At 65.2% G+C, this 440,381-nt stretch carries 394 protein-coding genes, 4 tRNA genes and 2 other RNA genes (1 of these 400 cut by a window edge); 228 read left to right on the forward strand and 172 right to left on the reverse strand.

Annotated features, from left to right (window positions below):
* From hpnA to ABIC17_RS05630, 7 genes are all read left to right on the forward strand, one after another.
* Window positions 1–308, forward strand: partial view of a hopanoid-associated sugar epimerase gene (hpnA, locus tag ABIC17_RS05600; RefSeq protein ID WP_354279899.1) — the 3' portion only. The gene continues 691 nt to the left of window position 1, outside the view; 308 of the gene's 999 nt are visible here — the last part of the coding sequence; its start codon lies beyond the left edge, outside the window; its stop codon occupies window positions 306–308.
* A gap of 178 nt (window positions 309–486) precedes the next feature.
* Entirely contained in the window at window positions 487–1,734 is a 1,248-nt protein-coding gene (locus ABIC17_RS05605) for a glycosyltransferase (RefSeq protein WP_354279901.1), read from the forward strand.
* Window positions 1,731–2,570 (forward strand): squalene synthase HpnC, encoded by an 840-nt coding sequence (gene hpnC, locus ABIC17_RS05610; protein WP_354279903.1) that lies wholly within the window; start codon window positions 1,731–1,733, stop codon window positions 2,568–2,570. The genes ABIC17_RS05605 and hpnC overlap by 4 nt, the downstream gene beginning before the upstream one ends.
* Entirely contained in the window at window positions 2,567–3,406 is an 840-nt protein-coding gene (hpnD, locus tag ABIC17_RS05615) for a presqualene diphosphate synthase HpnD (protein ID WP_354279904.1), read from the forward strand. Before hpnC ends, hpnD begins: the two co-directional genes overlap by 4 nt.
* Complete coding sequence (gene hpnE, locus ABIC17_RS05620) at window positions 3,403–4,671, forward strand: hydroxysqualene dehydroxylase HpnE (protein ID WP_354279905.1); 1,269 nt, start codon at window positions 3,403–3,405, stop codon at window positions 4,669–4,671. The genes hpnD and hpnE overlap by 4 nt, the downstream gene beginning before the upstream one ends.
* 21 nt (window positions 4,672–4,692) lie before the next feature.
* Window positions 4,693–6,786, forward strand: a complete 2,094-nt coding sequence (locus tag ABIC17_RS05625; protein WP_354279907.1) for a terpene cyclase/mutase family protein — start codon at window positions 4,693–4,695, stop codon at window positions 6,784–6,786.
* Window positions 6,783–7,568 (forward strand): phosphorylase family protein, encoded by a 786-nt coding sequence (locus tag ABIC17_RS05630; protein WP_354279909.1) that lies wholly within the window; start codon window positions 6,783–6,785, stop codon window positions 7,566–7,568. Before ABIC17_RS05625 ends, ABIC17_RS05630 begins: the two co-directional genes overlap by 4 nt.
* A 6-nt stretch (window positions 7,569–7,574) precedes the next feature.
* Here ABIC17_RS05630 and ABIC17_RS05635 read toward each other — a convergent pair whose 3' ends face one another.
* The 3 genes from ABIC17_RS05635 to ispH form a co-directional block, all read right to left on the reverse strand.
* Window positions 7,575–7,892: a hypothetical protein gene (locus tag ABIC17_RS05635; RefSeq protein ID WP_354279911.1), complete on the reverse strand. Its 318-nt coding sequence runs from the start codon at window positions 7,890–7,892 to the stop codon at window positions 7,575–7,577.
* Between the two features lie 73 nt (window positions 7,893–7,965).
* Complete coding sequence (gene hpnH, locus ABIC17_RS05640; RefSeq protein ID WP_354279913.1) at window positions 7,966–9,111, reverse strand: adenosyl-hopene transferase HpnH; 1,146 nt, start codon at window positions 9,109–9,111, stop codon at window positions 7,966–7,968.
* Window positions 9,112–9,119: 8 nt separating this feature from the next.
* Window positions 9,120–10,127 (reverse strand): 4-hydroxy-3-methylbut-2-enyl diphosphate reductase, encoded by a 1,008-nt coding sequence (ispH, locus tag ABIC17_RS05645; RefSeq protein WP_502958424.1) that lies wholly within the window; start codon window positions 10,125–10,127, stop codon window positions 9,120–9,122.
* 248 nt (window positions 10,128–10,375) lie between these two features.
* Between ispH and ABIC17_RS05650 the strand changes: the two genes are divergently transcribed.
* Together ABIC17_RS05650 and ABIC17_RS05655 are read left to right on the forward strand one after the other, a co-directional pair.
* Window positions 10,376–10,981: an ABC transporter substrate-binding protein gene (locus tag ABIC17_RS05650; protein ID WP_354279917.1), complete on the forward strand. Its 606-nt coding sequence runs from the start codon at window positions 10,376–10,378 to the stop codon at window positions 10,979–10,981.
* Between the two features lie 5 nt (window positions 10,982–10,986).
* Window positions 10,987–12,054 (forward strand): MlaA family lipoprotein, encoded by a 1,068-nt coding sequence (locus ABIC17_RS05655; protein WP_354279919.1) that lies wholly within the window; start codon window positions 10,987–10,989, stop codon window positions 12,052–12,054.
* A 184-nt stretch (window positions 12,055–12,238) separates the two neighbouring features.
* Here ABIC17_RS05655 and ABIC17_RS05660 read toward each other — a convergent pair whose 3' ends face one another.
* The 4 genes from ABIC17_RS05660 to ABIC17_RS05675 all read right to left on the reverse strand — a co-directional run bounded on the left by ABIC17_RS05660 (window position 12,239) and on the right by ABIC17_RS05675 (window position 17,329).
* Entirely contained in the window at window positions 12,239–13,096 is an 858-nt protein-coding gene (locus ABIC17_RS05660; protein WP_354279921.1) for a serine hydrolase, read from the reverse strand.
* 322 nt (window positions 13,097–13,418) lie between these two features.
* Window positions 13,419–16,007 (reverse strand): hopanoid transporter HpnN, encoded by a 2,589-nt coding sequence (gene hpnN / locus ABIC17_RS05665; RefSeq protein WP_354279923.1) that lies wholly within the window; start codon window positions 16,005–16,007, stop codon window positions 13,419–13,421.
* A 3-nt stretch (window positions 16,008–16,010) separates the two neighbouring features.
* Entirely contained in the window at window positions 16,011–16,481 is a 471-nt protein-coding gene (locus ABIC17_RS05670) for a DUF2141 domain-containing protein (RefSeq protein ID WP_354279925.1), read from the reverse strand.
* Window positions 16,482–16,543: 62 nt separating this feature from the next.
* On the reverse strand, window positions 16,544–17,329 hold the full coding sequence (locus ABIC17_RS05675; RefSeq protein WP_354279926.1) for a DUF7847 domain-containing protein: 786 nt from the start codon (window positions 17,327–17,329) through the stop codon (window positions 16,544–16,546).
* A gap of 414 nt (window positions 17,330–17,743) precedes the next feature.
* Between ABIC17_RS05675 and ABIC17_RS05680 the strand changes: the two genes are divergently transcribed.
* From ABIC17_RS05680 to ABIC17_RS05705, 6 genes are read left to right on the forward strand one after another with little or no spacing between them, the layout of a single operon-like run.
* Complete coding sequence (locus ABIC17_RS05680) at window positions 17,744–18,448, forward strand: DUF4129 domain-containing protein (protein WP_354279928.1); 705 nt, start codon at window positions 17,744–17,746, stop codon at window positions 18,446–18,448.
* Window positions 18,445–19,656: a hypothetical protein gene (locus ABIC17_RS05685; protein ID WP_354279930.1), complete on the forward strand. Its 1,212-nt coding sequence runs from the start codon at window positions 18,445–18,447 to the stop codon at window positions 19,654–19,656. The genes ABIC17_RS05680 and ABIC17_RS05685 overlap by 4 nt, the downstream gene beginning before the upstream one ends.
* Window positions 19,638–20,609, forward strand: coding sequence for an AAA family ATPase (locus tag ABIC17_RS05690; RefSeq protein ID WP_502958413.1), 972 nt, complete (start codon window positions 19,638–19,640; stop codon window positions 20,607–20,609). Before ABIC17_RS05685 ends, ABIC17_RS05690 begins: the two co-directional genes overlap by 19 nt.
* Before the next feature lie 52 nt (window positions 20,610–20,661).
* The gene (locus ABIC17_RS05695) at window positions 20,662–21,972 is read left to right on the forward strand and encodes a DUF58 domain-containing protein (protein WP_354279934.1); all 1,311 of its coding nucleotides are present in this window, start codon (window positions 20,662–20,664) and stop codon (window positions 21,970–21,972) included.
* The gene (locus tag ABIC17_RS05700; protein WP_502958414.1) at window positions 21,969–22,997 is read left to right on the forward strand and encodes a stage II sporulation protein M; all 1,029 of its coding nucleotides are present in this window, start codon (window positions 21,969–21,971) and stop codon (window positions 22,995–22,997) included. Before ABIC17_RS05695 ends, ABIC17_RS05700 begins: the two co-directional genes overlap by 4 nt.
* Window positions 22,978–23,844: an RDD family protein gene (locus tag ABIC17_RS05705; protein ID WP_354279935.1), complete on the forward strand. Its 867-nt coding sequence runs from the start codon at window positions 22,978–22,980 to the stop codon at window positions 23,842–23,844. Before ABIC17_RS05700 ends, ABIC17_RS05705 begins: the two co-directional genes overlap by 20 nt.
* Before the next feature lie 73 nt (window positions 23,845–23,917).
* Here the strand turns inward: ABIC17_RS05705 and ABIC17_RS05710 are convergent, their stop codons facing one another.
* The 6 genes from ABIC17_RS05710 to ABIC17_RS05735 all read right to left on the reverse strand — a co-directional run bounded on the left by ABIC17_RS05710 (window position 23,918) and on the right by ABIC17_RS05735 (window position 29,356).
* Window positions 23,918–24,184: a CsbD family protein gene (locus ABIC17_RS05710; RefSeq protein ID WP_354279937.1), complete on the reverse strand. Its 267-nt coding sequence runs from the start codon at window positions 24,182–24,184 to the stop codon at window positions 23,918–23,920.
* A 135-nt stretch (window positions 24,185–24,319) separates the two neighbouring features.
* Window positions 24,320–25,240, reverse strand: a complete 921-nt coding sequence (locus ABIC17_RS05715; protein ID WP_354279939.1) for a hypothetical protein — start codon at window positions 25,238–25,240, stop codon at window positions 24,320–24,322.
* A 58-nt stretch (window positions 25,241–25,298) separates the two neighbouring features.
* Complete coding sequence (locus ABIC17_RS05720; RefSeq protein ID WP_354279940.1) at window positions 25,299–25,478, reverse strand: CsbD family protein; 180 nt, start codon at window positions 25,476–25,478, stop codon at window positions 25,299–25,301.
* A 127-nt stretch (window positions 25,479–25,605) separates the two neighbouring features.
* Window positions 25,606–27,102, reverse strand: a complete 1,497-nt coding sequence (locus ABIC17_RS05725; protein WP_354279942.1) for a helix-turn-helix transcriptional regulator — start codon at window positions 27,100–27,102, stop codon at window positions 25,606–25,608.
* 115 nt (window positions 27,103–27,217) lie between these two features.
* Window positions 27,218–28,576: a glycoside hydrolase family 27 protein gene (locus ABIC17_RS05730; protein ID WP_354279944.1), complete on the reverse strand. Its 1,359-nt coding sequence runs from the start codon at window positions 28,574–28,576 to the stop codon at window positions 27,218–27,220.
* A gap of 60 nt (window positions 28,577–28,636) precedes the next feature.
* Window positions 28,637–29,356, reverse strand: coding sequence for a FadR/GntR family transcriptional regulator (locus tag ABIC17_RS05735; protein WP_354279946.1), 720 nt, complete (start codon window positions 29,354–29,356; stop codon window positions 28,637–28,639).
* A 487-nt stretch (window positions 29,357–29,843) separates the two neighbouring features.
* On the opposite strand from ABIC17_RS05735, the gene ABIC17_RS05740 reads away from it, so the two are divergent.
* The 3 genes from ABIC17_RS05740 (at window position 29,844) to ABIC17_RS05750 (ending at window position 35,981) form a co-directional block, all read left to right on the forward strand.
* Window positions 29,844–33,074: a glycoside hydrolase family 2 TIM barrel-domain containing protein gene (locus tag ABIC17_RS05740; RefSeq protein WP_354279948.1), complete on the forward strand. Its 3,231-nt coding sequence runs from the start codon at window positions 29,844–29,846 to the stop codon at window positions 33,072–33,074.
* A 52-nt stretch (window positions 33,075–33,126) separates the two neighbouring features.
* Window positions 33,127–34,692 (forward strand): alpha-N-arabinofuranosidase, encoded by a 1,566-nt coding sequence (locus ABIC17_RS05745; protein WP_354279950.1) that lies wholly within the window; start codon window positions 33,127–33,129, stop codon window positions 34,690–34,692.
* A gap of 155 nt (window positions 34,693–34,847) precedes the next feature.
* Window positions 34,848–35,981 carry an aspartyl/asparaginyl beta-hydroxylase domain-containing protein gene (locus tag ABIC17_RS05750; RefSeq protein ID WP_354279952.1) on the forward strand — a complete coding sequence of 378 codons (1,134 nt, stop codon included), beginning with the start codon at window positions 34,848–34,850 and terminating at the stop codon, window positions 35,979–35,981.
* A 22-nt stretch (window positions 35,982–36,003) separates the two neighbouring features.
* Here the strand turns inward: ABIC17_RS05750 and ABIC17_RS05755 are convergent, their stop codons facing one another.
* Both ABIC17_RS05755 and ABIC17_RS05760 read right to left on the reverse strand, forming a co-directional pair.
* Entirely contained in the window at window positions 36,004–38,022 is a 2,019-nt protein-coding gene (locus tag ABIC17_RS05755) for a glycoside hydrolase family 43 protein (protein WP_354279953.1), read from the reverse strand.
* Window positions 38,023–38,287: 265 nt separating this feature from the next.
* Window positions 38,288–38,533, reverse strand: a complete 246-nt coding sequence (locus tag ABIC17_RS05760) for a hypothetical protein (RefSeq protein ID WP_354279954.1) — start codon at window positions 38,531–38,533, stop codon at window positions 38,288–38,290.
* On the opposite strand from ABIC17_RS05760, the gene ABIC17_RS05765 reads away from it, so the two are divergent.
* The gene (locus ABIC17_RS05765; protein ID WP_354279955.1) at window positions 38,516–39,298 is read left to right on the forward strand and encodes a hypothetical protein; all 783 of its coding nucleotides are present in this window, start codon (window positions 38,516–38,518) and stop codon (window positions 39,296–39,298) included. The two genes, ABIC17_RS05760 and ABIC17_RS05765, sit on opposite strands and share 18 nt — an antisense overlap.
* A 567-nt stretch (window positions 39,299–39,865) precedes the next feature.
* Here ABIC17_RS05765 and ABIC17_RS05770 read toward each other — a convergent pair.
* Window positions 39,866–40,876, reverse strand: a complete 1,011-nt coding sequence (locus ABIC17_RS05770; RefSeq protein WP_354279957.1) for a zinc-binding alcohol dehydrogenase family protein — start codon at window positions 40,874–40,876, stop codon at window positions 39,866–39,868.
* 188 nt (window positions 40,877–41,064) lie between these two features.
* Between ABIC17_RS05770 and ABIC17_RS05775 the strand changes: the two genes are divergently transcribed.
* The 3 genes from ABIC17_RS05775 (at window position 41,065) to ABIC17_RS05785 (ending at window position 46,349) form a co-directional block, all read left to right on the forward strand.
* Window positions 41,065–43,494 (forward strand): glycoside hydrolase family 95 protein, encoded by a 2,430-nt coding sequence (locus ABIC17_RS05775; RefSeq protein WP_354279959.1) that lies wholly within the window; start codon window positions 41,065–41,067, stop codon window positions 43,492–43,494.
* A gap of 29 nt (window positions 43,495–43,523) precedes the next feature.
* Window positions 43,524–44,315: an IclR family transcriptional regulator gene (locus tag ABIC17_RS05780; protein ID WP_354279960.1), complete on the forward strand. Its 792-nt coding sequence runs from the start codon at window positions 43,524–43,526 to the stop codon at window positions 44,313–44,315.
* Window positions 44,316–44,384: 69 nt separating this feature from the next.
* Window positions 44,385–46,349 (forward strand): glycoside hydrolase family 127 protein, encoded by a 1,965-nt coding sequence (locus ABIC17_RS05785; RefSeq protein ID WP_354279962.1) that lies wholly within the window; start codon window positions 44,385–44,387, stop codon window positions 46,347–46,349.
* A gap of 3 nt (window positions 46,350–46,352) precedes the next feature.
* Here the strand turns inward: ABIC17_RS05785 and ABIC17_RS05790 are convergent, their stop codons facing one another.
* The 3 genes from ABIC17_RS05790 to ABIC17_RS05800 all read right to left on the reverse strand — a co-directional run bounded on the left by ABIC17_RS05790 (window position 46,353) and on the right by ABIC17_RS05800 (window position 51,224).
* Complete coding sequence (locus ABIC17_RS05790) at window positions 46,353–47,375, reverse strand: alpha/beta fold hydrolase (protein ID WP_354279964.1); 1,023 nt, start codon at window positions 47,373–47,375, stop codon at window positions 46,353–46,355.
* A 326-nt stretch (window positions 47,376–47,701) separates the two neighbouring features.
* Entirely contained in the window at window positions 47,702–49,390 is a 1,689-nt protein-coding gene (locus ABIC17_RS05795) for a M28 family metallopeptidase (RefSeq protein ID WP_502958415.1), read from the reverse strand.
* Window positions 49,391–49,433: 43 nt separating this feature from the next.
* Entirely contained in the window at window positions 49,434–51,224 is a 1,791-nt protein-coding gene (locus ABIC17_RS05800; RefSeq protein WP_354279966.1) for a sensor domain-containing diguanylate cyclase, read from the reverse strand.
* A gap of 187 nt (window positions 51,225–51,411) precedes the next feature.
* Here ABIC17_RS05800 and ABIC17_RS05805 point away from each other — a divergent pair, with 187 nt between their 5' ends.
* A complete protein-coding gene (locus tag ABIC17_RS05805; protein WP_354279968.1) occupies window positions 51,412–51,579 on the forward strand; it encodes a hypothetical protein in 168 nt (55 codons plus the stop codon).
* A 49-nt stretch (window positions 51,580–51,628) separates the two neighbouring features.
* Here the strand turns inward: ABIC17_RS05805 and ABIC17_RS05810 are convergent, their stop codons facing one another.
* Window positions 51,629–52,918, reverse strand: a complete 1,290-nt coding sequence (locus tag ABIC17_RS05810; protein ID WP_354279970.1) for an MFS transporter — start codon at window positions 52,916–52,918, stop codon at window positions 51,629–51,631.
* 182 nt (window positions 52,919–53,100) lie between these two features.
* Here ABIC17_RS05810 and pgsA point away from each other — a divergent pair, with 182 nt between their 5' ends.
* From pgsA to ABIC17_RS05825, 3 genes are read left to right on the forward strand one after another with little or no spacing between them, the layout of a single operon-like run.
* Entirely contained in the window at window positions 53,101–53,667 is a 567-nt protein-coding gene (gene pgsA / locus ABIC17_RS05815; RefSeq protein WP_277969676.1) for a CDP-diacylglycerol--glycerol-3-phosphate 3-phosphatidyltransferase, read from the forward strand.
* Between the two features lie 3 nt (window positions 53,668–53,670).
* Window positions 53,671–53,928 carry a molybdopterin converting factor subunit 1 gene (moaD, locus tag ABIC17_RS05820; RefSeq protein ID WP_354279972.1) on the forward strand — a complete coding sequence of 86 codons (258 nt, stop codon included), beginning with the start codon at window positions 53,671–53,673 and terminating at the stop codon, window positions 53,926–53,928.
* A gap of 7 nt (window positions 53,929–53,935) precedes the next feature.
* Entirely contained in the window at window positions 53,936–54,376 is a 441-nt protein-coding gene (locus ABIC17_RS05825) for a molybdenum cofactor biosynthesis protein MoaE (RefSeq protein WP_354279974.1), read from the forward strand.
* Here ABIC17_RS05825 and ABIC17_RS05830 read toward each other — a convergent pair.
* Together ABIC17_RS05830 and ABIC17_RS05835 are read right to left on the reverse strand one after the other, a co-directional pair.
* The gene (locus ABIC17_RS05830; RefSeq protein ID WP_354279976.1) at window positions 54,373–55,080 is read right to left on the reverse strand and encodes a fasciclin domain-containing protein; all 708 of its coding nucleotides are present in this window, start codon (window positions 55,078–55,080) and stop codon (window positions 54,373–54,375) included. The two genes, ABIC17_RS05825 and ABIC17_RS05830, sit on opposite strands and share 4 nt — an antisense overlap.
* 76 nt (window positions 55,081–55,156) lie before the next feature.
* Window positions 55,157–56,056, reverse strand: coding sequence for a hydrogen peroxide-inducible genes activator (locus ABIC17_RS05835; protein ID WP_354279978.1), 900 nt, complete (start codon window positions 56,054–56,056; stop codon window positions 55,157–55,159).
* 150 nt (window positions 56,057–56,206) lie between these two features.
* Here ABIC17_RS05835 and ABIC17_RS05840 point away from each other — a divergent pair, with 150 nt between their 5' ends.
* Both ABIC17_RS05840 and ahpD read left to right on the forward strand, forming a co-directional pair.
* The gene (locus tag ABIC17_RS05840; protein ID WP_354279980.1) at window positions 56,207–56,749 is read left to right on the forward strand and encodes a peroxiredoxin; all 543 of its coding nucleotides are present in this window, start codon (window positions 56,207–56,209) and stop codon (window positions 56,747–56,749) included.
* A 132-nt stretch (window positions 56,750–56,881) separates the two neighbouring features.
* Window positions 56,882–57,403 carry an alkylhydroperoxidase, AhpD family gene (gene ahpD, locus ABIC17_RS05845; RefSeq protein ID WP_131531504.1) on the forward strand — a complete coding sequence of 174 codons (522 nt, stop codon included), beginning with the start codon at window positions 56,882–56,884 and terminating at the stop codon, window positions 57,401–57,403.
* A gap of 61 nt (window positions 57,404–57,464) precedes the next feature.
* Here ahpD and ABIC17_RS05850 read toward each other — a convergent pair whose 3' ends face one another.
* Window positions 57,465–58,244, reverse strand: a complete 780-nt coding sequence (locus ABIC17_RS05850; protein WP_354279982.1) for a sulfite exporter TauE/SafE family protein — start codon at window positions 58,242–58,244, stop codon at window positions 57,465–57,467.
* A gap of 159 nt (window positions 58,245–58,403) precedes the next feature.
* Between ABIC17_RS05850 and epsC the strand changes: the two genes are divergently transcribed.
* A complete protein-coding gene (gene epsC / locus ABIC17_RS05855) occupies window positions 58,404–59,084 on the forward strand; it encodes a serine O-acetyltransferase EpsC (protein ID WP_354279984.1) in 681 nt (226 codons plus the stop codon).
* Complete coding sequence (locus ABIC17_RS05860; RefSeq protein ID WP_354279986.1) at window positions 59,084–59,428, forward strand: DUF2794 domain-containing protein; 345 nt, start codon at window positions 59,084–59,086, stop codon at window positions 59,426–59,428. The genes epsC and ABIC17_RS05860 overlap by 1 nt, the downstream gene beginning before the upstream one ends.
* A gap of 280 nt (window positions 59,429–59,708) precedes the next feature.
* Here the strand turns inward: ABIC17_RS05860 and ABIC17_RS05865 are convergent, their stop codons facing one another.
* The 10 genes from ABIC17_RS05865 to ABIC17_RS05910 form a co-directional block, all read right to left on the reverse strand.
* Complete coding sequence (locus ABIC17_RS05865) at window positions 59,709–60,608, reverse strand: SDR family NAD(P)-dependent oxidoreductase (RefSeq protein ID WP_354279988.1); 900 nt, start codon at window positions 60,606–60,608, stop codon at window positions 59,709–59,711.
* Window positions 60,609–60,793: 185 nt separating this feature from the next.
* Complete coding sequence (locus tag ABIC17_RS05870) at window positions 60,794–61,192, reverse strand: hypothetical protein (protein WP_354279990.1); 399 nt, start codon at window positions 61,190–61,192, stop codon at window positions 60,794–60,796.
* An 83-nt stretch (window positions 61,193–61,275) separates the two neighbouring features.
* Complete coding sequence (phoB, locus tag ABIC17_RS05875; protein ID WP_010187105.1) at window positions 61,276–61,968, reverse strand: phosphate regulon transcriptional regulator PhoB; 693 nt, start codon at window positions 61,966–61,968, stop codon at window positions 61,276–61,278.
* Between the two features lie 13 nt (window positions 61,969–61,981).
* Entirely contained in the window at window positions 61,982–62,686 is a 705-nt protein-coding gene (gene phoU, locus ABIC17_RS05880) for a phosphate signaling complex protein PhoU (protein WP_354279993.1), read from the reverse strand.
* 11 nt (window positions 62,687–62,697) lie between these two features.
* A complete protein-coding gene (gene pstB, locus ABIC17_RS05885; protein ID WP_354279995.1) occupies window positions 62,698–63,468 on the reverse strand; it encodes a phosphate ABC transporter ATP-binding protein PstB in 771 nt (256 codons plus the stop codon).
* Window positions 63,465–64,763, reverse strand: coding sequence for a phosphate ABC transporter permease PstA (gene pstA, locus ABIC17_RS05890; RefSeq protein WP_354279997.1), 1,299 nt, complete (start codon window positions 64,761–64,763; stop codon window positions 63,465–63,467). The genes pstB and pstA overlap by 4 nt, the downstream gene beginning before the upstream one ends.
* On the reverse strand, window positions 64,756–66,132 hold the full coding sequence (gene pstC / locus ABIC17_RS05895; protein WP_354279999.1) for a phosphate ABC transporter permease subunit PstC: 1,377 nt from the start codon (window positions 66,130–66,132) through the stop codon (window positions 64,756–64,758). The genes pstA and pstC overlap by 8 nt, the downstream gene beginning before the upstream one ends.
* 32 nt (window positions 66,133–66,164) lie before the next feature.
* On the reverse strand, window positions 66,165–67,241 hold the full coding sequence (locus ABIC17_RS05900; protein WP_354280581.1) for a substrate-binding domain-containing protein: 1,077 nt from the start codon (window positions 67,239–67,241) through the stop codon (window positions 66,165–66,167).
* A 91-nt stretch (window positions 67,242–67,332) separates the two neighbouring features.
* Window positions 67,333–68,616: an ATP-binding protein gene (locus ABIC17_RS05905; protein ID WP_354280001.1), complete on the reverse strand. Its 1,284-nt coding sequence runs from the start codon at window positions 68,614–68,616 to the stop codon at window positions 67,333–67,335.
* Between the two features lie 137 nt (window positions 68,617–68,753).
* The gene (locus ABIC17_RS05910) at window positions 68,754–69,428 is read right to left on the reverse strand and encodes an HAD-IA family hydrolase (protein ID WP_354280003.1); all 675 of its coding nucleotides are present in this window, start codon (window positions 69,426–69,428) and stop codon (window positions 68,754–68,756) included.
* Window positions 69,429–69,489: 61 nt separating this feature from the next.
* Here ABIC17_RS05910 and glmU point away from each other — a divergent pair, with 61 nt between their 5' ends.
* The 7 genes from glmU to ABIC17_RS05945 all read left to right on the forward strand — a co-directional run bounded on the left by glmU (window position 69,490) and on the right by ABIC17_RS05945 (window position 78,162).
* Window positions 69,490–70,839 carry a bifunctional UDP-N-acetylglucosamine diphosphorylase/glucosamine-1-phosphate N-acetyltransferase GlmU gene (glmU, locus tag ABIC17_RS05915; protein ID WP_354280005.1) on the forward strand — a complete coding sequence of 450 codons (1,350 nt, stop codon included), beginning with the start codon at window positions 69,490–69,492 and terminating at the stop codon, window positions 70,837–70,839.
* Window positions 70,840–70,864: 25 nt separating this feature from the next.
* Window positions 70,865–71,245, forward strand: a complete 381-nt coding sequence (locus ABIC17_RS05920; protein WP_354280007.1) for a ribbon-helix-helix protein, CopG family — start codon at window positions 70,865–70,867, stop codon at window positions 71,243–71,245.
* Window positions 71,242–71,607: a type II toxin-antitoxin system VapC family toxin gene (locus ABIC17_RS05925; RefSeq protein ID WP_354280009.1), complete on the forward strand. Its 366-nt coding sequence runs from the start codon at window positions 71,242–71,244 to the stop codon at window positions 71,605–71,607. The genes ABIC17_RS05920 and ABIC17_RS05925 overlap by 4 nt, the downstream gene beginning before the upstream one ends.
* Before the next feature lie 15 nt (window positions 71,608–71,622).
* Window positions 71,623–73,446 carry a glutamine--fructose-6-phosphate transaminase (isomerizing) gene (gene glmS / locus ABIC17_RS05930; protein ID WP_354280011.1) on the forward strand — a complete coding sequence of 608 codons (1,824 nt, stop codon included), beginning with the start codon at window positions 71,623–71,625 and terminating at the stop codon, window positions 73,444–73,446.
* Window positions 73,443–74,351, forward strand: a complete 909-nt coding sequence (locus ABIC17_RS05935) for an ROK family protein (protein WP_354280013.1) — start codon at window positions 73,443–73,445, stop codon at window positions 74,349–74,351. Before glmS ends, ABIC17_RS05935 begins: the two co-directional genes overlap by 4 nt.
* Window positions 74,352–74,413: 62 nt before the next feature.
* Complete coding sequence (locus ABIC17_RS05940) at window positions 74,414–76,327, forward strand: putative bifunctional diguanylate cyclase/phosphodiesterase (RefSeq protein ID WP_354280015.1); 1,914 nt, start codon at window positions 74,414–74,416, stop codon at window positions 76,325–76,327.
* Complete coding sequence (locus ABIC17_RS05945; protein WP_354280017.1) at window positions 76,324–78,162, forward strand: ATP-binding protein; 1,839 nt, start codon at window positions 76,324–76,326, stop codon at window positions 78,160–78,162. Before ABIC17_RS05940 ends, ABIC17_RS05945 begins: the two co-directional genes overlap by 4 nt.
* 27 nt (window positions 78,163–78,189) lie before the next feature.
* Here the strand turns inward: ABIC17_RS05945 and ABIC17_RS05950 are convergent, their stop codons facing one another.
* A complete protein-coding gene (locus tag ABIC17_RS05950) occupies window positions 78,190–78,657 on the reverse strand; it encodes a vgr related protein (RefSeq protein WP_354280019.1) in 468 nt (155 codons plus the stop codon).
* A gap of 9 nt (window positions 78,658–78,666) precedes the next feature.
* Complete coding sequence (locus tag ABIC17_RS05955; protein WP_354280583.1) at window positions 78,667–79,107, reverse strand: copper chaperone PCu(A)C; 441 nt, start codon at window positions 79,105–79,107, stop codon at window positions 78,667–78,669.
* 168 nt (window positions 79,108–79,275) lie between these two features.
* Between ABIC17_RS05955 and dnaK the strand changes: the two genes are divergently transcribed.
* Together dnaK and dnaJ are read left to right on the forward strand one after the other, a co-directional pair.
* Complete coding sequence (gene dnaK, locus ABIC17_RS05960; RefSeq protein ID WP_354280021.1) at window positions 79,276–81,177, forward strand: molecular chaperone DnaK; 1,902 nt, start codon at window positions 79,276–79,278, stop codon at window positions 81,175–81,177.
* Window positions 81,178–81,301: 124 nt separating this feature from the next.
* Window positions 81,302–82,432, forward strand: a complete 1,131-nt coding sequence (dnaJ, locus tag ABIC17_RS05965; RefSeq protein WP_354280023.1) for a molecular chaperone DnaJ — start codon at window positions 81,302–81,304, stop codon at window positions 82,430–82,432.
* A gap of 466 nt (window positions 82,433–82,898) precedes the next feature.
* On the opposite strand, the gene purB is transcribed toward dnaJ, so the two are convergent.
* Window positions 82,899–84,218 (reverse strand): adenylosuccinate lyase, encoded by a 1,320-nt coding sequence (gene purB / locus ABIC17_RS05970; RefSeq protein WP_354280025.1) that lies wholly within the window; start codon window positions 84,216–84,218, stop codon window positions 82,899–82,901.
* 236 nt (window positions 84,219–84,454) lie between these two features.
* Here purB and ABIC17_RS05975 point away from each other — a divergent pair, with 236 nt between their 5' ends.
* Window positions 84,455–84,907 carry an EF-hand domain-containing protein gene (locus tag ABIC17_RS05975; RefSeq protein WP_354280027.1) on the forward strand — a complete coding sequence of 151 codons (453 nt, stop codon included), beginning with the start codon at window positions 84,455–84,457 and terminating at the stop codon, window positions 84,905–84,907.
* Between the two features lie 467 nt (window positions 84,908–85,374).
* Here the strand turns inward: ABIC17_RS05975 and arsH are convergent, their stop codons facing one another.
* From arsH to radC, 4 genes are all read right to left on the reverse strand, one after another.
* Window positions 85,375–86,112 carry an arsenical resistance protein ArsH gene (gene arsH / locus ABIC17_RS05980; protein WP_354280029.1) on the reverse strand — a complete coding sequence of 246 codons (738 nt, stop codon included), beginning with the start codon at window positions 86,110–86,112 and terminating at the stop codon, window positions 85,375–85,377.
* Window positions 86,112–86,540, reverse strand: coding sequence for an arsenate reductase (glutaredoxin) (arsC, locus tag ABIC17_RS05985; RefSeq protein WP_354280031.1), 429 nt, complete (start codon window positions 86,538–86,540; stop codon window positions 86,112–86,114). Before arsC ends, arsH begins: the two co-directional genes overlap by 1 nt.
* 11 nt (window positions 86,541–86,551) lie before the next feature.
* Window positions 86,552–86,884 (reverse strand): ArsR/SmtB family transcription factor, encoded by a 333-nt coding sequence (locus ABIC17_RS05990; RefSeq protein ID WP_354280032.1) that lies wholly within the window; start codon window positions 86,882–86,884, stop codon window positions 86,552–86,554.
* Window positions 86,885–87,202: 318 nt separating this feature from the next.
* The gene (gene radC / locus ABIC17_RS05995; RefSeq protein ID WP_354280034.1) at window positions 87,203–87,895 is read right to left on the reverse strand and encodes a RadC family protein; all 693 of its coding nucleotides are present in this window, start codon (window positions 87,893–87,895) and stop codon (window positions 87,203–87,205) included.
* Window positions 87,896–88,114: 219 nt separating this feature from the next.
* On the opposite strand from radC, the gene ABIC17_RS06000 reads away from it, so the two are divergent.
* The 6 genes from ABIC17_RS06000 to ABIC17_RS06025 all read left to right on the forward strand — a co-directional run bounded on the left by ABIC17_RS06000 (window position 88,115) and on the right by ABIC17_RS06025 (window position 90,941).
* On the forward strand, window positions 88,115–88,399 hold the full coding sequence (locus ABIC17_RS06000) for an AtpZ/AtpI family protein (RefSeq protein WP_354280036.1): 285 nt from the start codon (window positions 88,115–88,117) through the stop codon (window positions 88,397–88,399).
* A gap of 20 nt (window positions 88,400–88,419) precedes the next feature.
* Complete coding sequence (locus tag ABIC17_RS06005; RefSeq protein WP_354280584.1) at window positions 88,420–89,178, forward strand: F0F1 ATP synthase subunit A; 759 nt, start codon at window positions 88,420–88,422, stop codon at window positions 89,176–89,178.
* A 60-nt stretch (window positions 89,179–89,238) separates the two neighbouring features.
* Window positions 89,239–89,451: a F0F1 ATP synthase subunit C gene (locus ABIC17_RS06010; protein ID WP_354280586.1), complete on the forward strand. Its 213-nt coding sequence runs from the start codon at window positions 89,239–89,241 to the stop codon at window positions 89,449–89,451.
* 19 nt (window positions 89,452–89,470) lie between these two features.
* Window positions 89,471–89,965 (forward strand): F0F1 ATP synthase subunit B family protein, encoded by a 495-nt coding sequence (locus ABIC17_RS06015; protein ID WP_354280038.1) that lies wholly within the window; start codon window positions 89,471–89,473, stop codon window positions 89,963–89,965.
* A complete protein-coding gene (locus tag ABIC17_RS06020; protein ID WP_354280040.1) occupies window positions 89,958–90,512 on the forward strand; it encodes a F0F1 ATP synthase subunit B family protein in 555 nt (184 codons plus the stop codon). Before ABIC17_RS06015 ends, ABIC17_RS06020 begins: the two co-directional genes overlap by 8 nt.
* 105 nt (window positions 90,513–90,617) lie before the next feature.
* On the forward strand, window positions 90,618–90,941 hold the full coding sequence (locus ABIC17_RS06025) for a hypothetical protein (protein ID WP_354280041.1): 324 nt from the start codon (window positions 90,618–90,620) through the stop codon (window positions 90,939–90,941).
* 53 nt (window positions 90,942–90,994) lie between these two features.
* Here ABIC17_RS06025 and astD read toward each other — a convergent pair whose 3' ends face one another.
* Complete coding sequence (gene astD, locus ABIC17_RS06030; protein WP_354280043.1) at window positions 90,995–92,407, reverse strand: succinylglutamate-semialdehyde dehydrogenase; 1,413 nt, start codon at window positions 92,405–92,407, stop codon at window positions 90,995–90,997.
* A gap of 51 nt (window positions 92,408–92,458) precedes the next feature.
* The gene (locus tag ABIC17_RS06035; RefSeq protein WP_354280045.1) at window positions 92,459–93,820 is read right to left on the reverse strand and encodes a protein adenylyltransferase SelO; all 1,362 of its coding nucleotides are present in this window, start codon (window positions 93,818–93,820) and stop codon (window positions 92,459–92,461) included.
* A 37-nt stretch (window positions 93,821–93,857) separates the two neighbouring features.
* On the opposite strand from ABIC17_RS06035, the gene ABIC17_RS06040 reads away from it, so the two are divergent.
* The 3 genes from ABIC17_RS06040 to ABIC17_RS06050 are packed head-to-tail and all read left to right on the forward strand — an operon-like array spanning window position 93,858 to window position 96,651.
* On the forward strand, window positions 93,858–94,733 hold the full coding sequence (locus tag ABIC17_RS06040) for an alpha/beta fold hydrolase (RefSeq protein WP_354280047.1): 876 nt from the start codon (window positions 93,858–93,860) through the stop codon (window positions 94,731–94,733).
* Window positions 94,734–94,768: 35 nt separating this feature from the next.
* The gene (locus ABIC17_RS06045) at window positions 94,769–95,527 is read left to right on the forward strand and encodes an SDR family oxidoreductase (RefSeq protein WP_354280049.1); all 759 of its coding nucleotides are present in this window, start codon (window positions 94,769–94,771) and stop codon (window positions 95,525–95,527) included.
* Window positions 95,524–96,651, forward strand: a complete 1,128-nt coding sequence (locus ABIC17_RS06050) for a glycoside hydrolase family 130 protein (protein ID WP_354280051.1) — start codon at window positions 95,524–95,526, stop codon at window positions 96,649–96,651. The genes ABIC17_RS06045 and ABIC17_RS06050 overlap by 4 nt, the downstream gene beginning before the upstream one ends.
* 1,093 nt (window positions 96,652–97,744) lie before the next feature.
* Here the strand turns inward: ABIC17_RS06050 and ABIC17_RS06055 are convergent.
* Complete coding sequence (locus ABIC17_RS06055) at window positions 97,745–98,908, reverse strand: GGDEF domain-containing protein (protein ID WP_354280053.1); 1,164 nt, start codon at window positions 98,906–98,908, stop codon at window positions 97,745–97,747.
* Between ABIC17_RS06055 and ABIC17_RS06060 the strand changes: the two genes are divergently transcribed.
* The 4 genes from ABIC17_RS06060 (at window position 98,892) to leuB (ending at window position 103,478) form a co-directional block, all read left to right on the forward strand.
* Window positions 98,892–100,028, forward strand: a complete 1,137-nt coding sequence (locus tag ABIC17_RS06060; RefSeq protein ID WP_354280055.1) for a glycosyltransferase family 4 protein — start codon at window positions 98,892–98,894, stop codon at window positions 100,026–100,028. The genes ABIC17_RS06055 and ABIC17_RS06060 overlap by 17 nt on opposite strands.
* A gap of 67 nt (window positions 100,029–100,095) precedes the next feature.
* Window positions 100,096–101,499 carry an NAD(P)H-dependent flavin oxidoreductase gene (locus ABIC17_RS06065; RefSeq protein WP_354280057.1) on the forward strand — a complete coding sequence of 468 codons (1,404 nt, stop codon included), beginning with the start codon at window positions 100,096–100,098 and terminating at the stop codon, window positions 101,497–101,499.
* Window positions 101,500–101,746: 247 nt separating this feature from the next.
* Window positions 101,747–102,373 carry a DNA repair protein RecO gene (recO, locus tag ABIC17_RS06070; RefSeq protein ID WP_354280059.1) on the forward strand — a complete coding sequence of 209 codons (627 nt, stop codon included), beginning with the start codon at window positions 101,747–101,749 and terminating at the stop codon, window positions 102,371–102,373.
* Between the two features lie 52 nt (window positions 102,374–102,425).
* The gene (leuB, locus tag ABIC17_RS06075) at window positions 102,426–103,478 is read left to right on the forward strand and encodes a 3-isopropylmalate dehydrogenase (protein WP_354280060.1); all 1,053 of its coding nucleotides are present in this window, start codon (window positions 102,426–102,428) and stop codon (window positions 103,476–103,478) included.
* 135 nt (window positions 103,479–103,613) lie between these two features.
* On the opposite strand, the gene ABIC17_RS06080 is transcribed toward leuB, so the two are convergent.
* Window positions 103,614–104,960: an NAD-dependent succinate-semialdehyde dehydrogenase gene (locus ABIC17_RS06080; RefSeq protein WP_354280062.1), complete on the reverse strand. Its 1,347-nt coding sequence runs from the start codon at window positions 104,958–104,960 to the stop codon at window positions 103,614–103,616.
* A 110-nt stretch (window positions 104,961–105,070) separates the two neighbouring features.
* On the opposite strand from ABIC17_RS06080, the gene ABIC17_RS06085 reads away from it, so the two are divergent.
* The 9 genes from ABIC17_RS06085 to ABIC17_RS06125 all read left to right on the forward strand — a co-directional run bounded on the left by ABIC17_RS06085 (window position 105,071) and on the right by ABIC17_RS06125 (window position 111,978).
* A complete protein-coding gene (locus ABIC17_RS06085; RefSeq protein ID WP_354280064.1) occupies window positions 105,071–105,310 on the forward strand; it encodes an exodeoxyribonuclease VII small subunit in 240 nt (79 codons plus the stop codon).
* A 4-nt stretch (window positions 105,311–105,314) separates the two neighbouring features.
* Entirely contained in the window at window positions 105,315–106,214 is a 900-nt protein-coding gene (locus tag ABIC17_RS06090) for a polyprenyl synthetase family protein (protein WP_354280066.1), read from the forward strand.
* A gap of 2 nt (window positions 106,215–106,216) precedes the next feature.
* A complete protein-coding gene (gene coaD, locus ABIC17_RS06095; RefSeq protein ID WP_354280587.1) occupies window positions 106,217–106,735 on the forward strand; it encodes a pantetheine-phosphate adenylyltransferase in 519 nt (172 codons plus the stop codon).
* Between the two features lie 130 nt (window positions 106,736–106,865).
* A complete protein-coding gene (locus ABIC17_RS06100) occupies window positions 106,866–107,627 on the forward strand; it encodes a peptidylprolyl isomerase (RefSeq protein ID WP_354280068.1) in 762 nt (253 codons plus the stop codon).
* Between the two features lie 47 nt (window positions 107,628–107,674).
* Window positions 107,675–108,709, forward strand: coding sequence for a tRNA preQ1(34) S-adenosylmethionine ribosyltransferase-isomerase QueA (queA, locus tag ABIC17_RS06105; protein ID WP_354280071.1), 1,035 nt, complete (start codon window positions 107,675–107,677; stop codon window positions 108,707–108,709).
* A 2-nt stretch (window positions 108,710–108,711) separates the two neighbouring features.
* Window positions 108,712–109,218 (forward strand): EF-hand domain-containing protein, encoded by a 507-nt coding sequence (locus tag ABIC17_RS06110; RefSeq protein ID WP_354280072.1) that lies wholly within the window; start codon window positions 108,712–108,714, stop codon window positions 109,216–109,218.
* Window positions 109,219–109,275: 57 nt separating this feature from the next.
* Entirely contained in the window at window positions 109,276–110,370 is a 1,095-nt protein-coding gene (locus ABIC17_RS06115) for an MBL fold metallo-hydrolase (protein WP_354280074.1), read from the forward strand.
* A gap of 48 nt (window positions 110,371–110,418) precedes the next feature.
* Entirely contained in the window at window positions 110,419–111,291 is an 873-nt protein-coding gene (locus ABIC17_RS06120; RefSeq protein WP_354280075.1) for a dienelactone hydrolase family protein, read from the forward strand.
* A gap of 63 nt (window positions 111,292–111,354) precedes the next feature.
* The gene (locus ABIC17_RS06125; protein WP_354280077.1) at window positions 111,355–111,978 is read left to right on the forward strand and encodes a glutathione S-transferase family protein; all 624 of its coding nucleotides are present in this window, start codon (window positions 111,355–111,357) and stop codon (window positions 111,976–111,978) included.
* Window positions 111,979–111,985: 7 nt separating this feature from the next.
* Here ABIC17_RS06125 and ABIC17_RS06130 read toward each other — a convergent pair whose 3' ends face one another.
* The 3 genes from ABIC17_RS06130 to ABIC17_RS06140 form a co-directional block, all read right to left on the reverse strand.
* A complete protein-coding gene (locus ABIC17_RS06130; protein ID WP_354280079.1) occupies window positions 111,986–112,210 on the reverse strand; it encodes a DUF1289 domain-containing protein in 225 nt (74 codons plus the stop codon).
* An 11-nt stretch (window positions 112,211–112,221) separates the two neighbouring features.
* Entirely contained in the window at window positions 112,222–113,715 is a 1,494-nt protein-coding gene (locus ABIC17_RS06135; protein ID WP_354280081.1) for a DEAD/DEAH box helicase, read from the reverse strand.
* 99 nt (window positions 113,716–113,814) lie between these two features.
* Window positions 113,815–114,273 (reverse strand): hypothetical protein, encoded by a 459-nt coding sequence (locus ABIC17_RS06140; protein ID WP_354280082.1) that lies wholly within the window; start codon window positions 114,271–114,273, stop codon window positions 113,815–113,817.
* 1,108 nt (window positions 114,274–115,381) lie between these two features.
* Here ABIC17_RS06140 and ABIC17_RS06145 point away from each other — a divergent pair.
* Both ABIC17_RS06145 and alr read left to right on the forward strand, forming a co-directional pair.
* Window positions 115,382–117,010 carry an MFS transporter gene (locus ABIC17_RS06145; RefSeq protein ID WP_502958416.1) on the forward strand — a complete coding sequence of 543 codons (1,629 nt, stop codon included), beginning with the start codon at window positions 115,382–115,384 and terminating at the stop codon, window positions 117,008–117,010.
* 33 nt (window positions 117,011–117,043) lie between these two features.
* Complete coding sequence (gene alr / locus ABIC17_RS06150; RefSeq protein ID WP_354280084.1) at window positions 117,044–118,084, forward strand: alanine racemase; 1,041 nt, start codon at window positions 117,044–117,046, stop codon at window positions 118,082–118,084.
* Between the two features lie 43 nt (window positions 118,085–118,127).
* Here the strand turns inward: alr and ABIC17_RS06155 are convergent, their stop codons facing one another.
* The 3 genes from ABIC17_RS06155 to ABIC17_RS06165 all read right to left on the reverse strand — a co-directional run bounded on the left by ABIC17_RS06155 (window position 118,128) and on the right by ABIC17_RS06165 (window position 123,861).
* Complete coding sequence (locus ABIC17_RS06155; RefSeq protein WP_354280085.1) at window positions 118,128–121,361, reverse strand: TonB-dependent receptor domain-containing protein; 3,234 nt, start codon at window positions 121,359–121,361, stop codon at window positions 118,128–118,130.
* Window positions 121,362–121,530: 169 nt separating this feature from the next.
* Window positions 121,531–122,703: an acetyl-CoA C-acetyltransferase gene (locus ABIC17_RS06160; protein WP_354280087.1), complete on the reverse strand. Its 1,173-nt coding sequence runs from the start codon at window positions 122,701–122,703 to the stop codon at window positions 121,531–121,533.
* Window positions 122,704–122,760: 57 nt separating this feature from the next.
* Window positions 122,761–123,861, reverse strand: a complete 1,101-nt coding sequence (locus tag ABIC17_RS06165; RefSeq protein ID WP_354280089.1) for an alpha/beta fold hydrolase — start codon at window positions 123,859–123,861, stop codon at window positions 122,761–122,763.
* Window positions 123,862–123,880: 19 nt separating this feature from the next.
* On the opposite strand from ABIC17_RS06165, the gene phaR reads away from it, so the two are divergent.
* Window positions 123,881–124,468 carry a polyhydroxyalkanoate synthesis repressor PhaR gene (gene phaR / locus ABIC17_RS06170; RefSeq protein WP_354280091.1) on the forward strand — a complete coding sequence of 196 codons (588 nt, stop codon included), beginning with the start codon at window positions 123,881–123,883 and terminating at the stop codon, window positions 124,466–124,468.
* Between the two features lie 11 nt (window positions 124,469–124,479).
* A complete protein-coding gene (locus ABIC17_RS06175) occupies window positions 124,480–124,656 on the forward strand; it encodes a hypothetical protein (RefSeq protein ID WP_354280093.1) in 177 nt (58 codons plus the stop codon).
* A 20-nt stretch (window positions 124,657–124,676) separates the two neighbouring features.
* On the opposite strand, the gene ABIC17_RS06180 is transcribed toward ABIC17_RS06175, so the two are convergent.
* Window positions 124,677–125,162, reverse strand: a complete 486-nt coding sequence (locus ABIC17_RS06180) for a cupin domain-containing protein (RefSeq protein WP_354280095.1) — start codon at window positions 125,160–125,162, stop codon at window positions 124,677–124,679.
* Between the two features lie 403 nt (window positions 125,163–125,565).
* Here ABIC17_RS06180 and ABIC17_RS06185 point away from each other — a divergent pair, with 403 nt between their 5' ends.
* Window positions 125,566–125,955 carry a dihydrofolate reductase family protein gene (locus ABIC17_RS06185; RefSeq protein ID WP_354280097.1) on the forward strand — a complete coding sequence of 130 codons (390 nt, stop codon included), beginning with the start codon at window positions 125,566–125,568 and terminating at the stop codon, window positions 125,953–125,955.
* 49 nt (window positions 125,956–126,004) lie between these two features.
* The gene (locus ABIC17_RS06190) at window positions 126,005–127,516 is read left to right on the forward strand and encodes a S41 family peptidase (RefSeq protein WP_354280098.1); all 1,512 of its coding nucleotides are present in this window, start codon (window positions 126,005–126,007) and stop codon (window positions 127,514–127,516) included.
* Here ABIC17_RS06190 and ABIC17_RS06195 read toward each other — a convergent pair.
* The 6 genes from ABIC17_RS06195 to ABIC17_RS06220 all read right to left on the reverse strand — a co-directional run bounded on the left by ABIC17_RS06195 (window position 127,495) and on the right by ABIC17_RS06220 (window position 134,094).
* Window positions 127,495–129,018: a TadA family conjugal transfer-associated ATPase gene (locus tag ABIC17_RS06195; RefSeq protein WP_354280100.1), complete on the reverse strand. Its 1,524-nt coding sequence runs from the start codon at window positions 129,016–129,018 to the stop codon at window positions 127,495–127,497. The two genes, ABIC17_RS06190 and ABIC17_RS06195, sit on opposite strands and share 22 nt — an antisense overlap.
* Window positions 129,019–129,102: 84 nt before the next feature.
* Window positions 129,103–129,354 carry an ATP synthase F1 subunit epsilon gene (locus ABIC17_RS06200; RefSeq protein WP_354280102.1) on the reverse strand — a complete coding sequence of 84 codons (252 nt, stop codon included), beginning with the start codon at window positions 129,352–129,354 and terminating at the stop codon, window positions 129,103–129,105.
* Window positions 129,355–129,481: 127 nt separating this feature from the next.
* Window positions 129,482–130,942, reverse strand: a complete 1,461-nt coding sequence (atpD, locus tag ABIC17_RS06205; protein ID WP_354280591.1) for a F0F1 ATP synthase subunit beta — start codon at window positions 130,940–130,942, stop codon at window positions 129,482–129,484.
* A gap of 41 nt (window positions 130,943–130,983) precedes the next feature.
* Window positions 130,984–131,862, reverse strand: a complete 879-nt coding sequence (locus ABIC17_RS06210) for a F0F1 ATP synthase subunit gamma (protein ID WP_354280104.1) — start codon at window positions 131,860–131,862, stop codon at window positions 130,984–130,986.
* Window positions 131,863–132,002: 140 nt separating this feature from the next.
* A complete protein-coding gene (gene atpA / locus ABIC17_RS06215; protein ID WP_354280106.1) occupies window positions 132,003–133,532 on the reverse strand; it encodes a F0F1 ATP synthase subunit alpha in 1,530 nt (509 codons plus the stop codon).
* A 7-nt stretch (window positions 133,533–133,539) separates the two neighbouring features.
* Window positions 133,540–134,094, reverse strand: coding sequence for a F0F1 ATP synthase subunit delta (locus ABIC17_RS06220; RefSeq protein WP_354280593.1), 555 nt, complete (start codon window positions 134,092–134,094; stop codon window positions 133,540–133,542).
* Window positions 134,095–134,336: 242 nt separating this feature from the next.
* Here ABIC17_RS06220 and ABIC17_RS06225 point away from each other — a divergent pair, with 242 nt between their 5' ends.
* From ABIC17_RS06225 to ABIC17_RS06235, 3 genes are all read left to right on the forward strand, one after another.
* Entirely contained in the window at window positions 134,337–135,008 is a 672-nt protein-coding gene (locus ABIC17_RS06225; RefSeq protein WP_354280108.1) for a dienelactone hydrolase family protein, read from the forward strand.
* Between the two features lie 58 nt (window positions 135,009–135,066).
* Window positions 135,067–136,104: a bifunctional DNA-binding transcriptional regulator/O6-methylguanine-DNA methyltransferase Ada gene (gene ada / locus ABIC17_RS06230; RefSeq protein ID WP_354280110.1), complete on the forward strand. Its 1,038-nt coding sequence runs from the start codon at window positions 135,067–135,069 to the stop codon at window positions 136,102–136,104.
* A gap of 62 nt (window positions 136,105–136,166) precedes the next feature.
* The gene (locus ABIC17_RS06235; protein WP_354280112.1) at window positions 136,167–137,054 is read left to right on the forward strand and encodes a CPBP family intramembrane glutamic endopeptidase; all 888 of its coding nucleotides are present in this window, start codon (window positions 136,167–136,169) and stop codon (window positions 137,052–137,054) included.
* Here ABIC17_RS06235 and ABIC17_RS06240 read toward each other — a convergent pair.
* Window positions 137,043–138,599 (reverse strand): S1C family serine protease, encoded by a 1,557-nt coding sequence (locus tag ABIC17_RS06240; RefSeq protein ID WP_354280114.1) that lies wholly within the window; start codon window positions 138,597–138,599, stop codon window positions 137,043–137,045. The genes ABIC17_RS06235 and ABIC17_RS06240 overlap by 12 nt on opposite strands.
* A gap of 164 nt (window positions 138,600–138,763) precedes the next feature.
* On the opposite strand from ABIC17_RS06240, the gene ABIC17_RS06245 reads away from it, so the two are divergent.
* The 7 genes from ABIC17_RS06245 to ABIC17_RS06275 all read left to right on the forward strand — a co-directional run bounded on the left by ABIC17_RS06245 (window position 138,764) and on the right by ABIC17_RS06275 (window position 145,479).
* Window positions 138,764–139,357 carry a hypothetical protein gene (locus ABIC17_RS06245; protein WP_354280116.1) on the forward strand — a complete coding sequence of 198 codons (594 nt, stop codon included), beginning with the start codon at window positions 138,764–138,766 and terminating at the stop codon, window positions 139,355–139,357.
* Window positions 139,358–139,359: 2 nt separating this feature from the next.
* A complete protein-coding gene (locus tag ABIC17_RS06250) occupies window positions 139,360–140,367 on the forward strand; it encodes a lipase family protein (RefSeq protein WP_354280118.1) in 1,008 nt (335 codons plus the stop codon).
* Between the two features lie 181 nt (window positions 140,368–140,548).
* A complete protein-coding gene (locus ABIC17_RS06255; RefSeq protein WP_354280120.1) occupies window positions 140,549–142,042 on the forward strand; it encodes a DUF389 domain-containing protein in 1,494 nt (497 codons plus the stop codon).
* Between the two features lie 130 nt (window positions 142,043–142,172).
* The gene (locus ABIC17_RS06260) at window positions 142,173–143,267 is read left to right on the forward strand and encodes a radical SAM protein (protein WP_354280122.1); all 1,095 of its coding nucleotides are present in this window, start codon (window positions 142,173–142,175) and stop codon (window positions 143,265–143,267) included.
* Window positions 143,264–143,911 carry a class I SAM-dependent methyltransferase gene (locus ABIC17_RS06265; RefSeq protein ID WP_354280124.1) on the forward strand — a complete coding sequence of 216 codons (648 nt, stop codon included), beginning with the start codon at window positions 143,264–143,266 and terminating at the stop codon, window positions 143,909–143,911. Before ABIC17_RS06260 ends, ABIC17_RS06265 begins: the two co-directional genes overlap by 4 nt.
* 87 nt (window positions 143,912–143,998) lie before the next feature.
* Complete coding sequence (locus ABIC17_RS06270) at window positions 143,999–145,234, forward strand: PepSY-associated TM helix domain-containing protein (RefSeq protein ID WP_354280126.1); 1,236 nt, start codon at window positions 143,999–144,001, stop codon at window positions 145,232–145,234.
* Window positions 145,231–145,479 carry a hypothetical protein gene (locus ABIC17_RS06275; RefSeq protein ID WP_354280128.1) on the forward strand — a complete coding sequence of 83 codons (249 nt, stop codon included), beginning with the start codon at window positions 145,231–145,233 and terminating at the stop codon, window positions 145,477–145,479. Before ABIC17_RS06270 ends, ABIC17_RS06275 begins: the two co-directional genes overlap by 4 nt.
* 168 nt (window positions 145,480–145,647) lie before the next feature.
* On the opposite strand, the gene ABIC17_RS06280 is transcribed toward ABIC17_RS06275, so the two are convergent.
* The gene (locus ABIC17_RS06280) at window positions 145,648–147,816 is read right to left on the reverse strand and encodes a primosomal protein N' (RefSeq protein WP_354280130.1); all 2,169 of its coding nucleotides are present in this window, start codon (window positions 147,814–147,816) and stop codon (window positions 145,648–145,650) included.
* A 201-nt stretch (window positions 147,817–148,017) separates the two neighbouring features.
* Between ABIC17_RS06280 and ABIC17_RS06285 the strand changes: the two genes are divergently transcribed.
* On the forward strand, window positions 148,018–148,902 hold the full coding sequence (locus ABIC17_RS06285; RefSeq protein WP_354280132.1) for a tyrosine recombinase XerC: 885 nt from the start codon (window positions 148,018–148,020) through the stop codon (window positions 148,900–148,902).
* Window positions 148,903–148,944: 42 nt separating this feature from the next.
* Here ABIC17_RS06285 and ABIC17_RS06290 read toward each other — a convergent pair whose 3' ends face one another.
* From ABIC17_RS06290 to rsmI, 5 genes are all read right to left on the reverse strand, one after another.
* A complete protein-coding gene (locus tag ABIC17_RS06290; RefSeq protein ID WP_354280134.1) occupies window positions 148,945–149,622 on the reverse strand; it encodes a type 1 glutamine amidotransferase domain-containing protein in 678 nt (225 codons plus the stop codon).
* 90 nt (window positions 149,623–149,712) lie between these two features.
* The gene (locus ABIC17_RS06295; protein WP_354280136.1) at window positions 149,713–150,312 is read right to left on the reverse strand and encodes a DedA family protein; all 600 of its coding nucleotides are present in this window, start codon (window positions 150,310–150,312) and stop codon (window positions 149,713–149,715) included.
* A 13-nt stretch (window positions 150,313–150,325) separates the two neighbouring features.
* A complete protein-coding gene (gene gshB / locus ABIC17_RS06300) occupies window positions 150,326–151,276 on the reverse strand; it encodes a glutathione synthase (protein ID WP_354280138.1) in 951 nt (316 codons plus the stop codon).
* Between the two features lie 232 nt (window positions 151,277–151,508).
* Window positions 151,509–151,865, reverse strand: coding sequence for a YraN family protein (locus tag ABIC17_RS06305; RefSeq protein ID WP_354280140.1), 357 nt, complete (start codon window positions 151,863–151,865; stop codon window positions 151,509–151,511).
* Window positions 151,866–152,022: 157 nt separating this feature from the next.
* Window positions 152,023–152,856, reverse strand: coding sequence for a 16S rRNA (cytidine(1402)-2'-O)-methyltransferase (rsmI, locus tag ABIC17_RS06310; RefSeq protein WP_354280142.1), 834 nt, complete (start codon window positions 152,854–152,856; stop codon window positions 152,023–152,025).
* Window positions 152,857–152,867: 11 nt separating this feature from the next.
* Between rsmI and ABIC17_RS06315 the strand changes: the two genes are divergently transcribed.
* Complete coding sequence (locus ABIC17_RS06315; protein WP_354280144.1) at window positions 152,868–154,070, forward strand: penicillin-binding protein activator; 1,203 nt, start codon at window positions 152,868–152,870, stop codon at window positions 154,068–154,070.
* Window positions 154,071–154,116: 46 nt separating this feature from the next.
* Here the strand turns inward: ABIC17_RS06315 and ABIC17_RS06320 are convergent, their stop codons facing one another.
* Window positions 154,117–155,862: a M1 family metallopeptidase gene (locus tag ABIC17_RS06320; protein WP_354280146.1), complete on the reverse strand. Its 1,746-nt coding sequence runs from the start codon at window positions 155,860–155,862 to the stop codon at window positions 154,117–154,119.
* 206 nt (window positions 155,863–156,068) lie between these two features.
* Here ABIC17_RS06320 and ABIC17_RS06325 point away from each other — a divergent pair, with 206 nt between their 5' ends.
* Window positions 156,069–157,130: a lactonase family protein gene (locus ABIC17_RS06325; protein WP_354280148.1), complete on the forward strand. Its 1,062-nt coding sequence runs from the start codon at window positions 156,069–156,071 to the stop codon at window positions 157,128–157,130.
* Window positions 157,131–157,349: 219 nt separating this feature from the next.
* Here the strand turns inward: ABIC17_RS06325 and ABIC17_RS06330 are convergent, their stop codons facing one another.
* Window positions 157,350–159,290 carry a glycoside hydrolase family 84 protein gene (locus ABIC17_RS06330; protein ID WP_354280150.1) on the reverse strand — a complete coding sequence of 647 codons (1,941 nt, stop codon included), beginning with the start codon at window positions 159,288–159,290 and terminating at the stop codon, window positions 157,350–157,352.
* Window positions 159,291–159,573: 283 nt separating this feature from the next.
* Between ABIC17_RS06330 and lon the strand changes: the two genes are divergently transcribed.
* The 5 genes from lon (at window position 159,574) to ABIC17_RS06355 (ending at window position 167,456) form a co-directional block, all read left to right on the forward strand.
* A complete protein-coding gene (lon, locus tag ABIC17_RS06335) occupies window positions 159,574–162,003 on the forward strand; it encodes an endopeptidase La (RefSeq protein WP_354280151.1) in 2,430 nt (809 codons plus the stop codon).
* 175 nt (window positions 162,004–162,178) lie between these two features.
* Window positions 162,179–162,451 (forward strand): HU family DNA-binding protein, encoded by a 273-nt coding sequence (locus tag ABIC17_RS06340; RefSeq protein ID WP_277971343.1) that lies wholly within the window; start codon window positions 162,179–162,181, stop codon window positions 162,449–162,451.
* A gap of 126 nt (window positions 162,452–162,577) precedes the next feature.
* Window positions 162,578–162,652: transfer RNA gene (locus ABIC17_RS06345), tRNA-Val, on the forward strand.
* Between the two features lie 301 nt (window positions 162,653–162,953).
* Window positions 162,954–164,570 (forward strand): beta-helix domain-containing protein, encoded by a 1,617-nt coding sequence (locus ABIC17_RS06350; RefSeq protein ID WP_354280153.1) that lies wholly within the window; start codon window positions 162,954–162,956, stop codon window positions 164,568–164,570.
* A gap of 96 nt (window positions 164,571–164,666) precedes the next feature.
* Window positions 164,667–167,456, forward strand: coding sequence for a TonB-dependent receptor domain-containing protein (locus ABIC17_RS06355; RefSeq protein ID WP_354280155.1), 2,790 nt, complete (start codon window positions 164,667–164,669; stop codon window positions 167,454–167,456).
* A gap of 51 nt (window positions 167,457–167,507) precedes the next feature.
* Here ABIC17_RS06355 and ABIC17_RS06360 read toward each other — a convergent pair whose 3' ends face one another.
* Complete coding sequence (locus ABIC17_RS06360; RefSeq protein ID WP_354280156.1) at window positions 167,508–168,164, reverse strand: prolyl hydroxylase family protein; 657 nt, start codon at window positions 168,162–168,164, stop codon at window positions 167,508–167,510.
* A 126-nt stretch (window positions 168,165–168,290) separates the two neighbouring features.
* Between ABIC17_RS06360 and ABIC17_RS06365 the strand changes: the two genes are divergently transcribed.
* The 14 genes from ABIC17_RS06365 (at window position 168,291) to ABIC17_RS06430 (ending at window position 181,029) form a co-directional block, all read left to right on the forward strand.
* Window positions 168,291–169,172: a type II secretion system protein N gene (locus ABIC17_RS06365; protein ID WP_354280158.1), complete on the forward strand. Its 882-nt coding sequence runs from the start codon at window positions 168,291–168,293 to the stop codon at window positions 169,170–169,172.
* Entirely contained in the window at window positions 169,169–171,406 is a 2,238-nt protein-coding gene (gene gspD / locus ABIC17_RS06370; RefSeq protein ID WP_354280160.1) for a type II secretion system secretin GspD, read from the forward strand. Before ABIC17_RS06365 ends, gspD begins: the two co-directional genes overlap by 4 nt.
* Before the next feature lie 68 nt (window positions 171,407–171,474).
* On the forward strand, window positions 171,475–173,049 hold the full coding sequence (locus ABIC17_RS06375) for a GspE/PulE family protein (RefSeq protein WP_502958425.1): 1,575 nt from the start codon (window positions 171,475–171,477) through the stop codon (window positions 173,047–173,049).
* A 182-nt stretch (window positions 173,050–173,231) separates the two neighbouring features.
* Window positions 173,232–174,467 (forward strand): type II secretion system inner membrane protein GspF, encoded by a 1,236-nt coding sequence (gene gspF / locus ABIC17_RS06380; RefSeq protein ID WP_354280161.1) that lies wholly within the window; start codon window positions 173,232–173,234, stop codon window positions 174,465–174,467.
* Window positions 174,468–174,475: 8 nt separating this feature from the next.
* The gene (gene gspG, locus ABIC17_RS06385) at window positions 174,476–174,934 is read left to right on the forward strand and encodes a type II secretion system major pseudopilin GspG (protein WP_354280163.1); all 459 of its coding nucleotides are present in this window, start codon (window positions 174,476–174,478) and stop codon (window positions 174,932–174,934) included.
* Window positions 174,909–175,382, forward strand: coding sequence for a GspH/FimT family pseudopilin (locus tag ABIC17_RS06390; RefSeq protein WP_354280165.1), 474 nt, complete (start codon window positions 174,909–174,911; stop codon window positions 175,380–175,382). Before gspG ends, ABIC17_RS06390 begins: the two co-directional genes overlap by 26 nt.
* On the forward strand, window positions 175,375–175,758 hold the full coding sequence (gene gspI, locus ABIC17_RS06395; RefSeq protein ID WP_354280167.1) for a type II secretion system minor pseudopilin GspI: 384 nt from the start codon (window positions 175,375–175,377) through the stop codon (window positions 175,756–175,758). The genes ABIC17_RS06390 and gspI overlap by 8 nt, the downstream gene beginning before the upstream one ends.
* A 71-nt stretch (window positions 175,759–175,829) precedes the next feature.
* Window positions 175,830–176,540 carry a type II secretion system minor pseudopilin GspJ gene (gene gspJ / locus ABIC17_RS06400; RefSeq protein WP_354280168.1) on the forward strand — a complete coding sequence of 237 codons (711 nt, stop codon included), beginning with the start codon at window positions 175,830–175,832 and terminating at the stop codon, window positions 176,538–176,540.
* A complete protein-coding gene (gene gspK / locus ABIC17_RS06405; protein WP_354280170.1) occupies window positions 176,524–177,519 on the forward strand; it encodes a type II secretion system minor pseudopilin GspK in 996 nt (331 codons plus the stop codon). The genes gspJ and gspK overlap by 17 nt, the downstream gene beginning before the upstream one ends.
* Window positions 177,516–178,613, forward strand: coding sequence for a type II secretion system protein GspL (gspL, locus tag ABIC17_RS06410; RefSeq protein ID WP_354280172.1), 1,098 nt, complete (start codon window positions 177,516–177,518; stop codon window positions 178,611–178,613). The genes gspK and gspL overlap by 4 nt, the downstream gene beginning before the upstream one ends.
* On the forward strand, window positions 178,610–179,086 hold the full coding sequence (gene gspM / locus ABIC17_RS06415; protein WP_354280174.1) for a type II secretion system protein GspM: 477 nt from the start codon (window positions 178,610–178,612) through the stop codon (window positions 179,084–179,086). Before gspL ends, gspM begins: the two co-directional genes overlap by 4 nt.
* Window positions 179,083–179,820: a type II secretion system protein N gene (locus ABIC17_RS06420; protein ID WP_354280175.1), complete on the forward strand. Its 738-nt coding sequence runs from the start codon at window positions 179,083–179,085 to the stop codon at window positions 179,818–179,820. Before gspM ends, ABIC17_RS06420 begins: the two co-directional genes overlap by 4 nt.
* Before the next feature lie 53 nt (window positions 179,821–179,873).
* Window positions 179,874–179,950, forward strand: a tRNA-His gene (locus ABIC17_RS06425).
* A 26-nt stretch (window positions 179,951–179,976) separates the two neighbouring features.
* Window positions 179,977–181,029 carry a Leu/Phe/Val dehydrogenase gene (locus ABIC17_RS06430; RefSeq protein ID WP_354280176.1) on the forward strand — a complete coding sequence of 351 codons (1,053 nt, stop codon included), beginning with the start codon at window positions 179,977–179,979 and terminating at the stop codon, window positions 181,027–181,029.
* A gap of 150 nt (window positions 181,030–181,179) precedes the next feature.
* On the opposite strand, the gene ABIC17_RS06435 is transcribed toward ABIC17_RS06430, so the two are convergent.
* Window positions 181,180–181,926, reverse strand: a complete 747-nt coding sequence (locus ABIC17_RS06435) for an HAD-IIB family hydrolase (protein WP_354280177.1) — start codon at window positions 181,924–181,926, stop codon at window positions 181,180–181,182.
* A gap of 113 nt (window positions 181,927–182,039) precedes the next feature.
* Between ABIC17_RS06435 and ABIC17_RS06440 the strand changes: the two genes are divergently transcribed.
* Window positions 182,040–182,669 carry a tetratricopeptide repeat protein gene (locus ABIC17_RS06440; RefSeq protein WP_354280178.1) on the forward strand — a complete coding sequence of 210 codons (630 nt, stop codon included), beginning with the start codon at window positions 182,040–182,042 and terminating at the stop codon, window positions 182,667–182,669.
* A gap of 95 nt (window positions 182,670–182,764) precedes the next feature.
* Here ABIC17_RS06440 and ABIC17_RS06445 read toward each other — a convergent pair whose 3' ends face one another.
* Together ABIC17_RS06445 and ABIC17_RS06450 are read right to left on the reverse strand one after the other, a co-directional pair.
* The gene (locus ABIC17_RS06445; protein WP_354280180.1) at window positions 182,765–183,031 is read right to left on the reverse strand and encodes a hypothetical protein; all 267 of its coding nucleotides are present in this window, start codon (window positions 183,029–183,031) and stop codon (window positions 182,765–182,767) included.
* 151 nt (window positions 183,032–183,182) lie between these two features.
* Complete coding sequence (locus tag ABIC17_RS06450; RefSeq protein ID WP_354280182.1) at window positions 183,183–184,589, reverse strand: M20/M25/M40 family metallo-hydrolase; 1,407 nt, start codon at window positions 184,587–184,589, stop codon at window positions 183,183–183,185.
* 220 nt (window positions 184,590–184,809) lie between these two features.
* Between ABIC17_RS06450 and ettA the strand changes: the two genes are divergently transcribed.
* A complete protein-coding gene (gene ettA, locus ABIC17_RS06455) occupies window positions 184,810–186,489 on the forward strand; it encodes an energy-dependent translational throttle protein EttA (RefSeq protein WP_354280183.1) in 1,680 nt (559 codons plus the stop codon).
* A gap of 99 nt (window positions 186,490–186,588) precedes the next feature.
* Here ettA and ABIC17_RS06460 read toward each other — a convergent pair whose 3' ends face one another.
* From ABIC17_RS06460 to ABIC17_RS06470, 3 genes are all read right to left on the reverse strand, one after another.
* Window positions 186,589–186,864, reverse strand: a complete 276-nt coding sequence (locus ABIC17_RS06460; RefSeq protein ID WP_354280185.1) for an acylphosphatase — start codon at window positions 186,862–186,864, stop codon at window positions 186,589–186,591.
* Between the two features lie 94 nt (window positions 186,865–186,958).
* Window positions 186,959–187,462 (reverse strand): transcription elongation factor GreB, encoded by a 504-nt coding sequence (greB, locus tag ABIC17_RS06465; RefSeq protein WP_354280187.1) that lies wholly within the window; start codon window positions 187,460–187,462, stop codon window positions 186,959–186,961.
* Between the two features lie 6 nt (window positions 187,463–187,468).
* Window positions 187,469–189,460, reverse strand: coding sequence for a lytic transglycosylase domain-containing protein (locus ABIC17_RS06470; RefSeq protein WP_354280189.1), 1,992 nt, complete (start codon window positions 189,458–189,460; stop codon window positions 187,469–187,471).
* Between the two features lie 88 nt (window positions 189,461–189,548).
* On the opposite strand from ABIC17_RS06470, the gene dapA reads away from it, so the two are divergent.
* Window positions 189,549–190,430 carry a 4-hydroxy-tetrahydrodipicolinate synthase gene (gene dapA, locus ABIC17_RS06475; protein ID WP_354280191.1) on the forward strand — a complete coding sequence of 294 codons (882 nt, stop codon included), beginning with the start codon at window positions 189,549–189,551 and terminating at the stop codon, window positions 190,428–190,430.
* Window positions 190,431–190,568: 138 nt separating this feature from the next.
* On the opposite strand, the gene ABIC17_RS06480 is transcribed toward dapA, so the two are convergent.
* Window positions 190,569–190,970, reverse strand: coding sequence for an acyl-CoA thioesterase (locus ABIC17_RS06480; RefSeq protein ID WP_354280193.1), 402 nt, complete (start codon window positions 190,968–190,970; stop codon window positions 190,569–190,571).
* Between the two features lie 185 nt (window positions 190,971–191,155).
* On the opposite strand from ABIC17_RS06480, the gene smpB reads away from it, so the two are divergent.
* From smpB to ABIC17_RS06525, 9 genes are all read left to right on the forward strand, one after another.
* A complete protein-coding gene (smpB, locus tag ABIC17_RS06485; RefSeq protein WP_354280195.1) occupies window positions 191,156–191,638 on the forward strand; it encodes an SsrA-binding protein SmpB in 483 nt (160 codons plus the stop codon).
* Window positions 191,631–192,218, forward strand: coding sequence for a DUF2062 domain-containing protein (locus ABIC17_RS06490; RefSeq protein ID WP_354280197.1), 588 nt, complete (start codon window positions 191,631–191,633; stop codon window positions 192,216–192,218). The genes smpB and ABIC17_RS06490 overlap by 8 nt, the downstream gene beginning before the upstream one ends.
* Before the next feature lie 53 nt (window positions 192,219–192,271).
* Window positions 192,272–194,344, forward strand: coding sequence for a M13 family metallopeptidase (locus ABIC17_RS06495; protein WP_354280199.1), 2,073 nt, complete (start codon window positions 192,272–192,274; stop codon window positions 194,342–194,344).
* Window positions 194,345–194,369: 25 nt separating this feature from the next.
* The gene (locus tag ABIC17_RS06500) at window positions 194,370–196,433 is read left to right on the forward strand and encodes a M13 family metallopeptidase (RefSeq protein WP_354280597.1); all 2,064 of its coding nucleotides are present in this window, start codon (window positions 194,370–194,372) and stop codon (window positions 196,431–196,433) included.
* 128 nt (window positions 196,434–196,561) lie between these two features.
* On the forward strand, window positions 196,562–198,988 hold the full coding sequence (locus ABIC17_RS06505) for a response regulator (protein ID WP_354280201.1): 2,427 nt from the start codon (window positions 196,562–196,564) through the stop codon (window positions 198,986–198,988).
* Window positions 198,989–199,026: 38 nt separating this feature from the next.
* Window positions 199,027–199,380: a response regulator gene (locus ABIC17_RS06510; RefSeq protein ID WP_354280202.1), complete on the forward strand. Its 354-nt coding sequence runs from the start codon at window positions 199,027–199,029 to the stop codon at window positions 199,378–199,380.
* A 119-nt stretch (window positions 199,381–199,499) separates the two neighbouring features.
* On the forward strand, window positions 199,500–200,510 hold the full coding sequence (locus ABIC17_RS06515; protein WP_354280204.1) for an SDR family oxidoreductase: 1,011 nt from the start codon (window positions 199,500–199,502) through the stop codon (window positions 200,508–200,510).
* A 156-nt stretch (window positions 200,511–200,666) separates the two neighbouring features.
* Window positions 200,667–201,770, forward strand: a complete 1,104-nt coding sequence (recA, locus tag ABIC17_RS06520) for a recombinase RecA (RefSeq protein WP_354280205.1) — start codon at window positions 200,667–200,669, stop codon at window positions 201,768–201,770.
* Window positions 201,771–202,006: 236 nt separating this feature from the next.
* Window positions 202,007–202,639, forward strand: a complete 633-nt coding sequence (locus tag ABIC17_RS06525) for a glutathione S-transferase family protein (RefSeq protein WP_354280207.1) — start codon at window positions 202,007–202,009, stop codon at window positions 202,637–202,639.
* Between the two features lie 46 nt (window positions 202,640–202,685).
* Here ABIC17_RS06525 and ABIC17_RS06530 read toward each other — a convergent pair whose 3' ends face one another.
* Window positions 202,686–203,342, reverse strand: coding sequence for an alpha/beta hydrolase (locus ABIC17_RS06530; protein WP_354280209.1), 657 nt, complete (start codon window positions 203,340–203,342; stop codon window positions 202,686–202,688).
* Window positions 203,343–203,459: 117 nt separating this feature from the next.
* Here ABIC17_RS06530 and ABIC17_RS06535 point away from each other — a divergent pair, with 117 nt between their 5' ends.
* The 7 genes from ABIC17_RS06535 (at window position 203,460) to ABIC17_RS06565 (ending at window position 208,492) form a co-directional block, all read left to right on the forward strand.
* The gene (locus tag ABIC17_RS06535; RefSeq protein WP_354280211.1) at window positions 203,460–204,554 is read left to right on the forward strand and encodes a cysteine desulfurase family protein; all 1,095 of its coding nucleotides are present in this window, start codon (window positions 203,460–203,462) and stop codon (window positions 204,552–204,554) included.
* On the forward strand, window positions 204,551–205,639 hold the full coding sequence (locus ABIC17_RS06540; protein ID WP_354280213.1) for a cysteine desulfurase family protein: 1,089 nt from the start codon (window positions 204,551–204,553) through the stop codon (window positions 205,637–205,639). The genes ABIC17_RS06535 and ABIC17_RS06540 overlap by 4 nt, the downstream gene beginning before the upstream one ends.
* Window positions 205,636–205,968 carry a 2Fe-2S iron-sulfur cluster-binding protein gene (locus ABIC17_RS06545; RefSeq protein WP_354280214.1) on the forward strand — a complete coding sequence of 111 codons (333 nt, stop codon included), beginning with the start codon at window positions 205,636–205,638 and terminating at the stop codon, window positions 205,966–205,968. Before ABIC17_RS06540 ends, ABIC17_RS06545 begins: the two co-directional genes overlap by 4 nt.
* A 45-nt stretch (window positions 205,969–206,013) precedes the next feature.
* Window positions 206,014–206,232, forward strand: a complete 219-nt coding sequence (locus ABIC17_RS06550) for a hypothetical protein (RefSeq protein ID WP_354280216.1) — start codon at window positions 206,014–206,016, stop codon at window positions 206,230–206,232.
* Window positions 206,233–206,270: 38 nt separating this feature from the next.
* Window positions 206,271–206,368, forward strand: an RNA gene (ffs, locus tag ABIC17_RS06555) — signal recognition particle sRNA small type.
* 136 nt (window positions 206,369–206,504) lie between these two features.
* Window positions 206,505–208,172, forward strand: coding sequence for a DNA polymerase III subunit gamma/tau (locus ABIC17_RS06560; RefSeq protein WP_354280218.1), 1,668 nt, complete (start codon window positions 206,505–206,507; stop codon window positions 208,170–208,172).
* Window positions 208,169–208,492, forward strand: coding sequence for a YbaB/EbfC family nucleoid-associated protein (locus ABIC17_RS06565; RefSeq protein ID WP_354280219.1), 324 nt, complete (start codon window positions 208,169–208,171; stop codon window positions 208,490–208,492). The genes ABIC17_RS06560 and ABIC17_RS06565 overlap by 4 nt, the downstream gene beginning before the upstream one ends.
* Window positions 208,493–208,546: 54 nt before the next feature.
* On the opposite strand, the gene mtgA is transcribed toward ABIC17_RS06565, so the two are convergent.
* From mtgA to ABIC17_RS06580, 3 genes are all read right to left on the reverse strand, one after another.
* A complete protein-coding gene (gene mtgA, locus ABIC17_RS06570) occupies window positions 208,547–209,317 on the reverse strand; it encodes a monofunctional biosynthetic peptidoglycan transglycosylase (protein ID WP_502958417.1) in 771 nt (256 codons plus the stop codon).
* 82 nt (window positions 209,318–209,399) lie between these two features.
* Window positions 209,400–210,305, reverse strand: coding sequence for an RNA polymerase sigma factor RpoH (gene rpoH, locus ABIC17_RS06575; RefSeq protein WP_131529175.1), 906 nt, complete (start codon window positions 210,303–210,305; stop codon window positions 209,400–209,402).
* A 54-nt stretch (window positions 210,306–210,359) separates the two neighbouring features.
* On the reverse strand, window positions 210,360–211,307 hold the full coding sequence (locus ABIC17_RS06580; protein WP_354280223.1) for an RluA family pseudouridine synthase: 948 nt from the start codon (window positions 211,305–211,307) through the stop codon (window positions 210,360–210,362).
* Window positions 211,308–211,323: 16 nt separating this feature from the next.
* On the opposite strand from ABIC17_RS06580, the gene ABIC17_RS06585 reads away from it, so the two are divergent.
* The 12 genes from ABIC17_RS06585 to ABIC17_RS06640 all read left to right on the forward strand — a co-directional run bounded on the left by ABIC17_RS06585 (window position 211,324) and on the right by ABIC17_RS06640 (window position 220,540).
* Window positions 211,324–211,731 (forward strand): M67 family metallopeptidase, encoded by a 408-nt coding sequence (locus ABIC17_RS06585; RefSeq protein ID WP_354280225.1) that lies wholly within the window; start codon window positions 211,324–211,326, stop codon window positions 211,729–211,731.
* Window positions 211,728–212,417 (forward strand): lysozyme inhibitor LprI family protein, encoded by a 690-nt coding sequence (locus tag ABIC17_RS06590; protein WP_354280227.1) that lies wholly within the window; start codon window positions 211,728–211,730, stop codon window positions 212,415–212,417. The genes ABIC17_RS06585 and ABIC17_RS06590 overlap by 4 nt, the downstream gene beginning before the upstream one ends.
* A 101-nt stretch (window positions 212,418–212,518) precedes the next feature.
* Window positions 212,519–213,163 carry a histidine phosphotransferase family protein gene (locus ABIC17_RS06595; protein ID WP_354280229.1) on the forward strand — a complete coding sequence of 215 codons (645 nt, stop codon included), beginning with the start codon at window positions 212,519–212,521 and terminating at the stop codon, window positions 213,161–213,163.
* A gap of 56 nt (window positions 213,164–213,219) precedes the next feature.
* Window positions 213,220–215,511, forward strand: coding sequence for a chemotaxis protein CheA (locus tag ABIC17_RS06600; RefSeq protein ID WP_354280231.1), 2,292 nt, complete (start codon window positions 213,220–213,222; stop codon window positions 215,509–215,511).
* Complete coding sequence (locus ABIC17_RS06605) at window positions 215,511–215,936, forward strand: chemotaxis protein CheW (protein ID WP_354280233.1); 426 nt, start codon at window positions 215,511–215,513, stop codon at window positions 215,934–215,936. Before ABIC17_RS06600 ends, ABIC17_RS06605 begins: the two co-directional genes overlap by 1 nt.
* Before the next feature lie 83 nt (window positions 215,937–216,019).
* Window positions 216,020–216,385, forward strand: coding sequence for a response regulator (locus ABIC17_RS06610; protein WP_354280235.1), 366 nt, complete (start codon window positions 216,020–216,022; stop codon window positions 216,383–216,385).
* Window positions 216,386–216,506: 121 nt separating this feature from the next.
* Window positions 216,507–217,571, forward strand: coding sequence for a chemotaxis-specific protein-glutamate methyltransferase CheB (gene cheB / locus ABIC17_RS06615; protein WP_354280236.1), 1,065 nt, complete (start codon window positions 216,507–216,509; stop codon window positions 217,569–217,571).
* Window positions 217,572–217,636: 65 nt separating this feature from the next.
* Window positions 217,637–218,431, forward strand: a complete 795-nt coding sequence (locus ABIC17_RS06620; protein WP_354280599.1) for a CheR family methyltransferase — start codon at window positions 217,637–217,639, stop codon at window positions 218,429–218,431.
* Between the two features lie 62 nt (window positions 218,432–218,493).
* A complete protein-coding gene (locus ABIC17_RS06625) occupies window positions 218,494–219,183 on the forward strand; it encodes an N-acetylmuramoyl-L-alanine amidase (protein ID WP_354280238.1) in 690 nt (229 codons plus the stop codon).
* A 10-nt stretch (window positions 219,184–219,193) separates the two neighbouring features.
* Window positions 219,194–219,587: RNase P RNA component class A (rnpB, locus tag ABIC17_RS06630), an RNA gene on the forward strand.
* 84 nt (window positions 219,588–219,671) lie between these two features.
* Window positions 219,672–220,217: a J domain-containing protein gene (locus ABIC17_RS06635; protein ID WP_354280240.1), complete on the forward strand. Its 546-nt coding sequence runs from the start codon at window positions 219,672–219,674 to the stop codon at window positions 220,215–220,217.
* Window positions 220,214–220,540: a thioredoxin domain-containing protein gene (locus ABIC17_RS06640; protein WP_354280241.1), complete on the forward strand. Its 327-nt coding sequence runs from the start codon at window positions 220,214–220,216 to the stop codon at window positions 220,538–220,540. Before ABIC17_RS06635 ends, ABIC17_RS06640 begins: the two co-directional genes overlap by 4 nt.
* Window positions 220,541–220,670: 130 nt before the next feature.
* Here ABIC17_RS06640 and ABIC17_RS06645 read toward each other — a convergent pair whose 3' ends face one another.
* Window positions 220,671–220,991 carry a DMT family transporter gene (locus ABIC17_RS06645; RefSeq protein ID WP_354280243.1) on the reverse strand — a complete coding sequence of 107 codons (321 nt, stop codon included), beginning with the start codon at window positions 220,989–220,991 and terminating at the stop codon, window positions 220,671–220,673.
* A 266-nt stretch (window positions 220,992–221,257) separates the two neighbouring features.
* On the opposite strand from ABIC17_RS06645, the gene ABIC17_RS06650 reads away from it, so the two are divergent.
* Window positions 221,258–222,049 carry a hypothetical protein gene (locus ABIC17_RS06650; protein ID WP_354280245.1) on the forward strand — a complete coding sequence of 264 codons (792 nt, stop codon included), beginning with the start codon at window positions 221,258–221,260 and terminating at the stop codon, window positions 222,047–222,049.
* Window positions 222,050–222,068: 19 nt separating this feature from the next.
* Here ABIC17_RS06650 and ABIC17_RS06655 read toward each other — a convergent pair whose 3' ends face one another.
* The 3 genes from ABIC17_RS06655 to ABIC17_RS06665 form a co-directional block, all read right to left on the reverse strand.
* The gene (locus ABIC17_RS06655; RefSeq protein ID WP_354280247.1) at window positions 222,069–222,827 is read right to left on the reverse strand and encodes an SIMPL domain-containing protein; all 759 of its coding nucleotides are present in this window, start codon (window positions 222,825–222,827) and stop codon (window positions 222,069–222,071) included.
* Window positions 222,828–222,928: 101 nt separating this feature from the next.
* Window positions 222,929–223,339, reverse strand: a complete 411-nt coding sequence (locus tag ABIC17_RS06660; protein ID WP_354280249.1) for a SufE family protein — start codon at window positions 223,337–223,339, stop codon at window positions 222,929–222,931.
* Window positions 223,340–223,422: 83 nt separating this feature from the next.
* Window positions 223,423–225,276 (reverse strand): ABC-F family ATP-binding cassette domain-containing protein, encoded by a 1,854-nt coding sequence (locus tag ABIC17_RS06665; protein WP_354280251.1) that lies wholly within the window; start codon window positions 225,274–225,276, stop codon window positions 223,423–223,425.
* 114 nt (window positions 225,277–225,390) lie between these two features.
* Here ABIC17_RS06665 and ABIC17_RS06670 point away from each other — a divergent pair, with 114 nt between their 5' ends.
* A complete protein-coding gene (locus ABIC17_RS06670) occupies window positions 225,391–225,852 on the forward strand; it encodes a GreA/GreB family elongation factor (protein ID WP_354280252.1) in 462 nt (153 codons plus the stop codon).
* Between the two features lie 109 nt (window positions 225,853–225,961).
* Window positions 225,962–226,417 (forward strand): GNAT family N-acetyltransferase, encoded by a 456-nt coding sequence (locus ABIC17_RS06675; RefSeq protein ID WP_354280253.1) that lies wholly within the window; start codon window positions 225,962–225,964, stop codon window positions 226,415–226,417.
* 42 nt (window positions 226,418–226,459) lie between these two features.
* Here the strand turns inward: ABIC17_RS06675 and ABIC17_RS06680 are convergent, their stop codons facing one another.
* The 8 genes from ABIC17_RS06680 to ABIC17_RS06715 all read right to left on the reverse strand — a co-directional run bounded on the left by ABIC17_RS06680 (window position 226,460) and on the right by ABIC17_RS06715 (window position 235,018).
* Window positions 226,460–227,269, reverse strand: coding sequence for a hypothetical protein (locus ABIC17_RS06680; RefSeq protein ID WP_354280255.1), 810 nt, complete (start codon window positions 227,267–227,269; stop codon window positions 226,460–226,462).
* A gap of 33 nt (window positions 227,270–227,302) precedes the next feature.
* Window positions 227,303–228,607, reverse strand: a complete 1,305-nt coding sequence (locus tag ABIC17_RS06685) for a sensor histidine kinase (protein ID WP_354280601.1) — start codon at window positions 228,605–228,607, stop codon at window positions 227,303–227,305.
* A 29-nt stretch (window positions 228,608–228,636) separates the two neighbouring features.
* Entirely contained in the window at window positions 228,637–229,356 is a 720-nt protein-coding gene (locus tag ABIC17_RS06690; protein ID WP_354280257.1) for a response regulator, read from the reverse strand.
* 87 nt (window positions 229,357–229,443) lie between these two features.
* Complete coding sequence (locus tag ABIC17_RS06695) at window positions 229,444–229,926, reverse strand: EF-hand domain-containing protein (RefSeq protein WP_354280259.1); 483 nt, start codon at window positions 229,924–229,926, stop codon at window positions 229,444–229,446.
* 165 nt (window positions 229,927–230,091) lie between these two features.
* Window positions 230,092–230,877, reverse strand: coding sequence for a thioesterase family protein (locus ABIC17_RS06700; protein WP_354280261.1), 786 nt, complete (start codon window positions 230,875–230,877; stop codon window positions 230,092–230,094).
* Complete coding sequence (locus ABIC17_RS06705; RefSeq protein ID WP_354280263.1) at window positions 230,874–232,391, reverse strand: class I adenylate-forming enzyme family protein; 1,518 nt, start codon at window positions 232,389–232,391, stop codon at window positions 230,874–230,876. The genes ABIC17_RS06700 and ABIC17_RS06705 overlap by 4 nt, the downstream gene beginning before the upstream one ends.
* Window positions 232,392–233,055: 664 nt before the next feature.
* Window positions 233,056–233,748, reverse strand: a complete 693-nt coding sequence (locus tag ABIC17_RS06710) for a glutathione binding-like protein (RefSeq protein ID WP_354280265.1) — start codon at window positions 233,746–233,748, stop codon at window positions 233,056–233,058.
* Between the two features lie 43 nt (window positions 233,749–233,791).
* Entirely contained in the window at window positions 233,792–235,018 is a 1,227-nt protein-coding gene (locus tag ABIC17_RS06715; protein WP_354280267.1) for a TCR/Tet family MFS transporter, read from the reverse strand.
* Between the two features lie 357 nt (window positions 235,019–235,375).
* On the opposite strand from ABIC17_RS06715, the gene ABIC17_RS06720 reads away from it, so the two are divergent.
* The 5 genes from ABIC17_RS06720 to ABIC17_RS06740 all read left to right on the forward strand — a co-directional run bounded on the left by ABIC17_RS06720 (window position 235,376) and on the right by ABIC17_RS06740 (window position 244,404).
* The gene (locus ABIC17_RS06720) at window positions 235,376–236,593 is read left to right on the forward strand and encodes an acyl-CoA dehydrogenase family protein (RefSeq protein WP_354280269.1); all 1,218 of its coding nucleotides are present in this window, start codon (window positions 235,376–235,378) and stop codon (window positions 236,591–236,593) included.
* A 107-nt stretch (window positions 236,594–236,700) separates the two neighbouring features.
* Window positions 236,701–237,768: an acyl-CoA dehydrogenase family protein gene (locus tag ABIC17_RS06725; protein WP_354280271.1), complete on the forward strand. Its 1,068-nt coding sequence runs from the start codon at window positions 236,701–236,703 to the stop codon at window positions 237,766–237,768.
* 215 nt (window positions 237,769–237,983) lie between these two features.
* The gene (locus ABIC17_RS06730; RefSeq protein ID WP_354280273.1) at window positions 237,984–240,764 is read left to right on the forward strand and encodes a TonB-dependent receptor; all 2,781 of its coding nucleotides are present in this window, start codon (window positions 237,984–237,986) and stop codon (window positions 240,762–240,764) included.
* Between the two features lie 123 nt (window positions 240,765–240,887).
* Window positions 240,888–243,251 carry a ribonuclease R family protein gene (locus ABIC17_RS06735; RefSeq protein ID WP_354280602.1) on the forward strand — a complete coding sequence of 788 codons (2,364 nt, stop codon included), beginning with the start codon at window positions 240,888–240,890 and terminating at the stop codon, window positions 243,249–243,251.
* Window positions 243,252–243,465: 214 nt separating this feature from the next.
* Window positions 243,466–244,404: a sensor domain-containing diguanylate cyclase gene (locus ABIC17_RS06740; protein WP_354280274.1), complete on the forward strand. Its 939-nt coding sequence runs from the start codon at window positions 243,466–243,468 to the stop codon at window positions 244,402–244,404.
* Window positions 244,405–244,434: 30 nt separating this feature from the next.
* Here ABIC17_RS06740 and ABIC17_RS06745 read toward each other — a convergent pair whose 3' ends face one another.
* Window positions 244,435–245,340 (reverse strand): NAD(P)/FAD-dependent oxidoreductase, encoded by a 906-nt coding sequence (locus tag ABIC17_RS06745; protein ID WP_354280276.1) that lies wholly within the window; start codon window positions 245,338–245,340, stop codon window positions 244,435–244,437.
* An 82-nt stretch (window positions 245,341–245,422) separates the two neighbouring features.
* Between ABIC17_RS06745 and ABIC17_RS06750 the strand changes: the two genes are divergently transcribed.
* The 5 genes from ABIC17_RS06750 to ABIC17_RS06770 all read left to right on the forward strand — a co-directional run bounded on the left by ABIC17_RS06750 (window position 245,423) and on the right by ABIC17_RS06770 (window position 248,368).
* Window positions 245,423–245,695, forward strand: coding sequence for an AbrB/MazE/SpoVT family DNA-binding domain-containing protein (locus ABIC17_RS06750; protein WP_354280278.1), 273 nt, complete (start codon window positions 245,423–245,425; stop codon window positions 245,693–245,695).
* Window positions 245,692–246,066 (forward strand): type II toxin-antitoxin system VapC family toxin, encoded by a 375-nt coding sequence (locus ABIC17_RS06755; protein WP_354280280.1) that lies wholly within the window; start codon window positions 245,692–245,694, stop codon window positions 246,064–246,066. The genes ABIC17_RS06750 and ABIC17_RS06755 overlap by 4 nt, the downstream gene beginning before the upstream one ends.
* The gene (gene trmD / locus ABIC17_RS06760) at window positions 246,063–246,794 is read left to right on the forward strand and encodes a tRNA (guanosine(37)-N1)-methyltransferase TrmD (RefSeq protein WP_354280282.1); all 732 of its coding nucleotides are present in this window, start codon (window positions 246,063–246,065) and stop codon (window positions 246,792–246,794) included. The genes ABIC17_RS06755 and trmD overlap by 4 nt, the downstream gene beginning before the upstream one ends.
* A 1-nt stretch (window position 246,795) precedes the next feature.
* On the forward strand, window positions 246,796–247,188 hold the full coding sequence (gene rplS, locus ABIC17_RS06765; RefSeq protein WP_010164172.1) for a 50S ribosomal protein L19: 393 nt from the start codon (window positions 246,796–246,798) through the stop codon (window positions 247,186–247,188).
* Window positions 247,189–247,975: 787 nt separating this feature from the next.
* On the forward strand, window positions 247,976–248,368 hold the full coding sequence (locus ABIC17_RS06770) for a SpoIIAA family protein (RefSeq protein ID WP_354280284.1): 393 nt from the start codon (window positions 247,976–247,978) through the stop codon (window positions 248,366–248,368).
* Here ABIC17_RS06770 and ABIC17_RS06775 read toward each other — a convergent pair.
* Both ABIC17_RS06775 and ABIC17_RS06780 read right to left on the reverse strand, forming a co-directional pair.
* Window positions 248,352–249,056 (reverse strand): hypothetical protein, encoded by a 705-nt coding sequence (locus ABIC17_RS06775; RefSeq protein ID WP_354280286.1) that lies wholly within the window; start codon window positions 249,054–249,056, stop codon window positions 248,352–248,354. The two genes, ABIC17_RS06770 and ABIC17_RS06775, sit on opposite strands and share 17 nt — an antisense overlap.
* Before the next feature lie 74 nt (window positions 249,057–249,130).
* Complete coding sequence (locus tag ABIC17_RS06780) at window positions 249,131–249,820, reverse strand: pentapeptide repeat-containing protein (RefSeq protein ID WP_354280288.1); 690 nt, start codon at window positions 249,818–249,820, stop codon at window positions 249,131–249,133.
* 113 nt (window positions 249,821–249,933) lie between these two features.
* Here ABIC17_RS06780 and ABIC17_RS06785 point away from each other — a divergent pair, with 113 nt between their 5' ends.
* The 7 genes from ABIC17_RS06785 to ABIC17_RS06815 all read left to right on the forward strand — a co-directional run bounded on the left by ABIC17_RS06785 (window position 249,934) and on the right by ABIC17_RS06815 (window position 258,739).
* Complete coding sequence (locus ABIC17_RS06785; protein WP_354280290.1) at window positions 249,934–251,271, forward strand: DUF418 domain-containing protein; 1,338 nt, start codon at window positions 249,934–249,936, stop codon at window positions 251,269–251,271.
* 92 nt (window positions 251,272–251,363) lie between these two features.
* Entirely contained in the window at window positions 251,364–253,598 is a 2,235-nt protein-coding gene (locus ABIC17_RS06790; RefSeq protein WP_354280292.1) for a S9 family peptidase, read from the forward strand.
* A gap of 69 nt (window positions 253,599–253,667) precedes the next feature.
* Window positions 253,668–254,384, forward strand: coding sequence for an MgtC/SapB family protein (locus tag ABIC17_RS06795; RefSeq protein ID WP_354280294.1), 717 nt, complete (start codon window positions 253,668–253,670; stop codon window positions 254,382–254,384).
* 61 nt (window positions 254,385–254,445) lie between these two features.
* Entirely contained in the window at window positions 254,446–255,474 is a 1,029-nt protein-coding gene (locus tag ABIC17_RS06800; protein WP_354280295.1) for an aspartate-semialdehyde dehydrogenase, read from the forward strand.
* 187 nt (window positions 255,475–255,661) lie between these two features.
* Complete coding sequence (locus ABIC17_RS06805) at window positions 255,662–256,108, forward strand: GFA family protein (RefSeq protein WP_354280297.1); 447 nt, start codon at window positions 255,662–255,664, stop codon at window positions 256,106–256,108.
* A complete protein-coding gene (locus tag ABIC17_RS06810; protein ID WP_354280299.1) occupies window positions 256,089–256,850 on the forward strand; it encodes an alpha/beta fold hydrolase in 762 nt (253 codons plus the stop codon). Before ABIC17_RS06805 ends, ABIC17_RS06810 begins: the two co-directional genes overlap by 20 nt.
* Before the next feature lie 56 nt (window positions 256,851–256,906).
* Window positions 256,907–258,739 carry a M2 family metallopeptidase gene (locus ABIC17_RS06815; protein WP_502958426.1) on the forward strand — a complete coding sequence of 611 codons (1,833 nt, stop codon included), beginning with the start codon at window positions 256,907–256,909 and terminating at the stop codon, window positions 258,737–258,739.
* Window positions 258,740–258,923: 184 nt separating this feature from the next.
* On the opposite strand, the gene ABIC17_RS06820 is transcribed toward ABIC17_RS06815, so the two are convergent.
* From ABIC17_RS06820 to hflK, 4 genes are all read right to left on the reverse strand, one after another.
* Complete coding sequence (locus tag ABIC17_RS06820) at window positions 258,924–260,603, reverse strand: helicase HerA-like domain-containing protein (RefSeq protein ID WP_354280303.1); 1,680 nt, start codon at window positions 260,601–260,603, stop codon at window positions 258,924–258,926.
* Window positions 260,604–260,711: 108 nt separating this feature from the next.
* Complete coding sequence (locus tag ABIC17_RS06825) at window positions 260,712–262,250, reverse strand: Do family serine endopeptidase (protein ID WP_354280304.1); 1,539 nt, start codon at window positions 262,248–262,250, stop codon at window positions 260,712–260,714.
* Between the two features lie 110 nt (window positions 262,251–262,360).
* Window positions 262,361–263,176, reverse strand: coding sequence for a protease modulator HflC (gene hflC, locus ABIC17_RS06830; RefSeq protein ID WP_354280604.1), 816 nt, complete (start codon window positions 263,174–263,176; stop codon window positions 262,361–262,363).
* Between the two features lie 38 nt (window positions 263,177–263,214).
* Window positions 263,215–264,372, reverse strand: a complete 1,158-nt coding sequence (gene hflK, locus ABIC17_RS06835) for a protease modulator HflK (RefSeq protein ID WP_354280305.1) — start codon at window positions 264,370–264,372, stop codon at window positions 263,215–263,217.
* Between the two features lie 71 nt (window positions 264,373–264,443).
* On the opposite strand from hflK, the gene ABIC17_RS06840 reads away from it, so the two are divergent.
* Genes ABIC17_RS06840 through ABIC17_RS06850 form a run of 3 tightly spaced genes read left to right on the forward strand, consistent with a single transcriptional unit; the run spans window position 264,444 to window position 266,401 of the window.
* On the forward strand, window positions 264,444–265,406 hold the full coding sequence (locus tag ABIC17_RS06840; protein ID WP_354280307.1) for an Mrp/NBP35 family ATP-binding protein: 963 nt from the start codon (window positions 264,444–264,446) through the stop codon (window positions 265,404–265,406).
* Window positions 265,406–265,831 (forward strand): CoA-binding protein, encoded by a 426-nt coding sequence (locus ABIC17_RS06845; RefSeq protein WP_502958418.1) that lies wholly within the window; start codon window positions 265,406–265,408, stop codon window positions 265,829–265,831. Before ABIC17_RS06840 ends, ABIC17_RS06845 begins: the two co-directional genes overlap by 1 nt.
* Before the next feature lie 33 nt (window positions 265,832–265,864).
* Window positions 265,865–266,401 carry a hypothetical protein gene (locus ABIC17_RS06850; protein ID WP_354280309.1) on the forward strand — a complete coding sequence of 179 codons (537 nt, stop codon included), beginning with the start codon at window positions 265,865–265,867 and terminating at the stop codon, window positions 266,399–266,401.
* Window positions 266,402–266,522: 121 nt separating this feature from the next.
* Here the strand turns inward: ABIC17_RS06850 and ABIC17_RS06855 are convergent, their stop codons facing one another.
* Both ABIC17_RS06855 and ABIC17_RS06860 read right to left on the reverse strand, forming a co-directional pair.
* A complete protein-coding gene (locus tag ABIC17_RS06855; protein ID WP_354280311.1) occupies window positions 266,523–267,809 on the reverse strand; it encodes a homoserine dehydrogenase in 1,287 nt (428 codons plus the stop codon).
* 95 nt (window positions 267,810–267,904) lie between these two features.
* Window positions 267,905–268,858, reverse strand: coding sequence for an isopenicillin N synthase family dioxygenase (locus ABIC17_RS06860; RefSeq protein WP_354280313.1), 954 nt, complete (start codon window positions 268,856–268,858; stop codon window positions 267,905–267,907).
* Window positions 268,859–269,055: 197 nt separating this feature from the next.
* On the opposite strand from ABIC17_RS06860, the gene ABIC17_RS06865 reads away from it, so the two are divergent.
* The 3 genes from ABIC17_RS06865 (at window position 269,056) to ABIC17_RS06875 (ending at window position 271,584) form a co-directional block, all read left to right on the forward strand.
* Window positions 269,056–270,288: a multidrug effflux MFS transporter gene (locus ABIC17_RS06865; RefSeq protein WP_354280314.1), complete on the forward strand. Its 1,233-nt coding sequence runs from the start codon at window positions 269,056–269,058 to the stop codon at window positions 270,286–270,288.
* A 96-nt stretch (window positions 270,289–270,384) separates the two neighbouring features.
* The gene (locus ABIC17_RS06870) at window positions 270,385–270,735 is read left to right on the forward strand and encodes a DNA primase (RefSeq protein ID WP_354280315.1); all 351 of its coding nucleotides are present in this window, start codon (window positions 270,385–270,387) and stop codon (window positions 270,733–270,735) included.
* Window positions 270,736–270,873: 138 nt separating this feature from the next.
* On the forward strand, window positions 270,874–271,584 hold the full coding sequence (locus tag ABIC17_RS06875) for a hypothetical protein (protein ID WP_354280317.1): 711 nt from the start codon (window positions 270,874–270,876) through the stop codon (window positions 271,582–271,584).
* 8 nt (window positions 271,585–271,592) lie between these two features.
* On the opposite strand, the gene ABIC17_RS06880 is transcribed toward ABIC17_RS06875, so the two are convergent.
* Both ABIC17_RS06880 and ABIC17_RS06885 read right to left on the reverse strand, forming a co-directional pair.
* Entirely contained in the window at window positions 271,593–271,844 is a 252-nt protein-coding gene (locus ABIC17_RS06880) for a hypothetical protein (RefSeq protein WP_354280319.1), read from the reverse strand.
* Window positions 271,845–271,846: 2 nt separating this feature from the next.
* Window positions 271,847–272,035 (reverse strand): hypothetical protein, encoded by a 189-nt coding sequence (locus ABIC17_RS06885; RefSeq protein ID WP_354280321.1) that lies wholly within the window; start codon window positions 272,033–272,035, stop codon window positions 271,847–271,849.
* Between the two features lie 69 nt (window positions 272,036–272,104).
* Here ABIC17_RS06885 and ABIC17_RS06890 point away from each other — a divergent pair, with 69 nt between their 5' ends.
* Window positions 272,105–272,812, forward strand: a complete 708-nt coding sequence (locus ABIC17_RS06890) for a Crp/Fnr family transcriptional regulator (protein ID WP_354280323.1) — start codon at window positions 272,105–272,107, stop codon at window positions 272,810–272,812.
* 10 nt (window positions 272,813–272,822) lie between these two features.
* On the opposite strand, the gene ABIC17_RS06895 is transcribed toward ABIC17_RS06890, so the two are convergent.
* On the reverse strand, window positions 272,823–273,494 hold the full coding sequence (locus ABIC17_RS06895) for an RBBP9/YdeN family alpha/beta hydrolase (RefSeq protein ID WP_354280325.1): 672 nt from the start codon (window positions 273,492–273,494) through the stop codon (window positions 272,823–272,825).
* Window positions 273,495–273,756: 262 nt separating this feature from the next.
* Between ABIC17_RS06895 and ABIC17_RS06900 the strand changes: the two genes are divergently transcribed.
* The 5 genes from ABIC17_RS06900 to proC all read left to right on the forward strand — a co-directional run bounded on the left by ABIC17_RS06900 (window position 273,757) and on the right by proC (window position 276,938).
* Window positions 273,757–274,545 (forward strand): TlyA family RNA methyltransferase, encoded by a 789-nt coding sequence (locus ABIC17_RS06900; protein ID WP_354280327.1) that lies wholly within the window; start codon window positions 273,757–273,759, stop codon window positions 274,543–274,545.
* A 78-nt stretch (window positions 274,546–274,623) separates the two neighbouring features.
* Window positions 274,624–275,208, forward strand: a complete 585-nt coding sequence (locus ABIC17_RS06905) for a TspO/MBR family protein (protein ID WP_354280328.1) — start codon at window positions 274,624–274,626, stop codon at window positions 275,206–275,208.
* Window positions 275,209–275,227: 19 nt separating this feature from the next.
* Window positions 275,228–275,515 carry an accessory factor UbiK family protein gene (locus ABIC17_RS06910; protein ID WP_354280330.1) on the forward strand — a complete coding sequence of 96 codons (288 nt, stop codon included), beginning with the start codon at window positions 275,228–275,230 and terminating at the stop codon, window positions 275,513–275,515.
* 105 nt (window positions 275,516–275,620) lie between these two features.
* The gene (locus ABIC17_RS06915; RefSeq protein WP_354280332.1) at window positions 275,621–276,124 is read left to right on the forward strand and encodes a type III secretion system chaperone family protein; all 504 of its coding nucleotides are present in this window, start codon (window positions 275,621–275,623) and stop codon (window positions 276,122–276,124) included.
* A gap of 34 nt (window positions 276,125–276,158) precedes the next feature.
* Complete coding sequence (proC, locus tag ABIC17_RS06920; RefSeq protein ID WP_502958427.1) at window positions 276,159–276,938, forward strand: pyrroline-5-carboxylate reductase; 780 nt, start codon at window positions 276,159–276,161, stop codon at window positions 276,936–276,938.
* Between the two features lie 19 nt (window positions 276,939–276,957).
* Here proC and ABIC17_RS06925 read toward each other — a convergent pair whose 3' ends face one another.
* On the reverse strand, window positions 276,958–277,446 hold the full coding sequence (locus ABIC17_RS06925) for a MarR family transcriptional regulator (RefSeq protein WP_354280336.1): 489 nt from the start codon (window positions 277,444–277,446) through the stop codon (window positions 276,958–276,960).
* A 72-nt stretch (window positions 277,447–277,518) separates the two neighbouring features.
* Between ABIC17_RS06925 and ABIC17_RS06930 the strand changes: the two genes are divergently transcribed.
* The 4 genes from ABIC17_RS06930 (at window position 277,519) to ABIC17_RS06945 (ending at window position 284,285) form a co-directional block, all read left to right on the forward strand.
* Window positions 277,519–278,670, forward strand: a complete 1,152-nt coding sequence (locus ABIC17_RS06930; protein ID WP_354280338.1) for a branched-chain amino acid aminotransferase — start codon at window positions 277,519–277,521, stop codon at window positions 278,668–278,670.
* 63 nt (window positions 278,671–278,733) lie between these two features.
* Window positions 278,734–278,808 (forward strand) — tRNA-Gln (locus tag ABIC17_RS06935).
* A 917-nt stretch (window positions 278,809–279,725) separates the two neighbouring features.
* On the forward strand, window positions 279,726–282,638 hold the full coding sequence (locus ABIC17_RS06940) for a TonB-dependent receptor (protein WP_354280340.1): 2,913 nt from the start codon (window positions 279,726–279,728) through the stop codon (window positions 282,636–282,638).
* A 123-nt stretch (window positions 282,639–282,761) separates the two neighbouring features.
* A complete protein-coding gene (locus ABIC17_RS06945) occupies window positions 282,762–284,285 on the forward strand; it encodes a tryptophan halogenase family protein (protein WP_354280342.1) in 1,524 nt (507 codons plus the stop codon).
* 307 nt (window positions 284,286–284,592) lie between these two features.
* On the opposite strand, the gene ABIC17_RS06950 is transcribed toward ABIC17_RS06945, so the two are convergent.
* The 4 genes from ABIC17_RS06950 to ABIC17_RS06965 all read right to left on the reverse strand — a co-directional run bounded on the left by ABIC17_RS06950 (window position 284,593) and on the right by ABIC17_RS06965 (window position 289,765).
* A complete protein-coding gene (locus ABIC17_RS06950) occupies window positions 284,593–287,478 on the reverse strand; it encodes a TonB-dependent receptor (protein ID WP_354280344.1) in 2,886 nt (961 codons plus the stop codon).
* A gap of 56 nt (window positions 287,479–287,534) precedes the next feature.
* Window positions 287,535–287,771: a hypothetical protein gene (locus tag ABIC17_RS06955; protein ID WP_354280346.1), complete on the reverse strand. Its 237-nt coding sequence runs from the start codon at window positions 287,769–287,771 to the stop codon at window positions 287,535–287,537.
* A gap of 558 nt (window positions 287,772–288,329) precedes the next feature.
* Complete coding sequence (locus ABIC17_RS06960) at window positions 288,330–288,773, reverse strand: NIPSNAP family protein (RefSeq protein ID WP_354280348.1); 444 nt, start codon at window positions 288,771–288,773, stop codon at window positions 288,330–288,332.
* Between the two features lie 104 nt (window positions 288,774–288,877).
* Window positions 288,878–289,765 (reverse strand): alpha/beta hydrolase, encoded by an 888-nt coding sequence (locus ABIC17_RS06965; protein ID WP_354280350.1) that lies wholly within the window; start codon window positions 289,763–289,765, stop codon window positions 288,878–288,880.
* A gap of 360 nt (window positions 289,766–290,125) precedes the next feature.
* Between ABIC17_RS06965 and ABIC17_RS06970 the strand changes: the two genes are divergently transcribed.
* Window positions 290,126–290,302, forward strand: coding sequence for a hypothetical protein (locus ABIC17_RS06970; RefSeq protein WP_354280352.1), 177 nt, complete (start codon window positions 290,126–290,128; stop codon window positions 290,300–290,302).
* 64 nt (window positions 290,303–290,366) lie between these two features.
* On the opposite strand, the gene ABIC17_RS06975 is transcribed toward ABIC17_RS06970, so the two are convergent.
* Together ABIC17_RS06975 and ABIC17_RS06980 are read right to left on the reverse strand one after the other, a co-directional pair.
* Entirely contained in the window at window positions 290,367–291,362 is a 996-nt protein-coding gene (locus tag ABIC17_RS06975) for a M48 family metalloprotease (protein WP_354280354.1), read from the reverse strand.
* 195 nt (window positions 291,363–291,557) lie between these two features.
* Window positions 291,558–292,466: a LysR substrate-binding domain-containing protein gene (locus tag ABIC17_RS06980; RefSeq protein ID WP_354280356.1), complete on the reverse strand. Its 909-nt coding sequence runs from the start codon at window positions 292,464–292,466 to the stop codon at window positions 291,558–291,560.
* 187 nt (window positions 292,467–292,653) lie between these two features.
* Between ABIC17_RS06980 and ABIC17_RS06985 the strand changes: the two genes are divergently transcribed.
* Genes ABIC17_RS06985 through ABIC17_RS06995 form a run of 3 tightly spaced genes read left to right on the forward strand, consistent with a single transcriptional unit; the run spans window position 292,654 to window position 298,403 of the window.
* On the forward strand, window positions 292,654–295,848 hold the full coding sequence (locus ABIC17_RS06985; RefSeq protein WP_354280358.1) for an efflux RND transporter permease subunit: 3,195 nt from the start codon (window positions 292,654–292,656) through the stop codon (window positions 295,846–295,848).
* Window positions 295,841–297,004, forward strand: coding sequence for an efflux RND transporter periplasmic adaptor subunit (locus ABIC17_RS06990; RefSeq protein WP_354280360.1), 1,164 nt, complete (start codon window positions 295,841–295,843; stop codon window positions 297,002–297,004). Before ABIC17_RS06985 ends, ABIC17_RS06990 begins: the two co-directional genes overlap by 8 nt.
* Complete coding sequence (locus tag ABIC17_RS06995) at window positions 296,991–298,403, forward strand: efflux transporter outer membrane subunit (RefSeq protein ID WP_354280362.1); 1,413 nt, start codon at window positions 296,991–296,993, stop codon at window positions 298,401–298,403. The genes ABIC17_RS06990 and ABIC17_RS06995 overlap by 14 nt, the downstream gene beginning before the upstream one ends.
* A gap of 22 nt (window positions 298,404–298,425) precedes the next feature.
* Here the strand turns inward: ABIC17_RS06995 and ABIC17_RS07000 are convergent, their stop codons facing one another.
* The 3 genes from ABIC17_RS07000 to ABIC17_RS07010 all read right to left on the reverse strand — a co-directional run bounded on the left by ABIC17_RS07000 (window position 298,426) and on the right by ABIC17_RS07010 (window position 301,778).
* A complete protein-coding gene (locus ABIC17_RS07000; RefSeq protein ID WP_354280364.1) occupies window positions 298,426–299,184 on the reverse strand; it encodes an alpha/beta hydrolase family protein in 759 nt (252 codons plus the stop codon).
* Window positions 299,181–300,332 (reverse strand): DUF3182 family protein, encoded by a 1,152-nt coding sequence (locus ABIC17_RS07005; RefSeq protein WP_354280366.1) that lies wholly within the window; start codon window positions 300,330–300,332, stop codon window positions 299,181–299,183. The genes ABIC17_RS07000 and ABIC17_RS07005 overlap by 4 nt, the downstream gene beginning before the upstream one ends.
* 165 nt (window positions 300,333–300,497) lie before the next feature.
* The gene (locus ABIC17_RS07010) at window positions 300,498–301,778 is read right to left on the reverse strand and encodes an MFS transporter (RefSeq protein WP_354280368.1); all 1,281 of its coding nucleotides are present in this window, start codon (window positions 301,776–301,778) and stop codon (window positions 300,498–300,500) included.
* 422 nt (window positions 301,779–302,200) lie between these two features.
* Between ABIC17_RS07010 and ABIC17_RS07015 the strand changes: the two genes are divergently transcribed.
* Window positions 302,201–303,136, forward strand: a complete 936-nt coding sequence (locus tag ABIC17_RS07015; protein ID WP_502958419.1) for an ROK family protein — start codon at window positions 302,201–302,203, stop codon at window positions 303,134–303,136.
* Between the two features lie 248 nt (window positions 303,137–303,384).
* Here ABIC17_RS07015 and otsA read toward each other — a convergent pair whose 3' ends face one another.
* From otsA to ABIC17_RS07040, 5 genes are all read right to left on the reverse strand, one after another.
* Window positions 303,385–304,782 (reverse strand): alpha,alpha-trehalose-phosphate synthase (UDP-forming), encoded by a 1,398-nt coding sequence (gene otsA, locus ABIC17_RS07020; protein ID WP_354280370.1) that lies wholly within the window; start codon window positions 304,780–304,782, stop codon window positions 303,385–303,387.
* The gene (locus ABIC17_RS07025; RefSeq protein ID WP_354280372.1) at window positions 304,779–306,560 is read right to left on the reverse strand and encodes a glycoside hydrolase family 15 protein; all 1,782 of its coding nucleotides are present in this window, start codon (window positions 306,558–306,560) and stop codon (window positions 304,779–304,781) included. The genes otsA and ABIC17_RS07025 overlap by 4 nt, the downstream gene beginning before the upstream one ends.
* Entirely contained in the window at window positions 306,557–307,309 is a 753-nt protein-coding gene (gene otsB / locus ABIC17_RS07030; protein WP_354280374.1) for a trehalose-phosphatase, read from the reverse strand. The genes ABIC17_RS07025 and otsB overlap by 4 nt, the downstream gene beginning before the upstream one ends.
* A gap of 904 nt (window positions 307,310–308,213) precedes the next feature.
* A complete protein-coding gene (locus ABIC17_RS07035; RefSeq protein WP_354280376.1) occupies window positions 308,214–309,392 on the reverse strand; it encodes a zinc-dependent alcohol dehydrogenase in 1,179 nt (392 codons plus the stop codon).
* Between the two features lie 177 nt (window positions 309,393–309,569).
* On the reverse strand, window positions 309,570–310,769 hold the full coding sequence (locus ABIC17_RS07040) for a multidrug effflux MFS transporter (RefSeq protein ID WP_354280610.1): 1,200 nt from the start codon (window positions 310,767–310,769) through the stop codon (window positions 309,570–309,572).
* Between the two features lie 343 nt (window positions 310,770–311,112).
* Between ABIC17_RS07040 and ABIC17_RS07045 the strand changes: the two genes are divergently transcribed.
* Complete coding sequence (locus ABIC17_RS07045; protein ID WP_354280378.1) at window positions 311,113–312,525, forward strand: amino acid permease; 1,413 nt, start codon at window positions 311,113–311,115, stop codon at window positions 312,523–312,525.
* A 27-nt stretch (window positions 312,526–312,552) separates the two neighbouring features.
* Window positions 312,553–313,500 carry a cation diffusion facilitator family transporter gene (locus tag ABIC17_RS07050; protein WP_354280380.1) on the forward strand — a complete coding sequence of 316 codons (948 nt, stop codon included), beginning with the start codon at window positions 312,553–312,555 and terminating at the stop codon, window positions 313,498–313,500.
* Between the two features lie 981 nt (window positions 313,501–314,481).
* Here ABIC17_RS07050 and ABIC17_RS07055 read toward each other — a convergent pair.
* Genes ABIC17_RS07055 through gltX form a run of 3 tightly spaced genes read right to left on the reverse strand, consistent with a single transcriptional unit; the run spans window position 314,482 to window position 317,423 of the window.
* Window positions 314,482–314,667: a hypothetical protein gene (locus ABIC17_RS07055; RefSeq protein WP_354280381.1), complete on the reverse strand. Its 186-nt coding sequence runs from the start codon at window positions 314,665–314,667 to the stop codon at window positions 314,482–314,484.
* Entirely contained in the window at window positions 314,664–315,950 is a 1,287-nt protein-coding gene (gene gltA, locus ABIC17_RS07060; protein ID WP_354280383.1) for a citrate synthase, read from the reverse strand. Before gltA ends, ABIC17_RS07055 begins: the two co-directional genes overlap by 4 nt.
* A gap of 18 nt (window positions 315,951–315,968) precedes the next feature.
* A complete protein-coding gene (gene gltX, locus ABIC17_RS07065; RefSeq protein ID WP_354280611.1) occupies window positions 315,969–317,423 on the reverse strand; it encodes a glutamate--tRNA ligase in 1,455 nt (484 codons plus the stop codon).
* 136 nt (window positions 317,424–317,559) lie between these two features.
* Between gltX and ABIC17_RS07070 the strand changes: the two genes are divergently transcribed.
* A complete protein-coding gene (locus tag ABIC17_RS07070; protein WP_354280384.1) occupies window positions 317,560–319,755 on the forward strand; it encodes a ComEC/Rec2 family competence protein in 2,196 nt (731 codons plus the stop codon).
* On the opposite strand, the gene lexA is transcribed toward ABIC17_RS07070, so the two are convergent.
* Both lexA and ABIC17_RS07080 read right to left on the reverse strand, forming a co-directional pair.
* Window positions 319,746–320,420: a transcriptional repressor LexA gene (gene lexA / locus ABIC17_RS07075; RefSeq protein ID WP_354280386.1), complete on the reverse strand. Its 675-nt coding sequence runs from the start codon at window positions 320,418–320,420 to the stop codon at window positions 319,746–319,748. The genes ABIC17_RS07070 and lexA overlap by 10 nt on opposite strands.
* Window positions 320,421–320,476: 56 nt before the next feature.
* Window positions 320,477–321,667, reverse strand: a complete 1,191-nt coding sequence (locus tag ABIC17_RS07080; RefSeq protein ID WP_354280388.1) for a molybdopterin molybdotransferase MoeA — start codon at window positions 321,665–321,667, stop codon at window positions 320,477–320,479.
* A gap of 263 nt (window positions 321,668–321,930) precedes the next feature.
* On the opposite strand from ABIC17_RS07080, the gene ABIC17_RS07085 reads away from it, so the two are divergent.
* Window positions 321,931–324,264 carry a TonB-dependent receptor gene (locus ABIC17_RS07085; RefSeq protein WP_354280390.1) on the forward strand — a complete coding sequence of 778 codons (2,334 nt, stop codon included), beginning with the start codon at window positions 321,931–321,933 and terminating at the stop codon, window positions 324,262–324,264.
* A gap of 105 nt (window positions 324,265–324,369) precedes the next feature.
* On the opposite strand, the gene ABIC17_RS07090 is transcribed toward ABIC17_RS07085, so the two are convergent.
* Window positions 324,370–325,176, reverse strand: a complete 807-nt coding sequence (locus tag ABIC17_RS07090) for a M15 family metallopeptidase (protein ID WP_354280392.1) — start codon at window positions 325,174–325,176, stop codon at window positions 324,370–324,372.
* 71 nt (window positions 325,177–325,247) lie between these two features.
* Here ABIC17_RS07090 and ABIC17_RS07095 point away from each other — a divergent pair, with 71 nt between their 5' ends.
* A complete protein-coding gene (locus ABIC17_RS07095; RefSeq protein ID WP_354280394.1) occupies window positions 325,248–325,922 on the forward strand; it encodes an RluA family pseudouridine synthase in 675 nt (224 codons plus the stop codon).
* A 199-nt stretch (window positions 325,923–326,121) separates the two neighbouring features.
* Here ABIC17_RS07095 and arfB read toward each other — a convergent pair whose 3' ends face one another.
* A complete protein-coding gene (gene arfB / locus ABIC17_RS07100; RefSeq protein ID WP_131528881.1) occupies window positions 326,122–326,544 on the reverse strand; it encodes an alternative ribosome rescue aminoacyl-tRNA hydrolase ArfB in 423 nt (140 codons plus the stop codon).
* A gap of 129 nt (window positions 326,545–326,673) precedes the next feature.
* Here arfB and msrC point away from each other — a divergent pair, with 129 nt between their 5' ends.
* Window positions 326,674–327,159, forward strand: a complete 486-nt coding sequence (msrC, locus tag ABIC17_RS07105; protein WP_131529871.1) for a free L-methionine (R)-S-oxide reductase MsrC — start codon at window positions 326,674–326,676, stop codon at window positions 327,157–327,159.
* A gap of 65 nt (window positions 327,160–327,224) precedes the next feature.
* Window positions 327,225–327,632: a hypothetical protein gene (locus ABIC17_RS07110; protein WP_354280396.1), complete on the forward strand. Its 408-nt coding sequence runs from the start codon at window positions 327,225–327,227 to the stop codon at window positions 327,630–327,632.
* Between the two features lie 378 nt (window positions 327,633–328,010).
* Here ABIC17_RS07110 and ABIC17_RS07115 read toward each other — a convergent pair whose 3' ends face one another.
* Entirely contained in the window at window positions 328,011–329,324 is a 1,314-nt protein-coding gene (locus ABIC17_RS07115) for a M20/M25/M40 family metallo-hydrolase (RefSeq protein ID WP_354280398.1), read from the reverse strand.
* A gap of 152 nt (window positions 329,325–329,476) precedes the next feature.
* Here ABIC17_RS07115 and ABIC17_RS07120 point away from each other — a divergent pair, with 152 nt between their 5' ends.
* Both ABIC17_RS07120 and ABIC17_RS07125 read left to right on the forward strand, forming a co-directional pair.
* The gene (locus ABIC17_RS07120; RefSeq protein WP_354280400.1) at window positions 329,477–330,886 is read left to right on the forward strand and encodes a dihydrolipoyl dehydrogenase; all 1,410 of its coding nucleotides are present in this window, start codon (window positions 329,477–329,479) and stop codon (window positions 330,884–330,886) included.
* 27 nt (window positions 330,887–330,913) lie between these two features.
* Window positions 330,914–331,534 (forward strand): glutathione S-transferase family protein, encoded by a 621-nt coding sequence (locus ABIC17_RS07125; RefSeq protein WP_354280402.1) that lies wholly within the window; start codon window positions 330,914–330,916, stop codon window positions 331,532–331,534.
* Between the two features lie 145 nt (window positions 331,535–331,679).
* Here ABIC17_RS07125 and ABIC17_RS07130 read toward each other — a convergent pair whose 3' ends face one another.
* Window positions 331,680–332,135, reverse strand: coding sequence for a universal stress protein (locus tag ABIC17_RS07130; RefSeq protein ID WP_010163162.1), 456 nt, complete (start codon window positions 332,133–332,135; stop codon window positions 331,680–331,682).
* A 128-nt stretch (window positions 332,136–332,263) separates the two neighbouring features.
* On the opposite strand from ABIC17_RS07130, the gene ABIC17_RS07135 reads away from it, so the two are divergent.
* The 6 genes from ABIC17_RS07135 (at window position 332,264) to ABIC17_RS07160 (ending at window position 337,518) form a co-directional block, all read left to right on the forward strand.
* A complete protein-coding gene (locus ABIC17_RS07135; RefSeq protein WP_354280404.1) occupies window positions 332,264–333,628 on the forward strand; it encodes a pyruvate dehydrogenase complex dihydrolipoamide acetyltransferase in 1,365 nt (454 codons plus the stop codon).
* Between the two features lies 1 nt (window position 333,629).
* Entirely contained in the window at window positions 333,630–333,851 is a 222-nt protein-coding gene (locus ABIC17_RS07140) for a hypothetical protein (protein ID WP_354280406.1), read from the forward strand.
* Window positions 333,844–334,242 (forward strand): acyl-CoA thioesterase, encoded by a 399-nt coding sequence (locus tag ABIC17_RS07145; RefSeq protein ID WP_354280408.1) that lies wholly within the window; start codon window positions 333,844–333,846, stop codon window positions 334,240–334,242. The genes ABIC17_RS07140 and ABIC17_RS07145 overlap by 8 nt, the downstream gene beginning before the upstream one ends.
* Window positions 334,235–335,629, forward strand: coding sequence for a dihydrolipoyl dehydrogenase (lpdA, locus tag ABIC17_RS07150; RefSeq protein ID WP_354280409.1), 1,395 nt, complete (start codon window positions 334,235–334,237; stop codon window positions 335,627–335,629). Before ABIC17_RS07145 ends, lpdA begins: the two co-directional genes overlap by 8 nt.
* A gap of 1 nt (window position 335,630) precedes the next feature.
* Complete coding sequence (locus ABIC17_RS07155) at window positions 335,631–337,046, forward strand: hypothetical protein (protein WP_354280411.1); 1,416 nt, start codon at window positions 335,631–335,633, stop codon at window positions 337,044–337,046.
* Window positions 337,047–337,182: 136 nt separating this feature from the next.
* A complete protein-coding gene (locus ABIC17_RS07160) occupies window positions 337,183–337,518 on the forward strand; it encodes a phasin family protein (RefSeq protein WP_354280412.1) in 336 nt (111 codons plus the stop codon).
* 65 nt (window positions 337,519–337,583) lie between these two features.
* Here ABIC17_RS07160 and ABIC17_RS07165 read toward each other — a convergent pair whose 3' ends face one another.
* The 5 genes from ABIC17_RS07165 to ABIC17_RS07185 all read right to left on the reverse strand — a co-directional run bounded on the left by ABIC17_RS07165 (window position 337,584) and on the right by ABIC17_RS07185 (window position 344,525).
* Window positions 337,584–338,108 carry a GNAT family N-acetyltransferase gene (locus ABIC17_RS07165; RefSeq protein ID WP_354280414.1) on the reverse strand — a complete coding sequence of 175 codons (525 nt, stop codon included), beginning with the start codon at window positions 338,106–338,108 and terminating at the stop codon, window positions 337,584–337,586.
* 90 nt (window positions 338,109–338,198) lie between these two features.
* Window positions 338,199–339,788: an efflux transporter outer membrane subunit gene (locus ABIC17_RS07170; protein WP_354280415.1), complete on the reverse strand. Its 1,590-nt coding sequence runs from the start codon at window positions 339,786–339,788 to the stop codon at window positions 338,199–338,201.
* Window positions 339,785–343,000 carry an efflux RND transporter permease subunit gene (locus ABIC17_RS07175; RefSeq protein ID WP_354280417.1) on the reverse strand — a complete coding sequence of 1,072 codons (3,216 nt, stop codon included), beginning with the start codon at window positions 342,998–343,000 and terminating at the stop codon, window positions 339,785–339,787. Before ABIC17_RS07175 ends, ABIC17_RS07170 begins: the two co-directional genes overlap by 4 nt.
* Window positions 343,001–343,006: 6 nt before the next feature.
* Window positions 343,007–344,209: an efflux RND transporter periplasmic adaptor subunit gene (locus ABIC17_RS07180; protein ID WP_354280419.1), complete on the reverse strand. Its 1,203-nt coding sequence runs from the start codon at window positions 344,207–344,209 to the stop codon at window positions 343,007–343,009.
* 133 nt (window positions 344,210–344,342) lie between these two features.
* Window positions 344,343–344,525 carry a hypothetical protein gene (locus ABIC17_RS07185; RefSeq protein ID WP_354280421.1) on the reverse strand — a complete coding sequence of 61 codons (183 nt, stop codon included), beginning with the start codon at window positions 344,523–344,525 and terminating at the stop codon, window positions 344,343–344,345.
* Window positions 344,526–344,611: 86 nt separating this feature from the next.
* Between ABIC17_RS07185 and ABIC17_RS07190 the strand changes: the two genes are divergently transcribed.
* Complete coding sequence (locus ABIC17_RS07190; protein ID WP_354280423.1) at window positions 344,612–345,778, forward strand: isovaleryl-CoA dehydrogenase; 1,167 nt, start codon at window positions 344,612–344,614, stop codon at window positions 345,776–345,778.
* A 165-nt stretch (window positions 345,779–345,943) separates the two neighbouring features.
* On the opposite strand, the gene ABIC17_RS07195 is transcribed toward ABIC17_RS07190, so the two are convergent.
* On the reverse strand, window positions 345,944–348,007 hold the full coding sequence (locus ABIC17_RS07195) for a M13 family metallopeptidase (RefSeq protein WP_354280425.1): 2,064 nt from the start codon (window positions 348,005–348,007) through the stop codon (window positions 345,944–345,946).
* Window positions 348,008–348,144: 137 nt separating this feature from the next.
* Between ABIC17_RS07195 and ABIC17_RS07200 the strand changes: the two genes are divergently transcribed.
* Entirely contained in the window at window positions 348,145–349,746 is a 1,602-nt protein-coding gene (locus ABIC17_RS07200) for a carboxyl transferase domain-containing protein (RefSeq protein ID WP_354280427.1), read from the forward strand.
* Between the two features lie 449 nt (window positions 349,747–350,195).
* Here the strand turns inward: ABIC17_RS07200 and ABIC17_RS07205 are convergent, their stop codons facing one another.
* Window positions 350,196–350,612 carry an endonuclease domain-containing protein gene (locus ABIC17_RS07205; protein ID WP_354280429.1) on the reverse strand — a complete coding sequence of 139 codons (417 nt, stop codon included), beginning with the start codon at window positions 350,610–350,612 and terminating at the stop codon, window positions 350,196–350,198.
* Between the two features lie 101 nt (window positions 350,613–350,713).
* On the opposite strand from ABIC17_RS07205, the gene ABIC17_RS07210 reads away from it, so the two are divergent.
* The 3 genes from ABIC17_RS07210 to ABIC17_RS07220 all read left to right on the forward strand — a co-directional run bounded on the left by ABIC17_RS07210 (window position 350,714) and on the right by ABIC17_RS07220 (window position 356,059).
* Window positions 350,714–351,202 (forward strand): nuclear transport factor 2 family protein, encoded by a 489-nt coding sequence (locus ABIC17_RS07210; RefSeq protein WP_354280431.1) that lies wholly within the window; start codon window positions 350,714–350,716, stop codon window positions 351,200–351,202.
* 1 nt (window position 351,203) lies between these two features.
* Entirely contained in the window at window positions 351,204–353,066 is a 1,863-nt protein-coding gene (locus ABIC17_RS07215) for an acetyl/propionyl/methylcrotonyl-CoA carboxylase subunit alpha (protein ID WP_354280433.1), read from the forward strand.
* Between the two features lie 233 nt (window positions 353,067–353,299).
* Window positions 353,300–356,059 carry a TonB-dependent receptor gene (locus tag ABIC17_RS07220; protein WP_354280435.1) on the forward strand — a complete coding sequence of 920 codons (2,760 nt, stop codon included), beginning with the start codon at window positions 353,300–353,302 and terminating at the stop codon, window positions 356,057–356,059.
* Window positions 356,060–356,330: 271 nt separating this feature from the next.
* Here the strand turns inward: ABIC17_RS07220 and ABIC17_RS07225 are convergent, their stop codons facing one another.
* The 5 genes from ABIC17_RS07225 to ABIC17_RS07245 all read right to left on the reverse strand — a co-directional run bounded on the left by ABIC17_RS07225 (window position 356,331) and on the right by ABIC17_RS07245 (window position 361,449).
* Window positions 356,331–357,110: an SDR family oxidoreductase gene (locus tag ABIC17_RS07225; protein WP_354280436.1), complete on the reverse strand. Its 780-nt coding sequence runs from the start codon at window positions 357,108–357,110 to the stop codon at window positions 356,331–356,333.
* Between the two features lie 361 nt (window positions 357,111–357,471).
* Window positions 357,472–358,230, reverse strand: a complete 759-nt coding sequence (locus ABIC17_RS07230) for a TorF family putative porin (protein ID WP_354280438.1) — start codon at window positions 358,228–358,230, stop codon at window positions 357,472–357,474.
* A complete protein-coding gene (locus ABIC17_RS07235) occupies window positions 358,230–360,032 on the reverse strand; it encodes a methyl-accepting chemotaxis protein (RefSeq protein WP_354280440.1) in 1,803 nt (600 codons plus the stop codon). The genes ABIC17_RS07230 and ABIC17_RS07235 overlap by 1 nt, the downstream gene beginning before the upstream one ends.
* 269 nt (window positions 360,033–360,301) lie before the next feature.
* Window positions 360,302–360,988 carry an NAD(P)H-dependent oxidoreductase gene (locus tag ABIC17_RS07240; protein ID WP_354280441.1) on the reverse strand — a complete coding sequence of 229 codons (687 nt, stop codon included), beginning with the start codon at window positions 360,986–360,988 and terminating at the stop codon, window positions 360,302–360,304.
* Between the two features lie 206 nt (window positions 360,989–361,194).
* Window positions 361,195–361,449: a hypothetical protein gene (locus tag ABIC17_RS07245; RefSeq protein ID WP_354280443.1), complete on the reverse strand. Its 255-nt coding sequence runs from the start codon at window positions 361,447–361,449 to the stop codon at window positions 361,195–361,197.
* A 185-nt stretch (window positions 361,450–361,634) separates the two neighbouring features.
* Between ABIC17_RS07245 and ABIC17_RS07250 the strand changes: the two genes are divergently transcribed.
* From ABIC17_RS07250 to ABIC17_RS07275, 6 genes are all read left to right on the forward strand, one after another.
* Window positions 361,635–362,348: a response regulator gene (locus ABIC17_RS07250; protein WP_354280444.1), complete on the forward strand. Its 714-nt coding sequence runs from the start codon at window positions 361,635–361,637 to the stop codon at window positions 362,346–362,348.
* The gene (locus ABIC17_RS07255) at window positions 362,348–363,655 is read left to right on the forward strand and encodes an ATP-binding protein (protein ID WP_354280446.1); all 1,308 of its coding nucleotides are present in this window, start codon (window positions 362,348–362,350) and stop codon (window positions 363,653–363,655) included. Before ABIC17_RS07250 ends, ABIC17_RS07255 begins: the two co-directional genes overlap by 1 nt.
* A gap of 145 nt (window positions 363,656–363,800) precedes the next feature.
* Complete coding sequence (locus ABIC17_RS07260; RefSeq protein WP_354280613.1) at window positions 363,801–364,496, forward strand: carbonic anhydrase; 696 nt, start codon at window positions 363,801–363,803, stop codon at window positions 364,494–364,496.
* The gene (locus tag ABIC17_RS07265; RefSeq protein ID WP_354280448.1) at window positions 364,493–366,022 is read left to right on the forward strand and encodes a SulP family inorganic anion transporter; all 1,530 of its coding nucleotides are present in this window, start codon (window positions 364,493–364,495) and stop codon (window positions 366,020–366,022) included. The genes ABIC17_RS07260 and ABIC17_RS07265 overlap by 4 nt, the downstream gene beginning before the upstream one ends.
* A gap of 169 nt (window positions 366,023–366,191) precedes the next feature.
* A complete protein-coding gene (locus ABIC17_RS07270) occupies window positions 366,192–367,001 on the forward strand; it encodes a TorF family putative porin (protein WP_354280450.1) in 810 nt (269 codons plus the stop codon).
* A gap of 101 nt (window positions 367,002–367,102) precedes the next feature.
* Window positions 367,103–367,693, forward strand: a complete 591-nt coding sequence (locus ABIC17_RS07275) for an NADPH-dependent FMN reductase (RefSeq protein WP_354280452.1) — start codon at window positions 367,103–367,105, stop codon at window positions 367,691–367,693.
* Between the two features lie 4 nt (window positions 367,694–367,697).
* Here the strand turns inward: ABIC17_RS07275 and ABIC17_RS07280 are convergent, their stop codons facing one another.
* From ABIC17_RS07280 to cyoA, 13 genes are all read right to left on the reverse strand, one after another.
* Window positions 367,698–369,002, reverse strand: a complete 1,305-nt coding sequence (locus tag ABIC17_RS07280; RefSeq protein ID WP_354280454.1) for an Hsp70 family protein — start codon at window positions 369,000–369,002, stop codon at window positions 367,698–367,700.
* 51 nt (window positions 369,003–369,053) lie between these two features.
* The gene (locus ABIC17_RS07285) at window positions 369,054–369,674 is read right to left on the reverse strand and encodes a glutathione S-transferase (RefSeq protein ID WP_354280615.1); all 621 of its coding nucleotides are present in this window, start codon (window positions 369,672–369,674) and stop codon (window positions 369,054–369,056) included.
* Between the two features lie 2 nt (window positions 369,675–369,676).
* Window positions 369,677–370,060 carry a ribonuclease H family protein gene (locus ABIC17_RS07290; RefSeq protein ID WP_354280455.1) on the reverse strand — a complete coding sequence of 128 codons (384 nt, stop codon included), beginning with the start codon at window positions 370,058–370,060 and terminating at the stop codon, window positions 369,677–369,679.
* A gap of 67 nt (window positions 370,061–370,127) precedes the next feature.
* On the reverse strand, window positions 370,128–370,775 hold the full coding sequence (locus ABIC17_RS07295; RefSeq protein ID WP_354280457.1) for a L,D-transpeptidase: 648 nt from the start codon (window positions 370,773–370,775) through the stop codon (window positions 370,128–370,130).
* A gap of 1 nt (window position 370,776) precedes the next feature.
* Window positions 370,777–373,461, reverse strand: coding sequence for a two-partner secretion domain-containing protein (locus ABIC17_RS07300; RefSeq protein ID WP_354280459.1), 2,685 nt, complete (start codon window positions 373,459–373,461; stop codon window positions 370,777–370,779).
* A gap of 52 nt (window positions 373,462–373,513) precedes the next feature.
* Window positions 373,514–375,178, reverse strand: coding sequence for a ShlB/FhaC/HecB family hemolysin secretion/activation protein (locus tag ABIC17_RS07305; RefSeq protein WP_354280461.1), 1,665 nt, complete (start codon window positions 375,176–375,178; stop codon window positions 373,514–373,516).
* 336 nt (window positions 375,179–375,514) lie between these two features.
* Complete coding sequence (locus tag ABIC17_RS07310; protein WP_354280463.1) at window positions 375,515–376,048, reverse strand: response regulator transcription factor; 534 nt, start codon at window positions 376,046–376,048, stop codon at window positions 375,515–375,517.
* A 1-nt stretch (window position 376,049) separates the two neighbouring features.
* Window positions 376,050–377,351, reverse strand: coding sequence for an ATP-binding protein (locus ABIC17_RS07315; protein WP_354280465.1), 1,302 nt, complete (start codon window positions 377,349–377,351; stop codon window positions 376,050–376,052).
* Window positions 377,348–378,052 (reverse strand): SURF1 family protein, encoded by a 705-nt coding sequence (locus ABIC17_RS07320; RefSeq protein WP_502958420.1) that lies wholly within the window; start codon window positions 378,050–378,052, stop codon window positions 377,348–377,350. The genes ABIC17_RS07315 and ABIC17_RS07320 overlap by 4 nt, the downstream gene beginning before the upstream one ends.
* Window positions 378,049–378,450, reverse strand: coding sequence for a cytochrome o ubiquinol oxidase subunit IV (cyoD, locus tag ABIC17_RS07325; RefSeq protein ID WP_354280467.1), 402 nt, complete (start codon window positions 378,448–378,450; stop codon window positions 378,049–378,051). Before cyoD ends, ABIC17_RS07320 begins: the two co-directional genes overlap by 4 nt.
* The gene (cyoC, locus tag ABIC17_RS07330; RefSeq protein ID WP_354280469.1) at window positions 378,447–379,070 is read right to left on the reverse strand and encodes a cytochrome o ubiquinol oxidase subunit III; all 624 of its coding nucleotides are present in this window, start codon (window positions 379,068–379,070) and stop codon (window positions 378,447–378,449) included. The genes cyoD and cyoC overlap by 4 nt, the downstream gene beginning before the upstream one ends.
* Window positions 379,067–381,070 carry a cytochrome o ubiquinol oxidase subunit I gene (gene cyoB, locus ABIC17_RS07335; protein ID WP_354280471.1) on the reverse strand — a complete coding sequence of 668 codons (2,004 nt, stop codon included), beginning with the start codon at window positions 381,068–381,070 and terminating at the stop codon, window positions 379,067–379,069. Before cyoB ends, cyoC begins: the two co-directional genes overlap by 4 nt.
* 12 nt (window positions 381,071–381,082) lie before the next feature.
* Window positions 381,083–382,141, reverse strand: a complete 1,059-nt coding sequence (gene cyoA / locus ABIC17_RS07340; RefSeq protein WP_354280473.1) for a ubiquinol oxidase subunit II — start codon at window positions 382,139–382,141, stop codon at window positions 381,083–381,085.
* Window positions 382,142–382,314: 173 nt separating this feature from the next.
* Between cyoA and ABIC17_RS07345 the strand changes: the two genes are divergently transcribed.
* The gene (locus tag ABIC17_RS07345) at window positions 382,315–383,649 is read left to right on the forward strand and encodes an MFS transporter (RefSeq protein ID WP_354280475.1); all 1,335 of its coding nucleotides are present in this window, start codon (window positions 382,315–382,317) and stop codon (window positions 383,647–383,649) included.
* Window positions 383,650–383,751: 102 nt separating this feature from the next.
* Here ABIC17_RS07345 and ABIC17_RS07350 read toward each other — a convergent pair whose 3' ends face one another.
* Together ABIC17_RS07350 and ABIC17_RS07355 are read right to left on the reverse strand one after the other, a co-directional pair.
* Entirely contained in the window at window positions 383,752–386,865 is a 3,114-nt protein-coding gene (locus tag ABIC17_RS07350; RefSeq protein ID WP_354280618.1) for a helicase-related protein, read from the reverse strand.
* A 224-nt stretch (window positions 386,866–387,089) separates the two neighbouring features.
* On the reverse strand, window positions 387,090–388,055 hold the full coding sequence (locus tag ABIC17_RS07355; RefSeq protein WP_354280477.1) for a LysR substrate-binding domain-containing protein: 966 nt from the start codon (window positions 388,053–388,055) through the stop codon (window positions 387,090–387,092).
* A gap of 123 nt (window positions 388,056–388,178) precedes the next feature.
* Between ABIC17_RS07355 and ABIC17_RS07360 the strand changes: the two genes are divergently transcribed.
* The 8 genes from ABIC17_RS07360 to ABIC17_RS07395 all read left to right on the forward strand — a co-directional run bounded on the left by ABIC17_RS07360 (window position 388,179) and on the right by ABIC17_RS07395 (window position 395,016).
* Window positions 388,179–389,486: a spinster family MFS transporter gene (locus ABIC17_RS07360; RefSeq protein ID WP_354280479.1), complete on the forward strand. Its 1,308-nt coding sequence runs from the start codon at window positions 388,179–388,181 to the stop codon at window positions 389,484–389,486.
* A gap of 90 nt (window positions 389,487–389,576) precedes the next feature.
* The gene (locus ABIC17_RS07365) at window positions 389,577–390,686 is read left to right on the forward strand and encodes an S-(hydroxymethyl)glutathione dehydrogenase/class III alcohol dehydrogenase (protein WP_010217246.1); all 1,110 of its coding nucleotides are present in this window, start codon (window positions 389,577–389,579) and stop codon (window positions 390,684–390,686) included.
* A complete protein-coding gene (gene fghA / locus ABIC17_RS07370) occupies window positions 390,686–391,546 on the forward strand; it encodes an S-formylglutathione hydrolase (protein WP_354280480.1) in 861 nt (286 codons plus the stop codon). Before ABIC17_RS07365 ends, fghA begins: the two co-directional genes overlap by 1 nt.
* An 89-nt stretch (window positions 391,547–391,635) precedes the next feature.
* The gene (locus tag ABIC17_RS07375) at window positions 391,636–391,896 is read left to right on the forward strand and encodes a hypothetical protein (RefSeq protein ID WP_131528913.1); all 261 of its coding nucleotides are present in this window, start codon (window positions 391,636–391,638) and stop codon (window positions 391,894–391,896) included.
* A 266-nt stretch (window positions 391,897–392,162) separates the two neighbouring features.
* Window positions 392,163–393,149: an aldo/keto reductase gene (locus ABIC17_RS07380; RefSeq protein WP_354280481.1), complete on the forward strand. Its 987-nt coding sequence runs from the start codon at window positions 392,163–392,165 to the stop codon at window positions 393,147–393,149.
* On the forward strand, window positions 393,146–393,967 hold the full coding sequence (locus tag ABIC17_RS07385; RefSeq protein WP_354280483.1) for an SDR family NAD(P)-dependent oxidoreductase: 822 nt from the start codon (window positions 393,146–393,148) through the stop codon (window positions 393,965–393,967). Before ABIC17_RS07380 ends, ABIC17_RS07385 begins: the two co-directional genes overlap by 4 nt.
* A 77-nt stretch (window positions 393,968–394,044) precedes the next feature.
* A complete protein-coding gene (locus ABIC17_RS07390) occupies window positions 394,045–394,392 on the forward strand; it encodes a glycine zipper 2TM domain-containing protein (RefSeq protein WP_354280485.1) in 348 nt (115 codons plus the stop codon).
* 237 nt (window positions 394,393–394,629) lie between these two features.
* Entirely contained in the window at window positions 394,630–395,016 is a 387-nt protein-coding gene (locus tag ABIC17_RS07395; protein ID WP_354280620.1) for an Hpt domain-containing protein, read from the forward strand.
* 185 nt (window positions 395,017–395,201) lie between these two features.
* On the opposite strand, the gene ABIC17_RS07400 is transcribed toward ABIC17_RS07395, so the two are convergent.
* Window positions 395,202–397,544: a hypothetical protein gene (locus ABIC17_RS07400; RefSeq protein ID WP_354280486.1), complete on the reverse strand. Its 2,343-nt coding sequence runs from the start codon at window positions 397,542–397,544 to the stop codon at window positions 395,202–395,204.
* An 83-nt stretch (window positions 397,545–397,627) separates the two neighbouring features.
* Between ABIC17_RS07400 and ABIC17_RS07405 the strand changes: the two genes are divergently transcribed.
* From ABIC17_RS07405 to ABIC17_RS07425, 5 genes are all read left to right on the forward strand, one after another.
* Window positions 397,628–397,921 (forward strand): Hpt domain-containing protein, encoded by a 294-nt coding sequence (locus ABIC17_RS07405; protein WP_354280488.1) that lies wholly within the window; start codon window positions 397,628–397,630, stop codon window positions 397,919–397,921.
* A 111-nt stretch (window positions 397,922–398,032) separates the two neighbouring features.
* Window positions 398,033–399,193 (forward strand): hypothetical protein, encoded by a 1,161-nt coding sequence (locus tag ABIC17_RS07410; protein ID WP_354280489.1) that lies wholly within the window; start codon window positions 398,033–398,035, stop codon window positions 399,191–399,193.
* Between the two features lie 62 nt (window positions 399,194–399,255).
* Complete coding sequence (locus tag ABIC17_RS07415; protein ID WP_354280490.1) at window positions 399,256–400,371, forward strand: DUF2336 domain-containing protein; 1,116 nt, start codon at window positions 399,256–399,258, stop codon at window positions 400,369–400,371.
* Window positions 400,368–401,786, forward strand: a complete 1,419-nt coding sequence (locus ABIC17_RS07420) for a sensor histidine kinase (RefSeq protein WP_354280492.1) — start codon at window positions 400,368–400,370, stop codon at window positions 401,784–401,786. The genes ABIC17_RS07415 and ABIC17_RS07420 overlap by 4 nt, the downstream gene beginning before the upstream one ends.
* Before the next feature lie 78 nt (window positions 401,787–401,864).
* On the forward strand, window positions 401,865–402,053 hold the full coding sequence (locus tag ABIC17_RS07425) for a hypothetical protein (RefSeq protein WP_354280494.1): 189 nt from the start codon (window positions 401,865–401,867) through the stop codon (window positions 402,051–402,053).
* Between the two features lie 16 nt (window positions 402,054–402,069).
* On the opposite strand, the gene ABIC17_RS07430 is transcribed toward ABIC17_RS07425, so the two are convergent.
* From ABIC17_RS07430 to ABIC17_RS07440, 3 genes are all read right to left on the reverse strand, one after another.
* On the reverse strand, window positions 402,070–402,726 hold the full coding sequence (locus ABIC17_RS07430) for a DUF4893 domain-containing protein (RefSeq protein ID WP_502958421.1): 657 nt from the start codon (window positions 402,724–402,726) through the stop codon (window positions 402,070–402,072).
* A gap of 103 nt (window positions 402,727–402,829) precedes the next feature.
* Window positions 402,830–403,615: a 3-hydroxybutyrate dehydrogenase gene (locus tag ABIC17_RS07435; RefSeq protein ID WP_354280497.1), complete on the reverse strand. Its 786-nt coding sequence runs from the start codon at window positions 403,613–403,615 to the stop codon at window positions 402,830–402,832.
* A 30-nt stretch (window positions 403,616–403,645) separates the two neighbouring features.
* On the reverse strand, window positions 403,646–404,806 hold the full coding sequence (locus tag ABIC17_RS07440) for a patatin-like phospholipase family protein (RefSeq protein WP_354280499.1): 1,161 nt from the start codon (window positions 404,804–404,806) through the stop codon (window positions 403,646–403,648).
* A 159-nt stretch (window positions 404,807–404,965) separates the two neighbouring features.
* Between ABIC17_RS07440 and ypfJ the strand changes: the two genes are divergently transcribed.
* A complete protein-coding gene (gene ypfJ / locus ABIC17_RS07445) occupies window positions 404,966–405,874 on the forward strand; it encodes a KPN_02809 family neutral zinc metallopeptidase (RefSeq protein WP_354280501.1) in 909 nt (302 codons plus the stop codon).
* A gap of 202 nt (window positions 405,875–406,076) precedes the next feature.
* Here the strand turns inward: ypfJ and ABIC17_RS07450 are convergent, their stop codons facing one another.
* Window positions 406,077–407,066 (reverse strand): NADP-dependent oxidoreductase, encoded by a 990-nt coding sequence (locus ABIC17_RS07450; protein ID WP_354280502.1) that lies wholly within the window; start codon window positions 407,064–407,066, stop codon window positions 406,077–406,079.
* A gap of 136 nt (window positions 407,067–407,202) precedes the next feature.
* Window positions 407,203–408,252, reverse strand: a complete 1,050-nt coding sequence (locus ABIC17_RS07455; protein ID WP_354280504.1) for a DUF2171 domain-containing protein — start codon at window positions 408,250–408,252, stop codon at window positions 407,203–407,205.
* Window positions 408,253–408,494: 242 nt separating this feature from the next.
* On the opposite strand from ABIC17_RS07455, the gene ABIC17_RS07460 reads away from it, so the two are divergent.
* Window positions 408,495–408,570: transfer RNA gene (locus tag ABIC17_RS07460), tRNA-Ala, on the forward strand.
* Between the two features lie 58 nt (window positions 408,571–408,628).
* On the opposite strand, the gene ABIC17_RS07465 is transcribed toward ABIC17_RS07460, so the two are convergent.
* Both ABIC17_RS07465 and ABIC17_RS07470 read right to left on the reverse strand, forming a co-directional pair.
* Window positions 408,629–409,660, reverse strand: coding sequence for a Vgb family protein (locus tag ABIC17_RS07465; RefSeq protein WP_354280506.1), 1,032 nt, complete (start codon window positions 409,658–409,660; stop codon window positions 408,629–408,631).
* Between the two features lie 125 nt (window positions 409,661–409,785).
* Window positions 409,786–410,178 carry a hypothetical protein gene (locus tag ABIC17_RS07470; protein WP_354280507.1) on the reverse strand — a complete coding sequence of 131 codons (393 nt, stop codon included), beginning with the start codon at window positions 410,176–410,178 and terminating at the stop codon, window positions 409,786–409,788.
* A 222-nt stretch (window positions 410,179–410,400) separates the two neighbouring features.
* Here ABIC17_RS07470 and ABIC17_RS07475 point away from each other — a divergent pair, with 222 nt between their 5' ends.
* Entirely contained in the window at window positions 410,401–410,748 is a 348-nt protein-coding gene (locus ABIC17_RS07475; RefSeq protein ID WP_354280509.1) for a UrcA family protein, read from the forward strand.
* A gap of 196 nt (window positions 410,749–410,944) precedes the next feature.
* Entirely contained in the window at window positions 410,945–412,513 is a 1,569-nt protein-coding gene (locus ABIC17_RS07480) for a tetratricopeptide repeat-containing sulfotransferase family protein (RefSeq protein WP_354280511.1), read from the forward strand.
* Window positions 412,514–412,582: 69 nt separating this feature from the next.
* On the opposite strand, the gene ABIC17_RS07485 is transcribed toward ABIC17_RS07480, so the two are convergent.
* Window positions 412,583–415,135, reverse strand: coding sequence for a TonB-dependent receptor (locus tag ABIC17_RS07485; protein WP_354280512.1), 2,553 nt, complete (start codon window positions 415,133–415,135; stop codon window positions 412,583–412,585).
* A gap of 510 nt (window positions 415,136–415,645) precedes the next feature.
* On the opposite strand from ABIC17_RS07485, the gene ABIC17_RS07490 reads away from it, so the two are divergent.
* The 4 genes from ABIC17_RS07490 to ABIC17_RS07505 all read left to right on the forward strand — a co-directional run bounded on the left by ABIC17_RS07490 (window position 415,646) and on the right by ABIC17_RS07505 (window position 419,078).
* Window positions 415,646–416,611 carry a sterol desaturase family protein gene (locus ABIC17_RS07490; RefSeq protein WP_354280514.1) on the forward strand — a complete coding sequence of 322 codons (966 nt, stop codon included), beginning with the start codon at window positions 415,646–415,648 and terminating at the stop codon, window positions 416,609–416,611.
* 130 nt (window positions 416,612–416,741) lie between these two features.
* Window positions 416,742–417,410 carry a hypothetical protein gene (locus tag ABIC17_RS07495; protein ID WP_354280515.1) on the forward strand — a complete coding sequence of 223 codons (669 nt, stop codon included), beginning with the start codon at window positions 416,742–416,744 and terminating at the stop codon, window positions 417,408–417,410.
* Window positions 417,411–417,477: 67 nt separating this feature from the next.
* On the forward strand, window positions 417,478–418,323 hold the full coding sequence (locus ABIC17_RS07500) for an oxygenase MpaB family protein (protein ID WP_354280622.1): 846 nt from the start codon (window positions 417,478–417,480) through the stop codon (window positions 418,321–418,323).
* Window positions 418,323–419,078 (forward strand): NUDIX hydrolase, encoded by a 756-nt coding sequence (locus ABIC17_RS07505; RefSeq protein ID WP_354280517.1) that lies wholly within the window; start codon window positions 418,323–418,325, stop codon window positions 419,076–419,078. The genes ABIC17_RS07500 and ABIC17_RS07505 overlap by 1 nt, the downstream gene beginning before the upstream one ends.
* Before the next feature lie 6 nt (window positions 419,079–419,084).
* Here the strand turns inward: ABIC17_RS07505 and ABIC17_RS07510 are convergent, their stop codons facing one another.
* The 4 genes from ABIC17_RS07510 to ABIC17_RS07525 form a co-directional block, all read right to left on the reverse strand.
* Window positions 419,085–419,624, reverse strand: coding sequence for a hypothetical protein (locus ABIC17_RS07510; RefSeq protein WP_354280519.1), 540 nt, complete (start codon window positions 419,622–419,624; stop codon window positions 419,085–419,087).
* Window positions 419,625–419,852: 228 nt separating this feature from the next.
* A complete protein-coding gene (locus tag ABIC17_RS07515; protein ID WP_354280521.1) occupies window positions 419,853–420,152 on the reverse strand; it encodes a hypothetical protein in 300 nt (99 codons plus the stop codon).
* A gap of 56 nt (window positions 420,153–420,208) precedes the next feature.
* Complete coding sequence (locus tag ABIC17_RS07520; protein WP_354280523.1) at window positions 420,209–420,988, reverse strand: transglutaminase-like domain-containing protein; 780 nt, start codon at window positions 420,986–420,988, stop codon at window positions 420,209–420,211.
* A 99-nt stretch (window positions 420,989–421,087) separates the two neighbouring features.
* Complete coding sequence (locus ABIC17_RS07525; RefSeq protein WP_354280525.1) at window positions 421,088–421,822, reverse strand: Bax inhibitor-1/YccA family protein; 735 nt, start codon at window positions 421,820–421,822, stop codon at window positions 421,088–421,090.
* Between the two features lie 281 nt (window positions 421,823–422,103).
* Between ABIC17_RS07525 and ABIC17_RS07530 the strand changes: the two genes are divergently transcribed.
* Entirely contained in the window at window positions 422,104–423,675 is a 1,572-nt protein-coding gene (locus ABIC17_RS07530) for a spinster family MFS transporter (protein ID WP_354280527.1), read from the forward strand.
* 33 nt (window positions 423,676–423,708) lie between these two features.
* On the opposite strand, the gene ABIC17_RS07535 is transcribed toward ABIC17_RS07530, so the two are convergent.
* The 3 genes from ABIC17_RS07535 to ABIC17_RS07545 form a co-directional block, all read right to left on the reverse strand.
* Window positions 423,709–424,245, reverse strand: coding sequence for a superoxide dismutase family protein (locus tag ABIC17_RS07535; protein ID WP_354280528.1), 537 nt, complete (start codon window positions 424,243–424,245; stop codon window positions 423,709–423,711).
* A gap of 139 nt (window positions 424,246–424,384) precedes the next feature.
* Entirely contained in the window at window positions 424,385–425,395 is a 1,011-nt protein-coding gene (locus ABIC17_RS07540; protein ID WP_354280530.1) for a ferritin-like domain-containing protein, read from the reverse strand.
* A 40-nt stretch (window positions 425,396–425,435) separates the two neighbouring features.
* The gene (locus tag ABIC17_RS07545; protein ID WP_354280532.1) at window positions 425,436–426,419 is read right to left on the reverse strand and encodes a ferritin-like domain-containing protein; all 984 of its coding nucleotides are present in this window, start codon (window positions 426,417–426,419) and stop codon (window positions 425,436–425,438) included.
* 409 nt (window positions 426,420–426,828) lie between these two features.
* On the opposite strand from ABIC17_RS07545, the gene acnA reads away from it, so the two are divergent.
* The 3 genes from acnA (at window position 426,829) to ABIC17_RS07560 (ending at window position 433,239) form a co-directional block, all read left to right on the forward strand.
* Entirely contained in the window at window positions 426,829–429,501 is a 2,673-nt protein-coding gene (acnA, locus tag ABIC17_RS07550) for an aconitate hydratase AcnA (RefSeq protein ID WP_354280534.1), read from the forward strand.
* Between the two features lie 466 nt (window positions 429,502–429,967).
* Complete coding sequence (locus ABIC17_RS07555) at window positions 429,968–431,356, forward strand: helix-turn-helix domain-containing protein (protein WP_354280536.1); 1,389 nt, start codon at window positions 429,968–429,970, stop codon at window positions 431,354–431,356.
* A gap of 287 nt (window positions 431,357–431,643) precedes the next feature.
* A complete protein-coding gene (locus ABIC17_RS07560; protein WP_354280537.1) occupies window positions 431,644–433,239 on the forward strand; it encodes an isocitrate lyase in 1,596 nt (531 codons plus the stop codon).
* A 40-nt stretch (window positions 433,240–433,279) separates the two neighbouring features.
* On the opposite strand, the gene ABIC17_RS07565 is transcribed toward ABIC17_RS07560, so the two are convergent.
* From ABIC17_RS07565 to ABIC17_RS07575, 3 genes are read right to left on the reverse strand one after another with little or no spacing between them, the layout of a single operon-like run.
* Complete coding sequence (locus ABIC17_RS07565; RefSeq protein ID WP_354280539.1) at window positions 433,280–434,230, reverse strand: aldo/keto reductase; 951 nt, start codon at window positions 434,228–434,230, stop codon at window positions 433,280–433,282.
* Window positions 434,227–434,439 carry a hypothetical protein gene (locus ABIC17_RS07570; protein WP_354280541.1) on the reverse strand — a complete coding sequence of 71 codons (213 nt, stop codon included), beginning with the start codon at window positions 434,437–434,439 and terminating at the stop codon, window positions 434,227–434,229. Before ABIC17_RS07570 ends, ABIC17_RS07565 begins: the two co-directional genes overlap by 4 nt.
* On the reverse strand, window positions 434,436–434,768 hold the full coding sequence (locus tag ABIC17_RS07575; RefSeq protein WP_354280543.1) for a hypothetical protein: 333 nt from the start codon (window positions 434,766–434,768) through the stop codon (window positions 434,436–434,438). The genes ABIC17_RS07570 and ABIC17_RS07575 overlap by 4 nt, the downstream gene beginning before the upstream one ends.
* Window positions 434,769–434,940: 172 nt before the next feature.
* On the opposite strand from ABIC17_RS07575, the gene ABIC17_RS07580 reads away from it, so the two are divergent.
* From ABIC17_RS07580 to ABIC17_RS07595, 4 genes are all read left to right on the forward strand, one after another.
* Complete coding sequence (locus ABIC17_RS07580; RefSeq protein ID WP_354280545.1) at window positions 434,941–435,909, forward strand: ArsR/SmtB family transcription factor; 969 nt, start codon at window positions 434,941–434,943, stop codon at window positions 435,907–435,909.
* The gene (gene metF / locus ABIC17_RS07585; RefSeq protein WP_354280547.1) at window positions 435,906–436,844 is read left to right on the forward strand and encodes a methylenetetrahydrofolate reductase [NAD(P)H]; all 939 of its coding nucleotides are present in this window, start codon (window positions 435,906–435,908) and stop codon (window positions 436,842–436,844) included. Before ABIC17_RS07580 ends, metF begins: the two co-directional genes overlap by 4 nt.
* Before the next feature lie 132 nt (window positions 436,845–436,976).
* The gene (locus tag ABIC17_RS07590) at window positions 436,977–438,023 is read left to right on the forward strand and encodes a homocysteine S-methyltransferase family protein (RefSeq protein WP_354280549.1); all 1,047 of its coding nucleotides are present in this window, start codon (window positions 436,977–436,979) and stop codon (window positions 438,021–438,023) included.
* 147 nt (window positions 438,024–438,170) lie between these two features.
* The coding region (locus ABIC17_RS07595) for a dihydropteroate synthase (protein WP_354280551.1) at window positions 438,171–440,381 on the forward strand (2,211 nt) is incomplete at its 3' end.

Here is a 440,381-nt window from a genome sequence, read left to right on the forward strand (position 1 = left end):
TGCTGGGCGGGCAGGACGTATCGCTGCGCGAGATGCTTGCGAGCGTCGCCGCGATCGTCGGGCGCAAGGCCCCGACGGTGCAGATTCCGCGTGCGCCGCTGTTTCCGCTGGCATGGGCGAACGAGAAACTCGCACGCGTGACGGGGAAGGAGCCGTTCCTGACGCTGGACGCGCTGCGGATGGCGGCGCACGACATGTATTATTCGAGCGCGCGGGCCGAAGCCGAGCTCGGGTATCGCGCGCGGCCTTACCGGGTGGCGCTGGAGGATGCGGTGGCGTGGTTCCGGCAAGCGGGGATGCTCGCGTGATTGGTTTTGAGCGCACGCACCGACCTGCACGTGCTCCCCTCCCTGGAAGGGAGGGGCTGGGGGTGGGTTGGCCAGCGGCGGCGGTTGCACTCTCCTCATACCCACCCACCCCCGACCCCTCCCTTCCGGAGAGGGGAGGAGAAGGACGACGCTCCTCGTGGCAGTTGGGGGTTGTCCGATGATACTGTTCTGGATTGCGATGGCGTCGCTGGCGATCTGGCTGGTGCTGGTGTTCGCGCGTGACGGGTTCTGGCAGACGAGCGAGCGGGATACGTCTCCGCTCGCTCCCCTCCCTGGAAGAGAGGGGCTGGGGGTGGGGTGGCCCGTGGCGGCGGACGCACTCTCCTCATACGAACCCACCCCCGACCCCTCCCTGCCAGGGAGGGGAGGAGAAGGGCCGTGGCCTTCGGTCGTCGCGATCGTCCCCGCGCGGGACGAGGCCGAGGTGATCGCGCGCGCGATCGGTAGTTTGGCCGCACAGGATTATCCCGGCGATTTCCGCATCATTCTGGTCGACGATTCGAGCAGCGACGGCACCGCCGACATCGCACGCGCCGCAGGCGGGGATCGGTTGCAGGTCGTGACGGGCGCAGCCTTGCCGAATGGCTGGACCGGCAAACTATGGGCCGTCTCGCAAGGGATCGCCGCCGCTGGAACCACGCCCGACTATCTCCTGCTGACCGACGCGGACATCGCGCACGCCCCCGACACGCTGCGCACGCTCGTCGCGCGCGCGGTGGCGGAGGAGCGCGTGCTCGTCTCGCTGATGGCACGGCTGCGGTGCGAAAGCCTTGCCGAACGCGCGCTGATCCCGGCGTTCGTGTGGTTCTTCCAGATGCTCTATCCGTTCGCGGCGGTGAACCGGCGCGCTTCGGGCCGGGCGGCGGCGGCGGGGGGCGTGATGCTGGTCGAGCGTGCGGCGCTCGACGCGGCGGGCGGGATTGCGGCGGTGCGCTCGGCGCTGATCGACGATTGCGCGTTCGGGGCACTGATGAAGCGGCAGGGCGCGGTGTGGCTTGGCCTGACCGATCGTGCGGTCAGCATCCGGCGCTATGACAGCTGGGAATCGGTCGCCGCGATGATCTCCCGCTCTGCCTATGCGCAGCTCAAGTATTCTCCGCTGCTGCTGGCCGGCACCACGATCGGGCTTGCGCTCACCTATCTCGTGCCGCCGCTTTTCGCGATCTTCGGTCAGGGCGAAACCCGGATGACCGCGATCGCCGCGTGGGGATTGATGGCGCTCGCGTTCCAGCCGATGTTGCGGTTCTACAAACGGTCGCCACTTTGGGGGCTGGCCTTGCCGTTGATCGCGACCTTCTATGCCGGATGCACGCTGCTGTCGGCATGGCAGCATGTCCGCGGGCGCGGGGGCATGTGGAAGGGCCGAGTCCAGGCGGCGCGGCATGAAGAAGGTTTTCCGTCATGACCGCCACCGCACTCGCCTCCGGCAAGGGGCATAAGGACGAGAACTTTCCCGTCGCCTCGGTTCTGCTCAAGGCCGAACATCGCGCGCCCGTGATGGCCTTCTATCATTTCGCGCGCGCGGCGGACGATGTGGCGGACAATCCGGCGGCGACCCCGCCCGAGAAGCTTGCGCTGCTGGGGGCGATGCGCGCGACGATCCTCGGGCATGGTGATGCCGAACCCACCGCGCTGGCGCTGCGCGAGACGATGGCCGTACACGGCCTGTCGTCGGATCATGCGACCGACCTGCTCGTCGCGTTCGCGCGCGATTGTACCGTCGATCGGTATGACGACTGGCCCGCGCTGATGGAATATTGCCGCTATTCCGCAATGCCGGTCGGGCGGTACGTGCTCGATGTCCACGGCGAGGACCGTGCGACCTGGGGTGCGTCGGACGCGCTGTGCGCGGCGTTGCAGGTGATCAATCACGTGCAGGATTGCGGCAAGGATTATCGCGCGATCCGGCGCGTCTATCTGCCGCGCGATATTTTGGCGCAGCATGGTGCGCGAGTCGAGGATCTGGGCGGTGCGGCGGCGACCCCGGCGCTGCGCGCAGTGATCGTCGACATGGCGACGCGCACAGACGGCCTGCTGGCGCAGTCGGCCGGGTTCGCGCGCCAGATCCGCGACCGACGGCTGGCGGCGGAAGTCGCGATCATCCATCGGCTCGCGGTCAGCCTCAACGCGCGGCTTAAACGGCGTGATCCGTTGTCGCAGCGAGTCCACCACCGTGCGCCGGAGGCACTTGGCCTCGCAGCGTTGGCGGCGGTGACGCAAATGATTAAAGGTCGGGCATGAATCCCAAGGCGACTCCCGCGCAGCTGCAGGCACAAGTCTCGGGCAGCTCCTTTTACGCTGGAATGCGCGTGCTGCCGAAGGCTGAGCGCGAGGCGATGTATGCGGTCTACGCCTTCTGCCGTCAGGTCGACGACATTGCCGACGACGAAGGCGGCAAGCGCGAGGACCGCGCGGCGGCGCTCGATGCGTGGCGCGCGGATATCGATGCGTTGTATGCGGGTCGCGACCCGGGGCAGGCGGCGTTGCTGGTCGACGCGGTGGATCGGTTCAAGCTCGAGAAGGCCGATTTCATCGCGGTGATCGACGGAATGGCGATGGACGTCGAGGAGGACGTGCGCTGGCCGCCGTTCGAGACGCTCGACCTGTATTGCGACCGGGTGGCCTCCGCCGTGGGGCGGTTGTCGGTCAAGATCTTCGGGATGGAGCAGGAGCCGGGGATCGCGCTCGCCTATCATCTCGGGCGGGCGCTGCAATTCACCAACATCCTGCGCGACATCGACGAGGATGCGACGATCGGTCGCGTCTATCTGCCGCGCGAACCGCTCGACGCGGCGGGGGTCGTGTTCGGCGAACCGCTTGTGCTCGTCGCCGATCCGCGGATCGACGGCGCGTGTCGGATGCTGGCGGCCAAGGCACACGAGCATTTCGCAGCGGCGCGCGCGATCCTGGGGGCGCGGCCCCGCGGGCATCTGCTTGCGCCGCGGCTGATGGCGGCGGTGTACGAGCCGATCCTGCGCAGGATGGAGGCGGTAGGCTGGGGCACGCCGCGCACGCGAATCCGGGTCAACAAGCCCGCGCTGCTGTTCACCGTCCTGCGGCTCAGCCTGTTCCGTTGAAGCGCGCGTCGAACCAGCAGCGCGTTCGCGTCATCGGCGCGGGCATGGCGGGCCTGTCCGCCGCGGTCGAACTCGCGCGCGAGGGGCTGGCGACGACGCTGGTCGACGGCGCGGCGCAAGCGGGCGGGCGGTGCCGCAGCTATCACGATCCGCAACTCGGCCGGACGATCGACAATGGCAACCACCTGGTGCTGTCGGGGAACAAGGCGGTGCATCGCTATCTCGACACGATCGGGGCGAGTGATCGGCTGAGCGGGCCGCCGCACGCCGATTTCGCCTTTGCCGAGATCACCACGGGTGCGCGCTGGTCGGTGCGGATCAACGATGGCCCGGTGCCGTGGTGGATCTGCCGCGACGGGCGGCGTGTGCCCGGCACCACCGTGCGCGATTACCTCCGGCTAGCCGGGTTGAGCGGTGGGAAGCCCGGGCAGGTCGTGGCCGACCGCGTCGATCCGAGCGGGCCGGTGTGGGACAAACTGATCGATCCGGTGCTGCTGGCGGCGCTCAATACCGCGTCGGCGACCGGCTCTGCGATGCTGACCTCGCGCGTGATTCGCGAGACGCTCGGGCGCGGCGGGCGCGCGATGCGACCGCAGATCGCCGAGCCGACGCTGGCCGCGGCGTTCGTCGATCCGGCGCTTGCCTGGCTTGCGGGCAAGGGCACGACACTGGCGCTCGGCACGCGGCTGCGCGCGATTCACGCCGAAGGCGACCGCGTCGTCGGGCTCGATTTCGGGCGCGGCGTGGAAAGCGTCGAGGCGGACGAGACGATCATTCTCGCGGTGCCGCCGTGGGTGGCGGGCGATCTGCTCCCCGGCCTGACCGTGCCGAACGATTTCCGCGCGATCGTCAACGCGCATTTCGCGATCGCGCCGCCCGCGGGGGTGCAGACGATGGTCGGCGTGCTCGGCGGGACGGCGGAGTGGATCTTCGCCTTTCCCGATCGCATTTCGATCACGGTCAGCGCGGCGGACCATCTGGTCGATCGCGACCGGACCGAGCTCGCGCGCGCCTTCTGGTCGGATATCCGCGCGGTGCACGGTGGCCCCGCCGAAATGCCCGCGTGGCAGATCGTCAAGGAAAAGCGCGCGACCTTCGCCGCGACGCCCGAGCAGGACGCCCGCCGCCCGGACGCGCAGACGCGTTGGCGCAACCTGTTCCTGGCCGGCGACTGGACGCAAACGGGGTTGCCCGCGACGATCGAGGGTGCGATTCGATCGGGCGAAGTCGCTGCCCGCTTGGCGCGGACGTCGGGGCTCGGCTAAGGCCGCGTCATGGGACTTGAAATGGTGAATCTGGAACGTGACGATATCGTCGCAGCGGCGGACGCGACCGCGCTGCGCGCCGCGGCGGCGCTAGGGGAACGCCAGCGCGACGACGGGCATTGGGTGTTCGAGCTCGAAGCCGACGCGACGATCCCGGCGGAATACGTCTTGCTGCGACATTATCTCGGCGAACCGCGCGATCCCGAGATCGAGCGCAAGATCGGCGTGTACCTGCGGCGGATCCAGTCGGCGGCGCATCATGGCTGGGGGCTGTTCCACGGCGGCGCGTTCGACGTGAGCGCGAGCGTGAAGGCATATTTCGCGCTCAAGATGATCGGCGACGACGTGGAGGCACCGCACATGGCGCGCGCGCGAGCCGCCATCCACAAGGCGGGCGGCGCGGCGGCGGTCAACGTGTTCACGCGGATCCAGCTGGCGTTGTTCGATTGCGCGCCGTGGCGTTCGGTGCCGACCCTGCCGGTCGAGCTGATCCTGCTGCCACGCTGGTTCCCGGTGCATCTGTCCAAGATGTCCTATTGGGCGCGCACCGTGATCGTGCCGTTGCTGGTGCTCGCGGCGAAGAAACCGGTGGCGCGCAATGTGTCGGGCGTGCGAGTCGATGAGCTGTACACCGCCAAACGCGCGAAGCTGACGAGCAAGGCGGCGGGGACCAAGGCGCACTGGACGCGCTTCTTCAACGGGCTCGATGTCGTGCTCAAGCGCGTCGAGCGATTGTGGCCCAGGGGGACACGGCAGCGCGCGATCGACGCTTGCGTGACTTTCGTGACCGAGCGGTTGAACGGCGAGGACGGGCTCGGTGCGATCTATCCGGCAATGGCGAACAGCGTGATGATGTTCGACTGCCTGGGCTATCCCGAGGACCATCCCGCGCGCGCGATTGCGCGGCGGTCGGTCGAGAAGCTGCTCGTGGTCAAGGACGATGAGGCTTATTGCCAGCCCTGCGTTTCGCCGGTGTGGGATACAGCCCTTGCGGCGCATGCGATGCTCGAGGCGGGCGGCGAGGAGGCGGAGGCGCGTGCGGCGGCTGGGCTTGCTTGGCTGAAGCCGTTGCAGGTGCTCGACGTGAAGGGCGACTGGGCGGAGGAGAAGCCCGACGTCCGGCCGGGGGGCTGGGCGTTCCAGTATAATAACGCGCATTATCCGGATCTTGATGACACTGCCGTGGTGGTGATGGCGATGGACCGTGCGCAGGGCCTTCTCCCTTCTAGCCCCTCCCCTTCAGGGGAGGGGTTGGGGTGGGGCAGTCCAGCACAACCGACGCCGGGGCAAGGTGATACGGCCCCACCCCCAACCCCTCCCCTGAAGGGGAGGGGAGAAGAGGGTGCAACCCCTCGCGTGATGGGAACGGGCGAAGGCTACGACCACGCCATCGCGCGTGGCGTCGAATGGACCGTCGGCCTCCAAAGCAAGGACGGCGGCTGGGGCGCGTTCGATGCCGACAACAGCTATCACTACCTCAACAACATCCCCTTCGCCGATCACGGCGCATTGCTCGACCCGCCGACCAGCGACGTTACCGCCCGCGTCGTGTCGATGCTCGCGCAACTCGGCGAGCCGATCGACAGTCCCCGCATGGCAGCGGCGATGGGCTTCCTCGAGAAGGAGCAGATGCCCGACGGCAGCTGGTTCGGGCGCTGGGGGGTGAATTACATCTACGGCACCTGGTCGGTGCTGTGCGCGCTCAACGCGGCCGGGCTCGACGGGCGGCATCCGATGGTGCGCAAGGCGGCGGACTGGCTGCTCCACATCCAGAACCTCGACGGCGGCTGGGGCGAGGACTGCGATAGCTATGCGCTCGATTACAAGGGCTACACGCCCGCGCCGTCGACCGCGTCGCAGACCGGCTGGGCGCTGCTCGCGCTGATGGCGGCGGGGAAGGTGGATCATCCCGCGGTCGAGCGCGGCGTGCGGCACCTGATCGCGACGCAGGACAGCGAGGGGCTGTGGGGGCAGGAACTGTACACGGGCGGCGGATTCCCGCGCGTGTTTTACCTGCGCTATCATGGCTATCCGGCGTATTTCCCGCTGTGGGCGGTGGCGCGCTATCGCAACCTCAAACGCTCGAACAGCGCGCGACCGGCGTTCGGGATGTGAGCGTGCTCGTCGCCTGCGGGCTGGTGCGCGAGGCGGCGATCATCGCGCGGCCGGGGTTCGTGGTCGTGGCGGGCGGCGGGGATTCTGCGCGGCTGGAGCGGGAGCTCGAGGCGGCGGTTGGGGGCGCTTCGCTGGTGTTGTCTTGCGGGGTGGCGGGGGCTCTGGACCCGGCGTTGCGCGCGGGGGATGTGATAGTGGGGACGCTCCACACTTCGCGCTCCCCCCATCACGCTGATCGCTTCCCCGGCGAAGGCCGGGGCCTAGTCGAGGAACAGAAGAGCCTCTCGCGTGGCGTTCAGTTACAACCACCTTCGCGACTGGGCCCCGGCCTTCGCCGGGGAAGCGGAGTAGGGGGGGCGTTGGTTGAGTGGCTCGCAAAGAACTTGCCCGACGCGCATTGCGGCACTGTCGTCGGCGCGGACAGCATCATTGGCTCCGTCGCCGAGAAAACGTCGCTCTACGCCAGAACCGGTGCGATCGCAGTCGACATGGAATCGCACATCGCTGCCCGTGTCGCTGCGCGGCACGACCTGCCTTTCGCGATCGTCCGCACCATCTCTGACAGCGCCGACCACGCGCTTCCCCCCGCAGCGCTCGTGGGGATGAAGCCCGATGGCGGCGTGGCGCTCGGATCGATCCTCGCGTCGCTCGCGCGCAACCCTGCGCAGCTGCCCGCGCTCCTTCGCACCGGGCGCGATGCGGGGTCGGCGTTCAAGGCGCTGGCGCGTGCAATGGAAACACTCGATGCTGGCGGCCTCGCCACGCTCGATCCGACCCGTTAACCCAAGTCAGGGCTTGGCGCAGGCATCCTCACGCGGGACAAGCCGGACGATCCACTTGGGATAGCCCTCTGGAGCACGCACGATATCGGGCAAGGCGACCGGATCATTCCCGGTCTCGACCCAGCCCGCGCCGTGGCAATGATCGCAGATCACGCGCTTGCAGCGGAAGCTGACCAGATCGATCTCGCTGTTCCACTGGCCGAAGCCGTGACAGATCGGGCAGCGCGCATCGAGCATGCCGTTGCGATGCTGGAGCGGGACGACGTCGAACGCGTGCGGGCTATCCGGTCCGTCGCAGAATACGATGTTACTGGCGTGAGGCATTGCGACCAAACGTCGTGATCGGAATTAGGCTCCACGGCCGCCACCCGGTCGGGCGGCGGCCGCAGACGGTCCATCAGGCCGCGCGCTGGGTGCGCTTGTAGCCCTCGGGATCCGCCGCCTTGATCTTGGCGAGTTCCTGCTCGACGTGGAGCGAATGGACGTCGGTCGACTTGCGCGCGTGGCTCAGATCGATGTCGGGTGCCATCGGCCCCTCGGTCTTCACGCCCTTGCGCCCGATGGTGAACATCTTGAGCGGGTGACGGATCGAGTCGGTCGCAGCGGTGCCCTCGAACCCGCAATGGACCATGCAGTTCGAGCATTTCTCGTACTTGCCGACGCCATACTGGTCCCAGTCGGTGCCTTCCATCAGATCGGCGAACGTCTCGACATAGCCTTCGCCGACGAGGTAGCAGGGCTTCTGCCAGCCGAAGACGGTGCGCAGCGGCATCGACCACGGGGTGCACTCATAGGTCTGGTTGCCCGCGAGGAAATCGAGGAACAGCGGCGAGTTGGTGAAGGTCCACGCCTTGCCGCCGTCGCCCTTGCGGAACACGTCGCGGAAGAAGTTCTTGGTCCGCTCGCGCGTCAGGAAATGCTCCTGGTCGGCGGCGCGCTCGTACGAATAGCCCGGCGAAATGGTGATCTCGACGCCGCGCTTCTGCATCTCGTCGAAGAAGCCCGCGAGCCGGGTCGAATCCGCGCCGTCGAACACGGTGCAATTGACCTGGACGCGGAAGCCCTTGGCCTTGGCCATCTCGATCGCTTCGATCGCGACCTCATAGGTGCCGGCCTGATCGACCGCATGGTCGTGCATGCCCTTGTCGCCATCGAGATGGATCGACCAGGTGAAGTAGGACGACGGCTTATAGTCGTCGATCTTCTTTTTCATCAGCAGCGCGTTGGTGCACAGGATGACGAACTTCTTCTTGGCGATATAGCCCTCGACGATCTTGGGCATGTCGCGGTGGAGGAGCGGCTCGCCACCCGCGATCGAAACTGCGGGCGCGCCGCATTCGTCGATCGCGTCCATGCACTGGTCGAACGACAGACGCTGGTTGAGGATCGCATCGGGATAATCGATCTTGCCGCAACCGGGGCACGCGAGATTGCAGCGCAGCAGCGGCTCGAGCATCAGGACGAGCGGGTATTTGCCGCCCTTGATGTGGTTCTTGAGGGTATAGGCGCCGATGCGCGCCAGCGGGGCGATGGGGAGGCTCATGTCGGCTCCTATGCGCTGATTACAGCAGCTTGGGTAGGGGTAGGCACATCGCGCAACTCACGCGGCAGGCCGAACTGGATCGATTCGTCTACGCCTGCGAGCTGGCTGACATCAACCGGGCCGAGCTTTCGCAGCGCGTCGATCACGCTGTCGACCAGTTCGTCCGGGGCGGATGCGCCCGCGGTCAGGCCGACGCGTTCGATGCCGTCGAACCACGCCGGATCGATCGCACTGCCATCGGCGACGAGGTAGCTCGGCAAGCCTTCGTCCGCGCCGAGATCGCGCAAACGACTCGAGTTCGAGCTGTTTTCGGAACCGACGACAAGGATGAGGTCGGCAACCTTGCAGAGGTCGCGCACTGCGCTCTGGCGGTTCTGCGTCGCGTAGCAGATCTCGGAAACGTCCGGACCAATCAGGTCGCTGAAGCGATCACCAAGCGCCGCGATGACGCCGCGCGTGTCGTCGACGCTGAGCGTGGTCTGCGTGATGTACGCCAGCGGCGTGTCGAGCGGCAGGTCGAGCGCGGCGACATCTTCCTCAGTCGAGACAAGATGGACGTGGACGTCAACCTGTCCGCGCGTGCCGATCACCTCGGCATGGCCTTCATGACCGATCATCACGAGCGTCCGCCCGGCCTTGGCATAGCGCCGCCCTTGCAGATGGACCTTGGTGACAAGCGGGCAGGTCGCATCGAACACGGGCAGGTTGCGGCGCTTTGCCTCTTCCTCGACCGTGCGGGCGACGCCGTGCGCGCTGAAGACAGTCATCGCGCCCTCGGGCACCTCGTCCAGATCCTCGACGAACACCGCGCCCTTGCCGCGCAGCGTATCGACAACATGGCGGTTATGGACGATTTCGTGCCGGACATAGACCGGCGCGCCATAGCGTTGCAGCGCACGTTCGACGATTTCGATGGCGCGTACGACACCGGCGCAGAACCCGCGCGGGTTGGCGAGAATCACTTGCAAGTAAAAACCTTTCCGTCCGCTCTCGTGCTGAAACCGGGTGCCGGACATAGAATGACCGGACCGTTTCGTCACGCACGCCCCCAGATAGATATTCTAGCCGCGCCGCAACATATGCGAAAGCGAGATTTCTCGCCTGTTTTTCCATATGTTGTGCTTTTGGCGGCACAAGCTGAAGGATCGGGTGGCCGTTTTGGCCGTTCATCGCGGCTACAGCGGTTTGTGCTAGCGAACTGGCGATGATACCGCCGCCGCGACGCGCGGGGGGCCGTTTCTGCTTTTCCCCAAGGAGCTTTCGCATGTCTTTTTCCTTCCGCACGGCGTTGACCGGTGCTCTCGTGATGATCGCAGCCCCTGCCGCTGCACAGACCGCCGACCCTGCACGCGCACCGGTGCAGATGCTCGACGACGGGCTGATCGCGATCATGAAGGGTGGAAGCAGCCTCGGGACGCAGGGACGGATCGCCAAGATCGGCCCGGTCGTCGACCAGACGTTCGACATTCCGCTCATCACGCGTCTCTCGGTCGGTCCTGACTGGGTCAAGGTCGCACCCGCTGACCAGAGCGCGCTGGTCGCGGCGATGCGGCGGATGACGGTTGCGCAATATGCGTCCAACTTCAGCAGCTGGTCGGGCCACAGCTTCGCGATCGACCCGAAGATCGAGACGCGCGGGGCCGACAAGCTGGTCCGTACGATGCTGTCCGCGCCCAAGGACGAGGCGGTGCCGATCGCCTATCGCCTGCGCCAGAGCGGCGGCAAATGGCGGGTGATCGACGTCTATTATCGCAATTCCATCAGCCAGCTCGCGACGCGGCGTGCGGATTTCGCCGGGGTGTTCGCCAAGGGCGGCGCGAAGGCGTTGATCACGCACCTCGACGCGCTGTCCGCCAAGAGCGGTCGCTGAAGCCAGTGCAGGTCCGGGGGGGAAGCAGCGTACTGGCGGTCGCGATCGTGCTGATGGCGACGCCGATGGCTGCGGCGGCGCAGGAGACCGTCGTCGCGCCGGCGCCGGTCGGCACCTATACGCGCGCCGCTGTGCGCGCGGAGGCGCCGACCGCGGGGGTCCGCGCGCATCATGCCAAGGGTGATCCGCTCGAAGGCTTCAACCGCAAGATGTATGCGATCAACCAGGTGTTCGACCGGGTCTTCTTCCGGCCTGTCGCGATGGTGTACAAGGCGGTCGTCCCGAACTTTGCGCGCAAGGGCATCCGCCACTTCTTCTCCAACGTCGGCGAGCCGCTGGTGTTCGCCAATGACCTGCTCCAGCTGAAGCCCAAGCGCGCGGTGAAGACGCTGGGGCGGTTCGTGGTCAATTCGACGGTGGGGGTCGGCGGGTTGCTCGACGTCGCCAAGACGAAGGACTTCCGCCTGCCGCACCGGGACAACAGCCTGGGCGATACGCTCGGGCATTACGGCATCGGGCCGGGGCCGTATCTGTTCCTGCCGTTCCTCGGGCCAAGCACCTTCCGCGATCTGCCGGCCGGGGCTGCGGAGGCGCAGGCGTTGCCCGTCGTGGTGGGGTCCCCGTTCGACCGGGCGGAATTCCGTATTCCGCAAGCGGTGCTGACGGGGCTGGACCTGCGGGTCGAGTCGGACGCGCCGCTGAAGGCGCTGACCGCGAGCGCGATCGACCCTTATGCGACGTTGCGGTCTTCGTATCTGCAGGATCGGGCGGGGCGGGTTGCCGCGACGCACGGAGCGCGGGGAGGAGGAGCGATGAGCGATCCGCTGGCGGACCCGCTGGCCGATCCGCTAGCCGATCCGATGGGTGGTTCCGGTTCGGCGACGCCAGCCATTGCAGCGCCGGGGACAGATCCGCTCGCCGATCCGTTGGCGGATCCGGCGGTTGCCGGGGCTGCTGAAACACCGACGCCAGAGCCGGCTCCCACCGCGGGAGATCCGCTTGCAGATCCGGCAGCCGGTAGCGCCGGCTCGGATACCGGCGCGTCGCCGAAACGGACGGCTTCCCCACAATAGTTCCGCTTCCCCGGCGAAGGCCGGGGCCCAGGAGCGAACGACAAGAATGCCGGCGACTGCGCTCCGTTACCGCGACCTTCGCTCCTGAGCCCCGGCCTTCGCCGGGGAAGCGCTGAGCTAAGCAGCGAAGCGACACGTTCTGGCACCGCCCGGGCGGCTGCCAGGAAAGGTCAGTCTCCCCCGATCACCGCATCCGCATGAACAGCGCGAGTGCGTTGCGGGTGCTGTCCGCGAAGCGGTCGTAGATCGCGCGGGCGACCTCGGCGATCACGGGCTGGCGATCACGCCCACCGCGCGCGAACACCGCAAGCGCCACGCGCCGACCGTCGGGCATCGTGATGAATCCCACGTCATTGGTGACACCGTCGAGTGTGCCGGTCTTGTCCTCGACCAGGGTGCCCGCGGGGAGCAGTGCGCGGATCCGGCGCGTGCCCGTCGCACACCGGCTCATCAACCCGAACAGAAAGCTGCGGCTTTGCGCGGTCAGGACGGTGCCGCTGTCGAGCCTGGACAACAAGGCGACCATCGCGACCGGCGTGGCGACGTCCTTGATGTCGGCAAGATGTCCGCGCTCGCGCAGCAGCTGGGCGATATTGCGGTCCACGCGGATGCCGGCCATCTGGTGCGACGACAGCCACTGCTGCACCGCGAGCGGTCCGCCGAGCGTGGCGAGAATCTGATCGGTCGCATAATTGTCGCTGCGGATGATCATCAGCTCCAGCACCTTCGCGGCGGGGCGACCGTAGACCATGTCATTGAGGGTGCGGCGTCCCTGGTCGACCTGCGCGAGGTACGCTGCTGCGATCGCCACCTTGACCGTGCTCGCCATCGGAAACGGGGTGTCGCCATTAACGGAAACGATCGAGCCGTCCCGCAAGTCGAGCGCGGCGATGCCATATTCGCCCGAGCGTTCGGCGAGCAGCATGCTGAGCTTGCGCTCGAGGCCCATCAGTTCGGGCGAGCTCGCAGCCGCCGGTGTAGGGGCGAGGACGCTTGCGGCGATACTGGTGAGAAGCAGGCGGGAAAGCAGTGCTGCGCGCATCGATCGTCCTTGCGTATTGTCCTTCAGCGATGTGCTGGTGCTAGACCGAAATACATGAACATGTCGTGTTCCATATCGTGGAACATCATAGCCTGGAAGCGAAACGCGTGTGTTACGTTTTCTTGCGCTGGGAGGGCGATTGCCCGACGCGATGCGCTGGTGCGATTTGAGGCGCTTCCCGCCAACCACACACGCTTCACCGGCGAAGGGCGGGGCCCAGTTGCGAAGGTCGTGGTAACGAAGCGCAGGCGCTCGCATTTTTCTGTTTCGCTACTGGGCCCCGGCCTTCGCCGGGGAAGGGCAGAGAATGGGATGGCTGATCTCACGCCTTCTTGCGCGGCGGCCCCAACAACGCAGGCTCGAAGATCAGCGCACACACCAGCGTCCAGGCAAGCGAGATCATCAGGATCTTGCCCATGCTCGCGGTGCCGGGATGGTGCGACAGCCACAGGCTCCCGAACGCGCTGCCTGTCGCCAGGGCGCTGAACAGCACCGCGCGCGCGAGGCTCGACTGGAGCAGGTCGGTCGCCCCGCCGCGCCATGCCATCACAAAATAGATGTGGAACGCGACGCCCACCCCGAACAGCAAGGGGAAGGCGATGATGTTCGCGAAATTGATCGGCTGCCCGATCAGCACGCAACTGCTAAGCGTCAGGAACATCGACAGCACGACCGGGGCTAGCGTGAAGGCAACCTCGCGCGCATCGCGCAACACGACGAACAGCAGCACGCTGACCAGCGCAAGCGCGAGCACGCCAGCCTCGACGAACGCCCAGGCGACCGTCTTGGCGGCTTCCTGTGTCGCAACCGGCAGGCCGCTGGCGGTGGGCGCAACCTTGCGCACCGCGGCAGTGAAGCGCCGGAGCACGGCGTTGTCGTTGCTGTCGCCCTTGGGGAAGACCTGCACCAGCGCGCGACCGTCCCTGGCGACCCAATTGCCCGCAATCTCGGGCGGGAGCGTCTCGCGCGTCACCGCCTCGGCCTGCAGCGCGGTGCGGATCTGGTCGAGCATCGTGCCGAGCGGGGGGACGAGCAGCGCGGTCGCGCGGGTGCGCAGCGTGGGGGTTCCCGCCGCGAGTTGTTCGAACGCGCTGGCAAGATGGAGCGCATCGCTCACCCCGCCACGCGGCTCCCCCGCCGCCACGGTGCGCAAGGCGATTGCGGTCTGGCGCAGCGCGGCGATGTTCTCGGCGTCGCTCGGGGTGGCGGCTACGTCGAACGGGTTGATCGTCGCATCCAGCAGCAGCGATGCGTCCTGCACCAGCGCGAGCTTGGCCTCCTGGTCCTGCGGGACATATCCATCGATCGAAACGGCCTCGGCAACTTCGGGGAGTGTCGACAGCTTGGTCGCAAGCGCCTGTGCGGCCTGCGCATTGGGGGCGAGGACGTTGATCGTGTTGGGGGTGCGCAACGGATCGCGCATCAGGTCGGTCAGCGCGCGCATTGCCGGGCCGTCCTTCGCACGAAGGTGGAGCGGGTTGAAGTCGAACTGGACGAAGGGGAGCAGCGCGATGCTTCCCGCCATCGACAGCGCGAACGCCCACAACACCGTCTTGCGGTGGGTGTGGAGCCAGCGGTCGACCGGCGCGGCTTCGGCAAAGCCGACCTCGCGGCGTGGCGCGCCCGGCTTGAACAGCATCAGCAGCGCGGGCAGCAGCGTGACGCTGGCGGCAAGCGCGACCAGCATCCCCAGCCCGGCGATGATCCCCAGTTCGGCGATCCCGACATAGTCGGTCGGCAGGAACGCCCCGAACCCGAGGAACACCGCCCCAGCGGCGAGCGCGAGCGGCGCGCCAAGCGCGCGGGCCGCGTTTTCCAGCGCAGGGCCGGTGGTAGCGCCGTCGAGCCGTTCGGCATTGAAGCGCACCGCGATCTGGATCCCGAAGTCGACGCCAAGCCCCACGAACAAGGGAATGAATGCGACCGAAATCAGATTGAGCGCGCCGACCGCGAGCAACCCGAATGCAGTTGTGACGACCAGCCCAGCCACAATGGTCAGCAGGATCGCGGTGACGATCTTCGCGGAGCGTACCGCGAACCACAGCGTCACCAGCATCGCCAGCGCCATCACCGCGCCGACCCAGCCGATATTCTCCTCGAGCGTCGCGAACTCCTCGTCCGCCAGCGGGACTTCGCCGGTCGTGCGGACGGTGACGCCGTGGGCGGGATCGAGCTTCAACCTTGCAGCTTCCGCAACGATCGCGCCGACCGCATCCTCGCCTGGCTGGAGCGCGCCGTAATCGAGTCGCGGTTGCGCGAGAATCAGGCGGCGGCGCGGCGGGGCGGTCTGGCCCGATCCGGCGAACAGGTCCTGCCACGAGAAATAGGCGGGTTTCCCCGCCGCCGACGCATCGAGCGCGTCCGCCATCGTTCGCATCGGACGCGCGAGCCGCGACAACGGAATGTCCCCGCGCTCGACCCCGGTGAGCATCGTGGAGAACGCGCCCGCGATTCCGCGGAGCGACGGGTCGCTCGCCAGCGGACCGAGCAGTGGCTGCGCCTCGATCAAAGCCTTGGTGGAGGCGCGGACCTCGTCGGTCGATCCGAACAACAGGCCTTCGCGGTCGAAGTACGCCCCGCCATCCGGCCGCTGGATGCTGCGGAAGTGCTGTGTGTCGGCAGTTAGCGCCGCCGTCAGTTTCGCGGTCGCGTCTTCGGCCAGTTCGGGTGTCTTGCCGTCGACGACGACTAGCAGGACGTCCTTCAGTTGCGGGAACGCCTGTTCGACCGCCTTCTCCTGCTTGCGCCATTCGATCGTGGGGGAGATCAGCGCCGCGGTGTCGGTCGTCATAGCGAAATGGCCGGCGGCATAGGCGCCTGCGCCGACCACCAGCGCAAGGCACAGTCCGAGGACCGCAAAGGGCGACCGCACGCCGAGCGCGACGAGCCGTTCGAGCAGGCGAGCGATCATCGTTTACTTGCCTGCCGTCGGCGCGTCGGGGCCGATGAAGTAGCGGAGTTTCAGGCGGATCGTGCGTTCCTGCCCGTCGTAATCGAACACGGCTTCGTCCCACTTCGGGGGAGCCATGCGGATCTTGGCATCGTTCGAGAAACCGACGCCTTCCTTGGGGATGCCGAAGAGTGCGCGATCAACCTTTTTATTGCCATTCTGGTCATAGAACGCCTGCACTGCGTAGCGGCCCGGTTTTAGGTTGCGCAGCGTCACCGTGGTCAGCCCGATGCTCGGCGGGGCTTCGGCGGTGATCGGGCAATCCTTGAGGAACTGCGGCTGCGTGCAGAGATCGACATGGACTCGCCCGGTCAACGCGCGGACGTTGTCGACCTGGACGTGAAGTGTGCCGCCGGAGGGGGCTGCACCGATCGCGAACAAGGGCGCGATCGGAAGCAGGAACTTCCAGCGGAGCGGGGAGGGGAACCGAGTCATCGCGCGGCTCTAGCCGGGATTGTGTCCGAGATTAAGGCGCGATCGGCCCGCCGGTCGGTGGGTCAGGCGAAGATGTCCGAGAGTTGATCGATCTGCGGGCCATCCTTCCAGTCGCGCAACTCGACGTACAGCGATGTCTGGATCGCCGCGAACGCCGCCGTGCTGACCGTCGTCGAGATGGCACCCAGCACCGACGACAGCGTCAGGAAGCCATCCAGACCGCGCGTCGCGGGCGAAGGGAATCCCGTGATCGCAACGGTGACGATCCCGACGCCGGCGAGCAGTATGTAGTACAGCACGAGCACTACCAGCCCGATCCCGAACACATTCCAGCGCGCACCGCGCGTCAGGAACGCGCTGCGCCCGAACGCGCCGAACACACCCGTTCCTTCGATCACCAGCGCTGGCACTGCGACCGCCCAGGCGAGATACAGCAACACGCCGGGAATGATGAAGACCATGAACCCGAGCAACAGGGCGAAACCCATCACGATCCCGAGCGCGAGCAGCGGCAGGGCAAAGCGCGCACCCGTCGCGACGCAGGCAGCGAAGCTGACGGTGCGGTGGTCGCTATGCGCGATCGTCGCGCGGACCAGCCCGCCTTGCGCGAGTTGCGTCAGCACGAAGCTCGCGAGATAGATGCCGCCGATCAGCACCGCATTGGTCCCGAAATCACGCGTCGGGCCAAGCCCGGCCTGCCACAGGTTGAGCAGCGCGATTGGTAGCGCGCTGAAGAGAAAGGCGATTCCGAACATCGTGCCAGCATTGGCCCCCAGCGCGGCAAACGCCCGGTTGAACACCCGACCGATCGACATGCGGCGGTCGGACGCTGATGCTGCGCTGGCCATCGTGAAAACCCCCCGTGAACTGGCACGACCCTGACGCGAGATGCGAGGCGGGGCAAACGGTTTCGTTCGCGCGCTTCACGCCGTTTTCCTGCGAAGGCGGGAGTTCTGGAAAACCGTCCGTCATCCTGAACTCGTTTCAGGATCCAGCCCTCCGCGAGTCCGGTCCGTGCTTGTCGCACGGTAGATGCTGAAACAAGTTCAGCATGACGGCAACTTTGGGGCGCGGGTGACGATCAAACCTCCGATTGCCTTTACGCAAAGGTCTCGCTTGCGCGGGAGAGCAGTCCAGGAGGGAAGGCTGGGCGGGTCCGATCCTCGGTGCCGCGCCCGGCAAGGCCATTTTGCCGTTTGCGTGCATCGCCCGTTGGTTTAGGTTCAACGGCGTAGCGCCAATTGCGGCCCGGGGGATGCCAAGTGAGCGGGGGAATCGCGCAACACGCCGCCGCCGACGGCGACCGGTTCGCTGCCGCCCACGCGGCGCTCCGCGCGGACCCGAGCGTGCAGTTCACCCTGACCCGCGCAGCCCCGCCACCGAAACCACCGGAATGGTTGACGCACGTCCTCGAGTGGCTCGCGCACGTCCTGCAGCCGGTCGCGCGGTTGATCGGCTGGATCTCCCGGCAGATGCCGCAGGCGCCGTACGCGCGGATTTTTCTGTGGACGCTGATCGCCGCGTTGGTCGTGCTTTTGGGATGGGTGGTGTATCAGCGCATCCGCCACAGCGAATGGCGCTGGCCGCACCGCCGCGGCACGCGTCAGACCGAGCCGGTCGTCCCCGATCCTGACTGGCACCCCGACGCCGCGCCGGCGCAGGCGTGGCTGCGTGAGGCGGACCGGCTGGCGGCGGAAGGGCGCTATGCCGAGGCGGCGCACGTGCTGCTGATCCGCTCGATCGACGATATCGCGCGCCGCCGTCCCCGCGCCGTACGGCCCGCGCTGACCAGCCGCGAACTGAGTGAAGCGGACGCGGTGCCGCCTGCCGCGCGGCGCCTGTTCGCCGGGATCGCGGCGCTGGTCGAGCGCAGCCTGTTTGGCGCGCGCGCCGTCGACGCAAACGACTGGGCCAGCGCGCGTGCGGCGTATGAAGACTTTGCGCTACCGCAGGCGTGGCGCGGATGAGCGACGTTTCCACGACACGCGGGGCGGCGGACAGCGCATTCGACGTCCGCACGGTCGCCATCCTCATCGCGGTCGGGATAGTCGCGTTCCTCGCGATGGTCGTGCTCGGCGCCTATGCGCCCGACCTGCGTTCCGGGCGCAACGGTGGCGCGCACGCCCTGTCGAATGCGGCGGTCGGGTTCGGCGGGATCGTGCGGCTGGCCGAAGCGACCGGACGCAACCCCCGCATCGTTCGCGATCCCCGCCTTTTCAACACCGAGAACGTGGTCGTCCTGACCCCCGAGCGCGCCGACACCGACATGACGAAAGTGCTCGCGCAGCGCAGCGTCAAGCCGACGCTGGTGGTGCTACCGAAATGGGCGACGACCAAGGACCCGCAGCACAGCGGATGGGTCAATGTCGCCGCCTTGCTGCCGGAGCGCGAACCGCAAGGGGTGCTGGCACCGCAATATCCGCTGGTGGTGAAACGCTATCGCAGCGGCGGGCGGCCGCTGAAGGGGCTGGCGTGGATGCCAGCGAGCATGCGCTTCATGGCGCCGCGTGCGGTACAGACGATTACCGGACCCGGTGTGCGCCCGTTGCTGACCGATGCCGCCGGGCACGTCGTGCTCGCGCAGATCGGGAAGCACCCGTTCTACGTCCTCGCCGATCCCGATTTGCTGTCCAACGTCGGGATGCGTGATGCGGGGCAGGCGCGGGCGGCGCTCGACCTGCTCGACTGGCTCAATTCCACGGGGGCGGAGTCGGTCGTGTTCGACGTGACGCTCAACGGGTTCGGTCGCGGGCCCAGTCCGTTGAAACTGATGTTCGACCCGCCGTTCCTTGCGATGACGCTGGCGATCGCGGCCGCGGCGCTGCTCGCGGGCATTCAGGCGACCGCGACCTTCGGCGCACCGCGTCAGCGGCCGCGCGCGATCGCGTTCGGCAAGGCGGCGCTGATCGACAATGCCGCCGCGCTGGTGCGCAAGGCGCGGCGTCAGGGTGGGCTGGGTCCACGCTACGTCGACGTCGTGCGCGACCGCGCGATCGGGGTGTTCGGCGTGCCGGCGCGGATGCGCGACGATGCGCTCGATCGCTATCTGGACGCGCTGGCGGGGCGCGCACGCTTCACGACGCTGGCGGAGCAGGCACGCACGGCACGCCATCCGCGCGACATGCTCGCGGCGGCACAGGCGCTGCATCATTGGTTATGGGAGAAGACACGGTGACCGTAGACGATGTGCGCGGGCTCGCGCAGGCGATCCGGCAGGAGATCGGCAAGGCCGTGGTCGGGCAGGAGGCGAGCGTCGACATCCTGCTGGTCGCGCTGTTCGCGGGTGGGCACGTGTTGCTCGAAGGGCCGCCGGGCACCGCCAAGACGTTGCTCGCGCGGACGTTCGCGCGGGTCGTCGGGCTGGACTTCGGGCGGATCCAGTTCACCCCCGATCTGATGCCGGGCGACATCATCGGCGCGAACCTGTTCAACTTCCAGACGAGCACCTTCACGCTGACGCGCGGGCCGATCTTCACCGATCTGCTGCTCGCCGACGAAATCAACCGTACCCCGCCCAAGACACAGGCCGCGCTGCTCGAGGCGATGCAGGAGCGCACCGTGACGATTGACGGAGAGAGCCTGCCGCTGGGCCCGCGCTTCATGGTGGTGGCAACGCAGAACCCGATCGAACAGCAAGGGGTCTATCCCTTGCCCGAGGCGCAGCTCGACCGCTTCCTGTTCAAGCAGACCGTCGATTACCCGTCCGCCGCCGAGGAACGCCGGATCATCGCGACGCATGGCGCGCACCAGCAGGCGATGGCCCCGGAGGAATGGGGCGTCGAACCGCGCGCGGATGCGGCCACGATCGGCGCAGCGATCGACACGGTCGCGGGCGTGCGGCTGGTGGACGAAGTGATCGATTATATCGCAGCCCTGGTGCGGGGGACGCGCGGGGTCGCCGATCTCGAAAGCGGCGCTTCGCCGCGCGCGGGCGCGATGCTGGCCGGCGCGGCGCGCGCGCGGGCAGCAATCGACGGACGCGATTTCGTCATTCCCGATGACGTGAAGGCGCTTGCCCCGGCGTTGCTGCGCCACCGCCTGATCCTGTCGCCCGCCGCCGAGATCGACGGGCGGACGGTCGAGGATGTCGTCGCGCAGATCATCGAAACGATCGAAGTGCCGCGGTGAGCAAAGCCACCCCGTGCGCAACCGTACGCCTGCGCAGGAGCACGGCGCGCGCGTGATTTATCCCACTCGCCTTGCGGTGCTGGCGGCAGCGGCAGGGGCGCCGGTTGCGCTGGTGATCGGCGTGCTGTTGCCCGATCGCTGGTATGCCGGACTGGCGTGGCCGCTGGCCGTCCTCATGCTCGCGGTGGTCGATGCGGCAAAGGGCAGGCGTACCGCCGTCGTGCGGGTGGATCTGCCCGCGACCGCTTCGGTCGGCGACACGATCGATGCGACCCTGACCGTGACGCTGGCGGGTACGGCAAAGGTCGGTGGCGCGGAGGTCGCGCTGGCGGCCAACGCCCTGTTCGCCGCGGAGAATGACGGACGCGCGTCGGTCGTGATGCGCGACGGCAAGGGGGCCGCGCTGCTGCCGCTGACGGCGCTTCGGCGCGGGATCGGGCGGATCGATCGCGTCTGGACACGCTGGCGTGGCCCGCTCGGCCTCGTCTGGCATCAGCGCGCGGTCGCCAGCGACGTGCGCGTCGCGATCCTCCCCGATATCCGCCTGCTCCACGATAAGGGTGCCGAAATCTTCCGACGCCATGCGATCGACGGCTTGCTGACTCAGGTCGATCGCGGCGACGGGACCGATTTCGATGCGCTGGTCGAGTTCCGCTCGGGCATGGACCGGCGTGCGATCGACTGGAAACAGTCCGCGCGGCACCGCAAGCTCCACGCCAAGGAATATCGCACCGAACGCAACAACCAGATCGTCTTCGCGGTGGATTGCGGGCGGCAGATGTCGGACCCGGTCGCGGGAGTCCCGCGGGTCGATCGCGCGGTGTCGGCGATGCTGCTGACCGCCTGGGTCGCGCTCAAGCTGGGCGACCGGGTCGCGCTCCATGCGTTCGATTCGCGGCCGCGGATCGCCAGCGGGCTGGTGTCGGGAATGCCCGCTTTCGCCAATCTCCAGCGGCTCGCGGCGGAGATCGACTATAGTGTCGAGGAAACCAATTATACGTTCGCGCTGACCACGCTCGCCACGCGGCTGACGCGGCGGTCGATGATCGTGCTGTTCACCGAATTCACCGACCTGACGAGCGCGGACTTTCTGGTGCGCGCGGCGATGCGGATCGTGAAGACCCACCTGTTGCTGATCGTCGTGTTGCGGGACGAGGACGTCGAGGCGATCGTCGACCGTGCGCCCGCCACTGCGAATGACGTCACGCGCGCGGTCACCGCCGCGGCGTTGTTGCGCGACCGCAAGCTGGTGCTGGCGCGGCTGGAGCATGTCGGCGTCCATGTCATCGAGGCCGAGCATGACCGAGTCGGCGAACGTCTCGTCGCGGGTTATGTCGCGCTCAAACGGAGGAACCTGTTGTGACCGCGTCCGTGTCGCCGGTAGCCCAGCCGATGCTGGTCAACGCCAGCCGTTTCCGCGCAGCGCACGCGCCCGAGTGGGAACGGCTCGACGCGATTATCCGGCAGATCGAGCGGCGCTCGATCCGGGCGGTGTCGCAGGAAGATCTGCTCGCGCTGCCGGTGCTGTATCGCACCGCGCTGTCGTCGCTGTCGGTCGCGCGCGAGACGTCGCTCGACCGCGCGCTGACCGACTATCTCGAGCAATTGTGCACGCGCGCCTATTTCCAGCTGTACGGCGTCCAGACATCGGCATGGACTCAGCTCAAGCGGTTCTTCGTGCATGGCTGGCCCGCTGCGGTGCAGTCGCTGTGGCGCGAGACGCTCGTCTCACTGTTGCTGACGGTCGCAGGGGCGGTGGTCGGCTATCTGATCGTGCGCGGCGATGCGGCGTGGTTCTTCGCAATCGTCGGCGATGGCATGGCGGGCGGGCGCGATCCGTCCGCTTCGGTCGAGACGTTGCGCAAGACGATCTACGCGACCGAGCAGCAGAACGCACTGGCGACGTTCGCAGCCTATCTGTTCACGCACAATGCGCAGATCGCGATCTTCTCGTTCGCGCTGGGCTTCGCCTTTGCGGTGCCGACCGCACTGCTCATCACCTATAACGGCATGATGCTGGGGGCGTTCATGGCGGTGTTCGTGCCCAAAGGGCTGGGCATCGGTTTTACCGGGTGGATCATGATTCACGGCACGACCGAATTGTTCGCGATCATCCTGTCCGGCGCGGCGGGGTTCCGCATCGGCACCGCGATCGCCTTTCCGGGACGGCGCACGCGCGGTGATGCGGCAGTCGCAGCGGGGCAGACCGGCGCGGTTGCGATGGCGGGGACGGTCGTGATGCTGCTCGTCGCGGGGATGCTCGAGGGGATCGGGCGGCAAGTGCTGACCGACGACCTCACCCGTTATGCGATCGGCACGGCGATGCTGATCGGCTGGTTGCTGTATTTCTACCTGCCGAGGAAATCCGATGCGACCGCCGCGGGCTGAGCGCCGCGCCGATGCGGCGACCTTGCGGCGCAGCTTCGTCACGCCCGAAGGCGTCGACCTGCGGCTGCACCTGGGGAGTGCGGGAACCCGTGCGGCGGCATTCCTGATCGACGCCGGCGCGATCGTGCTGGTGCTGGTCGCGGCGACGCTGGTGATCTTTTCTCTGTTCTTCTCGGTCCATGCGCCCGCGCTGGCGATCGTGTGGATGATCGGCTTCTTCGTCCTGCGCAACGGGTGGTTCACGCTGTTCGAAATGGGTGGGCGTGGCGCGACCCCGGGCAAGCGTATCCTCGGCCTGCGCGTCGTCGCGCGCGACGGCGCACGGCTGAGCGGCGGCGCGGTGATCGCGCGCAATGCGATGCGCGAAATAGAGCTTTTCCTGCCGCTGACTTTCCTGGGGCAGCAGGCGGCGGAGGGGACGGCGGATACCTTCGTCACGCTGTTCGCGCTCGGCTGGAGCGGCATCTTCCTGGCCTTCCCGCTGTTCAATCGCGACCGTTTACGCGTCGGGGATCTGCTCGCCGGGACCTGGGTCGTTCGTACCGTCGGGGTTGCGCTGGGGTCGGAACTGGCGATGCCGTCGGCGCACCCGCGCCGGGTATTCAGCGATGCGGCGTTGAACCTGTATGGCGAATATGAATTGCAGACGCTCGAGGAGGTACTGCGCAGCGGGAAGCCAGACGCGATCGCGACAGTTGCAGCGACGATCCGGCGCAAGGCGGGCCTGCCGGATGATGGCGACGATGCGGGCTTCCTGAGCGATTATTACGCCGCTTTGTGTGTCCGGCTGGAACGTGGTCTGCTGGTCGGCAGGCGGCGAGCCGACAAGTTCGCGGTTGGACGATAAAAAAGCCCGACGCGACGGACGTCGCATCGGGCTTTTCGACAATCGAGCCGCCGTGACGGCGGCAAGCGATCGCTCAGCCGCGGCGTGCGCCGAGGCCGGTGACCAGCGCGCCGAGCGCAAAGCCAACGATTGCAGTGAGGCCAAGCGCGAGCAGTGGGCTATCCTCGACGGTGGCGCGGGCTGCGTCGACTGCGTCGCCATAGGTTTCCTCGATCTGGCCAGCGACCTTGCGCGCGGCACCCGAAACCTCGGTGGAACGATCGCCGGTCAGATTGCCGAAGCCTTCCTCGATCGAGCCTGCGGCCTGCTTGATGCCGCCCGTTACCTGATGCGTGTCCATAAAAGTCTCCTTTGGCTAGGGGGTTATATACTCGAAAATCGGGATTTAGATCCGACGACCACCGCATTGATACGCTACAGGCGGTGGTCGTCGTCTCAGCGCGCCGGGGGGGCAGACGCGCATCCTCCGACGCCGTTAGGCGCGGCGGACTTCGTGGCCGCGGCGGCGCGTTGCGGCCGCCCCGGCAAACCCTGCTGCACCGGCACCCAACAGGAGCGCGATGACTGCGGTAAAGGATGTTCCTGCGGCGGCGCTGGCACCGGTGTCAGCCGCGGACTTGGCGGTTTCGACCGTGCTGTTCTTCGCTGCGATGAACTGCTGCTTGGCGCGCGTGACCTGCGCTGCCGCCTCCGGACGCGAGATCTTGCGCTGGGCCGCGACGATGTCGACCACCCGTGCCTCGGCGCGGTTACCCTCGGCACCGCCCTGCGCCATTGCGGGGAGTTGCTTGGCGACTTCCTTCTGCGCTTCCTGCGACGTCATCAGCGCGGGATCGCTCGGGGCTGCATCGAGATAGGCCGCAGCCTGATCCTCGACGTCGATGCCCGCTGCCTTGGCGACGGTCGGTGCGCTTGCGCCGATGCTCGTGCCAGCGACGCTAGCGACGCTGCCGATCGTGCGGAAGGTGCCGCCGATGATCGAGCCGACTGCCGAACTCAGCAGATACAGCGTGATGATGAGCGTCACGCCCCAGATGACGAGGCCGTGCACGAACCCGTCAAACCGGTCGGTCAGGCCCGCGATCCGCGATGCTGCATAGCTGCCCGCGCCAAGCGCGACGATCGTGCTCACGACCCACCACAGCCCTGCGCCGATCCCGAAGCCGCTCGCGCTGGGCGTCGAGCCGTTGACCGGATCGACCAAGCTCATCCCGATCCCGGTACCGAGCAGACCCAGCACGATCTGGACCGCGATCGCGATCGTCACGCCGGCGAACACCGCCTGCCACGACATGCGCGACCGGTGGACGATCGCCCCACCGGGCGCACCGAGCGCGCGATCGTGCGGCGCGATCGGGTCTGATCCGTGGATCGGGTCAACGTAGGTATGGGCCATATGCTATTCCTTATGCTGCGATGACGGAATCGCCGGGCGGAACCCGCCCGCGATCGTCCTATTTATCGAGGGTATCGCGTGTGGCGGACCGCGCTTCGCCGAGTTCAGCCTGTGCCTTGCCGGCGGCCTTCTCGGCGGCGCCTTGCGCTTCGATGTTGCGATTGCCGGTAATCTTGCCGATCGCTTCCTTGATCGATCCGACTACCTGCTTTCCGGCACCTTCGATGCGGTCGTCCATCTCGCAATTCCTTCTGCTACCGGCGACGCGGTCGAAACCGCGCCCCCGTTGAGACCAGAAGTAATACCGAAATGGGCTTACCCTAGATCGATTTGCACCAAATCGTTTAGTGCAGAATCAGGGTATATTAAATATCCTTGATCGCCGGACGCCGCGCGGACGGCAGCGGGAAGCCGCGCTCGCGTGCCCAAATGATCGCGGCGGAACGACGATTGACCCCCAGTTTGCCATAGATACGCGCGACGTTGTTGCGCACGGTGTTGCGCGATACGCCCATCGCCTCGGCGACCGCGGCGTCGTCGAGCCCTTCGCACATCAGGCTCAGCGTTTCGCGTTCGCGACCGGTGAGCGAGGATACTTCGGCGACATGGCGCTGTGCACTGGGCGCGCGAAGGTTGGCGAGTTTTTCGACGATCGTGCGGCTGAACCAGTTGGTGTCGCGCATCACGGTTTCGATCGCGCCGATCAGTTCGCGTTCGGACTGGCGGCGCTCGGCGATGTCTTGGATCACCCACAGCACGCAATCGCTGCCGTGCATCGGAATGATGCCGGTTGAAATCAGTACGTCGACGCGTTCGCCATCCTTGCGCTGAAGGCAGGCGTCGCGCGCGTGGAACCCGCCATCGTCGCGGATTGCACGTTCGATTTCGGTGCGCGCGTTTGCCCCGTCGATCAATTTGAGCGAGCAGGCCGACTGCTGCTGGATATCCTCGGTGGTGTAGCCGGTGAGTTCCAGCAGCGCCGCATTGGCCTGGAGGAACCGATGCCCGTCGAGCGTCGCGACCGCCAGGCCGATCGGTGCCAGCTCGAACGTCCGATGCGCCCGCGCCTCGCTTTCGCGCAATTCCCCCTCGATCCGGCGGCGTGGCTCGAGATCCGCGAAGGTGAACAGCATGCACGGTTGCTCGTTCAGGTCGATCGGCTGCCCGCCGACGATCACCAGTTTGCGCCCACCGTTCGGCAAATGCAGGTCCGCCTGCATCTGCGGGATCGTCCGCCCTTCGCGCAACCGCTGCTTGGCGAGGCCCGGGTCCGACACGTCCGCAAGCACGTCGAGTTCGTAGACGGTGCGGCCAAGCACGTCCTCGCGTTCGCGCCCGGTCATCTCGAGAAAGCCCGTGTTGACCTTTACGAAACGCTGGTCGGACAGGCGGCAGATTACCGCGGGTGCGGGGTTGGCCTTGAACGTCTGCTCGAACCGTTCCTCCGCCTCGAACAGCATCGAGACGTCCTGGATCACCAGCACGAGCAGATCGGGTTTGTCCTCGCTGTCGGTCAGCACCAGGCTGCGGATTTGGTGGATCCAGCGGGCTTCCTCGTCGCCCTCGCGTAGCACCTCGACGATGACCTCGCTGAACGCCTCGCCGGCGACGACGCGTTCCAGCGGATAATCGGGGGCTTCGAGCCAATGGTTGTTGCGATAGCGCAGGCGGAATCGGTCGCGATACTCATCGATCGTCTTGCCGAGATCGGGAATCCGCTCGACCCCGTGCATCCGCAAGCCCGCTTCGTTTGCCCACAGGATATCCTGATCGGGGGAAACGATGATCACCCCCTCGGTCAGGCCCGACACGATCTGCTGAAGGCGACGCAGATCGACGCCAGTGTGATGTAATGCGGGCATTGCCTTCGGCTTCCGTAAATCTAGTAACAAATGTTACAACGCGGATGACCAAGGGTCGGGAGCAACCGTTGCGAAAATTCCGGCGGACGCGGTCAGGTCGCGCTGCGTTCCGCCGTCATGCCGGTGCCAGGCGATACAGTGCCGCACCATGCACCGGCAGCCGCCGCGTCAGGCGACCCCGCACGACGCCTTCGTCCGTCCGGCTCCACAGATCGCGCACGCGTACCGCTTCCGGCGCGCCGACCGCGCGCAAGTCGATCGTCACGGTGCTGGGCTCCTTGCCGGTGTTGAACAGTGCGAGATAGCAGTCCGCCCCCGTCTCGGGGCGCGCCGACCAGACCCGTGCGGCATCGGTGAGGTAATGCGGCTGATTGTCCCGGCTTGCCTGGTTGACCGCGATGACCTCGGGGTTGGTGAGCAGCGCTAGCGTCGGCGCATCGAGATGCCGCAGATCGCCGCCCATGATCAACGGCGACCGCGCGATCGACCAGAGCGTCATCAGCGTGCGCTGTTCGTCCGGCGTGAAGCGCGTGTCGCGCTCGCCGAGCGACAGGCGTCCGAGCGGGAGCATGTCGGCATCGGGCCAGCCACCCGCGCGACGATAGGGGTTCCAGTTCTCCAGCCGGGTGAACTGCGCCTCCAGCATCGCCCAATTGTCCCAAAAATCGTCCGAAATCCTCCACATCTGGGCATGTTGCCGGACGTGTTCGGCACGATCCACGGGGGTTTCCCCGGGCGACAGACTCAGCAGGATTGGACGCCCGGTGGCGGCGATCGCGCGCGCGGCGGCTTCGATCTCGGGCGCATGCGCATCGTAGGGACGGCTCATGTCGTCCATCTTGACGAAGTCGACGCCCCACGACGCGAACAGCGCGAAGACGCTGTTATAATAGGCCTGCGCACCCGGTTTGCGCATGTCGACGCCGTACATGTCGGGGTTCCAGCTACACACGCTGGAGGTATCTGCGATCGCGCTGGCACGCAGGTTGGTGCCGAGGATCGGCAGGTCGCGCTCGACCGCAAGCCGCGGAATGCCGCGCATCAGATGAACCCCGAAGCGCAGGCCGAGCTTGTGCACGGTATCGGCGAGCGGGCGGAACCCTGCGCCACCCGCGCTCGACGGGAAACGGTTGAGGGCAGGGATCAGCCGCCCGTGCGCGTCGATCGTGGGCTTCGGCTTGGCGTTGTAAGTGTAGCTTTTGGCGTCGGGATCGTACCACTGGATGTCGACGGTGAACACGTCATAGCCCGACGGCAGCAGTTTTTCTGCCATGATCCGGGCGGTTTCGATCGCCTGCGCCTCGGTAATCGTGGTGGCGAAGCTGTTCCAGCTGTTCCACCCCATCGGCGGCCGCGGCGCGAGCACCGCGGCACCGCGCGCCCTGGCGGGGAGCGGCGCCGACACCGCAAGTGCAGCACCGCTGCCGATGCCGAGCCCGGCGCCCTGGAGGATTGTTCGGCGGGTTACGCTCATGGCGTCAGGTCTCCAATAAGGAAATTGGCCGTGCTCTACGCGCGGTCTGCAAGCGCGATGTCACGCGCGGATCAGGATCGCGGTGTCGGCTTCGGCCTGGCGGATCAGCGCGATCGTCGCCTCGCGCGCGGCGTCGGGTTCCCCCTCTGCGATCGCATCGAACAGCCGCTGATGCTGCGGCATCGAATCGCTGGGTTTGACGGGTTGGCGGTGTTTGTAGATCGTCGTCCAGCGCACCGCGGATCCGATCGTCCCGGCCAGACTGACCAGCAGCTCGTTGTGCGTCGCCTCGAGGATGATGTGGTGGAAGCGCTGGTCAGCGGCCTGACCGATCGCGGAGGCGAGGCCGTGCTGGTGCATTTCCTCGAGCGCATGGCCCATGCCGGACACCTGGCGCGACGTGCGGGTCATCGCGGCAAGCTCCGCCGCGGCGGGTTCGATGATCAAGCGGAGCTGGAACAGGCTGCGCACGAACGAGACGGGGGGTTCGGCCTCAAACATCCAGGCGAGCAGATCGGGATCGAGCAGGTTCCACTCGGCACGCTCACGGACCCGGGTGCCTGTCTTGGGCTTGCTCTCGAGCAGCCCCTTCGCGCTGAGCATCCGCAACGCCTCGCGCACGACCCCGCGCGAAATGCCGCGCTGGTCGGCGAGTTCGTGCTCGCCCGGCAGGATCGACATTGGCGGGTAGCGGCCCGTTACGATCGCGATGCCGATATCGCGCGCGACGGCGCTGTGCGCCGGGCCACGTCGTCGTTCGGCAATCGGGTGGCTGGTCATCAAGGCGTTCCTCCCCGTCGGTACTGCGCATCGTGCGCCACGTTTGGCTGCACGAACATAAAAGATTGCGGGCACCCTTATCACGCAAATTTCAGTCTTGTCCTACAATTTGAGCGTGCTAATAACTCATACAAGCAGTGGATGCGGACGACGGGCAAGTCGTTGACGACATCGCGCATAGGGGAAGGGGCCGGTCATCGCGAACATTCGCTACACCACGCTGTCAGGCGTATCGCCCACGGCGGATCGACATTCGTCAGCGATCGCCCAAGGCGGCGGTTCGTGCCCTTCCCATTGAGCCAGCAGCGTCGCCGCTGTTCGACTTTTGCACCCTATTGATTCCCTCCTGCCGACGTGGTGCCCTCCGCCACGTCGGCGTTTTTTCAGGTCCGGGGTCGATTCTGCCACATGTTTTTCGCCACCTTCCGCGCCGCAGTTTCGCGCCAGCGACCGTGCGCATCCCTTGATACGATACCGGGAGACTCAGATGAAGCTTCGCACCCTATTGATCGGCGTCAGCACGCTGGGTCTCGCTACCTCCGCCTTCGCGCAGAATGCCCCGCAGGTGCAGCCGGTACAGGTCGATCCGTCGCGCCCCGACTGGGAAAATCCCGCGGTGTTCGCGCGCAACAAGCTGCCTGCGCATGTGACGAGCTTCCCGTTCGAGACCCGCGCTGCGGCGCTCGCCGGGGACAAGGCGCGATCGGCGCGGTTCCTCAGCCTCGACGGGACGTGGAAGTTCGCCTTCTCGCCCTCGTCGGATGCCACCCCGACCGGGTTCGAGCAGCCCGGTTTCGACGTTGCATCCTGGAAGGACATCAAGGTGCCCGCGGACTGGCAGACGCAGGGGTTCGACCAGGCGCGCTACAATAACATCGTCTATCCGTTCCCCGCCAACCGCCCGCTGATCCCGCACGCGACCAATCCGGTCGGCAGCTATCGCCGCGACGTCACGCTGCCCGCCGCGTGGAGCGGACAGGACGTGATCCTGCACATCGGGGCGGCGGGTTCCGCTTATGACGTCTGGGTCAACGGCAAGAAGGTCGGCTATTCGGAGGATTCGAAGCTCCCGAGCGAATTCGACGTCACGCCCTTCGTGACCGCAGGCCGCAACACGGTGGCGATCCAGATCCATCGCTGGTCGGACGGCTCCTATCTCGAGGATCAGGATTTCTGGCGCGTCTCGGGGATCGAGCGCGAAGTGTATATGATGGCGGCGCCCAAGACCCGGGTGGACGACATCTTCGTCCACGCCGGGCTCGACAAGGCGTATCGCGACGGCGTGCTGTCGACCGAGGTGACCGTGTCGCCGACGACCAAGCCCGTCACCGCGCGCATGACGCTGATGGAGGGGGATCGCGCGGTGCTGGTCCGCGCGCAGGCGGTGAAGGCCGGCGCGGCGGCACAGACCGTGACGCTCGCGGCCCCCGTGCCGGGCGTGAAGCCGTGGACCGCCGAGACGCCCAATCTCTATACGCTGCTGGTCGAACTGGTGGGCACGGACGGCAAGGTGATCCAGGCGACGCCACAGCGGATCGGCTTCCGCACCGTGGAGATGAAGGACGGCCAGGTCAGCGTCAACGGCAAGCCGATCATCATCCGCGGCGTCAATCGCCACGAGCATGACCCGGAAACCTTCCACGTCATCTCCGAAGCGTCGATGCGGCGCGACATCGAGCTGATGAAGCGCGCCAACATCAACGCGGTGCGCACGTCGCATTACCCCAATGATCCGCGCTGGTATGCGCTGGCGGACGAATACGGCCTGTACGTGATGGACGAGGCCGATATCGAGAGCCACGCCTATATGGAGTATGGCAACAACCACGCCGAGGAGCGCGCCAAATACCAGCTCGGCTTCGACCCCGCGTGGAAGGACGCGCATGTCAGCCGCGTCGTCAACATGGTCGAGCGCGACAAGAACCACCCCTCGGTGATCTTCTGGTCGCTCGGCAACGAAGCCGGGATCGGGCCCAATTTCGCCGCCGCCGCCGCTGCCGCCCGCGCGCGCGATCCGAACCGGTTGATCAGCTATCTCGGCTGGGGGACGTTCGACCGCATCGACGACCATCGCCCGAACTTCTACGCCGACATCTACGCGCCGATGTACGACAGTGCGGATCAGATGGCGAACTACGCAACCAACTGGAACTTCGCGCAGCCGATCATCCAGTGCGAATATGCGCACATGATGGGTAATTCCGGCGGCAATCTGCTCGAATATTGGAACACGATATACGCGCATCCGAAGAAACTGCAGGGCGGCTTCATCTGGGACTGGGTCGACCAGTCGATGTACCGCTACACCAAGGACGGTCGTCGCTATTGGGGCGACGGTGGCGAATATGGCCCCAATTCCGGTGGCGACATCGAGTTCGGCGATGGCCTGCTCCAGTCGGACCGCACGCCCAACCCGGCGTGGTACGAACTGCAGAAGGTCTATGCGCCGATCCAGTTTGAGGGCTTCGACCCCGCAACCGGACGCGTGACGGTACGCAACCGGCATGATTTCCGCGACCTGACGGGCTTCGGCTTCGATTGGGAAGTACAGGAGGACGGCGTCGCGATCGCCAAGGGCGCGCTGCCGGCAATGAAGACCGCGGCGCACGGAACCGAGACGGTGACGCTCCCGATCGGCACGATCCCGCGCAAGCCAGGTTCCGAATATTTTGTGACGGTGCGTGCGCGCGCCGAGGCAGGGGCGGTGCCGCTGGTTCCGGCGGGGTATGTGGTGAGCTGGGAGCAGTTCGCGACTGGCCCCGCGCCCGTACAGCCAGTCGCGCCTGCGCGCGGGTCCGTCGCCACGACGGATCGGGACGGTGCGCTTACGCTGAGCGCGGGCGGCGCGACGCTGGCGATCGATCGCAAGACCGGGCTGGTGCGGCGCTATGCGCAGGGCGACGTGACGCTCGCGACCGGCGGCGCGCCGCACTTCTGGCGCGCGGTGACGGATAACGACCTCGGCATTGGCACCGCCAAGCAACTGGCGGTGTGGAAGACGATGAGCGACACGCGCACCGTGCGCAGCGTCACGCGCGTCGCGGGCGCCGATGGTGCCGCCGGTGTGCGCGTCGATTATGCGCTGGGCGACGGCGCGGCGACCTTCACCACGCTGTACACCATGACCGGCGACGGCGCAGTCGCGGTGCAGGGCGACCTGACCCCGCTCAAGCAGGACTTGCCGTCACCGTTCCGCGTCGGTCTGGCGTTCGCGATGCCGACCGCCATCACGACCGCGGAGTGGTATGGCCGCGGGCCGCACGAAAGCTATGTCGATCGCAAGACGTCCGCGCCGATCGGCCTGTGGCGCGGCGCGATCACCGAGCAGAACCACGATTACATCCGCCCGCAGGAAACCGGCAACAAGGTCGACGTGCGCTGGATGGAGTTGAGCGGGGCAGGGCACGGCTTGCGTGTCAGCGGTGACACACCGCTGATGATCAACGCGCTCGCCTTCCCGTATGCCGATCTCGACCGGCATACGCCCGGTACATGGAAGTCGACCGATGTCGTCCCGCACGGTCAGGTGACGCTGCTGGTGGATGGCGCGCAATGGGGCGTCGGCGGCGATACGCAGTGGAGCGAGCTCGGCAAGCCGCTGCCCAAGTACCGCATCCCGCTCGCCCCGACCCGCGTCAGCTTCCGCCTCGCGCCGTTCACCGGCGCGGGCACGACGCCCGACAAGGCGTTGCCAGCGACCGCAACCACCGGGGAATGACCCGCATTCTTCCTGCGGCCGATGGTCGCTACGGCACTCAAGGAGCTTATCGATGATCAAACGTTTTGCCGGACTGACGTTGGCCACCTTGCTGCTCAGCGCGAGCCTACCTGCGATCGCGCAGGAAGCCCCCGCCACCGCGCCCGATACGGTGACGGTCCACGGCGACCGCCCCGGGCCGAAATATGATAAGCGCCTGTTCGGCCAGTTCGCCGAGCATCTCGGCAAGGGCATCTATTCGGGCATCTGGGTTGGTACGAACAGCAAGATCCCCAACGTCCAAGGCTATCGCAGCGACGTGATCGCCGCATTGAAAGCGATCAAGGTTCCGTTAATCCGCTGGCCCGGCGGTTGCTTCGCCGACGAATATCACTGGCGGGAAGGGATCGGCCCGCGCGGCAAGCGTCCGGTCAAGGTCAACACCAATTGGGGCGGCGTGACCGAGGACAATGCGTTCGGAACGCACGAGTTCATGAACTATGCCGAGCTGGTCGGCGCGGAAAGCTACGTCTCGGGCAACGTCGGCACGGCGTCGCCGCAGGAGATGGCGGAGTGGGTCGAGTACATGACCTCGCCAACCGCCTCGACGATCGCCAACCAGCGGCGCGCCAATGGCCGCAAGGAGCCGTGGAAGCTGACGATGTTCGGCATCGGCAACGAGCTGTGGGGCTGCGGCGGCAACATGCTCCCAGACTATGGCGCGGACGTCACGCGGCGCTATTCGACCTTCCTCAAGGTGCCCGAAGGCCAGAAACTGCTCAAGATCGCGAGTGGCGCGAACGTCGACGATTACGTCTGGACCGAGACGATGATGCGTAAGGCGGGCGATCAGATCGACGGGATCGGCGCGCACTATTACACCATCCCCTATGACTGGAAGAAGAAGGGCGCGGCGACCGGGTTCGATGAGGACGCTTGGGCGCGCACGCTTTCCAAGACGCTGCGGATGGATGCGCTGATCGTCGGCCATTCCAAGATGATGGACAAATACGATCCGGCCAAGCGGGTCGCCCTGCTGATCGACGAATGGGGCACGTGGTACGACGTCGAGCCGGGCACCAACCCGGGCTTCCTGTACCAGCAGAACAGCCTGCGTGACGCGATGGTGGCGAGCCTCAACCTCGACATCTTCGCCCGCCACGCCGACCGCGTGCGCGGGGCCAATATCGCGCAGATGGTCAACGTGCTCCAGGCAATGCTGCTGACCGATGGCGCGCGGATGGTGAAGACGCCGACCTATTGGGTGTTCGATCTGTACAAGGATTATCAGGACGGCACCGTCCTGCCGATCGACGTCCAGTCGCATTATTACAACAAGAACGAGTGGACGATGAAGGCGGTCAGCGCGAGCGCGGTGCGCGGGACTGACGGCGCGGTGCATGTCGGGCTGACCAACGTCGATCCGAACAAGGCAACGACGGTGAGCGTCAAGCTCGACGGCGTGACGGGCGCGACCGTGTCGGGGCGGATCCTGACGGGAACCGCGATCGATGCGCACAACACGTTCGATGCGCCGGAGACGGTCAAGCCGGTCGCCTTCACCGGTGCGACGTTGCAGGGCGGGGTGCTGACGGTCGCGATCCCGGCCAAGGCGATCGTGATGCTCGACATCAAGTGATGGGCTGAGGGACCGCGGCGGCAACGTCGCGGTCCTTGGTTCGGAGCGTCACGACATCGCCTCCAAAGCGCCGTGGCAAAACACTGGGTCGGGAGATGTCGCTGCACGTCAACTGCGACAGTGACGCTGGCCAATATCGGTGTACGCTGCCACGAATGGCACAGGACGATCAGCGCGCGACCGCTCAAGCCGGATGGGCCGCATGGCAGCGGGGCGATGTCGCGACCGCCCGCGCCCTGTTCGAGGATGTCGCCGCGGCGGGCGTGGCGACCCCGGCATTGTGGCTGCTCCTGGCGCAGGCGCGGATCGCGACCGGTGCCGAAGACCTTGTCGATCAGGCGCTTGATCACGTGCTTGCGATGGAGCCACGCAACGTTGCTGCGTTGATTTTGAAGGGAGATCGTGCCGCGGATGACCGTGCGGCGACGTCCTACTATCAGTTGGCCGTTTCGCAGGGGCCAAGCGCGCAGGCTGCGGATCCCGCGACCAAAGCCTTGATAAGCCAGGCACAGGCGAAGCTGGCGCGGATGACCGAGCGTTTTGCGATGCATCTCCGGGGCACCATGGCAGCCCATCCGGCCGGCGCACGCTTCGACGAGGCGGTCGCGCTCGTGCTCGGGGAAAAGCAGTTGTATTTCCAGAGCCCGACGAGCTTCTTCTTCCCGGGCTTGCCGCACCGGCAATTCTTCCCATCGACCGAATTTGCCTGGGCCGCCGATGTCATGGCGGCAACCGATGACATCGAGGCCGAACTTCGGGCGGTATTGAAGGAGGGTTCCGGCCTGTCACCCTATGTCCGCGCGGACCCAACGCGGGCCAACCGCGGTCACGCGCTGCTCGACGATCCGCGCTGGAGCGCGTTTCACCTGATCGAGAACGGTGAGCCGGTCCCAAATGCCACAGAGCGGTTTCCGCGCACGATGGCGGCGCTGGCGAAGGTCCCGATGCCCGTCATTGCAGCGCGATCTCCGATGGCGCTGTTCTCCGTCCTGCAACCGGACACGCATATTCCGCCGCACACCGGTATGCTCAATACACGCCTGATCTGCCACTTACCGCTGATCGTTCCACCGGACTGCACGTTGCGCGTGGGCAATCAGATCGAGCCCGTGGAACGGGGAAAGCTCATGATCTTCGACGATTCGATCGAACATGAAGCGTGGAATCGATCGGACGCAACGCGCGTCGTGTTGCTGTTCGAGGTCTGGCGCCCCGAGCTTTCGGCGGACGAACGCGCCGCGCTGACGATCCTGTTCGAGTCAGTGGGCCTTTACGCTGGCGGGCAATGATCGCAGCCGGGGGAATGTCACATCACCGGACGGTCCAGCGGCTCCGGTCGGCATTGTCCGCCGTCACGCCGGGGTTGTCGGCGCGGAGCGTGCCGGCGTCGGTCAGGTGGAGATAGCGGTTGGTCGACAAGGCCATCAGCATCGCACCGCCGCTGAGGCTCTCCATCCACTGGAAGCTTTGCGTAGCGTCATGCCCGTCACGCTTGGGTTGCCACGCCACGCTGCCATCCGCTGCTGCCGTCAGCGCACGGTTGCCCTGTTCCAGACCGACGCGACCGAGACCGTGGTCGATTACGCGCACGCCGTCGCGTAGGATTCCGGCTGCGTCGCTCGTCCCCACCGGCGTGAAGCGGACCGTCCGGCCATAAGGGATCGTTGGTCGGCTTTCCGGTCGGCCTTCGGTGAGGGTGTAGGACAGGAAATCCGCCTGTCCACCGGCGGTGCCGCCACCGTTATAGGCGAACAAAGCGTAACGGACGCCCTGGAAGGTGATCAGCTGGAACGCCATCGGCACGGGTGAGCCCAAAGCCACGAACCGCCGCCCGTCGAGCGAATAGCTGTAGCGCGCGGTCTCGGTCGAGAAGTCGGCATCGCTGCGGAGCCAGACATGCGCGTTCTGGAGCGGCATGCGCGCCTTCTCACCGCCGGTCTCGTCGGTCTGCACCAGCGTCAGCCCGGTCGCATCGCGCCGCACCCCGAACCAGCTGTACGGCCGGTTGAGCAGCCCCAGCCCGGCCACATCGCCGACCTTAAGCGCGCTCGCGTCGAGCTCGACCGTCGGGGAGGATTGCGGACCGATCGCGCGCTGCGTGAGCGTATTGCGCGCTTGCAGGAAGCCGGTCGCGGGCAAAGCGTGGAGCCGCAGCGCGCCCTTGCGCTCGGTCAGCGACCAGGCGGCAGGAACGGGGACGTGGTTCCATTGCCATACGGCGAGCAAGCCGGGGCCATCGAACGTGTCGCTCCGCAGATACGGGGCACGGTCGGGCGTCTTGGGCAGGTCGGGTTTGACCCAGGTGCGCGGCGTCCGCCCGAGATTGCCGGGGAGCCCGAAATACGGCCAGCCGTCCTTCCACGTTACCGGCGACAGCGCGGTCAGGCGACCGACCGAGTTGCCCTCGAACATCGACCAGCCCCAGGTGTCGCCCTTGGGCGTCTGGATGATCCCGCCCTGATGCAGCGACAACCCGCCGCGTGCCTTGGGGTTGGGGGGCGTCAGCACCAGCGGATCGGCGCGCGCATCCTTGACGCGGTAGCCCTGCAACTCGCCGAAATCCTCCCACTGGCTGATCGACGGGTTGATCTCATACGGTCCGAGCGGCGAATCCGACCGGGCGGCAGGCATGCGGAAGGGGCCGGCATATTCCGCACTGGTGATGAAGTATTTGCCGTTCATCTTGAAGAAGTGCGAGCCCTCGCCCATCCCGCTGCCCTTGGGGATGATGATCCGTTCGCTGCCGGGGACGATGTCGGTCAGGCTTTGGTCGAGCTGTGCGAGATGGATCTCCTGATAGCCCCAGATGACGTAGGTCTTGCCGTCGTCGTCGAACAGCACCGACAGATCGTGGAAACTGCGTTTCATCGGCGTGCGCGTCCACGGGCCGCGCGGGGAGGGCGCGGTCAGCATCTGGGTCATCTGCCCGTTGACGTTGCTGAAGATGTAGAAGGTGCCTGCGTGATAGCGGAAGCTGGGGGCCCAGATGCCGCGACCGTAAACGTTCTGGCCGTTTTCGAGCCGATATTCCGGGCCAAGGTCTAGCGTGTCGAGCGCGTAGGCGACGAAATCCCAGTTCACCAGATCGCGTGAATGCAGGATCGGCAGGCCCGGCATCGCGTGCATGGTCGTGCCGGTCAGATAGAAGTCATCGCCGACGCGGATCATGTCGGGATCGGAAAACTCGTCGAAGAACAACGGGTTGGTGAAGGTTCCGTTGCCGTTGTCGGCGGTCCAGGTGGTGCCGGGCTGCGCCTGTTGCGGAGCCGCGTCGAGGGCGGTCGCGCAGGGGAGGGCTAGGGCGACGCTCGCGAGCCAACACCATTTCATACGTCTCTCCCCGCGCGTGGTGCGCGCTGCAAGGGCGCGGCTTCATTAGTATGAGTAATAGCGCGATCCGGCGGCTTGGCAACCGATCGCGCAGGCGTGACCGGTGAATGGGGTGCCTTCCGCAGGTCGTTTCCTGCGGAAGCATGGCCTCTGCAAAACCATTGTTGTTCGCCCGCAAGCTGCCGATCAGCTTTTGAGAACGGTGATCGCGTTCATTGTGGCGGAACGTCGCAATGTGGTGGAAAGCTGCCGTTCGATACGTGCTTCAGGCGCGAGCTTTCTTCGCAATCATCCATTCGACTGCCGTAAGCGCGAGCAGCGTCGTCACGAGGCAGATCATGACGCCTTTTTCGAGGGCCGGGCCAATATGAATGAGTTTCCAGTAGGATGCAGCAAATATCGCGGCAAAGATCAGCCCCGTCGCACCGACGATTTGCCGAACCGCTTGCATACCCAGTCTCCCCGTTGCGTTTTCCGCGAAGAGGTTGAGTGATTGCGCGAAGGTCTGCAAGTGGGCGGCATCGGACGTTCGGATGTGGTATCGGTAACCAGATTTCGTGTGCCGGACACGGTGAGCGGTTATATCAAAGGGGCCTCGTCAAATATGTGGCAAAATTTCCCGTTAGAAGTCTGCACTCGCAGCGCAATCCTAAGTACAGACTGCGGTACGTACTGGAGCGCGTGGTCAGCTATCGCGACAGGTGTCGCAGCTCTTATCGCACTTGTAGCGGTAGTAATTGCTCTGCTGGAGGGCTGGTTTCGGAGGAGGAAGGAGGCGAAGGCACGCCGGGACGTAATTAGAGAGGTCTGTTCCGCAGTAGACCAAATTCTAGCCTATCACGAGTTAGCCATAACCTCGGCGAAAGGAGGCTTCCCATTTCTAGAAAGTCATCAGTCGTTTAGGCAAATCCACGAGAACGCCATTACCCTGCGAGATGCGCTTGCGGTGCTTCAGGTGCGTTCAGAGCTGACCGACGGCGCAATATATTCTGCGATCGCCGTGCAGCGCATCGCGGCTCCACTTATCGTTCAAACTTTGGACCCTGAACACGTAGGTAATTGGCCTGATAGGGTAGCCAGACTGGAGCCGTTTCTTCCGCTAGCGCAAGTTGTTCGGCATCGCGTTGATGGAGTCCGCAAATATGCGAAGCTCGGTCCCTCGTCAGCGGCGAAAAAAATTAGAGATAAGTATCAGCCAGTCATTGCCGAAATGGAGCGTGCACAATCTGCCAAAGAAGTGCCAAATATTCCTAGCATATTGCGGGACCAATACTAATTGTCGAAGCGGCATTCGGCGAGGTACGTCTTAATACAGCAGGGTACCCATCGTTAGAAGCTAAGGCGCGGTTGTCGGTGGGGTTGAGTCATTCTGCGCGCCGATGTCCGAATCTGTGCGTTTGCAGTCGGTCCGCTCGGACACCCGAAAGCTGCCAGTCGGCTTATCATGAATGGTTGCCACGCCAGTAGCGGCTGAACGTCATGACCTGGTAGAGAGCACATGCTCCGCCCAATGCCTAAACTTACCGACGACGTTACTGCTGACGCATGTAAAACCAGCTAAGTGACGAGCAAACGCATCTTTGCCATAGCAGCATATGTTGCCTTTACGGCTGCGTGCGTAGCACTGCTCGGTCTTCTCTAGGTATCCCACAGCCTCCTGAGTTTCCCATGCGATAGCCCTGAAGATCCGCGGCCCTGTTCAGAAGTCGTTCCTTGGTTCTTTGCCACGCGAGGCCTCCTTCCGGTTGGCGGAATATGGGCTTTCCTTACGTGGGCAACGTTCAGTCGTCGCAGCAAACGGTAGATAGCGGCCTATTGTCCGCTACTGGCCCCGACCCCCCGTTCAGAAGCGCGCGATCGCTTTGAGCACATGGTCCGCCTCGACGATCAGTTCGGGCATCCGCACCGGGATGTCATCCGCGTCGAGACTGTGCGTGTGCAGCGCGTCGGTCGGGATGGCGCCGCTGAGCATCGCCCGTTTGACGCGCTCGAAATCGGCCGAGAGCGCGTTGCGGCTGGCGATCAGCGTTGTCTCGCGCTTGTGGAATTCGGGGTCGGCGAAGACCAGGTCGCCGGGGGCGACACCGACCAGGATCAGCTTCCCGCCATGCGCGACATACGCGAGGCTGCCCGCCATCGCGGCAAGCGAGCCAGTCGCGTCGAACACCGCATCGAACATCTCGCCACCCGTGGCCTCCGCCAGCGCGGCGGCCATGTCTGGGCCGGCTTCGACGGTGGCGTCGAAACCGAGCTTCTCTCGCGCAAACGTCAGTCGCGTCGGGCGCGTGTCGACGAGGGTCACGTGCGCGCCGTTGAAGCGGGCGAACAGCCCGGTGCCGACTCCGATCGGCCCGGCCCCCACCACCAGCACGCGCGCCCCCGACGGAACCTCCGCGCGCGCGACCGCGTGCGCGCCGATCGCGAGAAACTCGATCATCGCGGCCTGTTCGAGCGTCAGGTCGCCCGCGTCGAGCACCGCGCTTTCGGGGACGGCGATCAGTTCGGTCATGCCACCGTCCGAATGAACCCCGAGCACGCTGATGTTGACGCAGGCGTTGGGCTTGCCGTTGCGGCAGGCGATGCAGGTGCCGCACGCAAGATACGGGTTGATCGCGACGATCTGACCCGGACGCAGCGACGACCCCTCCGGCGCCTGTTCGACGGTGCCCGACAGTTCGTGCCCCATCACGCGCGGATAGGCGAGGAACGGATGCCGCCCGGCGTAGATGTGATAATCGGTGCCGCACAAGCCGACGCGCCGAATCCGGACCAGAACCTCACCGGCGCGCGCGGCGGGGGCGGGACGATCCTCGATCGCCAGATCGAACGGCTCCCGGCAAACGACGGTCTTCATGGTACGATCCTCAAAAAAACAGGGTCAGGCATGCGTCGGGTCTGACAATTTGTCGCGTATATGCAAGCAAGCGATCATATGCGCAATCCGGCGCTGGACTATTGCCGCATAGTGCCGGACAATCCTCGACAGGCAAACCGTTGCGGTAGGCGGTGGCGATTACGGCCAAGGGGAGGAGGATGCGGCGCATGAACACTGCGGATGGACTGACGCGGCGCGAGACGCTGGCGACCGGTCTTGCGCTCGGCGCGCTGCCCGCGGTCGCCGCCGCCGGGACAAGCACCGGCCACAAGGACGAGATGCTGTGGTATCGCCAGCCGGCGGGTGCCTGGACCGAGGCGCTTCCGGTCGGCAACGGTCGACTGGGTGCGATGGTGTTCGGACGCGTCGGGCAGGAACGGCTCCAGCTCAACAGCGACACGCTATGGGCGGGATCACCCTACGACCCCGACAATCCCGCGGCGCTGGCCGCGCTGCCGCAGGTCCGTGCGTTGCTCGCTGCTGGTCGCTACAAGGAAGCGACCGATCTGGCGTCGGCGAAGCTGATGGCCAAGCCGCTGTCGCAAATGCCCTATGGCGCGCTTGGCGATCTGTTGCTGACCTTCGTCGATGCGCGGCAACCCGACGATTATCGACGCGCGCTCGATCTCGCATCGGGGATCGCAACCACGACCTATGGGGGCGGCGGCAAACGCTACGCGCGCGAGGTGTTCGCCTCGGAACCCGATCAGGTGATTGTGCTGCGGCTGACCGCGGAGGGCGGGACGCTCGATTTCGACCTCGCGTATCGCGGCCCGCGCAAGGTCGCGGTTCCGCGCGAGCAGTTCGTCGAGGGTGCGGCCCCCCCTGCGACCGCCAAGACCGACTGGCTGCAGCGCGAGACCACTGAGGCTGCGCGACCCGGCGTCACGGTTGCGGTCGATGGCACGGATGCGATGCTGGTCACGGGCCGCAACGAAGCGTCAGACGGGATTGCGGCGGGGCTGACCTATGCGTTGCGCGTGCAGGTGCAGGGCGATGGCAGGATCGTCGCCAGCGCTGCGGGGATCACCGTCCGTGGCGCACGGCAGGTGACGCTGCTGATCGCCGCCGCGACGAGTTACCGCGGACCCGCCGACCAGAGTGCCGACCCGGTCGCCCTCGTCCGCTCGGTCGGCGCGGCTGCCGCAGCGAAATCCTACGAAGCGCTCCGGCGCGCGCATGTCGCAGATCATGCGGCGCTGTTCGGCGGGATGACGATCGACCTCGGCAGCAACCCCGCCGCCGCCGCACTGCCGACCGATCGCCGGATCGCGGCGGGGGAGGGCGGGACCGATCCGGGGCTGGCGGCGCTGTATCTGCAATATGCGCGCTATCTGATGATCGCGTCGTCGCGCCCCGGCACGCAACCTGCGAACCTGCAGGGGATCTGGAACGAAGGCACCAGCCCGCCGTGGGGGAGCAAATACACGATCAACATCAATACCGAGATGAACTACTGGCCCGCCGATCCCGCGGGGCTCGGGCTGTGCGTCGAGCCGTTGCTGCGGATGACCGAGGAGCTTGCGGTTACCGGCGCACGGACCGCGCGCGCGATGTACGGTGCGGGCGGCTGGGTCGCGCATCACAATACCGACCTGTGGCGCGCGAGCGCGCCGATCGACGGGCCTTTGTGGGGGCTGTGGCCGTGCGGCGGGGCGTGGCTGTGCAACACGCTGTTCACGCATTGGGATCATCACCGCACCGACGCGCTGCTCGGGCGGCTGTATCCGTTGCTGGCGGGTGCGACGCGCTTCTTCCTCGATACTTTGATCGAGGATCCCAAGGGGCGTGGCCTCGTCACATCGCCGTCGGTGTCACCCGAGAATCTGCACCCGTTCGGATCGTCACTGTGCGTCGGCCCGGCGATGGACCGCCAGATCATCCGCGACCTGTTCGCCAACACCGTCGCGGCGGGCAAGCGGCTGAAGCGCGATGCCGCCTGGCTCGAGACAGTCGCCGCCGCGCGCGCGAAGATCGCGCCGGACCGGATCGGTGCGCAAGGGCAGTTGCAGGAATGGCTCGAGGATTGGGACGAACAGGCCCCCGATCCGCATCACCGGCACGTCTCGCATCTCTATGCGGTCTATCCGAGCGGGCAGATCAACGTGCGCGATACGCCCGAGCTGATCGAAGCCGCCAAGGTCACCCTGCGGCGGCGCGGCGACCTGTCGACCGGTTGGGCGACCGCGTGGCGGCTGTGCCTGTGGGCGCGGATGGGGGAGGGGGACCATGCCCACGAAATCCTCAACGGGCTGCTCGGCCCCAACCGCACCTATCCCAACATGTTCGATGCGCATCCACCGTTCCAGATCGACGGCAATTTTGGCGGCGCGGCGGGGATCATGGAGATGTTGGTCCAGTCGTGGGGCGATACGCTTCATTTGCTTCCGGCGTTGCCGAGCGCGTGGCCCGACGGTGCGATCACCGGGTTTCGCGCGCGCGGCGATCTGCGCGTCGACCTGACATGGCGGCAGGGGCGGCCGCAGGCGCTGACGATTCGCGGACCCGCGGGATCGACGGTGGCGGTACGGGCTGGCAAAGAGAGCTTCACGGCCCGGATCGGCGCGGCGGGGCAATACCGGCGGCGCTGGGCGTGACCGGGCAGGCGTAACACATCGGGGAAGTGATGAAGCAAAGCGGCCCGCAAGGCACCTACACCGCACCGGCGATCGAAAAGGCGTTCGAGGTCATCGAACTGCTCGGGCAACATCCCGAGGGCGCGCTGGTCAGCGAAATGGCGACGTTGCTGGGGCGTTCGGTCGGCGAACTGTTCCGGATCATCATCGTGATGGAGCGGCTCGGCTATCTCGAGAAGTCGGCGCGGACCGATCGCTATACGGTCGCGTACAAATTGCTCGAGGTCGCCTATCGCGCCACGCCCGCGCAGGACATCACTCGCGCCGCCTTGCCGCAGATGCAGGGGCTGGCGCAGGATGCGGGGCAGTCGTGCCATCTGGTCGTGCCCAACGCCGGCAGCGGCCTGGTCATCGCATGCGAGCAGCAGCCGGGCATCCGCGGGTTTTCGCTGCGGGTCGGCGCCAAGATCGACATCGTCAACAGCTGCTCCGGACAAGTCCTGCTCGCGTTTTCGAGCGAGACGCGCGCCGGACAGATTCTCGCGGCAGCCGAGCAGGACCGCGCCGACCCGATCGATCGTACGCGGTTGGCGGAGCAGCTCGCGCTGATCCGCACGCGTGGCTATGATCGTCGACAAAGCCCGATCACGCACGGCGTGACCGACATCAGTTGCCCCGTCTTCGGGTTCGACGGCAACGTCGCCGCCGCGCTCACCATTCCATTCCTCGAACTGATCGACGGATCGCAGAAGGTGGACGCGGAAGCAGCCCGCGAGATGCTGCACGCGGCGGTGGCGCGCATTTCGGAAACTTTGGGGTATCGCGCCAATCGGTTAGGGTGATCCGCGACCCCGGGACTATCCCCTGCACCACAACGATGCCGTCTTAACGGCACGACCTAGGAGTGTACCATGACGATCGAGATCCGCCGTACCGGCGCCACGCGCAGACGCTTCCTCGCCAGTTCGGGCGCGGGCGGGCTGGTCGCGGGAATGTTCGCCGGGATGCCGGGCGTGGTCTTCGCGGCGCAGCCGTCGGCGACGACCGGCCTGCGCCCCAAGGCCGCGTTGCAGCCGTTCGACCTCGCCGACGTCGAGCTGTCCGAAGGACCGTTCCTCCATGCGCAGCGCAAGACGATCGCGTATCTGATGAGCCTCAGCCCCGACCGGATGCTCCACAATTTCCGCGTCAACGCCGGGTTGAAGCCCAAGGCCCCCGTCTATGGCGGCTGGGAATCGGACGCGCAGTGGGCGGACATCAACTGCCACGGGCATACGCTCGGCCATTATCTGTCGGCATGTGCGCTGGCGTATCGCTCCACCCGCGAGCCGCAGTTCAAGCAGCGGATCGACTATATCGCGGGCGAACTCGCCGCGTGCCAGGATGCCGCCAAGACGGGACTGGTCTGCGCGTTTCCCGATGGCGCGGCGCTGGTCGCGGCGCATCTGCGCGGCGACAAGATCACCGGCGTGCCGTGGTACACGCTGCACAAGGTCTATGCGGGCCTGCGCGACGCGACGTTGCTCGCGGACAGCGCCGCGTCGAAGGCGGTCCTGATCCGGATGGCCGACTGGGCTGTCGTGGCGACGCGCCCGCTGACGGCCGCGCAGTTCGAGACGATGCTCGATACCGAACATGGCGGGATGAACGAGACCTTCGCCGACCTGTTCGTGATGACCGGCAACCCCGCCTATCGCGAGATGGCCGAACGCTTCTCACACAAGGCGATCCTCGAACCGCTGGCGCTTGGACGCGACCGTCTGGACGGGATGCACGCCAATACGCAGGTGCCCAAGATCATCGGTTTCCAGCGCGTCTATGAAGTGACCGGCAACCCGCAGTATCGCGATGCCGCCGCGTTCTTCTGGAAGACCGTCGCGCTCACGCGCTCGTTCGCGACCGGCGGGCACGGCGACAACGAGCACTTCTTCCCGATGGCGGATTTCGAGCAGCACGTCTTCTCGCCCAAGGGGTCGGAGACGTGCTGCCAGCACAATATGCTCAAGCTGACCCGCGCACTGTTCCTGCAGAACCCGCAGGCGGACTATGCCGATTATTACGAGCGGACGCTCTACAACGGCATCCTCGCGTCGCAGGATCCGGATTCGGGGATGGTAACCTATTTCCAGGGCGCGCGGCCCGGCTACATGAAGCTGTACCACACGCCCGAGCATTCCTTCTGGTGCTGCACCGGCACGGGGATGGAGAATCACGTCAAATATCGCGACTCGATCTACTTCCACGACGATCGCGCGCTGTACGTGAACCTGTTCGTCCCCTCCTCGGTAACGTGGCGCGAGAAGGGTGCGGTGTTGCGGCAGGTGACGACCTTCCCGGATTCGCCGACGACGACGCTTCGCTGGACGCTGCGGCGGCCGACCGAACTGACGCTGCAATTGCGCCATCCGCGCTGGAGCAAGACCGCGACCGTGCTGGTCAACGGGGTGGAGACCGTCCGGTCAAATGCGGCGGGCAGCTACGTCAAAGTCGCGCGGACGTGGCGCGATGGGGATACGGTCGAACTGCGCCTCGCAATGGAAGTCGCGACCGACCATGCACCCGCCGCGCCGGACGTGGTGGCGTTCACTTATGGGCCGATCGTGCTGGCCGGGGTGTTCGGGACCAAGGGGCTGGCGAAGGACGCCGACATCATCGTCAGCGAGCGCAAATATGGTGAGTATAACGACGCGCCGTTCACCCCGCCGACCCTGACGGGGCTTCCGGACACGATCGCGGCACGAGTCCGCCCCGGTGCTGCGCCGCTGGAGTTCACGATCGCGTCGGAAGACCAGAGCGCGGTGCGGCTGGTCCCGTACCACCGCGTCGCGCACGATCGCTACGCGACCTATTGGAAGGTGCGGCCCGCGGCGGTGTAGCGGTCAGCGCAGTTCGGCCAGCAGCGTCGCGTTGAACCCGGCCGGGTCCTCGACCTGCGGGGCGTGGCCCGCGTCGGGGATGCGGATCAGGCGCGCATGGGGGAAGCGCTCGACCGCGCCCTCGGCGGCGCGCGGGACCGTCATGACGCGGTCGCGCATTGCCGCGGGCGCGGTATTGGCGCGGAAGGCGGTCAGGTCGCGCTGGCCGATGATGAGCGTCACCGGCGCGGTGATCCGGTCGAGCTCGGCGGCGACCGGCTGCGTCTCGATCATGTCCGACAGGCGCGCCTGCGCGTCGCGCACGGTGTCGCCGTCGGGGCTCGCATATTGCCCGGCGAGCATCGCCACCCAGCGGTCGTAGGCCGGGCGCCATGTGCCGTGATAGTAATTGCGCAACTGATACGCCTTGATCGACGCGGCGTCGGTCTTGGCTTCCTCCTGCCGCAATGCGCCGAGATCGGTATAGGGCACGCCCTGCGCCAGCGTGTCGTTGAGGCCGAGCGGATTGACCAACACGATGCGATCGACCCGGTCGGGATAGCTGAGCGCAAACCGCGCCGCGAGGATGCCGCCGGTCGAATGCCCAACGAGCGTCACCTTGCCGACCCCCGCCTTGTCGAGCAGCCCTGCCGTCAACGCACCGAGCGCACGGAAACTATACTGATAGCCCGCCGGCTTGGACGATTTGCAGAAACCGATCTGGTCGGGCGCGATCACGCGGTAGCCTGCCTTGGACAGTGCGCCGATCGTGTCCTGCCACGTTGCCGCGCAGAAGTTCTTGCCGTGGAGCAACACGACGGTTCGCCCGTTCGGCTGGCCTGCCGCGGGGATGTCGAGATACGCCATGCGGACCGTGGCACCCTGCGACGGGGTTTCGAACCATCGGACGGGGAAGGGGTAGTCGAACTTTTCGAGGTTCGCGCCGAGGGGCGTTACCGGGGTGGCGGGGGCGGCGGGGACGTCGCGCGCCGTGGCCGCGCTGGTCCATGGGGCGGCGAGCAACAGCAGGGCGGGGATGGCGCGCATATCGGGGTCCTTGGTTTCGCTGGAAAGCGACGTTGGATTCCTAATGCTTGCGGAGGGCAGGGCGTTCCGACGGGGCGGGGAGGCGATCGATACCGACGTTCAGGGATTGCAGTCCCGGCACCCTCTTCATTTTGCTTCCCCGGCGAAGGCCGGGGCCCAGTAGCGTGACGGTCGCAATGCGCGCGGTTGCGCCAAGCCACCGCTACCTTCGCTACTGGGCCCCGGCTTTCGCCGGGGAAGGACTTTGGGGTGAGGCAGCGCAGATGGTCAGCATCGCGACCCGCTGAGATCGCAAACTACGGACAAGCCCCGGGGTGTCGAATCGTTCAGCGCGTCAGGCGGGTCTTGTCGCGGATCGCCTTGAACTCGGACCCGGCTTTCCACGTCGGCCAGGCGGTCGAATTTGCAAGCTGCGTACCGATCGTGCCGATCAGGTCGATGTCCTGCACCGCCCCGTCCAGCTTCCAGTCGCTGCTCCACGCATCGCAGGCCTGATGGTAGCATTTGCCGGTATAGGCATCAATCCACGCCTGCCCCGCCGCGACGCCGCCCTGCTTGATGTCGGATGCCCCCGCGATCCCCATCAGCAATAGCGTCGGCACGCCCTGCTTGGCGAAGGAGAAGTGATCTGCGCGGTAGAATAGCCCGCGCTCGGGCAAGCCCTCGGGCGTGACGTGACGGCCTTGCGTCGCCGCGACGCGCGCCATGTCGTCCTCGAGGCTGTTCTGCCCCGCGCCGACCAGCACGACGTCCTTTGCGGCCCCCGCGGTTTGCAGGATGTCGATCGTCAGATTGGCGACGGTCTTCGCCATCGGAATGGTCGGATGCGTCGCATAATATTCCGATCCGAGCAGTCCGCGTTCCTCCGCGGTCCAGGCGGCGAATACGACGCTGCGCTTGGGCGGCGTCGCGGCCTTCATGTTGCGCGCGATCTCGAACAGGCCCGCGATCCCCAGCGCATCGTCATTCGCGCCCGCGCGGTAGATCCGCCCCTGCGCATCGGGCTTGCCAGACCCGTATGCGTCCCAATGCGCGCCGAACATCACCGCTTCGTCGGGCCGCTCGGTCCCCGGGATGCGCGCGAGCACGTTGTAGCTGTCGACCTGCTCGTGGCTGACCGGCACGTCGGCGGTGAAGGTCACGCCCTTGAGCGGCACCGGACGGAAGCTCGCCTTGCGCGCCTCGATCCGCATCTTGGCGAGATCGAGCCCGCCCGCCGCGAAGACGCGCGATGCGGCGTCGCCTTCGATCCAGCCCTGCAGCGCGAGGCTGGTCAGCTTGGACGGATCGCGCACGATGTCGTAATTCTCACCACCGCTGCTGACCACGACGTTCCAGCCGTACCCCGCGCCCGGCGTATCGTGAACGATCAGTGCGCCGATCGCGCCCTGCCGCGCGGCTTCCTCGAACTTGTAGGTCCAGCGACCGTAATAGGTCATCGTCCGGCCACCGAACGTCCCCGCGACGGGCTCACCCTTGGCGGCGGCGAAGTCTGGGTCGTTGACCAGGATCACGACGACCTTGCCCTTGAGGTCGGTGCCCTTGAAATCGTCCCACTTCCGCTCGGGCGCGGTCACGCCGTAGCCGACGAAGACGACCGGCGCGGCGGCGATCTTGGCCGCATCATCGGGGCGGATGGTGGAGACGTAGATCTCCTTCGATTGCTCGGCAGGAAGCGGACCCTTGGCCGCATCGAACCGCATCGTCCGCGGCGTGCCGAGCCGGGTGTGGATCAGCGGGACCTTCTGGACCCATCCGCCATCGGTCCCGGCGGGCTCGAGCCCGAGCGCCTGGAACCGCGCGATCAGATAGCCGAGCGTCCGGTCCTCACCACGCGTCCCCGGTGCGCGGCCTTCGAACGTGTCCGAGGCGAGCGTGCGGACGCTTTGTTCGACCCGCGCGGCGTCGGTCTTCATCTGGGCGGCGATGGGCGCGAGCGGGATCACCGTCGAAACCGCGAGCAATGCCGCGAGACGACGGAGGGAATGGCTGCGGCGACGGGGGAAGGGGCTCATCATTCCCGTTGCTTAGGGGACCTTTTCGCCGCCGCCAACGGCTTTACGCAGCGATCCGCAACTGGTCGCGCCCGAGCCGCTTGGCTTCGTACAGCGCGGTATCGGCCCGCTTGAGGATCACGGGCGCGGCACCGCCGGGGACGATCTCGGCCAGGCCGATGCTCGCGGTGACCGTGATCGTCTGGCCGTCGCCGATCGGGATCCGCAGCGCGCGGATCGCCTGCCGCAGCCGGTCCGCAGCGGTCTCGGCATCCGCCATGGTCGCGCCGCCGAAGATGACGCAGAACTCCTCGCCCCCGATCCGCGCGACCAGATCGTGGCTGCGGCAGAAGCGCATCGCTTCGGTCGCCACCGCCTGGAGCACCGCGTCGCCCGCCGGATGGCCGTACCGATCGTTGATCCGCTTGAAATGATCGAGATCGAGGATCGCGAGGCTCCCCGCGCGCGCGTTGGGCGAGGCGGAGGGCGTCGCCGCGCAACGCTGTTCGAGCTGCTCGAGGAACGCGCGTCGGTTCGCCAGCCCGGTGAGCGGGTCGAGCCGGGCCTCGCGGGTCAGCGACAGTTCCAGGCTCTTGCGGTCCGATATGTCGCGGATCGACCCGACGATGCCAAGCGCCTCGCCCTGCGCGGTCACCGCGCGGATCGATGCCTCGAACCAGCGACGCTCGCCGTCGTCGACGGGTGCGCCGCGATATTGCACGATGACCGCCCGGCCCGGAGTCTCCAGCGCCTGGCGATAGGCTTCGGCGACGGTCGGCGCGTCGTCGGCGAAGATGAAGTCCTGCGCGCTGCTGCCCACGACTTCATCCGACGGCAGGCCGGTCATTCCCGCGATCGCGGACGATGCGTAGCGGATCGTCCCGTCGGCGGCGACGTCGATGATCGCGTCGCCAAGGCTGTCGGCGATCGTGCGATAGCGCGCCTCGCTCTCGCGCCAGCGTTCCGCGATGATCCGGCGTTGCGTCAGCAGCGACGCGACCGGCAGCACGAGCAGGACGGTGCAGGCGATGAACCCCTGCAGCAGCAACGTCTTCTCACCCGTCGATCCCGGCATCAGGTTGATCGGGCCGCGGCCCTGCGCGGTCAGCACCGCGCCGGTCGCCCCAACGATGATGACGCTGGCGATCGCCGCCATCCGTCCGCCGCGCACCGTCGCCAGCACCATCGGGAGCAGCGGCAGGAACAGGATCGGCGCGGTCTTCTGGTAGAAGACGAACACGGACGTCGCCGCGACCACCAGCAACAGCGCGGTGTTCGCGAACAGGTCGCTGCGTTTCCAATGGCTGATACGGCCGATCCATTCCGGGTTGAACGCGACATAAGCGATCGGCGTGACCAGCACCGCGCCAAGCCCGTGGGCGACGACCCAGTGGAGCAGGTTGGTCCAATACGGTGCGTTTGCGTAGAAAACGACGATCGCGCCGGCGAACACTCCCGACACCAGCGGCCCGACGATCCCGGCAAGCCCGATGAACCACAGCATGCCGCGCACCGTCGCGATGTGCAGCCCCGGCCCCAGCACGCGGCGGAGCAGCATCGCCGCAAGGACCGGTTCGAGCAGCAGCACCGGCGTCAGCGCCGGAACCGCGCGCCAGCCGAGCCCGAACACCGCGATTTCCAGCACGCAACCCAGCCCACACCACAGCAAGGGCAAATGCCAGCGGTTGACCGGCAAGGTCACCAGGCGGGCCAGCAACAGTCCGGCGGCACCCCAGACATAGGCGACTCCGCCATCGAACCGCGCGAAGCTGACCGACGCCGTGGCCACCGCGAAGAACACGACGCCCAACAGGAACGCCACCGTATGTTCGGAGGGGATACGCCGGATACTCATGCCACTGGTTAACACGACCGTTGGTCAACGACGTCTTAACAAGCTGATCCGTCAGTGAACTATTGCGACAGGTCGTGTGGTGGGCGGATGCGTAGCGGATTTGGGCGGGTATAGAGTCCCGATTTCGGACGCCCGTTAACCGCAACGGATGCTGGATGAAATCGTAAACAAAGCGTTAACTAGCATCATGCAACGCACCCTCCCGCTTCCCGCATCCGGCGCCCGCCATCCTTTCCGACAGGCCGTCGCCGCTCAGCGCCTCGCGCGGACTCGCGTGCGCGACGAAGAGGACGTAAAGCTCTTCGTGCTGAGCTTCTCCGCCTTCTTCGTCTGCTTCTACACGTTCATCTTTTAAGGCGCGCGTCCGGCCCGGCGTAGCCCGGACCGGTCAATCGCAGGCCCGGTCAATCACAGGCAACGTGGAGCTTCCATGCGATCCACGCCGAGACCGGGCACATCGCCGCGACCACCAGCAGCATGTTGTCGGGCGTCACGCCCAGCAACGTCAGCCCCTGCACGCCGAGCGCGCCGATCGTCATCGCGCCCGCGTTGACGACGTTGTTCGCCGCCACGGTGCGGGCGGTCTCGTCCTTCGACACCGTCGTCGTCAGGAATGCGTACAGCGGCACGACGAACATCCCGCCGGTGATCGCGATCCCCATCAGCACCGACACCAGCAGGATCGCGCGCGGAATCGCGATGAAGCTCGCCAGATCGTACAACGTGCCGACCGGTGCCACCGGCCAGCCGCGCACGAGCAGCGAGAACAGCACCACGAACCCACCCATCGCAAGCACCGAGGCGGGCGCGTATTTGGCCGAAGTATGCCCCTTGAGCAGCGAGTTGATCAGCACCGATCCGACCGCGACGCCGATCGAGAACAGCGCGGTCATCAACGTGAAGACGTGGTTGTTCGCGGTCAGCACATTCTTCGCCAGCGGCAGGAAGACGATGATCAGGATCGATCCCATGGTCCAGAAGAAGCTGATCGCGCAGATCGCGAGGAACAGGCGGCGGATGTGCATCGTCCCCGAGATCAGCCGCCAGGAGGACGTGAACGGGTTGTAGTTGACGACGAGTTCCTTGCCCTCGCGCGCGGCCGGGGGGACCTTGAACGAGACCAGCCAGCCGACCACTGCAATCGTCAGAACCGCGATCGCGGCGTGCTGCACCGCCATGAAGCCACCGAGGATCGTGCCCAGCAGGATCGCGATATAGGTCGCGGATTCCACCAGACCGGTACCACCGAGGACTTCGTCCTCATGCAGATGCTGCGGTAGGATCGCGTATTTGATCGGCCCGAAGAAAGCGGAGTGGATCCCCAAGCACAGCGTGGAAAACAGCATCATCACCAGCCCGACGGTCGAATAGCCGGTCCATGCGAGCAGTAGCCCCCCCGCGCCGACGATCATGATCAGGATCTCCGCTGTCTTGACGATGCGGATGATCTTGGCCTTGTCGTTCGTGTCCGCCAGCTGTCCGGCGAGCGCGGAGAACAGGAAGAACGGAAGGATGCCGAGGGCTGTCGCCAATGCCGTAAAATTCTGTTCCAGCTTGGGGTCCGCGAAGATCTTGTAGATCGCGAACTGCACCATCACCGTCTTGAACAGATTGTCGTTGAGCGCGCCGAGGAACTGGGTGACGAACAACGGGAGAAAACGGCGCTCCTTCAGCAAGCCGAGCGCGTTGTGCATGATGGGATCGTTGCCTCGATGTGGCGGGAATAAGCCCGCTCCATAGCCCACCCTTCCGCCAAGCGGCAACCCGCCAATCTGCAAACCCCCAATCGGCAAACCCCCAATCGGCAAACCCCTTGGGCGACACGATTTACCATCGCGGGCTTTCGCCGCGCGGCCCACAGAGCTAGAGCAGGCGGGTGTTGACGCTCCCCAACCTCCTCACCCTGTCGCGTATCGTCGCGATCCCCCTGCTCGCGTGGTTCCTGTGGTGGCCGGACTGGCTCGACGGCTATGCGGCGGGGTTCGTGCTGTACTGCCTGATGGGAATCACCGATTATTTCGACGGCTATCTGGCGCGGACGCAAGGCACGGTGTCGAAGCTCGGCGTCTTCCTCGATCCGATCGCGGACAAGATCATGGTCGCCGCGGTCATCCTGCTGCTGGTCGGCACGCGCGGACCGGAACCCGCGATCATCCCCGGCATTCACCAGATCGCGGCGCTCGTGATCCTGCTGCGCGAAATCGCGGTGTCGGGGCTGCGCGAGTTCCTGGCGCAGTTGCAGGTCTCCGTGCCGGTGTCGAAACTCGCCAAGTGGAAGACGACGCTGCAACTCGTGTCGCTCGGCGCGTTGATCCTCGGCGGGGCGCTCACCGCCTATCCGTGGGTCGATCAGGTCGGGCTGATCACCTTATGGGGCGCGGCAGCGCTCACCCTGGTGACGGGCTGGGATTACCTGCGCGTCGGCCTGAAGCATATGGACTGAACCTTGACGATAGAGTTGCTGTATTTCGCCTGGGTGCGCGAACGGATCGGGAAGGCGAGCGAGACCGTCTCGCCGCCGGAGACCGTGACCACGGTCGCGCATTTGATCGACTGGCTGGCAGCGGACAGCGCGGTGTACGCCGCCGCCTTCGTCGACCGGCAGCGCTTGCGCGCGGCGGTGGACCAGGTGTTCGTCGCGCTCGATGCGCCGCTGGGCAACGCACGCGAAGTCGCAATCTTTCCTCCAGTCACGGGCGGGTGACGCGCGCATGATGACGGTCACGGTCAGCGAAGCGATCATCGACGCGGGTGTTGAGTTCGCCGCGATTTCAGCGAGCGGGGCGGGGGGCATTGCGACGTTCGTCGGTCTCGTCCGCAGCGACGACAATGTCGCGACGCTGTCGCTCGAACATTATCCCGGCGCGACGGAAGCCGCGCTCGAGGCGCTTGCGGATGGCGCGATCGCGCGGTGGGACCTGATCGGTGCACGGATCACGCACCGTGTCGGCGACATGCATCCTGGGGAGATCGTGGTGTTCGTGGGAACCGCGGCGCGGCACCGTGGCGCGGCGCTCGAGGCCTGCGCGTTCCTGATCGATCGGCTAAAGACCGAGGCACCCTTCTGGAAGAAGGAAACGCGCGGGGGCGAGACCAGTTGGGTAGAACCGCGCGACAGCGACGATGCCGCCGCCGCGCGGTGGAAGGCTTAGTTCAGCTTCGGCAGGACCACGCCGTTGACAACATGGACGACGCCGTTCGACTGGCGGACGTCCGGCGTCTCGACATAGCTCTTGTTGCCGTTGACGTCGGTCAGCGCGACTGCGCCGTTGGCGATCTCGACGGTCAGCGGCTCACCCTCGACCGTGGTCAGCACGACCTTCCCGCCGCCGGCGGTGGCCTTCTGCTGCAGGTCGGCGAGCGTGATCGTGCCCGGGACGACGTGATACGTCAGGACCTTGGCCAGCGTCGCCTTGTTGGCGGGCTTCATCAGCGTGTCGACCGTGCCGGGTGCCAGACGCGTGAATGCATCGTTGGTCGGCGCGAACACCGTGAACGGACCCGTGCCCGACAGCGTCGTCGCAAGGCCAGCTGCCTTGACTGCGCTCACCAGCGTGCTGAGGTTCGGCGCAGCCGATGCGTTGTCCGTAATCGTCTTGGTCGCGTCCATTGCGGCACCACCGACGGTCGGATTGGTCGTTGCAGCCGGGGCGGCGGGTGTGCCTGCTGCCGGTGCGCCAGCGTTCGGTGCGCCCTGTGCGGGTGCGGTCTGCGTGCCGGCCGCGGGCGCGGTCGGGGCCTGCTGCATGCCGGTTGCGGGCGCGCCCGGGGGCGTTGCGGTCTGTGCGGTGGCAGCAGCGCCGATTGCGAGGGCGCTGGCCATTGCCGTGGCATAGAATGTGTTCTTGAGGGTCATAAGGCTCTCCGTGAAAATGATGGCGACCCCTGGGGGCGGCGCAGCATAAATACGGTTGAGCAACGAAATGGTTTCGTCAGGCCGCGTCCGCCAGCGCTGTGGCGAGCAGCTGGAAGTCCTTCTCCCGCGGCGAACCCCGCCGCCACACAAGCGCGATCTTGCGCGACGGACTGCTCGCGTCGAGCGGCCGGGCGATCAGTCCGGTATGGTCGAGGATCCCCGCCTTGAGCGCCATTTCGGGCAGCATCGTCAGCCCCAATCCATTGTCGATCATCTGCACGATCGTGTGGAGCGAGGTGCCGAGCATCGTCGCTTCGGCGCGCAATTCGGGGCGCGCGCAGGCGGATAGCGCATGGTCCTTCAGACAATGCCCGTCCTCCAGCAGCAGCAGCCGGGTCTCGTCGATCTCGCCCGCCGGCATCGCGAGCGTGGCATCGCCCATCTCGTCGGGCGCGCCCGCCACGAACAGACGATCTTCAAACAGAACTTCCGAATCCACTTCGCCGCAGGCGAAGGGCAGCGCCAGCAGCACGCAATCCGCACGGCCATGATGCAGCCCCTCGCACGCCGGCCCGCTGGGTTCCTCGCGGAGAAACAGCTTGAGGTCGGGATAGTCGCGCCGCAGCCGCGGGAGAATGCGCGGCAGCATGAACGGCGCGATCGTCGGGATCACGCTCATCCGCATCTCCCCCGACAATGGCCGACCGGCAGCGCGCGCCATGTCGCCAAGCTCATCGGCTTCGCGCAGCACACGGCGCGCCTTTTCGGCGATCCGTTCGCCGAGCGGGGTGAACCGAACGACTCGCCGCGTGCGCTCGACCAGTGTCACGCCGATCAGCGTTTCGAGCTCGCGAAGCCCCGCGGACAGGGTCGATTGCGTCACGAAACACGATTCCGCCGCGCGTCCGAAATGCCCGTGGTCCTGCAACGCCACGAGATATTGCAGCTGTTTCAACGTCGGTAGGTAGGTCGCCACTCATTGCTCCAATCGATCACTGGTGGATAAATAACCACTTGGATCGATTAAACTAGGCCCTATATGAAGATGGCAACGAGACGACGCGGCAAAGCGGCGCTTTTTGAGGATGCTGGTGAGAGGCCCCAATTCAACCAGGAGGCCACCATCATGTTGACCATCGGCGACAAGCTCCCCGACTTCACCGTTCCCGTCCAGCAGGGCACCAGCGCGCTTCCGGCAGGCGAGACGCTCAGCCAGGATGCGTTCCCCGGCAAGTGGAAGGTCCTGTTCTACTGGCCGAAGGATTTCACCTTCGTCTGCCCGACCGAGATCGTCGGTTATGCCGGCCTGAAGGGCGACTTCGAGGATCGCGACGCGGTTCTCATCGGCGCATCGACCGACACCGCGCACGTCCACCTCGCATGGCGCAAGTCGGACCCGGATCTGGCGGCAGCGGACTTCCCGTGGCTCGCGGATAACGGCGGCGTGCTCGCTTCGCAGCTCGGCATTCTCGACAAGAACGAGCATGTCGCGTTCCGTGCGACGTTCATCGTCGATCCGGACAACGTCATCCAGGCGGTCCAGGTCAACGGCCTGAACGTCGGCCGCAACCCGGCCGAGACGCTCCGCGTACTCGACGCGCTGCAGACCGACGAGCTCTGCCCGTGCAACTGGAACAAGGGCGACGACGTCCTCCAGCTCGCAGCGTAAGCGAAGTTCCCCTCCCGCTGTGCGGGAGGGGCTAGGGGAGGGGCGTGCCGGGAACGGGCGCCCCTTTTCTATGTCCAGGCCCTCCCCCGACCCCTCCCGCAGGCGGGAGGGGAGCAAGAAAGAAGACCCCCCATGTCACTCAAGGATTTCGCCGGGACGCTCCCGGATTTCGCCAAGGACATCCGCCTCAACGTCGGCTCGCTGCTCAATGAAGCCCATCTGCCCGACCAGCAGAAGTTCGGCCTGTTCCTCGCCTGCGCGCATGCCACCGGTTACAAGCCGCTGGTCGATGCCGCCGAAGCCGAAGTCGCGGGCAAGCTGACCCCCGAGGCGGCCAACGCATCGCGCGCAGCGGCGGCGGTGATGGCGATGAACAACGTCTATTATCGCTTCACGCATCTTGCCGGGAATGCGGAATATCAGAATATGCCCGCCAAGCTGCGGATGAACGTGATCGGCCAGCCGGGGATCGACAAGGTCGATTTCGAACTTTTCAGCCTCGCGGTCAGCGCGATCAACGGCTGCGGCATGTGCATCGATTCGCACGAGCAGATCCTGAAGAAGGCGGGCGCCACCGCCGAGGCGATCCAGACATCGGTCCGCATCGGCGCAGTGATGAAGGCGGTCGCCACGGTTCACGCCGCGATCAACTAAGCGGTCGCTTCTCCGCCCCCTCCGTCATTCCCGCCTTCGCGGGAATGACGGGGGTGGTCCCTCAGGTTAGCGCCGCCCATACCGAATAAGCGCTCGTCGCGGTCAGCAAGCCGCCGATCAGCCCCATCAACGGCCGCGCGGGGACGCGCTTTGCCAGCACCGCGCCGAACGGCGCCGCGGCCACCCCGCCGATCAGGATCCCGATCGCCTGGACGGTGAACGCCGCGAACCCGATCGTGAAGATGAACGTCGCCGAGATCGTCGCGGTCAGGAAGAATTCGGATGTATTGACCGTCCCGATCGTCTTGCGCGGTTGTGCGCCCTGCACGAGCAGGTTCGACGTCACTACCGGGCCCCAGCCACCACCACCAGCGGCATCGAGAAACCCGCCGATCAGCCCGAGCGGCTCGACGATCCGCGGCTCGCGCGGTTCGACCCGCCCGCGCCACGCGCGGTACAGCAGGTACAGCCCGATCGACGCGAGATAGACCATCACGAACGGCTTCGCGACTTCGGCATCGATCGAACTCAGCACATAGGCGCCGAGCACCCCGCCAATCATCCCGGGGATGACCAGCCGTACGAACAGCTTCCAGTCGACGTTGCGGTGCAGGATATGGCTCACGCCCGACGCGGCCGTGGTGAAGGTCTCGACCGCATGGACCGTCGCCGACGCGAGGCGTGGGGGCAGCCCCAGGAACACCACCAGCGCGGTATTGGTGATGACCCCGAACGCCATGCCGAGCGCGCCGTCGACCATTTGCGCGGCAAATCCCACCGCGATGAACGGCAGCATCGTCCAGAACACCGTCGCGAAATCCATCTGTGCGAAATCGGGCATAAGCGTGTACTCTCAGGTCCTTGGACGCGTCCACATCACGGTGTTTCCCATGTCCTATAGCTTTGGTCGGGTATTGCCACCGTCGATCATCATTCCGCGGACCTTTAATTCGCACGCGCGAAGGCCTAAATAGCCAGCCGAATTAAGGGGATTTTTGAGATGATGGGACGGCTGCTCGCCTATCTCGATTCGATCAAGGCGAGAGATCCGTCACCGCGCTCGCGGTGGGAGATTCTGACCTATCCCGGTGTCTGGGCGCTGGCCTATCACCGCGTCGCGCACCGGCTGTTCCGGGCGGGGCTGTTTTTCCCGGCGCGGGCGGTCAACCACATGAGCCGTTTCCTGACCGCAATCGACATCCACCCCGGTGCCAAGATCGGGCGGCATTTCTTCATCGACCACGGCTTCGTCGTGATCGGCGAGACCGCCGAAATTGGCGATAACGTAACCATCTATCAGTGCGTCACGCTCGGTGGGACCAACCCCGACAATGGCGTCCCCGGCAAACGGCACCCGACCTTGTCCGACGGCGTTATCATCGGTTCAGGCGCGCAGGTGCTGGGACCCATCACGGTCGGGCAGGGCGCGCGTGTCGGCGCGAATGCGGTCGTCACGCGCGACGTGCCGCAGGGCGCGACGATGGTCGGCATCCCGGCGCGCGCGACGATGGTCGAGGGCGGCAAGCAGCCCGCGCAATTCCTCGCCTACGGTACGCCGTGCTCCGACGTGTTCGACCCGCAGTCGCAGAAGGTCGAACTGCTCCGTTGCGAACTGGAGACGATGCGCAAGCGGCTCGATGCGTTGCTGGCTGATCATCAGGACGTGCGCGACCGCGCCTGATGGGGACGGTAACGCCATTCCCCGCGACACGGGGTAAGCCTGAGCAGATCGGTTTCGAACGGCTCGAACTCAACCGCATCCTCGACTTGTACGGACGGATGGTCGCCGCCGGGATCTGGCGCGACTATGCGATGGAGTTCGGCCACGACGTCGCGATCTTCGCGGCGTTCCGGCGCGCGGCGGAACGGCCCGAAATCCGCATCGAGAAACGTCCTGCCCTGCGCAATCGGCAGGGGATGTGGGCGCTGATCAACGAACAGGGCGTCGTGCTCAAGCGCGGGCATGAGCTGGGGCCGGTGCTGGCCCCGGTCGAGCGGCGGTTGATGAAGGTGGTCGAGGACTGACGCGGGCGTTGTGTGGGCCCTTCGACTTCGCTCAGGGTGAACGGAGCGAGGGATGTCCCCCGCTCCGAACGCCGTTCGGGCTGAGCGAGGTCGAAACCTGCGCTGTGCCCGGCTTCTCGACTTCGCTCGAAGCGAACGGGTAGGATAAGGTCAACCAGCGCAGGCCCTGCGACTTGGCTCAGGGCGAACGGAGGATGGAAGTGTCCCCGGCCCCAAACTCCGTTCGGGCTGAGCGAAGTCGAAGCCGGCGTGAGACGCAAGCTTCGACCCCCAAGGCGAATCAGCCGCCCTGCAGCTTCTTCAGGATGCTCATCGCCTGCTCCGCGCCACTCTGCGGGGTCAGCTCGCCGGTACGATCCGTAATCTCGGCCCAGTGCGCCGCGATGCCCTCGGGCGAGAGATCGTCGCCGGTCAGCAACTTGCCCTGCGTCAGCGTGACATAGGAGGCCTGGAACACGCCCGCGCCCGCGCCGACGATCATGTTGGTCGGCGCATCCTCCGACACGAGATACAGCGCCGCGGGGGCGACCTTCTCGGGCGCGAAGGCGGCGAACGCTTCGGCGGGGAACAGGTCCTCGGTCATCCGCGTCCCCGCGGTCGGGGCGATCGTGTTGACCTTGATGTTGTTCTTGGCACCCTCGATCGCGAGCGTCTTGGTCAGGCCGGCCAGACCCAGCTTTGCCGCGCCGTAATTCGCCTGCCCGAAATTGCCGAACAGCCCGGTCGACGATGCGGTCATCAACAAGCGGCCATAATTCTGCGCGCGCATCGTCTCCCACACCGCCTTGGTGACGTTGGCCGAGCCGTTGAGGTGAACATCGACCACGAACTCGAAGTCGGTGGGCTCCATCTTGGCGAAGCTCTTGTCGCGCAGGACGCCGGCGTTGTTGATGACGATATGGACGCCGCCCCAGGCCTCCTTCGCCTTGGCGACCATCTCGACCATCTGCGCATATTCGGTGACGCTGCCGCCGTTTGACATCGCGGTACCACCGGCGGCTTCGATTTCCTCGACGACCTTGAGCGCCGCATCGCTGTGGCCGGTGCCGTCGCGCGATCCGCCGAGATCGTTGACCACGACCTTCGCCCCGCGCTTTGCGAGTTCGAGCGCATAGGCCCGGCCGAGGCCCCCGCCTGCACCGGTGACAATCGCAACCTTGTCGTCGAAACGGATGGTCATACTGGCTCCTCTAATATCGCTGGAGCGCGTCCTAGGCCAATGCGCAGAGCGCGCAAGGGCGGGAATCCCGCGGATCCGCCCCGATCTGCGCCAAACCTAAGACACGAAAAAGCCGACGCAGGGACTTTCCCCTACGTCGGCCTTGGTCGATCGCGGTGGCGGCGCGTGATGCGCCGCCGGTACGATTATTTACGCTTGCGGCGCATCGTCGCCTTGCGCGAACCGGTGCCGCGCTTGTCGATGCACTGATCCTTCACCGAGGCCGAGCATGCCGGATAGTCGGCGGTTGCCGGCATCGGCGCTGCTGCGGCCGGGGCTGCCATTGGCGGCTGGCCACCCTGGGGTGCCATCGCCGGACCGCCTGCGGGGGCGGCGGGCTGTGCCATTGCGGGGTCGGCTGCCGGAGCGGCCGGTGCTGCGGGCGCCATGGCCGGGTCTGCCGGAGCCTGCTGCATGCCGGGCGCGCCTGCGGGCTGCGCTGGGGCGGGCTGCTGCATCGACGTGTCGGCGGTGGTCGGGGTGGTCTGCGCGAGGGCAGGCATGGCGACCGTGGCAGCAAGCGCTGCGAGCATCGTGAACTTCATATCGGGACTCCTGCAAACAATGGCAGCATTGCGTACTGCACGACCGGACAAACGCGCATGTCCGGTCATGGCTCCCAAAATTCTTACGCTCCCGAATCGAGTGCGTAGCCTGCTGACCGAACCGTGCGAATGATATCGGGTCGATCGCCGCGATTGATCGCCTTGCGCAGGCGACGGATATGCACGTCGACGGTGCGGCTTTCGATGTCGCTATCATGCCCCCACACCGCATCCAGCAGCCGCTCGCGCGAGAAGACCCAGCCGGGATGTTCGAGGAAGTGCTTGAGCAGCCGGAATTCGGTGGGCCCAAGCGGAATGACCTCGCCCGAGCGACGGACCTTGTGACCGACCGTGTCCATCTCGATGTCGGAATAGGTCAACTGTTCGCCTGCGAGCGCGGGCCGCACGCGCCGGAGCACCGCACCGACCCGTGCGACCAGTTCGCGCGGGGAGAAGGGCTTGGTGACATAATCGTCCGCGCCGGTCTCGAGCCCGCGAACGCGGTCCTCTTCCTCGCCGCGCGCGGTGAGCATGATGATCGGCACGTTCGCGGTTTCGGGCATCCGGCGGAGGCGGCGGCACACTTCGATCCCCGACAACCCCTCGACCATCCAGTCGAGCAGGACGATGTCGGGGGTGTTCTCCTTCGCCAGCAACAACGCCTCCTCGCCATCGGGCGTTTGGGCAATCTCAAAGTCCTCGCGCTTGAAATGCCAGATCAGCAGTTCGGCCAGCGCCGCATCATCTTCAACCAGCAACATTTTCGCGCGCGCCATGGCGTGTATTCCTTCAAGCGGTCGGCGTTAAATAGGAATTCGGTCCGCGATCACGTTCGGCCATGTGCGTGCCGGTCGCCGAGAAATAGACCATCTCGGCGACGTTGGTGGCATGGTCGCCGACGCGTTCCAGGTTCTTGGCAACGAACAGCAGTTGCGCGACCTGACCGATCGTCTTGGGGTTTTCCATCATGTGCGTGACGAGCACGCGGAACAGGCTGTTGTAGAAATCGTCGACCTGCCGGTCGCGCGCACAGACTTCCTCCGCCGCCGCCGCATCGCGTGCCGCAAAGGCGTCGAGCGCGTCGTGGACCATCTGCACCGCAAGCACCGACATGGCGGGCAGCACCGACAGGGGTTCGATCTCGCCGTGGCTTTCGATCGCGGGGACGCGCTTGGCGATGTTCTTGGCGTAATCGCCGATCCGCTCGACCACGCCCGCGATCTTGAGCGCGGCGACGACTTCGCGCAGATCGTCCGCCAGCGGCGCACGCAGCGCGATGATTCGCACCGCGAGCTGTTCGACTTCCATCTCGAGCGCGTCGATCCGCTTGTCGCCGTCGATGATGCGCCGCGCCCCCTCCAGGTCGTGAAGCCGCAACGCTTCCATTGCGGCGCCGATCGCCTGTTCGGCGAGCCCGCCCATCTGCGCGATAAGCCCGCGCAACTGCCCGATGTCGGCGTCGAAGGCTTTGACCGTATGTTCCATGCTGCCCATTCCGTCCCGTCTCAGCCGTACCGACCGGTGATGTAATCCTTGGTGCGTTCCTGCCGCGGATTGGTGAAGATGTCCGAGGTCGCGCCATATTCGACGACCGTACCCAGGTGGAAGAACGCGGTCCGCTGCGATACGCGCGCGGCCTGTTGCATGTTGTGCGTCACGATCACGATTGCATAGCGGCCATTGAGCTCGTGGATCAGTTCCTCGATCTTGGCGGTGGCGATCGGATCGAGCGCGGAGCACGGTTCGTCCATCAGGATCACTTCGGGATCGACCGCGATCGCGCGGGCAATGCACAAACGCTGCTGCTGCCCGCCCGACAATGCGGTGCCGCTGTCGCTCAGTCGGTCCTTGACCTCGTCCCACAACCCCGCGCGGCGCAGCGACTGTTCGACGATCTCGGCCATCTGCGTCTTGTTCGCGGCAAGCCCGTGGATGCGCGGGCCGTAGGCGACATTCTCGAAGATCGACTTGGGGAAGGGATTTGGCTTCTGGAACACCATGCCGACGCGCGCGCGAAGCTGCACCACGTCCATCGACGGGTCGTAGATATTCTCACCGTCCAGCGTGATGTCACCCTCGACCCGCGCGTTGGGGACGGTGTCGTTCATCCGGTTGAGCGTGCGCAGGAAGGTCGATTTGCCGCAGCCCGACGGGCCGATCAGCGCGGTCACATAGCGTTCGTCGAAATCGAGCGACACGTCGTCGATCGCGCGTTTCGCGCCATAATAGACGCTGACCCGTTTTGCGGAGATCTTGGGTTGGTTGGGAATGTTCACCAGCGGGTCTCGAACTTGTTTCGGAGGTAGATCGCAAAGCCGTTCATCGCGAGCAGGAAGACCAGCAGGACGATGATCGCCGCGCTCGTCTTCTCGACAAAGCCACGGTCGATCTGGTCGGACCACAGGAAGATCTGCACGGGCAGCACGGTCGAGGGGTCGGAAATGCGGCCCGGGGGGGCGGAGATGAACGCGCGCATCCCGATCATCAGCAACGGCGCGGTCTCGCCCAGCGCGCGCGCCATACCGATGATCGTGCCGGTCAGGATGCCCGGCAGCGCAAGCGGCAGCACGTGGTGGAACACCACCTGCACCGGGCTCGCGCCGATCCCGAGGGCCGCATCGCGGATCGACGGGGGCACGCCCTTGATCGCGTTGCGCCCGGCGATGACGATCACCGGCATCGTCATCAGCGCAAGCGTCAGCCCGCCGACGATCGGGGCCGAGCGCGGAAGGCCCATGGTGCCGAGGAACACCGCGAGGCCGAGCAACCCGAAGATGATCGAGGGCACCGCCGCCAGATTGTTGATCGAAACCTCGATCAGATCGGTCCAGCGGTTCCGCGGCGCATATTCCTCGAGATATAGCGCAGATAGTACGCCGACCGGGAAGGCGATCAGCAGCGTCACGACCATCGTGAACAGCGAGCCCTTGAAAGCCCCCCAGATCCCCGCACGCGTCGAATCGTTCGAATCCGACGCGGTCAGGAACGGCCAGTTGAACCCGGTCGAGAGCGCGTCGCGCGCCTTGAGCTGTGCAACGATCGCTTCGTTTGCCGGGCTGTCGGCGCGTTTCGCGGCACTGTCGATCGCCTCGGACGCGGGCACCCAGACGATGCTCCGCCCGTTCATGATCGCAGGATCGCGCTTGATCGCCGCGCGTACCGAAAGCCACGCACCGTCCGACAGCAGCGTCGCGCCGTCCTTGCCGAAGGCTGCGACGGCGGCGTTGTCGGTGGCGTCCTCCACGCCCGCGGCGGCAAGCGCGAGATCCGCACCCGGCCCGCGCAACCGCGCCGGATCGAGCACCAGCCCCGCCCGGGCAAAATCGACCGGCAGCGCGATCCGCGTCTGCACGAAGCCGCTTGCGCCATTGTAGACCATCGTGACGAGCAGGACCGCGAGGAACCCCGCGGACAGCACGACCGCGGCGAGCCCGAGCAGCCGGAACCGACGTTCCGCGGCATAGCGCTGACGGATGCGGCGCTGCATCGACTGCGTCCGCCAGTCGGTCGGCGCGCGCTCGTCGGGTTCGGCGGCACCGACCGGGAGCTGGGCAACGAGGGTTTCACTCATAAGCTTCGCGATACCGTTTGACGACCGTCAGCGCGACGATGTTGAGCAGCAGGGTGATGACGAACAACGTGAGTCCCAGCGCGAAGGCGGCGAGCGTCTTCGGGCTGTCGAACTCGGCTTCGCCGGTCAGCAGGTCGACGATCTGCTTGGTCACGGTGGTCGCGCTGGCGAACGGGTTGAGCGTCAGCGTGGCGACGCCCGATGCGGCCATCACCACGATCATCGTCTCGCCAATCGCGCGCGACACCGCGAGCAGCACGCCGCCGACCACGCCCGGCAATGCAGCGGGGAGCAGCACGCGGCGGATCGTCTCGGACGAGGTCGCGCCCATCGCAAGGCTGCCGTCGCGCATCGATCCAGGTACCGCGGCGAGCGAATCGTCTGCCATCGAGGAGACGAACGGGATGATCATCACCCCCATCACCAGCCCCGCGGCAAGCGCGCTCTCGGAGCTCGCCCAGGTCACGCCGATCGACACCGCCAGATCCCGCACCGCCGGCGCCACGGTCAGCGCAGCGAAATAGCCGTAGACGACCGTCGGCACGCCCGCGAGGATCTCGAGGATCGGCTTCATCCAGCGGCGCGCGGTCGGCGTCGCATATTGCGTCAGATAGACCGCGCTCATCAGCCCGAAGGGGATCGCCACGATCATCGCGATCACCGCGCCGATCAGGAACGTGCCCCAGAACAACGGTACTGCGCCGAGCGTCGCGCCCGGATCGGCGGGGTCGATCACCTGCGGGCTCCAGTGCGTCCCGAACAGGAAGTCGGTGATCGGCACGATCTCGAAGAAGCGCCACGATTCGAACAGCAATGACGCAACGATCCCGACGGTCGTCAGGATCGCGATCAGCGAGGCGGCGAGCAGGCCGCCCATCACGAAGACCTCAACCCGTGTCCGTGCGCGGAAATCGGGGCGGACCCGCGTATAGGCAAACCCGCCGGTCGCCACCACGAGCAACAGAGCAACGGCGGTGCCGATCCAGTCAATCTGTCCCTGCGCGACCGCATAGGCGGGTGCCAGCTTCTCGGCGAGCGGGTTAAACGCGCCGAAACTGTTGCCCGACGCCAGGCTGCGCGCTTCGGACAGGATTGCGGCGCGGTCGAACCCGGGGGGCGGCAATTGCGCCGCGATCGGATCCTGCAACACGCTGTTGGTGACGAGCGCGGGGGACGTCCACGCCCAGATCGCGAGGAATAGCGTGGCGGGCAGGATCGTCCACAGGGCGACATAGCCGCCGAAATGCGATGGCAGCGAACTGAACCGCGCGGTGCTGCCGCGCCGGAACGCGACCGCACGCATCCGCGCGGTCAGCCAGCCGATCAGGCCGAGTCCGGCAACAACCAGGAAAAGGGCGAGTAAGGACACGCGTCAGGCTCGATCTTGGGCTGGAGGACAGGTCATTTGAGTTGCGACGGCAGAAGCAGCGTAGCGTTCTTTACGATCTCGGCATTGCGTTTGCGAACGTCTTCGGGCGCGGCGATCAACCCTTTGGCCGCAAGCGGGCCGCCCGGCTCCCACGATGTTGCGTACAAGGCGAGAAACTCGCGCAGCCCCTTGATCGCGCTCAGGTGCGCCGCCTTGACGTACAGATACAGCGGTCGCGACCCCGGATAGGCACCGCGCGCGATCGTCTCATAGGTCGGCTCGACCCCGTTGAGCGGGACGCCGTTCAGCTTGTCGGTATTCCGTTCGAGGTACGAATAGCCGAAGATGCCGATCGCATTGGGGTTGGACTGGAGCTTCTGGACGATCAGATTGTCGTTCTCACCCGCGTCGATATAGGCCCCGTCTTCACGGATCGCGGTGCAGCCCTTGGCGAAGGCGGCGGCATCCTTTTCCTTGACCGCGGCCATCTCGGGACGGACCGTCTCGCACCCGCGTGCCAGCACCAGTTCGGCAAATGCGTCGCGTGTGCCGCTGGTCGAGGGGGGACCATAGACCTGGATCGGGATCGCGGGCAGCGCCGCATTCACGTCCTTCCACGTCTTGGCGGTATTGGGGCGCCCCTTCGGTGCGGCCGCGAGCGCGCTGTACAGGTCGACTGCGGTCAGCTGTAATTTCGGGCCGGTCTTGGCTTCTGCAAAGGCGATGCCGTCGAGGCCGATCTGGACTTCGATGATTTTCGAGACGCCGTTACCGACACACGTCTTATACTCGCTCGCCTTGATCCGGCGCGAGGCGTCCTCGATGTCAGGGTAGGCCGCGCCGACGCCGGCGCAGAACAGCTTCATCCCCCCGCCGGTCCCGGTTGCCTCGATCGCGGGGGCCTTCATGCCGGGCGTGCCGTTGACGAGACGTTCCGCCACCAGCGTGGTGAACGGGAATACGGTGGAGGACCCGACCACGGTAATGTGGTCGCGCGATCCGGCACCGCCGCCATTCGCCTGATCCTGGCATGCGCCGAGCGAACCGATCGCCACGGCAGCCAGAATAACGCCGCCGACCTTCGCAAACTTGCCGTGCTTCCGGTTCATCATGATTCCCTACGGTCAACGATTCGCATGGCGGAAGGCTGGTGTCCTGAACCGCTTACCATCGTCGCACGCTGCCTCTGTGACGTTCACGTTACCGTTTGATGACAATAGCATCGGAAAGCCCGTTCGTAGAGCGCACAGCTGCGGAGGGGGGCGGGCTGGTCTTCGCATGCGGTGGAAGCATGACGGTGACTGTCGTGCCGGTGCCGACGGTGCTGGCAACGTCGAACCGGCCACGGTGCCGCTCGACGATGTGCTTGACGATCGCGAGGCCCAGTCCGGTCCCGCCCGCGGCGCGGCTGCGGCCCGGATCGACGCGGTAGAAGCGTTCGGTCAGGCGCGGCAGGTGTTCGGGCGCGATTCCTTCGCCTTCGTCGGCGACGCTGATCCGCACCATGCCGAGCCGGTCGCTCCACAGCTTGACCGTCACCGGGGTTCCGGCGCGGCCATATTTCATCGCGTTGCCGATCAGATTGTGGAGGATCTGGCTCAGCTGCGCGCGATCACCCGCCACCGCGGGCACGCCGAGGTCGAGATCCGCGACGATGTCCGCGCTGCGTCTGGCTTGCGCGTCGAGCAGTTCGGATCGCACTTCCTCGACCAGCTCGGCGAGATCGACCGCGCGATCGGGCAGGCGGTATTTCTCCGCCTCGATCCGGCTGAGCGAAATCAGATCCTCGATCAGGCGCTGCATCCGGCGCGCTTCGTCGAACATGATCTTGAGAAAACGGCCCCGGACCTGCGCGTCCTCGCCTGCCTTGTCGTCGCCGAGCGTCTCGATGTAGCCAAGGATCGACGCCAACGGCGTGCGCAGTTCGTGGCTGGCGTTGGCGACAAAATCGACCCGCATCCGTTCTGCCGCATAACTGCCGGTCCGGTCGATCAGGTGCACGATCCGCTGGCCGTTGGTGGCGGGGGTGACGTGCATCTCCCAATGCTGGTCGCGCGCCCCGAGGCCGACAAGGTTGGTCGGCCCTTGCGGCGTGCTTGCGAGCGGGCTCGCGAGCCGTTCGGCGGCGCCCGGATGACGGATCGCGACGCGCACGTCCTCCCCGACGATGTGATTGCCGAGCAACCCGGTTGCCGCGGCATTGGCATGGGTCACCAACCCTTCGGCGACGATCAGTACGGGGCCGAGGACCGCCTCGATCACTTCCTGCAGGTGCGGCACGGGGGCTTGCGGCACGACTTCGGGTGGGCGCGGGGATTCGATCGGCTGGTCGCCGGTCCCGGTCGCGACCAGCGCGGCGGCGATACCGCCGACGAGCGCGATGATCGCCGCCTGGAGATTCCATTCGAGTAGGAATACCGCGACCGCCGCGATCACGACGAGCCCGATGGCGGTAACCGTGCGTGTCCCGAACCCTTGCAGCATCGGAGTGCCTTAGCGAGTGTTGCAGGCGGGCGGAAGCGAACAGTGCAGCGTGCGGCTGTACAAGCTGGGGGAAGCCACCGGGCCTGCTGGCATGGCTTTTGTGGCCCGGGCTGCGCCAGCGCGGCGCGGCCCCGGCGTCAGGCTGCCAGGCGATCCAGCGTCGGGATCAGGTCGTCGAACGAATCGATCACCGCATCCGCACCCATTTGCTCGACCGGCTCGAGCAGGAAGCCGAAGCTGACCGCGATGCCCGGGATGCCCGCATTGCGGGCCGCCATGATATCGTAGATCGAATCGCCAACGAACGCGGCGCGACCGCCGCCCGAGCGCCGGATCATCTCGTCGATCGGCGCGCGGTCGGGTTTGGACAGGCCGGGGCCGAGCGTGTCGCCCCCGATGATGCAGGCAAACCGGTCGATCAGACCCAGGTCCGTCAGTAGCCGGGTCGCAAAGGATTCGAACTTGTTGGTGCACACCGCGACGCGCACGCCGCGTTCCGCCAGCGCGTCGAGTGCCGCCACCGCACCGGGGAAGCGGCGTGTATGCACCGAGAGGTGATCGCCATAATACGCGAGCATCCGCTTGTAGAGCGCGCGGAACGCGTCCGCGTCGATCCCGCCGGTCGCTTCTAGCCCCTGGGTCAGCATGTGTTTTGCGCCGCCGCCGACCATCGTCTTGACCTGCGCGATCGTCAGCGGGGCACGGCCCACCGACGCGAGCGTGTCGTTGACCGCCGCGGTCAGATCGCCGCTGCTGTCGACCAGCGTCCCATCGAGGTCGAACCCCACGATATCGAATGAATTCTTCGTCATGACGGCATGACTGGCAGGGTTGCTATGGAATTGGCAAGACGGTCGTGGCAGTGCTTCGGGGATGAACCGTCCCGTTGCCGCAATCGTCCTTGCCGCTGGCAAGGGCACCCGCATGAAAAGCGACCTGCACAAGGTCCTCCATCCGATCGCGGGGCGGTCGATGCTGCTCCATCTGGTCGACAGCATTGCCGCGCTCCACCCTGCGCGGACCGTGGTGGTGACGGGGGCCGGGCGTGAGCAGGTCGAGGCGGCGGTCGCCCCGCTCGGCATCGCCACCGCGCTGCAGGCCGAACAATTCGGTACGGGGCATGCGGTCGCGCAGGCCGAGGCGGCCCTTGCCGGGTTCGATGGCGACGTGCTGATCCTGTACGGCGACGTGCCGCTCGTCTCGACCGCGACGATGCGCGCCATGCTCGACCGGCTTGCCGCGCCGGATGCGCCAGCAATCGTCGTGCTCGGCTTCCGCCCCAGCGATGCCGGGGCCTATGGCCGCATCATCGCGCATGACGGCGTGATCGAGAAGATGGTCGAATATAAGGACGCGACCGACGCCGAACGCGCAGTCGACCTGTGCAATTCGGGGCTGATGGCCGTGCGCAGCGAAGATTTGTTCGCGCTGCTCGCACGCGTCGGGAACGACAATGCGGCGGGGGAATATTACCTCCCCGATATCGTCATACTCGCCGCCGCCGATGGCCGCCGGTCCGCGGTGATCGAGACCAGCGCGGGCGAAGTCGCGGGCGTCAACAGCCGCGCCGAACTCGCTGCAGTCGAGGCGGACTGGCAGGTGCAGCGCCGCGTGCGCGCGATGGCCGAGGGCGCGACGCTGATCGCGCCCGAGACGGTGTGGTTCGCGCATGACACGCAGATCGGTCGCGACGTGGTGATCGAACCCAACGTCTTCTTCGGTCCGGGTGTCACGGTTGCCGACGGGGTGGTGATCCATGCCTTCAGCCATATCGAGGGCGCACGGATCGGCGCGAAGGCCGAGGTCGGCCCGTTCGCGCGATTGCGCCCCGGCGCGGTGATGGGCGAGGCGTCCAAGATCGGCAATTTTGTCGAGATGAAGAAGGCGGTGCTCGGCGCGGGTGCGAAGGCGAGCCACCTGACCTATCTGGGCGATGCCGAAGTAGGCGAGGGCGCGAACATCGGCGCGGGCACGATCACCTGCAATTACGACGGCTTCTTCAAGTACAAGACGGTGATCGGCGCTGGCGCGTTCATCGGATCGAACTCGGCGCTGGTTGCGCCCGTGACGATCGGCGCGGGCGCTACCGTCGGAGCAGGATCAGTGATCACCGCCGATGTCGAACCCGACGCGCTCGCACTGGTGCGGCCGCAGCAAGTCTCCAAGTCCGGATGGGCCAAGCGCTTTCGCGACGCGATGATGGCGAAGAAAGCTGGCAAGTGATATCACGCGATGATATCTATCGGTAATGGCTAGCAGGACCCTGGTTTCGCTCGGCGACGATCGCATTGCGCGGCTCGATCGGATCGCGGCCGAGCACGGTCAGTCGCGCGCTGCGGTGATCCGTGACGCGGTTGATCGGCTGATCGAGAGCGACGCGCAAGAGGGGGATCGGCAACGGCGACTGGCGGCGTTGCGCGCCGGCTTCGGGGCCTGGAAGGATCGCACCGACATTGGTGACGCCGTTGAATGGCAGCGGCGCGAACGCGCGAGCTGGACCCGTCCATGGGACGACGATTACGAAGAGGTCAAAGCCGAGTTTCCCGATCTCTTCGACGCGGAAGATGATCGTCAGCGCGCGATCTATCTCGATCAGCTTCGGGGCGTGCAGCCGTCGCCAAAATCGTGAGCGCCACGTCGTTCGACAGCAATATCCTGATCGATGCACTTAACGGCAACGTGTCAGCGCAGCGCGAGCTCGAGTCGGTCGACGATCGGTGGATCAGTCGGGTGACGTGGATCGAGGTCATGTCCCGGGTTGACCAGATCACGATGCCGCGAACGAAATTGCTGCTGGAGGGGTTCCTGATCGATGAGCTCGATATTGCGATTGCGACACGCGCGGCGGAACTGCGCAATGAGCGCCGGCTGAAGCTTGCCGACTCGGTCATCCTCGCGTCAGCGCAGGTTCACGGACGCATCTTAGTGACCCGCAATACCAAGGATTTCCCGGCCGACATGCCGGGCATCCACATCCCCTACACCCTCTAAGGTCGAGACAAGCACATGTGTGGCATCGTTGGCATCCTGAGCACCGAAGACGTGGCGGACCGTCTGCTCGACGGGCTCAAGCGGCTCGAATATCGCGGCTATGATTCCGCGGGGATCGCAACCGATTTCGACGGTGCGATCGAGCGGCGGCGCGCTTCGGGCAAGCTGATCAATCTCGCGAACGAACTTGCGGCGCACCCGCTGCCCGGCAAGACCGGGATCGCGCACACCCGCTGGGCGACGCATGGCGGCCCGACCACCAACAACGCGCATCCCCACGCGACGGGCGAAGTCGCGGTTGTCCACAACGGCATCATCGAGAATTTCAAGCCGCTCCGCGATGAACTGATCGCACGCGGGCGCACCTTCACCAGCGAGACCGATACCGAAGTCGTTGCGCATCTGATCAGCGAGAAGGTCGAGGCGGGGCTTGGCCCGATCGAGGCGGTGCGCGAAATCCTGCCACGGCTCCACGGTGCGTTCGCGCTCGCAATCCTGTTCCGCCAACACCCCGATCTGCTGATCGGTGCGCGGCTCGGCTCGCCGCTGGTCGTCGGGCATGGCGAGGGCGAGATGTACCTCGGCTCTGACGCGCTCGCGCTCGCGCCGCTGACGCAGCGGATCGCGTATCTCGACGAGGGCGACTGGGTCGTGCTGACGCGCGACGGCGCCCAGGTTTATGACCGCGACAACACGCCCGTCGAGCGGCCGATCACGATCTCCGGCGTGACCGGCGATCTGGTCTCTAAGGGCAACCACAAGCATTACATGCTCAAGGAGATTTACGAGCAGCCGATCGTCGTCGCCCAGACGTTGCGCTCGTACCTCCAGCGGATGGAGGAGCGCGTGACGCTGCCCATCCCCGAGTTCGACCTGTCGACGATCAAGCGCGTCACGATCGTCGCCTGCGGGACGAGCTTCTACGCGGGCATGGTCGCCAAATACTGGTTCGAACAGTTCGCCCGCGTGCCGGTCGATCTCGATGTCGCGTCCGAATTCCGCTACCGCGCGCCGGTGATGGAGGAGGGCGGTCTCGCGCTGTTCATCAGCCAGTCGGGCGAGACCGCGGATACGCTCGCGGCGCTGCGCCATGCCAAGGCCGAGGGGCAGACGATCGCGGTCGTCGTCAACGTGCCGACGAGCACGATGGCGCGCGAAGCCGACCTGTTGCTGCCCACCCATGCCGGTCCCGAGATCGGCGTCGCCTCAACCAAGGCGTTCACGTGCCAGCTCGCGGTGCTCGCGGCGCTCGCCGCCAATCTCGCGCGTGCCAAGGGCAAGCTCAGCCCTGCCGAGGAGAAGATGATCGTCAAGCACCTCGCCGAAGCGCCCGCCGCGCTCAATGGTGCGCTCGCCTATGACGAGGCGATCGAGGCGATGGCGCATCACGTCGCGGTCGCGCGCGACGTGCTGTATCTGGGCCGCGGGACGGATTACCCGCTGGCGCTGGAAGGCGCGTTGAAACTGAAGGAAATCAGCTACATCCACGCCGAAGGGTATGCCGCAGGCGAGATGAAGCACGGGCCGATCGCGTTGATCGACGAGAATGTCCCGGTGATCGTCATCGCCCCCTCGGGCCCGCTGTTCGACAAGACTGTCAGCAACATGCAGGAAGTCCAGGCGCGCGGCGGCAAGGTCGTCCTGATCTCGGATTACGACGGTATCCAGGCGGCGGGCGACAATTGTCTGGCGACGATCACCATGCCCAAGGTCCACCCGCTGATCGCCCCGCTGGTCTATGCGGTGCCGGTGCAGTTGCTCGCCTATCACGTCGCGGTCATCAAGGGGACCGATGTCGACCAGCCCCGCAACCTCGCAAAGTCGGTGACGGTAGAATGAGCACGCCCCTCGTCGCCGGGATCGAACTCGGCGGAACCAAGGTCATCTGCGTTCTCGCCAGCGGACCCGACGATGTCCGCGACACGGTGACGATCCCGACCACGACCCCTGCGGAAACGATGGACGCGGTCGAGGCCGTGCTTGCGCGCTGGTCGGGTTATGAAGCGCTCGGCATCGCGAGTTTCGGTCCGGTGTCGCTCGATCCGGCCGATCCCAGGCACGGCTTTATCACCGCGACGCCCAAGCCCGGCTGGTCGGATACCGACGTCGGGCAGCGACTGGCGCGCGTCGCCGGCGTCCCGACCGGTTTCGACAGCGACGTCGCGGGCGCGGCGCTTGGCGAAGGGCGCTGGGGGGCGTCGCGCACCGTGGCGGATCATGCCTATGTCACGGTCGGGACCGGGCTCGGCGTTGGCCTGGTGCTCGGCGGGACCCCGGTTTCAGGGCTTACGCATTCCGAACTCGGGCATATTCGTCCGGTCCGGCTTCCCGGCGACACCTGGCAAGGGTCATGCCCATTCCACGGCGACTGCCTCGAAGGTCTGGCGTCGGGCACCGCGATCCGCGCCCGCGCGGGAACACCTGCGCAGGACATCGCGATTGGTGATCCCGTATGGGACGGCGTTGCGCACGCGCTGGCGCAATTGTGTCACACGCTGGTTCTGACCGGGATACCACGTCGCATCGTTATGGGTGGCGGTGTGATGGTCGGTGTTCCGCATCTGTTCGCGATGATCCAGCACAAGCTCGCCGAGAGCCTGGCGGGATATGGCAATGCGCGTGGTCTGATGCCGTTCGAAGCCTTTGTTGTTCCAGCGGAACTTGGCGGCATGGCCGGTCCGCTGGGTGCGATCGAGCTGGGCGTACGGGCACTGAGCAAGGGGTCGAGCTTCAGAAATTGTTAACCCAGTTTGCGTAGCAGGAACAAAAGGTGCATCGCGCCTTTTGTCTTGTGAGATGGTGTCCGATGCGAATTCTGATCGTCGATGACGAACCGGCCATGCACGAAAGCTATCGACGCAGTTTTACCTGTGATGACAGTGGTATGGCCGCCACCCTTGGGGAAATGGCTGCGGAATTATTCGGGGACGATTTGGCCCCCGATACCGTCGAACACGGACCTGCGTTCGAGCTGACCTTCGCGCTGCAAGGGGCGGAAGGCGTGTCTGCGGTTGCCGATGCGATGCGCGACAAGAAGCGCTTTGCGGTGGCGTTCATCGATGTGCGCATGCCGCCCGGAATCGACGGCCGCGATACGGCACAGCGCATCCGTGCACTCGACCCGGACATCCACATCGTCATCGTTACCGGCTATTCGGACTTCACACCGACCGAGATCGCGCGGGTCGCCGGGCCTCCGGACAAGATCTTCTACATCGCCAAACCGTTCGAGGTCGCAGAGGTCCAGCAGATGGCGATCGCGCTCGGGCATCGCTGGGAAGGCGACCGGGAACTGACTGCCGCGCGCGAGACGCTGGCGGCGCAGGTGCGGCAACTCGAAGAGCAAGGCCACGAACTCGCGGCGAACGAAAGCCGGGCGATGCATCTCGCCAACCACGATTCATTGACCGAAGCGCCCAACCGTCTGGCGTTCCGGCGCGCACTGAGCGACCGTGCCAAGTCGGGGGCGCAGTTTGCCGTCGCGATGGTCGATCTCGACCGGTTCAAGCTGGTCAACGATACGCTCGGGCATCTCGCCGGCGATGAACTGATCCGCACGATGTGCGCGGTGTTGCAGCGCTCGATACCGTCGGGCGGAATGGTCGCGCGGCTTGGCGGGGACGAGTTCGGGCTGTTGTTCGACACCGCCGGGACCGATGCCGCCGAACAGGATTGCGCCCGGATCGCAAAGGCGTGCGCATCGACGTTCAAGGTCCTGGGCCATTCCGTGCAGGGTGGCGCATCGATCGGCCTGATCGCAACCGAGCCGGGCGAATCACGCGATCCGGTCGATCTTATGCGCCGGGCCGACCTCGCGCTTCACGATGCCAAGCGCGACGGTCGGGGGATCGTTCGGGTCTATGACGACGGGATGGACGAGACGATCCGTTTGCGTCGTGCGATCGAAACCGGACTGTCTGGCGCGATCGCGCGCAACGAACTGTCGCTCGCATTCCAGCCGATCGTGGAGCGGGAGCAATTGGAGATCGTCGGGTTCGAGGCGCTGTTGCGCTGGGAGACCGATACGCACGGACCGATCGGGCCCGAAGTGTTCGTGCCGATCGCCGAGGAATCCAACCTGATCCACGAAATCGGCGACTGGGTGGTGCGTGAATCGCTCAAGGTGCTTTGCGAGTGGCCGACGCAGTATGTCTCGGTAAACTTCTCGCCGCGCCAGTTCCGGCGGCACAATTTCGTCGCACGGTTGATCGAGGAAGTGCAGCGCGCTGGCGTCGATCCGACGCGGTTCCAGATCGAGATCACCGAAACCGCGATCTTCGACGATGCCGACCGGGCAGCGGACACGCTCTACAAGTTGCGCCAGATGGGCTTCCGCATCGCGCTGGACGATTTCGGGACAGGCTATTCGAGCCTCTACAACATCCGCAAGTTCGCGCTCGATTGCCTCAAGATCGACCGCAGCTTCATCGACGGCATGGGCCGCGAGCGCGAGAGTGCGGCGATCGTCCAGTCGATCATCCATCTCGGGCGTGCGCTGGGGCTGGGCGTGGTCGCCGAGGGCGTGGAAAGCGAGGCGCAGTTGCAGGCGCTTCGCGTCGCGGGCTGTTCCCACATGCAGGGGTTCCTGTTCAGCCGTCCGGTTTCCAAGGTGTTCGCACGGCAGATCGCGCTCACGCGCTACATGGTCGACAACGGCCCGCCGCTTCCGCCCGAGAAGCCCGAGTTGCTGTTCGGAGGCAGCACCGTACCGCAACCATGAGGTCCGCCCTCGCCCGGTGGATTCGACGACGCACCCGGGCATCGCGGGCTTCGCGGGCGCTTGCGGCGAAACTTGTCGCCATCCTGACCGGGGTCGGACTGATCGGGGCGGTCTTCCTGATCGCGGTTCTGTCGAGCGTCATCATCCCGAGTTTCAAGTCGCTCGAGGGCAAGTCGATCCAGGTGGAAATGGACCGCACCCGGACCGCGCTCGAGGCGGTGTCACGCACGGTCGAACTCAAGGCGCGTGACTTCGCCGAAGATGCCGCATTCGCACCGAACCGCGCGCAGGCTCGGCACATCTTCGACGATCGACAGGTGGATGGGATCGCCTGGCTGGGCGGCGCAGAGAATGAGACGCCTGACGGAAACGGCAGCGTCCAATGGCGATCCGGCGACGGGCGGGCAATACAGCGGGCCTTTGCCGATGCGATACGACCGCTCCCGCTCGACCGGCTCGTGGGGGTCAACCGGTCTGCGCACTTCTACCTGAGGCTGGGGAAGGCGGTCGCGGCCGTGGGGGTCGTGCGGATATCGGGCAAGGACAGTCGCACCCCGCCGCATTTCGTCCTGCTAGCCCGCCGTCTTTCGCCGACCCTGTTGTCGGAAGCGTCGCACCTGCCGACGCGGGTCGATCTCGACAGTACCGCAGATGGCGCGACGACCGAGGCGACGCGCACCGCCATGCACATCGTCGTACCGATCCGCGGACCTGACGGACAAGCGGTTGCGGGTGCCGCGTTCACCGTGCGCCGGGAATTCGCGGTGCTCGGTCAGCGGATGCTGCTGCTCGCGGTCGCGGGATCGGTCGTCCTGTTGCTGCTGCTGTTACTGGCAGTGCGATGGCTGATCACCACGCAGGTGCTTCGCCCGCTCGCGCGGGTGGAGCGTCACATGAAGACGGTCCAGCGTTCCGGTACGCTGGCGCTGTTACCTGGCCCGATGTCTGCCGATGAGATCGGATCGCTTGCCACCAGCTTCAACGCGATGTTGCGGCAGTTGCACGATTTGCGGCAGCAACTTGAGTCGCAGAATTTCGCGCTGGGCAAAAGCGAGAGCGCCACCGCGATGCTGCACAACGTCCGTAATGCACTTACCCCGGTCAGCACGATTCTGAGCCGCGCAAGCACGCAGACCGCGCCGGTCGATCTGGCACTGCTCAACCGCGCTGTCGCGGAACTGGCGAACGATACGGTTGCGCCCGCGCGCCGGGAGAAACTGGCGGCGTTCGTCGCGACGGCGGTCGCGGCGGAAGTGCAGGATCGCACCGATCGTCATCGTGCGCTGCTGGTGGCGCGCGAGGCGATGGGTCAGGTGCTCGAAATCATCGGGCAGCAGCAGCGCGCTGTTCACGAACGCCCCGAAATGTCGCCGTGCGACGTGACCGACATCATCGCGCGTAACGCGACGATTGCGCGCTATTCCGGCAGCGTGTCGATCGCGGTCGGTTTCCCCGCGCAACCCTGTCATGTGCTGGCGAGCCGGATCATCCTCAGCCAGGTAATCGGCAATCTCTTCGCGAACGCCGCCGACGCGATCGCGGCGCACGGGACCGGCAGCGGCAGCATCCGGGTCACGATCGAACAGACCGACGACATGGCCCAGATCGTGATCCGCGACGATGGCGAGGGGTTCGCGGCTGGCGCGGCACCCAACCTCTTTCAGCGCGGCTATTCCACCCGGCAGCACAAGGTCGGGGGGCTTGGCCTGCACTGGTGCGCCAACGCGATGCAGGCGATGCAGGGGACGCTGCGGCTCGACAGTGCGGGGCCGGGGCAGGGGGCGGTCGCGACGCTATCGCTGCGGCTGGCACCCGATGAAAGCGATGCTGCTTAACCGGCAGGTTCCTCTGTCGCCCCTGCGTCAGCCGGGTCGAAACGGCAGGATGCTCTCATAGGTCGCCAGCGGCAGCGCTCCGCGAATGAACCCGCCGTGGCGCAACACGAAGGTATGCCGCACGATTTCCGCCTGCTGCTCGATCCCGTAACGCTTGAGCGGCAACCCTGGACGGATCGCATAATCATAGCGGCAGAACGGATGGCGCACGAGCGGCAGGAAAATCCCGCGTTGAGTCTGCCAGATGTGCGTCAGCTCATGGATCAACAGCCCCTGCGCATCGAGATTTCCGCACGCGAAATCATCGTGGTAAAGCGATCCCTTGGGATGGAAGCAGATGCATCCGGTGGGGGCCATCACCGTCTCGCGCGGCTGGAAGAACGCCCATTTGCGCTGCGTCAGCCGCACTTTTGCGTAATCGATCGCATCGCCGAACACACTGCGCGCGAGCGTTACTTCGCCGCTGGTCAACGTCCGCTTCGGTGCCCGTGCCACGCTGTCGTCTCAGTCCTTGAACACGGGAGCAGACGCGCCCGGCGCGATCGTCGGCACGAGCGCGTCGATCCGCCGCCCGTCCGAGAAAGTGAACGTCAGCGTGATCGGACGCCCGGGTTTGATCCCCGGGTTCATGTCGAACAGCATGAGGTGTTTGCCGCCGGGTTTGAACTCGGTCGTCGACAGTGCGGGGATCTTGAGGTCGCCGAGCGGCTTCATCGTCGACATGCCGCCCGCCGTCATCGATTCATGCAGTTCGCTCTTGACCGCGACCGGGCTGTTGACCGCGATCAGCGTCGTTGCGGTCGGCCCGCCATGGATCGTGAAATAGCCCGCGGACGGGCGGCTCGGCATCGTGCCCAGCCGGACATAGCCGTGATCGACCTTGAGTTCGGGCGGCGACTGACAGCCGGCAACCGCAGCGCACGCCAAAACCGCAAAAAACCGCACGTTCAAATCTTATCTCCCGCATTGGGAACCCAAAGGCGTCTCTAGGCGTGCGAAAATCTTGCGACAAGCAAAAGCCCCCCTATATCGCTGGAGTAACGGGTCGTGCCGCTCAGTTCGAGGGCACGGCTGAACGTCCATTTTTTGACTGACGGGGGCCCAAGAGGACCAATGGCAAAAGTAATCGGAATCGATCTCGGCACGACCAACAGCTGCGTATCCGTCATGGAAGGCGGCAAGCCGAAGGTCATCGAAAACGCAGAAGGCGCGCGCACCACGCCGTCGATCGTCGCATTCGCCAAGGATGGCGAGCGACTGGTCGGCCAGCCGGCCAAGCGCCAGGCAGTGACCAACCCGGAGAACACGATCTTCGCGGTGAAGCGTCTGATCGGCCGTCGTTTCGACGACCCGATCACCAAGAAGGACACCGAGCTGGTCCCGTACCACATCGTGCGCGGCAACAATGGCGACGCATGGGTCGGCGCTGGCGGCAAGGAATATTCGCCTTCGCAGATCTCCGCCTTCACGCTGCAGAAGATGAAGGAAACCGCGGAAGCCTATCTCGGCGAGACGGTCACGCAGGCGGTCATCACCGTGCCCGCGTACTTCAACGACGCACAGCGCCAGGCGACCAAGGACGCCGGGCAGATCGCGGGTCTAGAAGTGCTCCGCATCATCAACGAGCCGACGGCTGCTGCGCTTGCGTATGGCCTCGACAAGGACACCAACAAGACGATCGCGGTTTATGACCTCGGCGGCGGTACGTTCGACATCTCGATCCTCGAGATCGGCGACGGCGTGTTCGAAGTGAAGGCGACCAACGGCGATACCTTCCTCGGCGGTGAGGATTTCGACAACAAGCTGCTCAACTTCCTGTCGGAAGACTTCAAGAAGGCCGAAGGGATCGACCTCACCAAGGACAAGCTGGCACTCCAGCGTCTGAAGGAAGCGGCTGAGAAGGCGAAGATCGAGCTGTCGTCGGCAGCTACGACCGAAGTCAACCTGCCGTTCATCACTGCGGACGCGACCGGCCCGAAGCATCTCGTCAAGGCGATCACGCGCTCGGACCTCGAGCGTCTGGTCGAGGACCTGATCCAGCGTACGCTCGAGCCGTGCAAGAAGGCGATGGCGGATGCGGGCGTAAAGTCGGCGGACATCAGCGAAGTCGTCCTCGTCGGCGGTATGACGCGCATGCCCAAGGTCCGTCAGGTCGTGAAGGACTTCTTCGGCAAGGAACCGCATTCGGGCGTCAACCCGGATGAGGTCGTGGCGATGGGTGCGGCGATCCAGGCGGGCGTGCTGCAGGGCGACGTCAAGGACGTGCTGCTGCTCGACGTGACGCCGCTGTCGCTCGGCATCGAGACGCTGGGTGGCGTGTTTACCCGGATGATCGATCGCAACACGACGATCCCGACCAAGAAGTCGCAGACCTATTCGACCGCGGACGACAACCAGGGGGCTGTCACGATCCGCGTGTTCCAGGGCGAGCGCGAAATGGCGGCGGACAACAAGATCCTCGGCCAGTTCGACCTGGTCGGCATCCCGCCCGCACCGCGCGGCGTGCCGCAGATCGAGGTCACGTTCGACATCGATGCCAACGGCCTCGTCAACGTGTCGGCGAAGGACAAGGGCACCGGCAAGGAGCAGCAGATCCGCATCCAGGCATCGGGTGGCCTGTCGGATCGCGACATCGAGCAGATGGTTCGCGACGCCGAGCAGTTCGCCGAGGACGACAAGAAGCGCCGTGCATCGGCCGAGGCGAAGAACAACGCCGAGAGCCTGATCCACACGACCGAGCGCCAGCTTGCCGACAATGCCGACAAGGTTGACGCGTCGCTCAAGGGCGAGATCGAAGCGGCGATCGCCGAAGCCAAGACTGCGGTCGAAGGTGGCGATCCCGAGGCGATGAAGGCCAAGGCCGAAGCACTCGGCCAGGTTGCGATGAAGCTTGGGCAGGCGATCTACGAGAAGCAGGCGCAGGCCGACGCTTCGCCCGCCGCCGACGGTGCAGCGGCACCGAAGGACGACGTGGTTGACGCGGAATTCTCCGAAGTCGACGACACCAAGGCATAAGCACAAACGCCCTCTCTCGCTTGGCGGGGGAGGGCCGCCGGGCGCGGCGGTGACGGGCATGGGCAGGGCGGATTAAACCGTTCGCTGTTCCACCCGCCACCGTCTCCCGGTCTGAGGGCCTGACATGAGCACCGAAGTCGATTTCTACGAACTGCTCGAATGCGAGCGCACCGCCGACGACGGGACGATCAAGACGTCCTATCGCAAGCTGGCGATGAAGTATCACCCGGACCGCAACCCCGGTTGCAAGGATTCCGAGGCGCATTTCAAGGCGATCAGCGAGGCCTATGATTGCCTCAAGGATCCGCAGAAGCGCGCGGCCTATGATCGCTTCGGTCACGAGGCCTTCCGTCAGGGCGGCGGCGGCGGTCGTGGCGGCGGCGGCGCGCAGGACTTCGGCGCTTTTTCCGATATTTTCGAGAACATCTTCGGCGAGTTCATGGGCGGCCAGCGCGGTGGCGGTGGCGCACAGGGACCGCGGCGTGGTGCCGATTTGCGCTACGACATGGAAATCACGCTCGAGGACGCGTTCCACGGCAAATCGACCGACATCACGATCGACGTGTCGGGCGTATGCGAGGTCTGCGAAGGCAGCGGCGCGACCCGTGGGACCGTCGCCAAGACCTGCGCGACGTGCCACGGCCACGGCAAGGTCCGTGCGCAGCAGGGCTTCTTCGTGGTCGAGCGGACCTGCCCGAGCTGCCACGGCGCTGGCCAGACGATCGCGGACCCGTGCGGCGCATGCCATGGCGAAGGTCGGATCGACCAGACCAAGACGCGCACCGTCAACATTCCGGCCGGGGTGGACGAAGGCACGCGCGTTCGCCTGACCGGTGAGGGCGAGGCGGGTCTGCGCGGCGCACCGTCGGGCGATCTCTATATTTTCCTCCACGTCGCACGGCATCCGCTGTTCGAGCGCGAGGGCACCACGCTGTTCGCGCGGACGCCGATCAGCTTCACGACCGCGGCGCTTGGGGGCGAAGTCACGATCCCGGGGCCGGACGGGGTCAATCACACGATCAAGATCCCGGCGGGCACACAGTCCGGACGCGAGCTGCGCCAGCGTGGCGCGGGGATGCCGGTGTTGCAGGGCCGTGGTCGCGGCGATCTGGTGATCCGCGTCGAGGTCGAGACCCCGACGAGCCTCACCGCACGCCAGCGCGAGTTGCTCGAGGAGTTCCGCGCGACCGAGACCGGCAAGGAATGCCCGCAGACGAGTGGGTTCTTCAAGAAGGTGAAGAGCGCCTGGGTGTAATGCTTTGGGGGGAAGCGAGCGGCCGCCAGGAGGCGCTTTCCCCTTCATCTGCTACTTCCCCGGCGAAGGCCGGGGCCCAGTAGTGAGACAGAAGAGCCTTGAGCGCTGCGCTACGTTACGTCGGCCATCTCGACTGGGCCCCGGCCTTCGCCGGGGAAGCGGACGGTGAGGGAAGCCTTCGTCTTAAAAACTACGAAACCAAAAAGCGCTTCTCCCGCCCCTTGTTACAAGGGGCGGTCGAGCGGTCGGGTGGTCAGAAGATCAGGACTTCCGCCACCAGTGCGACACCGGCCACGGCAATAAGGCCGCTGGCCAGGTTCTGCAGGATGCGCATTTGAGAGTCTCCGTGCCGGATCATCCCGGCACGGAGACATTTGGAGATTGTTGCTTAATTCAGCAACATTATTACGCGCATTCGCAAGTGCAGCATTTGCACGTTGAAACGTGCTCTGGTGTAGACGAACGGTTAACCCTGCGCCCCGAACACCCGCGCGAAGATCGTGTCGACGTGCTTCAGATGATAGCCGAGATCGAACTTGTCCTCGATCTCCGCGACCGACAGCGCGGCGGTCACTTCGGGATCGGCCTTCAGCAGTTCGAGCAGCGACAATTCGCCATCCGATTCCCACACCTTCATCGCGTTGCGCTGGACGAGGCGATACGAATCCTCGCGGCTCACCCCGGCTTGCGTCAGCGCGAGGAGCACGCGCTGCGAATGGACGAGGCCGCCCATCTTGTTGAGATTCTTTTCCATCCGCGCCGGATAAACGAGCAATTTCTCGATCACCCCGGTCATCCGCCCGAGCGCGAAGTCGAGCGTGATCGTCGCATCGGGGCCGATATAGCGCTCGACCGACGAATGGCTGATGTCGCGCTCATGCCACAAGGCAACGTTCTCGAGCGCGGGGGTGACATACCCGCGCACCATCCGCGCGAGACCGGTGAGGTTCTCGGTCAGCACCGGGTTACGCTTGTGCGGCATCGCCGACGAACCTTTCTGGCCCGGCGAGAAATACTCTTCCGCTTCAAGCACTTCGGTGCGCTGGAGATGGCGTACTTCGGTCGCGAGCCGCTCGATCGACGAGGCGATCACGCCAAGCGTCGCGAAGAACATCGCGTGGCGGTCGCGCGGGATGACCTGAGTGGAGACCGGCTCGACGGTGAGGCCGAGCTTGGCGGCGACATGTTCCTCGACCCGCGGGTCGATATTGGCGAAGGTCCCGACCGCGCCCGAGATCGCACAGGTCGCAATATCAGCACGCGCAGCCACCAAACGCTCCCGGTTTCGCGCGAATTCGGCATAGGCTTGCGCGAGTTTCAGCCCGAATGTCACCGGTTCGGCATGGATTCCGTGGCTGCGCCCGATCGTCGGGGTCATCTTGTGCTCATGCGCACGGACCGAAAGTGCTGCGAGCAGTGCGTCGATATCCGCGATCAGCAGATCCGCCGCCTGCGCCAACTGTACCGCGAGGCAGGTGTCGAGCACGTCGGACGAGGTCATCCCCTGGTGCATGAAGCGTGCTTCGTCGCCGACCTGCTCCGCCACCCAGGTGAGGAAGGCGATCACGTCATGTTTGGTCACCGCTTCGATCGCGTCGATCGCGGCGACGTCGATTGCGGGCTTGGTCGCCCACCACGCCCAGAGCGCGTCCGCCGCCTTGCGCGGGACGACGCCAAGGTCGGCGAGCGCCTCGGTCGCGTGCGCTTCGATCTCGAACCAGATGCGGAAACGCGCCTCGGGCGTCCAGATCGCGGTCATCGCGGGGCGGGAATAGCGGGGGACCATCGGCAATCCTTCGTCAAAACGGAGCGAGTGGGGTCGTGCGCCAAGAACGGGCCGGATCGGCCCATCGTGGATTCGGCACGCAACCGGGTGAGCGGGGCGTTAGCAGGGACGGGGCGAGGCTTCAAATGTGGGCGCAAGGGGCTCCAGCCATAGCAATGGTCGGCATGGTGCAGCATAAGGCGGTATTGGCATCGCTGGGCTGTAAACCCGTGCGATCCAAGTCAAGGAGACGTGTAATGTTGAAGTCGATCATTATTGCCAGCGCACTGACCGTGTCTGCACCGGCACTGGCCCAAGTCACGCAACCGTCTGCCGCTGTTCCTGCGGATACGCAGCAAGGGGCTACCAATGCTGACCCCAGCCAGGCGACACCTATGGCGCAGCCACCGGCTGGCGCCGAATCGGCACCGGCGCAGACCGCCGAAGCGCAACCCGCGACGGGTGCACAGATCGCCGATGTCGTCGGCACCGAATTTCCGACCTATGACAAGAACGGCGACGGTTCACTGAGCGCCACCGAGTTCAGTGCCTGGATGGTCGCGCTCAAGACCGCGAGCGACCCGAGCACCAAGGCAACCGCGCCAGCGACCAAGACCTGGGTCGCGACGGCGTTCGCACAGGCGGACGCGGACAAGAACAAGAAAGTGTCCAAGGGCGAACTGACCACCTTCCTGTCGGCCGCTGGCTGATCAATCCCGTGCCGCTTCCTCTTCGCCTGCCCGTGACGCGGCGATGAGGGGCGGGGTTGCGCTATCAGCGCGCGCCATTGTGTCACTATTTCCGCGCCTCGCCCCCGTTCGTGCTGAGCGAAGTCGAAGCACTGCCTCGCTCCGGTTGAGCTGGCCCTTCGACTGCGCTCAGGGCGAACGGTGAGGGAGGGGGGGCGCTACCTTTCCGACCATTTTTCCCATTCCCCGTTCGTGCTGAGCGAAGTCGAAGCACTGCCTTTCCCCGGTTGCGCAGGCCCTTCGACTGCGCTCAGGGCGAACGGGAGGAGGGGGGCGCTACCTTTCCAGCAAATTCTTCCATTCCCCGTTCGTGCTGAGCGAAGTCGAAGCACTGCCTTTCCCCGGTTGTGCAGGCCCTTCGACTTCGCTCAGGGCGAACGGGGGCATGCGATCACCAGCTTCCAGGTTCCAGGCTTCCAGCGCATCGCTCAGCGCCCGGCGATGCTTGCCAGATCCGTCGCGGGGTCGATCAGGCGTCCGGCTTCCTTACGCTCCGAATAGCGCTCGACCAGTTGCGCGCCGTGCGGGCGCAGCAGCACCGTGAAGCGCACCAGTTCCTCCATCACGTCGACGATCCGGTCGTAATAGCTCGACGGTTTCATCCGCCCGGCGTCGTCGAATTCGGCGAAGGCCTTGGCGACGCTCGACTGGTTGGGGATCGTCACCATCCGCATCCAGCGGCCGAGAATGCGCAGCGTGTTGACGCTGTTGAACGATTGCGACCCAGCGGACACCTGCATCACCGCGAGCGTCCGCCCCTGGGTCGGGCGCATTCCACCCATCGCGAGCGGGAGGTGATCGATCTGGAGCTTCATGATCCCGGTGATCTGCCCGTGCCGCTCGGGGCTGCACCACACCTGTCCCTCGGACCACAGTGAATGCTCGCGCAGTTCATGGACTGCCGGGTGATCGTCGCTCGCCACCTGATCGGGCAGCGGCAAGGTCGACGGGTCGAAGATTCGCGTCTCGCATCCGAAGAACTGCAGCAGCCGCGCGGCTTCCTCGACACAGAGCCGCGAGAACGACCGGTCGCGCAAAGACCCGTACAGCAGCAGGATCCGCGGCGGCGGGTCGCCCGCGCCCAACCCTGAGGCCGGGCGCGCGATGGCATAGCGGCGGTCGAGCGCGGGCAAATGCGTCGGGTCGGACAGGGGGCGCAACGGCATCAGGCGACGCGCTGACCAGCGGCGTCGATCACCTGTTCGCCGTCTTGCTTGGCAAACGCATCTTGTTGCGCGGTTGGGAGCAGATCGAGCACCGCTTCCGACGGACGGCACAGTTTGACACCCATTGGCGAGACGACCAGCGGGCGGTTGATCAGGATCGGGTGTGCGACCATCGCGTCGAACAGTGCGTCGTCCGACAGCGTTTCGTCGGCCAGACCGAGCTCGGCATAGGGCGTGCCCTTCTCGCGCAACAGCGCGCGCGGCGTAATCCCGGCGCGGCGGACGAGATCGACGAGCATTTCGCGCGACGGGGGTGTCTTGAGATATTCGACGACATGCGGCTCGATCCCCGCGTTGCGAATCAGCCCGATCGTGTTGCGCGACGTCCCGCAGGCGGGGTTGTGATAGACGATGATATCGACGGACATGGCGTGACCTTTCAGCAGCAGGGGGTGAGCGCCTCGATCAGCGGCGTGCACAGATCGGCATTGCCAGCACAGCAATCCTGCACGAGGAACAGCATCAGCCCCCGGACCGAATCGAGGTCCGCGCGGTAGAAGATCGTCCGGCCCTGGCGCTCGAATCGCACGAGGCCGGATCGCGTCAGGATCGCCAGATGCGCGGACATGGTGTTTTGCGGGACACCGAGCTGCCGCGCGACTTCGCCGGCGGGAAGGCCCTCGGGGACATGCCGGACGAGCAGGCGGAACGTATCAAGGCGCGTTCCCTGGGCTAGCGCGCCAAGCGCAGCAATGGCGAGAGCTGATTCCATATATCCGGAATAGCGGATGGTTGTTCGTGCGCAAGGGGTATCTTGATCGGTAGGCAGGCGGTCCCACACGGCGGGACTGGCCACTAAACCCGCGTTCTGCAAACCGTCATCCTGAACTCGTTTCAGGATCCAGCCCTCCGCGAGTCCGGACTGCCCTTGTTGTACCGTGGATGCTGAAACAAGTTCAGTATGACGGCAGCGTTTGGGACGTGGGGTGACGCAGCAGGCGGCCGTGCCAAGACCTTTGTGAAGGTGTCACGCTACCAAGCTGCTGCCGACACCGTAGGCGACTTTCCATAACTTTCCGCAGCCACTGCCCTACAGCAGCCCCATAGCGCGCAGGCTCGAATGTCCCGACCCAGCGATGATAATATGATCATGCAAGGCGATCCCCAACCGTTTGCCCGCCTCGGCAACGCGCCGCGTGATGTCGATGTCCGCACGGCTCGGCGCAGGGTCGCCGCTCGGATGATTATGTACCAGGATGATCGCCGCAGACCCCAGGTCGATCGCCCGCCGGATCACCTCGCGAACATAGAGCGCGGCTTCGTCGATCGATCCGTCGCTCATCACTTCGTCGCGGACCAGCATGTTGCGCGCATTGAGATGCAGCACTCGGACGCGCTCGTTGGTGCGGTGCGCCATGTCGGCATGGAGATAGTCGAGCAGCGCCTGCCAGCTGGCGAGGACCGGGCGCGTGCTCGCCTCGACCCGCAGCAGGCGGAGCGCGGCGGCCTGCACGATCTTGATCGCGGCCGCCGACGTATCGCCCATTCCGGCAACCCGCATCAGGGCCTCGGGCTCGGCCCCGAAAACGCCGCCGATCCCGCCGAACTCGGCAAGCAGCGCCTTGGCCAACGGCTTGGTGTCCCGGCGCGGTATCGCGAGCGCGAGGAGATACTCGACCAGTTCGTGATCGAGCAGCGCTTCCTCGCCCTGGAGGAACAGCCGCTGACGCAACCGCGCACGGTGCCCCGCTTGGTCCGGAAGGGAAGGGGCTGGCGCGCTCATCGTCCCCAGACCTATCGTTACGCTTGCGACGAAGCAACGCGGGCGTCTATGTCTCCAATATTGGCGTGCCGCGGGAAGGTCCGGACGGCGACCAATGGTTGACACCCCCCGGTCTGCTTCTTAAACGATCCGTCACACGGGGGTTGCCCCTGTTTCCCGCACATATCGTCGCGGTGCCATGACGGCACGGCGGCGTTTTCTTATCAGGACACGCGCCCCTTGGCCGATCAACGCCCGACCGACGACCTCGACGCCCGCATTGCTTCGGCACGTGCGGCATCGCAGGCGCGTGGCCAGGGCGTGGTGCCGCAGGCAAAGGGCTATGGCCAGGGAACCCGGGTTCTCGCGCTATTGCTTGGTGCGTTGCTTGGTGGTGGAATTCTTGGCTGGGCGCTTGATTCGTGGCTCGGTACCAGTCCGTGGGCTCTGCTCATCGTGCTGGCGCTGGCCGTCGACGGAGCGTTCATGAACATCATGAAGATTTCGAAGGAGCGCGCGGAGTGAGCGCCGGCAAAATCGATCCGATGGAACAGTTCATGGTGGAGCCCGTCCTGGGTCGCCATATCGAGCTGTTCGGTTACGACGTCTCCTTCACCAACTCGGCGCTGTTCATGGTCGTCGTGTTCGTGCTGCTGGCGGTATTCATGGCAGGCGGTCTCAAGCGCCAGCTCATCCCCGGCCGTTGGCAGGTGATGGCCGAGAACGCGGTGAGCTTCATCGATTCGATGGTCAGCGTGAATATCGGTTCGGGCGGCAAGAAGTTCGCGCCGTACATCTTCTCGCTGTTCTTCTTCATCCTGTTCGCCAACCTGATCGGGGTGATGCCGCTCGCGATCCTGCCCGGGCTGCACACCTTCGCGGTGACGAGCCACATTACGGTCACCGCGATCCTGGCGTTCCTGTCGTTCGCGATCGTGCTGGTCGTCGGTTTCGCCAAGCATGGCCTGAAGTTCTTCTCGCTGTTCGTGCCGCACGGTGCGCCCGGCTGGCTGATGCCCGTCATCATCCCGGTCGAGTTCGTGTCGTTCATGGTCCGCCCGTTCAGCCTCGCGCTGCGACTGTTCGTCGCGATGACCGCCGGGCACATTTTGCTCGAAGTGTTCGGCAGCTTCGTGGTGCAGGGCATCAACGCCGGCGGCGCGCTCGGCCCGATCGTCAGCGTGCTCAGCTTCGTCATGATCGTCGGCGTCAGCGCGCTCGAGCTGCTGGTCTGCGCAATCCAGGCTTACGTCTTTGCACTGCTCACGTCGCTGTACCTGCACGACGCGGTGCATCTGCACTAATCGTTTTCAACACCCATCTGACTGTATTCTAAGGAGCTTAACATGACTGATCTTGGTGCAATGTACATCGGTGCCGGCCTGGCAGCGATCGGTGTCGGTCTCGCGGCACTCGGCGTCGGCAACGTGTTCGGTTCGTTCCTCGAGGGCGCACTGCGTAACCCGGGCGCAGCAGACGGCCAGCAGGGCCGCCTGTTCATCGGCTTCGCAGCATCGGAGCTGCTCGGCCTGATCGCGTTCGTCGTCGCGATCCTCATCCTCTTCGTCGTCCGCTAAGTAAGAGCGAGCGCAGTCCATGCCGCAGCTTTCCCAGATCGGTGAGATCTACGCCTCCCAGCTCTTCTGGCTGGCGATCGTATTCGCGCTGATCTATTTCGGGATCGGCAAGGCGATGGTCCCCAAGATCGAGGCGACGATCGACGATCGTAACGGCCGGATCGACGGTGACATCGCTGCGGCAGAGGCTGCGCGCGCGCAAGCGCACGCCGTCGAGGCAGCCTATCAGACCGGGCTCGAAAACGCCCGGTCGAAGGCTGCCCTGGCGCTGGGCGAGGCCAAGGATCGCGCCACCGCGAATACCGAAGCCAAGCTCAAGGCAAGCGATGCGGCGATGCAGGCACAGCTTGCCGCCGCAACCGCGCAGGTCGCAGCGTCCAAGACGCAGGCCTTCGCCGAGATTGAAACAGCAACGACCGATGCGGTCGAGGCGATCGTCGCCAAGCTTTCGGGTGTGGCGGTGGACCGTTCGACGATCGAAGCGCGTGTGAAGACGGAATTGGCGCATGGCTGAGGGTTCCACCGTACAGACGGTAGCATCGACGGGCGTCGCCGAACTCCATCACGAGCCGACCGCGTTCGGCATCAACGCAGCCGGCTGGGTCGCGCTGTCGATGCTGGTCGTGATTGGGCTGCTGCTCTGGAAGAACGTACCGGGCCTGGTTGCCCGGATGCTCGACGGGCAGATCGAGAAGATCCGGTCGCAACTGGACGAAGCCTCGCGGTTGCGGGCCGAAGCCGAAGCGCTGCTCGTCGCCGCCCAGGCACGCGATGCGGCCAGTGCTGGCGATGCCGCCGCGATCGTCAAGCATGCCGAAGCCGAAGCCGCCGCGATGGTGGCGAAGGCAGAAACCGATCTGGCCGAACTCGTCGCCCGTCGCCAGACGATGGCGCAGGACCAGATCGCCGCCGCCCAGCGCGGTGCTATCGCCGAAGTCCGCGCCTCGGCCGCCGATGCCGCCGCCCGCGCCGCCTCGACGATCATCGCAGAGCGTCACGGTGCCGACGCCGACAAGGCGCTCGTCGACCGCACGATCGCAGGGTTGGGTCGCCTCAACTAAGCACGCGCCGGTCGATCCGGCGCGCTGCGTTTGCCTTGTCACACGTCGGAGCTAGGGTAGCGTGCCACGGCGATTCGCGCCGTCGTCACTCTACGAGGCTCCGTCATGAAAACTTTCGTCCTCGCTGCCGTCATGCTGTCATCGGCAGCACCTCTGGCGGCCCAATCGACCGCGCCTACGACCCCGACCACCACTGCGCCCGCACCCGCTCCGGCCGCGAAATTCACGCTCGATACGCCGATCGAGACGATCGCCGCGGATCCCGCGGCGAAACAGGTGCTCGACGCGGACCTGGACAACATCACCGCGCACCCGATGTACGATCAGTTCAAGAGCATGTCGCTGTCACAAGTCCAGCCGTTGTCGCAGGGCGCACTGACCGATGCGGCGCTGGTCAAGGTCAAGGCGGACCTGGCCGCGCTGAAATAGCATTGCTGCCCGCATTCCGGGCCTGTTCGGTCCGGAATGCGGGCAAGCGCGGTTCAGGCGTCGCGCAAGCCCACACCGATGCTCGCGCGCGCCTGCTCCGCTTCGTTGGACACGACCGGATAGGCGCAATAATCCGCGGCATAATAGGCACTCGGACGGTGATTGCCCGACCATCCGATCCCGCCGAACGGTGCGCCCGAGGACGCTCCGTTGGTCGGCTTGTTCCAGTTGACGATCCCGGCGCGGGCATTCGCCCAGAACTGGTCGTACAGCTTGGGGTTCTGGCTGAGCAGCGACGCCGACAGGCCGTAGCGCGTGTTGTTCGCCTCGACGATTGCATCCTCGAAGCTCGCCTTACGAATCACCTGCAAGATCGGCCCGAACAGCTCGATGTCCGGGCGGTCGTTGAGATCCGTCGTATCGATCAGCGCGGGGCGCAGGAACGGACGGTCGGGGACGGGACGCTCGAGGTGGCGAATCGCACGCCCGCCGCGCATCATCAATTCGAGAAAACTCTCGGTCAGCAGGTCAGCGGCCTGATTGTCGATCACCGGTCCCATGAACGGGGCGGGGGTGGCGTGCGGTTCATCGACGATGATCCGCCCGACCAGTTTGGTCAGTTCGTCCATCAGCGGATCGTACTGCTTCTCGTCGACGATCAACCGGCGCGCGGCGGTGCAGCGTTGGCCCGCGCTGGTGAAAGCGGACTGGACGATCAGCACGGCCGCGGCATGAAGATCGGGCGACTCCCACACGATGATCGGGTTGTTGCCCCCCATTTCGAGCGCGAGGATCTTCTCGGGCCGAGTCGCGAACTGACGGTTGAGCGCGATCCCGGTCGGTGCCGAGCCGGTGAACAGCAGCCCGTCGATCCCGTCATGCGCCGCCAGCGCCTTGCCTTCGTCCGCGCCACCGATCAGCAGCCGGATGCACCCCTCGGGCACGCCGCCCGCGCGCAGACAGTCGACCAGGAACGCGCCGGTCGCCGGGGTCTTCTCGGAGGGTTTGAACACCACCGCATTCCCTGCGAGCAGCGCGGGGACGATGTGGCCGTTGGGCAGATGCGCAGGGAAGTTGTACGGCCCGAGGACGGCCAGGACGCCGTGCGGCTTGTGACGCAGCGCCATTCGTCCGGCCATTTGCGAATCAAGCCGCCGCTGCGGAGTCCGGTCGGCATAGGCACTGACCGAAATGTCGACCTTGGCGATCACCGTCTCGACCTCGGTGCGGGCTTCCCACAATGGCTTGCCGGTCTCGCGCGCGATCAGGTCGGCAAACGGCTCGGCCCGTGCGCGGACGACGTTGGCGAACCGGCGGAGCGTCTCGATCCGGTTGGTCAGCGGTTGCGCCGCCCACGATGCCCAGCTTGCCCGCGCGGCGGCGACCTCGACATCGGCGTCGCCGATGGCACCCTCCCACAGCAAGGCACCGGTTGCGGGTTCGTAGGATAGGAGATTGCTCGTCATCGGAGAGTCTTGCCCCAGAATTAAGGGTGAATCCACTTCCCTGACACGACCTTATCCCGCCAACGCCTCGCCCATTTGGCGGATCGCGGCGATCTTCGCATGGAATGGTGCCCAATCATCGCGCTGATCGATCGCCGCCCAGATCGCCTCGACCTCGTCGATCAGCATCGAACAGGGCGCAGCCGACCAATAGGGGTGGGCACGCGCTTTCCGCGGCGCATAGCCCGCCAGCGCGACGCGCAGGGGATCGAAAGCCTCGCCCTCCGGAACGGTGCCGCCGAAGGCGTCGAAGAAGAAGCGGTCGATCCCGATCGCGCTCTGCGTCAGGCCCTGTTCGATCGTCTGGACCAGCGCGCGGTCGCGCGTCGGCTCTTGCGGCACGACGCCAAGCCGCCACAGGATCGCGTCGGACACGGCGCGCTGATAGCGCTCCGGGAAGGTCTCGAGGATGTCGATCAGCGGTTGCGCCTCGCTGACGGTGCGCAGGGCGACCGCGAGTTGCATCACATTCCAGTGGATCGCCTCGGGCTGGCGACCGAAGGCGTAAAGCCCCGCGTGGTCGAAATAGGCCGCGGTAAACGCCGGGTCCCATGTCGGCGCCCAACGCCACGGGCCATAGTCGAAGCTCTCGCCCGTCACGTTGATATTGTCGGTGTTGAGCACCCCGTGGACGAACCCCGCCGCCATATAGCTGGCCGCAAGCGTCGCGGTCCGCCCCACGACAAGGTCGAGCAGCCGCGCAGGCGCGTCCTCGCCTGGTTCCTCGCCATACAGGTTGCGGAGCACATATCCGATCAGCCGAGTCATGCTCTCCGCATCGCGCAGATAGGCGAGCCGCTGGAACGTGCCGATCCGGATGTGGCTGTGGCTGAGCCGCACCAGCACCGCCGAGCGCGTCGGCGAAGGCTCGTCGTTGCGCTCCAACTCCTCCCCGGTCTCGATCAGCGAGAAACTCCGCGACGTCGGCACGCCCAGCGCCTCGAGCATCTCCGTCGCTAGCACTTCGCGCATCCCGCCCTTGAGCGTGAGCCGACCGTCACCGAAGCGGCTCCACGGCGTCGTCCCCGATCCCTTGGTGGCGAGGTCCATCAACCGGTCGCGGTCATCCCGCAGCTGTGCGAACAGGAACCCGCGGCCGTCGCCAATCTCGGGGTTGTAGTTGCGGAACTGGTGGCCGTGATAGCGTAGCGCAAGCGGCTCCTCGAGGCTGCCCGGCATCGCCGCGAAGCGCCCGAAATGCTCGATCCACTCCGCCGCCCCCAGATCCCCAAGGCCCACCTCGGCGGCGGCGCGATCGTTGCGGAAACGCAGGTGCGTTTCGGGGAAATTCGCCGCGACGACAGGATCATAGAATGCGTCGCCGAGATCGAGGATCGCGGTTTCGGGGCGATAGGGTTGCGGGTGCTGGTCCATACGTGAATATGGAGGGTACCAACCGCAGGACGCAACCATGCCACCGTACGAAAACCGATATTGGTGGTCCAATGACGGCCTCCGCCTCCATTATCGGGATTATCCGGGTCCTGCCGATCGCCCGCCGATCCTGTGCCTGCCCGGTCTGACGCGCAACGCGCGCGACTATCACGACCTCGCGCTACGCCTGTCCCCCGACTGGCGCGTGATCGCGATCGACCTGCGCGGGCGCGGCGACAGCGGTTATGCCAAGGACCCGATGAGCTATGTGCCGCTCACCTATGTCCAGGACGTGGAGGCGTTGCTGCGCGAACTGGACGTAGCGCGCTACGTCGCGTTCGGCACGTCGCTTGGCGGGATCGTGGCGATGCTGCTGGCGGGGACCGCTCGGGAAAAGCTGGCGGGGTTGGTACTCAACGACGTCGGCCCGGAGATCAGCCCCGAGGGCCTGTCGCGGATCCGCAGCTATGTCGGCAAGTCCAACACCTGGCCAACCTGGCTCCACGCCGCGCGCGCGGTCGCGGAGGCGAACGAGTCGGTCTATCCCGATTTCCAGCTCGAGGACTGGCTGGCGATGGCCAAGCGGTTGTACCGGCTCAACAGCGCCGGGCGGATCGTGCTCGATTACGACATGAAGATCGCCGAACCGTTCCGTGTCCCTGGCAACGAAGCGGGGCCCGACATGTGGCGCGCGCTTGAGGGGCTCAAGACCGTGCCCACGTTGCTGGTGCGCGGCGCGACCTCGGACGTGCTCGCGGCGAGTGTTGCCGAGCGGATGGCCGGGGTGCTGGAGCAGGGCGACCTCCTCACGATCCCCGCCACCGGCCATGCGCCGACGCTCGACGAACCCGCGGCGATCGCCGCGATCGACCGACTGCTCGCCCGGATCGCCGCGGAACCCGCTTCGGGCTGAGGCGTCTCCAAGGGACTGAAACCGGGAGCCCTTGCATGACCGACCTGTCCGACGCGCACACCGCGATGCCGAGCCTGAAGGGCAAGCGGGTGATCATCACCGGCGGCACCACCGGCATCGGTCGCGCAATCGCCGTGCTGCTGGCGAGCGAAGGCGCGCGCGTCTTTATCTGCGGTCGGAGCGACGAACACCTGGCCGATGCGCTCGCGCGGATCCGCGAAGTGGGCGAGGGCGACGGCATCACGCTCGACCTTTCGCATGAGGCGAGTCCCAAGGCGTTCGTCGCGGCGGGCAAGGCGTATCTGGGTGGGGTCGATGTCTCGGTGATCAACGCCGCGATCGCTGCGGAAGGCCTGAGCGACATGTCCGAGGAGGAGGTCCGCTATGCCATTGCCACCAACTTCACCGGATATCTAATGACCGCGCACGCCTCGATCCCCGCGCTCGATGGCGCGGGCGACATCGTGCTGATCGGATCGATGAGCGCGCATGTGCTCGGGCCCAACTCCACGGTCTACGCCGGGATCAAATACGGCATCCAGGGCTTTGCCGAGGCGTTTCGCCGCGAGATGGGGCCGAAGGGCGTGCGCGTATCGCTGGTCGAACCCGGTCTCACCGGATCGACCATGCAGGAACCCGAATCGCCGCCCGAGAAGCAGCGCGAGAAGATCCGCGATGAAACCTCGCTGCGCGCGGAAGACATTGCGGTCGGCGTGCAGTACATCCTGACGCAGCCACGCCGCACGGTTATCCAGCAGCTCACCATCTCGCCGCGGAACCAGGATTCAGAATGACCTTTCCCCATGACGCGCTGATCTTCACTCCTGCCGATGTCGACCTGAGCAAGTCTCCGCTCGCCGGACAGATCGACGCCGAGACCTATGTCCTCGGCGCGTTCAATCCCGGGATGACGCGGCTCCCCAACGGTAATCTGCTGCTGATGGTGCGGATCGCCGAGGCGCTGCGCACGCCGATTAAGGAACAGCAGATCCACGCGATCCGCTGGCATGACGGTGGTTTCTGCCTCGACGCCTGGCCGCTCGATTTCGTCGACACGGCCGACCCGCGCAAGTTCATGATGCGCGGCGGCGGGTGGAAGGTGATGGCGCTGACCTCGCTGTCGTGGCTGCTCCCGGTCGAACTCAACGCCGACGGCACGGCGGTGGTGGCAGTGCATTACGACAAGGCGATCGCGCCACGGGCGTCGTACCAATGTTATGGCGTCGAGGATGCCCGGATCAGCAAGGTCGGCGAGCGCTATCTGATGACGACCTGCTCGGTCAGCCCGGAGCGGCATTCGACGACGCTGTACAGCTCCGACAACGCCCTCGACTGGACGCTCGAGGGGATCGTGCTCGATCACCAGAACAAGGACATGCTGATCTTCGAAGGGCTGGTCGGCGGCAAATACTGGGCGCAGACGCGGCCCTTGGGCGACCTGTACTTCGCCTATCCGCCGGGGAGCGAATGGCGCGCGGGGCCGTCGATCAACCTGTCGACCTCGCCCGACGCGCTCCACTGGAAGCCGCACGAGCGCCCCGGCATCCGTCCGCATTCGGCGACGATGGCGACCGCGCGGATGGGCGGCGGCACGCCGCCGATCCTGGTCGACGGGCCGGACGGCGGTGGCTGGCTGAGCCTGTGGCACGGGGTCGAGCCGATGGGCGTGGTCGGCGTGTATCGCACCTATTGGTCGCTGCTCGACCGCGACGATCCCAGCCGGGTGATCCGCACCAGCCACGACGCGCTGATCGAAGCGAACCCGGCGCTGACCGATCCGCTGCGCGACCAGATGTATATCGACAACGTCGTCTTCACTACGGGCATCGCCGATGCGGGGGATCATTATGTCGTCGCGAGCGGGGAGGCGGATCTGGCGTGCCGGATCTCGCATTTGGCCAAGACGCTGTTTGAGTGATACCTTGGGGAAAGGCTGCTAACTCTTAATTTACGCTGCTTAGACAGGCGGTGACCGCTTCCAAAAGTTGTAAAAAGCCTTGGTCTACTTGGAGGCGGACAGGTTGATCTGCCGCGAATATTGGCGATAGCTGATCGCCGGGTAAGCCATGCCTGGCGAGCCATCAATATGGTAGCGACTTATGGAGTTGATATTCGAGATAATTTTGCAATTTCTCGGCGAGATCTTGCTACAGTTTGCCTTCGAGTCCCTGTCTGAGCTTGGCCTTCACGGCCTTGCAGAGACTTTCGAAAAGCGGAGAAATCCGTTTTTATCAACAATCGGTTTTGCGCTGTGGGGTGGGCTAGCTGGCGGCCTAAGCCTGCTGATTATGCCCAGATCCTTCATCTCCGACCTTGGCCTTTGCGAGGCAAATGTGCTGGTAACGCCGCTACTGGTTGGGGGGGGCGATGGTGCTGATCGGTCGATTGCGGGACAGAAAAGGGCAGAACCGGGTGGGCATAGACCGGTTTGGCTATGCCTTCGTGTTTGCGTTTTCGATGGCGGTTGTCCGTTTTAATTGGGCACGGTGAATCATGCTGATGGTTGCCTGTTGGCAGATACCGCGAGGCGGCTTTCGCCTAGTTGCGGACATTGCGCTGATGTGAAAAGCTCTCGCAATGAGGCAAATTATAACAATAGGGCTGTCGCTTGTAGCGGCAGCATGTGGAACAGGGGAAACGCCTCGCCAAACCGCTATCATGGACAAAATCGAGCATGGTGTGACGCTGCCTGTTGGTGCCGCTCCACTCAAAACCTACGCGCGATCATACACGGACACTTGGGATCAAAAGGTGATCGGAGTGTATGCTGTGTCTACGCAAGATCATGTGCCGATAGGCGGGCGCAGATGGTTCAAGGACATTCAGCACATATCGAGTCCAGCGGGCCAAGGCTGCGCAGTTGTTTACGTCATATATGACCTCCGGAAGAAGCGGTTGGCGACGCCTTTTTGCGAATATGCGCCGGGAAGCCACCCAGAGTTCCCGCATGAGATGTCGGGAACCTGACGTCCGCTCCCCACCAAGGCACAATAGTCGAAACTGAGATCACCCTACGCAGCTTGCGATGAGCGCTCGTCGTCGGCGGGGCCGTCCAGCCAGTCCCCTCCCGGGTCGCCAAGCGTGCGGATCCAGATGGTGCCGCCGTCGTTCTTGGCCTGATACATCAGCCGGTCTGCAACACCGACATGCGCCTTGTCGACACCGGTTTCGCTGAGGTTCAGCACCAGGGCGCCGATGCTACAGCCAAGCGGGAACGGCGTCTGCATGCAGTTCATCTCCAGATGCAGGGTCGTGGCGCGGCGGTAGCCTTCGGCTTCGCTGTCGACCGGCAGGAACAGCAGGAATTCGTCGCCCCCGATCCGGGCGAACACATCGTTCGGTCGGATCAGGTCACGGACCCCGTGCGCGAACGCCTGGAGGGCTTCGTCCCCCGCGGCATGGCCGTGCCGGTCGTTGATCTGCTTGAAGCCATCGAGATCGACATAGGCGAGGATGCCCCAAGCGCGATGCCGCGCGACCGCACCGGCATTGTCGTAGAAGGCCTGCTCGTTGGCGAGCCCGGTCAAGGAATCGCTGCGTGCGCGATGCCATTCACGATCGTACGAGCGGCGCGTGCCGGCCATCAGGACGATGATGATCGCCACCGCCAGCAGACGCATGGCCATGTTCCAGGCGATCGCCGTATGGCCGAGCGGATAGGCTTCCAGCCCGTTCGCGGCGAGCGATACCGCAACGCACGCGGCGCTGGTCAGCGCGGCGTCGCGCCATCCCAGGGTCCAGGCGGGCATGCACAGGATCAGCAGGTAGATCGGGCCGAACCAGAGGGTATTCCCGGTCGCATAATCGGCGAGCCCGACGATCACGACCGCTGCGGCGGTCAGGGCGCGTGCCCGGGCGCGCGAGAGTGCGGTCGTCCAGGCAATCAACGCGTCCAGCCGGTCATGCCAGCGCCGGGGAGGCGGCATCGCTTGAAGAGACAATGGTCTATTCATTTGGGTGCCGTAACGATCATAAGGTAAAGCTTGTGTTACCATGCCACCGGCGGGGCGCACCGGCGGGAGAGGACTACACTGACGCAGCTTCGTCGCGCCGTCACCTTGGCGTTTACCTGGCAGGCGAACCGCCCATCGCGCCAACGCCAGCCCTCCGACACGACGGGGCTGGTTTTGCGCCGCGGAGTCGGTAAGCACGCCCGCAATGCGCGCCGTGAACATCCTCCATCTGCACTCGACCTTCTCGCCGGGCGGGAAGGCGGCGCGTTGCGTGCGGCTGATCAATGCGTTCGGCGCCACTGCGCGCCATACGATCGCCTCCAGTATGGACGGCGCATATGGCGCCCAGAGCGAGATCGCGTCGGGCATCGATTACGAGATCGCGCAGAACCCGCCGCCGCTGACGGGTGGCCCCTCGGTCCAGCGGTACGAAGCGATCGCCGCGTATATGCGCCGGTTCGATCTGGTGCTGACGTATGATTGGGGCGCGATCGACGGGGTGATGGCGAAGCGCGTGTCGTCCAAGGGGATGCCCCCGGTGGTGCATCACGAGGATGGCTTCGATGCCGACGAAGCCGATGGGTTGAAGCCGCAACGCAACCTGTATCGCCGTTTCGCGCTGACCAAGGCCGATGCGCTGGTCGTGCCGTCGCAAACGCTCGAAGGGATCGCGCTCAAGACGTGGAAACAGCCGCGCGACCGCGTCCACCGGATTGCCACCGGAGTCGACACCGCGCTCTACGCCAAAAAGCCCGACCCCAAGGCAATCCCGGGTTTCAAGCGCAAGCCGGGCGAAGTCGTCATCGGCACGCTCGCTGGGCTGCGCGCGGTCAAGGACCTGCCGATGCTGGTGCGGGCGGTCGGAGGCCTGTCGGGTAAGGTGCGTCTGGTCATCGTCGGGGAAGGGCCCGAGCGACAGGCGATCCTCGACACCGCCGAGCGCATGGGGATGGAGAGCCAGCTCGTGCTTCCCGGCTTCCTGCCGGATCCGCATCGCTACATCGGCCTGTTCGACATCCTCGCGCTGTCGTCGAGGAGCGAGCAACTGCCGATCGCGGTGATCGAGGGGATGGCGGCGGGCCTGCCGATCGTGGCCACCCCGGTCGGGGATATCCTGGCGATGGTTTCGCCCGACAATCACAGCTTTATCGAACGGCGCACGCATGAAGTGGCTTTGCGCGATTCACTGCAGACCTTATGTGATGCCTCGCCCGAGCAGCGCGGCTGGCTGGGGCAGAAGAATCGGGCAAAGGCGATCGCGGAATTTGACGAGGCGACGATGATTGCGCGGTATCGCGCGTTATACTCCACGGTCCTCGGCCAGCCAGGCCGGCTGGGCTGATTCACGATTTGCCGCTGGTGGCATCCAACGCCTATATCGAACGTATGTTAACCCGGGAGCCGTTCACTTGTTCAAAGGTTTGAAGCCCATCGTTTATGGAGGCCGCGAGGTCTGGCCGCTCGTTGAGGGCGGTAAGGGCGTCGCCGCGACCAACCATGCGAGCGCGGGCGCCTGGGCCGCGGCTGGCGGGATCGGGACGGTATCGGCGGTCAACGCCGACAGCTACGATCCCGACGGCAAGATCATCCCGCAGGTCTATACCAAGCTGACCCGGCGCGAACGCCATGAGGAACTGATCGAGTTCGCGATCGAGGGCGCGGTCCAGCAGGTCCAGCGCGCCTATGATATCGCGGGTGGCCAGGGCGCGATCAACATCAACGTGCTGTGGGAAATGGGCGGCGCGCAGCGGATCCTCAACGGCGTGCTCGAACGCACCCGTGGTCTCGTCGCGGGTGTCACCTGCGGCGCGGGCATGCCGTACAAGCTGAGCGAGATCGCCTCGTCCTACGAGGTCAGCTATCTCCCGATCGTCAGCTCGGGCCGCGCGTTTCGCGCCTTGTGGAAGCGCGCCTATTCCAAGGCGGCGGATTATCTGTCGGCAGTGGTGTATGAAGATCCGTGGCTCGCGGGCGGGCATAACGGCCTGTCCAACGCCGAGGATCCGTTGCAGCCGCAGGACCCGTATCCGCGCGTCAAGGCGCTGCGCGACACGATGCGCGAAGGCGGCATTTCGGACGACGTGCCGATCGTGATGGCGGGCGGCGTCTGGTATTTGCGCGACTGGTCCGACTGGATTGACAATCCCGAACTCGGCGCGATCGCGTTCCAGTTCGGCACGCGCCCGCTGCTGACGCAGGAAAGCCCGATTCCCGAGGATTGGAAGGCGCGCCTTACCAATATCCAGGAAGGCGAGGTGCTGCTGCATCGCTTCTCCCCGACCGGTTTCTATTCGAGCGCGGTGCTCAACCCGTTCCTGCGGCATCTGCAGGCACGCTCGGAGCGCCAGATCGCCTTCTCGACGCAGAGCGCGGGCGACCACACGTTCCAGCTCGATGTCGGCGTGAAGGGCAAGAACTTCTGGGTCACGCGCAACGATCTGCTCAGCGCGCGCGAATGGTTCGGCGCGGGGTATACCGACGCGCTCAAGACGCCGGACAACACGCTCGTCTTCGTGACGCCCGAGGACAAGGGCGTGATCCGCAAGGATCAGGCGGATTGCATGGGCTGTCTCAGCCAGTGCTCCTTCTCATCCTGGTCGGATACGGAGACCAACTCGACCGGTCGCCTCGCCGATCCGCGCAGCTTCTGCATCCAGAAAACGCTGCAGGACATCGCGCACGGTGGTGACGTCGAGCAGAATCTGATGTTCGCCGGGCATGGCGCGTATCAGTTCAAGCGTGATCCGTTCTATTCGAATGGGTTCGTGCCGACGGTGAAGCAGCTAGTGGATCGCATCCTGACGGGTGACTGAGGGGCGAACTCGCCAATCTCATCACTTACTGCGCTTCCCCGGCGAAGGCCGGGGCCCAGTAGCGTAGGTTTTGGTAATGGAGCGCAGCGGCCAGCATTCTCCTGTTTCGCTACTGGGCCCCGGCCTTCGCCGGGGAAGCGAAAAGAGGGGGGAAGCGGAAGGAGGGGGAAGCGGAAAGCAAAAAAGGGGGAGCGACGCAGATCCCCCCGCCGTTCCCACACCGCCCCCCACGCGCTACAGCCCCGCGATGCACCTGCGCACCACCGCCCTGATCCTCGGCGTCCGCCACCACGGCGAGCACGGCGCGATCGTGCGCGCGCTGACCCCCGAGGATGGATTGCAGGCGGGCTATGTGCGCGGCGGCCGGTCCAGCCGGATCCGGCCGATCCTGCAACCCGCCAACCGCGTCGTCGGCGAATGGCGCGCGCGGACCGACGACCAGCTCGCCAGCCTGACGGTCGAGCTCGTCACCAGCCGCGCGCCGCTCTATGCCGAACCGCTGCCCGCGCTCGCGCTCGACTGGGTGACCGCCCTTACCGCCGCCGCCTTGCCCGAGGCCTTGCCCTATCCCCGCCTGTACCTCGCGCTTGATGCGGTGATCGAAGCGATCGCGCTCGCCCCCGCCGCGCGCGGTTGGGCGCTGACGCTTGCGCGCTACGAGCAACTGGTGTTGGCGGAGCTGGGCTACGGGCTCGATGACGACGCGCTGCCGCGTGCGCTGACCGATCCCACGGCGGACGACTGGTCCGATGTCTTCGCGGCCCTGCGCGTGCTGGGCGAAGCGCTGGGGGCGCAGATCATGGTCGATCGACGCGCCGTAACGCTCGAATCGCGGGCTCGTTTGATCGATCGGCTCAAAAGGGCGGTTGCGTGATGCGTCAAGGCTCGGCATGGCCGCGCCTTCGACTGACGGATGGGGACGGACCTTGGCACTGATCGCAATCCTCGCTGGAGACGGCATCGGCCCGGAAGTGACGCACGAGGCGCGCCGCGTGCTCGAAGCGCTCGGGCTCGACCTCACCTTCGAGACCGGGCTGGTCGGTGGCGCTGCCTACCGCAAGACGAGCCACCCGCTGCCGCCTGAGACGCTCGCGCTCGCGAAGCGTGCGGACGCGATCCTGTTCGGCGCGGTCGGCGATCCGGACATGGACGGGCTCGAACGCGCAGTGCGGCCCGAACAGGCGATCCTCGGCTTGCGCAAGGAACTTGGTCTGTTCGCCAATATCCGGCCCGCGACGATGCTCCCGGGGCTGGAGGATTCCTCCGCGCTTCGCCCCGAGATCGCGCGCGCGATCGACATGGTGATCGTCCGCGAACTGACCGGCGACGTCTATTTCGGCGACAAGAGCCGTGGTTTTTCGCACACCGGCCTGCGCGAAGCGCATGACATGATGCGCTACGACGAGGTCGAGATCGCCCGGATCGTGCGCGTCGGGTTCGAGATGGCGGCGCGGCGCAACCGGCGGCTGACCTCGGTCGACAAGGCCAATGTGCTCGAGACGTCGCAATTGTGGCGCGAAATCGTCAACGAGATCGCGCGCGACTATGCCGAGGTGAAGCTCAGCCACATGTACGTCGACAATGCCGCGATGCAGCTGGTGCGCAATCCCGGGGCGTTCGACGTGATCGTGACCAGCAACCTGTTCGGCGACATCCTGTCGGATCAGGCGAGCATGTGCGTGGGGTCGATCGGGATGCTCCCGTCGGCATCGCTCAACGACTGGCAGGGTAGCTGCGGCCTATACGAGCCGATCCACGGGTCGGCGCCCGACATTGCGGGGGAGGGCAAGGCCAACCCCTGCGCGGCGATTCTGTCGGCGGCGCTGCTGTTGCGGCACTCGCTGTCGGACGAGGCATCGGCGGTGCGTATGGAGGCGGCAGTACGTGCGGCAATTGCCGATGGTGCGCGGACGGTGGATCTCGGGGGTACGCTGACGACGTCACAGATGGGCGACGCGATCTTGGCCGCGCTGAACTAACCTTCTACTTCTGAAGCCCCTCCCCTTCAGGGGAGGGGTTGGGGGTGGGGACGTGTCTTATGGAGAGCTAGCCTCTGCTGGACTCCCCCACCCCAACCCCTCCCCTGAAGGGGAGGGGCTTTTATAGTCAGCGCCTCACCCGATCACCGTCTTCAAATTCATGAACTCGTGCAGCCCATACGGCCCGAGCTCACGCCCATGCCCCGACCGCTTCACGCCGCCGAACGGCGCTTCCGGCGACGACGCCAGCATCGCATTCACCGCGACCATGCCCGCCTCGATATCCCGCTCGAACCGCGCGCGTTCGTCGGCATCGTTGGTCCACACCGACGATCCCAGCCCGAACGGCACGGCATTCGCCAGCGCGATCGCCGCATCCAGATCCTCCGCGCGGAACAGCATCGCGATCGGCCCGAACAACTCCTCCTGCGCGACCGCATGATCGAGCGGCACGTCGACCAGGATCCCCGCCGACATATACGCCCCCTTGCCGGGCAACGCCTCGCCACCGAACAGCAGCTTGGCCCCGGCTTGTTCGAACAATTTGAGCTGTCCAAGCACTGTTTCGCGCTGTTCCTCGCTGGAAAGTGGCCCCATCGTGCTGTCCGGATCGAACGGATCACCCGCCACGACGGCCTTCATCCCCGCGGAGAATTTCTCGAAGAACGTGTCATAAACATCTGTATGCACGATCATTCGCTTTGCACAGATGCACGATTGCCCGGTGTTCTGGACGCGCGCGGTGACCGCCTGCGTGGCCGCCTCGTCGATGTCGGCGGACGGCATCACGATGAACGGGTCCGACCCGCCCAGTTCCAGCACCACCTTCTTGAGCGCGCGCCCCGCGGCTTCGGCGACCTTCATCCCCGCGCCTTCGCTGCCGGTAAGTGTCACCGCAACGATCCGGTCGTCCGCGATCAGGTCGGCGACCTTGTCCGATTTGATCGCAAGGTTCTGGAACAGACCCGCGGGGCCACCCGCGGCGATCACCATTTCCTCCAGCGCGGCACCGCAGCCCTGAACGTTGGAGGCGTGCTTCAGCAGCCCGACATTCCCCGCCATGATCGTCGGCGCCATGAAGCGAACTACTTGCCAATACGGGAAATTCCACGGCATCACCGCGAGCACCGGCCCCATCGGGTGCCACGTCGCGGTCGCGCCAGGGAAACTGCGCGGCTCCAGCATCGCGGGGCCTTCCTGCGCATAATGACGGAAAGCGGCGGCGCATTTCTGTACCTCGGCGATCGCGGACTTGAGGGTCTTGCCCATTTCCCGCGTCGCGATCTCGGCGAGGCGATGCGTGTTGGCGTCAAATTGCTCTGCAATCCGCTCCAACAGCGCGGCGCGCTCCGCCGGGTCGGTCAGCCGCCACTGCCGATAGGCGGCCTCCGCTTGTGCAACCTTCGCCGCGATCTCGTCCTGGGTCAGCTCGGCGAAGCTTTCGCCCGGCGCGCCGGTGGCGGGGTTGATGCTGGTGAACATGGGCGAAGGCTCCTGTGACATGGGTCCGGGATGGGATTATGTTCTGACAAACGCAAAGTCTTGCCGCGGTATCCTTGACCCCCGTCGCTTGCCTGCCGCATAGGTTGGCAATGGATACACCGATCGATGAGCTGACGTTCGAAGCGGCGCTAAAGGAACTGGAGGGGATCGTGTCGAGACTGGAAAGTGGGGACGCGCCGCTGGATCAGGCGATCGCGCTCTACGAGCGTGGCGACAAGCTGCGCCGGCGTTGCGACGACCGGCTGAACGCCGCGCAGGCCCGGATCGAGGCGATCCGCACCGACAGTGAGGGGCGCGCCATCGGCACGCAGCCCTTTGCAGCAGGTTGATCCCGTGAGCATGGCGCCCCTGTCGCTCGCCGAGGCTTTGGCCGAGGTGAGCCTCGACATCGATACCCGGCTCGATTCGCTGATCTCCGTCCCCGACGATGCCCGCGCGCCATTGTACCGCGCGATGCGGCACGCCGCGATCGGTGGCGGCAAGCGGCTTCGTCCGTTGCTGGTCATGGCGACAGCGCGGCTGTTCGCGGTCGATCGCGATTGCGTCGGCCGGGCCGGCATGGCGATTGAATGCGTCCACGTCTATTCGCTGATCCACGACGATCTGCCCGCGATGGACAATGACGACATGCGCCGCGGCAAGCCGACCGTCCATAAGGCGTTTGACGAGGCTACCGCGATCCTTGCGGGCGATTGCCTGCATGCGCTGGCGTTCGAGATCCTTTCCGATCCCGCGACCCACGCCGATCCGTTCGTGCGGAGCGAGCTCGTGCTCGATCTTGCCCGTGCAGCCGGCCCCGCCGGTATGGCAGGCGGTCAGGCGATGGACCTGGAAGCCGAGAAGACCACCTTCGACCTTCCGACCGTCACGCGGTTGCAGGCGATGAAGACCGGCGCGCTGATCGCCTGCTCGGTCGAGGCGGGCGCTATCCTCGGCAAGTTGCCGCCGGAAGGGCGCACCGGCCTGCGGGGCTACGCCCGTGATCTCGGCCTCGCGTTCCAGATCGCCGACGATATCCTCGACGTCGAAGGCGATGAAGCCGCGGTCGGCAAGAAGCTCCACAAGGATGCGGGTGCGGGCAAGGAAACCTTCCTGTCGCTGCTCGGCCTGCCGCGCGCGCGCGAACAGGCGCGGATGCTGGTCGATCAGGCGATCGCGCATCTCAAGCCGTATGGCGCGGAAGCCGATCTGCTCCGCGAGATCGCCCGGTTCACGCTCGAAAGAGATCGGTGACGATCCGTACGGGGGTCTATCCCGGCACCTTCGATCCGGTCACACTCGGGCACATGGACATCATCCGGCGCGGCGCGAAGCTGGTCGACCGGCTGGTGATCGGGGTTACGACCAACCCGTCCAAGTCGCCGATGTTCACGATCGACGAGCGGATGGCGATGGTCCAGCGCGAGGTCGAAGGCGTCGCGGGTGAAATTCACGTCGTCAGCTTCGATTCGCTGCTGATGGATTTCGCCGAGCGCGAAGGCGCCAAGGTCATCGTCCGCGGGCTTCGGGCGGTCGCTGATTTTGAATATGAGTATCAGATGGCGGGGATGAACCAGCAGATCAATCCGCGCGTCGAGACCGTATTTCTGATGGCGGACGTTTCGCTCCAGCCGATCGCCAGCCGACTGGTCAAGGAAATCGCGCTCTACGGCGGGCCGATCGACCGTTTCGTCACCGCGACCGTCGCCGCGGAGGTCGCCGAACGGGTCGATCGCATCGGTCGCAAGGGCGAAGCGCATCGCCAGCGGCCCTGATTTCCACCACGGCCCTAATGTGGTCGCTTTCGCACGGCATCTGCCGCAACACGCTGGCGGTGACGTTCACGTTGGCGCAAGCGACGACTTGGTCTAAGCGACCATTCATCGAGATTTTCGCGGGGACCTGATGCGTTTCGTAGCCACCCTTCTTGCCTTCATCCTGGCACTGGTTTCCGGCCCCGCTTTCGCCGCAAAGAAAGACAAGGTCGAGGTCCAGGACACCAAGGTGTCGACCGCCAACCGCCCGGCGGTGCCGTCGGTCACCGACCCGGCGAACCTGTGGTATCTCGACCTGTCGACCGGTGGCCGCGTTGTCATCTGGTTGCGTCCGGATGCCGCGCCCAAGATGGTCGAGCGGGTAAAGCTGCTGACCAGCCAGCATTTCTATGACGGCCTGCTGTTCCACCGCGTGATCGAAGGCTTCATGGCGCAGACCGGCGACCCCAAGGGTGACGGTACCGGCGGCTCGACGCTGCCAAACGTTGACGCCGAGTTCAACTGGCTGCCGCACGTGCGCGGCGCGGTTTCGGCCGCGCGCGAGGGCGCCCCCGAAGGCGCGACCGTCGAGGCAGTGACCAAGGCCGAGAACAGCGCCAACAGCCAGTTCTTCATCGTGTTCAATCCGACGATGAAGCTCGACAAGAAGTACACCGTGTTCGGCCGCGTCATCTCCGGCATGGAATATGTCGATCAGGTCGCGCGCGGCGAGCCGCCGACGGCACCGTCGCGGATCCTCCACGCCTATCTCGGCACGGACAATCCCCCCGCTTATGTGCCCGCACCGCCTGCACCGGTCGCGCTTCCGACCACTGCGCCGGTCCTGAAGCTCGCGCCCAAGGCGAAGCCTCGTCCCGCGGCGGCACCTGCACCCCGCAAGAAGGCGGCATAATCCGCCAGCCGTTACGACACGGTAGAGGGGCGCGGTAGAGGAACGTCATGAAGGTCGACCTGTTCGATTTCGCGTTGCCGCCCGAGCGGATCGCGCTGCGCCCTGCCGTGCCGCGCGACTCCGCGCGGATGCTGGTGCTGGACGGCGCGGAGACGCGCGACCGGTCGGTTGCGGATCTCCCGACCACATTGCGCGCGGGCGATCTGCTCGTGTTCAACGATACGCGCGTGATCCCGGCGCAGCTGGAAGGGCGGCGTGGCGATTCGAAGATTGGTGCGACGCTCCACAAGCGCGAGGGGCCACGGCGCTGGCGGGCGTTCATCCGCAATGCCCGGCGACTGAAGCAGGACGATGCGATCGACTTTGGCGCAGGCGTCGTCGCGATGGCGCGCGACCGCGGCGAGGACGGCAGCTTCGCGCTCGATTTCGAAGGCGACGAGCCGGTCGAACTGCTGCTGGAACGCGCGGGGCGGATGCCGTTGCCGCCGTATATCGCCGCGCGCCGCCCCGCCGATGCGCAGGACCAGGACGATTACCAGACGATGTTCGCTGCCGAGAAAGGCGCCGTTGCGGCCCCTACCGCAGCGCTGCACTTTACGCCGGACTTGCTGGCACGGCTCGGCGCGGCGGGCATCGACCATGCGACGCTGACGCTCCATGTCGGGGCGGGCACGTTCCTTCCCGTCAAGGCGGACGACACGACCGAGCACAAGATGCACGCCGAATGGGGCCGGATCGACGCAGCAACGGCGGATCGGCTCAATGCGGTGCGCGCGAACGGTGGACGAGTCATCGCGGTCGGCACGACCAGCCTGCGGCTGATCGAAAGCGCGACTGACGACACCGACGTGATCCGTCCGTTCGAGGGCGATACGTCGATCTTCATCACGCCGGGTTATCGCTTCCGCGGGATCGACGGGCTGATGACCAACTTCCATCTACCGCGCTCGACATTGTTCATGCTCGTCTCTGCGCTGATGGGCACCGGCCGAATGCAAGGCGCCTACGACCATGCGATCCGCGACGGCTATCGCTTCTACAGCTATGGTGATGCGAGCCTGCTGCTTCCGTCGAAAGGGTAACGATGCGCGCTTTCCTGGCTGCCACCCTGATGATCGTCGCGCCCGTCGGTGTAACAGCTATGGCGCAGACGCCGCCCCCCGCCGCCGTCACCCCATCCGCACCTGCGCAACCGACCGCAACGATCGTCGCCGAACCCGCGGCGGTATTCATCGCTGCCTGCGACCAAGATGCGGACGGCCGCACCACGCGCGCCGAACTGACCGCGTGCGTCACGCGAAGCTTTGCACGGATCGACACCGCCAACAGCGGGTCGATCGGTTATATCGGATATGCCGATTGGGCTTTGTTGTGGCTCGGTGATCGCAATGCCCTGCCGAGCCCGTTCGGCGTCGACACCAATCAGGACAACAGGATCACCCCGGACGAGTTGCAGGCGGAGTTCGGTCGGCTGTTCGACCGGTACGATGTCGATCGGAACGGCGTGGTGACGCGCGCCGAAGTCCTGTCGATTCGCAGCGGCCTGCGTCCCGTCGAAACCGGCAAGCGTGGGCGCCGCGGCGCACGGTGAGGTGATCGCCGCACATATCGCGTGACTTGCGGCGCAACGCGTTGCTAGTTGCAACCGATGTCTCAAGTCTCCGATGCGCTCGTCCGCCCCGTGCAGGAACCAAAGCCGACCACGCACAAGGGGTTGGTATATCCGTTCGGCGGGCTCGAGCCGGAAGCGGGAACTGCTATGCCGGTCGCACCTGGCATCCGCTGGGTCCGGCTGCACGTTCCGGGGCCATTGCGGCACGTCAACTGCTGGTTGCTCGACGATAGCGATGCACGCGGTGACGGCGTCGCGATGATCGATACCGGGATGAACACGGAAGCCGCCCGGGATGCGTGGAAGACGCTGTGGCGCGGCGATCTTGCCGGCGTGCGCGTGACCCGGATAATCGGAACGCATTTCCATCCCGATCATATCGGACTGGCCGGCTGGATGTGCGATCGCCACGCTGCGCCGCTCGTCATGCCGCGGGGCGAGTGGCTCACGGCCCGGATGCTGATCGCGGATGCCCGCGAAGCCGTCCCCGGCGAAATGGTCGCGTTCTGGCGCGGGGCAGGGTGGGACGACGCACAGCTTGCCCATGCGGAGAGCCGCGGCTGGGCCGGGTTTCAGCGCATCGTTACGCCGTTGCCGCTCAGCTTCACGCGGATCGCACACGACGACACTTTGACGATCGGAGGCGTGGAATGGCGCGTGGTGGTCGGGTCCGGGCATAGTCCGGAACATGCGTGCCTCTATGACCCGATCGGCAAGGTGCTGATCGCCGGCGATCAGGTGCTGCCCCGCATCAGTCCCAACGTATCGCTTGGCGTGACCGAACCCGAGGCTGACCCACTTGGCGAATGGTTCGCGTCGATCGCGCGGTTGAAGCAACTGCCCGACGATGTGCTGGTGTTGCCGGGGCACGGCGACCCGTTCACCGGGTTGCACCGCCGGCTCGACGCGATGGACCGCGAACACCGCGAGCGGCTCGACGAACTGCACGTGTTCCTGTCCGAACCGCGGCGCGCGGTCGATTGCTTCGGTCGGTTGTTCCGGCGCGCGATCGGCCCCGATGTCCTCGGTATGGCGACGGGGGAGGCGCTCGCGCATTTGCGGCGGCTCGAAGTCGAGGGGCGGGCCGAGCGTGAAATCATGGACGGCGTCTGGTGGTATCGCGCGCGGTGACACGCTAGCCTCTCCGCAACGCCACCGTGCGAATCACAGGAGAGCCCTATGTGCGATGAGCAAACCGCAGCCGACAACGACACGTTCCTCGGCAGTGGTGCCATCTCGCGACGGCAGTTCGGGGCGATGAGCGGCGCTGCCGGGTTGGCGATGCTGCTGCCCGCGCCTGCCAATGCGGCCACGATCAAAGGCCGCGACGTCGCGATCAAGACGCCGGATGGCAGCGCGGACGCCTATTTCGTCGCGCCAGCAACCGGCAAGCATCCTGCGGTATTGATGTGGCCCGACATCATGGGGTTGCGCCCGGCATTCCGGCAGATGGCGGACCGTCTGGCGCAGTCGGGTTATGCGGTGCTGGTCGTCAACCAATTCTACCGTTCGACCAAGTCGCCGTTTCTGGCCCCCGGCGAATCGTTCGACCAGCCTGAGGTCCGTGCCAAGATCATGCCGTTCACCAAGGCGCTAAGTCCGGCGGGGACGATGCGCGATGCGATCGCCTTCACCGCGTTCGTTGATGCGCAGCCGGAGGTCGATCGCAAACGCGGAATGGCGTCGAGCGGCTATTGCATGGGTGGACCTATGGTGATGCGGACCGCTGCGGCCGTGCCGGGCCGGATCAAGGCGGGCGCAACCTTCCACGGCGGTGGCATGGTCGGGAGCGAACCCGATGCGCCCGACAAGCTGATCCCGCAGATGAAGGCGGCGTATCTGATTGCGATCGCGGAGAATGACGATCAGCGCGCACCGACCGATAAGGATACGCTGAAGGCTGCCTTTGCCTCGGCAAAGTTGCCCGCCGAGATCGAAGTCTATCCGGGCACCAAGCACGGCTGGTGCCCGCCTGACAGCCGCGTGTACGACGCGGCTCAGGCGGACCGGGCATGGGGTCGCATGTTAGCGCTGTTCGGGCGGACGCTCTGACCACATTGACCGTGGGCACCGCATCGTTCTACTCCTGTTCCAGGTCGATTCGGGAGAGAAACAATGTCGCTGACGTTCTATACCAATCCGATGTCGCGCGGTCGTATGGTGCGCTGGATGCTCGAGGAAGTCGGGCAGCCGTACGAAACGGTCGTGCTCGATTACGCCACGACGATGAAGCACGAGCCGTATCGCGGGATCAACCCTATGGGGAAGGTCCCCGCGATCGTCCACGACGGACGGATCGTGACGGAGTGCGCGGCGATCTGCGCGTATCTGGCGGATGCGTTTCCCGGCGCAGGCCTGGCACCGTCGCTCGACGACCGCGTGGACTATTACCGGTGGATGTTCTTCGCGGCGGGACCGGTCGAACACGCGGTTACCAACAAGTCGCTTGGCGTGGTCCCGAACGAGCAGCAGCAGCGCATGGCAGGGTATGGAACGTTCGACCTGACGATCGAGACGTTGACCAAGGCGCTTACGGTCAACCCGTACTTTGCAGGCCAGTCGTTCAGTGCGGTCGACGTGTACGCGGGATCACAAATCCTGTGGGGAATGCGGTTCGGCTCGATCCCCAAGAACGCCGTGTTCGAGGATTATGCGAGCCGCGTCACAAGCCGCGCGGCGTATGTGCGGGCTGCGGAAATCGACGACGCACTGATCGCTGCGGCTACAGAGGCCGCATGATAGCGCGCTAGGACTGCGGGGCCGGGTTGCGCTCTCGATAGGCTGCGAGGCGTGCGGGAAGCGCATCCATCACCTGGTTTCGCCATTCGGGGGTCGCGGTCGACCAGGCCGCGATCTCCGCCAGAGTCGGTGCGCACCCGATGCACAGAGCGCTGGTGGGGTCGATCCGACACGGTGATACGCATGGAATTGTGATCGGCGGCGCAGGGACAAGTGGACGCGCCGCCGTCACGGTCCGAGCGATCAGTAGGTCAACCGCGCGAGCAGGAAGTTCGGGACCGGGCCGTTCCAGTCGCTGTCGGCGAAGGACGGCTCGTCCGCTTCCGGACGCTGGGGCGGTTGCGCGACCGGTGTCGTGCGATCCTGCGACCGACCGCGCCGTGGTTCGCGCTCACGCCGTGGGCGTTCGGCAGCGGAGGAGCGTTCGGCCTCGGGTGCGTCGACCGGCGCAGCGGCCGGTTGCGGCGCTTCGACGATTGGCACGAGATCGTCCACCGGCTCTTCGGCAACGGCGACTTCGGGCGTTGCCTCGGTCTTGGGCTTGGAGCGCGTGCGCCGCTTCTTTGGGGCAGGGGCCTCGCTGTCGTCGGCAACGGGGGGCGTGTCCGCGACAGGAGCCGCTTCCGTGCTTGCGTAGCGTTCGATCTTGAGACCGGTCAGCTTTTCGATGTTCTGGATGTTTTCGGCGTCATCCGGCGTCGCGAAGGTGAAGGCGACACCAGTTGCTCCCGCGCGACCAGTGCGGCCAATGCGGTGGACATAGTCGTCCGGATGCCACGGCGCATCGAAGTTGAAGACGTGGCTGACGCCCTTGATATCGATTCCGCGCGCGGCGACGTCGGAGGCGACAAGGATCTTGACCTCGCCCTTCTTGAACCGGTCGAGTTCGGCGATGCGCTGCGACTGTTCCATGTCGCCATGAATCTCGCTCGAGGCGAACCCTGAGCGCTGCAGCGCCTTGTTGAGTTCACGGACCGTGGTCTTGCGGTTCGAGAAAATGATCCCGGTCTGCACGTCTTCCGAACGCAGCAGCTTCATCAGCATGTCGCGTTTTTTTGCCGCGGTCACGTTGACCAGCCATTGCTTGATGTTGACGTTGGCGGTTGCGGGCCGCGCAACCTCTATCGTCTTCGGGTTCAAGAGAAACTTGTCGGCAAGCTTCTTGATCGGCGGCGGCATTGTCGCCGAGAACAGCAGCGTCTGCCGCGTCTTGGGGAGCTTGGTGCAGATTTCCTCGATGTCGGGGATGAACCCCATGTCGAGCATCCGGTCGGCTTCGTCGATCACGAGCATCGAACAGCCGGTCAGCAGGATCTTGCCGCGCCCGATCAGGTCCATCAACCGGCCCGGCGTCGCGATCAGCACGTCCACGCCCTTCTCCAGAGCGGCGGTCTGATCACCCATCGATACGCCGCCAATCAGCAACGCCATCGAAAGCTTGTGATATTTGCCGTACTTCTCGAAGTTCTCGGCGACCTGCGCCGCGAGTTCGCGCGTCGGCTCAAGGATCAGCGTCCGCGGCATGCGCGCGCGGGAACGCCCTTCGCCGAGGATGTCGATCATCGGCAGTACGAAGGCGGCGGTCTTGCCGGTGCCCGTCTGTGCGACGGCGACGAGGTCCTTGCCCATCAGGATCGACGGGATCGCACTCGCCTGGATCGGAGTCGGCTCGGTATAGCCGGACTCGTTGACGGCGCGCTGGAGTTCGTCGGAAAGGCCGAGATCGGCAAAGGTCATGCGGTGTCCGGAATGATCGTCCGGGCGAGAGCACCCGTAGACGGCGTCAAGCGCTTGCGGATTGGGCGTCGATTGTCAAGATAAAGGGCGATTTTCCTGCTAACGTCTTGCTTCCAGACGTTTGAAGCGGTCGATCTTGCAGATGCTGCCCGAGCGAGCACGGATGGAGTCGCGATCGGCGCAGATCAATCCGTCGCTGGTCTGCTTCAAATAAAGCCCGGAGTAGAAGTCGAGCGCAGGACAATGATCGTCGAGTTCGGCGCGCAGTCGGCTCCCATCGGCAATGATCAGGTCGACGCTGTCCGCACCAGTGACGACCGCACCCTCGAGCAGGTCGGCAGACACACATTTTGGACCGCGCTTCTCGTCCCAACGCAGCGCGCGGTTTGGCATGGCCTGTTGCATGGGATGACCGCCAAGCACTCGTGGGATACGGATGATGATCCGCTGGTGGATCGTCACCTGTGCAAGCTCAACCCGATCGAGCGACACTGTGTCGGCGGACGCCACAGGGGCAAGCGCTAGCATCGCGATGAAAGGGAGGACGACGTTGGCCATGGGTACCGAGGGGGTTACCCTATGGGTTTGAACCGTTGCTGAACTGATTTGCGTTCACGATCAATTCAATCCCTAAAACGTCGCCTGGCGGCGATCAAAGGACGATCGCCACTCCCACTATCACTGCCCACATAAACAAGGAAATCAAGCTTGCGATGAGCAGTCCGAGACCAGCGGATAGGGTCCGCCCGCTCGACATTGGCGTCAACCGCCTCTCATCCGTCCACTCGATACGCATCTAAATCGCTCCTATGCGAAGCCCTCTTTCTGGGGTTCACCACGTGATGGTGAATAAGGTTAACGGGTGATGCAAGTATTTGTTCACGATCCATCCCGAACAGAAGCTAGGCAAACCATGCTGCGATGCAGCATAACTGCCGCGCACTGGCGGTTGTTTGTGCGGCTAACTTTGCGAAGGCACAGATGTCGTGAAAGCGTGCGGCCTGACCCGAGCCAAACGCGTTGGGGTTGCCTGACGCGACGATCAACGAACGGCACGTATCGGTCGATCGGTCTCCTCCGGATCCGTCGAGGATCGTAGCGAAGCCGGGGGAGCATTTGCCTCCACCATCTCCCGCAGTGCGTTGCGACGGATTGGAATGCTTCAAAAGTACGACAAATCGTCGTTTATTTTGGGTCGTCGCTTGTGTCAGACGAGTTTGACGCTGGGTAACGCCGTGCCCGACTACGTCGACGCCGGCGTCCCGCAGGTTCCAGTGCTCCTCTGCAAACCGGCCGATCGCTCGATCGGAATATCGGGACAAGGCTCTCAGAGGGCCATTGCGGCGTCGTTCGACCCGCCGGGAGCGAGAAGGATTCCTTCCGCATCCTGCAATCGTGTGCACGGTTTGTCCGCGGCGCACCAGTCTGAGAACGCCTTCGCAACCGCAGTGCAAACGATAGATAATATATTTTGGTCCTACCTTGATCGTCGAGCGAGAACGGGCGGTTTGCGCATGGCTGTACCGTTTCGACACGTTCGGAAAGGAGCCGACAAACCGATTCGCGTGATGTGATGAATGGGGAGACGGACGCCCGCGCTTGCCGCAACCTAAAAACCCCGTATCGTCGTGCCAAGGCCTGGAATGGCGACGGCGCGGGGGGACAGATGGCGACAAACCTGATGGGCGAAGCGGACGCAGCAAGCGCCTCGACAACCGTTCCACAGCCAAGCCGTCGCGATATTCAGTTGATCATCACCGCGTCATCGCTCGGCACGATCTTCGAATGGTATGATTTCTTCATATACGGGACGCTGGCGGCGTCGGGCGTCATTGGCCGTACGTTCTTTCCCGCGCAAAGCGAACTGCTTCAGACCTTGTATGCCTGGGCAGGGTTCGCGGTCGGGTTCGGGTTTCGCCCGTTGGGCGCGATCCTGTTCGGGTTTCTCGGGGACCGGATGGGGCGGAAATACACGTTCCTCGTGACGATCTCGATGATGGGTCTGGCAACCGCCGCGGTCGGCATGGTTCCGTCCGCCGCGACGATCGGCATTGCAGCCCCCTTGATCATTATCGGTCTTCGGATCCTGCAGGGCCTCGCGCTTGGCGGCGAATATGGTGGCGCGGCGATCTACGTCGCGGAGCATTCGCCGCCCGGCAAAAGCGGCTATTACACGAGTTTCATTCAGGCAAGCGTCGCGGGCGGGTTCATTCTCAGCCTTGCGGTGGTGTTGGCCACGCGCGGTATCTTGGGTGCATCCGCATGGGCGGCATGGGGCTGGCGAGTGCCGTTCGTCTTTTCCCTGCTGTTGCTGGGGGTATCGTTGTTTATGCGGCTGAAGCTGTCGGAAAGCCCGGTGTTCCGACAGATGAAGGCTGCCGGCACCACCGCGCGCAACCCGTTCGTCGAAAGCTTTACCTATCCCGGCAACCTCAAGCGGCTCGCCGTCGCCCTGTTCGGGATCGCGGCGGGTCTGACGGTGATCTGGTACACTGCGATGTTTACCGTCCTGTCGTTCCTGGAAGGGCCAATGCGCGTGGAGGAAACCACGGCGCAGCTGATCGTCGGCGTGGGTGCGTTGGGGGGTCTGGGGTTTTTCGTGCTATTCGGGCGGTTGTCGGATCGGTTCGGGCGCAAGAACCCGATCATCATCGGTTATGCCCTCACCCTGGCGTTGCTGTTCCCGATCTTCTGGGTACTCGGCAGCGCCGCAAATCCCCAGCTTGCCGCAGCGGCGCGCCATGCGCCGGTGATCGTGTCCGGCCCGTCCTGTGCCTACAACCCGTTTGCGGCGCGGCAAACCGATGCCTGTGGACAGTTGCTCGACACGCTGTCCCGTAAGGGCGTGCCGTACACCAAGGCCCACACGCCGGTTACGCTCGTCATCATCGGGGGGACGCCGGTGACCGACCGGAGCAGCGCGGGTCTCGACGCGGCATTGGTCGCGGCGGGGTATGATCTCGACCCGGTCGTTCCGGGCGCGCGCAGCATCGCGCTGATCCTGGTGGCAATCCTCGCGCTCAGTGCGCTGTCGGGAATCACTTATGGTCCCGTCGCGGCGTTGCTGGCGGAGATGTTCCCGCCGCGGATCCGCTACAGCTCGATGTCGATCCCGTATCATGTCGGAACCGGCTATTTCGGCGGCTTCCTGCCCTTCATCAGCCAGTACATCGTCGCGCGCACGGGCAATCCCTATGCGGGCCTGTGGTACACGTTCGCGGTGGTGGCGATGGCGCTGGTCGTGACGACGCTCTGGCTGGAGGACGTACGCCCCGTCCGGTCGAAGGCGGGCTAGCCGAACGCGACGTGGACGGCTACCCGCGCTTGCATGACTGCGCCGCTTCGCCTCTCGCTCGATACCAATGCCCTTTGCGACAATTGGCGCGCGCTCGATCGGCTGAGCGGTCCCGCGGCATGTGGCGCCGCGGTCAAGGCGGATGGCTATGGGCTGGGCGCACGGGGCGTGGTCGAGCGGCTTGCGCAAACGGGCGCGCGGGACTTCTTCGTCGCGAACTGGAACGAGGCGGCGGCGATTGCCGATCTCGTCAATGATCCCGCGATCGGCCTGAGCGTGCTGCACGGTGTGCGCGCCGAAGACATGGTCCTGGCAGGGCAGGGGTTCGCGCGCCCGGTGCTCAGCACGCGAGAGCAGGTGGAGCGCTGGCGTTCCGCTTGCGGTGGACCGTGCGACGTGATGGTCGATACGGGGATGAACCGGCTCGGCGTGTCGACGGAGGATGTCGCACAAGGGCTGCTGAAGGGTATCACGATCGACACGATCATGAGCCATCTCGCTCGTGCCGACGAAGACGTAGCCGCCAACGCGATCCAGCGCGATCGGATGGAAGCCCTCCGTGGAATGACCGGCGCGCGACGGATGAGCTTGGCCAACTCCGCCGGGATCGTGCTGGGTGCGGAGTATGCGTTCGACCTGACCCGGCCTGGCCTCGCTCTCTACGGCGGGGTTCCGCGGGACGCACTGGCAGACGTGGTGCGACAGGTCGTAACGCCGCAAGCGCAGATCCTCCAGCGGCGCCTGCTCGCGGCGGGGGACTCGATCGGATACAACGCCCGCTATACCGCGACCCAGGCGGTCGAAGTCGCGATCCTCAATATCGGTTATGCGGACGGATATTGGCGTGGCTTTTCCAATTCCGGCCACGCGCGTGTCGGCGGTGCGCGGCTACCGGTCCTCGGACGCGTCTCGATGGATCTTACCGCGATCTCGGTCGATGTATTGCCGACGCTGGCCGAGGGGGATTGGGTGACGCTCGACTTCGCCTTGCCGGAGGCATCGGCGCAATCGGGCATGTCGCAATATGAATTGCTGACCGGGCTAGGGGGCCGGTTCGACCGGATCTGGTCGTAGAAAAAGGGCCCCCCGTAGGGGGCCCAGGAACGAGTGGCCGTGTTCAGAACTTGAACGAGGCACCGGCATAGAGGAACCGACCGACCGCATCATATTGCGTGGCGGCTTCGTTGCCGATCAGGCCGTACGGCCCGAGCTGGTCGAACAGATTGTCGACCCCGACGTAGAAGCCGAACTTCGACTTGGGCGTGATGTCGAGCCGCAGATCCGAATAGGAAATCAGCGGATAGCGTACCACCGAGTAGGAATCGGGGTTCGTCGGCGGGCGACCCTGCACCGAATTCTGCGTTTCGAACGCAAGGATCGTCGTCTTGTCATATCCGCGGAAGCGGTAGCCGAAGTTGAACAGCTTGTTGGAGACGTTCAGCGACAGCGTGCCCTGCCATTCCGGGTCACCCAGGTTGCCGAGCTGCTGGATGATGAAGTTGGGGTCGTTGATGTCGGTATAATTGTCCTTCATCAGCGCCTTGGACACGATCGCGCGCAGCGCGAAGTTGACCGAGGATGACAGCTGTCCGCGGTAGGCGGCTTCGATGTCGATGCCCGAGTTGGTGTTCTTGGCATAGTTGAACGGTCCCGCGACGAAGGACGGGCCGGATGTCGGCAGCGTGATGACGGTGCCGTTGTTGGTCACGTCGCTTTGACCACGGAACGTGCCGTTCGGGTTGCGGAAGATCGAGGCGCAGAACGGATTGTTGATCCCGCCCGGGCTGTCATAGCATTGGTTGATGATCGTCTGCGGCGTCAGCGTGTTGATCGCCTGGCTGATCTTGATGTAATAGTAATCGACGCTCAGCGTGAGCCCCGGAACCGCCCGCGGCAGGAACAATGCCCCGACGGTCAGGCTGTCGCTGATCTCGGCGGTCAGTGCGCTGTTGCTGCCGTTGACCCCGGAAACGCCAGACGCCGCGCGGTTCGAGAAGGGTTCTGTCACGCCGTTGAAGGTCTGCGTCGTCGGAACGCCGGCAGCGGCGCAATTGCGGACGCGGTTCGGATTGTTGTTGATATTCTGTTGCCCGCAAGGATCCACCAGACCGTTGAGGAAGGTCTGCGTCAACGGCGAGTACAGGTCCGACTGGGTTGGTGCGCGAATGGCGCGGGCGTAGCCGGCGCGGAAGCGCACGTCGCGTACTGGCGCGTACGTCCCGTTGAAGTTGTACGCGACCACCGTGCCCGTGTTGCCGATGTTGTAGTTCGACACGCGGACCGCGCCATCGACCGACAGTTCATAGGCGAACGGCAGTTCCTTCAGCAGCGGGACGCTGACTTCGGCGAACCCTTCCTTGACGATCTGGTTGGGCGGACGGAAATCCGGGATCGTGTTGAGGAAGGTACAGCCAGCCGCCGGGCAGGCAACGCCGGACGTCCCCGCGGTAAACGCATCATATGCTGCGAACGCGGTTTCCTTGCGATACTCGCCACCCAACACGAAGGCGATCGGACCGCCGGGCAACGAGAAGAGCTGCGACAGGTCGCCTGCGACATAGCCGGTCACGTCGTACAGATTGGCGCGCTGGACGCGGCTTGAGGTGTAGCCGAAGTAATCGATCGCCGCGCGGCTTGGCTGACCCTCGCCGAACAGGTTGACCGGAACGCATGCGGCATCGTCGTTGGCGGTGCTGGCATCGGCGTTGATCCCGCACACAATCTGCCCCGATGCGTTGCGCACCGCGTTGATCGAATTGGCGTACTTCTGGCGGTTGAGATTGCCCGCAGTGCGGTAGAAGGTAGAGAGATTGCCGTAGTTGAACGAGACGTCATACTTCCAGTCTTCGTTGAACGTGCCGCGAACACCGACGATCGCGCGAGTCTGCTCGCGCAGATGATCCTCGCCGCGACCACCGAAATCGGTGTTGAAGCGCTGCGCAGTAAAAGTCGTCGTGCCGGGGGCGAGCGTCGACACCAGTTGCGCGCGGGCTTGCGGGGTCAGGAACGGGTTGTTGATGCTGAATGTGTTGTTGAAGAAGGTCGGCTGGCCTTCCTGATTGGCGTTCGCGCGGAAATACTGCGCTTCAAAATATGGGTCGAACGCGGGCGTGACCTGGAAGTGACCCGAGATGTACGCCGACCGCCGCACGAGCCCCGGAATGATGAAGCCGTTCTCAAGTAAGGTCGATCCGCGCCCACCCTGGCAGTTGCTCGATCCGTAGGGGCGGAAGTCGGTGATGCAATTGTTCGGCGTCAGGCTGCCGTCCGGGTTGAAGGCATAAGCGGTGCCGAACTGCGCGAGCGGATTGGCGGAGGCTGGGTTGGGAAGGCCTGAGCACGCGGCGGCTCGGCGCGCGGTGAAGGCGGTCGCGGACTCCCCGGTCGCTGCCACGTTCGGGCAGGTTGCGACGAACATGCCACCTCCCGAAATATTGCCGTTCCGGATGCCGCGGATGAATACGCTGTCCGGAATGCCATCCCCGGTCGAGGGTTCGGCCGGGCGAAGCGCGCCTGCCGACGGGTTGAGGTTCGCCCCGGTGTTCTGGACGAGCTGGAAGATATTGCGACCGCTGAAGGCACCCGTGGTCTCGTCGCGGTCGCTGTTCAACAGTGTGCCCGCATTGGCATATTCGAGCGAGATCGTCAGGTTCGCGCGCCCTTCGGCGAAATTATGCCCGGCGGTGATCGCACCGATATAGGACGGGCGGTCGCCGCGCGACGAGATGCCCGACTGGCCGCGGACCTTGATGCCTTCGAAATCGTGCTTGAGGACGAAGTTGGCGACGCCGGCAACCGCGTCCGAACCGTAGATCGCCGAATTGCCGCCCGTCACGATGTCGAGTCGTTCGAGCAGGTCATTTGGCACGATGTTGACGTCGGGCCGGTTGATTCCGGGGGTGGCGGTGACGATACGACGTCCGTCGAGCAGCACGAGCGTGCGTGCGGTGCCGAGGCCGCGCAGATCGAGCGCGCTGATGCCCGCGCGACCGATTGCGTTCTGGGAGTTGGCCTGGTTCACCGACGAGCGCAGCTGCGGCAATTGGTTGACCAGATCGCCGATCGCGACGCCGCCGCGGTTCAGCAGTTCGGACGCGGTCACCGACGTGATCGGGACCGAAGACGACAGGTTGGGGCGGTTGAGGCGCGTGCCCGTCACGACGATCTCGGCTGCGCTTTCCTCCGGAGCGGCAGGGTCAGTCTGCCCATCGGCGAATGTCGGACTTTCGATCGCAGGCTGCGTGACTGCACCAGGTGCTGCTGTTTGATCCGATGCTGATTGTGCGTAGGCTGCCGGAGCAGCAATGGTGCCCAAGGCGAAGCTCGTCGCAAGCGCCGTAGCGCTGAGCAAGGTTTGTAATCTCACTAGGTACTCTCCGCGTTACAATCCTGCGTACAAACAGGCAGTGACGACAAAAGAGACCAGACCGGAACCTTCTCGCAAGAGGGTTCCGGTCGATGAACAGGGTATTAACGGACTTTTACGACCGATTGTGACAATCTTGTCACGTTCGGACAGGTCAGCGTTCGATGCAGATTGCGATGCCCATTCCCCCACCAATACAAAGCGTTGCGAGGCCCTTGTGCGCATCGCGCTTGGCCATCTCGTACAACAAGGTGGTGAGTACGCGTGCGCCTGAGGCGCCGATCGGATGCCCGATGGCGATTGCGCCGCCATTGACGTTGACGCGTTCGGCGTCCCAGCCCAGTTCCTTGCCAACCGACAGAGCCTGCGCAGCAAATGCTTCATTGGCTTCGATAAGATCGAGGTCGGCCATGGTCCAGCCCGCCTTTTCCAGCGCACGGCGCGTTGCCGGAACCGGGCCGATCCCCATCACTGACGGATCGACGCCCGCCGATGCCCAGCTTGCGATTCGTCCGAGGATCGGTGACCCACGGCGCTCGGCTTCCGCGCGGCTCATGATGACCAGCGCCGCGGCACCGTCATTGAGCCCCGAGGCATTCGCGGCGGTGACCGTGCCGTCCTTCTTGAACGCCGGGCGCACCCCTGACACGCTGTCGAGCGTCACGCCCGCGCGGATGTATTCGTCGTCCGACACAATCGTGTCGCCCTTCCGACCCTTGATGGTGACGGGGGCGATCTCGTCGCGGAAGCGGCCCGACGCGCGCGCGGCCTCAGCCAGATTCTGCGAGCGAACCGAGAATTCATCCTGCGCGCCGCGCGTGATCTGATACTGCTCGGCAAGGTTCTCGGCGGTGATCCCCATGTGATAGCCGTTGAAGACGTCGGTCAGGCCGTCCTTGACCATCGTATCGACCAGGCTGAGGTCGCCCATCTTCTGCCCGCCACGGATCGACTGCGCATGCGCGCTCATCGACATGGATTCCTGTCCGCCCGCGACGATGATCGTTGCGTCCCCACAAGCGATCGACTGTGCCGCCAGCGCAACCGTGCGAAGCCCTGAACCGCACACCTGGTTGACGCCCCAGGCCGGGACCTCCTTGGGAATGCCCGCCGCCATCGAGGCTTGCCGCGCCGGGTTCTGCCCCTGCGCCGCGGTCAGCACCTGGCCGAGGATCACTTCCGAAACCTCTTCCCCGGCAACGCCAGCCTGCGCCAGCGCGGCCTCGATCGCGACGCGACCAAGCTCATGCGCAGGGGTGCCGGCAAAGGCGCCCAGAAAGCTGCCCACGGGGGTACGCTTGGCGGCGGTGATGACGATGTCCTGCATGGCGGGCTCCTGGTTCAAAATGCCGCACGAAAAACGGCGAGCGACGAAAGAGGTCTTCTATTTAGGTTCCGGCAGAGAATTTAGCCAGTCCGACAGCGGCTCCCACAGTTGTGTTTGCGCACCACTCCCGACGATCATTCCGACATGCCCCGCGCCAAGATCACGGCGGTCCGCGAGGTTCGCCGCCGTCGCCGCGGGGACGATGCGGTCGTTGCGCGACACGAAGTCCACCGACGGACAATCGAGCGCGTCCGGGGTGATCGGTGTTCCCGATAGCGACCAGCCACCCGATCCCGGACCGTCCTGCGCGACGAAGTCCTCGAACAATTGCCGGCCGGCAGCGAAGGGCAGGGGGGCACCGGCATTCGCCCAATCCTCCATCGCGACGAACTGGCGGAACGCGGGCGAATCGGGATCGGTCTGCGCGAAGGTTTCGTACTTGGCGATCGTCCGAGCAGGATCGAGCCGCCAGAAGCCGCTTTGCAGAACTTCCATCGGAACCAGTCCCATGCGCTCGCACACCGGTCGCGCGGCACTCCACAATTGTGCGATGTCCGACCGCGCAGCAGAACCCAGCCCCGCAAACCGCCACGGCGCGGCGACCAGCGCGAGTCCGGCCACGCGTGACCGTATCGCTGCGGCAAGCGCCATCGTGCCGCCAAGGCAATAGCCGACGAGAACTGGCGGACGGTCGAACTTCGCGATCAGCGGGAGCAGAATCCGTTCGACATGCGCGTCGATATCAAGCGCCTTGTCGGGACTAGGGGTTCCCCAGTCGAGCAGGAACGGCCGGTGTCCCTGTGCCGCAAGCCAGCGCAGCAACGAACGGTCGGGGAGCAGGTCAAGGATATGCGGCGGGTTGATCAACGACGGAACGAACAGCACGGGATGTCCGGTCGATCCGCGCGGCGCATAGTCGCGGACTCGTGCCGTACCTTTGCGAAAGCGCGCCGGTGCCGGCTTGTGCGGCGTGGCCCGTGGCGCATCCTGATACGCGCGCAGGCCCGCGAGTGCTGCAGTGCGGCGTTCGGGCGATGCTGCGGTCTGTGTATGCAACATGTCGAGAAACAGCGGCAAAGGGCGTGGGGCGTATGATATTCGCTGCGGAGCCTCGTGTTGCAGCGCCGCAATAAAAGGTGGTAGGGTCTCTGAGACCATAAGGCGGGAGCCCTTCTCCATGAAGAAGACCATTCCGGGCGACGGCCCGGTGACGATCAAGAAATACGCAAACCGCCGCCTCTATAACACCGAGACGTCGTCCTACATCACGCTGGAACACCTTGCCGCGATGACGCGCGAGGGGCGCGATTTCAAGGTTATCGATGCGAAGTCCGAAGAGGATATCACGCACAACATCCTGACCCAGATCATCATGGAAGAGGAGCAGCGCGGTCAGACGATGCTGCCGGTGCCGTTCCTGCGGCAGCTCATCTCGATGTACGGGGATTCGATGCAGGCGATGGTCCCGGGCTATCTCGAGGCGTCGATGGACAGCTTCCGCCGCAATCAGCAGCAGTTCAAATCGGCAGTCGAGGGCGCGTTTGCCAATTCGCCGTTTGCCGAACTGGCGAAGCAGAACATGGCGATGTTCGAGGCCGCGACCGCGGCGTTCAAGCCCGGTAGCGAGCCCGGAGCAGGGAACCCTGCACCGCGGCCCGGCGCACCAGCGTCCGCAGCCACACACGCATCCAAGGACGATGAGATCGCCGCCTTGAAGGCCGAACTCGGGCGGTTGAACGACAAGGTGGAGAAGCTCGGCAGCTGACGGGGGAAGCAATGTGGTGGGGTGGCGCGGTGATCGCGCTTGTGGGGGCGGTGCTTGCGGGCGTCGCGGACTGGCGCCGCACGCGCCGTGACGACCTGGACCGCGTCGGCTGGCTGGACTGGCGGTCCGTCCAGATGTTCGCTCTGATCGCCGCGGCGCTGTGCGTGGTGGCGGCACAGCATGGGTGATGTCGGGGGCGAGATGGCCCTCAGCGCTTGATGGCCAATTTGGTCCCAAGCAGCACGAGCCGCTTGCCGATGATCCCGAACCAGTGCGGGACGCCCGCCGGTATCAGAACCACGTCACCGGGCTTGAGCGCACGCGTGGTGCCCCCCAGGATCCGCGCCCCCTCGGTCAGATCGGGTTTGACGGCGGTGGGTGCGTCCAGCGTGCCGCCGGAAATTAGCGTGCCGCTTCCCGCGATGACGGTCGCATATTCCGCCTGATCCGGGTGGACCGCGGGGCGGCCCGGCTTCTTCCAGATCTCGACCGCCGCGACCGTTTCGCCGTCGCGCAATAGCGGCTTCCATGCGAAGCCCTGATCCTGCTTCATGTCCCGCTCCATTGCCGCCACTTGAGCCGTGATGTCGGCGGCGGAGGCGAAGGCGGTCGGGTCCGCGGCATTGCCCATGATCCCCAAGGCGAGTGTCGCGAGAAGAGCCGAACGTCCGATTGCGGTGCGCTTAACAGTCATGCCGATCTCCCATGGCGGTAGCTGCACGTCGCACTGCGCGCGCTACCTTCGCTCGGGAACATGGCCGCATGGTTCGTCTCGCGCTAGCGATTTTGCAGACGCGTGCACGCCTGTTCGACTCGATTGATCGTCGGCAGGTTGATATGTCTTGGACTGGGAGGGGATGGCCAGTGCGAAAGCTGACAGGGGCCGCGTTCGCGTCGCTTGACGGGGTGATCCAGGCCCCGGGGGGACCCACCGAGGATCCGACCGGAGGCTTCGATCTTGGGGGTGGATGTTCGGGGTCGGCGACGCGGTCATCGATCCCGTGATAGGCCGACTGTTCAACCCGCCTTATACGCTGTTGCTCGGACGGCGGACCTACGACATCTTTGCGGCCTATTGACCGTTCGTCGAGGGCGCGATGGCGGACATGGGCGCGGCGCTGACCGCAGCGGATAAGTATGTCGTGACAGGCGGCAACCAGCCGCTTGACTGGGCCAACAGCGACCGGCTCGATGACATCGCCGCGGTCCGCGCGTTCAAGCCAAGCGACGGTCCGGATTTGCTGATCCAGGGATCATCGACGCTCTATCCCCCGCTGCTGGCGGTCGGGTTGCTCGACGAATTGGTGCTCATGACGTTCCCCTTGGTGTTGGGGACCGGGAAAGCGCCTGTTCGGACACGGCACGTTGCCGACCAGCAGTCATCCCGAACCCGTCATCAGCCGACCCGAGCACGAGCGCCTGCGTCGGATGCAGGACGGGGCTTGGTGACGTCAGCGACCTGTAGCCAGGTTGCATCGGTGTGCTGATTGTGTAATACACGTGGGCGCATCAGTCTGACATCTGGGGGACTGTTTGATGACGATACAGCATGTCTGGTCGCGTGGCCTGATGGGGCTCAGTCTTCTTCTTTTGCCATTCGCGGTGGGCTGTCCGGCTTGGGCAAACCCTGCAGTTTCCTCTCCTCCGGCGCTTATCGGCGCGGAGGCTATGAGGGCAGATTTTCGTGCGCTGTATGCGCGTCTGCGGTCCGCGCAATATGCCGTTTATGCTCGAACCTCGAAAGCGGTATTGGATCGTGCGTTCGCTGCAGAGCTTGCCACGCTGAACCACCCGATGCCGCTCGTTGAAGTGCAGACACGATTTCAAAGGTTCGTCGCAAAGATCAAGGTGGCGCACACCCGGATCGCGTTCCCGACAGCCGCTTATGACCGCTATACCAAGGCCGGAAACAGAATTTTTCCACTTGAACTGCGGATCGATGCCGGACGGGCGTTTGTGATCGCTCCGGCAGATGGCGAGGCGAATGTTGCAGTCGGCGATGAGATCGTGCGGCTGAACGGTACGCCAATGCCCGACGTGCTTTCCCGGTTGGGGCGGAACGTCTCCGCCGATACGCCGTATCTGGCGCATTCGATCATCGAATACCGGCTGCCAGCATATCTTTGGTTAGAATATGGGGCGCAGCCGGTTTTCGAGCTGACCGTTCGTCGTCCGGATGGCAACGTGCGCAAGGTCAAGCTTGCCGGGCGCACGGCGGCGGAGATCGCGGCTATCAGGCCCGCGCCGCGGCCAGACCCGGTCAGAGTCGCAAAGATGCTTCCAGAGGCGGTTGCCTATCTTCGTCCCGGACCGTTCTACAATATCGACGCTGGCGCCAACCCTTGGGATACGCGCGCGTTCACAGCCTATGTCGACTCGGCGTTCCGCGGCTTTCTTGCGGCTGGCGCAACCACGTTACTGATTGATTTGCGCAACAATCCCGGTGGCGATGCATCCTTTAGCGACCCCATGATAGCGTGGTTTGCAACGCGACCGTTCCGGTTCGTTTCGGATTTTCGCATCCGGATCAGTGACGAGACAGTCGCCTCAAATCTTGCGCGGATGGCGGCATCAGCCAGGGACGGTGTCGCCGACTTTATTTCGCCGCGGCTTGCGGACCTGTACGCCAATGCGAAGCCTGGAAGCGTACGGTCGTTCCCAGTGCCACTGACGCCGCCACGGACCGGGGAACGATTCACCGGCAAGGTTTATGTGTTGATCGACCGTTATTCCTATTCCAACACTGTCAGTGTTGCAGCGATCGTGCAGGATTATCGCTTCGGAACCATCTTGGGCGAGGAAACCACCGACCTGGCAACGACCTATGGCGCGATGGAAAGCTTCACACTGCCCCGTACAGGGATTGTGGTGGGATATGCCAAAGCCATGCTCATTCGTCCGAGCGGCAGTTTGGTGGCGCGGGGTATCGTCCCGGATATCCCGCTACGTGCCCCGCTTGGGAGAAACGACGACGATATGCTCGACCGCGCCTTGGCCGCAATTCGTACGGGACGTGCTGAACGGGCTTATAGACACGCCTCCAGATAGGCCTGGTCGAACCCGAAAGTCCGAGCCTTCTCAAGCGTGTAAGGCCGTAGCCCCATCGAGCGATATTCACCGATGATCTTTCCGTCGGCGCTTTCGTCGAGATATTCGAACTTGAACAGTTCCTGCGTGACGATCACCGGGCCTTCCATCCCGATCACTTCGGTCACGTTGGTGACGCGGCGCGAGCCGTCGCGCAGACGCTTGACCTGGATGATCATCTCGACCGAGTCCGCGATCTGACGGCTGATCGCTTCCTTGGGCACCTTGATGTCCGACATCATCACCATGTTCTCCATACGCGCGAGCGCCTCGCGCGGGGAGTTAGCGTGGAGCGTACACATCGAGCCGTCGTGACCCGTGTTCATCGCGGCGAGCATGTCGAAACATTCGCTGCCACGGATTTCGCCGAGGATGATGCGATCCGGGCGCATACGCAGCGCGTTCTTGACGAGATCGCGGATGCTAATCTCCCCCTGGCCTTCGAGGTTAGCCGGACGCGTTTCGAGCGGGAGCCAGTGCGGCTGCTGCAGACGCAGTTCGGCCGCGTCCTCGATTGTCAGCACGCGCTCGCCGGGGTCGATCAGCTTGGAAAGCGCGTTGAGCATTGTCGTCTTGCCCGAGCCGGTACCGCCCGAGATGACGACGTTGAACCGGCACGCGCCCGCGATCTTGAGCGCGGTCGCCATCTTGGGCGACATCGACCCGAAGCCCGCCATCATGTCGAGCGTGATCGGCTTGGCGGAGAACTTACGAATCGAGATCGCGGTCCCGCGGAGCGACAGCGGGGGAACGATCACGTTGACGCGAGAGCCGTCCTTCAGGCGGGCGTCGGCGAGCGGCGTGGTCTGGTCGACACGACGGCCGACCGAGTTGCAGATGCGCTGTGCGATCTGGAACAGATGCTCCTCGTCGCGGAACTGGATCTGCGCGAGCTCTAGCTTACCCTTGCGCTCGACATAGGTCTGGTCGGGACCGTTGACCATGATGTCGGTGATGTTCGGGTCTGCGAGCAACTCCTCGAGCGGTCCGAGCCCAAGCAGTTCGTCAACGAGCACCTTTTCCAGCGCGAACTGTTCGCGGCGGTTGAGCGTCAGCTTCAGCTCGGCGAGCACTTCGCCGATGATCGGGCGGAATTCCTCGGCGAGCTCGTCCTTGTCGAGCGTCGCGGCAGCTTCGGGATCGACGCGTTCTAGCAGGCGCGGGAGCACCTGTTCCTTGATCTTGTGGATCGAGCTTTCGAAGCCCTCGACCTTGGAGTTTCCGGCGTCGCCGGAGGATGCCTGCCGGTCGGCCAGGCGCTGCATCGCATCCTGCTGCAGCGGCGGGATCGCACCGAACGGATCGATTTCGTCGGCGGATGTCGGCAGGGGCGGGAATTGCTCACCGCCGGCGTCGGCCTCTACCGACCGAACGCTGCCGCCGCCCTGCATTGGACGAGCCACGCCGAACGCGGGGCGAGAACCCTGTCCCACAATTCCGGGACGACGCCCAAATGCACTCATGCCGCTGTCTTTCCCATGATGGAATCAGGGTTAAGAGCGAACGGTTGATAATTGCCTAACTACGCGAGTCAGGGAGGCGTTCGATCAGACGACGCGCTCGGCCAGGACGGTGAGGCCGCGTGCACTGACCTCGGCGAAACCGCCTTCGATCGTGATCGTCTCGGGGGTGCCGTCGGGGGTGCGATAGACCGACAGCGCGCCGTCGCGGATCGTCGACATGACGGGCGCATGGCCTTCGAGCACGCCGAAGTCGCCTTCGGTGCCGGGGACGACGACCATGTGGACCGATTCGGAGCGGACCAGCTTCTCAGGCGTGACGAGTTCGAAGTGCAGCATCGTATCTCTCTCTTCGCCCCTCCCCTTCAGGGGAGGGGGTGGGGGTGGGGGGTGTCTCACCGAGCATCAGCACTGCTGGACTGCCCCACCCCAACCCCTCCCCTGAAGGGGAGGGGCTTTTAGTAGATTAGGCTTCCTTGGCCATCTTCTCGGCCTTGGCGACGACTTCGTCGATCCCGCCGACCATGTAGAAAGCGCTCTCGGGCAGGTGATCATAGTCACCATCGACAACCGCCTTGAACGACCGGACCGTATCCTCGACCTGGACGAACTTGCCGCTGATGCCGGTGAAGACTTCTGCGACGTGGAACGGCTGGCTGAGGAAACGCTGGATCTTGCGGGCGCGCGACACGGTCGACTTATCTTCTTCCGAAAGCTCGTCCATGCCCAGAATCGCGATGATGTCCTGGAGCGACTTGTAGCGCTGCAGCGTCTCCTGGACGCGGCGGGCGGTGTCGTAATGCTCCTGACCGACGATCGCCGGGGTCAGCACGCGGCTGGTCGAATCGAGCGGATCGACGGCCGGGTAGATGCCCAGCTCCGAAATCGCGCGGTTGAGGTTGGTCGTCGCGTCCAAGTGAGCGAACGAGGTTGCTGGCGCCGGATCGGTAAGATCGTCTGCCGGAACGTAGATCGCCTGCACCGAGGTGATCGAACCCTTGTTCGTGGACGTGATGCGCTCCTGCAGCGCGCCCATGTCGGTCGACAGCGTCGGCTGATAGCCCACGGCCGACGGAATACGACCGAGCAGTGCCGACACTTCCGAACCCGCCTGCGTGAAGCGGAAGATGTTGTCGACGAAGAACAGCACGTCCTGGCCTTCGACGTCGCGGAAATACTCTGCGATCGTCAGGCCCGAAAGCGCGACGCGGGCACGCGCGCCTGGCGGCTCGTTCATCTGGCCGAACACGAGCGCGACCTTCGAGCCCTCGGGGGTCGGGTTGCCATCGGCGTCCTTGGCGATGACACCCGCGTCGAGGAACTCGTGGTAGAGATCGTTACCCTCACGGGTGCGCTCGCCGACGCCTGCGAACACCGAGGTGCCGCCGTGGCCCTTGGCGATGTTGTTGATCAGTTCCTGGATGAGCACGGTCTTGCCGACGCCCGCGCCGCCGAACAGGCCGATCTTGCCGCCCTTCGCATACGGCGCGAGCAGATCGATGACCTTGATGCCGGTGACCAGAATCGCGCTCTCGGTCGACTGGTCGACGAAGAGGGGCGCCGGTGCGTGGATCGGCATCGTGTCGGTGTGGCCGACCGGACCGCGTTCATCGATCGGCTCGCCGATGACGTTGAGAATGCGGCCGAGCGTCTGCGGGCCGACCGGAACGCGGATCTGCGAGCCGGTGTCGGTGACTTCCTGGCCGCGGGTCAGACCCTCGGTGGAGTCCATCGCGATCGTGCGGACGGTGTTCTCGCCCAGATGCTGCGCGACTTCGAGCACGAGGCGGTTGCCGTTGTTCGACGTCTCGAGCGCGTTCAAAATCGCGGGGAGGCGATCCTGCTCGAACGTCACGTCGACGACGGCGCCGATGACCTGGCTGATGCGGCCGACGCTGTTGGTGGTAGCCTGGGGAGGCGTGGTCATTTCGGGGGCGGTTGCCATGGTTCTTTCCTCGTATCGACTGCTTAGAGCGCTTCGGCGCCCGAGATGATTTCGACCAGCTCGGTCGTGATCGCGGCCTGACGTGCGCGGTTGTACTGGATGCTCAGACGCTTGATCATGTCGCCCGCGTTGCGGGTCGCATTGTCCATCGCGGTCATGCGCGAACCCTGCTCCGACGCTGCGTTCTCGAGCAGCGCGCGGAAGACCTGGATCGCAACGTTGCGCGGGAGCAGATCGGCGAGGATCGTTTCCTCGTCGGGCTCATACTCGACCGCGGCACCACCGTCCGAAACCGGAGCGGCATTGGTGTCGATCGCGACGGGGATGATCTGGTTGCCGACCGGGGTCTGCACCAGCGCCGACTGGAACTTTGCGTAGAACAGATGCGCGATGTCGAACTCGCCCGCTTCGAAGCGGGCGATGACGTCGTCTGCGATCGCGCGGGCGTCCGTGAACGACACCGTCTTGATGTGGCTCATCTCGTGATCGGCAGCGATCTGTGTCGGGAAGAAGCGGCGGATGACCCGGCCCTTCTTGCCCGCGACGTAGAACTTTACGGTCTTGCCCGCAGCTTCGAGTTCCTCGGCCTTGCGGCGTGCGGCGCGGACGATGTTCGAGTTGAATGCACCCGCGAGGCCACGCTCGCTGGTCGCGATGATCAGCAGATGGACCTGGTCCTTGCCGGTGCCCGCGAGCAGCTTGGGGCTCGATTCGCTGACCGAAACCTTCGACGCGAGGCTCGCCATCACCTGCTCGAGCCGCTCGGCATAGGGGCGACCGGCAACAGCCGCTTCCTGCGCGCGACGCAGCTTGGCAGCGGCGACCATCTTCATCGCCTTGGTGATCTTCTGCGTCGACTTCACCGAGCCGATGCGGATCTTGAGGGCCTTTAGGCTTGCCATTCTCGTCCTTCTTCTCCCTCTCCCTCCCGGGGGAGAGGGTCGGGGAGAGGGGCAGTATCGAGCGCCGCGCTCAGATTACTGCCCCTCTCCCGACTTCGCTTCGCTCGTCTGCCCTCTTCCCGTGGGGGAGAGGGAGAAGTTTACGCAAACGTCTTCGAAAACGCACCCAGCGCGGTCTTCAGCGCCTCGGTCGTCTCCTTGGACAGGTCGCGCTTGTCGCGAATGTCCTTGAGGAGATCGGCGTGATCGCTGCGCATCGTCGACAGCATCGCCTGCTCGTAGCGGACGACGGCGTTGACCGGGACCGTATCGAGGAAGCCGTTGGTGCCCGCGAAGATCGACACGGTCTGCTCTTCGAACGGCATCGGCTGGAACTGCGCCTGCTTGAGCAGCTCGGTCAAACGCGCACCGCGGTTGAGCAGGCGCTGCGTCGATGCATCGAGATCCGAACCGAACTGCGCGAACGCCGCCATTTCGCGATACTGCGCGAGCTCGAGCTTGATCGAGCCCGACACCTTCTTCATCGCCTTGGTCTGCGCGGCGGAGCCGACGCGCGACACCGACAGGCCGACGTTGATCGCCGGGCGTATGCCCGCGAAGAACAGGTCGGTCTCGAGGAAGATCTGGCCGTCGGTGATCGAAATCACGTTGGTCGGGATGTAGGCCGACACGTCGCCTGCCTGCGTCTCGATGATCGGGAGTGCGGTCAGCGAGCCGCCGCCTTCCTTGTCGTTCATCTTCGCTGCACGCTCGAGGAGGCGCGAGTGAAGATAGAAGACGTCGCCCGGATAGGCTTCGCGGCCCGGCGGGCGGCGCAGCAGCAGCGACATCTGACGGTAGGCAACGGCCTGCTTGGAGAGATCGTCATAGACGATGACCGCATGCATGCCGTTGTCGCGGAAATACTCGCCCATCGCGCAACCGGTGTAGGGTGCGAGGAACTGGAGCGGGGCAGGGTCGGACGCGGTCGCCGCGATGACGATCGAATAATCCATCGCGCCCTGCTCGGTCAGCGTGCGGACGAGCTGTGCGACGGTCGAACGCTTCTGGCCGACCGCGACGTAGATGCAATACAGCTTCTTCGACTCGTCGTTGCCCTGATGCGCTGCCTTCTGGTTGATGAAGGTGTCGATCGCCACCGCCGACTTGCCGGTCTGGCGATCGCCGATGATCAGCTCGCGCTGGCCACGGCCGACGGGAACGAGCGCGTCGATGGCCTTGAGCCCGGTCTGGACCGGTTCGCTGACCGACTGGCGCGGGATGATGCCCGGTGCCTTGACCTCGACGCGGCTGCGCTGGTCCGAGACGATCGGACCCTTGCCGTCGATCGGATTGCCGAGACCGTCGACGACACGCCCGAGCAGGCCCTTGCCGACGGGGACGTCGACGATCGTGCCGGTCCGCTTGACGACGTCGCCTTCCTTGATCTGGCTGTCCGAGCCAAAGATCACGACGCCGACATTGTCGGCCTCGAGGTTGAGCGCCATGCCCTGCACGCCGTTCGAGAACTCGACCATTTCGCCCGCCTGGACGTTGTCGAGCCCGTGGATGCGCGCGATGCCATCACCGACGCTGAGCACCTGTCCGGTTTCCGAGACCTGCGCCTCGGTGCCGAACGATGCGATCTGGTCCTTGATGACCTTCGAGATTTCTGCGGCGCGGATATCCATTACGACTTCAGCCTTTCATCGCGTGCGCGAGGGTGTTGAGACGGGTGCGGATCGACGAATCGATCATCTGCGAGCCGATCTTGACGACCAGCCCTCCCAAAAGTGCGGGGTCGACCGACAGGTCGACCGAAACGTCGGTCCCGATCCGGGTGCGCAGCTGCTGCTTGAGCGCGTCGACCTGATCGTCCGAAAGCGGATGCGCCGACGTGACCTCTGCGGTCGTCTCGCCGCGGTGGCGTGCGGCAAGATCACGGAAAGCCCGGATCACGGCTGGCAACTGCGGCAGGCGACGGTTGTCGGCGAGGACGCCGAGAAACTTGTTCGTCGTGTCGTCCACGTCGATCATCTCCGCGGCCGCGGCAACTGCCTTGGCGGCGGCCGCGCGCGAGATCACCGGACTGGCGACCAGCGCAGCGAATTCGTCGGATTGGGCCAGTGCTTCACGCACACGACCAAGGCTCGCCTCGACTGCGTCGATGCTACGGGTGTCACGGGCAAGCTCGAACAATGCGGTGGCATAACGTCCGCTTAAGCTTGCTTGAATACCGCCGGATGTCTCCACGCGATTAAGATCCTCTTGGACGTCGTAAGATGGCCCCACGGGGAATGAAGGCGGCAAAACGCGCCTCCAGATGGGTTGCCGGTTCGCTAGCATCGGGTTGCCGGGGATGCAAGCCGTGCACTGAAATGTGTCCGGAGCGGGACGATCACGTCGCTGAACACCAGAGACATACGGGTGCGGTAAAACCGTTGAGCGTGCGGGCACCGGCGCGCTATGGCGCGCGCAGTGTTAAGGAGTAGCGTATGCCCACGATCAACATGACGATGTCCGACGGTGCCGAAATTGCCGTCTATCACGCGCAGCCCAGCGGCAACCGGCGCGGTGGACTGGTGCTGGTGCAGGAAATCTTCGGCGTGACCGACCATATCCGCAGCCTGTGCGACGACTATGCCAAGGATGGCTTCGAGGTTCTCGCGCCAGCCGTGTTCGATCGCGAGCATCCGGGGTTCGAAGCAGAATATTCCGGCGACGGTTTCGCCCGCGGGGTCGAACTCGCGAGCAAGCTGCATCCGTTCGAGCTGACGCTCGCCGACGTTCAGACGTGCATCGATTCGCTTGCCGACAAGGGGCCGGTGTTCGTCGTCGGCTATTGCTACGGCGGCTCGGTCGCGTGGAAGGCGGCGACGCAGTTGCAGAACGTCGCTGCGGTATCGGGATATTACGGCGCGATGATCCCCGATGCGGCGGACGAAGAACCCAAGGTTCCGACGATCCTTCACTTCGGCAAGAATGACGATCATATCCCGATGGACGGCGTCCAGAAGGTGATCGACAAGGATTGGCCGAACGCAACGGTCTACGTCTATGACGCAGGTCACGGCTTCAATTCGGATCGCCGCGACGATTACGACGTCGAAAGTGCGAAGCTGGCCAAGCAGCGCACGCTGGAGCTGTTCGCCGCCAACGGCGGCTGATGCTTTGATCGCAAACGGCGGGATGGCCCGACATCCCGCCTAAGCGTATACCGACTGGATGACGCAGACCTTCCTTCTCGATCCCGACATCGCCTGGGCCGCGTTCGAGGCGCGGGACCGGCATAGCGACGGGCGCTTCGTCGGCGCGGTGCGGACCACCGGCATCTACTGCAAGCCGAGCTGTCCGGCACGGCATCCCAAACGCGAGCATGTGACCTTCTACCGTGATCCGGCCGAAGCGCGCGAAGCGGGCTATCGTGCGTGTCTTCGTTGCAAACCCGATGAGGTCGGGCGCGACCGGATCGCCGTGGCGCAAGCGGTGGCGCTGCTGGCTGCGGCGGAGGAAATGATCGGGCTCGACGATCTCGCGTTGCAGGTCGGATACGCCCCGCACCACTTCCATCGTCTGTTCAAACGGGCAACTGGCGTAACGCCCGCTGCCTATGCGCGCGGCTTGCGAGCGCAGCGTGCCGCGAAGGCGCTGACGGGAAACGCGAGCGTGACCGCCGCTATCTATGACGCGGGATATTCGGCGCCGAGTCGCTTTTATGAGGATGGCGCGAAACGGTTGGGGATGAGCCCGAGCGCCTGGAAGCGCGGCGGGGCAGGGGTGACGATCCGCTGGACGATTGCAGATACCAGCCTCGGCGCGATGCTCGTCGCCGCGACCGACCGAGGCTTGTGCCGCGTTTCGTTTGATGAAGACGAAGCCGCGCTTTGTGCGCGGTTTCCCAATGCAGAGATTGTGGAAGGCGGGTCGGCGCTTGCTGCGCTCGCTGCGCAGGTCGTCGCCAGCGTCGAATCACCTGAGCGCGATCACGATCTGCCGCTCGACGTGCAGGGTACTGCGTTCCAGGAGGCGATCTGGCAGGCGCTTCGCGCAATCCCGCTGGGGGAAACGCGCAGCTATGCCGAACTTGCCGCGATGGTCGGCAACCCGGGGGCAGTCCGTGCGGCCGGGACCGCATGCGGCGCAAATCCGGTGGCGATCGTTGTCCCCTGTCACCGCGTACAGCGCGGTGACGGGACGCTTGGCGGCTATGCATATGGGGTCGATCGCAAGGTTGTCTTGCGCAAGCGGGAACGACACGACTGAGTATTGTCCTTTGGGCTACCATGACAGATAGCATGGCAGTTCATTGGGGGACTTAATCGATCATGCTGCCGACCGAACCGAATACACCACCGAACAGCCGCATCTGGCGCTTCATTCACTTCCCGCTGGTCCTCCTCTTTATCGGGTTTGTCTTCGTCTTCGGTGGCCAGATCGTCGCGAGCATGTTCGCCAAGCTGTCGCCGCCGCTGAAGGGAACGCCGGTCAGCGTCTTGCAGGCAACAGCGTTCGCGGCGCTGATCGCAGGGGCGTATGTCGCGTTCGTTCGACTGATCGAACGTCGCCCTGTCGATGAGTTCGGCGCTGCGGGTTGGGCGCGCGAACTCGGCGCAGGGTTCGGCGCGGGGCTTTTGCTGTTCAGTGCGGTGATCGGGTTGATCGCCTTGTTGGGGGGATATGGCGTCGTCGGCACGGGGACGGTGGCGTCGCTTTACCCCGCCGCGGCGATGGCGATCCTGTCGGGCGTGGTCGAGGAGATCGTGCTGCGGGGGCTGTTCTTCCGCCTGCTCGAACGATTGCTCGGCAGCTGGATCGCGCTGGCGCTGTCGGCTGCGCTGTTCGGGGCGCTCCATCTCGGCAATCCCGGCGCGACGGTTTCGGCGGCGGTCGCGATCGCTCTGGAAGCAGGCATCATGCTCGCGGCGCTCTACATGCTGACGCGGCGGCTGTGGGCTGCGATCGGGTTGCATGCGGCGTGGAACTTCGCGCAAGGCGGGATCTACGGAATCGCAGTGTCTGGCTTCAAGCAGACCGGGTTGCTGGTGCCATCGGTGCAGGGGCCGGAATGGCTGACCGGCGGCCGGTTCGGCGCCGAAGCGTCGCTACCCGCGGTGTTGGTTGATACCGCGTTCGGGGTGGCGTTGCTGGTTCTGGCGTATCGTCGCGGGCGGTTCGTCGCTCCGATGTGGGTGCGTGGGCGCTCACCCGCCTGACCCGGTGTCGGCGGAGCAGGTATAAGCGATCTTTTCGTTGGGCTGCGGGGGCAGGGCGGTGCGGATCGCCGCCTGCTGCGTCGCCAGATTGGCACGCCCCGCCTCGTCGGGCGAACACGCCTTGAGCGTGACCTGCGAACGGATCTTGCGAACCGTGTCCATCTGATCCGCCGACAGGAAATAGCGCCGCGTGACATATTGGTGCGTGGCGGGGTCAAATTGCATGACCGACACGGTCTGCTCTTCGGTCGGTACCAGGATGCGATCCCATTTGCTGCCGTTCTCGGCATATTGCGTACGTCCGTTCATGCAGCCCGCGTTGCCCCAGTCGATCAGGACGTTGGTCGTCTGTGAGGATACGACGCGGCTGCGTTCGGGGACGAAGCGGCACACCAGCTTGCCGAGTGCCGCAGTCGACGACACCGCCGCCGAAGACGCGACGGCTACCGGTGTCGAGCCACCCTTGGGCAGTAGCGTCTCACCCGTCGGACGCAGGACGAACACCACGACCGCGCCGAGCATCAGCGCGCCACCGCCGGCCCAGCCCCAGATCGCGCGGCGGCGTTGCCCCTGGAGGTCGAACAGCGCGCCTGCGCCGATCCCCATCGCACCGAGCACCAGCAGCAGCGTCGCGATCGCCATCACATTCTCGCGGCGGCGATCGGCCGCGATCCGCGCGGTGCCCAATGTACCCTGCTGTTCGAGCGCCGCGCGTTCAGCGGCCGCACGCCGTGTGGCGTCGGCGGCGGACAGCGCCTGCGCGTCGGCGTCGCGGTCCGCCTTGTCGACATCGGCAATGCTGGTGCAGGGGGTGCCGACCGACGCATAGGGCTGTTTCGCGCGCGCAAGAAAGGCGGCCACCTCGCTATTGGCGATCGCGAAGCCGAAATTGGTGTCGCCTTCTTCCCCTTGTGTGATCGCCGAGTTGACGCCGATCACCCGCCCGCACGGATCAAGGAGGGGCCCCCCCGAATTGCCGCGTGCGATCCCGGCGGTGTGGAGCATCACTGCGGTGCCCGACATCTGTCGCCGCCCGGAGAACACGCCCTCCGACCGGATCGGTGACAGCGGGTGGATGTAATCCGCCGCGGACCGCGCCGTCGCAAGATCGACGTTGCCGGGATAGCCCAGCGCAGTCACGTCGCTACCTTCGTCGACCGGCCCGGTATAGAGCGCGACCGTCGGCAGGCGGGCACCAGTGAATTCGATCAGCGCAAGATCATGCACCGTATCGATCGCGATGACCTTGCCCTCCACCCCCTTGGTGCCCTCGGACGGCACCACGCCGATCACCACGTTGCCGGGGTAGCGCGCAGCGAGTTCGACGACATGCGCGTTGGTGACGATCCGGTTGGGCGACACCGCGAAGCCGCTGCCGTGGCCGAACCCCACGACTTCGTCGTCGACGATCGCGATCGTGACGACGCGGACGACGCTGCGCGCGGTGGCGGAGATATCGTCGGCGCGGGCGGGGGCGGTCGATGTTACGAGCAACAACATCGCGGCCAGAAGCCGGACGATCGGGAGGTAGGTGTTCGCGCTCATCCCACCGATCTGACAAAAAGCGGCCCGGAATGACAGCATAAAGGCGTCAGCCCGTCGCTGTGCCCCGCCGAACTGCGCCAAATTGGACCCAGTCGGATGCCGCGCCGTCGCGAAACTGGGATACTTTCGCGGTGCCAGTCGCAGTTTCGTGGAAAGGCACGGCCATGGTCTACCTCACGTCGTTCGAAGTCCTCGCGCAGCCGCTCGTCCCCGGGCTTCAGACGCCCTTCGTACAGCAGGGCACGTTCATACAGGTTTCGAACCTGTCGACGACAGCTTGCGCGATAAGCCTCAACTTTACCCCCTCGCCGGCCTTTGTCGCCGCCGACCTAGTGGTCGATTATGTCGACAATTCGGGAAATGTGACGAACTACGGGGCCAGTACGTTCCTGGCTTCACCGATTGGGTTCAATTCGATCACTATCCCCGGCGGAGGAACCTACATTTTCGGGGTACAATACACGCCCCCTGCAGCGACACCAACACCAACACCAACACCAACTCCATCACCGACCCCCACACCGGCTCCGACTCCCCCACCGACCCCGACGCCGACCCCGCCACCAACCTCAACACCCGAATCCGGCGTGGCCGTCCGGGGATATGTGACGCTCACAGCACCGGTCGGTACCTCGCTGTTGGTGGCCGCAACGATCCGACAGGTCTTCTTCAATTATACCGTCGACAAGATCCTCTTGGACGTCAGCGAGGCGGCCTATGCGCTGCCGCTCACCAATGGCCCGTTGCAGCAGTTCTGACGGTGACGATCCCCGCCGCCACACCCGCCGCAACCGACCCGCTCGCGCCGATGCTCATGACGTTCGCGGGGATCGCCTATGGTAAACCGGCCGCGATCCCGCACTATCTCGGACCGGATACCCTGACGGCGGAACATTGGAGCATCGTCTGGATCGCCGACGATCTGGCGGTTCCGGTCAACTTCGCCTTCATCGCCAAAAACGCAAGCACCGGCGCCTATGCGATCGCAATCCGCGGCACCTACCCCGATCCGTTCTCCTCCGCTTATTGGGACGACGCGAACGAGGATAGCCCGATCGGACCGATGCATTCCTGGCCCGGCGCGACCGATTCCCTTGCGCAAGTAGCGGGTGGCACCTGGGCGGGGTTCCAGAGCCTTCTTGCGCTGCAGGGGGCGGGACAATCCCTGGCACAGGCGATCGCCGCCTTGCCAGCAACCGCGACGGTGTATGTGACCGGGCATAGTCTGGGCGGAACACTCGCGCCGGTGATCGCGTTGTGGATGAGCGAGCAGCCCAAATTTCCGGTACCGAGTGTCTATGCTTTCGCCGGAATGACCCCGGGTAACGCAGCCTTCGCGGCGCTGTTCGGCCCGGGCACCCCCCTGGCCGGGCGGGTCTGGCGGTACAATAACACGCTTGATACGGTCGGCTATGGTTGGGATCGGGTCCTCGATACGCGCAAATTCTATCAGCCGGCACCCAATGGTGGCCTGCTGATCGAGGGCGTGATTGGGGCTATGGCGCTTCGGCTGTTGCCCTATGGCTATACCGGTTTCGGTACGATCGTCGCGCTGCCGGGGGTATTGCGGACGCCGACGATGGACTGCGAATTCGTCGCCTATCTACTCGAAACGCTCCACCAGCACATGCCCGATACGTATCTATCCTTGCTAGGGGCATCGCCGCTGCCCTTTGCCATTGGTTTCGGCACGGTCGTGGCGCCGCGCGACGTTCCCGACGTTGTGGCGCAAACAAGCATTTTGCACGCGTCCCCGACCTTCCTTTAATCTCGACCGGACCGATTGGGTCGGGTTCGATGAAGATGATCCTCATCGGGGAGCAACCGGAATCAGGCAGGTGAAACGCGCGACGGTCGGTCCGTCGCGTCATGATTTGCTGCTTGATAGTCGCATGTCTCACGAAAGTCCCGTAGCGAGGGTCCCTCGGTATCGGCGAAGAAGCGAGTAAATGGCAGTTACGACAGCACGTTACCTGGTGAATTTGCGACAGCGGTGGAATGCCTGGTTCATTCGCGGCGTCGATCACGACGCGGTCCTGCGCCAGATTGCGGAGGATTCGGGTTGGTCGGGACGCTATGCATTCCTGATCGTCATTTCAGCGGCGATCTCGTTGCTCGGGCTATTGATGCCGTCGGTCGCGGTGCTGATCGGCGCGATGTTGCTGTCGCCGCTGATGATGCCGATCATCGGGCTCGGCTTCGGGATCGCGACCGTCGACACGCGCGAAATACGACGTTCTGCGACAGCTTTGGTCGCCGGTGCGGCGATCGCAGTCACTTTGGCGGTGCTTTTCGTCAGTTTGTCGCCGATCCAGACGATCACCAGCGAAATCGCCGGCCGTACCCGCCCGACGCTGTTCGACCTGCTCGTCGCGTTACTGTCGGCGGTCGCAGGCGCTTACGCGCTCATTCGTGGCCGTGGGGGCACGGTCGTCGGCGTGGCGATCGCGATCGCGCTGATGCCGCCGCTGGTCGTCGTCGGGTTCGGGATCGCGACGCTTAACTGGACGGTGTTCGCCGGAGCGCTGCTGCTGTTCGCCACCAACGCGATCACGATTGCGCTGACCGCGGCACTGGTTGCGCGCGTCTATGGCTTCGGTAGCCATCTCTCACCGCAGCATACCGGGTGGCAATTGGTGCTGTTCATCGTCGCTGTCGGCCTGCTTTCGGTACCGCTTGGCTCCGGTTTGCGGCAGATTGCGTTCGAATCGGTCGCGCGGCGGCAAGTGCGCGAGACGATCAACGAACGCTTCGCCAACCCGTCGCGGCTGAGCCAGCTCGACATCGATTACAGCACCGACCCGATCCGGATCCGCGCGGTGGTGCTGACGCCCAGGCTCGATCCCAAGGCGGACGGCATTCTGGCCGCAGACTTGCGCGAACGGCTGGCGCGACCGATCGACGTCCATGTCGATCAGCTTCGCGTTGCGCCCGATGGCAGCAGCGTCGAGGCAGCGCAGATCGCGCAGGCGAGCCGTGCGGCCGGATCGAGCGAGGCCGAGCGGCAGCAACATGCGGTCGCCGATCTCGCGCTGATCGCTGGCGTGGGCCAGTCCGACGTGACCGTCGATGCGCCCCATCAAACGTTGGCCGCAACCGCCGCGCCGCTGCCGGGCTTGCCGCTTGCCGGATATCGCGCACTGGAAGCGCGTGCGGCGCGCGCCGCGCCCCGATGGACCGTCACGCTGGCACCCCCAAGCGATGCGCCCCTGCCGACGGTCGTCATCGATGAGGGCGTGGTCGACGGCGTCATGCTCGACACTGCCGCCTGGGCCACCACCCGATTGAACCGTGCCATACTGGTCGACGGCGGGACGCGCGCGCAGCGACGCGCGGTTGCAGCGGGGATTACCAGCCGGGGTGGCTCGGCGGCGATCGGGACCGCCGGGGGAAGGTTGCGGCTACGCTGGGAGGTGCAGACGCAAGCGGCGGACGGGCGGTGAGCTCCGGCACCGTATCATCCCCCCGATGTTGATCAGGCAATAGTCTGAAATAATTGCGCTAACTCCCGGTAACATATCGACAGTTGGTTAACGGGTCGGTAGCACCCCCCGCAATCAGGGGGGATGAAGAATGCACGCAACGACTTTCGTGCGTCTGGCAAAGCGTGCGTCGCGACGCAGCTTTACGGAGGCGGTCTATACCAGCACCGGGATCGATCGGACGCTACCGAGCGATATCCGCGCGACGCTGACCGAACGCTGCAATTACCGGTGCGTCTACTGCCAGCATTGGCGGCAGGACGCGTACACGCCGGAAATGACGCTGCTCGAATGGCAGGGCGTGCTGTCGTCGGTCCGAAGCTATGTCGGCCATTATGGGGTTCAGTTCCTCGGCGGCGAACCGATGATCATGCCGTGGTTCAGCGACCTGGCGATGTTCTGCCGGGACGCGCGGATCGATTGGGGCGTCGTCACCAACGGGTCCAGCCTCAGCGGGCCGCGCGTCGCCCGGATCGCCGAGGCGCGGCCGCTCAACGTCGACGTGTCGATCGACAGCCGGTCCGAAGCGGTCAACGACACCGCGCGCGGCATCGTCGGCGCGATGCGCCGGGTGAGCCAGGGGATCGCCGCGCTGGTGGAGGCGCGGGCTGCCGCCGGTGCCAATTTCCCGATCCGGCTGAAGACCGTGGTGACGCGGCAGAATTTTGAAAGCTTGAGCGAGCTGGTTGGCTGGGCGCAAGGCATGCCGGGCGTGCTGGTCGATTTCAGTCCGGTGCGCTTGTGGCGGCCCGAGGAAATCGCGGCGCAATATCCGGTCGCGGGACCTGAGATGGACGCGCTGGAACGGCGGATCGATCACCTCAAGTTGCTCAAGCGCAACGGCGCGCCGATCGAGACGAGCGTCGCCAAGCTCGAGGCGATTGTGCCGCACTTCAAGGGGGAGCCGAGCGTCCACGGAGTCGGATCTTGCCGGGTCGGTCTGCGCAGCCTCGACATTCGTCCCAATGGCGACGTCAACCATTGCTGGAAGTTCGAGAAGGTCGGCAACCTGCGGCACACGTCGATGGAGGATATCTGGCGGGACGCGAACCGGCGCCAGATCGTCGACGATACGCTGGCGTGCGACCTGTTCAAGACGACGTGCAGCATGTCGTGCATGGCGCATCGGACGTTGGGGCAGGACATCCGGCGCGGGCTTCAGATCGCTCGCGTTTCGGCGCGATGAGCCGCGTCAATGGCGCCGTAGAGCGGTTGCGGGCCTATTGGCGCGCGCGCCGGATGCAGCGGTTCCGCGCCACGGTCGGCTTGGGGGACGACTGGCACATCCTCGACGTGGGCGGCACGCCGCATCTCTGGTCTGGCCCTGCGGAACGTCAGACGGTCACGTTGCTCAACCTGCCGTCGATCGCCGCGGAGATGGAAGCTAGTACTGCTCCGACGCGGCACGTTATGGTGGGGGATATCTGCCGGATGCCGGACATCGCGCGATCCTATGACCTGGTTTTCAGCAATAGCGTGCTGGAACACGTCGGATCCTTGCGACGTCAGCAACAGTTTGCCGCCATCGTGCGCTCGGCCAAGGCGTATTGGGTGCAGGTTCCCGCACCGACGTTTCCGATCGAGGTGCATTGCCGCTATCTGTTCTGGTGGTTGCTGCCGTTCGGGTTTCGGCGCAAACGCATCCGCGCGTGGAAGCGGACCAGCCGCCCGTTTCTGGGGCGGCAGATGGCGGGCACGCGGCCGATCGACCGGAAGCTGCTGCGCCGCCTGTTCCCGGACGGGGAGATCGCGACCGAGCGGTTCCTGGGAATCACCAAATCCTATTATGTCTGGCGGGTCGATCCGGCGGGAGCGCGGCGAGCGGATTGACGGCGGCGGCAATTTGCGACTTGCTCGCAACAAGCGTTCAGGCTAATCGCTGCGAATGCGTCGCAATACACAATCTGGCAGCCTACGGTGACGCCCGGGACGATCAAGGTCTGGGCACAGGTTCACAAGTGGACCAGCCTGGTTTGCACGCTCTTCCTGCTGATGCTGTGCATCACCGGCCTGCCTTTGATTTTTCACGAAGAAATCGATTCGATCGGCGCTGATCCGGCATCGCAGGTGACGGGCATCGCCGCATCGCGCGACGCACCCGAACTGCGATCGCTCGATTCGATGCTAAAGACCGCTCTGGCAACGCGGCCGGGCGAAGTGCCGCTGTACATGGCGTTCTACGACGACCGTCCGCTGATGACGGTCACCACCGGTGCACGCGTCGATGTTCCGGCGAGCGGGATGAAGACGCAGACCTTCAACCGCCTGACCGGCACGCTGGTGCCCGAGGGCGAGGGCGGCGGGCATGCGGTTACCGAGTTCCTGCTCCAGCTTCACATCGACATGTTCCTTGGCCTCAAGGGTGAGCTGTTCCTTGGGGTGATGGGGCTGATCTTCTTCGTCGCGATCGTCTCCGGGGTGGTCCTGTACGCCCCGTTCATGCGCAAGCTCGACTTCGGCACCTTGCGGACCGCGCGAAGTCGCCGGGTCAAGTGGCTGGATTATCACAACCTTGTTGGCGTCGTCGCGCTGGCATGGATGACGGTGGTCGGGTTGACCGGGGTCATCAATGCGTTCGTCACACCGATCACGACGGTGTGGCAGGCGAACGAACTCGCCGACATGACGCGGGGCTATGCCGGGCGTGCAGCGCTCCCGCCGTCGCGCTATGGCTCGGTCGACGTCGCGATGGCGACGGCGCGGCGCGCGATCCCGGGGATGAACCCGCAGTTCATCGCTTTCCCGGGTGGATCGTTCAGCAGCGGGCATCATTATGCCGTGTTCTTCCAGGGCGCGACGCCGCTGACCGAGAATCTGCTGACCACCGCACTGGTCGATGCCGCCACCGGGCAACTGACCGACGCGCGACCGATGCCGTGGTATTTCAAGGCGCTGTCGCTGTCGCGTCCGCTGCACTTCGGCGATTACGGCGGGTTGCCGCTCAAGTTACTGTGGGCGGTGCTCGATGTGTTCACGATCGTGGTGCTGGTGTCCGGCCTGTATCTGTGGATCGCGCGGGTCCGCGGGTTGCGCGACCGCAATCCCGGCGCGGTGAACGCGGGATCGCCGGGACTTGCGACGCCTGCCGTCCAGCGCGTTGCAACGCCGCGCGCGCCTACTCAAACGCCTCTCTCAAAGGGTAACGTACGATGATCCGATCGACCTTTGCCATTCCCACGCTGATTGCGCTGGCGACCGTGTTCGGGCTGGTTGCGGCGCTGACCGGGGGTGGTTGGCGCGACGCGGCGGCGTGGATTGCGCTGGCGATCCCGGTGGCGGCGGTGGGCTGGGCGATGGCGACGGCTGGCGGATCATCGCGGTCGGTACGGCCGGCTGCACGCCCACGCGTCGGGTTGTCGTTTTCTGCGATGCCGCTGACGCAGGTCCCTGCGGAATAAGCGTTGCGAATTTTCTCTGACAAGCGCTTCCCCGGCGAAGGCCGGGGCCCAGTAGAGGAACGCGGGAAAGCGGGGGGCTGTGCTTCGTTACCTTGGCCGCTACTCCTGGGCCCCGGCCTTCGCCGGGGAAGCGGTAGTATGGGTGACGTATCCCGTTTCGACTAACGCTCAAACGAAGCTATACGGATCCACGTCCACCACCACGCGCACCTTGGACGGCCAGTCGACCCCGCCAAGCCACTCGCGCAACATATCCTGAACGTCGAACGCGCGGCGCGCATGCACCAGCAACCGATAGCGATGCCGCCCACGCAGCATCGCCAGCGGCGCAGGTGCAGGCCCATACACTTCCATCGCCTCATGCGTCGGTGCCGACCGCCCGATCGCACGCGCGGTTTCCAGCGCCGCGCCCTGGTCCTCGCTTGATATCACGATCCCCGCGAACCGCCCGAACGGCGGCGCACCCGCCTCGCGGCGATGCTCGGTCTCGGCGGTGTAGAACGCCTCCGCGTCGCCCGACACCAACGCGCGCATCACGCTCGCGTCGGGGCTGTGCGTCTGGATGAAGACATGCCCCGGCTTCGCGCCACGCCCCGCACGCCCCGAGACCTGCATGATCTGCTGGAAGGTCCGCTCGCTCGCGCGCAGATCGCCGCCGTCGAGCCCGAGATCGGCGTCGATCACCCCCACCAGCGTCAGATTGGGGAAGTGATAGCCCTTGGTCACCAATTGCGTGCCGACCACGATGTCGATGTCATGCGCCTCCATCCGCGCGACGAATTCCGCGGCCTTGGCCGGCGACCACATGGTGTCCGAGGTGACGACCGCGGTCTTGGCATCCGGATAGAGCGCCGCGACCTCGTCCGCGATCCGCTCGACCCCGGGGCCGACCGCCGCGAGCGTGTCTTCGTTCTGGCATTCGGGGCAGACGCGCGGGACCGGCTCGGTATGGCCGCAATGATGGCAGGCGAGGCGGCGCACCAGCCGGTGCTCGACCATCCATGCGGTGCAATTGGGGCATTGGAAGCGATGCCCGCACGTCCGGCACAAAGTTAGCGGCGCATAGCCGCGCCGGTTGAGGAACAGCAGCACCTGTTCGCGTCGTGCGAGGGTCTCGCCGATCGCGGTGACGAGCTTGGGCGCGATCCAGCGGCCGCGCTCCGGCGGGTCGGCGATCAGGTCGAGCGCCTGGATCGACGGCATTTCCGCCGCGCCCCAACGGCCGGGCAACTTGACCTCGGCATAGCGGCCGCTCGCGACTTGCTGGCGCGTCTCGATCGCGGGGGTGGCAGACGCAAGCACGACCGGGATCTGCTCGAACTTGCCGCGCATCACCGCGACGTCGCGCGCGTGATAATGGACGCCTTCCTCCTGCTTGAAGCTCGTCTCATGCGCTTCGTCGACGACGATCAGCCCAAGATTGGCATAGGGCAAAAACAGCGCCGAACGCGCGCCGACCGTGACCAGCGCCTGTCCGCTCGCGATCGCGCGCCACGCGCGGCGGCGTTGCGACGAGCGCAGGCCCGAATGCCACGCGACCGGCTGCACCCCGAAACGCGCGGCGAAGCGCTTGAGGAACGGCTCGGTCAGCGCGATCTCGGGGAGCAGGACGAGCGACTGGCGACCTTCGCGGATCGCCTCGGCGACCGCTTCGAAGTAGACTTCGGTCTTGCCCGATCCCGTGACGCCGTCGAGCAGCGTCGGCTTGAACGCCTTTGCGGCGACGTCCGCGACGAGGACGCCCGAGGCCGCGCGCTGGTCGGCGGAGAGCGCAGGCGCGGCAAAGGCTGGGTCGGGAAGCGGGAAGGGGCTGTCGATGTCGACCTCGACCGCCTCGAGTGCCCCCACCTTGACGAGCCCGCGGATCACCGCGTCGGAGACTTCGGCGATTGCGGCGAGTTCGCGGATCAGGCCTTGGGTCGTGCCGATCCGTTCGATCGCCTGTTCGCGTTGCGGGGTGAGCCGGTCGGGGAGCGTGCCGGTCGCGCGATATTCGACGATCGTCTTCGCGCCTTCCAGCGCGGACGTGGAGGCGAGTGCCATCCGCACCACCGACGCGGGGGAGGCGAGGTAATAATCCGCGGTCCATTCGACCAACCGCCGCAGCGGTGCTGCGAGCGGGGGGACGGGGAGGACGCTGACGAGGTTACGCAGGCGATTGTCGCCGACCTCGGCGTCCGAGGGCATATGCTCGCTTTCCCACACTACGCCGAGCAACTGCCGCGGGCCGAGGGGGGCGACGACGATCGAGCCGGGTTCGACTTCCATGCCGTGCGGGACGCGGTAATCCAGCGGGCCGAGGGCGGCGTTGAGGAGGATGACACGGGCGCGGGACATATGGGGTATATGGCGGGTTGCGGGGGCGGGCGCAAAGGGGGCTTCTTCTTCTCAAGCCCCTCCCCTTTAGGGGAGGGGTTGGGGGTGGGGCTGTGTCTCACAGAGAACTCAGTTCTGCTGTTCGGCCCCACCCCAACCCCTCCCCTGAAGGGGAGTGGCTTTAGGTTTCACCTTGCGGCGGACATCCGCTACACCGCCCCCATGAGCGATCTCCCCCGCGCCTATGCCGAGCATCTCGCGCGCGACCGCAGGCGCTCCCCGCACACCGTGCGTGCGTACGAAGCCACGGCAGTGCGGCTGTGCGGTTTCCTCCAGACCCATTGGGGCGAAACGATTGATCCCGCTGCGCTGGCGCGCGTGACCACCGCCGATCTTCGCGCGTTTCTCGCGTCCCGGCGCGGGGAGGGGATCGGCAACGCCTCGGCCGCGCGCGAATTGTCGGCGGTGCGGGGGTTCCTCGATCACGTCACCGGCGCTGGCACCACACCGCGACTGAAGGGCCCGCGCGTCGCCAAGGGTGTGCCGCGCCCGATCTCGCCCGCCGAGGCGATCGCGCTGGCGGAGGACGTATCCGAAGATCCGGATGAACCGTGGATCGGCGCGCGCGATTTCGCGGTGCTGCTACTGCTGTACGGTGCCGGGCTGCGCGTCGCCGAGGCGCTCGGGCTGACCGGCGCGGCGCTGCCGCTCGGGGCGACGGTGGTCGTCACGGGAAAGCGCGACAAGACGCGGATAGTGCCGCTGCTGCCGCAAGTGCGCGACGCGATCGAGGCCTATGTCGCCTTGTGCCCCTATGGCACGGCGCGCGATGCCGAACTGTTTCGCGGGGCGAAGGGTGGTCCGCTTTCGCCGCGGATGGTGCGCCGTGCGGTGCAGCGCGCACGGGTGCGGCTGCAATTGCCGGATCGGACGACGCCGCATGCGCTGCGGCATTCGTTCGCGACGCATCTGCTCGGGCGCGGGGCGGATTTGCGCGCGTTGCAGGAATTGTTGGGCCATGCGAGCCTGAGCTCGACGCAGATCTATACGCAGGTGGATGCGGCGCATCTGCTCGACGTCTACCGCAACGCGCATCCCCGAGCGTGAACCCCTTCCCCCCGGCAGATACCGGGGGGAAGGGGATTGGTCTTAGCGCAACGCTTCGACCAGCGCTTCCGCCGCGGCGGCGGACGAGGCCGGGTTCTGCCCGGTGATCAGCAGCCCGTCGCGCACGACGTGCACGCCCCAGTCGTCGGTCTTCGAATAGACGCCGCCAGCGCCCGTCAGCATGTCCTCGACCAGGAACGGCACGACGTCGGTGAGCCCGACCGCAGCTTCCTCGGTGTTGGTGAAGCCCGTGACCTTCTTGCCAGCGACCAGCGGCGTACCGTCGGTGGCCCGCACGTGGCGCAGCACGCCCGGTGCATGGCACACCAGAGCGACCGGCTTGTCGGCGGCGATCGCGCCTTCGATCAGCGCGCGCGAGGTCGAATCTTCGGCGAGATCCCACAAAGGACCATGGCCGCCAGGATAGAAGACAGCGTCGAAATCCTCGATCTTGACCGAATCAAGCCGCACCGTGCTCGCGAGCTGCGCCTTGGCGTCGGCATCCGCCTCGAACCGGCGCGTGTCGTCGGTCTTCGCGCTCTCGTCGGCACTCTTGGGGTCGAGCGGCGGCTGGCCACCCTTGGGCGAAGCGAGCGTCAGCGTGGCACCCGCCTGCTTGAGGACGTAATAGGGCGCGGCGAGCTCCTCGAGCCAGAAGCCGGTCTTGGCGCCGGTATCGCCGAGCTGGTCATGCGAGGTCAGGACGATCAGGATATTCATACGATTCACTCCAGCGGGCAATGAGCCCGCGCTGACCGGCAGATGGGTGGCGCACCCGGCCATTACTACCGCAGTGCAGCAAAGCCGCGATCAGCCGCGCGGTTTCCACGTCAGCAGCCGCCAGACATACCCCACCACGATCGCGATCGTCAGCGCCACCGCGGCCGGGCCGATGAACGCGTCGAGCTCGCGGAAATTCGCGCCGAGATAGTAACCGGCATAGGCCAGCCCGGTGTTCCAGATCGCCGACCCCGCCGCAGTCCACAGGATGAAGCGCAGGTGCGGCATCCGCGCCATGCCGGCGGGGAGCGACACCATGGTGCGGAACGCGGGCATGAAGCGGAATACGAACACGACCCATTGCCCGCGCGCCCGAAAGAACGCCTCGAGCTTCTCGACATGCTGCCAGTCGAGCGTCAGCCAGCGACCGTAGCGATCGACGACCGGGCGCAGCCGGTGATAGCCGAGCCGGTAGCCGATCGCGTACCAGAAGTAATTTCCAGCGACCGTCCCCGCGGTCCCCGCGACGATCAGCGGAACGAGGCTCATCTGCCCGCGCGCGACCGCGATCCCGCCGAGCCCCATGATGACTTCGGACGGGACCGGCGGGAACACATTTTCCAGCACCATCAGCAGGAAAATGCCGAAATAGCCGCCCCAGGCGGTCAGTTCGATAATCAGTTCGGTCATCGCGAGGGGGCGGTCAGCCCGCAACCTTGCGTTCGATCGCGTCCCAGATCATCCCCGCGACATCGGTGCCATCGAAGCGTTCGATCGCGACGATGCCGGTGGGGGAGGTGACGTTGATCTCGGTCAGCCACTCGCCGCCGATCACGTCGATCCCGACGAACAGCAGCCCGCGCTTCTTGAGCTCCGGCCCTAGTACCGCGCAGATCTCGCGCTCCTTGGGCGTAAGCTCGGTCTTCACCGCCGACCCGCCGACCGCGAGGTTCGAGCGAATCTCGCCTTCGCCGGGCAACCGGTTGATCGCGCCCGCGACCTCGCCGTCGACCAGGACAATGCGCTTGTCGCCCTTCGCGACATCGGGGAGGAAGGCTTGCACCATATGCGGCTCGCGCCACATGGTGTTGAAGACCTCGATCAGCGCGGACAGATTGGCGCCGTCGCTGCCGACCTTGAAGATTGCCTTGCCGCCATTGCCGTGGAGCGGCTTGATCACGATTTCCTTATGCTCGGCGAGGAACGCGCGCGCTTCGTCGAGCGAGCGAGTGATCAGCGTCGGCGGCATGAACTGCGCATAGTCGAGCACGAACACCTTTTCGGGCGCGTTGCGGACCTGCGCGGGGTCGTTGACGACCAAAGTCTTGTGCGCGATCCGCTCGAGCAGATGCGTCGCGGTGATATAGCCGAGGTCGAATGGCGGATCCTGCCGCATCAACACGACATCGGCCTCGTCGCCGAGGTCGAGATTGACCGGTTCGCCGAGCGTGAAATGGTTGCCCTCGACGCGCTGGACCGTGACCGGTTCGGCCTTCGCCCAGACCCGGCCGTTCGAATAGTTGAGCGCCTCGGCGTTGTAATGGAACAGCTTGTGCCCGCGCTGTTGCGCCGACAGCATCAGCGCGAAGGTCGAATCGCCCGTGATGTTGATGGAAGCGATGGGGTCCATCTGGACGGCGACTGTCAGGCTCATCGATCTGTAACTCCGTCCGGGACACTTCGTTCACCCTTTGGCGGGGTGATCCGAGCGCAGATAGGGGGTCGATCGCGGTGTGTCACCCCGAGCGGGGTCAGCCGTTCCGACGATCGGTGCCACCAACCCTAACCCAACCGTTCGTTTCGAGCGAAGTCGAGAAACCTGCGCTGTGCCGGGTTTCTCGACTTCGCTCGAAACGAACGGGATGGTGGTAATCGCGATACCTGTCTCACCCGATCCACGCATTCTCGATATGCCGTGGCCGCACCCCCGGCGCGAGCAGGATCACGTCGACGCGGATGTCGTCACCCGGTCCCGCGAAGCGCGGCATCAGCACTTCCGCCGCCGCCGCGACCCGTGCGAGCCGGCGTTCGTCGATCGCGAAGTCGAGCGCGGCGGCGGTCTTGCGTTGCTTGACCTCGACGAAGGCGATGAGGTTCGCCTTGCGTGCGACGATATCGACTTCGCCCGCGGGGGTGCGGACCCGGCGCGCGAGAATTTCCCAGCCGTGGAGCCGCAGCCACCAGCTCGCGAGGCGCTCGCCGCGACGGCCCGCGGCTTCGGCGACGCGGCGGTCTCTTACCAATTTCGCTGCTTTTGGAGCGGATAGGCTCTCCACCCCTCCCTGGAAGGGAGGGGCCGGGGGTGGGTTGGTGTGGGGGATATCCGTCGCGCGACCAACGAGCCGACCCACCCCCAGCCCCTCCCTTCCAGGGAGGGGAGAAAGAGGGGGCGGGCGGTGTTCACGCCTTCAATTCCAGCGCCCTTGCGTACAAGGTCTTGCGATCCAGCCCGAGCTTCTTGGCCACCTCGCTCGCCGCCTGTCCGGTCGAAAGCCGGGTGAGCGCCTCGGTCAGCGCGGTATCCGCGTCCTCGGCGCTGGCCGCTTCTGGCGCGCCGGGCGGTGCCACTACCACGACGATCTCCCCCTTGGGCGGCGCTTCGGCATAGCGCGCGGCGAGCATCGACAGCGTGCCCGTCACCGCTTCCTCGAAATGCTTGGTGATCTCGCGCGTCACCGCCGCCTCGCGGTCGCCGAGCCCCTCGGCGAGCGCCGCGAGCGTGACGGCAAGGCGGGGGCCGCTTTCGTACAGCACCAGCGTCGCGCGGATCGTCGCGATCTCGCCGATCGCGGTCGCGCGCGCCTGCGCCTTGGCGGGCAGGAAGCCGACGAATAGGAACCGATCGGTCGGCAATCCCGCCAGCGTCAACGCCGCAACCGCCGCGCATGGACCAGGGATCGTCCACACCGTATGCCCCGCCGCGCGCGCATCGCGCACCAGTTTGTAGCCTGGATCCGAAATCAGCGGCGTCCCCGCATCCGACACCAAGGCGACCGGCTCCATCCCCATCCGCGCGATCAGCCCGGGGCGGACCTCCTCGGCATTGTGGTCGTGATACGGCACCATCGGGCGCTTGACCCCGATGTGGTGCAGCAGCTTCGCCGTCACCCGGCTGTCTTCCACCGCAATCACAGCGGCATGGCTCAGGATGTGCGCAGCACGCGGCGACAGATCGCCGAGATTGCCGATGGGGGTTGCAACGATGTAGAGGCCCGGGGAAAGATCATTGGTCATCAGGAGCGGTCATGGCAGAGCGGGATACAGGGGCGCAACGGCGCAGCGGAATAAGGCGGCTTTCGCAAGCGACGCTGGTGGCGGGTGCGATCGTGCTCAGCGGGTGCCAGACGGTCGTGCCGCGCGGGGCGGTGCCACGCCCCGGCCCGGCAACGACGCGCCCTAGCCAGCCGCAGCAGCCGGTGTTCGAGCAGGGCATTCCGAAGGACACCGCGCGGCACCGCGTCGCGTTGCTGGTGCCGCTCAGCGGGAACAACGCCGGCGTCGGGCAGAGCCTCGCCAATGCGACGCAGCTCGCGTTGCTTGATTCGCGCAACGAATCGGTCCGGATCACGACTTATGACACCGCCCCCGGCGCGGCGGTGGCGGCGCAGCGGGCATTGGCGGATGGCAATCAGCTCATTCTGGGCCCGCTGCTCGCCGACGACGTCCGTGCGGTCGCGCCGATCGCGCGGCAGGCGCATGTGCCGGTGGTGAGCTATTCGAACGACACGACCACGGCGGGCAACGGCGTGTATCTGATGGGCTATGTCCCGGCGCAGTCGATCGGCCGGGTCGTCGATTATGCCAAGGCGCATGGCGTGACCAGCTTCGGCGGGCTCGTCCCCAACGGCGTTTACGGCGAGCGCGCGTCCACCGCGTTCCTGCGCGCGGTCGAGGCGGCGGGCGGTCGGGTCGGCTCGCTCCAGACCTATGACCGGGTGAGCGGGTCGATGAGCGCCGCGATCACGCGGATGGCCAAGAGCGCGCCGTATCAGGCGGTGCTGATCGCCGACGGCGGCAGTGCCGCGGCGGCGGGTGTCCCGGTGCTGCGCCGCAACGGCATGGGCGGGGCGCGGATCATGGGGACCGAATTGTGGAATTCGGAAAGCTCGATCGCGAGCAAGCCTGCGCTGGAAGGCGCATGGTTTGCGAGCGTGTCGGACGGACTGTACCGGCAATATGCCACCAAATACCGTGCGCGTTTCGGGGCGGCCCCGTTCCGCCTGTCGAGTCTCGGCTATGATTCGGTGCTGTTGACGATCCGCATCATGCGCGACTGGTCGATGGGGGCAACGTTCCCCGAGGACCGGTTGCGCGATCGCGGCGGGTTCTCCGGCATCGACGGCGCATTCCGCTTCGGTCGCGACAATGTCGCCGAGCGTGCGCTGGAAGTGCAGGAAATCCGCGGCGGCACGACGGTCAGCGTATCGCCCGCGCCGACCGGTTTCTGATCATACGCTGCGGCAATGCTGCACCGGTCTTGGTGCAGCATTGCCATCAGTTGCGGGCGGGCGCTTTCTTGCGCGCCTGTTCGTCGCGCCACGCCTGATAGCGTTCGACCGCGACCGAGCGGCGCAGCACGCGCGCGTTGGGATCGACGACGACATGCGCTCCCGGCGGCACCGCAACGCTGCCGACCCCCGCGGTCATCGGCACGCGCACGATGCGGGAGCCGACCTGGACCTCGACCGGCAGCGGGAAGGGGCGGCCGCCGGGTGCGTCCCAGCGGAGCGTCAGCCGGCTCCCGGATCGCGTCTGGACCAATTGCGGTAGGGCCGCCTGGCGCAGATAAACGTCGAAGAACCAGCCATAGTCCTTTCCTGTTACCCGCCGCACGAAGCGTTCATATTCGGCGGTGCTGCCATAGCGCGGCGCGAAATTGCCCGGGCGAGGATCGAGCCGACCATAGACCGCGAGCCGCGTCACGTCGCGGAACGCGCGATCGCCGATCAGGTCGCGCAGCGTGTGCAGCATCCATGCGCCCTTGTAATAGATGTCCTGCCCGGGGCCGCCCTTGGCGATCTCATATACCTGTTCCTCGGTACGGACGGTGCCGGAAACGATCGGGCGGAGGTTCGCGATCCGGTTGCGCTGGTCGTCGAGCATGACCGCATAGCGCGCCTCGCCTTCGCGCCAGCGGCCGTAGAAGGGCTGCATATACTGGGCATAGCCCTCGTGAAGCCAGTAATCGTCCCAGTCGGCGGCGGTCAGCTGATTGCCGAACCATTCGTGTGCGAACTCGTGCTGGAACAGCCAGTCGAACCCCTCGGGCGCCTTGGCATAGCCGTTGCCGTAAGCGTTGATCGTCTGGTGCTCCATCCCCTTGTGCGGGGTTTCGACGACGCCGACCTTTTCGCTGCCGAACGGGTACGGGCCGATCTCGCTTTCGAAGAAATCGAGCGTCGGGGCGAACTCGGCGAACAGCGCGCGGGCCTTCGCCTCTTCGCCGGGGAGGTACCAGTAGAATAGCGGGATCGTGTTGCCGTAGCGGCTCTTGTAGACGCCTGAGATCTCCTCATAGGGCCCGACGTTGAGCGCGATACCATAGGTCGTCGGGCGCTTGATTCGCCAGTTCCAGCGGGTCCGGCCATCGGGCAATGGATCCACGCCGAGCAACGTGCCGTTGGACGGTGCCTTCAGTCCCTTCGGCACGGTGATGTGGAGCGTGACGACGCCGGGCTTGCCCGACGGAAAGTCGAGGCACGGCCAGAACAGGTCGCAGCCGATGCCCTCTGCGGTGGTGGCGAACCACGGCGCGCCGTCGGGCGTCTTCGACCAGACCATCCCTGAATCCCACGGCGCGTTGACCGCGACATGCGGTTGCCCGCCATAGACGATCCGCGCGACGACGCGGCGGCCGGCTGGGACCGTTCGCGGCAGGGTGATCTGCAACTGACCCTCGGGGTTGGTCCAGGCGTCGCGGGGCAAGGTGGTGCCGTCGATCGCGATCGAATCGATCGGCAAATTGCGGTCGATGTCGAGCACGAGCCGGTCGAGCGGCGCGCGCGCGGTGAAATCGAGCGTGGCGACGCCGCGCAGTGTCTGCGTTTCCGGCAGGACTTCGAACGCGAGATCGGCGGCAGTGAAGGTCAGTTTCTGCTGGTCGCGGTCGATCGGACCGCCCGATTTCTGGGTCTGCGCGGTGATCGCTGGCTCACCCTTGCCGGGGAGCGTGTCCGCAGGGCGTGCCGCGGCGGTCAGCGACAGGAAGGCCAACACGACCGCAACGCGAGACACCATCATGCCGAACCGAACTCCGTCGAAAATTGCAGGGTCAAGACCACTTAAGCGCGATCTGCGGGCGTGATACGCACAAACGCGGGCAAGCGCACCTGCGGTCTTGCTTGCGCGCGTTGCGCGCAAGCCATGCGCGACGGATCGATCACGCTGCGGAGCGATCCTGGCGAGATAGCGTTGCGGTCGCGATGATTAACGCACAGGATTTCGTCATGGCCAAACTTGATCCCACTCCCCCCATCGCCGCGGGCACTTATCGCGGCGGCGGAGGGCGGGGGCTCCATCCATTATGGTCCGACGAAGCGGCAACTTGGCGTATCGGGGACGCGTATGCCGCCGCGCCCAATGCTTCGTTCAGCGTGTATTCGGCTCGGCATGGGCTGCACTATATCGTCGATGAGGATGCGGTCGGGCGCGTCGGCGTTCACCGCCATCTGGCGGGCGGCTGGGAGATGCTGGCGTCGGTCGAGACGGGCGGCGGCGCGCCGTGCCACGTCGCGCTCAACCCCGCCGAGACCCTGCTGGCAGTCGCCAATTACGCGGGCGGCAGCGTATCGGTGATCCGCCTCGATCCCGGCACCGGTCTCCCCGACGGCGCGGTGCAGACCCATGCGAACCGCGGGTCCGGGCCCAATGCGGAACGACAGGAAGGGCCGCATGCGCATTGGGTCGGGTTCAGCCCGGACGGGCGATGGCTGTACCAGACCGATCTCGGCACCGACGAGGTTCTCGCCTTCCCGTTCGATGCCACGGGGACGTTGGAGTTGCCGTTCGTTGCCTATGCGGCACCACCGGGGTCGGGACCGCGGCATCTCGTGCTGCATCCGCATATCGCCAAGCGCGCGTATCTGGTCAGCGAAATGGCCAGCACGCTGACGACGCTCGACCGGGCGCGCGATGGGACGTTCACCGGGCCCGTGATCCGGTCCACGTTGCCGGACGCATGGCGGGGGCACAGCATCGTCGCGCATGTCGCGATCAATGCGGCGGGGACGCGGCTGTACGTCTCGAACCGCGGGCATGACAGCATTGCGGTCTTTGCGCTGGATGCCGAGGGAGTTCCGACGCTGCTGGAGCATGCCGCCACGGGAGGAGAGTATCCGCGGTTCTTTTTGCTGCTGGAGGATCGAGGAATGATCGTCGTTGCGCATGAGAAGTCGCAAACGGTGACGACGCTGGCGATCGATGCGGAGGGACGGTTGGCGCCGACTGGCGTTGCGCTTGGCGTTCCCGGGGTGGGGTATGTGCTGGAGGTTGCGCCTGGCGGTGGGTGAGGGGTGTTTGGCTGACGCGCACCAATGAACGCCTTCCTATCCTCCGTAGCGCTTCCCCCTTTTCTGCAGCGCTTCCCCGGCGAAGGCCGGGGCCCAGTAGCGAAGCAGAAGAATGCGAGCGATGCGCTTCGTTACCTCCACCTTCGCTACTGGGCCCCGGCCTTCGCCGGGGAAGCGATAGAAGGGGGGACGGTTGCTGAGGACTCGCCCCCAACCCCCTCAGTGCGCGATCAGCGCCGGAGCGTCCTTCACGAACTGGTCAAGCACACCATCGGCAACCTTGATCGGGCCGTCGAAGCGCGTTGCGCCCGGGATGCTCTGCACCGCCGCCGCTTGCACGGCCAACCGGCCGGCGTCGGTGAAATAGCGCGTCGCGGCATTGCTGCCGTGCTCTGCCGCATCGAGGCCCGCCGCGGTCAGTTGCAATGCTCGCCCCCACAATTGCAGCGCGTCCAGCCACGGTCGTGCCTGCTCGGCAAAGGCCGGATCGACCGTGCCCGATCGGATGATGTCGGGAGCGTTGGCCAGCGTGTCCGCTTGCGCGCGCAAGTCCGCGATCGCCGCGCTGCGTTTGGTCGCGTCGCCGTCGGCCAGCGCCTCCCGGACGGCATCCAGCGCCGCCTTCAACCGCGGTGCCTGTTCCTGCCACGGCTGGCTGCCGAAGGTCGGGGCCATATGTTGGGTGTCGAAGAAGGTGAGCAATGCAGCCTCGGCGCGGGCGTCACCGCCAGCAAGTTCGCGCGCGGAGAAATGCCACGTCCGCTCGGCGTCATAGCCCCGATCGTTCCATCCGAATGCTGCGACCCCCGTCACCGCGACCCGGCTGGGCGCTTCCTGGTTCATCGGGTTGGACAGGATGCCGGTCAGTTCGCCCGACAGGCCCGCCTCACGCCGCGCATAGGGCGCCATCAACAGGCGGCCGGTCGTCTGCCCATAATCGTTGACCGGGTAATTGTCCCACAACAGCGTCTTGCGGCCGAACGCCTTGGTCGCGGTGCGCGCATCCGGGATCGAGATCGCGGGCGGAACCACGTCGGTGCCGGTCCATTGCACGACGACGCGCGGGTCGAGTTCCTTGCGGAGCGCCGCCTTGTACGGCGTCTCCTTGGCGTCGTAATATTCGGTCGGGACCATGATCAGCGGGCGCGATGCCGGATCGGTCGCGACGAGCTGCGCCTGGACCGTATTGAGCAATCGCGCCTGCGCGATCCCTGCGGCTTCCGCGCCCGAGGGGCCGAAGGCGGTTGCGTCGCGGGGGCAATTCCACTTCTTATATTCGATGTCGTCGAGCGCGACATAGAAGCTGTGGACGCCGATCGTCCGCAGCGCCGCAAACTTGCGTTCCAGCGCCTGCGCATCGGCGGGATCGGAGAAACACACCGTCGGGCCGGGAGAAACGGCATAGACGAAATCGACGTGGTTGCGCCGCGCGGTCGCGACTAGCGCGCCGAGCGACGTGAGCGTCGCGGCGGGATACGCCTCGCGCCAGCGATCCCGCGCGAAGGGGTCGTCCTTTGGGCTGTAGACATAGGTGTTCGCCTTGACCGTGGCGAGGAAGTTGAGATGCTTGGTGCGGTCCGCCATCGACCAGGGCTTGCCATAAAAGCCTTCGATCGTGCCGCGGATCGGCATGGCGGGGTGATCCTGGATCACCATTGCCGGGAATACGGGGCGCTTCGCGAGTTGCCGGAAGCTCTGGACCGCATGGAACAGGCCATCGGCGTCGTGACCCGCAAGCGTGATGATCCCGCCACCATCGATCGGGGTGCTGGCGATCGTATAGCCTTCGACGTGATCGTCGACCACGGTGGCGCTGCGGGCGAGCGTGGTACGGATCAGCGGTGCGGACCCGGCGCCGATCAGGATATGCGTTCCCTCGGGATGCGATGGCAACCGTTTCGCGGTGGTGACCTTGACGACACCCGAGGCGAGCAGGATGTCCCGGGTGAGCGCGATCGTGGCGGCGTCCGTGCCGGGGGCCGCTATCAGCACGACGGTCTTGCCGAGGGGAAAGCTGCCGTTGCCGAGAGTGATCGACGTCGGCGCAGGAAAGATCGCCGGCAAAGTCGGGGGGGCGCCGTTCGATGCCGCCACGGCGGGGGCCGTCATCAGCGTTGCCGCCACAAGGGTGAGCGTTCCGAACTTGTCCGTACGTCGCATCGCTGTTTCCCCGGTATTGTTGTGGTATTGCCATCGAGCCTATCGCCAGCAGCGGCACGGAGCAAGCCACGGCGTGGACGCAACCGCGGCGATAGTGCCAAACTAAGCCCAATTCGCATCGCTGGCCTGACGCGGGCGAACCCTGTCGAACGTCATCATTGTCCACGTCTGCGGCACAATGCCGCCGTATTCCCGCGTCAAAATCGCGTGACGATTGATGGTGGCGGCGTTAGCCCCATATAAAGGAAGAACGCGCTTTGAGTGGCGCGACCCCGGAGTATCCATGACGCAAGCATCTGCCCCGCATTCCTTCCCCGTCCTGCCGCTGCGCGACATCGTCGTGTTCCCGAGCATGATCGTCCCGCTGTTCGTCGGGCGCGACAAGTCGGTCGCGGCGCTCGAGGCGGCGATGGCCGGTGACAAGGAGATCTTCCTCGTCGCCCAGCTCGACCCCGCGCAGGATGATCCCGCGCGCGACGACCTGTACGATATCGGCGTGACGGCGACCGTGTTGCAGTTGCTCAAGCTCCCCGACGGGACGGTTCGCGTGCTGGTCGAGGGCAAACGCCGCGCTTCGCTGAGCGAGTTAACCGAAGTCGAAGGGTATCTTTCCGCGCAGGTCGAGATGATCGAGGGCGAGGACGATACGGAAGAAGCCGTTGCGCCGAACACCGAAGTGTCCGCGCTGATGCGCTCGGTCGTCGATCAGTTCGAGAATTATGCGAAGCTCAACCGCAAGCTCCCTGCCGAAACTGCGGTTCAGCTCGGCGAGATCGAGGATGCGAGCAAGCTCGCCGACGCGGTCGCCGCGAACATCCAGGTCAAGGTGAGCGACAAGCAGGCGCTGCTGGTCGAGCGTGATCCGGCCAAGCGGCTCGAGATGGTGTTCGCTTTCATGGAAGGCGAGCTCGGCGTCCTGCAGGTCGAGAAAAAGATCAAGTCGCGGGTCAAGCGCCAGATGGAGAAGACCCAGCGCGAATATTACCTCAACGAGCAGTTGAAGGCGATCCAGCGCGAGCTTGGCAACGAGGGCGAGGAAGGCGAGGGCGACGAGATCGCCGAGCTGACCCAGAAGATCGCGACGCTCAAGATGTCGAAGGAAGCGCGCAGCAAGGCGACGTCCGAGCTCAAGAAGCTCAAGACGATGGCGCCGATGTCGGCGGAAGCGACCGTCGTGCGCAACTACCTCGACGTGTTGCTCGGCTTGCCGTGGGGCAAGAAGTCGAAGATCCGCAAGGATATCTCGGCGGCGCAGGCGGTGCTCGACGAGGACCATTATGCGCTCGAGAAGGTCAAGGACCGGATCATCGAATATCTCGCCGTGCAGGCGCGCACCAACAAGCTGAAGGGGCCGATCCTGTGCCTCGTCGGTCCTCCCGGCGTCGGCAAGACCTCGCTCGGCAAGTCGATCGCCAAGGCGACCGGCCGTGAGTTCATCCGCCAGTCGCTCGGCGGCGTGCGGGACGAAGCCGAGATCCGCGGGCATCGCCGCACCTATATAGGCTCGCTGCCGGGCAAGATCGTGACCAACCTCAAGAAGGCCGGGACCAGCAACCCGCTGTTCCTGCTCGACGAGATCGACAAGCTCGGACAGGATTTCCGCGGCGATCCGGCGTCGGCGCTGCTCGAGGTGCTCGACCCCGAGCAGAACGGCAAGTTCCAGGATCACTATCTCGAGATCGACGTCGACCTGTCGGACATCATGTTCGTGACGACCGCGAACTCGCTGAACCTCCCGCAGGCATTGCTTGACCGGATGGAGATCATCCGGCTCGAGGGCTATACCGAGGACGAGAAGGTTGAGATTGCCGAGCGTCACCTGATCGCAAAGCAGATCGAGGCGCATGGACTGAAGCCGGGTGAGTTCACGCTGACCACCGACGGTCTGCGCGCGCTGATCCAATATTACACGCGCGAAGCCGGTGTTCGCACGCTCGAGCGCGAGATCGCCAAGCTGGCGCGCAAGGCATTGCGCCGGATCCTGGAGAACAAGGACACTGCGATCACGATCACCGCGGAGAACCTTTCCGATTTCGCGGGCGTGAAGAAGTATCGCCACGGCATCGGCGAGGAGGAGAATCAGATCGGTGCGGTCACCGGTCTTGCATGGACCGAAGTCGGCGGCGAGCTGCTGACGATCGAGAGCGTCACGGTTCCGGGACGTGGCCAAGCGAAGATCACGGGCAAGCTCGGTGACGTGATGAAGGAGTCGATCGAAACCGCGTTCAGCTTCATCAAGGCACGCTCGCCTTCCTACGGGATCAAGCCGAGCCTGTTCGCGCGCAAGGACGTCCACATCCATTTGCCCGAAGGGGCCGTTCCCAAGGACGGTCCGTCGGCGGGGATCGGGATCGTCACCGCGATCATCTCGACGCTGACCGGGGTGCCGGTGCGCCGCGATATCGCGATGACGGGCGAGGTTACGCTACGTGGTCGTGTCCTGCCGATTGGCGGGTTGAAGGAGAAACTGCTCGCGGCACTTCGGGGCGGCATCACGACTGTGTTGATTCCGCAGGAGAATGAGAAAGATCTGGCAGAGATTCCAGATAATATTCTGAACGGCCTGAAGATCATTCCGGTGTCCCACGTCGATGAAGTGCTGCGGTTGGCACTGACCGGGCCGCTCGAGGCGATCGAATGGAGTGAAGCCGATGATCTCGCGGCACAGCCTCCCGCCGGGGTGGCTGCTGTAGGCGGCGAAGTGCATCATTGATGTACGCGCCGTCTACGGCGAGGTCTTGCGGTGTGTCCTGATTGTCGCATTCGCTCCTACGTCGGTCGCATGGCCTTGCTTTTTGTTTTGACAGCCCCCCCCGGACCCGCCTTTATGCGCCCGCGGCCCTCGGGCTGGGAATCATTTTTCTAATTGTAACGGGGGTTTGGTCGCGATGAACAAACAGGAATTGATCACAACGGTAGCCGATACGTCGGGGCTGACGAAGGGCGATGCGAGCAAGGCGGTCGAAGCCGTGTTCGATGCGGTCTCGGCAGCGCTTAAGGCTGGCGATGAAGTGCGTCTGGTCGGGTTCGGAACGTTCTCGGTCAGCAAGCGCAAGGCATCGACCGGCCGCAACCCGCGGACCGGCGAACCGATGACGATCAAGGCTTCGTCGCAGCCGAAGTTCAAGGCTGGCAAGGGCCTGAAGGACTCGGTCAACTGAGATCCTGCGAATTTCCTGGCCGCAACGCTTGCAAAGCGCGGTTCGCCCGGATTAAGGACTGATCCAACGGGGCGGCCGCCGGCTGCTTCGATCCGTTTAGCCGATCGCGACAGCGACACTGGCGACGGGCGCGTAGCTCAGTGGTAGAGCACACCCTTCACACGGGTGGGGTCGCAGGTTCAATCCCTGCCGCGCCCACCAATAGAAAAGGCCTCCAACTCGGCGAGTTGGGGGCCTTTTTCGTTTGTTGCACCGGGTAGCGAAGGACAGCTTCAAACAGCCTGCGAAGCGCTCGGGTCGTACGTCCTTCGCATCGGCCGGGCGGCGTGTCGCACCGGCAGTGTCACGCTGCTGTCATGACCGTGTCACGGAACTGACCCGGAAAACACATCAAGTCGTCATGTCCCATCCGTAACGGCAGCGGCAGCAGGGTCGATAAGGGGGTTCCGAATCGATCAGGGCAAACATGCCCGCGCGCAACGATCACATTCGGGAGTGACCCATGGCCAGCTTCAACCGTTTCAGCACCGTTCTCATGGTGACCACCGCCGCCGTCGCGCTGGGCGCCTGTAGCGGAGCAAACGATGTTGCTTCGCCGGGCGCAGGTACTGTGGTCATCACGCCCGCACCGACGCCGACCCCCACGCCAACTCCGACCCCGACGCCGACCCCAGCCATCACCGCAGCGCAGTTCGCCGCGGTCACTGCGGTCAACGGCATCTCGATCACCGCCGACGAGCAGCTCGCGCTCGTCAACGCCGGAACCAACAACAACGTCAGCGGCACCAACATGCTGAACGGCGTGTACCCGACGACCGCGGCTTCGCTGACGACGGCGCTCGACCCGTCGACGATCAACAGCTTCTTCACCAGCACCAACTATGTCGGCGCGCTTAATGGCCCGACCGATACCGCGTTCCAGGGCTGGACCTGCAACTCGACATCGGCGGAATTCGGCGGCGCTGGCGCCCGTTGCACCGCGGTTCCGGCGGTCGGCACAGGCGGCGCAGCGGCGGCTTGCCCGACGGGCACGACCGATGACGGCCTCGTCCAGACGTTCCGCGCCTGCCGCCTGCCGTCGGTCATCAACGGCACGCTGAACCTGCCCAAGATCGCGGGCGTTTTCTATCGCCTGCGCGGCCAGACCGAAGTCGGCACCGACGTCGGCACGACCGGCGCGGACAATGGCGCGGTGCTCAACATCGAGGCGGGCGTCGTCATCGCAGCGGATTCGACCGAGACGACCAACGACCTGCTGCTGGTCAACCGTGGTTCCAAGATCAACGCGGTCGGCACGGTCGCCAACCCGATTATCTTCACCTCGCAGCAGAACCTCACCACCAACGGCGTCAGCGATGCGACGCAGGGGCAGTGGGGCGGCGTGATCATCCTCGGCCGCGCGCCGGTCGGCGTGTGCGCCACCGGCACGGGTCCGAACAATGCGGATGGCACCAGCACGACCTGCCAGCAGGCGATCGAAGGCGTTACCGGGCGCTTCTACGGTGGCCCGACCAAGGCCGACAGCAGCGGCAACTTCCAGTACGTCCAGATCCGCTACAGCGGCATCGCGATCAGCGACGGCAACGAACTGCAGGGCCTGACGCTCGGCGGCACCGGGTCGGGCACGGTGATCGATCACGTCCAGAGCCACAATTCGGCGGATGACGGCGTCGAGATCTTCGGCGGCATGACCAACATGAAGTATATGGTAATGACCGGTGCCGACGATGACGGCTTCGACATCGACAACGGCTTCCGCGGGTTCATCCAGTTCATGATCACCGCGCAGCGGACGATCGGGGCGACCGCCGACTCCTTCTCGACCGAGATCGACTCGAACAATGCGGAAGACCTGCTGCCGCGCACCTTCGGCCGGTACGCCAACTTCACCTTCCTCCAGACTGCGCTCGCCCCGGCAGCGATCCGTCTGCGCGGTGGTGCGGACATGACCTTCGTCAACGGCGTAGTGAAGACCCCGGCGACCGTCGCGTGCATCAACCTGATCGCAGGCGAGCAGACCGCGGGCGGTCGCACGACGATCCGTCCGGCCGACGCAGCGCTGCAGGATGTCGGGCCGCCGGTGTTCAACTCGATCTACTTCTCCTGCCAGGGCCGCTGAGCCTCAGCCCCGGACCATCGCGCAGTTGATGCCGGGGCGGCCGCTTAAGCGCCGCCCCGGCATTTGCCTATGACATATCGATCGGAAATACAGGCCATGCAGAAGCGCCTCGCCTTCGGGACACTCCTTCTTCTTACTTCCACGTTGGTGTCGCCCGCGGCGCTCGCGCAGACCGCTCCGGCCCCCGCCGCGACCACGCCGCCACCCGCCGCAGCACCTTCGGCGCAAAGCGCGGGTGATCCGGTGGCCACCCCCGCCGCCGAACAGGCGGGTGACCCCGAACAGCAGGTCGAAGTCTCGGCACCCGGCATGGACAGCAGCCAGGGCGCGGACATCGTCGTCGTCGGGCGCAACATTCCCAACGTCATCCGCTCGACCCCGCAGATCGTCTCGGTCCTGTCGGGCGCGGACATCGCGCGGACCGGCGAGGGCGACATCGCGGGCGCGCTCGCGCACGTTGCTGGCCTCAGCGTCGTCGGTGGCGGGTTCGTCTATGTGCGTGGCCTTGGCGATCGCTATTCGTCGTCGATGCTCAACGGCTCGCCCTTGCCGAGCCCTGAGCCGCTGCGGCGTTCGGTCCCGCTCGACATCTTCCCGACGACGATCGTCGGGTCGGCGCTGGTGCAGAAGACCTATTCGGTTAATTATCCGGGTGAGTTCGGTGGCGGCGTCATCAACCTGACGACCAAGGCGATCCCCAAGAAGGACTTCCTCTCGTTCGGCGGATCGATCGCGGCGGATACGGTGACGACCAGCGAGCTCGGCTATACCTATGCGGGCGGGCGCAGCGACTGGACCGGCTATGACGACGGCACGCGCACCGTTCCCGACTTCATCAAGAATGCACCCGGCGGCACGGGCATCATCCCGAGCGAGCAGGTCGCACAGCTGACCAATGCGCGCACGACGCTGCTTCAGCGCAACAACAGCCTGCCCGCCAATTTCTCCGGCGAGATCAGCGGCGGCAAGGTGATCGACCTCGGCGCGGACCGGATCGGCGTGATCGCCTCGGTCAGCGCGAGCAATACTTTCCGCACGCGCCTGACGCAGCAGCAGGATTCGGTTTCGCCCGACGGCACGCTGCGCAACGATTACAACACGTTGCTGACCGACAACCGGATCGTCGCGAACGCGCTGCTCGGACTCGGCTATGAGTTCGGCCCGAACACGATCCGTGCGACCGGCGTCTATATCCACGATACGCTCAAGCAGGGGCGCGGATCGACCGCGATCGTCTACAACAATTCCAGCGGTCGGCGTTTCCAGCAGAACACCAACTGGTTCGAACGTCAGCTGATCGAAGGCCAGATGGTCGGCGAGTTCAAGGTGACCGACGCGCTGCATCTCGACGTGCGCGGGGCCTACGCCAACTCGAAGCGCGACGCGCCGTATGAGCGGCAGTTCGACTATCTCTGCTCGAACGTGACGACGACAGGCTTGCCTATCAAGGAGACGCAGCAGAACGGCATCGGCGGCGAGCGGTGCGATGGCGCGTATCAGGCGACGCGGCGCTTCTCGCCCTTCGCCTCGATCATCTTCAGCGAACTCGACGAAGATCTGTACAGCGCGCAGGGCGACCTGACCTACAAGCTCGACCTCGGAAGGCCGGTGACGCTGTCGACGGGCTATTATTATTCGGCGACCGACCGCACCTCGACTCGTTTGCAGTTCAATTACCAGACCGCGGACGGCGGCGGCACTGCGCCGGCCTATCCGTGGAACCTGCTGCGGCCGGATTATCTGGTCGGGGCGGATTCGATCGCGGCGAACAATCTGCAACTTCAGTTCGGTACGCCGCTGGGTGCCTATGCCTATGACGCTTCGCTGGATATCCACGCGGGCTATGGCCAGATCGAAGCCGAAGTCCTCGATGGCGTGCGCGGCACGATCGGCGTGCGCTACGAGACTGCGGACGAGCGCGTCACGCCGGTTGCTTCGGCGACGACGCGGCTGAACAACGATTACTTCCTGCCCGCGCTCACGCTGACGTGGAATTTCCGCAACAACATGCAGTTGCGCGCGAGCGGCTCCAAGACGATCTCGCGTCCGCAGTTCCGCGAACTGGCACCGCAGCAGTTCCGCGATCCGGAGTCGGATCGCCTGTTCTTCGGTAACCCGCTGCTGCGCGATTCCGAGCTGTACAATTACGAAGGCCGCTTCGAATGGTTCTTCGCACGCGACCAGCGCTTCACGCTCGGTGGTTTCTACAAACTGATCAAGAACCCGGTCGAGCAAGTCGGTTTCTACACCGGTGCGGATGACCGGTTGCAGACCGGCTTCACCAACCTGCCCAAGGCGACGCTGTACGGGGCCGAGGTCGAGCTCCAGAAGTATTTCCCGCTCGATTTCCTCGACAGCAGCTTCTTCACGACGCGGCGGGCGCTGTTCATCGCGAATTACACCTATTCCAAGTCAAAGATCAAAGCGGACATCAGTTGCGTGCCCAACGTACTCAACCAGACGCTCGGCGGGTGTGGCGCCGGTTTCGGCCCCGCCAATCTGCAATTCCGCGATGGCGCGCCGCTGACCGGGCAGTCCGAACATCTGGTCAACGTACAGGTCGGGCTGGAGGACAAGGCGTCGCTGTCGCAGATCACCTTGCTGTTCAACTACGCGAGCGACCGCGTGACCAATCGTGGCCCGTCCAACCTGAGCGGGACCGGCTTCCAGCCCGACATCATCGAGAAGCCGGGCATCCGGCTCGATCTCGTCGCGCGGCAGGGGTTCAAGGTTGCCGGCGGACAGTGGGAGCTGAAGGCCGAAGCGCGCAACCTGACGGGGACGCGCTATCAGGAAGGCCAGACGTTCAGCAACGGCAACCAGGTGTTCGTCAACCGCTACCGGCTGGGCCGCGTCCTGTCGCTCGGCCTCAGCACGACGTTCTGATGCCGTATCGCCTCCGCGCCTGTTTGTTTACCGGCGCAGAGGCGGCGGCGGTCAGCCCCACGGCCGTTCGCGAAACCATTTGGTGATGACGTACTTCGTCCCCGCGCGGACCTTCATGCCATGATGCAGCGTCGCCGGGTTGAGCGTTCCGTCGGGGCGGCGGTTGTTCCATGCCAGCAGCTTGCCGGTCTCGGGCTGCACGATCTTGTCGATCGCCTTGAAGCGCGTCGCGCCGCCGGCCTCGGGCTCGTTGAGGTAGATCATCACGGTCCACGTCCGGTTGCCCGCGACCCCGCAATAGCGGGGATAGTCCACACCGTCGGGCTCGAAATAATCGGTATGCGCCTTGAACTCCTGGCCGACCGCGTAGCGTTGCCCCTGGATCGGTTCTCCGAAGACCGGATCGAGCCCGGTGAGCGCGGCGATCCGGGCGTTCAGGTCGATCGTCAGCGGATCGCGTTGGTCGAGGTCGCCGGTCTCGCTCGTCCGGAAGGCCGCGTCGCCGTTGGCATCGGACAAAGTGGAGGGCCGCCGTGTGGCATCGACCGCCGCGCACAACGCCGCGCAGGTCGCCGCGCCGATGAAGTGACGCTTGATGAACAGCGTGAGTTTCGGGCTCGGAACGCGCTGGACACCGGGCTGGGTGATCAAATGCGCGACCAGTGCGTCCGCAGGGTATCCCGATCCGTAATTCAGCACATGGGTCATGCGTATTTCCTGCCAAATCTGCCAGGTATTTTCCAGTGTATGTCGGTGCCATATAAGGTTCACAGCGATGACGCCGGACTGTAACACCTGTTGCCTAGCAGGGCTTTGATCGGGGAATATGTCCGCATGCGATTGGTTTTGGATGCGCGGGCGCGGGCCATTCTGCGACGCCTTCCCGTCACGACAGTCTATACGGGATTGGAGCTGGCGCTGATCGCGGTGCTGGCGATCCAGTCCGCGCGCCTGGTCTATGCCGTGATCACGCCAGTCGGACCGGTTGGGACCTGGCGGCCGGAACAGGGCGTGATCGCAGGGTCGCCGCAAGCGATCCTGCGCGGCTTCGATCCGTTCTTCCGCACAAGCGGTGGTGACGCAGCGGGGCCTGCGGCGATCACGACGTTGCAACTGACTTTGTACGGCACGCGGATCGACGAGGCTCAAGGCGGCGGGTCGGCGATCATCGCAGGGCCTGACGGCGTCCAGCAGAGCATCGGCGTCGGGCAGGAAATCTCGCCGGGCGTGATCCTCAAGTCGGTCGCGTTCGATCACGTCTCGATCGAGCGCGGCGGGCGCGCCGAGGATCTGTTCATCACCCAGGCCGAGCAGGCACCCGCACCCGCAGTACCGCCATCCGGCGCGCCGTTGATGGGCGGGATGGGGGATCGCATCGGGCCGCCGCCGCCCGCGCCCGGCATGCCGCCCGCACCCGCCAGCATCCCGCAAGGCGTCACCGCCGCGCAGCTGCGCAGCGACGTCGGCTTCATCCCGCGGATCGACGGCGGCAAGGTCAGTGGATTGACCGTGCGATCGCAAGGATCCGGCGCAGCATTCCGCGCGGCGGGCTTGCGTGATGGCGACATCGTGACACAGATCGGCGGACGTCCGGTCAGCGGTCAGGCCGATATCGAGCGGCTTGGTCCGCAGCTTGCCCGTGGCGGCACCGTTTCCCTGTCGGTCGAACGCGGCGGACAGGTTGTTCCCCTTACCCTTACGATTGCGGGTCAATGAAAAGACTGATTCTCCGGCCCGTACTTGCTTCCGTACTCGCGCTCGCATCCGCCGGCACTGCGACGGCGCAACAGACGATGAACGTACGCGACGCCGACATTCGTGCGTTCATCGCGGATGCCGCGCGCGTGACCGGGCGGACGTTCATCATTGATGCGCGCGTGCAGGGGAAGGTGACGGTCGTCACCGATCACCCGGTGAGCAAGTCGCAATATTTCGAGATCTTCCTGTCGACACTCCGCGCCAACGGACTGGTCGCGGTGCCGACCACCAACGGCAGCTTCCGCATCCAGCCGATCGACAATGCCGCGTCGCAACCGAGCCGGGTCGGGTCGCGCGGGGCGCAGAGCAACAGCTTCGTGACCGAGATCGTCCGATTGCGCTCGGTCGATGCGCAGTCCGCGGTCGACACGGTCCGCGCGCTGGTCTCGCCGCAGGGGACGGTGTCCGCCAACCGCAGTGGCAATACGCTAGTGATCGTCGATTTCGCCGATAACGTGCGGCGCGTGCGCGAAGTGTTGCGGCGGATCGACACAAACAATGCCTCGACCCGCGTCGTCGCGCTCAAGAACGCCGGCGCACGCGAGATCGCGACCGCGCTCCAGTCGCTCGCCGGGCAAAGCGGCGGTGGCGGCGGCGGTGCTGGCGCGACCGCGGGGGCTGCTGCACCGAGCAGCAACGGTACCAGCGTGGTTGCGGTGCAAAGCTCCAACTCGGTCGCGATCAGCGGCGATGCGTCGACGGTCGCACGGCTGGTCGCGGTGGCGGAGGATCTCGATCGCCGCGCCAAGAACGGCACCGAAATCAAGGTGATCTTCCTCGAGAATGCCGACGCCGAGCAACTGTTGCCGGTGTTGCAGCAGCTCGTCGGGCAGACTCCGTCGCCGATCACCAACCAGCAATTGTCGCAGTCGAACTTCGGCAACAACAGCAACCCGACCGGCAGCAACGGCAACAACAGCTCGCAGCGCCAGGCCAATACCCCGGCGGTGCAGCAGGATACGACCGCTCCCGGCAGCACGGCAGGACAGGCTGCGATCAGCACGCAGGGCGGGCGCACTGCGGCTGTGGTCACGCGTTTCGTCGGCGCAAACGCGATCGTCATCGCCGCGCCCGCCGAAGTGCAGCGGCAATTGTCCGAGGTCGTGCGCCAGCTCGACACGCGGCGCGAACAGGTGCTGGTCGAGGCGATCGTCGCCGAAGTGTCGGATCAGGTCGCGAGCCAGCTCGGTGCGCAGTTCGCGATCGGCAATCTGAAGGGCGGGGTGTTTGCGGCGTCGAGCTTCTCCAACACCGCGCCGAGCCTGTTGACGATCGCGGGCGCGGTCGCGGCGCGGCAGCTCAACACGACGACGACGACGATCAACGGTGCAACCGTCACCACCAGCACCAACAGCACGGTGAGCGATACGCTCGCGCAATCCGCGCTCAGTTCGATCCTCGGGGCGAGCGGCGGGTTCGGCGGGTTTGGCGGGAAGATCGGCGATACGATCTTCGCCTCGATCATCAACGCGGTGAAGAGCGACACCACGTCGAACCTGCTGCAGGTCCCGCATCTGGTGATGCTCGACAATCAGGAAGCACACAGCCTGGTCGGGCAGGAAATCCCGATCACCACGGGGCAGGCGCTGTCGAACAATTTCGACAATGCCTTCCGCACGACCCAGCGGCAGAATGTCGGCATCGAGCTGACCGTGCGTCCGCAGGTCAATTCGAGCGGGACCGTGAAGCTCAACCTCCGGCTTGAGGTGAGTTCGATCGCTGGGCCGGTATCGAGCGATAATAGCGACCTGATCCTCAACAAGCGCGAAGTGGAGACGGTCCGCACAGTGGACGATGGCGACATTGCGGTGATCAGCGGGTTGCTCGACGATAACGAGCGGCGGACGATCCAGAAGATCCCGCTGCTGGGGGACATCCCCGCGCTTGGCAACCTGTTCCGGTCCAAGGCGAAGTCGCGGACCAAGACCAATCTGATGATCTTCATCCGGCCGACGATCTTGCGGACGGCGGACGACAGTCGGAAGCTGACCGAACAGCGGTATGGCTATCTGCGGTTGCAGCAGGGGTTGCAGGACCCCGATGTGGAGCCGTCGATCGACCAGTTGGTGCGTGAGTATCTGGGGGCAGCGCCGCCGATCCCGAGTGCGCCGGTGCTGGGGAATGTGGACGATCCAAGGATCGCACTGCCGGTGCAGCGGAGTTCGACCGTGATCCGGCGGAGGGGAAAGTGACGGGGGTTCCGCTGTCAGATAGCCCCTCCCCCTCGGGGGAGGGGGTGGGGTGGGGCAGTCCGGCAGGACTGGCTCTCGGTGAGACACCCCCCACCCCCAACCCCTCCCCTGAAGGGGAGGGGCTAAGTGTCCCTAACATCACCATCCCCTACGCCTTCGCGCGTCGGTTCGGCGTCGTGCTCGCGCCCGGCACCGACAGCCACCTCGCGATCGCCATGCGCGAAGGCGCCGACCCCAAGGTGCTGCTCGAACTTCGCCGCCACCTCGCGCGCCCGTTCGACGTCGGCTTCGTAAGCCCGACCGAATTCGACCGCCTGCTCTCGGAAGCGTATCGGATGGACGGCCAGGCCGCCGCGATGGCCGCCGGAACGCTTGGCCTCGGCGACGAACTCGACGTGCTGGCGAGCGACTTGCCGACCGCGGACGACCTGCTCGATACTGCAGACGATGCGCCCGCGATCCGCCTCATCAACGGCATCATCGCCGATGCTGCGCGGAACGGCGTGTCGGACATCCACGTCGAACCCTATGAAACCGGCCTCGTCGTGCGGATGCGGATCGACGGCGTGCTGCGCGAGACGCTCCGGATGCCACCGCATGTCGCGCCGGTGGTGGTCAGCCGCATCAAGGTCATGGCGCGGCTCGACATTGCCGAGCGGCGCGTGCCGCAGGATGGCCGCATCGGGCTGACGCTGGGGGGCAAATTGCTCGACGTCCGCGTCTCCACCTTGCCGAGCCGCGCGGGTGAGCGCGTCGTGCTCCGTATTCTCGACAAGGAGAATGCGGGGATCACGCTCGACGTGCTCGGAATGACGCCCGCGATCAACCAGTTGCTCAAGGAAGCGATCACCGAGCCGAACGGGATCATCCTCGTCACCGGGCCGACCGGCTCGGGCAAGACGACGACGCTCTACGCCTCGATGCGGCTGCTCAACGATGGCAGCCGGAACATCCTCACGGTCGAGGATCCGGTCGAATATGCGATGGAGGGCGTCGGGCAGACGCAGGTCAATTCCAAGGTCGGGCTGACCTTCGCGGCGGGGCTGCGCGCGATCCTGCGGCAGGATCCCGATGTCGTGATGGTCGGCGAAATCCGCGACCGCGAGACCGCCGAAATCGCGGTGCAGGCGTCTTTGACCGGGCATCTTGTGCTCTCGACGGTCCACACCAACGACGCGGTCGGCGCGATCACTCGAATGCGCGACATGAAGGTCGAGCCGTTCCTGCTGGCGTCCACGCTCCGCGCGGTGATCGCGCAGCGGCTGGTACGACGGCTGTGCGAACATTGCCGGCGGCCGGTGCAGGCGACGGGGTCAGTTTCGGCGCTGCTCGGGTTTGATCCAGGCGCGATCGTCTATGAGGCGGTCGGGTGCGAGCAGTGCCAGGGGACCGGCTACAAGGGCCGGGTCGGCGTCTATGAGGCGATCCGGATCGATGACACCGTGCGGCGGCTGATCAACGACGGCGGGGATGAATCGATCATCGCGCGGCACGCGTTCCTACACTCTCCCAATCTCGGCAGTGCGGCGCGCGCGCTGGTGCGCGACGGGATGACGACGCCCGAGGAAGCGGTTCGCATCTCCAGGCGCGATATGGCGGATGCGGAAGCACCGATGCCGTTGCCGGAGACTGCGGGTGAGTGAGGTTTTGCTTCCTCCCCTCCCTAGAAGGGAGGGGCCGGGGGTGGGTCGGCTCGTGGCTGGGTCTGTCCTCTTCTCATACCGACCCACCCCCAGCCCAGCGCCGAGTCGGCCATGCCCCCGGCATGGCCTGAACAGCGCGGGGCGCTGTTCACCCGGCGCTCTTCCAGGGTGGGGAGTAAATCGTGCCTGACTTCGATTACCTCGCGATCGACACCAAGGGCCGCGAGGCACGCGGGCAGGTTGCCGCGCCGTCGATCGAGGATGCGCGCGTGCTGCTCGACCGGCGCAAACTGTACGTCGTCAAGGTCGAACCCGGCTCGGGCCGTGCCGCCGCCGCCGCCCGCGGCAAGCCATTGTTTTCCGATTTCCGCCTCGGCACCCGCAAGATGAGCATCAAGCAACTGACGCTGTTCACGCGCCAGCTCGCGACGCTCAACCGCGTGTCGCCGCTCGAACAGTCGCTGCGCACGATCTCGCGGCAGACCGAGCAGGAGCATGTCCGCGCGATCGTCGATTCGGTTCATGCGGGGGTGGTCGAGGGACGGCGACTCCATGAGGCGATGGCGCGCGAAGGCAAGAGCTTCCCCGCGCTGTACCGCGCGATGGTGTCGGCGGGCGAAACCTCGGGGTCGTTGCCCGTCATTCTTGAACGCCTCTCTGTGCTGCTCGAACGCCAGGCCGAGATCAACGGGCAGATCATCACCACGCTCGCTTACCCATCGGTGCTCGCGGTCGTCGCGATGGCGGTCGTCACCGCATTGATGGTGTTCGTCGTGCCGCAAGTGGTCGAGCAATTCGATACGGTCGGGCAGCAATTGCCGCTGCTGACGCGGATCGTGATGGGCATCTCGAACTTCATGGTGAGCTATTGGTGGGCGTTGTTGCTCGCGATCGTGCTGGGCGGGATCGGTTTCTGGCGTGCGCTCAAGAACCCCGCGGTCAAGCTGCGCTTCGATACGTGGATCCTGCGTGTGCCGCTGATCGGGCGGCTGTTCCGCGATCTGCACGCCGCGCGAATGGCGCGGACGCTCGCGACCATGGTGGCGAGCCGCCTGCCGCTGCTGGAAGGGCTCGCGCTGACCGGGGGCACGATCCGCAACCTGCGGCTGAAGGCAGCGTCGGACGAGATCGTCGAGGCGATCCGTGGCGGCGGGAGCCTGTCGGCGGCGATGCGGCGGACGGGCGTGTTTCCGCCGCTGCTGACCTATCTCGCAGCGTCGGGCGAAACCGCGGGGCAGCTCGACGACATGCTCGAGCGCGCGGCGGACTATCTCGAGCGCGAATTCGACCGGTTCACGACAACGGCTTTGTCGCTGCTGGAGCCGATCATCATCGTCCTGATGGGGGGCGTGGTCGCGACGATCGTGCTATCCATCCTGTTACCGATCCTGCAGCTCAACACGCTTGCCGGACAATGAGGTTTGTTATGACGGATATGCCTGCCACCCCCGCTCTCAATCGCCGCGTTCGCTCATCGGAACAGGGGTTTACGCTGATCGAGCTGATGGTCGTGATCGTCATTCTCGGGCTGCTCGCTGCGATCGTGACGTACAATGTCCTGCCGCTGGGCGACAAGGGCAAGATCACCAAGGCCAAGGCCGACATCGCGCAGATCGAGGGCGCGCTTGATCTCTACAAGCTCCAGAACGACACCTATCCGTCGACCTCGGACGGGTTGCAGGCGCTGGTCAGCGCCCCCGCCGATGCGGACGCGAGCAAGTATCAGCGTGGCGGTTACATCAAGAAGCTCCCGCTCGACCCGTGGGGCAAGCCGTATCTCTATGCCGCCCCCGGCCAGCATGGCGAGGCGGACATCTGGACGCTCGGCGCCGACAAGAAGGAAGGCGGCGAAGGCGTCAATGCCGACATCGGTAGCTGGCAGTAAGCTGACCTCCCGCGACGCGGGGTTCACGCTGATCGAGCTGATGATCGTGGTGACGATCATCGGGCTGGCGAGTGCCGTGGTCGTGCTGGCGTTGCCCGATCCGCGTGGACGGTTGCGCGACGAGGCGGCGCAATTCGCGGCGCGCGCGCGGGCGGCGCATGACCTTGCGGTGGTGACCGCGCGGCCGGTGAGCGTGTGGGTGTCGGCGGGGGGCTATGGGTTCGATGCACGGCGCGGGGGGGAGTGGGTCGCGATGAGCGAGAAGCCGCTCCGCGTAACGCGCTGGAGCAAGGGGACCGAGGCGGTCCCCGCATCGGGCGCGCGCGACCGTATCCTGTTCGATTCGACCGGTAGTGCGGATCGGCCGATGGATGTCGTGCTGCATCGATCGACCCAGAATTTGACGGTGCGGATCGGGAATGACGGGCGGGTCAAGATCGGTGCCTGAGCGCGCGCGCCTTGCCGAGCGGGGATTTACGCTGATTGAGATGATGGTCGCGCTCGCGGTGTTCAGCTTGGCGGCGCTTGCGCTGATCCGGCTGGAGGGGGCGACGATCCGCGGGGCGTCGACACTCGATACGACGCTGATGGCGCAGATCGTCGCGCGCAACGTGGCCTATACCGCGATGACCGACGCGCGCGCGCCGACGCTTGGCGTGGCGAGCGGGATCGAGCGGAACGGGGGGCGGTCGTGGGCGTGGACTCGCGTGGTGCAGCCGACCGGGGATGCGCGGATCCTGAAGATCGACGTCACGGTGATGGATTCAGGCGGACGGAGCGCGGGGCATCTGACGGTCGTGCGCGACGGGGCGACGCGGTCATGAGGGTTCCTCCTGTTTTGCTCTCGTCCTTGTCTCTTCCCCGGCGAAGGCCGGGGCCCAGTAGCGGGCCGGGCATGGCGGCGGCTGCGCTCCGTTACCACGACCTTTCCGACTGGGCCCCGGCCTTCGCCGGGGAAGCAGAAGAGAGGGGAGGAGGAGGGCGCGCCAATGGCCGGGAATCCGGTTTCACCCTGATCGAGGTGATGATCTCGCTCCTGATCTTCGGGCTGCTCTCCGCGGCGGGGGTGGCGTTGCTTGCCTTCTCGGTGCGGGCGCAGGGTGCGACGGCTGCCAAGCTCGACGACGTTTCGGGGATGAACCAGCTCAGCTCGATCATGACCGCCGATTTCGCGCAGGCGCTCGATCGCCCGGTGCGCGACGAAAATGGGGCGGTCACCCCGTCGTTCGTCGGCGGCTCGGGACCGACTGCCGTCCCCATGTTGCGCTTTGCCCGCGGGGGGTGGAGCGACCTCGACGGGAATCCGCGCGCGGAAGTACAGAAGGTCGAATATGCGGTCATCGACGGCGCGCTTGCACGGGTCGCCTATCCGATGCTCGACGGCGCGCAGCCGCTCCCGCCGACTGCGCTGGTACCCCGCGTCAAGCAGGTCCTGTTGCGCTATCGGATCCGCGGCGCGTGGAGCGATCGCTGGACCGGCAGCGTGCAGGCCCCACTGCCCGATGCGGTCGAACTGCGGGTCCTGCGCACCAACGGGATCGAGACGCGGCAGATGTTCCTGGTCGGCACCGGCTATGCAAGGCGGCCCAATGTCGGCGTCAACTGATCCCTCCCGCCCGGGCGAGCGTGGCGCGGCGCTGTTGACGGTGCTGCTGCTCGTCGCGGTAATCGCGGTGCTCGCGGGCACCGCGCTCGAGAAATTGCGGCTTGCGACGCGGCTCGGTGGCAATGCGGTCGCGCTCGACCAGGCGCGCGCCTATTCGCTCGCGGCGGAGACGCTCGCGGTCGTCAAGGTCACCGACCTGCTCCAGAAGAGCCGGCAGCGCGTGACGCTGCAGGGCAATTGGAGCGATACGCCTTTCGCCTTGCCGATCCCGAACGGCAGCGCGACCGCTCGCGTGACCGACGGAGGAAATTGCTTCAACCTCAACAGCCTTGTGGTCGAGACGACACCGGGTTCCTTCGCCGCCTACACCCGGGCACGCACCGTGTTCGCGCAACTGATTCGACTGGTCGACCCCAATGCCCGCTCTCCCGACGCGATTGCTGCTGCGACCGCGGACTGGCTCGATACCGACAACAGCCCGCTCGACAGCGGCGGGGTGGAGGATTCGTCTTATGGTGGGGGACGCCAGGGGTATCGCACCGGCAACACGCTGATGAGCGATCCGAGCGAACTGCGCGCGGTCAACGGGGTCTCGCGCACCGATTACGAGAAGCTGCGGCCGTGGCTGTGTACGTTGCCCAAGGCCGAACCGGCCAAGCTCAACGTCAACACGCTGCTTCCCGAACAGGCACCGCTGCTGGCGATGCTGCTGCCGGGCACGCTGACGGTGGAAGGCGCGCGGCAGGTGCTGCTGCGGCGTCCGCCGACCGGTTTCGCGACCGCCTCCGCGTTCTGGGCGCAGACCGCCGTTACCGGGGGTACGGAGCTCGCTGTCGGCCAGACCGATGTCACCACCAAATGGTTCACGCTCAAGGTCGATGTGACGCTGGGCGGGACCGTTCTCGAACAATCGGGGCTGATCGATGCATCAACCCTTCCCGCGCGGCTCGTCTCGCGGCAATGGGGCGAGCGACCATGACCGACACGCTAGTCCTCTTCCTGCCGACGTCCGACCTCCCGTGGCGTTGGCTCCACATCGCGGGCAGCGCCGTTGCGGGGCGGGGCGAAGGGTTTCCCGATATCGCCGCAGATGCCGAGCGGACGCATGTCGCGGTGGTGCCGGCGGACGCGGTGACACTGCATTGGGCCGAACTCCCCGATCGATCGGTTGCACAATCGGTCACTGCGGCGCGCTTGCTTGCGGCGGATGCCAGCGCCTCCCCGATCGGCGCATTGCACGTCGCCGTCGGACGCGAGGGCGATGCGGTCGAGCGGCCGATCGGCGTGGTTGCGGCAGGGCAGATGCAGCAGTGGCTCGACACGCTCGCCGCGAACGGCGTCGACCCCGATATGGTGCTCCCGGCACCAATGCTGCTGCCGCGCCCCGATTCCGGCTATGTCCGCGCCGATCTCGGCGGTGAGGGCGTGGTGCGCAGCGCGACCAGCGGCTTCGCGGACGAGGCGCGGCTGACCGAACTCGTCACCGGAGGAGTTGCACCCGAAGTGCTGGCGCGCGCTGATGTCGAAGCAGCGATCGTTGCGGCGGTAACCGCCCCTGCGCTCGATCTGCGGCAGGGCGCATTCGAGCGGCGTCGCAAGATCGGGGTGGATTGGGGGCTGATCCGGCGGCTGGCGTGGCTGAGCGTCGCGATCTTCGGCGTCACGGTGTTGATCACGATCGTGCTGCTGATCAAATATTCTACTGCGGCCAACGAACTGGAGCGACGGACCGACCTGCTCGCGCGTAGCGGGCTGGCGCGGGGCGAGGCGGTGAGCGATGCCGATCGGCAGCTCGACGCGCGGCTCGAGCGGCTGCGCGGGGGCGGGCAGGGCTTCACCCGGACGACTGCGGCGGTGTTCGCGGCGATCCAGGCGACGCCGGGGACCGAGTTGCGTACCGTATCGTTCGATTCGCTCGGGGCGTTGCGCGTGACGGTCGGGTTGCAGAACGAAGGCCAGATCCTCGATTTGCGCCGCCGAATCGCTGCCGCCGGGTTCGAGGCGACCACCCCAGGTCAGCTGGTATCGACCGGCGGCCGGCTTACAGGGGAACTGACGGTGAAGCCGCGATGACCGAACGCCTGCTTTTCTGGTATCGCGCCCGTACGCTGCGCGAGCAACGGCTGGTTCTCGCAGGCGGCGTGATTGCGCTGCTCGCGTTTGCGTACCTCCTGATTGTGCCGCTCAACGACATCCTCGAGTCCGAACGCGGCCGCCACGCGACCGATGCGATCGCGCTGGGCGAGACGCAGGTGCGGATCGATGCGGTCAAGGCGGCCCAAGCCGAACGGGTCGCGCCGCTGCAGGAGCCGATCGAAACCGTCATTCGGGACCGCGCGAACGATGCGGGGTTCGCGTTGGCGGCGGTGACGCCGCAGGGAACGGACCGTGTCGCGATCTCGATCGCGTCGGCGCGCCCGGGCGCGCTGACCGGGTGGGTCGCCGAACTGGAAGCCACGGGCATATTGGTCGAGCAACTGACGACGACCGACAATGGCGATCGCACGGTCGCTGCGCAGATGACGCTGCGGGCGCGCGGACAGTGACGCGGTTTCGCCTCCGCACCGGACCGGTTGCGCTATTCGGTGCTGTGTTCGTCCTCGCATTGGTCGTGCTTCTTCCGCTGCGGCTGGTACTTGGCTGGTTCGATCTCAGCCAGACGCGGGTCGCTGCGCGCGAAGCGACGGGCAGTGTCTGGTTCGGCGGCTTGCGCGAGGCGCAGGTCGGGTCGGTCGCGCTGGGCGATCTTGCGGCACGGTTATCGCCTTGGCCGCTTGCGGTCGGGCGGGCGCGAATCGACGTCGCTGGTCAGGCCACGGGTGATTCGTCCGCAGCGTCGCGGACGATTCGCGGTGCGATCAGCGCGTCGCGTCATGCCGTCGGGATCGACGACATGACCGCGAGCCTGCCCGCCGGGAATGTGTTCGCGCCCTTGCCGGTGACAGGCCTCGAGCTCGACGATGTCAGCGTGCGCTACCGCGACGGCAATTGCGACAAGGCAGAAGGCCGGGTCAGGGCGGTGCTCGGTGGAGACATCGCGGGAATCGCTCTGGGGCAGGGGCTTTCGGGCAATGCGCGTTGTGACGCGGGGGCGTTGCTGCTGCCGCTTGCCAGTCAGGCGGGGACCGAGCGAGTCGACCTCCGGTTGTGGCAATCGGGGCGTTTCGTCGCGCAGCTCACCGTCCGCGCGAGCGACCCGACGGCTGCGCAAAAACTCGAGCTTGGCGGCTTCCGACCGACGTCGAAAGGGCATATGCTCACAATAGACGGTAATTTCTGAACGAGCATTCTTGACGGTGGGGCCTTGGTCCCGCTAGGGGCGCTCACTCTGCGGCGATCGTAGTTCAATTGGTTAGAGCGTCGGCTTGTGATGCCGGATGTTGCGGGTTCAAGTCCCGTCGGTCGCCCCATTCTTTCTAGCAGCCAGGAATTCGCTTTGACCACCGGCTGGGGTTTCCCCGATTTCGACGACCACGAAGGCGTCCATCTCTTCACCGATCCGTCGAGCGGCCTGCGGGCTGTGATCGCGGTCCATTCGACCGCCCTCGGGCCGGCGGCGGGCGGGGTCCGGTTCTGGCATTACGCCGATCATGAGCGCGCCATCACCGATGCGCTGCGTCTGTCGCGCGGAATGAGCTTCAAGAACGCGATGGCCGATCTGCCGATGGGCGGCGGCAAGGGCGTCGTGCTCGCGGCGAACCCGGGCGACACGATCACCCAGGCACAGCTTGAGGCGTTTGGTCGTGCGGTCGAATCGCTCGGCGGGCGGTACGTGACGGCGGAAGACGTCGGCATGTCCGAAGCGAGCATGAAGACGATCGCGACCATGACCAAGCATGTTTCGGGTCTTCCCGTTGCGGCTGGTAGCGCCGGCGGCGATCCCGGGCCGTACACCGCGATGGGCGTGTATCTCGGCGTCAAGGCGGCAGCGAAGCGCGGTCTGGGCGCGGACGACATGCGCGGCGTGCACGTTGCGATCCAGGGCGTCGGCAGCGTCGGTGGCGGTCTGGCGCGGTTGCTCGCCAAGGACGGCGCGCGGTTGACGCTGTCGGACGTCAACGCGGGACGTGCTCAGGCGCTTGCCGAAGAGCTCGGTGGCCACACCGTTCCGGCAAACGCGATCCTGTCGACCGAAGCCGACATCGTCAGCCCGAACGCGCTTGGCGCGATCCTGACGCCGGAATCGATTGACGCGCTCAAGACGAAGATCATTGCGGGCGGCGCGAACAACCAGCTCGCGACGCAGGCAGAGGGTGCGACGCTGCAGGCGCGCGGCATTCTGTACGCGCCGGATTACGTCATCAACGCGGGCGGAATCATCAACGTCGGGCTCGAATATCTCGGGCATGGCGACCAGGCCGAAGTCGAATCACGCATCGCGCGCATCCCGGACCGTCTGGTCGCGATCTGGGACGAGAGCGAACGGTCGGGTTCGCCGGCGTCGGACGTTGCCGACGCGATGGCACGGAAGCTGATCGGGCGCGCGTAACGCGCGTCCCCCTCAATTTTAGTGCTTCCCCGGCGAAGGCCGGGGCCCAGGAGTGAAACGGTAGGTCTCCGGGCGCTGCGCTCAGTTGCAGCGACCTCTACTACTGGGCCCCGGCCTTCGCCGGGGAAGCAGCAATCAATTTAGTTTACCCTATCTCAGGCATGCGATGATCGCCCGCACGGCTGTCATTGTGTCCTCCACGTCGCGTACTCCGATCGTGTCCATCCCCGCGGCGCGCACAGCGTCGTCATTGCCACCGGGGTAGATCGCGTCGCCTAGAAACAGCATGTCCGCGGTCGCGATGCCCGAGGCATCCGACAGCCGTCGCATCGCATACGCCTTGTCGATATCCTTGCGCGTGATGTCGAGCGACGTCGATCCGCCGATGTTGACCGACAGATCGGGGAGCGCCTTGCGCAACAGCACTTGCATCGCCTTGCGTTTGGCGAAATCGGGATCCCACGCCTTCTTTGCGTCGAGCGGTGCCTGCTGCCCGAGTCCCGAAAAGGTGATCTGGCTGCCGCGGTCCTCGACTCGCTCACCCCAGATTTTCTCGTCGGCAAACCCAGCCTCGCGCACCGCCGCATCGAGCGCTTGCAGGATATGGTCTCGCTGGTCGGACGGGAAGACGTCGGCATAGACCTGCACCCATGCGCTGTTCTCGAAGCGGTACAGCTTGGTCCCGGTGGTGGGCATAATGAACAGGCGATCTCGACGGGCCTGATTGGGGAGGGCGGTGACCACCTGCGTCTCGAATTGCGGCCAGTCACCCCCGGAGATCACCGCTACGTGCGCCACCTCCAGCAAGTTCGCCAATAGCGTTGCCATTGGTTCGCCGATCCGCTGTTTGCTCTCGGCAAGCGTGCCGTCGAGGTCGAACGCGATGAGTTTCTTCATAAAATTATCCTGCAAGGAAGACGCGGACGCAACGCACAGGTTGTGCTCGCGGTTGCCCGTCGCGCGGATCGCGCGCATGGTCTTGGCATGGATACAGGTTCGGAAGCACGCGCGTGAGCGGTTGGGTCATGTTGGTGCTGTTCGGGGTTGCGACCTTCGCGGTGCTCTGGATCGCGGGCGTGGCACGCACGCTGTGGACGACGGTCGGGGCCGCGCTTATGCTCGGCGCAGCGGGCTATGCGATACAGGAACGCGCCGGATTGCCCGGTCATCCGGTGCAGGACAATGCCGATCCGGTCGCGGTCTACCCGCAAGTCATCGAATTGCGCGACCAGATGCTTGGGCGCTTCACCGGGGACGGCGCCTATCTCATTGCCTCGGATGCACTGATGCGCAGCGGTAGCCGCGACAGCGGTGCTCGCATCGTGCTGATGGGGGCGAACCAATATCCGCGAAGCCTGACCTTGTGGACCGGGCTGGGCACCGCGATCGCTCAGCATGACGGCGGTGCGGTGTCGCCCGCGGCACGGCTGGCGTTCGATCAGGCCACACGGCTTGCACCGGAACATCCCGCGCCGCCGTTCTTCGAGGGGCTGGCCTATGTCCAGTCGGGGGATTTCCGCAAAGGGCGCGCCTATTGGGCGCGGGCGCTGGCCTTGTCACCGCGGGCGGCACCGTATCGCGAAGAAATCGCCCTGCGGCTTGCCGCACTCGACGCGATGATCGCGCAGACACAACAATAATCTCGCCGGGTCGCCGGGCAAGAAAAAAGGGCGCCACCGCGATGCGGTAGCGCCCTTTCTTCAAGCATCCGAGCAATGGCCCGGCGCCAACGTCCTTACTGGACGTTGTCAGCCATTTCGTCGCCTGCGTCACGGATGTTGTCAGCCTGGTCGCGAAGCGTGTCGGCCTTGTTGTCGAGCACTGCCGAAGCCGTGGCGTTCGAGGTGTTCGACGCCATGTCGTCGATCATCGCTGCGTTGTTGTCGACTGCGTCGGCAACCATGTCAGCATTGTTCTCGATCGCAGCAGCTTCTGGGTTCTTGTTGCAGGCGGCGAGCGAAACCAGGCCGGCGGCGACGAGAACAAGGGCGGTCTTCTTCATGCAATTGCTCCCAAGCAAATAAGGCATTTCGCGGCGACAGGTGCCGCCGCGAAGACCGGTGGCATAACGGGTCGCTGCGGTGCGTCAATCCGCAATCGCGGCTGGCGATACAGTTCTGCCATGTTTCAGCCATATTTGCGACGAGCCGAGGTCATTGTTTCGTACGGACCGGTCCGATCGTCTCAGGCGCGTTGGCGACGACCGCGAGCATCGTCGCCCAGGCGGCAACGTTCTGACGAAGCTGCGCTGGGTCGATCAGGTCGAGCGTATCCTCGGGCGTGTGATGGTAATCGAAGTAGCGCAAGCCCGACTGGTTGAGGTCAATCCCACCGCCGCCGAGCGCCAGCGTCGGTTCGACATCGGTGCCGCCATGCGCCTTGTCCGATCCGCGCACCACGCCGATCGGCGCGAGTGCGACGGCGAGGCGATCGACCACCGGCTTGGCGCTGTCGGGCAGGTTGGCGTTGAAGCGCCACACACGGTCAGCGCCGAAATCGGATTCGGATGCGATCGTGTGCTGCTCGGTCGCATGTGCCTTGGCATAAGCCTCGCCACCGAAACCGCCGGTTTCCTCGTCCCCGAACCACACGACGCGGATCGTTCGGCGTGGCGTCCCTGCAGCCATCATCAGCTTCGCGGCTGCAGCGGTGATCGCTACGCCCGCGCCATCGTCGATCGCGCCGGTGCCAAGATCCCAGCTGTCGAGATGGCCGCCGATCAACACGATGCCAGCCGTGGGGTCAGAACCGGGGACTTCGGCGACGACGTTGCCCGAGGTGCGGCTGGCGACGACGGTCGGGGTCAGCGTGAGGTGCAGTGAGACGGGCTTGCCGGTCTTGAACATGCGTTCGAGATTCTCCGCATCCGCGACGGACAGCGCGGCGGCGGGGATTGGCGTGACACCCGGCGCGAAGTTGGTCGTGCCCGCATGTGGTCCACGGCCATGATCGGTTCCGATCGACCGGATCACAATCGCGGCAGCGCCCTTCGTTGCGGCGACGTTAGGGCCGAGGAAGCGCGCGCCGCCCTGGCTGCCATAGCTGGAGCCGTCCTGCGTCGGCTGCATCGCGTTGGACACGAACGCGATCTTGCCCTTCAGGCTGCCGGCGGGTGCAAGCAGCAGATCGTTGAAGCTCGGGAAATAGACGACTGGCAGCGTCAGTCCCTTGGCCGGGGTCGCGCCCGAATTGCCGAGCGCGGTCAGCCGAAGCGGCTGCGGGAAGGGGGCGACGACTTCGGCGGTTTCGACGCCGCGAATCCACACGTTCTTCAGTTCGTACGGCTCTATCCGGACGTTCTGGAAGCCGAGCGCCTTCAGCTTGACCAATGCCCACTGTCGCGCGCGTTCCTCGGCGGGGGAGCCATCCGGGCGCGGGCCGATCTCGGTCGTCAGGCCGGAGACGATGTCATAGGCGACGTCGTCCTGCAGCGCCTTGTCGCGGATCGCGGCAACCGCCGGATCGGGGGCGACTGCCGTGGGCAAGGCGCGCTGCGCGACAGCCGGAGCGGAAAGGGTGGCCAGCAAAGTCGACGCGAGAAACAGCGAACGGATGGTCATGCAGGGACACTCCTTGGAAGGCGAGCTTTTGCCGGGGCGACGGAGTCGGCGGCGCGGGTGCGTGCAAGGGACAGGACGCGCGCGGATCTCAGGTCCGGTTCGTGACGCCCCCCGCGTCGAGCGACCACCGTATCCACCGGCGGCCACGTTGCCAATCCACCGCATGCTCGCTACATGAAGGTCATATTTCCAGCCTCATGTGAACGGAGCATCATCGGCTATGGCCGTGCAGTACAGCTATGTGATGAAGGGCCTCACCAAGACCTTCCCCGGTGCGCCCAAGCCGGTGCTCAACAACATCCACCTGCAGTTCCTGCCCGACGCGAAGATCGCGATCATCGGGCCGAACGGCTCGGGCAAGTCCACGCTGATGAAGATCATGGGCGGGATCGACCCGGACTTCACCGGCGAGGCTTGGGCCGCGGACGGGATCAAGGTCGGCTATCTGCCGCAGGAGCCGCAGCTCGACCCGACCAAGACCGTCATGGAAAACGTCAAGATGGGCGCAGGTCCGGTCGCTTTGATGGTCGAGCGTTTCAACGCGATCTCGGCCGAAATGGGCGATCCGCAGGACGGCACCGATTTCGACGCGCTGATGGATGAGATGGGCGATCTCCAGACCAAGATCGACGCCGCCGACGGCTGGGCGCTCGACAGCCAGCTCGAACAGGCGATGGAAGCACTCCGCTGCCCGCCGGGCGACAGCGCGGTCACCAACCTGTCGGGTGGTGAGAAGCGTCGCGTCGCGCTCTGCAAGCTGCTGCTCGAGAAGCCGGGTATCCTGCTGCTCGACGAGCCGACCAACCATCTCGACGCCGAGAGCGTCGCGTGGCTCGAGAATTATCTCAAGGAATATACCGGCAACGTCATCCTCGTGACGCACGATCGCTACTTCCTCGACAACGTCGTCAACTGGGTGCTCGAGCTCGATCGCGGGCGCTATTACACCTATGAGTCCAACTATTCCGGTTATCTGGAAAAGAAGGTCAAGCGGCTCGAGCAGGAAGAGCGCGAGGAGCAGGGCAAGGCCAAGGCGATCTCGGACGAGCTGGCGTGGATGCGGCAGACCCCCAAGGCGCGCCAGACCAAGTCCAAGGCGCGTATCCGCGCATTCGACGAGCTGATGGAGAAGCAGGAGAACCGCTCGATCGGCAAGGCGCAGATCCTGATCCAGTTGCCCGAGCGGCTCGGCGGCAAGGTGATCGAGGCGAAGGGTCTGACCAAGGCGTATGGGGACAAGCTGCTGTTCGACAATCTCGACTTCGTCCTGCCGCCGGGCGGGATTGTCGGCGTGATCGGGCCGAACGGCGCGGGCAAGTCGACGCTGTTCAAGCTGATCACGGGTCAGGAACAGCCGGACGAGGGCTCGATCGAAGTCGGCCAGACGGTCAAGCTCGGCTATGTCGACCAGTCGCGCGACGATCTCGACCCGAACAACAACGTCTGGGAGGAAATCTCGGACAAGCTCGAGATCTTCCGGTTCGGCAAGCAGGAGCTGGGCACGCGGGCCTATGTCGGCGCGTTCAACTTCAAGGGCCAGGACCAGCAGAAGAAGGTCGGCCAGCTGTCGGGCGGTGAGCGCAACCGCGTCCATCTCGCCAAGATGCTCAAGGAGGGTGGCAACGTCCTCCTGCTCGACGAGCCGACCAACGATCTCGACGTCGAGACGCTGCGTGCGCTTGAAGAGGCGCTGGAGTCGTTCGCAGGCTGCGCGGTGGTGATCAGCCACGACCGCTTCTTCCTCGATCGTCTCGCGACGCACATCCTCGCGTTCGAGGGCGACAGCCATGTCGAGTGGTTCGAGGGGAACTTCGAATCGTATGAGGAAGACAAGCGCCGTCGTCTCGGCGATGCGGCGGATCGTCCGACCCGGTTGGCGTACAAGAAGCTCACGCGCTGAGCTAACCGATCTCCTTCCCCGGCGTGCGCCGGGGAGGGACGTTACGTTCTGGAAGGTTGGCGCAACCGCCACGATGCAGGCGCGCGCGTGGCAGGAATATCAGGCCGTAAAGCGTTTGGTGAAGCCCTTGGGAGGCCGTTCGTCGGCCACTTCAACCACGACATGATCGACCCGCGCCATCGCTGGCCCTTCGTGGCAAAGCGCGATCAGCCGCGCGGTGATCGCTTCTTCCCCAATGACGAGCACCTCTACCCGGCCATCGGTGCGGTTGCGCACCCAACCGGTCAAATCGAGTTCACTCGCGCGGCGCACGACCCAGTCGCGGAAGCCGACATTCTGGACTTTGCCGCTGACGAACACGCGTTGCATCATCATCCGTGCCTACCCAACATCGTAAATTGCCGTTTGACCATCAGGTTGGATATACCGTCGGCGATGGGGAGCGCACCTCGTCCGATCGAACGATCGATCAACCGTCGGAGAGGGAGGGTTCGCGCTCAGGATAGCTGATCGCCATAACCTCATATTCGCGTTCGCCCGCCGGGAGGTTTACGCGGCGGACGTCCCCGATCCCTGCGCCACGCAAGGCACGCGCGATCGGCGCGTTCCAGCCGATCCTCCCCGCCGCGGCGTCGGTCTCGTCATCTCCCACCAGCATGAGTGTGCGATGGTCGTCGTCTTCGTCCGCAATCGTGACGGTCGCGCCGAACCAGACACGCGTACGGTCGGGTTGCGCCGCAGGATCGACGACCTTGGCGGCCTTCATCCGCCGTGCCAGGAACCCCAGCCGGCGGTCGATCTCGCGCAGCCGCTTGCGACCGTAAATGTAGTCGCCATTCTCCGACCGGTCGCCATTGCCGGCCGCCCAGCTGATGACGTCGACCAGCTTGGGGCGTTCGTCGCCCAGCAATTGCCGATATTCCGCGCTCAGCACGGCATAGCCTGCGGGGGTGATGTAATTGGGACGATCCATCGCGGTTCAGCCCGGCGTGCGTTTGCCCAGATACCAGCTGACCCGGTTCGGCCCGGAAGACCGCGCGCGGGACGGGTTCATCAGGTCATAGACGACTGCATTCTCGAGCACGCGCTGGACGTAGTTCTTGGTTTCGTAGATCGGGATCGCCTCGATCCAGTCGATCATGTCGGGGCCGCCCGCCATACGCGGATCGCCGTTGGCGCGGAGCCATTTGTTCACGTTGCCCGGCCCGGCGTTATAGGCGGCGACGGCCAGCGGATAGCTGCCAAACATGCCGAAGATCTTCCGGAAATAGCTCGACCCGACCATGATGTTGTAATCGGTGTCGGTGGTCAGCGCGGAGGGATCGTAGGACAGGCCGATCTTGCCCGCGGTTTCGCGTGCGGTCCCGGGCATCAACTGCATCAGCCCGCGCGCGCCGGCGTGGCTGACCGCGGCACGATCGAACTGGCTTTCCTGCCGCGCAATCGCGTGGATCATCGTCCAGTCGTCCTGGCTGGAGACAGGCACCTTCACGCTCGGGAAGCCGACGGTCGAATATTCGCTGAGGCCGTTCTGCAAAGCGCTGCGCCCGACCATTACGCCGAGATCGGGGCGGCCGAGCGTGCGCGAAACTTCGGACGCAAGGACATGATCGGCATCGGTCGTGGCATCGGCGGCGATCTGACGAACAAAGGCGGTCTGGTCTGCCCATGCACCGGTCGCGCCGAGATATTGCGCGGCACGGACGGTTTCGCGCGCATAAAACGCCGTCCGTGTCGCGGCATCGACCGGTCGCAGCGTCGCGGTACCCGGTGCCGTGAGCGTCTGCCCAAGCCGCTCGATCGCGAGCTGGCCGTAGAACATGTCACGGAAGCCGGCCGCGCGGGTATAATAGCCGTTGGCCTCCGCCCGGCGTCCGGCAGCCTCTGCGGCGCGACCCGCCCAGTAGAAGCCCTTGGACTGGGTCGTCGGCGTACGCGAAGCGTTGGCATAGCGCAGGAACAGCCCGGTCGCATCGGCGGGGCGGTTCATCTGCTTCATCGCCGCCTGACCGGCCAGCCAGACGAGGCTCGTGTAATCGTCGCGTTCGCCGTAGGGCCGCGTGCTGACGTCGGTCCTCGCGGGATAGGCGTCATCGACACGCCGCGCGATGTCATAGGCCACCGCGATCTGCCCGTCGTTGGCGGCGGCTTTGGCGTTGGTCAGCAACGTCTCGAACCACTGCTCGGGGCTTGCGGGTACGGACGCCAGCGGCAGCCGCTGCGCAAGCGTGCTGCGCGCACTGTTCGATGCGCTGTTGAACCGGAACCACATCGCGCGGTCGGCGAGCCAGCCGGGATCGGTACTTCCCATCGCCTGCGTTGCCGCCGCGCGATCCGACGCATCCGGGGCGTTGGTGCGGAACGCGAGGCGCGCCTCGAACAACGGGCGGCGTGCCATGCTGGTGAGGCCGATCTGGCGCTGTGCGGCAAGCGTGGAGTTCTGCCACAAGAGCATGTCCATGCGGGCATCTTGATCCGCCGGGCTCAGCGCACCGGGGTAGAATGCCTGGATCCGCGCCTCGTCCACCGGCGAGATCGTTCCCGAGATCCACGCAGCCCGTGCCGCCGCATTGGCTTCAGCGCGCGCGCCGGTGGCCGCGAGCGCATCGGCGTAGCGGGTGCGGCTGGTTCCAGTCAGCGGCGGGAGGCGTCGGAAGTAGCTGACGGCGGTAGCTGGCGACCAGCCCGGCGTCTCGAGCGCACGTTCCGCCTGCCGACGCAGCGCCATTTCGTTCGGCCAGCCGGGATGCGCGATCAGGAAGGTCGCGTAGCGATCGAAACCGAAGCCGGGGCTTTGGAGCGTCTTCCATTCCGAAATCGTCGCCGCGATCGCGACATTGGAAGCATTGGTTCCGGTCAGGATCTGCGTCGCGCGCCCCCAACCGAGTTGTTCCTGCACAGCATCCGCCGGCACCGCCAGGCTCGAGATACCAGCCAAGAGAAGACCCGATTTGTACAACGCTGCAATCATGTGGACAGAGTATGCTTCCTGTCCGTATTTGTCCCGTCGAAAAACACGTAAAAGCGACGGAATGACCGTCGCGCAGGAGCATAACAGTATGTTTTCGGGATCAATCCCGGCGCTCGTCACGCCGTTTGCTGCAGACGGCTCTTTCGACGAGGCGGCATATCGCGATTTCGTCGAATGGCAGATCACAGAAGGATCGGCGGGGCTTGTCCCGTGCGGCACCACCGGCGAGGCGGCGACGCTGACGGCGGAAGAGCATTTCCATATCGTCGCAGTGTGCGTCGATCAGGCACGCGGGCGTGTCCCGGTGCTCGCGGGGGCAGGGTCGAACGATACGCGCGTGGCGATCCACAACATTGCGGCGGCGAAATCAGCCGGGGCAGATGCCGCCTTGATGGTCCCGCCCTATTACAATCGACCCAATCAGGAAGGCATCTTCCGCCATTTCGAGGCGGTTGCGAACAGCAGCGACTTGCCGATCGTGCTGTACAACGTGCCGGGCCGGACCGTGACGGACATTGCCGTCGAGACGGTCGGGCGGATCGCGCATGCGCTACCGAGCGTGATCGGGATCAAGGACGCAACCGGCGTGATCCAGCGGGTATCGGCGCAGCGGGCGGCGTGCCCGGACGGGTTCATCCAATTGTCGGGGAATGACGATATGGCGCTCGCATTCAACGCAACGGGGGGCGTGGGGTGCATTTCGGTGACGGCGAACGTTGCGCCGCGTCTGTGTGCAGAGTTTCAGGCGGCCTGCGCATCGGGGGACTATACGGCTGCGCTGGCGCTCCACGATCGGCTGTTTGCGCTGCACGGTTCGCTTTTCACGGATGCGTCGCCGGGGCCGGTCAAATATGCAGTTAATCGAGTCCGTCCGGCGTTCCCGACCGCGTTGCGCCTGCCGATGACGTGGCCGAGCGAGGCAAGCCAGCGCGCCGTCGATGCGGGACTGGACGCGGCGGGGATGGCGTAAAGCAGATCGCGAAGCTCCTGGACCCCTGCGAAAGCAGGCGTCCAGGAGCCTCAACATCTCGAGCCGATATCGCGCGTAGCCTTGGATCCCTGCTTTCGCAGGTAATCAATCACGCTGCGGTCCGCGACCGCGCAAGCGTCAGTCCTTGGCGAAGAACCGATCGATCACGCTTTGGCCAAGCCGCGCGGGTCGCTTGGTTTCGATGTCGAGGCAGCACCAGCTTGATTTGACCTCGGCCAGCACTTCTTCGCCGCGCTTGATGATCGTCTCGTAAAACGCCCGCGCGCCCTGCACCTTCTCGAGCAGGACGGTGGCGATCACCTCATCGTCGAGGAACGTGGGTTTGCGATAGGTGATCTCATGTTTCAGCGCGACCCAGGCATGCGTGGTGATCGCCTCGGCAGGGGCGAAGCGTTGCCAGTGGCTGATCACGGCAGCCTGTACCCACTTGAGATACGAGGCATTATTGACGTGGCCCATGAAATCGATGTCTGCCGCATCGATGGCGATCGGGAAGTTGTGTGACGCGAACTGGGCCATCGGGTAATCCTATCCGAGAAAGGTCGGCGGTGCGAGACCTTAGCGTGTCGTGCCTTAACAAATATGTCGCGGCGACATCTCGTATTTGGGAAACGTCGCGCAGGCCGGAACGATCCCCCGCGATCGACACACGGTCGCGCGCGCAGGGCTTTCGCTTACCCGACTTCCGCCCTACATCGCCCGACATGGCGCGTCCCAAACCCGTAACATTCGAAAAAACCAAGATCGTCGCCGAGAACCGGCGCGCGCGGTATGATTATTCCATCGAGACGGTTTTCGAGGCGGGAATCGCCTTGACCGGAACCGAGGTCAAATCGCTGCGCACGGGGCAGGGGTCGATCGTCGAGAGCTACGCCGAAGCGAAGGATGGCGCGATCTGGCTGGTCAATTCGAACATTCCCGAGTTCAGCCACGGCAACCGCTACAACCACGAAGCCAAGCGTCCGCGCAAATTGCTGCTCCATGCGCGCGAGATCAACAAGATGCACGGTGCGGTGAACCGGGACGGGATGACGCTCATCCCGCTGATGATCTATTTCAACTCGACCGGGAGGGCGAAGGTCGAGCTCGCGCTCGCCAAGGGCAAGAAGGCGCACGACAAGCGTGATTCGATCAAGGAGCGTGACTGGAAGCGCGAGCAGGGCCGATTGATGCGCGATCGTGGATGAGGCGACCCGCCCCGTCGGCGTTGTCGCGCGTCTGTGGCTTGTCATTCTGCGGCATATTCCCACACGCGACGGGATCGCGCGCAACCGCTTCCTGCGACCGGTAGCGCATCGCATCCTCCACCCCGCCTTGTGGCGCTTCACCCGGCGTTCGGTTCCGCGCGGCGTAGCGCTGGGTGTCGTGAGCGGAATCCTCTTCCCGTTCGTGCACGCGCCTGTCGCGGCACTCGCGGCGCTGCCGGTGCGCGCCAATGTGCCCGTCGCCGTTGCGACGACGCTGTTGCACAACCCGCTTACGAGCGTGCCGATCTATTTCAGCGCCTATCATATCGGGATCTGGGTATTGCAGTGGGATCGCGGCGTGCCGGGTCGTCCGATCGCAAGCAACGTCGCCGCGCATGTCGACTGGTTGCACACGTTCGCCGCGCAGGTAGGCCCGGCGACGATCGTGGGGCTGGCGGTCCTGTCGGCGATCCTCGCGGTGATCGGCTATGTCGCCGCAGGCTTGGTGTGGCGGGTCCGGATCGGGCGGAAGTGGCGCAAGCGATCGATCCGAAGGAATTTTGTTAACCCGTTTGACTAGGCGTGTCGGAGGAATACAACACGCGGGCTTTCGTTCGATTTGAAGGGCCTTACATGCGTAGTTCGCACCTTGTTGCATCCTTGTTTGCTACCGCCGCACTCGCCGGCACGACCTATGCGCAGACCGCTGCGCCCGCACCGAAATCGCCCGAGAAGACGTCTGTTCCGACAGCTGCCGTTCCGGGCAAGCCGATCTATGGCGCGTTTGGGCTCGATCTTGCGGGGATGGACAAGACCGTGAAGCCCGGGGACAATTTCGCGGAATATGCCGGCGGTACCTGGGCGCGCAACACCGCGATCCCCGAGGACCGTGCCGCGTTCGGTATGTTCAACGTGCTGCAGGACCTGTCGACCGAGCGGACCCGCGGGATCCTCGAAACCGCGATGAAGACGCCGGGGAACAAGAGCGGCGACATGTACGCCAGCTACATGGACGAGGCGGCAATCGAAGCGAAGGGCGCGACCCCGATCCAGCCGTGGATCGCGCAGATTAAGGCCGCCAAGGACAAGACTGCGCTCGCGGTTGAAATGGCGAAGCTCCAGCGGCTTGGCGTGGGCGGAATGTTCGGTGTCGGCGTAAGCCTCGATGCCAAGGCCCCGACCAACTACATCGTCAGCACTGGTCAGTCGGGCCTGGGCCTGCCGGACCGCGATTATTACCTCAAGACCGATCCCAAACTGGTCGAGACCAAGACCGCCTATCAGGCGTATATTGCAAAGATGCTGGGGATGATCGGCGAACCGAGCGCCGAGGCGCGCGCTGCCGCGATCGTCGCGTTCGAGACGCAGATCGCGACCGGTCACTGGACCCGGATCATGTCGCGTGACGCGGACAAGCGGTACAACAAATGGGCCGCTGCGGACTTCGCGGCGAAGGCACCGGGCTTCCCCTGGGCCGAATATCAGACCGCCCTCGGCGTCGCACAGCAGCCGGCCTATATCGTCGGGCAACCGAGCGCGATCGCGGCTGAGGCGCAATTGTTCCAGCAGACGCCGTTGCCGGTGCTCAAGGACTATCTGACGCTCAAGCTTCTGCGCACCTATGCACCGTATCTGTCCAAGCAGTTCGATCAGGCGAACTTCGCTTTCTACGGCACCGTCCTGTCGGGTGCGCCGCAGCAGCAGCCTCGCTGGAAGCGTGGGGTCGCGGTTGTCGGCGGTGCGCTGGGCGAAGACGTCGGTCAGCAATATGTCGCGCAGTATTTCCCGCCCGAAAGCAAGAGTGCAGCCGATCAACTCGTCAAGAATGTGATCGCTGCAATGGGCCAGCGGCTCGACAAGCTCGAGTGGATGGCGCCCGAAACCAAGGTCAAGGCGCACCAGAAGCTCGCGTCGTTTACGCCCAAGATCGGTTACCCGTCGAAGTGGCGCGACTACAGCGCGCTCAAGGTCGGCCGAAGCGATCTCGTCGCCAATGTCGCGGCCGCGAACGCGTTTGAATATCAGCGCGACCTGAACAAGCTCGGTGGTCCGATCGATCGCACCGAATGGGGCATGACCCCGATGACGATCAACGCCTACGCCAACCCGACGATGAACGAGATCGTCTTCCCGGCGGCGATCCTGCAGCCACCGTTCTTCGACGCAAAGGCGGATCCGGCGGTCAATTACGGCGGCATCGGCGTCGTGATCGGGCACGAACTCAGCCATCATTTTGACGATCAGGGCCGCAAGTTTGATTCGACCGGCAAGCTCACCGAATGGTGGACGCCTGAGGACGTAAAGCGCTTCACTGCGCTGACCGACAAGCTGGTGAAGCAATATGATGCGTATGAGCCGATCCCCGGCCAGCATATCCAGGGCGGATTGACGCTGGGCGAGAACATGGCGGATCTGGCGGGGCTGGCGGTCGCCTATGACGCGTATCACCGTTCGCTCAACGGCAAGCTTGCGCCGGTGATCGGCGGGCTGACCGGCGACCAGCGCTTCTACCTGGGGTACGCACAGGTCTGGCGGATCAAGTTCCGTGAACCCGCGCTGCGCTCGCAATTGTTGAGCGATCCGCATTCGCCAGGCCCGTTCCGCACCGCCGAAGTGCGCAACGTCGATGCGTGGTACAAGGCCTTCGGCGCCAAGCCCGGCGACACGATGTATCTCGCGCCCGCCGACCGTGTTCGCGTTTGGTAACGAGTCTCGAAACTAGGAAAGCATGATGAAGCGTATCTACAGTCTTGCCCTGGCTTCGGCCGGGGCGCTGGCGGTCGCGATCGCGACCGGCAGCATTGCCCAAACCGCACCTGCGCCTGCCAAGGCGGACGCGACAGCTTCGGTCCCTGCCAAGGGCAAACCGCAATTCGGCAGTTTCGGGTTCGACGAACCGGGGATGGATCGCTCGGTCGCGCCGGGGGACAATTTCTACGCCTTTGCTAACGGCACCTGGGCGCGGACGACGCAAATTCCGGCGGACAAGTCGAATTACGGCGCGTTCAATCTGCTGGCCGATCTGTCGGAGTCGCGGACCCGGACGATTCTCGACGGCGTCGCGCGGGACCAGAACTCCAAGATCGGCACTGCTTATGCCACCTTCCTCGATCGTCCAGCGATCGACGCCAAGGGGCTTGCGCCAATCCAGCCTTGGCTTGGCAAGATCAAGGCGCTGAAGACGAAGGCCGGCTATCCCGTGCTGCTCGCGGAAGCGACCAAGGCCGGGATCAGCGGTCCGTTCGGTTCCTATGTCGGGCAGGACGACAAGCAGCCCGAGATCTACGCCCTGTCGGTCGCGCAGTCGGGGCTCGGAATGCCCGACCGCGATTACTATCTCGAGCAGAGCTTCGCCGACAAGAAGACGGCATACCAGGCGCATATCGCCAAGATGCTGACGCTGGCGGGCGAGTCCAACGCGGCGGCTCGCGCCGCCGCTTTGGTGGCGTTCGAGACCGAGATCGCCAAGGTCCACTGGACCCGCATCGACAGCCGCGATGCGACCAAGACCTACAACAAGCTGACCGTCGCGGATCTCGCCAAGTCGGCACCCGGTTTTGCCTTCCCGACGTACTTCAAGGGCATCGGCGCAAACGTCTCGAGCGTGCTCGTCGCGCAGCCAACCGCCGTTGCCGGAATTGCCCGGATCGTCGCGGCGGCTCCGATCGGCGTGCTGCAGGATCATCTGATCCTGCGGTCGCTCGATACCTATGCCGACGTACTGCCCAAGACGTTCGATGACGAGCATTTCGCCTTCTACGGCACGCAATTGTCCGGCACGCCCGAGCAGGAAGCCCGCTGGAAGCGCGCGGTCCAGTTCACCACCGGTGCGCTGGATGACGAAGTCAGCAAGCTCTACGTCGCCAAATACTTCCCGCCCGAGACGAAGGCGGCGGCGGACACGCTCGTCAAGAACGTGATCGCGGCGATGGACCGGCGGATCGACAAGCTCGACTGGATGGCACCCGAAACCAAGGTCAAGGCCCACGCCAAGCTCGCGGCTTTCACCCCCAAGATCGGCTATCCATCGCAGTGGAAGGATTATGCCGGGCTGAAGATCGCGGCCGGCGACGCCTATGGCAACATGTGGCGCGCGAACCAGTGGCAGCAGGCGTATAACGTCGGCCATCTCGGCAAGCCGCTCCAGCGCTGGGAATGGGGAATGACCCCGATGGAAGTGAACGCCTATGCCAATTTCGGCATGGTCGAGATCGTCTTCCCCGCGGCGATCCTGCAACCGCCGTTCTTCGATCCCAATGCCGATGATGCGGTCAATTACGGCGGGATCGGCGCGGTGATCGGGCACGAACTGAGCCACCATTTCGATGACCAAGGCGCCAAGTATAACGCCAAGGGCGAGCTCACCGACTGGTGGACGCCTGCGGATGTCGCGGCGTTCAAGGGGCGCACCGATGCGCTGGTCAAGGAATATGACGCGTACGAGCCGCTCCCCGGCGTTCACGTGAAGGGTGCGTTGACACTCGGCGAGAATGTCGCTGATCTGGCGGGGCTGACGGTGGCCTATGATGCCTATCATCACGCGCTCGGCAACCGCCCCGCACCGACGCTGGGCGGGTTCACCGGCGACCAGCGCTTCTATCTCGGCTGGGCGCAGGTCTGGCGGCGCAACTACCGCGAGGCGAACCTCAAGCAGCGACTCGTCACCGATCCGCACAGCCCGTCGGAACAGCGCGCGTGGGTCGTCCGCAACCTCGACCCGTGGTATGCCGCGTTCGATCCGAAAGCGGGACAGAAACTGTACCTGACGCCCGAACAACGCGTACGCATCTGGTAAAGCCGGTGTTACCCTCGCCCCCTCGGCATGACTGCGAAGGGGCGAGGGGAGCCACGCTGGTTCGGTGATCGGCGTGCGACTCCGCTAAAGTCTTGACGCTTCATCTCGAGGCTTCGACACGAGGTCTTATGGCAAGCGTACCGACATCGACCAACGACAAGCCCGCCCGCTTCGCCCTGCTGATCGCGGGCGGGTTCGGTATCGTTGCGGCGATGATCATCCTGTGGGTGGTGGGCAGCATCCCGCTTGCGGCGACCTTCCTGGCGACGACGCTCGTGCTGAGCAGTGCCCTGTTGGTGTTCCGGCACCTGTTCCCGGCGACCACGCTCGTCACGACCGAGCCCGACTGGAGCGTGGCGCGCGCGCTGGCTGAGAGCAGTGCGGATGCGATCGCGGTAACGGATCGGGCGGGTCGCCTGGTCTGCGCAAACGACCGGTACGAAGCGATCTTCCTTGGCTTCCCGACGCCGCCCGGTCTGCCGTTCGACGCGAGCGGTGTCGAGCGGCTGAGCGCAGCGGGACGTGCGGCATGGCGGGACGGCGCAGCGAGTGCGGCACGACTGGTCGTGCATGGCACCGTGCTGACGGCCGACGTCGCGCGCGCAGGCGAGGACGGCAACCTGCTGGTCTGGCGGTTCCGCGGGAACGAGGGCATGGATCTCGCGCGGACGATGGAGACGCTGATTTCCGGACCGACCGGCGACCGGCTGGGCAGCGCGGGAATCATGGCGGCGCTGATCAACCCCGATGGCCGCATCCGGTCTGCCAACCGCGTGCTGCGCGCGCGCGCGATGGGGGAGGGCGACAGCGACATTTTCGGCCGCGACTTTGCGCGCTTCCTGATTACCGATTCGCACGGCATGGCCCGCTTCGAACGCGAAGGCCTTACGAGCAACCCGCTCCGCGTTTTGCAAATCCCGTTCCTCGACGGTGAGGATGCGCCGATGCTGGTCGCGCTGATCGACGAGGAGGATGGCAGCCATCCCGCGATCGGCGAAAGTGCCAGCGCCCACATCAAGAGCCTGGTTTCGCTGATGCCGTTCGGGGTCGCATTGATCGGCGTGGACGGGCGCTTCCTGCAGATGAACGATGCGTTCTCGCGGGCGGCCTCCGTCGATCCGCTCAGCCCGCCGCTGTATCCCGGCGACTTGCTGGTGCGCGAGGACAAGGGCGTGGTGGCGGACGCGATCCGCCGTTTCGCGGGTGGCGCGACGCATACTACGGATCTCGCGGTGCGGCTGAAGGACCATCCGGACGAGCCCGTCGCCCTGTCGATCGCAGGCGCGCGCGGGCTGGGGGAGGCGGCGGTGTTGCTCAGCCTCAAGGACAATAGCGAGGAGACCCGGCTCAAGCGCGAGGTCGCGCAAGCGACCAAGATGCAGGCGGTGGGGCAGCTCGCAGGTGGCGTGGCGCACGATTTCAACAATATTCTGACCGCGATCATCGGGCATTGCGACCTGATGCTGATGCGCCATTCGCCCGGCGACAGCGATTATGACGACATCCAGCAGATCCGCGCCAATTCCAATCGCGCTGCCAGCCTGACCCGGCAGTTGCTTGCCTTCTCGCGCCAGCAGACGCTCCGCCCGCAAGTGCTGCAGTTGCCCGACGTCATCTCCGAAGTGTCGAACCTGCTCAAGCGTCTGCTGGGCGAAACCGTGACGCTGACGGTCAAGCACGGACGCAACCTCAGTCCGGTCCGCGCAGATCCGGGGCAGCTCGAGCAAGTCGTGGTAAACCTTGCGGTCAACGCACGCGACGCGATGATGACACACGACCCGCGCGGGGCGGGAACCTTGTCGATCCAGACCTATGCCGTGACCGCCGCCGATGTCCGCAAGCTCGGGTCGGATATCCTGCCGCCGGCGGACTATTCGGTGCTGGAGATCGGCGATACCGGCGGCGGCATTCCCCCCGAAATCCTACCCAAGATCTTCGAACCGTTTTTCACCACCAAGGAGGTCGGCAAGGGGACAGGACTCGGCCTGTCGACGGTGTACGGCATCGTCAAACAGTCGGGCGGCTACATTTTCGCGGACAACCGCAAGGACATGGGGACACATGGTCCCGGTCGCGCCCCGCACGGGGCGATCTTCACGATCTATTTGCCGGTCTACACCGAGGGTGCGCTGACCGAACCGCCGCCACCGCCCCGCGTCGCCGCGCGCGAGAAGCCGGTGGACCTGTGGGGGACGGGGACGATCCTGCTGGTCGAGGACGAGGATATGGTCCGCGCGGTCGCCGAACGCGCGCTTAGTCGCCAGGGGTACACGGTCCTGACCGCGGAGAATGGCGAGGCTGCGCTAGAGTTGCTTGCGGTAAACCCGCGCCCCGATCTGTTGATTTCGGACGTGATGATGCCGTTGATGGACGGTCCCACGATGGTCCGTCACGCCCGCGCGCAATATCCCGATCTCCCGATTCTCTTCATGTCCGGCTACGCCGAGGAAACGCTGCGCAAGTCGATTAATTTGGATAACGTTTCGTTTCTGGCAAAACCCTTTTCAGTACAGGAGCTTGCAGAGGCGACGCGCGAGGTGTTAGGAACAAAATGAGATAGCGCGGCCCTTCGCGCTGCAGTAGAGGCGGCGGGATGAGTTCTCCACAATCCATTCTCGTCGTTGAGGACGAGCCCCTGATCGCCATGATGATCGAGGATTTCCTCGACGTCCTTGGCAAGTCGCTCGCTGGCAGCGCGGATACCGTTGGGTCCGCGCTCGAACTGGTCGACGCCGGCGGGATCGACGCTGCGATCCTCGATGTCAATCTGCGGGGCGGTGAGAAGAGCTTCCCGATCGCCGAAGCGCTGGCCGCGCGCAACATCCCGTTCGTTTTCGCGACGGGTGGATCACACGACAGCGTCGGCGACGCCTGGGCGGACCGTCCCACACTGCCCAAGCCGTTCACGATGGACGGCGTTGCCAAGGCGCTGGATTCGCTCGGCTGATTGGCCGCGGTGAACCGTCTTCCCTGATTGAGATCACGGAAACAAAGGCGCGAACGCGCTGAACCGTGTGACCCGCCGTTGGTTTCTGCTGCATTATCCTTGCAGAACGGAAACCGACGATGGCCAATCACGAAGACGGAATTTCACGGCGTACGATGGTTGGCGGTGCCGCCTTGGGCATGGCCGCCGCCACCGCGGCAGCACCTGCGTTCGCCAAGCCACAGACTCCGGGGCAGGGCGCCCCCCAGAGCGGGCTGAAGGACCCGCGCACTGCAGGGCCCAAGCCGCCGTTCCAGCGGCAAAGCCAGCCGTGGCCCGGGCTCGCCTCCAAGATGACGCCACGGCCCGATCATGGGGAGACGAGCTACCGTGGATCCGGGCGGCTTGCTGGCCGTAAGGCACTGATCACCGGCGGCGATTCCGGCATGGGTCGTGCGGCGGCGATTGCCTATGCGCGCGAGGGCGCTGACGTCGCGATCAACTATCTTCCCGACGAAGAGGCGGATGCCCGCGAGGTGATCGACCTGATCCGGGCAGCAGGACGCAAGGGCGTTGCGCTGCCGGGTGACCTGCGGAGCGAGGCATTCTGCAAAAAGCTGGTGGGCGATGCGGTCCGGCAGCTGGGTGGCCTGGACATTCTGGTCAACAACGCGGCACGGCAACAGACCCATGCGTCTATCCTGGATATTTCCAGCGAGCAGTTCGATTGGACGATCAAGACCAACATCTACGCGCCATTCTGGACGACCAAAGCCGCGCTTCCGCATCTGCAGCCCGGGTCAGTTATCATCGCAACGACGTCGGAGCAGGCGACCGACCCGTCGAAGGACCTGTATGACTATGCGATGACCAAGGCGGCGACGAGCAACTACGTCCGCAGCCTCGCCAAGCAGCTTGCACCCAAGGGGATCCGCGTCAACGGCGTCGCGCCCGGCCCGATCTGGACACCGCTGCAGGTCTCGGGCGGCGCGACGATGGAGAAGCTCGAGATGTTCGGCGGCGATACGCCCGCCGGGCGGCCCGGTCAGCCGGGAGAACTTGCGGGCATCTATGTACTGCTCGCGGAAAACGGATCGGGCTATACCACGGGTCATGTGTATGGTGCCGCAGGTGGCAACGGTCTTCCCTGACCTGCGGGACTCCGGCGGCGTCTCATGACGTCGTCGGAACACGTCCGGCCGGACCCGAAGCGAACGCCGTTCGCCTCTTGTTCTTAGTGAACAAACATAGTACATAGCCACCATGCATTGAACGCGATGGGCGTTCGGTCTAGCGGGAGGCTTCCAATGGCGGTTTCGTTGAAAGTGATCGACAGCAAAATGGCGGCATCTACGGATAAGGCGAGCGCAGAGCGCGCCAAGGCACTCGAAGCTGCGCTGGCACAGATCGATCGTGCATTCGGCAAGGGCTCGGCGATGAAGCTGGGCTCGAAGCAGACGATGCAGGTCGAGGTGATCTCGACCGGCTCGCTCGGGCTCGACATCGCGCTCGGCGTGGGCGGTCTGCCGCGCGGCCGCGTGATCGAGATCTACGGGCCGGAAAGCTCGGGCAAGACGACGCTTGCGTTGCACGTCATTGCCGAAGCGCAGAAGACGGGGGGCACCGCGGCGTTCGTCGATGCCGAGCATGCGCTCGACCCGGTCTATGCCAAGAAGCTTGGCGTCAACATCGACGAACTGATCGTGTCGCAGCCCGACACGGGCGAGCAGGCGCTTGAGATCGTCGATACGCTGGTGCGATCGAACGCGATTGATGTGCTCGTGGTCGACTCAGTTGCGGCGCTCGTTCCGCGCGCCGAAATCGAGGGCGAGATGGGCGACAGCCACGTCGGCCTACAGGCACGACTGATGTCGCAGTCGCTGCGCAAGTTGACGGGTTCGATCAGCCGTTCGCGGTGCATGGTGATCTTCATCAACCAGCTGCGCATGAAGATCGGCGTGATGTACGGTAACCCCGAAACGACGACGGGCGGCAATGCGCTGAAGTTCTACGCGTCGGTCCGGCTCGACATCCGTCGCACCGGCCAGATCAAGGATCGCGAAGAGATCGTCGGCAACGCCACGCGCGTCAAGGTCGTCAAGAACAAGGTCGCGCCGCCGTTCAAGCAGGTCGAATTCGACATCATGTACGGGCAGGGCGTGTCCAAGATTGGGGAAATCCTCGATCTCGGCGTCAAGGCCGGGCTGGTCGAGAAGTCTGGCGCCTGGTTCTCCTATGACAGTGTTCGCATCGGGCAGGGCCGCGAGAATGCCAAGACCTTCCTCAAGAACAATGTCGAGATGAGCGACCGCCTCGAAAAGGCGATCCGCTCGCGGACCGACAAGGTTGCCGAGGAAATGATGGTCGGGCCGGAAGCTGACGATGACATCGAAGGCGACGACGAGATGTGAGGTTCGCTCCGGCCGCCATCCGGCGGGCGGGGCAGGGAACACGGGGCTAACGCCGTGTTCCTGCAATACGAGACGGCTGATCTTGCCGTCGAACACCCTGGGAGGGCCCGCCAGCAATGGTGGGCCCTTCATGGTTTGGAATGGTAGCCCATCGCCACATTGGGTAAGCTGGTGCGACTTTCCTGCGACCTTCCACCGCTGCGGCGGGACCCGGTCGTACTTGTACGGAGACGTTTATGTCGCTCATCGTCCACCATCTCGAAAACTCCCGCTCGCAGCGGATCCTGTGGCTGCTCGAGGAACTGGGGCTGCCGTATGAGATCGTTCGCTACGAACGCGACAAGGCGACGATGCTCGCGCCGCCCGAACTCAAGAAGGTCCATCCGCTCGGCAAATCGCCCGTGCTGGAGGACCGCGCGGCGGGCCATGTAGTGATCGAGACCGGTGCGATCGTCGATTATATCGTCGAGCTGGCCGATGGCCGCATGGGACCTCCTGCGCACCGCGAAGCCACGCTGCGCTATCGGCAGTATCTGCATTATGCCGAGGGGTCGATGATGCCGCCGCTGTTGTTGCTGCTCGTGCTCAACCGCATTCCGGTACTCGGCAAGACCGCGGCCAAGCGGGTGCAACCGATGATCGACGTCCATCTCGATTATGTCGAAAGCGAGCTCGCCAGCCGTCCATGGTTTGCCGGCGACTCGATCAGCGCGGCCGACGTGATGATGAGCTTCCCGCTCGAGGCGGCGCGCAGCCGTGCGGGGCTGGATGAGTCGCGGCCTGCGACGATCGCATGGCTCGACAAGATCCACGCGCGTCCGGCCTATCAGGCGGCGCTCGCCAAGGGCGGGCCATACGCTTACGCCTGAAACGCTCTGCCTTCCCTGCACAAATGCGGGGAAGGCGGACCGGATGTCAGCGGATCGGCGAATTCGGGTCGAGCCGCATGTCGAGATACTTGTCCACCGACCCCATCAGCTGCGGCATCTCATGTTCGAAGAAATGGTTCGCCTTGGGGATGGTGTCATGGTTGATCGTGATGTGCTTCTGCGTGCGCAGCTTGTCGACGAGCTTCTGCGTCGCCGCCGGGGTCGCGACCTCGTCGGCCTCGCCCTGAATGATGATCCCGCTCGCCGGGCAGGGTGCCAGGAAGGTAAAGTCATACATGTTCGCGGGCGGCGCGACCGAAATGAAGCCGCGAATCTCCGGGCGGCGCATCAGCAACTGCATGCCGATCCACGCGCCGAAGCTGACGCCTGCGATCCACGTGGTCTGCGCTTCCGGATGGAAGCTCTGAACCCAGTCGAGAGCGCTCGCCGCGTCGGACAGTTCGCCGACGCCGTTGTCGAACGTACCCTGGCTCTTGCCAACGCCGCGAAAATTGAAGCGCAGGGTCGCGAACCCGCGGCGCTGGAACGTCTTGTAGAGCTCCATCACGATGTGGTTGTTCATCGTGCCACCCGCTTGCGGATGCGGGTGGAGGATCATCGCGACGGGCGCCCGCGGACGCGATGCGGGAACGAAACGGCCTTCGAGACGACCGTCTGGGCCGGGGAAAATAACTTCTGGCATCGGACCTGCTGACAAGAAATAGCGGGGAAGCACGCCCCGTTGGGCCGCGCGAAGAGTTGTGCGCTATACAATGATGGCGCACGTCTGCGCAATGATTGCAGCGAGTCCCCGAAACTGATGCCGTTCCTGCCCGATCGCCTCTACCTCGACCATGCCGCGACGACGCCGATTATCCCCGCGGCGCGGGACGCGATGACAAGCGCGATGACCACCTGGGCGAACCCGTCGTCGCCCCATGCCGAGGGGCGCGCCGCGCGATCTGCGCTGGAACAGGCGCGCCGAGCGGTGGCGGATGCATATGGCTGGGGAGGCGAGACGCTCTTCACCAGCGGTGCGAGCGAGGCACTGGCAATCCCGCTGCAACGCGCGATCCCGCCGAGACGCGTAATATCCTCGGTCGAGCATGATGCAGTGATTCGCGCGGCTCCGGATGCCGCGGTCGTTCCGGTCGACTCGTCGGGGTTGATCGATCTGGCGGCGCTCTCGTCTTTGATCGACGGTGAAGCTGCGCTGGTTGGTGTGCAATATGCCAATAGCGAAACAGGCGTGCGGCAACCGATCGCGGCGATCGCGGACATCGTCCGGGCAGCGGGAGGTCTTCTACTGGTGGATGCGGCGCAAATGCCGCCCGGCGCAGATCGGGATGTCGTCGACCATGCCGACTTCGTCGCGGTCTCGGCTCACAAACGCGGCGGGCCACCCGGGATCGGTGCCCTGTTCGTGCGCGACCTGGCAACGCTCACGCCGACCGGCGGCCAGGAACGCGGTTACCGTGGGGGGACAGAGAACGTACCCGGCGCCCTGGGGTATGCCGCCGCGCTGGGAGACCCGGAGGACTTAATGCAGATGGCGTCGCTGCGCGCGCGACTCGCAGATGGGGTTTCGCGGTCGGGCGGTGAGATCGTGGCGGCGGCTGCAGACCGGCATCCGGCGATCGGGGCGTACCGGATGCCGGGCCTCGCCGCCGCGACCCAGTTGATTCGATTCGACATGGCGGGGATCGCTGTGTCGGCGGGCAGCGCCTGTTCGTCCGGCAGCATGAAGCCCAGTCACGTGCTCGGCGCGATGGGCTGGGACAGCGAGACGTCCCGCGAGGTCATCCGCGTCAGTTTCGGGCGAACGACGACCGCCGCCGACATCGACCGCTTTGTGGCCGAATGGCGCAAGATCGCACGGACGGCGCGCGCCAACGACCTGTTGGGGGCGGCATGATCTATCTCGACTATCAGGCGACGACACCGGTTGCCCCCGAAGCGTTCGACGCGATGCTGCCGTGGCTGCGGGACCAGCACGCCAACCCGCATTCGCCGCACGCCCCGGGGCGCAGGGCAAAGGCGGCGGTCGAAGTCGCGCGCGCCGCAGTCGCGGCGCTGTTCGATGGGGGAGGGCAGATCGCTTTCACCAGTGGCGCGACCGAGGCGCTCAATTGGGCGATCCAGCGAACGACCGGGCCGATCGTGACGCTCGCGACCGAACATGCCGCGGTGCTCGACACCGTAGCGGCGATCGCGGCACAGGGGCGGAAGGTCACGGTGCTGCCGGTGGGGCCCGACGGTCTGGTCGACCTGGAGATCGCGCGTGCGGCCATCACGCCTGGAACCGGGCTGGTGGCGGCAATGCTGGTCAACAACGAGATCGGCGTGATCCAGCCAATCGCCGCGCTCGCTGATCTCGCGCATGCGGCGGGCGCGCTGTTCCTGTGTGACGCGGTGCAGGGCTATGGCCGGGTCGCGATCCCGCCCGAATGTGATCTCGTCGCGGTCTCGGCGCACAAGGTCCACGGCCCCAAGGGGATCGGGGCGCTGTGGGTGCGCAACGGCGTTCGACTCTCCCCGCTGATGCATGGCGGGGGACAGGAAGCGCTGGGGCGATCGGGTACGCTGTCGCCTGCCTTGTGCGCAGGATTCGGTGCTGCCGCCGGTTTGCTGGCGCAATGCAGCGAAACCGATCGCGCCCATGTCTCGACCTTGTTCCACGCCGCGGTCGATCGTTTAGCAGGGTGGACCATCAACGGTGCGCTCGACCCGCGTTACGAAGGCAATCTCAACATCCGACGCGATGGCCTGGACGTCGCACGGTTAATGTCCGATCTGCGCGATGTCGCCTTTTCGGCGGGGTCGGCCTGTGCAAGTGGATCGGGGCGGTCGAGCCATGTCCTTCGCGGCATCGGCTTGAGCGAGGCGCAGGCGCGATCGAGCATTCGCATCGGCTTCGGCCGATATACAGGAGGGCATGACCTGACCGAAGCAATCGATCGAATCGTGGCAGCGGCCGCTTCGCAACGGATCGCGGCATGACGCGCGTACGGTTCGTTGAGCGCGATGGCCGCGTATGCGAAGTCACGGCGGACGTTGGCGACTGCCTGCTGAACGTCGCGCAGGCGGCTGGCCAGCCGCTTGAGGGAACCTGCGAAGGCCAGATGGCGTGTTCGACGTGTCATGTCATCGTCGCTGCCGCAGACTTCGCGCTGTTGTCCCCGGCAAGCGCCGAAGAAGAAGACATGCTCGACCTGGCGACGGGAGCGACACGTACCAGTCGGCTGGCCTGCCAGATCATGCTTAACGCAAATATCGATCAAATAACTGTCGCTATCCCACCGGAATCACGGAACATGCAGCGGCGATGATCATTACGCCTCCGTGCCATTTACGTACGCACGGAGGAATTACCCATGAAATTCATCGCTTTGCTTTCAGTTGGCCTCATCGCGGCAAGCGCGCTCGCGCCGACCACCGCCAGCGCCCAGATGCGCCAGGACCGCCATGACCGCGTCGTCTCGCGGACTGTCCACACCGATCGGCATCGCCCGTCCTATCGTACGCGCAAGGTCTGCCGCATGGAACGGCGCAACCAGCGTCGCGTCCGTATCTGCCGGACTGTTCGCCGCTAAGCCCTCTTGATCCCTTCGCCCGACCCCGCCATATGCAGCGCGGGAGTCGGGCGGACGTGGTCGTCGCCAACTTGGTCAGGGCCGGAAGGCAGCAGCCACAACGATTTCGCCACGGGTCGTTCCGGCTCCTACCGATTCCCACGCGATGCTCCGGCCAGTTGACGCGCCGTTGAGCTGCGGTCGCTCCCAAGGAATGGTACTCGGTCTTATCCGGCCCTGCTGCGCGCACCAAGCCTTCGACTTCGTGGTCGGCTCGCGCTAGACAGGCGGCAATGTCCGACTCTTCAGATCTTCCCGCGTTCGATCTCGGCGCTCCACCACCGACGGCATCGAAAGATGCGTACCGCGTCCTTGCGCGTAAATACCGTCCGCAGACCTTTGCTGAGCTGATCGGGCAAGACGCGATGGTGACGACGCTAGGGAATGCCATCCGTCGGCAGCGGCTTGCGCACGCGTTTCTGCTCACCGGCGTGCGCGGTGTCGGCAAGACGTCGACCGCGCGTTTGCTGGCGAAGGCGCTCAACTGCATCGGACCGGACGGGCAGGGCGGTCCGACGATCGATCCGTGCGGAGTGTGCGAACCGTGCGTTGGAATAGCCGAGGGTCGCCATATCGACGTGATCGAAATGGACGCGGCGAGCCACACCGGTGTCGACGACATGCGTGCGGTGATCGACGCGTCGCGGATGACCGCGTTCGTGGCACGCTACAAGATTTATATCATCGACGAAGTCCACATGCTGTCGAAGAACGCGTTCAACGCATTGCTCAAGACGCTGGAGGAGCCCGCTGAGGGCGTGAAGTTCGTGCTCGCGACGACCGAGGTCAACAAGGTGCCGGTGACGGTGCTGTCACGCTGCCAGCGGTTCGATTTGCGGCGGATCCCCGCTGAAAAACTGGCGGATCATTTTGCACGCGTGGTCGAAGCGGAAGGTGTTTCTGCTGAGCCCGAAGCGCTCGGCCTGATCGCGCGCGCGGCGGAAGGTTCTGCACGCGACGGGCTGTCGATCCTCGATCAAGCGATCGCGCATGCCGACATGGAAGGGGGGCAAGTCAACGCGGCCGCAGTGCGCGACATGCTCGGCCTGTCCGACAGGGGTGCAATCCGCGACATGATGGCGCTGCTGCTCGCGGGCGACGCGCTTGGCGCGCTGGCGGCGTTGCGACGGCAGTATGACCTGGGGGTCGATCCGTTGGGCGTGCTGCGCGGGTTGCTGGAGACAGTCCATGCAACGACGCTCGTGAAGCTCGGTGCGTCCGCGGAACCCGGGCAGGCGACCGAGGAACGTACAGCGCTCGAGACATGGGGCGCGAGCCTGTCGTTCGCGGCGTTGCATCGCCTGTGGCAATTGCTGCTCAAGGGGCATGAAGAAGTCGGCCGCGCCGCGCTACCGATCGAGGCGTGCGAGATGGCGTTGCTGCGCCTGGTTCATGCATCAACACTGCCCGATCCGGGTGAACTGGCGCGGATGATCCAGAACGGTGCGCCGCCGGTCGCCGCCACGCCTGCCGCCCCGCCGCCTGCGCCGAGCGAACCCGTCGCAGCGGCGTTGCCGCAGTCGATCGAGGCGATCGTAACGATACTCGAGAATGCGGGCGAACTCGCGCTCGCCTCGCGCGTGGTGCATCACGTCAGCTTGATCAGCATTGCCGATGTCGAAGTCATGGTGAGTTCCGCGCGCCCCCTGCCAAGCGACCTGATCGCGGAACTTGGCGGAACGCTCAAGCGAATCACCGGGCGGATGTGGCGCATCTCGACCGCGCCCACCGTCGGCGCCCCCACGCTGCGTGAGGCCGAAGCCGCACGACGCGAGGCGTTCAAGGCGGAAATTCTGGCGACGCCGGTGATCGTTGCGGCGCTTGAAGCGTTCCCCGACGCAAGCCTTCCCGAAAGCGAAATCGACCGCCTGTTGGCGGCACAACGGAGCAAGAGTGCATGAACAGCATCGAAGACATCATGGCGATGGCGCAGAACGTCCAGGCGGAACTGTCCAAGGCGCAGGACGGGCTCGACAAGATCGAGGTCGAAGGCGCGGCTGGCGGTGGGCTGGTCAAGGTCAAGGCGTCGGCCAAGGGCCGGATCATCGGGATCACGATCGATGAATCGCTGCTTCAGCCGAGCGAGAAGCAGATGCTCGAGGATCTCGTCGTCGCCGCGTTCAACGACGCCAAGGCGAAGGCCGATACGAAATCGGGTGAGGAAATGGCCAAGATGACCAGCGGCATTCCGCTTCCCCCGGGCTTCAAGCTGCCGTTCTGAGTATGTGGGCCGGGTCGTATGACCCGGCATTTGGGCCGGTCGGTGCGTGCCGCTTTAGCGCAGGCACGCATCCAGACCATCGTTACGGACTACGCCGACCCGGCGCGTGATGGCATTGCCGTGGCGGCGCGTGAAACCGCTGGGCGCGATGGCAGCGCGCTTCTTGGGTTGCGGGAATACGGCGGCCATCCGGCCTGCCTCGCTCGGCGTCAGGTGCGAGGCGTCATGCCCGAAATACCGTTTTGCCCCGGCATTGACGCCGTAAGTGCCGATCCCCGTCTCGGCGACGTTCAGATACACTTCCATGATCCGGCGCTTGCCCCACAGCGTCTCGATCAGCAGCGTGAAATACGCCTCGAGCGCCTTGCGTGGATAGCCACCGCTCTGGATCAGAAAGACATTTTTCGCGGTCTGCTGGCTGATCGTCGATCCGCCGCGGATCCGTGCGCCGCGGGCGTTGCGCGCATAGGCGGTTTCGATCGCGTGCATGTCGAAGCCGTTGTGTGAACAGAAACGCGAATCTTCGCCCGCTATGGCGGCGCGCGCCATGTTCGGATCGATCCGCGAAAGCGGCATCCAGGATTTGTCGACCCCGTGTCCGGCCAAAGCATCACCGACCATCGTCAAAGTGATCGGCGGGGGCACGAACCGATAAAGACCGACGATAGCGACAGAGAGGATGACAAAGGCCAGTACGCCTTTGATGATCCAGCCAAAGAAGCGGCGTAAACCGCCCCCGCTTCCGGATCCGCTTGGTCGCCGCACTGGCGCTCGGCGCTGTCCGCCGCGAGAATGGGATGCAGCGGAGGTCTTTCGGCGGGCCATCCCACCGCTGTAGGGCGATCGGATCGGCGCTGTCCAGCGCACCGACCCGATCCGGACATACCACAGGCGATCAGGCAGCCGATCAGGCGGCGACGAGCATCCGCTTGTCACCGGCGATCCGCATCATCGCCTTCTGCAGCTTCTCGAACGCACGTACCTCGATCTGACGAACGCGCTCGCGCGATACGCCGTAAACCTGGCTGAGTTCCTCGAGCGTCTTCGGTTCGTCCGTCAGGCGACGCTCGGTCAGGATGAACTTCTCACGTTCGTTGAGATCGTCCATCGCTGCCGTCAGCATGTCATGCCGCACGTCCGCTTCCTGGGCTTCCGCGACGACGGTGTCCTGCAAGGGCGAATCATCCTGCAGCCAATCCTGCCACTGACCTTCACCGTCTTCGCGCATCGGCACGTTGAGCGACGTATCGCCGCCCATCGCCATGCGACGGTTCATGCTGGTGACCTCGGCTTCGGTGACGCCGAGATCCTTGGCGATCTTGGCGAGATGCTCCGGGGACAGATCGCCATCCTCGAACGCGTCGAGCTTGGACTTCATCCGGCGCAGGTTGAAGAACAACTTCTTCTGCGCGGCAGTGGTGCCCATCTTGACGAGGCTCCACGAGCGCAGGATGAATTCCTGGATCGAGGCGCGGATCCACCACATCGCATAGGTCGCGAGGCGGAAGCCGCGATCCGCCTCGAACTTCTTGACGCCCTGCATCAGGCCGATGTTGCCTTCCGAAATCAGCTCGCTGACCGGCAGGCCATAGCCACGATAGCCCATGGCGATCTTCGCCACGAGCCGCAGGTGCGAGGTGACCAGCTGCGCGGCGGCATCGGTATCGCCATGCTCCTCGAAGCGTTTGGCGAGCATATATTCCTGCTCGGGCGCGAGGATCGGGAATTTCTTGATCTCGGACAGATAGCGGTTGAGGCTCGCCTCGCCGCCGAGGGCGGGGATCGTCGCGGGGACGTTACTGCGGGCTGCCATGGTCGTATCCTCCTTGTCACAGGCCGGTCGCGCGCAAGGCGCAGCGGCCGAAACCTATACTAGCAATGTATCGAACAGTTCCTGCATGTCGGCAGGCATTTCGCTATCGAACGCCAAAGCGTTACTTTTGATCGGATGAATGAACCCCAAACGGGCAGCGTGCAACGCCTGTCGATGGAAACCCAAGGTTTCCAGATCGCGTTTGTGAGCTTGCTTTGTTCTACCGTAAACCGGGTCACCTAGCAAGGGATGGCCAAGCGACGCCATATGGACGCGAACCTGATGCGTCCGGCCCGTCTCCAGCCGGCACTCGACCAGTGCGGCTTCCCGCAATCGTTCGATGGTGGAATAATGCGTTACCGCGCGCTTGCCGCCCTGCACGATGGCGATCTTCTTGCGGTTTTGCGGACTGCGCGCGAGCGGCGCATCGACCGATCCGGCAGGCGGCGCAGGGCGACCCGACACGATCGCCTTGTAGCGTCGATCGATCGAATGTGCGGCAAACTGCTTGGCGAGCCCGACATGCGCACGATCGGTTTTTGCCGCGACCATCAGCCCCGACGTGTCCTTGTCGATCCGGTGGACGATCCCCGGTCGGGCGACGCCGCCGATACCCGACAGGCTGCCGCCGCAATGATGGAGCAGCGCGTTGACGAGCGTCCCGTCGAGATTGCCTGCCGCGGGATGGACGACCAGTCCGGCCTGTTTGTCGATGACGATCAGATGCTCGTCTTCATACACCACGGTCAGCGCGATATCCTGCGCTTCGTTGTGCGCAGGCGTGGGATCGGGAACCACGACGCGGTACAATCCGCCCGGTACTGCCTTGCTCGAAGGGTCGCGGCGCAGCGTGCCGGTTTCGTCGGTCACCTGCCCACTGGAGATAAGCGCCTTGAGCCGTTCGCGCGAGATCGTCGGCAGGGCATCCGCCAACGCACGATCCAGCCTCAGCCCGGCTTCGTCGGCGGTGCGCGCTTCAATGGTGGAAACCCCCCGGTCCATAGGATAGAATCTGGGAATGGCGTTAGAAATTTCAAGCGCGTTGCGGAAGAGATTGTGCGACGCGGCAAAATCCACCCCGGATGTCGAGGTGTGCGGTCTGGTCTTCGGGACGCCGGACCGGATCACGGACCTTGCCGCCTGCGCCAATGTCGCCGCCGATCCACGGCGTACCTTCGAGGTCGATCCTGCGGCGTTGTTCGCTGCCTTGCGGGCCGAACGCGGGGGAGGGGCACCGTTGCTCGGATATTGGCACTCTCATCCCAGCGGTGACGTTCGACCGTCGGCAACCGATGCCGCCCGTGCCGCGGCGGATGGCAAGATATGGCTGATTGTCGCTGGCGATCTGGTCGGAGGATGGCGTGCCGTCCCGGCAGGGGAAGGCACCACGACATTCGAACCGGTAGCGCTGACGGTGATGGGATGACCCAGGCTTCTCTGTTGGGCATGATGGCGGCCATAGCCATTTCAGCTGTTCCGGTCGCATCCAGTACGGAGGACATGTCCACCGGCAGTCCACGCGGTGCGGGGTTCGACTGCGCGCGCACGACAACGCGCGCAGAACGGCTGATCTGCGGCAACGATGATCTGGCGCGACAGGATCGGTACCTGAACACGGTGTACGCCGGCGCCATCCAATCTGCGCCCCCGACCATGCGAGCAGCATTGGTCCGTACCCAGCGTGCATGGTTGGCGCAGCGCGACGCCTGTGCCGACACGGCGTGCATGACGGCATCGTACGACGATCGAACGGCCGCCTTGTGGAGAGAACGCGAACGGATCGATCGGTATCTGCGTCGACGCGTTTCGCGGGTCGGACAATGCGAAGTGACGACGATCGCGCAGATTGGACCGCGGCTCGGGGCGAGCGGGCCGCCAGATCAGAGGGGAACCAGCATCACGTTTGCCAACGGGGTTCACCAGGTATCGTACGACCTGGAGAGGCCGATTGCACGATCGCGTCTCAAGGACCGCGCCCGGGTATGCCTTGTGTCCATTCCCCGGCATTGCCCGCCCGGCGATGACCGTGGCCGCCAGTATGCGGTACGAAACCTTCGGACTGGCGAGCAATGGCAACTGTTCGACTCACAGCATCTGTGCGGCGGTGCTTGAGGGGGCGACATTGCCGCGCGATCGGGTTAAGTCGCCGCCGACGTGCTGCTTGCGGCACGTTGCGTGCTGCGCCAAAGATTGCGCAAAGTGGAGCCCAAGCGTTGACCATTAGCCCGACCGATTTTGCCAGCCTGCTGTGCTCGCGCCTGTGCCATGATCTGCTCAGTCCCGTAGGTGCACTGAACAACGGGCTGGAATTGCTCGCTGACGAACACGACCCCGAAATGCGCGCGCGATGCCTGGAACTGCTGGCGGACAGCGCGAAGGCATCGGCGAACAAGCTGAAGTTTTTCCGCCTCGCGTTCGGGGCAGCGGGTGGTTTTGGCGAGTCGGTCGATTCGCGCGAGGCGCGTGCGGCGATCGAGGGGCTGTTCGGCGACGGGCACAAGGTAAAGCTCGGCTGGCTGGTCGAGGATGCGACCCTGCCCAAGCCGGCGATCAAGGTGCTGCTCAACCTGGCGTTGATTGCAGGTGACGCGCTGGTACGCGGCGGACAGCTCGATGTGGGCGCGGAAAGCACTGACGGGCAGGTCGAGATCGTCGTACGCGCGGCGGGCCTGCGGATCGTGCTCGACGCGGAAATGCGGGCTGCCCTGACGGGAACGAGCGGCGACGCGACGCTCACGCCCCGCGCGGCGGCGGCACATCTGGTCCATGCGCTCGTCGCAGAGGGCGGGGGCACCGTGCAGATCTCGCCGCCGGATGATGCGATCCTTGTGTTCGGCGTTGCTTTCAAGGCGGCTTAAACCGCGCCTTAACCAATGGGACGCCATGCAGGCCCGTGCCGTAACGGTGGGGACCCATGGACGATCTGTTACAGGAATTTATTGCTGAGACCCGCGAGACGCTCGAGGCGCTGTCGGGCGAGATCGTCGCGTGGGAATCCGCCCCCGCCGACCGCGAGCGGCTCGATGCGATCTTTCGCTTCGTCCATACGGTAAAGGGGAGCTGCGGCTTTCTCGATCTGCCGCGCCTCGCGCGGTTGAGCCATGCCGCGGAAGACGTGTTGGCGGCGGTCCGTTCGGGTGAACGGACACCCGACACGCGGCTGGTGAACGCCGTCCTCGCGATCGTCGACCGTGTCGGCGAGATCGTCGAGGCGATCGATGCCGGCCATGCGCTCGACGATACCGGCGAGGATCTGCTGATCGCCGCGCTCGATACGGGGTCGGAGGCGATCGTCACCAGCGCTGCACCAATATTGCGCGCACCCACCCGCAGCGTGCGCCTGAACGTCGATCTGCTTGACCGGATGATGAGCGGCATGTCCGACATGGTGCTCGCGCGGAACGAACTGGCGCGACGGATGCGCGACGAAGGGGTCGATCCGACGATCGAGGCTGCGCTTGAGCGTCTGTCGCTGACCGTCGCCGAAATGCGCGATACCGTTACGCGGACGCGGATGCAGAAGATCGAGGCGCTGTTCTCGGCGCTGCCGCGGATGGTCCGTGATACCGCGGCGGAGCTCGGTAAGGCGGTCGCGCTGCATATCGAGGGTAGCGACGTCGAGCTCGATCGCGAGATGATCGAGATGATGCGCGACCCGCTGGTCCACCTCATCCGCAACTCCATCGATCACGGTCTCGAGGGGCCGGCCGACCGCCGCCGCGCGGGCAAGCGCGAGGCCGGATGGCTGAGCGTTGCCGCGCGTCAGTCGGGCAACCAGATCGTGATCGAGATCGCGGATGACGGACGCGGGATCGATACTACCCGGCTCAGCGAGAAGGTCGTCGCGGCGGGGTTGCGGAGCGAGAGCGCGTTGCGCGCGATGAGCGAACAGGCTCGGCTTGAACTGGTGTTCGAACCCGGGCTTTCGACCAAGGACGTCGTCACCGGAATCTCGGGGCGGGGCGTCGGAATGGACGTTGTCCGTGCCAACGTCGAGCAGATCGGTGGTCGCATCGAACTGGCCAATACACCCGGCAAGGGCCTGCGGATTTCGATCCATGTCCCGCTGACCCTGTCGATCATGTCGACCATCGGCGTCGGCGTGCGCGATCAGCGCTTTGCGATCTCGCGCCAGACGATCGAGGAAATCGTGCGGGTCGGGGCGGAGTCGATCCGGATCGACCGGCTTGGCGATACGCTGATGGCAACCGTGCGCGATCGTCGGATGCCACTGGTCGATCTCGGCAACTTGCTCGGATTCGGTCAGCGCGATCCCGCGATGCTGGTGATCGTGGGGGTGTCGGGCGGGTCCTATGCGCTCGCCGTCGATACCGTGCTCGATCACGAGGAACTGGTGATCAAGCCCGCCGCACCGGCGGTGATGGCGACCAACATCTACGCAGGGCAGACGTTGCCCGACAGCGGCTTGCCAATGCTGATGCTCGATTGCGCAGGGATCGCCCAGCTTGCCGGACTGGTCTTCACGCGCGAGATCGTCACCGAGGACGACGCTGCTGCGGCCACGCCGGGGGTACAGGCGCTGCTGTTCGACGACCTCGACGGCGTCCGCCGGATCGTCCCGCTGTCGGTGATCGACCGTGTCGAGCCAGTCCCTGCCAGCGCGATTCGCCATGCTGCGGGGCGGCTGCGCCTGTCGGTCGATGGCGCGATCATCCCACTCGTCGCACTCGGCATGTGGGAGGGCAAGACGAGCGTATCGGTCCTGCGCTTGCGCGACGGATCGGTCGAACTGGGATATGCGATCGACGAGGCACTCGACATCGTCGAACTGCCCGATACGCTCGTTCCTGCGCATGACAGCGGACCGATCGCGGGCGTGGTCGCGATTGATGGTGCGCAGATCGAAGTGATCGACCTGCATTGGCTGTTCTCGACTCATGCCGATCCGAACGCCGCGGCGGACGCACCCCTGTGCCTGCTGGAAGGGGCCGATTCAGCGTGGCTGACGACGTTCCTCCGCCCCGTGCTGGAGGCGGCCGGTTACCGCGTGACCACGACGCTGCGGCCAGGCGAGACGGCTGGCGTCATCGTGACGATGGACGGCGAGGACGCGCCGTCATCGCGCGCCGCGCCGGTCGTCCGCCTGCGGCGCGATGTCGACAGCGACGGGATCGACGGCAGCATCTTCCGATACGACCGCCCGGGCCTGCTCGCGGCCCTCGCCAAGACGGCAGGAGGCCGCTGATGCCGTTGTTCCTGATCGCGCAAATCGCCGGTCGCACGGTTGCGATCGAATCGTCGCAGGTAGAGTCGGTCGTCGACATCGGGGCGATCATCCCCGTCCCGCGCAGCGAACGGCATGTTCGCGGACTCGCGGCATTGCGCAGCCGGGTGGTCACCGTGATCGAGACTCGCGTCGCGCTGGGACTGCCCGAAGGGGACGGGACCGCGATGCGCGCCGTCATCACCATCGTCGACGGACATCATTATGCGATGCTCGTCGATGCGCTCGAGGATGTCGCCGCTTTCGATCTCAGCCCCTTGTCTGCCGGTGTCGCGCTCGACAGCGGATGGTTGCGCGTCGGTCGGGGGATCATCGAGCGCGATGGCGAGCCGATCCTCGCGATCGAGTTGAACGCGCTGATCCCGAGTGTCGCCGCGGCGGCATGACGACGCCTTTCAACAGCCAGTATTAACGTGACGCTTACGCATTTCGGGCAAGCTCCGAACAAGCATTCCAATGGGAAGACTTCATGAAGACCTGCCTCGTCGTCGATGATTCGAAAGTGATCCGCAAGGTCGCGCGCCATATTCTGGAGACTCTCAATTTCCAGGTCAGCGAGGCGGGCGATGGCCGTGAGGCGTTGACCGCGTGCCTCGCATCCGCGCCCGACGTCATTCTGCTGGACTGGAACATGCCGGTGATGAGCGGCATGGATTTCCTCCGCGCGCTCCGCGACAGCAACATTCCGTCGCGTCCCAAGGTCGTGTTCTGCACGACCGAGAACGGCATGGCGCACATTCGCGCGGCGATCGAGGCTGGCGCGGACGAATATGTCATGAAGCCGTTCGACCGCGAAACGCTGGAAAGCAAGTTGCAGATCGTCGGTATGGCCTGACGACGGCCGACCCGGGATGGCTTGTCCAGCGTATCCCGATCAGGCCTCCGGTTCGTCCGTTCCATCGCCCCGCGCCCGCCCCGGCGACGGTCCATTTCCTTGCGCCCTTGCGAGTCCCAGCATGTCCGAAGGTGATCCTTCTGCAAGCGTACTGATCGTCGACGACTCGGTCGTCGCGCGAGCCATGATCTCGCGCGCGATCGAGGCGGGGGGCGACTTTGTGGTCAAGGGTGCGGTGGCGAATGCCGGTGCAGCGTTGAGCTTCCTGCGCGAGACACAGGTCGATATCATCGTCCTCGACATCGAAATGCCCGGCGTGACCGGCCTGGTGGCACTGCCCAACCTGATCGTTGCGGGCAGGGGGGCGAAGGTCCTGATCGTATCGTCCGTGGCCAGTGACGGTGCGGCGGCAACAATCGAGGCGTTGGCGCAAGGTGCGGCCGATACGTTGGTGAAGCCTGATATCGGCAATTTTGCGGGCAAGTTCTCGATCGCGCTGGTCGACAAGCTACGACGTCTGATCGCGCGTGATGAGCAACCGGCGGACGAGCAACCGTCAGCCGTCGCCCCTCGAAAACCCCGCGTGGCAGCGCCGGCGGAAATCCCCGGCGGCTACGAGATTATCGCGATCGGCGCATCCACCGGCGGGATCCACGCGCTCAGCCAAGTGCTCACCGGGCTGCCGTCGGACTTTTCGGTACCGATCCTGGTGACGCAACATCTGCCCGCATCATTCATGCCGTATTTTGCCGCACAGCTTGCGGCGATGGCGGGGCGACCGTGCGACGTCGCGACCGACCACATGCGGATCAGGCCGGGCCGGATCATCGTCGCGCCCGGCGACGCACACATACGGGTCGTGCGCACGTCCGATGGCGGTGCGATCCGGCTGAACGGCGATCCCGCGCGGAGCAGTTGCATGCCCTCGGTCGATCCGATGTTCGACAGTATCGCCGAGGTGTACGGCACGAGGGCGTTGGGGATCGTGCTCAGCGGCATGGGCCGCGATGGATCCGAGGGCGCGCGTACGATCATCGCACGCGGCGGCAGCATTGTCGTGCAGGACCGGGAAAGCTCGGTCGTGTGGGGAATGCCCGGGTCGATCGCGACGTCGGGCCACGCCAGCGCGATCCTGTCTCCACAAGAAATCGGTCAATTCATCGTCCAGCATCGTCGTCGTGTGTGATGATCAACGTTGCAGAAAGTACCCCGACCCGAATGGCTGATGTGCAATCCCATAGCAAAAGCGTGATGGTCGCGCTGAACACCCTGCTCGAAACGCGGACCGGGCAGCAGCTTGCCGCCAACCGCGAATGGCGAATCGAAACTGCGCTCAAGCCGCTGCTCCGCGATCTCAAGCTCGCGACGCTCGACGATCTTGTCGATGCGGTGCGGCATTCGCCCAAGATCGCGGACCAGGCCGTCGATGCGTTGCTCAATCAGGAAAGTTCGTTCTTCCGCGATACCGCGGTGATCGAGCTCGTCGCCGAGGCGGTCGGGGTGCTTCGTGCCGAGCAGGGGCAGCGGCGTGTTCGGATCTGGTCGGCGGGTTGCTCGGTCGGGCAGGAGCCGCTCTCGCTCGCGATGCTGTTCGCGGAACAGGAAGCGCAGGGTGAGACGTTGCCGCCCGACATCGTCGCGACCGACGTTTCCGAATCCGCGCTCTGCCGCGCGCGGGCGGGGCGCTATTCGCATTTCGAGATCCAGCGGGGCTTGCCGATTCGCCGGATGATGCGCTGGTTCGACCAGCAGGGCGAAGACTGGGTTGCGAAGCCCGAACTCGTGCGTCGGATCGCGTTTCGGCGAATCAACCTCGTCGGCGATCCGCTGCCTGCGGGGAAATTCGACGTCATCCTGTGCCGCAACGTCTTGCTGTACCTTCCCCCCGAATTACGCCGTCGCGTGCTCGACCGGTTCGCCACGGTGGTCCGGCCGGGTGGGCTGCTGGTGCTCGGCGCGGGCGAAACCGTGATCGGGCAAACCGAGGCATTCAGGCCAAGTCCCCGGTATCGTGGGCTCTATGAAGCGGTGCGTCCCGCCCTCTGACGGGGTTTCGCCGCGCCCCGTACCGTGCTTAAGCTGAAAGCGGGCTCGGAGGGGACAGCGCCATGAATATGATCGAGACACCGTCGCCGAACTTCGACACGCGCTCTCTGCCCGTGTCGCTGATCGTGCTGCATTATACGGGCATGGAAAGTGCGCAGGCCGCGATCGACCGGCTGCGTGACCCGGAAGCCAAGGTTTCCGCGCATTATCTCGTCGCCGAGGATGGGCAGATCCTGCGGATGGTCGCCGAGGACATGCGCGCCTGGCACGCGGGCAAGTCACGCTGGCGCGGGATCGAGGACGTCAACAGCGCCAGCATCGGCATCGAGATCGTCAATCCCGGCCACGAGCTCGGCTATCGTCCGTTCATGGAGGAGCAGATCGACGCGGTCGTCCGACTGGTCGCCGACATCACCGAACGCCACGGCATCACGCGCGGCAACGTCGTCGGCCATTCCGACATCGCGCCTGCACGCAAGCAGGATCCGGGCGAACTGTTTCCGTGGAACCGGCTGGCCAAGCTGCGCCTCGCGCTGCCGCGGCCGACCAAGGGGTTGATGGACCCGATGTGGAGCGACGCGGGCTTCCTCGTTGCGCTTGAGCGCTTCGGCTATGACGTCAGCGACAAGCTTGCCGCGGTCGTCGCATTTCAGCGCCGCTTCCGTCCCGAACTGATCGACGGCGAGATCGATGGAGAATGTCGCAGCATCCTGCTCGCGCTGCTGTTGCCAAAACCCACCGGGGATGCCTAAGACGCGCGGGCCAGAGGGTCGGGCGGCCGCGGGTACTTTCGAGTACGCGAGGAAAGTCCGGGCTCCGCGAAACGACGGTGCCGGGTAACGCCCGGCGGGGGTGACCCTAGGGAAAGTGCCACAGAGAGCAGACCGCCGATGTCCTCCCCGATGCAAATCGGACGGGGAACAGGCAAGGGTGAAAGGGTGCGGCAAGAGCGCACCGCGCGCCTGGTAACAGGGGCGGCATGGCAAACCCCACCGGGAGCAAGATCGAATAGGGGCGGCACATGGGCTTCGTTTCAGCTCGTCGCCCGGGTTGATTGCTTGAGGCGGCGCGCAAGCGTCGTCCTAGAGGAATGGTCGCCTAACCTTGCCATATGCGGCGGGGTGGACAGAACCCGGCTTACAGACCCTCTGGCGCATTTCCTGCACTGATCGCTTTAATTCACTGTGGTTTCACAAAAGCGTCATGGCGCTGGCAGCCCGGCGTGCCTAAATGGCCTGCTATGGCCCGCTCAACATCCAGATCAACCGATTGGGGCTTTCCCCGCTGGCGCGCTTATGGCGAATCCAGCACCGAGGCGGCGACGATCCGACTGTGCGACCGGCACGGCTGCACCAACAAGGGCGACTGCCCCGCGCCTAAGTCCCCCAACAGCCCGGAACGCTGGTATTTTTGCCAGGAGCATGCCGGCGAATACAATCGCGGCTGGAATTACTTTGAGGGTCTGAGCGCCGAGGAAGCCGCCGAACGCGAGCGCGCCGAGACACAGACTGCCGAAGGCTACACCGAATCGCGGCACCACCAATGGGCGGGGCCGGGCGACGGTAGTCGCTCACGCGACGAGATTCGGGCGCTCGAAGTGCTCGAACTCGATGTCGATGCGGATTTTGAAACCGTCCGCATCGCGTGGCGGCGGCTGGCGAAGTCGAACCATCCGGATGTGCGCCCGGGCGACAAGGAGGCCGCCGCACGCTTCATGGCGATTCAGGCGGCGTATGACGTACTCAAGGCCGCTGAAGACCAGCGGACGTGGAAGCCCGACGTTTGAGAACGGTCCGATCCGAATGGACCGACACCGTGCTGGTCTGCAAGAAATGTTCGACGAAACTGGAGGGCGGGTTCGGCCCTAAGGGCAAGATGCCGCTCGCAAAGGCGTTGCGCGAGGAATTGGGCGTTCGCAAAGGACGCAAGGGTTCGATCGGCATCATCGAGGTGAAGTGCTTGGGGATCTGCCCGCGCGATGCGGTGACGGTCGTGACCGGCGCGGCGCCGGGCGATTGGGCGCTGGTAGCGCGTGGCGCGCCGATGGCTGACGTCGCTCGCGACCTGGGGTTGAGCGGGGCGACGGTGCCGCCGGTAGCGGAAGGTTAGGCTGCAGTTAGGCGGAATCGCTTTGCGTTTTCGCGCGGTGAGAGAAGCCAGACCTTTCAAAGAGCGTGGCTTCCCCCTTACGCAAATCGGTCGTTGTAGGACAGCAGGGGCGGCATTCGCCCCCGCCGGATCACGTGGTGGCGAAGAACTTGGTTCCGACCACGCCGACGATGATCAGCGCGATGAACCCCATCTGGATGCCGTTGAGCTTCTCGCCGAACAGGATCACCCCGAAGATCGTCACGCCGACCGCGCCGAGCCCGGTCCAGACCGCGTAAGCGGTCCCCGCGGGAAGCCCGCGCATCGCAAGCGCAAGCAGCCCCATGTTGATGAAGCTGAGCGTGATCGGGACGCTGGAGGCGAGCCAGCTGCCCTGCATCGCTGCCCATTTAAGGCTGAGCGCCCAGATGATTTCAGTAACCACGGCAACGCCGAGGATGAGCCACGCCATTTGCGGGTCTCCTTCATACATACGGGCTCGTCAGGGAAAGCGGCAGCCGGAAACCCGAAAGAGGCGCGCGCGAAGCGGGGTCCGATAGGCGGTCGCCTTCGTTCTGTCCACTGCGGTCAATGATGGGGTTGGCGAGGCCCGTTTTCCAGACCGTTCGTAACGCAGGAAACAATCGAGTTGGCGGCGTGACCGCAAGCGTGTAGCGCGCGCATCGGCGCCACCGACAGGCGGGCGCGTGTTTCTCGCCAAGATTTTCGCAGGGTTCCATGACGATTACGTACGACTGGAGTCGGCCGGAGAACGGTCTCAGCATGATCGTGCGGGGGGTCGTGCCGATCACGCGTATCCAGATTTACGGACAGCGCTGCAGCGGGACAAACGTCGTCGCGCAGACGCTCGCCACCAATTGCCCGACTGCTGCCCTGACCGACGAACTGGGCCACAAGCACTGGTTCGTCCCCCCGCAGACCGTTTTCCCCGAGGATACCCTGACGGTCGTCGTCGCGCGCGATGCCTTCGACTGGGCGCGCAGCCTGCATCGCCAGCCGTGGCACGCGCACCCCGATTTGAAGGCCAAATCGTTTGAGAGTTTCCTGCGCAGTGAATGGCACAGTTGCTGGGACGAACACGTCCACCATATCGAACCGGGGCACCCGATGCTCGGTACCGAGATGCTCCACGAACGCGACCCCGCCACCGGCGAGCGGTTCCACAACTGCATTGCCAAGCGCACCGCCAAGCTGCGGCACTGGGCGGCGCTTCCGGCACGGGCGCACAACGTCGCGCTGGTCAGCTATGATGCCTTTGTGCGTGCTCCCGAGCGGTTCCTGGCGACGATCGCGATGGCCGCCGGACTGGAGCGCGTGGCGACGTTCACGAAGGTCTCGAGCTACAAGGGGCAGGGGCACGAACCCTATACGCCACAACGCTACGTTGCGTTGTCCGCAGACGATGCGGCGTACATCGAATCGTGGCTAGACCCCGAGGTAGAGGCGCAGTTCGGTCTGTCGCCATATCATGCGGACGTATTGCTCACCGCGGAGCGCGTGGCCGCGTGATCCGTCGGCGCTGACGCGATCAGCGGTCGATCGCGAATTGTGCGAAGACGCGGGCCGTCGTCTCGATCGGTCGTGGCGAAACCGCGATCTCGACCGGGGCGGCCGGCGGTGGCGGCGGCGGGGCGAATTCGGCCCGTTGCGATGCACCCGTGACGGTAATGTCGTTCATCGCATTCTGGTCGTTGAGCGACAGCAGCGATCCCAGCTTGACGCCCGCGCCGCTGGCCAATCCCTCGGCCCTTGCGCGCGCGTCGGCGATTGCAGCGGTGGTTGCGCGCCGCTGTGCGTCGGCGGGGCTGGCCAGTTCGAACGACTGCACCCGCGCATCCCGCGCTCCCAGTCGCGCCGCCAGTCCTGCCGCGGTCCCGGCCTTGGTGACGGCCGTCGTCCGTCCGTCGCCGCGCAGGCTGGCGATGTACCCGGTGACCGTGCAGGCCCCCTCGCTCAGGCGCGGGCGATTGTTGTAATTGCCGGGTCCGTCGCATTCGGCCGATCGCGTTTCGATCACGCTGACTTCACCCGAGGACAATCGCGTTTCCTGGCCCAACAGGCCCGTCAGACCGGCAACGATCGCCTTCTGCTTGGTCGCGAGCGCGGTGCTGGCTGCGTCCGGCGTCTTGCCTTCGCCCGTCACCCAATAGACCAAAGTGGCGATGTCGGGCTTGGTCGACACGGTGGCCGTTCCGGATACCTGGATCGACGGTTCCCGGTCATGGGTTTGTTGCGCGGCCGCCGGAGAGCAGACCATCGCAAGCAGCAAGACGATCATCGGGCGCATCGCGAGTCTCCGGGTAGAGGCCAGTAGAGCGACAGCGTAACCGGCTTCACCATAAGTGTCTTTAGGGATCGAGACCCTGCCTCGTTTTACCGGTGAGGGGGTCAGGCCTCGACGTAGCGCGCGGCGGTTTCGCGGATCAGCGCGATCATGTTGGGAATGCCTTGCGTACGGTTGGAGCTGAGCTGCTTGCTCAGGTCGAACGGCGCGAGTTCCTGCGGCACGTCGGTCGCAAGGATCTTGGCCGGCGCCTGATCCTGCACCGCGAGTAGCACCAGCGCGATGATCCCCTTGGTGATCGCGGCGTTGCTGTCGGCGAGGAAGTGCAATGTCCCGTCGTCGCGCACCATCGGATAGACCCACACCGATGCCGAACACCCGCGCACGAGCGTCGCATCGGTCTTGAGTGGATCCGGCATCGGTTCGAGGTCTCGCCCGAGGTCGATCAGGAGGCGATAGCGGTCGTCCGCCTCGAGGAAGCTGTATTCGGATTCGATGTCGGCGAGCGTCTGCATGGGGGCGCTATAGGCGGGGCGGGCGGGGTTCGTCACGCAGGACTTCACGTCCGGCGTTGCCTACCCCGCGCTCCGGTAACGGGTCACGCGGTTTCGAGCGACTCGCTGACCTGGAACCACACCGCTTCCGCCGCATCGAGCTTCTTGCTGATCTGCGCATGCTGCTTGGCGAGTTCCGCCGGGTTCATCCGCGACAGCCACGCCTCTGCGGCGGACGGATCCGCGATCGCGCGGTCGACGGCGTTGAGCTGCTTGGTCAGCTTGGCGACCAACGCCTCCGCTTCATGCGCTTTCTTCTGCAATGCGACCGCCGCGGCGGATAGCTGGGGCTTGTCGTCCTTCTTGACCGCCTTGGTCTTCGCCCCTTCGCCACCACCGTCGCCTGCGAGCACGAAGGCGATATAATCCTCCATGCTGCCCGCATATTCCTTGGCGGTGCCGCCATCGACTAGCACCAGCCGGTCGGCGGTGAGCTCGACCATGTGGCGATCGTGGCTGACGAGGATGACCGCCCCGTCATAGGCGTTGAGCGCCTGCACCAGCGCCTCGCGCGCATCGACGTCCAGATGGTTCGTCGGTTCGTCGAGGATCAGCATGTGCGGCGCGTCGCGCGTGATTAGCGCAAGCGCCAGCCGCGCACGCTCGCCGCCCGAGAGCTTGCCGACCTTCTGCGTCGCCTTGACGCCCGAGAAGCCGAACCGCCCGAGCTGCGCGCGGACCGCGCCCGGCGTCTTGCCCGACATCTGCCGAGTCATATGTTCAAGCGGGGTGTCGTCGCCGTCGAGTTCCTCCACCTGATACTGGGTGAAATAGCCGACGCGCATCTTGCCGCTGGCGTTCATCTCGCCGTCCATCGTCGGCAATTGCGCGGCGAGCAGGCGCGCGAGTGTGGTCTTGCCGTTGCCGTTGCGGCCGAGCAGCGCGACCCGGTCGTCGGGATCGAGCCGCAGGTTGAGCCGTTGAAGGATCGGCTTTTCCGCATAACCGACCGCCGCCATGTCGAGCGTGATCAGCGGCGGGCGCAATTCCTCGGGGCTCGGGAATTCGAACGACAGCGTCGGATCCTCGGCCATCGACGCGATCGGCTGCATCTTGGCGAGCATCTTCTGGCGGCTCTGCGCCTGTTTCGCGGTCGAGGCGCGCGCGCTGTTCTTGGCGATATATTCGCTGAGCTTGGCACGCTGCGTATCCTGCGCGGCCTTGGCGGCGGCGAGCTGCGCGACGCGTTCGGCGCGCTGGCGCTCGAAACTGTCGTAGCCGCCGGTGTAGAGATGGACCTTCCCGCCCTCGAGATGGAGGATCGTGTCGACCACGTTGTTGAGCAGATCGCGCTCGTGGCTGATGACGACCATCATCGCGGGATAGCTCTTGAGGAAGTTCTCGAGCCACAGCGTCGCTTCGAGATCGAGATGGTTCGAGGGCTCGTCAAGCAGCAGCAGGTCGGGTTCGGAGAACAGCAGCGAGGCGAGCGCGACGCGCATTTTCCAGCCGCCCGAATAGCTGTCGAGCGGGCGGCCCTGCATTTCCTCGTCGAAGCCGAGGCCGACGAGAATCCGCGCGGCGCGGGCGGGCGCGGTATAGGCGTCGATCGCGATCAGGCGTTCGTGGATTTCGCCGACGCGGTTGGGGTCCTGGCTCGTCTCGGCCTCGACCAGCAGTTCTGCGCGCTCCGTATCGGCGGCGAGCACCTGCTCGATCGGCGTGGTCGTGCCCGAGGGCGCTTCCTGCGCGATATAGCCGATGCGGGTGCCGCGCGGCATCTCGATCTCGCCGAGGTCGGGTTCGAGCTGGCCGATCATGACCTTCATCAGCGTGGACTTGCCCGCGCCGTTGCGTCCGATCAGACCGACGCGACTCTTCGGCGGCAAGGCCGCGCTCGCGCCGTCGAGAATGGCGCGCCCGCCGAGGCGCACCGTGATACCGTTGATGTTCAGCATGTGCGATCGCGTAGCAGAATGTTGCGCCGCACCCAATAGGGCTGATCCTGGTGCCCATGCGTTGGTGGACATTCCCGGTCCGAGGCCGGATGATGAGCGCATGAGGACACGACCATGAGCGTAGCGTTTCGTCGCGAGAGCGACGACGAACATCTCGAACCCAAGTTCGAACGGCCGATCGCGCCGGGGCCCAATCTTGTGACCGCGCGTGGACTCGCGCTGATCGATGCCGAAATCGCACGGCTGGATGCAGCATTGGAACAGGCATCCGAGGAGGATCGCCCCGCATTGCTGCGCGAGCAACGCTATTGGCACACCCGCCAGACGACCGCCGAAGTCGTTCCCGCGCCCGAGCCTGGCGAGATCGGGATCGGCAGCCGCGTAACGATCCGAATGGGCGGCAGCGAACGTGTGGTCGAGATCGTCGGCGGCGACGAGGCGGATCCGGCGGAAGGCCGGATCGGGTATCAGGCACCGCTAGCGCGCGTGCTGATCGGCGCGGAAGTGGGGGAGATGGTCGAGTTCGGCGGGAAAGCGGATGCCATCAAGGTGGTGCGTATCGCTGACGCTTCGTAGCGAGCATGGACGCGCTTGATCCGATCCTGACGCGCATATGTCTGGCGGTCGAGCAGTACGGAAACCGTGATTGCTTGTTGGCGCGGATGTCGTTGCCTAAAGCTGTTGCATGACCATAGTCTATCGTGACGCGCTGGAAGCTGATCTGCCTGCCATCGTGCAATTGCTCGCGGACGATCCGTTGGGTGCGCAACGCGAGGATGCTTCGGTACCGCTGTTGCCTGCCTATCTTGCGGCGTTCCAAGCGATCGCGACGCTCGATCATCAGCGGTTGGTGGTCGCGGTTGACGTAGAGCGGATCGTGGGCACGATGCAATTTCTGGTCGTCCCCGGCTTGTCGATGCGGGGCGCAAGCCACGGCTATATCGAAGCGGTCCGCATCGTTGCTGACCTCAGGGGGCGAGGGGAGGGGGAGCGTTTCGTTCGCTGGGCCGTCGCACAATGCCGTGACGCGGGCTGTGGCACGGTGCAGCTGGTGTCCGAAGGGTCGCGAACGGCGGCGCATCGTTTCTGGCAGAAATGCGGGTTCGTCCCTAGCCATGTCGGGTTCAAGATGCGGCTCTGAACCTCTGGGAGCTACCCGCGCGCTCGTCCCGCACACAAGTTTCTAGCGTAGACCCTCCGCGTCGTCCGATCGCAACGGAGTGTGGAGGTCGCCATACTTCAGTTCCAGATACCGCCCCTGCACCGCGACCGCGTCGAGCGCGCCGTGCGACAGATTGTCTGTCATGCGTGCCACCTCCATGTCGATCAGGCGCAGACCGTCGATCAGATGATCGTTCGGGGTCCGGCCATTGGCTTGCGGGACCGTCCGTCGCGAGACCGGAACGGCGCGCCAGCCGTCGACAAGATCGGGCAGTTCAGTTGCGATGAGGGTGCGAACCGCGTCGGCGGCCGGGCTTTTCGGGTCGAGGCGCGCGGTCTGCGGGGCAAGCTTCGAAAAGCGCTGCGTGAGCGCATCCGCGAGTTGCGCCGCGGGCAGCGGCAAGCCACGGCGTTGGGCGGTCAGCCAGAGCGTCGTCTCGGCGGCAAGATCGGGGAGCGTCGCTTCGGCCAGTGCCGCGCGACCGCGGGGCGCTGCCTTGGAATAGTGGGCGATCATGACGGTCAGCACGACCATTGTCGCGATGGCGAGCGCCGTCGCGATGGTTGGCGCGAACACCATGCCAAGCGTAGCCCAGACCAGCAGCGCAGCGACCAGCGCCAGCGCGAGGCGCGCCAACACCCGCCGCTCGCGCCGCTGCCGCGCTTCCTTCTCGCGACGTGCCTGCGCGCGGCCCTCGGGCGACAGGCGACGCAGCAGTTCCTCGGCTTGCGTCAGGCCAACGTCGGCGAACCCTGCCGCCACGCCGCGTGCGCGACGGACGATCTCGTCGCCCTGACCGGTCCTGCCCTGACCCGTCCCTTCGTCGTGCATCACGTCCTCCTGCCGTCGTGGACTGCTGCCAGTCTAGCGCGGCAGCGTGATCCGCGCCACCAGCCCGCCGCCATCGCGGTTCTCGAGCGTGATGTTGCCGCCCGCATCGCGCACGATCGATCGCGCCAGCGCAAGGCCGAGGCCGATCCCGCCGGTCTCGCGATTGCGCGACGTTTCGAGCCGGGTGAACGCATCGAACACATCCTCGAACCGGTCGCGGGGAATGCCCGGGCCACGGTCGCACACTGCGATCTCTACCGTGCGCGCGGTCTCGGTGACCATCACCTCGGCGGAGCCGGCATATTTAATCGCGTTTTCAATCAGGTTGCGCACCGCGCGCCGCATCAACCCGGGGCGCAGCCGCATCCGCAGCCGTGCAGCTTCCTCGAAAACGACGTCGTTGCCAAGGTCGCGGAAATCCTCGACCACCGCATCGACCAGCGCGGCCAGATCGACTTCGGTCGGCGGCTCGCTCGGTCGGCCCAGCCGTGCGAGCGACAGGATGTCGTCGAGCGTGCTGTTCATTTCGGCGATCGTCTCGGCCATCTTCTCGCGGTCGGTATCGTCCTCGACCGACTCGATCCGCACGCGCAACGCCGCAAGCGGAGTGCGCAAATCGTGCCCGATCGCGCCGAGCATCCGGTCCTTCTCATCGAGCATCGCGGTGACGCGGAGCCGCAGCGCGTTGAACGCGACGATCGTGTCGCGCACGTCCTGTGGCCCCCCCTCGACGACGGGAACGTCTACTTCGCCGGGGACGAAGCTGCGCGCGGCGTGAGCGAGACTTTGCAGCGGGCGGGAGATCCGCCGCCCGGCCCAGAGCAACGGGATCAGCACGATCGCATACAGGATCAGCGTCTGCGCCACGAGCCGCCACAGCAACCAGTTTTCGTTGCGCGACCACGGCAGGTTGAGCGCGAGCCAGCGATGATCGCTCCGTTCGACCGCGATCACGAGTTCGCCGCCGTCGCGCAGCATCCGTTCGAGCCGGTCGCGCCGGACAAAGCGCAGCCGCGGATTATTCGGTGATAGCGGGATCACCTGGGTTTCAATCTGTCTGGGGGTAATCCCGACATCATGCAAAGCCGTGCGTAATGCCACCTCGATCTCGGGCCGGCGCGTATCATCGATCCGGATCGGCGAGGCGGCGACCACCCGCATCCGGCGGTTGTTCGTGCTGAGCAGCCGCCCCGCTGCGATCCGTTCCTCGGCATCGACGATCCGCGCGACCGCGGGACCGGTCGCCTGTTCGATCCGGGCCTGACGCCGCTCCTGCAGGAACAGTGTGAAATTGATCGCCTGCGCGAAGAACAGCGCGAGCGCGATCAGCAGCGCCATTTGGCCCGACAGGTTGCGGGGTAGCAGCCTCAAAGCCGGGTGACTTCGGCGGCGAGCGTATAGCCGCCGCCCCATACCGTCTTGATCAGGTCGGGAACCTTGGGATCGGCCTCGATCTTGCGGCGCAGGCGGCTGACCTGATTGTCGATCGCGCGGTCGAACGCGGCGGCTTCGCGGCCTTGCGTAAGATCGAGCAACTGGTCGCGGGTAAGCACCTGCCGCGGGCGCGTGACGAGCGCGTGGAGCAGGTTATACTCGCCGGTCGACAGCGGAACCGACACGCCGTCGCGATCGACCAGCGTACGCTCGCCCGACTTGAGCACCCATCCGGCAAAGGCGAACGAACCGCTTTCGGGCGCATGCTGCCGCACGCCACCCGCCGCCGCGCGCCGAAGGATCACCTTCACGCGGGCGGCCAGTTCGCGCGGGGAGAAGGGCTTCACGACATAATCGTCCGCGCCCATCTCGAGCCCGACGATGCGGTCGGTCTCCTCGGTGCGTGCGGTCAGCAGGATCACCGGGATCTCGCCCGTTTCCCGGATGTGGCGCGTGAGGCTGAGACCGTCCTCGCCCGGCATCATGATGTCGAGGATGACGAGGTCGATCGCATAGGCGTTCATCCGGGCGCGCGCGCCCTCGGCGTCGCCCGCCTGCGTCACGCGGAAACCCTGCCGCGTCAGATATTGCGCGAGCGGTTCCCGGATCGAGCGTTCGTCATCGACGAGCAGCAGGTGTGGCGTGTCTCCCATGGGGTCGGGGTGTAGCATGATGCTCCGATCAGGGAAGCGAGGGCTATACAGGCGCGGGGCGCTTCTCCGGCCGGGTCGCGCGGGGGCTTATTGGGCAGTCGGGCGCGCGGGCTGCACCGCGGCGGGGGCGATCGCATCGGCCGGGTCGGTGCGCGTGGCGCGCTGCGCGGCGCGGGCGTTGTCGGTCCAGGCCTTCATTTCGTCGGCGGTGATCTGTCCGTCGCGATTGGCGTCGATCCGGTCGAAGCGATTGCCCGACTGGACCAGAAATTCGGGACGCGACAGTTTGCCGTCATGGTCCGCGTCCGCCCGACCGATCATCCGCGCGCCCGGCCCCGGCATTTCGTCGGGCGTGAGGAAGCCGTCGTGATTGGCATCAAGCCGGTCGAACCGTTGGCTGGCCTGCGCATCCGCCTCGGCACGCGAGATCTTGCCGTCCATGTTGGCGTCGGCGCGGGCCATACCGGCCTTCGGGTTGGCGGCGGGGGGTTGCTGCGCGGCGACGGAAGCGGGCATGGCGAGCGGTGCGGCAAGGATCGCCGCGACGACCACGAACAGTTGCTTGTGCATTACCGGTTCCCTCCCGGGGCTGGATGCCCGTGTCACCATAGGTACGCCTATCGAGCGTAGCTGTCCCCCGGATGTGTCGGCAATGCGCGAAACTGTATCAAAGTGTCGCCAAAGCGCGCGATACCGGCTAAATATGGACTTGATACCGACGCAGAACTGCTGCGATCAGCCGAAAATTGCGACACTTTGCATGGCTTGAGCGATGGGCTCGCCGTCCGCATTCCACACCATCATCGTCTGGCTCGATCCTCCGGCGACCGCGTGATCGGTTCGGGCCGACAGCAGCCACCAGCCGTCGGTCGTCCGCGGGGTGGGGGTGAGCAGGTTGACGATCCAGGTGAGCGAACTGAGCGGCACGAAATCCTTGCCGAACAACTTGAAAGCGGCGGGCGGAAGCGCGTCGCCGATCGCCATCAGCTCCACCATGGCGTCGATGCCCGTGTGGTCGCGCAGCCGTGCCCAGCGCAGCCACTCCGCCTCGCCGAGCGCGCGGTCGCCATCCTGCTTGAGATCCAGGAAGTTGAAGTTGCCGGTAAAAAACTCGTCCGGGCCGGTGTAGAGCGTGGCGTCCGGGGCAGGCGGCGGAAGCGGTTTGCGCAAGGCCCCTTGCAAGTCGACCCGCGACGGGTGCCCGTCCATGAAGACGAACGTCGCCCGGTAACCGAGCCCCGCGTCCGACGTGATATCCGCCTGAATAAACGCGGCATTGCGTCCGCGCCGCAGCTTGGTTGCGGTGACGGTGATGTCGCCGCTCAGCGGACCGATAAACGCAACTTGCGCCGAACGCAGCGGCGGGAGGTCCGGTTCAATGGCCTGCGCAGCGTAGAGCGCGAGCGCGCTCGACAGGCCACCATAGGCCGTCCGCCCCTGAAGCCAGTCACTTGGTACCTGCGCGCGGAACCCGTGCTCGACCGGAGTCGCGGCGGCGATGATATCGGAGATCGGCGTCATGCGGAAAGCAACTCGCGCAGGTCGCGTTTGAGCACCTTGCCGATCGCGCTGCGCGGCAGTTCCGCGATCGCGTGGAGCGCGGACAAGCGCTGCGTCTTGCCGAGCTGCGCGTTGGTCCATTCGAGGATGTCATCAATGCTGGCGTCGACGCCGGTATGCGGCACGTAGAAGCCGATCGGGGTCTCTCCCCAGGCTTCCGATGCGACGCCGACGACGCTGCAATCGGCGACCGCGGGATGTTGCGACAGGATCGCCTCGATGTCGGTCGGATAGATGTTGAACCCGCCCGAGATGATCAGATCCTTCTTGCGGTCGAGCAAGGTGAGGAACCCGTCTTCGTCGAACCGCCCGACATCGCCGTGGCGAATGAAGCGGTTGCCCGTCGCATCGAACCATTCCGCCGCCGAGGTCGCTTCGGCGCGACCGTGATAGCCGGTCATCATCGCAGGCGAACGGCCGACGACCTCGCCCGTTTCGCCCGGCGCGACTTCCTGGCCGTCGTCGTCGATCAGCCGGATGTCGTGTCCCTCGATCGGGCGGCCGACGGTATGGAGCTTGTCGGGATGCGCGTTGGCGACGAGCAGGCAAGTGCCGCCGCCCTCGGTCATGCCGTAATATTCGACGAGCAGGCCGGGCCAGCGCGCAACCACGTCGGCCTTGAGTGCGGCGGAGAAGGGGGCGCTGGTCGATGTCTTGAACACGAAGCTCGACAAGTCGAAGCGGTCGAAATCAGGGAGGCCCATGATCCGGCTGTACTGGACGGGGACGAGCATGGTGTGCGTCGCGCGGTGACGTTCGGCGAGTTGCAGATAGCCGCGTGCATCGAACTTCTTCATCAGCACGGCCGTTCCGCCCCAACCGAGCGTCGGCAGGAAACTGACGAGCGTGGTGTTGGAATAGAGCGGCGTCGCGATGATCGTCACGGCGTGCGCGAACCCCGCCGCCTCGTTGCGATTGATATGCGCCCAGCGCATCGCGTGGCTCTGGACGATCCCCTTGGGGGTGCCGGTGGTGCCCGAGGAATAGATGATGTTGAACGGGTCTCCCGGTGCGATCTCGACCGGTTGCGGACGCGCGCCTTCGGGGGCGATCCAGTGGCCGAGCGACTTGAGGTGGACGAGCTTGCCGGGGATGCGGTGCCCGGTCATCGCGGCGGCGGCGTCCGCGTCGACGAAGGTGATCGGCGCGGCACAGTCTGCGATCATCGCGACGATCGCCGCCGGCGTGGACGAGGGAGCGATCGGGGTGGCGACGCAGCCCGCGCGAAGCGCACCGAGGAAGATGGCGGCATAGTCGATCGTGGCCGCGCCGACGATCGCGACGGCGTCGCCCTTGCGGACGCCGTCGCGTTGCAGCGCGGCAGCGATCCGGTCCATCAGCGCATCGAGCGCAGCGTAATCGATCTCCCCGTCGGACTCGGCTAGCGCGACCTTGTCGCCGTTTTCCTGCGCATGGGCGCGGATGAGATCGGGAAGGGTGGCGAAGTCGCTGGCGAGGAGAACTGCGGCGGTCATGAAGCCTCGTTTCGGAATCCGGAAGTTCGAGTCTGCTAGGGGAGATGGGGGTGGAATGCCATACGGGACGTTCGAAAAGGAGGTGGGCAGACCGACCTGGTCGAGTTCGCGTATCTCCCACATCCGTTCGGGCTGCGCGAAGTCGAAGCCCCTTGCGCAGCGCAGGCCCTTCGACTTGGCTCAGGGCGAACGGGGGGGGCGGACCGATCTGATCGAGTTTGCGTATCTCCCACATCCGTTCGCGCTGCGCGAAGTCGAAGCCCTTGCGCAGCGCTGGCCCTTCGACTTGGCTCAGGGTGAACGGGGGGGTGGGCGGACCGATCTGGTCGAGTTTGCGTATCTCCCACATCCGTTCGGGCTGAGCGAAGTCGAAGCCCCTTGCACAGCGCAGGCCCTTCGACTTCGATCAGGGCGAACGGGGGGGTGGGTGGATCGATCTGGTCGAGGTCGCGTATCCTACTTCCGTTCGGGCTGAGCGAAGTCGAATCGCCTTGCGCAGCGCAGGCCCCTCGACTTCGCTTAAGGCGAACGGGGGGTGGGCGGACCGATCTGGCCGAGTTTGCGTATCTCCCACATCCGTTCGGGCTGAGCGAAGTCGAAGTCCTTGCATAGCGCGGGCGCTTCGACTCCGCTCAGGGCGGACGGGTGGGGAAGGGAAAACACTTTATCGCTTGGCGGCGGTCTGCCCGAACAGGATCTTCTTCGCTTCCTCGGTCATCGGCTTCTGTTCGCTCACCTCGGCCCCTTTGGCATAGGCCGTGACCGTCGCAGGGCGCACCGCGATCGCCTCGAACCAGCGCTTGAGATTGGGGAAGTCCTCCAGCTTCTGGCCCTGCCGTTCATAGGGCACGATCCACGGATAGGCCGCCATGTCGGCGATCGAATAGCTCCCGGTAACGAACTCCCGCCCCTCCAGCCGCCGGTCGAGCACGCCGTACAACCGATTGGTTTCCTTGACGTAGCGGTCGATCGCGTAGGGGATCTTCTCGGGCGCATAGCCGCTGAAATGATGGTTCTGTCCGAGCATCGGCCCAAGCCCGCCCATCTGCCACATCAGCCATTGCACCGTCTCGGTCCGCCCGCGGATGTCGGCGGGGATGAACTTGCCGTACTTGTCGGCCAGATACAGCAGGATCGCACCGGACTCAAAGATCGCGATTGGTTCGCCGCCGCCGACCGGATCGTGATCGACGATCGCCGGCATTCGGTTGTTGGGGGCGATCCTGAGAAAGTCGGGCTCGAATTGCGCGCCAGCGCCAATGTTGACCGGCACGATCCGGTACTCGACCCCGGCTTCTTCGAGAAACAGCGTGATCTTGTGGCCATTGGGCGTTGGCCAGTAATACAGGTCGATCATGCGCGCGGCTCCTGATGATGTTGCCCGGGAGATGGGGAAGCGGTCACACCTCCGCAATCGCGCTCGCCGCAGTCGGGAAACGGTCGAGCACTTTCCACAGGACGATGACGAGCGCAGTGAGCGCCAGCGCGGCGGCGAGCAGGAACGCACCACCGACGAAGCCCTGGCTGACTCCGGCGGCGAGGGCCTGGGTCATCAACAGCGGGCTGATGATCGAGGCAATGCTGCCAAGGCTCCCCATCCCGCCCTGCAACGCGCCTTGTCGATCGGGGCCGACCATCCGCGACAGCAGGCCGTTGACGGCAGGACCGACGAAGCCGGACAGCGCGGCGATCGGCATGATCGCATAGGCCTGCCACCCTGCGCCGATGAAGGCGAAGGCGAGAAACCCCGCCGCATCTGCCGCGAGCCCGATCACCAGCGCGCGCCGGTCGCCGATCCGCGCGATCACCGGGCCGACGACCAGGCCCTGCACCAACGCCATGATCAGCCCGATGTAAGCCAGGCTCCACCCGATCGCGCTCGGGCTCCAGTCGAAGCGAACCGTCGCCCAGAACGCCCATGTCGCGGGATAGATCATGTGCGAGAGTTGGTAGACGAAGCATGTAACGAGCAGCGGTACCGCGATGCGCATGGCGAACAACGGCTTGAACGCGCCGACGATATGCGCGTCGCGCCAGCGGAAGGCGCGGCGGTTCTCGCGCGCATGGGTTTCGGGCATCGCGACCGCCATCACCGCGGCATTGCCAAGCGCGAGCACCGCCGCGGCGATGAACGGGGCGCGCGGGCCGAACCCTGCCAGCAGTCCGCCGATCGCAGGGCCGATGACGAAGCCGATCCCGAAGGCTGCGCTGATATAGCCGAAGGCGGCGCTGCGGCGCTCGGGCGGGGTGACGTCGGCGATCACCGAACTTGCGGGGCTATAGATCGCCCCCGCAATCCCGGCGACGGTGCGCCCGAGGAACAGCCATGCAAGCGTCGGTGCGACCGCCATCAGCGCGTAATCCACCCCGAAAGCGAGCATCGACGCGATGAGCACCGGGCGACGCCCGAAGCGGTCGCTGAGGTTGCCGAGCACCGGCCCTGCGACGAATTGCGCCAGTGCGAAGGCGACGAGCATATAGCCCGCAACACGCGTCGCGGCTTCCAGGTCGATGTGGCCGAGGTGTCGAAGCAGCGTGGGAAACACCGGCATGACGATGCCGAAGCCGATCGTGTCGATCAGCACGGCGGCGAGAACGATCGGCATGGCGCGACTGCTAGCTGGCATTGGACGGTCCCCCCCCGGGACGGAGAGTTTACGCAAAAATCGCTTTAGCGCGACCCGTTTTCGTCGCGTGGGGCGGGACGTTGCCGCGCCATTTTGAAACCGCACAACATCTCCGTTCGCCCTGAGCGAAGTCGAAGGGCTGCTTGTTCAGTTAGCGATGCTCGGTGGGGAGCAAAGGCTTCGACTTCGCTCAGCACGAACGGGGGCGGGGGTGGGTGTGGTCGGGCCGCAGCGCGATCCGTCAGGGAAGCCAGCGGGCGCCCCGCTCACACCGTCTTTGCACTTCCAATCCGACCCGATCTATGGCATCGCGCCGCCATACCCGATCTTCAGTTTTCGCAACCAAGGACAGGTTTCATGGCAACCGCGCCCGAACTCGACACTCCAGCGACTGCGCTCGACGCCTTCCGCGAAGAGGCGCGGGCGTGGCTTGCGGAGAATTTTCCGCCCGTGCTCAAGGGCAAGGACAATGCGATGTCCGCTCTCGAGGGGCCGAGCGACCCGTCCGCCGACGAAATCGCGTGGCAAAAGGCGATGGGCGAGAAGGGCTGGGGCGTCCCCGGATGGCCCGCGGCCTATGGAGGGGGCGGGCTCGACAAGGCGCAGATCCGCGTGCTGCAGGAAGAAATGGCGCGGATCGGCGCATGGAACCCGATCGGCGGGATGGGCGTGATGATGTTCGGCCCGACGCTGCTCGAATATGGCACCGAGGAACAGAAGCGCGAACATATCCCCGCGATCGCCAAGGGCGAGGTGCGCTGGTGCCAGGGGTATAGCGAACCCAATGCCGGCTCCGATCTCGCCAACGTCCAGACCTATGCCGAGGACAAGGGCGACCATTACCTCGTCAACGGGCAGAAGACCTGGACCAGCGGCGGCCAGTGGGCGGACAAATGCTTCGCGCTCGTTCGTACCGACAAATCGCAGAAGCACGGCGGGATCAGCTTCCTGTTGCTCGACATGACCGCCGAAGGTGTCGACGTGAAGCCGATCCGGATGATCTCCGGCCAGTCGCCGTTCTGCGAGACCTTCTTCACCGACGTGAAGGTGCCCAAGGGCAATCTCGTCGGACGTGAGGGGCAGGGCTGGGAAATCGGTACGCGGCTGTTGCAGCATGAGCGCTCAAGCCTGTCGGGTGGCGGGTCCGCCTCGCGGCTGTTCGCGGGCAAGCCGGTCAACGCGCTCGCCAAGGATTATCGCGGCACCGACGAACAGGGCCGGGTCAACGATAGCGACCTGCGGATGCGGATCGTCCGCCACGAGATGGACGCGCGCGCCTTCGCGCTGACGCTGCGGCGTGCGGCGCTTGAGGCGAAGTCGAACCAGGGGCCGTCCGCCGCCACCTCGATCATGAAGAACGTCGGCGCGCGGATCACCCAGGATCGCGCCGAATTGTCGATCGAGATCATGGGGATGGCGGGGCTCGGCTGGGAGGGCGACGGCTTCACTGACGCGGAGCTCGAGCAGACCCGGACCTGGTTGTGGGGCAAGGCGGTGTCGATCTACGGCGGCTCGACCGAGATCCAGAACAACGTGATTTCCAAGCGCATCCTCGGGATGCTGGATCACCAGTAATTTCAGTTAGGCGGCCGCGACGCGCGGCGCGCCGGAGAGGGGCGGGGTGAAGGATGGCTGAAGCCATTCTCCCCCGTTTTCTCCCAACCAAAAGCGGGGATAGCGACATGGCCGTACTCAACGATGAACAGACGATGCTGCGCGACATGGTGCGCGAGTGGGCCGACAATGAAGCCCCGGTCGCTGCCTTTCGCAAGATGCGCGCCGCCGCCCCGGTCGAGGGGTATGACCCGGGGACCTGGGCTACGCTGGCCGAGATGGGGCTTGGTGGCATTGTCATTCCGGAAGCATTCGGTGGCACCGGTTTCGGCTATCTGTCGCTCGGGTTGGTGTTGGAGCAGCTCGGGCGCAACCTTGCGGCCTCGCCGCTGGCGGCGAGCGCGGCTGCGGCAAGCGCGATCGTGATGGGCGGATCGGATGCGGCGCGTGCAGAATGGCTGCCGCGGATCGCGAGCGGTGAGGTCGTCGCGACGCTCGCGGTCGACGAGGGGCCGGTCCATGCGCCGACCGGGCTCGCCACGCAGGTCGTCGATGGCGCACTGACCGGGACCAAAATGTTCGTCGCTGAGGGCGATGGCGCGACGCTGTTCGTGGTCGCTGCGGCGGACGGGCTCTATCTCGTTTCCGGCGACACAGGCGTGACCCGCGCCTCGCGCGCGATGGCGGATTCGCGCAGCCATGCCGAAGTCCGGTTCGACGCGGCTCCCGCGATCCGACTCGGGGATGCAACGCTGACGGCGCAGGTCGTCGATCGCGCCACCGCAATCGTCTGCGCAGAAATGCTCGGCATGGCGGAACAGGCGTTCCACACCACCAACGATTATCTCAAGACGCGTGTCCAGTTCGGGCAGCAACTGTCGACGTTCCAGGCGCTGCAACACCGCATGGCGAAGCTGTTTACCGAACTGGAGCTGATGCGCTCGGCGGTGGAAGGGGCGCTGGAGGCGATCGACGCGGGGCGGTCGGACCTCGACCAGTCGGTCAGCCTCGCCAAGGCAATCGCAAGCGACACGCTCAACCTGATGAGTCGCGAGATGATCCAGCTGCATGGCGGGATCGGCATGACAGACGATTATGATGCGGGCTTCTACATCAAGCGCGCGCGCGTGCTGGAAGCGATGTGGGGCAATGCGGCGTACCACCGCGAGCGGTTTGCGCGACTGAACGGGTATTGACGGTGCGTCATCCGTTTGGATGATAGATCCTTTATCGATATTTTAGAATACTCGTTCTGGCCGTTACGGACAGAACGCCCGTTATGACTTTTCTGCAACACTGACGTTACGTCGCGTCAATACGCAGTTTCTGGTGCTTGACGACGGTCCTCTCTAGGAGCATTCGAGGATAGGGTACGGAGCCGATCAGCGTTCCGATCCGGGGAGAGATAAAGATGCCCAATACGCGGTATTTGGTGGCGTGTGCGCTTTCGGCCTTGGCGATCGGGACGGCGAGTCCGTCGATCGCCCAGCAAGCGACCCCACCGGCGGGAACGCCAGCGCCCGCATCCACCACCACGCAAGTCAACGATAGTCAGGACGACACCGGTCAGGACATCATCGTCACCGCGCAGGGGCGTGCACAGTTGCTCGCCAATGTGCCGGTAGCGGTGTCGGCGGTGTCGGCGGCATCGCTTGCCAATTCAGGCGCGAACGACATTCGCCAGTTGAGCCAGCTCGCACCGTCGCTGCTGGTGTCGTCGACCGGATCGGAAGCCAATGGGTCGCCGCGCATTCGCGGTATCGGTACCGTTGGCGACAACCCCGGCCTCGAAAGCTCGGTCGCGGTGTTCATCGACGGCGTGTATCGGTCGCGCGCGGGCATCGGCCTCAACGAGCTTGGTGAAATTGACCGGGTCGAGGTGCTGCGCGGCCCGCAGGGCACGCTCGGCGGGCGCAATGCGTCGGCCGGCGTCATCAACGTCTTCTCGAAGAAGCCAAGCTTCACCTTCAGCGGGAACGGCGAAGCTACCTACGGCAATTACGATTTCTACCGCCTTGCCGGGGCGGTCAACGTGCCGCTCACGCAGACGATCGCGGCACGCGTCGATGCAGTGTACGTCAAGCGCGACGGCTTTTACCGCGACACGACCAACGACACCGACATCAACAACCGCGACCGTTACTTCGTTCGCGGGCAGATCCTGTATCAGCCGAGTGCAGATTTCTCGCTTCGGCTGATCGCCGACTATACGCATCGCGACGAAAAATGCTGCGCCGCGACCTATGTCGACAATTCGGTCAATTCGTTCGTCGGCAACCTCAACAACCCATCCACCCCGCTCGCGCCGTTGCAGGGGACGGGCAACAACATCGTCAATGTGCTGCGCGATCTCGGCCAGCCATTGTCCCGGATCAACAATGCCGGATACAGCCGGGATGTCAGCGTCAGCCGCGGTCGGAGCTTTGCGGGGATCACGACCGACAAGGGTATTTCGGGCCAGATCGATTGGGCACTCGGCGGGATTAACCTGACCTCGATCACCGCTTACCGCGAGTATAAGAGCGACCAGGGGTCGGATACCGACTACAGCACGGTCGACATCCTGTACCGGGCGGCGGACGGCAATTCGCTGCGGCAGTTCAAGACGTTCACGCAGGAATTGCGGTTGCAGGGCAATCTTTTCGACAACAAGCTCGACTGGCTGGTCGGCGGCTATTTCGCGAACGAAGATCTGACCGTGACGGACAATCTGCGGTTCGGCAGCCAGTACGGCCGTTTCGCGACCTGCCGCATCGTATCTGGTGGTGGCCTCGCGGCATTGTATTCTCCGACATCCCCTGCGTGCCTTGGCGCGCGACCAGCGGCGTTCGGGGCCGCATCGCCGCTGATCTATGCCGCATTTGACCGGCTCGACGGGATCAATGACAAGGGTTCGACGCTCGATCGCTACACCCAGAACAGCCGCAATTTTGCGGCCTTCACCCACAACATCATCCACCTTACCGACCGGCTCGATGTCACGCTTGGCGTGCGCTACACCAACGAGACCAAGAAGTTCGCGGCGACCTTCGGCAACGACAACACCGCTTGCGTCGCCAATCAGGCCGCACTGACACCGTTCCTGACCAACGCTGCGCTGTCGGCAGTGGCGGGCGGGATCATCGGCCTGTCGTGTCAGGGCAATTCGACCGCCGAACTGAATGGCGTGTCGATCAACAGCAAGCGGCACGAGGATCGCTTCAGCGGCACGGGCATCCTGTCGTGGCGTCCGTTCGACCACATGCTGCTCTACGGCAGCTATTCGCGCGGGTATAAGGCGGGCGGGTTCAACCTCGATCGGTCCGCGCTCAAGAATCCGATCCAGGTGTTCAACGGCGCTCCGACGACCACCTTCGCAGCGGTTGGCGGTGCGCAGGCGCTGGTCGGCAACCTTCAGTTCGACCCCGAGACGGTGACGTCCTACGAAGTCGGCGCGAAATACGGGACTGGCCCGTTCACTCTGTCGGCGGCGGCGTTCCGGCAGGAATTCAGCAACTTCCAGCTCAATACGTTCAATGGCACGGTTTTCCTGGTCCAGAACGTCAACGGCTGTACCACCAGCCTGAACGGCGGGGACCGCGATCTCAGCGCCACGACCGGGCGGTGTGCGAGCGGCGATACAAGCTACGGCGTACTGTCGCAGGGTGTCGAGCTGGAGGCGTCGCTGGTCCCGATGCGCGATCTTCGCGTCAATCTGGGCGGGACCTACCAATCGACACAATATCGCGAGAACGTGGTCGGCAACAGCAGCGGTGCGCCGCTCGATCCCGCGCTCCGCGTGCTGCCGGGCAAACAGCTGTCGAACGCGCCCAAGATTGTCGTAACCAGTTCGGTCGCCTGGACCCCGCGGCTTGGCGACAGCGGCCTGTCGGCGTTATTCTATATCGATAGCCGCCTGAGCGACAATTATAACACGGGTTCGGATCTGTTCCCACAGAAGGGGCAGGACAGCTTTGCGTTGTTCAACGCGCGCGTCGGCCTGCGTGGCCGCGAGGAGCGGTGGGCGATCGAATTCTGGGGGCAGAACATCTTCAACAAGAACTATGCGCAGGTTGCGTTCAACTCGCCGTTCCAGGCGGGTACGACCAGCGCGCCCTATGTCGATCCGCGCTATCCCGGCGGTCGACAGCTCTTCTCGCAATTCCTTGCCGAGCCACGCACCTACGGCGTGACCCTGCGGGGCAAGTTCTGATCGCGTAACGCGACAGGCAGGCGGCCCGAAATCCGCCAACCTTCAAGCCGCTGCCTGGCGTAAGCCCCGGGTGGCGGCTTTTTCATGGATGGCATCGCGCCCGTGCTGCCCTATGGTCGTGCGATGCCAAAGCGTATCAGCACCAGCACTCCCAAGGGTCTGCCGACCCGTGAACAGATCCTCGATTTCATCGCCACGTCGGATGTGCCTGCCGGCAAACGCGAGATTGCGCGCGCCTTCGGGCTGACCGCTCAGGACAAGATCCTGTTGAAGGCGTTGCTAAAGGATATGGCCGATGAGGGCCTCATCGACAGTGCCCCGGGCCGCGCGTTTCACAAGATGGGCGGCGTTCCCAAGGTGACCGTGTTGCGCATCATGGATGTCGATGACGGCGGCAACATCTGGGCCGTGCCCGAACGCTGGGATTCCGAGGCCCCGGCCCCGAAGCTGCGCGTGCGCGATCGCAAGAACGGGGCGCTGGGTGTCGGCGATCGCATTCTCGCGCGGACCGAGGAAGCAGGGCAGGGCTGGATAGCGCTCCCGATGAAAGTGCTGCCGCGCGGCGAAGACCTCGTGCTGGGCGTACTGCGGCAGGAGCCCGGCGGCATGTGGCTGCAAGGCGTCGAGAAGAAGGAACGCTCCGAGTTCCTCGTGTCGGACGCGGGCGGCGCGCAGGCGGGTGACCTCGTGTTGGCGGAACGCGCAGGGCGACCGCCGCGGGTTACGGTACGGGTCACACAGGTGCTGGGCGATCCGTTCGCGCCGCGCAGCTTCTCGCTGATCGCGATCCACAAGCTTGGCATTCCCGACGTCTTCTCGTCAGAAACGCTCGACGAGGCGGTGCACGTTGCGGCGCAACCGCTGGGCGACGACCGCGAGGACTTGCGCCACTTGCCGATCGTCGCGATCGACCCCGCCGACGCGCGCGACCATGACGATGCGGTTTGGGCGATGCCCGACGACGATCCTGCGAATGATGGCGGCTGGAAGGCGATCGTCGCGATCGCCGACGTGTCGTTCTATGTTCGTCCGGGGTCTTCGCTCGACCGCGAGGCGCGGCGGCGCGGGAACAGCGTGTATTTCCCCGATCGCGTCGTGCCGATGCTGCCCGAGAGCCTGTCGGCGGAAATGTGTTCGCTCAAGGAAGGTGTGGATCGTGCCGCGTTGGTTTGCCATTTGCGGATCGCCAAGAACGGCACGCTGCTGTCGTGGCGCTTCACGCGTGCGGTGGTGCGGCTTGCGGCGAACCTGGCGTATGAGGATGCGCAGGCGATGGTGGATGCTCATCAGGTTGGGGGTGGGGCCGTGCCTGTTTCAGACGGTGTGTCTGCTGCACTGCCCCACCCCAACCCCTCCCCCGAGGGGGAGGGGCTTGAACGTGGATCTGGCGCTTCGCCGGAAGGTCAGGGGCTTGATCCCATCCTTGCCGCGCTGCTTCCCCTCTGGGACTGTTGGCGCGCGCTCAATAAGGCGCGCGAGGCACGGGCACCGCTCGATCTCGACCTGCCCGAACGTCGCGTCATGCTCGACGAAATGGGGCGCATCCTGTCGGTCGCCCCGCGCGAACGGCTCGATGCGCACAAACTGATCGAGGATTACATGATCGCCGCCAACGTGGCGGCGGCCAAGGCGCTGGAGGCGAAGAAGGCCCCGGTGATGTACCGCGTCCACGAACAGCCGGGCCGCGAGAAGATCGTCGCGCTCAAGGACTATCTCAAGACCTTCGGGATCGAGTTCGCGCTGGGGCAGGTCATCCAGCCGCGTACGTTCAACCAGATTCTCGCCAAGCTCGTGGATGACGACATGCGCCCGCAGATCATGGAGCAGGTGTTGCGGACCCAGACGCAGGCCTATTACTCCCCCGCCAACATGGGCCATTTCGGACTCGCGCTCGGTAGCTACGGGCACTTTACCTCGCCGATCCGGCGCTATGCCGATCTGCTTGTCCACCGCTCGCTCGTTGCCGCCTATAAGCTCGGGCCGGGTGGCCTGACCGATGGCGAGACCGCCGGCATGGAACGCATCGGACAATCGATCTCGCAGTTCGAGCGCCGCGCGATGGAGGCGGAGCGCGACACGATCGATCGCTACGTTGCCGCATTCCTGTCGGAGAAGGTCGGTGAAGTGCTCGAGACGCGGATTACCGGTGTCACCAACTTCGGCTTCTTCGCGACCGTCGAGGGGATCGGCGGCGACGGCCTGATGCCGGTCCGCGACATCGGCGGCGAATATTTCCGCTTCGATGAAGCCGCGCGCACGCTGACCGGCGATCAGACCGGCACGGTCTACGCCAGCGGCCAGAAGCTGCCCTTGCGGCTTGCCGAGGCCAACCCGGTGACGGGTGCTTTGCGGTTCGAGATGGTTGAAGGGCGAAGTGCCGCACCGGTCCGCGACGACCGCGGCAAGCCGTCCGGCAAACCCGCCGGGCGCGTGCTCAAGCGGCGTGGGCGACCCGCGAACATTCGGCACCAGGGCAAGAAACGGTAGAAAAGCGCACCTTTTCCGCCAATCTCATCCTAAAAGCCGTCTGTCCGTTCGGTACAAAAGGCCGAAACTCCACGTCACGCCTCTATGATATGCAGATATTCCGGACGCCGTGACGGTGCGGGACAAGGGTGAGAACGTGGCCGCAGCGCGAAAAGTTAGGGTTGGCTCGCTGCGCACATCATCCACGCGTCGTCCGATCAAACGGTTAGCAATCGTGAAACGTGTCATGCCGCAATCGAACTGGCTGCGACATTTCGACGATGTCGAGGCGCTGGCCGGGATGGGATCGTGGCGACTCGACCTGGCGAGCGCAACGATGGAATGGAGCCGGCAGGCACGATGCCTGTTCGGGCTCGATCCCGACGCGCAAGGTCCGCCGTGGGACCGCTTCCTCACCTTCTATCCTTTCAACGACCGCATGATCCTGATGCAGGCCATCGATCGGTCGATCGATACGGGCAAGACGTTCGAGGTCGAGACCGACATCGTCACCGATGGGGGCGAACGCCGTCGTATCCGCAATGTCGGCAAGATCGATCCGGGCGATGGGGAGGCGGGGTGCTTGATCGGGGTATGTCAGGACGTTACCGCGCAACGCGAGATCGAGCGCGCGCTCGAGCGTAGCGCGCTGGTCGACGAACTGACCGGGATCGCCAACCGTGCGGCACTCAACCAGTATCTGAACGATAAGGTCGACAAGCGACGGGCGTTGGGTGGATTTGCGGTCGTCTTGCTCGATCTGGACAATTTCAAGTCGGTCAACGACACCTATGGGCATCATACCGGGGACGACGTGTTGCAGCGGACTGCGGCTACGCTGGCCGGCCACGCGCAGGAGATCGGTTTCGCGGCGCGTCTAGGCGGGGATGAGTTCGTGCTCGCGATCACCGCTCAGGAAACGATCGAACGGCTCCGCGGCTTTCTGGCGACCTTGCTTAACGATTTGTCGATGTCAGTCAGCGGTGATGCCGGAACGATCACCGTCCGGGCGACGATGGGGGCGTGCCTGCTCGACGACGGGATCACCACGCGGAGTGATATCCTTCGCCGCGCCGACCTGTCGCTCTACAATGCAAAGGCGCTGGGCAAGGGACGCGCGATGGTTGCGGGCGACTTGAGGCCGATCATGCCGGACCGAAATTTTCCGGGCTGATCGCTGGTCTCGTTCCCGTTGTGCCCGGATTTACCGTCGCAGCGGCCGCCGTTCGTCCAGAAGGTTGCGGATCGTGGTTGCGGCGACGCCGGCTTCCCCCATCGCGTGGCTGATCTGGTCGAGGCCCTTCACCACGTCTCCTGCCGCGAATAGACCGGGGATCGAGGTACGCTGGTGGTCGTCGACTTCGAGGCACCCTTCCGCGGTCGCACGCGCACCCGCCGTTACAGCCAGCTTAGAGCGGATCGTCGAACCAAGCGCGGGATAGACGCTGTCGAACGCAAGATCGCCGTTTGCGGTCGTCACCACCATCCGGTCATCCTCGATCCGCATCGGGGAGCAAGGGCCGTCGAGATGGCCGATTCCGGCATCGTCGAGCTTGGCCAGGCAGGTGTCGTCCAGTTCGTGATGCGCGCCGGGTGCGATAAGGGTCACGTCGCGCGTATAGCCGCGCAGGAACAGCGCTTCCTTCATCCCGTGGTCGCCAGTGCCGATCACCCCTACGCGCTTGTCAGTCACTTCGTAGCCGTCGCAGATCGGGCAGTAGCGGATCAGCCCACGTGCAAGCGCCGTGTCATGCACCGTACGGTCCATCTCCGGCTGGATGTTGACGACCCCGGTCGCAAGCAGCACAGCACGCGTTGGGAACACGCGGTCGCCGACGTGGACCTCGAAGTCATCGCCGGTCGGCCGGACCTCTGTCACTTCGGCCGCTTCGCGCACCGCGCCGAATTCCTCGGCCTGGTCGAGCATTAGCCTGAGCAGGTCGGTCCCCTTGATCCCGCCGGGATAGCCCGCGTGGTTGTGCGTCCGCGGGATTAGCGCAGCACGGCTGCTGCCGCAGTCGAACAGCCGGATCTTCAGATGGAACCGCGCAAGGTATATCGCCGCGGTGAGGCCAGCGGGGCCGGCGCCGATGATGATGCAGTCGTCCATGGCTGCGATACGTCTGCACGGTCGCATCGTTCCTTGACGATCTGTCGGGCCGTATATACATCTTGTATATACGGAGATTGGCATGCCACAGGAATTTCGCTCCAAGGTATTCAAATCAGGGAATTCGCTGGCAGTGCGGCTGCCGAAGGGACTCGGTGCAATCGAAGGAACAGAAATGATCGTCCGAGAAGATCGCGGCACGTTCACCTTCGAGCCTGCGAACACGCAGCGAAAGATCACCGGGGATGGGTGGATGGGGGCGTTGCCCTGGTTGTCGCCCGTTACGTCGGACGATCGCGAATTCGACCACAGCCCTCGACCGTGGGACGACCCTGACTGGCCATCGGCGGCGTGATCTATCTTCTCGATACGAATATCTGCATTCTGTTGCTGGCAACGAAGGCTGATCGTCTTCGCGCTCGCGTGCTCGATTGTGTCGAAGGCGATCTGGCGGTTTCCTCCGTTACGTTCGCCGAGATTGCCTTTGGTAGCCGGAACGGAAAGATGCCTCCGCTCAAGGTTCTGGAAGCCTTCATTCGCGACGTCCCACCAGTTCCGTTCGACACGGCGGCGGCGCGTCAATATGCGGAATTGCCTTTCCGGCGCGGCAGTTTCGATCGCCTGATCGCTGCCCACGCGCGTGCGCTCGATCTGACCCTGGTGACCAACAATGAACGCGACTTTGCCGACATCCCCAATCTGCGCGTAGAGAATTGGACGCTATGACTTTCGCTGCCACCGTCCTCACCCTCTACCCCGAGATGTTCCCCGGCCCGCTCGGCATCTCGCTCGCTGGCCGCGCGCTGGGGGAGGGGAAATGGAGCCTCGACGCGCGCAACATCCGCGACTTCGCCACCGATAAGCATCGCACCGTCGATGAGACCCCGGCAGGCGGCGGCGCGGGCATGGTGCTCAAGGCGGACGTCCTGGCGGCGGCGATTGACAGCGTCGCGACCGGTGCGCCGATCCTCGCGATGACGCCGCGTGGGCGACCGCTTGCCCAGGCGCGCGTCCGCGACCTTGCGCAAGGGCCCGGCGTCACCGTGCTGTGCGGCCGGTTCGAGGGGTTCGACGAACGCATCTTCGCAGCGCGGGGCATCGAGGAAGTGTCGATCGGCGACTATATCCTGTCGGGCGGCGAGATGGGTGCGCTGGTGCTGCTCGACGCTTGCATTCGGCTGCTTCCCGGCGTAATGGGCGCGGCTTCTAGCGGTGATGACGAGAGCTTCGAAAGCGGTCTTCTCGAATATCCGCAGTACACCCGACCATTTGAATGGGAAGGGCGCACGATCCCCGAAGTGTTGCGATCGGGGGATCATGCGAGGATTTCGGCATGGCGCAAGCACATGGCCGAGACCGATACACGGCTACGGCGGCCGGATCTGTGGGAGCGCCATGAGGGTGCTCGGGTCCAACCGCCCTCTGGCGCGCGACGACAGACGAAGGACGCATGAGATGAATCTCATCCAGACGATCGAAGCCGAGAACATTGCCAAGTTTCTCGAAACCAAGCAGATCCCCGAATTCCGCCCTGGCGATACGCTCAAGGTCGGCGTGAAGGTTGTCGAAGGCGAGCGCACTCGCGTCCAGAACTACGAAGGCGTGTGCATCGCGCGTTCGAACAAGGGCATGGGCAGCAACTTCACCGTACGAAAGATTTCGTTCGGTGAGGGCGTGGAGCGCGTCTTCCCGCTGTATTCGCCGAACATCGACAGCATCGTCGTCGTCCGCAAGGGCGCGGTGCGTCGTGCGAAGCTGTACTATCTGCGTGGCCGCACCGGCAAGTCGGCGCGTATCGCAGAGCGTCGCGACACGCGTCCTGCAAAGGGCACTGCCGCAGCCGAGTAATCGGACGGCGTCTCGATCAGGCTCGAAGGGGGCGCGGAAACTTCGGTTCCCGCGCCCTTTTTGATGGGCTGGGAGTGGCGCGGGACGGGGGCACGTAGGGGGTCAACTCAAACGCGTATGGCCGCTGTCGCCCACTAGCGGACGTTCTGTCTTTAAGGCATGCCGTTTCCGTTATGTGGTCTAAGCCTCGCAGTGCTGTGTTGTTGACAGTGTTTGGCCTCACGATCGCAGTCGTCGCCATTAGCCATGAATTGACTGCGAGCCCGAAACTGATCCGGGGCGCAGTTAGTGAGGGCGTGCCCGGCTTCCAGTGCTCGAAGTTAAGTGTCGAGGTGCCAGGTGGCTCTTGGAATCGCTACAGTCACGTGATGCGGGCCGCTCTGCACTTGCCACAACGATGCGTCACGGACCTTCGCAATCGTATTCGGAGTAATCCTTTATTCAAAGTCGAGCGCTGCAACGTCGTAGAGCGGTGCTGGACCCGTCGCGGCAAACACAGCACATACATATTCACGTTCTACCCAAATTACGTCGGCTTCCGCGTTGAAGAACGATAGGCGTGTCGGAACGTCTGCTCTCCACCAGGTCGCGACGTTCCGGCCTGTTCATGCCGGGACCGACGCGCGGCAACGCAGAAAGGGGCCCGTCGCACGACAGTTGAATGATGGTGGAAAGTGCCCGCTACGCATCGTAAGCGACTGACGCGTGGTATGCGGCTTACGCTAGCCTCAGACCGATTTTCAGCGCGTTAACAGAGTCGTAGACGTTACAGCCGCATGGTGCCCCGGTGACCATCGCCGGATTTTCAATCGACCCCGATGTCGCACGCGAGTTTGTTCGAATCCGTCTGTTCGGTTTCTTCAGCGTGGACGATATCGAGCGCTTCGAAGCCGAGCTATTGCGGGTTCACCAGCGGATGGGCTGCGGACGCAAGGGTGGGCCTCTAACGGTCACCGACGTTACGGGGATGTCCATCCAGAGCCAGGACGTCGTCAGCCGCTGGGGCAAGTTCCTCGCAAATCCTGCGCACCGGTCGCGGCGTCTTGCGTTCGTGACCGGCTCCACGCTTGCGCGCATGCAGCTCGAACGCGCATCCGCAGGTCGCGGCGCGCGCGTCTTTACCGATGCAGCAGAAGCGGAAGCCTGGCTTTTCGCCGACGATGCTAGTCGACCGGCTTGACCGCGTCGAACGTCACTGACGTCTTCATCTGACCGCTCTTGCCCAGCAGCGACCCCGCCATGACGCTCGCCGACCCGTCCGGGATCGGCGCGCCGTTCGGTAGCAGGCGGTAGCGACCGGTGATGTCGAGGCTTTGGATCGAGGCGACCATCATCATCCGGAAGCCCTTGGTCGAAACGAAGCGGATCCGTTCGACATAGGGGGTCGTCCCCTTCAGATTGACCAGCGCCTCAGCCTGCGTGTCGGGAGAAGCATCGTGCGATCCGATCTTGAGCACGCCTGCGGGCAGGCGGGCGAAATGGTAGGTGGCATAGCCCGGCGTCGTGTCGCTGCGCGTGGCGGGCGCGGCGAACCACTCGGCGAGCTCCGCATAAGACGGCGTCGGTCCGCGCTTTGCCTTGCGTGATTGCGCCACGTCCTTCGCGCTCGGTGCCTGCCCGTCGACGCTCACCAGCGACCACCGGTCGGCGGTCGGGCGGCGCGGATCGTAGCGTTCCACGAACACCTTGCGCGGTGCTCCGCTGCGCTCGATCACCAGCGTCCGCTGGAAGCTGTAGCCGTCCGGCCGGGTGGCCTTGATCGACGCGAGCAGCTTGCCTTGCAGCGCGTCGGCGCGGGCTTCGATCGGCGCGATGGCGGCTGCGATGCCGGCTGCGATGAACGTGACGGCGAGGAACCGGGTGAACAATGCGATGCCCTTTCGAGGAGGAAACCGAGACTGATAGCGCTTGGGTGAACGCAAGCTGACGCCAAGCGCAGCGGTCATAAGACCCGCGATCCCAATTCCCCAAGCAACTGTCCCGCCTGTTCGCGCGAGATCGTGGCCCCGCGGAACTGGCGCGCGTCGACCAGCGCGATCCCGCCGAGATCCGCCCCGCGCAGATCGGCACCGTCGAAACGGCACCCCGCAACGCCCGCGTCGCGCAGGCTGCAATCCTCGAAGACGGTCGCGCGGAAGTCGGTCTTGCGCAGGTCGGCCTGGCCGAAATCGATCTTGCGCAGCGTCTGTTTGCGAAAGGAGAAGCCGGGCAGCTTTGCGTTGATCAGCAGTACTTCGTCGAGCAGCAGATCGAACGCCTTCGCGTCCGACAGGTCAACGCCGGTCAGCTTGCTGCGGGCGAAGCGTGCGCCGGAGAGCGTTGCGTTGCGGAATACGGCATTGTTGAAGTCGCTGGCCTCGAACCACGCATCGCTCAAGTCCGCGCGCAGAAAACGCGCGAACGCCCCGCGGCACGACGTCCAGGCGCTGCCCTCCAGCCGCGCACCGGTAAAGTCGCCGCGGCGAACGGTACAACGGTCGAACGTCCAGTGCGCCAAATTCAGACCGGACAGGTCAGCGTCATCGATATCGCAGTCAACGAGATGGTGCGGGCCAGCCGTACGGGACAGGCATTCAAGGTCGCCTCTAACAAGGGTTTGACCGGCAAGCGGGGACGAAGCGGCTGAGGTCATCTGTTCCTCGTAGGGAGCCCGCACGGGCTTGGCCATCCGGCATGCAGCGGCGCGATCTTGGCAGGGGGAAGGTGCGCCTGCTAGGGGTACACGCCCGCTATTCCAGGAATGCCATGGTCGACGTTGCCTCAACCCCCGTCGAACCCGATGGCGCGCCGCGGATCGCGGTGCTCGATATCCTGCGCGGGATCGCGATCCTCGGGATCCTGTTCATGAACATCAACGACATGGGGCAATCGCTCCACGCATCCTTCGACGACGTGCGGCATCTTGGCTGGTCGGCGATCGATCAGGTCGTCTGGTGGCTGCGCGAAGTGCTCGCGATGGGGACCGCGCGGGCGCTTCTCGAGATGCTGTTCGGCGCGGGCATGGTGATTCTGACCGACCGTTTCGCCACCGAGGCTGAGGAATCGGCCGTGCTTCGGCGTTATTTCACCCGCAATATCATCCTGTTGCTGTTCGGGCTTGTGCATGTCTTCGTACTGCTGTGGCCGGGCGATATCCTCCACACCTATGCGTTGGCGGCGATGGTCGCATTCCTGTTCCGCGAATTGCGGCCGCGGGCGCTACTGTTTCTCGGGTCTAGCATGGCGGTGTTCCTCCTGATCGGCGGCGCGCTGACCTATAGCGCGAGCGTTTCCAGCGCCGCTGACGTCCAGCGTGTCGAGGCGCGGCAGCGTTCGGGACAGGGGCTGACACAAACCGACAGGACGATCCTGACGAACCAGGCCGCGCGAACCAAGGCACGCGCGACGATGATGGCGGAGGTTAAAGCGCGGATCGCGGCTGAAGACACTGCGCGGACGGGGACGTTCAAGACCTGGGTGACGCAGCAATGGGCGACGTTCACCTATACTGAGGGGCAGGGGTTCGAGACCCTGTTCGTCTGGGAGGCCGCCGCGACGATGCTGATCGGTGCGGGGCTGTACCGGCTGGGGGTGTTGCAGGGCGCGCGATCGCGGCGCTTCTACGTTGGGCTGACGCTATGGAGCTATGCCCTGGGCGTGCCGTTGCGGCTGTTCGAGGCCTATGCTGGAACGCGGTTCGACGGGTCACCGGACTTCAGCATGGCGACGAGCGAGATCGCGCGGCTGGCGATGACGCTCGGGCATCTGGGTCTCATCAACCTGCTGGTGACGACGGTGATCGGCGCGCGGCTGCTGCGCCCGTTCGTCGCCGCGGGGCGGACCGCGCTGTCGATCTATGTCGCGCAGACGCTGATCTGCCTGTGGGTGCTGTATCCGCCGTTCATGCTCGGGCTGTACGGCACGATGAGCTGGACCGGGCTGATGCTGACCGCGGTGGGGATTGACGCCGCCTTGCTGGTGGGGGCGAACCTGTGGGTGCGCAGGTTCCGGATCGCCCCGGTCGAATGGGCGTGGCGCTCGCTGGCCGAGCGGCGGATGCTGCCGTGGCGGGAAGGCGCCCGCCACGCTGTTGTAGCTGGCTGATCGCAGGGCTTTACGCCAGCGCCGCGCACCGCGATAAGCCCGCAACGCCCGGCATGGTCGGGCCAGCACAATCGAGAGAGTGGAGATGCGGGATGCGGGCGAGTTGGGCTTTTGCGGGCGTGATGCTCGCCTGTGCTGCGGTGCCTGCGATGGCTGCTGATCCTGCGCCCACCCAATTGACGCTGAAAGCCGTGTTCGGCAGCCCCGATCTGTCGGGCGTCCAGCCGCGTGGCGTCAAGCTGTCGCCCGACGGAACGCTGCTGACGTCGCTGCGTCCGCGTGCCGACGAGAAGGAGCGGTTCGACCTGTGGGCGCGCGACACGCGTACCGGGCAGGAGCGGATGCTGGTGGATTCCAAGAAGGTCGGCTCGGGCGCGGAACTGTCCGAAGCCGAGAAAATGCAGCGCGAACGCGCACGCATCGCCGGGTCGAAGGGCATCGTGACCTATGACTGGGCCCCCGACGGCAAGACGATCCTCGTGCCGATCGACGGCGACCTGTATCTGGCCGGCCTCGACGGTGCCACGCGGCGGCTGACCAATGCGCCGGGCGATGGCGCGCTCAATCCCGTGATCAGCCCCAAGGGCGGGTTCGTCAGCTTCGTGCGCGGGCAGAATCTGTTCGTCCAGCCGCTCGGCGGCGGGGATGCGCGCGCCGTCAGCAGCGATGGCGGCGGGACGGTGCATTGGGGCGAGGCAGAGTTCGTCGCCCAAGAGGAAATGGACCGCCGCACCGGATACTGGTGGTCCCCGCAGGACAGCCACATCGCGGTCGAGCGGTTCGACGAGGCCCCGGTCGGAATCGTCACGCGCGCCGCGATCGGCGCGAACGGGACAAAGGTCTACGACCAGCGCTATCCCGCCGCGGGGACGCCCAACGTCGCGGTCGCTTTGTATGTGATGAAGGCGGACGGGTCGGGGAAGGTCAAGGTAGATCTCGGCAGCAATCCCGACATCTATCTCGCGCGCGTCGACTGGACGCCCGATGGCAGCGCGTTGCTGGTGCAGCGCGAAAGCCGCGACCAGAAGACGCTCGATATGCTCCGCGTCGATCCGGCGACCGGCAAGGCCACCGTGCTGTTCACCGAGAAATCGGGCACGCGCAGCTGGCTCAACCTGTCCGACGCCTATCGCCCGATGAAGGACGGGAGCCTGATCTGGCGCTCGGAGCGGACCGGCTTCGGCCACCTCTACCGCTTCGCGAGCGGCAAGTGGACCGCGCTGACCAAGGGCGACTGGGTCGTCCAGTCATTGCTCGGCGTGGACGAAGCCAAGGGCCGGCTGTTCTTCACCGGCAACAAGGACGGCGTGCTCGAACAGCACCTCTATTCGGTCGACATCGCGCATCCGAACCGGATCACGCGGCTGACCGAGGCGGGCTGGTGGAACAACGGCACGATGGACGAAGCCGCGACGCGGATGATCGTCTCGCGCTCGAGCCCGACGCAGCCGACGCAGGTGTATCTGGCGGATGCTGGCGGCAAGCGGCTGTCATGGATCAACGAGAATGCGGTCGTGCCGGGGCATCCTTATTACCCCTATCTGGCGGCGCATCAGCAGACCAAGTTCGGCACGATCAAGGCCGAGGATGGGACCGATCTTTATTATGAGATGATCACCCCGCCGCTCGAGCCGGGCAAGAAATACCCCGTATTCTTCCAGCATTACGGCGGCCCCGGCACCGGGCAGCAGGTCACGCGCGGCTGGGGCGGGGCGTTGCCGCAATATCTCGTGCAGCACGGCTATATCTATTTCCAGATCGACAATCGCGGTTCGTACAATCGCGGCAAGGCGTTCGAGGATCATATCTACCGCGCGATGGGGACGGTCGAGGTCGCCGATCAGCTTGCGGGGGCAAAGTTCATCAAGAGCCAGCCGTTTGTCGACCCTGCCAAGGTCGCGATCTACGGGTGGTCGTACGGCGGGTACATGACGCTCAAGATGCTCGAGGCGAACCCGGGGGTCTATGCCGCGGGCGTGTCGGGTGCGCCGGTGACGCAATGGGATCTGTACGACACCCATTATACCGAGCGCTACATGGGCTCGCCGGTCGCGGACAAGCAGGCGTATGTTTCTTCGGATGCTTTGGGGAAGGCCCCCGCGATCAAGGATCCGCTGCTGCTGATCCACGGCATGGCGGACGACAATGTCGTGTTCACCAACTCGACCGCGTTCGCCGCGCGGATGCAGTCGACCGCGACGCCGTTCGAGATGATGTTCTATCCGGGCTATACGCACCGTGTCGGCGGACCGGGGATCAGCGAGCATCTGTGGGGGACGATCCTGACGTTCCTGGATCGGAACGTGAAGGACAAGCCGACGAAGTGACCCAACCCGCTTCCCCGGCCTTCGCCGGGGAAGCGGTAGAGAGACAATTTGGCTAGGGCGGCCACCATCATGCGGTTTCTCACCACTTTCCACCTGTTGCCGTTCCTCGACACGGTCGTCAGCTATCTCGTCGCGTTCGTGCTCGGCACGCTGATCGGCGCGGAGCGGCAGTATCGCCAGCGGACCGCGGGGTTGCGCACCAACGCATTGGTCGCGCTCGGCTCGTCCGCGTTCGTCGATCTCGGCCAGCGGCTCGGCGGGGACATCGAGTCGATCCGGATCATCGCTTATGTCGTGTCGGGGATCGGTTTTCTCGGCGCGGGCGTGATCATGAAGGAGGGGATGAACGTCCGCGGGCTCAATACCGCGGCGACCTTGTGGTGCTCGGCGGCGGTCGGCGCGATCGCGGGGAGCGACATGGTCGCCGAAGCGGTGCTGCTCACCGGCTTCGTCATCCTCGCCAACACGATGCTGCGCCCGCTGGTCGACGCGATCAACCGCATCCCGCTGGAAGGTCGCAGCGTCGAGGCGACCTATACCGTCACGATCACCACGGACGCCGCCGAAGCCGGGCCGATGGGCGACCTGCTGACCGAACATCTCGAGGACGCGCAACTCCCGGTCGCCGAGCTCGACATCATCAACCGCGGCGAGGATCGCGTCGAGATTGTGGCCAAGCTCGTCAGTACCAATATAGCGGTCAGCGAGCTCGACGCGCTGACCGATCATCTGGCAAGGGTGCATGGAATAACTCATGCGACCTGGCAGGCGCGCACGCACGATTAGCAAAGCGATTGGACGTGCCCGCGTAATGACGCTACGGGCGCGTTCCGAACTGGAGGAAGACATGGGTTACAGGATCGTGGTCGCGGGCGCGACGGGCAACGTCGGGCGCGAGATGCTCAACATTCTTGCGGAGCGCGAATTCCCGCTCGACGACATCGCGGTCGTCGCATCGTCGCGCAGCCAGGGCGACGAAGTCGATTTCGGCGAGACCGGGCGCAAGCTCAAGGTCCAGAATATCGAGCATTTCGATCCGACCGGCTGGGACATGGCGCTGTTCGCGATCGGCTCGGAAGGGACCAAGATTCATGCGCCGCGCTTTGCTGCCGCCGGCTGCACGGTGATCGACAATTCGTCGCTGTACCGGATGGACCCGGACGTGCCGCTGATCGTGCCCGAAGTGAACCCCGATGCGATCGCAGGCTATACCAAGCGCAACATCATCGCGAACCCGAATTGCTCGACCGCGCAGATGGTCGTCGCGCTCAAGCCGCTGCATGATTTCGCCAAGATCAAGCGCGTCGTCGTCGCGACCTATCAGTCGGTGTCGGGCGCGGGCAAGGCGGGGATGGACGAGCTGTTCGAACAGTCGCGCAACATCTTCGTCGGCGATTCCGCCGAGGCCAAGAAGTTCACCAAGCAGATCGCGTTCAACGTGATCCCGCACATCGACAGCTTCCTCGACGACGGGTCGACCAAGGAAGAGTGGAAGATGGTGGTCGAGACCAAGAAGATTCTCGATCCCAAGATCAAGGTCACCGCGACCTGCGTCCGCGTGCCGGTGTTCGTCGGCCATTCGGAAGCGATCAACATCGAGTTCGAGAATGAGATCTCGGCTGACCAGGCGCAGAAGATCCTGCGCGAGGCGCCGGGCGTGATGCTCGTAGACAAGCGCGAGGACGGTGGATACGTGACCCCGGTCGAATGCGTCGGCGAATATGCGACCTTTATCAGCCGCGTGCGCGAGGATTCGACCGTGGAGAACGGGCTGTCCTTGTGGTGTGTCAGCGACAATCTCCGCAAGGGTGCGGCGCTCAACGCGGTGCAGATCGCGGAGCTACTCGGGCGGCGGTATCTGAACAAGGGGGACTGAGGCGGGCCTGGCCTCGCCACATCCGTCATCCCCGGGGAGGCGGGGATCCATAGTGGCTGACATCTGCAATTAGGGGCGTCAGCGCTACGGATTCCCACCTACGCGGGAATGACGCAGTGGGGAGGCGACTCTTGCGCCAGCCGCGAGCCCGCGCGATGATCCCCTCGTCTTTGTGGGGAGCCAAGCCATGACAGAAACCATGACCGGCGGCTGCCAATGCGGCCGCATCCGCTATAGCGTCGCGATCGACACCACCGACGCCTACCTCTGCCATTGCCGGATGTGCCAGCGCGCGACCGGCGGCGTCTCGATCGCGTTCAAGAGCGTCAAGATTGCCAACGTCACCTGGGAACGCGAACCCGATCGCTACCGGAGCTCCCCCATCGCACAGCGTGGCTTTTGCAGTGTGTGCGGCACGCCGCTGACGTTCGAATTTCTCGAACCGGGCGAGACCATGGACCTGACGGTCGGTAGTTTCGACGAGCCCGGGCGCTTCGTCCCCAGACATCATTTCTCGCCCGAGACTTGGCACGCGGCATGGCTGGACACTAAGGATCTCCCGACAACGCGGGTCGCGGATAATCCGTCGACCGCAGATCGATGGATCAAGGCACTTGGCAAACTCCCCGATTGAACCGCAGTTTTTCGAAAGCATCGACGACGCGCGGCTGGCGTGGCGCGAACTGGGGGAGGGGCGCCCGGTCGTTCTGATCCACGGCTATTTCTCCGACGCGACGACCAACTGGATCAAATACGGCCACGCCGAAAAGATCACCGCCGCGGGTTTCCGGGTGATCATGCCCGACTTGCGCGGGCACGGGTCGAGCGCGAAACCGCATGACGCCGCCTCCTATCCGCCCGACGTGCTGATGCGCGACGGGCTCGCGCTGGTCGCGCATCTCGGGCTCGAAGACTATGATCTCGCAGGTTATTCGCTCGGCGGGCGGACCGTGATGCGGATGCTCGTCAATGGGGCGACGCCGCGACGGGTGGCGGTCTCGGGGATGGGTTTGGACGGGATCGTCCATACGCAGGGGCGCGGCGCGTATTTCCATAACGTCTTAACCAACCTCGGAAGTTTCAAGCAGGGCACGAGCGAGTGGCTGACCGAGGCGTTCCTTAAGACGACCAAGGGCGACCCGCTGGCGCTGCTGCGGGTGCTCGACACGTTCGTCGACACGCCGGCTGAGGCGCTGGCGACGATCCGGCCGCCGGTGCTGGTCGTCAACGGGGTCGACGATCACGACAATGGCTCGGGCGAGGCGCTCGCCGCCGCGCTGCCGGATGGCCGCTATGCGAGCATTCCGGGCAACCACATGAGCGCGGTGATGAAGCCCGAACTTGGTAGCACAATCGCTGACTTTCTCGCGGCTTGACCATCCATTCCGGGCGGCACAGGTTGCTGCCTTCACCATATTTCCGGGGGAGTCGCATCTTGCGCACCAGCATTTCTACCCTTGCCTTCGCTCTCGCACTCGCCGCCACACCCGCTCTTGCGCAGCAGGCGGTACCCGCCGTCGCTGACGCCGCCACCCCTGCCGCCGCCGATGCCTTCGTCGCGCGCGCGGAAAAGGCGATCGAGGCCTTCTCGACCCCGGCAGCGCAAGTCTCGTGGATCAACGCGACCTACATCACCGACGATACCGATGCGATCGCCGCCAAATACGGCGCAGAAGGTACGGAAATGTCGGTCAAATACGCGCTTGAGGCGGCGAAATACGCGAAGATCCCTGGCCTGTCATTCGACACCAAACGCAAGATCGATCTGCTCCGCAGCGGCCTGACGTTGCCCGCACCGACCACCCCGGGCGCCGCGACCGAACTGTCGACGATCGTGACGCGCATGTCTTCGGGCTATGGCAAGGGCAAGGGCACGCTTGACGGCAAGTCCTTGAACGGAAGCGATATCGAGGCGGCGATGGGTGAGGTGCGCGACCCCGCCAAGTCCAAGGAAATGTGGGTCAGCTGGCACGACAATGTCGGGGCGCCGATGCGGAAAGACTATGCGCGGCAAGTCGTCATCGCCAACCAGGGGGCGAAGGAGCTAGGGTATTCTGATGTCGGCGCTTTGTGGCGTTCGGGCTATGACATGGAGCCGGATCAGTTCGCTGCGCTGACCGACAAGCTCTGGAAGCAGGTCGAGCCGTTGTACGTCGCGCTGCACACCTATGTACGTTGGAAACTCAACGAAAAATACGGCGATGCGGTGCAGGCGAAGACCGGTCCGATCCGCGCGGATCTGCTTGGCAACATGTGGGCGCAGGAATGGGGCAACATCTACGACGTCGTCGCGCCCGCGGGTGCCGGCAATGTCGGGTACGACACGGGGGATTTGCTCAAGGCGAAGGGCTATGACCCGGTCAAGATGTTCAAAACAGGCGAGGGTTTCTATTCCTCGCTCGGGTTCAAGCCGCTGCCGGAGACGTTCTGGACGCGGTCGCAGATCGTGAAGCCAGCCGACCGCGAGGTAATCTGCCATGCCTCGGCGTGGGATGTCGACAGCATGGACGACCTGCGGATCAAGATGTGCACCAAGGTAAATGCAGACGATTTCGTCACGATTCACCACGAAATGGGCCACAATTACTACCAGCGCGCGTATAATATGCAGCCGTTTTTATACAAAAATGGCGCGAATGACGGCTTCCATGAAGCGATCGGGGACACCGTCGCTTTGTCGATCACACCTGACTATCTGGTGCGGATCGGTCTTCTCGACAAGGCCAAGGTGCCGAGCGCGGACAAGGATATCGGGCTGCTGCTCAAACAGGCGATGGACAAGGTCGCGTTCCTGCCGTTCGGGTTGCTGATCGACAAATATCGCTGGGGCGTGTTCTCGGGCGCGATCCCCGCGACCCAGTATGAGAAGGGCTGGGACGACCTGCGGTTGAAGTATCAGGGCGTCGTCCCGCCGGTCGCGCGCGACGAGACGCGGTTCGATCCGGGGGCGAAATATCATGTGCCCGCGAGTGTGCCGTATACGCGCTACTTCCTCGCGCGGTTGTTGCAGTTCCAATTCTATCAGGCGGCGTGCAAGCAGTCGGGCTGGAAGGGGCCGCTGCATCGGTGCTCGTTTTATGACAACAAGGCGGTCGGGGATAAGCTGAACGCTATGCTGGCGATGGGGCAGTCGAAGCCTTGGCCGGATGCGTTGGAGACGTTTACCGGGAGCCGGGAGATGTCGGGGCAGGCGATGGTGGCGTATTTTGCGCCGTTGAAGGCCTGGTTGGATAAGCAGAACAAGGGGAAGCCTAGCGGTTGGTGAGGCTTTCCTCGCCCCTCCCCTTTAGGAGTGTCGGGTCGGCCATGCCCCCGGTATGGCCTGAAGGATGCGGGGCATCCTTCACCCGACACTGGTTGGGGGTGGGGGGTGCCTCGCAGAGAGGTTGGCTAGCTGTACTTCCCCACCCCAAACCCTCCCCTGAAGGGGAGGGGCTTCTGATTGCGCGCTACCGCCCTTTGAACAGGCCACCCAGGACGCCGCGTACCAGGCTGCCGACGATCCCGGCACCGGCTCCGCGAGAGGATCCGAATACCGCCTTGGATACCTCGTTGGCGACCTGACGCCCTACCGCCGAAGATGCGGAACGCGCGGCGGAAGTGGCGACGCGGTTCCAGGGGGAATTAGCTGCGGCGCGGTCCGCGGCCGCCTGTTGCTTGGCCAGACGGTCGGCTTCGCGCTGTTCAGCGATGCGCTGCTTCTCCGCGACGCGGGCAGCGACTGCGTCGGCCTTGGCTTGCGCGGCGGCCGCCTTGTCCGCGTCCGACTTGGCAGTCGCTTCGGCAGCGGCGGCGGAGGCTTCCTGCGCCTTGCCGGTCAGAATCTCCTCGGCGGAAACGCGATCGACCAGCACGTCGTATTTCTCGCCGATTGGATCGGTCTCTACCAACACGCCGCGCTCCACCGGCGTCACCGGGCCGACGCGCGAGCCTGGCGGTGCGATCAGCGTGCGTTCGACCGGGGAGGGCGAACCGTCCGGCAGCAGCAGCGACACCAGCGCCTCACCGACCTTCAACTCGGTGATCGCGGTCGCGACGTCGACGCCGGGATTGGCACGGAAGGTGGTTGCTGCCGCGCGCACCGCTGCCTGATCGCGCGGGGTGAAGGCGCGGAGCGCATGTTGCACGCGGTTGCCGAGCTGGCCCGCCACGGTATCGGGGATGTCGATCGGGTTCTGCGTGATGAAATAGATCCCCACGCCCTTGGAGCGGATCAACCGCACGACCTGCTCAATCTTCTCCAGCAACGCCTTGGGGGCGGCATCGAACAGCAGATGCGCTTCGTCGAAGAAGAAGCAGAGCACCGGCTTGTCCGGATCGCCGACTTCGGGAAGGTTTTCGAACAGCTCGCTCATCAGCCACAGCAGGAAGGTCGCGTAGAGCTTCGGGCTCGCCATCAGCTTGTCGGCGGCAAGCACGTTGACGATCCCGCGCCCGCGATCGTCGATCCCGATGAAATCGTCCAGATCGAGCGCGGGTTCGCCGAAGAAATGCTCGCCGCCCTGGCTGCGCAATTGGAGCAAGGCGCGCTGGATCGTCCCAACCGACTGTTTCGAGATATTGCCGTAAGTGGTCGAGAGTTCGGAAGCGCGCCCGGCGCAATCGACCAGCATCGCCTGCAGATCGTCGAGGTCGAGCAGCAACAGCCCTTCCTGATCGGCGACGTGGAAGGCGATCGTCAACACGCCCTCCTGCACGTCGTTGAGGTCCATCAGCCGCGCGAGCAGCAGCGGACCCATTTCGGTGACGGTGGTGCGGATCGGATGGCCCTGTTCGCCGTACAGGTCCCAGAATTGCACGGGAGTGTCCGCATAGGCCCAGGCGGTGTCGCCAATCTCGGCAGCGCGTGCGGCGAAGGGGGCGTGGGTCTTGGCGGTCGGCGAACCGGCCATCGCGAGACCGGACAGGTCGCCCTTCACATCGGCGACGAAGCAGGGGACGCCCGCGTTCGACAGGCCCTGGATGATGCCCTGAACCGTGACGGTCTTGCCGGTGCCGGTCGCGCCGGCGATCAGACCGTGGCGGTTGGCGCGCTTGAGATCGAGATATTGGGGTTTCGCGCCGCCAGCATTCGCGCCGATGAAAATGCCGGCAGGGGAAGAGGGGACGGTGTTGGAGGTTTCGGTCATCGATCTTCCCGCGAGCATGGTCGCCGGGATCTTATCGCCGAAAGCGTCGGATGCGGAAGCAGAAATCCTGTCTCGTCCGGGCACGCCGGACGAGACAGGGGAAGGATCTTACTTGAGTTTGACGCCGATGAAGAACGCGGGCTGACGGCCGCGCACGACATACAGGGCAACCTGCGTGCGCCCGGACGACTTCGCCTGGGTGACCGCTGCGCCGAGTGCTGCCGGGGTGGGCGTCGGGGTGCCGTTCGCGGAGATGATCACGTCACCGCGCTTGAGCCCCTTGGACGCCGCGTCGCTCGCCGGATCGACCATCGCGATCACGACACCCTGCACCGACGAATCGATGCTGAAGTTGCGCGCGATCGGAGGCGTCAACGTCTGGACAGTGACGCCCAGCGCGTTCGGCGCGATCTTGCCGACCGTTGGCGTATCGTCGTCGTCGCTCATGTCGTCATTGTCGGCGCCGGTTGCCTTCGCCTGCAGCGCTTCCTCCGACGGACGCGTGCCGATCACCGTAGCGACCGTCATCGGGCGACCCTGACGGATGATGTCGATCGGGACGCGCGATCCCGGCGTGATGTTGGCGACGAGATAGCTGAGCGACTGGTCCGGGTTGACCGGCTTGCCGTTGACGCGCAGCACGACGTCACCAACCTTTAGGCCGGCCTTCTCGGCGGGCTGGCCCGGCTCGATCTGGCGGAGCAATTCGCCCTGGTTTTTCTGCAGGCCGAACGAACTGGCGAGATCGTCGTCGATCGGCTGCGGGCCGACGCCGAGATAGCCGCGCGCGATCGTCGTGCCCTTCATCAGCTTCTCGATGACCGGCTTGGCGTCGTCCGCCGGAATGGCGAAGCCGATCCCGATGTTGCCGCCCGACTGGCCAGCGAAGATCTGCGAGTTGATGCCGATGACGTTGCCCGCCAGATCGAACATCGGTCCGCCCGAATTGCCCTGGTTGATCGCGGCATCGGTCTGGATGAAGCGGTCATACGCGCCACCGCCGGTGACGCGGTGCAGCGACGAGACGATCCCCGCGGTCACGGTGCCGCCGAGGCCGAACGGATTGCCGATTGCGACGATCCAGTCACCGACACGTGCATTGTTCGAATTGCCGAACTTGACGAACGGCAGTGCCTTGGCCTCGATCTTGAGCAACGCAAGATCCGACGTCGGATCACGCCCGATCAGCTTGGCGACATATTCCTTGCGATCGGTCATCGTTACGGTGATCGAGTCGACGGTCGCGCCCTTGGCACCCGCCGCGACGACGTGGTTGTTCGTCACGACATAGCCGTCGGGGGAGATGATGAAGCCCGAACCAAGCGACGTTGCCTGACGCGTGACCGGGGCTGCGCCACCGCCGCCACCCTGGCTCTGGTTGAACAGACCCTCGAACGGTGTGCCGGCGAAGGGGTTGGGCTGCTGTGCCTGGGTGATGTGCTGCGTGGTCGAGATGTTGACGACCGCCGGCTGAAGTTTCGCGACGAGGTCGGCGAAGCTCATCGGCGCGCCTGCCTTCGGGGCAGTGGCGGCCATGGCGGCAGGTTCGTTCTGCGCAGTTTGCGCACCGCTCATCGATGGGAGAGCAATGGCAGTCGCAGTGCCGCTCAGAAGCAGGGCGGCGGTGATGGCGTAGGCGTAACGCACTAGGGTCTTTCCTCTCGTCTACCGTGAACGGCAACATCAATAGTCATAGGACACGTTGCTGAACGACGTTTGAACATGAACCGCCGATCAGGCGATTTGGATGCACTTCGTCACTTGCGACCCTCGAATTGGCGCAGATAAGCATTGTCGGGCGACAGGACCATCGAGGTCTCGCCCTTTGCTTCGGACCCGAAGGTCGTCCGGTACGACTGCATCGCGCGATAGAAGTCGTAGAACTCGGGGTCCTTGTTGAACGCCTCGGCGTAGATCTGCGCGGCCTTCGCATCGGCTTCGGCACTGATGATCTGCGCGTCCTGCTGGCCCTTGGCTTGGATAGTCAGGCGTTCCTGCTGGCGCGCGGTCTTCATCCGGTCGAACGCGCTCTGGAGCGGCGTTCCCTGCGGCAAGTCGGTCCGCTTGATCCGGACGTCGATGATCTGGACGCCATACTGGCTCGCGAGCTTCTGCAGGCCGGCACGGATGTTGTCCATCACCTGGCCACGCTCGGGGCTGAGCAGGGCTGCCGACGGACGGCGGCCGAGTTCGTTGCGCAGCGCCGAGCTTAGCAGCGGCTGGAGCTGATCGATCACGCGCTGTTCGGTGACCGAGGTGCTGCCGGTCGACGTCACCGCCTGGAGCGGGTTGACGATGCGGAAGCGCGCATAGGCATCGACCTCGAGGCGGAGCTGGTCGGTCGACAGGACCGGCTGCTTGTCGAGTTCGACGTCGAGGACGCGCTTGTCGACCCAGATCAGCCGGTCGACGAACGGAATGCGCGCGGCGAGACCGGCACCGGTATTGCCGAACACTTCGTTCGGCTTCCACCGGTTGATCGTCCGGTACGGCTGTTCGAAGCGCAGGATCACCGCCTGGCTCGTCTCGGGCACGATCGTCAGCGAACTGGCGAGCACGATCAGCGCGGCCATCGCTGCCGCGCCGAGCGCGATGGGGTTACGGGCGAGATTCACTGGGCTGCTCCGGCGGCGGGCGTTTCGGGGGCGAGGGCGGCGGGGGCGACCGGATCGGGCAGGCGCTTGTTACGCCCAAGCGGGAGATACGGAACGACACCGGGCGCTTCGACGATCGTCTTGTCGCTGCGCGCCAATACCTGCTCCATGGTCTCGTAATAGAGACGACGGCGGGTCACTTCGGGCGCCAGGCGATATTGCGCGTAGAGCACGTCGAACGACGTTGCGTCGGCCTGCGCGCGTGCCAGCGTCTGCTGGGCGTAACCACGGGCGCGATTGATGTTGCCCTGAGCTTCCTGCTGCGCGGCGGAGACCGCCTTGAAGTCGTCGATGACCTGCGCAGGCGGGGCAGCGTTCTTGATCGCGACGCCCTGGATGCGGATGCCCGAATTGTAGCGGTCGAGGATCGACTGCATCAACTGCTGCGCGCGAACTTCCATTGCGGCGCGGCCGCCGCCGAGGGCCTGATCGAGCGACACGGTCGCGACGATCGCGCGCATCGCGCTTTCGGCGGTCGCGCGGAGCGTCGATTTCTGGTCCTTGATCTGGAACGCGAAGTCCTGCGGGTTGCTGATGATCCAGCGCACCGAATAATCGAGATCGACGACGTTCTGGTCACGCGTCAGCATCAGGTTTGCGCCCGAGCCTTCCTCCGGGAAGGTGTCGGTGCTGATTTGGCTGACGTCGACCTTGGCGACCGACGAGAGCGGCGCGGGGAGCGTCAGGCGGATGCCCGGCTCGAGCGTGCCGGCATAGCGGCCGAGGAAGGTCACGACCCCGCGCTGTTGCGGCCCGATCGAGTGAATTGCGGTGAAGGCGAGCCACAGCACCAGGATGATGCCGACGCCGATGCCCCACAATTGCGCGGGTGATGGCGTGCCGGGAATACGGGGGCGACCCCCGAACCCGCCATTGCCGCCACCACCGCCGCCGGACGTGCGCGCGCGCTTGAGGAATTCGTCGAGCGCGCTCGGCCCGGTCTGTTTTCCGCGCGGCGTGCCGCTGGGTGGTTGTGCCCATGGGTTGCGGGGGCCACCGCCGTTGCCGGGCGTGGCCTTGCCGTCGTCGTCGGAACCGCCCGGGCCGCCCCAGGGGCCCTTGTTGTCGGCGGTAAGGATGGAGAGGCGGCGGAACCAGCCCGATAGGATCGTCATGATGCCTTTATAGGGGGCAAGCCTTACGAAAAACAGTGGCAAGCGCACGGCGGATGCCTATCTGCACGCGGATGACCGATCCAGTTTCGCTTGATGCCATGCTCGCCCCCTTTGCGGGCACCCGCGCCACCGGCCGTATCGAGGGCGACCGCGCGAGTATCGTGATCGACGTGAGCGGGCTGGACGAGGGCGAACGCGATTCGTTGGAAGCGTCGGTTCGCGCGGCGGCGAGCGATTTGCCGGGGGTCGCGACGGTACGGATTGCGCTCACCAGCCAGCGGAGCACGCGGCTTTCGATCGCGGTGGCGAGCGGGAAGGGTGGTGTCGGCAAGTCAACGGTGTCCGCCAATCTGGCGATCGGGCTGGCGGCGCGCGGGCGACGCGTGGGGCTGGTCGATGCGGATATCTACGGGCCGTCGCAGCCCAAGCTGATGGGCGTGGAGGACGCCAAGCCGACCGCTCGTAATAAAGTGTTGCAGCCGGTCGATACACCCTCTGGCGTGCCGATGCTGTCGATGGGGATGCTCGTCGCGGCGGATCAGGCGATCGCGTGGCGCGGGCCGATGGCGGCGGGCGCGTTGCAGCAGATGCTCGATGCGAACTGGGGCGATGCGGATACTTTGGTGCTCGATCTTCCGCCGGGGACGGGGGACGTCCAGCTGACGATGATCCAGAAATACCGGCCGCAGGGGGCGGTGATCGTCTCCACGCCGCAGGATCTCGCGCTGATCGACGCGAAGCGCGCGATCGACCTGTTCGTCAAGGCGGGCGTGCCGATCATCGGGCTGGTCGAGAATATGGCGGGCTATGTCTGCCCGTCGTGCGGCGACGTGTCCGATCCATTCGGCAGGGGGGGCGCGGAAGCCGCTGCCGCAACGCTCGGGCTGCCGTTCCTCGGGCGGATTCCTCTCGACATGCGGGTGCGGATCGCGTCGGATGCGGGTCGACCGCCGGTGTCGGCAGACGGGACCGAGGCGGTTGCCTTCGGTGCGATTGCGGATCGTGTGGCGGACTGGATCAAGGAGCCGCGCTGATGCTGACGCAGGATGACGAGATTGCACGGCTGTTGACCGAGACGCGGACGATCGCGCTGGTGGGCGCGTCCGATCGTTCGTACCGGCCGTCTTACGGTGTGATGCGCACGTTGCAGGCGCATGGCTACCGCGTGATCCCGGTCAATCCGCAGCTTGCCGGGAGCACGATCAACGGTGAGATGGTCGTCGCCGAGCTTTCGGACATTGCCGGACCGATCGATCTGGTCGACATCTTCCGCAATTCGGCGGCTGCGGGGGAGGCGGTCGACGCGGCGATTTCGGTGGGTGCGAAGGGGGTGTGGTTGCAACTGGGCGTCATCAATCCCGAGGCTGCGGCGCGTGCGGAAGCGGCTGGGCTCGACGTCGTGATGGATCGTTGCCCCGCAATCGACATTCCGCGTTTGGCGATTCCGCGCATCGCCTGAAATTCGCCATGATCGCACCGCAGCTTGGCGGTCATGTTGCTCCTGATCCTTGCCGCGCAGGTCGCGACACCCCCGCCCGCTGCGCCGCCGCCTGAGTCAGCGAAGGCTGCGTGGTCGATCCTCGACCCGGTCGGGACCGAACCGTGCGTTCCGCAGGGCAAGGTGAAGGCCAAGGGGGAGGATATCGTCGTCTGCGGGCGGCCCTTGCCGTCGCAGAAGCTGCCCTATCCGAACGAGGTCGTGCTGGATCGGCCGAAGCCGTCCAATCCGAACATGACGGGGGCTGGGGCGTTGGCGGTCGAGGACAGTACGCCGTGCGGTGCGGTCCAGCGGGGGTGTACCACGGGGGTCGATCTGTTTGGCGGCGCTACGCAGGTTGTGCGCCTGGTGCAGAAGCTGGTTTCGCCCGGCAGTTGTTGTGAGGAGCCGGGCGAGTCGCGCAACATGATGAAGCTTGGGCAGGATGTTGCGCATGGGGTTGGCGGGGTGTTTCGGAAGAAGCCGGACAAGTCCGGGCGCTTGGCGATTGCGCTTGAGGAGCCGACGCATGAGTCGGTGATCTTGCCTTAGTTTTCTCAAGCCCCTCCCCTTCAGGGGAGGGGTTGGGGGTGGGGCTGTGCCTCGCAGAGAGCGCGCTTTGCTGGACTGCCCCACCCCAACCCCTCCCCTGAAGGGGAGGGGCTTAAAGAACTCACCCCAGGATATGCATCCACAGCGGTTGCCCCACCAGGCTTTGCGACCCGCGCAGCCGCTCCAGTGCCTGCGCCACCGCGCGCTCTGGGCCTTCGTGCGTGACGATCGCCACGAGCACCGATCCGTCCGCCATCGCGCCGCGCTGCATCAGGCTCTCGATCGAAACGCCGGCATCGCGCATCGCCGCCGCGATTTCCGCGAGCACGCCGACCCGGTCCGCGACGGTGAAGCGGACATAGGCGCGGCCGCGCCGGTCGCCGGTGTCGGCGGGGACTTGCTCGGTCAGCGAATCCGCGGGCATTGCAAAGGCGGGGCCGAATTCCCCGCGTGCGATGTCGATCAGATCCGCGACGACTGCGCTTGCGGTCGGTCCGTCGCCTGCGCCCGCGCCCTGGAATAGCAGGCGCCCGACGAAATTGCCCTCCGCGACGACCGCGTTGGTCGCGCCGGTGACGTGCGCAAGCGGATGATCGACCGGCACGAGATGCGGATGGACGCGCTGGAACAGCCCCGCTTCATCGGCTTCGGCAATACCGAGCAATCGTACACGATAGCCAAGCGCGGCAGCCTCGGCGATGTCGGCGGCGAGCACGTGGCGGATGCCGCTCGCGGCGACGTCGGCGAACGCCGGCTGCGTCCCGAACGCGAGGCTGGCGAGCAGCGACAATTTATGCGCGGCGTCCACCCCGTCGATGTCGAAGCTCGGGTCGGCCTCGGCAAAGCCAAGCGCCTGTGCTTCGGCGAGAACGTCGGCGAAATCGCGGCCCTCGGCTTCCATTTTGGACAGAATGAAATTGCAGGTCCCGTTGAGAATGCCGTAGACGCGCTCAATCACGTTCGCGGCGGCACCTTCGCGCAATCCCTTGATGACGGGCACGCCGCCCGCGACCGCCGCCTCGAACTTGAGCGCGACGCCAGCACCTTCGGCCAGCCGTGACAGTTCCAGCCCGTGATGCGCGAGCATCGCCTTGTTCGCGGTAACGAAGCTCTTGCCCGCACCAAGCGTCGCGCGCGCAAGCGTCAGGGCAGGCCCGTCCGAACCGCCGACCAGCTCGACCACGACGTCCGCGCCGGACTGGGCAAGCGCGGTGGTGTCATCGACCCAGGCGAAGCGTTCGATGTCGACGCCGCGGTCCTTCGACCGATCGCGCGCGGACACTGCGACGATCTCGATCGGTCGTCCCGCACGACGCGCGATCAGCGCGCCATTGGTGTCGAGCAAGCGGATCACGCCCGCGCCAACCGTGCCGAGCCCGGCGAGCGCGATGCGAAGAGGTTCGGTCATTTCAATATACCCCGTCGCCCCGGACCGGCTCCGGGGTTCCCTGGCGATGCGCGCTAGCGGAGGAATAGACCGTAAAACAACCCCGGCGCGACAGATTATTTCTTGATGAGCCCGATTTCGACGAGCCGCTCGTACAGATAATCGTGCGACGTGATCGACGTCGGGTAGCGATCCGGGTTTTTGGCGGTGATCGTCTGCGGCAGCGTCTCGATCAGGAAATCGGGCGCGGGATGCAGAAAGAACGGCATCGAGTAGCGCGAATGACCGCGGCGCTCGGGTGGCGGGTTGACGACGCGGTGCGTGGTCGACGGCAGGACGTGGTTGGTCAGCCGCTGCAGCATGTCGCCGACGTTGACGACCATCGCGCCCTCCGGCGGCTTGATCGCGAGCCAGTTGCCGTCCTTGTCGAGCAGTTCGAGCCCGGCTTCCTCCGCGCCCAGCAGCAGCGTGATGAGGTTGATGTCCTCATGCGCGCCTGCGCGGACGCCGGGTGCGTCAGCCGGGATCGGGGGGTAGTGAAGCAGGCGCAGCACCGAATTGCCGTCCTTGACCGCGGGATCGAACCAGTCGGGGGCAAGCCCGAGATGCCGTGCAATCGCGGACAGCAGCCGGTCGCCTGCGGTGTCGAATGCCGCAAACAGTTCGATAAAGGTGTCGCGGAACCCCTCGGGCTGGTCGGGCCAGACGTTGGGGGTCATCTGCCCCTCGAAGCGATGCCCCTTCGCGAGTTCGCGGCCGACGTGCCAGAATTCCTTGAGGTCGACATGCGTCGCGCCCTTGGCGATCTCGGTCTTGAACGGGGTGTAGCCGCGCGCACCGCCGCCGCCCTCGACGAGGTATTGGCGCTTGGTTTCCTCGGGCAACGCGAAGAACGCTTCGGTCATCGCCCAGGCGCGCGCGATCAGATCGGCGGGGACGCCGTGGTCCGAGACGACCGCGAAGCCATAGCGTTCGAACGAACCACCGAGCGCGGCGGCAAAAGCATCGGGATCTTTCGCTTCGTCGGCGAGCGAAAGCGCAGGGACCTGCGCGGCGGGGGAATCAGACATGGTCAAGCGTCCATCACACGGGGAATTTGGGCCGCCATACCGCCAATTGGGGGCGCGGGACAATTGGCGCGTGGTGAACCCGAAGCGCGTCGCCGCAGATTCTGCGGGCAGGTAATCTGGCAAGATATCACGCGACGCTACGGAAAAAGCGCGTTTTGCAGGGTGACCTTCCCGACTGGCTAGGGCATGTCGAGATCATGTCCGATCGTGTTGTTCCGCTCGAACGGGTCGATGGCCCGCCCATTCGGCTTGCGGAGTTCGTACCGCTGGTCGCGGCGCTGATGGCGCTGGGTGCGCTGGGAATCGATTCGATGCTCCCGGCGCTTCCCGATATCTCGCGGCGGCTGCACGTGGATGCCATCCTGGACGGACCGCTGATCCTCACCGTGTTTGTCGTGGGGCTAGGTGTCGGGCAGTTGATCCACGGCCCGCTGACCGATCGGTTCGGGCGCCGGCCGATCCTGATCTGCGGGTTGATCTGTTATGCGCTCGGCAATCTGCTGGCGGGGTTGGCGAGCAGCTTTACGCTGTTGCTGATCGTCCGGTTCATCACTGGGCTAGCGATCGCGTCGAGCCGGGTGGTGACGATCGCGCTGATTCGCGATTGCTTCTCAGGACGTGCGATGGCGCAGGTGACGAGCTTGGCGTTCATGGTGTTCATGGCGGTGCCGATCGTCGCGCCGAGCTTCGGGCAGGCTGTGCTGCTGGTCGGGTCGTGGCGGCTGATCTTCGAGGTGATCGCCGCGGCGGCGCTCGCGTGCCTGATCTGGTTCGCGATCCGGATGCCCGAGACGCTGCCGCGCGAACGGCATATCCCGCTCTCCATGGTGACACTCGCGCGCGGGTGGCGGCAGACGCTGTCCGACCGTTATTCGCTCGGCTACACCGCCGCGGCGATGATCGCGCAGGGGGCGATCTTCGGGTACCTCGGGTCGATCCAGCCGATCATGCAGCATGTCTTTCACCGGCCTGCGCTGCTCGGCGGCGTATTTGCGGCGTCGGCGGGTACCATGGCGGTGGCGAACCTGCTCAACTCGAAGATCGTGATGCGGATCGGGATGCGACGCATTTCGCAGACCGCGCTGGTGGTAATGATCCTGTCATCGGGCGCGGGGCTGATCATCGGACGGGCGGGGGACGAACCGCTGCTCGTCTTCGTACTACTGCAGGCGATCACGATGGCGTGCTTCGGTCTGGCGACGTCGAACATGTCGGCGATGGCGATGGAGAATATGGGCGCGATCGCGGGCACAGCGTCGAGCGTCCAGGGGTTTTTCGGCATCACGATCGGCGGGTTAATCGGCTGGGCGATCGGGCGGAGCTTTGACGGGACGACGGTGCCGTTGCATCTCGGTTTCTTCATCGCGGGGGTCGCGGGACTGGTGATTGCGGGGATCGTCGAGCGGGGCAGGCTGTTTCGCCCGAGCTGATCGTTTCGGGGCCGGGATGCGGAACCGATCCAGTGCTGCTAGGTTCGCTTGTATGACCGCACCCCGCATCGGGCCGGGGCGGACGGGAGACACGACATGAGCATTGGTGGCCATCAAGTGCCCGGCGAAGGCTCGGGCGACGACGGGTTCGACGAAGAGGGCTATGACGAGAGCCAGCGTGCCGAGATCCTCGAGGTCACGCGCGACGGTCCGACCGACGGCACGATCCTGACCGATCTCAATCCCGACATCGCCTCGGAAAACGACGACGATGATGAGGATGAGGATGACCTCGAGATGCAGGACGGTGAGGTCGGCGAGGAAGACGACGATGCCGACGAGGATGAGGACGATCTCGACGAGGACGACCTGCAGGACGACGTCGATGGCGACGCGATCGACGACGAAGAGCTGACCGACCGCGACGACGCAGCGCTCCGACCCTAGACGGATGCGGTGGACCGGTTTGCCGGTCCGCCGTACCGGTCTCGCGACCGCCGACCCGCACGCGGCGCCGGGAACGGTGCCGGGGGCGGGTCGTTACGCATCATTCGCCTTTCCCGTTTCCAGCGCTCGAGCACCATTATGTCCCCCAAGCTGATCCTCCCCGTATCCCTGATCCTGGTCGCAGGGTGCGCGCAGAGCGAACCGGTCGACAACAGCATGATCGGCAACAGCACGGCGATCGTGAGTGCGCCGGACGCGGACGAGCAGAATGCGCTGGCGCTCGATGCGGAAGACGCGCGCGCGATGGGGGCAGCCGACGACGAAGCCGAGGCAGCCGATGCGAGCGCGAACGGCGCCATGTCGAACGGCGAGATGCCACTCGACCCGCCGGCACCCGGCACGCCGGGCGGACTGCCGGATGACCGGACGCCCGTATCCGAGGCCAAGTTCACCCCCGACAGCGCACAGGGCGCCGCCACTGTGGTGCAGACCTATTTCGGGTTGCTCGGCGCGCGACGGTTCGTCGATGCGCGGGCGCTATGGCAGTCGGGTGCGGACGGCGCGGGGCGCGATCCTGCTGCCTTTGCCGCGACGTTTGATCGGTATAGCGAATATCACGCCAACGTCGGCGCGCCGGGTCGGATCGACGCGGGGGCTGGGCAGCGCTACGTGACCGTGCCGGTGCAGGTCTATGCCCGGTTGAAGGCGGATCGCGCGCCCGACTATGCGATCGGGACGGTCACGCTGCACCGCGCCGGCGACATCGACGGGGCGACCGCCGCGCAGAAGCAGTGGAAGATCGCCAAGGTTGCACTGACGCCGGTCGCCAAAGCCGTGCCTAAGCGTTGAAGAAACGCTTATAACGCGCTGGCGATGTTCGCGAAATTCGAGACATCGGATGGCGTGAGCGAGGTTCCGGTAGCGTCTGTCACCGTCGCTTGTTCGGGTGGCGTTTCAGCCTGCTTGGCTGGCGCGAAGCCGACCGTATCGACCGCCATGTAAATGATGCCGGCGGCCCACATCAGCGCGGACCACCGGCTCAGGAAAAGTTTGCGGTACGGCATGAGATACGTATCGCCCGACAGCGTTAACGTCGGCGATACGATCATGCTTAACGGTGCGTACGGTCCGCCTTGGGCTTCTTCTCATCCGCTTCCTCGACCGCCTTGGCGATATGCTCGGCCGACTGCTTGGCCGCGTCGGGCGTAAAGGATTCGGCCATGCCTTCCGGTCCGTCGAGCAAGATCTCTCCGTCTTCCTCGACGGCATCGATCGGTTTGTCGTGGGGATTCTTGGCCAAGATAACGTCTCCTATAGACAAAACGCGAACTTCCCGGCCATGTTCCGCGCAAGGGGTCCGATCGAACGCATGTATATCGACAAGTTTCTGAAAACGCACCGGACGCCCGTTCTGGACGCGGAGGACGTGGCGGCGATCGACGCGAGCGCCGCGCGGACCACGACGTTCAACGCCCGCCAGATTTTCATCCGGCAACACACGCCGCTATCGCAATGCACGTTGTTGCTCGACGGGTTCGTCGAACGGTTCAAGGATACGCCCGACGGACGCCGGCAGATCCTGGCGATCCATGTTCCCGGTGATTTCGTGGACTTGCACAGTTATCCGCTCAAGCGGCTGGAGCATTCGGTCGCGGCGCTGACCGATATCAAGGTCGCGCTGTTCCCGCATGCGAGCGTCCGCGAGCTCACCGCACGATCCGCGACGATCACCGAATTGCTGTGGAAATCGACGATGATCGATGCCGCGATCAACCGCGAATGGATTGTCTCGATCGGCGCGCGGGGCGCGGCGGTGCGGCTGGCGCATCTGTTCTGCGAGATGTTCCTCCGGCTGGAACGCGCCGGCATGGCGTCGGGCACCAAGTTCGACCTGCCGCTGACGCAGGTGGATCTGGCCGATGCGACCGGACTCACCGCCGTCCACGCCAACCGCATGTTGCGGCAGTTGCGCGAGGACGGGCTGGTGACGTTCCGTCAGGGGGTGGTCGAGATTGTCGATTGGGACCGGCTGCGCGCGTTCGCCGAATTCGACCCCTCCTATCTGTTTCTCGACTGACGCCTGCGCGTCATCGCGGCAGGTAATGCGTCTGCGCGGCGTCGGTTGCGTTGATTGCGAGGATCGAGCGCGCCTCGCTGATCGGCAGCGGGCGACCGTCGCGATCGACCGCGGCCCCGATCACGCGGTCGAGCAGTTCCTGGCCTTCCTTCCACCAGCCGATGCCGCTCGCGGCGTTGAGATGGCCTTGCTCGCCCGCGTCGACGAAATGGCTTCCCCAGCCGACCGCGAGGCTGTGCGCGCGCTCGATCGCGATCCACGGGTCGTCCCGGCTCGCGACGACGATCGACGGGAAGGGGAGCGGTGCGGTCGGCGTCGGGCCGAACGTTGCGAGTTCCGCGCACGCATCGGGCCGGTCGACATCGGCCGGTGCCACCAGCAGCGCACCCGCGACCGGCCAACCATAGGGTTGGCGCGTCATCTCGGCCCACCACGCCACCGCAAGGCAGCCAAGGCTGTGCGCAGCGAGGATCACCGGGGCCTTGGCCTGGCGGATCGCCTGATCGAGCTTGGTTACCCAGGCGTTGCGGTGTGGCGTGTGCCGCATGCCGAGTTCGACGCGAACGGTATCTGGCCGTGCCGACTCCCAGAGAGTCTGCCAGTGCGACGGACCCGAACCACCCAGGCCGGGGACCGTCAATATGGTCGGTTGCACGGGGTCGAAACTTGAAAAGCTGCCCATCGATGCTCTCCCACAGAGGTAGGAAGACGTGACCGGCGTTGCTCTAGGGGGACACCGTGCGGCCACGCCTTCCGGTCCCCAAAGCTATTCCTACTGGGATGGTAGGCAATAGGCCTGCGCCAGAATGAAGACCGTGTGCGCCGGACCGATGCCGCCGCCCCGATCGGCCGATCACGACGGCGCGACTCGAGCGCGCTTGGGGTCTCGGGCGAAGCTTGATAGGGGGTGGCGATGGCCCTGCTTCCCTATTTCCGTTGCACCGATGCCCAAGATCAGGGCTGATCAACTGCTGGTCGACCGTGGCCTCGTCGAGAGTCGCACGCGCGCGCAGGCGCTGATCATGGCGGGCTTGGTGTTCGCGGGCGATCGCAAGATCGACAAGCCGGGGCAGGCGGTGGCCGACGACGCGCTGCTCGACGTGCGCGGACGGGATCATCCCTGGGTTTCGCGGGGCGGGATCAAGCTGGCGCACGGGCTTGACGCGACTGGGTGGGCCGTCACGGGCATGGTGGCGATCGACGTGGGGTCATCGACCGGCGGGTTTACCGATGTGTTGCTCCAGCGCGGCGCGGCGCGCGTCTATGCGGTCGACAGCGGGACCAACCAGCTTGCGTGGAAGATCCGACAGGATGACCGCGTGATCGTCCACGAACAGACCAGCGCGCGCATCCTGACTCCGGTGCATATCCCCGAGCCGATCGACCTGATCGTGTGCGACGCGAGTTTCATCGGGCTCGCCAAGGTATTGGAGGTCCCGCTGCGGTTTGCCAGACCCGACGGGAAGCTGCTGGCATTGATAAAGCCGCAGTTCGAGGCGGGGCGCGGCGAGGTCGGCAAGGGGGGCGTCGTGCGCGACCCTGTGATTCATGCACGTGTGTGCGACGAGGTGTCCGCCTGGCTGACCGGGCAGGGGTGGCGGATCGTCACGCTGGTCGAAAGCCCGATTACGGGGCCCGAAGGCAATGTCGAATTCCTGATCGCTGCGGAACGGGGTGCCGCTCCGGACATGCCCGCAAATAATGCCGACGTGGCCCCGCAACTTCCCCTATAGCGGCAGTGTATGGTCTGGATGGAGCGCTGCCTTGCGAGCCCGTCCGGTCAGTGTAGTTCAATGAGAAGAGGGCACGAGATGGCCACGAACACGGCGGGGAACATGGCGGGCAGCATCGTGTCGCAGAAACAGTTGCGCGCGTCCTTCCTGCGCTGGACCGCGTTGACGGTGCCGGGAATGTTACTGCTCGGCTTCGGTGCGGCGCAGCTTGCGCCCACCGGCAAGAGCAATGCGTGGTACGCCGCGCTCAACAAGCCCGCGTTCAATCCGCCCGACTGGGTTTTCCCGGTTGCCTGGTCGCTGCTCTATGTCATTCTGGGCATCGCGCTGGCGATGATCCTCAATGCACGCGGGGCGCGCCTGCGGACCCCCGCGCTGATCGTGTTCTTTGCGCAGCTGGCGATCAACCTGTCCTGGTCACCGTTGTTTTTCGGGCTGCATCAGGTGGTGTTCGCGCTCGTGCTGGTCGGCCTGATGTTCGGCGTGACGATGCTGATGACGATCCTGTTCTCGCAGGTGCGCGGGCTCGCCGCGGTGCTGCTGGTGCCGTATCTTGCCTGGTTGCTGTTCGCGGCGTATCTCAACTACGAGATTCTGGCGCTCAACCCCGGGGTGGAAACCCTTGCACCCGGTTCGACGACCACCCAGATTATTGCGACATAAGTTCGATTGGAATCCCCAGATGCAAGCCGACAACAAGATCTTCGACGATTTCGCCAAGTTCATCAACGGCGCGGCCGGCACGCTTGCGGGCGTCGGGCGCGAAGCCGAGGCCGGTGCACGGTCGCGTGCGCGCGAATGGATCGGTGGACTCGATTTCGTCTCGCGCGACGAGTTCGAAGTGGTGAAGGCGATGGCGACCGCCGCGCGGGACGAAGCCGATGCGCTGCGCGCGCGGCTCGATGCGCTTGAGGCCAAGTCGGCTGGCACCACGACCACGCCGCCTTCGAGCCCCGCAACCGGAGTCTGACCTCATTTTATCCACAGGAAATTCGCCGGGCGTTCCCACCTATCGCTTGTGTCGTCGCGCCCGAGCGGCCACCCTTTCGGCCGTAACGCGGACGGAGGGCTCGTAATGGTGTTGGATGAAGCCGATTTCGACCGTGACGATGCGGCCCCGATCGACATGCTCGAGAGCTATTTCGCGGCACACGGCTGGGATTACGAGCGGCAGGACGACGAAGTCATCGCCAAGGTCAAGGGCAGCTGGGCGCAATATGAATTGCGCGCGCTGTGGCGGGACGAGGACGGCGTCATTCAGTTCCTGGCGTTCCCCGACATCAAGGTTGCCGACGACAAGCGCCCCGCGATGTACGAGGCCATCGGGCTGATCAACGAGCAGCTGTGGGTCGGCCATTTCGAATTATGGTCGTCGAGCGGCATCTTGTTGTACCGTCACGCCGCGATGATCGACGGCGATGGTGGCACCTTGTCGCTGGGATCGGCCGAGCTGATGGTGGAAAGCGCGATCGACGAGTGCGAGCGTTTTTACCCGGTGTTCCAGTTCATCCTGTGGGGCGGCAAGACCCCCAAGGAAGCGCTCGCCGCGGCGATGACCGAAACCCAGGGCGAAGCCTGAGCCTGTGAGCGAGACCCACGTGGGCCGGATCTGGATGATCGGATGCGGCAACATGGGCGGTGCGATGCTGCGCCGCTGGATCGCGAGCGGCGTGGTGGCGGGTAGCGACGTCGACGTCGTCAACCGGTCCGATCGCGCGCTTCCCGCGGGGGTGCGGCAGGCACGCGATCTGCCGGACGGGCCGTTACCCGATGTCGTGATCCTCGCCATGAAACCACAGCAGGTCGATGACATCGCCGCGCGCTTTGCCGAGCGGCTGGCGGGTGTCGCGATGCTCGTATCAATCCTAGCCGGTGTCGAAGAAGCCGCCCTGTCGACGCGGTTCAAGGCTGGCGCGATCGTTCGGGCGATGCCCAATCTCCCGGTTGCGATCGGCAAGGGTGTCGTTGCGCTTGATAGTGCCAGCGCGTCCGCACCGGCGCGCGCGCTGGCCGAGCAACTGATGCTACCGCTTGGCCTCGTCGAGTGGGTCGCGCCAGCGCAGTTCGACGCGGTCACCGCGCTTGCCGGAAGCGGGCCTGCCTTCCTGTATCGCTTTATTGATTCGCTCGCGGCGGCGGGCGTCGCGCAAGGGTTGCCGCGCGATCAGGCCGAGCGGCTCGCGCTCGCAACCGTGGAAGGGGCGGGATTGTTGGCAGCTTCGGCAAGTGTCGCACCGGGTGCGCTGGCGGATCAGGTCGCCAGCCCTGGCGGATCGACGCGCAAGGGTCTCGATGTGCTCGACGCCGACAAGGCGCTGGACGGGCTGCTGACCGAAACGATTGCGGCGGCGACGCGGCGCAATGCGGAGATGGCTGCGGCGGCGCGAGGCTGAGGCCTGACTGCGTCGCTGGCTAGTCGTGCGGCCCCGACAGGCGGGTTAGGCCTTCCTCGCCGATCATCCCTTCAAGCACCGACCAGAACCCTGTCACTGCGCTCTGGCCAGCGCGGGCATAGGCGCGCGACCAATGTTCGCGCAGCATCTCGAACAGTTCCTGCTCGAGCGCAGTACCCGTTGCCGAGAGCCGCAGCAGTCGCTGGCGACGATCGCGTTCGCCGACGCGAGTCTCGACCAGTTCGCGGTCGACCAGTTCGTTGAGGACGCGCCCGAGCGACTGCTTGGTGATGCCGAGCAGGCTCAGCAATGCGCTGACGGTAAGATCCGGATGCCGCGCGATAAAGTACATCGCGCGGTGATGCGCCCGACCCAGACCCATTTCGCCGAGACGCGCCTCGGTCGCGCGGGCAAGCGTGCTTTGTGCGAAGTATAGCAATTCCATGCCGCGACGAATTTCGGGTTCGCGGAGGAAGAGCGGCGAGGCAGAAGCGATTGCGGTGGCCATTGTTGACCGCGTTTGACGCGTCCCGTACACCCCTTCAACCCCCAAATTGTCGCAATATGTCGCAAGGATATCATGTCGCACACCGATACGCTCGCCAACGCGCCGCTTGCTGATACGTCGTCCGATGGCGCGTCGGCATCGCCGCCGAAATTCGCCTTCGAGCCTAACGCAGCCCCGATCGCCGCGAACGAACGCGCGGCGCAGCTCGTCAACCCCGGGTTCGGCAAGGTCTTTACCGATCACATGGTGACGATCCGCTACAGCGAAGCGGAGGGCTGGCACGATGCCAAGATCACCGCACGCGCGCCTTTCACGATGGATAGCGCGTCGGCGGTGCTGCATTATGCGCAGGAGATCTTCGAGGGGATGAAGGCGTACCGGCTACCCGACGGCGGCGCCGCATTGTTCCGCCCGACAGCCAACGCCGCGCGCTTCCGCGCGTCGGCGGAGCGGATGGCGATGGTGCCGCTGCCCGAGGATCTGTTCGTCGAGTCGGTGCGCGCGATCGTCCGGCAGGAAGCCGACTGGATCCCGAATATTGACGGCGGTGCCTTGTACCTGCGCCCGTTCATGATCGCGAGCGAGGTGTTCCTCGGCGTCAAGCCGTCGACCGAATATCTGTACGCAGTGATCGCCTCGTCGGTCGGTGCCTATTTCAAGGGCGGGGCTCCTGCGGTGACGCTGTGGGTGTCGCAGGATTATACGCGCGCGGCACCCGGCGGCACCGGGGCGGCCAAGTGCGGCGGCAATTACGCCGCCAGCCTGATCGCGCAGGCTGAGGCGACGCGCCAGGGGTGCGACCAGGTGCTGTTCCTCGACGCGGTCGAGCGCCGCTGGATCGAGGAACTGGGGGGGATGAACATCTTCTTCGTGTTCGACGACGGCACGATCCAGACCCCGCCGCTGACCGGCACGATCCTGCCCGGGATCACGCGGGATTCGCTGATCACGCTGGCGCGCGACATGGGGCTGACGGTGCGCGAGGAACCCTATGCGATCGACCAGTGCCGCGCTGACGCGGCGAGCGGGCGGCTGCGCGAGGCGTTCGCGTGCGGGACCGCTGCGGTCGTCGCGCCGATCGGGACGATGAAGCTGGTCGACGGCGCGTTCGACATCGCGGACGGCGGGGCGGGGGAGGCGACGTGTCGCCTGCGCCAGGCGCTGATCGACCTGCAACGCGGCGTCGCGCCCGATCCGCATGGCTGGCTGGAACGCGTAATCTAGGGCTGAAGCGTTTTTTCGGTTTGCAACGGGGCACGCGCAGCTTAAAGGCCTGCGCTCCCGGATTGGGGCGTCGCCAAGTGGTAAGGCAGCGGCTTTTGATGCCGCCATTCGCAGGTTCGAACCCTGCCGCCCCAGCCAGTTTTGCTATAGCATTGATGGTATTCGATAGATCATGAGATGTGCCGGATTGGGCCGGCCATTCAGAATGTCGACGACGCGGCACTGCTATTTACCGGCGCTGCACGCTGTGCGTTCACGATGGTAAGTCTATGACGATAGGACCCAGTCTTCGAAAGACCGATCTGTCCGCTCGCCGAGGGTGAACGCGCAAACCAGGTATCGCGCGAAGTATAGGTTCGCCAGGGAAGCAAGTCGAAGCCCCTGAGCACGCCTTGCTGAAGCTGCACTAAATTGTTTTTCGGGGAAACGCTTCGGTCCCGCGATTCTCACAGTGGTAAACCGCCTCGAGCCGTCGTGACTGCGCGACGAAGCTGTGATCGACGTCACGTATCGGCCGCGGCCGTGCGACTAAAGCAGAACGGGCGAATAGCCGTCGATGGGGGTTGCGATCCGCTTCAGCCACGCTGATGACAGGGCGGGGCGGTGATGTACCAGTTCGGCGCGTATAGACGAACGGCTCGGTGCTTTTGTAGCGTTAGAGGTCAGCGCAGGCCGGATTGCGCCGTCATGGGAATGTCGAGCTTCGGATAGAACTCGTCGTCGTAATGACGGGGGTGCTTTCAGTAGAATGTACGCCAAGATGTTCCCACGTGCTGACGCACAAGTCGCGTTGCGTCCTCGCCGTCTGCTACGCCCCGACCACATCGCGCACCAATCCAATAGCCAGTTCGTTTTCACACGTAGGTTCGGAGTTCCACAATTAAAATCTACGTAGTGTACGGTTCTGTATGTAGATTACTGCTTACATTGTCTTTCTTCTTCTGTTGAGCACTTATAAATTCATGTTTTCATAGGTGAGGATGTCGAGTACAAAGTCCCTGAGCCCGTAAAGGGACAATGGGGGAGGGGATCCGATGAGGAACGACTCACGTATATTGGCTGGCGTCTCTGGGCTTGCGATGGCGATTTGCGGTCTTGCCGCCCCGGCACGGGCACAGACTAAGCCCGATTCGCAAGCCAACGCCACCGCAACGCCAGCAACTGCATCACAGGTCGAGCCGACTGACGAACCCGATGATATTGTCGTGACCGGATTGCGTGGCAGCCTCGCCTCCGCGCAGGCGATCAAGCAGAATTCCGAGCAGCTCGTGGATTCGATCACCGCTCAGGACATCGGCAAGTTTCCCGATACGAACATTGCGGAATCCCTGCAGCGCATCCCCGGCATCCAGATCCAACGCAACCTTGGCGAGGGCAGCGCCGTTGCGATCCGTGGGTTGAGCGAAGTGCGTACCGAACTGAACGGCCACGACATCTTTTCCGCTAATGGTGGCGTGGGGCTGTCGTTCGAGGACGTCGGGCCGGATCTTCTATCCCGCATCGATGTCTACAAGAACGCTTCGGCCGAATTGATCGAAGGATCGCTGGGCGGCACGATCGACTTGCGCACGCGCCGTCCGTTCGACGCGCCGGGACAGATCGCTTCGGCAACGGCGTCGGTAACGCGCTTCGACCTCGCCAAGAAATATGGCTACGGTGGATCCGGGTTATATAGCAATCGCTGGCAGACCGGACTTGGCGAGATCGGCTTCCTGCTCAACGGTTCCTATGGCACGACGGCGTTCCGACAGGATCTCGATCAGGTCGAGCCATATTTGTATCACGGGCCGAACCCGAGCCCGGACGGTTCGCCGGTCCAATCCTCGCCGGTGCCGGGATATGCTACCCAGAACGTCCAGGTTCAGAAGGGCGGTGGCTTTAACGTTGCGGAAGGCGACCGCCGGAGGATCAGCGGCTCGGCGGTGCTGCAATGGCGACCGTCAGCCAATCTTGAGGCCTATGCCCAGGTTTTCACGAGCGATTACCACTTCACCGACACCGGCGTATCCTACTTCGCGACCGACGATGGCGCCGTCCCGACGGGCACCTACACCGTCGAGAATGGCGTGGCGACGTCTGGCTCGCTGGTCAGCCCGGGCGGCTCCACGGTCACCTATGGTGCCAACCGTAAAACCCGTACGACCGATTATTCGACCGGTGCAAAATGGACGATCACGCAGCGGCTGCATCTCGGTGTCGATTATCAGCACATCGACGCGCGAGTCGATCAGGACTCGCTGAACCTGACGATCAACCCCTACACCACGACGACCGGCGCGGCTGGAGCGTTCAATTCGACCTACAATTACACCTTCGACAATCGCGGCAAGTTCCCGACCCAGCTTGCGACCGATCCGGCAACCGGCAAGTCTTCCGATTTCTTTGCCAATCCGGCCAACTACGGCTTCACCGCTGTCCAGCCGACGCGAACCACGAACACCGCCACCGGCGACAGCGTCCGTGCCGACCTGACATGGGATTTCGACGACGGCGGCTTCCTGAAGTCGCTGACAACAGGTGGCCGGTATAGCGGCAAGACCGCAATCAACCGCGAGACCAACATTAACAACTGGCAGACGATCGGCGGCACGTGCGCCAATTGGTCGAGCGCGGCGAATTGCCACAAGGTCTCGGACTTTTCGCAGTTCGTCCAGGTCAATCCGGCACAGGCAACATTGTTGCGCGGGGCCGGCGCCAATTCGGTCTTCGGGTCGGTCCTGCAATGGAACCTGTACGATGCGCTCCACCCCGAGTCCGCGTTCGCGCATATCAAAGAGATCAGTGGCCAAACCATCGGGTTCGCCTCGCTCGACGATCCGACCAAGTCGACCACGAGTTCGGTCAAGGAAGACGATTATGCGGGCTATCTCCGCGCGGCCTTCGGGACGTCGCTGGCTGGGCTCGACTTCGATGGCAACGCGGGCGTACGGTACGTCCGCACTAGCGAAAGCGGGCAAGGCTTTCAGGTCCTGAGCTATCGTACCTCCGGCGGCGAAAACCCGACCAGTGAATCAGTGGTTCAGGCGTTCAATGGCGGGCGCAAATATTCCTACTGGCTGCCCAGCCTCAACCTGCGCTTCCACCTGTCGCCGAAGCTGCAGGCGCGCCTGGCGTTCTCCAAAAACATCTTCCGGCCGACCTTCAACCAACTCAACCCCAGCTTCACGCTGTCCCCAACGTACAATGGGTCCGACGCGACGCCGCAGACGGTCAATCCCGGCCAGCCTTATAACGCGACGACCAACCCGTATCAGGGGTCAGGCTCGGTATCCGGCAATCCCGACCTGAAGCCAGAGCGGGTCACCTCGTTCGACGCGGCGCTCGAATGGTATTTCCAGCGGGCGGGTTTCATTTCGATTACCGGGTTCCGCAAGGACTTGCGCGATCTCATTGCGACGCGGACGTTTTTGCGGACGGAAACGGTGCAGACCGTTGGTGTCGTGCAGTTCAACGTGTCTGCGGTGACCAACGTCACCAAGGGCTATGTCCAGGGCTTCGAAATCGCCGGGCAGAAATTCTTCGATTTCCTGCCGGGAGCACTCTCGGGATTTGGCGTGGCTGCAAACTACACGCTGGCGGACAGCAATGCGGGGAACTTCACCTCGGGATCGCTCGGCGCGCAAACGCAGACCGCGGTTCCACTGATCAACCTGTCCCGCAACAGCTACAATCTGATCGCGCTGTACGACAAATATGGCGTCAATGCGCGCGTTGCCTATAACTGGCGTGACAAGTTCCTTGATTCCCTGAGTGAAGTGGGCGCGGCGACATTGCCGATCTACTTCAAGGCCTACGGATCGCTCGACGCATCGATCAGTTACGATTTCACTAAGCGGATATCGCTGACGCTGGACGGACAGAACCTTATGGATACCGTCAACTACAGCTACCAAAGCCAGGAGCAGTATCTGCGGAATTACCAGATCAACGATCGGCGTGTATCGCTGCGATTGCGCGTGGGGCTGTGATGGCTTGCAGCGACCGAACGGACGGATGAACGCTTTCCCTTCATGGTGGCCACAAGACCCGTGGTCGCCGACTCTCTCCGATGTGACGTCAATGATCGAAACGCAAACGAGACGGGGGAAGCGATGCATGATCAGCCGGTGAAGAGCGTGCTGATCGTCGGCGGTGGAACCGCTGGTTGGATGGCGGCGGCGGTTATCTCAAGGAGCTTTGCGCCCGAAGCCGTGGCGGTAACCGTGGTAAAATCTGCCGAGATCGGCACGGTCGGCGTCGGCGAGGCGACGATCCCGCCGATCCTCCAGCTTAACGCGCTGCTTGGACTGGACGAGGATGAGCTCGTTCGCCGGACCCAGGCGACCTACAAGCTCGGGATCGAATTTTCCGACTGGGGGGCGCTTGGCGAGCGCTATTTTCATCCGTTCGGCAGCCATGGTGCCGATCTTGGCGGGGTTGCGTTCCACCAGCACTGGCTGCGCACCCAAGAAGGCGCTCTGCCCGATTATTCTCTCTGCACGCTCGCAGCCTATGCCGGCAAGTTCGGCCGCCCGAGCGACGACCCGCGCAACGTTTTATCGCGAATATCCTACGCGCTGCACTTCGACGCAGCGCTGTATGCCGCGCTGCTGCGTGACCTGGCGCTGGGCAATGGCGCGATGCAGGTCGAAGGTCGGATCATCAACGCGCCGCTCGACCCCGAAAGCGGCTTCGTCGATCGCGTCGAGCTGGCTGATGGCCGAAGCCTCAAGGCGGATCTCTATATCGACTGTTCGGGGTTCCGCGGGGTGCTGATCGAACAGGCGCTTGGCACCGGCTATCTCGACTGGTCGCACTGGTTGCCGATGAACCGCGCGCTTGCGGTGCCCACCGAGGTCGTGGGGCCGCCGCCGCCTTTCACCCGGTCGCATGCCGAGAGTGCGGGTTGGCGCTGGCGAATCCCGCTGCAGCACCGCGTGGGCAACGGCCACGTCTATTGCAGCGACTTCATCGACGACGACACCGCCGAGGCACAATTGCGCGCCGGGCTCGATGCGCCGACACTTGCCGACCCACGCAAACTCCACTTCACTACCGGACGCAGACGTCTGTCATGGAACAAGAACGTCGTTGCTTTGGGGCTGGCGTCAGGCTTCATCGAGCCGCTAGAGTCGACAAGTATCCATTTGATCCAGCGCGGCATCGTCACGCTGATGTCGCTGTTCCCCGGCAACGGCTTCGCGCAGCCGGAGATCGACCTCTATAACCGGCTGATGCGCGAAGAGGTCGAGCAGGTGCGCGATTTCGTCATCCTGCATTACAAGCAGACGCGGCGCGACGACACGCCGTTCTGGCGGCACACCCGCGCGATGGCGATCCCCGACAGCCTCAGCGAGCGTATGGCGGTGTTCGCCAATCTCGGGCGGGTCATCCTCGAGCCGGGCGAGCTGTTCCGTGACACGAGTTGGGTTTCGGTGATGCTGGGCCAGGGGTTGGTACCGCGCGGGCACGATCCGCTCGCTGACATGCTTCCCGAGGATCACGTCCGTACCCAGCTGCAGCGGATGCGCGCGGTGCTGCGGCAGGGAAGCGCGACGCTGCCGAGCCATGCCGACTTCCTGACCGGCGCGCGTGCCGCCCCCGCGCGCCGGGAGCCGAAACGACGACGAAGCTGACCCGCCGGATGCTCGTCGGGGCAGGATTGGCGATCCCAGCGACGGCGACGCTATTGCCTGCAGGTCGGGCCGACGCCGGGTCAGGCGCTGTCACGGGCGCAAGCTGACCGCTTCAAGCTCGCCTGTCCCACCCAGGAGTTCAAGGCCTTGGACGGATCGATGTTCAACTGGATGGGTAACATTTCGCATCCGCAGCGTGACGGTTGGGCGCTCCAAATAGATTGGCTACTGCGTGGCGCGAATAGTCCCGACCAGACGCACGAGAAACGCCCGTCGGGACCCCATCGGCTTAATCAGCTCCGCGGCGTCAGAACTTCACCCGCACGCCGAAATTGTAGCGCGAACCCGTTTCCTGGAGCAGCAGGAACCGGTCCTCGATCGCCGACCATTCGTCGACCTTCGTGTTGGTCACGTTGACGCCCTGCACATAGACCTGGAAGTTGCGGGTCAGGTCGTAGGCCACGTTGAAATCGAGCTGACCGTAGGACGACCGGTTGCGCGGGCGTCCCTGGCTCGACCGGCATTGCCGCAGATAATCCGACCGCCAGTTGTAGGACGTGCGCGCCGAGATGCCGAACTTCTCGTAGAACACGCTGCCGTTGGCCGAATGCGGCGACAGGCCGTTGTAACCGCAGTCATAGTCGGCAAGCGTCTGGTCGCGTTCCACCTTGCTGTTGACGTAGGTGTAGTTGCCGGTGACGCCGAAGCCCGACGCGAAGCCCGGAAGCCAGTCGAACGCATATTGCGCGCCGACCTCGACGCCACGGATGTAGCCGGTCTGTCCGTTCTGCGTGCGGGTGTCCTGGAACGTACGGCCGAACCGGTTGACCGGGAGCGTCTGGAGTTCGAGGAAGTCGCTGAGCTCCTTGTAGAATGCGCCGACGCTGAAATAGCTGACGGGGGTGACGTACCATTCGACCGAGACGTCGTAGTTGGTCGAGCGGAACGGCAGCAGGTTCGGATTGCCGCCGCTCGACTGCGGCACCGAGATGCGGCCGCCGAAGTCGTTATTGACGCCAAGATCGGTCAGCGTCGGGCGGGTGACCGTCTGCGAGAAGGCCGCACGCGCGAGCAGCTTGTCGGTGACGTTGTACCGGATGTTCGCCGAGGGCAGCGCGTTGACGTAGCTGTTGCTTACCGACACCGCCGTGGGTGGCCCATAGGTGTACTGCAGCGTGTCGTCGCCCGGCGTGTTGGCGATGCTCGTGACGGGGGTGTCGAAGCCCGACGACGTCACCTGCGTCCGGATGACGCGGACGCCGACGTTGCCCGACCAGCGCGGGCCGCCGAACTGCATGTTGATATAGCCTGCGGTCAGGCGCTCCTGGACATTGACCGTGCCGCGAAGCTGTTCCCGGACCCCGAACGGCCCGCCCGGTAGCGCGAGCGCCTGTTGTGCGAACGCAGCCTGTTGCGCGGGCGTGCGGCCGTTGGTCGGGATCGACAAGGTCGCCGGGTCATTGAGATAGGCGAGGAACGCCTGCGGGTCGAACTGGAACAGCGAGGGTGGGATGTTCCGGCCGCCGCCCTGGAAGTTACGCCAGTCGTAGGATTCCAGCAGACCTGCGGCGATCGGGGTCTGATATCCGCAATAGGTGCAGCTCGAATCGCTGTTGTTGAACGAGCGGTTGATCTTGCGCCGCTCGGTATAGGAGCCGCCGATCAACACGGACTTGAGGATCGAATCGTCGACCTGATATTTCGTATCGAGGTGATATTCCGAACCGCGATCCCGCGAGCGATTGGTGTCGATGCCCATGTAATGCAGGCGCATCCGGTTCGGATCGTTGATGATCGAATTGTCGAACGACACGGTCGGCAGCGCGCCGGGGTTCAGGTTGAACTGGTAGCTGTACGGCAGCAACGCGCCGATCACGAGATACTGGTTGGGCGAGATACGGTTGGCGCCGGTGACCGACGCGTCGAGCCGGACTTCGATGTTGCTCGACGGGTTCCACTTGACGTTGCCGCCGATCTGATAGCTCTCGGACTGGCGGTTGGTCAGGTTGTAGACGTGGTCGACCTTGGCATTGAGGCCGTTGTTGGTCAGCCGGTCGCGGTTGTCCGCCAGAAACTGCGGGTTCTGCGCAATGAAGTCGGCGCCGATCATGCCGAGCCCGGTCGCGGTTGCGTTCCCGTCGAAGGTCGGCTGGTAATACGGGGCAGCCAGGAAGTTATCCAGCCGGCGGACTTCCCCCGAAACGTTGAACTTCGAGTACACGCCGTCAACCGTCAATTCGAGCGTGTCGGTCGGCTTGAACTGGACGGCCCCCGCAAGGTTGATCCGCTCGCGCTGTTCCTGCGTGCGCTGGTAATACAGGCTCTGGGGGACGTTGACGTTGCCCGAGCGCGGGTATCGCGCGTCAGCGCCCGTGATCAGGGTGGGGGTGCCGCCGATCACCGAGATGATGTCGGGCCGCCCGTTGATCCAGCCGTCGATCGCGATGGAATCGTCCTGGTTCTTGCGGTTTGTGTACGAGCCCGACAGCACGACGCCAAAGGTCTTGTCGGGATTGGTCCACGACGCCGTGGCCGATGTATCAGGGCCTGCCTTCTTGCGCAGCGTATCGTAAATCGCACCGGCCGACGCCGCAAAGTGGAACCCGCTGCGCCCCGAGAGCGGGCGTGCGGTGATGATGTTGACCGTGGCCCCGATGCCGCCTTCCTGAAGCTCGGGGACGTTCGACTTGAACACGTCGGTCCGCTGAATCATGTTGGACGACAGGACGTCGAACGAGAATTCACGTCCCGGATTGTCGGTCGCCATGACGCGCCCATTGACCAGGACGGTGTTGAATTCCGGCCCGAGACCGCGAACGGTGATGAATTGTCCTTCGCCGCCCGATCGGTCGATCGCGACGCCCGTGATGCGCTGGAGCGATTCAGCGATGTTGGAGTCCGGGAATTTGCCGACGTCTTCTGCGCTGATGCTGTCGACGATCTGCTGTGCGTCGCGCTTCACACGCGCCGAATTGGCGAGGCTGCTGCGGATGCCGGTGACGACGATATCCTCACCAGGGGCAGGGGCGTCCTGGCCCGGTTCGGCGGCCGTCGAGGTTGGTTCCTGCGGTTGGCCGGTGGGGTTGTCCTGGACAGATCCGGGGGTCGGCGCGGTCACATCCTGCGCAAACGCCGGCATGGTGACAAGCGCGCTGCCGAGCAGCAGACAAGCCCGTGCGGAACGAAACTTCATAATCCTCTCCCAGTGTAGGGCAAAACAAGCCCATTCGGTTTTTAGTTATCCCGAGCTTATGGTTGCTCGATGATCGGTTGTTTCGAAGTCACGCAGCCGTAATCAATCCAATGGCTTGTACTGATTGTCGGTTTGACAGCTTTGTCGCTGCCCAGCGTTTCTTCGATGAATGAGATGGCGAAGTTCGATATTTGCCCCGCACGATGCCGGGGTAGGAAAACGCCGCCGCGGTGGCTGGTTACCTTGCCGTGTTGATCGGCAACGAGCGCGCACGCGCGCGATCGCACAGCCACGCCATTCGCCTGTATGGTGGCATTGGATCAGTACGGGGGGCTGCTAAACATGCGGGTTGTGGTGCGGCGACGTTTGCGGCGCCCATCCAGAGAGACGGCTTTGTCAGAAATGGCATGCACGCCGTGCGCGATCGATAGACCGAACCCGGTCGGTTGCGGCGCGCGATCGCGCGTGTGCACCTGATAGCAGCGTCTGTTTTGACCATGCCAGCCCCTCCTTTTGCGACCTCTTCGTGCCGCCGTTAGTGACTGAGTATGTACGTTTATTAAGAATGTAAAGGATTACATATCGCGCTGCTTTTGCCGACGCGGTGGGGCGTTTCGGGGGCATGACGGACGCTGTGGATGCTCTGTGATGCAGGGGGATCAAGCGTTCCCAAACCGCGATCAATTGCTACCACGCCGCAGAGCACCGGCTTCGTGGAACCGACGCCGCTGAGGGTTCGGATGGAGTGGCCCCGAAGCGCAGGTCTGCCCGCGACGTCTCGCACGGTCGAAACCGTCTGACGGCCGTGCCGGGCCTGGCACGGCCGTACTGTAGGATCGTTGACGTGCCGGTCAGCGCGCCAGCGTAAGCGGCGGCGAATAGTCCGTCATAGTCATGAACACGCTGTCGACCTTCGTGACGAGCTTGCCGCCCACTTCGGAGGCTGCAGCCACCGTGCGCCATTCCGGATCTTCGGTGAACGCCTTCCAACTGGCGTCGCGCGCGGCGCGGCTGGGATAGGCCAGCACATAGATCACACGGCCCTCGGGCGAGGCTTCGGCGGGCATCTCGTTCCAATAAGCGACGTTGCGCATCCCGTGCTTCTTGAACAGTCCGAGCGTGTGTTCGCGGAAACGCGCGTTCAAAGCGGCGAGCTTGCCCGGCGCGGGATAATAGGTGCGCAGTTCATAGATCAGCGCCTTAGAATCTGCCGCAGCGGCGTTTGCTGCAGTCACCTGCGCAGATACCGGGACGGCGGAAACGCAGAGCGCCAGACAGGCGAGGGCAAAGCGCATGAATGTGTCCTTGATCAAGAAGGCCTTGGCGTACCCCGCTCGTGTGTTCTCCGCAACGCCGGGGTTCGGGAAGCACGGCAACGGTCGAGCGAGGCAAATGGGATTCAAAGGTTTTTACGTTCCAGCGTAAGCCTGCTGTCCCGGCAGAAGCCGCAAGCGGCACCGACAAACCGTGTTTTCGCGCTTTTCGAGCCCTTGAGCTTCCAGTCCAGCCACGCCGTCACGACTTCCGCAGCGATGCCGCCGTGGGGCTGCATGTAGGTGCCGCCATGCCCTACCGGAATGTTCACCAGAGCCGCCGGGATCGTGCCTAGCCGTCGGTAATCGTCGGTGCCGTTGGCATAGGCGATGTCAGTCGGCCCGCCCAACACATACAGAATCGATCCGTGCAGCGTGGCGAGCAGTGCCTTGTCCGAGACGACGCCGTTGAGCGGGTTGGGGCCGTCTTTGAAAAAGCCGCTGTTCATGACGACGGCGGTGGTGACTCGCGGGTCCTGTGCCGCGGTCAGCGCCTGCAATCCGCCACAACTCCAGCCGGAAACCGCGATCCTGGTCGTTGCGATGCGCCCCTGGAAGGGGCTGCCAACGCGTCCGTTCTCGCGTTGCGCCCAATCCACCGCATCGGTCAGCAGCCGTGTTTCGGTTTCCACCGTGAGTTTGCCGGGAACAGGGGGCGCTGGCGCCGGTCGCGAGGGGCGTGGGAACGTGCCCGACGCGATGACCAGATAGCCGCGCGACGCGATTTCGAGCAGATGGTTCCGCGAACTCGTGCCGTCGGCGCTGCATCCGCCATTGCCGAACACATAGACGGGGAGGGATTTGCGGCCCAATCGTGCAAGGTCCGCCGGCCGATAAACCACGTGATCCGGCAGGTCCGTCCGCTCTTCCATCAATGCGGGGTAGGGGCCGCTGCCATGTTCCACCTGTTGCGCGAAGGCGACCGGCGATAGCGACGTGGCCAGTATTGCCAGTATCAGGCGTTCGATACCCATCTAACCTTCTCCCTGCGGACTCAGGTTTTGTCGGAGTATTGTCGCATTGGAAAGCGGCAATCGGGAACAATACTGCGATGTCCGACCAAGGCTGTTCGTGCGGGTGTACGGGATAGGGCAATTGCCCGGAAGGACGAACCGACCTTAGAACCGGCCTGCCCGTTGGCGATGAGTCCCTGACAGGGGCCAGGCAATGCGATAACGACCGATCGAATGATAGGCCGACATACCCTTGCGACCCTAGCCATATCGGTTCCCGCGTTCGCCGTTGGAGGTGCCGTTTCTCGCTACAGCCTTCGGGCCACCGAAACGCGTTGGCAGATCGCTGCCTTCGTCGGGCTGGCAGTCGGCGTAGAAGCGATGTTGCATCTGAGCGGCCCGAAGCGTGCGTCGATCGTCCGGGGCTCGCTGAATGCGATGGCCGCTGCCGCCGTGATCGTTTCGGTCAAATTCCATCTCGAACCCGGCGCGCGGAAGCACGACACCGCGATCGCGCGGGATGTCGCCCGGACCGTCGTCAACGCTGTGGCCGACTAGGCGGTACCGGCGGGCCGGAACGGAACGCAGCCGCACCCTGCGGCTGCGTCCCCATGCTCGTCCTTCAGGCTGTAACCACGATCTTCACGAGCGTCCCGACTTTCAGGGGCTGGTCCGGGTCCAAGCCGTTGAGGGTGGTGAACCGCTCCTCCCGCAAGTCGGGAAAGGCCATGCGCGCGGACAGCGAGGCGATCGTGTCACCCGAGCGGACGGTGACGATGCGGATCAGCTTGCGGTCCGTCGCTGCGCCATAGGGCAGTCCATCGAGCATCCGGAGGAATGCCGTGTCCTGAACAGGCTGGACTTCCGGTTTACCCGTCGCCGTTGCGAGTTCGACGGCGCGACGCACGCGATCCTCGCCATTGGGATGGGTCGACGCCCAGGTGGGAACCGACCGGGCGGGCGTCCCGGTTGCCTGTGCGCTGAGGCTGGTGGAGGCATCGAGCGCCCCGAGAATGTCGGCGGCGGCAAAGGGGTCGTAGCCCGCGGCCGTCATGTACCGAATGCCGAGCGCATCCGCCTCATACTCCTGGTTGCGGCCGTAGCGGAGCGTATAGAGTTGCGCACCCGTGCCGACGACACGGCTGGCGACATCGCTCTTGGTGACCGCAGCCGCCCCCGCCGCCAGCAGCGCACCTATCGTCGAGCGTGTGTTGCGACTGTTGGCATGGCGTGCCGCGACATGGCCGACCTCATGGCCGAGCACGGAGGCCAGCTCCGCTTCGGAATTCATCAGCGCGAGCAGTTGACGCGTTATGTAGATGTAACCGCCGGGGATTGCGAAGGCGTTTTCCACGGGCGAGTCCAGCGTCGTGACGACGAAATCGCCGGTGGCGTTGGATAGTCCGGACCGGGTCGCCACGCGCTTGCCGACGCGTTCGACGAACGCTGCCTGCGGTCCTGTATAGGCTCCGCCGAACTGCGCGATCAGTTGCGGGTTGGCGGCAGCGCCCTGCTGTCGGTCCGTTGCCGAAATGGAGGAAGACCGGTTCGCCTGTTGCGCATTCGCCGGGTTTGCGATGCTCAGTCCCACGAGCAGGCATGCCATGGCCAGCTTCATACTATGTCCTCTTGTCCGCAGTGGTGAACGGCTACCGTAAATTGCCATTGGGCTGAAAGAACAAGGAAAAACTCGTGTAACGCTGGCAAAGGGGGATGTCCGGGCTTCACGATGGCACAGCGTCTTATGCGCTACCCGAACACGCGCGACCGGACGTCGCCCATGCGCACGACAGATCGTCCGACCAGAATCGTGTTAGCCATCCGCTTGGTTGCATTCTGGCAAACCCCCGACGACGCTCAGAAAGTTGCGTGTCAGCAGTGGTGGCGTGTCTGCGTGGACCAGCCACATCGCCGATGTCGCGCGATCATCCCGCAAGGGGGTGTAGACCAGACCCGCCGACTGCAGCGACGCAAGCGATTCCGCGATGATCGTCACGCCAATGCCGGCGGCCACCAGGCCGAGCAGCGTGGAGACTTCGCGAACATGCTGTGCAACCCGGGGTTCGACGCCAGCGTCGCGCATCAGGTCGAACAGCGCCTCGGTAAAGCCGCCGCTGCGATCGCTTGCGTAGACCACCAGCGACTGGTCGCCCAGGTCGGACAGATGCAACCCCGCGCGCGTCGCCAGCGGATGGTCGGGCCGGGTCGCGACGACGAGCCGTTCGCGCAGGATCAGCGTCGCGGTGAGACCGTGCGGCACAACCGGACGGTCGAAACTTCGCAGGAATCCGAGGTCGAGATCACCGTCCCGGATTGCAGGGATCTGTGCGGTCCCGGCGACTTCATTCAACGACAGTTGAACGTCGGGATAGCGCTGTCGGAACGCGTACAAGGCAGTCGCCACCTGGGGAATGAACGGGGCGGAGGCGTTGAAGCCGATGTTCAACTCGCCGAGTTCACCATTCCCGGCGCGACGCGCGATGAGGACCGCGCGGTCGGCCTCTGCGAGCGTCCGCCGTGCCGCATCCAGAAACAGCGACCCTGCCGACGTCAGCGCGACCCGTCGGCTGGTACGTTCGAGCAGCACGACCCCTAGTTCGTCCTCGAGCAATCGGATCTGCTGGCTGAGTGGCGGTTGGGATATGCCGAGATGTGCCGCCGCCCGCGCAAAGTGGAGATCGGTGGCCACCTGGACGAAGTACCGGAGATGTCGCAATTCCATGATTAATATCTATAACGTCTCAATCGGCCTGGAAACAATATTAGACTTGGTGGAAACAAAGACCGAATGGTGCGGTGCGTCATCGCAATCGGTGGCGTGCAACCTTTCATCAGGCGTCCTCCCCAGGCATGATCGATCGCTCCCAGCGCGGGTCCTTTGCGGGCCAGATCCACGATAGAGGCACCGCATGATCGGGATCGTTCGCGTCGCGTTGGCACGCCCGCTGACCTTCATCGTGATGGCGATCCTGATCGCGGTCGTCGGCATCCTTGCGGCGGTGCGGACCCCGGTCGACATCTTCCCCGACATTCGCGTGCCCGTGATCGCGACCGCCTGGCAGTATAGCGGTCTTTCCCCCGATGAGATGTCGGGGCGCATCATCACCCCGTTCGAACGCGTGCTGACCACGACGGTCAACGACATCGATCATATCGAAAGCCAGTCGCTCCCCGGGATCGGGGTGGTGAAGATCTATTTCCAGCCGGGCGCCGACGTCCGCACCGCGACCGCGCAGGTCACGTCCGTTTCGCAAACGGTGCTCAAGCAGTTGCCGCCAGGCGTCACCCCGCCACTGGTGCTCAATTACAGCGCGTCGACGGTGCCGATCGTCCAGCTCGCGCTGTCGGGGGTGGGGCTGTCCGAAGGCACGATGTTCGATCTTGCGGTCAATCAGGTCCGGCCGGGGCTGGTCACGGTGCCGGGCGCTGCGATCCCGTATCCGTCGGGGGGACGGACGCGCCAGATCCAGATCGATCTCGATCCGGAAGCGCTGCAATCGAAGGGTCTGTCCGCGCAGGACGTCGGCAACGCGATCGCCGCGCAGAACCAGATCAACCCCGCGGGCTTCGCCAAGATCGGTGGTTTCCAGTACAGCGTTCGCCTCAACAACGCGCCGGGATCGATCGAGGAACTCAACAACATCCCGGTCAAGATCGACAATGGCGCGACGATCTACATGCGCGACGTGGCGCACGTCCGCGACGGGTCCGCGCCGCAGACCAACGTCGTCCATGTCGACGGATCGCGCTCGGTGATCATGACGGTCCTCAAGAACGGTGCCACCTCGACGCTCGCGATCGTGCAGGGGATCAAGGACACGCTGCCGAAGATCCAGGAGACGCTACCGCCTGCGCTCAAGATCGTGCCGATCGGCGACCAGTCGCTGTTCGTGAAGGCCGCGGTCGAGGGTGTCGTCAAGGAAGGCATCATTGCTGCGGCGCTGACGTCGCTGATGATCCTGCTCTTCCTCGGATCGTGGCGCTCGACCGTGATCATTGCGATCTCGATCCCGCTCGCGATCCTTGCGGCGATCATCGGGCTGGCGGTCACAGGCAATACGCTCAACACGATGACACTGGGCGGGCTGAGCCTCGCAGTCGGTATCCTCGTCGACGATGCGACGGTGACGATCGAGAACATCAACTGGCATCTCGAACAGGGCAAGTCGGTGACGCAGTCGATCCTCGATGGCGCGGCGCAGATCGTCACCCCGGCGTTCGTTTCACTGCTGTGCATCTGTATCGTGTTCGTGCCGATGTTCTTCTTGCCGGGCGTGGCGGGGTTCCTGTTCGTGCCGCTCGCGCTCGCGGTGGTGTTCGCGATGATCGCGTCGTTCATCCTGTCGCGCACGCTGGTGCCGACGATGGCGATGTATCTGCTGAAACCCCACGCGCAGGGGCATGAGCATGAGGCTGGGGCGCCCGCATCGCGCAATCCGCTGGTCCGCTTCCAGCGCGGGTTCGAGCATCGCTTCGAACGGTTCCGCCTCAGTTATGGCGGGATGCTCGAGCGCGTGCTCGCAGGCCCCAAGCCGTTCGTGATCGGGTTCCTTGCAGTCGTATTGCTCTCGTTCCTGCTGGTGCCGTTCCTCGGGCAGAACTTCTTCCCGGCGGTCGACGCGGGGCAGATGGCGCTCCACGTCCGCGCGCCGGTGGGCTCGCGGATCGAGCAAACCTCGGCGCAGTTCGACCTGATCGAGCGGCGGATTCGCCAGATCATCCCCGCGAACGAGCTTGTCTCGGTGGTCGACAACATCGGGCTGCCGGTGAGCTCGATCAACACGACGTACAACAACTCTGGCACGGTCGGCCCGCAGGACGGCGACATCCTGATCCAGCTCTCGAAAGAGCACGCGCCGACCGCGGATTACGTCCGGCAATTGCGCGAGCGCCTGCCGCGCGATTTCCCCGGTTCGACCTTCTCGTTCCTGCCCGCCGACATCACCAGCCAGATCCTCAACTTCGGCGCACCCGCGCCGATCGACATCCAGATCTCGGGCAAGGACGCCACCGCCAACCAGGCCTATGCGCGCAAGATCCTGCGGCGGATCGCCGCGATCCCCGGCGTCGCCGACGCACGCATCCAGCAATCCGCGCGCTATCCCCAGCTCAACGTGTCGGTCGATCGCAGCCGGATCGGCCAATACGGCCTGACCGAGCGTGACGTCACGACCAGCGTCGCGAGTTCGCTGGCGGGCACGTCGCAGACCGCGCCGGTGTTCTTCCTCAGCCCGGAGAATGGCGTGTCCTACCCGGTCGTCGCGCAGGCGCCCGAGTATCGCGTAGGGTCGATGGACGACCTTGCGAGCATTCCGGTGACGGGTGCCAACGGCAGTTCGCAGGTTCTGGGCGGGATCGGGACGATCGTCCGGTCCAACGGCGCGGCCGTCGTCTCGCACTATAACATCGCGCCGGTGACGGATATTTTTGCGACCCCCGCCGGGCGCGATCTGGGTGCGGTCGCCGGCGACATCAACAAGGTCCTAGCGGAGTTAAAGGGCCAGGCACCCAAGGGTGCGACCGTCACGCTGCGGGGGCAATATGCGACGATGAACGGGGCGTTCTCGGGGCTCGGGTTCGGACTGCTCGGCGCGATCGTGCTGATCTACCTGCTGATCGTCGTCAATTTCCAGAGCTGGCTCGATCCGTTCGTGATCATCACCGCCTTGCCTGGCGCGCTTGCGGGGATCGTGTGGATGCTGTTCGCGACGGGGACGACGCTGTCGGTCCCCGCGCTGACCGGCGCGATCATGTGTATGGGCGTGGCGACCGCGAACGCGATCCTCGTCGTCAGCTTCGCGCGCGAGCGGCTCGCGGATCTGGGCGACGCGACCGCTGCGGCGCTGGAGGCGGGGATGACTCGCTTTCGCCCGGTGCTGATGACGGCGCTCGCGATGATCATCGGCATGTTGCCGATGGCACTCGGGCTGGGCGAGGGCGGCGAACAGAATGCGCCGCTCGGGCGCGCGGTGATCGGCGGGTTGCTGGTGGCGACCTTCGCGACGCTGCTGTTCGTGCCCGTGGTGTTCAGTCTGGTGCACCGCAAGAAGGCTAATGCTGCGGCTTCGCCATCGAACCCGCATTTGGAGAGTGTGCATGTCTGAGCGCGGTCAGGGTCGGTCCCTGAAGACCGTCGGTATCGTCGCGGCGGTGGTGGCGGTCGGCGTCGTCGGTGCCGGCATCGCGACGCGGTCACAGTCGGAGAAGAAGCTCGCGAGCTGGACCAGCGCGCAGGCAACGCCGACGGTCGCGGTCATCCACCCCAAGGCCGCCGGGAGCAGCACCGCGCTGACGCTGCCCGCCACGCTCCAGGCGCTCAACACCGCGCCGATCTACGCGCGGACGAGCGGTTACGTACGCAAATGGTATGTCGACATCGGCGACAGCGTCCGCGCCGGGCAGACGCTCGCGGTGCTCGACGCACCCGAGGTCGATCAGCAACTCGCGGCGGCGCAGGCTGACCTGCAGACCGCGCAGGCGAACCAGCAGCTCGCCGCCTCGACCGCGACGCGCTGGCGCGCCATGCTGAGCAAGGACGCGGTGTCGAAGCAGGAGACCGACGAGAAGATCGGCGACCTCGCGGCCAAGGTCGCGGTGACGAATGCGGCGCGCGCCAACGTTTCGCGGTTTCGCTTCACGCAGGGGTTCACGCGGCTGATCGCGCCGTTCAGCGGCGTCGTCACGACGCGGTCGACCGACATCGGTGCGCTCGTCACCGCGGGCACGGCGGCATCGACGCCGTTGTTCACCGTATCGGATGTCCGCCGGATGCGCGCCTATGTGCGCGTGCCGCAATCCTATTCCGCGCAGGTCCATCCCGGTCAGCACGTTGCGCTGACGTTGCCTGAATATGCCGGGCGGACGTTCGATGCGGTGCTCACGCGAACCGCGGGTGCGGTTGACCAGCGATCCGGCACGGTGCTGGTGGAAGTGCAGGCGGACAATCAGGACCGCGCGCTGAAGCCGGGAAGTTACGCACAGGCGAGTTTCCCGGTCATGGGGGCGAGCGGCGCGATGACGCTTCCGGCCAGTGCATTGATGACGGGGCAGCGCGGCACGCAGGTCGCGCTTGTCGGGCAGGATGGCAAGGCACATCTCAAGAGCATCCAGATCGGCCAGGACCACGGCGAGACGGTCGAGATCAACGCCGGGCTCAAGGCCAGCGACCGGGTGATCGACAACCCGCCCGATGCGCTGGCCGACGGCGACACGGTCAGCGTGGCGCGGGGCGGCGCGGGTGGTGCGCATGCGGCACGTTAAGGTTTGGCTGCGCACGGCGGTCGCGTCGGCAGCGCTCTTGGCGACCGCTGCGTGTTCGGTCGCGCCCGACTATGTGCGCCCCGCCGTCGCACCGCCTGTCGCGTACAAGGAGGCTGGCGTCCCCGGCTGGCAGAATGCCGGCGTCGCCGTGCCGCCGGCAGGGCGCTGGTGGGAGGCGTTTGGCGATCCCGTGCTGAGTGCGCTCGAGGGGCGGATAGAGGCTGGTAATGCGGACCTCGCCGCAGCGGTCGCGCGCTACGATCAGGCGCAGGGATTGCTGCGGCAGGCCCGCGCGGACCGCATCCCACAAGTCAGCGCGGCGACCGACGTCAGCCGCCAGCGGCTTTCGGCCGGGCGTCCGCTGTCGCTTGGCAACGCAGCGACCTACACGCTGGGCACGGTCGGTGCGTCGGTCGATTATGAGGTGGATCTGTTCGGGCGCGTGCGGAACTCGATCCGTTCGGGGCGCGCGAACGTCGCGGCGAGCGCGGCGGACCTGGCCGGCGTGCGGCTCGGGTTGCAGGCGCAACTCGCGAGCATTTATTTCGAGATGCGCGGGCTCGATGCGCGGATCGTGCTGTTGCGCCAGACGGTCGATGCATTCCAACGTGCGTTCACGCTGACCGACACGCGGCACACCGGCGGGATCGCGTCGGGGATCGACGTCAGCCGATCCCAGAACCTGTTGTCGAGCGCCCGGGCGGAACTGGAAGCGGTGTCGGTCGACCGCCAGCGCGACGAACATGCGATCGCGGTGCTCGTCGGCGACGCGCCAGCCGGCTTCGCGATCGGGGTCGTCGAGGCGCAGACCAAACCGCCGGTGGTGCCTGCCGGGCTACCCTCCGCCTTGCTCGAGCGCCGTCCCGACATCGCTGCGGCAGAGCGCCGGGTGGCGGCGGCGAACGCACGGATCGGGGTCGCGCGTGCTGCGCTGTTCCCGAGCATTACCCTGGGGGCTTCCGGCGGGTTCGAGGCTGCGAGTGGCGCGCTGTTCAGCGCGGCGAACGGTTTCTGGGCGCTCGGGCCGCTGTCGGCGGCGGTGGCGGTGCTCGACGGGGGCCGTCGCCGTGGCGGCGTCCAGGTCGCGCGGGGGGAGTTCGACGAAGCGGCCGCTACCTATCGCCAGACTGTCCTGGTCGCATTCCGCGAAGTCGAGGACGATCTGGCGAGCCAGCGCTTCCTCGCCGCGCAGGAACGCGAACAAAGTCAGGCTGCTGCCGCGGCGGAACATACGCGCGAACTCGCGTTGATCCGGTATCGTGATGGTGCGGCGGACTATCTTGAGGTCGTGACCGCGCAAACCGCGGCGCTCGATGCCGAGCGGGCGTTGCTCGATGTCCGCAGTCGGCAACTCCAGACCGCGACCGACCTGATCCGCGCGCTTGGCGGGACGTGGTGATGCGGTCGGTTGCGGCGGCGGCCTAACGATAGGTCAGACGGCTCGCACGGACCATTTCCGCGATCCATCCGGTCAGCAACGTCGAGTAGATCCGCTGATGCTGCGGGTCGCGCATCGCGTGCGTCGCGCCCTGGATGATGCGGTGACTGAGCGAATTGGCCTGTCGGAACGCCGCCTGCATCGACAGCAACGCCTCGCGCGGGATCTGTTCGTCCTTCTCCGATTCGACGATCAGCACGTCGCCGTGGAATTCGGTGCAGGCCGCCAGCGCGCGATCGTTGCCGGGCTGGTGCGGCTGCTGGCGATAGGCACGCACGACTTGCTTATCGAGCATCGCCTTGGGGGTGTCCCAATGTTCGTCCGGGTACAACGCGGGCACCCGCATCGCGAGCCACCGTACCGGCCGTAACGCGGTCAGCAACATGGCGAGATATCCGCCGTAGCTCGTCCCCACCACGCCGACCGCCGACCGGTCGATCATCAGCTGGGCGACGAGATAATCGTAGGCCGCCAGGACATCGTCGAGGCTGTCCTGCCGCGTCACCGTATCCTTGTCGGCGCCGCTGTCGGCATGGCCGCGCAGATCGAAGGTGAAGCAGATGCAGCCAAGCCGTGCCAGTTCCTCGGCGTGCCCGAGGTCCTCCGCCTGATCGCCGCCCCAGCCGTGGATGAACAGGAAGCCCGGCACCGGTGCCTCGGGTTTGAGCAACGTCCCGGCGATTTTCTGACCGCCGACCTGCAACGCGACCTTGCCTTCGTCGACCTTGCTCGGGTCGCTCATGCGAGGCGCACCGCATATTTGGTCATCGCCCCTACCACCGGGTCGGTCCCGTGATAATAGACGATCGCACCGGTCGGCGGCGTGATCAGGTCATAGACTTCGACCGTCGAGCAGCGGACCGAGTGGGTATCTGGTTCGGCCCGGAGCGCCTCGAATGCGGCGATTTCCGCACCGCTGGCACCGCCCACGCGCCATGACTGTTCGAGCACGCCGATCCGGCGGGTTCCCATGTGGTCGGTCCCTTCGATCACATCGTAGTTGCGACGCGTCAGTTTCACCGTCGGATAGGCGCAATGCGCGGCATGGTCGAACATCGCGGCGTATTCGATCGCGCGGACCAGGGACGGCGGAAGATCAAGCGCCGCGAGCGCGTCCAGATCGCCACGAACGACGCACAGATCCGACCCGCCATAGACTTCGCGACCGTGATGATCGGTCGTGAGATTCTGGCTGCCCCAGTAACTGATACTGTCGTCGCCAAGCTGTACCGACCCTACGCTGTAGGTGACGACGTCGGTCAGGTTCGCTTCGAGCACGATGCCATGATGCGCGAGCGTCTCGGGATCTTCCAGCGCCAGCGCGGCGTCGAGCATGGTCTCGTCGTGGACGACGCTTTGTCCAAGGCCAGCCTTGCCGCATACGTCCTTGATCCGCACCGAACCGTTCGCCAGCAGCAGCCGTCCCGCTCGTGCCGCATCGTCACGACTGAACGCGGTATAGCCCGATAGCGCGGCATCGCCGATCATGTCCGCCATTATGTCGGACCAGAGCATCGGACGATCCGCCGCGGCATCGACCAGCGGGTGCGTGATCGCCTTCGTGCCCACGAAGACTGCTGGCACGATCCCGCCCAGAACCGGCGTCGTATCGAGCGCCGCGTCGTGCTGCGATCGATCGAGCGTATCGCCCGGTACCAACAGAATGCTTTCGCCTTGCACCGCGCCGGGTGTCTTCGCCGTCAGGGGGGCGACCCCGAGATAGTCCGCGATCTTCGCCAGCAGGCGTTCGCGACCGACACGGTCATGCTCGTTGCCCGACGGTTGATCGCCGTCGGCAAGCGCAGCTACGCCGGTGTATCGCGGCGCGAACGGATCAGGATGTCGTAGTGAGAAAGTCCGGTCCGTACCGACGGATGTCGTCCCGAGCATATCGAATACCTTGCCACAGAGAAGAACAAGCTGAACGTCTGTTCATCTAAGTGGTTCAGTAACGGTCGTCTTTTTGCGCGACATTTATGATTGATCTGGATCGAGTGTGCGGTCGTTGTTAACCGTCAGACGCGTTTCATGCGACCGAAAACATCGCGATCGATTTCAGCGTCGTCGGAGCAGCATCAGTCCGCCAAGGCTGAGGATCCCGGCCGCGACGAGATACACGCCGACCAGGCCAAGCCCCCCGCGCGCGGCGAGCGCCTGCGCCGCGATCGGCGCCAGTGCGCCGCCGATGATGCCACCCAGGTTGAACGTGATCGAAACGCCCGTGTAGCGCACGCCCGGCTCGAACAGCGACGGCAGCCATCCCCCGAGTGGACCATAAGCGAACCCCATCGCAAACAGCGATGCGGCCAGCCAGACGAACACGATCCACAAGGAGCCGGACCCCAGCATCGGCCCCATGAGCAACCCCGACAGCACGCACCCGACAAAACCCCAGCCCAGCATCCGCGTCGCCCCCGTCCGGTCCGCCAACGTACAGGCGACGATCACTCCGAGCGCGAGGAACAGAATTGCGCCGATCTCCACCCCCAGGAAGGCCTGGCGGCCATAGCCCAGGGTCGTCGTCCCGTAGCTCAGCGCGAAGGCGGTGGTGAGGTAGAACAGCGCGAAGCAGGCAACCACGCCCGTCGTGCCCGCGACGGTCGCGCGGAGATGCGATCCGAACAGCGTCGCGATCGGGACGCGCGGCAGCGCATCGTGTGCGGCGGCTTCGCGGAACGCGGGTGTCTCCGTCAGCTTGAGGCGCACCCAGAGGCCGAGGACGACGAGCACCGAACTCGCCAGGAACGGCAAGCGCCAGCCCCAGTCGCGAAACTGCTGATCGCTTAGAATCGTGCCGAGCAACAGGAAGAAGCCGTTGGCAGCGATGAACCCGATCGGCGCGCCCAGCGGCGGAAACATGCCCCAGCGGTTTTCATGCCCCTTGGGCGCATTCTCCACCGCGAGCAGCGAGGCACCACCCCATTCGCCGCCAAGTCCCAGCCCTTGTCCAAAACGAAGGATGCACAGCAGCAACGGCGCGGCCCAGCCAATCTGCGCATATCCCGGCAGGAACGCGATCGCGACGGTCGATCCGCCCATCAGCATGAGCGATGCGACCAGCGTCGACTTTCGCCCGAGGCGATCACCGAAATGCCCGAACACCGCCGCGCCGAGGGGGCGCGCAAGGAACGCGAGACCGAAGCTTGCATAGGATGCGAGCAACTGGACGCCGGGGTCTTCGGCGGGGAAGAACAGCGGCCCGAACACGAGCGCCGCGGCGGTCGCGTAAATATAGAAATCGTAGAATTCGACCGACGTGCCGATCAGGCTGGCGACCAGGATGCGGCGGGTCGATGCCGGGGCAGGCGCGGTGCCGGGCGTAGGAGCGGTCTTCATTTGCAAGGGTCTACCGTGCCAAATGAACCGTGTCGAAGATCGTTACACTGCGGTGATGAACTAGCGTCTGGCGGCGCGGGGCGTTTGCGACGCTGCCCGAACACCGAGACTGCTTGCGTCCATCTTCCGGTCGAATCGTCAACGGCGCGCCTGCTGACAATGCGTGTCCTTTGCACGCTGATTCCGGCCAAAATGAACTGTTTGTCTCTGTTGGTCCGACGGCTGCGCCGCATTGGGGAACGCGGCGATGCCCCACTGGGACTGCGTTGGTTGAGAACGCGGGTTAGGTACCAATTTAATACCATCGTCCATCTGGATGATTGAATTACTTAAATTAAATTATTAATAGTCATCTCTAAGCAGGTTCGGCGCTACGCCAAACGCACTGGACGGGGATGGTCTATGCAAGTGATTCGACGCACATGAGTTCCGTTTTGGAGGATCAGGAGACGGAAGCCCGTTCGGAAGCGGATATGCTGCGCGTCGGGATCGAGCTTGGGGGAACCAAGTGCGTCTGCACACTCGGGTATGAAGACGGAGACGTTCTCGACCAGACCACCGTCCCCACCCTTCATCCCGACGAGACCCTGCCGGCGATCGTAGCGATCCTGCAAAGCTGGTGGGACACGCATGGCTTTGCAGCGCTCGGTATCGCATCGTTTGGGCCGATCGAACTGAACCCTAGGTCGGACCACTATGGGCAGATCGGCGCGACGACGAAGGCCGGCTGGGCAGGAACCGACGTTCGCGGCATCTTGTCGGCGCCGTTCGACGTTCCGACCGGGTTCGACACCGACGTCAACGGCGCTGCGCTTGCCGAAATGGCATGGGGTTGTGCGGTCGGGATGGACGACTTCGCCTATGTCACCGTGGGGACCGGGATCGGTGTAGGCCTCGTCGTGCACGGCCTGCCGACGCGCGGGATCGGGCACAGCGAACTTGGGCATATTCGCGTCCCGCGTTTGCCGGACGACCGGGTCCCGAGCTTCTGCCGCTTCCACGACGATTGCGTCGAGGGGCTGGCGTCCGGGTCGGCGCTGGCATTGCGGCTGGCAGGGCGATCCGCTGCCGACATTCCCGCCGACGATCCTGTATGGGAGCCGATGGTGCATACGCTCGCCGTTCTGTGTCATACGCTTGTGTGCGCGACTGGGCCGCACCGGATCGCGATCGGGGGCGGGGTCGTTACCGGCCAGCCGCATCTGCTCGCTCGGATCGAGGCAACGCTTGTTGCCAGCCTCAACGGCTATATGCGGTTGCCAGCGAAAGGTCCGTATGTGGTAGCACCTGCGCTCGGCGACAAAGCGGGGCCGCTAGGGTCCATCGCAGTCGCCAACCTCTCGCTCGCGGCCGTTTGACCCTTGCCCTGCGCGTGCGTCATCGAGACGCGCGCGTGTGGCGTTGTGCGAACGCCGCACCGGGCGGCAATCGGCTGACTCCGGGACCGCGTGTCTGGACGAAGGAGCGCTGGACGCTGTTCGCCTTGTCCCTGCCGGAGGACCAGAGCGTCGCGTCGCATGCATCGCGGCTTTCGCGTCGGTTTGTGCGGGGTTTGGCATAACCGACCGGTGGTCTGCATAAGACCACCGGCGATCTTGACGCCCCGTCAGGCGGCGGCGGACGTCGTGTCCGCATCGGTCGCCATCAGCGCCCCCAGGAACGTCTCGCGCCACCAGTTGATATCCTGCTGCTCGATCGAGTCCATGCACGCGCGCCAGCGCCGGATTCGCTCGTCGCGGTCCATGCGCAACGCCTTCTGAATCGCGTCCGCCATTTCCTCTGCGCTGTACGGGTTGACCAGCAGCGCTTCGGTCAGCTGCGCGGCGGCACCGGCGAAACGCGAGAGGATCAGCACGCCTGGATCTTCCGGATCCTGCGCGGCGATATATTCCTTGGCGACGAGGTTCATCCCGTCCCGCAGCGGCGTGACCAGCCCGATCTTCGACGCCCGGTAGATGCCGGCGAGCGTATCGCGGCCATAACCCTGGTTGACGTAGCGGATCGGCACCCAATCGACGTCGGCATAGGCACCGTTGATCCGCCCCGACAGACTTTCCAGTGTGTTGCGAATGCGTTGGTAGCTACCCACTGCGCCACGCGACGGCGGAGCGATCTGCAGCAGGAACACTTCCTTGCGCTCTTCGGGGTGTTCTACGAGGAACCGTTCGTAGCCGAGGAAGCGTTCTTCCAGACCCTTGGAATAGTCCAGCCGGTCGACGCCGACGATCATGTCGCGGCCGTCCGCGCTGTCGCGCATCCGGCGATAGGTCAGCCGCGCGACGACGCTGCGCGCCTGCTCGGCAAATTCGGGCGCGTCGATCCCGATCGGGCAGGCGAGGACGCGGACGCTGCGATCGCCGAGCGTGACGACGCCGTCCGCGATCGTCGCACCCATCTCGAGCCGCGCGAAATCGAGGAAGCTCTCGAGCCATTCCTCGGTGTGGAAACCGATCACGTCATAGGCGAACAGACGTCGGACGAGTTCCTGCGCTTCGGGGAGGATCGACAGCAGCCGACGCGGCGGCCACGGAATGTGGAGGAAGAAGCCGATCCGGTTGTCGCACCCGCGCTTGCGCAACTCGTCGCCAAGCGGGAACATGTGGTAATCCTGGATCCAGACGACGTCTTCGGCCTCGATCAGCGGCTGGACGGTGTCGGCAAACCGTTCGTTGACGCGCTGATAGCCGCCCGCAAAATCGCGTTCATATTCAGCAAGATCGACGCGGTAGTGAAATAACGGCCACAAGGTGCGGTTGGCGTAGCCGTTGTAATATTCATCGATGTCCTGGTCTTCCAGGTCGATCGTGGCGGTGGTCACGCCATCGTTGCGATGGAAGTTGATGTCGCCGGTGAAATGGTCGGTGCGTTCACCCGACCAGCCGAACCAGACGCCGCGATATTGCCGGAGCGCGGATTGCAGGGCGACCGCGAGGCCACCCTGCGCGCCCGATTCCGACCCCTTGGGGGCGGAAACGCGATTTGAGATAATAACCAGCCGTGTCATCGGATCGAGCTCCACGGTTTGCTCAGCAAGGCGGCACAATTGATCATGCCGACGAGCGAATAGGTTTGGGGATAATTGCCCCACAATTCACCGGTTTCCGGTTCGATATCCTCGGACAGCAAACCCGCAGCGGTGCGGCGGGCGAGCATTTCCTCGAACAACGCGCGGGCATCCTCGCTGCGGCCGGTGAAGTGCAGCGCTTCGATCAGCCAGAAGGTGCAGACGTTGAACGCGGTTTCGGGCATCCCGAAATCGTCCTCGATCGCATAGCGGAGCATGAACGACCCGCGCCGCAGACCCGCTTCGGCGGCGTTGAGCGTGTCGATGAAGCGCGGATCCTCGGGCTCGAGGAAGCGCAGGTCGAGCAACTGCAACAGGCTCGCATCGAGGTCGTCACCCGAAAAAGTAGCCGACATGCGCCTGGTTTCAGGCCGCCAGGCAGCGGTTTCGATCCGTTCGCGGATGGTTTTGGCGCGGTCTTGCCACAAAATAGCACGTTCGGTCAGCCCGAGCTTGTGCGCGGCATTCGCAAGCCGGTCGCAGGCCGCCCAGCACATCGCCGATGAGTAGGTATGGACGCTCTGGCGCGTGCGCAACTCCCACAAGCCGGCGTCGGGCTGGTCGTAATTCGCCCAGGCACGCTCGCCGACATGTTCGAGCGATTCGAAATCCTCCATCCCCGCGAGGCGGAAGAGGCGGGTGTCGAAAAAGGCGTGGACGCTGCACAAGACGATCTGGCCGTAGGCGTCGTGCTGGATCTGCTCATACGCCTGGTTGCCGACGCGGACCGGGCCCATGCCGCGATAGCCGGGCAGTGCAGGCTCCTCGCGCTCCTCGAGCTGCGCCTCGCCGAGGACGCCGTATAGCGGCTGGATGTGGCCACCCGCGGCCGCATCGACGATGTTGCGCAGATATCCGAGATAGCCTTCGAGCACGTCGAGCGCGCCGAGCCGGTTGAGCGCCTGCACCGTATAATAAGCGTCGCGGACCCAGCAGTAGCGATAGTCCCAGTTGCGCTGCGATCCGGCATGTTCGGGGATCGACGTCGTCATCGCGGCGACGATCGCGCCGGTTTCCTCATGCTGGCACAGCTTGAGCGTGATCGCCGAGCGGATCACCACGTCCTGCCATTCGAGCGGGACCGCGAGGCCGCGGACCCATTCCTGCCAATGCGATGTCGTCTTGGCGAGCATCGCGTCGAGCGTCTCGGCGAGGTCGCCCGCGAAACTCTCGTCCGGGCCGAGGAAGAAGTGCAGTGGACGCTCGACCCGGAACGCAAGCTCGTTCTGGATCATGCCGACCGGCGCGGTCGTGCTGAGGCGCAGCGCCATCGTCTCGAGCAGGAAGCGGATGTGGTTCGATCCGCCGATCTTCTCGTTGCACGTGCCGCCCCAGCCGCAGGTCGGGCGAAGCTGGATGCGGACGCGCGGGCTGCCCGCGACCGGACGGATGATGCGCGCGAAGGACACCGGGCGATAACTGCGCCCGTTGCTGATGAAGCGCGGGCAGAAATCGATCACCTCGATCGCATTGCCTGCGGTGTCGGTGTGGCGCGTGATCAGGATCGGGGTGTTGCGGATGTAATGCTGTTCGACCGAGACGCTGTTCTCGATCGCGATCCCCCAATAGCCGCGTTCCGGCTCGTCGCCGCCGAGGAGCGCGGAGAACAGCGGGTCGCCGTCGATCCGCGGGACACAGCCCCAGACGAAGCTGCCCGCACGATCGACGAGCGCGCTGACCTGGCAATTGCCGATCGGCCAGAGATCCAACGAACTCATGCTGTCACCTCGCAAGCCTGTTCGAGCCAGGCGAGCGTCGCGTCGACATTGGGAAGGCGATAGCGTGCGCTGCTATCGCGGGGGGCGCCGATCAGGATGCCTGCACCGCCGAGGTCGGTCGCGGCGACCATTGCGGGCTCGTCGGTATCGTCGTCGCCGAGGAACACCGGTGTGAAACCCGCCATTGGTGGCGATGCCATCAGCCGTCGCAGCGCCGACCCCTTGTCGCCGCCGCCGACGCGGAGCTCGACCATCATCTTGCCCGTCTGGAGATGCAGCGCGGTTTCATCGGCGAGCGTCCGCGCGAGCGCGTGCGCTTGCGGTTCCATCGCGGGGGCACCGCGATAGTGCAGGGCCGCGCCAAAGGGCTTTTCCTCGACCAGCAGGCCAGGTGTTGTTTTTGCAAAATCTTTCATTGTGTTCAGAATACGATCGAGAGCGGCGGGTCGTTCCGGCAGCGAACGCATTCCGTCGTGCGTTTGCACCTCAAGGCCGTGACTTCCGGCGATCGTGATCGGAAGCGGGCCGAACATGGCAAGAATGCCATCGACCGATCGGCCGCTGATGATCGCGACGCGGTTGTCGAGTTTCGTCCGGAGCCGGTCGAGCAGGCTGGCGAGCCGGTCGTCGACGCTGACCAGTTCGGGGCGCGCGGCAAGCTCGACGAGCGTGCCGTCGAAATCGAGGAACAGCGCCGCGCCACGCAACAGCGTGACGGGCGGGAGCGAATCCGGGGAGGGGGTCGTCATGCGCGCCCGATAGCAAGGCGGGGGGGCTGGCGTCACCCCAAACCACCGTCGTTGCTTCAGCGGGGGGGGGGGCTGTGAACCCTTCACCCAGCGTCACCCTGAACGCGTTTCAGGGTCTACCGCGGACCAAATCCGGTCTGTGCCCGCTACATGGTGGATGCTGAAACTAGTTCAGCATGACGACGGTTGGGATAGGCTCGGGCTTGGTGGTGAAGCCATGAAAGCGAGCGACCGCTCTCGCCCACTTCCGGACCTTCGATGCTTAGGGCATTCTGCCCAAAAGAGGACAATGAGAGCAGCGGATTATCATGACACCAGTTGCTCGAATCACGATGGCACTGGTCGCCTTGGCCGTGCTTCCCGGAGGATGCTCGCAGGGGCAAGGCCCGTTCAGAACGGTCCAACTTTGCTTAGCCGGACCGCAGGAGGTACCCAACTTTGTAAGCTTCATGGACGTGATAGCCCAGCAACGCGACATGGAGTTCACTGACCGGAGCGGTGCTACCGAGGCCGAGTTGCGCGCAATCGGAAACGACAACGTCCGTGTAGCCCATCCTCACGTGAATATCGGAGCTCAATACGGCAGTGATTTCGGCTTTGGCGCAGGTAATCTCGGACTGCCTACACGGCAGATGGCGATTGGGTTCAACGGCAGTAATTTAGAGGAAGCAGGCAAGTTTGCAAACGAGGCAGTCGCGCAACTCTCCACAAGGTGGCGAGTCTATGAAGTCCCGAGGACTAGTGGCGCTCTCCCGCTACCTAACTGCAATTAGAACGGCTGCTTTCAACTGCCCCGGGCCGAAAGCTGCGCGACCGCTCTACACCAAACCATACATTCGCGTTTACGGTCGAGGGGCCACCACCGTCGCCGGGGTGACGGCACCGCCGCCACCCCGACCACACTTCAGCCGTGCGGGCGCATCACCACCTTGATCACGCCGTCTTCCTTGTCGCGGAACTTCTTGTACATTTCCGGCGCATCCTCGAGCGAGGCAGGGTGCGTCACGACGAAGCTCGGGTCGATGTCGCCCGCCTCGATCCGCGCGAGCAGCGGCTTGGTATAGGCCTGGACGTGCGTCTGGCCCGCCTTGATCGTCAGACCCTTGTTCATCAGCGCGCCGATCGGGATCTTGTCGCCCATCCCGACATAGACGCCCGGGATCGAGACCGTGCCGCCCATCCGGCAGCTCATGATCGCTTCGCGCAGGACATGGACGCGGTCGGTCGCGAGGCCGATCGTTGCCTTTGCCTTGTCGAGCACCGCATCCGCCGAGCCGTGACCCGAGGCTTCGGCGCCGACCGCGTCGATGCAGCTGTCGGGGCCGCGACCCTTGGTGCGATATTGCAGCTCGTCATAGACGTTCTCGACTTCGCTGAAGTCGATCGTCTCCGCGCCGCCGGCTTCCGCCATGCGCAGCCGCTCGGGGACTTCGTCGATCGCGATGACACGGCCTGCGCCGAGCATCAGCGCCGAGCGGATCGCGAACTGGCCGACCGGGCCGCAGCCCCAGATCGCGACCGTGTCGCCGGGCTCGATTTGCGCGTTTTCCGCCGCCATATAACCGGTCGGGAAGATGTCCGAGAGGAACAGCGCCTGTTCGTCGGTGACGCTATCGGGCACCTTGATCGGGCCGAAATCGGCCATCGGCACGCGCAGATATTCCGCCTGGCCGCCGCAATATCCGCCGAGCATGTGGCTGAAGCCGAACAGGCCGGCGGGCGAATGGCCCATCGCCTTGATCGCCATCTCGGCATTGGGGTTGGTCGTCGAGCAGGCCGAGAACAGCCCCTTTTTGCAGAACCAGCATTCGCCACAGCTGATCGTGAACGGCACGACGACGCGGTCGCCGATCTTGAGGTTGGTCACTTCGGAGCCGAGGGCTACGACTTCGCCCATGTTCTCGTGGCCGAGAATATCACCCGATTCCATCGTCGGCTGGTATCCGTCGAGCAGATGCAGGTCCGACCCGCAGATCGCGCAAGCGGTTACCTTGATGATCGCATCGCGCGGATGCTTGATCTCGGGGTCTGCTACGGTGTCGACGCGAACGTCACCTTTGCCGTGCCAGCATAATGCGCGCATTGTAGATCTCCGTTGGGGATATCGGGTCTGCCGCTGTCAGCAAACCATCCTGCACGGTTAACGAGCGGTAGGATAAAAGGTCCCACGGACGTTGATGATCTACATCAGTATAGCCCGGACGATTATCCCATCGGACGACGAATTGACCGCGATTTGCGATACTTGCCCGGAGATGATCTATTCGTCTTGCATGCGCGGCTGAAACAACTTGCCGTTTTCGACGACCAGGATCAGCACCAGCACCGCAACACCGATCGTGAGATAGCCGATCGCGAGCGGGAAGGTCGTGCCATTGTACGATTGGCCGATCGCGGACCCGACCAGCACCGCGCCGACGCTGGTGATGAACCCCTGCACCGACGAGGCCGTCCCCGCGATATGCCCGACCGGCTCCATCGCCATCGCGCCGAAGTTCGACCCGCACAGTCCGATGCACGTCATGCTCAGCGCCTGAAACGCCATGTACGTCACCAGCGTTTCGTCGCCTGCGCCGATCACCACGAGATGCAGCAGCGACAGGCCGATCAGCCCGAACACCGCGACTTGCGAGATCAGCCGCGTTCCGAGCCGCTCGACCAGCCGGCTGTTGGCGAAGGACGCGCAGCCCATCGAGAAGGCGCACACCGCGAACAGCACGGTGAACCGGTCACCGGCGTGGAATTCCTCGACGAAGATCTGCTGCGAGGATGCGACGAACGCGATGATTCCTCCGAAGGTCAGCGACGCCGCGACCGCATAGCCAGCGGAATAGCGGTTGGTCAGCGTGAGGCGATAGGAAGCGGTGAGCGTCGCGATCGAGATCGGCACGCGCCGTTCGACCGGAAGACTCTCGGGCAACCGCGCGAACGTCCAGACGAGCACGAATGCCGCGAACGCCGCCAGCGCGTAGAAGATGAAGCGCCACGGCCCGATCAGCAGCAGCATCTGCCCGAGGCTGGGCGCGAGGATCGGCACGAGGAAGAAGATCATCTGCGCAACCGACAGGGTCCGCGCCATTGTCCGGCCGGAGAAATTGTCGCGCACGATCGCCACCGCGAGGACCCGCGTCGCCGCCGACATCAGCCCTTGCAGGATGCGCGCCCCGATCAGCGCGGGGAAGGTCGCGGAACTCGCCGCGAAGATGCTCGCCGCGACGAAGCCGAGCAGCGTGATGAGGAGGATCGGCCTGCGTCCGTAGCGATCGGTGAGGGGGCCATAGGCAAGCTGCCCGACTCCGAAGCCGAGCATGTAGAAGGTGATGATCCACTGCCGGTGGTTGGCGGTCGCGATCGCCAGGTCGCGGCCCATGTCGGCGAGCGCGGGGAGCATCAGGTCGACGCCGAGCGCGTTGACCGCCATCAGCGCCGCGACGAACGCCACGAATTCATGGCGGTGCATGGCCGGGGCGGGAGTGGTCGTTGTCATGCGCGCCCGCTTAGTGTGGTGCGGCGGGATAGGCTATCTTTGTCGGTGTCTAAGCAAGAATGGAAAGGCGTGTGCCTGCCTGGCGCATGCAGGCCCCGCTCTTCCTTGTTGCTTCCCCGGCGAAGGCCGGGGCCCAGTAGCGAAGGTCGATGTCATCGCGTGCCGCGACCGCCATGCACGGCGCGCGACTGGGCCCCGGCCTTCGCCGGGGAAGCGCAGAGGGGGGCGGTTTGCGCGTCTCACCGGCAGGGCTTTCCTCCCGCGGCGATCCCGCGGTAAGGCGCGCGTTCAACGATAAGACACTCCCGGGGGAAGCATGGCCAGTCTGTTGCGCCGCAAGATCATCAAGACCGGCGCGGAACAGCCCGCCGAACACCAGCTCGCACGAACGCTGTCCTGGCCGCATCTGGTCGCGCTTGGCGTCGGCGCGATCGTCGGAACCGGCATCCTCACGCTGATCGGGGTCGCTTCGGACCGTGCGGGGCCTGCGGTGTTGTTGAGCTTCGTCGTCGCGGGCGCGATCTGTGCGTGCGCGGCGCTGTGCTATGCCGAAATGGCGACGATGATCCCGGCCTCGGGCAGTGCGTATACCTACAGCTATGCGGTGCTTGGCGAGATCATCGCCTGGGTGGTCGGGTGGAGCCTGATCCTCGAATATTCGCTCGTTGTCTCGGCGGTCGCGGTTGGCTGGTCGAGTTATGCGGTGCGGTTCCTGGCGGGCGTGGGGATCGTCCTGCCCGATGTGTTGACGCACGGCCCCAGCGCCGCGGGTTCGTTCGGGATCAACCTGCCCGCAGTGTTCATCATCGCGGTCGTCGCGGGGTTGCTTTCGCTCGGCACGCGCGAGAGCGCGCGGATCAACAGTGCGCTGGTGATCCTCAAGATCGTCACGCTGACGCTGTTCGTCATTGTCGCGTTGCCGCATTTCGACGCGGCCAATCTGACGCCGTTCGCGCCTTATGGCTATGGCAGCGTCGCGGGTGCGGACGGCGTGAAGTACGGGATGATGGGCGCCGCCGCGATCATCTTCTTCGCGTTCTACGGGTTCGACGCGATCTCGACCGCGGCGGAGGAAACCAAGAACCCCGAGCGCGACCTTGCGATCGGGATCGTCGGGTCGATGGTCGCCTGCACGATCATCTACATCGTCGTCGCGCTCGCCGCGGTTGGCGCGGTCCATTACAGCGTGTTCGGCAAGAGCGCCGAACCGCTGGCGTTGATCCTCGTCCAGCTGCGTCAGCCCGGTATCGCGACGGTCATCGCCGCCGCCGCCGCGATCGCGCTGCCGACCGTGCTGCTCGGTTTCCTGTACGGCCAGAGCCGGATCTTCCTGGTGATGGCGCGCGACGGTTTCCTGCCGCCCGCGCTGGCGCGCGTTTCCAAGCGCGGGACGCCCGCGCGGGTGACGATGGTGACTGCGCTGTTCGTCGCGGTGATCGCCGCGTTGATGCCGATCGACGTGATCGCGAGCCTCGCCAATGCGGGCACGCTGTGCGCGTTCGTCGCGGTGGCGGCGTGCGTGCTGGTGCTGCGGCGACGGTCGCCGGATGCGCGGCGGCCGTTCCGGATGCCGCTCGCCTGGATCATCGCGCCGCTCGCGATCCTGGGGTGCGTCTATCTCTTCACCAGCCTGCAGGTGGTGACGCAGCTCTCATTCCTTGGTTGGAACGCCTTGGGTCTGGTGGTGTACTTCGTCTACGGCCGTGCGCGCGCGACGATGGTCGTCTGATCGGCGCCGGAACAGGAATAATAAACGATGTCCGCTGCCAAACGAGGCGAATCCAATCTGGTGATCTTCGCCGCCCTCGCGGCGAACCTCGGCATTGCCGTGGCGAAATTCATCGCGTCGGCGATCACCGGGTCGTCGTCGATGCTGACCGAGGGGTTCCACTCGGTCGTCGACAGTCTCAATCAGGTCCTGCTGCTCTACGGCAAGCACCGCGGGAAGCGGCCGCCCGATACCGCGCATCCGTTCGGCTATGGTCGCGAACTGTATTTCTGGAGCTTCGTCGTCGCGATCCTGATTTTCGGGGTCGGCGCGGGCGTGTCGGTCTACGAAGGCTGGGTGCATATCGAGGAACCCGAGCCGCTGCGGGACCCGCTGGTCAATTATGTCGTGCTCGGCGTCGCCTTCCTGATGGAAGGCGGGTCATGGTTCCTTGCGATGCGCGGTTTCGCGAGCGAGAACCGGGGGCGCGGATGGTGGCAGGCGGTGCGCCGGTCGAAGGATCCGACCGGGTTCATCGTCCTGTTCGAGGATTCCGCGGCACTGGCAGGGCTGGTCGTCGCCGCGATCGGCGTTTGGGCGAGCCATGCCTTCAACGATCCGCGGATCGACGGGATCGCGTCGATCGTCATCGGGGTCATTCTCGGCGTGGTTGCGACGCTGCTCGCGCGCGAAGCGAAGGGATTGCTGATCGGGGAGGGGGCCGACTCCGCGATCGTCGCGCGGGTCGAGGCGATCGTTGCCAACTATCCCGACATTACCGCGGTGAACCATGTCCGCACGATCCATACCGCGCCGCAGAGCATCTTCGTGGCGATCAGCGCGGATTTCCGCGATTCTTTGACGCTGGGGGAGGCGGAGACGCTGATCGAGACGATCGAGACCGCACTGAAGGCGGCGGAGCCGATGCTGTCGTCGATTTATATCCGGCCGGAGAAGAGCGAGAATGCGTCGACGTTGACGGTGGTGGAGGAGTAGGGGGCAGAAAAAGCCCCTCCCCTTCAGGGGAGGGGTTGGGGTGGGGCCGTGCCGCGAATACGCAGGTTGGCTTTTGCTGGACGGCCCCACCCCCAACCCCTCCCCTGAAGGGGAGGGGCTTTAGAAGCAATTAGAGGCGCGACCATCAGCGCGGCGATACCGATCGCCGCGAGCATCGCACCGTACACAGCCCATTGCGTCTGCGCGATCATGAAGCTGGACGCCGGCCAATGCACCAGCCGAGCCCCTGACCGATCCACAAAAAGCAAGAATGCAGCGACGCTGAAGGTGGCGGAAGAGGAGTGACGCTGGCCGATTAGCCCCTCCCTTTCAGGGGAGGGGTTGGGGTGGGGCCGTGCCGCGAAAACGCAGGTTGGTCTTTGCTGGACGGCCCCACCCCCAACCCCTCCCCTGAAGGGGAGGGGCTTAAGAAGGAGGTTCTAGCGGCGCGACCACCAGAGTGCGGCCACACCGATCGCCGTGAGCACTGCGCCGTACACAGCCCATCGGGTGTCCGCGATCGTGAAGCTGGACGCCGGCCAATGCACCAGCCCGAGCCCCTGACCAATCCACAAAAAGCAAGAATGCGGCGACGCTTAAGGTGGGGGAGGAGGCGTGACGTTGGTTGAATAGCCCCTCCCCTTCAGGGGAGGGGTTGGGGTGGGGACGTGCCGCGAATACGCACGTTGGTCTCTGCTGGACTGCCCCACCCCCAACCCCTCCCCTGAAGGGGAGGGGCTTGAGAAGAAGGTTCTAGCGGCGCGACCACCAGAGTGCGGCCACACCGATCGCCGTGAGCACTGCGCCGTACACAGCCAATCGGGCGTGCGCGATCGTGAAGTTCGATGCCGGCCGATGCACCAGCCCGAGCCCCTGACCAATCCACAAAAAGCAAGAATGCGGCGACGCTGAAGGTGGCGGAGGAGGCGTGACGTTGGTTGAATAGCCCCTCCCCTGAAGGGGAGGGGCTTGAAGAAGAAGTCAGCGGCGCGACCACCAGAGTGCGGCCACACCGATCGCCGCGAGGATCGCGCCGTACACAGCCCATTGGGTCTGTGCGATCATGAAGCTCGACGCCGGCCAATGCACCAGCCCGAGCCCCTGACCGATCCACAGCAGCCCCATCAGCGTGGCAAGCACGCCGACAAGGGCCACCAGGGTCTTCACTTACGGTCGCCGAGCGCAACGTAATCGCGCTGCGTCGGGCCGGTGTAGAGCTGCCGCGGACGACCGATCTTCTGCTCCGGATCCGAGATCATCTCGTTCCACTGGGCGACCCAGCCGACGGTGCGGGCGAGCGCGAACAATGCGGTGAACATCGTCGTCGGGAAACCGATCGCCGAGAGGATCACGCCCGAATAGAAATCGACGTTCGGGAACAGCTTCTTCTCGATGAAGTACGGATCGCTGAGCGCCATTTCCTCGAGCGCGATCGCGACGTCGAACACCGGATCGGTCACGCCCAGCTCGCCGAGCACTTCGCGCACGGTCTGCTGCATCACGGTCGCACGCGGATCGTAGTTCTTGTAGACGCGGTGTCCGAAGCCCATCAGGCGGAACGGATCGTTCTTGTCCTTGGCGCGCGCGATATACTCGGGGATGCGATCGACGGTGCCGATCTCGCGCAGCATGTTGAGCGCGGCTTCATTGGCGCCGCCATGCGCCGGGCCCCACAGGCAGGCGATGCCGGCCGCGATGCACGCGAACGGATTGGCGCCCGACGAGCCGGCGAGACGGACGGTCGAGGTCGACGCGTTCTGCTCGTGATCGGCGTGGAGGATGAAGATCCGGTCCATCGCCTTTTCGACCACCGGGTTCACCACATATTCTTCCGCGGGGACGCCGAAGGTCATCTGCAGGAAGTTGCCGGTGTAGCTCAGGTTGTTCTTGGGGTGCATGAACGGCTGGCCGATGGAGTATTTATACGCCATCGCAGCGATCGTCGGCATCTTGGCGATGAGGCGATGGCTCGCGATCATGCGCTGCTGCGGATCGGTGATGTCCGCCGAGTCCTGGTAGAAGGCCGACAGCGCGCCGACGACGCCGCACATGATCGCCATCGGATGCGCATCGCGACGGAAGCCACGATAGAAGGTCGCGAGCTGTTCGTGCAGCATCGTGTGGCGGCTGATCGTGTAGCTGAACTTGTCGAGCTCGTCCTGGGTCGGCAGTTCGCCGTTGAGGAGGAGGTGGCACACTTCCATGAAGCTCGACTGCTCGGCCAGCTGGCCGATCGGATAGCCGCGGTGGAGCAGGACGCCTTCGTCACCATCGATATAGGTGATCGCGGAATCGCAGCTTGCGGTCGAGGTGAAGCCCGGATCGTAGGTGAACATACCCGTTTGCGCATAGAGCTTACGGATATCGAGCACGTCGGGACCGACGCTGCCGTGCATGACCTTGAGATCGAGGTCCTTGCCGGCGGCGCTCAGCTTGGCGGTGTCGGTCATCGGTTGTCCTTTCGTGACTTAAGCGATCATCTGGTCGGCGATGCGACCAAGACTTTCGTCGCGCCCGAGCAGGTCGAGCACATCGAAGATTCCGGGGGAGGTTTTCCGCCCGGTGAGCGCAGCGCGCAGCGGCTGCGCGACTTGCCCGAGTTTGACCCCTGCGTCATCGGCGACCTGCCGTACCGCAGTTTCGAGGCTCTCCGTATCCCAGCGTTCGAGCGCGTCAAGCGCTGCGTGGAGCCGGGCGAGGAGCTTGGGAGCATCACCGGAAACGAGCGCGGAGGCATCCCGATCCATTTCCAGCGGGCGTTTTCGAAACAGGAAGGCGGCCCCGTTCGCCAGATCGAGCAGATCGGCCGCGCGGGGCTTGAGCGATGCCATGCTTCGGCCGAGAAGTTCGCGTTGCTGGTCCGTTGCCGTGAAATCAAGCCGATCGGCCACGAGCGCGGCAAGCCGTGCATCGTCTGCGACGCGAATGTACTGGCCGTTCAGATTCTCGAGCTTCTTGAAGTCGAAGCGCGACGGCGACTTGCCGACTCCGGCGAGATCGAACCATTCGACTGCCTGGGTACGGCTGATGATCTCGTCATCACCATGCCCCCAACCCAGACGCAGCAAATAATTGTCGAGCGCCTCGGGCAACATGCCGAGTTCGTCACGATAATATTCCACGCCGACCGCGCCGTGGCGCTTGGACAGTTTCGCGCCGTCCGACCCGTGGATCAGCGGGATGTGTGCATAAACGGGATCGGGCCAACCGCCTTCGATTTGCTGCATCGCGCGGATGATCGGCAATTGGCGGAAAGCGTTGTTGAGATGATCGTCACCGCGAATCACGTGCGTCACGCCCATGTCGTGATCGTCGACAACGACCGCGAGCATATAGGTCGGCGTACCGTCAGACCGAAGCAGGACGAGATCGTCCAGTTCCGCATTCTGCACGGTGACCGATCCCTGGACGCGATCCTCGATCGTCACCGCGCCTTCGGTCGGCGCCTTGAGGCGGACGACGAACGGGCGGCTGTCGTCGGCTTCGGCAGCCTTGTCGCGCCACGGGCTGCGGACGCGCAGCGGCTTCTTCGCAGCTTCGGCCTCGGCGCGCATCGCGGCGAGTTCCTCGGGCGTCAGGTAGCAGCGATAAGCGTGGCCATGCTCGACCATGCGGTGCGCGACTTTGGCGTGACGATCGGCGCGGGCCGACTGATACACTTCGTCGCCGTCCCAATCGAGCCCGAGCCAGCGCAGCGACGTGAGGATCGCGTCGATCGCGGGCTGCGTCGAGCGGGCGCGGTCGGTATCCTCGATCCGCAGCAGGAACCGCCCGCCATGATGCCGCGCGTACAGCCAGTTGAACAGCGCCGTGCGCGCGCCCCCGATGTGGAGGAAGCCGGTCGGCGACGGCGCGAAGCGCGTAACCACGGTACCGGCGGAAACGTCGGGCGTGCCGTCGGTCGTTGTGGTGGTTTCAGTGATTGCGCTCAACCGCGCATACTCCCAGACTAGAAATTCGATGGCCGGATCAGCCTGCAGCGCCCCTAGCACGCGCTTTGCCACGCTTCAAACCGGGGTGCGCTGGTGGCTGTCGCAATTTTTCGTTGCTGGACGCGGTATGGCGGACACGTTCGAACGGTGGCTGGAGGCGGAACGCGACCAGCTTCCCTTGTGGTTGCCGGTGATGCTGGGGTCCGGGATCACCCTGTGGTTCCTGTTGCCGAGCCGCGCGGATTGGCAGATCGCGATGCTGGTCGCGCTGTCGGTTGGCCTCGGCTGTGCAGCGCTCGGGCGATACGGTCGCGCGGCGCGCAGCCTTGGGGTCGCGGCGCTTGCCGTGGCGCTGGGGATCGGCCTGATCTGGTGGCGGTCGGAGCGCGTCGCGCATTCCGTTCTGCAGCGTCCGACGATCGCGACGTTCGTCGCGCGCGTCGAACGGATCGAGCCGTTGCCGGCGCGGGATCTGGTGCGGCTTCGGTTGGCGCCGCTTGCCGTCATCGCGGGGCCCAATGCGAGCGGTCGGCCGCTGCCGGTTCTGCCAAAGCATCTGCGGATCAATCTCGCCACGGTCGATGTCCCCGCCGGGCTGGGGCCGGGTGCGGTGTTGCGGCTGTCGGCCCGCCTGTTGCCGCCGCCCGAGCCTTCGGTGCCGGGGGCGTATGATTATGCGCGCACCGCGTGGTTCGACGGAATCGGCGCGACTGGTCGAGGTTTTGCGCCGGTAGCGATCGTCGCGCCGGGGCGACCGTCGATCCTTCCCGGGCTGCGCGCGGATCTGTCCGGGCATATCCAGGCGCGTGCGGGTGGCGGCGGGGCGGGGGGCATCGCAGCGGCGCTCGCGACGGGCGACCAGGGATCGATCCCGCTCGCCGATACCGAGGCGATGCGCCGTTCCGGGCTGGCGCATCTGCTGTCGGTCAGCGGGTTGCACATCACCGCTGCGGTTGCGGCGACGATGATCGTCGTGACGCGGTTATTGGCGCTGATCCCGTGGCTGGCGCTGCGCTGGAGGTTGCCATTGGTGGCGGGGGCGGCGGGCGCGCTGGTCGCGATCGGGTACACGATGCTGACCGGGGCGGAGGTGCCGACGATCCGGTCGTGCGTCGCGGCGCTGTGCGTGCTGATCGCTTTGGCGTTGGGGCGGGAGGCGCTGACGCTGCGCCTGGTCGCAGCGGGCGCGCTCGTCGTGTTGTTGCTATACCCGGAATCGCTCGCCGGGCCGAGCTTCCAGCTTTCGTTCGCGGCGGTCGTGGCGATCATCGCGTGGAACGATCACCCGGGCATCCGTGCGCTGGTCGCGGCGCGCGAGGAACCGCGCCTCAACCGTGTTGCGCGCAGTATCGGTGCGTTGCTGCTGACCGGACTGGTTGTTGAGGCCGCGCTGCTGCCGATCTCGCTCTATCATTTCCAGAAAGCGGGCATTTACGGCGCCGTCGCCAATATCTGTGCGATCCCGTTGACGACGTTCGTGATCATGCCGCTGGAGGCAGCGGCGCTGTTGTTCGACACGATCGGGTTGGGCGCACCCTTGTGGTGGGCGACGCGGATGTCGCTCGAGCTGCTGTTGTGGATTGCCCGCACGACGGCGGCGATCCCCGGTTCGGTCGCGCCGTTGCCCGCGATGCCGGGGGGCGCATTTGCCGCGATGGCGATTGGCGGGATCTGGATCGCGCTGTGGCGGACGCACTGGCGACGGCTGGGGATCGTGCCGTTCGTGATCGGTGCGGCGTGGGCGATCGTCACGCCTGCGCCCGACCTGCTGGTGACCGGGGACGGACGCCATGTGGCGATCCGGACGCGAGCGGGTGACGTTGCGCTGCTGCGCGACAGGACCGGCGACTATACCGCCGACATGCTGGCGCAGGGCGGCGGCGTCGCGGGCTTGCCAGTGCTGTGGTCGGATCAGCGGGATGCGCGGTGCAGTCGGGATCTGTGCATGGCGGTGAGAACCGTCGGAACGCGGCAATGGACCGTGCTGGCGACGCGGAGCGCCTATGCGGTTCCGATCGAAGATCTGGTCCGGGCCTGTGCTGCCGCAGATATCGTGATCAGCGATCGCTGGCTGCCGCGTCGCTGTCGCCCGCGCTGGTTGCGGCTAGACAGGAGCTTGCTGGCGCGGACCGGCGGGGTGGCGATCACCTTTCCGCGACAGGCTCTGGCGTTGACCGCCTTCGCCAGCCGTCGACCGACCATCCGGACGGTGCGCCACCCGGGCGACGCACACCCCTGGATCATGCCGCCCGACCCACGTAGCGCAAAGCCAGCGCGTCGACATCGCTTCGGGCGGCGGCGATCCGCCGATGATCAGTCGTAGCGGCGCAGCAACCCGGCCAGCTTGCCCTGCACGCGGACCTGAGCAGGCTTGTACCGCTGCGGATCATAGGCGCGGTTGGCCGGATCGAGCCGGACCATCGCCCCTTCACGGCGGAAGAACTTGAGCGTCGCTTCGCTGTCGTCGATCAAAGCCACGACGATCTCGCCGTCGCGCGCGATCTCCTGACGCTTGATCAGCGCATAGTCGCCATCGAGGATGCCAGCCTCGACCATCGAATCCCCGGCGACCTCGAGCGCATAATGTTCGCCACCACCGAGCAGTGCAGCCGGCACCGACAGCATCGACGCGCCCTCGAACGCCTCGATCGGAACACCAGCGGCGATCCGGCCATGGAGCGGAATTTCGATCACGTCATTGGCAGGCTGTGGGACGACGCGCGGGCTGGCCGGTGCCGTTTCCGGTGCTGCCTTGGCCGGGGCGTTGGTGCCGCGTTCGGGCATCTTGAGCACTTCCAGCGCGCGTGCCCGATTGGGCAGGCGGCGGATGAATGCGCGTTCTTCCAGCGCACTGATCAGGCGGTGGACGCCCGACTTGGATTTCAAATCGAGTGCTTCCTTCATTTCCTCGAACGAGGGCGAGACTCCCGTCTCCTCCAGCCGGTCGTTGATGAAGCAGATCAACTCATGCTGTTTGCGCGTTAGCATTCCGGGCCCTTTCGTCGGAACAGACGACGAACCTATACGGAACATAAAGATGGACGTCAAGCGATCGGCAGGATTTCCACCGAGTCGCCCGCATCGGCCGCCGGGGCGAACGGTGCGCGGACGATCATGCAGTCCGCGCAGGCGAGCGTCGCGAGTAGCGACGAATCCTGGCTGTCGGCAACATAGACGCGCCCGTCGCGGGTGACGGCGCGCATGTAATCCTGACGGCGGTCGTTGGCGCGCAGCGGTGCGCCGAGGATCGCGGGGTAAGCGGTCGGCGACGGTTCGCGGGCGCCCGACATGGCGGCGATCACGGGTTTGAGGAAGATGGCCGCGGTAACATAAGCGGACACCGGATTGCCGGGCAGGCCGAGCACGAGCATCTCGCCGATCTTGCCCGCGAGCATCGGCTTGCCCGGGCGGAGTGCGATCCGCCAGAAGTCGATCGATCCGCCCGCCGCCGCCAGCGCTGGGCGGATCAGGTCGTGATCGCCGACCGACGCGCCGCCGGTGGTGACGAGAATGTCGGCTTCGACGGTGCGAAACGCCTCGGTGATCGTGTCGAGCCGGTCGGGCAGGATGCCGAGATCGACGACGTCGACGGGCAGGTCCGCCAGCATCGCCGCGAGCATGACGCCGTTCGATTCCGGCAAGGTCCGGTCGCTGAGCGGCGCGCCCGGCAGGGTGAGTTCGTCGCCGCTCGCGACGATCGCGACACGGATCCGCCGCGCGACGCTGAGCGTCCCGTAACCGCCGCTCGCCGCCAGCGCGATCCGCGCCGGGGTCAGCCGGTCGCCGGTCGCGATCAGCGTCTGGTCCTGCGCGAAGTCGATCCCGGCTCGGCGGATGTTGCCGCCGCGGACCGGCCCGTCGCCTGCGAGGCGGACCTCGTCCCCCTCCCGTGCGGCTTCCTCCTGGACCAGCACGGCGTCCGCGCCGGGCGGGAGAGCTGCACCGGTGAAGATGCGGACCGTCTCGCCCGCGCCGATCGGGTGGTCGAACGGGTGCCCCGCGGCGCTTTCGCCGATCAAGCGCAGGGGGCCGCCGAGATCGTCGAAGCGAACCGCATAGCCGTCCATCGCGGACAGGTCGCGCGCGGGCTGGGTCCGGCGCGCGACGACGTCCGCCGCCGCCCAGCGCCCCGCGGCGGCGCGCAGCGGGACAGTTTCAGCTGCGATTTTCGGTGCAAGGGCGTGCAGGCGGGTGAGCGCGTCGTCGACGGCGAGCAGGGCAGGGCGTTCGGTCATCGCTTGGTCTCTATCGTTACCGGTCCGGTCGCGTCGACCCCTGATGGCGATGCGGAGGTGGTGCATCCGGGCAACAGTCGATCGCAGACCTGAGCTTATGCCCTTGTTTGGCCATGCTTTGTCATGAATCAGCAACAATCCGTCCCTAGCGCCGCCGACGGGGAAGCGCTGCCACTCAGACCGAACCGACCTGGATGCGACACCGCGGGTGTTCGCAGCGATGTCGGTCTGCGGTGCTCCGGGTACGATCAAGGGGACTATTTGTGAACAAGACCGTCGTAAAGTCGCTGCTGCTGGCGGGAGCCGCAGGCACCGCGCTGTTCGCGACAGGTGCTGCCTGGGCGCAAACCGCGAGCGAACCTGCCGCGACCGCGACCGCAACGGTGGGTGCTGCCGCAACCGAGGAGGGCCTGGGCGACATCGTCGTGACCGCCGAGCGCCGCACCGAGAATTTGCAGAAGGTGCCGATCTCGGTCGGCGTCGTCGGCGGTGACGATCTGCGCGCGTTCCAGACCGGCGGCGGCGATGTGCTCGAACTCGCCAACCGCGTGCCCGGCCTTTACGCCGAGACCACCACCGGGCGCATCTTCCCGCGCTTCTACATCCGCGGCCTCGGCAACATCGATTTCTATCTTGGCGCGTCGCAGCCGGTATCGATCATCCAGGACGACGTCGTGCTTGAGCATGTCGTGCTCAAGTCCAACCCGGTGTTCGACGTCCGCCAGGTCGAAGTGCTGCGCGGCCCGCAGGGGACGCTGTTCGGTCGCAACACGACCGCGGGCATCATCAAGTTCGACACCAACCGCCCGACCGACGAGTTCCACGGCCGCGCGTCGGCGTCCTACGGCAGCTACAATACCGCGACGCTCGACGCTGGCGTGGGCGGGCCGATCGTCAAGGACGTGCTGTCGTTCCGCGTGTCGGGGCTGGTCCAGCACCGCGATAACTGGGTCGACAACACCTACATCGGCGTCAGCGCGGACGGCACCGTCGGCGGCAAGGACAAGCTCGGCGGCTTCGATGAGCGCGACGTCCGCGTCCAGCTGATGCTGACCCCGCCCGACACCGGCTTCACCGGCCTGTTGTCGGCGCATGCGCGCGATTACAGCGGCACCTCGACGATCTTCCATCGCGGTGCCCTGAAGCGTGGGTCGAACGACGTCAGCGCCGCGCCGCGCGCGTCGGTCGCGCTCGACGAGGCGGCGAACAACCCGCAGGCGTACAAGACCTATGGCGGATCGCTGAACCTCAAGAACGATTTTGGCGGCGTGGTGCTCACCTCGATCAGCGCGTGGGAGACGACGTCGGGCTACAGCCGTGGCGACACCGACGGCGGTGCTGCGACCAACTTTGCGGGGACGCGCTTCTATGGCGAGAGCCAGGGCCGGATCCGCGATCTAGACCAGCTGACGCAGGAAGTCCGGCTGTCGGACGACGGCACAGGGCGGTTCAAGTGGCAGATCGGCGGCATCTACTTCGACTCCCGCGACATCACCGAATTCGCGCAGCGCGGGGTGTTCCTGACGCAGCCCGATCTCAACGGCACGCGCCCCAACCCCAACAACCGCGTGCTGCTGCGCGACATCAACACCTCCTACGCCGGCTTCGGGCAGGTGAGCTACGAGATCGTGCCGAAGCTGACGCTGACCGGCGGCGTGCGCGTCACCAACGACACAAAGTCGACCCGTCTGCTCGTCGCCAACGCCAATGCGGCGGGCGTATCGAGCTACACCGGGCGTCGCTACGTCCGCCTGTCGGACACGCAGCCGAGCTGGGACGCGAGCGCGCTGTACCAGTTCGACCGCAACGTCAGCGTCTATGCCCGCGTCGCGCGCGGCTTCCGCGGGCCGACGATCCAGGGCCGGTCGGCGGTGTTCAATGCGGACTTCACCACCGCCAATTCCGAGACGATCATGTCGTATGAAGCGGGCGTGAAGTCGAACCTGTTCGGCAACACGCTGCGCTTCAACGCGACCGGCTTCTATTATGAAGTCAGCGACATCCAGCTGAACGGCAACGACTCGTTCGGCAACGGTGTGCTGTTCAACGCGGACAAGGCGAAGGCGTGGGGCGGCGAGGCGGAGCTGACGTGGCGTCCGGTGCGCCAGTTGACGCTGGGACTCGGCGGCAGCGTGCTCCACACCGAGATCAACGATCCGCGCGTCTATGCGCAGGCCTGCATCCTCGGCGGCGTGATCACCTGCACGGTGCAGGACCCGACGATCCGTGTGGGGGCGAACACCTTTGCGCAGATCGACGGCAACCCATTGCCCAACGCGCCGAAATATCAGTTCAATGGGACCACACGCTACGACGTGCCGCTTGGCAATGGCGGGTCGCTGTTCCTGGCGGGCGATGCCAATGTGCAGGGGTATACCAGCTTCGTGCTGTACAAGACCGCCGAGTTCACCTCGGACGGCACGTTCGAGGCCGGCCTCAAGGCGGGCTATGTCGCGCCGGACAACAAGTACGAACTCGCGGTGTTCGTGCGGAACCTGACCAACGAGAAGAACCTCAAGGGCGTGATCGAGAATTACAACGCCGCCGTGTACAACGATCCGCGCATCATCGGCGTCTCGTTGGCCGGAAAGTTCTGAGGTCGTTCGGGAGTTTAGTGCCACTTGTTCTCCTGCGAAAGCAGGAGCCCAGGGTTGCGGGCGGCAGCGTTCGTTACCCTGGATCCCTGCTTTCGCAGGGAAACACTATCGACGGCGGACCCTTGCTCGACTGATGTCGGGCAGGGGCACGGCGGCGTGGGCGAGCCTGCCGACCGGCACCGGCACGACCGCCGCATTGGCCGCCCGGACGTCGCGCGCGGCGGGGCGGGCGGGAAACGTACTGCGTGCCCGCGCGAACAACGATCGCGCGGCGGCGGCTCCCGGGACATCCGGCCCGGTTCCGACCCAGCGCCAGTGCCAGGGCTCCCACGTCACCCCTTGTGCGTTGCCCGCAGGAAACGACAGTTCGAAGCCGTAGTCCGACGCATGCGCGAGCAGCCATTGCCCCGCGGGGGTTGAGGCGAAACAGTAATTGACGTCGGGACACGCACGCGTCGGGCGGAGGCCGAAGTCGATCGCATAGCCCGTGGCATGTTCGCTATAGCCCGGCGGCGCGACCGAGCGGGCCCGGTCGATCGCGTCGACGCACGCCGCGTGATGCGCGCCGTGACAGAAAACCGCGGTCTGGTGCGCGATGCTGCGATGGCAGGAAATGCCGCGCAGGGTGTTGCCAACGCCGGGGGTATCGGCGGCGGCGGTGCGCAGCCGCTCCAGATCGGGCAGCACCGCGCGGTTGAGGCGACAGGTCGCGCCGACCGAGAACCCCGCCGGAACCGCGACCAATTCTCCTGTCGGAACATCGCCGTACGGCAAATGCCCGAGCATTCGGCCATCCGCCGCCGCGACCAGCACGGCGGGTTCGGGCGCGCGCGGAGCCGCACTTGCGGAGGGCGGGACGACAACCGGCGCGAGCGCCGCTGCGGCGATCACCGCCGACTTGAATTTCCGCAAAACACGTCTTCTCGCTGCCCGGTGCCGCGGCGGCACTGGCATGACGGGGCTTGCGGTGGCAAGAGGCGCGCATGCTGGTAAATCATGTACTCTTCCTCGACGGCGAGGCGCTCGTCATCGACAAGCCCGCCGGGCTCCCGGTCGACCGTCCCCGCGACGGTTCGCTGAGCCTCGAAAACCACCTCGACGGGCTGACCTTCGGGTTCAAGCGCTGGCCGGTCCCGGTCCACCGGCTTGACCGCGATACGTCGGGCTGCCTGCTGCTGTCGCGCAACCCCAAGGCGCACGCCAAGCTGCAACAGGCGTTCGAGCAGGGGCTGGTGCGCAAGCGCTATCTCGCGGTGCTCGACGGCGTGATTGGCGACGGGGTCGAGGGGGCCAGCGGGCTGATCGATCTGGCGCTGGCCAAGGTCAGCACGGTCGAGGACGGCTGGCGCATGGTCGGTGATCCGCAGGGGGCGAAGGGCAGCAAGCCGTCGCGCACGGCATGGCGGCTATTGTCTGTGAAGGACGGTCGCAGCTTCGTTGAGTTCATTCCAGAAACCGGTCGTACGCATCAGATCCGCGTGCATGCGCTGGAAGGGCTCGGCGCGCCGGTCGTGGGCGATCCGGTCTATGGCAAGGGCGGGGGGCAGACCTTGCTCCACGCCGCCGAACTGACGATCCCGCGCGCGGGCAAGGAGCCGATCGTGGCGAAGGCGCCGCTCCCCGAGCGGTTCCTGGCGGCGGGGTTTAGCGAGGGCTGATTGGCGCGGACTGTTTTGCCCGCCCCCCGTTCGTCCTGAGGTGCTGCTGAGCAAATTCGAAGCGGCGTATCGAAGGACGGGTGGCGCGCGGAACGGTGCTTCGATACGCGCCCTCGATACGCCCCAAGGGGGCTACTCGGTCGCTACTCAGCACGAACGGGTAAAGAGGGTTTTGGGCAGTCGAGGGCCACGCGACCCGTCAATCCGTCACCCGACCGCGCAGCGACTTGACCGTGCCGCGCTTGGTCTTTCCCTCCATCCGCCGGGTCTTGGCGGCCTTGGACGGCTTGGTCGGGCGGCGGCGCTTGGGGACGATCGTGGCTTCGCGGATCATGTCGAGCAGCCGCTCGCGCACTTCCTGACGGTTGAGCAACTGTGACCGCGCGCCTTCGCTGCGCAGCACCAGCACGCCCTCGCGCGTCAGTCGCGATCCCGCGAGCACCGCGAGCCGGTTCTTGACCGCATCGGGCAGCGTCGGACACGCGCCGACGTCGAAGCGAAGCAGCACCGCGCTGTCGGTGGTGTTGACGTGCTGCCCGCCGGGGCCGCCCGCGCGGGTGAACGATTCCTGCAATTCTTCGCTGTCGATGCTGATCGAGCGGGTGACGGGGATGGCGACCATGGGGTGCTCCTAATCCAAAGGCGCGGGCGGGTCGATTGGCAGTCGTGCGAGGACAGGGAGGTTGTTCCGCGCGTCGCGCTTTGCCAAGAGCGGACGCGCGCGCAGGCCAGCCGCGCGACGGAGAAGACGATGTACGAATTTGCGGTGTCCGCGGACTCCAAGGCCGAACTCTATCGCGACCTGCACGCCGCGCTCGACGCGCTGACCGATGGCGAGCACGATGCGATCGCCAACATGGCGAATGCAGCGGCGCTGATTGCGCAATATCTCCCCGATCTCAACTGGTCGGGCTTCTACCGGATGGTCGCGGGCGAGCTCGTCGTCGGGCCGTTCCTCGGCAAGCCCGCGTGCATCCGCATCGCGGTCGGCGACGGGGTGTGCGGGGCGGCGGCGAAGACGCTGGAGACGCAGCTGGTCGAGGACGTCCACGCCTTCCCGGGGCATATCGCGTGCGACGCGGCGAGCCGGTCCGAACTGGTCGTGCCGATCGTGCATGAGGGCCGGTTGATCGGCGTGCTCGATCTCGACAGCCCGAGCGCGGCGCGGTTCGACGCGCAGGATGCCGCCGGGTGCGAGGCGCTGATGGCGTTGCTCGCGCCGCGGATCGCGGGCTGACAGGCACGGGGGTTTACCGAAGTTTCACGTTCCTCCGGCACGCAGGCGTTGCTGGGAGTGATGTGATGGTACGTCTGGGTGTTTTGGCGGTGACGATGGCGGCGCTGTTCGGCGCGACCGCGGGCGAGGCGCAACGGACGCGTGCGCCGGCACCGCAACAGGATGCGGCACCGCCGGTGTATGTGGATGCGGGCGAGATCGTGCGGGATGCGGCCGACCGCGCCGAGCGGAATGGCGGCTATGGTTCAGTGGACGATCCGCCGGTGGTCGTGATGCCGCTGGTCGTCTCGCGCGGTGGCGTGACCAGTTATGCGACCAACGGGGCGTATCTCGGCGGGGCTGCGCGGCGGTATGAGGCCGGGGGGAGCAGCGTTGTGACGGTACAGAGCGGCGCGTCTTATGGCTCTCCGGAAGCGGTGGCCGCACCGCGGTATCGCAAGCGGGTGCGGGCGCGGCGGCGGTCGCGATCGTAGTTTGACCGCGGCAGGCCTGCCCATCCATCCCTACTCCTTTACGCTTCCCCGGCGAAGGCCGGGGCCCAGTCGCGAAGGTCGCCGCAACGGAGCGCTGCCGCCGCGATAACCGGCCCTCGACTGGGCCCCGGCCTTCGCCGGGGAAGGGGTAAGGGTTGGGCGGGAGGCGATTACCTGGTGGGCGTCGCGCTACCAGAGTTTGCCGTATCCCACATACGTGCGCTTCCCCGGCGAAGGCCGGGGCCCAGTAGTGAAGGTCGCAGAAGCGAAGCGCGGCCGCCGCCATGAACCGCCCTCTACTGGGCCCCGGCCTTCGCCGGGGAAGCGAACGTAGTTGGGGAAGCGATCACCCCGTGGGCGTGGCGCTACCGGGCAGCCTCAGCGTTTGCGCGGTTCTGGCCCGGCGAACGTCACCAGACTCTCCGCGCCATCCGCGCCGACTGCGCCGACGCCGACGAACGTGTCGTCGACGATCACGTCCTTCAGTACAGCGGTAACCGCGGGTGCCGCCACCTCGACCGTTTTCTGCCAGTCCTGCACGTCGTTGCGGCGGTAATGCACGCGGTAGCGCACCGCGCCTGCGACCGGCTCCCACTTGACCGTCGTATCCGTCGCGAGCGCGCCCGCGATCGTGACGCCGGTCGGCGCGGCGGGGGCGGCGGCGATGCGGCGGATTGTCGCGACGTTGATCGCGGTGACTTTCGCGAGATAGGGGAAGTCCATCTTGTCGACGGTGTCGCCGTAGACGACGCCATTCTCGGTACGCAGGTCCTGATGTTGCTGCGTATAATTCTCGGCGGCGACCGAGAAGCGCACCGCGGGATAGCCGAGTTTGAGGAACGGCTCATGATCGCCGCCGCGCCCGAACCGATCCGGGCGGCGGTCGAGCATCACGTCGAGCCCGCCGGGGATTCCTTGCGCGACGCCGTCAATCGCCTTTGCGAGACTCCGCGAGGGGCCGTCGTCCTCGCCGCCATTGCCACGCCGCGCGATCTGCGCGGGGAGATCCTCCGACGCGCGGATGCCTTCCGAGAAGACGCGCACCCGATCGGCGACGCGCACGCCGTTCTGGCCGACCGTATTGCCGACGATGTCGTTGTTGAGCATTGCCGAGACGGTCCAGCCGCGCTGCTTCGCGGTGTCGGCGAGCAGCGTCGCGCCGAGCAACCCCTGTTCCTCGCCGGTGAACACCGCGTAGACGATCGTCGCGCGGAATTTCTCCTTCGACAACAGGCGTGCCGCCTCGAGCACCAGCGCCACGCCCGACGCGTCGTCGTTCGCGCCGGGGGCATCCTTGGTGATGTCCATCACGTCGGTGACGCGGCTGTCGATATGCGCGCCGACGATAACGACACGCTTGGGGTCGAGCCCCTGCTGGAAGCCGAGCACGTCGACGATGTTGGCCCCGTTGGGCGCGCGCGGGTTGGTGACGGTCTGCGCGATGTTGGCGACGGTGATGCAGCCGTTGCAGCCATCCGCGATGCGGGTGAGTTCGCCGCCTGCCCATTTGCGCGCCGCACCGATCCCGCGGACGGGATCGTCGGCGGAGGAGAGCGTGTGGCGCGTCCCGAAGCTGACGAGCTTTTCGACGCTGGCCTTGAGGCGGGCCGGGTCGGGGGCTTGCGGGGTGGCATTCTGGGCGAAGGCGGGGGTGGCGAGGATCGCCAGGGCGAGGAGGGGAAGGGTGCGCATTACGGTATGGTGACGGGGAAGCGGCCGTGCATCAAGGGCTTGTGTCGGCAAGATGTGACGCGCGACCAGCGACGCCATTATTCCGAAGGAGCCCGGCCCCATCCGGCGCGCCCGGCGTTGTGCAGGTCGCAATGGCTTTTCAAGGACATCCGATGGCAGACACCGAAACAGCCGACCTGACGTGCGACGTCGCCGTGATCGGCGCGGGGACCGCGGGGTTGGCCGCGGAGCGCGTTGCGCGCGCAGAGGGCGCGCGGACGCTGCTGATCGACGAAGGCTTTGTCGGGACGACCTGCGCGACCGTCGGGTGCATGCCATCCAAGCTGCTGGTGACGGCCGGAATTGCGGCGAAATCGGTCCGGCGTGCGTCGGTGTTCGGGATTGACGCAACCCCGGAGATCGACGGCGCGCGCGTGATGGCGCGGGTGCGGCGCGAGCGGGATCACTTTGTTGCGGCGACCAAGACGGGCTTTGATGATCTGCCCGAGGGTGTCGCGGTGCAAAGCCGGGCGCGGTTCAGCGGCGTTTCCACGCTGACCCTGGACGACGGGCGAACCGTGTCCGCGCGTGCGGTGGTGATCGCGACGGGATCGCGGCCGATCGTGCCCGAGCCGTTTCGCGCCTTGGGGGATCTGATCGATACCAATGAGACGATCTTCGAACGCGAGACACTGCCCGGATCGCTGGGCGTGGTCGGCGGCGGCGCACTCGGGCTCGAGCTTGCGCAGGCCTTTGCGAGCCTCGGCGTTACCGTGGCGGTGTTCGAGAGCGGGGAGCGCATCGGCGGGGTCAAGGACCCGGTGGTGCACGACGAACTGCTGCGGATCCTGCGGACGAGCATGACGGTGCATCTTGGCGTCGAGGCGTCGCCTGAGGCGGCAGAGGGAGGCGTCGTGCTCAGCTGGGATGGCGGTCGCGAGCGGTTCGACCGAGTGCTAGTGTCGACCGGGCGTGCGCCGACGCTCAACGGGCTGGGACTCGATCAGACGGGGCTGTCGCTTGATGATCACGGGGTGCCGTGCTTCGACAAGACCACGCTCCAGTGCGGCGATGCGCCGGTGTTCATCGCCGGAGACGCGGATGCGGATCGGCCGGTGCTCCACGAGGCGTCGAACGAGGGAACCATCGCCGGTCGCAACGCCGCGCGCTTCCCGAATGTCGTGCCGGTCGAGCGCGATCTGCCGTTTACGATCACCTTTACTGACCCGCCGGTCGCGGCACTGGGTGCGCCAGCCGACGAGGACAGCGTGATCGGCTGTGCGCCCTATGACGATCAGGGGCGTGCTCGCGTCATGGCGCAGGCCGAGGGCATGGTGCGAATCTTTGCGAGCAAGCCCGACGGGAAGCTGACGGGGGCCGCGATGATCGGTCCGGGAATGGATCACATCGCGCATCTGCTCGCGCTGGCGATCATGCGCGGGGAGACCGCGACGAGCTTGCTGGAATTGCCTTTCTATCACCCGACGCTGGAGGAAGGGCTCAAGCCTGGGCTCCGCGCGATCTGTCACGAGGTCCACGCGCCGGTGTCGCCGCGCGATCAGGGCGTGCCACCCGGCGCCTGATTTTCCCCTTCTTGAAGGAATTTACCAATGCTGACTCTCCACCATCTCGCCTATTCCCGTTCGCAGCGCATTCTATGGTTGATCGAGGAGCTGGGGCTTCCGGTCGATCTCATCCGGTACGAGCGCACGGCGGAATTCCGGGCACCGCCCGAGCTCAAGGCGGTCCATCCGCTCGGCAAGTCGCCGGTCATCATGGACGACGACCTGATGCTCGCGGAATCGGCGACGATCCTGCGCCATATCGACGGTCGCTATGGCCAGAACCGCTTTTCCCCGGAAGCCCGGACGACGGAACACGCGCTGCACGAGGAGTGGCTCGATTTCGTCGAGAGCACCGCGGCAGGTCCCGTGGTGACGGTGCTGCTGGCCAAGCGCGGGGGCGATCAGGCCACCGTCGACCGTACGTTGCCAATGGTGCAAACCACGCTCGGCTACATCGCGGACGGTTTGGGCGACAAGCCGTTCCTGATGGGGGAGCGCCCGATGCTGGCGGATATCCAGATGAGCTATTTTCTGGCGATGGCGCGGATGGCGAAGCTGCTCGACGAATATCCGACGCTCATTGCCTATCTCGATCGGCTTGAGGCGCAGCCGGGCTTCCTGCGAGCGCAGGCGCGGGGCGGACCGATGATGCCGGAGACGTTCTGACGGCCTCGGCGGTATAGCGAAACCTCTGCGAAGACAGGGTGCCAGGAGCCAAGCGGACTGTAAGAAGTTGTTGCTTGGCTTTGGGTTCCTGCCTTCGAAAGTGAATGCCGAGCGAGCGCGCAAAACGGGCTATGCGGCGGCCCGATTAGCTCAGTCGATCGATCGCTTCGCGGTCCAGCGAGCCCGGCACGATCATCAGTGGGATCGGCAGTCCGCCCGCATCCTGCCCCGCAAAATGCGCGACCAGCGGCCCCGGCGCGCCCGAGGCTGCGGTCGCCAGCACGAGGGCCGCAATGTCCGGGTTGGCCGCGATCATTTCGCGGATCACCTTCGGCCCTTCGCCCTGACGGACGGTAATCGAGGGGCGGAGGCCCGATTCCTGGATCAGCGTGCCCGCCGCGCCGGTCACCAATGCCTCGGCGTGATCGCGCGCTTCGTCCTCGATCGTCGCCTGGACGCCGCCGAACGGCGTGAATTCGGTAGGGGGCACCAACGCCAGGATTTCCACCCCGCCCCCGGTCTTGACCGCGCGCCGGGCGGCGAAGCGCAGCGCGATGCTGCTTTCAGGTGTTTCGTCGATCACCACCAGATAAATGCGCATTTTCGCCGGCTCTCCCCTGCCGATAAGTGGGGCTAACTGCCGCATGACGCAAGCGTCGGTCTTGACCGGGCGGTGATCGGGCGCGAAGGACTGCGACCATAGGATTCGGTCAAAACAAGGACGTGTCGATGCCGGTCGAGATCAAAATGCCTGCGCTTTCCCCGACGATGGAGGAGGGTACGCTGGCCAAGTGGCTGGTCAAGGAGGGCGATGTCGTCAAATCGGGTGACCTGATGGCCGAAATCGAGACCGACAAGGCGACGATGGAATTCGAAGCGGTCGACGAAGGCACGATCGGGAAGATCCTGGTTGCCGAGGGCACCGATAATGTGAAGGTCGGCACGGTCATCGCGACGCTGCTCGAAGACGGCGAGAGCGCGGGCGACACCACGCCCGAGCCTGCGGCGAAGGAATCCGAGCCCAAGCCGTCGGCGGAAGATCCCAACAAGACCGGCAGCGAAGCCAAGCCCATCGAGCGCACGACCGAGCAGGCCGAGGATCACGGCAACCCCGAGGGCGGTGCTGCACCGAAGTCGGCCGCGCCTGCGCCGACCCTAGCACCGCGCCAGGATGGCGAGCGCGTCAAGGCGAGCCCGCTCGCGCGCCGTATCGCCGCCGAGAAGAGCATCGACCTCGCGGCGTTGCAGGGTTCCGGCCCGAACGGTCGGATCGTTCGTGCGGATCTGGACAATGCCAAGGCCGGTGCGACCAAGGCCGCCGCGCCCGCGTCGAGCGAAGCTGCCGCTGCACCTGCGCCGAGTGCTGCGCCTGCGCCCGCTGCCAAGCCCGCCGCGATCCCGGACATTCCGCACACCGCCGAGAAGCTCAGCAACGTGCGCAAGACGATCGCGCGGCGCCTGACCGAGTCGAAGCAGACCGTTCCGCATATCTACCTGACGGTCGATATCCGGCTCGACGCGCTGCTCAAGCTGCGCGGCGACATGAACAAGGGCCTCGAGAGCCGCCGCGTGAAGCTGTCGGTCAACGACCTGCTGATCAAGGCGCTCGCCGCCAGCCTGATGCAGGTGCCCAAGTGCAACGTCATGTTCACGCCCGACCAGCTGATCAGCTTCGAGCGTGCGGATATCTCGGTTGCAGTGTCGACGCCGTCGGGTCTCATCACGCCGATCGTCTCGCACGCCGACACCAAGGGCGTCGCCGCGATCTCGACCCAGATGAAGGACCTGGCCGCGCGGGCCCGCGACAACAAGCTGAAGCCCGAGGAATATCAGGGCGGTACGGCGTCGCTCAGCAACATGGGTATGTACGGGATCAAGCAGTTCGAGGCGGTCATCAACCCGCCGCAGGGCATGATCATGGCGATCGGCGCGGGCGAGAAGCGTCCGTATATCGTCGACGACCAGCTCGGCGTCGCCACCGTGATGTCGGCGACGGGCAGCTTCGATCACCGCGCGATCGACGGTGCGGATGGCGCGCAGTTGATGCAGGCGTTCAAGGCGCTGGTCGAGTCGCCGCTGGGGATGCTGGCCTGAGATGATGTGGCGCACCCTGATCGAGGCGCTGTGGGTCGTGGCGGGGCTGATCGGCGCGGTGGTGTTCGCATCGCTCGCGACCTGGTCGGTCCCTCCGGCCCGTGATTCGATCTGGGCGGTCGCTTATGTCTCGATGATCGTGCTGGTGCTGATGGGAATCCGTCCGATCCGTCTGGCGGTTGCCCGGGATCGGGCGGCGCGGGACCCGTCGCGGCATGGCTGAGGCTCCCCCCAGCTCTGCCCCTGCGATCCGCGCGACCGCGATGGCGTGCGATGCCAACCCGTATGGCAAGATCTTCGTGGGCTGGCTGATGGGGCAGATGGCGCTGGCCGCCGGGTCGGTCGCGTCACGCCGTTGCGGCGGGCGCGCGCCGGTCGTCGCAGCGGACGGGTTCAGCTTCACCGCCCCCGTCGCGATCGGTGACGAAGTCAGTTTCCACGCCGAGATAACCGCCACCGGGCGCACCTCGATGACGGTCGCGGTTGCCGTGTGGCGGCGCGACCGGCACGGCGAACATACCGAGCGCGCCGCGAGCGGGCGTTTTACCCTGGTTTCGATGGGCGCGGACGATCGTCCGCAACCCTTGCAAGAAGAAGGATCCTCCCTTGGCTGATACGTTCGATCTCGTCATCCTCGGCTCCGGCCCCGGCGGCTATGTCGCCGCGATCCGCGCGGCGCAGCTTGGCCTCAAGACCGCGATCATCGAGCGCGAGCGCTTGGGCGGCATTTGCCTCAACTGGGGCTGCATCCCGACCAAGGCGCTGCTGCGCACGTCCGAAATCTATCACTACATGCAGAACGCCGAGAGCTACGGCCTCAGCGCGGACAACGTCAGCTTCGACCTGAACAAGGTGGTCGAGCGCAGCCGCAAGGTCGCGGGCCAGCTCAACGCGGGCGTCAAAGGCCTGATGAAGAAGAACAAGATCCAGGTGTTCGAGGGCGTCGGCGCGCTGACGGGGAAGGGCAAGCTGACGGTCAAGCAAGGCGACAAGACGACCGAGCTCGAAGCCAAGCACATCATCGTCGCGACTGGTGCGCGCGCGCGCGACCTGCCGTTCGCCAAGGCGGATGGCGAGCGGATCTGGACCTATCGTCACGCGATGGTCCCGCCCGCAATGCCGACCAAGCTGCTGGTCATCGGATCGGGCGCGATTGGTGTGGAATTCGCGAGCTTCTACAACGACATGGGCGCGGACGTTACGATCGTCGAGATGCTGCCGCGGATCCTGCCGGTCGAGGACGAGGAAGTCTCCGCGTTCATGGACAAGGCATTGACCAAGCAGGGGATCAAGCTGCTGGTCGGGACCGGGCTCGAGGGCATCGAGACCTTGGCCAAGGGCGTCACCGCCAAGATCAAGGGCAAGGACGGGACGGTTACCTCGGAAGAGTATAGCCACGTCATCGTCGCGATCGGGATCGTGCCGAACACCGAGAACATCGGGATCGAGACGCTAGGGATCGAGACCGAGCGCGGGCATATCAAGGTCGATGGCTATGCACGCACCAATGTCGAGGGGATCTACGCGATCGGCGACGTGACGGGCGCACCGTGGCTCGCGCACAAGGCGAGCCATGAGGGCATCGTCTGCGTGGAGGCGATCGCGGGGTTGAAGCCGCATCCGTTCGAGAAGTGGAATATCCCGGGCTGCACCTATTCGCGCCCACAGGTTGCCAGCGTCGGCTTCACCGAGGCGAAGGCCAAGGAGGCCGGATACGAGCTGAAGGTCGGAAAATTCCCGTTCATCGGCAACGGCAAGGCGATCGCGCTCGGCGAGGCCGAGGGTTTCGTCAAGACGGTGTTCGACGCCAAGACCGGCGAGCTGCTGGGGGCGCACATGGTCGGCGCGGAAGTGACCGAGCTGATCCAGGGCTATGTCGTCGCACGTCAGCTCGAGACGACCGAGGCCGAACTGATGGAGACGGTGTTCGCGCATCCGACGCTCAGCGAAATGATGCACGAGAGCGTGCTCGGTGCCTACGGTCGGGCGATCCACTTTTGATATGATCGCCGACCGGTACCGCCCCGCGTTCCTGGCCGGGGCGGCGCTGGTGCTGTGCGTGGCGGCGCTTGGCCTGTTTTGGCCGGGCGTCGCACTCTACGATACCGTCGCGCAATATCGCCAGGTCGTGTCGGGGCAGTTCGACGACTGGCATCCCCCGATCATGGCGCGGTTGTGGCGGGTTATTCACGGGGCGTTCGGCGGGGCCGCCGCGCCGATGCTCGTCCTGCAGATGGCGCTGTACTGGGGCGGTCTGGGGCTGCTCGCATCTGCGCTGGCGCGGACCGGCAAGACGGGGTGCGGCGTCGCGGTGCTCGGGATCGGCGCTATGCCGCTGTTCCTTGGCTGGCAGGGAACTGTGCTCAAGGACGCGCAGATGCTCGGCGCCATGCTCGCGGCGGTCGGCGTGGTCGGCTGGTGGCGATTGCGCGCATTGCGCGTTCCCGGTTGGGCGTGGCTGCTCGTCGCGATGTTGCTGGGGTACGCAACGCTGGTGCGCGCGAATGCGGTGTTTGCGACGGTTGCGCTGATCGTGATGCTGGTCGGGCCCCGCAACTGGTGGGCGCGGGGTGTCGTCGCTCTGGTTGGCGTGGGCGCGGTGCTCGCGGTTTCGCCGTGGATCAATCATGGTCTGCTCGGTGCGAGCAGCAGCGGGGTCGAACAAACCGAGGCGATCTACGATCTGTCGGCGATCGCGGTGCGCGCACCCGGGGTCCCGACCGGATTGTCCGCAGCGGCGGTCCGCACGATTGCGGCACGGCATTGCGTCAAACCCTATTTCTGGGACCCGCTCGGTGAGCCTTCGCGCTGCGCCGCGGAGGTCGAGCCGTTGCACGCCTATCCGACCGGGACATTGTACCGGATGCTGGCGGCGGCGATCGTTCGCGCGCCGGGGGCGTATCTCGCGCACCGGCTGGCACATTGGAACTCGACCGAGCGGTGGCTTGTCGGGGCAGGGGGGCCGGGTGCGCTTCCGCCGGTCACCAGCGAAGCGAACGCACTGGGGCTGGAAAGCCCCGCGCCGCTTGCGCGGCAATGGCGGCAGTTGGAGCAGATCACCGTCGACACGCCGCTCGGCTGGCCGATCGCGTTCCTGTCGGTCGCGGTCGTCAGTCTGGTGGTGGCGATGCGACGGCGCGCGGGGGCGGCGCGGGACCTGGCTTTGGCGCTGCTGGTGTCGGCGGTGTTGCTCGAAGCGAGCTTCCTCGTGCTGAGCATCGCGTCCGACTTGCGCTATCATTTGTGGTCGATGGTCGCGACGGCGCTTGCGGTCGTCCTGCTGGTGGCGGACCAGACGCCGACGCGGCGCGAATGGCTGGCGGGTGGCGTCGCGCTGATGGTGATCACCGCGAGCGGGACGATTGCCCGAAACGTTCTGCCTCCGGCACCGGCCAGCTATGCCGCGCAACTGTTGTAACGCGACGAAAAACCGTTTCGCGCGTTAGGGTTAAGGGCGATCTGTCGGGCATACCGACGGCGCCTTTTCATCATACCGACGGTTTTCGTCGGCACCGGCCGTTCGGACAGCGGTATCCAAGGAGAGGACCCAAGGCATGAGCGACAATATGCGAGACGCTTTCAACGAGAAGGTCGTCGATCCCGCCAAGAAGGCCGGCGAAGCACTCCGCGACGCTGGCGGCAAGATGGCTGAGAACGGATCGACCGTCAGCCTCAAGATGCTGGACCAGGCCGAAACCAACACCCGCGAAGCGTTCAATGCGATGCGTGCGGCGGCGGCGGCGAAGGATCTGTCCGAGGTGATGAAGATCCAGGGCGACTTCATCCGCGACCAAAGCACCCGCAACATGACCCAGGCCCGCGAGATCGGCGAGTTGATCATGCAGTTCGGGCGCGACACCGTGGGCATGGTGCGCGGCAACAAGGGCTGAGGAAGCGGACATCGGGATCCAGGGTGGACGGGTCCGTCCGTTACCCTGGTACCCTGCAGGTCCGATCAGTCGTTTTCGAGTGGGCTACTGTCACGCGTGATATCTGCGCTGAGCACAGCGAGGTCGTGGAAGACGCCTTCTCGGTCACGGACATGATCACGTAGCAAGGCTTCCGCCCGAAACCCGAGGCTTTCGAACAGCATGACCGACCCGATCTGGTCCGGCGTCATGTTGGCGATCAGCTTGGTCAGGCCGCGATCGCGCGCGATGACATAGATCCCCTCGAGCAGGTCGCGACCAACGCCAGCGCCACGCCGTGTCGGGGTGACGAGCAGGCGGACTTCACCAACGTGTGCGCTCCATCCAAGCGGGTCGCAGACCAGCGCGGCGGTGCCGACCAGTGTGCCCTCCTCTTCTGCGACGAGGCCATCGATATAGCCTTGAGTCATCGCCTCGACCCAGGCGGCAACGACGCGCGGATGTTTGAGATCCCGCCCGAGGAACAGCAGGTCATGTTCCGGTAATTGCTCGGCAAAGGCGATCATCGCGGGTTGGTCGGCGGCAGTAAAACGGCGGATGCGGTGGCTCATATCGGTCGTATCCCAGCCGATCCACCGAGTGGCCAGTACCGCCCGGTCACTATCGCCCCGGCGCAATCCTTACAGCAGCAGCCTGTAAAGTCACCTTATCGTTGGCGTGACACCGCTGGTCGCCTGTTCTGCAACGGGACGCGACCCGTTTGCGGTCGGGTCGAGCAGCGAGTCGCCACCCAGTACGCGGTACAGGGTGACGAGATTGGTCGCGCCGGTCAGCCGGGTCGTCACCAGCGTCCGTTGTGCCGAATATAGCGACCGTTGTGCATCGAGACTCTGCAGGAACGTGTCGATTCCGCCACGATAGCGCGCATCCGACAGCCGGTAATTGTCGGTTGCTGCCGCCGAAAGCGCGACTTGCGCGGCCAGTTGCCGGTCGATCGTGCCGCGCCGGGCAAGACCGTCGGCGACTTCGCTGAACGCGGTCTGGATCGCCTTCTCATAGGTCGCGAGGGCCGCGTCACGCTGCGCGCGCGTCTGCGCCACGCCGGCACGCGCGGCACCGGCCTGGAAGATCGAATAGTTTGCGCTCGGCGACACCGAATAGTTGAACGCGCCCCCGGTAAACAGGCTCGACAGTGACGTGCTGGCAAGGCCGGCGAGCGCGGTCAGCGAGATGCGCGGGAACAAGGCGGCACGCGCCGCCCCGATCTCGGCATTGGTCGCGCGCAGTTCATATTCCGCTTCGAGCACGTCGGGGCGGCGCAACAGGATCGTCGAGTTGAGCCCGGCGGGCAGCTCGGCGATGGTGGGGGCGACTTCCTCGATCGACTTGGGGAGGAGCGCGGGATCGACCGGCGCGCCGACGAGCAGTTGGAGTGCGTTGACGTCCTGCGCGACCAGCGTCGTCTGTGTCGCAAGATCCGACTGCGCGGTCTGGAGCACGATCAGCGCCTGCGCCAGATCGGTGCGTGGCGCGATCCCGCCGTCGAGCCGCATCTTGGTGAGGCTGACGCTGCGCTGTGCACTGGCGGCGGTCTCCTGCGCGATCCGTAGCAGGCTCTGGTCCGACGCGTAGGTCAGCCAGGCGGTGGCGATGTCGCCGACCAGCGTCAGCCGGGTCGCGCGTGCGGTCGCTTCGGTCGCGAAGTAGCGGTTCTGCGCTGCGGTGGTGAGCGACCGGATCCGGCCGAACAGATCGACCTCGAACGCGGTGATGCCGACGTTGACCGAGAAGCTGCTGCGCGCGCCGCTGCCCGTGGTGAGGTTGGTGCCGGTGTTGCCGGTCCCGGTTCCCGTCCCGCCCGTCGTCGGATCGATCGTGCCGGTGCCGGTGCCGGTGCCGGTGCCCGTTCCCGTTCCGGTACCCGTCCCGGTATTGGTAATGACGCCGCCCGACCCATTGTCACGCCGCTGAAAGTTCGCGGTGGTGCCGATTTCGGGGAAGAGTTCGGCGCGCTGGATGCGATATTGCGCGCGGGCGGATTCGATGTTCGCCGCCGCGACGCGCAGATCGCGATTGTTGGCCAGCGCCTGCGCAATGATCGACTGCAACCGCGGGTCGCGGAAGATGTCGCGGTAGGTGACGCTGGGCAGCGTCGCTTCGCTCTGGCGGAGATAGGCGTCGCCGGTCGGCCAGCTTGGCGGGACCGGCAGTTCGGGCTGCACGTACTTCGGTGCCATCGAGCAAGCGGAGACCGCGGCAAGCGATACGCCCAACAGGATTTTGCGGATCATGCGGTTGCCTCCGGGCGGTTCGACGCATTGGGGGCGGGCGGACCGTATGGCTCCGCAGTCGTCTCGTCGGGCTTGTCGTGGTGGAAGTGCTTGAGCACGTCGCGCGTGCCGCGTCGGATCAGGACGAAGAACAACGGAATGTAGAAGATCGCGAGGATCGTCGCGGTCAGCATCCCGCCGATCACCGCAGTACCGATCGCGATGCGGCTGTTGGCACCCGCGCCGGTCGAGATCGCGAGCGGAAGCACGCCGAAGATGAACGCGAAGCTGGTCATCAGAATCGGGCGCAGTCGGATCCGCGCGGCTTCGAGCGCCGCCTCGATCACGCGCTTGCCCGATTTCTCCGACTGTTCGGCGAATTCGATCATCAGGATCGCGTTCTTGGCGGCAAGACCCATCGTCGTGAGCAGCCCGATCTGCAGATACACGTCATTCTGCAGCCCGCGCAGCGTTACCGCGAACACCGCACCGATCAGACCGAGCGGAATGATCAACAGCACCGCGACCGGGATCGACCAGCTTTCATACAGGGCGGCAAGGCACAGGAACACGACCAGCAGCGAGATCGCGTACAGGTAGGGTGCCTGACCCGACGACAGCCGCTCCTGATAGGACAGGCCGGCCCAGGCGACGCTGGTCCCCGGGTATTTGGCCGCAAGCTCGGTCATCCGGTCCATTGCCTGGCCGGAGCTTTGCCCGGGGGCGGCCTGGCCCGAGATTTCGTAGGACGAAATGCCCGAGAAGCGCGCAAGCGACGGCGGAGCCTTGCTCCACGAGATGGTCGAGAAGGCGGAGAAGGGAGCCATCGTACCGGTGGTGCCGCGGACGAACCACTTCGACAGATCGTCGGGCGACGACCGATACTGCGCATCGCCCTGCACATAGACGCGCTTGACGCGGCCACGATCGTTGAAGTCGTTAACGTAGGAACCGCCCCATGCGGTCGACAGGGTCGAGTTCACGTTCGCCTGGGTCAGGCCGAGCGTGCTGAGCTTCTGCGAGTCCAGTTCCACCTTGAGTGTCGGCTGATCCTCGAGGTCGGTCGGCCGGATCGCCGCCAGCGTCGCATCCCCACGCGCCGCGGCGAGCAGGCCATCGCGTGCCGCCTTGAACTGTTCGCGGGTCAGGCCGCCCGAATTCTGCAACTCCATCGTGAAGCCGTTGGACTGGCCAAGACCGCGCACCGCCGACGGGACGGTCGCGTAGAATTCGACGTCGCGCAGCCCGCTCAGCGCCTTGGTAGCCCGTGAGGTGATGGCGTCGGCACCATTCTCGACGCCCTTGCGATCCGCCCAGTCCTTGAGCGCGATGAACCCGCGGCCGGCGTTCGACCCGCCGCTACCGCCACCGCCGCCCGCGACGGTCAGATAGCCCTCGACGTTGGCGCCTTCCTGCTCCTTGAAATACTTTTCGATCTGCAACTGCGCGACGCGCGTCTGGTTGAGCGTCGCACCGGGGGCGAGGTTGTACTGGATCTGCGCGATCCCCTGGTCCTCGGTCGGCAGGAAGCCGGTCGGCAACCGGACGAACAGCAGCACGAGGACCGCCATCGTGCCAGCGTAGATCAACAGGAACAGCCATTTCCGGTTGATCACCTTCTCGACCATATGGCCGTAGCGATCGACGGTGCGGTCGAACCCGTTGTTGAACCAGTCCTTGGCGCGCTGCGACTTGCGCCCGAACCAGCTGTCGGACGTGTGCTCGCTTTTCCGCTTGAGCAGCGTCGCGGTGAGTGCGGGGGTCAGGATCAGCGCCACCACGACCGACAGCACCATCGCCGAGACGATCGTGATCGAGAACTGGCGGTAGATGACGCCGGTCGACCCACCGAAGAACGCCATCGGCAGGAACACCGCCGACAGCACGAGCGCGATCGCAATCAGCGCGACGGTGATCTCGTTCATCGATTGGATCGTCGCGTCGCGCGGCGACATCTCGGGGTTTTCCTCGAGCAGACGCTCGACGTTCTCGACCACGACGATCGCATCGTCGACCAGCAGGCCGATCGCGAGCACCAGCCCGAACAATGTCAGCGTGTTGATCGAGAAGCCCGCCAAAGCGAACACGCCGAAGGTGCCGAGCAAAACGACGGGGACCGCGATCGTCGGGATCAACGTCGCGCGCCAGTTTTGCAGGAAGACGAACATGACGATGACGACGAGGATGATCGCCTCGAACAGCGTCTTTTCGACTTCCTCGACCGACAGCTTGATGAACGCGGTCGAATCCTGCGGGAAGCTGTAGGCGTAACCATTCGGAAACGCCTTGGACGAGCGTTCGATCTCGGCCTTGACCAGTTCGGCGGTGCCCAGCGCGTCCGCGCCGGGTGCCAGACTGACCGCGATGCCCGCGCCGGGATGGCCGTTGACGCGGCTGGTGACGGCGTAGCTTTCCGCGCCAAGCTCGATCCGCCCGACATCCGAAAGCCGGACGGTGGATCCGTCGGTCTGCGTCTTGAGGACGATATTGCGGAACTGTTCAGGGGTCGACAGGCGCGACTGCGACGTGACGGTGGCGTTGAGGACCTGTTCGGGGGTGTTGGGGACGCCACCGATCTCGCCCGCCGCGACTTCGGCGTTCTGCGCCTGGATCGCGGTGGTCACGTCGGCGGGAATCAGGCTGAAACTGGCGAGCCGGTTGGGATCGAGCCAGATTCGCATCGCATATTGCGCGCCGAACACGTTGATGTCGCCGACGCCCTTGATGCGGCCGATCGTGTCCTGAAGGTTGGAGACGAGATAGTCCGACACGTCCTGGTTGGTCGTCTTGTCGGTCGTATCGTAGATCGCGGCGATCAGCAGGAAGTCCGGGTTGGACTTGGTCACGGTCAGGCCCTGTTGCTGGACCTGTTGTGGCAGGCGCGAGATCGCCTGCTGGACTTTGTTCTGGACCTGCACCTGCGCGATGTCGGGGTCGGTGCCCTTGGAGAAGGTCGCCGCGATCGTCACCTGCCCGCGCGACGACGAGCTGGTCGTGAAATACAGTAGCCCGTCGATCCCGGTCAGCTGTTGCTCGATCACCTGCGCGACCGAATTCTCCAGCGTCTGCGCATTTGCGCCCGGGTAGGTGGCGCGGATGTTGACCTGCGGCGGCGCGATGTCGGGGAACTGTTCGACCGGGAGCGTGTAGATCGCCCCGATCCCGCCCAGCATGATGATGATCGCGATGACCCAGGCGAAGATCGGCCGGTCGATGAAGATGCGCGAGAGCATGTCGCGTCAGTTCTTTTTCTGGTCGGCGGCGGTGTCTTTGCCCGGTTTGCGGATCTGTTGCGGCGCGTTGGCGGGGACCGGACGAACCTGTTGATCGGGTTTCACCTTGCCGACGCCTTGCGTGATAATCTTGTCGCCAGGCTTTAGCCCGCTGGTCACGACCCAGTTGGTGCCGACGGTACGCGTGGCGGTGATGTTGCGCTGGATCGCCTTGTTGCCGGGGCCGACGAGGAAGACGGTCGCATTGCCCTTGGCATCACGCGACACCGATTGCTGCGGGACGAGGAACGCATTGTTGTCGATCGCCTGCGCGAAGCGGGCGCGAACGAACATGCCGGGCAACAGCAAGCCCTGCGGATTGGGGAAGCGCGCGCGGAGCGTAACCGTGCCGGTGGTCGCGTCGACCATCGCTTCGGAGAATTGCACGTCGCCGACCTGGCCGTAGTCGCTGCCGTCCTCGAGGGTCAGGCGCACGTCCGCGCGGCCCGCCGCGGACGAGCCTCCGCCGGCCAGTGCGCGGCGCAGGCGCAACAGGTCTGCGCTTGCCTGCTGGATATCGACGAAGATCGGGTCGAGCCGCTGGATGACGGTCAGCGGATCGGTCTGGCTGGAGGTGACGAGCGCGCCCTCGGTGTAGAGCGATCGACCGATCTTGCCGGTGATCGGCGCGGGTACGGTGGTGAACTTGAGGTTGATTTGCGCGGTCTCAAGCGCGGCGCGGGTCTGCTGGACCGAGGCGGCGGCCTGCCGTGCTAGACCCTGCGCGTCGGTGTAATCCTGTGCGGCGACCGCCTGCATGTCAGCGAGCGGCTTGTAGCGGTCCGCCTTTGCCTTGGTCGCGGTCGCGTTGGCGGCGGCGCTGGCGAGGTTCGCCGCGGCCTGGTTGGCGGATGCCCGGTACAGGCGCGGGTCGATCTGGTAGAGCGCCTGGCCCTTCTTGACGATCGTCCCTTCGGTGAACAGCCGCTTGGTGATCAGCCCGGTCACCTGCGGGCGGACTTCCGCCATCTGATAGGCGGAGGTTCGCGCGGCGAGTTCGGTCACCGATGGAACGCTGGATGTCTGGATCTCGATATAGCCGACTTCGGGCGGGCCCTTTGGTCCGCCGCGGCCACCCTTCGTTTCGGTCTTTTGTGCACATCCGCCGATGGCCAGCGCCACCATGCCAAGCGCGCCGACCACGCCCACGGGAAAAGACCGCAATTTCATTCGAGCCGCTGCTCCGCAGGGGAATGCGCCACAGGAGAATACCCTGCGCAACCGTCAACAAACGTCGCCACATAAGGCTTGTTCCGGCGGCCGATCAACTGTCTCGGTACGGACCTATCACCGTACAGCAACGCTAGCGCAACTTGGCGATCGTAAGCCCGTCTACTTTCGCCCGATCCTTGGTCGATTCCTCGCTGCGCTTGAGCGCCTTGGAAATCGCCTTCAGCGCCATGCCCTTCTTGGCAAGCGTGTGCAGCTTCTGGATTTCATCCGTCGTCCAGGGCTGGCGATGGCGTTCGAATCGATCTTCACTCATGGCTGGCAGGCGTATCGCATCGCGGCGCCGCACGCCATTGCCCGATGCCCGACCGGGCGCTAGGCGAAGCGGAAAAGGAGTAGGATATGATCGCCGAAATGGACTTTGCGCTGGGCGAGACCGCGGACATGATTCGCGATACGACGCAGCGTTTTGCAACCGACCGGATCGCGCCGCTGGCGGCGAAGGTCGATGCCGAGGACTGGTTCCCGCAAGCGCTCTGGCCGGAGATGGGCGAACTGGGGTTGCACGGGATTACCGTGGCCGAGGAAGATGGCGGGCTTGGGCTTGGCTATCTCGACCATGTCATTGCGTGCGAGGAAGTGTCGCGGGCGTCAGCCTCGGTTGGCCTTAGCTATGGCGCGCATTCGAATTTGTGCGTCAACCAGATCGCGCGCTGGGCGTCGCCTGAACAGAAGGCGAAGTATCTCCCCAAGCTGATTTCGGGCGAGCATGTCGGCAGTCTGGCGATGTCCGAGGCGGGCGCAGGGTCGGACGTCGTTGGCATGAAGCTCAAGGCGGAGAAGGTGCAGGGGGGCTACGTCCTCAACGGCACGAAATTCTGGATCACCAACGCGGCTTATGCCGATACGCTCGTCGTCTATGCCAAGACCGGCGAGGGATCGCGCGGGATCACGACCTTCCTGATCGAGAAGGACATGCCGGGGTTCGCGATCGGGCAGAAGATCGACAAGATGGGGATGCGCGGCTCGCCGACCGCCGAGCTCGTCTTTACCGATTGCGAGGTGCCCGAAGAGAATATCATGGGGCCGGTCAATGGCGGCGTCGGCGTGCTGATGTCGGGGCTCGATTACGAGCGGACCGTGCTTGCGGGGATCCAGCTCGGGATCATGCAGGCGTGCCTCGACGTGGTGGTGCCGTACGTTCGCGAGCGGCGGCAGTTCGGCAAGCCGATCGGCGCGTTCCAGCTGATGCAGGGGAAGATCGCGGACATGTACGTCGCGCTCAATTCGGCGCGGGCGTATGTCTATTCGGTCGCGCGCTCGTGCGATGCGGGGAAGACGACGCGGTTCGATGCGGCGGGGGCGATTTTGCTCGCGAGCGAGAATGCGGTGCGCGTGGCGAACGAGGCGGTGCAGGCGCTTGGGGGGGCTGGCTATACCAAGGACTGGCCGGTCGAGCGGTTCTACCGCGATGCCAAGCTGCTCGACATCGGGGCTGGGACGAACGAGATCCGCCGCATGCTGATCGGGCGGGAATTGATCGGGCACGACGCGCCGAACGCCCAGTAACGGGTTTTCTGTACCTATTGCGCTTCCCCGGCAACCCTAGCGCTTCCCCGGCGAAGGCCGGGGCCCAGTCGTGATGTCCGATATTAGGTAGGGCAGCCGTCGCCATTGGCCGCCCTCGACTGGGCCCCGGCCTTCGCCGGGGAAGGGCTGAAAAAGGGCCGCGTCTTACCAGACGTGGACCCGGTCGGCGGGTGCAAGGTACAATTTGTCGCCGGGCTGCACCTTGTAGGCCGGATACCACGCATCGAGATTGCGCACCGTCAGCACGCGGAACATCGCTGGCGCATGCACATCGGTCGCGATCCGCGCGCGGAGCGCCTTGTCGCGCATCTTGGTGCGCCAGCTCTGCGCGAACGCGAGGAAGAAGCGCTGGTCGCCGGTCATGCCGTCGATGACCGGCGGTTCCTTGCCGCCATACGATGCGCGATACGCCTCGTAAGCTGCTGTTAGGCCAGCGGTATCTGCAATATTCTCGCCGAGTTCCTGGCGGCCCTTGAGCTTGAGGCCCGGGAGCGCCTCATACCCGTCATATTGCGCGACCAGTGCCGCGCCAGCCTGTTCGAAGCGCTTGAGATCGGCGGGCGTCCACCAGTTGCGATACTTGCCGGTCGAATCGAAATCCGCGCCGAGATTGTCGAAGCTGTGGCTGATTTCGTGACCGATCACCGCGCCGATCGCGCCGTAGTTCGCCGCTGCATCATATTTCGCGTCGAAATAGGGCGCCTGCAGGATCGCCGCAGGGAAGTTGAGCGCGTTCTGCAGCGGGAGGTTGACCGCGTTGACAGTCTGCGGGGTCATCCACCATTCGGTGCGGTCGGGGGCCTTGCCGAGCTTGCCGACCTGATAGCGGTAGATCGCGAGATCGGCGCGCTCGAAATTTCCGATCGGGTCCTTCGCACCGACCGCGAACTTGGGGAAGGCGCGCCAGTGATCGGGATAGCCCACGCCGACGTACAGCACCGACAGTTTGCGCCGCGCCTCCGCCTTGGTCGCGGGGGCCATCCAGTCGAGCTTGCTGATCCGCTGGTCGAATGCGCCGACGATGTTCTTGACCATCGTCTGGATCTCGGCCTTCGACTGCGCGGAGAAATAGCGCGCTGCGTAGAGCCGACCGACCTCGTCGCCGAGCGCTGCGTTGACCGCCGCGATGCTGCGCTTGTCGCGGGTCTGCTGCGCAGTGGTGCCGGTCAGTTGCTTGCCGTAGAAGGCGAAGCGCGCGTCGTCGAACGCCTTGGGCAAGACCGACGCGACCGCCGAGATGCGGTGCGCGGTCAGCCAGTCCTGCCACGCGTCGAGCGGTTCGCTGGCGACGAGCGCGGAGAGTTTGGTGATCGCGTCGGGCTGCCACGCAATGAAGTCCTGCTGCCCCGCGGGGATCCCCGCCGCGCTCCAGTAGCTCGCCCAGTCAAGGCCGGGGGCCTTGCGCGCGAAGTCGGCGCGGGTCCACGGGTTGTCGCCCTTGCTCGCGTCCTGGCTCGCTTCGATGTCGGTCTGCGCGGCGGCGATCTTCATTTCCAGCGCGAACACGCGCGCGGCGCGGGCGGCGGGGTCGCTCAGCCCGGCGAGGCTGAAGATCTGCGCGAGATACGCCTTATAGCCTTCGCGCAGTTCCCCCATCTGCGGTGACGGCGACAAATAGAAATCCCGGTCGGCCATCCCGAGGCCGCCTTGCATCAGATAGGGGACGTTGCGCTTTGGCTGGTTGAGATCCTGCGACACGAACAGGCCGAACAGGTTGGTCGTGCTGGCATAATTGTTGACGTTGAACGGGTCGGTATCGGCGCGCATCTGCGCCCCCATCACCTTCGCGAGCGCCGCCTTGTCGCGCAGCGCGTAATACGGCGCGATCAGCGTCTTGAGGGGTGCCACCCCGCGCGCCTCGATCGCGGCGGTGTCGTTATAGGCGGCGTAATAATCCGCGATCAGCCGCTGGCTGCTCCCCGGGGCGGCGTTCGCCTTGCCGGCGTCCTGGATGATCGCCGCGTTGCGCATCTCGGCGACCTTCGAGACTTCGATCCCGACCCCGGTGGAGGAACGTGCGGGTTCGATCTCGGCGGTCTTGCGCCATGTGCCATTTGCGTAGTCGTCAAAATTGTCGCCCGGCTTGACGCTCTGGTCGATCAGCGCCTTGTCGACGCCCGACTGGGAGCCGATCGCCTGCGCCGCCAGCCCGGTACCGACCGCCGAGGTCGCGAGCAGCGCGATGGAAAATACGGTCAGGCGTTTCATGGACAAGTATCCTCTGCAACTATCGCTTTGATGCCGCGATATACCCGCGCTGCGGTTCTGCCAATCGGCTTTCCTTCGCCGCGCTGGGTCGCTAGGCAGTTTCAAATGCAACGGATACTGCAAGCAGGAAACCGCCCTTGAGCGCCCCCGTCCTAGACTCGAAGATCAGCGTCGACAGCGACACGTTCCACGCCAATGCCGCGCACAATCGTGCGCTTGTTGAGCGGCTTGAGGAAGACGTCGCGACCGCCGCGCTGGGGGGTAACGCGAAGAGCCGCGAGCGCCATACCGCGCGTGGCAAACTGCTACCGCGCGACCGGGTGGAGCGGTTGCTCGATCCGGGGTCGCCGTTCCTCGAGATCGGCCAATTGGCGGCGAACGGCCTGTATGACGACGAGGTGCCGGGGGCCGGCGTGATCGCGGGGATCGGACGCGTCTCGGGGCGGCAGTGCATGATCCTGTGCAACGACGCGACCGTGAAGGGCGGGACCTATTATCCGCTGACCGTGAAGAAACATCTGCGCGCGCAGGAGATCGCCGAGGCGAACCATTTGCCGTGCATCTATCTGGTCGACAGCGGCGGCGCGAACCTGCCGCATCAGGCGGAGGTGTTCCCGGATCGCGATCATTTCGGGCGGATCTTCTTCAACCAGGCGAACATGTCGGCGAAGGGCATTCCCCAGATCGCCTGCGTGATGGGGAGCTGTACCGCGGGTGGGGCGTATGTACCCGCGATGTCGGACGAGACGATCATCGTGCGGGGGCAGGGGACGATCTTCCTTGCCGGGCCGCCGCTGGTGAAGGCCGCGACGGGCGAGGTGATTTCGGCCGAGGAACTGGGCGGCGCGGATACGCATGGGCGGAAGTCTGGCGTGGTCGATCATGTTGCGGAGGATGACGACCATGCGCTGACGATCGTGCGCGACATCGTCTCGATGTTGCCGCCGCAGACAGACGGTGACGTCAATTACGCCGAGCCGCGGTTGCCGAAGTTCGCGGGCGAGGAATTGTATGGGATCGTGCCCGCCGACGTGCGCGCGCCGTATGACGTGCACGAGATCATCGCGCGGCTGGTCGATGGGTCTGAGTTCCACGAGTTCAAGGCGTTGTACGGGACGTCGCTGGTGTGCGGGTTTGCGCATATCTGGGGGATCCCGGTGGCGATCCTGGCGAACAACGGCGTGCTGTTTTCGGAGAGCGCGCAAAAGGGCGCGCACTTCATCGAGTTGGCGTGCCAGCGGAAAATCCCGTTGCTGTTCCTGCAGAACATCTCGGGGTTCATGGTCGGCGGGCGTTATGAGGCGGAGGGGATCGCCAAGCATGGCGCCAAGCTGGTGACGGCGGTGGCAACGGCTACGGTGCCCAAGATCACTGTGCTGATCGGGGGGAGCTTCGGCGCGGGGAATTACGGGATGTGCGGGCGGGCCTATTCGCCGCGCTTCCTGTTCAGCTGGCCCAACAGCCGGATCTCGGTGATGGGGGGCGAACAGGCGGCGTCGGTGCTGGCGACGGTGCACCGCGATGCGGAGGGCTGGTCGGCGGAGGAAGCCGAGGCGTTCAAGGCGCCGATCCGGCAGAAATATGAGGATGAGGGCAATCCCTGGTATGCGACCGCGCGGTTGTGGGACGACGGGATCATCGATCCGGCGCAGACTCGCGACGTGCTCGGGCTGGCGTTCGCGGCAACGCTGAACGCGCCGATCCCGGAGCGGCCGGCGTTTGGCGTGTTCCGGATGTGAGGGGGGTGGTGTCCCCTCTTCAATCCTCCCCCAACGGGGGAGGGGGACCGCCAGTCTTCTTCAGGCCGGTGGCGGAGGGGTTTGCGCGCCTGCGGACGGCGCACCCGGCAACCACCCCTCCACCGTTCGCTGAATGCTCACGGTCCCCCTCCCCGAGCGGGGCTCGGGGAGGATTTGAGAGAGAGTCATTCCTTCCCGAGCTCGTTTCGGGGAGTGGCACTGCCCCGCGCAGCCAAGCGGCGGGCGTTCGGGGTGTTCGAGATGTGATGGGGGTGCACGCTCTTCAATCCTCCCCCACCGGGGGAGGGGGACCGCCAGTCTTCTTTAGACTGGTGGTGGAGGGGTTTGCGCGCCTGCGGACATCGCACCCGGCATCCACCCCTCCACCGTTCGCTGAATGCTCACGGTCCCCCTCCCCGAGCAGGGCTCGGGGAGGATTTGGGAAAGAATCATTCCTCCCCGAGCTTGTCTCGGGGAGGGGGACCGCCTGGCGTAGCCGGGGGGTGGAGGGGTGCGCGCTCCGCGGTGTGTGCGACGATACCACGAAGGACTGCATCGAGATCGCGCAGGACGTCTGTCGCCGGGATACGCAGCGTGACGATCCCCTGTGCTTCGAGCCAGGCGTCGCGTCTGGCATCGCGTTGCGGCCGGTCGCCGCGATCGTGCGCTTCGCCGTCAACCTCGATGCAAAGCCGCGCGGCATGGCAATAGAAATCGAGCGAATAGACGCCTGCGGGATGTTGCCGTCGCCATTTGTGTCCCATGCCGCGTTTGCGCAGTTGCTGCCACAGCAAGACCTCGGGCAAGGTCATCTCGCGCCGCGACGCGCGCGACCGGCGAAACGCTTCGGCGGTGCCCCTGATCATGCTGCTCGCTCCCCCAAGCGTTGCGCCAACCCCTCCACCATGCTTCGCATGGTCCCCCTCCCCGAGACAAGCTCGGGGAGGAATTTGCCGGAGTGCCTGCAATGTCGATGATCCTCGCCCTTCTCGCCGCGCAAATGTCGTCGCAAGTGACGCCGGTGCAGCCAATGCCCAAGGGCACCGGCCTCCCGCCCCCCGCGACCGAGGAAGGGCAAGTCCTCGCACCCGTCACCGCGCTGCTCGCGGGGATCGGTGCGCGCGATGCTGCGCGAATCGGCGAGGCGATGCGCCCCGATGCGACCGCCACCGCCGCGACCGAAAACGCCGACGGCACCCGCACCGTCAAGCACTTGACCCGCGCCGAACTGCTCGCGCGCTTCGCCCCCGGCGCAGAGCGGTATGAGGAGAAAATCGCGTCCCCCGCGATCGAGATCGACGGCGACATCGCCATGGTGTGGGCACCCTATACCTTCAGCATCAACGGCGCCCTCCACCATTGCGGCTACGATCATTTCGATCTGGTCCGCGAGAACGGGCGCTGGCTGGTGCAGAACATCACCTGGTCGTCGCGGACGACGGGTTGCGAGAACTGACGTGATCCAATCGCTCCTCATCGCCAATCGCGGCGAGATCGCCTGCCGTATCATTCGCACCGCGCGCCACATGGGCGTGCGGACCATCGCGGTGTATTCCGACGCCGATGCGGGCGCATTGCACGTTCGTGAGGCGGACGAGGCGGTCCACATCGGGCCGAGCCCGGCGCGCGAAAGCTATCTGGTCGGCGACAAGATCATCGCGGCGGCACGCCAGACCGGCGCGGAGGCGATCCATCCGGGCTACGGCTTCCTCTCGGAGAATGCCGACTTCGCGCAAAGCGTGATCGACGCGGGGCTGATCTGGGTGGGCCCCAACCCCGACAGCATCCGTGCGATGGGGCTGAAGGATGCGGCCAAGGCACGGATGATCGAAGCGGGTGTCCCGGTGACGCCCGGCTACCTCGGCGAGGATCAGTCGCCCGAGCGGCTCCGTGCCGAAGCGGATGCGATCGGCTATCCGGTGCTGATCAAGGCGGTCGCTGGCGGCGGCGGCAAGGGGATGCGGCGGGTCGAAAGCGCAGCCGAGTTCGCGGACGGGCTGCTGTCGTGCCAGCGCGAGGCGGCGTCGTCATTCGGCGATGCGCGCGTGCTGATCGAGAAGTACATCCTGTCGCCGCGGCATCTCGAGGTGCAGGTGTTCGGCGATACCCACGGCAATGTCGTCCATCTGTTCGAGCGGGACTGTTCGCTCCAGCGCCGCCACCAGAAGGTGATCGAGGAAGCGCCGGCCCCGGGCATGACGCCGGCGACGCGTGACGCGATCTGCGCGGCGGCGGTGCGGGCGGCGAAGGCGGTCGATTATGTCGGCGCTGGCACGATCGAGTTCATCGCGGACGCGAGCGAAGGGCTGCGCGCCGACCGCATCTGGTTCATGGAAATGAACACGCGGTTGCAGGTCGAGCATCCCGTCACCGAGGAAATCACCGGGGTCGATCTGGTCGAATGGCAGCTTCTCGTCGCCAGCGGCGAGCCGTTGCCGCGGCAGCAGAACGAGTTGAGCATCAATGGCTGGGCAATGGAAGCACGGCTCTATGCCGAGAATCCGTCGACCGGCTTCCTGCCGTCGACCGGGCCGCTCGATCATCTCGTGCTCCCCGAGGAGGCGCGGGTCGAGACGGGAGTCGAGCAGGGGGGGGCGGTGTCGCCCTTCTACGATCCGATGATCGCCAAGCTGATCGTCCACGCAGCCACGCGCGTCGCCGCGATCGACCGGCTGTGGGACGCAACGACCGATGTCGAGGTGTGGCCGGTCCAGACCAACGCTGGGTTCCTCGGGCGGTTGTGCAGCGACCCCGATTTCCGGTCGGGCGCTGTCGACACCGGGTTGATCGCTCGGCGCGGGGATGAACTGACCCAGCCGCCGGAAACCGAGCCGGCCGCGTTGCACGCCGTCGCCGCCGCGCTGGTGAGCGCGGACGAGGGCGCGCCGTGGACGGCGGGGAGCGGGTTCCGGCTGAACGGTGCAGCGCGTCGGACCGTCCGGATCGTCGACCAGACGGGCACGGTTCATGCGATCGACGACGTTACCCCCGACGACGATCTGGCCGAGGACGAGATTACGCTGTTCGCGCTGGGCGAGGCGCGGTCGTACCGGTTGTGGCGGCCTTACGGTACGGCGTCGGGGGCGGCGGCGGATGGGGCGATCCTGTCGCCGATGCCGGGGCGGATCATCGCGGTCGATGTCGCGGCGGGGGATGTCGTGACCAAGGGGCAGAAGCTCGTCACGCTCGAAGCGATGAAAATGGAGCACAGCCTGACCGCGCCGTTCGACGGCACCGTCGCCGATCTTTCGGCGGCAAGCGGCGGGCAAGTGAGTGAGGGTACGGTGCTGGTGCGGATCGCGCGGAGCGACGCGGCGTAAGCCCCTGTTTGCGCGGCCCTTCATCAATTCTTTCCGGTATGCCGGGCAAGCCTTGGCATTCACCGTGCCGGGCATGTTGCGTCAGGTCCGGTAACGATCCCCGAGGATCCCGGCCCAGCGCCGGGATCCACGGGGGAAATGTTTCCTGCGCGGGCGGCGACCGGCACAATCTTGCGACAACTGCAAAGTACCGCAGCGTTCACCCTGCGCCCCCGTAACCTACCGGAACCCCAATGACGCGATCGACTGTCCTGTTAACGCTCGCGCTCGCGGCGACCCCGAGCTTCGCTTTCGCGCAGCAGGCGACTCCGCCCGCGACACCAGTGACTCCCTCGACCCCCGCGACCGCCGAGCCCGAGACGGGCGGGGGCGCGACCGATGTCGGCGAGGACGGCCCCGATATCGTCGTGCAGGGATCGCGCCCTCCGGGCTCGGTGGTCGGCGACATTCCGCCCGAACAGCAATTGAGCCCCGCCGACATCCGCTCCTACGGGGTCGGATCGGTGACCGAGCTGCTGGCGGAACTCAGCCCGCAGATCCGCAGCGACCGCGGCAGCGGCGGCGCGCCGGTGGTGCTGATCGACGGCAAGCGCATTTCCGGGTTCCAGGAGATCCGCGACCTGCCGACCGAGGCGATCCAGCGGGTCGACATCCTGCCCGAAGAAGTCGCGCTCAAATATGGCTATCGCGCGGACCAGAAGGTCGTCAATTTCGTACTCCGCCGCCGCTTCAAGGCGGCGACGGTCGAACTGGCCGATCGCGTTGCGACCGCAGGCGGGCGTAACCAGCCACAGGCCGAGCTCGACCTGCTCCAGATCGCCAAGGGCGGGCGGCTCAACCTGCATCTGCAATATCAGGGTGCCGCCGCGTTGACCGAGGACGAGCGCGGGATCGTGCGGACGCCGACGCCTTTTGCGATCGGCGGCAATGTCGTCGGCGGCAACGGCGCGGCGATCGATCCGGCGCTGGGGGGCGCGACGATCGCGGGCGTGACCGGCACCACCCCGACGCTCGGCGATTTCGTCGGCACCGCCGGCAAGGCGAATACGACCGACGTGACGCCGTATCGCACTTTGCTCCCGCAGACGCGGACGTTCAACGCCAACACGACCTATGCGCGCACCTTCGGCAAGGTTTCCGCGACGGTCAATGCGACGCTGGGCACGACGAGCAGCGACGCGATGCTCGGTTTGCCGACGGTCGCGCTGACCTTGCCCGCGGGCAATCCGTTCTCGCCTTTTGCGAACACGGTGGTGGTCGATCGTGCGCTGACCGGCGACTATCTGCCGATCGCGCAGCATGGATCGACCGTGGCGACGCATCTGGGCACGGTGCTCAACGGTGGGCTCGGCGGTTGGCAATGGTCGGTCACGGGTGCCTACGACCATAATGAAGCGAAGACCTTCACCGATACCGGGCTGGATACCGCTGCGTTCCAGGCGCGACTGTTCGCGAACGATCCAAGCGCCAATCCGTTCGGGGTTCTCACCCCGGGGGCGATCGGGCCGCTGCCGTCGAACTTCGGCTATTCGGTGTCGAACGAGACGCAGATCGACGCGTTGCTGACCGGCAGCGTGGTGCGGCTCCCGGCGGGCGAAGTGACGACCAGCGTCCGGGTCGGCGGCGACCTTACCGACTTCAGCAGCCGTTCGCTCCGCGCCGGGCTGACGTCGAGCGGAAACGTGTCGCGCCAGACAGTCAACGGTCAGCTCAACGTCGACGTGCCCCTGACCAGCCGGGCGAAGGACGTGCTCGCTGCGGTCGGTACTTTGTCGGTCAACGGCAATCTCGCGCTCGACCATCTCTCCGACTTCGGCACGCTCAAGACGATCGGCTATGGCGTCAACTGGTCGCCGGTGGTGCCGCTGCGGATCATCGCCTCGGTCACCGATCAGGACGGCGCGCCGACGCCGCAGCAACTCGGCAATCCGCAGATCACGACGCCCAATATCGCGGTGTTCGATTATGTGCTCGGCCAGAATGCGGTCGTCACGACCCTGTCGGGGGGCAACCCCAATCTGCGCGCGAGCAGCAGCCACACGGTCAAGGTCGGGGTGACGCTCAAGCCGTGGAGCGCCAAGCAATTCGCGCTGTCCGCCAATTACGTCCAGGCGCGGGTGGAAAACCCGATCGTCGCCTTCCCGACCGCGACCGCCGCGATCGAAGAAGCGTTTCCGGATCGCTTCACACGCGATGCCGGAGGTGTTTTGCAACGCCTTGATACACGGCCGATAAACTTCGCAGAGACAAGCCGGTCGGAGCTGCGCTGGGGTGTGAACTTCTCGGCGCCGCTCAAATCGAAGATCCAGAAGCAGATCGAGGCATTCCGCGCAGGCACCGGACCCAACCCGTTCGCCGGGTTGCGTCCGCCGGGCGGTGCGCGACCGGATCAGCAGGGCGGGCCGGGTGGCCCTGGCGCGGGTGCTGGTCGGGGTGGGCCTGGAGGCGGGGGTGGTCCCGGCGGCGGCGGCGGTGGTCGGGGCTTCGGCGGGCGTGGCAATGCCGGTGGCCGATTGCAGTTTGCTCTGTATCACACCTGGCACTTCACCAACCGCGTGCTGGTGCAGCAGAACGGCCCCGCGCTCGACCTGCTCAACGGCGACGCGATCGGATCGAGCGGCGGGCAGCCGCGGCACGAGCTGGAGGGGCAGGCGGGCTATAACAACAACGGTATCGGCCTGCGCTTCTCTGCCAACTGGCAAAGCGCGACCGACGTCAACGGCGGGACGATCGGCAATCCGCAATCGCTGCGCTTCTCGGGGCTGGGGACGGTCGGCGTGCGGTTGTTCGGCGATCTCGGGCAGCGGCTCGATCTGGTCAAGGCGCACCCGTGGATGCGCGGGATGCGGGTCGCGGTGTCGGTCGACAACCTGTTCGACACGCGCCAGCGCGTGACCGATGCCAACGGCACGACGCCGGTCGCGTATCAGCCGGGGTATCTCAATCCGTTGGGGCGGACCGTACGCCTGTCGGTCCGCAAGTTGTTTCTGTAGGCGCAGGTTTGGCGAGCGGTTGTTCTGTTTCGCCCACACCCGGACGCTCAGTTTGGCGACCGGGGCTCACGATAACAGCCGTTCGTTGAGTGCGATCTCTGCTGTATTTCGATCTCCAGCGGGGCAATTCGGACAAGCGCGATCGGGAACAGATTTTGAGAAGAGAGATGCTCCCGACCGCTGTCGACGCGACCGTTCCGGCGACTGTCCCGCTGAAGGTTCCGTTCCGGGAAAGACTGACGGGCGTGGTCGACCACGCCCGTCGCGGTCGTCAGCCGGGCGAAGCGGCAGAACCGGCGAGCAGCCCGCCATCGATGATCACTTCCGTCCCGGTGACATAGGTCGCTTCATCTGAGGCCAGCATTACCGCAATGGCCGCAACTTCCTCAGGCATCCCGAACCGCTTGAGCGGCGTGTCCGCCACAAACGCCTGCATTCTGGCGTCGCGATCGGGACCGCTTCCGAGCATCGGCTCCCAGATCGGCGTGAGGATGGCAGCCGGGTGGACCGAATTGCAGCGTATCTTCCAGCCCTGTTGTGCGCAGTAGAGCGCGACCGTCTTGCTGTGGTTCCGGATCGCCGCCTTGGACGAGGCATAAGCCGCAGCCGTAGGGATGCCGACCAGTCCCGAGCGGGAGGATATGTTGATGATCGAACCGGCCCCCGCAGCCTTCATCGCGCCGATCGCGTAGCGACAACCGAGGAACGTCCCGTCGAGGTTGACCCGGTGAACCGCGCGCCAGTCCGCCAAGCTGGCGTGTTCCGGGTCGTGCAATGTCATGCCCGCTTCGAACCCCGTCACCCCGGCGTTGTTGACGACGACGTCGGCTATGGGAACGATACTGGCCAACCGCAGCCAGTCAGCTTCCTCGCGCACATCGAGCGGTTCGAAACGACATCCTATTTCAGCCGCCGTTGCCGTTCCTGTCGCTTTGTCGATGTCGGTGACGATGACGACAGCACCTTCGTCATGGAAGCGGGCTGCGATTGCGCGGCCGATGCCACGCGCAGCGCCGGTGATGACGCACGTCTTGCTATTTAGTCTTTGCATGATCTTCTCGAAAACAGAGCCCAGTCGGCGGATTACTCCGCTGGCGTATGCTTTGCCGCTTTAGCGGTGACGCTGGATCATTTCGAAAGACTCCCGAGAACGCGACAACGCTACGTCAACGATCGATCGGCTGCAATTCCCAATATTCGATCCTTTTCGGGAGAGGCGGCAGCACTGTGCACTGTTGGCTATTGCTGGCCGCCTTCCCGAAAGCTGCCAGTCCGTTTCCCACCACACTGTGACGTATATCGCGCCATTCGGCGCTCAAAGACCGTCGCAGTTAGCGCTGACAACTACAGCCTGCGTCAGGCATCGTGGTGCGTATCTCGAGTGCCGCGCACCCCGCGCAATCCTCGCGGGGTCAGAAATCGAAAGCCACGGCTGCGACGACGCTTCCGCCGTGATGATCCTGGCTATTGCGTCCGCGGTAACGCGCATCGACCCATGCAAGCGAGATCGTGGCCGGGCCGGTGCGGGCGTCGGCGCCCAGTAACCAGTCCAGCTTGGGGGTGCCGGTCACCGTGTTCACGCCCGTTTCGCGACCAATATGGCTTCGCACCTTGAGGGGTAGTCCTGGCAATGGCTTCTCGGCTTCGGCAAACATGTACACGCCATTGCCGGGGCCAAGCGCGTCCTGATGGGGCGTGTAACTGATCCCCAACTTCAGGGTCGCATCGCCCACGTCCTTGGCACCGGCCAGGTACACCTCCGCACTGCTGACCCCGTTCGCACCCGGGTACAGATAGGAGATGACACCGATGTCGAGATCGATGCTGGACACGTTCGCGCGGTAACCCCCGTAGAAGTCGAGTTCGGCGTGCGCACCCTCATACGCGGCAATGCTCGATCCCCATGTACCGGCATACAAACCGACGGGGCTGGCGACTTCTACGGATCCCTGCACGGCTGCACGGCCTGCCGATTGGGTAACCCCTCGAAAGCGGTAATCGCTTACCACCGAAGCGTTCACGCTGATGTTGATCTTGGTGTCGTTCGTCGCCTTGCCATCGGGAATGGCATCCGGGTTCCGGTTCGGGCGGGGACCGGATGCCTCCGCGGATTCCGCGGTGCCCGGCGTGGGTGCGAAAGACGCGACGAGCGCAGGTCTGGCGTCGAGCATCAGGCCGCCTCCAGTTGACGGAGGAAGCGGTTGATGTCGTCACCGAGGTCGGAAAGGGTGCTGGACAGATCGGTAACGGCTGCGTCCATCTGGTCAGCGGCAGCATTCCCAATTGCGATTGCCGAGCTCGCGTTGGTAACCGCCGCGGCAGTGGTCCTGCTTTCGTCAGCGACTGCCTCAATGCCACCACGGATCATCAAGACACCATCGACCTGACGATGGACCGCCGTTGCGATCACACCGGAGGCCGCTTCTGTTCGGCCGAGGGCCGCCACGATCGTGTCGACCGAGGTCGAAGTGGTGACCGTCTGCACACGAAGCTCATCGAGTTGTCCGGCGACCTGGCGTGTCAGCTCGGCCGTATGATTGGCGAGTGCCTTCACCTCGTTGGCGACAACCGCAAAACCGGCGCCTGCCATGCCCGACCGGGCCGCTTCGATGCTGGCATTGAGCGCCAGCAGGTTCGTCTGCTTCGAGACGCGATCGATGGCATCGACGACGGTTTCGATCTCACCCAATGCCTTGGCCAGAGCGGCAACACTGGCACCCACTTGCTGGCCGTCGCAACTCGCGCGCTTTACTTCGCTCAGCGCGAAGCCGGTCTTATGCTGGATCTCTTGTCCTGCCTCGGCGAACGCAACCGCCTTGGGTACCAGTTCGGTCATGTGCAGATCGGTCTGCGCTGCCGCGCTGGTGGCGACGGTTACCAGCTCCTGAAGCCCGCCGGCTTGATCCCGCACCCGTTTCGAAGCGGTTTCCAATACCCGCCCCTGGTGCCGGATTGTCTTGATGGCAGGTCCGAGCCGTTGCTCGAGCCGCATTCTGGCATCAATCAATGCTGCCTGTCTGGCGGCCTTCAGCCGCTCGTTCAGTTCAGCATTGTCCCGTCGGACTTCGCCGACGGTTGTCTCCAGACGCACACGGGCCGCAGCGTCCGCGTCTGCCGCTTCAGCACGGGCGAGGGTGAGCGCGTCGAGCGCGTTTCGCGCGTCATCTGCATCCGCGGCGGACCTCAGCATTGCTGCATTGGTCTGCTGGATGGCACGACGACAATGCCGCAGAATACGCGCACCGATCAGGCCCAGTACCACCATGATCAGCAGCAGGATCGGCAAGGCGATGTCACGCAACGCGGTTCCGGGAAGCTGGCGGGTCCAGACCAGCTCGCCGATGAACGCACCATCGTACCCCCTGAGTTCAACTTTACCCAGGCGGCTGTCTTCCTGCGTGCCGGAAGGGAGAAAGCGCATCTGCTCAAGGCGACGATCGGCACCGAGGGAGGCGATCTGATCCTGCGTCAGCACGTCGATAAACAGGAGGTATGACGCAGGACCGGCAGGCAGCTTGACCTTGCCCGGATCGGGGATGATCGCGGCAATGCTGAAGACGGCAGGTTGGTTACCGATGCGGATCAAACCGCGGATACGATGATCCTCGCCCGTCGGCGTCTTCCTCAATTCCCCTATCACCTGTTTGAGCGTTGGGCCCATCAGGGTGAACGGGTCCAGCCTGGCCGCATGATCACGATCACTGGCATAAATCGCTTGATCATGGGCATCGATGACGAAGCTGTGTTCGTAGCCCTGGGTGTGAAACAGGTAGGGGCCAATGTTGTCGTTGGCCCAGTCGCGATCCATCGTCAGCACCAGCTTGGCGACGGCATCATCCCATGTTGCGTAATCGCTCTGGTTGCGGACCATGAAGTCGAGGCGGTTCGAGATGACCAGCTTCGCCAGTTCCGTTTCCCGGACGGCTTCTTGCCTGTCGGACTGGACCGTCAGCCAGATCAGCAACGTGACCATGATGATGCCGGCAGCCGCCAGGGCGGCGCATAACGGGTAGACGAAATGGCTCCGATAGCTCGGAAGGGGGGCGTCACTCCCTGATTCCCGCCTGTCCCTTCGAGCCGATCGCATCGGCTTGGTCTAGATCGCGACTCTTAAGACGACACTAACTGCCTGAATCGGCGTCGACAGGATGACGGCACTCCCGCGCTGATAATGTTCGAGCCTGATGGCAGACCAGCGGCAAACGGAAGTTCGCTACCACCGCGTCACCCCTGCGCGAACGGTCATTCCGGGATTGCGAAGGCCCCCATCGCTTCCCGTGCGGTAAGCGCATGGCGCGCGGCGGAGAGCGTGCTGCACAGTTTGCGCGCGGATTGCTCCACCCTGTCCAGCATTTCGCGCGCATATTGCGGATCGAGATGCTCGACGACTGCCTCGAAATGCGTGTGCCCGCCGTCCTGCATCCCGAAGATCGACAACAGGTAGCGATCGAACGCGTGCTGCAGCGCTACCCACTGGCCCTGTTCCTCGAGCCAGGCGCGCGTTGTGGCCGATGTCGAGAAGGTCGCGAAGGTCCGCCCGTCGAGGACGGCATCGGGAATATTCCGCACGATCGAATCCGGGGTCAGTGCGGCCCCCAGCACGCGGTCGACATAGCCCTTGATGATCGCGGGCGGCATGCCGAACCACAAGGGATAGACGAAGACGACGACATCGGCCTCGCGCAGGAACCCCAGTTCGCGCGATACGTCGCTGGTCAGGTGATTGCCGATCGCGCCGGGACGGTGGGTCGCGCGCAGCCGCGGATCGAAATCGAGCGCGTACAGGTCGCGCAGGACCGCTTCCTGCCCGCACGCGCGCACCGCGGTGCAATATTGGTCTGCGATCGCATGATTGAAGCTGTTCTCGGCGGGGTGGCCAAGGATGACGACGTGCCGGAGGGGATGCGCCGTGCTGTTGAACTGGACCATCGCAAATCTCCGGTAACGCCGTGGATGTACTAGGTTTACGCGCCGCCCGGCAGCGATCGCCATCCGTAGAGTTACGCAGCCTGCGCCGTGTGCCCGGTATCACCACGCCAAAAAAAAGCCCCGGTTTCCCGGGGCTTTCAAGTGTATGGTGGACCGCCGAAGATCAGGGTGGGGGGCCGGCGGTCCATTGGGTCGCTGAGCGTCGCTCAGTCGATCCCGACTCCGCGCGAAGCCAGGGGTAGCTTCGGCGAATACTGGGCAGTCTCGATGCGGGCGATCTGGCGGCAATTCTGCGGCTGGAAGATCAAGCCCTTGCCGGACTGCATATGGGGTTGGCGAAGCTGGCAGCGCGCGAAGGCGGCCTGCTCGGCGCGGCTCATGCTCGCGCCGCCAGCGAAAGCGGGGGCTGCGACCAAAGCGAGTGCGGGGACGATGGCGACCGTGAATGCGGTACGTAGCATGAATGCAGCCTCCGATAGAATTCGTTGAGCATCATATACGACGCGTCATTTTCCCGCCCTTCGCCAGACTGTGATGAAACGTTGCTCTTGCGGCGCCCTTACGGCACGCTGTGCCGGCGCGTTGACCGCGCAGGCTGGCATCCGTACCGAAGCCCTTCCAACCCCTAAGGTTAGACGTGCTGCTTATGACAACTCCCCCAACGATCGTGCTGGTCGAAGACGACCCCGCTCTGCGCACGCTGACCACCCGCGCGTTGCAGGAGCATGGTTATCTCGTTAGACCCGCGGCTTCCGCGCCCGAGATGTGGCTGGCGATGGAAGCGGGGCCGGTCGATCTGGTGCTGCTCGACATCATGCTGCCCGGCACCGACGGGATCGAGCTGTGCCGCAAGCTGCGCCAGCAAAGCAACGTGCCGATCATCTTCGTCAGTGCGCGCGGTAGCGAGACCGACCGGGTGGTGGGGCTCGAACTCGGCGCGGACGATTATCTCGCCAAGCCGTTCGGCACGCGCGAACTGACCGCGCGGATCCGGGCGGTGCTGCGTCGGGTCGATGCGCCGCGCGAGATGAAGGACCGCGAGCAGGGGCTCATTGCGTTCGACGGCTGGACGGTGAACCTGCCGCGCCGTGAATTGCGGGCGCCCAGCGGTGCGGTGGTCGATCTGACGGGGGCGGAATTCGACCTGCTGACCAGCCTGCTCGACCATGCCGGTCGCGTGATCGCGCGCGAGCGGCTGATCGAACTGTCGCGCACCCGGATGGGCGACAGCACAGATCGCAGCGTCGACGTGCTGGTCAGCCGGTTGCGGCGCAAGCTGTCGGTCGGTGATCAGCCGCCGCCGATCGTGACGGTGCGCGGCGTCGGCTACATGTTCAACGCGACCGTCGAGCGGTCGTAATGACGTTCACGCGACCCTCGCTCGGGCTGATCGGGCGGGTCGTCGCGATCCTGCTGTTCGCGACCCTGGTCGAGTTCGGCATGAGTACCGTGTTGTACGAGCGCGCGAGCCAATTCTCGGTCCGCGACGACGAGGGGCGACGGCTCGCCGAACATCTGGTCATCGCGCGGCGGTTGATGGCGGATCACCCGCGCTCCGGGCGGGAGGCGATGGCGCGTTCGGTCTCGACCGCGCATTATGCGATGGCGTGGCACACCGAAGCGCCGCCGCGGAGCGACCCGGCCTTGTCCGAAATGCGGGCCAAGGTGCTCGCCTGGGAGCCGGTGCTCCAGTCCTCGCCGCTGCGGATGCGGCTCGAGCCTGCGGTGACGGGCTCCTACGTCTCGGGCGCGGCGGGGTTGCCCGATGGCAGCTGGCTCTATTTCCGCACGGCCGAGGCGATCGACAGCCTCGACCAGTCGCGCAATCGTATCCTGATCGCGCTCGGGATCGCCGGCGTCGTGATGGCGCTTGGCGGCGGGCTGATCGGGCGGACGTTGCGGCCGATGCGGCTGCTCGCGAGTGCGGCAGATCGGTTCGGGACCGCGGAAGCCGCGCCGCTTGCGGAGGAAGGGCCGACCGAGGTCCGCCGCGTGATCACCGCGTTTAATCGGATGCAGGCGCGGATCCAGCAACTCATCACTGATCGCACGCAGGCGCTGGCAGCGGTCGGCCACGATATCCGCACACCGCTCGCGCGGTTGCGCTTGCGCGCGGAAAGCATCCCGACCGAACCGGTCCGCGACGAAATCCTGGAAGACGTGGCGGAGATGGACGCGATGGTCGGATCGTTGCTCGCGTTCCTCGGCGGGGAAGACGACCCGGAGAAGCCCGTGCTCGCTGATCTAGGTGTGCTGTGCGCCACGCTCGCTGATGATGCCGCCGACCACGGGCGCGCGGTGACCTATGTCGGACCCGATCATCTCGAGCATGTCTTCCGGCAGCTCGGCGTCAAGCGGGCGCTGTCGAACCTGGTCGAGAACGGACTGCATCATGGCGAGCACGTTACGATCGCGCTCAGTCTCGAACCCGATGCGGTGATCGTGCGGGTCGAGGACGATGGTCCCGGCATTCCGGAAGAACAGCTGCGCAGCGTGCTTGAACCGTTCGTCCGGCTCGATACCGCCCGGCGGCGCGATACGCTGGGGCTCGGGCTGGGTCTGGCGATCGTGTGTCGCGCGGTCGAGCTCGAGAAGGGCAACCTCACCCTCAGCAACCGTCTTGAGGGCGGATTGCGCGCCGAGATCCAGCTGCCACGCACACGCTGACAGGACCGGGATCGTGCCACGGGTTTGCCTTTGAACGGCAATCCTTTTTTACAAACGTGCCGCGTTGCAGCAAGGCGCCACCCGTACCGTTTCCTGTGAAATCCGCGAAATCCATATTGCGGAGCCAACAGCAGGAGCACAGTGCATGAACGAGCTCATCGGTCGCGTCTTCGACTTTCAGAAGAACGTTTTTCCACAGAGGAGCGCGCTCTACCAGAACCTCGCTGCCAATGGGCAAAGCCCCAAGGCGCTGATCATCTCATGCTCGGATTCGCGGGTCGTACCCGAGGAAATCCTCCAGGCTGCACCGGGCGACCTGTTCGTCTGCCGTAACGCGGGCAACATCGTCCCGCCGTTCAGCAACGCCAATGGTGGCGTGACCTCGACGGTCGAATTCGCGGTGATGGTGCTTGGCGTGCGCGACATCATCATCTGCGGTCACTCCGACTGCGGCGCGATGAAGGCGCTGATGAAGCCGGGTTCGCTCGAAACCATGCCCAACGTCGCCGCCTGGCTGCGCCACAGCGATGCCGCATTCAGCGTCGTTCGCGACGGTTACCCGGAATTGTCGGGACCGGAGCAGGCACGTGCCGCCGCGCTCGAGAACGTCGTGGTGCAGCTCGCGCATCTGCGGACGCATCCGTCGGTCGCATCGGGGATCGCGCGCGGCGAGATCGCGTTGCATGGTTGGTTCTTCGACATCCACAACGGTGTCGTGCTGGCACTCGATGGTGCGAGCGGTCGTTTTGAAGAGATTAGTGAAGGTAACCCGATGCCGGTCGCCTTGGCTGCACAGAAGCGGTTTGCCGCTGGTGAGCCTCTTCTGGAGGCTGCGGAATGACCAAATTCGGTGTGAAGCTCCCCACGATGGCGTTGGCAACGCGCGATTTCACGGCGTCGATCGTCGTGTTTCTCGTGGCGATGCCACTCTGTATGGGCATTGCGGTCGCTTCCGGCGTTCCGCCGGAAAAGGGGCTGATCACCGGTATTATCGGCGGCATTGTCGTCGGTGCGTTTTCAGGCTCCCCGCTGCAGGTCTCAGGACCGGCAGCGGGGCTTGCCGTTGTCGTGTTCGAGCTCGTCCGAGACAAGGGTCTTTCGGCGCTTGGTCCGATCCTCATTCTTGCCGGGCTGATCCAGCTGATCGCCGGCATCGCCAAACTCGGCGGTTGGTTCCGCGCGATCTCGCCGGCTGTTGTGCACGGCATGTTGGCCGGCATCGGCGTGCTGATCGTCGTCGGCCAGTTCCACGTCCTGTTTGACGCACGGCCATTGCCGAGCGGGTTGCAGAACCTTGTGGCAGCGCCCGAACGGTTGATGGGTCTGTCGCCGCTCAACGTCTCCAACGTCGAACATGCGTTCATGATCGGTGTCCTGACGATCCTCGTCATGCTCGGTTGGGAACGTTTCCGTCCCGCTGCGCTGAAGCAGGTGCCTGCCGCGCTGATCGGCGTGCTGGTCGGAACGCTGACCGCGTTCGCGCTCGGGCTGCAGATCAACCGCGTCGACGTCCCGCAGTCGATCGTCTCGGCGATCGCGCTGCCGGGACCCGAATTCCTTGCCAAATGGGTCGATCCGTCGATCATCGTCGCGGCGATCGCGATTGCGTTCATCGCCAGCGCGGAAACGCTGCTGTCAGCGGCGGCGGTCGACCGGATGCATGACGGTGTGCGCACCGACTATAACAAGGAATTGCGGGCACAGGGCATCGGCAACCTGCTCTGCGGTGTTGCAGGGGCCTTGCCGATGACGGGCGTGATCGTCCGCAGTTCGGCGAACGTCCAGGCGGGGGCGACATCGCGTCTCTCGACGATGCTGCACGGGGTCTGGATCCTCGGCTTCGTTGCGTTGCTGCCGTGGTTGCTGCGCGAGATCCCGATGGCGGCGCTCGGCGCGGTGCTGGTGATCACCGGCGTCCGTCTGGTCAGCCTGGCGCACGTCAAGCATCTGTTCCACAGCTACGGCGTGCTGCCCGCGTTGATCTGGTTCGTAACGCTCGTCACCGTGGTGACGCAGGACCTGTTGACCGGCGTGTTGATTGGTATCGCGCTGTCGGTGCTGGAGCTTTTGCCCCATGCGCGTCGGCTTGGCCTCAATGTCGACCGGACGGCGGGCACGAACGGGACCGACATGGCCTTGTCGGGCAGCGCGACCTTCGTGACGCTGCCCAAACTGTCGGACACGCTGGAATCGCTTCCGTTGCGCGGGCCCGATCACGGGATCGTGCGGATGGACGTATCCGGGCTGACCAAGGTCGACCATACCTGTGCCGAATTGCTCAAGGAGTTCATGTCGCGACGGCGCGCAGGCGGCAATCCGGTCGAACTCACTGGCGCGTCTCCCAAGTTGGCAGCGATGATGGCCTGATGACCTCAATCTCAGCAATACTTTGTTACAGAGTAGCAATGTGTCATTGAGGGAGCGGCTGATAGAGGATGCTGGTGCGAGTCGACCGTCCACCACTGCCTTCGGGCAGTGAGAGGGGCGGCAGCTCGGCCCCAGGCGGGAACCTTTCCTTGGATCAGAAGGGTATCCCATGTTGCGCTATTGTATTGCCTCAACCCTGTGTCTCGCCGCCGTTCCGGCTGCCGCGCAGGAAACCGCGCCACCTCCGCCGGTGACGGTCACCGGCAATGTCGCCTTGGTATCGGACTATCGTTTCCGGGGCGTTTCCCAATCTGATGAAGAGATTGCCGTCCAGGGCGGCGTCACGATCACGCATGAGAGCGGCTTTTACGGCGGCTTCTGGGGATCGAACCTGTCCGGCTGGGGCACGTTCGGCGGCGCCAATATCGAATTGGATCTGATCGGCGGCTATAAGCGCACGATCGGCAACGGCACGGTCGATGTCGGCCTCACCTGGTACATGTACCCGGGCGGCGCAGCCAACACGGACTTTGCCGAACCCTATGCCAAGGTGAGCGGGACGCTCGGTCCGGCAACTTTGCTGGCCGGCGTCGCCTATGCGCCCAAGCAGCGGGCGCTGGGCAACTTCTCCAATACGCCGGAAAGCCGTGGCCAGAGCCAGGACAATCTGTACCTGTGGGGCGATACGAGTGTCGGCATTCCCACCACCAAGATGACGGCCAAGGCGCACATCGGCTATTCCAAGGGCAATCCCGGCCTTGGGCCAAACGGTACGAGCGTGACCCCGACGGGCGAATATTGGGACTGGCTGGTGGGACTCGACTACGTCGTCGGGCCGCTGACCTTCGGTGCGGCCTATGTCGACACCGATATCAGCAACCGCGAGGCCGCTTACCTGCAGCCGAACTTCTCACGGACCAAGAACGGCGAATCAATCGCGAACGGGAAAATCCTGTTCTCGATCTCTGCGGCTTTCTGATGATACTGTAACGGATCGGCGAAAGCCGGGTACGGACGCGCGCGGTGTGACGACACCCGCGCGTTTTGTATGTGTAGCGATCTTTCCCGGAGAACTGACGTATGAGCGACCGCATTCTGATCTTCTACGGCTCCTACCGGTCGGATCGCCTGGGCATTCGCCTGGCTGAGTACCTCGTGACGGCGTTCCGTGCGCGTGGCGCGAGCCCCGAACTCATCGATGCGAAGGCGGTCGACCTTCCGATGCTCGATCGCATGTATAAGGAATATCCGACCGGGACCGCACCCGCGGCGATGGAGGCACTCGCGGCCAAGATTTGTGCGGCGGATGCCTTCGTGTTCGTCGCGGGGGAGTATAACTGGAGCGTCCAGCCGGGTCTCAAGAACCTTACCGACCATTTCCTCGAAGAATGGTATTGGCGTCCGGCGGCGATCGCGAGCTATTCGGCGGGGCGCCTCGCGGGTGCGCGTTCGGCGACGGCATGGCACGGGATCCTGTCCGAGATGGGCATGGTCGTCACCTCGACCCCGCTCGCGGTCGGTGGGATCGGCAAGGCGTTCGATGCCGAGGGCAATCCGGTCGGGGAGGGCGGTGCCGCCGCCGCCAAGGCGTTCCCGCGGTTCGCCGACGATCTCGCCTGGTGGACCGAAGCCGCCCGCGCGCAACGCGAGCGGCGGGATCCGCCCTATTGATGCGTCAGGCGGCCCAGGCCGCCAGATCGCCCTGTTCCCCGATCAGCGCGAGGCCATGCGCGATCGACGTCAGCTCACCACCGCTCGCGATGCGATCTTCGCCGAAGCGTTCGGTAAACATGCGCCGCACCCGCGGCGTCAGCGACGAGCCGCCGGTGAGGAACACGCGGTCGATGGTGGCCGCGGTGGTCGCCGACATTTGGAGCACGTGATCGACCGCGGTTTCGATCCGCGCGATATCGGGGGCGATCCACGTTTCGAATTGCGCCCGGGTGACATCTGCCTCGATCGACAAGCCCCCGCCCTGGAAGTGGAAATGCGCGTGTTCGTTGCGCGAAAGGTCGCGTTTCACGCGCCCGACCGCCTCGTGCAGCGGAAACCCCAGTTCTTCCTCGATCACCGCGATCATCCGCCCGATCGCGTCCGGGTCGAGCGCCGACTTACGCAGCTTCTCTAGCTCCGCAATGGTCCGGCGGTTGCGCATCAGCGCAAGCCGCGACCAGTCCGCAAAATCGGCGAAATAGCCGCGTGGGATTTCAAGAATCTTGTCGAACGAGCGATACGAACCGCCTTCGCCCAGCAACGGCATGACGAGCTGTTCGACGATCCGCGCATCGAACCGGTCGCCCGCGATCCCGACGCCGGCATGGCCGAGCGGTACACAGCGCCGCGCCGCGCCGGGGGCTTCGATCCGCACCACCGAAAAATCGCTCGTCCCGCCACCGAAGTCGGCGACCAGGATCGTAGCGGGGTCGCTGATCCGCGACGCATAGCTGAACGCCGCGCCGAGCGGTTCGTAGACATAATGCACTTCCGCGCCGAGATTGCCGAACATCAGGTCATAGCGTTGCCGCGCCAGCGCCGCGTCGGGGCGGTGCCCGGCATATTCGACCGGACGCCCCACCACGATCCGCGACGCACGCTCCAGCATCCCGTTCGACCGCGCCGCCATCTTGTCGAGGAACGTCTGGCCGAGATCCTCGAAGCGGTAGCGCCGATCGAAGATCGTCGCGTGTTCGAACGTCGGGTTGGCCGCCACCGACTTGAACGACTGCAGGAAGCGGCTGCCTTGCGGATATTCCAGATATTCGGCGATCGCCCACGGTCCGGCTTCGGCGGCGATCCCGCCTTTGACCGTATCGTCCTCCCAGAAGCACAGGGCGGACCGGAAGGCGGCATCCGGTCCGTCCGGGGCCTCGAGCGGGAGCAGGTCGGACACACCGCCACGCGCGATCGCGGCGACCGAGTTGGTGGTCCCGAAATCGAGGCCGAGCGTGAAGGGGGCGGAGGAGGAACGCGGATCGGACATGCGCGTGCCGCTACACAGGACGGGGCAATAGCGCAAAGCCTGAGCGGTGGATCACGGCCAGTGGATCGGGGCGTCTTTGGGCGACCACGGATCGAAACGGACCATGACGGTCTCGAACAGCGCCGATTGCAGGTGGCGCGCGAGCCAGTCCTGTACCCGCGGCAGAGGCAGTTGCGCGAACCAGTCCGGGTCGATCGCGGCGAATTGCCGGACGAACGGCATGATCGCGGAGTCCGTCAGGGAACGCCGGGTCCCGCAGAGGTTATCATGCCGCGCCAGACGCTGTTCCAGCAGACCGAGCCATTCGACCGCGGCGACGCGGTGCGCGACGGGATCGGACCCGTGGCGTTCGGGGTATTTGGTGCGGTCGAGATGGTGTTTGAACCGGTCGTCGCAGTCCGCGATCAGCGCGGTATCGTCGCCGTCGAGCCATGCTTCGGGATCGTGCCGGTGTAATGCCCACCGCATGATATCGATGCTCTGGTCGATCACGCCACCTCCGGCGAGGACGAGCACGGGTACGGTCCCCTTGGGGGAGGCCGCAAGCATCGCCTCCGGCTTGGCGCGAAGCCTGATCTCCCGCACTTCGACCCGGACGCCGCTCACCGCAAGCGCGAGCCGCGCCCGCATCGCATAGGGGCATCGCCGGAAGGTGTAGAGCGTGTCGACCATCGTCACCGCGCATGAAACCGCGCGAGCGCGATGCCTGCGAGGTTCTGCGTGCGTCGGACGTAGCGGATCGGGGGCAGGGTGCCGCCCGCCAGCGCCAGCAGGGCAGCGCGATGCTCGGCGGATGGGCCGCGGCAGCGGTGCGCATCCGAAGCCTGCGCGATGACGGCGGCGGCGTCTCCGAGCAGGACATAGGCGCTACGGGCAAGATCCAAATCGCGGGCGAGCTGCTCGGCCGCGATGAGCGCCAGCCATTCCGCCGTCATGCTCGATCCTTCTCCAAGATCGCGGCGGATGTGCGTCTGCCCCCGCGCAACGAGCGCAATTTCCATCCGCCCCGGGTTCGGTTGGCAACCGCCATCGAAGAAGATCTTGATGCGGGCGGGCATGGTGGCGGTGTTCTGTCCGAGCGGTTGAAACAGGAACCCGATACTGAGGTCGTCCCGAAAGTGCCAGTCAGCTGCGGGGTGCGGATGGCAATCGAAGGGTCGGGAAGGTTTCGCCGGGGGTATGCTGCTCGGGCAGGATGTAGACGATCCCGTCGGCTGGCCTGAACAATGGCGCGACGACGGTTTCGTAGAAAATGCGGGGCACGTTGATGCAACCGAATGATACGCGATTGTCATCCGGGGTGGGGGTCGCAAGCCGCGTCAGGCGATGTTCGATGCGGCTCGTCGTGACGACGCGGTGCAGTGACAAGCCGGTGTCATAGTCGATCCACAGCACATCCTCATGCAGATCGCGCCCGATCCGCGCTTCGAACCGGCCCGCCTGGGTGATCCGGTCGGCGGGTCCGATCTGCGCGAGGGGCCGCGATCCGATGCCCGCAGGAGGCACATCGCCGCGCGCCGCCCCGAGCAGCGCGGGCGTGCCGCCGCGCACGGTGCCGTCCGCGTCGAACGCGACCACTTGCGCCGCCACCTTGTCTACGATCAGAAAGGGGCGGCCATGCGTATCCCCGGACGCGACGATCTGCGTGGCGAGCGCCTTTATTGCAGACGTCTCGAGCGGGAGCGAAGCTGGTTCCGCTTGAGCGCTGCCGGTCGCCGCGATGAGCAGCGCTGTGGCGAGGGTCGCGCGGCGGCAGGATCGACCCCAAGGCACGTCAGTTACGCGCCTGTTTGGCCGGAAGCACGACCGCCGAACGCGGTGCAGGCGTCGCATACAGCGGTGCGGTCGGTTGCTGCGGCGCGACCGGGACCGGCGGCAACAGCGTTTCCAGCGTCGGGGGAAGCGGCTGGGGAATGATTACGGTCGGCACGATCGGGGCATACGGACGCTCGGGCGGCTGGACCGGCTGTAGCAGGACCGGTGGCGCGTTCGGGAGGCGCGGCAGGACAACAACCGGCGGCACATTGAGCGGGGGCGTTTCGGCGACCGGTGGGACGAAGGTGACGGGGGGCGTTTCGACGACCGGCGGGACGACGACGGGCGGGGTTTCGACGACCGGCGGGACGACGACGACGGGAGGCGTTTCGACGACCGGTGGGACGGCGAAGACGGGGGGCGTTTCGACGACCGGTGGGACGACGACGACGGGGGGCGTTTCGACGACCGGCGGGACGACGACGACGGGGGGCGTCTCGACGACCGGCGGGACGATGACGACGGGCGGTGTTTCGACGACCGGCGGAACGACGACGACGGGCGGTGTCTCGACGACCGGCGGAACGACGACGACGGGCGGTGTCTCGACGACCGGTGGGACGACCACAACGGGCGGTGTTTCGACGGGCGGCGTTTCGACCGGCGGGACTACCACCGCGGCCGGCGTGATCGTTCCCGATGTCCGGAAGGTTGAAACGCAGCACGATCCTGCAAGTGCATATTGCGCGGCATTGGCACCCCCCAGCGAATAGCCGGAGAAAGTGATGCCGATGTTACTGCCGGCATCCGCACTGTCATAGACGGCGCTGGAATCAGGTCCTGCAAGCAGGGTGATACCGTCCGGCAAGCCGGTAACCGTCGTGCCGTTGAACCCGGCGAGCGTGGTGGCGGTGGTGCCGTCGGCGACCTTGGTGCTGCCGGGGAAAACGAGCATCCGTTGCGTCACCGACGCGCCAAGGCTGAGCGTGAAGAACCCCGAATAGTCGGTCGGTGCCGAATAGGAGACCGGGTTGTAGTTGATCACCGCCGCCGCGTTGGGTCCGGTGACGGTGACCGGCGCCGTACCCGGAGCGAAGCTCAGCGTGCCGCCGCCTACGCCGGGCCCCGTGCCCGAAGCCCCCGCGATGATCAGCAACCCCGGATCCAGCCCGAGGCTTTGCGCGGGAATGGTGGTGCCGCGCGTCAGCGTTATGGAGGCCGCGATGAACGCATCGACGCCCGCACACAGCGCGATGTTGCCGTCGGTCGTGGTGATCGCCGCGAGCACGTTGACGTTGCGTCCGGCATTCAGGAGATGGCTGCCGTTGGTCGTCGTAAGCGCGGCGTTGACGACGACGTCGCGTCCGCAACAGGCCACGATGTTTCCGTTCGTCGCCGAGACCGAATTGTTGAAGACGACGTCGCGTTCCGCGTTGAGCCGAAGCGTTGTCGTGCTGGGCGTCGCCGTCCAGGCGATCGCGTCGTTGACGATGATGTCGCCGTTGCCGGGGGCGGTCGTGCCGATCTCGGTCGTCGGTGGCGTTCCCGGGGTGGTGACCGTTCCGGTAGGCAGCGTGCTGATCGTGACGCTGTTGGTCACCAGCAACGCCGATAGCGTCGATCCGGAAATGTTGCCGCCCGCGCCGATGATGAAGTCCTGCGGATCGATCAGCCACAACCCCGTGGTGCCCGACGGTGCCGCGGTGGTGACCCGCGCAGAGTCGGCGATGGTCACGGTCGCGGCGGACGTTTCGATGAAGCCGCCATTGCCGCCGTCGGGTGCGCTCGCATCGAGCGTTCCGGTCAGCGCCAGCGACCCGTTCTGCATGTCGCCGAGCAGCTTGATTGTCCCGCCGCGCGTGTCGATCGTGTGTGCTTCAACGACCCCGCTGTTGTTGACGACGGTACCGAGCAGCGTGCCCGTACCTTGCGCGGTCATCAGCACGGTCCCGCCGTTCGCGCGGATCAACCCGCCGTTGCGGACCAGTGCGCCGACGGTTCCGGCGTCGACCACGACGTTGAGCAGGCCGTCGCCCGCGACGTCGAGCGTAATTGCTTCCCCGCCCGCCAGCGCAACCGTACCCAGTCGTGCGCTGATCGTGCCGTCATTGCCGACATGTCCGCCCAGCAAGGCGACATAGCCGCCATCGCCGGCGGTGATCGTCCCCTGATTGAGTACCGAGCCCTTGCCCGACCCGCTGAAAGCATATCGGCCCGCCATGAAGTCCGCGTCCGAGACGTTGAGCGTCGAGGCAACCAGCCCCGCAACGTTGACTTGCGACCCCACGCCGAACAGCACGCCGTTCGGGTTGATCAGGAACACCTTGCCGTTGGCGTTCAGGTTACCGAGGATTTGCGAAGCATCCGGCCCGGTGACGCGGTTGAGCGCGACGGCGTTGCTGTTCGGCTGGACGAAGGTGACGGTGTTGCCCGCAGCGATGTCGAAACTCTGCCAGTTGATCGCGGCGGCGTTGCTCGACTGGGTGACAGTGACGGCGTTCGTACCCGTCGCGATGGCAGCACTACCCGCAGTGACGGTGCCCCCGGTCGGGAGCGGTTGTGCTTGCGCATGGGCCTGTCCGGCAAGACCGATGGTGGCGGCGAAACCGAGCAGGGTTGCGCGGACGATACCGCGAAGCCCCGTCGTCTCGAGCAGGCGTTGGCGGCAGTGGCGTGTGGTGAAAGCATGTCCGATGGTGGTCATGATCGATATCCCGGAAAGAAGGAGCAGACGGCGCCGCGAGGACGCGCGCGCGTCAGAAGGTCTTGGCGACCTGGAACCAGAACTGGCCGTCACGATCGGGGGCGGAGGTTGCCGCGATGTCGCCGATCTTGCGCGCGTACGTGCCGCGCAGCGTGATATTCTGCGGTCCCATCCACGCCAGCCCAACGCCGTAGCCGCTGCGCTGCCGGTGGTTTCGCCCGGAAAACCACTTGTTCTTGGCATATTGGACGTGGCCGGTGTCGACGAACCCGATCAGCTGGAACTGCCCCGGAACGCCCCGCGTCCACTCGTCCAGCGTCAGCCGCGCTTCGGCGGTCGCGACATAGCCCTGGTCACCGAACGCTTCGCCTTCGGGATAGGCGCGGACGTTATAGGCACCGCCCAATTCCATCTTTTCCGACGGATCGAGATTGTCGAGCGCTACCTGTCCGCGCACCGCACCGTATAGCGACAACGGTCCGGACACGCTCTGCAACCGCGCTACGCTGAAGTTGAACTTGTTGAACGTCCCGTCGCTGCGCGCTGCCAGGGCATCCGCGGCGCGATCAAGCGGGGTGCGCAGGTCGAGGTTGCCGATCGTCCAGCCGATCGAAGCGACGTTGACGCCGCCCCCGCCCAGGCCATCGCGGCTGTTGCCGTTCAGGCCAAGCGTTGCGGTCTTGCTCATCCGGAACGAGCGGGCGTCGGTCAGATCGATGCGATCGTCATACCATTTCGCATCGAGTTCGCCGACCGCATAGAGATTGGCCGCGCGAGTCCGGATCAGCGGGTAGCTTGCGTATAGCGCGGCAATGTCGGCGGTGCCGTGCGCGTCGAGGCTTTCGAATTCGTGGCTGAGATCGTAGCGGAAATGCGCATAGGCCGCCCCGACGGTCAGGTTGCCGATCGGCACCTGCCACGATGCCCGCCCATAGGCCATGCCTTCGGTCGACGCGAGCACGCGCACGCCGAGCGTGTCGCCGAGCCCGGTCGCGTTGTTGAGGTTGACCGACCCGCCGCCGCGATACGCGCCGGTGTAGCGGTTGCCGGCATTATCGACCGACACGTCCCCGGTGATGCGCCGTCCCGGTGCAATCGCGACGTTGAGGTTGGATGCGCCGAAGTCGGTCCCGGGGGAGAGCGTGGACTGGACCGCCACCCCCGGAATGTCGGACAGGAGGAGCAGACGACGCTCGAGCGGTGCGGCGGCGACGACATCCCCCGTATCGATCCCGCGCAGGATGCGGCGCGGGACTCCGGCATTGAGGTTCGTCGCATTGTCGACCGATATCGCGCCGTAGCGTCCCTCCAGAACCGCGATCGTCACCGATCCGCCCTGCACGTCCTGCGCGGGCAGATAAGCTTGCGCGAGGAAATAGCCGCGCGCCTTGTAGAAGGCAGCCACGCGCGCCGCAGCGGCGCGAAGATCGGCGAGGTTGAGGTCTGACCCGGTCGTGATACCGCTCGCGCGGACCAGCGTTGCTTCGTCGTACAGCGTCTGCCCGCTGATACGCAGCTGCGCTACGCGGATGCGGACGCCCGTCGGATCGGCCGCTGCGGGTTTGGCGGGAACAGCGACCACCAGGCTCGGATCGTCACGGGAGGTCATCGGTGCCGGCGGGATCTGCTGGAGCTGACCCCCGACAGTCGGAACTCGTTGCGCCTGCAGGGAGGCGGTGCTCGCTGCCAAAGTCAGCGTCAGATAACCAAACTTCATACACACGTCCTCATACAAGACGGACAACCGCCGGACGCGCCGCTCCCAAATGGACAGGCACGCCGTAAACATCAGGATTTTCGAAGGTTGTCCGATTTTCGTATCGGGACAGGGTAACAACTACCCGTGGCAGTAATTGCCATCACGGTACTGATGGGCCGTGAGTCGTGTAGGTTTGGTTAAAAATCAGGCGATAAATAGCCTGTCATGTACATTTGTTAGGTTCGGAGATTTTGTCTGGAAACATTTTGGGTTGGCCAGCTACAACTGGCGCGAATCCAGGTCCGCCAAGTGATCACGGCACCGGCCTTATAACGTCGGTCGCGGCTCGACTGCCTAAACGACCCGGCGTTTTTCCAGTTTTCTGGCCAATGTCCGACGGTGCATCCCCAGCCGCCGCGCCGTTTCCGACACGTTGAAGCCGGTCGCCTCCAGCGTTTCGTTGATCCGTTCCCATTCGATCGTCTTGATCGACGTCTGCCGATTGCTGATCGGAACGTCCGCATCGCCGACGGTCATGCCGAACGCGCGTTCGATGTCGTCGGTATTGGCGGGCTTGGCGAGGTACGACGTCGCGCCGAGCTTGATTGCCTGAACCGCGGTCGAGATACTCGCATAGCCGGTCAGGACGACGATGACGGTGTCCGGATCATGCGCGCGCAATGTCTCGACGCAGGCGAGCCCGGAACTGCTCGCGAGTTTCAGGTCGACAACCGCATAATCGGGTGTGCGCGATGCCAGCACGTCGGCGAGTTCGGCGGGCCCCTCGGCGACGACGACCTCATAGTCGCGGCGCTGGAACGATCGCTGCAACGTACGCGCGAACGCGGCGTCGTCTTCGATGATGAGCAACAACGGATTGCCGGACATGTCAGTCCCTTCCCAGGGCGATTGCTGCCAGCGGCAGCCGGAACGTGACCTCGGCCCCACTGCGCGGCTGGTTGCGCGCCGTCAACGCGCCGTCGAGCTTGCGCGCGACATTGCTGGCGAGGAACAGGCCCATGCCACGGCCGAGCTCGGGCTTGGTGCTGTTGTACGGCTTGCCGATGTTGCCGAGCTGTTGCGCCGCGAAGCCGGGGCCGGCGTCGCGGACCGTCAGCACCACATCGTCGTCATCACGGGCGAGCGTGATGTCGATCCGCTGTGGGGAATATTCCGCGGCATTGTCGAGCATGTTGAACACCGCCTGCTGCAGAACGAGATCCGATACGATCGGAACGTCCGCGCCGAAGCGGTCGTCATAGGTGGCGTGGGCGAAGCCCCGCGCAGCGATCCAGTCGGCGACGACGCGGTCGACGAACCCGCGCACCGTCGTCGCGGCGGATTGCTCCCCGCGCGCGTCGCCCGACGACAGGAGGATGCTCGTTACGATCGCCTTGCAGCGATGGACTTCCGCCTGCATCTCCTCGATGTCGCGCATCAGTTCGGCGTTGCGGGCGACGGTCGGGTTGCGGCGCCAGTCGCCGAGGATCACCGACAGCGACGACAGGGGCGTTCCCAGCTCGTGCGCGGCCCCGGACGCGAGCATGCCGATCCGGACGATATGCTCTTCCTCGACCGCCTGCCGCTCGATATCCGCCAGCCGACTGTCCTGCGCCCGCAGGTTGGTGTTGATCCGGCCGACGAAGGCCACCAGCAGCACGGCGACAAGCGCGAAGCAGACCCACATGCCCTGGACGTGCAACGCGAACAACGACCGGTCGAAGTCGTGGGGCAGGGTGATCGGCCGATAGAATGCCGTCAGGAAAATGAACGACAGGCTCGTCGCGGCAACGATCGTCCAGGCGGACCAGCTTGCCAGCAAGACCGATCCAAGGACGACCTGCAACAGGAACAGCGAGACGAACGGGTTGGTCGCCCCGCCGCTGAAATACAGCTGCGCGCTGAGGCCGAGCACGTCGAGCAGCAGGCCACCGAACAAGGCGCCGTTGGTGATCGGCGATTCCCGCCGGAGCCGCAGCAGGCTGGCGGCATTGAGAATGACCAGCCCGGTCAGCACGCTGAGCATCGGCATCATCGGCAGGCGGATGCCGAACACCAGATGCGTCAGCAGGATCGTCGCCAATTGTCCCGCCACCGCCATCCAGCGCAGCTCGACGAGTTGCAGCATGTTGGCGTGGCCCGCGGTCTGTGAGACCGGCACACCGCGCCAGTTCGCCACGGTCGCGCTCATGCCGCGCGATCGTCGGGCCGGTGCCGTTCCTGGCGTATCCAATACACGAATCCGGCGGCGCACATGAGGGCCAGAATGAACCATGTCACCGCATAAACAAGGTGACTGTTGGGAAAGCGCACCACGGTCAGCCCGCCCACCGGCGCACCAGGGCGTTTATCGCCGGCGTCGGCATCGACGAAATAGCTTTGCGTGGGGCCGAGCCCCCGGTGCGCAGCAATCGCCGCAACGTCGCGTGAATACCAGCGGTCGGCCGCAGGCGCGTTGCTGCGCAGGAACCCGCCACCGGGTTCGCTCAGCCGGAGCAATCCGGTTACGCCGACCACACCGGTCGGGGGAGGGAGCGCCTTGCGGTCCGGGACATAGCCGCGGTTGATGAGCAATACCGATCCGTCGGCGCGCCGTAACGGGGTCATCGCCCAATAGCCGGGACCCCGCACGGTGGAGGCCTGAACGAAGGTGTCCTTACCCGCGACGTAGGTCCCTGTGGCCCGGACCCGCAGATAGGAATCGTTTTTGCCCGCGGTATCCGGCGCGGCGACCGGTGGAGCGTGGATGCGCGCTTCTACCCGCGCGATCAGGTCCAGCTTCCAGCTACGCCGCTGGACCTGCCACGTACCAAGCCCGAGCAGCGCCACGATCACGAGCAGCCACGCGATGATGACCGCGCCGCGTCGGATCCGCTGCCCGGACGTGGTCACCCCATCTGGCTCATGTCTTCGGTCGGCATCATGTTCGCGTTCATGTGATACATGACCCAGAGCGACCCGCTGAGCGCGATCCCGACGATGACGATCGTGAAGATCAGCGCCATGATGGACCAGCCGCCTTCGGCACGACGGTTCATGTGCAGGAAGAAGATCATGTGGACGACCATCTGCACCGCAGCAAACGCCATGATGATCAGCGCGGTCGCCTGATTGGTCAGCGTCCGCGTCATCACCAGCCAGAACGGGATCGCCGTCAGGATGACCGACAGGCCGAAACCGATGAAGTAGCTCTTGTACGAGCCGTGCGACTCTTCGTGCAGATGCGCGTCGTGATCGTCATGGCCATGGCCTGCGTGATCGTGCGCGGTGTGGTGGAGGTCAGCGCTCATCGCAGCATTCCCAGCAGATAGACAAAGGTGAAGACGCCGATCCAGATGACGTCGAGGAAGTGCCAGAACAGGCTGAGGCACATCAGGCGGCGCTGGTTGGCGGGGATCAGGCCCTTGACCTGGATCTGCACCATCAGCGTGAACAGCCAGATCAGCCCGAAGGTGACGTGGAGCCCGTGCGTCGCGACCAGCGTGAAGAAGGACGACAGGAACGCACTCTTCTGCGGGGTCGCGCCTTCATGGATCAGGTTGGCGAACTCGTAGAGCTCGATGCTGATGAAGGCCATGCCGAACAGCGCGGTGACGAACAGCCACAGCTGGGTCGAACGCACCTTCCCGTTGGTCATCGCGAGCATCGCGAAGCCGTAAGTGATCGAAGAGAACAGCAGCATCGCCGTGTTGACCGCGACCAGCGGCAGCTCGAACAGCTGCTTGGGGCCGGGGCCCCCCGCATAGCTGGTGCCGAGCACACCGTAGGTCGCGAAAAGCATCGCGAAGATCAGGCAGTCGCTCATCAGGTAGAGCCAGAAGCCGAGCATCGTGCTCGACCCCTCCGGATGATGCGGCTCCTCCGCCAGGTGGAACGTGTCGATATCGTAATCGGACGTGGACGCGCTCATGCCTTTGCCTCCGCGAGGGCCGCCGTACGGGCGTCCTCCTTTGCGGCGACGATCGCCTTCGGGATGTAATAGTCACGCTTGTAGATGAACGTGTGACCGATCGAGACGCCCAGGATGGCGACGAAGCTGACCGCGGCGAGCCACCAGACGTACCAGATCATGCCGACGCCAAAGGCGACGCACAGACCAGCGAGGATGACACCCGAGCCGGTATTCGAGGGCATGTGGATGTCCTTGAAGCCCGTGATCGGACGCTCATAGGCGCGCGTCTTCATGTCCGCCCACGCATCGCCCTGGTGGATGACCGGGGTAAAGGCGAAGTTGTAATCTGGCGGCGGCGACGAGGTTGCCCATTCGAGCGTACGGCCGTTCCACGGGTCACCGGTGGTGTCGCGCAGCTTCTCGCGATCGCGGATGCTGACCGCGAACTGAAGCAGCATGGCACCGATCCCTGCGGCGATCAGCAACGCGCCGATCCCTGCGATGATGAACCAGATCTGCAGGCTCGGATCCTCGAAGGTGCGCAGGCGACGCGTGACGCCCATCAGGCCGAGCACGTAGAGCGGCATGAACGCGAGGTAGAAGCCCACGACCCAGCACCAGAACGACACCTTGCCCCAGAAGTCGTTGAGGCGGAACCCGAACGCCTTGGGGAACCAGTAGTTGATCCCGGCGAAGGCACCGAACACCACGCCGCCGATGATGACGTTGTGGAAGTGGGCGACGAGGAACAGCGAGTTGTGGAGCACGAAGTCGGCTGGCGGCACTGCGAGCAGAACGCCGGTCATGCCGCCGATCGTGAAGGTGATCATGAATGCGATTGTCCACATCATCGGCAGCTCGAAGCGCACCCGGCCACGGTACATCGTGAACAGCCAGTTGAAGATCTTCGCGCCCGTCGGGATCGAGATGATCATCGTGGTGATGCCGAAGAACGAGTTGACGCTCGCGCCCGACCCCATGGTGAAGAAGTGGTGCAGCCAGACGAGGTAGGCGAGCAGGGTGATGACCATGGTCGCATACACCATCGAGGTGTAGCCGAAGATGCGCTTGCCCGAGAAGGTCGAGGTGACCTCGCTGAACACGCCGAACATCGGGAGGATCAGGATGTAAACCTCGGGGTGACCCCAGATCCAGATCAGGTTGACGTACATCATCGGGTTGCCGCCGAGCGTGTTCGTGAAGAACGCGGTGTCGACGTACCGGTCGAGGCTGAGCAGCGCGAGCACCGCGGTCAGGACCGGGAAGGCTGCTACGATCAGGATGTTGGTGCAGAGGGCGGTCCAGCAGAAGATCGGCATCTTCATCATGGTCATGCCCGGCGCGCGCATCTTGACGATGGTGGCGATCAGGTTGACGCCCGACAGCAGCGTGCCGACACCCGCGATCTGGAGCGACCAGATGTAATAGTCGACACCGACCCCCGGGCTGTAGCCGATCCCCGACAGCGGCGGCATGGCGAGCCAGCCGGTCTGTGCGAACTCACCGACGAACAGGCTCATCATGATGATCACCGCGCCTGCAGTGGTCATCCAGAAGCTGAAGTTGTTGAGGAAGGGGAAGGACACGTCGCGCGCACCGATCTGGAGCGGGACGACGTAGTTCATCAGGCCCGTCACGAATGGCATCGCGACGAAGAAGATCATGATGACACCGTGCGCGGTGAACACCTGGTCATAGTGATGGGCGTTGAGATAGCCTTCGTTGCCGAACGCCATCGCTTGCTGTGCGCGCATCATGATCGCGTCGGAGAAGCCGCGCAGCAGCATGACGATACCGAGGATCATGTACATGATCCCGATCTTCTTGTGATCGACGCTGGTGAACCACTCCTTCCAGAGATAGCCCCACAGTTTGAAGTAGGTGAGTGCCGCGAGCAGCGCGATCCCGCCGAGTGCGACGCCACAGAAGGTGGCGACGACGATCGGTTCATGGAGCGGCAGCGACTCAAGCGTAAAGCGGCCGAGGATCGGACTGACGTTGAGGGGTGAAGCTTGCATGGTACTGGCCATTTAGAGGGGGCGCTGCTTGGGCGTATTGGAGTCTTCGGGTTTCGAAGGCCCGCGTTGCGGGACGTCGGATGGGCTTTTCGGCGGTGCCTGCCCGGCGTCACGCGTCGTCAGCGGGGACGAGGTCCGTTTGCCTTCGGCGTTACCGCTGTTGGGCTTGCCTTCCATTGCCGCGCTGTCCTGCATGTCTTTCTTCATCATCTCGCTCATGCACGTCGTGCCGGGGCGGATGCACTGGTTGACGACGGCGCTGTAAATCGTCGGATCGACGTTGGCGAAGCGCATCACCGGAACCTTCTCCGACGGCTTTTCAAGCTTGAGATAGTCAGCCCGCGTCAGGTTTCCACCCGCCGCCTTGTTCCGCGCGACCCAGGCGTTGAAGTCGCCATCGGTCATCCCGTAAAACCGGAAGCGCATGTCGGAGAAACCGGCACCCGAGTAGTTTGACGAGAACCCTGCGTAATTGCCGGGCTTGTTGATCACCGCGTTGAGCTGGGTCTCCATCGACGGCATCGCGTAGATCATGCCGGCGAGCGTCGGGATGTAGAAAGCGTTCATCACCGACGACGAGGTCAGGCGGAAATGGATCGGCCGGTCGACCGGTGCCGCGAGCTCGTTGACGGTCGCGAAGCCATATTCCGGATAGACGAACATCCACTTCCAATCGAGCGCGATCACCTCGACCTCGAGCGGCTTGACGTTCGCCACCAGCGGCTTGCCCGCGGCGATGCGACCGATCGGGCGATACGGATCGAGCAGATGCGTCCCCGTCCACGTCACCGCGCCGAGGCAGATCACGATCAGCAGCGGCGCCGCCCAGATCAGCAACTCGAGCTGCGACGAGTGATCCCAGTCGGGATCGTAATCGGTCGTCTCGTTGCTCGCGCGGTACTTCCACGCAAACAGGCAGACCAGCCCGATCACCGGCAGCACGATCAGCAACATCAACGCGGTCGAGAAGATGACCAGATCGCGTTGCTGGAGGGCGACGTCGCCGGCGGGGTTCATGACGACCATGTTGCAACCGCCGAGCAGCAGCGCGAGCGCGCCCGCGGCCAGCATATTGCGAATCGGGCGACGGGGAATCGGGGTGTGACGTAGGGAGGGCATAGCGGCGCGCTATACACAGATGCTGCGCTGCGACATTGGACATTTTGTCCAATGCCATCGCGACATGGTATGAGGCATAGAAGCTGCAATGACCGATCGTCCCGCGGTCCAGGAAGACGCCAACGATGACTGTACAAACCGCATCCCATAATGCCGAACGCGATGCGCGTGCGATCAACGCGCGCCATGCGCACGGCGATGGCCATGTCGATCCGAATGAAATCGCGATCGGCGTCGTCATCGGCCGTACCTCCGAATTCTTCGACTTTTTCGTCTACGCGATCGCGTCGGTGCTGGTGTTCCCGGCGCTGATCTTTCCGTTCGTCGACCGGCTGACCGGTACGCTCTATTCGTTCGCGATCTTCGCGCTGGCATTCGTCGCGCGCCCGATCGGGTCGTTGATCTTCCTCTCGGTCGACCAGGTGCTCGGTCGCGGGACGAAGCTGACGATCGCGCTGTTCCTGCTTGGCGGGTCTACCGCAGCGGTCGCGTTCCTGCCCGGCTATGAGACGATCGGCGGCTGGGCGATCGTGCTGCTCGCGCTGTTCCGCATCGGGCAGGGCATCGCGCTCGGCGGGGCATGGGACGGTCTTGCCTCGCTGCTCGCGCTCAATGCTCCGGAGAACAAGCGCGGCTGGTATGCGATGATCCCGCAGCTCGGCGCGCCGCTTGGGCTGATCGTCGCGAGCGCGCTGTTCGCCTTCTTCCTGACCACGCTGTCGCCCGCCGACTTCCTCGACTGGGGCTGGCGCTATCCGTTCTTCGTCGCGTTCGCGATCAACGTCGTCGCGCTGTTCGCGCGTCTGCGTATGGTGTCGACGCCGCATTATGCCGCGATGTTCGAGAGCCGCGAGCTCGAGCCTTCGCATGTCATGGAGACGATCAAGAGCGATTGGCGCAACATCGTCATCGGTGCCTTCGCGCCGCTGGCAAGCTTTGCGCTGTTCCACATGGTCACCGTGTTCCCGCTGTCGTGGGTGCATCTGTTCACCAACCAGAACCCGGAGCGGTTCCTCTCGATCGAAATCTTCGGCGGGATCGTCGGCGTCATCGGGGTGATCGCGTCGGGGTTGATCGCAGACCGCGTCGGGCGTCGTTATCTTCTCGGTGTCACGGCGGCCGGGATCGCAGCGTTCAGCGGTTTCGCGCCGCAGTTGCTGTCGGCGGGGTATACCGGTGAACTGACCTTCGTGCTGATCGGCTTCGCGCTGCTTGGTGTGGCCTTCGGTCAGTCCTCGGGGGCGGTCGCGGCGAACTTCGGCAGCACGCGCCGCTATACCGGTGCCGCGCTGACGTCGGATCTGGCGTGGCTGGTCGGGGCAGGGTTTGCGCCGCTGGTCGGCTTGCTGCTTGCGAGCAACTTCGGGCTGATCGCGGCCGGCGGATACCTGCTGTCGGGCGCACTCGCCACGCTGATTGCGCTGGGCGTCAACAAGGAACTGGGTCGCCGGATTTCCTGATCCGCGTCGTCCAAGACCCTCTAAACGAAACGCCCCCGGCATCCGTGCCGGGGGCGTTCTTGATTCAGGCCAGGTCAGATCGGACCGTTGGGCCGTTCGGTATCAGGCGACCAGTTCCTCCAGCAGCGCCTGGACGCGCCCGGTGCGCGCGGCGTCTTCGGTTGGTTCCGTCAGCAGGAAGCGGCCGTTCTTCTCGACCAATCCGGCATCCGCCGTATCCGCGGTGAAACCCCGCCGCGGCGTCAGCGCGATCGCCGCCGCGCCCGCGTCGATCCGCTCCACCCGGGCATCGCGCGCAAGCAAGCGCACCCGCGCCCGCGCGAGCAGCGCGACTGCATCGTCTGGCAACGCCCCGAACCGGTCGACCAGCTCGTCCTCGAACGCATCGAGCGCGGAATCGTCGGTCACCCGACTGAGCCGGATGTAGAGCGACAAACGGACATCGTCCTCGGGAATCCAGTCGGACGGGAAACCGCCGGCGGCACCGAGATGAAGTTGCGGCGTCCAGCGTTCGACATCCTCGCCCCGCGCATGGCGCAGCGCACCGCCCAGCAGATGCTGATACAGGTCGATCCCGATCAGCTTGGTATGCCCGGCCTGGGTTTCGCCGAGCAGGTCGCCGGCACCCCGCATATCGAGATCCTGCGCGCTGATGTCGAACCCGGCACCCAATCGGTCAAACGTCGCAAGGGTACGCAACCGCTTGACGGTCCGCTCGGCGATCGCGTCCTCGGAATCGGTGAGCAGGATGACCTGCCCACGCCGGTTGCCGCGCCCGACGCGCCCGCGCAACTGATGCAATTGCGCCAGCCCGAACCGGTCGGCGCGCCACACCACCATGGTGTTCGCGCGCGGCACGTCCAGCCCCGCCTCGATGATGTTGGTGGCGAGCAGCACGTCACCGTCGCCGTCCGAAAACGCCACCATCACTTCGTCGATGTCGGTGGCGGGCATCTTGCCGTGCGCCTCGACAATCTTGAGGTCGGGGGCCGCGCGCCGCAGTTTCTCGCCGACGCCCGCCATGTCCTCGATGCGCGGCACGACCACGAAGCTTTGCCCGCCGCGTCCTTTTTCGCGCAGCAGCGCGGTGCGGACACGCCCTTCGTCATATTGGTCGAGACTGGTGCGAATCGGCTGGCGACGCGCGGGCGGGGTCGCGATGATCGAAATCTGCTGCAACCCGACCAACGCCATCTGCAGCGTGCGGGGGATCGGGGTGGCGCTCAGCGTCAGCAGGTGCACGTTCCCCGATCCGCGCAGGCGCACCTTGTCAGCGGCACCGAAGCGTTGTTCCTCGTCGATGATGACGAGCCCGAGGTTGGCGTAGCTGACGCCCTTCGCCATCACTGCGCCGGTGCCGATCACGACGCGGATCGATCCGTCCGCTAGGCCCGCCTTGGTTGCTTTCTTCTCGGCTGTACTGGAGAGTCGCGATAGCCCAGCGACCTTGATCCCGGCCGCATCGAAGCGACGCCGGAAGCTTTCGAGATGCTGGCGGACCAGCACCGTGGTCGGGGCTGCGACAACGACCTGATAGCCCGCGAGCGCGGCGATGCCGGCCGCTCGCAGCGCGACTTCGGTCTTGCCATAGCCGACATCGCCGACGACGAGCCGGTCCATCGGCTTGCCGCGTGCGAGATCGTCGCGCACCGCATGGATTGCGCGGGCCTGATCGGCGGTTTCGTTGAACGGGAAGCCGTTGGCGAACCGTTCATACGCAGCGGGATCAGGGGCGAGCACGGGTGCCTCGAGCGTCTCACGGGCTTCGGCCAGTTCGGTCAGGCCACGCGCACTTTGGGCGATGGCCGCATCGATATCGCCACGGCGTTTCAGCCACGACGATCCGTCGAGCTTGTCGAGCGTAACCGCATCGGCATCGGCACCGTAGCGCCAGATCCGGTCGGCGTCGTCGATCTCGACCAGACGCCGCGCGCCCCCTGCATATTCGAGCGCGATCAACTCGCCCGAGGTCGCCCCGATGCTCGGCGCGGGTTCGAGCCCGAGCACGCGGCCGACGCCATGATCCTCATGCACCACGACATCGCCGACGCGGATTTCGGCACCTCCGGCCAGCGGATTGGCGCTCCCCGCTTCGACATCGTCGAGCATCGCCCGGCTGCCGAGCAAATCGGACGCCGTGATGAGGACGAGCTTGTCGTCGACGAACCCGCAATCGACGGGCATTTCGACCATTGCGGCCTCCCCTGGGGCCAGGTCGCGGAGGTCGCTCCAGTCTTGAACGGTCGCAAATTCGACGCTCAGGCGCTTCGCCACCCGGCCGCGCAGGAAGCGCAGGTCGCGGCGGCTACCGGCCAGCACCAGCGCATGGTCCGCGAGCAACGGCTTGGTGAACCGCACCAGCTTGGCCAGCGGGGCCTTGACCTCGGCGAACCGCGGAACCGCGTCCACCGCGTCATCGAGCGCGATCGCCTGCCAGTCCTTGAGCGCTGCCTGCCAGTCGGCATCCTCGATCGCATCCACCTTGCCGGTTCCGCGCGCCGCGACGTCGCCAGCAAGCTGCACGAAGCGCAGACGGCGTTGGTCGGCCTTGTCCGCCAGCGCAATCTGGCCGGGCTTGAGATGCATCAGGATGGCGACGGGATCGCTCATCGGCGGTTCCGCCGCACGGCCGACTTCAAGGAAGTCCAGCGAGTCCAGCGTGCGCTGCGTTGCCGGGTCGAAGCAGCGGATCTCCGTGATCTTGCCGTCCACGATATCGATGCGCGCAGGCCGCTTGGCATCTGCGGGGAAGATATCGATGACCTCCCCACGGACGGCGACTTCGCCGGGCTCATCGACACGGTCGTCCGCGACGTACCCCAGGTCTGCGATCATCGGTGCGAACGCCACGACATCGATGGCATCGCCGATCCGCAGTGTCGGCGGTGCGCGGTCGAACGCTGGCGGGGCGGGATAGCGCCGCGCCGCCGCCTCGCCGCTGAGAATGAGCGCGATCCGCTCCCGTTTCTTTTCCGACTGCGCCACCCGCAGCGCATGGAGCGCGGCAACCCGCCGGCCCGCATTGGCAGGTGATGGAGGTGCGACATCGCCGGGAAGCGTGTCGCTCGACGGCACGAAATAAACGCGCGATCTGGCTACGACCGCTTCGAGCGCGCAGCTGATCGCCTCGGCCTGCTGATCGTCGTTGGCCAGGAAGATCAGATCGTCCTTCCGCAGCACTTCGGCGATGCGGGTTGCGAGATAGGCGATGTTCATATGGCTTTGCCGCTCTGTAGCGGGGGCAATTCCTGCCGTGCGGGCGTGCGCGGATCCGTCCTGGATCGGTCGATCATCGCCGCTACGGGCGCGATCCATTGGGCAATATGTTCCAGCGGGGTGTCCTTCGTCATTCTACCAGCGAGAAGGAGAACGCACCGACGGACGATGGTGGCATGCCGAGACGGAAAATATCCGCCTGATCCAGAGCAACTCCAGAGCAACTATTGCCGGGCGGCGAATTGCGCGATCAGCCAGCTGCGGAACAGGCTCACCGTCGGATCGGCGAGATCGTCGGCGCGCAGTTTTAGATAATAGCCGAACCCGTCGTCGATCGCGGCATCATAGGGGACGACCAACTGCCCGCTGGCGATCTCGGGCGCGAACATCGCGACGTCCGCGAGCGCGACGCCACCCGATTGCATCGCATAATGCGCGGCCAGCGATGCCGTGTCGAAGGCATGGCCACGGTTGATATCGAGCGCGATGCCGATCGTCTGCGCGAACGTGCTCCACAACAGTCCGCGCTCCTCGCCCTCCAGCGTGACGTGGAGCAAGTCGTTGTCGGACAGGAAGGCCTCGAGCGACTTGCCCGCATTCGCCTGCGCGAGTGCGGGGGAGCAGACTGGCGCGACGCGGACGAGCCACAACAGGTCGGTGATGCGGTCGTCGATGTTGGGCCGGTCGAACACGATCGCCATGTCGGTCTCGTGGCTCGGCATGCCGGTGACGGGCGAGCTCGAGACGTCGATGCGGACGTCGGGATAGGCGCGGTGGAAGTCGCGGATCATCGGCATGACGACCTGCTGCAACAGCGACGGCGGAATGTGGATTCGGATCGGGCGGCCGTTGAGCGGATCCTGGCTGACCGCGGCCATCGTCTGTTCGAGCAGATCGAACGCGCGACGCACTTCGGGCAGCAGCGTCGCACCCGCCGCGGTCAGGACAAGACGCTGGCCGGAACGGTCGAACAGTTTCTGTCCCAGCACGTCCTCGAGGCTGATGACGTGTCGGCTGACCGCACTTTGCGAAACATCGAGGTCCTGCGCACCCGCGGTGAAGCTCATCCGCTGCCCGACCGCATCGAACGCGCGCAGCGCATTGAGCGGGAGCCAGCGACGGTTGATGGTCTTGGACGCGGCGATCGCCTGTACTCCGGACGCGGGCGGGCGGTGGATGCCCGCGCGCATCAATCCGGTTTGTCGGCGAAAGGCAATCCCCACGAGCACGCTTTGCTGTGGTCCCGCTCTTGCGTAACCCCGTCGACGCGAACATTGAGGATGCGCGGACACGACGTCCGCGGAGATCGGTTTTTGAGTAGCGAGACGACGCCAACCCTGTCCCCCGCGCGCTGGTATGTCGTGACGATCCTCGCCCTGGTCTATGCGCTCAACATCGCGGACCGTTATGTCGTGTCGACCGTGCTTGAGCCGATCCGCAAGGAATTCGGATTGAGCGATACCGGGGTCGGCTGGCTGACCGGCGTGTCGCTCGCTTTCTTCTATATCATCGCCGGACTTCCGATCGCGCGCTATGCGGACCGTGGCAACCGGCGCAACATCGTCGCGGTCGCGCTGGTGACGTGGTCGGGGATGACCGCGCTGCTCGGGCTGACGCACAATTTCTGGCAGTTCCTGCTCGCGCGGATCGGGGTCGGGATCGGCGAGGCGGGTTGCACGCCGCCCTCCACCTCGATCATCGCGGACAATTTCCCGCGCGGACGTCGCGCGTTCGCATTGACCCTGTGGGCGCTGGGGTTGCCGCTCGGCGCGTGGCTCGGATCCAGCGTCGCGGGGGCGATCGTCGATCATTTCCATAGCTGGCGTGCGGCGTTCATCGCGCTGGGTGTCCCGGGCGTGTTGTTCGGGGCGATCATCTTCCTGACGGTGCGCGAGCCAGTGCGCGGACGGTTCGAGCTGCCCGGGACGGCGGACGATGCGGCAACCTTCGTCGAGACGTGCCGCTACCTGTGGACCCAGCGATCGGCGTGGCACATCAATGCGGCGGGCGCGGTGATCTGCCTGTGGGGCTGGGGGATGCTGTTCTGGATGCAGACCTATTTCGAGCGCGCCTACGGCCTGTCGACCTCGGAAGCGGGCGCGCGGTTGGGGACGATCTATTTCTGGGCAGGCACGCTCGCGACGATCGCGACCGGCGCACTGCTAGCTTTGCCGCAGATGCAGGACGTCAAGCGGATCGCCTGGTTCCTCGCTGCCATCGTGATCCTGTCGACGATCCCGTCCTTCCTGATCTTCTGGACGCATTCGCTGACCGTGGCGACCGCGATGCTGTGGATCGTGATCCCGTGCGTCTATCTCTACATGGGGCCGACGATGGCACTGCTGCTCAACTTCCTGCCGCCAACGATGCGCGCGCAAGGGATGGCGATCAGCCTGCTCGCCGCCAACGTGTGCAACCTCATCGTCGCGCCCACAGTCGTCGGCTGGATCAGCGACACGCTCGCGCCGCGGCTGGGGAGCAATGCGGAGTCGCTGCGCTATGCTTTGCTCGCGCTGTCGCTGACCGGCTTCTGGGCGGGCTATCACTATCTCACGAGCGTGCGGACGTTCGACAGCGACGACGTGCGCCTGGGGCATCCGGGCAAACCCGGCGCCGCTTAGGGATCATTTGGCGGGACCGTTCGGCCACTCTGCGCTTTATGCAATGGAAGGCCGGCCTATAAGCGCCGAGCCCAGAGACCGGAGTATGCCATGAAGACCCGTGCCGCCGTCGCGTTCGAAGCGAAGAAGCCCCTCGAAATCGTCGAACTCGACCTGGAAGGCCCCAAGGCGGGTGAAGTGCTGGTCGAGATCATGGCGACGGGTATCTGCCATACCGACGCCTATACGCTCGACGGGCTCGACAGCGAGGGGCTGTTCCCGAGCGTGCTGGGGCATGAAGGGGCCGGCATCGTCCGCGAGGTCGGGCCGGGCGTCACTTCGGTCAAGCCGGGCGACCATGTCATCCCGCTTTACACGCCGGAATGCCGCCAGTGTAAGTCGTGCCTCAGCGGCAAGACCAACCTGTGCACCGCAATCCGCGCGACGCAAGGGAAGGGGCTGATGCCCGACGGCACGACGCGCTTCAGCTACAAGGGCCAGCCGATCTTCCATTACATGGGCTGCTCGACCTTCTCCAATTTCACCGTCCTCCCCGAGATCGCGGTCGCGAAAATCCGCGAGGACGCACCGTTCAAGACGAGTTGCTACATCGGCTGCGGTGTGACGACGGGCGTCGGCGCGGTCGTCAACACCGCCAAGGTCGAGGTCGGCGACACGGTGATCGTGTTCGGGCTCGGCGGGATCGGGCTCAACGTATTGCAGGGCGCGCGGCTCGCGGGCGCGGCGAAGATCGTCGGCGTCGACATCAACCCGGACCGCGAGGAATGGGGTCGGCGCTTCGGCATGACCGACTTCGTCAACCCTAAGGACGTCAGCGGCGATCTCGTCGCGCATCTGGTCGCGCTGACCGATGGCGGGGCGGACTATACGTTCGATTGCACCGGCAACACGACCGTGATGCGGCAGGCGCTGGAAGCATGTCATCGCGGCTGGGGTACGTCGATCGTGATCGGCGTGGCGGAAGCGGGCAAGGAAATCAGCACGCGGCCGTTCCAGCTCGTCACCGGGCGCAACTGGCGCGGCACCGCGTTTGGCGGCGCGAAGGGCCGGACCGACGTTCCCAAGATCGTCGACTGGTACATGAACGGGATGATCGAGATCGACCCGATGATCACCCACGTCCTGACGCTCGACGAGATCAACAAGGGCTTCGACCTGATGCATTCGGGCGAGAGCATCCGTAGCGTGGTGCTGTTCTGATGGCGGCGGTGAAGACCGTATCCGAGGTCAGGGCGCATGGCGGGGTGCAGGGCGTATACAGCCACGCCTCGACCGCGACGGGGACCGAGATGACCTTCTCGGTGTTCGTGCCCGACCATGCCGAGGGCGAGACGCTGCCGGTGCTGTGGTTCCTCTCGGGGCTGACCTGCACCCAGGCGAACGTGACCGAAAAAGGCGAGTTCCGTGCGGCCTGCGCCGCGCACCGCGTGATCCTCGTCGCGCCCGACACCAGCCCGCGCGGGGAGGGCGTGGCGGACGATCCCGACGGGGCGTATGACTTCGGGCTGGGCGCGGGGTTTTACGTCGATGCGACCGAGGCACCGTTTGCCGAGCATTACCGGATGTGGACCTATGTCACGGAGGAACTCCCGGCGCTGATCGGCGAGACGTTCGCGGCGGATATGGGCCGTCAGGGGATCATGGGGCATTCGATGGGCGGGCATGGCGCGTTGACGATCGGGCTGACGTTCCCGGATCGCTTCGCGGGCGTGTCGGCGTTCGCGCCGATCGTCGCGCCGTCGCAGGTGCCGTGGGGGGTGAAGGCGCTCGGCGGGTATCTGGGCGGGGACCGGGCGGCGTGGCGGCGGCATGATGCGGTTGCGCAGATCGAGGATGGTGCGCGGGTACCGGCGCTGTTGGTCGATCAGGGAGACGCGGACAATTTCCTGGCGGAACAACTTCGACCGGAATTGTTGCGGGCGGCGTGCGAGGAGGCGGGGATCGACCTGACGCTGCGGATGCAGCCGGGGTATGACCACAGCTATTATTTCATCTCGACGTTCATGGCGGACCATGTCGCTTGGCACGCACAGCGATTGCGCTTGCGTTCTCCCGCGTAGGCGGGGGGCCAGGGTTCCGGGGTGGTTGGTTTGCAACTCTGGATTCCCGCCTTCGCGGGAAAACAGGGAGAAATCTAAGCGGGTAGTTCATGGCTAAGAAGCGCACGTACCTTACCGCAACGCTCCCCGACGGGTACGTCAAGACGATCGGGCCTACGACCACTGCCTTCACGCATTACTGGCGGATCGTCGCTACGCTGGAGAACGGCAAGAGCGAGGTTTTCTGGGGGCATACCAAGTCGCTTGCTGAAGCAAAGCGCAAGACCGCGGCAGCGGGGGAGGCGTCGAAGATGCGCGGGTGGCGGGGCTTCGCGCTGGATATTGTCGAGGTTGTCGCGGGCGAGGGGTGATGCAAATGTAAAGCCCCTCCCCTTCAGGGGAGGGGTTGGGGGTGGGGAAGTGCTTCGCAGAGAGCAAGGTTCTGCTGGACTGCCCCACCCCAACCCAGTTTTAGGTGAAGGATGCCCCGCATCCTTCAGGCCATGCCGGGGGCATGGCCGACCTGACACTCCTGAAGGGGAGGGGCTTAGAACGTCCTGCAACCCTTTGCGCAGCGGAACATTGGGCGATCGACGGCAACGGGCACGCTAGCAATGCCCGGCCAAGGAGATCGCTAATGAAAATGCGCAAACTCGGCTCGCAAGGCCTTGAAGTATCGGCACTCGGCCTGGGCTGTATGGGCATGTCCGACTTTTACGGCACGCAGGACGACGTCGAGTCCGCAGCCACGATCAACCGTGCGATCGATCTCGGTGTCGACTTTCTCGACACCGCCGACATGTACGGCGTCGGGCGTAACGAGGAACTGATCGGACGCGTCGTTCGCGACCGCCGCGAATGGATCAAGGTCGCGACCAAGTTCGGCAACGTGCGCGGGGCCGACGGCAGCTTCCAGGGCATCAACGGCCGCCCCGAATACGTCCGCCAGGCGTGCGACGCGAGCCTCAAGCGCACCGGGCTCGACCTGTTCGACCTCTATTACCAGCACCGCGTCGACCCCGACGTGCCGATCGAGGAAACCGTCGGCGCGATGGCCGAGCTGGTGAAGGCGGGGAAGGTCAAATATCTCGGCCTATCCGAAGCCGCGCCAGAGACGATCCGGCGTGCGCACGCGGTCCATCCGATCACCGCGCTCCAGACCGAATATTCGCTGTGGAGCCGTGATCCCGAGGACACGCTGCTTCCCACGGTACGCGAACTGGGGATCGGCTTCGTGCCCTATTCGCCGCTCGGGCGCGGGTTCCTGACCGGGCAGTTCAAGACGCCCGACGACCTGCCCGAAGGCGACACCCGGCGCAATCACCCGCGCTTCCAGGGCGAGGCGTTCGCAAAGAACCTCGCGCTCGCGGAGGCGGTCGGCGCGATGGCGAAGGACAAGGGGTGCACGCCCGCGCAACTCGCGCTTGCGTGGGTGCTGGCGCAGGGGGATGACATCGTCCCCATCCCGGGCACCAAGCGTCGCCGCTATCTCGAGGACAATCTCGGCGCGCTCGACGTGACGCTGACCAGCGCCGATCTCGAACGGATCGACTCCATCCTGCCGCCGGGTGCCGCGACCGGAACGCGCTATGCCGCACCGCAGATGGCAGCACTCGATCTATGAGCGCGCTGTCATTTGGAAATCTCGCGGTCGTCACCGGTGGCGCGAGCGGGATCGGACTTGCGGCGGCGAAGGCGTTCGCAGGCTTGGGCATGCGCGTCGTCATCGTCGACCAACCCGGCGATTCTCTGGACAGCGCCGTCGCGGCGTGCGGCGACCAGGCGGTGGGCATGGCGGTCGATGTCAGCGACCGGATCGCGGTCGAGGCGCTCGCCGTTACCGTCGCGGAACACTATGGCCCGGTGTCGGTCCTGATGAACAACGCCGGGGTTGGCGCGGGCGGCGACGTGCTGGCCGACCCGGCCGCGTGGGAACGCGTGCTGGGTGTCAACCTGATGGGTGTGCTCCACGGCGTCCAGAGCTTCGTCCCTGCGATGATCGAAAGCGGACAACCCGGGATCGTGATCAACACCGGATCGAAGCAGGGCATCACGCAACCGCCGGGCAACACCGCGTACAATGTCAGCAAGGCGGGGGTGAAGGCGTTGACCGAGGGGCTGGCGCACACGCTCCGGCAACAAGCGGGCGACCGGGTGACCGCGCATTTGCTGATCCCGGGCTATACGTTCACCGGAATGACCGCCGCCAACACGCCGGACAAGCCTGACGCGGCATGGTCTGCGGAACAGGTGGTAGCGTTCATGCTGGAGGGGATCGGGGCGGGCGATTTCTATCTGCTGTGCCCGGATAACGAGACCACCCCCGAACAGGATCGCAAGCGGATCCTGTGGGCGGCGGCTGACGTTGCCGAGAACCGCCCGGCATTGTCGCGGTGGCATCCGGATTGGAAGGACCAATTCGAGACGTTCATGCGGGGCTAAGCCGATGCGGTCCAAATGAACTTTCGAAGGGGTCGATGGTTGATCGGCCACAGGGTTTAAAGACAGAGGACGACACCATGAAGAAGTTGATGATGGCGGTCATGATGGCTGCAGTGGCACTGCCAGGTCCGGTTCTTGCGGCGCAGGATCGCGATCGCGACGGGTATCGTGATGGCTATCGCGATCGTGACTATCGCGACCGCGGCCGCAACTATCGCGGGCGTGACTCGCGCCGTTACCAGGATTGCAAGCGCAGCAGCGGCACGACCGGTACGCTGGCCGGCGGTGCTGGCGGTGCAGTGCTCGGTAACGTGCTCGGTGGCGGAACGCTGGGGACGGTAGCGGGCGGCGTCGGTGGCGCATTGCTCGGCCGTCATCTCGACAAGAAGCATGACGCCTCGCAGAACCGCAAGAACGGTTGCTGATCTGATCTTTCGCGCGCGTCGCTGTGATGCGCGCGGAATTTCTCTCGAAGACCCCGTTCCTCATTGTGGGAGCGGGGTTTTTTCGTGCTCAACGCGGCGCGAAACGGTCATCCGCGGGCAATATTACGGTGTGTGTCAATCGCTCGTTTACGATCTCCCGCTACACCTGCGTCAGGACCTTCCCGTCCGCGTGGGACGGGATTGTTGGAGACGACCGTGCCACTCGACGACAGAAGCCTGATCGACTGGGCCGTATTCGCCCGCGCGCGTGGTGAACTCGGAGCAGGGTTTGTACGGATTCTCGGCTATTTCCGGGAGGATGGCGTAAAATCGGTCGCCGCGATCGAGGCGGCGATGCGGGCGCAGAATGCAGCGGCGCTGGTCATCCCCGCCCATACGCTCAAGGGCGAGGCGCGCCAGTTCGGGGCGGAACCGCTGGGTGAGCTTGCCGAGAAGATCGAAATCGTCGCGCGCGACTGCGTGGAGAGTCATGACACCCCCGATCAGGCGATGGCGGACGTTGCGGCATTGCGCGGATTGTTCGGAAGAACGCTTGCGATCCTCGAGGCCGAAGCGAACCCGGTCGTCCCGCGTCGGCAGGGTTTCGGCCGCCGGATCGGCTGACGGATTTTCAATGGCGAATACCCGGGACGCGGCAAGCGATCGGTAACACGCACTCTCGCTCAGAGAATTGCGCTTCCCCGGCGAAGGCCGGGGCCCAGTCGTGACGTCCTATATTGCAGCGAGCAGCCTTCGCCACCAGCCGCCCTCGACTGGGCCCCGGCCTTCGCCGGGGAAGAGCAGTGTGATCAGGTCCGCAAACGCTCGATCGCCTGTGCCAGCGCGACGTAAAGCTTGCCCATGTCCGACGAAAGCAGCGTCACGCCGAGCGGCGATCCGTCACGACCCGACAGGATCGCGCGCAACATTGATTCAAAGTCGTGGATGTAGCGGTTCACATGCTCGCGGAATGCCGCGTCGTCGTCGTAGAGATAGGCGATCTCACGCGCTTCGGTCGTGTCGAGCAACCGCACCGCACGCCGCGTGAAGACGCCGCGATCGCCCTTGAGATACGCTGACCACGCGCTGTCGGAAACGTCCGCCGAAAAGGTCTTGGCGATATCGATCGACGCCGAGTTGAGCGCCTCGACCAGCAACGAGACACGGCGCGCCATCGAGTTCTGGTCGGCTTCCTCGCGATCCAGCCGGTCGTCTTCGAACCGGGCTTCCAAGACCGCAGAGGCATCGGCCAGTGCGGTGATGCGGTCGACAAGGCGCTCGGACGCGCGGGCAGCCGATTCCGCAGCCGTGTCGGCAGCGCTGGCGATCGCCGCGAGCTGCTGCTGGACGGCATGCGTTGCGCCGCGCTCGACGGCGGCAGCGCTATGCTGCTCGATCGCCAGCGCCGCATCGGGAATGACGCTCGCAAGCGTTTCGCGCGCGCGCTCGGCTGCCGCATTGGCGGTGTCGCGAACCCGCAGCAATGCCTCGACCAGTCGCGGGGCGGCTTCGTCGGCGAAGCGGTTGGTCTGGCCGATCGTGTCATCGACGATCTGGCCGAGCGCATCCGCCTTGAGCTTGCCGTCGCTCAACGTGTCGATCAGCGTACCCGCGAGCTTCTCGACCGTATCGTGCTGCGTCGCGACGACATGCGCGATCGCCTCGATCGCGTCGTGCGTGCTTTCGGCAGCGGTGACGAGCGCAAGCAGTTCGGGCTTGGTCGCACCGACATGACGACGCGTATCGCCGACCTTGGTGTCGAGCCGGGTCAGCGCGTCGGGCAGCGTCTCGTCGATCTCGCGCGCGGCGGCGTCCAGCGCCAGCAGCAGGCGCTCGGTCGTCTCGATCGCGGTTTGCGCGACGGTGTCACCCATCCGCAAAGCTTCGGTCATCGCATGGGCGGAGCCGCCAAGCGCGCCGATCGACGCGGCAAGCGCCTGGCTGCGATCGATCCCCTGTGCATGGAGCGCATCGAACCGACCCGACACGTGAACGATGTGATGATCGAGCTCGGCGAAGATTTCGCTGCCCGTACCGCGTTGTGCGTCGAGCCGGGCGGCGACATGCTCGATCAGCCCCTCGATCTCGACGATCCGCGTGGCAAGGCCATCGGCACTGTCATGCGCGACCCGCTCGAGCGCCGCCTGGTTGGTACCGAGCATCGCGAGCAATGCGTCGCCCTGCGCGGCGATCCCGCGACGCGCTTCGTCGATTGCGTCCGCGGTCCGGCCGAGCAGCCCGTCGACCGCAAGCGACATGTCGCCGGTGACGCGCTCGAGCCGCGCACCGGCGGTCTCGCTGGTCGCTTCCATCCGCGTGATATGCGCGGCTAGCTTCTGCGCGGCACCATTGGCGACCGCATCTGCCTCGCGTCCGCGTTCGGCCAGCGCCGCCAGTTGCGCGTCGAGCGCTGCAGCATGTTCGGTGGCGGTGACACCCGTCGCCTTGAGCAATTGCGCCAGCGCATCGGTTTCGTGATTCGCGCGTGGCAGGAGCGCGAGCAGGACGTCGAGCCGGGTCTGCGCATTCTCCGCGGCCTTGGCGAGCGTCGTCGCATGCGAGTCTGCCGAGGCGATGTGGTCGCGCAGACCGCTCCCGACGCCTGCGAGCCGCGCAACCGCGCTGTCGCCCAGCGTGCCGAGCCATTCACTCTGTTCGGTAAGCTGAATGCGGTGATCGTCGATCCGGGTGGAAAGCCGGTTGATCGTCCGTTCGAGGTTGGCGGCTTCCGCGCGCATCGCCTGGGCGGTCCGCCCGAAACGGCGCGCTTCCGCGGTGCTGGTGCGCAGCGCGAGCAGCAACAGGATACCGATGAGGGCAGGGGGCATACACAGGCCGGCGACGAAGCTCACCAGCTCGGGGGCGGTCATGCTGGACAGCGACGGGCCCGACAACAGCAGCATCGTGACGATCCAGCCGAGCGACAGCACTACGCCTGCGACCATCAGCCACGGAAAAGGCTTGCCGGGAACCGCGTCTTCGTCCGAAAACACTTCGCTGAAGGCTTCGGGGCGGGAAGGATTTTGCATGGGCACGGTTTCCGCGTCGGACGACAGGGCTTGCGGGTCGGGCAGCAGATCGCCGTGCGGCGCGGAGCCGGGTTTCGGACGATTATTGGGCCGAAGATCGATGATGCGAGAACCCCCGTTCATAAGGGTCGTTTATCATGAAAAGCGCTGACGCAAAGCGAATAGCGAAACCCGACGTTAAGTCCTTGCTCCATACGGTCCGATTCATGGCGTATGAACCGGGTGCAATCGATGCGACGCTGGCGGCGGCAGTGGGCGACGAGCCCATGCTGATCGCTGAATTGCGGGTCGCGTTTCTGGAAAGTGTTCGTCGTGGGCTCCAGGGGCTGGAGATCGCGACGGACGAGGCGGAATGGACAAGCGCGGCCTGGCGGCTGCGCGGGCTCGCGGCGAGTTTCGGCGCGGTTCGGCTGATGGCGCTCGCGACCGAGGCGGCTGACTGCGACGTGCAGGATCCGACACTGATGCGGCGCTTGCGACGCGCGGTCGAGCGGCTTTAATCGTGATCTCATGGCGCGCACCCGTCGTGCGCGATGCTTTGTGCGTCATGGGCATTGCGCAACCGTGCGCGGCCTTTGCCAAGCTCATCCGAACGCCGTAACAGCGCGACCATGCTGGCTGGACTGATTTTCACGACCGAAGACGCCGATGATCGGCCTGGGACGCTTGCGGGTACCTTGCCGTTTGGCGGGTTGACGCTGGTGGAATTCCAGGCGCGGCTGCTGGCAGCGGCGGGGGCGACGCAGATCATCCTCGTCGTATCGCGGATGACGCCCGAATTGCTCGGCGTGATCGGGCGGATCGGACGGCGCGGCGGATCGGTTGACGCAGTACGCACCGCGCAAGAGGCGGTCGCCAAGCTTCACCCGCTCGCGCGGGTGTTGATCGTAGCGGACGGCGTGGTGACGAGCGGCGACATCATCCAGAGCCTCGCATCCGCCGGGCACGATACGCTGGTGATCTGCGATCCCGACGATCATCGGTACGAACGAGTCAGCGCGAAGGCTGCGTGGGCGGGTCTCGCCCTGCTCGAATGCAAGCGAGTCAGCGAAGTCGCCGCGATGCCCCGCGATTATAATTTCCAGTCGACGCTTCTGCGTGTCGCGGCGCAGGCCGGGGCGGAGCAAGTCCGTCTCGATCAGCACGACGCCCCCAAACATGCGATCGAACGCAGCGCGGACGCGCTGATCCGGCGCGGGACCAGCACGGTTGCCGCACTCGTCGCCAAACCGGTGCGCTGGGCCGAACGCTTCCTGCTGGCCCCGCTGGTCCGGTTCGCCTTGCCACCGTTGATGGCGCGCCTCGTCTCGACGCTGGCGCCGCTTGCGATCGGTGGCGCGCTGAGCATCGGTGCGGTGGCGGCGATCTGGGCAAAGCATCCGGTGATCGGGCTGTTGCTCGCGGCACTTGCGCTGGTAAGCGTCAGCATCGCGGCGGCGCTTGGCTGGATCCGCGAGGAGAGCCGCATCGCGACGATCGCGACCCATGCGCGCTCCGGGATCGTCGCCTGCGTCGCACTGGCCGTCGGATTCCGTGCAGACCCCGTGGCGGGAACGGCACTGGCGGGTGCGCTGGTTGTCGCGGGGGCGTTGCTCGAACGCGCCGCCTTGCCCGCGCTGCTGCGACGCTGGTGGGCGAGCCCGACCGCCTATCTCGTGATCCTGCTGCCGCTGGTGCTCGTGGGGTGGCCGTTGGTCGGCCTGGCGGTGGCCGCACTGTACGGCGCTGGGACACTTGCGGCCGCAATCGAGGCTTTTCGCCAAAAGCCGTAGTCTACCCGTCGCGGCAAACCGCGTAAGCCGCAGTCATGTCGATTGACGGTCGCGATACGGATTTGGGAGCCACGGAAGGCGTTGCGGTGTTGCTGGCGCGTGCGACTGCCGCGGAAAGACGCACGACGGATCGGCTGTACGGCGCGATCGACGATGTGTTGATGGACGACGCCGTCCGGCTGGATGATCGCACCCGATTGCGCATGCGCGCCGTCCTGGCGCAGCTGGCCGGCGGGATCGAGGCGGCGTTGCGTAGCCACGCTACACGATTGCTGATCTTGCGGGACGAAGCAGTCCTAGCCGAACGGTTGCGTGTTACCGCGGCCCCTGTTTTCGCGCGGCTGAATGCGAGCGGACTGCTGCGCGATCCCGCGCTGATCCGGGAACTGTTCGGGCGGGTGCGTCAGGATCTGATGGCCGACGCGCTGCCCATCCGTGCGCCCGACGACCCGGACCAGCCGAGCCTGCTGCCGCGGTTGTTGCACCATGTGAACCCGGCGGTCGGCGCAGCGTCGGGGGCGTTGCTCGCTGCCGAAAGCCAACGACGCAGCCATATGCCTATCGGTACGCCGCAACCGAGCGACCTGCCCGCGGACCTCCACCACCACCTCGTGTGGTGGAGCGCGGCGGCGTTGCGGATTGCGGTGGCCGATGCCGGGGACGGAGCGCCGTGGGCGCTCGATCGCGCGCTCGCCGAGGCGGCCGCGCACGAGATTGCCGCGCATGTCGAGGAGGATCGGCTCGAAACGGTCGCGATGCGGCTGGCGGGTGCCCTGGACCCCGACGCGAAAGCCCGCGCACGGTTGCTGGTCGAGGCATTGTCCGATCGTCGCCTGTCGCTGGTGATCGCACTGCTCGCGCAGGGGCTTGGGCTCGATTATGCCGATATGCGCGAGATCGTCCTCGATCCGGAAGGCGAGCGCCTGTGGCTGGCGTTGCGCGCGCTCGACCTGGACCGTGCGACGGTGGCGCGGATCGGTCTGGCGATGGCGGAGGCGGACCCGCGGCGCGACGTGGACGGTTTCGCCGACGCGCTCGACGATATCATGGCCACCGATGCCGTCGCCGCGTCCAAGGCGCTGGCCCCATTGCTGCTGCACCGCGAGTATCGTGCGGCGCTCAGCGCGATAGAGCGCGGCGTGCGGCGGGCCTGGCCTTCGGCAGGCATGCGGGGGTGACCCTCGATGACCCGGTGCTATTAACGACGGTGCACGCGACGCTGGATGCCGCGGGCCGGCTAGTTGCCGCGGACCGGCGTCTGATCGCACTGAATGCGGGGGCGGGGGGCATGGTCGGAGCGCCCCTGGCGGTTCCCGCGCTGGCCAAGCTGGTGCGGCTGGCGTTGCGTCTGGGCATTCCGGTGGCGCGGACGGTGATCGTCGCGGACGGCGGGGACGATCTCGATCTCTGGGCGCGTGCCGATCCCGGCGCGGATGGTGACCGCGGCGGGGTCAACCTTCTACTGGTCGGGTGGCGGTTGCGCGATCCCTGGCAGCCCGCTGCATCGCAGGAGACCCGCGACGAGGACTTCCTGCGCAGCGCCGCGCATTGGGTGTGGGCAACCGACTCTGCGTTGGCGCTGACCCATCTGTCGGCGCGCTCACCCGTGTCGCCCGATTTCGACGGGACCAGCTTTCTTGGTCAGCCGCTGACCCGATTGTTCGCTCTAGCCGAAGACGACGTCCGCGCCTTGCCGATCCTCAGCGGTCTGGCGCTGCGTCAGCCGTTCGATCGGCAGCGCGCCACGGTTCGCCAGACCGGGCAGGCGGTGCTGCTGTCGGCGATGCCGCGAACCGATGCGCATGGGGCATTCTGCGGTTTCGTCGGCACGGCGAATTGCGACGAGGCACCCGACCGCGCCGTTACCGATACGCTGCTGCCTCCGACATCACATGATCTCGCGGGGTTCACCGGCACCATCGCGGAACGGCTCGACCGGACGCTGCGCGTACCGCTCGGCCGGATCATCGCGGCGGCGGAAACGATCCGGGCACAGGCGGACGGACCGCTGCGGCAGGACTATGCAGATTATGCCGCGGATATCGCCAATGCAGGACGCCATCTGGTCGGTCTGGTCGACGATCTGGTTGACCTTCAGACGATCGAACTTCCGGGGTTCACGATCCTGCCGCAGCCCGTCGACCTTGCCGAGATCGCGCGCCGAGCGACCGGGATGTTGCGGATGCGTGCGTCGTCCGCGCGCGTGCAGATCGACGGGCCTTCTGCGGAGCAGGCGGTGCGCGCGATGGGGAATGCACGCCGGGGGTTGCAGATCGTCGTCAATCTCATCGCCAATGCGGTGCGCTATTCGCCGCTCGATGGCATGATCTGGATCCGGGTCGAACGCGAAGGGCATTTCGCCGCGATCATCGTCGGCGATCAGGGCAAGGGGATCGCGGCGGTGGATCAGGCCCGGATTTTCAACAAGTTCGAGCGCGTCGATCCGCACGAAGCGGGCGGATCCGGCCTTGGCCTGTACATCGCACGGAGACTGGCGCGGGCGATGGGGGGAGACGTGACGGTCGACAGCGCCCCTGGGCAGGGGGCACGGTTCGTCTTTACCCTGCCGCGCGATGCGTCGGACATGACATAATCGTCAATTGACGCGGCGCGTCCGCTGGGTAGCTTCGACGGTGCCCAGGTACGGGCGATTGGTTTTGGGAGTGTTCGTATGCGTAAGCTTATTCTGGCAGCGTCCGTGCTGGCGTTTGCGGTCGGCACCGCGCCAGCCGTCGCGGCACCGTGCAAGGATGCAAAGGGCCGGTTTACCAAATGCCCGACGGTGGCGCCCAAGGCCGGCAAATGCCGCCTCAACGGCAAGTTCGCGAAGTGCGGTACGCCGGGCGCGAAGCCTGCCTGACGGCCTTTAACGCGCGTTACGGCGCAGGCACGATCTCGACGACGTTGAGCAAGGATTCGAACCGGGGCGAGGGCAGGACCATCCGCCATCGTTCCGGCTCGATCCGTTCGACATACCCCGCAAGGTCGCGGTTGCCGTCCCGCCCATAGGCGAGCGGGCGTTGCTCATCGGCGAACAGCATCGTGCCGAGGAACACGGCGCGCGTCGACGTGTCGTCATACAGCGTCCCGACGGGGCGTTGCGCGCCATCGACCTTGTAGAGCCAGACGGCACCGTCCGCGACCTCCACCCGGCATTCAACCGGGGGATAGCGCGTCAGGTCGCGCATCGCGGTGCCGTTCGCCCCCAGTTTGATCATCTGGCAGCGATAGCGTCCCGCCGGGGGCGTCGGGTTGGGCAAGGCGTGGTCAGGGTTGAACAGCGTCGGATCGGCCTCGATCGACGCGATCAGCCCGGCCCCCCGGACCTTGGCCAGCGCTTCGAGCCATGCACCGCGCCACGATCGTAACCGGGCTCGGTCGGGCGGGGTCGCCACGCGGCGCCAGTCGGTTTGCCGGTCCGCCGGCGGGACGAGCACAGGCTGCGCCGACGCCTGTCGTGCACAGCCGCCGAACACGCCGACCATCGTGCACAGGATCAGCCCCGATACGCGGGCCAGGCCGTTCACCGGCATAGGGTCATGTTGGGCATCTTGCGAACCGATGGGACATGACCCCCATCAACCACGCTGTTCCAGCAATGCCAAGGACTTCCGTGATCCGCGCGTCCCGCAGCGGTCAGGCGGCGGTCCAGCCGCCGTCGACCGACAGGTTCGCGCCGGTGATCGCCTTCGCCTCGTCGCGGCACAGGAACAGCGCAAGTGCTGCGACCTGTTCGATCGTGACGAACTCCTTGGTTGGTTGCGCGGCAAGCAGGACGTCGTCCATCACCTGCTCGCGGGTTAGTCCACGCGCCTTCATCGTGTCCGGGATCTGCGCCTCGACCAGCGGGGTCCAGACATAACCGGGCGAAATGCAGTTGACCGTGACGCCGTGGGTCGCGGTTTCGAGCGCGATCGTCTTGGTAAGGCCGGCAAGCCCGTGCTTGGCCATCACGTAGGCCGACTTGTTGGGGCTTGCGACGAGCGAATGCGCCGATGCGGTGGAGATGATCCGGCCCCACCCCGCCGCCTTCATGTGCGGCACCGCGGCCTGCATCATGTACCAGGCGGAATGCAGGTTGATCTGCATAATCGCCTCGAACTTGTCGGCGGGGAAGTCCTCGATCGGTGCGACGTGCTGGATGCCCGCATTGTTGACGATGATGTCCGGGCCGCCGAGTTCCGCGTGGCACCGCTGGACCATTGCCGCGATCTGGTCGGGCTTGGTCATGTCGGCGGGGTCGTACAGCGCCTTCGCGTCGCTGGTCGCTTCCAGCTTCGCGCGTTCGGTCTCGATCGTCGCAGCATCGCCGAACCCGTTGATCATCACGCTCGCGCCCTCGGCGGCGAACACCTTCGCATATTCCAGCCCAATGCCGGAGGTCGATCCGGTCACGATCGCGGTTTTGCCCTTGAGGAACATAGCGGGGGTCTCCGATGGTGCGGTGAAGGGTCAGATCGGGCGGGGCGTGATCGGCTGGGTCAGGTCGAAAGCGGCGCTCTTGCCGGTCTCGATATTCTGCGCGATCAATTGCGCGTTGGCCATCGTCTCGGCAACCGCCTTCATGCCCGCATTCCAATGCTCGCGCATCGTCCGCGCGGAAAATTCGAAGTCGCGGCTCCCGCCCTCCCACGCATTGGCGCGGTGGATGAGGTGGACGAGGTTGACCGGATCCGCATTGGTCCGTGCGGCCAACGCCATGACGTCGGGATCATCCCGCATCTCTGCGGGCAGCTTCGCGAGCACCCGACGCGCCAGCTCGCGATCCTTGCGGTCGCGCATCATCATGTCGGACACCTGCCGCGTGCGGCTCGAGAAACGAATCTCCTTCTCGCGCGCCATCACGTCCATGATCGTGCGCGGGCGCTCGGTCGCGGCGGGAAACAGATCGATCTGGAATGCGAGCAATTCGCCCTGCTGATGCTCGAGCACGTGCGTCAGCGGGGTATTCGAGACGAGCCCGCCATCCCACCACAGCCGCCCGTCGATCTCGACGGCGGGTAACCCCGGCGGCAACGCGCCCGACGCCATGATGTGGCGCGCATCGATCCGCGTCTCGGTGGTGTCGAAATAGGCGAAGTTGCCGCTTTCCACGTCGACCGCGCCGACCGACAGACGCACCGGACCGGTGTTGAGCAGATCCCAGTCGATAAGCCCGTCGAGCGTCGCCTTGAGCGGGGAACTGTCATAGAAGCTCGTCGCCTCCGGCGTACCGGGCAACGCGAGCGTAGGCGGGACGAAACGCGGCGAGAAAAATCCGGGCACGCCGCCGGCGATCACCGTCGCGGCGGACCATTCGTGGAGAAATTCGCGAATCCGGTCATCGGGAAAGATCGGGAAACTGGGCAACGACCCGGTCATCGTGTCCCAGAATGCCGCAAGCTTCTCAACGCGCTTTTCGGGTGGGTTGCCCGCGAAGATCGCCGCGTTGATCGCGCCGATCGAGATGCCCGAAACCCAGTCGACCTCGATCCCGCTCGATGCGAGCCCCTCGATCACCCCCGCCTGATAGCTCCCCAGCGCACCGCCACCTTGCAACACCAGGGCGACGCATTCGGGCAACGGCAACGACTTTGCACGCCGTTTCGGTCTGATCGATTCGATATCCGCCATGCACGAGACATGGGGCTGTTGCAGTGCGGGATCAACGCCGGTTGCGGTGAACGTGGCATAACCGGCTACAAAAGAACGCTGTGGGCGACGTCGCTTGCAACAAGCCGGGCCGCCGCGCATTCATGCCGCAACGGCAACGACTTTCGGAATACTCCCGCCATGCGTCTCGATGATTTCGATCCCAACATCAACGTCGAGGACCAGCGCGGGCAGGGCGGCGGCGGCGGTTTCGGCGGTGGCGGCGGCCTGTTGTTCGGGCTGGTGCCGATGATCTTCAGCCGGTTCGGCTGCGGCGGGGTCGCGGTCCTGCTGGCGGTGATGTTCTTCTTCGGTGGTGGTCTCGGGATGCTCGGCGGTGGCGGCGGCCAGAGCGGTGCACCGACGCAGCAAGTCGGCCAGCCCCGCGCCGGCACCGACACGCAGTCGATCTGCTCAGTCAACCCGGAGAGCAAGGCCGCGTGCAATGCGTTCAGCTCGGCGGACAAGACCTGGGCCGCGATTTTCCAGCGCAACGGACAGCAGTTCCAGCAGCCCAAGCTCGTCTTCTACGGCGGCAACGGCCAGTCGGGCTGCGGCGCGGCGCAAAGCGCGATGGGGCCGTTCTATTGCCCGCGTGACCGGGGCGTCTATCTCGACACGAGCTTCTTTGCCGAACTCGCCGACAAGTTCGGTGCCAAAGGCGACTTCGCGCAATATTACGTGATCGCGCATGAATTCGGGCATCACATCCAGAACCTGCTGGGTACGTCCGATCAGGTGTCGCGCATCCAGCGCAGCGGCAGCGAAGTCGAGGGCAATCAGGCTTCGGTCAAGCTCGAGCTGCAGGCCGATTGCTATGCGGGTGTATGGGCGGCGCAGAACCGGGACCGGCTCGAACCCGGCGATATCGAGGAAGGCATGACGGCCGCTCGCGCGATCGGTGACGATACGCTGCAGAAGCAGTCACAGGGGCGCGTCGTTCCCGACAGTTTTACGCACGGTACGTCGGCACAGCGGATGAAGTGGCTGCGGGTCGGCATGGAAAGCGGCGACCCCAATGCGTGCAACACGTTCGAGGGGGCGATCTGAGGGATCGCTGACCTCTTTCTCTTACTTCCCTCTCTCTTCTACTTCACCGGCGAAGGCCGGGGCCCAGTAGCGAGAAGAGCAGTAACGAAGCGCGGCCCTCGATCGCACTGTTTCGCTACTGGGCCCCGGCCTTCGCCGGGGAAGCGAAAAAAGAAAGGGAAATGGATGGGAGCATTGCACCGCGACGCTCCCATCCAACCGCTTACAACTTCACCAGCATCTTGCCGGTATTGCCGCCGCTGAACAGCCCCATGAACGCATCCGGCGTCGCATCCAGACCCTCGTGGACGGTATCCTGGCTCTGCAGCGCCCCGGACTTCACCATCGCGGCCATGTCCTCGTAGAACTCGCTCGCCCGCGCAAAATATGGCGTGACGAGGAACCCCTGGATCCGGATACGCGCAGCGATCACCCGCATCAGATATTTGAGCTGCGTAGGCGTGCTGCTGTTATACCCGTCGATCATTCCGCAGATCGCAAACCGTGCCCCGTCGCGCGCATGCGCGAGCGCGGCATCCAGATGGTCGCCGCCGACATTGTCAAAATAGACGTCGATGCCGTCGGGCGCCGCCGCGCCGAGCGCCTTAACGAGCGGAGTGTCGCCCTTGTAATCGATCACATGGTCCGCCCCGAGCGACTTGACCCACGCGCACTTGTCCGCGCCGCCGGCTGAACCGATCACGGTCATGCCCTTGGCCTTGGCGACCTGCACCACGGTTGATCCGACCGCGCCCGCTGCCGCCGACACGAACACCGTTTCGCCCGCCTTCGCCGATGCCACGTCGAGCAGACCCCAATAAGCGGTCATCCCCGGCATCCCGAGCATCCCGAGGAACTGCTGCACCGGCACCCCAAGATCGGGGAGCTTCTGCACCTGCGATGCCGGCAGCACTGCTTCGTCACGCCAGCCAAGCATATGCTGGACCATGTCGCCGACCTTGATCGCGTCGGCATTGCTCTCGACCACCTCACCGATCGCACCGCCCTGCATCGGTTCGCCCAGCGCGAAGGGGGCGACGTAGGACTTCGTGTCGTTCATGCGGCCGCGCATGTAGGGATCGACCGATAGCCACCGATTGGCGACACGCACTTCGCCATTGCCGAGCGCGGTCGACGGGGTTTCGCTGAGCGCGAAGTTGTCCGCGGTGGGCATCCCTGCCGGGCGGCTTTTCAAGGTCCAGGAACGGGGCATTGTTACTTACTCCTTGGTGATTTCGAACGGGAGGTATGCCGTGCAAGCGCGGCTGGCAACGAAAAAACCCCTCCCCCACGATGGCGGGGAAGGGGCCTTCGAAACGACGCCAAAGTTTGCTGGCGTTACAAAGACCTTAGTAGGTCCCGCCAAAGCTCCGGTTGAGCGTGTGCGGGCCATCGCTGGTCTTGGTGTCGGACGTGCCGGGCTTCTTGTCGTCATCGCCGAACAGCGCCTGGTTACGCTCTTCGTCACGCCAATGCGCCTTGGCATCGTCGGCGGTCTTCGAGATCGTCACCTTGTCGTCGACGGTCTGCAACCAGCTCGACGGGATCGAATGATGGCGTCCGCCGGCATCCGAGTCGGTCTTGGTCAGCACGATCCGGTCGCCACGCACCTTGTCGACCGTGCCGACATGCGCGCCGTCCGAACCGACGACTTCCATATGCTCGGTGACCTTGGACAGGGACGAACGCTGCGTCTGACGATTGCTGCGCCACGAGCCAAATTCCGACTCGAACTTGGTACGGTTTTCGCGGCGATACTCGTCATAGTCGCGGTCGAGCGCGTCGATCTGCGACCGGCGCCAGCCAGTGTAGTGATCGTCGTTATGGCTCCGCTCGTTGCCGTAACGCTGGTCGTCGAAACGCGCATCGAATTCACGACGGCGTTGTGCCTCGTCATCGCCGAACCACGAACGAACCTCATCGCCTGCGCGATCGAAGAAGCCGCGGTCGTCATAATCATAGCCCTGCGGCTGGCGACCGTAGCCTTGCTGGCCACCGCCGGACTGCTGGCCCCGACCATAATCCTGGCTGGCACCACGGTTGCCATAGGACTGCTGTCGACCATAATCGCCGCGATTGTCGCCTTGGCCCTGGGAACGACCCTGGAAGCGATCACCGCTGCTGCGGTTCGCACCATAATCTCGACCATCATCCTGGCCGTAGGACCGGTCACCGTAGCCGCCTGCACCATAGCGATCGTTGCCGCCCTGGCCCTGGTATCCGCCGCGCTCACGGCCGTAGTCACCGCGGTTGTTTTCGGACGATCCGTAATTCTGGTATCGGTCGGACCCGCGTCCGTACGATCCGCGGTCGCCATAGTCGCTCTGGCCGTAGCCGTCGTTCTGGTCGCGGTTGCCGGTACGGTCCGAATACGACCGGGGATAGCGTTCATCTACCATGATAGCGTCCTCCTGAGACAATGGTCATCAAATGGCGCGGCGTTTGTCGCGTCGCATTGACAGGGGCATAAACTCAGGAAAAACCGAACCGGTTCCGCTCTTTGCCGCAGGCTTGGGGCACGTCGTCGCCACGTGCCCGGCGCATTTCCGAAGATTGCGTATGGCACCGCATTGTCGTTGCGTGCCGCGCAAACCGCGGTTAAGGCGGCAGGACCGCCCGCAAGGCGGACGAGGCGTGGTGCGGGGCTGTAGCTCAGATGGGAGAGCGCTGCAATCGCACTGCAGAGGCCAGCGGTTCGATTCCGCTCAGCTCCACCACGCCGCTTGCCGCCAGAAGGAATGTCTAAGTGCAGCCTTGGTAGGCCCGAACGGCGCTTCAGCGCCGGGGGCGGCAATCTTTCGGCAGGGCTTTCAGCGGGATGCGCGAGACCGTCCCGGAGCGCAGGTTGGTCAGCCAGACCGCCTTATGCCCGACCGACAGCGAATCCCCGCCGTCCCCGGTCCACTGACACAATACGGTCGCGGTGGCGGCATCGACGACCGTCAGCGGGGTCTTCATCATCGTCGTCCAAACCCGTCCCGCGCCGAATGCAATGTCCCCGCCGGGGCCCGGTGTGTTGAGCGGAAGCGTCACCGTCGTCCGGCGTGTCGCGATGTCGATCCGGCTCACGTCGCCGGTGCCCTGATTGAGCGTCCACACCGCGCCATGACCGGCGGTCACGAAACGCGGAGCCTTGCCGACGGGGATCGACCCCACGATCTGGGACGTGCGCGCATCGACGACCGTCACTTCGGCACCCTCGACCCGGGTGACCCAGACAAAGCCGCCGCTGAATACCGGGTTATAGGAGCCGGGCGGGAGCTGGACCACATTGAGAACCGCTCCGCTGACGGGATCGATCCGCGCGAGCGAACCGGTCTTGTCGGTGACCAGCCAGACGTTGCTCGCGCCGACCGCGATGCTCTGTTCGCCCCGCACCGGCCCCACGTCGAACACGCGATCGAGCACGCGCTTCCTCAAGTCGACCTTGGCGAGTTTCGGGATCGGTCCGCACAATGGCACCCACACGAAGTCCGCGTCCGCGGTGATGCCCGCGCACGGCCGACCCGGCAGCGCGATCGTCGTGACGCGGTTGGTGCGGGGATCGATCGCGTTGACCGAGTTGGGTCCGCTGCTGCCGACCCACACGGCGTCCGCGGTGATCGCCACCCAGTCCGCCGTCTTCCCGACCGGGATCGTCGCGGTGATCTTAAGGTCCGTCATCGGCCTGACGACGGGCGGGGATGGCCGCTGCCCCTCTGTCGCGGCGGTTCCGTTCTGCGCGCTCGCACCGCTGGCGTTCGTAACGGCCGCGAGCATGGCAAGGGTCGTGCAGATCGTGCGGCGGCGGAATTGAAGGGCGATCACGGTCTCATCCTTGTGGATTTCTGGCGCGGTGAATGGTCTCGCGTCTGAGCGTCGATCGCCGCTATGCCGTCATGACACTGCGATGGGCGGTTCGCGTCGAAAGCAAGCTGGCGGATGATGGACGCCTAGCGGGCCCGCACTTCGAGGGAGGCAAGTTGGACGCCCGAAAAGAGCAGCCCGATCGGCAGAGGTACGATGGCTTCCCCGCCGCCGGTCCCGCCGTTAGTCTCGCTGACGTGCACCGTGATCGTTCGCGTGGATGGCGGAAACCAGGTGCGGACCGTCTGCAGCGGCACGGCCACACGCCAGGCGCGCTTGCCCGAAACAGGGACGCGATGATCGCCAAGGCTGACGACCGCACTGCTATCGGTCCGCCGCCCCGTCACCATCAGGCACGTTTCGGCACCACAGTGTCGCAGATAGGTCCGTGCCTCGACGCGCGGTGCTGCGTCCGCCACGCCGCCCGCGAGGAACGACACGCCAAGCGTACAGAGGAGGCGGATGAGGGATGGGGCCATGCGCACGGTGATCGAACAGCGTGTCCAAACAGCCCATACGCTTTTTGACGTAGGGCGAGGCGGATGGGCGTTGCTCGTTGCTTGATCCCCGGCAAATCGTTCTTTTGCCACGAGATGTGAGCTTTCGCAGAACTGACGCGTTGTTTGTCGAGAAGCGCGAGGTGGTGTACAGCGTTTGCAAGGTCGTCGCAGAACGATCTTAATACACCGTAGGAGATTGTGATGTTGAAGTTGGCTCTGGGCGCGCTTGCGACCCTCGCGATGGCGCCTGCGGTTTCGGCCGCCGTCCCGGACAACCCATTGGTAAAGGATGCCGTGGTTCTCGATCTCAAGAACATCGATCTGGCGACGGTGAGCGGTCAACGGCGCCTCGCGATCCGGATGGATCAGGCAGCGCGCGCGGTATGCGGCTCGGGCCTCGCCACGATCCATCTGGCGCTCGAAGAGCAGGCGCGCACGTGCCGCGCCGAAGTCGTCGCCGATGTCCGTTCACGGATCGAGGCGCGCGGTGCCTCGACCGTTGCCAATGCGCCGCTGCCATCGCGCACAGCACTGGCGTCGCTGCGCTGATCAGGCGTCACTGATTGCCCCCCGCGGATACGGGCGTATCCCGGGGAGCAAGTCGGGGCGGCGTCCGATGCGCCGGATGCGTCATTGTGCGTATACCCATCGAGCACCCCGTGGCAGACCTCAAGGCCGTTCGCGGTTCTGGAGGTAGAGCTATCGTCTGTCATCGTCCCCAGGTCGGCCCGCGCGTCGGGTCGATGTGAGCCACGACCCCCGTATCGCCGCGGCGGAAGCGGCGCTCGAACGTGGTGATATTGCCAAGGCCGTCACTTTGGCGTCGGCGCTGTGCGACCAGCGACCCGATCTTCCCGACGGCTGGTATTTGCTTGGCTTGGCCGAAGCCGCTGCCGGCCGTGTCTCTCGCGGACTCCCGCTGGTGCAGCGTGCGGTCGCGCAGGCACCAACGCCACGACGGCTCGCGCAATATGCGCGGCTGCTCAGCCTCGGGCGGCGGGACGGCGAGGCGGGGCGCACGGCCCGCGAGGCACTCGCGCTCGGTCCGGAAGATGCGCTGAGCCTCGATACCATCGGGTGCGTGCTGGCGCGTCTCGGCGACCACGAGGGTTCGATCGCACCCTTCAAGGCGGCGGTGACCCGCGCGCCCGACGATAGCGGGTTTCGCTACAATCTCGCGGCGGCGTGCGGCTTCACCGGGCGTATTGCCGAGGCGCGCGACCATTACGAGATCCTGCTCACGCGCGAGCCGCACTACGCCCGCGCGCATTATGCGCTCGCGATCCTCGAGCGGCAGACTGCCAGCAGCAACCACATCGATCGGCTGCGCGCGGTGCTGGCAAGCACGATCGACCCGCTCGATATGATGCGGTTGCGCTATGCGTTGGCGAAAGAGCTCGAGGACCTAGGCTGTCACGACGACGCCTATGCGCACCTCGCCAACGCCAACGCCGTGCGGAAGCGCGATCTATGCTACGACTTCGCGAGCGATGCAGCACTGTTCGATGCGCTGGAGACGGGCTTTGCGGCGGATGTCCTGCCGGGGGAGGGACTGGACACGCGTGCCCCGATCTTCGTGGTCGGCATGCCGCGCACCGGCACCACGCTGGTCGACCGGATCCTGTCGTCGCATCCCGACGTGGCGTCAGCGGGCGAGTTGCAGGCGATGCCGCTCGCGGTGAAGGAAGCTGCCGCCACCCCGTCGCGCGTCGTGGTGGACGCGGCCACGATCGCTGCATCGCTGACAGCGGACCCGCGCGTCCTAGGCGAACGCTACATGGCGCGCGCAACACCGCACTGGCCCGCGGGCAGTTTGCACTTCGTCGACAAATTACCCGCCAACATGCTGTATGTTGGCCATATTGCCCGCGCACTGCCGCATGCGCGGATCGTCTGCCTGCGCCGCAATCCGATGGACACGGTGTGGAGCAACTTCAAGAATCTGTTCGCGCCGGGCTCGCCTTACTACTTCTATTCCAACGATCTGATGGACATCGCGCAGTATTATGCACGGTTCGATCGGCTGGTTGCGTTCTGGCAGTCCCGCTTCCCCGGGCGTATCCTCGAACTCGGCTATGAAGCGCTCGTCGCCGATCAGGAGGGTGAGACCCGACGGTTGCTCGACCATTGCGGTCTAGGCTGGGACGCCGCAACGCTCGCCTTCCACGCAAACACCGCCGCCGTCGCGACACCGAGCGCGGCCCAGGTCCGCCGCCCGATCAACGCCGACGCGGTCGGACGCTGGCGTGTGCACGCCGAGGCGCTGGAACCCGTACGTCGCTTCTTCGAGGCGAATGGCATCGTCGTGGACTGACGTACCCGTGGACGGCAAAGCGCCACCTGATCGCATCGATCAAGTGGCGCCGTGTCTCGTCACGCTTTCTCAGAGATGGACGCGGACCTCCGCACCGACGGTACGCGGCTGGATCACGCCGAAGCCGTAGGAACGGATCTGCACACCATCGTTCTGGCGCGCCATTGTGTAGTCGTTCGCCACGCTGGTGACGGCATATTTGTCGAAGATGTTGTTGGAGAAGATCGACGCTTCCCAATTATCCTTCTTGTAGGTGATCGACGCGCGGCTGGTCGAATATCCCGGGATCGCCTCGCCATACCCACGCAGGCCGGTGGTGGAATAGGTGTCGCTACGCGCCGCCGTGCTCCACACGAAGCCCAGATCGGCACCGCTCGCCATCGGCACTGAATAGGTGGCGGTGAGCGACCCGGCGTGTCTGGACGACCCAGGCAGACGATCCCCTGAAAACGCATCGCCCGCGCCCGGAACGTTGAAATTGTTGCTCAACCCTCCGATCAGCCCGGGTGCGTCCTGTGTCAGCTTGGCATCGAGATAGGTGTAATTGCCCGACAGGTTGAACTTGCCGCGTGTGAACGACAGCGTTCCCTCTACGCCGCGGCTGCGCGCGCCGCCGGCATTGGCGGTAATGCCCACCGCACCGTTCGCGGTCTGGCTGCCCAACTGGAGGTTCGACCAGTCGATGTTGTAGATGTTGATCGTGCCTTGCAGCATCCGGTTGAGCAGGCTGAACCGCAGACCAACTTCATAATTGGTAGTCTTGTCAGGACCATAGGCTAGTTCGTTCGGAAGAGCGCAGACGTTCTGGCCGGGCGGGAGCGGCACGATGCAAGGGGCAACGCGGTTGACGCCGCCGATGCGGTAGCCGGTCGAATAGGTCGCATAGCCAAACACCGTCGGGCTGAACTGATAGGAGACGTTTGCCTTGTAGACGAACCCGTCATCTGTGGTGGACCCGGTCCGCACGCGCGAGGGATCGAACTGGATCAGCGGATAGGGCGTGCGGCGGCGGCCGCCCGACAGCAGCGGCGTATCGGTCGCGCCAGAGATGTAGGATTTGTACGTGTAGTAGCGCAGTCCGCCGGTGACTTGCAGCTTGGGCGTGATGTGCCACGTCGCTTCGCCGAACGCCGCATATTCCTTGGTATAGGTGTCGGTGAACGAGATGTATTCCAGCCCGTCCGGCCGGACCAGCCCGCGGTATAGCGTGCCGTACAGGCTGCCGCGACCGGTCGAGTTGGCGGCGCCGAACTCGGGGAAACCGGGGATCCGCTCGGCACTGAACGTGTAGCTCTTATAGTGGTTGTAGAAGCCTCCGAGGATCCAGTTGATCGGCCCGCCGTGGGTCGAAACGAGCCGGAGTTCCTGGTTGAACTGCTTGGGGTCGCTGTCCGACGTGGTCGTGCCCGCAAAGGCCGGGAACAGCTCGTAATCATAATCGAGATCGAGCAGCAGGTCGGCGATGTCGCTCTGGCTGGAGAGATGCTGCTTGGAATAAGCGGTGGCGGAGACAAGCTGCGCAACGCTTCCGATGTCGACTTCGACTTCGGCTGCGAACATGTCGAGCGTGCGGCGTGACGGCTGCTCGACGCGCCCGCCATTTTCGTATCTGCCGGTCCCGAGCACGCCCTGGCAATTGGCATAGACGCATTGCCCGTCAGGGAAGGCGACGCCGTTGGCGTTCAGCGTGTACTTCGCGCCAAAGCCGCCGTTGGTCTGCGTTCCGTGGGTCTTGGTGTCCTGCCGGATGTAGCTGAACGTCGACCGCAGCCAGCCGAAATCGAAGCCCAATTGCGCGCGGATGGAATAGGTATTCTCGTCGTTCAGATCCTTGCCGCGACGCAGGTTGGCCGCCACCGCCGCTGGATCGTTGAAGTCGGGCTGCGGCAGCGACACGCCGAGGGTCTTGACCAGATAGGGGGAGTCCATGAATCCCGGATCGCGGTAATAGCCGCCGGTCACACGCAGCGCGACCTTGTCCCGGATGATCGGCAAGTTGATCGTCGCATCGGTGACCGCGCCGACCCCGTCGGAATGCGCGACGTCGTAGATCCGCGCATGACCTGTGGCTTCGATCTTGCTGAAGTTGGGGCGGTTGGGGATGTAGCGGATCGCGCCCGCCAGTGTACCGAGGCCGTACAGCGTCCCCTGCGGCCCGAGCAACGTTTCGACCCGGTTGATGTCGAGGAACTTGAAGTCGACGTAGAGCGGGATCTCGCCCAGATACACGCCGACCGCGGTGCTGCGATTGCTGCCGCCCGGACCACCCGACGTGATGCCGCGCATTACGATGCTGTTGGCCGTACGCGGGCCGGTGTCGGGCACCGTCAGCCCAGGCGTATAGAGCCCGAGGTCGCCGACGTCGTCGAGCCGGTTGCTCTCCAGTGCCGCTCCACCGATTGCCGAGATGTTGATCGGGGCGGTCTGCAACGACACGGCGCGCCGTGTCGCGGTGACCACGATATCGTTCGAACCCTGCGGTTCCTCGGTTTCCGCCGCGATCGCCGTCGCGCTGGGCGTCTCGGCCGCAGATTGCTGCTGCGCGTATGCCGGGCTCATGACGACGCCCGAGAGAATAGTAGCAGATAGCAGCCGTAGCCGCATCCGTGCGCGATCGATCACGATAGTACCCCTTTTGCCCGCCTGATTTGCCTGACTGGCTGTCCCCCCCGGGATATGTGCCGGTGTTTGCGGCTCCATGCCGCATGTGGGTCTTGGCGCAGCGTCTCGGTCTTGTTCATTCAGGCTATGGGGCGGGCAGACTGTAACAAATGGGTTGTTTGACGTAGGGGGCGCCTGGGGTCCGGACGATCGCACGCTCGTCAGCTTGCGCATCCACTGCGGGCATTCGCTGCAGGGTCAGGCTTCGTGCTGCGGCTTAGTGGCTGCATTCGTTGAATAGTGCTGAAGATCTTGCGTGTCCGGGGCGGAAGCACCGCGCGGCGTCGACGATCGTTCAGCGCCGTCAGCCGGGAAATCGAGCCTGTCGAGACGCTTGCCTACGTTAAACGACGTAACGGCAGAATCGCGCATCTCTCATACAAAGCAACAGACACGCAAGAAACGGCTCCAAAAGCTTCATCGAGAGATCTGCCAATGACTGGAACGGTCGCGGTCGAAAGACCCTCCTATATGGTGAGCGCCCCTATCACCGAGGGACTCGACAACCTTGGCAGGGTTGAGGGTGGACCTTTCAAACAGGCGTTCTTCACCCATTTCCAGCCGGTGTTCCTGATCGCGGTGATCGGCTTCTATTATTATGCGCCAGCCGCGTGGATCAAACCGTCGGTGACCTTGTGGATCGGCCTCATCGTCAAGTTCATGATGCTGGGCATGGAATGGATCAGCCCCCGCTACAAAAGCTGGGAGCACACATGGAAGGAACTCGTCTGCGACACCTTCTACGTCGCGATGGGGATGATGATCGTCCGGGTGGTGTTCGGGCCGATCAACAGCGACGCGATCATCGGCTGGTTCCAGGACAATTTCGACATTGCCAAGTTCGCCTGGTTCATCGGCGCGCCGCTGTTGATCCAAGCGTTCTTGATCTCCTTCATCGGCGATTATTTCCAATATTGGATGCACCGCGGGATGCACAACTGGTATCCGCTGTGGGTCGCGCACGCGCCGCATCACTATCTCACGCAGCTCAACGTGCAGAAGGGCAGCGTCGGAAACCCGGTCGAGATTTTCCTGATCGGCCTCGGCGTCGGCGGGCTGTTCGATTTCCTCCCGCGTGCCGCCTTGCTGGCAGGGGCCTTCGGCCTGGCGGTCAGCAGCTATCAGCACTGCAACATCCGTTTCAACACGCCGAAATGGTGGTTCAAGGTCTTCAACACGACCGAACATCACAGCCTGCACCATGCGCAGGACTATGAGAGCACCCGCAGCAATTATTCGGGCACGTGGATCTTCATCGATCGCATCCACGGCACCTGCAAGGATGGCGAGGCGGAACTGCTGGGTCAGGAAGGCGGGCGTCGCATGTCGGTCTGGGAAACGCTGCACTACACGTTCACCGAGCCCTACAAGCTGCTCCGGTCGAAATTCGCCCGCCGCCGCAGCCAGCCGCCGATGGTCGCAGTCCCGGCGGAATGATCGGGGACGTACCGGTCGCGACCGGTACGCCCGCGTTGCGGATCGGTTGGCTGGGGGCGGGGGCTCCGCGGAGTTCCAGGACGTACCGTGAAGTCCCCATTGCATGACGCGTTACTCAGGGGAACATCGTGTGACGTTTCGTTTCATCGACTGGATCTGGCGGATCAAGGGAACGGTCCCGATCGATCCACCGCAATCCGCAGAGACCGTCTTCGGCAAGCTCGACAGCCTGTTTCAGGAAAAAAACACCACCTACGACGTTGGTGAAGAGACGCTGACGTTCACCAAGAAGGACCAGCTTCCGCAGGACAGGATGTCGGTCTTCGATTCCGGTACGTTGCATGTCGCGGACGGGGTGCTGCGGTACGATATGATCAGCCGCGCGTTGCTGGCGTGCTTCCTTGCGCCGCTGCTGTTCTTCGCGGTCGGCCATGCCGGGGTCGCGCTCGACAAGTGGCGCAACCCGCCCGAAGTGGTCAAGGCGAAGGCCGAAGCCGCAAAGAAGCGGTCGCGGATCAAGCCCGAGACCGTGCCGATGAGCGCGGTGGACAAGTTCCTCGGCGCGCCCAAGCCCGAGAAGAAGAAGGGTGATGAGGAGCCGGGCAAGAAAAACCGGAAGCCCACGATGAAGACTGCCTATGTCTTCATGGGCATCTTCTTCGCCTTGTGGGTCGCTGGCCGCATCTTCGAGCACGTCCGGATTCATCGGCGGTTCCGCACGATGTTGGCGGAGGAGAGCACCGCCGGCACCGTCGCGAACCCGGAGGACGTTCGGCGCGGCGTGTTTGCGCCGGAATAAGGCGACCCTAATCTCCCGCGGTGCTGGAGCCTAGCACCGCGCGCTTCGTTGCTGCATCATGAACCCGATGTCTCCCGCCGATCGTCTCGCCCGTCCGCTCAAAGGTCTGATCGTCGGGCAGGTGCGAGCCTTGTTCAACGACAAGACACGTGGGGAACGACCCGTCCAGCGGCGGCAGGACGCACTGTTCCCGCCGGACTCAGTGGCATGGCGGGTGCACGGTGACGTGACGTCGATGCTGGTCGGCGGCGTGGCGGCGCTGATGCTTCAGATGCTGCATCCGGCTGTGCTTGCAGGTGTTTGGGATCATTCAGGTTTTCGCGACGACATGCAGGGGCGGTTACGGCGCACCGCGCGTTTTATCGCGGTCACGACCTATGGTGCCCCGGACGATGCAACTGCGCTGTTGGCGAAGGTCCGGAAGATCCACGATCACATCGGCGGAACGCTCCCCGACGGCATGCCCTATCGTGCGAGCGAACCCGATCTCCTCGCCTGGGTGCATGTCAGCGAAGTGCTGAGCTTTCTCGACGGGTGGATTCGCTATGGCGAACCCAGCATGAGCCGCGCGGAACAGGACCGCTATGTCGCCGAGATGGCGCGGATCGCGGAGCCGCTGGGTGTCGATCCGATCCCGACCACCCGCGCCGAGGCGGAAGCGATCCAGCGCGCGATGCGGCCGAGCCTGCGAGTGGATGCGCGAACGCGTGACGTGGCGGGGGTGTTGCTCAACCAACCCCCGCCGTCGTTTGCCGCGCGCCCGTTTCAGACGATGACGATGCAGGCCGCGATCGACCTGCTGCCCGGCTGGGCGCGGACGATGCATGGCCTGGAACAGCCCGGCGTCGGGTTACCTCTGTTGCGTGCGGGCACCTTCGGGGTCGCGAGCACGCTGCGCTGGGCGTTCCGGTGATGGCGGAGCGTTCCACGGTGCCGATCCCCGCGGCAACCCTCGTCCTGTTCCGCGAGCGCGCCGGAAAGCCTGAATTACTGTTCGTCGAACGCTCCAAGGCGATGGCGTTTGCGGGCGGTGCATTGGTGTTTCCCGGCGGGCGCGTCGATCCGGGCGATCACGCGCTGGCGACACGGTACGACGGCGATCCGGAGGACGTCGCGGGCCGGATCGCTGCGATCCGCGAGACGCTCGAGGAAGTCGGCGTACCGGTCGGGCTCGGCGCGATGACCGCGGAGAGCATCGCGGAAGTGCGTCGGGCGCTCAGTACGGGAGAACCATTCGGCACCGTCCTCGCCGCGCACGACCTTCCCCTGTCGATCGGTGATCTGGTCCCCTTCGCGCGCTGGTGCCCCGCGCACGTTCCCGTGCGGACCTTCGATACGCATTTCTATCTCGCCGAGGTGCCGCCACACGCGCCCGACCCGATCGTCGACGATACCGAGAATGTCCGCGTCTTCTGGGCGACCGCGCAGGCCGTGCTCGACATGGCCGATGCGGGGAGAGCCACGCTGATCTTCCCGACGCGCCGCAATCTGGAACGGCTGTCGCAATTCGACGGCTTCAACGCGGCAAAGGCCGACGCCGCCGATCATCCGATCCGCACGATCACCCCGTGGACCGAACAGCGCGATGGCGTGCCCCACCTGTGTATCCCGACCGACCTCGGCTATCCCATAACCGAGGAGCCCATGACGGACGTGGTCCGCGGCTGACGCGGATCAGTGCGGCAGCGCGGCGGCCTCGACCTTTTCAACCCATTTCGGGAAAAACCCCGGCTGCCGGTTAGACCAGCCAGACGCCGTCGCCGCCGCTTCGCTGATCGACTGGAGCAACGTGCGGCGCAATTCGGGATGAAGATGCGGTAGCGCCGCAGCCGAACAGAAGGCGGCGGGCAGCCACGGTCGCACCTCGGCGCCGATCAGCCGCTCATAGAGAAAGCGATAAGCCGCGAAGGTCGTCAGTCGCCCCTGGCCGAGATCGAACGCCGAAAGCGTGAGCAGAGGCCCCAACACCGGTTCAACGGATTCGAGACCGCCCCCATCCGGCATCGTCATGCGAATGTCGGGGAGGCGGCTGTACAGCCGGGCCTGCGCGCGGATGCTCGCGGCTTCGACCACGTCGCGTGACCACCGCAGCATCGCATCGTCGCGGTCGAGGCCGATATCGAGCGAGCGGCGAATGTAACGCTGGGTCGATGCCGCGAACCCAGCGAATTCCTTCATCTCGGCCAGCGTCATCGTTCCGTTGGCAGCTTTCATCCGAGAACCCATCGCGCCACTCCACTACGGTCTTGCAGTCCAGTAATCATGCGCTCCTGGAATTACTCCGTGGTTAACGCCGATCACCGCCGCGACACGAAGCGACCATAAATCGTGTTGCAACGCAACATCCGATGCGACCGAGCGCAGAAAATGCGTTGAAACGATCCCGCACGAAAAAGCCCCGCGCAACCGGAGCGGCGCGGGGCTGGGCAGTGCTGATGGCGATCAGTGCTTTTCGGCGGACCGCTTCGCTTCGTCGTCTTCGTTATAGCCCGAAGACCGCGGCGGCTCGCTGTTATCGCCGGGGCGGCTCGTCGAGGGCGGGTCGGACGCGTCCATCGACTCGTCCAGCGCATTGTCACGCGCGGCATCGGGGCTCGACGGGTTGCGCTCCAGACGGTGCGCGATCGACGCGTCCTGGCCGGCGTCCTGCTTGCCGCTGGTCGGCTCTTCGTCGGGATCGCCGGGGGCAACCGAAAGGCTGTCGAGCGCCTTGTCGTCGATCAGCTTGGGGTCGTCGGTCATTGTGTCACTCCTGATCGTTAGCATAGGAGAACGACCCGACCCGCTCGCCTGTTCCCTCATTCCAGACGCGTTACCAAAACGCGCTGCGCAACGAAGGCTGCGCGTCCGAACACCGTCATGAACGCAATGTCCGTCGCATCGCGGCCCACCGCCACGCGCACCAGGTCCGCGCAGCACGCCATCCGGGTCGCATCGACCAGATGCCAGCCCCCGCCGACCCACAGTTCGGCAACCGCATGGAAGTCGGGTGGATCGACGCCGGGCGCATAAGCCGAGACGCACCGCGCCGGGATACCGCCTGCGCGGGCCAGTGCCACCAGCAGATGCGCATAGTCGCGGCATACGCCGTGCCGTTCCGCAAAGGTCATCATCGCCGTGGTCGTGCCGTTCGACGCGCCACCTTCATAGCGCAGATGTCCGGCAACCCAGTCGACCAGCGCGGCGGCAAGCGGCCCGCCGCGCAATCCCCCGAAATGTTGATCGACGAACCCTTCCAGGCGATCGGATTCGCAATATCGGCTGGGGAGGAGATAGGCGATCGTCTCGGGCGGCATCATCCGCACGGGCGTGTCGGGCAGGATCGAGAAATCGATCGCAGGCCGGTCGATCCGCACAATCGCGCGATAGTCCGCGCGGAAGGCCCCTTCGCCGCGCGCCCAGCAACGCTGCCCGATCCCGTCTTCGCCACGCACCGCGCGCAACGGTTCGGGCGAATAGACGCGGAGGTCCTGCATCTCGAGATGTTGATCGGGCTGCTTGGCCGCCTCGATCAGCAGAAGGACGTCAGCGGCCCCGTCGATGGTATAGTCGAGCATGGCCTCGATCGCGATGCGCATGATGGTCCTTCGAAGGGATGGGAGAGCGGTCAAACCAAAAAGGGCCCGATGGCTTTCACCATCGGACCCTTCCCGGAAAAGTCCAGATCTGGTCTGCGCTTAGTTGCGGTTGCCGAACAGGCGCAGGATGAACAGGAACATGTTGATGAAGTCGAGGTACAGGCTCAGCGCCGACATGATCGTCACGCGCTGTTCCATGTCAGTGCCCGCGACCTGTGCGTACAGCGCCTTGGTGCGCTGCGTGTCATAGGCCGTCAGGCCTGCGAACAGCAGGACGCCGACGAAGCTGATGACGAGGGTGATCGCGCTCGACTGGAAGAACAGGTTGAGCAGGCTCGCCACGATCAGGCCGACAAGGCCCATCGTCAGGAACGTACCGAACGCCGACAGGTCACGCTTGGTGGTGTAGCCGTAGAGGCTCAGGCCACCGAACGCCGCCGCCGTCGCGAAGAACGACTGCGCGATCGCGGTCGGGCTGTAGACCAGGAAGATCGTCGAGAGCGACAGGCCCATCGCGACCGCGAAGCCCCAGAACATCATCTGCAGCGTCGAATTCGACATCCGTGCCTGGCCGAAGCTCATGCCGAACACGAAACCGAGCGGGGCGAGGGTAATCACCCACTTGAGGATGCCGGGGCCGCCGAACACGGTTGCCGCTGCGCCACTGGCCACGAAGCCCAGAGCGACGATGCCGGTCAACAGCACCGCGGAGGCCATGTAGTTGTAGACGGACAGCATGTACCGCCGCAGACCGGCGTCATACGCTTCCGAGCGGGTGGTCCCGGCCGTCTGGAACGCGGAGGCGTTCGGACGGGGATCAGACCAGTTTGCCATTACGAAAAGCTCCTTGCAGCCGGCCGTGTGCCGGTTGCTTGGAATATCGGCGCACGGCAGGTGTATTTCAAGCGAATCCGGGCCGCTTCCTGCACCAGCAACATAGCGTAACATCCGTATGCTGGCCGCGGGGCCAGGAACAGCCGCGCCGACACGGTATCCGGCGTGGTCGAACGGCCCGTACGACCGTGGATGCAGGCCACTGCTAAATCGCTTTCGTAATCAGGGTATGCTCTGCTACGCTCCGGCCAAGAACAGAAAAGTCCGAGAGGAGCCAGCATATGCACACCGGTCCGGCGATCGCCGACACGTCCGAATCCGCGCGTGTGTCGCGCTATGCGTGGCTTGTGCTCGGGATCCTGTTTCTGGTGTACGTGCTCAATTTCGTCGACCGGCAGATCATCTCGATCCTTGCCGAGGACATCAAGCGCGACCTCAATTTGAAGGATGAGGATCTCGGGTTCCTGTACGGAACCGCGTTTGGCGTGTTCTACTCGCTGTTCGGCATCCCACTCGGCCGGCTTGCCGATACATGGCACCGTGTCCGGTTGATGACGCTCGGGCTCGGCCTGTGGTCTGCGATGACTGCGGCCTCCGGGTTGGCGCAAAGCGGCGGCGCACTGGCGGGGGCGCGGATCGGCGTCGGGGTCGGGGAGGCGACCGCGAGTCCCTCGGCCTATTCGCTGATCTCGGATTACTTCCCCAAACGTCTTCGCGCGACCGCGCTCGCGATCTATTCGTCGGGGCTATACGTCGGCGGCGGACTGTCGCTCGGCGTTGGCGGGTTGATCGTGCAGCGGTGGAACCAGGCCTACCCCGATGGCGGGCCATTCGGGCTGCACGGCTGGCAGGCGGCGTTCATGATCGTCGGCATCCCCGGCCTGCTGCTGGCGGCGGTGGTCGCGACGCTGCGCGAGCCGATCCGCGGTGCGGTCGAAGGGCTTCCGCGGCCCGAACGTCATCCCGCGCCGTTCAGCGCGTTCCTGTCAGAACTGCTCACCATCCTGCCGCCGCTGACGTTAATCGGTGCGGCGCGCGGAGGGATTCAGGCGTTTCTCGTCAATATCCTCGCGCTCGGGATCGTCGTCGCCGCAGTCCTCGGCTTGCACGCGATCGGTGAGCCATGGCCGCAGTGGATCGCGATCGGGGTGGGCGTCTATGCGGTGTTTTCCTGGGCCGCAGCCCTCAAGCGCCGCGATCCGCCGACTTACCGGTTGATTGTCGGCAACCCTGCATTCCTGTGCATCGTCGTGGCCTACGGTCTGAACGCCTTCATGGCCTATGCGATCAGCTTCTGGGCGGCACCGTTCGTGTTGCGGACGCTGGGTGCCACGCCGGCGATGGCGGGGCTACTGGTCGGATCGACCGGCGCGCTGGCGGGGTTTCTCGGCGTGATGCTCGGGGGTCTGGTCGCGGATCGCCTGCGCCGCCGCAATCCGGCGGGGCGCGTGATCGTCGTGCTGTTCGGCGCGATCGCGCCGATCCCGTTCGTAATCGGGGCGTTCACCGCGACGACGACCGCCGTGTTCTTCCCGTGCTTCTTTATCTCGAGCATCTTCGCGAGCACCGCCTTGGGCGCTGCGGGAGCGACGATGCAGGATCTCGTGCTCCCGCGGATGCGTGGCACCGCGACGGGAACCTTCTTCATCGGAACGACGCTGCTCGGCCTTGCGATGGGGCCTTATCTCGCGGGACGCATCTCGACCCTGTCGGGGAGCCTGTCGGTCGGCGTGCTGTCGCTGCTGTTTGCGGCACCGATCACGATCGCAGCGGGAATCGCAGCGTACCGGCTCGTCCCGCGCGCCGAGGCGCAGCGCGAAATCTGGGCGCGGGCGGCGGGGGAGGATATCTGATCCGCCCCTGACCTGCCGCCCGCGCGGCCCAGCTTAGCTGGTGGCGAACACGCCGCAGGCAACACGCCCGCCACTGTTGCCCGACGGATCGGTCATCAGGTCATCCGGATTGGCATGAACGACAAAGGCCGATCCGTCGGTATCGAGCAGCCCCGCCATCGTAGCACCCGGCAGGACCATGCCGATCGTGCCACGTCCGTTGGCCCCGACGATGAGGTTGGGCAGATCGCCGGTGTGCGGACCCTGCGGGTTCATCGAGCCATGCTTGGTCGAGGTGGGGTTCCAGTGTCCGCCCGCGCTGGCGAAGTCGGGTGCGTCGCACTTGCCGACCGTGTGGACATGGACGCCGTGCGTTCCTGCGGGCATCCCGGTCACGTCGACCGTGACACGCAGGCCGCCGCCAACCTCGGTAGCGGTTGCACGACCGACGTCCGCGCCGTCCGCGGTGCGCAACATCGCCACCGAACGCGCGCCGTTCGCCATCGGTGCGCCGGTCTTGGGACCAGACTTGTCACATGCCGACAGGCTGAGCGCCGCCAGGGTTGCCGCCGCGAGGATCGGTACGCGCATGGGAAGTCTCCTGATTGTTTCGGTATCGTGTTGCCCATTAACGCGTCGCGCCACAAGCGGACCCGGACGGGGCACAAAAAAAGGGGTCGCGCGATCCTGATCGCGCGACCCCATGATGTAACCGTCACGCGTTGGCGTGTCAGTTGGCGTTGCTGGTCTTGATGAACCCGTTGACGCCATTGGGGAAGAACCCGCCGCCGACCGTGGCGGACTTGGTCAGGTAGACGATGTTGAGCACGTTCGCCGCAGTACGACTGTAGGCAATGCCCGACGCGTCCGTGGGGACGATGTTCGAGATCGACGAATCTGCGCCCGCGATCCCCTGGTCATCGTCGGTCGAGCCGTCCAGGCTGTCACGCGCGTCGCTGATCATCCGCACCTGATCGAAGATCGAACCCGAGGCAGTACCGGCGTCGAAGCCCTTGCCGTACAGGATCGTACGGATCAGACCCGCGTGATACGCCTCTGCCGCAAGGATGCCTGCTGCTGCATCGAGATAAGTCTTGCTGGTGAGCAACGGTGCCGCGCCCTTATAGGCGCTGACGCCGACGTCCTCGAAGATGAACGCGCCGAGCAGGAAGGCGTTGTCGCTTGCATAGGGATCGAACGTCCCTGTTGCCGAGACGACGCCGGCTGCACGTGCGGCTGCGGTAAAGGCACCCGTTGCGCTGCCGTCGATGTTGATCGCGGGCATTGCGACCGCAGCCGACCCGAGCGCGGTGCGCAGGAAGGCGACGTGGGCGATCTCGTCCGCCGCGATTTCACGCGCATATTGCGCCACGATCGGATCGGTGAAGGTCACCTGACGACCACCGGTAACCGCACCCTGCGTTCCGACACCCGTCAACTGCGAAGCGGGGAGGCCGGTCCCGTACACCGCGAACGAGTAGAATTGCGCTTCGAGATATTCGAGGTTGAGCGCGAAGTTGAGGATGTCCGCATCGGTTGCGGCCGTTGCGGTCGGCGTGGGGGTAGGGGTGGGTGTCGGCGTCGGGTTGAAGCCCTTCTGCCCGTCATCGCATGCGGCCAGCAGCGAAAGCCCGCCCGCTGCGACCGTCGCCTGACCGGCGACACGGAGGAAGTTGCGGCGCTCGTCGCGGCGACGGTCGCTCGCCTCCAGCACCTGCGTGAGGATATTCGTAGAGTCCATTGCTACTCTCCCTTGGAGAAGGCGTGATGTTGAAAGCGGCTCAATTGGCGCCGCTGAACCGCAGATCGGCGTTCGGATTGTTCGTCCCGTTGGGGAAGAAGCCGCCTGCCATCACGCGCGCGTTGGTGAGGTACGCAATGTTGTGAACCTGCGCGACGGTGCGCGAGAACGCGATCCCGTTCGCATCGAGCGGTACGATGTTCGATACCAGCGCACCGCTGACCGTGGTCGGCGAGATACCCTGGTCCAGATCGGTCGTGCCATCGAGGCTGTCGCGGGCGTTCGAGATCGCATCGGCCGACGTCCGCAACGCCGGCGTTTCAACGCCCTTGCGGTACAGCACGGTTCGGACGAGCGCGGCATGATACGCCTCGACCGCAAGGATGCCCGCTGCGGCTTCCAGATACGTCTTGTTGGTCAGCAGCGTCGCGCCGCCCTTATAGGCGGTGACGCCGACGTCCTCGAAGATGTACGCGCCGAGCAGGAAATTGTTGTCGTTCGCATAGACGTCGAACGCCTCGCCCGCGCCGATCAGACCGGCCGCGCGTGCGGCGTTGCTGAAGGCGGACGTCGCGGTCACGTCGATGTCGATCGCCGGCTGCGAAATCGCAGCGGTGCCGAGCTGGGTGCGCAGGAAGGTGACGTGCGCAAGCTCGTCGCCCGCGATTTCCTTGGCGTAGGCGGCAACGATCGGATCGGTGAAGTTCACCTTGCGACCGCCCGTCACGGCGCCCTGCGTGCCGACACCGGTCAGCAGGTTCGCGGCAAGGCCGGTACCGTTGGCGGCATAGCTGTAGAATTGCGCCTCGAGATATTCGAGGTTGAGCGCAAAGTTGAGCACATCGGCGTCGCTCGGTGCGGTCTGCGCCTCGGCGCGGCCCGCGAGGCCGATGGCGGCACCGCCTGCGATGCCGGCCACCGCGGCTGCACCGAATGCGGATTTGAAGAAGGCGCGACGATCGTTGCGTCGTTCTACGCGCCGATCGAGGGTTTCGATCAACTGCTGGTTTACATCTTCGGTCATTGAACTCGACCTCCCTGTGGATGGTACTTCGCTAACCCGTACATCGGGAAACGGTTCCAACCCCTTGAGAATAAAGGGAAAAACCGAAATCCAAGGCACGCGCAGACGGTGCCCGGAACCGCATGAACCGAACCCTCTCCCGTCGTGGCGCAGGTACGATCTGTATTTCGCAAGGGACGCACGTCCGATGAAAAATTACGTCGTGTTTCTTCGCGGTAATAGAATGTATCGCTCGGGGTCTGGTTGCACGCGAACAGCAGGCGAACGCAGACGCGCCCTTTCCCCCGCGCAGCCCCCTTGCTAAGGGCACCCCGACTCTTGCATTCGCACAGTCGGTCGCGCCCGCGCGGAGCCCAAACGGTTTCGCCTCCCCGCCGCGGCCCGACGCATAGGGAAGGACCCGCTGCACATGACCGCCATTGGCCAGGACACACTCGGCACGCGCACCACGCTCGACGTTGGTGGCACCGCTTACGACTATTACAGCCTCGCCGCCGCCGCTGAGAAGCTGGGCGATATCAGCCGCCTGCCGTTCTCGATGAAGGTACTGCTCGAGAACCTGCTCCGCTTCGAGGATGGCGTCACCGTCACCACCGAGGATCTCCAGGCGATCATCGACTGGCAGCAGGAGCGCAAATCGGACCGCGAAGTCCAGTATCGCCCCGCGCGCGTGCTGATGCAGGATTTCACCGGCGTCCCGTGCGTCGTCGATCTCGCCGCGATGCGCGATGCGATCACCAAGCTCGGCGGCGACCCGGTCAAGATCAACCCGCTCGTCCCCGTCCACCTCGTGATCGATCACTCGGTCATGGTCGACGAATTCGGCACGCCCAAGGCGTTCGAGGATAACGTCGAGCTCGAGTACCAGCGCAACAACGAACGCTACGAGTTCCTCAAGTGGGGCTCGAAGGCGCTCGACAACTTCAAGGTCGTCCCCCCCGGCACCGGCATCTGCCACCAGGTCAACCTCGAGAACATCGCGCAGGCGGTGTGGTCCTCGACCGCGCCTGATGGCAAGACGATCGCATACCCCGACACCTGCGTCGGCACCGACAGCCACACCACGATGGTCAACGGCCTCGGCGTGCTCGGCTGGGGCGTCGGCGGGATCGAGGCGGAAGCTGCGATGCTCGGCCAGCCGGTCTCGATGCTGATCCCCGAAGTCGTCGGCTTCAAGCTCACCGGCGAACTCGCCGAGGGCATCACCGCGACCGATCTCGTGCTCACCGTCACGCAGATGCTGCGCGCCAAGGGCGTCGTCGGTCGTTTCGTCGAGTTCTACGGCCCGGGCCTCGATGCGCTCAGCCTCGCTGACCGCGCGACGATCGCCAACATGGCACCCGAATATGGCGCGACTTGCGGCTTCTTCCCGGTCGACGACGCCACGCTCGACTACATGCGCCTCACTGGTCGCAGCGAAGAGCAGATCGCGCTCACCGAGGCATATGCCAAGGCACAGGGCATGTGGCGTCTGGCGGATGCGCCCGACCCCGTCTTCACCGACACGCTCGGCCTCGACATGGCGAACGTCGTTCCGTCGCTCGCCGGTCCCAAGCGCCCGCAGGACAAGGTCATCCTCACCGAGGTCGACGACACGTTCAACGCGGATCTCGCCAAGGTCTATGGCCATTCGAACGCCATTCGCGTCCCCGTCGAAGGCCGTGACCATGACATCGGCGACGGCGACGTGGTGATCGCGGCGATCACCAGCTGCACCAACACCTCCAACCCGTCGGTGCTGGTCGCCGCAGGGCTGGTCGCGCGCAAGGCGAACGCGCTGGGCCTCAAGCCCAAGCCGTGGGTCAAGACCTCGCTCGCGCCGGGTTCGCAGGTCGTCACCGACTATCTCGACAAGGCCGGTCTCACGACCGACCTCAACGCGGTCGGCTTCAACCTCGTCGGCTATGGCTGCACCACCTGCATCGGTAACTCGGGTCCGCTCGCACCTGCGATCTCGGCGGCGATCAACGGCAACGACATCGTCGCGGCCTCGGTCCTGTCGGGCAATCGCAACTTCGAAGGCCGCGTTTCGGCCGACGTGCGCGCGAACTTCCTGGCCTCGCCGCCGCTCGTCGTCGCCTACGCGCTCAAGGGCACGGTGACCGAGGACTTCACCACCACGCCGATCGGTCAGTCGACCGCGGGCGAGGACGTGTATCTCAAGGACATCTGGCCGACCAACGCCGAAGTCCGCGAAGTGATGGACGCCAACATCGATCGTGGCATGTTCCAGTCGCGCTACGCGAGCGTGTTCACGGGCGACGCCAAGTGGCAGGCGATCGATATCGACGGGTCGGACACCTATGCGTGGCCGGCAAGCTCGACCTACATCGCCAACCCGCCGTATTTCGAGGGCATGTCGATGACCCCGGCACCGGTGCAGGACATCATCGAGGCGCGTCCGCTCGCGATCCTCGGCGATTCGATCACGACCGATCACATCTCGCCGGCCGGTTCGATCAAGGCGGACAGCCCTGCGGGTGCGTGGCTGATGGAGCGCCAGGTCGCGCGTGCGGACTTCAACAGCTACGGCGCGCGTCGCGGCAACGACAATGTCATGGTTCGCGGCACCTTCGCCAACATCCGCATCAAGAACGAGATGGTCCCGGGCGTCGAGGGCGGCATGTCCTCGTACAAGGGCGAGACGATGCCGATTTATGATGCGGCGATGCGCTTCAAGGAAGATGGCGTTCCGCTGATCGTCATCGCGGGCAAGGAATATGGCACCGGCTCGTCGCGCGACTGGGCGGCGAAGGGCACCAATTTGCTCGGCGTCCGCGTCGTCATCACCGAGAGCTTCGAGCGGATCCACCGTTCGAACCTCGTCGGCATGGGCGTGCTGCCGCTGCAGTTCGCGGAAGGCGTCGATCGCAAGACGCTGAACCTCGACGGGTCGGAGAGCTTCACGATCATGAAGGTGTCGGAAATCCGCCCGCGCCAGAACGTCGAAGTGACGATGACGCGCGCTGATGGCACGGTCGAGACGTTCATGACGCGCTGCCGGATCGATACCGTCAACGAGCTGGAATATTTCCTCAACGGCGGCATCCTGCAGTACGTGCTGCGCAAGCTGGCTGCGTAAGCAGGGCGGGCGGGCTTCGGCCCGCCGGTTTTGTGAGGTGCAAGAAGGGGCGGGGAAACCTGCCCCTTTTTCTATGCGTGGCAGAGTTGGCCGTTGTCCACGCTGGTATCCACGCTCGCGCTTCCCCGGCGAAGGCCGGGGCCCAGTAGCGGGCGGTGAATGGCGGCGGCAGCGCTCGGTTACAGCGGCCTTCGCTACTGGGCCCCGGCCTACGCCGGGGAAGCGCTTTCGTGGCGAGGGAGCAGCGTCTCCGGTGAGGCACAACCCATTGCCCCAGAATGGGAAATGCCCGCCACACTTGCGTGTGGCGGGCATCCTTTCCTCCCCAGGAAACTTTCTTGACCCGTCCCTAGGCGGCGAATCTGCCCAGCGTAACGGGGCATCGCATCGCAGTGCGGTCGGCTTGTAACGTTCCGTCGTCAAGCGTACGTACGTTTGTAAAGTATTGACGGAATGGAGTCAGGAAGTGGCCGATCGCAAGCTGTTCGCGGGACACGCAGTGCGTCGCTTGCGGCGCGGGGCGGGACTGACCCAGGCCGCGATGGCCGAAGTCCTGACGATTTCGCCCAGCTATCTCAACCTCGTGGAGAAGAACCAGCGTCCGCTGTCGGCGTCGTTGCTGGTCAAGCTGGCCGAGACCTTCGACTTCGATCCGCGCGCCCTCGCGGCAGGCGAACCCGGCGGCGGCGAGGCGGCGCTCAGGCGCAGGTTGGCCGATCCAATGTTCGCCGACCTTGAGATTGATCGCAACGAGATCGAGGAGTGGCTCGCCGGCGCACCCGGCGGCGCGGAAGCCTTTGCGCGCGCGTTTGACCGGATCCGCGCGGGCGGGACGCCCGACGATCCCGCCGCGGTCGATCCGATCAGCGAGGTCCGCCGCGAGATCGAGCGCTGGCGCGGCCATTTCCCGGACCTCGACGCGGCGGCCGAGGCGCTCGCGGACGAATTGCGGATGGGCGCGGGGGATCTGTACGGTGCGATCTCGGAACGGTTGCGGGTCAAGCACCAGCTGACGATCCGCGTCCTGCCGGTCGACGTGATGCCCGAGCTGCTGCGTCGGACCGATCTGCATGCCCGGCAGGTGCAATTGTCGGAGGTGCTCGATCCTGCCAGCCGCACGTTTGCCGTGGCGGTCCAGCTCGCGCAGATCGAGGCGCGCGACGAGATCGAGGCACTGGCCAAGGGCGCAGGTTTTGCCGATCGCGCCGCCGAGCGGCTCTACCGCCGCCACCTCGCCAATTATTATGCCGCCGCGCTGATGATGCCCTACGCCCGGTTTCTCCGCGCATGCGAGGCGACGGGCTATGACATCGAACTGTTGCAACGGCGCTTCGGTGCGGGGTTCGAACAGGTCGCGCATCGCATGACCGCAATGCAACGCGTCGGCGCACGCGGTCTGCCGTTCTTTCTGGTGCGGATCGACCGGGCGGGGCAGGCGTCGAAGCGTTTCTCGGGCGCGAGCGCGTCGCCGCTCGCCGAGGCGGAGGCACGCTGTCCGCTATGGCGGCTCCACGCCGCATTCGAACGTCCCGGAACGCTCGCGGTGCAACTGGTGGCGCTGGAAGACGGTTCGCGCTGGTTCACAATCGCGCGCACCGTCACCCCGCAAGGGCGGCGGTATGGCACGGTGCCGGCGGAGTTCGTCGTCGGGGTCGGCGTCGCCGCCGCGCACGCAGGCGCGCTCGCCGCGGCGCGTGGGGTCGACCTCACGGGGGAGGCGACCCCGATCGGGCTGGGATGCCGCGCGTGCGGTCGCGGGCAATGCCCGCAGCGCTCGCTGCCGCCGTCGGGCCGCGCGCTGATCGTCAATGAACGGGAACGCGGGATCAGCGGCTTCTCGTTCGGGGGCGACTAGGCTGTCGTGCAGCCAGCCTAGGAGCACTGTCCTGTCTGGCATTGCCTGCAAACGGTGTGGTGTGGGTATGACCAGGCCCTGGTTCCCCGCGTGACGCCAAGGCAACATGATGCCGTATCGCCCAGCGTTCCGCTAACTTTCTGGCAGGTTGGCCTGTAAAATAAATTACAAAGTTACAAACTATCTGTCGAAGATTTGACGCCGTAACGCTGTGCGTCGCGGGTTTTGCGTCCGAGTTTGTGTAAAGAACGCTATTCCGTGGAAATCGCTACACAGTGAGGTCCTCGATGACGTACCAGTCCAGCATCGCTCAAACCAATACGCTGATCCGCAGCCACAATGGCACCTGGGACGGCATCTCGGCCGAATCGGTCGCGCGGATGCGGCTTCAGAACCGGTTCCAGACCGGACTGGACATCGCGCGTTACACGGCGGCGATCATGCGCAAGGACATGGCGGCGTATGATGCCGATCCGGCGCACTATACGCAGTCGCTCGGGTGCTGGCACGGGTTCATCGGGCAGCAGAAGATGATCAGCATCAAGAAGCACTTCGGCTCGACCGAGCGGCGCTATTTGTACCTGTCGGGCTGGATGATCGCGGCGCTCCGCAGCGAGTTCGGCCCGTTGCCTGATCAGTCGATGCACGAGAAGACCAGCGTCCCCGCGCTGATCGCGGAACTCTACACTTTCTTGCGTCAGGCCGACGCCCGCGAACTCGGCATGATGTTCCGTGACATCGATGCGGCCCGCGCTTCGGGCAATGCGATCGAGGAGCAGCGCCTGCTCAACGCGGTCGAGAATCACCAGACGCATGTCGTTCCGATCATTGCCGATATCGACGCCGGCTTCGGCAATGCCGAGGCGACCTATCTGCTTGCGAAGAAGATGATCGAGGCGGGGGCGTGCGCGCTTCAGATCGAGAATCAGGTCAGTGACGAGAAGCAGTGCGGCCATCAGGACGGCAAGGTCACCGTCCCGCACGAGGACTTTCTCGCGAAGGTCCGCGCGTGCCGTTACGCCTTCCTCGAGCTGGGCGTCGACGACGGGATCATCGTCACGCGCACCGATTCGCTGGGGGCTGGCCTCACCAAACAGATCGCGGTGTCGAAGGAGCCGGGAGACCTCGGCGACCGGTATAACGGCTTCCTCGATTGCGAGGAGATCGACCCCTCAACTGCGCGCAACGGCGACGTCATCCTCAACCGCGACGGCAAGCTGCTGCGCCCCAAGCGGCTGCCCTCGAACCTGTTCCAGTTCCGTGCCGGGTCGGGCGAGGATCGTTGCGTGCTCGATTGCATCACCTCGCTCCAGCACGGTGCGGACCTGTTGTGGATCGAGACCGAGAAGCCGCACATCGAACAGATCGCGGGGATGGTCGATCGTATCCGCGCGGTCATCCCCAACGCGAAGCTGGTCTACAACAACTCGCCTTCGTTCAACTGGACGCTCAACTTCCGCCAGCAGGTCTATGACGCCTGGGCTACCGAAGGCCGCGACCTGTCGGCGTACGACTGGGCGAAGCTGATGTCGGTCGACTATGACGGCACCGCGCTCGCGGACGAGGCGGACGAGCGGATCCGGACGTTCCAGCGCGATGCAGCGGCGCGCGCGGGGATCTTCCATCACCTCATCACGCTGCCGACCTATCACACTGCGGCGCTGTCGACCGACAATCTCGCCCGCGAGTATTTCGGCGAGGCGGGGATGCTCGGCTATGTAAAGGGCGTCCAGCGCAAGGAGATCCGCGAGGGGATCGCCTGCGTCAAGCACCAGAACATGTCGGGCAGCGACATCGGCGACGACCATAAGGAGTATTTCGCAGGCGAGGCCGCGCTCAAGGCGGGCGGCGCGCACAATACGATGAACCAGTTCGCCGCGTGACGTAAACCTCCTTCCCCGGCGAAGGCCGGGGAAGGGAAGTTCAGGCGCCCGCGACCGTCAGCCGGTCCAGTTGCTCGGTGGTCAGCGTCAGGCTCATCGCGCCCAGCAGGTCCTCGACCTGCTCCACCGAAGTAGCGCTCGCGATGGGCGCGGTAACGGCTGGCTGCTCCTTGAGCCACGCCAGTGCGATCTGTGCGAGGCTCGCACCCGTTTCCTCGGCGATCGAGTCCATCGCGGCAAGCACGGCGGGGCCATTGCCGTCGAGGGTTTCCTGCATCCGCCCGCCGCGGACGCTCTTGCTGAAATCGTCTGCATTCCGGTATTTTCCGGTCAGGAAACCGGACGCGAGGCCATAATATGGCACCACGCCGATGTTGTTTTCGACACAAAACGACTGCAATTCGCCCTCGAATTTGTGGCGGCTGACCAGATTATATTCCGGCTGCAGCACATGATACCGCGGCAAATCCATCTCCCGCGCGACGTCGTTCGCCGATTTCAGCCGCTTGGCATGGAAGTTCGACGCCCCTAACGCCCTGATCTTGCCCGCATCCACAAGCTTCCCGAACGCCGCCAGCACCTCCTCCTGCGGCACCGACTCATCGTCCTGATGCGCGAAATACAGATCGATCGTCTCCACCCCAAGCCGCCGCAGCGAAGCATCGCAAGCCGCCGCGATCCGCGCTGGCGCCAGCTTTTCGCCACCGTCGCCGGGTAACATGCCGACTTTGCTGGCAATCTGGACCTGGTCGCGCTTGCCACTGTGCTTGAGCCACGCGCCGATCACGCTTTCCGATTCCCCACCGCTGTGCCCCGGTACCCAGGCAGAATAGGCGTCGGCGGTGTCGATCATAGTGCCGCCGCCCGCGACAAAGGCGTCAAGCACCGCGAAACTAGTGGTCTGGTCCGCGGTCCAGCCGAAGACGTTGCCGCCCAGGACGAGCGGCGCGATACGGAGGTCGGTGGCGCCGAGGCGGCGGTGTTCGGTCATTGCGGCTTGGCTCCAGGCTCTTCTTCGGTGCCGCCCTCATCGTCGGGGACGATCTCGGCGGCGTTCATGTCGGCGCTATTCTCGTCCAGCGAGACGGCAGCGGCATTGGACGCAAGATCCTCACTTGCTGCCGTATTGCCACCGCTGGGCGTGCCGCTCGAGCACGCCGCGAGCAGCGCCGCCACCAGCAGGACGCCCCAGCGGATCAATTGTCGATCTCGTTGCCGATGTCACGGGCGGCTTCGCCGGCGCGATCGGCCGCGCGATCTGCCTTGTCGCCGATACGCTGGGCCGCACGGTCGGCGTCTTCGTTCAACCGGCCTGCCTTCGCGTCCACCGTATCCCCGAAATTGTCCATCCGGGATTCAGCCGCGCCAAGCGCTGCGTCCGTGTCGTCCCGCGCCTTGCGCGCGGTCTCGTTTACGTCGCCGGCGATCGAGTTTGCTGCGGTGCTGGCGTCGTTTTGCGCCTTTTCGCTGCAGGCTGACATGCCCGTCGCGGCGATCGCGAGGATCGGCAGGAGGATCGATTTGGTCATAAGAACTCCCGTGAAACAGACGTGGAAGGTATCGAAGGGGTCTAACCCGCGCAATCGCCCAAAGGTCCGTGCACAAGACGACCGGATCGGATGACGCGATACGTTGCGAAAGTCGCACAGAGCGGTGTCGGTCGTTGACCTCATATAAAGATATCTTTATATCCCGTCGACGATGACCATCGCCCTCGACATCTTCCGCGCTCTTGCGGACGCGACCCGGCTGCGGATCGTGGCGTTGCTGCGATCGATGGAGCTGTCCGTCGGCGAACTTGCGCAAGTGCTCGGGCAGAGCCAGCCGCGCGTCTCGCGGCACGTCAAGATCCTGTGCGACGCGGGGCTGGCAGAACGGCGGAAAGAAGGCAGTTGGGTGTTTGTCGCGCTCGGGGAAGGCGCGACGGTCGGACCGGTGCTGGCGGCGCTCGACCAATGGGCGGCGTTGTCGCCCGATCACTGGGCGGTCGCGGATGCGGCGCGGCTTGCGGCGGTGCGCGCGGATCGTGCAGCGTCGGCGGCGAGCTGGTTCGAGGCCAATGCGGGGCAGTGGGACGCGATCCGGTCGCTGCATATCGCGGAGAGCGAAGTCGAGGCGGCGATCTCCGCCGTGCTGGGCGACGCCGCGATCGGGCAGCTGATCGACATCGGGACGGGCACCGGACGGATGCTCGAACTGTTTGCCGGGCGCGCCGATCAGGCGCTCGGGATCGATCGATCGTCCGAAATGCTGCGGCTCGCGCGCGCCAAACTGTCCGAGCGCGGATTGACCAATACCGAGTTGCGGCAAGCGGACCTGTACGCCTTGCCGCTTGGTGATGGCGCGGCGGACGTCGCGATTGTGCATCACGTGCTGCATTTCGCACAGCAGCCGGGGGCTGCCATTGCGGAGGCAGCAAGGGTGCTGACGGTCGGCGGGCGGTTGCTGATCGCGGATTTCGCGGCGCACGACCGCGAGGAATTGCGCACGCAGGACGGGCACACCCGGCTTGGCTTTGCCGACGAGCAGATGGCGACGTGGTTCGCCGCTGCCGGTCTGGTGCCGGCGCGGATCGAGACGCTGCAGGGCGGCGAACTGACGGTGAAATTGTGGCTCGCGCGCAAGCGCGGTGCAGAGCGTTCCGGAATACGAGAGGCGATGGCGGCATGACGATTTCGGTAAACCAGCTCGAGGAAGCACGGCGCGCGCTCGAAGCGCCTTTGTTCGCGGATCTGGCGGGCGATGCGGCGGTGTCGTTCGAATTCTTCCCGCCCAAGACCGAGAAGATGGAAGAGGCGCTATGGGAGACTGTGCGCACGCTCGAACCCTTCGCGCCCGAGTTCGTCTCGGTGACGTACGGCGCTGGCGGGACGACGCGCGACCGGACGCACGCCACCGTCGCGCGGATCGAGCGCGAGACAAGCATGCCGGCGGCGGCGCATCTGACCTGCGTCGAGGCGTCGCGCGGCGAGATCGACGAGATCGCCGAGCAGTACTGGGCGGCGGGCGTTCGGCATATCGTGGCACTTCGCGGGGATGCGCCGGGGGCGGGGGGTTTTGTCCCGCATGCCGATGGCTATACCAATGCGGCGGATCTGGTGGCGGGGCTCAAGCGGCTCCATCCGTTCGAGATTTCGGTCGCGGCCTATCCCGAATGCCATCCGGATTCGCAGGGCCACAGCGACGATCTCGACAATCTCAAGCGCAAGCTCGATGCGGGCGCGACGCGCGGGATCACGCAATTCTTCTTCGAACCCGAGACCTTCTTCCGGTTTCGCGATCGTGCGGCGGCGGCGGGGATCGATGCGCCGATGGTGCCCGGGATCATGCCGGTTACCAATTTCCAGAGCATCGTGAAGATGTCCGCGATGTGCGGCACCGAAGTGCCGGCGTGGATGGGGCGTCTGTTCGAGGGGCTTGAGGATCATGCCGGCGCGCGCGGCCTGATCGCGGCGACGCTGGCGGCCGAGCTGTGCCGCAAGCTGTATGCGGGGGATGTGCGGAACTTCCATTTCTACACGCTCAACCGTGCCGAACTGAGCTTCGCGATCTGCCATTTGCTGGGCTTGCGGGCGAAGACCGCGGCGAAAGCGGCGGCGGCGTAATTTTCTTAGCCCCTCCCCCTCGGGGGAGGGGTTGGGGTGGGGCAGTGCAGCAGAACCCAGCTCTCTGCGAGGCACTTCCCCACCCCCAACCCCTCCCCTGAAGGGGAGGGGCTTAGATAGTGGACCTGTAGTATGACGATCCGTGAAACATTTCTTGCCGAGGCGGCCAAGCGCATCCTCATCACCGACGGCGCGTTCGGGACCGAGATCCAGAACTGGAAGCTGTCCGAAGCGGACTATGCCGGCGACCTGGGTCTCGCGAAGGACCAGAAGGGCAACAACGACATTCTAGCGCTGACCAAGCGCGAAGTGCCCGAAGCGATCCACCGCGCCTATTTCGAGGCAGGCGCGGACATCGCCGAGACCAACACCTTCTCGGCCAATCGCATCAGCCAGGCCGACTACGCCGCCGAGCATCTGGTGCGCGAAATCAACGTCGAGAGCGCGAAGCTCGCGCGCGCGCTGGCCGACGAATATCAGGCCAAGGACGGCCGCCCGCGCTTCGTCGCAGGCGCGATCGGGCCGACCAACAAGACGTTGTCGCTCAGCCCCGACGTCAACGATCCGGGCTTCCGCGAGATCGACTTCGATTATCTCAAGGGCGTCTACCGCGAGCAGACCGACGCGCTGATCGAGGGCGGGGCGGACTTCATCCTGGTCGAGACGGTGTTCGATACGCTCAATGCCAAGGCTGCGATCATGGCGGCGCTCGAGGCGGGCGAAGCCCTCGGGCGCGACGTGCCGATCATGCTGTCGATGACGCTGACCGATCTGTCCGGGCGCAACCTGTCTGGGCATACGGTCGAGGCGTTCTGGCATGCGGTGCGGCATGCCAAGCCGGTGACGATCGGGCTCAACTGCTCGTTCGGCGCGGAGCAGTTGCGCCCGCATGTGCGGACGCTTTCCGATATCTGCGATACGCTGATCATGGTCTATCCCAACGCCGGGCTGCCCAACGAACTCGGCGAATATGACGAAATGCCTGCGACGACCGCCGGGCTGGTCGGCGAGTGGGCGCAGGCGGGGCAGGTCAATGTGCTCGGCGGCTGCTGCGGATCGACGCCAGCGCACATCAAGGCGATTGCGGACGGGGTGCGCGGGCTGACGCCGCGCGCGCTGCCGGTGCCGCCGGTGGTGACGCGGCTTGCCGGGCTCGAGCCGATGACGATGGCGGCATGATCTTTTCTCCCTCTCCCCTCCGGGGAGAGGGTGCCGAGCGAAGCGAAGGCGGGAGAGGGCAGTCAACGGACGCCTGCTCCCGGTACTGCCCCTCTCCCCGACCCTCTCCCCGCAAGCGGGGAGAGGGAGAAGAAGAACGAAACCATTATGACCACCTCCACCGCCAATTTCGTCAACATCGGTGAGCGCACCAACGTCACCGGTTCGGCGCGCTTCAAGAAGCTCATCATGGCGGGGGATTATCCCGCCGCGGTCGAGGTCGCGCGGCAGCAGGTCGAGAGCGGCGCGCAGGTGCTCGACGTCAATATGGACGAAGGCCTGCTCGACGCCGAATATGCGATGGTCACCTTCCTCAAGCTGATCGCCGCGGAGCCCGACATCGCGCGCATCCCGTTCATGGTCGACAGCTCGAAATGGTCGGTGATCGAGGCTGGGCTCAAGTGCGTCAGCGGCAAGCCGATCGTCAATTCGATCAGCATGAAGGAAGGCGAGGAGCAGTTCCTCACGCAGGCCAGGAAGGTCATGCAGTATGGCGCGGCGGTCGTCGTGATGGCGTTCGACACGGTCGGACAGGCCGACACGCGGGCGCGCAAGCTCGAAATTTGTGGCCGCGCCTATGATCTGCTGATGGGGATCGGCTTTCCCCCTGAGGACATCATCTTCGATCCCAACATCTTCGCGGTCGCGACGGGGATCGAGGAGCATAACAATTACGCGGTCGACTTCATCGAGGCGTGTCGCGACATCAAGGCACGCTGCCCGCACGCGCATATCTCGGGCGGACTGTCGAACCTGTCGTTCAGCTTCCGCGGCAACGAGCCGGTGCGCCGCGCAATGCATTCGGTGTTCCTTTATTACGCGATCCCCGCCGGGCTCGACATGGCGATCGTCAACGCCGGGCAGCTCGACATCTATGACCAGATCGACCCCAAGCTGCGGCAGGCGTGCGAGGACGTCATCCTCAACAGCGATGAAGGCGCGACCGAGCGGCTGATCGCGCTCGCCGAGAGCTTCAAGGGCACCGATGCGGTGGCCGAGAAGGCGGCGGCGGAATGGCGCGGGCTGCCGGTCAACAAGCGGCTCGAATATGCGCTAGTCAAGGGCATCGACATGCATGTCGTCGAGGATACCGAGGAAGCGCGCCAGGCGATCTTCGACAAGGGCGGACGCCCGATCGAAGTGATCGAGGGGCCGCTGATGGACGGGATGAATGTCGTCGGCGACCTGTTCGGATCGGGTAAGATGTTCCTGCCGCAGGTCGTGAAATCGGCGCGCGTGATGAAGAAGGCGGTCGCGCATCTGCTCCCCTTCATCGAAGCGGCGAAGGAACCCGGCGCGCGTGGCAAGGGCAAGATCATCATGGCGACCGTCAAGGGCGACGTGCATGACATCGGCAAGAACATCGTCGGCGTGGTGCTCCAGTGCAACGGCTTCGACGTGGTCGACATGGGGGTGATGGTCCCGTGGTCGGATATCCTGAAGGCCGCGAACGAGAATGATGCGGACATGATCGGTCTGTCGGGGCTGATCACGCCGTCGCTCGACGAGATGGTGACGGTCGCCGAGGAAATGCAGCGGGCAGGGATGACGATGCCGCTGCTGATTGGTGGGGCTACGACGTCCAAGGTCCACACCGCTTTGCGGATCGCGCCGGCGTACAAGGGGCCGGTGGTGCATGTGCTCGACGCGAGCCGCGCGGTTGGCGTTGCGTCGACGCTCGTCAGCGACACGATCCGCGACGAGTTCGTGCAGAAGACGTCGGATGAATATGAGGCGGTGCGCGTGGCGCGCGCGAACAAGGGGCAGAGCGAGCTCGTCCCGATCGAAGTCGCGCGGGCGAACGGGTTCGTCGCCGATATGGCGTTGAAGCCTGCCGCGCCTTTGCAGCCGGGTGTGCATGTGTTCGACGACTGGGATCTGGCGGATCTGCGCGAGCTGATCGACTGGACGCCGTTCTTCCGCGCGTGGGAGCTGGCGGGGAATTACCCGGCGATCCTGGATGACGAGATCGTTGGGGAAAGCGCGCGGTCGCTGTTTGCCGATGCGCAGAAGATGCTCGACCAGATCATTGCGGAGAAGTGGCTGACGGCCAAGGGTGTGGCTGGGTTGTGGCCGTGCCGTAGGGAAGGGGATGATGTGGTGATTTCCGCTAAGCCCCTCCCCTTCAGGGGAGGGGTTGGGGGTGGGGCCGTGCCTGCTTCCGACGATGTGTCTGCTGGACTGGCCCCCCCCCAACCCACCCCCCCCCGGGGGGGGGGGGGGGGGGGTGGGGTGCCCGTCCCTAGCCCCCAGAAACCGAACCGCGAGGGGGCCGCGAACAAGTGCCAGAACCACATCAACCACCCCCCCCGCGCCAGG

The organism is Sphingomonas sp. PvP056 (assembly GCF_040549155.1).
GTDB lineage: Bacteria > Pseudomonadota > Alphaproteobacteria > Sphingomonadales > Sphingomonadaceae > Sphingomonas.

Bases quoted from the DNA above. Each gene is read 5' to 3' on its own strand.
- ABIC17_RS05605 (WP_354279901.1), top strand. From the start codon at position 487: ATGATACTGTTCTGGATTGCGATGGCGTCGCTGGCGATCTGGCTGGTG.
- hpnC (WP_354279903.1), top strand. From the start codon at position 1,731: ATGACCGCCACCGCACTCGCCTCCGGCAAGGGGCATAAGGACGAGAAC.
- hpnD (WP_354279904.1), top strand. From the start codon at position 2,567: ATGAATCCCAAGGCGACTCCCGCGCAGCTGCAGGCACAAGTCTCGGGC.
- ABIC17_RS05625 (WP_354279907.1), top strand. From the start codon at position 4,693: ATGGTGAATCTGGAACGTGACGATATCGTCGCAGCGGCGGACGCGACC.
- ABIC17_RS05635 (WP_354279911.1), bottom strand. From the start codon at position 7,892: ATGCCTCACGCCAGTAACATCGTATTCTGCGACGGACCGGATAGCCCG.
- hpnH (WP_354279913.1), bottom strand. From the start codon at position 9,111: ATGAGCCTCCCCATCGCCCCGCTGGCGCGCATCGGCGCCTATACCCTC.
- ispH (WP_502958424.1), bottom strand. From the start codon at position 10,127: ATGTCCGGCACCCGGTTTCAGCACGAGAGCGGACGGAAAGGTTTTTAC.
- ABIC17_RS05650 (WP_354279917.1), top strand. From the start codon at position 10,376: ATGTCTTTTTCCTTCCGCACGGCGTTGACCGGTGCTCTCGTGATGATC.
- ABIC17_RS05660 (WP_354279921.1), bottom strand. From the start codon at position 13,096: ATGCGCGCAGCACTGCTTTCCCGCCTGCTTCTCACCAGTATCGCCGCA.
- hpnN (WP_354279923.1), bottom strand. From the start codon at position 16,007: ATGATCGCTCGCCTGCTCGAACGGCTCGTCGCGCTCGGCGTGCGGTCG.
- ABIC17_RS05670 (WP_354279925.1), bottom strand. From the start codon at position 16,481: ATGACTCGGTTCCCCTCCCCGCTCCGCTGGAAGTTCCTGCTTCCGATC.
- ABIC17_RS05675 (WP_354279926.1), bottom strand. From the start codon at position 17,329: ATGGCCAGCGCAGCATCAGCGTCCGACCGCCGCATGTCGATCGGTCGG.
- ABIC17_RS05685 (WP_354279930.1), top strand. From the start codon at position 18,445: ATGAGCGACGTTTCCACGACACGCGGGGCGGCGGACAGCGCATTCGAC.
- ABIC17_RS05690 (WP_502958413.1), top strand. From the start codon at position 19,638: ATGGGAGAAGACACGGTGACCGTAGACGATGTGCGCGGGCTCGCGCAG.
- ABIC17_RS05705 (WP_354279935.1), top strand. From the start codon at position 22,978: ATGCGACCGCCGCGGGCTGAGCGCCGCGCCGATGCGGCGACCTTGCGG.
- ABIC17_RS05710 (WP_354279937.1), bottom strand. From the start codon at position 24,184: ATGGACACGCATCAGGTAACGGGCGGCATCAAGCAGGCCGCAGGCTCG.
- ABIC17_RS05715 (WP_354279939.1), bottom strand. From the start codon at position 25,240: ATGGCCCATACCTACGTTGACCCGATCCACGGATCAGACCCGATCGCG.
- ABIC17_RS05720 (WP_354279940.1), bottom strand. From the start codon at position 25,478: ATGGACGACCGCATCGAAGGTGCCGGAAAGCAGGTAGTCGGATCGATC.
- ABIC17_RS05725 (WP_354279942.1), bottom strand. From the start codon at position 27,102: ATGCCCGCATTACATCACACTGGCGTCGATCTGCGTCGCCTTCAGCAG.
- ABIC17_RS05730 (WP_354279944.1), bottom strand. From the start codon at position 28,576: ATGAGCGTAACCCGCCGAACAATCCTCCAGGGCGCCGGGCTCGGCATC.
- ABIC17_RS05735 (WP_354279946.1), bottom strand. From the start codon at position 29,356: ATGACCAGCCACCCGATTGCCGAACGACGACGTGGCCCGGCGCACAGC.
- ABIC17_RS05740 (WP_354279948.1), top strand. From the start codon at position 29,844: ATGAAGCTTCGCACCCTATTGATCGGCGTCAGCACGCTGGGTCTCGCT.
- ABIC17_RS05745 (WP_354279950.1), top strand. From the start codon at position 33,127: ATGATCAAACGTTTTGCCGGACTGACGTTGGCCACCTTGCTGCTCAGC.
- ABIC17_RS05750 (WP_354279952.1), top strand. From the start codon at position 34,848: ATGGCACAGGACGATCAGCGCGCGACCGCTCAAGCCGGATGGGCCGCA.
- ABIC17_RS05755 (WP_354279953.1), bottom strand. From the start codon at position 38,022: ATGAAATGGTGTTGGCTCGCGAGCGTCGCCCTAGCCCTCCCCTGCGCG.
- ABIC17_RS05770 (WP_354279957.1), bottom strand. From the start codon at position 40,876: ATGAAGACCGTCGTTTGCCGGGAGCCGTTCGATCTGGCGATCGAGGAT.
- ABIC17_RS05775 (WP_354279959.1), top strand. From the start codon at position 41,065: ATGAACACTGCGGATGGACTGACGCGGCGCGAGACGCTGGCGACCGGT.
- ABIC17_RS05780 (WP_354279960.1), top strand. From the start codon at position 43,524: ATGAAGCAAAGCGGCCCGCAAGGCACCTACACCGCACCGGCGATCGAA.
- ABIC17_RS05785 (WP_354279962.1), top strand. From the start codon at position 44,385: ATGACGATCGAGATCCGCCGTACCGGCGCCACGCGCAGACGCTTCCTC.
- ABIC17_RS05790 (WP_354279964.1), bottom strand. From the start codon at position 47,375: ATGCGCGCCATCCCCGCCCTGCTGTTGCTCGCCGCCCCATGGACCAGC.
- ABIC17_RS05795 (WP_502958415.1), bottom strand. From the start codon at position 49,390: ATGAGCCCCTTCCCCCGTCGCCGCAGCCATTCCCTCCGTCGTCTCGCG.
- ABIC17_RS05800 (WP_354279966.1), bottom strand. From the start codon at position 51,224: ATGAGTATCCGGCGTATCCCCTCCGAACATACGGTGGCGTTCCTGTTG.
- ABIC17_RS05805 (WP_354279968.1), top strand. From the start codon at position 51,412: ATGCAACGCACCCTCCCGCTTCCCGCATCCGGCGCCCGCCATCCTTTC.
- ABIC17_RS05810 (WP_354279970.1), bottom strand. From the start codon at position 52,918: ATGCACAACGCGCTCGGCTTGCTGAAGGAGCGCCGTTTTCTCCCGTTG.
- ABIC17_RS05825 (WP_354279974.1), top strand. From the start codon at position 53,936: ATGATGACGGTCACGGTCAGCGAAGCGATCATCGACGCGGGTGTTGAG.
- ABIC17_RS05830 (WP_354279976.1), bottom strand. From the start codon at position 55,080: ATGACCCTCAAGAACACATTCTATGCCACGGCAATGGCCAGCGCCCTC.
- ABIC17_RS05840 (WP_354279980.1), top strand. From the start codon at position 56,207: ATGTTGACCATCGGCGACAAGCTCCCCGACTTCACCGTTCCCGTCCAG.
- ahpD (WP_131531504.1), top strand. From the start codon at position 56,882: ATGTCACTCAAGGATTTCGCCGGGACGCTCCCGGATTTCGCCAAGGAC.
- ABIC17_RS05850 (WP_354279982.1), bottom strand. From the start codon at position 58,244: ATGCCCGATTTCGCACAGATGGATTTCGCGACGGTGTTCTGGACGATG.
- epsC (WP_354279984.1), top strand. From the start codon at position 58,404: ATGATGGGACGGCTGCTCGCCTATCTCGATTCGATCAAGGCGAGAGAT.
- ABIC17_RS05860 (WP_354279986.1), top strand. From the start codon at position 59,084: ATGGGGACGGTAACGCCATTCCCCGCGACACGGGGTAAGCCTGAGCAG.
- ABIC17_RS05865 (WP_354279988.1), bottom strand. From the start codon at position 60,608: ATGACCATCCGTTTCGACGACAAGGTTGCGATTGTCACCGGTGCAGGC.
- ABIC17_RS05870 (WP_354279990.1), bottom strand. From the start codon at position 61,192: ATGAAGTTCACGATGCTCGCAGCGCTTGCTGCCACGGTCGCCATGCCT.
- phoB (WP_010187105.1), bottom strand. From the start codon at position 61,968: ATGGCGCGCGCGAAAATGTTGCTGGTTGAAGATGATGCGGCGCTGGCC.
- phoU (WP_354279993.1), bottom strand. From the start codon at position 62,686: ATGGGCAGCATGGAACATACGGTCAAAGCCTTCGACGCCGACATCGGG.
- pstA (WP_354279997.1), bottom strand. From the start codon at position 64,763: ATGAGTGAAACCCTCGTTGCCCAGCTCCCGGTCGGTGCCGCCGAACCC.
- ABIC17_RS05900 (WP_354280581.1), bottom strand. From the start codon at position 67,241: ATGAACCGGAAGCACGGCAAGTTTGCGAAGGTCGGCGGCGTTATTCTG.
- ABIC17_RS05905 (WP_354280001.1), bottom strand. From the start codon at position 68,616: ATGCTGCAAGGGTTCGGGACACGCACGGTTACCGCCATCGGGCTCGTC.
- ABIC17_RS05910 (WP_354280003.1), bottom strand. From the start codon at position 69,428: ATGACGAAGAATTCATTCGATATCGTGGGGTTCGACCTCGATGGGACG.
- glmU (WP_354280005.1), top strand. From the start codon at position 69,490: ATGAACCGTCCCGTTGCCGCAATCGTCCTTGCCGCTGGCAAGGGCACC.
- ABIC17_RS05920 (WP_354280007.1), top strand. From the start codon at position 70,865: ATGGCTAGCAGGACCCTGGTTTCGCTCGGCGACGATCGCATTGCGCGG.
- glmS (WP_354280011.1), top strand. From the start codon at position 71,623: ATGTGTGGCATCGTTGGCATCCTGAGCACCGAAGACGTGGCGGACCGT.
- ABIC17_RS05935 (WP_354280013.1), top strand. From the start codon at position 73,443: ATGAGCACGCCCCTCGTCGCCGGGATCGAACTCGGCGGAACCAAGGTC.
- ABIC17_RS05940 (WP_354280015.1), top strand. From the start codon at position 74,414: ATGCGAATTCTGATCGTCGATGACGAACCGGCCATGCACGAAAGCTAT.
- ABIC17_RS05945 (WP_354280017.1), top strand. From the start codon at position 76,324: ATGAGGTCCGCCCTCGCCCGGTGGATTCGACGACGCACCCGGGCATCG.
- dnaK (WP_354280021.1), top strand. From the start codon at position 79,276: ATGGCAAAAGTAATCGGAATCGATCTCGGCACGACCAACAGCTGCGTA.
- dnaJ (WP_354280023.1), top strand. From the start codon at position 81,302: ATGAGCACCGAAGTCGATTTCTACGAACTGCTCGAATGCGAGCGCACC.
- purB (WP_354280025.1), bottom strand. From the start codon at position 84,218: ATGGTCCCCCGCTATTCCCGCCCCGCGATGACCGCGATCTGGACGCCC.
- ABIC17_RS05975 (WP_354280027.1), top strand. From the start codon at position 84,455: ATGTTGAAGTCGATCATTATTGCCAGCGCACTGACCGTGTCTGCACCG.
- arsH (WP_354280029.1), bottom strand. From the start codon at position 86,112: ATGCCGTTGCGCCCCCTGTCCGACCCGACGCATTTGCCCGCGCTCGAC.
- arsC (WP_354280031.1), bottom strand. From the start codon at position 86,540: ATGTCCGTCGATATCATCGTCTATCACAACCCCGCCTGCGGGACGTCG.
- ABIC17_RS05990 (WP_354280032.1), bottom strand. From the start codon at position 86,884: ATGGAATCAGCTCTCGCCATTGCTGCGCTTGGCGCGCTAGCCCAGGGA.
- radC (WP_354280034.1), bottom strand. From the start codon at position 87,895: ATGAGCGCGCCAGCCCCTTCCCTTCCGGACCAAGCGGGGCACCGTGCG.
- ABIC17_RS06005 (WP_354280584.1), top strand. From the start codon at position 88,420: ATGGAACAGTTCATGGTGGAGCCCGTCCTGGGTCGCCATATCGAGCTG.
- ABIC17_RS06010 (WP_354280586.1), top strand. From the start codon at position 89,239: ATGTACATCGGTGCCGGCCTGGCAGCGATCGGTGTCGGTCTCGCGGCA.
- ABIC17_RS06015 (WP_354280038.1), top strand. From the start codon at position 89,471: ATGCCGCAGCTTTCCCAGATCGGTGAGATCTACGCCTCCCAGCTCTTC.
- ABIC17_RS06020 (WP_354280040.1), top strand. From the start codon at position 89,958: ATGGCTGAGGGTTCCACCGTACAGACGGTAGCATCGACGGGCGTCGCC.
- ABIC17_RS06025 (WP_354280041.1), top strand. From the start codon at position 90,618: ATGAAAACTTTCGTCCTCGCTGCCGTCATGCTGTCATCGGCAGCACCT.
- astD (WP_354280043.1), bottom strand. From the start codon at position 92,407: ATGACGAGCAATCTCCTATCCTACGAACCCGCAACCGGTGCCTTGCTG.
- ABIC17_RS06035 (WP_354280045.1), bottom strand. From the start codon at position 93,820: ATGGACCAGCACCCGCAACCCTATCGCCCCGAAACCGCGATCCTCGAT.
- ABIC17_RS06040 (WP_354280047.1), top strand. From the start codon at position 93,858: ATGCCACCGTACGAAAACCGATATTGGTGGTCCAATGACGGCCTCCGC.
- ABIC17_RS06045 (WP_354280049.1), top strand. From the start codon at position 94,769: ATGACCGACCTGTCCGACGCGCACACCGCGATGCCGAGCCTGAAGGGC.
- ABIC17_RS06050 (WP_354280051.1), top strand. From the start codon at position 95,524: ATGACCTTTCCCCATGACGCGCTGATCTTCACTCCTGCCGATGTCGAC.
- ABIC17_RS06060 (WP_354280055.1), top strand. From the start codon at position 98,892: ATGCGCGCCGTGAACATCCTCCATCTGCACTCGACCTTCTCGCCGGGC.
- ABIC17_RS06055 (WP_354280053.1), bottom strand. From the start codon at position 98,908: ATGTTCACGGCGCGCATTGCGGGCGTGCTTACCGACTCCGCGGCGCAA.
- recO (WP_354280059.1), top strand. From the start codon at position 101,747: ATGCACCTGCGCACCACCGCCCTGATCCTCGGCGTCCGCCACCACGGC.
- ABIC17_RS06080 (WP_354280062.1), bottom strand. From the start codon at position 104,960: ATGTTCACCAGCATCAACCCCGCCACCGGCGCGCCGGGCGAAAGCTTC.
- ABIC17_RS06085 (WP_354280064.1), top strand. From the start codon at position 105,071: ATGGATACACCGATCGATGAGCTGACGTTCGAAGCGGCGCTAAAGGAA.
- ABIC17_RS06100 (WP_354280068.1), top strand. From the start codon at position 106,866: ATGCGTTTCGTAGCCACCCTTCTTGCCTTCATCCTGGCACTGGTTTCC.
- queA (WP_354280071.1), top strand. From the start codon at position 107,675: ATGAAGGTCGACCTGTTCGATTTCGCGTTGCCGCCCGAGCGGATCGCG.
- ABIC17_RS06110 (WP_354280072.1), top strand. From the start codon at position 108,712: ATGCGCGCTTTCCTGGCTGCCACCCTGATGATCGTCGCGCCCGTCGGT.
- ABIC17_RS06115 (WP_354280074.1), top strand. From the start codon at position 109,276: ATGTCTCAAGTCTCCGATGCGCTCGTCCGCCCCGTGCAGGAACCAAAG.
- ABIC17_RS06120 (WP_354280075.1), top strand. From the start codon at position 110,419: ATGTGCGATGAGCAAACCGCAGCCGACAACGACACGTTCCTCGGCAGT.
- ABIC17_RS06125 (WP_354280077.1), top strand. From the start codon at position 111,355: ATGTCGCTGACGTTCTATACCAATCCGATGTCGCGCGGTCGTATGGTG.
- ABIC17_RS06135 (WP_354280081.1), bottom strand. From the start codon at position 113,715: ATGACCTTTGCCGATCTCGGCCTTTCCGACGAACTCCAGCGCGCCGTC.
- ABIC17_RS06140 (WP_354280082.1), bottom strand. From the start codon at position 114,273: ATGGCCAACGTCGTCCTCCCTTTCATCGCGATGCTAGCGCTTGCCCCT.
- ABIC17_RS06145 (WP_502958416.1), top strand. From the start codon at position 115,382: ATGGCGACAAACCTGATGGGCGAAGCGGACGCAGCAAGCGCCTCGACA.
- alr (WP_354280084.1), top strand. From the start codon at position 117,044: ATGACTGCGCCGCTTCGCCTCTCGCTCGATACCAATGCCCTTTGCGAC.
- ABIC17_RS06160 (WP_354280087.1), bottom strand. From the start codon at position 122,703: ATGCAGGACATCGTCATCACCGCCGCCAAGCGTACCCCCGTGGGCAGC.
- ABIC17_RS06165 (WP_354280089.1), bottom strand. From the start codon at position 123,861: ATGGTCTCAGAGACCCTACCACCTTTTATTGCGGCGCTGCAACACGAG.
- phaR (WP_354280091.1), top strand. From the start codon at position 123,881: ATGAAGAAGACCATTCCGGGCGACGGCCCGGTGACGATCAAGAAATAC.
- ABIC17_RS06175 (WP_354280093.1), top strand. From the start codon at position 124,480: ATGTGGTGGGGTGGCGCGGTGATCGCGCTTGTGGGGGCGGTGCTTGCG.
- ABIC17_RS06180 (WP_354280095.1), bottom strand. From the start codon at position 125,162: ATGACTGTTAAGCGCACCGCAATCGGACGTTCGGCTCTTCTCGCGACA.
- ABIC17_RS06185 (WP_354280097.1), top strand. From the start codon at position 125,566: ATGGCGGACATGGGCGCGGCGCTGACCGCAGCGGATAAGTATGTCGTG.
- ABIC17_RS06190 (WP_354280098.1), top strand. From the start codon at position 126,005: ATGACGATACAGCATGTCTGGTCGCGTGGCCTGATGGGGCTCAGTCTT.
- ABIC17_RS06195 (WP_354280100.1), bottom strand. From the start codon at position 129,018: ATGAGTGCATTTGGGCGTCGTCCCGGAATTGTGGGACAGGGTTCTCGC.
- ABIC17_RS06200 (WP_354280102.1), bottom strand. From the start codon at position 129,354: ATGCTGCACTTCGAACTCGTCACGCCTGAGAAGCTGGTCCGCTCCGAA.
- atpD (WP_354280591.1), bottom strand. From the start codon at position 130,942: ATGACCACGCCTCCCCAGGCTACCACCAACAGCGTCGGCCGCATCAGC.
- ABIC17_RS06210 (WP_354280104.1), bottom strand. From the start codon at position 131,862: ATGGCAAGCCTAAAGGCCCTCAAGATCCGCATCGGCTCGGTGAAGTCG.
- atpA (WP_354280106.1), bottom strand. From the start codon at position 133,532: ATGGATATCCGCGCCGCAGAAATCTCGAAGGTCATCAAGGACCAGATC.
- ABIC17_RS06225 (WP_354280108.1), top strand. From the start codon at position 134,337: ATGCCCACGATCAACATGACGATGTCCGACGGTGCCGAAATTGCCGTC.
- ada (WP_354280110.1), top strand. From the start codon at position 135,067: ATGACGCAGACCTTCCTTCTCGATCCCGACATCGCCTGGGCCGCGTTC.
- ABIC17_RS06235 (WP_354280112.1), top strand. From the start codon at position 136,167: ATGCTGCCGACCGAACCGAATACACCACCGAACAGCCGCATCTGGCGC.
- ABIC17_RS06240 (WP_354280114.1), bottom strand. From the start codon at position 138,599: ATGAGCGCGAACACCTACCTCCCGATCGTCCGGCTTCTGGCCGCGATG.
- ABIC17_RS06245 (WP_354280116.1), top strand. From the start codon at position 138,764: ATGGTCTACCTCACGTCGTTCGAAGTCCTCGCGCAGCCGCTCGTCCCC.
- ABIC17_RS06255 (WP_354280120.1), top strand. From the start codon at position 140,549: ATGGCAGTTACGACAGCACGTTACCTGGTGAATTTGCGACAGCGGTGG.
- ABIC17_RS06260 (WP_354280122.1), top strand. From the start codon at position 142,173: ATGCACGCAACGACTTTCGTGCGTCTGGCAAAGCGTGCGTCGCGACGC.
- ABIC17_RS06265 (WP_354280124.1), top strand. From the start codon at position 143,264: ATGAGCCGCGTCAATGGCGCCGTAGAGCGGTTGCGGGCCTATTGGCGC.
- ABIC17_RS06275 (WP_354280128.1), top strand. From the start codon at position 145,231: ATGATCCGATCGACCTTTGCCATTCCCACGCTGATTGCGCTGGCGACC.
- ABIC17_RS06280 (WP_354280130.1), bottom strand. From the start codon at position 147,816: ATGTCCCGCGCCCGTGTCATCCTCCTCAACGCCGCCCTCGGCCCGCTG.
- ABIC17_RS06285 (WP_354280132.1), top strand. From the start codon at position 148,018: ATGAGCGATCTCCCCCGCGCCTATGCCGAGCATCTCGCGCGCGACCGC.
- ABIC17_RS06290 (WP_354280134.1), bottom strand. From the start codon at position 149,622: ATGAATATCCTGATCGTCCTGACCTCGCATGACCAGCTCGGCGATACC.
- ABIC17_RS06295 (WP_354280136.1), bottom strand. From the start codon at position 150,312: ATGACCGAACTGATTATCGAACTGACCGCCTGGGGCGGCTATTTCGGC.
- gshB (WP_354280138.1), bottom strand. From the start codon at position 151,276: ATGAGCCTGACAGTCGCCGTCCAGATGGACCCCATCGCTTCCATCAAC.
- rsmI (WP_354280142.1), bottom strand. From the start codon at position 152,856: ATGACCAATGATCTTTCCCCGGGCCTCTACATCGTTGCAACCCCCATC.
- ABIC17_RS06315 (WP_354280144.1), top strand. From the start codon at position 152,868: ATGGCAGAGCGGGATACAGGGGCGCAACGGCGCAGCGGAATAAGGCGG.
- ABIC17_RS06320 (WP_354280146.1), bottom strand. From the start codon at position 155,862: ATGATGGTGTCTCGCGTTGCGGTCGTGTTGGCCTTCCTGTCGCTGACC.
- ABIC17_RS06325 (WP_354280148.1), top strand. From the start codon at position 156,069: ATGGCCAAACTTGATCCCACTCCCCCCATCGCCGCGGGCACTTATCGC.
- ABIC17_RS06330 (WP_354280150.1), bottom strand. From the start codon at position 159,290: ATGCGACGTACGGACAAGTTCGGAACGCTCACCCTTGTGGCGGCAACG.
- lon (WP_354280151.1), top strand. From the start codon at position 159,574: ATGACGCAAGCATCTGCCCCGCATTCCTTCCCCGTCCTGCCGCTGCGC.
- ABIC17_RS06340 (WP_277971343.1), top strand. From the start codon at position 162,179: ATGAACAAACAGGAATTGATCACAACGGTAGCCGATACGTCGGGGCTG.
- ABIC17_RS06350 (WP_354280153.1), top strand. From the start codon at position 162,954: ATGGCCAGCTTCAACCGTTTCAGCACCGTTCTCATGGTGACCACCGCC.
- ABIC17_RS06355 (WP_354280155.1), top strand. From the start codon at position 164,667: ATGCAGAAGCGCCTCGCCTTCGGGACACTCCTTCTTCTTACTTCCACG.
- ABIC17_RS06360 (WP_354280156.1), bottom strand. From the start codon at position 168,164: ATGACCCATGTGCTGAATTACGGATCGGGATACCCTGCGGACGCACTG.
- ABIC17_RS06365 (WP_354280158.1), top strand. From the start codon at position 168,291: ATGCGATTGGTTTTGGATGCGCGGGCGCGGGCCATTCTGCGACGCCTT.
- gspD (WP_354280160.1), top strand. From the start codon at position 169,169: ATGAAAAGACTGATTCTCCGGCCCGTACTTGCTTCCGTACTCGCGCTC.
- gspG (WP_354280163.1), top strand. From the start codon at position 174,476: ATGACGGATATGCCTGCCACCCCCGCTCTCAATCGCCGCGTTCGCTCA.
- ABIC17_RS06390 (WP_354280165.1), top strand. From the start codon at position 174,909: ATGCCGACATCGGTAGCTGGCAGTAAGCTGACCTCCCGCGACGCGGGG.
- gspJ (WP_354280168.1), top strand. From the start codon at position 175,830: ATGGCGGCGGCTGCGCTCCGTTACCACGACCTTTCCGACTGGGCCCCG.
- gspK (WP_354280170.1), top strand. From the start codon at position 176,524: ATGTCGGCGTCAACTGATCCCTCCCGCCCGGGCGAGCGTGGCGCGGCG.
- gspL (WP_354280172.1), top strand. From the start codon at position 177,516: ATGACCGACACGCTAGTCCTCTTCCTGCCGACGTCCGACCTCCCGTGG.
- gspM (WP_354280174.1), top strand. From the start codon at position 178,610: ATGACCGAACGCCTGCTTTTCTGGTATCGCGCCCGTACGCTGCGCGAG.
- ABIC17_RS06435 (WP_354280177.1), bottom strand. From the start codon at position 181,926: ATGAAGAAACTCATCGCGTTCGACCTCGACGGCACGCTTGCCGAGAGC.
- ABIC17_RS06445 (WP_354280180.1), bottom strand. From the start codon at position 183,031: ATGAAGAAGACCGCCCTTGTTCTCGTCGCCGCCGGCCTGGTTTCGCTC.
- ABIC17_RS06450 (WP_354280182.1), bottom strand. From the start codon at position 184,589: ATGACCATCCGTTCGCTGTTTCTCGCGTCGACTTTGCTGGCCACCCTT.
- ettA (WP_354280183.1), top strand. From the start codon at position 184,810: ATGGCCGTGCAGTACAGCTATGTGATGAAGGGCCTCACCAAGACCTTC.
- ABIC17_RS06460 (WP_354280185.1), bottom strand. From the start codon at position 186,864: ATGATGATGCAACGCGTGTTCGTCAGCGGCAAAGTCCAGAATGTCGGC.
- greB (WP_354280187.1), bottom strand. From the start codon at position 187,462: ATGGATCGTCCCAATTACATCACCCCCGCAGGCTATGCCGTGCTGAGC.
- ABIC17_RS06470 (WP_354280189.1), bottom strand. From the start codon at position 189,460: ATGATTGCAGCGTTGTACAAATCGGGTCTTCTCTTGGCTGGTATCTCG.
- dapA (WP_354280191.1), top strand. From the start codon at position 189,549: ATGTTTTCGGGATCAATCCCGGCGCTCGTCACGCCGTTTGCTGCAGAC.
- ABIC17_RS06480 (WP_354280193.1), bottom strand. From the start codon at position 190,970: ATGGCCCAGTTCGCGTCACACAACTTCCCGATCGCCATCGATGCGGCA.
- smpB (WP_354280195.1), top strand. From the start codon at position 191,156: ATGGCGCGTCCCAAACCCGTAACATTCGAAAAAACCAAGATCGTCGCC.
- ABIC17_RS06495 (WP_354280199.1), top strand. From the start codon at position 192,272: ATGCGTAGTTCGCACCTTGTTGCATCCTTGTTTGCTACCGCCGCACTC.
- ABIC17_RS06500 (WP_354280597.1), top strand. From the start codon at position 194,370: ATGAAGCGTATCTACAGTCTTGCCCTGGCTTCGGCCGGGGCGCTGGCG.
- ABIC17_RS06505 (WP_354280201.1), top strand. From the start codon at position 196,562: ATGGCAAGCGTACCGACATCGACCAACGACAAGCCCGCCCGCTTCGCC.
- ABIC17_RS06510 (WP_354280202.1), top strand. From the start codon at position 199,027: ATGAGTTCTCCACAATCCATTCTCGTCGTTGAGGACGAGCCCCTGATC.
- ABIC17_RS06515 (WP_354280204.1), top strand. From the start codon at position 199,500: ATGGCCAATCACGAAGACGGAATTTCACGGCGTACGATGGTTGGCGGT.
- recA (WP_354280205.1), top strand. From the start codon at position 200,667: ATGGCGGTTTCGTTGAAAGTGATCGACAGCAAAATGGCGGCATCTACG.
- ABIC17_RS06525 (WP_354280207.1), top strand. From the start codon at position 202,007: ATGTCGCTCATCGTCCACCATCTCGAAAACTCCCGCTCGCAGCGGATC.
- ABIC17_RS06530 (WP_354280209.1), bottom strand. From the start codon at position 203,342: ATGCCAGAAGTTATTTTCCCCGGCCCAGACGGTCGTCTCGAAGGCCGT.
- ABIC17_RS06535 (WP_354280211.1), top strand. From the start codon at position 203,460: ATGCCGTTCCTGCCCGATCGCCTCTACCTCGACCATGCCGCGACGACG.
- ABIC17_RS06540 (WP_354280213.1), top strand. From the start codon at position 204,551: ATGATCTATCTCGACTATCAGGCGACGACACCGGTTGCCCCCGAAGCG.
- ABIC17_RS06545 (WP_354280214.1), top strand. From the start codon at position 205,636: ATGACGCGCGTACGGTTCGTTGAGCGCGATGGCCGCGTATGCGAAGTC.
- ABIC17_RS06550 (WP_354280216.1), top strand. From the start codon at position 206,014: ATGAAATTCATCGCTTTGCTTTCAGTTGGCCTCATCGCGGCAAGCGCG.
- ABIC17_RS06560 (WP_354280218.1), top strand. From the start codon at position 206,505: ATGTCCGACTCTTCAGATCTTCCCGCGTTCGATCTCGGCGCTCCACCA.
- ABIC17_RS06565 (WP_354280219.1), top strand. From the start codon at position 208,169: ATGAACAGCATCGAAGACATCATGGCGATGGCGCAGAACGTCCAGGCG.
- mtgA (WP_502958417.1), bottom strand. From the start codon at position 209,317: ATGGCCCGCCGAAAGACCTCCGCTGCATCCCATTCTCGCGGCGGACAG.
- rpoH (WP_131529175.1), bottom strand. From the start codon at position 210,305: ATGGCAGCCCGCAGTAACGTCCCCGCGACGATCCCCGCCCTCGGCGGC.
- ABIC17_RS06580 (WP_354280223.1), bottom strand. From the start codon at position 211,307: ATGGACCGGGGGGTTTCCACCATTGAAGCGCGCACCGCCGACGAAGCC.
- ABIC17_RS06585 (WP_354280225.1), top strand. From the start codon at position 211,324: ATGGCGTTAGAAATTTCAAGCGCGTTGCGGAAGAGATTGTGCGACGCG.
- ABIC17_RS06590 (WP_354280227.1), top strand. From the start codon at position 211,728: ATGACCCAGGCTTCTCTGTTGGGCATGATGGCGGCCATAGCCATTTCA.
- ABIC17_RS06600 (WP_354280231.1), top strand. From the start codon at position 213,220: ATGGACGATCTGTTACAGGAATTTATTGCTGAGACCCGCGAGACGCTC.
- ABIC17_RS06605 (WP_354280233.1), top strand. From the start codon at position 215,511: ATGCCGTTGTTCCTGATCGCGCAAATCGCCGGTCGCACGGTTGCGATC.
- ABIC17_RS06610 (WP_354280235.1), top strand. From the start codon at position 216,020: ATGAAGACCTGCCTCGTCGTCGATGATTCGAAAGTGATCCGCAAGGTC.
- cheB (WP_354280236.1), top strand. From the start codon at position 216,507: ATGTCCGAAGGTGATCCTTCTGCAAGCGTACTGATCGTCGACGACTCG.
- ABIC17_RS06620 (WP_354280599.1), top strand. From the start codon at position 217,637: ATGGTCGCGCTGAACACCCTGCTCGAAACGCGGACCGGGCAGCAGCTT.
- ABIC17_RS06625 (WP_354280238.1), top strand. From the start codon at position 218,494: ATGAATATGATCGAGACACCGTCGCCGAACTTCGACACGCGCTCTCTG.
- ABIC17_RS06635 (WP_354280240.1), top strand. From the start codon at position 219,672: ATGGCCCGCTCAACATCCAGATCAACCGATTGGGGCTTTCCCCGCTGG.
- ABIC17_RS06645 (WP_354280243.1), bottom strand. From the start codon at position 220,991: ATGGCGTGGCTCATCCTCGGCGTTGCCGTGGTTACTGAAATCATCTGG.
- ABIC17_RS06650 (WP_354280245.1), top strand. From the start codon at position 221,258: ATGACGATTACGTACGACTGGAGTCGGCCGGAGAACGGTCTCAGCATG.
- ABIC17_RS06655 (WP_354280247.1), bottom strand. From the start codon at position 222,827: ATGCGCCCGATGATCGTCTTGCTGCTTGCGATGGTCTGCTCTCCGGCG.
- ABIC17_RS06660 (WP_354280249.1), bottom strand. From the start codon at position 223,339: ATGCAGACGCTCGCCGACATCGAATCCGAATACAGCTTCCTCGAGGCG.
- ABIC17_RS06665 (WP_354280251.1), bottom strand. From the start codon at position 225,276: ATGCTGAACATCAACGGTATCACGGTGCGCCTCGGCGGGCGCGCCATT.
- ABIC17_RS06670 (WP_354280252.1), top strand. From the start codon at position 225,391: ATGAGCGTAGCGTTTCGTCGCGAGAGCGACGACGAACATCTCGAACCC.
- ABIC17_RS06675 (WP_354280253.1), top strand. From the start codon at position 225,962: ATGACCATAGTCTATCGTGACGCGCTGGAAGCTGATCTGCCTGCCATC.
- ABIC17_RS06680 (WP_354280255.1), bottom strand. From the start codon at position 227,269: ATGCACGACGAAGGGACGGGTCAGGGCAGGACCGGTCAGGGCGACGAG.
- ABIC17_RS06685 (WP_354280601.1), bottom strand. From the start codon at position 228,607: ATGGCGCTGCTGATCGCGCTCGCGCTGTTCTTCGCGCAGGCGATCAAT.
- ABIC17_RS06690 (WP_354280257.1), bottom strand. From the start codon at position 229,356: ATGGGAGACACGCCACACCTGCTGCTCGTCGATGACGAACGCTCGATC.
- ABIC17_RS06695 (WP_354280259.1), bottom strand. From the start codon at position 229,926: ATGCACAAGCAACTGTTCGTGGTCGTCGCGGCGATCCTTGCCGCACCG.
- ABIC17_RS06700 (WP_354280261.1), bottom strand. From the start codon at position 230,877: ATGACGCCGATCTCCGATATCATCGCCGCCGCGACTCCGGTCGAGCAC.
- ABIC17_RS06705 (WP_354280263.1), bottom strand. From the start codon at position 232,391: ATGACCGCCGCAGTTCTCCTCGCCAGCGACTTCGCCACCCTTCCCGAT.
- ABIC17_RS06710 (WP_354280265.1), bottom strand. From the start codon at position 233,748: ATGATCGACCTGTATTACTGGCCAACGCCCAATGGCCACAAGATCACG.
- ABIC17_RS06715 (WP_354280267.1), bottom strand. From the start codon at position 235,018: ATGCCAGCTAGCAGTCGCGCCATGCCGATCGTTCTCGCCGCCGTGCTG.
- ABIC17_RS06720 (WP_354280269.1), top strand. From the start codon at position 235,376: ATGGCAACCGCGCCCGAACTCGACACTCCAGCGACTGCGCTCGACGCC.
- ABIC17_RS06725 (WP_354280271.1), top strand. From the start codon at position 236,701: ATGGCCGTACTCAACGATGAACAGACGATGCTGCGCGACATGGTGCGC.
- ABIC17_RS06730 (WP_354280273.1), top strand. From the start codon at position 237,984: ATGCCCAATACGCGGTATTTGGTGGCGTGTGCGCTTTCGGCCTTGGCG.
- ABIC17_RS06735 (WP_354280602.1), top strand. From the start codon at position 240,888: ATGCCAAAGCGTATCAGCACCAGCACTCCCAAGGGTCTGCCGACCCGT.
- ABIC17_RS06745 (WP_354280276.1), bottom strand. From the start codon at position 245,340: ATGGACGACTGCATCATCATCGGCGCCGGCCCCGCTGGCCTCACCGCG.
- ABIC17_RS06750 (WP_354280278.1), top strand. From the start codon at position 245,423: ATGCCACAGGAATTTCGCTCCAAGGTATTCAAATCAGGGAATTCGCTG.
- trmD (WP_354280282.1), top strand. From the start codon at position 246,063: ATGACTTTCGCTGCCACCGTCCTCACCCTCTACCCCGAGATGTTCCCC.
- rplS (WP_010164172.1), top strand. From the start codon at position 246,796: ATGAATCTCATCCAGACGATCGAAGCCGAGAACATTGCCAAGTTTCTC.
- ABIC17_RS06780 (WP_354280288.1), bottom strand. From the start codon at position 249,820: ATGACCTCAGCCGCTTCGTCCCCGCTTGCCGGTCAAACCCTTGTTAGA.
- ABIC17_RS06785 (WP_354280290.1), top strand. From the start codon at position 249,934: ATGGTCGACGTTGCCTCAACCCCCGTCGAACCCGATGGCGCGCCGCGG.
- ABIC17_RS06790 (WP_354280292.1), top strand. From the start codon at position 251,364: ATGCGGGCGAGTTGGGCTTTTGCGGGCGTGATGCTCGCCTGTGCTGCG.
- ABIC17_RS06795 (WP_354280294.1), top strand. From the start codon at position 253,668: ATGCGGTTTCTCACCACTTTCCACCTGTTGCCGTTCCTCGACACGGTC.
- ABIC17_RS06800 (WP_354280295.1), top strand. From the start codon at position 254,446: ATGGGTTACAGGATCGTGGTCGCGGGCGCGACGGGCAACGTCGGGCGC.
- ABIC17_RS06805 (WP_354280297.1), top strand. From the start codon at position 255,662: ATGACAGAAACCATGACCGGCGGCTGCCAATGCGGCCGCATCCGCTAT.
- ABIC17_RS06820 (WP_354280303.1), bottom strand. From the start codon at position 260,603: ATGACCGAAACCTCCAACACCGTCCCCTCTTCCCCTGCCGGCATTTTC.
- hflC (WP_354280604.1), bottom strand. From the start codon at position 263,176: ATGGCCGCGCTGATCGTGCTCGCCAGTTCGCTGACGATCGTGCCCGAG.
- hflK (WP_354280305.1), bottom strand. From the start codon at position 264,372: ATGACGATCCTATCGGGCTGGTTCCGCCGCCTCTCCATCCTTACCGCC.
- ABIC17_RS06840 (WP_354280307.1), top strand. From the start codon at position 264,444: ATGACCGATCCAGTTTCGCTTGATGCCATGCTCGCCCCCTTTGCGGGC.
- ABIC17_RS06845 (WP_502958418.1), top strand. From the start codon at position 265,406: ATGCTGACGCAGGATGACGAGATTGCACGGCTGTTGACCGAGACGCGG.
- ABIC17_RS06850 (WP_354280309.1), top strand. From the start codon at position 265,865: ATGTTGCTCCTGATCCTTGCCGCGCAGGTCGCGACACCCCCGCCCGCT.
- ABIC17_RS06855 (WP_354280311.1), bottom strand. From the start codon at position 267,809: ATGACCGAACCTCTTCGCATCGCGCTCGCCGGGCTCGGCACGGTTGGC.
- ABIC17_RS06860 (WP_354280313.1), bottom strand. From the start codon at position 268,858: ATGTCTGATTCCCCCGCCGCGCAGGTCCCTGCGCTTTCGCTCGCCGAC.
- ABIC17_RS06865 (WP_354280314.1), top strand. From the start codon at position 269,056: ATGTCCGATCGTGTTGTTCCGCTCGAACGGGTCGATGGCCCGCCCATT.
- ABIC17_RS06870 (WP_354280315.1), top strand. From the start codon at position 270,385: ATGAGCATTGGTGGCCATCAAGTGCCCGGCGAAGGCTCGGGCGACGAC.
- ABIC17_RS06875 (WP_354280317.1), top strand. From the start codon at position 270,874: ATGTCCCCCAAGCTGATCCTCCCCGTATCCCTGATCCTGGTCGCAGGG.
- ABIC17_RS06880 (WP_354280319.1), bottom strand. From the start codon at position 271,844: ATGATCGTATCGCCGACGTTAACGCTGTCGGGCGATACGTATCTCATG.
- ABIC17_RS06890 (WP_354280323.1), top strand. From the start codon at position 272,105: ATGTATATCGACAAGTTTCTGAAAACGCACCGGACGCCCGTTCTGGAC.
- ABIC17_RS06895 (WP_354280325.1), bottom strand. From the start codon at position 273,494: ATGGGCAGCTTTTCAAGTTTCGACCCCGTGCAACCGACCATATTGACG.
- ABIC17_RS06900 (WP_354280327.1), top strand. From the start codon at position 273,757: ATGCCCAAGATCAGGGCTGATCAACTGCTGGTCGACCGTGGCCTCGTC.
- ABIC17_RS06905 (WP_354280328.1), top strand. From the start codon at position 274,624: ATGGCCACGAACACGGCGGGGAACATGGCGGGCAGCATCGTGTCGCAG.
- ABIC17_RS06910 (WP_354280330.1), top strand. From the start codon at position 275,228: ATGCAAGCCGACAACAAGATCTTCGACGATTTCGCCAAGTTCATCAAC.
- ABIC17_RS06915 (WP_354280332.1), top strand. From the start codon at position 275,621: ATGGTGTTGGATGAAGCCGATTTCGACCGTGACGATGCGGCCCCGATC.
- proC (WP_502958427.1), top strand. From the start codon at position 276,159: ATGATCGGATGCGGCAACATGGGCGGTGCGATGCTGCGCCGCTGGATC.
- ABIC17_RS06925 (WP_354280336.1), bottom strand. From the start codon at position 277,446: ATGGCCACCGCAATCGCTTCTGCCTCGCCGCTCTTCCTCCGCGAACCC.
- ABIC17_RS06930 (WP_354280338.1), top strand. From the start codon at position 277,519: ATGTCGCACACCGATACGCTCGCCAACGCGCCGCTTGCTGATACGTCG.
- ABIC17_RS06945 (WP_354280342.1), top strand. From the start codon at position 282,762: ATGCATGATCAGCCGGTGAAGAGCGTGCTGATCGTCGGCGGTGGAACC.
- ABIC17_RS06950 (WP_354280344.1), bottom strand. From the start codon at position 287,478: ATGAAGTTTCGTTCCGCACGGGCTTGTCTGCTGCTCGGCAGCGCGCTT.
- ABIC17_RS06960 (WP_354280348.1), bottom strand. From the start codon at position 288,773: ATGCGCTTTGCCCTCGCCTGTCTGGCGCTCTGCGTTTCCGCCGTCCCG.
- ABIC17_RS06965 (WP_354280350.1), bottom strand. From the start codon at position 289,765: ATGGGTATCGAACGCCTGATACTGGCAATACTGGCCACGTCGCTATCG.
- ABIC17_RS06970 (WP_354280352.1), top strand. From the start codon at position 290,126: ATGTTGCATCTGAGCGGCCCGAAGCGTGCGTCGATCGTCCGGGGCTCG.
- ABIC17_RS06975 (WP_354280354.1), bottom strand. From the start codon at position 291,362: ATGAAGCTGGCCATGGCATGCCTGCTCGTGGGACTGAGCATCGCAAAC.
- ABIC17_RS06980 (WP_354280356.1), bottom strand. From the start codon at position 292,466: ATGGAATTGCGACATCTCCGGTACTTCGTCCAGGTGGCCACCGATCTC.
- ABIC17_RS06985 (WP_354280358.1), top strand. From the start codon at position 292,654: ATGATCGGGATCGTTCGCGTCGCGTTGGCACGCCCGCTGACCTTCATC.
- ABIC17_RS06990 (WP_354280360.1), top strand. From the start codon at position 295,841: ATGTCTGAGCGCGGTCAGGGTCGGTCCCTGAAGACCGTCGGTATCGTC.
- ABIC17_RS06995 (WP_354280362.1), top strand. From the start codon at position 296,991: ATGCGGCACGTTAAGGTTTGGCTGCGCACGGCGGTCGCGTCGGCAGCG.
- ABIC17_RS07000 (WP_354280364.1), bottom strand. From the start codon at position 299,184: ATGAGCGACCCGAGCAAGGTCGACGAAGGCAAGGTCGCGTTGCAGGTC.
- ABIC17_RS07005 (WP_354280366.1), bottom strand. From the start codon at position 300,332: ATGCTCGGGACGACATCCGTCGGTACGGACCGGACTTTCTCACTACGA.
- ABIC17_RS07010 (WP_354280368.1), bottom strand. From the start codon at position 301,778: ATGAAGACCGCTCCTACGCCCGGCACCGCGCCTGCCCCGGCATCGACC.
- ABIC17_RS07015 (WP_502958419.1), top strand. From the start codon at position 302,201: ATGAGTTCCGTTTTGGAGGATCAGGAGACGGAAGCCCGTTCGGAAGCG.
- otsA (WP_354280370.1), bottom strand. From the start codon at position 304,782: ATGACACGGCTGGTTATTATCTCAAATCGCGTTTCCGCCCCCAAGGGG.
- ABIC17_RS07025 (WP_354280372.1), bottom strand. From the start codon at position 306,560: ATGAGTTCGTTGGATCTCTGGCCGATCGGCAATTGCCAGGTCAGCGCG.
- otsB (WP_354280374.1), bottom strand. From the start codon at position 307,309: ATGACGACCCCCTCCCCGGATTCGCTCCCGCCCGTCACGCTGTTGCGT.
- ABIC17_RS07035 (WP_354280376.1), bottom strand. From the start codon at position 309,392: ATGCGCGCATTATGCTGGCACGGCAAAGGTGACGTTCGCGTCGACACC.
- ABIC17_RS07040 (WP_354280610.1), bottom strand. From the start codon at position 310,769: ATGCACCGCCATGAATTCGTGGCGTTCGTCGCGGCGCTGATGGCGGTC.
- ABIC17_RS07045 (WP_354280378.1), top strand. From the start codon at position 311,113: ATGGCCAGTCTGTTGCGCCGCAAGATCATCAAGACCGGCGCGGAACAG.
- ABIC17_RS07050 (WP_354280380.1), top strand. From the start codon at position 312,553: ATGTCCGCTGCCAAACGAGGCGAATCCAATCTGGTGATCTTCGCCGCC.
- gltA (WP_354280383.1), bottom strand. From the start codon at position 315,950: ATGACCGACACCGCCAAGCTGAGCGCCGCCGGCAAGGACCTCGATCTC.
- ABIC17_RS07070 (WP_354280384.1), top strand. From the start codon at position 317,560: ATGGCGGACACGTTCGAACGGTGGCTGGAGGCGGAACGCGACCAGCTT.
- lexA (WP_354280386.1), bottom strand. From the start codon at position 320,420: ATGCTAACGCGCAAACAGCATGAGTTGATCTGCTTCATCAACGACCGG.
- ABIC17_RS07080 (WP_354280388.1), bottom strand. From the start codon at position 321,667: ATGACCGAACGCCCTGCCCTGCTCGCCGTCGACGACGCGCTCACCCGC.
- ABIC17_RS07095 (WP_354280394.1), top strand. From the start codon at position 325,248: ATGCTGGTAAATCATGTACTCTTCCTCGACGGCGAGGCGCTCGTCATC.
- arfB (WP_131528881.1), bottom strand. From the start codon at position 326,544: ATGGTCGCCATCCCCGTCACCCGCTCGATCAGCATCGACAGCGAAGAA.
- msrC (WP_131529871.1), top strand. From the start codon at position 326,674: ATGTACGAATTTGCGGTGTCCGCGGACTCCAAGGCCGAACTCTATCGC.
- ABIC17_RS07110 (WP_354280396.1), top strand. From the start codon at position 327,225: ATGGTACGTCTGGGTGTTTTGGCGGTGACGATGGCGGCGCTGTTCGGC.
- ABIC17_RS07115 (WP_354280398.1), bottom strand. From the start codon at position 329,324: ATGCGCACCCTTCCCCTCCTCGCCCTGGCGATCCTCGCCACCCCCGCC.
- ABIC17_RS07120 (WP_354280400.1), top strand. From the start codon at position 329,477: ATGGCAGACACCGAAACAGCCGACCTGACGTGCGACGTCGCCGTGATC.
- ABIC17_RS07125 (WP_354280402.1), top strand. From the start codon at position 330,914: ATGCTGACTCTCCACCATCTCGCCTATTCCCGTTCGCAGCGCATTCTA.
- ABIC17_RS07130 (WP_010163162.1), bottom strand. From the start codon at position 332,135: ATGCGCATTTATCTGGTGGTGATCGACGAAACACCTGAAAGCAGCATC.
- ABIC17_RS07135 (WP_354280404.1), top strand. From the start codon at position 332,264: ATGCCGGTCGAGATCAAAATGCCTGCGCTTTCCCCGACGATGGAGGAG.
- ABIC17_RS07140 (WP_354280406.1), top strand. From the start codon at position 333,630: ATGATGTGGCGCACCCTGATCGAGGCGCTGTGGGTCGTGGCGGGGCTG.
- ABIC17_RS07145 (WP_354280408.1), top strand. From the start codon at position 333,844: ATGGCTGAGGCTCCCCCCAGCTCTGCCCCTGCGATCCGCGCGACCGCG.
- ABIC17_RS07155 (WP_354280411.1), top strand. From the start codon at position 335,631: ATGATCGCCGACCGGTACCGCCCCGCGTTCCTGGCCGGGGCGGCGCTG.
- ABIC17_RS07160 (WP_354280412.1), top strand. From the start codon at position 337,183: ATGAGCGACAATATGCGAGACGCTTTCAACGAGAAGGTCGTCGATCCC.
- ABIC17_RS07165 (WP_354280414.1), bottom strand. From the start codon at position 338,108: ATGAGCCACCGCATCCGCCGTTTTACTGCCGCCGACCAACCCGCGATG.
- ABIC17_RS07170 (WP_354280415.1), bottom strand. From the start codon at position 339,788: ATGATCCGCAAAATCCTGTTGGGCGTATCGCTTGCCGCGGTCTCCGCT.
- ABIC17_RS07175 (WP_354280417.1), bottom strand. From the start codon at position 343,000: ATGCTCTCGCGCATCTTCATCGACCGGCCGATCTTCGCCTGGGTCATC.
- ABIC17_RS07180 (WP_354280419.1), bottom strand. From the start codon at position 344,209: ATGAAATTGCGGTCTTTTCCCGTGGGCGTGGTCGGCGCGCTTGGCATG.
- ABIC17_RS07185 (WP_354280421.1), bottom strand. From the start codon at position 344,525: ATGAGTGAAGATCGATTCGAACGCCATCGCCAGCCCTGGACGACGGAT.
- ABIC17_RS07190 (WP_354280423.1), top strand. From the start codon at position 344,612: ATGATCGCCGAAATGGACTTTGCGCTGGGCGAGACCGCGGACATGATT.
- ABIC17_RS07195 (WP_354280425.1), bottom strand. From the start codon at position 348,007: ATGAAACGCCTGACCGTATTTTCCATCGCGCTGCTCGCGACCTCGGCG.
- ABIC17_RS07205 (WP_354280429.1), bottom strand. From the start codon at position 350,612: ATGATCAGGGGCACCGCCGAAGCGTTTCGCCGGTCGCGCGCGTCGCGG.
- ABIC17_RS07210 (WP_354280431.1), top strand. From the start codon at position 350,714: ATGTCGATGATCCTCGCCCTTCTCGCCGCGCAAATGTCGTCGCAAGTG.
- ABIC17_RS07220 (WP_354280435.1), top strand. From the start codon at position 353,300: ATGACGCGATCGACTGTCCTGTTAACGCTCGCGCTCGCGGCGACCCCG.
- ABIC17_RS07225 (WP_354280436.1), bottom strand. From the start codon at position 357,110: ATGCAAAGACTAAATAGCAAGACGTGCGTCATCACCGGCGCTGCGCGT.
- ABIC17_RS07230 (WP_354280438.1), bottom strand. From the start codon at position 358,230: ATGCTCGACGCCAGACCTGCGCTCGTCGCGTCTTTCGCACCCACGCCG.
- ABIC17_RS07235 (WP_354280440.1), bottom strand. From the start codon at position 360,032: ATGGTCACGTTGCTGATCTGGCTGACGGTCCAGTCCGACAGGCAAGAA.
- ABIC17_RS07240 (WP_354280441.1), bottom strand. From the start codon at position 360,988: ATGGTCCAGTTCAACAGCACGGCGCATCCCCTCCGGCACGTCGTCATC.
- ABIC17_RS07245 (WP_354280443.1), bottom strand. From the start codon at position 361,449: ATGCTACGTACCGCATTCACGGTCGCCATCGTCCCCGCACTCGCTTTG.
- ABIC17_RS07250 (WP_354280444.1), top strand. From the start codon at position 361,635: ATGACAACTCCCCCAACGATCGTGCTGGTCGAAGACGACCCCGCTCTG.
- ABIC17_RS07255 (WP_354280446.1), top strand. From the start codon at position 362,348: ATGACGTTCACGCGACCCTCGCTCGGGCTGATCGGGCGGGTCGTCGCG.
- ABIC17_RS07260 (WP_354280613.1), top strand. From the start codon at position 363,801: ATGAACGAGCTCATCGGTCGCGTCTTCGACTTTCAGAAGAACGTTTTT.
- ABIC17_RS07265 (WP_354280448.1), top strand. From the start codon at position 364,493: ATGACCAAATTCGGTGTGAAGCTCCCCACGATGGCGTTGGCAACGCGC.
- ABIC17_RS07270 (WP_354280450.1), top strand. From the start codon at position 366,192: ATGTTGCGCTATTGTATTGCCTCAACCCTGTGTCTCGCCGCCGTTCCG.
- ABIC17_RS07275 (WP_354280452.1), top strand. From the start codon at position 367,103: ATGAGCGACCGCATTCTGATCTTCTACGGCTCCTACCGGTCGGATCGC.
- ABIC17_RS07280 (WP_354280454.1), bottom strand. From the start codon at position 369,002: ATGTCCGATCCGCGTTCCTCCTCCGCCCCCTTCACGCTCGGCCTCGAT.
- ABIC17_RS07285 (WP_354280615.1), bottom strand. From the start codon at position 369,674: ATGGTCGACACGCTCTACACCTTCCGGCGATGCCCCTATGCGATGCGG.
- ABIC17_RS07290 (WP_354280455.1), bottom strand. From the start codon at position 370,060: ATGCCCGCCCGCATCAAGATCTTCTTCGATGGCGGTTGCCAACCGAAC.
- ABIC17_RS07300 (WP_354280459.1), bottom strand. From the start codon at position 373,461: ATGACCACCATCGGACATGCTTTCACCACACGCCACTGCCGCCAACGC.
- ABIC17_RS07305 (WP_354280461.1), bottom strand. From the start codon at position 375,178: ATGAAGTTTGGTTATCTGACGCTGACTTTGGCAGCGAGCACCGCCTCC.
- ABIC17_RS07310 (WP_354280463.1), bottom strand. From the start codon at position 376,048: ATGTCCGGCAATCCGTTGTTGCTCATCATCGAAGACGACGCCGCGTTC.
- ABIC17_RS07315 (WP_354280465.1), bottom strand. From the start codon at position 377,351: ATGAGCGCGACCGTGGCGAACTGGCGCGGTGTGCCGGTCTCACAGACC.
- cyoD (WP_354280467.1), bottom strand. From the start codon at position 378,450: ATGAGCGCTGACCTCCACCACACCGCGCACGATCACGCAGGCCATGGC.
- cyoC (WP_354280469.1), bottom strand. From the start codon at position 379,070: ATGAGCGCGTCCACGTCCGATTACGATATCGACACGTTCCACCTGGCG.
- cyoB (WP_354280471.1), bottom strand. From the start codon at position 381,070: ATGCAAGCTTCACCCCTCAACGTCAGTCCGATCCTCGGCCGCTTTACG.
- cyoA (WP_354280473.1), bottom strand. From the start codon at position 382,141: ATGCTGGCCGCGGGCGCGCTCGCGCTGCTGCTCGGCGGTTGCAACATG.
- ABIC17_RS07345 (WP_354280475.1), top strand. From the start codon at position 382,315: ATGACTGTACAAACCGCATCCCATAATGCCGAACGCGATGCGCGTGCG.
- ABIC17_RS07350 (WP_354280618.1), bottom strand. From the start codon at position 386,865: ATGAACATCGCCTATCTCGCAACCCGCATCGCCGAAGTGCTGCGGAAG.
- ABIC17_RS07355 (WP_354280477.1), bottom strand. From the start codon at position 388,055: ATGCGCGCGGGCATCCACCGCCCGCCCGCGTCCGGAGTACAGGCGATC.
- ABIC17_RS07365 (WP_010217246.1), top strand. From the start codon at position 389,577: ATGAAGACCCGTGCCGCCGTCGCGTTCGAAGCGAAGAAGCCCCTCGAA.
- fghA (WP_354280480.1), top strand. From the start codon at position 390,686: ATGGCGGCGGTGAAGACCGTATCCGAGGTCAGGGCGCATGGCGGGGTG.
- ABIC17_RS07375 (WP_131528913.1), top strand. From the start codon at position 391,636: ATGGCTAAGAAGCGCACGTACCTTACCGCAACGCTCCCCGACGGGTAC.
- ABIC17_RS07380 (WP_354280481.1), top strand. From the start codon at position 392,163: ATGAAAATGCGCAAACTCGGCTCGCAAGGCCTTGAAGTATCGGCACTC.
- ABIC17_RS07385 (WP_354280483.1), top strand. From the start codon at position 393,146: ATGAGCGCGCTGTCATTTGGAAATCTCGCGGTCGTCACCGGTGGCGCG.
- ABIC17_RS07390 (WP_354280485.1), top strand. From the start codon at position 394,045: ATGAAGAAGTTGATGATGGCGGTCATGATGGCTGCAGTGGCACTGCCA.
- ABIC17_RS07400 (WP_354280486.1), bottom strand. From the start codon at position 397,544: ATGAACGGGGGTTCTCGCATCATCGATCTTCGGCCCAATAATCGTCCG.
- ABIC17_RS07405 (WP_354280488.1), top strand. From the start codon at position 397,628: ATGGCGTATGAACCGGGTGCAATCGATGCGACGCTGGCGGCGGCAGTG.
- ABIC17_RS07410 (WP_354280489.1), top strand. From the start codon at position 398,033: ATGCTGGCTGGACTGATTTTCACGACCGAAGACGCCGATGATCGGCCT.
- ABIC17_RS07425 (WP_354280494.1), top strand. From the start codon at position 401,865: ATGCGTAAGCTTATTCTGGCAGCGTCCGTGCTGGCGTTTGCGGTCGGC.
- ABIC17_RS07430 (WP_502958421.1), bottom strand. From the start codon at position 402,726: ATGCCGGTGAACGGCCTGGCCCGCGTATCGGGGCTGATCCTGTGCACG.
- ABIC17_RS07435 (WP_354280497.1), bottom strand. From the start codon at position 403,615: ATGTTCCTCAAGGGCAAAACCGCGATCGTGACCGGATCGACCTCCGGC.
- ABIC17_RS07440 (WP_354280499.1), bottom strand. From the start codon at position 404,806: ATGGCGGATATCGAATCGATCAGACCGAAACGGCGTGCAAAGTCGTTG.
- ypfJ (WP_354280501.1), top strand. From the start codon at position 404,966: ATGCGTCTCGATGATTTCGATCCCAACATCAACGTCGAGGACCAGCGC.
- ABIC17_RS07450 (WP_354280502.1), bottom strand. From the start codon at position 407,066: ATGCCCCGTTCCTGGACCTTGAAAAGCCGCCCGGCAGGGATGCCCACC.
- ABIC17_RS07455 (WP_354280504.1), bottom strand. From the start codon at position 408,252: ATGGTAGATGAACGCTATCCCCGGTCGTATTCGGACCGTACCGGCAAC.
- ABIC17_RS07470 (WP_354280507.1), bottom strand. From the start codon at position 410,178: ATGGCCCCATCCCTCATCCGCCTCCTCTGTACGCTTGGCGTGTCGTTC.
- ABIC17_RS07475 (WP_354280509.1), top strand. From the start codon at position 410,401: ATGTTGAAGTTGGCTCTGGGCGCGCTTGCGACCCTCGCGATGGCGCCT.
- ABIC17_RS07490 (WP_354280514.1), top strand. From the start codon at position 415,646: ATGGTGAGCGCCCCTATCACCGAGGGACTCGACAACCTTGGCAGGGTT.
- ABIC17_RS07500 (WP_354280622.1), top strand. From the start codon at position 417,478: ATGTCTCCCGCCGATCGTCTCGCCCGTCCGCTCAAAGGTCTGATCGTC.
- ABIC17_RS07505 (WP_354280517.1), top strand. From the start codon at position 418,323: ATGGCGGAGCGTTCCACGGTGCCGATCCCCGCGGCAACCCTCGTCCTG.
- ABIC17_RS07510 (WP_354280519.1), bottom strand. From the start codon at position 419,624: ATGAAAGCTGCCAACGGAACGATGACGCTGGCCGAGATGAAGGAATTC.
- ABIC17_RS07515 (WP_354280521.1), bottom strand. From the start codon at position 420,152: ATGACCGACGACCCCAAGCTGATCGACGACAAGGCGCTCGACAGCCTT.
- ABIC17_RS07520 (WP_354280523.1), bottom strand. From the start codon at position 420,988: ATGCGCATCGCGATCGAGGCCATGCTCGACTATACCATCGACGGGGCC.
- ABIC17_RS07525 (WP_354280525.1), bottom strand. From the start codon at position 421,822: ATGGCAAACTGGTCTGATCCCCGTCCGAACGCCTCCGCGTTCCAGACG.
- ABIC17_RS07530 (WP_354280527.1), top strand. From the start codon at position 422,104: ATGCACACCGGTCCGGCGATCGCCGACACGTCCGAATCCGCGCGTGTG.
- ABIC17_RS07535 (WP_354280528.1), bottom strand. From the start codon at position 424,245: ATGCGCGTACCGATCCTCGCGGCGGCAACCCTGGCGGCGCTCAGCCTG.
- ABIC17_RS07540 (WP_354280530.1), bottom strand. From the start codon at position 425,395: ATGGACTCTACGAATATCCTCACGCAGGTGCTGGAGGCGAGCGACCGT.
- ABIC17_RS07545 (WP_354280532.1), bottom strand. From the start codon at position 426,419: ATGACCGAAGATGTAAACCAGCAGTTGATCGAAACCCTCGATCGGCGC.
- acnA (WP_354280534.1), top strand. From the start codon at position 426,829: ATGACCGCCATTGGCCAGGACACACTCGGCACGCGCACCACGCTCGAC.
- ABIC17_RS07560 (WP_354280537.1), top strand. From the start codon at position 431,644: ATGACGTACCAGTCCAGCATCGCTCAAACCAATACGCTGATCCGCAGC.
- ABIC17_RS07565 (WP_354280539.1), bottom strand. From the start codon at position 434,230: ATGACCGAACACCGCCGCCTCGGCGCCACCGACCTCCGTATCGCGCCG.
- ABIC17_RS07575 (WP_354280543.1), bottom strand. From the start codon at position 434,768: ATGACCAAATCGATCCTCCTGCCGATCCTCGCGATCGCCGCGACGGGC.
- ABIC17_RS07580 (WP_354280545.1), top strand. From the start codon at position 434,941: ATGACCATCGCCCTCGACATCTTCCGCGCTCTTGCGGACGCGACCCGG.
- metF (WP_354280547.1), top strand. From the start codon at position 435,906: ATGACGATTTCGGTAAACCAGCTCGAGGAAGCACGGCGCGCGCTCGAA.
- ABIC17_RS07590 (WP_354280549.1), top strand. From the start codon at position 436,977: ATGACGATCCGTGAAACATTTCTTGCCGAGGCGGCCAAGCGCATCCTC.